This is a genomic window from Methanolobus mangrovi (assembly GCF_031312535.1).
Classification (GTDB): Archaea; Halobacteriota; Methanosarcinia; order Methanosarcinales; family Methanosarcinaceae; genus Methanolobus; species Methanolobus mangrovi.
Map to the genome: position 1 here is coordinate 1,729,879 of NZ_CP133594.1, position 461,373 is coordinate 2,191,251.

Sequence of the window (461,373 nt, forward strand, 5' to 3'; positions counted from 1 at the left end):
GCAATATGCATGACATTAACATAAATACATTACAGGGGTCTGTGATATGAGCGAACGTAACTATACAACGGTCAACCCCTGTATAATGTGCCAGCCTATCGGCAGCGTGATGGCATTTAAGGGAATAGAAGACTCAATGGTCCTGCTACACGGGTCCCAGGGTTGCAGTACATATATGAGACTGCACCTTGCACACCACTTCAGGGAACCTGTAGACATAGCTTCAAGCTCACTTAGTGAGAAGGGGGCAGTCTATGGTGGAAGCGAGAACCTGAAGAAGGCACTTAAGAACATAATATCACGCTACGACCCAAAGGTTATCGGTGTTTCAACAACATGTCTCGCTGAAACCATCGGAGATGACATTTCCCGTATAATCAGTGAATTCAGGGAAGAAGAAAATATTGGCGATGAAAGGATAATCATCCCTGTGCCAACACCCAGCTATGAAGAAAGCCACAACAGTGGATACATCAAGGCTGTAGAGGCCATTGTCAAGACCTTTACACTGGAAGATTCCAAGAAGGAAATATTCAATAATAAGCTCAATGTCGTGCTTTCAGAGAATATCTCTCCGGAAGATACCAGGGAAATGAAGCACCTTTTCACCAGTATCGTAGGACATAATTCATTCATACTTCTGCCTGACATCTCAGAGACCTTTGATGCACCTATGACCGGAGATCTTCACAAGATCCCTCTTGGTGGAACAACACACTCCGATATTGCAGACATGAAGAATAGTGCAGCAACCATCGGACTGGGGATTACAAACGACAACAGGGCAGTCAATTATCTCGAACAGACATTTGACATCCCCTCACAGAATTTGCCACTTCCCATCGGACTTGAATACACTGACAAGGTGCTGAATGCATTAGCAGAGATATCCGGAATGGAAATACCTGATGAGTTCCAGAAGGAAAGAGGCAGACTCATCGATGCCATGGTGGATGCTCACAAGTATGTTTATGGTACTAAGGTTGCTATCTACGGAGATCCAAACAATGTGCTGGGAATGTTATCCCTTGCACTTGAGAATGGCATGCATCCGATACTTGTGGTTGCTTCCAGCAAGTCACCAAGATTTGCAGAACATGCTATGGAAAGGGTCAATCAGGTAAAGCCAGACTGTGATGTCACAATCCTTGAGGATGTGGACTTTGATACTTTCAATGACGCTGTCAAAAAGGCAAAGCCTCAGATGCTCATTGGAAACTCCAATGGAAAGTACATTGCAAAGGATATGAATATCCCATTAATAAGATTCGGATTCCCTATACACGACAGGGTCGGTGCCCAGAGGACACTGATACTTGGGTATAAGGGAGCAATGCGCATGCTTGACAGGATAACCAATACTATCCTGGATGTTCAGGACGCTGAAATGGCTGCGAAATGGTCTGAACCGGAAAGCTATGTTCCGCTCGGCGAAAGTAGCTTTCACTCCGCAGAAGCGTGAGGAAGATACAAAAGATGTGTGATTGAAATTTGGCAGATTTCTGATACAGAAATGCCAAATTCAATTCTTTTTTTCGATTTTGAGTTTTAGATTCTGAGCGGTTTTCAATATCTGTTTAACGTGAACACCACATCAGTACACCCAGACAACCCGGGGTTCATTCTTAGGCGGTTCTTCAGGTTCCTTTACTGAATACCCGAACACAATAGGTGCAATGACCCTGTAATCAGGTGTTATGCCAAGTTCTTCCAGTATCTCTGGATTATCCTGAATGAAACATCCGGTTCCTACCCAGCAACTGCTGATGCCCATGGAATGTGCTGCAAGCATCATATTCTCAGCACACAGGGAACAATCATAATCTGTGGTAAAACCTGCATTGTGTCCAAGAACGATAATAAGTGCAGGAGCATCGTAGAAGATGTTGAACTCTTCTCTTGCAAGTTCTTTTTTGAATCCCATTGCAGATTCATCGGTCGTCTCTTCCAGTTGTCCCAGAAGACGTGGCTTGCAATGATCGGACATCCTTTTCATCATTTCACGGTTCTTTACCACGACAAAGAACCATGGCTGACTGTTAAAACCGGAAGGAGCATGAATTCCGGCATCGATTATTGTCTTGATGTCTTCGTCACTTACTTCCCTGTCAATATATTCCATGACACTTCTTCGTGTCTTTATATTTTCAATTACGCTGTTTTCTTCCACTCCCATTATAAACACTCCCTATTTTTTTGATTCGAGGAATTCTTTTAGCGATATCTGCATCAGACTGTCAGGGTCATCAACATCCTTATGCACATACATGCCACACCAGCAGCGTTTCATGGCATCATAGTGCTCCCTGTGAAAAGGTATGCATGGACATACAAGTTTCATATCATATTCCCTTTCACCTGTAAGACCCTGGCATGGACAAAAAGGATGTCCTTTCTCCTTCTCGATATTGACCTCCTGCTCAAGCAGGAAATCAACCAATTCCTCATCAGGACTGAATTTGTAACCCAGATGATCCACAACCTTTGCAAACATCGTCCTGAGCTGTTCTTTTCGCTTTTCAGTATCCATTTGAAATCACAACCCCAGTAATTTAGAATACTTATCCGGGTTGTACCCTACAACCACATCCCCACCTATTTTCACAAATGGAAACGACATTTCCGAACCATGTGCCAGACAATCTGCCCTGATAGCTTTTTTAGTACTATCATCTGCCTTATCATAATCTGTATACTCAAATGGAACATCATGTTCCCTGAAGAACTTCTTTGCCCTCATACACCAGGGACAGGTACTGAGGGTGTACATCACAACTTTTTTCATTTGTCTGCACCTTCCAGATTTACAAAAACACTGCCTTCCATAACTTTTATCTCATAGAGAGGGACCTTGATCTCTCTTGCATCAAGGAATTCACCGTTGCGAATATCAAATTTCCAGTCATGACAGGGACATTTGATCACGTATTGTTCAAGAGTTCCCTTTGAAAGAGGACACTCCATATGTGGACATTTATTGGACATTGCAAAAAAGTCACCATCGATCCTGAGAACCAGCACTTTGTTACCTTCGATCAGTAAGGGCTTCTTTTCACCATCATTAAGGTCATCTGCCTTCAATGCAAATATCCAGTTGTTTTCCTGTTTCATAGATATATCCCTGCTACTCACACAAGAACGGAAATACTTCCATCCATCACCTGTGTTTCATATACGTTTACCTTTATCTTGTCTGATGCCACATATGCTCCGGTTCGAAGGTCAAAAGTCCAGCTATGGCAGGAACATTTGATAGAGTGATCCAGAAGAATACCACCCTGAAGAGGACAGTTCATATGAGGACAACGATTCTCAATGGCAAATATTTCCCCGTCAATGCGAATTAGGAGAATTCTTGAACCTCCTACTTCTACTGGTTTCATTTTGCCTTCTTTCACATCATTTTCGCTTGCAGCTACAGTCCATGAAGTCATTCCGATCCTTCCTTTCTCCAGGGTTTAAAGAAGGACAAGTATGTCTCCGCCTTCAATCTTATTCTCGAAGACTGAAAGAGCTTCGTCCTTGTCTCCAAGATACTTACCGGTCCTTATGTCGTATTCCCAACCATGGCATGGGCATTTGAGCACATATTCTTCACTGAAAGTACCTTTTGATAAACGACAGCCCATATGTTTGCATTTCCCAAAGAGGGAATATACTGCATCATTCTTCCTGATCAGAATCACAGGTGTCCCTTTTACCCTTGCAAACTCCATACTGCCTTCTTTAAGATCATCGTCTTTTATAGCAAAGAACCAGGATTTTTCCGGCATTTATATCTCCCATAAATAATCAGGGAGTCAAAAATATAAATAGTTGTCGTGAAATAAAAAAAGAGAGCAAGGTCATTTATGGTTGCTCTTGCATTTGAAAATAGCGATATTCCCTCCAGACAAGGAACATACTCAAAAGAGCAGCCAGCAGATCCGATATTGGAAATGCCATCCATACACCGGTAAGGTCGAAGTAATACGGGAGAAGGATCACCAGTGGAATAAGGAACAATATCTGACGGGACATTGAAAGGAAGAAGGATGGCTTTGCTTTTCCCATTGATTGGAAGAATGTTGTACCAATAACATTCAGACCGATCAACGGACTTGCCAGTACCATTATCCTCAGAGCAGATGCTCCACTGCCGATAAGATCGGCATCGGAGCTGAACATACTAAAGAATGTGCCTGGAAATGCTGAAAGCAAAAGAAAACCTACCAAACCAAAAAAGGTAGTGATCATTAGTGATGTCTTAACAGACTCATTAACTCTTGCATAGTTTTCTGCTCCATAATTATAACCGACAATTGGCTGCAGACCATGAGATATACCTATTATAGGCATAAGAATCAACATAAGTAATTTGATGGCAACACCAAATACTGCTATTGAAAGATCGCCTCCGTAAATTGCAAGTACATTATTTAGTACAAGCATCATGAAACTGTTTGATGCACCCATTACAAAGGAACCAAAACCTATCAATGATATTTCCTTGATCATATTGAATTTTGGAGCAAAATTTGATAATTTGATCTTGACCTGACTCTTCCCACCCAGATAATAATACACTAGATAAAGAGTTCCTGCCAGTTGTGCAAGTACGGTTGCAAGAGCTGCACCTTTTACACCCATGCCAAAACCGAACATTAGTATCGCATCAAGGAAGATGTTCAGTACTCCTGAAAAGACCATGTTGTTCATGGCAACTTTTGAGTTTCCTTCAGCTCTTACAAGATTATTCAACACAAAACCAAAAGTGAATGCCAGTGTACCCTGCAGAATCACAACAGAGTATTCCTTTGCATAGAATAGATTGTCAACAGTAGCACCGAACAGGTTCAGTACTGCATCTACATTAAAGAAAAAGAGGATCTGAAAAATCACACTAAGTATCAGTGTATAGGTAAAGACATTCCCGAGAGTTTTTTCAGCTTTGTTCACATCCCCGGAACCAAGCATACGGGATATCACCGAAGAACCACCTACGCCTATTCCAATGGAAATTGCCATCATAAGCATCTGTAAAGGAAAAGCAACAGCTACACCTGCAATTCCAAGTACACTCTGCTCACCCAATGCCCTTCCAACAAAGAATGTGTCCACCAGGTTATAGAATGCCTGTACAAGAAGTCCTATTATAGCAGGCGTTGATAGTTTCCACAATAGCTTATTAATGCTCTCCGTACCTAAAAACTCACTTTTATTGTTCATGACGTTATCCTGATATCAAGTAATCATTTTTCATTTCTTTTTTATGACTGTCTGTCAAATTCCATAAGGGTATTTTTTGTTTTATCGAGAAGCTTTCTGAATATCTGTTCCTCTTCATCTGACAGGTCTGAAAGCAGAATTCCATTCCATTCCTGAAGAGCAGCGTTTATCGCCGGAACAACTTCCCTGCCTTTGTCCGAGATAAAAACCCGATATATGCGTTTATCATTCTCATCCCTCTCACGATAGACATAGCCTTCTTTTTCAAGTGCCGTAATGACCCTGGTTGCCGTAGCTTTGCTAAACATAAGATAGCGTGCCAGACTTTCCTGAGAACAACCGTCTTTATGAGAGAGAGTCAGCAGGAATGCAAACATTGGACCTTTCAGCTTGTATGATTCAAGCGCATTCTCGATGTAATGGTGATTGTGCGAAAAGATGTATGCGATCTTAGCACCGATTCTTTCAGACTGCTTCATATTATTCCCTTTTAATTAGTTTCATGTGAAACTAAATAGTTTAATGTGAAACTAATATATAAAGGTAATTGGAAAAGGAAAGAAAAGAAAAATAGAGAAATGCTCAGTTGTAACTGGAAGGTGTATCTTCCCAGTTATCCGGAGCATCTTCTGTTCCTGAACTCAAGTCCATGAAGTATTCATTGTTGTAATAGTACCATAATTCTATGACAGAGTATCCTTCATCCTGGAAATAATTGAAATCTATATCCTCATAGTCATCAGGATAGATCACTTCTTCCTCGTCATCATCGTAGTATGGACCAACTGTAGCATCCACAGGGAACCATTCTCCGTCCTCGTAGACCTCAACCCATGCATGTCCACCGGTACTGCCGTCAAAATTCACAAGGCCTATTGCAACTCTAACATCGCTCTCATCATATTCACCGGAGCCTATAAGCAGTGATGCCAGAGTGTTGGCCTGGTCTTCACAGTCACTTACTATTTCACCAGGAACCGGGTTTGAATCATAATCCGGAGTTTTCTCAAGGAACTCAGTTGGGGTCAACCATTCTTCCTGTTGTCCATTCAGTGTACTGTCAGATACCCATATCCACTGAACTGCAGCCTCATAGATCTCATCCTCATTATCGAGATTTTCATCATCAAGATAATCCTGAACCGCATCTACATATGGAGTTACATATTCCTGGAACTCTGAGACATCTGTTACTGAGAATGTGTTATCCTGCAGGAAATCCCTAAGTTCTTCCCTGTCCGTCATTCCCTGTTGCATTCTTGGAACAGGCCCTATAGGAACATTCTGGCCAGGCATGTTTGAAGGAGCAGTATTCATTCCATCCTGTTGACCCTGTTGCCTCATATTCTGCATATCCTGATTTTGCATATTATTCTGCAGGGCTTGAGGAGTATGCATGTTTTGTGCATTCATCTGATTCTGGCCAAATCCTAATCTCCGGGCCATATTGGAATTAAAGAACTGCTGACTGGTCACATAGCATATTTGCTGGGCTTTAGCCTGCATTCGACCTGAAACACCATCCCCTATGGAAACAGAAGAAAAGAATAGAGTCGAATCGTCATTTTCAGCAGCTACACAATAGGCCGAGAACATCAATGTCAGTGCCATTATAGTCGACAGTACCAGTTTCTTCATAGTATTTCACCTTATTTTGCATATACTATCCTCTATTCAATCAATTATATCCATTTTATTTCATTAGTAAACCCATATTCCCGATATTAAAAAAGGATCATATGAAGTACCCCCATAGCTTCATATGAAACCTGCCAAGTCCTTTCAGGAGAGGAACTTTATTCGTATCTCAGTGCGTCAACCGGCCTCATCTTCGATGCGTTGTATGCAGGGACAATACCTGACAGCACTCCAATGACCACTGCGATGGAGATTCCCATTAGCATAAGGTCAGGAGCTATCGTCGAACCCATGGATGAACGCATCATAGATATTCCAAGGTACGGAAGCAGAGATGTTAACACAAGACTCAGCACTATACCGAGCACACCTCCTACAAAACCCACCAGTGCCGAGTTAAACAGGAATATCATCAGAATATCCTTGTTCTTGGCACCAATGGCCTTCATAGTACCGATCTCCTTGGTCTTTTCCATCACAGAGGTGAACATTGTGTTGGCAATCCCCACAGAACCTACAACAAGTGATACACCTGCTATGGCTCCCAGGAAGATAGTCATGGATTCCATCATTTCACTGGCCGATTCTGCCTGCGAAAGTGAATCAGATACACTGAAGTCCCTGTCATCATCGTTGGCAATGTGCCTGGATATCAGGAGCTTCTCTTCGATCTCATCAACTACTGTCTCGACGTTGTCGACACCATCCACCTTTACAACGATCTTGTCGTATACATCCTGTTCAGCATCATCAATGATATCCACTGCTGAGTCTATCGGCATGATGATCGCATTATCACTTTCACCGTCTGCCAGTATACCTACAACTCTGTAGGATTTGCCTTCGATAGCAAGCACACGGTTCAGGCCGACCTCCTGATCGTACATGTCATGGGCAATTCCGTAACCAATGACCACGACGTTATTGTCGGTGGCTTCCAGCAATCTGCCGGATTCCAGTTCATAGGTAACAGTATACTGCCATACCTGTGGATCGACCCCGGTCACAGAGAGATCAGCAGTCTTACCCATAAAGTAAACTTCCAGATCACTGCCAGATATCTGACCATAGATGTAATCGATATTCTCGACCAGTTTTATCGCCATGATGTCCTTATCTGTCAGTTCTGCATCATCTGAGGAATAACTGCTGCCCCCCATGCCAGGAGGACCGCCGCCGCCAAATCCTGACATGGCCTTGGTATAGCCAGGACTGACCTGAACCAATGTAAGGTCCATGTCAGCAAACCTTTCTTCCATATCTGCAGACATGCTATCACTCAGCGCCATGATAGTGACGACCGAACCTACACCGATGACAATACCTATTATAGTGAGCCAGCTTCTGATCTTACTGTGGATCAGGATGTTCGTAGCAAGCTTTAGATAGGTACTTCGTCTCATCTCTTTTCCTTCTTCAAGATCTTACCTTTAAGGTTCTTAATCTCAACACTCAGAGGTTCATAGGTACCTGCTTTCATCATTTTCTTTTTTCTGTAGTTCAATCCTGCAACTACAACTATCAGGAGTGCAGCACCATACAACAAGTAACTGTTACTCGATGAAGAGCTTTGACCTCCGGGCCCTCCTGCACCTATTGTCATGGTTCCTCCGGTCAGTTCTTCTATCTGAACTGCCTTCTCAACAGAGTGCCTCTGGCCTACAGAATCAGTGTACTCGATAGTGACAAGAAGCTCATTTTTAGCTTCCATTTCTTCCTGCATAGCTTCCATATCCTCTTCTGTCATTTCAGAAGGTTCAGCTTGAGCCGTACCGGTTGAATCCTCAGCCATTGATGGCATTGTATTGGTCTGGGATATGGAGAATGAAGTGATGGTATAGTCACCTTTTTCGAGGTTACCTACTATAGTAGAGGTACTTCCTGTAGCCTGGAAATTATCCTGCTCAGGTATCGACACCTTAACGGAGTAAGCCTCATTGTTACCTACGTTTGCAAGAGACAGGGACACTTCACCTTCATCGCTCTCAGAGTAACTCAGATCGAAATCTGTGCTGCCTCCGACAAACAGGCCTGCTTTGGTCTCAATGGTGTTGGTGTTTGAATCATAATCCTCGAATTCAAGAGTAATGTCAAGCTGATACAATCCCGGATCTGCATTCACATCTGCCATTACAGAGTATGCTATATTTGCTGATTCTCCGACACCAAGATAGCTTATGTACTTGGTATTAGAGGAGTAAACTGGCAGGATAACACCAGTTGACTCGTCCCATGAAACAGCCATATTCTTGAGTGGGGAACTGCCAGTGTTAGTAATAACGAACTCTATTGGTTCCACGGTTGCAACATCGATATTTGATTCGCTTATGGTGACGACCTGTGCATACTCTTTACCCTGTATATCTACGGAGACTGTTGTTGATACACTTGAATCGGTATCACTGTCGCTGACAACTATATCTACATCATAGCTGTCCTCTGCAACATCCGCATCAACCTTCATTTTGAATTTTAGAAGGGTTGCATCATCATCATCCTGACGGGCTTCAAGGAATGATATTTTTTTGCTCAGGGATTCACCGGATATCTCAGTAAATGGGTATTCCGGGTCTATTGAGACCACTATGTCTGTGAGGTCCTTACTTCCTACATTCTGGACACTGACGGTAAGTTCTACTGTTTCACCTGGCCTTGCAGGGCTTGGACTCTGGGTCATCAGATCCACCTGTACACCGGATACGCTGGCAGAGATATCTGCCGATGCTGCTGTTATAGGTAGGACCAATACTAACATCAATAATAAAATTCGTCTCATTTTTATCACATTGCTTCACGGTTCTTAATCTCTATACTGTCGACCATTCCATCTTTAATATGAACCACACGATCTGCATATTTTGTAAGTTCAGGATCGTGGGTGATCATTATGATTGTTTTACCTTCTTTTTGGTGAAGGTTGCTTAAAAATTCAAGAATGTAATTTCCTGTTTCACTATCCAGGTTTCCTGTAGGTTCGTCTGCAAGGATGACTTTGGGATCTACTGCCAGAGACCTTGCGATTGCAACTCTCTGCCTCTGGCCACCGGATAATTGTGAAGGGAGATTGTATTTTTTGTCACTGAGAGAAACGATATCCAGAAGTGTTTCTGCTCTCTTCCATGAATCATCTGGGTCAGCTTCCTGGAATTCAAGAGGAAGCATAACGTTTTCGATTGTGTTCAAAGTTGGTAGCAGATTGAATGTCTGGAAGATGAAACCAATCAACTGGCCCCTGATCTGGGCAAGCTCTGATTCTTTCATCTGGGCAATGTTCCTGTTGTTAAGTTCGACAACACCCTTGCTTGGAATATCAAGACAGCCGAGCAAGTTCATCATTGTACTCTTTCCGCTTCCGCTTGGACCGAGTATAACTACAAATTCACCATGTAATATTTCCAGGTCAACTCCTTTAAGAGCCGCAAATTCGACTTCTCCCATCTTGTATATCTTCCACACATCAGTAAGACGCATGAGAGTATCCGGTTCATCGTTTGATGGTTTTTTGTTTACATTATTAAGATTCTCGTCCATGATTACCTCAATATTCTATTCCTGAATAATTTAGATATTATATTATAATGATAAGACAATAGAAATCTGCATAAATCCGATATTCATGCCTGTTTACAATCCCCTCAGGACTTCTTTTTCGCCTATTGGAGATATTTTTAACAACCTACCAATCTGTTCCGGACTCAGTTTGCCAGACAAAGGGGAGAAAATATACTCTGTTTCAGGTTGATTCTTCTCATCCATTTTTGAATTATAGACATCGAATCCTGCGAGCTGAACCTGTGTATCATTTGTATCTTTCATTTTTGATCTCCAGATTCGAATAAGAGACACCCGACGGATAGGTGATAGGTGTCTCTTAGACGAGGGGTTGTTGGTTGTTGGTACGTTGATGGCACCAGGCTGGATGTGGTTGGGGGGTTAGGTGCCACCTCGTTTGGGTGGTACCCACCAGGAATATTAACTGGTAGGCAATCCATCAATTAGCCAGTTTTAAATAAAAGCATACTTACTTTGAAAAGACAAAAAATAAGCAAATTTTGAAAAATAAAGCTTTATAGAGATTCCAATACCAATAATACAGTTTATAGACCATCTAAAAGCTTATCCTAAATATAAAATAACCTTAAAACGTTTTAAAATAGATAATATGAACTATTACAGGCAAGAGATAGTTTGTTTTATAGAAAAAAGATCCATGGAAAATACCATGATTAAAATTCAAAGAGGATGATCACTCATCCGATTCCACAAGGAAAAGGACATTTCCACGTCCCTTCTTAAATTTTTGGATCTTACCCCGCTTTTCAAGGTCAAGAAGCATGAGACTGACCTTACCTTCAGAGTACTTCAGGCGCTTACGCATATCTTTTTGCGTCATCCTTCCACCCTGGGTCTTCAGAATATCCAGAATCTCCTGAAGATCTGCAGGTACGGGTTCATCGGGATTAATTGGTGCAGCATTAAGTGGTTCTCTTTCGGACTCCACTGAAGATGTGATTCCAGGTTCATCCAATATTTCAGTTATTGTTTCTTCCCTGTCTTCTTCTAATGCCATATCCTGTACTTCTTCCCTGATCATTTCAGCAGCATCTCCGGTAACTACATGTGACACATGAGAAGTTTCGTCATCATTCTCGTCTTCCTTTATTGGCTTTAATGCCGGAGATCTTTGTGGCCTCTGTTTCATCTGATATGCCAGCAGGACCAAAAGAATGATAACAACAAATATGGAGCCAAAAATAAGTGAACTTGCGTTAGCCACCGGAGAAGAGGATTCAGTTTCGACATCCGTGACAGAAGAAGCTGTATCGTCCGAGCTGGAATAAGAAGGCAACAACAGCAGGTCCAGAACATAACTGCCTTCATCTGAAACTGTAATAATGTCTTCCGCATAATAGGTTAGCTGATCATCCTCATAATAACTTGCAGTGATGTGATACGTACCATTTGTTAATTCGAAAGAGTAAACGCCGTACTTGGCCACCATTGACTGGGCAGGAGTGGAATTTACCTCGATTATTGCATTGTCAAGGGGTTCGAATGTGCTCCATTCATAAGCTACGCCATGTACAGTTGCAATACCTGAAGCTCCGGCAAGTCCTGATAAAAGCAGGATAATAGCAATACAACCGATGCAGGATATTACTTTCATGTCACAACCCTAAACCTAATATTTCTGGTATATCAATCACTCTCAAATATTGACTTTATCCAGACACTTTCGTTTTCTTTAAAGGTACCATAATCGAAATAATAAGTCCCGTTTCCGACAAGCTCAGCTTCCCCCGTACCTGTTGCTACAAGACTGATATTATCATCCATTATCGCAACGGAAAATGATGATCCGGATAAAGACACATTACCTGTAACTTCTACATATGAGACCATTTTTTGTGGCATCATCAAGTCAGGAGCTTCACCCCTTTCAGGTATGACTTCCTGCTTATATTCATGCTCCATATCTATTGCTACATCTCTTGCAAAATCAATTACGGAGAACTTTCCATCAGACAGGAAAAAGCTAACATCAATATCTCCGGCCAATATGGCTACACCACTACCTTCAGCAACCAGGCTGCTATTGTCAGATATGCCTACCGGACCGGTAAGATATGTTCTTACCTTATCGAATATGGGTTTAAGTTCTGAATTTGCACGAACGATATTTTCCCTTGATAATTTGAGATATTGCTGCTCATCTGAGCTTACTGATGAATTTTCTGCCAGTGAAAGATATTTTTTGGCCTCTGATACAAGAAAAGCGTAATTGTCCACCATCTGTCCGAGTTCTCTGACATCTTTACCTTCCTGATTCAGACGTGCAACAGCTCCATCCAGACGTATTACCATTTCCTCTGACTTCTCAATATTATCTGCAAGAAAGAACTTCTCATCCACAGGAGAAGTATACGGAACTATGTACAGAATTGCTCTTTCACCCTTATAAGGCTCTTTCATGTCAAAAGGAGGGATGAACAATACATCAGATTGTTCCTGTCTTTCATCAGGATATTGTTGCATAAGCCCCGAATCCGTCATGCCAGAAATAACAACGAGCAGCATGAGGAATATCAACACTATGAGAGGCATCTTTTTCATTGAAGATCACATCTTTGGGAGTATAAACAATAATTACGCATATCCTATTCTAAGACAGATAACAGATATTCATGCATCTTAAACGTTTTCTTCATTTAATATATTCCATGTATATTTAAATGCATGCTCTTTGCTAAGGAATTAACATACATTCTGACATCGGACAATATGCCAATTGGAATATTGAAGAAATAAAACCGCGAGTAATTACTTGAAAAGTAAGAGGAACAAGAGAGGATCAAGTAAGCAAACTACCCACGGTTCTATAAAGGAAATTTGGCCTTATTAATAATTCACCATTTGAAATCCTTTTTGGATATGGACATATTGTCACCAAATGGAGAGATTCTTGACAAACGACCCATCTGTTCAGGAGTCAATTTACTGATGAGACCTGAAGCAATGTAATATCTATCAGGATAGAGTGCCTGGGCACGGGTTGCTTCCTGAAGCCTTGATTCAATGAATTGTTTTAACGAATCAGTCATATCTTCCATTTGATCACCTGTATCGGTCAAGAGATGCCTTGATTGCAGGCACCTCTTAAACGAGTGGGGGGTTGTTGGTACAATGGCGGCACCTGGCTGGATGTGGTTATGTATTTGGTGCCACTGGGTTGGGGGTGGTGTCTGCCACCATTTTATTGTTGACAGACAATTCCTCCATTAGCACTTTTAAATAAAAGGATACTTGCTGAGAAAGAGATGATATCTGGTAAAAACGAATAATAAAACTTTATAGGCACTTTTATCAGAGAAATAGACCATAAAATACAACAGAATACTTATCTAAATTCAATTGAACTTTTATTATACAAAATACTGCATTATAAACAGGTAACGTTTCCATAAATCACTCTTCCAATCCTGTCAAAAACAGGATGTTTCCACGCCCTTTCCTGATCTTTCGTATGTCGCCCCTTTTTTCAAGATCAAGAAGCATAACACTTACCTTGCCTTCTGAGTAAACAAGAAACTTACGTAACTCCCTTTGGGACATGGTACCCCCATGGGATTTCAGGATATCAAGTATTTCCTTATGCTGGGTTGACAGTGGTTCTGGTATATGGACCATATCTTTGGGGGGATGTTCATCTTCATGAACAATTGAATGGAATATATTTTCATGAAATTGAGATTTTAATTGCTCCGGAAATGCAGCCTTTTCTTTTGGAGATGAAACTTTAACAGGAGAAGCAGAAAATGCATATTTAAGATTGTGCTTTATATGAGGCTCTGTTAGTGGTTTCTTCCTTATTTGATAAAACAATGAAACAACAAGGATTAACATAATAACAACAGAGACAGCGAGCAGAGAAACTGATAATGATACTTTTGCAGAATCAATATATTCTTCCGCAGGGGTAGGGGAATAAGAAGGTAAGAGTAACAGGTCTACTACATAATTCCCCTCATCCAGTACGGTTATCACATCTTCCCCGTAATATGTAAGCTGATCACCTTCATAATAACTGGCAGTGATGCGATAGGTACCCTTGGGTAATTCGAATGAGTAGATGCCATATTTTGCAACAATTGATTGCACCGGAGTGGAATTTACCTCGATTATCGTATTAGCCAGAGGATCGAATGTATTCCACTCATAAGCTACGCCATGAACAGTTGCAACATATTCAGCAGAAGCAATTCCTGAAAAAAGTAAAATGATGGCGATGCAACCTGCACAATATGTAATTCTCATGTCACATTACCATATATGCACATCTCAATCAATATCAAATATTGGAGAGATCCAGGTTCCTTCTTTACCCATGGTGGCGTTATCCAGATAATAGGAACCATTGCCATATAATTCAGCTTCTCCAGTGCCTTTTACAAGAAGACTTACATCATCATCACTCATGATAGCTACAGTAAGCTCTGAACCAGAGAGGGTCACATTACCCCGGACATCAACATAGGAATACAACTTTTGTGTCTTTTCAGGGTCAACTGATGGAATTGCCCTCTCCAACACGATTTCAGGACTATATATTTCATCTGTCGAAATATGTAGATCTCCTGCATAATCAACTACTGAAAACTTGCCCATAGAGAAACTAAGATCTATATCAAGGTCACCCGATAATATAACAATTCCACTTCCGTTAACATTCAAGCTATCGTTTCCGGATATACTGACAGGTCCGGGAAGATATGTTTGCATCTTATCAAAAATACCTTTCAGCTCAGAATTTGCAAGAATTATCTTATCTCTTGATAACGCAAGATATTTCTGTTCATCTGAAAGCGAAGTAGATGCATCAGCCTTTGAAAGATAATCTTTTGCCTCGGATACGAGCAAAGCATAATCATCAACCATCTGTTCAAGTTCCTGAACATCGTTACCTTCTTCATTCAGTCGCACAATCGTACTATCAAGACGCTCTACCATTTCATCTGATTTTTTGATGTTGTCTGCAAGAAAAATACTTTCGTCTTTTGGAGCAGGTTTGTCACCTGACGCAAAAGATGGATTGTCATCGGATAAGTCCTTGCTTATATAATCAGGCTGTGAGAACAATAGACCATGGTGTTCCCCATGAACATCAGAGTTCCTGACTGAATCAATAAACCCGGAGATCAATACGATAACTATGAGGGACATTATTAGTACAAGTGGCATTTTTTTCATTGGCTATCACACCTCAATCGAATGCTCCCATATAATTTCATTTCTTAATACGAGTAAACGTATTACTACGAATCCTGACGTTTTTCTCATATTACACAGGAAAGGGAGATTTAAATATAAACATACTTTAGTGTGAAGATATATTTTGAAAAAACAAAGATAGATACTAGCTTTTTACTCTTTATGAAGCTTTTTTAATACAGGAATTATTCAATAACATGGTATTAAGATTGTAAATCATTTAAATACTGATTATACGAGCTATTTACTGATATTATGCCATAATTCAATACAAGAAAAACAATATTTTCAAATTAAATATCCGGTTTCTCTTTGTTAGTCTATCAACCCATCATCACGAATACGGCATAATTAATTTACCAAAAAAATGATTTTAGTATCGTTTTATTTGCGGCTCTGCCGGAAAGTCTCACGCCATGGACTGTCACAGGAAGAAATATAATTATTCATTTAAGTTGTTCAAAGGTTGTCTGCAAACCTAAACCTTTATTGAAGCTTTATTTTCAATTTTTAAGCCCTAATTTCACTCCTTTTTGCTAAGTATGCTTATATTTAAGCCTGCTAATCTTGGGAATGTCAGAAAAGCACTGGTAATTAGCCGTCGCTGCATCTGACACACATAATAAAGGAGGAAAGAAAAAGAATGAAACACAGATTCATGAAAACTCTGGCCTGTCTTTCATTAGTGCTAATGGTGTTCAGTGCTGTGGCACCAGGTGCTTTTGCTGATGAGACAGGAACCACGGAAGACACAAAAGAATTCGGCGATCATCCAATGATGCATGGCCCACATGGAAATCCTGAAATGAGTGATGAGGGACTCATAGAAGCAATGGAATTCGAGTCAGATGATGAAGAGATGGCATTCCTTGTGGAAAAGGAGACAGAACACATCAACAACAAGATCGACATGCTAAACGAAAAGCTTGCTGATCTCGAAGAGAACAGCGAGGAGTATGAAGCAATCAGTGCAGAAATAGAGGAACTCGAAACACTTCTTGGCGAACTGGGAGATGTAACTACACTTAATGATCTCAAAGCAATACTGGATGAGGTAAGAGAATCCATGATGGACATGAGGGGTGACAGACCCGAAATGGAAGCAATGCAATTCGAGTCAGATGAAGAAAAGATGACTTTCCTTGTAGATAGCGAAACAGAACACATCAACAACAAGATCGACATGCTAAACGAAAAGCTTGCTGATCTCGAAGAGAACAGCGAGGAGTATGAAGCAATCAGTGCAGAAATAGAGGAACTCGAAACACTTCTTGATGAACTAGGAGATGTAACTACACTCGATGAATTCAAAGAGATACTGGAAGAGTACAGAGAAGATAGCCCAAAGTCACATGAACATGGAAGAGAACGCAGCCTCATGAATCATGAATTCCAGAAAGAAGTAACCGCCGAGTAAGAAAAAACGGATGGACTGTAAAATAATTAGTACCCTAAAACCATGAGATAGGATTACTCATCCTATCTCATAATATAAATTATCAATTTTTAAGGAGTTTTAAGATGAGAAGAGAGATTACTATATCATTCGCTTTATTGATGATACTTTTCAGCACTGCAATACCGGGAGTATATGCCATGGAAGATGACACCGGCATGGAAATGCCTGAGATGGATGCTGCCCAGATGAAAGAAATGACCCTTGGAATGATAGAAAATAATATTGATTCACTAACCAATCTTCAATCGGAACTTGATGATGAAGAACTGCTGGATTCTGTTGACGATCTTCTTGAACAGGTCGAATCACTGAAAACAGAGCTTGAATCAACTGACGATGAAGAAGCGATATTTGAGATAATGGATGAATTCAGGAGCTTAATGGAAGAAGCACCTGAAGAAGTACGAGATACATTGATGCAAAACGGTCAGATGAGTGGAGAAGGTCAGAACCCCATGGGCGGAAATAGAACCATGATGGAAGGCAACGAAAGTATGCAAGCTCAAGATGGCGATTTCCATGGAAATGGAAGCATGACCGGTGAAGAGAGAATGAATAAACCCACTGACAGCGGTGTTACAGGCGATGAAACAATAGATGATGATACATCTGAAGAAACTACAGGACTGCTGAGTGGTCTCATTAACATGATTAAAGGACTTTTCTAACTACTTATCCTCGCATACCTCTCCGGTTCACCTGATGGAACATCCTGATAGTTCCAATCATGTGACTATCTTGCTTTTATTTTTTTAACGGTTTTAGCAGGAGATAAATACTGCCATCCATTATAGTAATAAGGAGTTATTATATATACCATGATAATAATTAACACAGTCAGATTATCCCTATTGGATAATACCAAAAACGTTAACATACAATAGAATATGATTACATTCTCACCAGAGCAGGAGAAACGTCATGAAGATTGCAATACTTGGAGGCACAGGTAATATAGGCAAAGGCTTTGCACTTCGCTGGGGCCAGATGCACGAAATAATCATCGGTTCCAGGGATTTAGAAAAAGCCGAAGCTGTCGCTGCAGAATACAATGAAGTACTTGAAAAATACGGCCATATGGCAACTATAACAGGTACAGATAACAGGACAGCAGCCGAAAAAGCAGACATCATTGTTGTTGCCATCCGGTATAGCCAGCTTGGCCCTGTTATGGAAATGATTCGTCCTTTCATAGAAAATAAGATAATTATCAGTGTAGTCGTGCCAATGGAAAAGAACATGTGCTACATCAGTCCCGGCGCTAAACACCTGACAGTTCCAATAGAAAGCAAAGAGTTCAATAGCGAATACTTCTGCTTCTCAATGCCTGAAGCCGGAAGTGCTGCCCAGGAGATTCAGAAGATGTTGCCTGATAATGCAGAACTTGTAGCTGCTTTCCATACAGTCCCTGCAAAGAAACTGGCAGACCTTGAAATGGAACTTGACTATGACATAGGCGTTTGCGGAAATTCAATGTATTCAAAAGAAATAGTATTTGGTCTTGTAAACGATATTTCCAATATGAGACCCCTTGATGTAGGGCCTCTGGAAACCGCAGCAATGATAGAATCCCTTACACCTTTGCTTATCAACGTTGCGGCAAGGAATGAAATGAAGGACATTAGTCTGAAATTCATTTGAACTTTTTTATTTTCATTCTTTTTGTATTCTTTTTTACTCTGTTATTTTTGAATTTAAGGTATAACTTTTATGGCAACCTATAATTGCATGGAGTTAGATAACCAAGAATAATTTTGCATTGCATGTGCAGAATATAGAGGAAGAATAGCAGGCGATTAAATGATAATTTGCAATAAGGAAGACGTTATCAAAGCCATTGAAACAAACAACGTAAAGTTCATACGTTTGCAGTTTACGGACATACAGGGAGTAGTCAAGGATGTTGAGATCCCTGTGACGCAGATCGAAAAAGCATTGACCACAGGAATATCCTTTGATGGATCATCCATAGAGGGTTTTGTAAGGATCGATGAATCGGACATGGTGTTAAAACCGGATATAAGGACATTTGCAATACTGCCCTGGAACAACGATAAAGGTCTGGTCGCAAGAATGATCTGTGACATTTATATGCCAAACGGGAAAGAGTTCGAAGCTGATCCCCGTTATGTCCTTAAAAAGGTAATGAAAGAAGCTGAAGAAATGGGATATGAGCTCAATGTAGGCCCGGAGCTGGAGTTTTTCCTTTTCGAGAAGATAAATGGAAAGGCAACTGTAGTACCTCATGATTATGGAAGGTATTTTGAATTTGCACCTACCGATCTTGCAGAGGATATCAGAAGGGAAATTGTCCTGACATTAATGGACCTTAACTTTGATATTGAGGCATCACATCACGAGGTAGCTTTCGGGCAGCATGAAATCGATTTCAAATATGGGGATGCACTGACAACGGCAGACAATGTAATGACGTTCAAGTATGTTACCAGAACCATTGCAAAAATGCACGGTCTTCATGCCACCTTTATGCCAAAGCCAATTGCCATTGAGAATGGATCAGGTATGCATGTGAACCTTTCACTTTCAAAGGATGGCGAGAATGCATTCTATGATGAGAATGGAGATATGCAGATCAGTGAAACTGCAAGACAGTTCATTGCAGGCGTCCTGAAACACATCAAAGCCATTTCATGCATTGCAAACCCACTTGTAAACTCATACAAGAGACTCATCCCAGGGTATGAGGCACCTGTGTACATCACCTGGTCAGGTGCAAACCGTAGTTCCCTTATCAGGATACCTTCACCCAGGGGCAAAAGCACAAGGACAGAGCTTAGAAGCCCGGATCCCTCATGTAACCCATACCTGACATTCGCAGCCATCCTTGCAGCAGGTCTGGAAGGAGTAAGGAACAAGATGGACCCCGGAAAGATTATGGATTACAATATCTTTGACCTGACAAAACAGGAACGTGCAGAGAGAGGTATTGAGACACTGCCATCAACCATCAGTGAAAGTGCAGATTATCTAGAGAATGATGAACTCCTGAAAAGCACTCTTGGAGAACATGTCCATGACAATATATTGAGACTTGCAAGGGCAGAGTGGGATGCGTACAGAACACAGGTCCACGACTGGGAGATACAGCGTTACCTGAACACTATCTGAGATATGGATCCGATATTTTCCATAAATGAAACAAGTGAAGCAGATTATCTACAGGTCAGGAGATTCATTGAACTTGTAGATACTGATTTTTATCCTCCCCTGAGTGAAAGGGGAGGAGGCATCCCTGAAAGGGTAGATGCTGGTCTGGATACACCCAAAGGAAATTTCCTTGTTGCCAGGTTAAAAGAAAGGGATTCATCGGATCATACTGATGGGATTGTCGGTATGGTAGGTTATACAAGGAACTGGAAAAGTGATGACAGTGCCTACATTAATTTTCTTGCAACACACCCACAGCACAGGAACCAGGGAATTAGCAGGGAGCTTTGCCTTAGACTTGAGGAGTTTCTGGGAGAACAGGAAATAAAAAGGATTTATCTTTGCACATGGTCCAGTAATCCTGCTGCAATTAAGTTCTATGAGAAACTCGGATATTATGCATATTCTGTTGTTCTCGATGACAGAGGAAGAGGAATAAATACGATATACTACAAAAAGGACATTAGCATACCTATGCAAAACAATAATATACGATTAGATTCTCGATAAGGAAGTCTTTCCTTAAATCGCATTCATTGCGGAAAACTTTGCAGGATAACTTTTATCCTTATGAGCTTTACCCGCTTTGATTGAAAAAAGACAGGACACGAGTGCCTATTGCATGGTTAGGAAGAATAGAGGAAGTGGTAGGCACCGTGTCCATAAACGTGATATTTTTTGTTTTTGGGTTACTCCTCTGGCATTCGTTCAAGCTTCTTTGAAGATAGCTTTTCAACTAATTCCAGATTCACATCATTTTCAAGTGACAGTTTTCCATTTCTTACTGCATTGTCGACAAACTGCTTGCCAACAGGGTTGCGTATTATCAGGGTAGTGTAACCCTGAGCGCTGCCAATGGAACCTGCCGATATGTCTGCGTCCAGCGCAGTGAGATCTGTACAGATATGACATCCCGGACGAACACAATCCTCAACTTCTTTTAGTGAGATAATCGTCATGTTTCCGTCTTTCAGGGTGATCTCAAGCTTGCCTTTTACATCAAAGTGCATGATGTCAAGAGGGTCTATATGGCGCTCTGCAATAAGTTTGTCCTGTACGAGTTTTTCATAATCGAAGGTTTCTGTACAGAAAAGTCCGACTGCAAGACGTATATATTTCCTGAATGGACGCAAAAGGTCCATTTCGCTCTTTCGCATCTTGCTTACAGCCTGCATGACACATGGAACACCGACAACTGCTATGTTGGTGTACTTCTTGGTAATTACAGCTTCTTTCAGTGAAGCTACCAGAGGAACCCACCAGTTGTAACGGCTTCCTGCGTGGTGAACAAGCACTTCTGAGGACGTAATTACAGCAGATGAAGGCCGCAGTGTCCAGGGATCTTCCACAACAGTAACTATTGCATCGATCATTCCCTGTTCCAGAGCATTTGTAAGTATTGCTGTCACAGCTCCACCACTTTGTTTTCTTGGAACATCGATACCGGACTTTGCGGACACAATATCTATGTATTCACCAAGAACTTCAGATGATGGTGTGTCAATTCTGGGGCATACTTCATAGCATGCACCACAGGGAACTCCGTCATTGACATCCTTGCAGTAACCACTGTTAAGAGGATGTGTGGAATCCCTGCCAAGTTCGAAATAAATAGCATCTGCCGGGCATACAGCTACACATGCACCACATGCTGCGCATTTCCCTGTATCCCAGATTTCTGCCTTAAGATCTAGATAATTTTTACCTGCCATTGTGATCACTCCCATGTGTATTTACCTGCAAATGGCCTGCTGCTTGCAGGGATTATTCTTGAATAGTTCGTATCCAGGAATTGGGACGGATCTATGTCAAACCTTTCACAGAAATCTATTATCACAGGAGTTAACCTTTTCAGGTCTTCTTCAGTAAATTCAACTTTCTTGGCTCCGACACCGAGTAACTTCTCGTCGACATCGCCCCTTATAACGATCTCTCCGCCGTGTATTCCACTACCAATACCACGATCCTGTATTGTTGGTTCCTGTCCAATGCCAAGAACAAGGATGAGACCACCGGCCATGTATTCCCCAAGGAATGCATGGGATGTACCGCCTATAGCTAGTATAGGACGTTTACCCTCATACTCCTTCATATGGATGCCACCACGGTACCCTATGCTGCCTTTTACAAAGACCTTTCCACCGCGCATACTGTGTGCAACCGCATCCCCTGCACTTCCGTGAATTATCAATGAACCGTAATCCATGGTGTTTCCAGGGGCATGCTCGGCATTACCAAATACCTCACATTCCGGACCGCTCATGAACATTCCGAGATCTCCGCCAGGAACACCATTAATGGTGATCTTTGCATCGCCTCTTACTCCATTCCCGATGAAACGCTGTCCAAGAACATTATTGAGCACTATTTCCTTTACACCAGAAGCCACTGCTTCACGAATCATCTTATTCAACGGGGAGTAGTGCATACCTTTTACGTCTATTACTAAAGGATCCACTTCAATCAGGCCCCCACAGATTCTATTTTGAGTACATCAAGCAGACCCTGGTCAAGCATGTAACCACGGAGACGTTCACGGTTTCCGCGAAGACTCTCAATGCTGTTAAGACCTGCTGCACCCATTAGTTCACTTATTTCAAGTGTCCAGGCCTTGATAAGGTTTGCAACATGTTCTGCACCGATCTCCGGATCGATACGGTTAACCAATTCCGGTTTCTGGGTTGCAATACCCCATGGACAAAGACCACGATAGCAGTTTCCACATACGCGGCATCCTAATGCTATGAGTGAAGCTGTTCCAATGTAAACTGCATCAGCACCGAGTGCTATAGATTTTGTAATGTCAGCACTGTTGCGAATACCACCACTTGCGATCAGTGAAACTTCATTCCTGATACCCTGGTCGTTCAGTTTCTCATCTACTGCGGCGATAGCTGCCTCAATAGGAATACCGACATTGTCCCTGAATACCTTTGGTGCTGCACCGGTACCACCTTTGAAACCATCAACTACTACGGCATCTGCATCTGATCTTGCAATTCCTGCTGCAATTGCTGCCACATTATGTACTGCAGCGATCTTCACGAAGACAGGCTTTTCCCAGTTAGTGGCCTCCTTAAGACTGCGCACAAGCTGAGCAAGATCTTCTATACTGTAAATATCATGATGAGGAGCAGGACTGATAGCATCCGAACCCAATGGTATCATACGGGTACAGGATACATCTGCACATACCTTCTCTCCCGGAAGGTGACCACCGATACCTGGCTTGGCACCCTGGCCTACCTTGATCTCAATAGCTGCACCGCGTTCCAGATAATCAATATCGACACCGAAACGTCCTGATGCAATCTGGACTATTGTGTGATCCTGATATGGGTAAATAGCCTCGTGCATTCCTCCTTCACCAGTACCCATGAAAGTTCCGGTCTTTGCCACTGCCTTTGCAAGACTTAACTGTGCATTCAGGCTGATAGCACCGTAACTCATGTGACCTATCATAATAGGAGTGTCGAGTTTAAGATTCGGAGCAAGTTTTGTTGTAAGATCAATGTCACCATTGTTCTTTGTAAATTCAAGTTTTGCAGGCTTCTTACCAATATATGTCCTCAGTTCCATTGGTTCTCTCAGAGGATCTATACTTGGGTTGGTGACCTGGCATGCATCCAGTACCAGCCTGTCAAATATAACAGGATAATCACGTGCATTGCCCATTCCGGCAAGGATGATCTTTCCGCTACGTGCCTGATTTATAACATCTTCACGTGCCTCTGCAGTCCACAGAGGATGACTGCGGTAGTCCACAGGTTTTTCCTGAAGGTTGATAGCATCTCTCGGACACATGGAGATACAGCGATGACATGCAGTACACTTGCGGGAATCTATGAGGATCTTATCATCTTCGATCCTGTAAACACCATAGGAACAGTTATCGACGCAACGCATACATTTCATGCACTGGTCACGGTCAATACTGATCTTGTACTTTAGGGGAACACTTCCAAGGCTCATACTGTAACCCTCCCGATAACCGGTTCGCCTGCTCTTGGCATGTATATTGTCTTTACTTCAGGGTCCATTGTACGTATGGCGGCTTCTTCACTTGATATGTAAAGACGGGAACCGTTCTCTCCTACGACGAGAGGACGCAGCTTTATCCTGTCAGTGAAACCTACGATACCATCCTTTGTAGCCACAACTATTGCAAAAGGACCGTTCATCAGTGCAGGTCCGTACGTAAGACGCAATGTGCGCAGGAATTCCTCCTGCTTTTCCGGCATCTCATCGATCTCATCCCAGAATGGAGGAGCAAGTGCCGTAACAACTGTTTCAGATGGAAGTCCATGTTGCCTTCCGAGAAGATCGAAAAGATAAGCTACAACTTCTGTGTCAGTTAACATGGTACACTGGTAACCATTACTTTCCACATAACGACGATTAGTGCCGTATGAAGTTATCTCACCGTTGTGGACAACTGACCAGTCAAGGAGATTAAAAGGATGAGCGCCTCCCCACCATCCAGAAGTATTTGTTGGATAGCGGTTGTGTGCAAGCCAGATGTAACCCTTGTAGTCCTCTATCCTGAAAAAGTTGGCTACATCCTCAGGCCAGCCGGCAGCTTTGAATACTCCCATATTTTTACCTGATGAGAATACCAGAGCACCTTTTACATCTGAATTTATGGACATCACAAGACGCTTGACATTATCATCGTCAGGATTTGTAGTACCAACCATAAGATCAGTATAAGGTTTGAAGAAATATCTCCAGGAAATATGTTCCTTTTTGAGACCCGGTTGTTCATATGTTGGGATCTCTTCCTGATGAACGATCCTGCCCCATGTTTGCAGTATCTTGTCCACCATGGTTTTTGGTTCTAGCAAATTATCAAAAAATACGTGGATGGCGTAGCAATCTGCATAGTCAGGGTATATACCATAAGCTACGTATCCTGCGCCTTCTCCACTTCCTCTTTCATCCATCAGACTCAGGGCTTCCTTAATACTGGAGCCGTCCATTCTGGACATTGTCCGATCGATTACGCCTATAATTCCGCACATGTTGATCACTATGAGTATTTATTCTTGGGGCTATGAGATAGTATTTACCTGATATGAATTTAACCATGCAAAAACCCATTCAGGAAAAGCCCAGAGTTGCGTGAACAACTTCTATTCACGTTTTAGCAGCAACAAGAAACACTGCTGACTTAAGATATGGATATATTATGTTGAAATATAAAGTGAAAGTAAGGGGAATTCCCCTTACAGTATGCTAAGGTAGGTGTCAAGTTCCCACTGGTGAACCTGTGCCTTGTAATCGTCCCACTGAGCGTTCTTTGCACTGAGATAGTTCTCGAACACGTGGTCTCCAACTACGTTCTTTACAAATTCACTGCCGGTCATGAGATCGATAGCTTCCTTAAGGTTGCCTGGCAGAGATTCAATACCTCTTGCTGCCCTGTCTGCTTCGGTGAGCTTGAATATGTTGACATCAGTTGATGCTGGTGCTTCCATTCCCTTCTCGATACCGTCAAGACCTGCGCTGAGCATTGCTGCAAAGGCGAGGTATGGGTTACATGCAGGGTCAGGACATCTGAGCTCTACCCTTGTACCAAGGCCTCTTGATGCAGGAATCCTGATAAGGGAACTGCGGTTTGATGCAGACCATGTGCAGTAGATAGGAGCTTCATATCCAGGTACGAGCCTCTTGTATGAGTTTACAGTTGAGTTGGTGATTGCAGCGAACTCACGAACGTGTGTGAGGAGACCTGCAATGTACTGCTTTGCAACTGTTGAAAGTTGGTCAGGAGTTTCTGGGTCATAGAATGCGTTCTTTCCGTCCTTCATGAGGGACTGGTTGGAGTGCATACCTGAACCGTTCACACCATAGAGTGGTTTTGGCATGAAACTTGCATAGTATCCCATATGATATGCAATGGATTTAACAACATACTTGAAGGTTACAATGTTGTCACATGTGTTCAGCACATCGCCGAATCTGAAGTTGATCTCGTGCTGTGAAGGAGCGACCTCGTGGTGGGATGCTTCAATTTTGAAGCCCATGTCTTCAAGAGCGAAGTCAATAGCTCTTCTTACATCCTGTGCCTTGTCAAGAGGAGCGAAATCGAAGTATCCTCCCTTGTCTGTGAGGTTTGTTGTTGGGTGACCTTTCTCATCGAGTTCAAAAAGGAAGAACTCAAGTTCAGGACCGGTGTTCATTGTGTATCCAAGCTCTGCTGCTTTTGCAACAGCCTGCTTCAGAACATATCTTGGGTCGCCCTCGAAAGGCTTTCCGTTTGGCCTGTATACATCACCAATGATACGAGCAACTGCACCTTCCTTTGGTCTCCATGGGAGTAATCTGAAGGTGGTTGGATCTGGCATGAGGATCATATCGGATTCTTCGATCCTTGTAAATCCTTCAATTGATGAACCATCGAACATTACACCGTTCTCAAATGCACCTTCGAGATCTTCTGCAGGGATTGCCCAGCTTTTGATCATACCGAGGGTATCGGTGAATTGGGTTCTTATGAATTTGACATCGTTCTCGGTTACAGCCTGTAACACGTCTTCCTTCGTTACTGGATTTGCTTTTACCATTTTGACTACTCCTCTATTCACTACACTAAGGGGTGTGAGTAACCCATTACCTATCAAGAGATATATATAGCTTGTTGTTTTTTGTGGAAAGAAAGATTCACTCCCCAAAGAAAAATAAAACCTGGTATCTATTAAAACTTCCCTCTAAAAAAGCACAATAAAACTAAAAAACAGGATTCTGAAAAATGTACGATACATCAGGAATCTAATATATAAGGCATTGAATTTTAAAACAGTGTTTCCTGCAAAACCATAAATTAAAGGAAAAAGGATGTCTATGTCTAATGTTGCCGCACCTTCGTGGAGGACTTGCGGAAGCTTTATCATTCTTGTAAAAATACTGATTTTAAGAAGCGAGATTGGATATGACAGACAAAAATACGGGCGAAACAGAAACCATGGAACGAATTCAAAATGCTTCCATTGATGCACTCAGATGTATCCAATGCGGAGTGTGTAGTGGGAGTTGCCCTTCAGGAAGACATACAACCCTGAATATAAGGAAGCTTGTAAAAATAGCAGGCAAAAACACTGATATCCTGAATAACAAAGAACTCTGGATGTGTACAACCTGCTACAATTGCCAGGAAAGATGCCCGAGAGATATAGGCATTGTAGACATATTACTCGATATAAGAGCTATTTCCGTACAGAATGGAAATATACATCCCGAACATAGAATAGTCTGTGAAATGCTGCTCGAATACGGTCATGCAGTACCTATTAATGAGCATACCCGAGCTAACAGAGTGAATATCGGACTGGAAGAACTGCCTGAGACCGTTCACAAGTATGAGGACGGGCTTGAAGAAGTAAAAAGTCTTCTTGCTTCGTGCGGGTTTAGAAAACTGATCGAACAGAATGAAAGTTGATTTACCGGAATGTGGAATATGAAAGAACTATCACTCTTTTTAGGATGTCTCGTGCCTAACAGATACCCGGGAATCGAACTGGCAACCAAATTATGTCTTGCCAAACTTGACATCGACTGCACAGACCTCGCAGGTGCTTCCTGTTGTCCTGCACCGGGAGTGTTCCGATCATTTGACAGAACAACATGGCTGACGCTGGCAAGCCGTAATATAGTACTGTCAGAGCAAATGAATAGAGATATGCTTACTATCTGCAACGGATGCTTTAGCACACTTGCAGATGCAAACCGTAGTATAAAAGAAGATAAGGATTCAAAGGAAGATGTCAACAGGCACCTTGAGAAGATAGGAAAGGAAATAAAGGGCGATATTGATGTCCGACATATTATAGAGTACCTGTACGAAGAGTACGGTCCTGAAAAGATCAGCTCCTACGTTGAAAGACAACTTGACATCAGGGTTGCAGTCCATTACGGTTGCCACCTCATAAAACCTACAAAGGAGAGAGGCCTAGGTAATTTTGAAAGACCAGGCTTTTTTGATGAACTTGTCACCGCACTTGGTGCAACAAGTGTTGAATACCCGGACAAGATGGCATGCTGCGGAGCCGGAGGAGGAGTGCGCTCCTCCATGAAAGACAAGTCATTGAAAATGACAGAAGCAAAGCTTTCAAGGATAAAAGAAGCAGAAGTAGATTGCATAGTAAACTCGTGTCCTTTCTGCCATATGCAACTGGGCGAAGGACAATCAGAGATAAAAGAGCAGATGCAAATCGAGTATGACATTCCCGTACTTCATTACACACAACTTCTCGGACTTGCGCTGGGATTCCCTGCTGAAATGCTTGGAATTGACACAAACATAGAGAAGAACAGGAAATTTATGGATATACTGGATGCAGGAATGGAATGTTAAAAATGCATTTCCAGCATTTTATGGAAATATACTGCAATAATTCACACCGGAAACCTATTTCACCAATAACTTTAAGATATTGAATGTTATTACGTGAGTAGCACAACATGAGCGTGTGGCCTAGTCAGGATATGGCGGCAGCCTCCTAAGCTGCAAGCCGGGGGTTCAAATCCCTTCACGCTCGCTATTTCTCTTTTTAACAATTACCGGAGATTGCTAATTGATAATAAGAAAGGCTACTGTCAATGATATACCAGGAATTAAGAGCATCATAGACCTTTATGCAAAACAGGAAAAGATGCTTCCACGATCATTGAGTGAACTGTATGAATTCACCCGCAGTTTTTATGTTTGTGAGATGGACAATGACATAGTTGGCTGCTGTGCCCTCCAGGTAAGCTGGGAGGATATGGCAGAAGTAATGTCCTTTGCTGTGAAACCTGAGTATAGAGAACAGGGCATCGGTACGGAACTTATCAATGCCTGCCTTAAAGAAGCAAAAGAACTTGGTATTAACAATGTGTTCACACTTACCTACGCAGTCCCATTCTTTGAGAAACAGGGATTTGAGAAAATTGACAAACAAGAGCTACCACACAAAGTGTGGAGTGGATGTATAAAGTGTCCCAAGTTCCCAAATTGCGATGAAGTCGCAATGCTGCGAACTATATAATTCATCTTCACCACCTGCATTATAATTGCAGTTACAGGGGCTTTTCAAAATACAAAGTCCCAGCTTCTTCTTTTACTATTTCAAACCCATTACTTAGATAGATAAAGATAGCTTTTTTGAGAGATGAATCTGTTTTCAATCTTACAAATGAATAGTTCTTTTTTGAAAAATCCAATGCAGCCAGAAATAAAGCCAGACCAAGACCTTTCCCACGGCATTCTTTTTTCACATACAACCTTTTGACCTCACAATTACCTGAACCCAGATTCTTTACTGCAGATGTACCGACAATCTCACCCTTGTACAAATATATGAAAAAAGCACCTCCCGCCCGGAGGTAATTTCCCCCGACATCATCCAGATCAGAGTCCTTTAATGGATCATATTCAAATCCTTCTCCTGAAAGCACACTGAGAACAAAAGCTCTTGTTCCGGAGGAATATTCAGAGGAGAAAGGAAATACACTCATTCCAGGTATGCTCCGGAATTTTTAAGAAAATCAACAGCTACAGAATAGAGTAGTTCAACACCGGTAATTAATACATCCTCATCTATGTCAAAACTGGCTGAATGATTTCCTTCAACAATACCTTTTTCCACATTCCTTGTTCCAATGATAGCATACATACCCGGAACTTCCTGCAGGTAGTAGGCAAAATCTTCTGCACCAAATATTGCTTTTGCATGAGTATTAACAATGGGAAATTTTGTTTTCAGCAACTTTGAAGCGGTGTCGGTGAAAAGAGGATCATTGAAAAGGACAGGATAACCGCGGTAAACTTCAAGTTCATAAGAAGGAACTCCATCAAATCCTTCCCTTGAATAGGAAACCATCAATGAATCAAGAATCGAAGACATCGTTTGTTCTATGGCATCAGTATCCATATCATCGAATGTCCTGAAACTACCTACAAGTTCAAGCTCATCCGGCACCCTGTTGAATTGGCTACCACTATGGATAGTACCAAAACCAAGTACATAGTCCAAAGGACAAACCTTTTTGGATATCGAAGGATTTAGGGAGGATATAAATTCTGAAGCTACCTGAATCGGATCAATACAGTAATCAGGTATTGAATGGTGGCCGCCTTTTCCGAATATCTTCACTTTAAAGCGATTTGAACTTGCCATGAAAGGTCCGGGACGTATGTTTATGACACCGATATCAACATCACCGAATACATGAAGGCCGATAATGGCATCCACACCTTCAAGGCCGCCTTCGTCTATGATCCTCGACGCACCGCCAGGAGGAACTTCTTCAGCAGGCTGGAAGATAAATCTTACAGTTCCGCAGATATCCTTGCGTCTTTCCTTTATGAGCCGGGCAACTCCAAGGACAATAGCCATATGTCCGTCGTGACCGCATGCATGCATCACTCCGGGATTCTGTGAAATGTATTCTTTATTCAGAGCGGTCAGGGATTCTTCTGCCGCAAGTGCGTCAATGTCCGAACGGATGGCGATACACGGACCTGGGGTCCTGCCACGAACTTCTGCAATGACACCAGTGTCGGCAATCTTCCTGCAATTGATCCCAAGCTCTTCCAGTACCGACATTATAATTTCCTGCGTACCATACTCATGAAAACTCAGTTCCGGATTCCTGTGGAACTCCCTGCGAATATCCTGTACCCATTTTTCAAAGGATTGCAAATCATTTCACCTTGCTGCGAATATGAAAATATGAAAGTGCCGATCTCGACCAATATATCAGATAAAATGTTAGCATAAGTATATATCTGATTTGATATCTGCCTCATTCGGCCAGCACTATTTTTATGTAAAAAGGGAATTTACCTGTACAAATACTTACTGAGAAATGACTGAAAAATCACCAGGAAGGCTAAATATGATCAAAACACGACTTCGGGATTTCCTTGTTACAAAAGATGACTGGATCTTTGCAGTTTCCGATTATTTTCATCCACACGGCATCAGATCAACACTAAGATACGTACCTGACGAGAATGGTGAGCGCGAACTTAACGGAATGCGCTATAAGAAATATGATTTTGATGTGTCTTTCGACTTCATGCGCAACAACCGTCCCGAATGGGTGGAGGATGTCCATGTAGTGCCTGAAGACCAGATAAAAAAAGTGCTTCCGCCAACCAGCGCTATTGGAAAACTGTATGATTCCGATAAGAGAGTGGCCGTTGTTGTAGATACTCTTGAGAAGGCAGGCATCTGCCGGAATATGATGGGCGTTACCGGCTCACTTTTACCAGGACTCCAGAATGAAGGATCAGATATCGATTTTGTGGTCTACGGCGAGCAGTGGTTCATTGCAAGGGATGCGATCGCAAAGGCAAAGACAGAACCAGGACCTATAGACGATATTGATTCGACGATGTGGAAAAAGATATACAACAAAAGAATCCCTGAGATCTCATTTGAGGAATTCATCACCCATGAGAAGAGAAAGGGTAACCGTGGAATGGTTGATGGCACATATTTCGACCTCCTCTTTGTCCGTGACTGGGAACAGATAAAAGAGCCTACTTTGAGGGGAAAGGATATCGGAACTATGAAAATAGAAGCTAAGGTCACAAATGCAGATCTTGCCTTTGACAGCCCTTCAGTATACAAAGTAGAACATGATGAGATAGACCACGTGCTTTCATACACGCACACCTATGCAGGACAGGCGCTTAAAGGAGAAACTATTGAAGCACAGGGTGTCGTTGAGCAGGTCGGCGACATTAAAAGACTGGTCGTTGGAACTTCCAGAGAACCAAAAGGCGAATGGATACGTTCACTCACGTTACTTGAAAAAGAAGGACTTATTTAAATTAAAAAATAAACGATTGGCGGATTTAACCTCCGCCAGTTACCTGTCCAACATCCGCAATGCCGTCATCGCCACCACCATAGGTACGCATATAGGATTCAGCATCTGCAATGGAACTGCGTTCGGCCCTTTCTTCTTTAAGATCACTGACATCTGCAATAACAAGTGTTTCGGGTTTATAGTAAAGACCCGTAGCGTCCACAAGTACCCAGATGCCGTCCTCATCTTCCTTAAGATCGATAACCTTTCCAACTGTACCGGTATTCAGGTATCTTACTACAGAGTCAATTACAATTGGGTTTCCGCCCATGTCCAGTGCTTCGATAGTTTTAGAATCTGCCACAGTGTAACTCCTGTAATTTACTCTTTGTAGATTATTATAGATATATGAACCGGATGGAACAATGATTAAGCATCCTGGGATATTTCCAGACGCAGGTCACCAATGGTTGCAACCCTTTCGGCGAAAGCATTGTGCCTGTGTATACTTTCCTCATTGATCTGCTTGATCGTAATAATTGCCTCATCAGGAAGGTGTTCAAACCCTTTGACAACATTCTTTGCCATTGTTCTTACACAATCTTCCACAAATTTAGGATTATTATGGGCAGTCTGAACAACCATTGCTTCATCAGAGCGCTTCAAAAGCTCAAATACACTGGAACTCATGGACCCTTCAATGATCTCAATGATTTTCTCAAGTGACACGAAAACATTACCTTCCACTTCTATGGAGATTATGCCGCGTCCACGCTGGTTGTGAGTGGCCATTGGAACCCTGTGAAGGAATTCTGCGATATGCTGCCCTTCAACACCAATATTCTCCAGCTCCTTTCTTGCGTTATCCCTCATGATCTCCTGAGCGCAGGGGCATGCGGTCATTCCCACTACCTCAGCACCAATGAGCTTCTTAACGGCCATTCTCTCAACATCGTCACGCATGGCAATTGCTTCTGCGAATATTTCCACGACTTCCTGACATTCCATCTTGGTAGCAGGGGACTCCCTCTTGACCACATACTCACTTTTAAGAATGACCTCAGCACGGCTCGCATATTCATGACGAGTCAGGAGACTCTGGGCAACATCGCTGCACAGCTGTTCAATTTCATAAACAGGCATGTTGACTGCTTTTTCAAGTACTTCGTCTACTGCCTCAAAATTGCGTGACAGATTAGCTCCCTTCAAATGAGAAGGAAGGTCAACGAAGATATCAAAAGTACATATCAGAATAACAGGACGTTTGTCCTTCCTCTTGATCTGCACTAGTTTTTTAACATTAGTAACGCCGACACGTGTCAGGTTAATAGGTATCTGGGGCTTGTTAGCCTGTATATCTGGTAGTTTGACAACCGGGACTTCCATTATTATGACCTCGAAAATCAAAAGATGGTAAACCATTCTATAATGATGGATAGTAATTATATCATGCTGAAAGGGACTCATTACATGTAAAGGTTGTGTTAAGTCCCCCATATGCTAAAAGAAAACAAAATGGATACGGAAGAATCTTCAAAGTAGAAAACAAGCAACTTAGACTCTATTTACATAAAAGGAATACCCATTTTTAAAATCAAGTTTACTTGATAGGTTGCCACATACTGCTCTATAATGTGCCGAGGCTAAAGGGATATATTATAATAATCCTGGCATATTGACCCGTAATAAACACCTAAATTACGAAAAATGCGCTAAAACAAGAACAAAAGACAACATTAAAAGAAAAATATATATACTGCATATACTAAATACGGTTAGCAGTGGTAATCGCATAATGATTACGAGGTGACATCATGTCTGAAACAAGAAATTTTGTGTTAAGAGACAAGAAAGGAAATGAACATGGGGTATTCACTGGAAAACAGCCAAGACAGGCTGCTTTGAAGGTTGCAAACAGAGGAAAAGGAACTAAAAAGAAGCCAGATGACATCAGGCTTCGTGAGCGTGGAACAAAGAAAGTCCATGTGTTCAAAGGCTGGAAAGAAATGGTCGATGCACCAAAGAACAAGCCAGACTGGATGCCTGACAAGATCAACAAGCCATTTGTTAAGAAAGTCGGTATCGAAAAGCTCGAGAAAGTCTGAACTTCATGAGGGACCCATTATATGGGTCTTTTTGTTTTACACACCTTTTTTTACAGATCTACACCCTGCGATAGAAATAACTTTTAAATCATCTAACCATATTAATAATAAGCTCCGGAGTTATAGCTACGCAGATACCGGACTTATAATAAAATCGCAGGTATAATATTATGACACTTAATCGAGAGAATGTACTGATCGAAGCATTGCCATACATAAGGGACTTCCACGATTCAGTAATGGTGATAAAAGTCGGTGGCCACGCAATGGTCAATCCCGAGGTGATGAGTGACATCATACAGGATATCGTCCTTCTGAGATTTGTAGGGATACACCCCATCATAGTCCATGGCGGCGGACCTGAAATCTCTGAAAAGATGAAGCGCATGGGAAAAGAGTCCCAGTTTGTCGGCGGACTGCGAGTTACAGATGATGAAACACTTGAGATCGCGCGCATGGTCCTTGTAGGCAACATAAATACAGAGATCGTCGCACTCATCGGAAAACATGGTGCTAAAGGAATCGGACTCTCAGGAAAAGATGGGAAGATGATCATAGCAAAGAAAAAGCCATTCCAGAAAATCATGATTGAAAATGTAGAACATGAAGTGGACCTCGGATGGGTCGGAGATACGGAAATAATCAACCCCGAACTGCTTAACATCCTCATTCGTGAAGGCTACATACCAGTCATATCACCAATTGCTATGGATATCAGCGGCAAAGCACTTAATATAAATGCAGATACCGTTGCAGGCGACATTGCAGCTGCACTGAAGGCCAAGAAACTCATCCTCATGACCGATGTGCCCGGATTACTGAGAGACATCAATGACAGAAGCTCACGCATATCAAGGGTTGCAATTGATGAAATTGATGACATGGTAGACAGCGGATTGATCTCAGGAGGGATGATACCTAAGATGAGAAGTGCCGCATGTTCAGTAACAAGCGGAGTTGAGAAAATACACATAATAGACGGAAGTGTATCACACTCCATTCTGCTTGAACTGTTCACAGATACCGGAATCGGTACAATGGTCTACAAAAAAGAAGATGAGTGAAAACTCATCTTAAATTCATTTTAGTCCAGTATAGGACTGCCGAATGAGTGGTCATCAAGTTCCAGAACCTGCTCCCACAGATCCTTACAGTCACATGAAAGATGCTCAAGACAGGAAAGGTCCTGTGTGAGCGAGAAGAGCCTGATGGCATCTGCAACGGCATGACTGCATTCCCTGCAGTTACGAGGACCTCTTTTTGAACCTGCACCCACAGGATCGGATGTGATTATCATATCAGGGAACTCTTTCTTTGTCCTCTGCAATATATCCACGATACTCCATAACCAGGGAGGACGGTACTGCTTCCTTTCCCAGAGATATTCCACAAATGTGCCACGCTGGACGTTACAGAGATTAATGGAGAACGTATCCGAATACTCAGCAGCATCACGCACGGTTTTAACAATATCTTCCAATGCCTCTTTCTCTGACAGGAATAGCGGCTTTAACATGAGATAGGATTTTACTGTTGCACCATTTGCTCTTGCGGCAGTGGCAGCATCGGTGAAGTTCTTGAAAGTAAAACCTTTGTTGATGGATTGTTTGCGAATTGTATCCGAACTTGTCTCAAGACCCATTGCAACTTCAAATGCCGTGTTCTTGAGAGTACTTACACAATCCTTTACACTTTCCTCAGTTACAAATTCCGGACGCGTTTCAGCCAGTACTTTTACGACCCTTTCATCAGCATCAAGTTCACTCAGTATCCTGTGCCTCACCTCAAGAGGAATCTCGTTCGTATCAAGGAAACTGCCTGAAGTGAATATCTTGACCATGAATGTCTCAAAGTCAGAGGCTTTCCTCATTGCCCGTGAAAGCTGGGCCATCAAGTCATCATCAGACGGAGCGGTCTGGGCACTATCATAGACATAGCCGCACATGGTACAGCCTCCTGCCTTACCCCACCAGCATCCGGATGTCTTAAAGATAATCGTGATGGTGTCTACCTGCTCAGTGCCGAGAAGGTCCTTCCCGGTCCACACAGCAGCAGGCTCATCGGAACGAGAGGGTTTTACCTTCTGACGATTACGGATATCAAGAACTGCTTTATTTAGTGACATTTGCCTGAACTCTTAGTATATAGATGTAATATTCACTCGAATTCAATTGTAGCTGGTGGTTTTGGAGTCAGGTCATACAGAACCCTTGCAACAGATGGTATTTCTGCAGTTATCCTTGATTCGATCTTTCTAAGAACATTCCATGGAAGCTCCATTGCTTCTGCAGTCATGCCGTCTCTAGAACCTACTGCCCTTACAGCAACTATCCAGCCGTGTACCCTCACATCGCCTTTAACGCCGGTGCCCTTACCAACTATTGCAGCAAAGGTCTGCCATGGGTGGAATTGCTCTACAAGCTCTTCCTCAACAATTGCATTGGCTTCTCTTACGGCATCTACAAGCTCCTCAGTGACCTTGCCGACAATCCTTACTGAAAGACCGGGACCGGGGAAAGGCATCCTTTCGGAGATCTCATGAGGGAGTTCCAGTGCACGAGCAACCTCACGGACCTCATCCTTATACAGATCATCTATTGGTTCCACGATTGCCTTGAAATCCATAACTGAAGGAAGACCGCCTACGTTGTGGTGTGATTTTATACCACCCTCAGATTCGATCCTGTCAGGATAAATGGTTCCCTGAATTAGATATTCGGCTTTGAGTAATTTTGCTTCATCCTCAAAGACACGTATAAAGGTTTCACCGACTGCCTTACGCTTTTCTTCAGGGTCCTCGATACCTGCAAGTGCTGAAAGGAAACGGTCCTTTGCATCTACTACCTGAAGATTCATATCTGAGAAAATTTCCTTTATTCTCTCAGTTTCACCTTTTCGCATAAGGCCAGTGTCTATGTAGATAGGCGTCAGCTTATCACCAATAGCACGATGTGCGAGGATAGCACAAACTGAACTGTCCACGCCTCCGGAAAGTGCTATAATGGCAGGACCATCGATCTGCTTCTGAATCTTTTCTATCGCTTTAGGAATGAATTTGTCTACTTTTACCATGAATGAGAACTCCAAATATAGGATTTAGGATTTTTAGGGATTTTACCCTGAGATGGTATTTCGTACTTATTAATGCTCTCCCGGACATAAGAGCCTTACCAGAGATAAACAAACAAAAATCCATCAAACACTTTCACCCTGCTTACCAGACAATTAAATACACCGGCTACATATATGCAGGAAAAACAAGTATGGATTAAAGATGCATAAGACCCTCCGGAAGTACTTTGGATATTCTGATTTTCGTCCCCTTCAGGAAGACATCATTAACGATGTCCTTAATGACAGGGACACTTTTGTGCTTATGCCAACTGGCGGAGGCAAGTCACTTTGCTACCAGATTCCGGCCCTGCTCAAAGATGGCATTACAGTAGTTGTTTCACCCCTTATATCCCTCATGAAGGACCAGGTCGACAGCCTCAAGGAAAACGGTGTCGATGCAGCATACCTTAACAGTACCCTGAAACCTGCAGAATCCAGGAGAATATATGAGGAACTGAAAAGGGGCGAGATAAAGATACTGTATGTGGCCCCTGAAAGGCTGACAATGTCAAGTACCATCACGCTTCTGAAAAGCCTGAATGTCAGTCTTTTCGCAATTGACGAGAGTCATTGCATTTCTGAGTGGGGGCATGATTTCAGGCCAGAGTATCGAAGACTCAATTTCCTGAAGAAAAAGTTCCCTGAAGTACCTATCGTTGCACTTACCGCAACAGCTACACCAAAAGTCAGGGAAGACACCATTAATCAGCTTGGTATCAAGCACGGCAAAACATATATTGCAAGTTTTGATCGTGCAAACCTTTTCTACCGTGTCAGAGCAAAGAAGGACACATATGATAATTTACTCCAATACCTGAGAAAGAAGAGAGGAGAAAGCGGTATAATCTACTGCCAGAGTCGCAAGACAGTTGACAGTCTTACTAATAAACTCAAAAAAGACGGCTTCAATGCCCTCCCATACCATGCCGGCCTTAAAGACACCCAGCGAGCAAAGAACCAGGAGATGTTCATAAAGGACAGAGTCGATATCATCGTTGCCACCATTGCCTTTGGAATGGGAATCGACAAACCCAATGTCCGTTTTGTTATCCACTACGACCTGCCTAAAAACCTTGAAAGCTATTACCAGGAAACAGGCAGAGGTGGAAGGGATGGCCTTGAATGTGAATGTGTGCTTTTTTTCAGTCACGGTGACAGGTACAAGATAGAGTATTTCATCAAACAGAAGGACAAGAAGGAAGAGAGGGACATCGCCCTTAAGCAACTCAGCGAAATGGTGGACTACTGTGAAAGCAATATCTGTCGCAGGAAAGTGTTGCTCAGGTATTTCGGAGAAGAGACACAGGAAGATAATTGCGGGAAATGTGATGTCTGCCTCCAGCCACGTATAGAGGTTGACGGAACCAATGATGCGAAACTGCTTATCAATTGTATAAAGGAACTTGACCAGAGATTTGGCATGAATCATGTCATTGATGTGCTTACAGGTAGCCGGGCAAAGAAGATCACAGACAAGAAACATCATCTTCTCAAACACTTTGGCCAGGGCGACATGTACACTAAAGCCACCTGGCTGGATATGACCCGGGACATGGTCAGGCAGGATGTTATCAAAGTGGAAGGTGCACGTTACCCACTCCTCAAACTAAACAGCAAGAGTGAGGAAGTCCTGTCCGGCAAGCGAATGGTGACATTTACAAGAAGTGAGGATGATGAATGCCAGGCAGATTATGAACCAGTGGAATTTGTACCGGAAAAGATGGAAAGAGCTGAGCGGCCAGCTTCTGCTTCACACAGGAAGGTCAGCAATGACCCTGACGGGGAGCTTTTTGATAAACTGAAAGAACTGCGTGTATTACTGGCCCAAATGCAGGATGTTCCTCCATATATCGTATTTGCTGACACTAGCCTTCGGCAAATGGCTTCCCGAAAGCCCAGAACCAGTGAAGAACTGCTGAAAATTACCGGTGTTGGAGAATACAAGCTCAAGAAGTACGGAGATCGCTTCCTGAAAGAGATTGAAAGACATTGTGAAGAACTGGAAGAAAATGAGAAGGCACCAGTTAAAAAGAAACTTCCTGAACCAGGCATCCAGAAGAAAACGGCCAGCAGGGCCACACCGCCATCAACTCCGAAACCAAAGCTTGAAAAGGAAATGTTACTCAGGACAATGGATGCTCTTCAGGATGAACTTGTAAAAATGATAAAAGATAAACTGGGCGGGGTTTTTTCCGACGAGGAAATAAGAATGGCGTATCAATCCCTTATCAGGGATGATAGCACGAAATAGATATTCGAATTCAATTATTCACAGGTATCCAGCAGGTGACGTTTTGGGCGAACCCTTGAGTCTCCAGGATGTATCGGGGAAACTTTTGCTTCCTTTTCATCGTCTTTTTTCTGCATTTTATCTTCAGGAGTCTTTTTTTCCATAGAACCTACCTCCAATTAATAAGTTAGAGGTAAGGATATTAAAAGTTAATGAAAAAAGAAGCAATTCACATCATCATGAATTGAATTGTAAGGTAAAATATGAGGTCACCGAATACAACTGCAGTAATAAAACCGGCAGTTATAGGAATCATAAATGGGAGTCCGGGAGTTATCCACACACCATCCTTCACTTTACCTTCTTTCTGGTAGCCTTTCAGCTCTGAAATAACGTTAGATGTAAGTTCAGTACCTGACCTTGAGAATTTGAACTCGATACCGGCCTTTGTCCTGCTATATGACTCGATCATACGGAAATGCCCTTTTTCCAGCTTTGAGATCGGTGTGATGTAACCTATGAACATATAGAGGGGACGCTTCAGCGACTCCGATGGATTTTTTATCAGGTTGTACAGGAACAGCCCAATAGGAACTATAATCGTGAGTATTATAGAATTCCCAAACACGCTGAATGCAAACAAGTTGATTAACGGAACTCCATCAAGCGGAAGTGAAGTTGAACCTATCGTAATAAGCGGGTACGTAGGGATAATCAGCGAAATGACCATCAACACCTTTGCATCCGCTCCTCCGAAGGCACCAAACTGGAAAAGCATGTACACAAAAGCAAAGATGAATATGAATGATAGGATGTTGCGTATAAGATATGGAAATCCGTATGTCATGAGATCGTACACTATAAAGATGAATCCGACACCGAACATCATGACCCATACTTCATTTGCTACACGGCGGGTTTTAATATCAGCATAACAGGCATACAGTAAAAAAGGCATGCATGCAAGAACTTTCAGTATTTCGATCATTTCAGTGTTTCTCCCATTTCTTAAGTTTCATGACCTCTGACAGAGTTGATCCTCTGCGAATCTCCTCGAAAAGACGCTGTTCTGTCTTCTCAACTTCCTTTGCGCGTCTTGCAATCTCATAGGCACGTTCCTTTGGGATTACCACTACACCATTGTCATCCCCTATGATATAATCACCCGGACTTACGGACTGGTTCCCGCAGACAATTTCAGAATTGATTTCACCAAAACCTTTGGGTTCTCCTGCATTCGGAACATTACACGTTGCAAATACAGGTAACCCTATTTTACGAATCTCATCTATATCCCTTACCGCCCCATCAACGACAACACCCGCTATACCCTTGTTAAGGCAGCTCAGGGTTGCAAGGCCACCCCATGGAGCAACATGCCTGCTGCCATTATAGATGACAATCACGTCCCCTTCCTTTGCCTCATCTATGGCCTCAACGGCCTTGGCCCAGTCACCTTTGAAAGTCTGGACAGTAACCGCAGTACCAATCATTTTTTTGCCGGGCATCATGGAGAATATATCCTGCATAGCTCCTTTACGGTGCATGGCATCTGAAATATTGGAAGTTGAAACATCCTCCAGTATCTTGCGGATCTCATCAGCAGGCGAACTTTTCAACACAGGTGCAGAAGAAGGAGAATCCACACTTTTCCGGATGGCCTTTGCTGAAGCGGTCACATTGGACGAGCGGACAATACTTCCCCCAACTATCACGATCTTCGCGCCAGAAGCCACAGCTTCAGAGCAGGAACTGGCATCCAGCCCGCCTGCAACAGCAACCGGGATACTCACCTGTTCCACTACTTTTTTCATTATGGCAAGTGAGTCATGGCCTTCCATCTGCTGGTCGATGCCAGCATGCACATTAATGTAATCTACCCCTAACTTCTCCAGTTCGATACTGCGGGCAACCGGATCATTACAAGATATCAGGTCTGCCATTATCTTCACACCATATTTTTTTCCGGCACGTATCGCCTCCAGAATGGTGGAATTATCAGCGCTGGCAAGTACAACAACAATATCAGCACCTGCTTTGGCACCCATTTCAACTTCCATGGAACCAGTATCTGCTATTTTCATATCTGCGATAATTATCCGGTCAGGAAAGTTCTTCCTGAGCTCCCTTATAGCATCCATGCCCTCGCTTTTTATGAGCGGTGTTCCGACTTCTATCCAGTCCGCACCTCCCTCAAGGGATTCTTTCGCTATCTGTATTGCCCGATCCGTTTCTAAGAGGTCAAGAGCTACCTGAATGATTGGTTTGATATGATCACCTTTGGAAATACTTACACTACTAAAATACTTGAAAACCTATAAATTTAATCACGTAAAATTAATATCTTGTGAAATAATCCGGAGAAAAATGACTGAAAACAAAGAGATATCCGATCAGGAACGACAAATATTGCTGAACAGGCTTCACAAGTGTCTTTTCTGGGTAGGAGAACAGATTCCCAGTAAGATATGCATCAAAGGAAGAGAGGTAAACCTTCATGAAGTGGTATGGGAAATCGTCAATAAAGCAAAACTGGATCATGATGACCTGAAAAACATAGATTGTTTTTTAGAGCTCTTGCGTGATAAAGAAAAGGAATACGAGGAATGCCTCGAACATGAACATCTGAACTGTGACGAGGCAAAAGAACTCTTTGACAGGGCTGCCGGTGTTATGCGAGCTATTATGGACCTAAAGGAACTGACGATATCATCTAAAAGAAAAGTCATTTTCAAAAACCGGCATATCTGCAAAGATGTGAGTACAGATGAGTGGGATGCGTTGACAGAAGATATAAACAAAAATGAGCGCTGAATATCATACATCCATATTATCAGGCAAATATTATATCCCATGTAATGCCTTTAGTAGTCAATGAAATTCAAGGAACAACATATCATTTCCATGAGGGAATTCTCCAGGGAAATGATCGATCATATCCTCGATGCTGCTGAAAAGATGGAGCCCATTGCACACGGGAAACAGAAATCAGACCTGCTTGCCGGAAAAGTTCTTGCAGTCCTTTTTTTTGAACCAAGTACAAGAACCAGAATGTCCTTTGAGACTGCAATGTTGCGGCTTGGAGGAGATGTTCTGAATCTTGGATCAGTGGATGCAAGTTCCATAGCCAAGGGAGAAACGCTTGCAGATACCATCAGAGTTGTTGATGGGTATGTGGATGCTATCGTATTACGTCACCCAAAAGAAGGAGCTGCACAGCTTGCATCCGAGTTTGCAAAAGTACCAATCCTTAATGCAGGAGACGGGGCAGGCCATCATCCAACGCAGACGCTGCTTGACCTTTACACCATCAGGCGTGAAAGCCATCTTGATGGATTGAAAATTGCACTTGCCGGTGACCTGAAATATGGAAGGACGGTACATTCCCTTTGTTATGCGTTATCCCTTTACGGTGCGCAAATAACACTGATATCCCCAAAGGAACTTCGTATGCCGGATGAGATAATCAGCGACATAATAGCAAGGGGTGCAAAGATCATTGAAACTGATTCCATTGAGGATGCCATCAATGATGTTGACGTGCTTTACATGACGCGCATACAAAAGGAAAGATTCCCGGATCCTGCGGAGTATCAAAAGGTTGCTAACAAGCTTAAAATAACAATTGAAACTTTAAAAGATGTGAAACCTGAATTAAAGATCATGCATCCGTTGCCAAGGGTCAATGAGATAGATACAAAAATTGATGACACGCCACATGCATGTTATTTCAAACAGGCATTCTATGGAGTACCTGTACGTATGGCGCTTTTGGGACTGGTTTTAGGGGCTATAGAATGACTGACATCGAAACAGAACTAAGGGTGCGCAGGATAGAGAATGGAACTGTTATAGACCACATCACTGCAGGAAAAGCACTGAATGTACTAAAAATACTCGGACTGCCGGATTCATCCCACGGAGTTGTAAGTGTCCTGATCAACTCGCATGGAGAATACGGGAAAAAAGACGTTGTAAAAATTGAGAATCGTGAGCTTAAGGTTAAAGAGGTTGACAGAATAGCACTTATCGCACCTAACGCAACGATCAATATTATACGCAACTTCAATGTAACAAGCAAGAATAAGGTGCATATACCCTCTTTTGTAGAAGACGTTGTGGAATGCATAAACCCTAATTGCATTTCCAATAGTGATGAACCAATTACTTCTAAATTCAAAGTGGATACGGAAAATGCATGCCTGAAACTCAGATGTTTTTACTGTGGCCGGGTGATTTCAGAAAATATTGCAGAGCAATTACTATAGAGAGGTTTTAAAAATAAAAAAGAAGAAACGTTTGGAGGTAGCAATCATGGCACTGAGATACATATGCTACAAATCCAAATATATATTAGCAGATATATAATATTGATGGCCATTGTTCATGATTTATTACGCATCTTTATGCGCACACATATCCTAAACTGTGCCACAAATGAACATATTTATGCCTAAAAAAAGTGTTTTGCCATTAAAGGCCAAGAATATCCTGCATAGTATAAATACCAGGTCCGGCACTGCCAATCCATGCCGCTGCTTTTACCGCACCGCCTGCAAATGCCTGTCTTGAATGGGCCTGATGTTTTATTTCGATCCTTTCGCCGTCACCTGCAAAGAGTACTGTATGATCACCCACAATATCCCCACCGCGAACAGCGTGTATACCTATTTCTTTTCCGCGTGGAGCAAGCCCCTCACGGCCATAAACATAATCCTTGCCACCCAGAACGTCACTGATAACTTCGGCAGCACCTTTTGCAGTACCACTAGGAGCATCCTTTTTCTGATTATGGTGAGCTTCTATGATCTCAATGTCAGTGTCAGAAAGATATTTTGCAGCTTCCTTAAGAATCCTGAAAAATACATTTACACCAACTGAGTAGTTAGGCGAGATGATTCCTGCAACGTTATTTTCCACAATTGAGTCTTCAATTGCTTTTTTTTGTTCAGGAGTAAAACCGGTCGTGCCTATTACAAGACTCACGCCGGATGCTGCCGCCCGCGGAGCATTGACAACTGTAGCATTTGCAATTGTAAAATCGATGAGCACCTGAGTTCCGGTTTCCTTTAGAACGGATTCCATGTCACTTACATCAGATATTGGTACATTCAAAGTACCTATCTGGGCGACTTCACCTACATCTTTACCAATGTTAGCAAGATCGAAAGCTGATGTTAAGCATACATCTTCAGACCGGAGTATGTTTTCAATAATGAGTTTACCCATTCTTCCAGAGGCACCTGTAACTCCAGCGTTTATCATGCAATACACCCCATACTGCGAAGAACCTTTTCAAGTTCGACGCTGTTCTCTTCACTGAGAGGTGCAAGAGGGAGTCTCATAGCTCCACTTGATAAACCGATAAGTTCCACGGCACGCTTCACAGGAATAGGGTTAGTCTCTGTGAACAATTCACGGATCAGAGGTGCCATCTCAAAGTGAAGCTTTCTTGCAGTTTCAAGATCGCTGGCTTTGACAGCATCATATAGCTTAACCATCATTTCAGGAACAATGTTAGCAACAACAGATATCACACCTGCTCCACCCATAGCGAGTATTGGTAATGTAAGTCCGTCCTCACCGGAGAGAACTTCAAAATCCTCATCAACCGTCTGTTCAAGTATCTGTGACACTTTACCAAGATTGCCACTTGCCTCTTTTACAGCTACAATGTTCTCTACTTTTGAAAGCTCAATAATGACTTCCAAAGGCATATCCTGTCCTGTTCTGGAAGGTACGTTATATAATACGATAGGGAGATCCGCAGATTCCGCTATTTTCTTAAAATGAGCAATCAGCCCTGCATTATTGGGCTTAATGTAATAGGGGGATATGATAAGAGCACCATCTGCTCCGGAGTCTGCCGCATGTTTGGTGAGTTCGACTGCTTCAACAGTGTTGTTAGAACCAGTACCGGCCATTACGGGAACCTTTGCACAATCAACACAGAGGTTGATCAGCTCTTTATGCTCCCTGGTTGACAGGGTAGCAGATTCACCGGTCGTGCCACTGACAACAACTCCGGAAACGCCACCTTCCTCAACATAATTGACAATATTTCTGAAACTTTCTGCATCGATACTATTGTCACTTGAGAATGGCGTTACAAGAGCAGGCAAAACTCCTTCGAACATGGGAATATCCCTTCAGAATAATTACTGCTGTGGTTTGTATGTCATCTTTCTTGTAACGTAACCAGCTACACGGTTTCTAATAACCTTACTCTCGATTGTAGTGTACTTTGACACAAGTGGCTTGTTCTTATCGAAGTCAGTTGTAAATACGTCACCGTGCTTTTCTACTAAGCGAATTGAAATTCTCTTGATGTTGGTTTGTCTAATATTTCCCATGATAATTCTCCATTTTATTAGTATTATTAAGATGAAACTTTATGATAGTAACTTGTATCGGGTTATAATAAATACCCTTACATTTATACCTTTTGGACTACTGGAAATGCACCTGAATACTTAATTATATATCAGTCTTTCCCAGAAGACGGTCAATTGCCTTTGCATCCTTGAAAACTTGTTCCCTTGTACCTTTTTGATTGAAGAAAAGAGCAATCAGCACAATTAAAAGCCCAAGATTTGGATTGGATAAAGAGAACAGTACACCAAGCATAACAAGAGCTGATGCAAAGATACCTTTCAGAGCACCTTTACGATAGGAAGCAAGCCTGGTCCGCATATATATACGGACATCACGCAAAGTGAGGAACAGGACCACAACATAAGCCAGAATTGCTATATATACATACATTTTTGCACCCATTTGCAACTAATACCTGTTCAAGGTCTGTGATGTTATATCAGGATTCCGTCGGACATGAAAATCACATAAAGTAAATGATATGCATAATTTAATTAAATCCAGAAATATACAGAGGTGTTGAATGAAAAACTCATCCAGAGAACGAATAACACTACACCTTGACATGGATAGTTTCTACTCTTCTGTAGAAGTGAGAGATAGACCTGAACTTAAGGGGTTGCCTGTTGTTGTGGGCTCTGATCCAAAAGGCGGCAGTGGAAGAGGAGTTGTAAGCACATGTTCCTACGAGGCAAGGGAATTTGGAATACATTCCGGAATGCCCATATCAAAAGCCTACAGACTCTGCCCTGACGCAGCGTACCTTCAGGTCAATATGAAGCTTTACAAGGATACTTCTGAAAAGATAATGGATGTCATACGTATTTTCGCAGACAAATTCCAGCAGGTGAGCGTGGATGAGGCTTACATAGACATAGGGGATTCGATAAGTGATTATGAGTCTGCAACCCTGCTTGCACAAAAGATCAAAAATGAAGTGAAACGCTTACAGGGACTCACATGCTCCATAGGAGTTGCACCCAACAAGGTCATTGCAAAAATAGCATCTGATTTCAATAAACCCGATGGACTTACGGTCGTAAGACCTGAAGATGTTCAGGATTTTCTGTTTCCTCTGCACGTATCGAAGATACCGGGCATAGGAAAGAAGACACAACCCATTCTTCAGGAAATGGGAATCGAATCTGTGGGACAGCTTGCATCATGTGATGTTCAGCTCCTGATAGCACGTTTCGGAAAGTTCGGGGTAGTGATGCACCAGCTTGCAAACGGGATAGACATGCGCGAGGTAAAGGAACGCGAGGAAGTAAAATCCATCAGTACCGAGGATACTTTTGATGAAGACATATCAGACCCGGGAGAAATAGAAAACTCACTTGCCGGCCTTTCAGAGAAAGTCTATACATCACTCATCAAAAAGCGTTTCAGGTTCAGGACTGTGACCCTCAAGGTTCGTTTTGAAGATTTCAGAACATACACAAGGGCAAAGACATTACATGCGGCTACTACAGACAAAGAGGCGATTAGAAAAACATCTCTCAGTCTTATGGAAGAGTTTCTCGGAAAAGGCAGATTCCGATTACTTGGGGTTGGAGTTACCAAGCTTGAAAAAATTGATGAGAGACAGACATGTCTTAGTGATTTCCTGTAAGTGAATATTGTATCCAATACATATCGCATGTCTTTAAAAACCAGAAACTCATTCACAAATAAGCTATTAAATGGTTTTTTTACATAATTAAACTACTATTTGGCTTTTAATAAAGCAAATAATCTTATTTTAAAGAAAAAACAAGCATTAAGAGTAACATTCCTATTTTAAACAGATTCAAACACCATATAAGAACTAATACTAGAATAAAAGAGATTATCGTAGGTTTTTTATCTTTATAACTCCTATCGAGCTTTGGTTGCATATATTATGCATTCCAAAAATTAGAGGGTTATACCTGATGAAAGATAGATCTAAAGATTACCAGAACAAAGAAAAACAAAAACCAAGGACATTAGGACCTGTACCACACCTTGAAGAACATGTGAACCCCGACTGGTGGAAGAAAATATTCAATTCACTCTACCTGAAAACCGATGCAGATATTGTTGATGATGCATCCATCACCAGACAGGAAATAGACACCTTTTCTTCAATACTCAATATTAATCCTGAAAGCCACGTACTTGACCTGTGCTGCGGGCAGGGCAGGCATTCACTTGAGCTTGCAAGAAGGGGATTTAAAAATGTAGAAGGACTTGACAGGTCGCACTACCTTATACAGAGAGCAAAGAACTCTGCAAAGAAAGAGAGTCTTGGAGTCAGGTTCAAAGAAGGGGACGCAAGAAAGACACCCCATGCAACAGACACCTTTGATGCCGTAATGCTCCTTGGAAACAGTTTTGGTTATTTTGAGACATCTGATGAAGACCTGAGGGTACTGAAAGAGGTAAAACGAATCCTCAAACCATGGGGAAAGATCCTGCTGGACGTTGCCGACGGCTCATACCTCAAGGAAAAATACCAGCCTCGTTCATGGGAATGGATAGATAAGCATAACTTTGTTTGTAGGGAACGTTCAATATCCACAGACGGACAGAAACTGATATCCAGGGAAGTTATCGTCAACGATACTTCAGGAGTTATCGCAGACCAGTTTTATGCAGAACGCCTCTACACAACTGAATCAATGATAGAACTCCTTAAGAAAGCAGACTTCGCTGACATAGAGATAGTGGATGCCATAAATTCCCAGACACTGAGAAACCAGGACCTCGGGATGATGGAGAGACGCATACTGGTCACCGCTTCTGTAAGAAAAGAGTGGACACCCAAGAAGAAAAAAGTGAAGGATATTGAAAAGAATGTGGTGGTAGTTTTCGGTGACCCGAGGAAAAATGATTCACTGAAACCATGCGGTGTCTTCGATGATGATGACATATATACCATCGACCAGCTAAAAGGCGGCCTCAATGAAATAGAAGGTTATTCTGTCAAATACCTGGACAATCACGATACGCTCATCAGTGACCTTTCAAAACTGAGAGGAAAGATAGACTTCATTTTTAACCTCTGTGATGAAGGCTTTGGGAACGACCCAAAGAAAGAGTTACATGTGCCTGCCGTTATGGAAATGCTGAACATCCCTTACACAGGTTCAGGCCCGCAGTGCCTGGCATTCTGTTACGACAAAGCACTTGTGATAGGTATTGCCAAAGACCTGGGGGTTCCGGTACCAGAGGGAATTGTAGTAAAAGGAGAGGACAGCCTCTTCGAACTGCCAATGGATTTCCCGGTCATTGTGAAACCAAACTTCGGAGACTCGAGCTTTGGCCTGAACCAGCACAGCGTATGTAACAACCGTGATGAGGTCGTCAGGGCTATTTACGACATCAGGGAAGGGTTGGGATACGATAAACCCATACTAGTGGAGGAATTCCTTACAGGCCAGGACCTGAGTATTGGCATAATCGGAAATCCTCCTGAAAACTACACAGTCCTGCCGCTTACAAAGGAAGATTACTCCGAACTGCCTGAGGACCTCCCAAGATTATGTGGTTATGAGGCAAAATGGATACCTGATTCACCATACTGGAAGATCAAATCCATGCCAGCAGACCTTCCAAAAGAAACAGAAGAACTCATAGTCGAGTGCAGCCTGAAACTTATCAACAGGCTTGAATGCAGGGATTACACCCGTCTGGACTGGAGAGTTGACTCATCAGGCACTCCTAAACTACTGGAAGTAAACCCCAACCCGGGCTGGTGCTGGGACGGACATCTGGCAAAGATGGCAAAGATAGCCGGCATTTCATACACTGAGATGATAAGGATGATCCTTAAAAGTGCGGATGAAAGGATATCTGCACAGAGATAATACTGCTTTTTTGTAAGGGGGATTTTTACATCCCTCTTTTTTTAACAGGTTTCGGCAAATTTAAGTAATCTGGCTGCTCATGAATAAATGGGGGTAAATAGGGATTTGCGGATAGAAATATCTAAGCGGTTGATTTAATTTTCATAAGTATTAATGTTGAAATGTGGAAAATGTAGAGTAAACGGAGTGTGTAAGAGTGTTTTCAAAAGTACCCGCAGATATTGCAAGGATGAGCAAGGAAGACATAAATAAAGAAATGTTAAGGGCTGCACTAATTGCAGAATTGGATGCTATCAATCTTTATGAGCAGATGGCAGGCATGACCGAGAACGATGAGGTCAGAAGAGTTCTCCTTGATGTTGCAAAGGAAGAAAAGACCCACATTGGCGAGTTCCAGACACTCCTGTTAAGGATGGACAAGGAGCAGGTCGAGGAACTTGAAGCCGGCAGGGAAGAAGTGGATGAAGAGTTACAGAAATAACATCATGGAGAGGGTAGTTTGTTCTCAGAAGTTCCAATCGATATTGAAAAAGTAAGTAAAGAAGACCTTGACAAGGAGATCATGAGAGTGGCCATCATGGCAGAGTTCGATGCAATAAATATGTACGAACAGATGGCAAACCTTACCGATGACGAGGACCTCAGGTTCATCCTGCTGGACATAGCCAAAGAAGAAAAAGTACATGCTGCCATGTTCCAGACAGTGCTCATGGAAGTGGATACTGAATACCTGCAGGTCATGGTAAGTTATTCACTGGCCAAGGATAAGTGATTTACATTTATTCAGCCACTTGATTTTGAATACTTTTCTTTTTCCCTTGGCACACCGGTACGAAAAATGCTTAATACGACCTGAAAACAATATTCCAGTGGGGAATCTCATGGGAAATATAAGAAAGGTCAGAAAGATACTGAAGAGCATGCCAACCATTGAAGGTGCAGGAGTACACCTCAAAAGGGCATTCGGGTTTAACCACGTACCGCAACTTGATCCATTCCTATTACTTGACGATTTTCATTCGGATGATCCGAAGAATTACATTATGGGTTTTCCCTGGCACCCGCACAGAGGGATGGAAACTATAACCTACGTGCTTCAGGGCAACGTAGAGCACGGAGACAGCATGGGCAACAAAGGTGCCACAGGACCCGGAGATGTCCAATGGATGACAGCAGGCAGCGGTATAATCCACCAGGAGATGCCAAAAGGTGAGAGCAATGGAAACCTTTGGGGTTTCCAGTTATGGGCCAACCTCCCGGCATCCCGGAAGATGATGGACCCACGTTATCAGGAAGTAAAAAGCAGCCAGATACCTGAGATCACCATGGATAATGGTACTCGCATCAAAATAATATGCGGAAAAATAAACGGTGTTCAGGGCCCTGTAAAGGACATTGTCACAGACCCCGAATATCTCGACATAGCAGTCCCTCCAAAAACCACTTTTGAGTATCCGACAAAATCCGGCTATACCGTGATAGCCTACGTCATAGAAGGTGACGGACATTTCGACCCTGAAAACGACCAGTATTCATACGAGGTTGACGGAGCAAAGTACTTTGACCTTGAAAGTGGCTCATCCACCGGAAAAGAGAATCTCGTAATGTTCGATGATGGTGAAAGGATAGTAGTCAACGCCGGTGAGAATGGAGTCCGTTTCCTGCTGATGACCGGCAAAGCCATCGGAGAGCCAGTTGCCTGGTACGGCCCGGTAGTCATGAACACACAGGAAGAATTGCAGCAGGCTTTTAAGGATTACAGGAACGGGACATTTGTTAAGTGAAATAGATTGTTCCGCTACCACCATGATCTGCTATTGAATTCGACTTTCATTGAAACCTTTTAGTAATTTTTTCGCCAGGTAGTCATGATTATAGCTGCCACAGTCAGAACCTTGAACTCTTCCCTTATCCCCCTAACCATAGGCCTTTGCTGTTCACCTATACCTCTACAGTCTTGACACAAACAGTTTTAAAATCAAGATAATCTGCGCCCAGTTTTATTGGCATCGCCATTCGAAGTATCTGAAATCAGCCCCCATATTTAAAAGATGAGGCAGAGTAGTATATTATATGGAATATTATGTTTTTCATTCGTGGTAGCACTAATGTCCTTACTTTAGTCCTTCAAATGTAGATTTCAATGATTCAAGATTAAAAATACATGTCCTAATCTCCAGATATAATGGACCGTTACAAACACCACCAACATGAGTAGATAAGGAATCAAGTTTTGCCATAATATCATTTAAGGAATCTAATTTTTCTTTTTTGGATAAATTATTAGTATCTAATATTTTTTCCCCAATTTTATATGAATAAGTCACAATATTAATTGAAAAGGAGTTCATTGATTCATCATCACTCAATTTTCCAGCGAGCTGTATCAAAAACATTAATATTGCCTCCACTATCGTCTTAACTTCGTGGGAAAAAGGCTCATCATCAACTAATTTATACCCTGTTTTAGAAAGAGCCAATATTCCATGGCCTATTTCAGTTTCCCATTTATTATCAACAGATATTCGTGTGAGTTCTGCGACCTTCACAACCGATCTATGAACAATAATAAAATCACCAAACGATGTTTTAAGAGGGGTACTACAAAAAAAACATATTTTCATTATTGACGTATCTGTTATTTTTCTAAGATTTTTTGTAGCAGCAGCAATTCCAATATCCGAGATAATATTGACTGCAAATATTGCAGCATCCTCCATATCTTTTTTAGCTGCATCTATTACAAGTTCACCAATATGAAAAATAATATGATCTACAACTTTGAATGTACTTTCTAAATATTGATTCTCTTTATTTTCAATGATTGAAATGGCTTTTTTCTTGAATACATTCAAACCATATTTCACGCTTTCATAATCATGCTTTTTAATAGAGCCACGCAATACGTCAACAATTGGCTGAACAGTATCGATTACAGGCTCAACTTCGCCACCTACATCAATGTTCTTTTCTTTTTCAAGCGCATTTTTGATATTATAATAGCCCACATCTGTTGAAAATAATTTAATCATTTCAGTGGGTTTGAACATTTCAAGTATGCGATTGATATAGATTATTAAAGCAAAAAATGCAAAAATACCCAATGAATATGCAGCTATAACCTTATTTTCAAAAACTGATTCATCATTATATTGGCCAAAAAACAAGAAATTATGACTAATAACTCCAAATGATTGTGAATTGTGAATTGTTTTAAGCACCCAAAGACCGTAAATTATGGATGAGAAATAAATGAACAATAGAATGATAAAATCAGGATTTGTTTTAAAGCTTTTAAACAAATCAATTGTTCTTTCAGAATAATATGCGGCTACATGTTGTATAGCAACTAAACTAAGAGTAATTACTATAGCGATAATTGCTGCTTCACTCTGGACTAGGGCACTTATCATGTATCTTGCACTGTCTGCATTTGTCTCAAATGCCCATACTTTAGCAAGGAATACGTAAGAAACGGACATAAATAAGACAAACCATTTAAAATACATACTACTCTTAATTTAACTAAATCGGGAATTTTTATTATCAACGAAACGGCCTCCCACGTAATTGTTGGATAGAATGAAAGCATAAGCAAAGGAAGCACCATATACAATAAAAAATCAAAACAATTTGATGGAGTATAAAAACTAATAACCATAAACTCGAAAATCATTGTAATAGAATATGAAATAAAAAATAGTAAGATGCAATTAGAAACAGTAGGTACGCCAACTGATTTAAGCATATCAACCAATGAATCAATACTAAATACTTTTTTAAAAACTGTAATTAAAGTATTTTCCTTTGACATCTCTGCCATAAATTAACTATTATAATATAAACATATTCAATTATTTGAGCATAAAGAGACAAAGAAATTGTATTTAATTCCTAGAATTATATCATTTTTTGCATAGCCAGAGCAGACAGGAACAATCCACTTAGGCAACTTAAATTCTACCTTTATCTAAAAATCTCAGCTATCCTCTCCGGTAAATCGTCCCGATTATCTTCATCAACAGTCAGAACCTCGAACTCTTTCCTTATCCTCTGCGCCAGTGGATGCTCACTCGATCTGTGCAGCACGGCCAGTATCGACCTGGCCGAATCCAGTGCACCCTCTACAGCCCGGATGAAATTCTCTGACTTGAGTTCCATGGGTCCGACCTCATCTATAACCACAACATCACAATCAATGGCATTCTTAATGGCTTCTGCACCTATGCCGTCAAGGTCTGCAAGGTTCACATGATACTTTCCAAGCTTCGGGCCTGAACATCGGACATGACTCAGGACACCTTTTCTGCCGGCAGAGATATCCTCTATCGAAAAGCCCTGTCGTTTGCCGTTCACAAGTATTTCCGCGGTCCTGATGCCACAGGCTTTTAGATCTAGTTTTTCCACAGCCCTTGCTACAACAGTTGATTTGCCAACACCCGGCTTTCCAGTTACAGCTATTCGAAGCATCTGGAACCTCCTTTGCAGATCAGCCATAAAAATTACAAATAAATAAACCGAGAGTCAATCCCTGTCATCCGCTTATTATCATTAATTCCGATCAGACTGGTATGTCTTCTATCTTGTCCAGAAAAATGATTTCTGGTTTGCGGATTACACCCACTTCTTCCATTTTCTTTTTTAATTCAGGAGATTCTGTGAACTTGCGTGCATTCTCAATAGTATCCCACTCGAAAAGGATTGCCAGGGAATTAGGATCATCTGATGTGCGGAAAAGCATTCCACCTTTGGAACCACTCTCTTTTCGCATGGAACCGTGCTCGTCAAATCCTGCTTTCCATTTAGAAAAATCTTCGACTATATGCTTGATAAGTACGTATACCATTGTTTATAACCCCAATAATCATCAGGCTTACAGCTATATAGTGTTTTACAGTCGAAGTAGGATTGTTTCTAAACATGTCTCTTGTTATAATCAGTTGACGTGGAACTTGTTCTTAGAATTCTCATAATATTGAGGATTTCTATAGATGCAGAATACGTTTGAATTCAAATCGAAGCAAACAGAAATAAAATCCCCACAATCACCGGCTGATGCACCAGATAAATCAACAACGACTTTTTTCCCAGATAACCCAGCAATCCCACAACAGCATTATTCTCGCAATCACACATCCTGAAGCCCCTCTGATACTCAGGATAAAGGCGGCTCCCTGTGAAAACACCCATCAGTACAACGCCAAACCATGGGATCAGCGGGAAATAATCCAGAGTATAGAAACCGTAGGGTTTGATGCCAAGCCAGAGCAACCAGGGGAAATCTGCATAGGCACCATCCATGATCACGCCTGCAAACAGGGACAGAATACCAGCGATCAGGCTGAAATTCCGGTATTTCAGAAATGGATAAGCAAGGACAATGGAAACACCGATGAGGTGCAGTATTCCAAAATAAATAGTTCCTCGTTCAAGGGCTATTGCTGTGACAACTGTAATTACAAGACCCCACGCAAAGATACCTGCACCTCTTTTCAGAAAATGAGAGAACTGATTCTGTGTGCCATGTAAGGATAATGCACGTGAATGGCTTAACGTAAGGGAAACGCCGACAAGGACAATGAACAGAATTGCGGCAGTCCTTCCGATTATCAGGAGAATACCGGAATGTGTGTTGAATTCATGGATGCCGAAAAAATCAAGATCAAAAAAGAAATGGTAGATTACCATCAGAAAGATGGCTATACCGCGAAAGGCGTCAACTTCAAAGAATCGTTTGTTGTGGCCCTTATCCATTGTCTGCCCCAAAAAGAAAATAATCACTTTTTCTTCTTTTTCTTATCTTTATTATCCTTGAAAACAGAACCAAGGTGTAATGCGTAAGTACCATCCTCTTTTATGGCCATGACTATTTCCTTGCGGTCAAGCAGGGAATCGAGGTTCAGTTCATATGAACCGGGGCCAAGAATACGTACGGATTCAACACGCTCACCTTCCTCTTCAATAACACGAGGAGGTTTCTTTTCAACCCCGAGGATATCATCTATTTCCCGGATGATCTTTTCAGAAGATCCTTTAGAATCACCTTCATGAGAGGTTTCATCAATAATAGCGTGCTTTTCCTCACTTTCAGTTCCTTCGGCGCCCTCCGCAACAGGGCCGGCAGCCTCTTCCTCACTCACGTAAAGGAACTTGTTCCAGCCACAGTTGGGGCATCCGCTCAATATTACTGAAGCACCGTCGATAAAGATAGATTCGCATCTTGTGCACTTATGAGGCATTGGTCCACCGACTTAAATAAGTATCATGATATATTAAAACACTTGCGATAAGCCTGTAATAGATAGCAGGCTCATCATTCATTAAGGTATTTGCCTATCAGGGGGTCGAGTTTCCTTCTGGTGTCATGAGGGATCATGGAAGGAACGGTTGTAATAGCACCTGCCAGGGCATCCTTACACATACAGTGCTGCTCAAGACTGAATTTCTCAAGAGATGACACAATTATGTCCTTAACAGCAGCCTCGTTCTTCATGGCATTCTCAATGATGGTTTCGATGGTCACATCTTCCTCATGCCACACATCATAATCTGTCACCGTAGCTATCATCGAGTAGCATATCTCAGCCTCGCGGGCAAGTTTTGCTTCCGGGATAGCAGTCATACCAATGATATCAAAGCCAAGTGCCTGATATACACGGGACTCTGCACGGGTTGAGAATTGAGGACCTTCCATACAAAGATATGTTCCGCCTTCTTTGACATTGTAACCTTTTGATCTGGCAACATCCACTATGTCCTTTGAAATTTCAGGACAGAAAGGGTCAGCAAATCCCATGTGTACAACTATGCCATCCTCAAAGAACGTGGAAGGTCTGCACTTTGTACGGTCGTATATCTGGTTCGGGATCACTATATCCAGCGGTTTGAGCTCTTCCCTGAGACTCCCAACAGCAGAAGCTGCAATTATGCGTTTCACGCCGAGTTTTTTAAGTGCGAAGATGTTGGCCCGGGAATTAAGTTCGGAAGGAGATATCCTGTGCCCCACCCCATGCCTTGGAAGGAAACAAACAGTCCTCTCACCATGTTCACCAATTGTGATGGAATCGGAAGGTTTTCCAAAAGGTGTATCAATATCCACCTGACGCACATTATCCAGCAGATTTGCGTCATATATGCCGCTTCCGCCTATTATTGCAATATCAGCTTTTTCCTGCATTTTATCACTTGTGTATTATAGAGAAGTTTCAGATAAGTTTCCAGTATTGTTTCCCATCTTCACTCACAGAACTTACGATCCCCCTGCGGTGCATCTCTTCCAGTACTTCAGTAAGTCTGCCTGGCTGGGCGATCTCAAATGCAAATGAATCCAGTGAATGATACATATAGAGACCATGCTTTATAGCAGGAATGTCCCACATACCCCGGCCTTCTTTTTTCATGAGGGTTGATATGAGGTCGATCATATCTTCAATGAAATTCCACGGGAAAACAACCCATGCCCATTCCTCGAGGCGCTCGCCACAATAATCCGGGTCATGCACTGAAGAATCAAGATATTGGAGAGTTGCAGTCCTTATTTCTTTAGGATTCTGCTGCTTTACATACTCAACCGAACTGATCATGCTTTTACCCGTATCGGCGATATCGTCAACGATAAGTATGTTCTTTCCTGCAACTGCATTGTCAGCAAGCGGGTACCTTATCAGGGGTTCATCACCGGCAAGTGCAGTACCCAGATAGTGCTCTATCTTCAGGCTTGTCAGGTCATCAAGACCCAGGAAATCACATAATACACGACCTGCGAACCATCCACCCCTTGCAAGAGCAATGATCATATCAGGTTCATATCCTGAAGCTTTCACGTCATTTGCAACATCTCTGCAAAGATCGTAAATGTAATCCCAGTTTGTAATAACACATTTGAATTTGTCAGGTAAGGCCATTTGTATAATCTCCAATGCACCATATTTACAGGTACAAGATATATATTTAATTCATATCGAAAAATGCTACTATACGAAATGCATATATAGTATGTAGATGTTGAGAGAGGAGTACTGTTCCAAAATAAACAGCAATCTACGAAGCGGGGTAGGGTAGCCAGGAGATCCCGACGGGCTCATAACCCGTAGACCGATAGTTCGAATCTATCCCCCGCTACTTTTCTAATATTGCAGTTTTGACTTAACCATCAATTAATGTGTTAGAGACGTGTTTTGGAAACATACATATATAACAGGAAACATAGTAAAGCTATAGTTCCCAATTAAACATCAATCCCTGAAGCGGGGTAGGGTAGCCAGGAGATCCCGACGGGCTCATAACCCGTAGACCGATAGTTCGAATCTATCCCCCGCTACTTTTCTAACATTACAGTTTTGGTGCAGCCACCAATTAGTGCTTTAAGGTCTTCGCTCTCCCAAGCAACCAGAGGTAAACGAGATGGAATTATCTATTGCCATATTCGGACTTGCAGCAGCAGCGTGTTGGGGAGCCGGAGATTTTAGCGGAGGAGTTGCAACAAAACGAAGCGGAGTATTGATAGTTGCAATACTTTCCCAGATAGTAGGAATAATACTACTTGCCTCGGCTGCATTGCTGTTCACGGAAAGCATACCACCCACTACAGATTTTTTATGGGGTGCAGCCGCCGGACTTGCAGGAGGAATTGGCCTTCTTGCTCTTTACCATGCACTATCCATGGAAAAAATGGGCATTGTAGCTCCTGTTACAGCGGTTTTAAGCGCAATTGTCCCCATGACATTCGGAATAGTAACCGAGGGACTTCCCACTATAAGCCAGCTTACTGGTTTTCTTTTTGCATTCATCGGAGTATGGCTGATATCAAGAGAAGAGAATAGTCCCAAGATAGAATTGGAGAAACTGAAGCTTCCACTCCTTGCAGGACTTGGTTTTGGGCTTTTTATGATACTTATCGACCAGGTAGAGTCAAATGGAGTATTCTGGCCACTTGTCGGAGCAAGGATGGCAACCATCCCGACATTTATACTTGTAGCATCCTACAAAAAACAAACAAAGATACCAGGAATTAAATTCTTGCCACTCATTGCACTTGCAGGGGTGCTTGATACAGGAGGAAATGTGTTCTACGCCCTTGCAGCAAAGACGGGGAGAATGGATATTGCAGCGATCCTTACTTCAATGTACCCTGCAATAACCGTACTTCTTGCATGGATACTTCTGAAAGAGAGATTAAAGAACAGGCAGTGGATTGGCGTATTTGCCGTTATGGTAGCAGTAGTGCTTATAACATGAAGCAGAAAATAGAATAACGACTTACTGCTTCACAACAGGATTAAATATGAACTGCCCTTTAATAGAACAAAATAGAGAACTGAACAGGATGATCCTTAAATGGTAATGGATAAACTCGGGAATTCACTGCAGGATGCCCTAAAGAAACTGGTGAAATCAGGACGTATCGACGAACGGACCGTAAATGAGGTCGTCAAGGATATCCAGAGGGCTTTGCTCCAGTCTGACGTAAACGTCAAGCTGGTCATGCAAATGTCACAGCATATCAAAGAGCGTGCACTGAAAGAGGAAGTGCCCTCAGGAATGAATCCCAGGGAACATGTAATAAGGATAGTCTATCAGGAACTTATCAGTATAATAGGAAAGAGTACCGATATTCCACTAAAACCCCAGACCATCATGATGATAGGTTTGCAGGGTAGCGGTAAGACAACTACGACTTCAAAACTTGCACGCTATTTCCAGAGAAAAGGACTCAAACCGGCTGTAGTCTGTGCAGACACATTCAGACCGGGTGCATACCAGCAGCTAAAAACCCTTTGTACCAGACTCAACGTCGCATTCTACGGTGAGGAAGGAAACCCGGATGCAGTTGGAATTGTAAAGAGAGGCCTGGAAGAGCTTCACAAATATGACGTACTTATAGTTGACACAGCAGGTCGTCACTCACTTGAAAGTGACCTTATCACCGAGATGGAAGAAATACACGCCGTGGCCAAACCGGATTATAAATTGCTTGTACTTGACGGTGCTATCGGACAGCAGGCAAGCGAGCAGGCACGTGCATTCAATGATTCTATCGGAATATCAGGCGTAGTGATCTCCAAGCTTGACGGTACCGCAAAAGGTGGTGGAGCACTTTCCGCAGTATCTGAAACAAATTCATCCATTGCTTTTATTGGTGTAGGAGAAACACCGGACGACCTTGAAAGATTTGAGCCGGACAGGTTCATTTCAAGACTTCTGGGAATGGGCGACATCAAAAGTCTCATTGAAAAAGCAGAGGAAGCCCTTGGAGAAGAAGACTTTGACATGGAAGCAATGCTCCGTGGCAGGTTCACACTCAAGGACATGTACAAACAGCTCGAAAGTCTCAACAAGATGGGACCAATGAAGCAGATCATGCAGATGTTGCCACTTGGAGGACTCGGTGCCAAGATCCCTGAAGATGCATATCAGGTAACAGGTGACAAACTCGGACGTTACAGGGTTCTTATGGACTCAATGACAGAAGAGGAAATGCTCAATCCAAGAGTTATTGGCAGTGCCCGCATCAAGAGAATTGCAAGAGGTTCAGGCTGTGCCCCAGAGGATGTAAGGGAACTTCTGAAATACCACAAGATGATGCAGACCGCTATGAAAGGATTCCGTGGCGGAAAATTCAATATGCAAAAAATGATGAAGAAAATGGGAATGTGAGAGTTTAATACTCCTCACATACCTTAAAGAAATTCATCAAAAGCTGTTCTCCTTTTTCTGTGTGTGCCACCTCAGGGTGCCATTGCACACCAAAGATAGGCCTGTCAACATGCCTCATTGCCTCACATTCACAGATGTTTGACCTTGCAAGTTGTTTGAAATCCTCAGGCATCCTGACAACCTCATCAGCATGTGATGCCCAGACTGAGGTCTTCGGACCCAGCCCTTTAAGGAGCTCATCCTCATCAACGATCTCAATTTCAATGTCTGCATATCCGCCTGAAACACCTGGACCTACCTCTCCGCCAAATGTCTTTGCGATTACCTGGTGCCCAAGACAGATACCAAGGATTGGGAGGTCGATGCTTTCAACATATTCAGAACACATGCCAGCCCTTTCCAGTGTAGGACCACCGCTTAATATGATCCCGTCAGGTTCCTCGTCAAGGATATCTTCAACAGGAGTCGTGTTGGCAACGATCTTAGTATCCATGTCCAGATCCCTTACTGCACGATGGATAAGATGGCAAAACTGCCCATAGTTATTGATAACAAGAATTTTTAATTCTCTCATAGATTGTTTCCTGCATTTATTTTTATTAATATGTGTATCAATATTGCCATAATAGTAATTAACCATATAAGAGGGTTTCATACTTAATAGATGAAAATTTTCAAAAAAAAACTTATAGCGTGTATATAGAATTAAAAAAAAGGAGTCAGATTAACCCCAATATACTTGATATTTTAAGAATCAGATTTCCCACAGATAGTTTTGCCTTGTTGGAAAAGGAGACGCCTTCTACCTCAATATTTCCGCTTTCATACGCATCAAGGAAATAAGATGCAGGGTCTTCTGAAAGCATCAATCCGGATAGTGTATCCTCATCCGTGTAAACAATGACAGTGGGATCCAGTTCCGAACTAAGACCAACTGCAGACTGGAGAATGATCCTCCCATCAAGGGAATTTACCTTCTTGTTGCCATCCACATCAAGACCCATGTCTTCCGGTAGTTTTCCAGTCGACATCTTGATAGCCCCAAGACCGTCAAGGGCTGTCAGGGAACCGTCATTATCATAATCACCTTTTCCCTGTTCGATCTCCATGGTAACTTTAGTGAACTCGACCACCAATCCATCCTTAGTAACGGCTTTAATCTCCAGATTTGTACCATCACTCATGCTGACTATGCCATACATCTCCTCATTCCCGAGCAGACCTATGATAACATCCGGTACAAGATCGACATTCTGGTTGTATGAAGGAACCATATCACCCATATCGGAGTAAAGGTCTGCATGGGCCGTGTTTACAAGTAAAAAGAATAAAAGAAAAGAGAGAATTTCCTTTTTCATTTGGATCTCCTTCACTCATTCCTGTTGATGATCATAGCGCACAGGCCAAAGATAGCTACAACATACAGTGCTACCGAAGCATACCCTGCATTTTTGCCACTGGCTTCTGTAACTGTGACTGTCCCATCCTCTGTGCCAGTCACCAGTTCCACAAGCTCTGTATTATGGATCTTGGCCTCTTCCAGCGTAACAGCACAGGAACTACCTGCATCTCCAACTACCATGAAGGATATTTTTACCACAGGGCCATCACCACTTATTCCAGAAGCATCGGCGAGTGCTATGATAACTTCACCTTCGTTTGCGGTGTTGGATTCAATAAAGGCATTCTTTCCAATATCACTGGTCTTTACAGATGTTGCCTGCAATACCTCAGCATCATATTTCAGCACAAGGTCCATACTTCCCACATCTTCTGCATCCCTAAGGACTATAGGAAGCTCAATGGAAGAGCCGCTTGCCGCTTGCATGTCATCGATGCTCACAGTCAATTCCGCGCCTGAAGCGCTTGAAATAAAACAAAATAATAACAGACTGAATAATATCCATTTCATTGTTCTCACCTTTATTCAATATCCCCTACAGGTTTTTTCTCCGATGCCAGTTTAAGGATCATCCTTGCATCTATCGAGGTTACTTTTCCATCACCATTCACATCCATTGACTCATGCTCGTCGATCTTGCCCACGGACATCAACAGGGAATAGAGAGCATCGTATGCTGAATATTCGCCCCCGTCACCGGCAGCGTCACCCATACCATCATCGACACTTATTACCTCGAACACACCATTCTTTTTGTCAAGACCCATTTCTGAAAGATCATCCGCATTGTTTGCAGTGATACTGCTTATCATCAATTCAGATATGGAACCCTCTTCACCTATGACATTGAATTTCACATAGGCAACTGAACCTTCACCGCTAAAGCCTTCCATATCTGCAAGACTTACCCTTATCTCACCGCCCATAATATTAGACTCAAATAGAGAATCATCCGTAAGACCGCCTTTTATGACCTCGATGCACTCAAGAACATCAGTATTGTAGGTCAGTTCCAGATCCATGTTGCCTATCCCCTCTTTTACTCCAGAGAGCGTGAGAGGTATCTGCACACTACTTCCTGCAGGCTTGCTGCGGGACTCGAACATAAGCCCACAAAAACCAGCACCTACATCAGTGATCATCTCTGTTTCGACTTCCAAAGGTTCAACTTCAGCAACTTCCTCTTCAAGAGAAATCCCTGAATATGCCATCTTTGAGGACTGAAGAACAGAGGATGAGACCGGAGCTATATCATCAACGTTTTCGTAAAAATGACCTACATAGACTGAGGAATCATATTGGTCATCGGTAACTGTAAAAGATATCGTCTTTCCGTCAGCGCTTATGAAAGTGTTACCTATATCACCGCCAAAGTTTAGTTTCTCCACAGGGAATAGCAAGAGTTCCTCATTGCTTGTAGTATCGACAATGATACCTTTCTCTGAATCGGATACGAACATCTTCTGTCCGGTGTTGTCAAGCTGACCCCATCCGCTGTAAGAACCCAGTTCCTTGCCATTTGAGCCTGTTGAAGAAACGATGAAATGATTACCCTTGTAGATGTAAAGGATGTTCTTTCCATCGCCACTCACATCAAGAAGCACTTTAGAATAACCATCGTTTGCAGTTCCTTTTGAAGTTAACTGATCATAGTTACCATTGACCCATGAGAATACCTCTGATTTATCGTAGACAGTATCGCCGATCACGTAACCGCTTGACAGGAATGCCACCGTCTGCCCGTTGCTGGATACTGCAAAATCATGGATGAAAGAGGTATCATACCCATCTACTTTAAAATTGTCAGAATTCACAACCGTCTGTGAGCCTCCGCCATTGTGCCCGGTCTTCCAGATACCTTTTTTTCCGCTAATGGAATAATACACATAGTCACCTGAATCGGCAGTTCCCAGAGACCAGATATAGTTCTCAGAACCAATATCTGCGACCTCTGACAAGCCAGTGCTTCCTATCTTATAGATATTGCTACCACTAATGAAGAAAGCCATTGAACCATCCCCATTGACAACTATACCAACCGCACTGTCGTCCGGAGCATCATACTTCCTCATTCCGGAACCATCGGAATTCAGGTAGCCCACCACCATATGTTCTGTGCTTTTGTCCACTCCGATAAAATAGATCATGCTACCATCAGAACTCATCGCAGTATGGAACACCTCTATATCAGTACTGCTACCATCCAATATCTTGTCATAGACAGCAATTGAATATGGTTTAAAATCATCAGATACAACAGCAGATACCGTGGAGGAAGCAAAAACAGCGAAAATCATTAGCACTAAGAATATTTGAGTTATTTTAAAGAGCTTTTTATCCATAAATATCCCTCATAATAAGTAACAACATGTATAACATATAATTATATATAATTACTTTTTTAAATCCACTTGAATGTTATAAAACAAAAATAAATTGAACAAATATTAGGCGGTTCAACTTGGGCATTCCGCTGCCTACCATTTAACAAATAGTATTAAGTAAAATTAAAATGAAAACTATATTAGAGAGAGAGAAACTTTCATATTTAGTAAAATATAATTACTTTGCTTGTCGCAGTTTTGTGAGAGGAAAATACCTTGGAAACTAAATTTACAGGAATACCGGGATTGGATGAGATCCTCGGAGGAGGCATCATGGCCCCTTCCACAATATTGATCGCAGGTAACCCCGGTAGTGGAAGGACCACACTCGGAGTACAGGGCTTATGTGAAGCAGCCAAGAATGGAGAGAATGTGCTTTACGTATGCATGACATCAAAATCCGAAACCGCAGTCAGAGAAGCGCTCTCTAACTATGATTTTTACGAAGAGTCCCTGAATATCCGTACCTTTAATGTTAGTTCCGTTGAAAGGGATCCACTTACGATGCTGGTTGAACTTGGGAATATAGTAGCATCCTTAAAACCAGACAGAGTATTGATAGACCCTGTGACACCTATCGGATTTGGTTTTCCTGAAGCTGAAAGAAGAAGGTTCATGTATTCACTTAATTCTGCAATTGGAGAATGGAATGCCATTGTTTACCTGACAGGAACAATGTCGCAATCTGATGTGTGCAGATCAGTCATCAGCGATGTGGTCGAAGGGATAATATATCTTTCACAGGAGATCGAAAGGAGAGGAAGCAAGCGCTCGATCAAGATAATGAAAATGAATCGCCCCAATTACATAGAGGGAGAGCATACATTCGACATTTCAAGCAGTGGAATAGAGATATACCCCAGAATAACCACCCATAACACCGAACAGTTATCACCTGAAACGAGAATTGATTCAGGAATTCCCAGGTTCAATGAATTGATCCGTGGAGGGCTCTTTGAACTCTCATCCACATTGATAGCAGGAAATACAGGCACCGGGAAAACGTTATTCGGACTCCATTTTATTGTCCAGGGCGCCAGGGATGGCGATGCCGGGATCATCAGTACTTTTGAAGACAGCCCTGCGGAATTGCGTCGTTATGCTTCAAGTCTCGGGCTTGAGCTTGAAGAACTGGAACAGAAAGGACTGATAAAGATCATTTACACACCTCCTCCGGAGATCAATGCCTGCAGACATACCGTAGAGCTCAGGAAGAACATTGAAGAGATGGGAGCAAAAAGATTACTCTTGGACGACATATCAGGATTTGATTATGTTTTTGCAGATCCTGTTGTCAAAAGAGAGCATATTGCCAATATGATGAGGAATTTTAAGGATATGGGAATTACATCCATGCTCATCAGTGGTAACCGGGCAGCTGGCAATAATGTGCTTACAAGCGAAATACCAGTTTCCTCACTTGTGGACGTGTTGATACTACTCAAACACGTAGAGATTGGCAAGGAGATCAAAAAGACCATGTCAATTATGAAGATGCATGGTAGTGACCATGAGAAACATCTCATCCAATATGATATAGATTCTGAAGGAATACACATCGGTGAATTCCTGAAAGATATGTGATACTCTTTATTTTTCTTTTTTGACAGCCAATACAAAAACATTTAAATATAAATCCGTGCTACTGTGTCACATAGTAGCAAAGATAGTATAAATACATTAGTGCACATTATAGTGCATTGATACACATCTAATAACATACAAAGAGGGTGAAATCATATGACAGAAATTGGTAAGAAGATTCGTATCGAAAGGATCATGCACAGAGAAAGCAGGAACATGGTAATAATCCCCATGGACCATGGATTATCAGACGGACCTATAAAGGGCCTGATAAATGTAGCAGATTCCATTAATAAAGTTGCAGACGGCGGAGCGGACGCAGTGCTCATGCAGAAGGGAATCGTCACTCATGGACATAGAGGATACGGACATGATGTAGGACTCATAGTCCACATGAGCGCTTCTACATCCCTTGCACCGGACCCAAATAACAAAGTACAGGTATGCTCTGTGGAAGAGGTCATGAAAATGGGAGCTGATGCAGTATCAATACATGTGAATGTCGGATCAGAGACCGAAGCAGACCAGTTACAAAAACTCGGAAGCGTAGCTGAAGAGTGCAACTACTGGGGAATGCCACTTCTTGCAATGATGTACCCACGTGGAAAAGACATCAGCAACCCCCATGACTCAGAACTCGTTGCGCATGTTGCAAGAGTTGGTGCTGAGCTCGGTGCAGATGTTGTAAAAACATTATACACCGGAGACGTTGATACATTCAAAGATGTGGTTCAGGGCTGCCCCGTACCTGTGGTAATTGCAGGCGGACCAAAAACAAACACTGACAAAGAGTTCCTTGAAATGATCCAGGGTGCTATGGAAGGCGGTGCAAGAGGTGTTGCTATCGGAAGGAACGTGTTCCAGCACGAGAATCCTACAAAAATTACAAGAGCAATAACAGAGATAGTGCACCATAAAAAGTCAGTTGAAGAAGCACTGGAAATGCTAAAATAAAGATAGATTATTTTCTGTGCTTGTGGATGTGCTCATATGAATAATAAGATAATCTGGATAAAGGCCGATGAAGGCAACTGGGATGAACGCAAGGCTATAATCACTACCGGGATGGAATCAGGAGTAGATGCCATACTGGTTGATGCTGTAGATGTTGAAAAAGTAAAAGAACTTGGAAACGTAAAAGTGGCTGCCTTTGCTACCAATGATGTTGAAGGAGCAGAAATAATCGTAGTCGGAAAAGGAGGAGAAGGAGATGGAACAAAACCATTACCACCTGACTACGGAGGTTCACTTGACATTACAAATGCCCTTCGCCTGAAAGAGAAAGGACTCAAGGTTGCAGGCTATGTTATCATCCAGAACAAGAACTATGAGAACTTTGCAGCCGAAATGGGAAATGTCTGCGATTATCTCATTACCATAGGCACTGACTGGCAGGTCATTCCACTGGAAAACCTCATTGCAGGACTACAGAAAAAGGATGTAAAACTTATATCCGGAGTTCAGAACTCAGAAGAAGCGAAGCTTGCTTTTGAAACAATGGAGCACGGAACCGATGGTGTGCTTCTTGACACAAAGGACCTGAGCCAGATCAAGAAGACTGCCGAAGTCGCTGAAAGTGCTGGTGTCAGTAACCTGGAGATTAAAACTGCAGTTGTGACAAAAGTTGAATCCATCGGCATGGGTGACAGGGTTTGTGTAGACACATGCAACCTGATGGTCAAAGGCGAGGGAATGCTTGTTGGTTCACAGGCAAACGGTATGTTCCTTGTACACTCCGAATCAGAGGAAAGCCCATACGTCGCATCCCGTCCGTTCAGGGTCAATGCCGGTGCGGTACATGCATACATCAAAGTAGGCGAAAAGACCCGCTACCTTTCCGAACTTAAAGCAGGCGACCAGGTCACCATAGTTGACGGGAACGGTAAGCAGAGAACTGGAGTAGTTGGCCGGGTAAAGATAGAGAGAAGGCCGCTCATTCTTGTTGAAGCAGACCTAAATGGAAAAACGATCAAGAATATCCTGCAGAATGCAGAAACCATAAAGCTTGTTACAAAGGACAAGGAACCCGTAGCTGTGACTGACCTGAAGGTTGGCGATGAGATACTCGTCCACTCAGAGGACATCGGGCGCCACTTCGGAATGAAGATAGAAGAGACCATTATCGAAAAATAAGGTGGTCGCTATGGTGAAAATAGGGACTTTTGACCTCGATGAAAAACCTGCAATAGTCTCAGTAATAGACGATGACCCGGCAGAAAATGCAAAAGCTGCAAACTGGCTGGGTGCCGATGTACTGGAATTGAGACTTGACCTTCTCAATTTTTCGGACCTTGAGGAAGCAAAGAAGACAATTGAAAGGATAAAAGTGAATACCAACCTCCCATGTATTGCAACCAATAGGTTACAATCTGATGGTGGCAAGTGGGAAGGCAGCGAGGAAGAAAGAATCGCATTATTGACAGATATACTCCCTTTCGTGGAAGCAATTGACATCGAGCTCAGCGCAGATGCAGACCAGCGCAGCAAGCTCATAGATGCGGCAAAAGCTGCAGGTGTAACTGTTATCGTTTCAGCCCATGATTTCAACGCCACACCCTCTGTTGAGGAAATGAAAAAGATACTCAACAATGCGTATGAGGCCGGTGCGGATATTGCAAAGCTGGCAGTCATGGCCCAATCAAAGCAGGATGTACTTAATGTACTTCAGGCAACTGCCGACATTGATAAACCGGTATGCACCATTGCAATGGGAGAACTTGGTAAACACAGCCGCATAGTTGCTCCTTGTTATGGTTCACGCCTGACATACGGTGCAATTGCAAAAGCTGTGGCACCCGGGCAGATAAAGATACACGAACTTAAATCAGCCCTGGAGATACTCTTTTGAGAACTGTTTACGGGGTATTCGGCGATCCAATAGCACATTCAAAGTCACCTGACATGCACAACGCAGCTTTCAGGGAACTTGATATGGAATGCACATACCATGCATTCAGGGTCAGCCCTGAGAAACTGAAAGATGCGCTCCTTGGAGCAAAGGCCATGGGTTTTGGTGGAGTGAATCTCACCGTCCCGCTGAAACAGGAAGCATTGAAGATAGTCAGTGCAGACCCGCTGGCTGAAGGAATTGGCGCTGTGAACACCGTTGATTTCAAAGAGGGCATGGTAGGTTACAATACTGACGGACTTGGTGCAAAACGCAGCCTTGAGGAAAAAGGAGTGAAGGTAAAAGGCTCCAATGTACTGATCGTAGGTGCAGGAGGAGCTGCAAGAGCTATCGCATTCCAGTTCGCAAAGGACGGAGCTGACATCACCATAGCTAACAGGACCGAGGAAAAGGCTATCGAGCTTGCAACTGGTGTGTCGGCAGTCGGAAGTGCCAGAGGTTGCGGACTTGACAACATGAAGGAACTGGTAGCTGACAGCGACATACTCATCAACTGCACCACCCTTGGAATGCATCCAAAGACCGAGGGAACAATAGCAACAGCAGAGGAGATGCACCCTGAACTCACTGTATTCGATATAGTGTACAATCCTCTGGAAACCACCCTTTTGAAAGAAGCAAAGAAAGCCGGTGCTAAAGCTGTCACCGGAGAGATGATGCTTGTTTACCAGGGGGCAGAGGCATTTAAGATATGGACCGGTGTGGAACCACCCATTGACGTTATGAAAAAAGCAGTGTTGGAGGGCTTTTGAGTTTGAAGGTCCTTATCATAGGCGGTACCGGTGAAATGGGACAGTGGTTCACTCCTTTTTTTAAGAACCACGGTTACGAGGTCGTTGTCTGGGGCAGCAGCGGAAAGACAGAGATAGCAGAGAGAATGGGAGTTGAGTTTGCCCGTGATATTGATGCTGCAATAAGCACCAGTGACATTGTTATCGTAACAGTACCCATCAACATCACCGAAAAGGTCATCAGTGAAACAGCACCTAAAATGAAGAGTGGAAGCCTTCTTATGGATTTCACTTCCCTGAAGGTCGGACCCACTGAAGCTATGAAGAAGTATGCTCCCGAAGATGTGGAGATACTCGGCACCCACCCTATGTTCGGACCATCCATTCCAAGTCTGCACGGACAGATTTTCATTCTAACACCAATTAACGGACGATGTGAGAAATGGTTCCCGATCATGCGCTCACTTTTTGAGGACAACGGTGCACATATCGAAGTCATCACTCCCGCAGAGCACGACAGGTTCGTTTCCGTTGTGCAGGGACTTACTCACTTTGCTTACATCACCATCGGTACGACCTTTGACCGGCTTGATTTCAGTGTGAATGAATCAAGGCGCTTCATGAGTCCGGTCTACGACATCATGCTTGATTTCGTTGGCAGGATACTTGGACAGAACCCTTATCTCTATGCATATATCCAGATGGAGAACCCGGAAGTTCTAAAGGTGCATGATGCTTTCATGCAGCAGTGCAGCGAGATGTCCTCCATTGTCAGGAAAAAGGATGTTGAAGCCTTCACAACAAAAATGAAGGAAGCTGCAGTGCATTTTGGAGATACGGCATCAGCACTGCGCAGGTCTGACAAACTCATAAACTCAAAGATAGCTGAATTTGACAGGCTGCTGGATTCCATCGGCCAGGAGATCGGTGTCAGGCACATCTACTCAGGAATTGTCCACACTGGAATTGTCGAAAAAGTAAGTCCAAGAGATGTTGTTTTGGATGCCGGCAGCAGGATGATATCTCTTAAGATAGAGAACATCCGCCTGTTAAGTGAAGAGGAAATGCATGAGTGGAAACTCGATAACCTTGAGCATCACTTGAGAGATATATCGGCACTGATGCCGGAAGAAGCTGATGCAGATGTGATCATGGAGCTTGTTTCCTGCAATGACGATATTGTTTCTATTGAGATCATTGACAGGTACGATGGAATTGAAGGTACAAAGCGTCTGAGTGTTACATTTCGTGTTATGATAATGGGCGATGTTGAGGCTGAGAAGGTTCAGCAAGAAATTGAAAGGCAATTCAAGGGAATTGGTTGCACTATTCGGGGATAAGAGCAACTCTAAGATAAGATCCCAAAGGGACTGCTTTTTTGCTTATTATTTGAAAAAGGGATAATCATACCTTTCTCACAAGGTTTTCTCCTTTTGAGATGCCTGCGCCACAGAGAACCTGTACTACCGGATTAATTCAATTTACTGCTTCAACTGAGCCTGTGACGACCCAGAATCCGCTTTTGATACAAGGATGCCGGAGCCGATAAACCCAGGTGGCTCAACTGCAACATAATCAGGGCCTAATGATGCTGATGCTGAGATTGCAACGTTGTTGGTACAGACTATGGTCTTTGGGGCTGCATCTCTTGCAATTGTGATGGATGCATCGATGTTTGCAAGTGTAAGGCGGCATAATCTCAGTGAATAAAAGAGATACGTGTAAAGGTTTAAGAGAAAATGAAAGGATCAGTGTGATCTAGCTAAATCAGCTGTAAGCTTAGAATATGAGATCATTTCGGATGATCGGTTCTGACTCTGTGAATATAATACTTCCATGGCAGTTCTTACATAAGTTTCACGGACAAACATTATCATTCACCTGTGCCTACATCAAATAGTGATAATGTGAAAGGTCCATCCCCAACACCCCAACAATACCTACGGTTTTTTAAGATCGGAATTTTCTTTACCGCTGTTTTTGGAATGTACCTGGGAATCCAGGGCCTCTATCTTATGATAGTGGAAAGGAACTTCATATCGGGCATTCCACTCTTCATTGCCGCACTCCTGATAGCACCACCGCCTATCGGCATAGCCAGGATGATGAAAGAGCAATTCAATATCGACCTTTCAATAACTGTCAGAGTGATAACTGCAACCATGATGCTATTGATTGCATGGCTGAGCCTGCCTTGAAAAAAGTAAGAGAAAGTGATCAGACCTTGCTCACAAGGTCTTCCAGTGCAGCCTTAGGGTCTGCTGCTTTTACTATACCCGATGCCAGCAGAACTCCAACTGAACCAAGTTCAAGAGCTGCTGCAAGATCCTCACCTTTTGAGATACCTGCACCGCAGAGAACCTGCACTGCCGGGTTGATCCTCTTAACTGCCTCAACTGAACCTGTGACTACCCCTGGGTCTGCTTTTGATACAGGGATGCCGGAACCTATAAGCTCTGGCGGTTCTACTGCCACATAATCAGGACCAAGGGCTGCTGCTGCTGCTGAGGTTGCAACGTTGTTGGTGCAAACTATAGTCTTAAGGGCTGCATCTCTTGCAGTTGTGATGGATGCATCGATGTTTGCAAGTGTAAGGCGGCATTCGGAGTGGTTGATAAGAGTTCCAACTGCACCTGCATCCTTGATGGACTGGACGAATGCATGTCCTGTAAAACTGCCTGCTCCTACCGGGTCAAGACTCTGTGCGTAGACCGGAAGGTCAACCTGTGATGCAACACGGTAGATGTCACAGAACTGTGGTGCAACACCTATCTCAATTCCGCATTCATCTGCAACTTCCTTACATGCCTGTGCAACCTTTACGGCGCCTTCGCCTGTACCCTCAAGGTATGTCTTGAGGTTCAGGACAATTAGTGTAGAACTCAAATTAAATCTCTCCAATATGAATATCAGTATACGTATCAAGTACGCAGCATTATAGATGTAACTCCAACTATAAATATAAGAGTGGAAAGAAGGGCGAAAGGAACGTAAAAACAGAATTAAAAGACCAAAAAAGAAGATAAGGGTGTGGAAATTCCACACGCTTAGAAGTCAGTCATTACTCTGAACTGGTCGATCTCAGGGTTGTTAAGACCTTCAATGAATTTCTCTGCGACCTGCCTTACATCCTTTGCGTTGGTGATAGCTCTTCCAACTACAAGGATATCAGCGCCTGCTGAAAGTGCGTCTGGCATTGTGTCGATACGTACTCCACCAGCCACTGCCACCAGGATCTTTGGTGAGAGTGCCTTGATGCCATCGATGCTGCCCCATGCGTGTGCAGTGCCCTCGATGTCAATACCACGGTGCAGTTCAACTACATCAGGCAGTACATCAAGTTCCTTGAGTACAGCTACAGGATCATCACAGTTGAGTGTGTCCATGACAGCATAGATACCGGTCTTGTGTGCTTCCTCGATTGCCTTGTTAAGGGTTGCTATTGGTGCCAGTGCTGAGACCACGATTGCATCTGCTGTTGCATCTGCAACCATACGAGCCTCGAGGTTTCCTGTGTCGAGAGTCTTGAGGTCAGCAACTATGAATGCATCCGGACGAACTTCCCTGAGTTTGCCGATAACATCTGTACCATAGCGTTTGATAAGAGGTGTGCCTGCTTCGAGGATAACGTGGTCGCTCTTTGGTATCTGTCTGACGATGTCCAGAATTACAGGAAGGTTAGGGTTGTCAAGTGCAACCTGCAGGTATGGTGGGTTCCAGAGCCTGGATACCTTGAATCCCATGATAGCATGGCCCATTCTGTCCTTCTCCTTAAGTACTGTGTCAAGGTCAGGGAAGCCATCTACTGCACGTTTTACTGCCAATTTTGTAGCTCCGTAGTTGTATCTGTATATCCTGTTGTAATCCTTTGCTTCAGGGTGAATGAAAACACTTGCCACAACAACAATATCATCGAGGTCAAGGTCACCGAATGCCCCTTCTTCAAGAGCATCTGCAACAGCCTTTGCAACAGCAGCCTGTGCAGGACCGAATATCTGTGAAGCCTGTTCCATATTCTTTACTGTTACCTTTGGCACGATAAGTGTTGCAGGTTTTGTAGGAAGGTTTGGACGGATAACTGAGAGCAGAGGGGTGTGACCTGCTGACAACTGTGTTAAACCATTTGCGAATGCCTGACCTACAGGACCGTCTTTGTTTCCGATCATAAGGTCAACGTGTGCGAGTTCTGGTGCCTCGCCAATTAATGCTTCTCCGATTAGTAACATGATTCTCACTCTTATATGCTGAAGTAAATACTAGTTCATTTATTAGTTAATTAATGCTAATGCAAGTATGAAATTTATCAGTTCTCGTGCAAAACCAGCACTTTTTATATTAGAGTTGCGGCATATAACACAAGATTTGTGCTTTATATATTATATATCAATAAATAGTTTGTTGAAGCTATCATCCTTATTTTATCCCAATTTTGAAGAATGTAGAGCATTTTAAGCCACAGCATACATTAAACAGGAGAAAATACACTTCTACAAAAAATAAGCCGGTTTTTTAAAATATATCCTTGCATATAACTATTGAATGATGCAAGAAGGAGAACAAAGAGCATGGCTTCAGAGAGAAGCCATGGAATGGGAAAATGAGGGCATAATCAATGACGAACAGTTAAATGCAATATTGTCGAGATACGATATGCCGACAAATTCTCGTGATGAAACTACAACCAAAAAGGACGGAACATCACAGAGCATCCAGGTAATGTCGATACTTGGTGCCTTACTTGTCGGAGTAGGAGCAATCCTCTTTGTTGCCGCTAACTGGAAAGAACTGCCTACTTTTGCAAAACTGCTACTCCTGTTCGGTACGACATATTCCACATATTTTGCAGGGTGGAATTTAAAATACAGGAAGGGCACTCACCCTAAACTCGGAGAAGCCTTGCTTTTTCTTGCCTCGCTGCTGATAGGCGCAACAATATTCCTGAATGCACAGATATTCAATGTCAATGCAGATGCACACTGGCTTTTACTCGTATGGTTAATAGCAATACTGCCCTACGGATATGCATTCAATTCAAGCGGCATCCTTGTCCTGAAAATATTAGTATTTGCACTGTGGACTGTGTTTTATGTGGGACAGAATTCGGAACTTTTTGTGGGTTCTTTTGGCATCTTCATGTTCTACCTGTTGTTAGGCATTAACCTGTACGGACTTGGGCAGATCCACCTGAAATTTGAAAGCTTTTCACACTTCAGGGAATTGTATCAGGGATCAGGGCTGTTCTTCATTCTTATATCGTATTTTTACTTCTCACTGGAAACACCATTCAGGCACACATTAACGCGTATAGAACCCCTGACAGGAATGCTTCAGGCACTTTTTATCCTGTTCATGCTGATTTCGGTTATAATGATAGTGCAAAGTGCCCTGTTATGCAAAAAGCATGAGAATAGCAAATACGAGCTTATTGAGCTCATACTTGCATTTGCAGGCCTGTTTGCCATCTGGATGCTGACCATATTCAAAGATTCACTCGCAGTCTCGCATGTACAGGATTACGGACTGAACCAGCTGGAACCCGGCACAGCCACATTGCTATTCATTCTCTTTAATCTCATGTTCTTCATCCTCACCATAGGTAGCATACTCATTGGATACTACAGATCGATATTGTCATTTGTCAATATAGGAATGGGTTTTTTCATGATCGGAGTATTGCACCTGTATTTTACTACATTATACAGGTCTTTACCCAGGTCCCTTGCATTCATTGTTGGCGGAATCATCCTCCTGTTGTTTGGATGGTACATGGAGAAAAAAAGGCGCTCCATAATAAATGATATAAAAGAAGGAGAACACGCATGAAGCAAAAACAATTCCTTTTGCTGATGGCATACTCACTGATAGTCATCTCACTGATATTCCTGCCCAAATATGTTACATTGAACCAGGGGAAAGAAATTGTACTGAAAACCGAGCCTGTTGACCCGAGAGATGTATTCAGAGGAGATTATGTGATCCTCAATTATGAAATATCAAGCGTGAACCTTAATGAAACACCCTATGACTATGAGTTCATGGATGGGGAATCCATATATGCAGTACTCTCTGAGAAAACGACATACTGGGGCATAGATTCAATAAGCCACGCAAAACCTGCCATTGGAGACAAAGATGTCTGCATGAAAGGAACAGTTACCCGAAATACAGGTGATGCCATAATGATCGAATGGGGCATTGAGAGTTATTTCGTACCTGAAGGAGAAGGATGGCAGATTCAGGAACAAATGGATAATATTTCCGTGATAGTTTCAGTTGATACAGATTGTTCTGCCGTTGTCAAACAGCTTTTGCTTAATGGCGAACCAGTTGAGTTCGAATGAGCTCCGTTAATGAAAAAACGTTTCACGCTATAATTCAAAAGGTTTCAGATTATCTTCGGACAGATATCATCCATGATACACTCATCACACTTTGGACCAACTGGACGGCATATATTCTGCCCGAACAGGACCATAAGCCCGTTGATATCCTTCCAGTCCTCCTTAGAGACCACTTTTTCGAGCTCTTTTTCCGTCTCATCAGGGTCTGAGGTTTCAACAAGACCCATGCGGTTGGATATCCGGTGTACATGAGTATCCACTGCAATGACATCCTGCTCAAATCCATATCCAAGTACGCAGTTAGCCGTCTTCCTGCCAACACCCGGCAGTTTGAGAAGCTCATCCATACTGTCAGGGACAATTCCATTATAGTCCTGAAGGATAATGCGTGAAATGTCAATGATACGCTGGGCTTTTACCCTGTAGAAACCTACATTCCTTATCAGTTCCTGTATCTCATCCACGTCAGCCTCTGCCATTTTCTGAACCGTTCCGAATACACTGAAAAGCTTCTGCGTTGTCGGGATAGTCACTTCGTCGCGGGTTCGCTGGGACAGGACAGTGGATATCAAAAGATAGAAAGGATCACGGTTAATGTGAAAGTAACCATTCGGATACAATTCCCTGAGGCGTGAGACTACATCTTCGACATACATCAAATGAGGTAGAAACCCCGGAATATAAAATACTTTGTTAACAAGGAGTTATAGTTGGAGAAAATAAGTATTGTGCACGTTATTCGTTTGCATCCTGATTCTTGCATTTCAGATAGGAAGGGAAATGAACATGAACAGTTGTTCCGGCACTTTCATCACTTTCAATCCATATCTTCCCACCATGTATCTCTGCTATTGTCTTACTGACGTATAGGCCCAATCCGCTTCCGCCATACTTCCTTGACATGGAACCATCTATCTGATAAAAACGTTTGAAAATATTGGATAATTCATGTTTTGGAATACCTATTCCGAAATCTTTGACCACAATGTGAACATCACCATCATCCTCAAAAGCACGAATCAGAACCTTTGAACCGTCTGGACTGAATTTTATGGCATTGTCAATTATGGACCTGAAAAGATAAGGCATGTATTCAACATCCCCTTTGATCAGAGGAAGATTCTCTTCAAAATCAAGGAGAAGTATTAGCTCCTTATCCTGGGACCTGAATGAGAAATATTCCACTACTTTCTTTAAGCTGTCCTCTATCCTGATAGGGTCCATCCTATAGTGAACCTTACCTGATTTGACAATACTCATGTATATCAGAGAGTCCAGCAGGAAACTTAAGTGGTCATACTTAGTAAGAACCGTCTTCATGGCATTTTTCTGTTTTGTGTTAAGTGGCCCCATCACTTCATCATGGACAAGTTCACTGTAACCCTTTATCGAAATAAGAGGAGTTTTTAATTCATGAGTCAGGTTAGAGAGGAATTCATCCTTCATCCTGTCAAGAATTTTGAGCTCCTCATTCTTTCTTGACAGTTCAGCAGTATAGGAACTAATCTTCTCTTCAGCCTTTTTACGCTCAGAAATATCACGGGTCACACCCAGGAAAAACTGGAAATTACCGTCATCATCATAAACAGGATTGGCAATGGCTTCGGTCCATATAAGGCGGCCATCCTTATGGTATTGTTCTATCTCAAAAGACTCTGAGTAGTTAACCTCGCCAGCTTTCAAATTATCATAGAATCTGCTAACAGCATTAGCTATTGTAGCCTGATGTTCAGGCGGGAATATCTCATCAAATGTCTGGTTAGCAACTTCTTCAGACGTATATCCCCTTAATTTAAAAACAGATGGGCTTGTATACGTGAATTTGCCTTCAGGACTCAGGGTCCATATAACATCGTTGGCATTTTCTGCAAGGAGACGGAACTTTTGTTCACTTTCCTTTAAGACCTTCTCTGCATACTTACGTTCACTTATATCTCTTACATTACATAGAAGGGCACTAATATTATTGTATTTGATTACCCTTACACCCATTTCTACAGGGATTGAGCCACCATCTTTTTTCAGACATGCAAGCTCAAATCTGCTAAATTTAGTTTCCATAATATCTGCAACTCTTTCGTAACAGACCCCATGGAATTCAGGAGCTACAAGATCATCCCTTGAGATGGACAGCAATTCATCCAGATTATATCCGAGCATTTCACATGCAACTGAATTTGCATCGATCACATTGCAATCAAAATCAAAGATTATAATTGCATCTGCAGCGTTTTCAAAAAGAACCCTGAATTTCTCTTCGGATGCTTTGATCTTCATAGAAGCAAATCGTTCCTCAGTCACATCTGAACCGGAACTAAGTATGCCGGAGAGTTCACCATTTAAGTCCCTCAAGTAAGAATTATTCCAGTGGATAATCTTTTTTTCACCACTTTTTGTGACAATTCCGTTTTCAAAAACCTTTACTCCAGCAAGATTCCCAGCCATCACATTTCTGAAAACCGAGGATACACCATCCCGGTCCTCAGGAGGGACAAACGATTCTACCCAATTTTTGCCAATCAATTCTGACTCTTCATATCCTAGCAACTGGCAGCATTTCTTATTTGCAAGTTTTACCGACCCATCCGCATCAAAAGCAACAATTATACACCCTGCAATATCAAGATAATTCTGTGCCCTATCTCTTTCGGAGGTCAGTTCATCATATAACTGTTTGTTCTTTAACAGAGTACGTACCCGGGTAAGAACCTCAACCCTGTCAATCGGTTTGACAAGGAATTCATCTGCACCCGCCTCAATTCCCTCGATCCGATCATCCTTTGATGAAAGAGCGGTTATCATAATTACCGGAATAAAATGTGTTGATTCAGATGCTTTGATCCTGCGACACACTTCATAGCCATTCATGTCCGGCATCATTATATCAAGCATCACAAGGTCGATCTTTTCAGAACTTATGATATCAAGAGCTTCTGCACCACCATAAGCTGGTCGGACAACATAGTCTTTTGAAAGGAAAGCCTCTAGAAGCTTTACGTTGAGAGGGTCATCATCAACGACCAATAGAGTATATTCGGGTTTTTTGTCCATGATATTATAAACCTTGAATAGATAATGGCGAATTATAAGCTAGGATAATAGCCATTTAATTAGTGCTAATGCAACAATAGGAAATTTATCCAGTATGAGCAATTATTGCAGACTAACCATATCCCACTATTAATATATAAAATTCATGAGCTGGTTTTTAGGATTGTAGAAAATAAAATTAAAATTTAAGGTATAAAAATGATAGATTTTCTGTTAGGGTTAATAGAAGAACATGCATTTCTTGGGCTGTTCATAACGAGCTTTCTCGCTTCGACAATCCTGCCCCTTGGTTCAGAAGTATTTGTGGTATTACTTATCAGTAAAGGTTTTGATACCTTTACCATTATAATGGTGGCATCAATAGGTAACTACCTGGGAGCATGTACCACGTATTATATAGGACTGATAGGACGCAGGGATATAATAGAACGATTCTTTTCAATTTCCAGAGAACAACTTGAAAAAACAGATAAACTATTTGCAAAATACGGTGTCTTTCTCCTGCTTTTAACGTGGATGCCAATTATAGGAGATGCTATTGCAGCTATGGGAGGAATCCTTAAGCTTGATTTTAAAGTATTTTCATTTTATGTGTTCATAGGAAAAATGGCAAGATATACAGTACTATCCTACATTACAGTGGGCGCACTGGCTGGCATCCAGTAAAATGCTATTTTTGTGGTCATATTGCTCAAGATTTGAACAAATGAGACATAACTATATATAGCCCGCTTTAATATAATTAGAGATATATTATGATAGTAAACCTTTTAAATGGGGTAAAAATGGCACAATTTGATCTTGATGAAAAATCAATGAAGAAGAATTCTTTGCTCATACCTGTTGCAATGATTCTTGGAACCCTGCTTGCAATCATCGCATATACTTATCTACAACCCACTACAGCGTTGATCACCATATTCTCAGGCACTATTATTGTAGCCCTTATCACTTACGCCCTCCTTAAAAAAAAGAGCGAACAGTGAATTAAAGAATCAACGACAGATTTATACATAGGAAGACGTATTTTCCATTGATCTGGGCTCGTGGTCTAGCTGGTCATGACGTTGCCTTCACACGGCAGAGGTCGGGTGTTCGAATCTCCCCGGGCCCATCATACTTATTTTTGAATTCTGGAAGTTCAGAGAACTATATTATACGGTTCTATGAAACTGAAAACATACCCAATTCTAACGCTAATATCCATGATCAGATATCTGTTTCATCGTTCTTTTTGCTGCATTGACCCCACAGGAATAGTAAAAGTGAACGTACTGCCTTCACCAACCTCACTTTCAACCCATATCCTGCCGTCATGAAGTTCAACGAACTTCTTCACAAGGGCAAGTCCTAGACCTGTTCCTGCAGACTCGTTTGCGAGATATGAATTCAGTTGTTTAAAGGGGTGGAAGAGTTTGTTGATGTCCTCTTTAGAAATACCAATGCCTGTGTCCTTGACACTTGCAAGGACCACACTATCCGAACATCTGGCATGTATCCTTACTGAACCCCTGTCAGGAGTGAACTTGATGGCATTGCTTGCAAGGTTGTACAAAATTTGCTTGAACTTCGTCCTGTCTGCATTGATTTTGCCAAGTTGAGGATCGACCTCAACATCCATCTGGATATTTTTATCTTGGACAAGAGGGGATATTAATATCTGAACCTCATTGATAGCATCGGATACGGAGAAAATCTCATACTGAAGCTCCATTTTACCGGCTTCAACCTTGGAGAGATCAAGCACATCATTGATGAGCTTCAGCAAATGCTTTCCTGCATCAGAAATGTGATTTACATACCGTGTTTGTTTTTCATCAAGGCTGCCAAACGTTTCATCGAGAAGAACATCAGAAAAACCTATAACAGATGTCAGTGGAGTCCTCAGCTCATGGCTCATGGTTGCCAGGAACTCATCCTTAGTTCTGCTTGCAGCCTCTGCAACCATCTTTGCATGTAACAGCGCATCCTCGGCCTTTTTACGCTCAGTGATGTCCTCAATGGTACCTATCACCGAATTCTTTCCGGCATAATACTCTGCAACAGAATGAATATCACGAATTGCACCATCCACTCCTCTTTTTATCCTGAAATGGATATCATATGGAATTTTTTCTCTGACAAGGCTCTTTAAGGCCTCATCCATCATAGGACGATACTCCGGCAGCGTTACTTTTTGTATATCACCTACCGTGAGAGTTTTTACATTCAGGCCATATATTCGAAAGGCTTCCTCTGAAGCAAAAACACCACCTGAATTCAGATCAATGCCCCAACTTCCTATATGCCCTATCTTTTGTGCAGTACGCAGTTGCATTTCTCTGGTTTTCAATTCATCTTCTGCCAACTTACGCTCAGTAATATCATGAATAACAGAATACAACAGGTTTTGTGAATTAACAATGACCGGACTGCTGTAGACTTCAACATCCCGGATTTTTCCATTTGCAAGCTTATGCTTGAAAAGGAAGTAATTTCTCTTTTCATCCACAGCTTTTTCCATTTCATTCCGAACACCTTTCGGAGAAAGGGTATTTATTTCATGGATCTTTTTGCAGGTAATTTCTTCCAGTGGCCACCCATAGTATTTACATGCCGCAATATTAGCATCAATTATATCAAAATTCTCAGGATTGATCAGCAACATGATTGCCTTATTATGCTTGAACAAAGACCTGTAAGTACCACCTTTTTCCAGGAAGAATCTATCTGTCTGGTTAAGACCTGTAACATCCTTCAAGATAAAAATGAAGAACGGATTTGGGAATTCTACATATGTTGCACTTACATCCAGATCCAGAAGCCTGCCATCTTTAGTACGATGATTGAACTCTAAACGACCCTTGTTTTGTTTAATTATGTTATGCAGGTTATCGACTAAATCATCCCTGTATTCGCTTGCATCGAGGTCATCTAACGTCATTTTAAGAAGATCTTCCCGGGAATAACCTGTGAGCTGGCAATATGCCTCATTTGCCTCCATTATCTGACCGCTGGAAGATATGCACAAATATCCATCAATCCGGGAGGCTGCAGTATCTGTTATGCAAGATTCAGTAGCAAATTCACTTTGCTCAGTAGACGATCCATGATCATTCTGACTTTCTATCCCACTAAAAGAGCAAACATCATTCCCATATGAATCAGAACATGATCCTTCTTTTTTCACCTGAACCATCCAAATTCCCCTGATATGACATTTTTGTCAATGCCACCTATTGACCCCAAAGAATATGCAAACTGCATCGAATAAATAAATTGTTTAAATATGTTTTAAAAGGAACTCCCTTTCCTTATTCAACATTTATGGTTATATTATATTAAATGTATTTTTGGTAAACATAGTACACTCAAAATCCAATAAAATATCAAGGAGAATATAATATGAAAAACTGAGATTTGAGCTGATTAAGTATCAATAAAATAATGGCAGATAAGAAAAAAAAGAAAAAGAGGATTTTAATATCAATCCTCTGCACTAAAATGCCACTGGCAATCATCCGAATCCCTGTTTTGAATTCCGGACATATATCCCTCTTTGTAATGAGGAAGGTCTGCACTTGCATATTTAGGGAAAACAAGAGAAACTTCCTTCTGATAGGTGCTTCCATCTGGACTTAAACTCACACGGAACATAAGCTCAGGCCTGTTCCCATATTTTACGAGATCCGTACTACTCACATCATTCACTCCTTTTAGTAATTCTATCTTAAATCGTCGTTGTAAGTTTCCACATCTGTCCCAGCTATATGCCAGGGAGGAATTATTATGGAAACTTCTTCAAACTCACCAAAATACAAATAGTAGCTAATATATATAAACTAATTGGTTTACATTATTATGCATTTAGAGTAACACCTTGAAGCACTTATCCGAACCATATTCCATAAAAATATATCCCATAAGATAAACCTACATCCATGGCCCTCTTATCACGAAATGAGCTCAGAGCAATGATTGACAACGAGATACCACTCGTTGAAAACATGATAGATATTGATACACAGCTTCAGCCAAACAGTGTAGAACTCACACTCAAGAACATAGAAACATACACTGGTGCAGGAGCGATTGATTTTGACAACAGTGAAAGGGAAACACCTTCTACAGAACCAGTACCTTTTGATGAAAATGGCTGGGCACACCTTGGACCGGGCACATACAAGATAACTTTCAATGAAATTGTGAACATCCCTCTCGATCTTGCAGCTATCGCAAGACCAAGATCAACACTGCTAAGATGCGGAGCAAATATAGGAACAGCCGTATGGGATTCAGGATACAGGGGAAGAAGCGAATCAATGCTGGTGGTACACAATCCACACGGGTTTAAACTGAAAATGAATGCAAGGGTTATGCAACTATTATTCTTCAGCCTCCATAGTGAACTTACAGAAGGATACTGTGGCAAATACCAGCATGAGAACCTGTGACACAGTGCCCGGATTCACGTTAGAATTATCTATAATTAGAGCAATGACCCAAGCATGAGTGAAATTGGCAAATCTGTCAGGATGGAAAGGATCTTCGACCGCAACACAGGCAATACAATAATAATCCCCATGGACCACGGCGTTGGTGCCGGACCTATTAAAGGGATCATTGATCTGCCTACCACTGTAAACAAAGTTGCGGATGGTGGAGCAAATGCAGTACTTGGACATATGGGACTCCCAAAGCACGGACACAGAGGGTATGGGAAGGACATAGGCCTCATTATACACCTGTCAGCATCAACATCCCTGGGACCTGACCCAAATCACAAAGTCATGGTTACAACTATTGAAGAAGCTATCAAGGTAGGAGCAGACGCAGTTTCCATCCACGTGAACGTTGGTGCAGAGGATGAAGCTGAAATGCTTCAGGATATGGGACATGTTGCCCGCAAGTGTGACGAATGGGGCATGCCATTACTCGCTATGATGTACCCAAGGGGCGCAAAAGTAACTTCCGAACATGATGTGGAGTATGTCAAGCATGCAGCAAGGATCGGAGCAGAGCTTGGTGCAGATATTGTCAAGACAAACTACACAGGAGACATAGACTCTTTTAAAGAGGTTGTCAACGGTTGCCCTGTACCAGTAGTAATTGCAGGCGGTCCAAGAATGGATACTGAGAGAGAACTTCTTGAAATGGTATATGATTCACTTCAGGCAGGAGGAAAGGGTGTTGCCATTGGAAGAAACGTATTCCAGTCAGATGACCCTACAAAGCTTGTAGCAAATATTTCCAAAATCGCACACAAGAGAATGACCGTGGAAGAAGCACTCGAATCGGAGTGATTCTATACTTTTTTAGATTCCAGTGGAAACAAAGGGGTTTTGCCTGTTTTCCACACATACATTTTTTTAATTATTTTTATACAAAACACCTTTACATAATTTGGCATTTTGCTTTGAAGAATAGAGAAGTTGCTCTAAACAAAGAATATGACAAAAAACAGTACAGTATAATAGGAAGAGCAAGGACATATTGAAATGACCAATTTGAATCATATAAGATGGTGGTGGTACGATATGATTTGATTGAGATTCGACCTTGCTCAAACACAGAATGTATGAACATACACATATACTTAATGAAGACATGTTAAGTAAACGTGAACACGTTTGAGAAAACAGATGGTCATGTTAACGATAGCATAATAGAAAGAGCAAGGCCAGTGTTGAAATGACCAATTTGAATCATATAAGATGGTGGTACGATATGATATGATTTGATTGAGATTCGACCTTGCTCAAACATAACATGTATGAACATACATATAACCCTGATGAAAGAGATTCATACAAATAACTACATGTTTTAAGAATAACATGAGCATGACACTTTTAAAGTACTTTCGTTACTATTAAATGCAATGGGCATATCGAGAGATTCATAATAATCATTTACAATTCAGAGGATATTCTATGGATAAATACGAGCAGGTAATAGAACTGGCAAAACGCCGGGGATTCTTATGGAACTCATTTGAACTTTATGGCGGTACTGCCGGATTTTACGATTACGGACCTCTTGGAAGTACCCTGAAACGAAGAATTGAGCAGATATGGAGAGAAACGTATGTAGTCCAGGAAGGCTACATGGAGATCGAGGCACCTACTATTGGAATAGAGGAAGTGTTCGTAGCTTCCGGCCACGTGGGAGGATTTTCAGACCCACTCTGCGAATGTAAAATCTGTGGAGAGGCTTTCAGGGCAGATCACCTTGTAGACAAAATTGTAGCTGTTGCAGATGCACTCAGCAATGAGGAACTTGACAGGGTCATCAGGGAAAACAATGTCAAATGTCCAGAGTGTGAGGGTGAACTTGGCGAAGCATACGAGTTTAACCTCATGTTCAAGACCAATATCGGACCGGGTGCCGGAAGACAGGGATATATGCGACCTGAAACCGCACAGGGCATGTTCGTGGACTTTTTGAGACTTGCCCGTTTCTACCGTGAGAAACTCCCATTCGGTGCAACCCAGATAGGAAAATCCTACCGTAACGAGATATCACCAAGACAGGGAGTAATAAGGCTGCGAGAGTTCACCCAGGCAGAAGCCGAGATATTCATTGACCCGAATAACAAGAAGCACTCCAACTTCAGCAGGTTTGCTGACACAATGGTCAATCTTTATTCCGATGAAGCACAGGACAAAGGTGTGATAGAGAAGATGACACTTGGTGAAGCTGTCGACAAAGGAATCATTGCCCACGAATTCCTTGCATACCAGATAGGACTTACCAATCATTTCCTCCAGCGCATAGGAGTTACCGGTGACAAACTGAGATTCAGGCAGCACAAGAAAGATGAGATGGCCCACTATGCCATTGACTGCTGGGATGCCGAGATCGAGACTGAAAGGTTTGGATGGGTCGAAGTTGTTGGAATTGCCGACAGGACCGATTACGACCTGAATGCACACGCAGCAGTCAGCAAGACCGAACTTTCCATTTACAAAGAGTACAGCGAACCTAAGATAGTCACACAGTTTGTGGTCAAACCGAATATGGGAAAACTCGGACCACTGTTTAAAGGCAAGGCGAAGGCTGTGGCGGATGCATTGAAGGCCCTGAACCAGAAAGAACTGGAGCAGGACAACATTACTGTTACAGTTGATGGTGAAGAGTTCACCGTTCCAAAGGAAATAGTTGAGTTTGCAGAAGAGACTGTGAAGATCAGCGGAGAGAACATTGTACCCCACGTTATAGAACCCTCCTACGGCATTGACAGGATATTCTATTCTGCAATGGAACATGCCTTTGAAGAAGAAATGGTGGCAGGAAAGGAAGACACCGATGATGAAGCAAGGATTGTGATGAGATTCAAGAAAGAGGTAGCACCTGTACAGGTAGCCATTCTTCCACTCCTTACAAGGGAAGAGCTGATCAGCCCTGCAAAGACAATCGAAGCACAGCTGAAGCAGAAAGGGCTGCTCGTCTCCTATGACGACTCAGGAACCATTGGAAGACGTTACAGAAGAAATGATGAGATCGGAACACCTTATTCCATCACCATCGATTACGATACACTTGAAGACAACACCGTGACCATAAGGGACAGGGACAGCATGAAGCAGGTTCGTGCCCCAATGAGTGATATCGCAAACATCATCCATGAAATGATCTACATGGGCAGGGATTTTGAGAGTGCCGGAAAGGCACTCTGAATACTTTTTAAAATGAAACACTTTCACCCTGCTTAGCTCAGGTTTAAAACTCTGAAGAGTGTATATATGGCAAACTCAGAGCCATAGACATGCCGGAATACATCAGACACCCTTTGATAAAAGCAAATACCGTTGAGCAGAGGCTATACCAGCTGGACCTGGCAGGCAAGGCACTTGATACGTCCACTTTGGTCGTACTTCCAACGGGCCTTGGCAAGACAGTCATATCCCTGCTCGTGATGGCATCCAGGCTTGAGAAATACGGTGGCAAGGTAATGGTGCTCTCACCTACAAAACCACTTGTTGAGCAGCATGCTTCCTTCTTTAAAAATGTGTTCAAGCTTCCGGAAGAGGAGATCCTGACATTTACAGGTAGTGTGGACCCGGCCAAAAGGGCAGATATGTGGAAAAAGGGAAAGGTTATCATTTCTACGCCACAGGTAATTGAAAATGACATCCTTACTAAAAGAATAAGTCTTGATGATGTCACACACATAACCTTTGATGAGTCACACAGAGCCGTTGGCAATTACGCTTATACATACATCGCTGAAAAGTACTTTGAAACTGCAAAAAATCCACTATGTTTAGGGATCACTGCAAGTCCCGGAAGCTCGGATGAAAAGATAGCCGAGGTGTGCCAGTCATTGCACATCGAATCGGTTGCTGTGAAAACCGAATCAGATAAAGATGTGGTACCATACATACACAAGAAAGAGATAGAGTGGGAGCGCATCAACCTGCCTGCCGGAATGAAAGAGATAAAAGACCTGCTTGACAAGGTACTAGAGGACAGGTTCAAAAAGCTGACAGAGCTTGGATATCCCATATACAATCAGAAATATGTCTCAAAAAAAGACCTCCTGAGCCTTCAGACAAAGCTTCAGGGAGAACTGAGAGGTTTACCCGAAGCTTCAGTATACGGAGCAATATCAATACTTGCAGAGATCATGAAAGTGAACCATGCTGTTGAGATAGTGGAGACACAGGGACTCGAATCACTGCGTATGTACATGGAGAGACTTGACAACGAAGCTTACTCTAAAAGCGGAAGCAAAGCCTCAAAACGCCTTGCTGAGGATTTGTACATCAGGCAGGTAGCAAGGCGGGTCAAAGACTGCGATCTTGAGCATCCAAAACTGGAGCATGTAAAGAAGATAGTGCATGAAGAACTTGAAGGCAAACCACATTCAAGAGTTATAGTTTTTGCGAACTACCGCGACACTGCCGAAATGATTACAAATGCACTCTCGGAGATAGAAGGAGTACGACCTGTGAGGTTTGTTGGCCAGGCATCAAAATACAAGGACAAGGGCCTGACACAGAAGCAACAGGTAGAGATCATCGAGCAGTTCAAGGCTGGTGATTACAATGTCCTTGTGGCAACATCCGTAGCAGAGGAAGGACTTGATATCCCATCCACGAACCTTGTCCTTTTTTATGAACCTATCCCCTCAGAGATAAGAAGTATCCAGAGAAAGGGCAGGACCGGAAGAAAGCACGAAGGTCGCGTGGTCGTGCTTGTCACAAAAGGGACGAGAGACGAGGCATATTACTGGAGCAGCCTTTCAAGAGAAAAAAAGATGCAGAGCAATATGAAAGAGCTTCAGGCAGCTATGCCTGCCAGGAAGAACAGCTCCATCACAGAAGACTTTACAACCGACATCCCTGATGAACAGAAAACACTGTTCGAGTATGACGACGAAAATAAGAACATCAAAATAGTCGTTGACCAGAGGGAGATACGCAGCTCTGTTGCCCGCAACCTGGACAGGAAAGGTGTAGAAATAATTGTCAAGACCCTTGAGGTAGGCGACTACATCCTGAGTGACCGCATAGCTGTTGAGAGGAAGGAATCACAGGATTTTGTCAGTTCAATGATAGATAAAAAGCTCTTCGAGCAAATTGCAAACCTATCCAGAGCGTATGAAAAACCGATACTCATTATTGAAGGTGAAAGCCTGTTCAATTGCAGAGGAATGAATCCAAATGCAATTCATGGTTCATTGACCTCAATATCCCTTGATTTTGGTGTGTCCCTATTCTACACTCGTGATGCTGAAGACACAGCAGCCCTGTTATCCCAGATAGCAAAAAGAGAGCAAGTAGATGAAAAAAGAGAAGTGAACATGCATGGGAAAAAATCTGCACCTATGTTACCACAGCAACAGGAATATGTCATATCGTCAATCCCGGATATCGGACCAAAGGCAGCTCGCAGTCTGTTGGAACATTTCGGCTCGGTGGAGGATGTGATGAAAGCAGATTATGAAGAATTGATAAAGGTCGATAACATCGGACCGAAGACCGCAGCCAGGATAAGAGAAATTGCAGGCAGCGAGTACAAAAGATAAAGTTCAATTCAAAAATAAAGAGTAGAGTGAATATTCATCCACGCCTACAGCGAGTTACGCATTTTGACTACAATTTCCATGCAACGATCTATCACATCGAGATACTCCGTTACCCTTCTTGCATCAGACTCATCCTGCATTTCGCGTGCTATTGCAAGCATCTTGTTAATCATCAGGGATTCCAGATCCAGAACAGAACCCTGTAATGGGGCTGCACTCGCTGCAAATTCCGCTTTTGATCTCTTTTCAGGTAAAGCTTGACCAGCGACTGCCGCAACAGGAGATTCCTTTTCTTTTACAGGAGAAGGTTCAGGTTTTGGAGACGGGCGGGAAATTGTAGCTGAAGTTGGCTGGCCAGCCCCCCGGGGATCGCGAACATCATCACATACAGGACATAAAACACGCCCCTGGTAACGGAAGAGAGGAGCACCGCAATTATCACAATGTTGTGCCAGCATTGTACCTCCAATCTCAAGCATCTTTGATATTTTCTGTATATTATCATCATCAGTATTTGACATATTATCTCCTTGTTTTTCAAAACATATATAACAATGAAAGTCTTTTTATAGAATATAATTATTTAGGAGCTAATTAAGCAATCCTATTTTGATTTTAAGGTTATCAAGGTGATCCTACATGTCAAGTTTTGAACAAGTCATTGATGAATGTAAGCAGAAGTTGGAATATATCGCAAACGATAATTCTGTGCCAAGAAATATAAGGCGCTCTGCAAATGAAATTCTAGATACATTGAATAAAAAGGATGAACCTCTCTTTTTGAGAACATCATCCAGCATATCCATTCTTGAAGATATAAGCAACGACCCTAACATACCTGTCCACACAAGGACACTCATATGGGATGTTGCAAGCCAGCTCGAGACCATTCCGGTCGACGAGTAAGCAAGCCAGGAAGTAATTATTCATTATTTCCTTTTCAATCTTTTTTAATTTGGATTTTGTTGTTGCACTTACAGCAATATTTTATGAATAAATTTTTTCCCGGTTTTTGCGTAAGCTTTCGAAAAAGTGTTTATACCAGACTGCAAATGAACTAAAGGATTGTAATGATCAATAACATTTCCAGCAGAATAAAGGACAAATTCGAGGAAAAAGACAAAGCCAGAGAGAGCACTCTGGCGATTTCCAGGGATGTCGTACGTAATTGCAGGACTGCAATGTACAGCATACATAAAAAGGATTTCAAAAAAGCCAGTTCGTTAATTGAAAAGGCTGCAGAAATGCTTGGAAAAATGAACTCCTTGCTCCAAACTCATCCCGACATATATTATGCCGGATTTCTGGAACATGCACAACAGGAATTTGTTGAATGTACGATAGTTTACGGAATACTCAACAAAGAAAATGAAGATGGAACAATACCAGGTCCAGAGGAACTTAATGTAAGTGATGTTGCATACCTGAATGGTCTTGGGGACGTGAGCGGGGAACTCAGAAGGCATATACTTGACCTTATCAGAAAAGGTCAGCCCGAAGAAGGAGAAAGCCACCTTCGGCTGATGGAAGATATCCATAATTGCCTGATGATGTTTGATTATCCTGATGCAATGACACATGGACTCCGCCATAAGACTGACACGACAAGGTCCATCATAGAGAAAACCAGAGGAGACCTTACAAACGCAATCCGTCAGCAAAAGCTGGAAAAGGCCATGAAGGAATTCGAAAGCAGAATTAATTAAATCATATTAATAACATTACGAGGTAAATTTATGAAATTCAATCCTGATGATATCAAAAAAGCAGCAAAAGAGGATTTTGATGCTGCATGGAACATGGGGAAGAACTACATCAGTGAAACAAAGCTGAATGAGCAGTACCCACATATGACCCTCAAATACGGAAAACCACACCCCGTATATGACACCATCTCAAAACTCCGTGACGCATACATGAGAATGGGATTCGAGGAAATGATGAACCCGCTCATAGTGGACGAGAAAGAGGTTCACAAACAGTTCAGCCATGAGGCACTTGCTGTTCTTGACAGATGCTTCTACCTATCAGGACTCCCACGCCCTAATGTAGGCATCTCCGATGAACGTATCAATAGTATAAAAGAGATACTTGGAGACATCGATGATGAAGCCATTGAGACCATCAGGAAGGTCCTTCACTCATACAAGAAAGGAGATGTGGAAGGAGATGACCTTGTACCTGAGATAGCTGCCGGTATCAATGTCTCTGATTCACTTATTGTGGAAATGATTGACCAGGTTTTCCCGGAGTTCAAGGAGCTCATACCACAGGCAACAAAGAAGACCCTCAGAAGTCACATGACATCAGGGTGGTTCATCAGCCTTTCATCTATTATCGAACGTGCAAATCCGCCATTCAATTTCTTCTCCATTGACCGCTGTTTCAGAAGAGAACAGGACGAAGATGCCGCACGCCTCATGACATACTACTCCGCATCCTGCGTAATAATGGATGAGAACGTCACAATAGACCACGGTAAAGCGGTCGCTCAGGGCTTGCTTTCACAATTCGGTTTTGAAAAGTTCATGTTCAGGCCTGATGACAAGCGCAGTAAATACTATGTCCCTGATACCCAGATAGAGGTATTTGCATATCATCCTAATCTGGTCGGTTCTAAGACCAAATATTCCGACGGATGGATAGAGATAGCAACCTTTGGTATTTACTCGCCTACAGCCCTTTCCCAGTACAATATACCATATCCTGTGATGAACCTGGGACTTGGGGTTGAAAGGCTGGCAATGATACTTCACGATGCAACTGACATCCGTTCACTCACATACCCACAGATACCACAATACTCTGAGTGGAAGATGACCGATAACGAGCTTGCAAGGATGACATACATAGAGAATGTCCCCGAAACAGAAGAAGGCAAAGAGATCGTAAAAGCAATTGTAGCGGTTTGTGAAGAGTATGCAGCAACCCCAAGCCCATGTGAGTTCCCTGCATGGGAAGGAAGCATCAATGGAAAGACGGTAAAAGTGGCAGTCATTGAGCCAGAGGAAGAAACTAAACTCTGCGGACCTGCTCTGTTCAACGAAGTGGTTACCTATAACAGCGACATTCTTGGAGTACCTGATAACAAGAAATGGAAAGCAGTACTGGAGAATCATTCTGCAAGGACCGGCGTGAGATTCCTTGATGCATTTGCATGCCAGGCAGCAAAGGACATAGAGGATGCTGTTGCAAACGGAGAGAGCGAAGTCGAGACAAGAGTAAGGATAGTGAAAGTACCTTCTGAGATCAACATCCGCCTTGAGCCTCTTGCACAGCGTTACATCACAAGCAACAAAAAGAAGATAGACATCCGTGGACCGGTATTCACAACTGTACGGGCAACCATCGAATAAGAATGAACTGGACCACTGGTTCGACCCTGGTTCCCATACACTGAAAGAACTTAGAAAACTTCAGGAAACAGCCATACATAATTTGAGTATTGTGGATGGCTATGAGAAGATAGACAGGATAGCTGGCACAGACTGCGCATATTTCGATGATAAGATCATCTGTGTGATGGTTGTCCTGGACTATACAACCCTTGAAGTCATAGAAAAGAAATATACCGTACAGAAAGTGGTTTTTCCATATATTCCCACCTACCTGAACTTCAGGGAAGGAAAAGCCATTGCTTCTACTTTTTTAGAACTTGGGAACAAGCCGGACATAGTGATGTTTGACTCCTGTGGCATCAATCATCCTACAAGAGCAGGAATGGCAAGTTATTTCGGAGTTGTAATGGATGTACCGACAATAGGTGTTTCGAAGAAGATACTTTGTGGCATTTCAGAAACACCTGCAGAAGTTGAAGAATCCCGGAAGTTGATATACGACGAGGAGCAGGTTGGCTGGTTACTGAAAAGCAATAAAAGGAGTAATCCCATAATAGTCGCACCCGGACATAAAGTATCTCTGGAAAGCTGCCTGAAAATTGTAAAACATTGCCTGAAAGGATACAAGCTTCCCGAACCTACAAGGCTTGCACATATGTATGCAAATGAAGTAAAGAAATTCGTGTCAGGAAGAGAGGTCAAAGAATGAACTCATGCAGATATCCCAATATTAAGGCGCTCATGGACAATGGTCAACCTGTGTGCATCACGCTATGTGAAGATGAAGGCAGCACATCTGACCTCCTGTACTGTGAACTTGTACATATGGCAAGAACCGGAGACTCATTCTGCATAGAACACCAGCGATGCAGGCCGGGAGATTATATATTGGGCATAAGTGAAACCAGTCCTGCAGACTATTACCTGAAATCTCACAGGTACAAAGACCTGAAGACTGCAGAAAATGCTGTGAGTTCCCTTCCAAGAATAAAAAAAGGGTTCAAATCCTTAAGAATTGAGCCATTGAAAGAAAACGAAGGGAAATTCGATGTACTCCTGCTTTATCTCAAACCGGAAAGAGTAATGAAGATAATACAGGCATATGCATACCATAACGGTGAAGGGATCACATCAAGATCCATTGGTGCAGCATCCATATGCGGTGATTGTACTGCAAGACCGCTTCAGGAAGGAATTGGCATATCCTATGGATGCAAAGGTTCAAGAAAACATAGCGGCTATCCTAATGAAGAAGTACCTATCGGCATAAGTTATGAATTGGTAAACACAATAGAAGAGGGATTAAAGAATATCCCTGCAACATTTGACTGAATTCTTATTTTATCTGGCATTGTAGAGTGGAATCTCTTCCGCATCGACCTTTGTAGCCTCACCTATCGTATTGTTCAGCACCTTACGCACACGTGCAATACATTTTGGGTCAAGCTGCAACCTGAGGCTTGTGGTCTCACGTTCTTCGTAGTAAAGCTCACTGCTCTGCATCAGACGATGAGTAGATATCTGATGCCTGACCAATTTTGCAACTACCCCCATACTTCCGCCTGTGAGGTCCTCAGGACTTGTGTGTGTAAGTAATAACATATCACCTACATTCAGATGCAAAGCAGCCATGAAATTATAAGGGTTTCTTATTTCAATAGTAAGAAGCCGGTTTTGCCTTAGTTCAGATATAACACGTTCAGATATTCCTGTTAAAGCAACATATTCCATGCTATCACCCGTACATAGGGAACTCTTTTCTTGGCCCTGCTGGCTGTTCAGCGGTCCTTACATCCTCAGCCAGACGCTGCATTTCTATTTCGATCTTCTCTGCCTGTTCAATAAGGCTTTCAGTATCGATCTTTAAGTCATAAAGAATGTTCAGGACATCAATCACTACTGCTGCTGCCCGTGGATCCGGATTCTGGCTCATGGTAGAACCCAAAAGACTTATTGCGGGCATTTTACGCACAAAGCATTCACCCATGATACTGCCGGATATACCGGAAATTGTGCCCATCTGGAAAAGTTCTACCTTATCCCTTATCCGTTCCAGCATCTCAAGGGTTGTTGCAGCACCAAAGACCTTGTGGTCTTCACTCATGGTTGCGATGCCTGCGAGGGAGACTATTTCCTTGACGTTGATGGCTTGTGCCCAGTCCAGAAGAGCTTTACTTATATCGTAGGCCACTACCGGATTGATAGGGATATCGGAAACCACCATCACCATGTTATGTTCCACACTTTCATATATCCTCACAGGCATGTTTATAAGACCTTCATAGAGGACTGCAATGGGTGGGAAGTGTCTTGAGTCAATGGAACCAAGGTAGTCCATCTTCAATTCGTCAATAATCTGCTGGCTTGCAATATTACCTACAAGACCGATTCCCGGAAAACCCTCTACTAAAATAGGATTCTCTGATTTTATATCTGTGGTTATGATCTTTACATTGTTATTATCATAATCTGTTACTGCCAAACTATCACCTTTCAAAAATACGACTTGCTAAACTCCCTTATATTAATATAACAGCCAGCTTATAGATAAGAGCATCGTTTGCGTTCATTAATTAAACTTATATGTGAGAAGCAGAGCAATTGTTATTCAGAAATCAAAGGTGATAACGTGGATAAATCAATAACATATTTTGATGATGTAGGTAAAGCAAATACAGAAGAAGTAATGAAATTATCTGCAAAAAGAGCAGCAGAACTTGGAATAAAACATGTGGTCCTGGCGAGCACAAGCGGTGAGACAGCACTTGTGGCTGCAGAAGCATTCAAGGATCAGGACGTAAAACTGATCGCTATAACCCACCAGTATGGACTGAAGGAAAGCGGAAAATGGGAAGTTGACGAGGATAAACTGAAGAAACTGAACGAACTGGGAGTCGTAATGACCACACAGTCCCACATGTTCTCAGGTGTCGAGCGTGCAATCTCAAACCGCATTGGCGGTGCAAGTCGTGCTGACGTAATATCTGATACATTGCGTGCTGTTTTCGGAAAAGGATTCAAGGTAGCCATTGAATCTGCAATGATGGCTGCAGATTCAGGACATATCCCGGTTTCCCCTGAAACAGAGATAATAGCTATAGGTGGAACTAGACAGGGTGCTGATGTTTCAGTTGTGCTCAGGCCTGCGCATTCTTTCGATTTCTTCAGCATTCAGGTAAGAGAAATAATAGCAATGCCAAGGGCTAAGGAAGAGCCAAAATAAGCCCTGCTTCAGAATAGATAATAATGCCGGATCATCCGGCTCTTTTTTAATCACTTCTGCTCATCCGTTTCAGGAATAACAGAAGGTTCCTCTTTATCCAATGACCCATCCTCTTCACCTTTATTGTCAATGGAATTCATGACTATGTAACTTTTAAGGAAATAGGCAGTGAGGAGAACAAATACAACAAAGAGAGTAATAGCGATCAATATCACAGAAAAAAGGTCCATAAAAAGAAAAAGTAAGTACCTTAAAGGTACTTTACTGTGGCTTCTCGTAGAGAGCTGTCTTGGTCATCAGGTGGCCTTTCTTTGCGTGTGGCTGTCTGAAGACACTGTTGTTTGCTTTCTCGATCTCTCTTGCGTCGATTGCCAGCTGTGCTGCTGCGCGCATCATCTCATGACCTGCTGCTGTTGTGAGAGTAACCTGCTCGATCTCCTTCATCATGAAGCATGCAGGGAAGTTGATCTTTGCGACCATGTCAGCCATGTGAAGAGCTGCAAGTGCCTTTGCCTTTGCGTATGGGTTGCTGAAACCTGCTCTCTCGATACACTTCTCTGGCTTTGCGAGGATGTGTGGGAGTTCGAGTGCCTTGCCTTCGTCTGCCATTGCGGCAACTTTGTCGAGCTCTTCCTGAATAAGTCTTACAACACCACATGTTGAAAGTACTTTCATTGCGTCAGAGTTGAATGATGCCATCTCTACAGGGTCAAGGAATTCGGTCTTTGCGCCGATGAGTGGGTCAACGGTCATGATAATGTAACCAAAGCCTGCTTCCTCAAGTGCTGCGCGGTCTTCCTTCTTTGTTGGACCGTCTGAGATAACGATACATGGAACATCCTTGTATATCTCACGTGCTGCTGTTGGGCCTGGTGCACTTGAGTTAGGGCTGATCATTACGTAGAAGTCAGCATCGAAGTTTTTGAGTTCTTCTGTTGCTGCTGCTTCGTCTTTACCCATTTTAGGACCGGTTCCGAAAGAACGGATAGTAATTCCTTCTCTTGCTGCGATCTCATCCTGAACGAGGTCTATAACCTGGCTCATACCTAAGTTACCGAGTTTAATAAATCCAATCTTTGCCATGTAAAATCACAGTAGTGCAATGGACAGAGTAGCATATATTATTTTTGGAATAACACTTCCATTGCACAATCTGGATAGATACATTATAAAAGAAAAAAGTGGAATAAATGAGAAAATATGGCTAAATTGTCGGGGCCTTATTAAGCCGGACCCAGAAATTACTGCCGTTTTCAGGAGAATTGCTATCCACACCAACACCACCATTGTGAAGAGTAACTATCTTGTGCACAATTGCAAGACCAAGACCCGTACCTTTGATACTGCCTTTATTGACCTTATCTAATCTTGAAAAACGGGTGAAGATCATTTCCCTGTCCTGTTCAGGTATACCACTGCCGTTGTCTTTCACATTTACCTGCCATTCTTTCCCTGCATCTGATATGGATATATCCACATGACCACCTTTTGGACCATATTTTATGGCATTGGAAATAAGGTTAACAAAAACCTGCTCAATAAGGGGATTTACCAATGAGGGGTATGATCTGTCAATACCCATATCCACAGTCATTTCATTTTCCTCGAACTTGGGCATAAAAGTATCCACGATATCCTGTAGAATTAAGCCAAGGTCATGAGTAGAATAATCCAGTTCTTCCACAGAATCCAGTTTGGCAAATTCTGCTGCTTTCTCTATAATGTATACAAGATTTCGGTTGCTCTTTTCTATATTTGTAAGTAGGGACTTTTTCTTTTCATCTTCCTCCCATTCAAGCAGAATAGAAACAAAGCCGTTGACCAAAGAAGCAGGATTCAGGAGATCATGACGCATAATGTCAGCAAAAAGCTCTTTCAGCTCATTGGAATGTTGTAACTCCTGAGCATACATAATGAGTTCCTGTTTGCTTTTTTCCAGATCATCGATCCATTGCCTGAACGCAAGACCATATGCCATCATAAGTTCTACAAGTGGTGTGGAAAGGAAACCTACACATTCCATCATATTCTTTGCAGGAAGGTCAGTGGCTAGCCTTGAGATCGCTAATTCATGTAGTTCAACAATATCTTCCGGAGGGACATTGCACCTGACCAATTCATAGCCTAGATCTTCAGAACGCATCAGGTATTTTTCTTCACGAGTGGTAACATAACCTTTCAGAATCCCATAATACCTTTCTTTAAAATCGGTTTCCGTAATAATGCATCACCCCTGCATATACACTAATATGGTTGCATCATCAGTCATGCGCCCGTGATCATCCAGTATTTTTTTTGCCAGCTGTTGCTCATCCTGTAGCATGTATGAGTCATACGATGAAATCTTAATATTTTCAGGAATACCATCAGTCCACATTACCAGAAGATCATTTGTGGAAATATTTGCCCTCTCAATATGTAAATGCCTGAATCCACCACCTACGATACCCCAGCTGGAAGGAAAATGAGAAGCTTTTTCACCATATATCATTGTACGAGTATTTCCAATACCCCCATACTCAAGAATACCCTCATTCTGATCGATGCGGGCGATGCTCATGGCTACACCTCTTGTTTGTTTTATAGCCCTGTCACATCCTGAGAACAGAGTACCAAGAGATTCCTGCAGATGAGAGGAAACGTAATCTAAAGCAGCTTTTGCTGCTTCTTCAGCATGTTTACCATGACCGAGTCCATCAACCATACAGAGAGTCAATGTATCATCTTCAAGCCACCAGTCACACTGGTCTCCACAGTGTATATCACCATTGAACGAACGTGATTCTGTTGCTACTCGCATAAATACCACAACCGGGTTGTAATACAGGTCTTTGAATCGCCTGTTACTGAAATATCTAATTCGTCCATAATCCTTTTAACTGCAGGTAGTCCGGAACCAAGGCCATTGCCCGTGGAATAACCATCCTGCAAAGCCAGATCCACATCCATTATACCCGGACCAGAATCGTTGGATACTATCTCAATTCCTATGTACCCATCTTTCCGGACCTCCCTGATAGTTATGGAGCCACCGTTACTGGCATGGTGAACCAGATTAGAAGCAAGCTCGGATGCAGAAGTCGCGGCTTTATGTGAAGCAAGTTCTGAGAATCCTAGTTTCTTTGCAATTGACCGAACAGTAGTCTGAACATTTGCAACATGAGACAAGTTCGTTACCTCTACCATCGACTTCAGTCCATTTTCAGGAGACGTGTATTCACAAATTTCAGACATTAGGACGACACATCTCTAAATTTATTTTTGTTAAGCCGGGACGTGATTCTATAGAAAAATCATTCACAAGCCTCTTTGCGCCAGGAAGACCTGCGCCTAAACCGCCACCAGTCGTATATCCGTCTTCCATGGCCTTATTCAGATCAGCGATCCCCGGACCATAATCTTCGATCTCTACTTTTACCTTGATTTCTGCCGATGAAACTTCCGTAATGATATGGCATACGCCTTGGCCTGCATATTTAATCACATTCCTTGTCAGCTCAGAGATTGCAGTAGCCATACGAGTCTGATCTGCGGAACCAAAGCCTATTTCTGCCATTTCTTTTCTGGCAATCTGCCGGGCTATGAGAATATCATCTTCAATCTTGAGATCAATGCTTTTCTCGGCTATGCTACTCAACCCCTTCTTCAATCATTTCAAGAAGCTTGTCAAAGCCTTTGTCGAGATTAAGGGCAGTGTCAACTCCAATAAGTTCCCGCCCCATCTCAACCAGTGTAAGCGCAACCATTGGCTGCATACCACACAGGACAACGCGAGTACCCATAAGACGTGCCATCCTTGCCGTCTCATTGATCACACGGGCCATGAAAGAATCCACAATATCCATTGCAGTTATATCAATGATAAGACCCTTTGAGCCACTTTTTTCAAGAGTTGAAACGACGTCTGATTGATACTTCAGAGCATCATCGTCAGTCATGTCACTCTGTATTGAAGTGAGCAGGATATTCTTTAGTTTCAGTATTGGTATTTCCATAGGAACACCCGGAGCTCATACCATTTTTTTTCCTACAATAGCAAAAGCCTTTGAGACACCGTCACGCAATGAACCAGTAGTGATTATACCGCTCATGTCAACTCCGAGAGTCACAATTGTTTGGGCAACATTTGGACTGAAACCGGTAATGATTACTTCCGCACCAAGCATTTTGCCGGCACTTACAGTCTTCAGGATATGCTGTGCAACACTTGTATCTATCATTGGAACACCAGTCACATCAAGTATTGCCACAGCTGCTTCATTTTCAACAATCGAGGATAATAGGTTCTCAATTATCTGCTGAGCACGCATTGTATCGATCACCCCTACTAATGGAAGAATCACAATACCATCCCAGAGTTTAATAACAGGTGTTGAAAGTTCCATTATAGTACGGCTGTGAGCCCGGACCTCTGCTTCAATCTTTACCCTGTCACTTATGTCAATGACATATTCAACTCCACCTATAATGTTACCTTCTTTATCCTTCAATGGAGCTGCAGTATACTCTACAGGGAAGGTTTTGCCAGCAGCTGTGATCTCATTCCTCCAGACATATACCCTGCCATTTTCCATGGCTTGTTTAACACGGCAATTGTTGGTATTACAATGAGGAGAACGCACCAGGTCATAACATTTCTTACCTTCAATGTTCTCAAAATCCTCTCCAAGCCACCTACATCCAACAGCATTAAGAGAAAGGATGTTAAAATCAAGATCAACTGCCATCACCATACATGGAAGCTGATCAAGTACATTTTTATTAGAAAAATTATCCATCACAGCAGGAATTTCTGTTTCTGTTTTCATATGAAAGCCTCTCGAATAAACAATTATACACTAAATATATATTATAACACTGTATAATAATACATATATATAAACGGGACTGTTAACACAATATGCTTTTTTGCAAATTTGTACAAAAAAATAAAATAACCATAAACAATGCATCCTATCCGAAAACCTTAAAAGCAATGTAGCGTATTTCAAATCAATCTCGGCACTTAAATACTGTTTCAATGCGGGATTCAAATTCCAGGTTTGATGAAGTGAGTTGTACCAGCAATAATTCTGATAGGATAAAGTTAGTAGTTTTTGATATGGATAGCACCCTTATAGATGCTGAAACCATTGACGAACTCGCACATGCCGCAGGAGTGGGAGACGAAGTCGCCTCTATTACAGAAAAAGCAATGCGTGGAGAAATTGATTTTTCCAATGCGCTTGTTGAAAGAGTCAGACTACTAAAAGGACTTACACTCGATGATGCTCATGCCGCGCTTGACAAAATGCCTTTTATGCCCGGTGCGAAAGTACTTGTCAATTACCTGAAATCCCGAGGTTATAAAACTGCAATGATCTCAGGTGGATTTACCATCGCTGCTGAGCGCGTTGGTGAAACACTTGGCATGGATCATGTGGTTTCAAATGAACTACTGATAGACAATGGATGTCTGACAGGAGAAGTAAGGGGGCCCCTTACAGGACAATGCTCTAAGGAACATGTTCTTGAAGAAATCTCCCGAAAATATGGATTAGAACCTGAAGAATGTATTGTAGTTGGCGACGGTGCCAACGACATATGTATTTTTAAAAGGGCAAGATATGCCATAGCATTCAATTCCAAACCGATTCTCCATGAGCATGCTGATATTGTCATAACAGAAAAGAACCTTGAAGCAGTTATACCGGTTATCCAGTTGTTGGAATCGGAAAAAGGCCAAGTATCGTGCATTAGAGATGCATGAAATGCCAGCTCTTTTGCTGGACCGGGAGGATAATAAAGAAATGATAAAAGAACTTAACGACAAGAAGACTGAGCTTAAGACACAGTCAGAAGAATACAAAGAGAAACGTAACGAGCTTAATGCAGAGGCAAGCACACTTGCATCAAAGCGCAATGAGCTGAACAAGAAGACTAAGGACCTTATCAACGAAGCACAGGAATACAAGGTACTCCGTGACGAGAACAACGAAAAGGTAAAGGAATACAAGGTACTCCGTGATGAGGTCAACAACAAGGCAAACGACGTATTTGCGAAGATAGACCAGATCCGCAATGAGAATAACCTTGGTGGACCTTCGATCAAAGACATACGCAAGGAGATCGACAGACTCGAGTTTGCACAGCAGACAGAAGTCCTCACAACCAATAAGGAAAGAGAATTGGTCAACAAGATCACTGAACTCCAGAAGCAATATGTTGTAAAGAAGCAGCAACTTGAAGGAAATGAAGAACTCAAGAAACTGCTGGACGATGCACAGGAGATCAGGGACGAAGCTTCAAATCATCACGCTACACTTTCAGAGTATGCACAGAAGGCACAGGAATATCATGACAAGATGATCACTACCTTCAAAGAAGCCGACAAGATTCGCGCAGAATCTGATGCTGCTCACAAAGAATTCGTCCAATTCCAGGAAAAAGCTGACGAACAGCACAAACTCTTCATTGCAGCACAGAAAGAGATCCGCGACATCGACAAGGAACTCCGCAAGATGAAGAAAGGAGATTTCGACGGTAAGAAGGAAGCTGCAAGGGCAGATGCACGCAAGGATGCAGAAGACATCTTTGACAATTTCAAGTCCGGTGGAAAGCTTACTATGGAGAACCTGATGGCACTCCAGAGATCAGGATTCCTAAAATAATCAAAATTTAGAGGGTGATATTCACCCTCCTTTCAACTGTTTTTTGTTGAAACTTTTTTTTGAACAATATTATTGTTCCAGTCCAAGGTGGACAGTCCTAAAATCAGAATCCCTCATTAGACAGGGGCCTGAAGTGAAAACAGGATCTTTGTATATATTTTTCCATATGGAAGCCAGGCTTTCCTCATGGATGTTACCATATGGTTTTGGCATGCATGCACATGGAAGTACATCCCCCTCAGGAGTTACATGAAGCCATTTTCTGCCTGCAAAACATCCCATTTTCCTTATGATCTGAGGAATCGGGAAAACACGCGGCCCTTCAGCATGAGAAGTGCGCTCCACGAAATCATCGAACTTTTTCAGGCCTTCGGCTGAGAGGACTTCTTTTTCATGACCCAGCCATCTGCCGGTTGGGACTATTTCATAGAAAGAAAGTTCATGCACACCGAGTTTCTTTGCAAGCTCATAGAATTCGTCAAGTTCATCAACATTCCTAGGTGACAGAACAACGTAAATGCCAACCAGCAAGCCTGCATCCAGACCATTCTTTATGGCATTGACAGCATCATTGAACACGCCCGGCCTTCCACGCATGTAATCGTGACCTTCTTCATTTGCGCTGTCAAGGCTTACACTGAGCATGGAGAGACCCGCATTCTTAAGACTCAATGCACGCTGCGGAGTCATGCCAACACCGGACGTAAAAAGGCCCGGAATTGCGCGGGATTTGTCAACATAACTTATGAGATCCTCAAGGCCATCATATAACAGAGGTTCTCCACCATCAAATATAATGAGAGTTGTACCCATCTTCTGGGTTTGATCGATCACACTTTTCACAGCATCCGGACTGAGCCTTGCTTTGTTCTTAGTATCAGGAAGAGCACAGTGTATGCATCGGTTCGGGCACTCCTCTGTAATTGAAATTGTGATCTGTTCCGGAACGAATTTTCCCCTCATCGCACTCATCTGGCTTGAAACAAGCCTGTCAAATGCCTTGCTGGGTATAGGAGGCATCCAGGTGGAGTATATCAACTGGTCCTTTTCCACTTTAGAGGGTTTTGTATCCTCAAATATCCCCATCATTTCCGAAACGTAAGAACCCATGATAGAGGAAGCAATACCGGAGGTTTTCATTTTTACCCGGTCATCCTCTATCTGGGCATAGACCTTGAAAAATGGATTCCTGTAAAAGTAATACTTGTTCTTCATTGCTCACTTCGTCCTGAAGATAGCCCTGTATGAAAGTATAGATGAAGGGTTATTTTTCAATATCATTTTTGATACCTGTAATGCCTGGTTAAAAGGAGTTCCGCCAAGAACCTTCAAATCCTCTCCTTCAAAGACCTTCATAAGCTCATCAATCTCTTTATCATTCATTTTCCTGAGAGTCTCCATGGCAAACCTTCCAAGGTAGTACTCAGTCCTGTATGCGGCATTCCAGCGTTTCCTGTATTCCGAAAGGAAACTCTTTGACAGATTACCTTTGGCAATTGCATCGGCAGCAACATCCCCACACATCTGGCCTGCATGCATCCCGTATCCTATACCTGACTGGGCAGCAGAACCACCGGTAATCATGACGCCGTCAGCGACTATCTCACCTGGAATTGCAACTATAGGATCACCACCTACAGATTTACTGATGATCTTTACTTCATCAAGCCCTTTTAATGTCTTGAACTTTTCAAGCCATGCATCGAAGAAATCAGAAACATCCTTTCCATGCCTGCGGACATACATACCAAGAGTTGCCCTGTTGCCACCACATGGAGAATAAGTGGATTTCCACCCTGGTGCATGGTTGCCCACGTAATATTCGAACATATCAGGCTCCCCAATGCCTTCAGCCTCTATCTCCGCTTCAAGTGACCAGGCAATGTCCTGAGGATATTTGATAGGTTTCATACCCAGAAGGGCACCTATCCTGGAATTTATACCATCTGAAACAATAACTAGCTTACACTTTATCTTTCCTTTTGAGGTGCTTACTGTGAAAACGCCATCTGAACGCAGAACATTAAGAACTTCGATTCCGAAGCGAACGTCTACACCTGCTTCTTCTGCCTGGCGAATGTAAAATTCATCGAATTTCTTCCGGTCAAGGAAATAAGCATCGCCTTCAAAAATGACATTCTTGCCGGATGGTGCTATTATATAGGCACCTTTGAGATTCTTAATAACATAACTCTGGTCAACTTCCTCGCCTGTCCGGTCAAACATCCCTTTGAAAAAAGTGTTTGCCGGATGAGTAGGTACACCTGCGGCTTCTTTTTTATCGAGAAGGAGTACTTTGCAGCCTTTAGCTGATGCATTCCGTGCTGCCATGACCCCTGCAGGGGAAGCCCCTATTACAATGATATCTGCATCCATTTTGAACCTCGTGAAGTTACCATAAGATACCGGAGTATGCCGGTACGAGTATGCAAAGTATTACATCAAGTATGAGAGAACCAAACATGACACCTCTGTATCTTGAGCCCTGAAGGAACAGTTGTCCGCCACGCTGCTCTGTCGGATTCTTTATAAAATCGAATGATTGTGTAAGTATCCAGCCACCTGCCAGCAGTGCACCTGCAAAGTATATAGGACCTATCTTTGCAGTAATTCCGATGGCTATGGAAGCTATTATTCCTACTACCCACATTAGAGTTACAAACCTAGAGGTTGCCGGAACTCCGTATGTTACCGGAAAAGTCGGTGCGCCCCTTGCCCTGTCGCCTTCTACATCCCTTGCAACACCGGACAGAGTGAAACCCCAGTCAGTGAAACACATCATCAAGCCAAGGAATATAGCAGGGAGTGGGAGTATTGAACCATAGGAAGGTTCCTTGAGAATCCCTGCCGGATCGAATGCCAGCCAGATACCTATAGGTACAAGTCCGTAAGCTATCCCCACAGGTACGAAACTAAGAAATGTCAGCCTTTTTGCAAGTTTTGAGTATATACTTATAGTGACGACTGCTATCACCAGCACCACAAAAGATTCAGGATTAAGATAGAGAGCTGCCACACTTGCTATTAAAAACAACAGACCTGCATACTTCATAGCCTGTCCGCGACTTAGCTTATCAGACACCAACGGACGGTTTGGAAGGTTTATCTGATCAATATCAACATCACAACAGTCATTATATACATAAGAACTTGTGATCGCTGCATACCCTCCGATAACAGCTATGATGAAAAGAATTGGGTCCGGCAGTACCCCTATTGTAAGATAGGATGCCAGCAGAGCACTCGCTGCAGGAAGGGCTAAATCCATATCCGCTATCTCCGGCCTTAACATTTCCAGATAGGGATTTCTCGTTTTTGAACCTGAAGTGGAAACCAAGTATATCACCAATAGATTATAGCTCCTAATTTCCAGTATCGTATATTAGTATTAGGGTGGTCTGACTAAAAATGAGTCATACAGGTCTAAAATAAAAAATAATTGGACAATAAGAACCTGAGTATCAGATGATAATCAGGTTTTATTTCCTTTTTGAGATGAGATCGACTTCACTCTTTTTGGGAAGAGACAACTGTAAAGTTATCCATCTTTTCGAGTTTTTCAACAAGAGGATGCCCTAATTTGTCCTGCATCAGGAAAGTGAACTTTGCATTGGGGTTCAGCTCCACAAGCCTGATAGTGTTCTCATAAGCACTCTCGAGGGATTCATAATCAGGAGTTCTTACAATTTCCGCATTGAACGGATAAACCTCTGCAAGTTCCTGCGGATAAGACCCGAATGGTGGTTTGAATATCAGGACGTTGTCATAATCACTGTCCCTTTTTGTCGGGTAAGTCCTTATCAAAGCCGAACCTTCTATGGTGAACCTTTCAAGCTGCCTGTTAAAGCGCAGGACTTCCGGACGTTTGGCAGACTCAGGACCACAATAGAAGAATGTAGATTTGGATGAAGGGTCACACTCTTCCATCCATGGAGAATATGTGTACATCTGCTTAAGGGCTTCAAGCATTCGTGGATGAGCACGGCATCTCTGCTCTACAAGTTCAAGGAGATTGCCTTCCCATATAGCCTGTTTGACCTCACGAACCTCTTCAAAAGTCACATAAAGGTTGTGCCTGGCAAGAAGCTCGGTGCAGTTGTGGGCCGTTTTCAGTTCTTCCGCTGTGTGAGTCATACATACCGGACAGGAACATGGCAGGTATTTGAGCTTGTCCACATGATATGTTCCTCTTGAAGTAATGTAACGCCTGTCCTTTGCATAGAGCGCATATGCAGCAGAATCGAAGAGATCACATCCAAGGGCAACGGCCAATGCGAACATCATCGGGTGTCCGGCACCAAAAAGATGGACAGGTGCTGTAGGGTCGAGTCCTTTTTTAGCAGAAGCAATTACATCTACAAGATCGGCATAACGGTAGGATTCCATCAGTGGAACCACAGCTCCGAATGGATATACATCAAAACCTATTTCTGAAAGCTCACGGGCACACTCCTCCCGGAGATCCTTGTAAATAGCACCCTGCACAGGACCTGCCAGAAGCATGTCACCTTTCACAAGTTCCCTTGCTTCCTTGAGACGCTGTATTGTAATATCCATATCTTCCTTTGCCTTTTCATAAGACACGTCAGGATGTGTAGGAATATCCAGAGGAACGCCTATATCTGTTCCTATTTTTTGCTGGAAATCAATGATCATTTCATTAGTGACCTCCACTTCACCATAGACTGATAACTGGAATGAACCGGAATCGGTCATGAGAGGACCATCGAAATCAAGAAGTGCATGAAGACCATCTTTGAGAGCCTTCTCCCTTAATTCATCCTTACGGTAGATAATGTATGAGTTGGTGATAAGTATCTCAGCACCGAACTCCCTCATCTCGGAGGGTTTTATTGTCTGGATATTAGGATTAATGACAGGCATTACAGTAGGAGTTTCAACCACTCCGTGTGGAGTTGTCAGCTTACCGATACGCCCTGCTGCATCCTTATGAATTATATCAAATTGTGATGACATGAGCTTTTAGATGATAGTTAAGATATATTTAAGCTTCCTTTCAGGAACCTAAACTCAGAATTTACAATCTCAAATGAAAGAGGAGCAGAAGGAATATTCCATGATATAATTTATAAAGTAACAGGAATTATTATAGTATATGTACGAGCTACACTCGCCTGTTAACCACAAAGCTGTAGCAAAGTACATGGGATATTATCTTATAGCTTTCACTTTTGTATTGGTTGTCCCGACAATTGCTGCATTGATCCTAGGAAATGTAGAAGCTGCCATAGATTATGGAAGCACTGCTGCAGTAGTATTCATAATTGGAACAGTTATTTATCGAGCTCTTCCTGATTATGAGCTTGAAACAAAGGAAGCACTCATCATTGTTGCACTGGTTTTTCCAATCTCTGCACTTCTTAGTGCAATACCAATGTCGCTTACAACAGGAATGACTTTTATTGATGCTTATTTTGAAAGTGTGTCAGCTGTTACGACAACTGGGCTCAGTGTTGCACCACCAGATGTCGGACCGGTGTTCCTGTTTGCGCGTTCCTGGGGACAGTGGGTAGGAGGAATTGGAATAATCCTTGTGGTACTTTCTGTCCTTATCAGACCGGGAACTACTGCATCGAGGATGTACAAGGCAAACTATGGAGATATGAAGATCAAACCAACTGTGATAGCCACCACCCGTACACTTGGAAAAGTTTACATAATTATAACATTGGTGTCCATAATATTGCTTTTAATGAGTGGTATGTCACTTTTTGATTCTATATGCCACGCCCTTTGTTGTGTGTCAACCGGCGGATTTTCAACACGTGCTGAAAGTATAGGTGCATACCAGGGAAGCCTTATACCCGCAGCCATTAGCATATCGTGTCTCCTGGGAGCGGTTAGTTTTGTACTCTACCCATACCTCTTCAAGAAGCCAGAGAAATTCTTCAAAAATCTTGAACTCAGGGCTTTCCTTGCCTTTACAACTATAGGAGTAATTCTTTTTGCTTTTACTCTTGCAAAAGAAAATATGGAGTACAATTTGATCAAGGATAGTCTTTTCCAGGTAATATCTGCAGTTAGCACAGCAGGTTTTTCTACAGTAGACCTTTCCATATTATCTGATGCTTCTAAAGCGGTGTTGATATTCATGATGTGGATAGGAGGTAACATAGGATCAACAGCTGGCGGAATTAAGGTTTTCAGAGTACTTTTGCTCTTTAAAGTGGTACACAATGTGTTGTTGAGATTGTTCCTGCCCAGGGAGACGCTTACACCCATTAAAATAGAGGAACACATTGTAGAGAGTGATGAAATCTACAATCTTGTGACTTTCATGCTGCTTTACACATTGATACTGGTTGTATCATCCTTTATTTTCATGCTTTATGGAGTGAATACAAATAATTCCGTATTCGAAGTATCAAGCGCTTTAAGCACTGTGGGACTTTCAGCAGGAGTCACAAGCACTGCAATGCCTGTCACCCTTAAGTTAGTACTGATAATTGACATGTTGTTTGGAAGAATCGAGATAATACCACTTATACTACTTTTCATGCCAGGAACATGGATAAAAATAAAAAGAGTAAATAAAAGGAGTGGTGAAATATGAGAGTAATCGTAGTTGGCGCCGGTTCACTGGGAATAAATCTCACGAAAAATATGATCCAGCAGGGTAAAGAAGTAATACTGATAGAGAAAGATGAATCCATAGCCAAAGAACTGGCAGAGACCCTGGATTGTACAGTTATAAATGCAGAAGGTACAAGGCCGGATATATTAGAAAAAGCAGACATATCTAATGCAGATGCAGTTGTTGCCTGCACAAACATTGATCAGAATAATATCCTCATCGGCCTGATAGCCAGAGATGCAAAGGTTGAGAAAGTTATTCTGAAGATAGATGACAGGCAGTTCATGGATGTTGCAAACAAACTTGGATTTTATTATATGATAAATCCCTCAAGCATATCTTCCAGATACATCTCTGATGTCCTTAGAGGTATTAACACAATTGAACTGAGTAATCTGGTGCGTTCTGATGTGCGTTTTATGGGAGTGATGGCTACCGATCAGGTAATAGATATGAAATTATCAGAGATATCGTTACCTGAAAATAGTGCATTCATAGGCATTTATCGCAAAGATGAATTCATCCTTGCAGAAAAAGATCCTAAATTACATGAAAAGGATGAACTTATACTGGTTACCAGAGCAGATTTGATTAACAATGTCAACGAGGCTCTTGGAAGAAATATAAAGACATGAATAAATTTGCCACACGCATGCATACTCAGAAGAAAATAACATAAGTAGTTAACATAAAACAAACAAAAGTAAGAATAACAAATAGATTAGCTGTAGTAAAAACCAGTTAGAAAAAGTTATTGTTTATGAGTGAGTTGGCAGCGATCCAGAGTTCCCGAAGACTCTCGTACTTCAGTACAGTAAGGAACGCTGGCGGGCTTATCTTCTGTGTTCGGGATGGGTACAGGAATCTCCCCGCCGCTATGGCCGCCAAACTCTCTCATAATGAATAGTAAATGGTAAAGCCAAGGTCCGGATTCGAACCGGAATGGAATCGCTCTGCAGGCGATTGCGTAGCCGCTCCGCCACCTTGGCAACAAGCGATTCATAAATGAATCAATTACACTTATACTTTACCTTGAGTTCGTGTATATTAAACATGCACATATCAGATTTCGCCTGGACAAAGCAAGACGGACAGGCACGGGTTATTAGTAGCCGCGGACTGAACACCTCGTTGCCTTGGTGCGTACATCCCGACCCTATCAAACCGGTCTTTTACCGGGACCCTTAACGTAGTCTCTTTTCAAGTCAGATTTCGAGCTTAGATGCATTCAGCTCTTATTCCTTAGCGCGTAGCTGCTCAGCAATGCCCTGTCGGACAACTGATACACCAGTGGCGCCGCTACTCTGTTCCTCTCGTACTAAAAGTAGCTTACCCTCAGACTACAGACACCTCTAGTAGATAGTAACCGACCTGTCTCACGACGGTCTAAACCCAGCTCACGATCTCCTTTAATAGGCGAACAACCTCACCCTTGGCCGCTGCTGCACGGCCAGGATGGAAAGAACCGACATCGAAGTAGCAAGCTGCCGGGTCGATATGTGCTCTTGCCGGCAACAACTCAATTATCCCCGGGGTAACTTTTCTGTCATTTTTGGCTCGCACCAAGCGAGCACAAAAGTTCGCTAGAACCGACTTTCGTCTCGTCATCCACTACTGTGCTGAATAACGTCAGGCTGACTTATGCTCTTGCACTCTTCAGTGGGTTTCCGACCCACTTGAGTCAACCTTTGTGCGCCCTTGATATCTTTTCAAGGGCGTCCCGCCCCAGGCAAACTGCCCACCTATCGGGGTCCTCCTCTCGGAGTTAGGGTCGTAATTTCAGAAGGGTAGTGTCCCAACGGCGACTCCAGTGATGCTGGCGCACCACCTTCGATGTCTCCTACCTACACTGTACATCCAAAATCACAACCCAACGACAGGCTGCAGTAAAGCTCCACGGGGTCTTCACTTCCCCCTAGAGGTCTCTAGACTGTGCACTAGAAAGTAAGCTTCACCGGACTCTGGCTAGGGACAGTAGAGCTCTCATTGATCCATTCATGCAAGTCGCCAATTAAGCGACAAGGTACTACGCTACCTTAAGAGGGTCATAGTTACCCCCGCTGTTTACAGGCCCTTCGATCCGTTGAACCGGAGTTTCAGGTACCTGCACTGAGCAGGATTCAGAGATCGTACTAGCCCTTACGGGTTTGCGATCTCCTATGTTGATATTAGACAGTTAGAGCTCTCTTGTCACTGCGACCTGCTGTCTTCACAGCAGGCACTCCTTCTCCCGAAGTTACGGAGCTAATTTGCCGAATTCCCTTAGCCAAATTGTATCCGACACGCCTTAGCCTTTTCAGCTAGGGGCACCTGTGTCAGTTCTCGGTACGGACCCTTGACTTCCTTTTCACGGGTTCCCGGGTGCAGCTGACTTTCGCCATAACACATTCGCCCGCTTCTCGCCATTACGGCTCTCCACGGGATTCGGTGCTTAGACGGCGCGACGGCGCCGCTCAACCTGCCCAAAAACGTCAGTTTATTGTCAAGAGGTACAGGAATATTAACCTGTTTCCCTTTCGGCGTACTCGAATTACGGTACGTCTTAGGACCGACTAACCCTCGGCTGACGATCATTGCCGAGGAAACCTAGCCCCTTCGGCGGATAGGATTCTCACCTATCTATGCTGTTACTATTACCAGGATTTTCGTTTCCGCACGGTCCACAGGACTTCACAGCCCTGCTTCTGCCCGAACGCAACGCCTTCCTACGAGATCACCTTGCGGTGCTCCGTGGTATCGGTGGTCGACTTGAGCCCCGTCCATTTTCGGGGCCCCAAACCTCGACTGGTGGGCTGTTACGCACTCTTTAAAGGATAGCTGCTTCTAAGCTAACCTTCCAGCTGTCTAGGGCTTAGGACGCCCTTTAGTATTAACACTTAGTCGACACTTGGGGACCTTAACCACGGGCTGGGTTGTCTCCCTTACGGACTACAAGCTTACCCCAGTAGTCCGGACTCCAACTTTCTTAGACGACGGTGAGTTTGGAGTTTGACAAGTGGCTGAGGAATTTCTTCCCCGGGACCACCAATCAGTGCTCTACTTCACCGACTATCTCCAGTTAGGTCATGCTTCGACATGTTTCGGAAGGAACCAGCTGATGCCGGGTTAGATTAGCCTTTCACTCCGAGACGCAGGTCACACGAATGATTTGCAGATCAATACCGCTTGCGGTCCTCCACGTAGCTTTCGCCACGCTTCAACCTGCCCACGCCTAGATCACCCGGCTTCGGGTCGTACCCTAATGACTCCACGCACTTGTATACGCCGCTCCTCGCCTTACGGCTGCGAGCATGTTGCTTTCGCTTCGGCTTCCTATGTAAAAAGTTAGCCATCGCCATTTGAATACACTCCCTGGCCCGTTCTTCAAAACGTAAGATATGACATTGGCAATAACGCCCGTACTGCAGCCTCGCGGCTGTTTCCTTCGCGTTAAAGATCCTTTAACGCCATATCGCTCCATCGCCTCCAGGTTTCAGGCACTTTTAACCTCCCTTCTTGGGGTACTTTTCAGTTTTCGGTCACCCTACTAGTTCACTATCGGTCTCAAGAAGTATTTAGTTTTGGAAGTTGGTGCCTCCCAAATTCACGCGGGAATTCCGACCCACGTTACTCAGGCCACATTCCAGATCCTTTGGTTGTTATTTACGTGACTATCACACTCTTTGGTCTAACGTTCCAGAAAAGTTCAATTCCAACCAAGTGGGATCTTTAGAAAAGGCCTACAACACCACATCTCCCGCACGTTACCGGCGGGATTCAGTTTGAACTGTGCCGTGTTCATTCGCCATTACTAGCGGCATCTCTTCGATTTCTTTTCCTGCCCCTACTAAGATGCTTCAATTCGGGGCGTTCCCGATCATTACTGATCAACACACAAAATGTGTTAGGAAGACCCATTAGGAGATCCCAGGTTCATAGGCTCCATGCACCTACCCTGGGCTTATCGCAGCTTGGCACGTCCCTCATCAGCCCTTGAGCCGAGCCATCCACCTGAAGGCATATTTACCAGAGTCCATCTCACTTTGTCCAGTGAGCGTCTGATATATGCATGCATATACACGATCTCATTGCAGCCGTTGTTGCTTCGACCACTTCATCCTTCCCCGAAAAAGTTACTTCTCGGGTGCACTAAATAATGGACTTGCTGGGATTCGAACCCAGGGCCTTCGCCTTGCAAAGGCGACGATCTCCCAACTGATCTACAAGCCCTCCTGGATTCGCCTTTTTTGAATCCATGTAGATTATTTCGGATTTGACAGTTTTTCGATTTCTGACCGGTAAGTGGTGATCGGCGTTGTGCCGATCTGCTTAGGAGGTGATCCAGCCGCAGATTCCCCTACGGCTACCTTGTTACGACTTAACCCCCCTTGCGAAATTTAGGTTCGAACACGGCACTAGGTCCGTGCCCTCACCCATACCTCACTCGGGTGGTTTGACGGGCGGTGTGTGCAAGGAGCAGGGACGTATTCACCGCGCTATATTGAAACGCGATTACTACGGATTCCAGCTTCATGAGGGCGAGTTACAGCCCTCAATTCGAACTAAGGCCGGGTTTATGAGATTACCAACCCCTTTCGGGGTAGGAGCCCATTGTCCCGGTCATTGTAGCCCGCGTGTAGCCCTGGAGATTCGGGGCATACTGACCTACCGTAGCCCGCACCTTCCTCTGGTTTAGCACCAGCGGTCCCCACAGAGTACCCATCATCCCGAAGGATATGCTGGCAACAGTGGGCACGGGTCTCGCTCGTTGCCTGACTTAACAGGATGCTTCACAGTACGAACTGACGACGGCCATGCACCTCCTCTCAGCGATTCAGGTAAGACCTTCAGCCTGACCTACATATTGCTGTCGCCCCAGGTGAGTTTTCCGGCGTTGAGTCCAATTAAACCGCAGGCTCCACCCGTTGTAGTGCTCCCCCGCCAATTCCTTTAAGTTTCAGCCTTGCGGCCGTACTTCCCAGGTGGCTCGCTTCACGGCTTCCCTGCGGCACCTGAAACGGTCGCACCGTCCCAGACACCTAGCGAGCATCGTTTACGGCTGGGACTACCCGGGTATCTAATCCGGTTCGTGCCCCCAGCTTTCGTCCCTCACCGTCGGACCCGTTCTGGTAAGACGCCTTCGCCACTGGTGGTCCCACAAGGATTACAAGATTTCACTCCTACCCCTGTAGTACCTCTTACCTCTCCCGGTCCCAAGTCTGACAGTATCCCCCGGAAGCCTAACAGTTGAGCTGTCAGATTTCCCGGAAGACTGATCAAACCGGCTACGGACCCTTTAGACCCAATAATAGTGGCCACCACTCGGGCCGCCGGTGTTACCGCGGCGGCTGGCACCGGTCTTGCCCGGCCCTTGCTAACACATGCTATTTATACATGCGGACAGCCAACATAAGATGCTGGCACTCAGTATCCCCTTATCGCGGTTTCCCGCATTGTAAAGTTTTCGCGCCTGCTGCGCCCCGTAGGGCCTGGATTCATGTCTCAGAATCCATCTCCGGGCTCTTGCTCTCACAACCCGTACCCGTCGTCGGCTAGTAGGTACACTACACCCACTACAACCTGATAGGCCGCAGATTCATCCTAAGGCGCCGGAGCTTTTGACCACAGAACATTCCAGTATCTATGGTATATTAGGGATTATCACCAGTTTCCCGGAGTTATACCTAACCTTAGGGCAGATTATCCACGTGTTACTGAGCAGTACGCCATGTTTACGAAAAACATTTGACTCGCATGGCTTAATCGAATACTGATAGCAGTGACCTCTGGCAGGATCAACCAGAATTGTTAATCCACACACAAAAGTATATTATTTTGGAAGTCATTTAAGGAATCATTAGGAAAGAACTCTCACTAGAGAATTTCTTTTCACATGCACTTAGTTGGTTAATTCCAATTAGTTAGTAGTTGTTCACTACCGGTCAGAATTAACCGAACTGCCAAATCCAACGTCAGACAAGAAATAACTCTTGCCCCCACTTGTTAAAAGGCGGTGATTGTAAGTTCTCGCGTGATTCACGCGGACTCCTTCAAAGGTCACCATCCTATATATACCTTCCGAATCAGGAGATTCGAAGGCAAATGAGAGACCTGTTAAAGGTAGCTTATTCATCTACCACCCACTCGGAATATAACATTAGGTTTTAATCCTATATGGAATTTACGGTTGATGAATATCCGCCAACTGAACTGGCGCTTACCCAAGTAAGCAACCACCCATATCGGACGGGATTCTATACATCCACACTATTGCATATAAACATAACGTATTTAATTAATTTTTATATTATAATACATGCAAATAGCCCTTCATTTAGGAATAAAAACAAACCACGGGCAGAGATACGCAAGCTTTAACAATATCAGTGACATAGCAGTACACAAAATCATACAATTAATAAAGAGGGATTCGTCTGCAATACAAAAAGAATAACAGTAATGTAGATACCACAGAGGTTTCAAGAGTTCGAACGCCCAGGAAAGAAAACAATGAAGTACTCGCCATCGTTGAAAGTATGCTTGGTGCAAATCATGTCAAACTAAGATGTTTAGACGGTGTTGTGAGAATGGGAAGAATACCCGGATCCATGAAAAAGAGAACATGGATACGAGAGGATGATATTGTTATCGCAGTCCCGTGGGACTTCCAGAATGAAAAAGCCGACGTAATATGGAAATATACCCGCCCACAGGTAAACTGGCTTGAGCGCAAAGGGTACCTGAAAGGATAAACAGGAAATATGAAAAAAGAAGTAACCAATAAAGTGAAACGTATCGACACCGAAGTCGACAGGCTGCGCATGAGGCGCAAGGACACAGATACACTCAAAGTAACAGAGAATGTATTTGATGAACCTACCCTGAAAACACTTTACACCCTATCCAGCAAAGGAATACTCAAGGCAATGGGTGGACCCATCAGTACAGGAAAAGAAGCAAATGTATTTCTCGCGGAAGGAGAAGACAGGGACATTGCAGTAAAGATATATAGAATATCATCAAGCACCTTCAACTCAATGGAAGACTACATTCTGGGCGACCCGCGTTTCAGGAATGTGAGACATTCAAAGAGAGACATAATTTTCGCATGGACAAAAAAAGAGCAGAGAAACCTTATTCGTGCAAAAGAAGTAGGCATTCGCGTGCCAGAGCCCATAGTTGCCGAACGTAATGTCCTTGTAATGGAATTCCTGGGAGAGAATGAGAAACCATACCCCCAATTGAAGGACATCCGTCTTGATAAAGAAGTGGCTAGAGAAGCATACGACACAATCATACACTATATAGACGTGCTGTACAAAGAAGCAAATCTAGTACATGGAGACCTGAGCGAATACAACATATTAGTAGTTCCCGAAACAAACGAACCTGTATTCATAGACATGGGCCAGTCAGTGACCAGTGAACATCCCCGCTCAAGAGATTTCCTGTTAAGAGATATAGAGAACATAGTACGTTACTTCAAAAAATACGGCATTGATGAAGACCCCCATGGATTATATTCGTCAATCAGGGACAAAGAAGAAAAAACGCAAATTATTGATTCATAATTATCAAAGGTAGATTTATATGACACATATCAAAGTTCCCAAAGACAGGGTTGGCGCCATAATTGGACCAAAAGGCCGCGTCAAAGAAATCATAGAAAACAAATCAACAGCTAAACTGGACATAGACAGTGAAAATGGAACTGTCGAGATAATCCCAGGAGATGACCCGGTTGGCGCAATGAAAGCAGCAGACGTAGTCAATGCAATCGCTAGAGGATTTAACCCGGACAAGACATTTACAATGTTTGACGATGACATGCTGATGCTTGAAGTAATTGATATCTCCAAACATGCAAATACGCAAAAAGACCTCCTTCGCCTTAAAGGAAGAATCATAGGAAAGGGCGGAAAAACAAGAGAAATAACTGAAAGGCTGATTGGCATAAAGATGTCAGTCTATGGAAAGACTGTAAGTGTAATAGGTACACCTGAACAGAACCAAATAGCAAGAACATCCATTGAAATGCTTGTAGAAGGAGCAAACCATGGAAGCGTATACAGCTATCTTGAAAAGAAGAGAAATGAGTTACTTCAATCTCAACTTGACCATTACTAAAATGCTATTGTAGTATATTTCACGAAAAATATTAATAGCCTTGACTCCTAATTTACCAGAGGTAAACAGATGAGAGGACATACTAATAGTTCCGAAATAAGGACGTACGCAGCTTTTGTATTGATCTTACTCCCCACGGCTGCCCTTTGTTACAAGGAGCAGCTATCCCTCGGAACAATTGGCCCAGTACCTCTTATGATATTTCTTTTCGCCATAATTTGTGGCTCCATCATAGAAATACCAGTAGCAAGCTTTCGGTCTAAAAAACCAGAGCAACTTTTTAAGTATGCACCTATTCTTGAAGACATCTATTCTGTGCCAATAGTAAAGGAACTGAGCATTGGAAAACAAAGAGTATTTGATACAACACTGACCATAAATCTCGGAGGAGCAATATTACCTGCTCTTGCAATAATTTACCTATTATTGACGCAACCCAACAACACAGCCCTTGAAATAATGCTCATCGTAGTGGTTGCAGTAATTTTACTATCAGAGATAATGGCAGGAATAGGAACAGTAATGCCTGAATACATAGGGATAATAGCACTCCCCTTTGCACTCATAGTTGCACCGGACAACGCAGCATCCGTCACCTTCATTGCCGGAGTCGGAGGCATAATTATTGGCAATATAATATCAGTTGTGACCTTTAATAAAGAAAGGACAGGTAGTGCTTTTATGAGCATCGGAGGAGCAGGCACTTTTAACTCAATATATGTAACGACAATAATTGCCAGTTTAATATCATATTTCATCCATTGACATACCAAGTCTCTCTGCCCGACGCTTCTCAATCCTATCCTGTAAGACTTTTGAAGGGATATTAAGAGCCCTGTATTTAGCTATACCATTATTTGTGAAACGGAATGGCTGAGGAGTATGATCTACACGTGTAGCCCTCATTTTCTGAACTGCCATCACAGGCATAGGAGTCGTGTCGATATCATTTGTCTGAATGAAATCAAGAAAGATAACGCCATCACCAAGAAAATCAAAATCATCATATTCTTTTGTTTCAATGCCATGTGACTTTTCTGTTACAAGGATAGCAGTAGTCATATTCTTTTTCAGCAATCTATGAAGACCACGCCAGGATGCAGAAGTTCTAAAGTCCCCCGGAGCAGTAAGGACATTCATAGAATCAAAAACCACCCTTTCAGGTTTATGGGAGTCCAGTATTTCCATCATTTCTTCAGAAGTCAGCATGGAAATGCCAAATATCTCAAGATACCCATCATCAATATACTTGCCAACATCCCAGCCAAATCGTGCAAAATGTTGAACCAGCTGCTGTGCCCTTTCTTCAAATGAGAAGAAAATACACCTTTCACCATTTTTCACACCATCCATCAAGTATTGCATCGACAAAGTAGTCTTCCCAGTTCCCGGAGGACCAGTCACAACTACAGCAAATCCTTTAGGAAAGCCACCTTCCAGAAAATCATCCATCCCAGGAATACCCGTCGGGACTCTTTTTATCAGGCGATCAATGCTTTGAGTATCTAGTTTGGCTTTGAAACGAGTAGAATCAAGGTTAAGAAGTGCTTTTTCCAGAACAACATTTTTAGCGCCGAGCTCTTTCTCATATCTCTCAAGAATTTTTATTGCATCTGCGCTTAATGTAGTATGAATTGGGAATTTTGTTTTCATCACACCACCGTATGCACATAATATGTCATTATATATTTAAAGTGTTATGGTAATGTGGACATATATAAAATATTATGAACATGTCATTCCGATGCAAATCCTTTTCCAGGAAGGAAATTCCCGCGTCCCCTTGATGCCATTATATCCCCATCCCATACTACTTCACCCCTTGCTATTGTGAATTCCGGGAAAATTCCATCCATACCTTCATACGGCGTCCATCCTGCTTTGCTATGAAGATTGTCACCTTTTATCTCAGTAACATGCCCCGGGTCAACTACAATAATATCAGCATCATACCCTTCAGCAAAAACACCCTTTGAATGCTGATTGAGACCAAATATCCGTGCAGGATTCTTACTTGTCACATCTATCATGCGCCCCAGAGGAAGCAAATTCCTCTTAACTGCAACAAGCATCAGCGGCATTAGTGTTTCCACGCCAGGGACGCCAGAAGGAGCACTCTTTATATCAACATCCTTTTCAGCCTCCGTATGTGGCGCATGGTCAGAAGCTACTACATCTATAGTACTATCATTAAGTGCATTCAAAAGCATCTTGACACTTCTGCGATCCCTGAGAGGAGGATTCATCCTGCCAAACGAACCCAGCCTCTCCCAATCTTTGGTGGAAAGGAACAGATGATGCGGCGCAGCTTCACTTGTAATAGATGGAGACAGGCCAGCTTTTGTAGCAAAATACCGCTCCTTGCGCAAAAGTCCGACTGATTCAAAAGCACTTATATGGCAGAAATGTGCTTTAGCACCGTTCTTTTTGATTAGTTCTATGGCTTTTTCAACAGCAAAGGCCTCACAAAGATTTGGACGGGCCTTTGAGTGAGACTCAGGCGACATGTCATTTTTTAGAAAAGCCTCACATTCAAGCCTTATTTTATCATCTTCAGCATGAATACATGCAAGTGCATCCAGCCCTTTAAGCACAGCCAGTGCCTCATCAAGACATTTCTCATCTATATTCAAAGCACCCGTAGATTCAGCCATGAAGATCTCGCCAAATGCACTTGCCCCAAGCTTCCACAACTCAGGTAACTTATCAATATTGCCCGTAACTCCCCCGTAAAGCCCGAAGTCTACAATTGAATTACGATTTGCAATCTTTCTTTTATCCTTGAACGATTTTCTGTCGATGGTCGGAGGAATAGTATTTGGATGATCGATAACAGTGGTTATTCCGCCTGCAGCTGCCGAGCAGGAACCTGTATACCAGTCTTCTTTTTCAGTCATACCAGGGTCCCTGAAATGGACATGAACATCAATCCCCGCAGGTAGTGTCAATGCACCCTTTGCATCAATGGTCCGGTTCAATCTCTGGGCATCGATCTCTTTAGCTATCTTTAGGATCTTCCCATCCTCTATCAGGACTTCGGCTGGCTGAAGATAATTATTGACGAAGACTTTGGTGTTCTTGATCAGAATATCAGGCATAGTGTCCTATATTCTATTGGAGGTATATGCCTTTTATGATAGCACCTAACAAGGTAGATAAGGTCTTAGATATATAGATATATAGTTGATATATAGTTAAAGTACCCATACATAGAGAATACATGGATATATATTGTAAGGACGGAACCCTTATGTATGGATTTTGTTATTTTTCACTGAAAAGTAAACAGTACCCATTAACAAAATGGTGAATTATAACATGATATCTGGTAAATTTTTGAAGAATATAGCAATTTATTCAGTCATATTATTGATTATTGCAATCGCATTCACAGGAATCGGTTGCGTCGATAAGGAAGAGAGCACCTCCGGTGAAACAGAAGTAACAGAAGCTGCAAGTATTATCGTAAAGGGATCAGACACCGTACTCCCACTTTCCCAGAGAGAATCCGAAGAATTCATGCTGGCAAACCCTGAACAGAGTATCACTGTAATTGGTGGTGGATCAGGTGTAGGAATTGCAGCACTCATCGATGGAGAAGTAGAAATCGCAATGGCTTCAAGGACTATCAAAGACTCCGAGATAGAGAATGCAGAGGCTAACGGCATCAACCCTATAGAGCACGTAATTGCATGGGACGGAATAGCTGTAGTCGTCAATCCAGAGAACCCTGTAACAGAGATCACGTTTGAAGACCTTAAGGGAATCTATGACGGAAGCATCAGCAACTGGGCAGACGTTGGCGGAGATGACCTTGAGATTACAGTTATCACCCGTGACAGCAGCTCAGGAACCTACGGATACTTCCAGGAAGAAGTACTTCTTGATGAAGAATACAGACAGGACGCACTCGTGCAGCCAGCAACCGGTGCCATAGTACAGGAAATAGCTCAGAACACAGGGGCTATCGGATACATTGGATACGCATATCTTGATGACAGTACAACTGCACTCTCACTTGATGCTGATGGAGAAGGATTTGTAGAAGCAACCCCTGAGAACATCATCAGTGGTGACTACCCACTTGCAAGACCACTCTACTACTACACAAACGGTGAACCAGCAGGACTTGCAAAGCAATACATCGACTATGTAATGAGCTCCACTGGCCAGGATATTGTGTCAGAAGTTGGATACTTCCCGGTAAACTAAAGATACGCCATACTAAGTATCTGAGGAATTAATGTTGAACAGACAATTCAGGGAAAAGGGTATCGAGTCATTGCTCCTTGCATCAGGAGCGGTGGCGGTAGTAGCTCTTTTCCTTCTTTGTATTTTTTTATTCCGCGACGGATTACTATTATTTGAAGATTATTCGATAATCGACTTTTTGACCGACACTAAATGGTTCCCGACAGCAGACCCGGAACACTTCGGACTTTTGCCATTGTTACTTGGGTCATTGATAGTAACAGTAGGGGCTATATTGTTCTCCGTCCCGCTGGGGATCGCGTCTGCTATATACATATCCGAACTTGCAGACCCAAAGGTTGCCAACTATTTGAAACCCATTACAGAAATACTGGCAGGGATCCCATCTGTAGTATATGGTTTCTTTGGCCTTGTAATACTGGTACCTCTTGTTCAGAAGACCCTCCACATACCAACAGGCCAGACAGCACTTACAGGATCCATAATGCTCGGGATAATGGCACTGCCAACGATCATATCCATTTCAGAGGATGCTATAAGCTCAGTACCAAGAACACTAAAAGAGGGATCACTTGCACTGGGCTCCACAAAATGGCAGACCATATACAAAGTTACAGTCCCTGCGGCACTCTCCGGAATATCAGCAGCCGTTATGCTGGGAGTAGGGAGAGCAATTGGAGAGACAATGACAGTTATGATGGTCACAGGGAACTCAGCCGTAATCCCGGGATTTCCATCTGGCCTGTTTGCACCTGTAAGGACCATGACAGCAACCATTGCACTTGAAATGGGTGAAGTACCACAAGGAAGTGATCACTTCCACGCACTGTTCGCGATCGGTTCGGTACTTTTCATTACCACTTTTATAATCAACATAATAGCCAACTACATAAAAAGGAGGTACAGGTTCAACCTGTAATGAACATGTTCTCCAATGCAAAACTCAATGAAAGAATAGCCTTTGGACTATTAAAGCTCGCAACAGGAATGGTCGTTGTCTTTGTGCTTGTTATTCTGTACTACATAGTATCCAACGGATATAGTGCCCTTAGTATCGAATTCATTAGCGAGATGCCGAGAAAAGGGATGACAGAGGGAGGTATCTATCCGGCAATAGTAGGAACGATATATCTTATTGTCGGTTCCATAGCTGTTGCAATGCCACTTGGCATGCTGACTGCAATCTACCTTACTGAATACTCCAGACCAGGAAAGACAACATGGATCATCGAGATGGCGATCAATAATCTTGCAGGCACGCCTTCTGTGGTGTTCGGTTTGTTCGGTCTTGCAATGTTTGTGAAATACCTTGATTTTGGACCTTCAATACTTTCTGCATCTTTAACACTTGCACTGCTCATATTACCTGTAATTATAAGAGCAAGCCAGGAAGCACTTCTGACCGTCCCAAAAGATTACAGGGAAGCATCACTTGCCTTAGGAGTAACAAAATGGGAAACCATCAGAAGAGTTGTTCTTCCTGCCGCAATTCCCGGAATGATAACCGGTGCAATACTTGGTATAGGAAGAGTTGCAGGAGAGACTGCACCCATATTGCTGACAGGAGCAGCTTATTTCCTTCCAAGACTGCCGGATTCCGTATATTCACAATTCATGGCACTGCCATACCACTTGTACGTGCTTGCTACATCAGGCACCAACATTGCCCAGACAAGGCCAATACAGTACGGAACCGCCCTGGTATTGCTGATAATCATATTAGGTGTGAACCTTGTTGCAGTAACCATAAGATCACATTACAAGAATAAAATAAAAAGATAAATTCAGCCATATTCCAATTTTACATTATATTCAAGAGGTAATTAAATGCCAGAAGTTTACGATAATGGAACAGAGATAGAGGTCAGAGACCTTAACCTGTGGTACGGGGATAACCATGCCCTTCATGACATATCCATTGATATTCCAAAAAACAGTGTCACGGCACTAATAGGTCCCTCAGGTTGCGGCAAATCAACTTTCCTCAGATGCCTCAACCGGATGAACGACCTTGTGAAAAGTTGTCGTATCGAAGGGAAAATACATATTGATAACCAGGACATATATTCAAAGGACGTTGATGTTGTAGACCTCAGAAAAAGAGTAGGGATGGTATTTCAGAAACCAAACCCATTCCCCATGTCCATCCATGACAACATTGCCTATGGACCACGTATTCATGGCATAAGCAAAAAGAATATAGATGGTATTGTTGAGGAAGCACTGAAATCAGGAGCACTTTGGGAAGAAGTATCAGAAAGGCTCGATAAATCTGCATTGGACCTGAGTGGCGGACAGCAACAAAGGTTATGCATTGCCAGGACACTTGCAGTTAAACCGGAAGTTATATTGTTTGATGAACCTTGCAGCGCATTGGACCCCATATCTACAAGCAAGATAGAAGAGTTGATCCTTGAACTTAAGAAGGATTACACAATCGTTATCGTCACACATAATATGCAACAGGCTGCCAGGATTTCAGATTATACCGGCTTTTTTCTGACAGGAGAACTTGTGGAGTTTGACAGGACTACACAAATATTTGAAAGTCCCCAGGAGAAGGCAACTGAGGATTATATCACAGGAAGATTTGGGTGAAGATATGACACGTACCAGGTACCAGGAAACACTTGCCATTCTAAGGAATAGCATCATACAGATGGGAAAACTGTCCCAAAATGCCATACATAACTCCATTGAAGCTCTTAAGGATCTTGATATAGAACTTGCAGAAAGTGTTATTGAGGGAGATCAGGTAATCGATGATTACGAATTGAGAATTGAAAAGTGTGTGGCTCAACTTATATCGTTGCAAAGTCCAACTGCAGGAGATATGAGACTTGTCACTTCCTGCCTTAAGATAGCTATAGACCTTGAAAGAATGAGCGACTTGGCAGTAGATATCGCGCAAAGCACGAAAAAAATAGAAGGCGAACACATCAAACCCCTTATAGACATACCACATATGGCAGAGACAGCCGAGAGCATGCTTGAGCAGGTAATGAGGGCTTTTGAAGATAATAATGTTACACTGGCAGAGTCTGTTGCCAAATTGGATGACGAGATAGACAGAAAGTTCTATGAAGTATGGAAAGAGCTTATCAGTATGATGGTACAGGATGACACCACAATCAACAATGCATCACACCTGTTGTTCGTAATCCGCTATCTTGAAAGGATAGGAGACCACGCATGCAATGTTTGTGAGAGCGTGGTCTACATCGCATCAGGAAAAAGGGAAGACCTGAATTAGAAGTCAAACAGGGAGCTTTGAGACTTTTTATCTTCAGATTGTTGAGGAGGTTGAACCTCCACTTCTTTTTTGCTAATACGTTTAACAGGAGAATCCTGTGGCTTGTCTGAAAAGTCAAAAAGACCCATTTGCCTAGAGTCGTAATCAAGATTTGCCATGTCAACCCCGAATACACCAAGTATCCGCTCTACAGGCGGCAACAACTGTTTCTTAATATAATAGTCCACATCAATGGGAATATTGTTCTCTCTGACGTATTCAGGATCTTCAGCGCGATTTACAAACAGGCCCTTTCCTGCCACAATTACAAAGGGTATGCGCTCCCCCACAGGAGGAGGGGAACCAGTCCTGCGTTCTATCTTTTCTGCAACCGTCAGATGAGGTTGCTTATTCTTATAACTGGCCGCTTTTTTTGAGAACATACGAGTCATAGTAAGGTCTTCGATGATTTCAGAATCTTTCCTTACATCAATATTCCTCACACCATCGACAACGCTGCGTACATGACTGACAGCACCATCCACGTCACCGTCCTTGAGCACTAGCCCAAGAACAGTGTTTAGTGTCTTAGAGGTAAGTTCACACCAGTCCCTGCGAACAGTCTCCATACCTTTGACTTTTATATCTTCCTTCCAACCATCACCAGAGGGTTCAAACACCCATATAGCATAGCGTTTTTTGGCAATGAAAAGAGCACGCTTTGCGATAGACTCAAACTCAAGCTCCATAGGATCAGGAAGTGAGTCAGAGACCATGGCGGCTATCTTGGTGCCCACAAGTCCGGCATCATCAAGAGACACCTCCTTTTTTGAGCTGCACTGGACAAATACACTGTCCGTATCGCCATAAACTACAGATAGGGATACAATAGTATCATCCGCATTGATAGAAGACAATTCTTCAGTGAAATATGCAGAGCCATCCCGCAGTATGACCTTACTGATAGTACCATTAATAAGAGCACGAGTATTGAGAATGTTATTCCTTCCAAAACTTGTAACAGCATTTGCAAGAGCCATACTATACAATCTTGCCCGTGTATAACCGGAATAACCATAAAAACTGTTAAGTAATATCTTCAGCGCAAGCTGAGTGGCATCGAGAACGCGATATTCTGAATCACTTGCGGCGTTTTTCATCTTCTTCTTGGTTTCCACCCTTCGCTGTAGCAGACTTTCAAGAATGGATGGCATTATCCCTTTGGAAACTTCAGCAGGCACAAATTCCCCCCCCGAAGGAGGCTTTATTGTTTCTGCATCAGGACGGTCCTGCTCCACCACAGTAGTGTAACAGAGGTTATGTGCCATCATAATAGTTGGATAAAGTGATTTGTAATCCAGAATCACGACATTTTCAAGAAGGCCCCTCTTAGGGTCAAGAACCTCGCCACCTTTGAGTCCCTCACTACTGCGATTTCTCATAGCAACCAGTTCGTCACTGGGTTTTGGAGGGATGACACGATCCTGTTTCCCATATTCCCTGAGAAGCAGATTATCAACCATCGAGGTTTGCCCACCATCCACTACCTCCTGAAGAAGAGAACCGCTCACCTGAGCTATAGCAATATGCTTGTCAAGAAGCTGAAGCTTCAGGAAAAGTTCCATGGCAAGTTCGGAGTCCCTGCGCGCGTAATCTATGAACTTTAGCAATTTTTCACCGGAGTCGTTCCAGTATTCTTCCATCTCAGATGGTGCCACATCGAGTTTCTCTCTATCAAGGAGTTCTTTTGCGACATTCCTTAAAGTATAGCGCTTAAGGCTGTATTGACTCCTTATCAGAGGTAGCGCATCTACGACAACCCTTCCAGGAATGGAGACCATGGTCCTATTGCCAATCTTACGATAACTCAGAATCCTTCCGTCACGACCTACCGTCGATCTTACATTATCCCCAGAACCGGAAAGGATGGTGACCCTGTCTGCAATGTAAGGAATATCAAAACCATTGATATTGTATCCTGATATTACATCAGCATCATATTCCTGAAAAATCTCAAAAAAGCGATTCAACATTAAAGTTTCAGAATCAAAACATTCAACATCATCACCTGTCCCTTCAACTTTCTTTGCAACAACAACAATTGTATCATGACCCTTGAATGCAGGACTGAATGACATACTTATCATTATCACCGGGGAACTTTCCGGAACAGGCATTGAACCTTCGAGTGGAAGGCATTCAATATCAAATGAAAAGTACTTAAGAGGAGCAATAGACAATTTTTCTATTTCTTCAAAGGAATCAGCGGTAAAAACCGAATCACAGTATATTTTTTCACTGGAATAAGGACTATCAGATACAGGTTCTACACTAACCCATCCCATCCCATGCAGACCCTTGTCTATCAGAAATCTATTTCTGAAAAGTATATCGGTTTCATATACTTCTTTTACACCCGGAAGCGTAAGCACATCATCACGTATTTCAGGAACGTTACGCGGTTCCATAGTAGTCACCCGTAACATGGGCTTCCTTGAGAGCTGGAATCCAATGGGTTCGAATTTTGGAACAATTTCCACCTTTTTGATGACATCGAACTGCTCCGTAAGCATGGTGGAAAGTTTATCAAGCTCTCCTTCAGCATTGATAAAGAAATACGGTTCAAATCCCGGTACAAAACAACAGACGCTTTTACCATCTTCGGCTCTTCCGAAAAGACGTATCACAGGACCACTTTCATGCCCTATGTAATCAGCGTCCAGTATCTGGAAGTTCATGAACTACCTTACAGATTTGCAGCATATATGCTTTGCGTTGAAGTTTGGATAAATATAAAAAAAATGAATGCCCGGAGCGTGACTCGAACACGCGACCTCCAGATATCTCAGGAGATTTGGACGCACGGAATTTTATTCCCTATGAGTCTGGCGCCCCAACCAACTAGGCTATCCGGGCAGTGCAGCACCTAAAAGGATTAAGTCATATTAAAGCATATCGATTGAAATCGCAACCTTCTACAAGTAAATCAAAAAAATTGGCACGGGTTAATACCCGGTTGCTTCAGCCAATGTACTCAAAACAACATAATCGTCTGTTGCGCCACCCACAACAAAGACAAAGTTACCATTGTTCCATATGTAAGTGTATCGAGGAGTTTTATCTTTATCGACTGTCACATATTCAAGTATTCTCACGGCAGAGTGACCATTTATGATCTCTTCTGTAAAGCGTGAGCCTGAAGATAATTCCCTGAAGCCTGCTTTATACTGAACTATGAAATCTTCCGCTGAAACTGAACTATCCATCTCTATAACATCAACATAAACATCTGTTGAATCTAAATACATGTACAGACCTTCCGAGCCTGCTACAAAGCCTTCCACTGAAACATATTCATTTTCTACCTTTTCAGCAGACAGCTCACGTGAGCCAAGGAACTCATAACTCTCAGGAAGATCATCAACTGGCATAAGACTCTGGCCACTGGCACCTTCTGAGATTGTATTTATGATATCTGTATTTTCAGGAGTTTCCTCAACAACCTCATCCGTGCAACCGGAGATAGATAACATGAAAACACAGATTATTAAAACCAAAATAATCTTTTTAAACATGGTTACACCTCTTTGAAAAAATCAATCAGAAAAAAGATAGTAAGAAGGGATTAACCCTTCTTTATTTTAAATATTTAGTTTCTTCTAACAAGGTATGCTACTGCAAGGAGACCAGCTACTGCGAATACTGCTTCAAATCCTGGGGATTCTTCTTCAGCAGTTTCTTCTGCAGGCTCTTCTTCTTCTTCTTCAGCAGGCATTTCCTCAGTTACTTCTTCCTCGGAAGGTACTTCTTCAGTTACTTCTTCCTCAGCAGGCATTTCTTCGGTTACTTCTTCGCCGACACCAGAGTCATCAACTACCATTTCTTCACCGATTGTTCTCTCGACGAATGGGTAGAATCTGACAGTACTGTTGTCTGCAGTCTTGAGCATCATGCCTTCTGCAAGGTCGATTTCCTTGTCTGCGGACAGAGTAATTGTACCGGAATTGAACATTGAGATGGTTGAGGAAACTGCATCGACCTCAAGTTCTCCGAATTCATCAGAGGTTTCGATTTCAAGAATATTCTCGTAATCAAGGAGCCAGAGACCTTCAACAACTGCAAGGCTGTCTACCTGACCCTGGAATACATCGGTGATGAGTACTCTGAAGACGATTACATCATCCTGGTCGCCGACATCTACATCATAATCCCAGGTTGCTTCGCCGCCTGTTACATCAATGACTTCATCCTCTACGAATTCTCCGTCCTTGGAGAGCTCCATCCAGACCTTGTCACCTTCTACATCGATCTGCTTTGCGGTAAGTTCATAGCCGCCAGCGAGCTCGAGTGCAGAGCCAGTCCTGAGTGTGTACTTGTCATCGGTGTCAAGAAGAAGCTTTACAAGTTCACTTGCATCAGCATCGTCTGTTGCAACATATTCTTGTGCAAAGAGACCGATAATTGGGAAAGTTGTGTTAGCTGAACCAGTAACGTCTGCCTCAGCAGCGAAGTCTGCCTCATAGTCTGTCTGAACAATAGTTGTGTTGTACCAGAGACCACCTTCATCTGCAACGGTAGTACCACTTACAGTGATGTTAAGTGATTCTGAACCAGTATTATCATCGATATCATACCAGAAACCTGCAAAGTTGCTTGGAGTCCATGTGTGGAGTCCATTGCCTTCTGCAACACTACCTCTTACCTCGTAAGTTCCTGCGTCAGTATATTCCTTTACAAGAGCAAATCTAAGATCATCATTTGCATCATCTGCAGTCACAAGTTTCATGCCTTCTGCAAGGTCGATATCCTTGTCAACTGAAAGAGTAAGTGTGCCGGAATTGAACATTGCGATGACGTTGGAAACTGCATCGACCTCAAGTTCTCCGAATTCATCAGAGGTTTCGATTTCAAGAATATTCTCGTAATCAAGGAGCCAGAGACCTTCAACAACTGCAAGGCTGTCTACCTGACCCTGGAATACATCGGTGATGAGTACTCTGAAGACGATTACATCATCCTGGTCGCCGACATCTACATCATAATCCCAGGTTGCTTCGCCGCCTGTTACATCAATGACTTCATCCTCTACGAATTCTCCGTCCTTGGAGAGCTCCATCCAGACCTTGTCACCTTCTACATCGATCTGCTTTGCGGTAAGTTCATAGCCGCCAGCGAGCTCGAGTGCAGAGCCAGTCCTGAGTGTGTACTTGTCATCGGTGTCAAGAAGAAGCTTTACAAGTTCACTTGCATCAGCATCGTCTGTAGGGACATACTTCTCAGCGAAGAGTCCAATTAGTGGGAAAGTTGTGTTATCTGAACCAGTAACGTCTGCCTCAGCAGCGAAGTCTCCAGTATAGTTTGCCTGTACAATAGATGCATTGTACCAGAGGCCGCCTTCCTGAATAGCATTTCCGCTTACGTAAGCAGAGTTATTTAGGATTGTAAGTTCTTCACTTTTAAGGTTATCATCGATATCATACCAGAAACCTGCAAAGTTTGTAGTGTTGATAACAATGTTACCTACTGTTACATTGTTTAAAATGTCAGCAAAGTCTGTACCGTTGAAGACCTCACTGCGCACTTCTACAGTTGCTTCTACAGCGCTTACAGGCACGATTAATGCTGCAAGAGCAATGAGAGCAACTAATGCGATAGTTGTAAATCTTTTCATTATTTTCCTCCGAATTTAATTATATGATATAAGAGTGAGAATCAAAAATAAAGCATATTATTGCTCTATGAACTTCAGACAAAAGAACCATCACAAAGATTCGTCCATTGCCGAAGGAGACTTCATCACCCTCCTAATCCCGTCATATTGGATTACAAGTGTTCTATTAATCAATTGCCGTATTAAATCTTTTGTGGTCCAATTAGAAACAATTATCGCATTGCATTGGCAAACATCGATGCAATTGACGGTAAATGTCGAAGTTAACCAATCAAATTAGATAAAAAGACAGATGAATGTCGCGATAATGTTTACAGATTGTCGATGTGATCTTGTAGTAAAAACAACCATATCCCTTATATTCACTTTCATTGGAACAGGAATAATTCAACATATTTATATATATGATAACATAAAATGAACATCAAATAAAAGTAATACTGTAAAAATACAATTTGCTTTACCAGAGAATTACTAATCACAAGGAGTGAAATAATAAGATGTACGATGGTGCAGTTTCTGAAGAGATATCAATGGAAGATGAGGCAAATCGTGTCAAAACGGGTATTCCAGGATTTGATGAGTTATGTGGTGGAGGACTCATTCGCGACAGGACATACCTCATATCAGGCACATCAGGTGCCGGTAAAACTAATTTCTCTATTCAATTCATATACAACGGAATTACCAAATATGGCGAGAACGGGATAATTGTCGCAACTGAAGAAAGACCCGAGCAAATTAGAGAAAACGTTCTCAAATTAGGATGGGATCTGCAAGCACTCGAAGATGAGAACAAGCTTGTTATCATTGATGCTTGCTCCACTAAAATAGGCATACCTTCACAGGAAAAGTACGTCGATGTACGACCTTTTGACATCAGGTCAATGATGGACCAGATCATAGCCACCCAGGAGGAGATAAATGCCAAACGCGCCCTTATTGATTCAACCACATCTGTTAGTTTCTACCTCCAGGATCCGGCAAAAATTAGAATAGAACTCCTGAAGCTCAGTACTACACTTGAAGTTATAGGCCTGACATCAATGATGACATGTGAGCTTATAGACGAATCCAAACCGTCTAGGTTCGGAGTTGAGAACTTTGTAACAGACGGTACTATAGTACTGTACTACAAAAGACATGAAAATGTAAGGATGAGAAGTATGGAAATATACAAAATGAGAGGATCAGACCATAGTAAGAAGATCCACCCCTACGATATAACACCCAATGGGTTTGTTATTCATCCGCACGAGGAAGTATACTCAATGTTCTAAATATCAGGACATGCCCATTCATGGCCGCATTCCACGCATTTATATATTGCAAGTGTGCGGTCAAAATTATTAGATCTTTTGAGCACAGGATACATCCAACGATTCATTTTCCCCTTACAAACCGGACATCTGCAGCCCGTATTTCCACCAAACCGCAATTATATAAAATATATTTTATTTACGAATAGAAAATTGCCAAACCAATTTAACCATAAATAAAAAGAAGATAGAATGAACAGGTTAAAAAACATCTCATGTGGTGTCAAAGGACTTGATGAAATATTGGGCGGAATGGTATCACCCTCAACAATCCTGGTAGCCGGAACAGCAGGAGTAGGGAAGACTATAATGTCACTCCAGATGTTATCAAATTCATCCAAAAATGGAGAGAAGGCACTATATATACCCATTACAACAGAAAGTACTGATAAACTAAAGATGTACAATTCAACACTTGATTTTTTTGATGATTCCTTTGAAGTACATGCAATAAACAGGCAACTTGCAGAAAAGGATCCATTGACAACTTTGATCGAGATTGGAAATATAATAGAGTCCATCAAACCGGACAGACTGGTAATTGATCCCATTACACCACTTGGTTATGGATTCATCGAACAGGAAAAAAGGAGATTTTTCTATACACTTGATTCTATGCTTCAAGAAAGGAACATGCTTACATTCCTTGTAGGAGAACTTTTGAAGACAGAGCTGCATAACTCAGTAGTAAGCCACCTCTCAGACGGCATTATATACCTTACAAGAGAAGACAGGAATTCAAGAGCCGACCATCGCATGGAATTCATTAAAATGAGAGGAATCGACCCAGGAATACGCTCAGAGATAACATCCCGCAAATACCTGTACAACGTAAATTCAGCAGGTTTTACTGTCTATCCACACCTTAAACCTGAAACGGAGCTGGCATTGGATGATTCCAGGGTTGAAACAGGAGTCCCGGGACTGGATAGCATGTTCGATGGAGGTCTTTTGAGATACAACAGCCTTCTTGTAGCCGGAACACCAGGAACCGGGAAGAAAATATTCGGTTTGCAGTTCATATTGCAAGGACTTGAAAATAATGAATCCGGAATAGTAATTACATTCGAAGATACACCCCACCAGATGATACTTGATGCAAAAAGAATGGGATGGGATCTGGAAAAATATGTCGCTAACGGGCTTTTACATTTCATCTGCAATAACCCTAGCGAGATATACACAGGGGAGCATGCTGCAAATATAAAGGAAATCATTGAAACAAATCATATTAGAAGAGTATTCTTTGACGGAACCAATCATCTTGAATTGTCCATACCTGACAACTTGGAACTTCGAGGATACCTATATTCAATAACAAGTTACCTTAAAAGCCGCAACATTACGTCATTATTTACAACAGATATAGCTCCCTCTGAATGCCCTGGAAATGAAAAAATTGATGCGGCACCAATTATGGATTCAGTCCTTGTTTTACATAATTCCCGTGCAAGAGATCGCAGATACATGTGTGTTACCAAATCCAGAGGAACAAAACACAAGCGAACAGTAAAAGAATATGCGATCACAGAAAGCGGAATTAAACTTAGAATTGACACTTTGATATAAAAAATAAAAAAGAATAAATCAAATGTTATGGACCTTGCGTTCCAGAGTCTCCCCTAACTCAGTCAGCTTGTAAACATCACATTCCTGTTCTATCAATTCTTTCTCAATGAGTTCTTCCACGATCTTATCGACAGAAGGACGAGCAATATGCATGTTCTTTGCCAGTTTAGATGCATCCAGCTGATGTTTGGAACCCAACAAAGCAAGTAATTTCTGGCGGTTTTTATTACCGGTTACAAATCCTATCAATTCTTCCATATTCTGCCTCTACTACACTATTGTGTTGCATGCTATAACTACTTTTACATATTTTATCGCAATGTGGAAGTAAACACTTTCTGCGAGAGACCATACAAAGGATACTTTTATTACCTGTAATGCATATGTAAGGGTGGCAGGCTAGTCTGGGTAGGCCGGCGTTACCTGTAACCCGAAATCGCCGATATGCGGGAGACGAAGCCTGAAGAAGATGTTTGGACCATTTTCAAACCTGTAATTTCAACTGAGAAACCTCGTCCTGCTTGGATAATGTTGATATATGTGCTTGTTGGAGAACTTGTTCGTATATCTTAACTGTGAGAACCAGTCCAGGCCCGGAAGGGAGCAGACCAACCGCAGACAATTGTCGCTTGGAGGGTTGCGGGGTGGAGAAGAGATTGCAGACCACCTGAAAGTGGAAAAGATGACGACTTCAGGCGTGCCTGTCACTTTAATCTGGAAAAACGTTAAATAGCTGAATTGCGTTAAGGAACGAACACTAATTGTGACGAGATAGCCAAGCCCGGTATGGCGCAGGATTGCTAATCCTGTGATGCTATGCATCTCGGGGGTTCGAATCCCCCTCTCGTCGTACTCTTTTTTGATATTGTTTTTGCCCGTTGTAGCAAAGAATCTAATAATATAAGGAGCAAGTGATACTACGATGTCCAAAAAAACGATTATTCCAGTCTTAAGTAATAGAGAAGCGGAAACAAAAAAAGAGAGTGCATGCACATCCTGTGGAGCAGGCGGGTGCTGCGGCGGTTTTGGAATTAAAGCAGGTTCTGAAAAAGATGTTGTTTTCAGAAACATATTTGTTTACATGACAATGGGAATACTAATGTTCACCGTAGCCTACCTAATAATGAGATTCATGACATGGATCAACGGATAATCATTTTGTTTCTGACGACTTAAAAGGATACCTTTTAATCCCACCGCATTCAAGGCACGTGATAGTAATGCATCCATTTTTAAGCCGGATTCTTGAGTTTTGACCGGGCATGAGTAATGACCCGCAGTCCTTACAAAAATTACGTTTGAAATCTGCAGGTATACTCACACGGTGGCGCATACCTATTTTTCTTGCTAGCGAAACATACCGTTCACTCTTTCCAGTACCCAGGGAAAGCTCATTCCTTGCGAGTTCAAAGAGATACTGGATACGTTCCTGAGCAATATTCTTAGATATAGCTTTGTTTTTCTTTCTGGATTTTGCCATTAAAGACACCGCTTAAATTAAAGAATAACTACTTTGGTAGAGGGAGATTTTTCTTTGACCATGTCCACAAATGCATCGGGACTTATGCCATCAATTCCATCCAAATCATAAGTTATCGGAATTACAACCCGCGGAGATAACAAGGTTACTGCATTTATTGCCTGGACCTCATCCATAACCTGAGGACTACCAATAGGCAAGATAGCAACATCAGGAGAAGTAAATTCCCACCCAGGGAGAGTACACGTATGTCCTGCATGATATATATTCAATCCACCTAATACAAAGAAGTACCCTACACCATCCCCTGAACAACGTGAGCCATCACAGGAATCGTATGCAGGAACAACTTCAATATCCACACTTTTAATGCTTAGGTCGCCTGTAAGAGAATCACCTTTGATAACTCTTCTTGCATCCCCCCTGAACTGCAAACCCATGTTCTCAGGGATTAGAGTAGTACAGTCGGATTTACGGACTTTGCGGATAGACTCAGGATCACAATGCCCAAAGTGTTCATGAGTAATAAAGAGCAGGTCTGCCATATCTTCTTCAGGAACGTTACCAGGAATATTGACAGGATCTATATAGAGAACCATACCATCCCCTTTTATCATAAAACCGGAGTTCCCAAGCCATTTGATCAAAATACCATCAATTGTTACGCTACTCAAAATATTGCACCTCTGATTATTGAATTCATACCAAATATCTCATACCTAAATACCAGATGATAACATAATAGGCATTAAAACTACTGAGGGAATTCAGCATCAAAGATAGCAAAAGATAGTACATATACATATATCTGTAAAAGAAAACAGGAATTCAGACGAGATGAACATGAAAGAGAAGAAGACCAATATACTTTGTTCAGCTTCAGACAGAGCCAGCCAGAACATAAAAGAACATTTGATCCAGAATGAACAATGGGAAAAGCTCGACAAGCTCCCAGCTGGATGGGATGGTTTGTTATCTGTTTATGAAAATCCAAGATACAGAATAATAGAGATCAAAGATCATCACATATATCAGGATAGAATTGATGAAAAAATGATATCTTTTGGATTTGATACCGACTTAATAATAGTAGCTTCCAAACATAAGAGCAAGGATGGAAGATCAGTCCTTACGGCACATTTTACAGGAAACCCAAATGATGCTGATTTTGGAGGGCGTCCACGCGAGTTATCGATACCAGCAACCCAAATAATGAGTTCCATACTTAATAATATGGATCAAATGGCAGAGAATACATGCTATTCGGCCAACATGGAATCGACTCACCATGGCCCTACTGATATGAGAACAGCTATGGTGTACGCAGAGATAGGTAGTTCGGAAGAACAATGGATCGATCCAGTTGCAGGAGACATTGTTGCAAGAGCCATACTGAAAGCACGGCCTAAAAATATTCCTGTTGCCATTGGTTTTGGAGGAGGACATTATGCTTCAAGACAAACAGAACTGATACTGGAAACAGATGTAACATTCGGACATAATTTCCCTGACTATCAATTGCCTTATGTTGACAAAGATATGATCGTGCAGGCCTATGAAAAATCAAAGGCCGATTTTGTTTATCTTGACAGGAAATCCATGAATTCCAAAGAAAGAGAAAGACTCCACGGAATCATAAGAGAACTTGGATACCCACACTTAAGAGAAAGTGAAATTAAAGAAATAAAAGGACTTCCTTGGAATTGTTTTTTAAAAATTAAAGCAATAAGTGATGAACTCTGCCCGGATGGGAAATTTAAGATCACTGAATTGTTCAGGTCATCTTTTGATAAAACATATAGACCCATAGAAAATGGAAAGGAAGTGGAATTTTTTACATGTAACATCAACGAAGAACTACTCAAAGAAACAATTAATGCAGACAGAAACAAAACAATATCCGTGCTTAATGAGTATGCCCCCATTTATATGGAGATGAAAAATGGGACCATATCAAACTGCATCATGGGAATAGGAAAAGATACTAAAACTGCTATGCAGAACGTCACAAATGAATGCATTAAAATACTAAAAGAGCATTATGAAATTAAATATATTCCTGATGAGAATATACTATACATAATAAGTAATAGATTCGATCCAAAAGCAGCAAAGGAATTTGGTATCCCACCAGGACCAATGTTATCCGAACTGGCAAAAGGCAATTCTGTTGTTGTGAATGGAAGGACAATTGAATCCTATATGGTCCATAAAAGGATGATTAAGGAAATTCTACTGTCTTACTAATATAAATGATCATACCTGTAATCCAATATACGATTTTCATTTGAGGGAGAAAAAGAATGAGATCCATAGTAGAAGAAGCACTGGCAAGATCTGAACAGGAAGCACGCATTCGCAGTTCAGACGTTAATCCAGGGCTAAAAGACATAGACGCAGAGTTAGAGGAGATGCTACGCCAATTACACACCAACATCAAAGTAATTGGTTGTGGTGGCGGCGGTTCAAATAGTACACAGAGAATGCTCGATGAAGGAATAAAAGGTGCTGAATTCATTGCTGTGAATACTGATGCACAACATCTCCTTACTATTAAAACAGACCAGAAGATCCTCATTGGCAGGAAAAAGACAAGAGGACTTGGAGCAGGCAGTCTCCCCCAGATTGGAGAAGATGCAGCCCTTGAAAGTGTAGATGAGATAGCTGCAGTAGTCAATGGCAGCGACATGGTGTTCATCACATGCGGCCTTGGCGGAGGAACCGGAACAGGTTCAGCCCCAATTGTAGCGGAAGCAGCAAGAGATGCAGGAGCACTTACTATTGCAGTTGTAACCTTACCGTTCAGCGTAGAAGGTCAGGTAAGAAGAACAAATGCAGAAGCAGGTCTTGAACGATTAAGAGAGGTAGCGGACACAGTAATTGTCGTGCCAAACGACAAGCTTCTTGAAGTTGTCCCAAGGCTTCCATTAGCAGCGGCATTTAAAGTATCAGACGAAGTCCTTATGAGAGCTGTGAAGGGAATTACCGAACTCATCACAAAACCAGGACTTGTAAACCTTGACTTTGCAGACGTAAGAACGGTCATGCAGAATGGTGGTGTCGCAATGATAGGGCTTGGAGAAGCAGAAGGAGAACTAAAAGCAGTTGAATCTGTGCAGAAAGCACTTCGCAGTCCACTTCTGGACGTAGATATCTCCGGAGCGACATCCGCACTGGTCAATGTAATTGGCGGACCCGATATGACAATTGCTGAAGCAGAGAGTGTTGTACAGGAAGTATACAGCAGAATCGATCCTGAAGCAAGACTTATATGGGGAGCACAGGTCAATGACGAGCTTGAGAATACAGTGCGTACTATGATCGTTGTGACTGGAGTGAAATCACCCCAGATATATGGCCATGGTGGAGCCAAAACCGTAACAAGAAAATACGGAATTGATTTCGTTAAATAGAATTCCTATTTTTAACAAGGCCTTTGGTTGGATTATATATAGACAATCCAATCGAAAGGTATTTTATTAAAGACGTGGTTTAAATGCCGCTACATATTAGCAGACAATAAGTTCTGACATCATTAATGACTTCAAAATATACGTATGCATATAATCGATTATAACCGGTTGTGAAGTACTTTGGCAGAAGATTCATTCGATCTAAGTAAAATCAATAGCACTAGCATAAACCAATCCTTGAAGACATATTTAAGGGTACTCAAACTTACAAAGAAACCATCCAGAGAGGAATTTCTAACCATAGCAAAAGTTGCTGGGCTGGGAATTCTTGCAATTGGTTTTGCCGGGTTCCTTATATATGTGTTATTGGTAGAGATGCCGCAATGGGTGTAATCATGACTGATGAGTCTGTGATATTCGTAGTCAAAACAACTGCGAATCAGGAACGTTCCGTCGCAAATATGATAACACAAGTTGTAAGGAAAGAACATCTGGACATCAGAGCTATTCTTGCTCCTGATGAACTGAAAGGATATGTGCTTATAGAAGGAACTAACCCCGGAGATGTTGAGCAGGCCATACAGACTGTTCCACACGCAAGGGCGCTGGTTAAAGGGCAATCCTCCATAGAAGAGATATCACATTTCCTTACACCAAAACCGACTGTAACAGGAATATCCGAAGGCGCGATCATTGAGATCACTTCCGGCCCATTCAAGGGTGAAAAAGCTCGTGTAAAGAGGGTCGATGAAGGCCATGAGGAAATAACTGTAGAGTTGTTCGATGCAGTTGTACCGATACCTATAACTATCCGTGGAGATACTGTAAGGGTTCTCAGGAAAGATGAGGAAGGAAATTCCTGAAATATTAATATTTATTCAATTCAATGGTGATATTCAAATGGCAAATGTTGTTGAAGCATTGGTCCCAGGAGGAAAAGCAAACCCAGGACCACCACTCGGTCCAGCTCTGGGCCCTCTTGGAATTAACATAAAAGACGTAATCGAAAAGATTAACGAAAAGACGAAAGATTACAACGGGATGCAAGTCCCTGTTAAAGTAATAGTAGCAGACGATAAGAGTTTTGAGATAGAAGTCGGAACTCCACCAACGTCAGCACTTATACTCCAAGAAGTTGGAATTCAGAAGGGATCTGGAGAACCAAATAAAGTGATTGTAGGAAACCTCACAATCCCACAGGCAGCAAAAGTTGCTCGTATGAAGAAAGATGATATCTTATCATACGATCTGAAAGCTGCTGTGAAAGAGGTACTCGGATCCTGCGTCCCCATGGGTGTTACAGCTGAAGGCATGACTGCAAAGGAATGCCAGAAAGCCATCGATGAGGGCAAATTTGACGATGTGCTGGCACAAGAAACATGGTAACCCCATGTTTTAACCAATAAGTTTAAAATTGATACATAATATTGGTGTGCCCACTAATAGAAAGAGTAAAGGCCTTTAAGGCCTAATACTCTAAACAAAACCGTAGTAGACCGAAGCGGTCCTGCCTGAACATTAAGTTCGACACTACGGGAGGTAAAGAATGGCAGACGAAAGCGTAATACAAGCTATAGAAAGGTTATTAGCGGAGTCACCTGAGAGGAAATTCCCAGAAAGTGTAGACTTGGCTATAAACTTAAAGAATCTGGATATGAGTCAGCCTAAAAACCGTATTGATGAAGAGATATTACTTCCAAACGGTCGAGGAAAAAACCTTAAGATCGCAGTCTTTGCGAAAGGTGAGGTTGGACTCCAAGCTAAAGAAGCTGGCGCAGACTATGTCTTTTCAGAAGAAGATCTCGCAGAGATCGGAGGAGACAAAGCACGTGCAAGAACACTTGCTAATGAATGTGATTTCTTTGTTGCAGAAGTTCAGTACATGGCACAGATTGGTAAGAACCTTGGTGCAATTTTAGGTCCAAGGGGAAAGATGCCAACTCCACTGCCACCAGGAAAGAACGTGGCTGATCTGATCAACAGTGCAAGAAGCTCAATCAGAGTAAGATCAAAGGATAAGCTCACATTCCACGTATCTGTTGGTCGTAGGGATATGGACATCGAGAAACTCGCAGGTAACATTGAAACAGTCCTTAGTAGAGTAGAACACTCACTCGAAAAAGGCAAGCATAACATTAAAGCTATTTATGTTACAACCACTATGGGTAAATCAGTGAGGGTGCTATAATGGAAGAAAACCACCACACAAGCCACATCCCACAGTGGAAAAAAGATGAAGTTGAGGACATAAAGGAACTCATCAAGAAATACCCAATATTTGGTGTAGTAGGTATTGGTGGAATTCCTGCAAAGCAACTTCAGAAGATGAGAAGAGACCTTAAAGGCAGCGCTGTTTTGAAAGTCTCGAGGAACACCCTGATAAGAAGAGCACTCGAAGAGTCTGGTGATGTAAAGGAGATGGAGCAGTACGTAGACGTACAGACAGCCCTCATATTTACCGAACAGAATCCTTTCAAGTTATACAAATCACTTGAAAAGAGTAAGAGCCCTTCCCCTATCAAAGCCGGCGGTATTGCACCCCGCGACATTATAGTTGAAAAGGGACCAACATCATTCCCACCAGGACCTATACTTGGAGATATGCAAGCTGCAGGCATACCTGCTGCAATCGACAAGGGTAAAGTGGTAATAAAGGAAACAAAAACCGTTGCTAAAGAAGGAGAAGCAGTTTCTCAAAAGCTGGCAGCAATGCTTACAAGACTTGAGATCTACCCAATGGAAGTGGGTCTTGACTTAAGAGCAGCCCTTGAAAACGGATTAACCTTTACACCCGATGTACTGGCTATTGATGAAGGCAAATTCTTCTCAGATATCGTATTGGCAACACAGCAGGCATTCAACATGTCAGTCTTTGCAGCATATCCAACTGCAGAGAATATCAAGACACTCATTACAAAGGCTGCAACAGAATCACGCAACCTCGGTGTCAATGCAGTTGTTCTTGAGCCGGGCGTTATCGACGCATTGCTTGGAAAAGCACAGTCACAGATGTTTTCAGTTGCATCAGCAGCTTCTGCAGTTAATGAAGAAGCAGTGGATGATGAACTGAAGGAAGCACTTGGTGCAGCAGCATCTGCAGCAGCAGTCACAGCAGTTCCTGAAGAGGAAGTTGCTGAAGAGAAGGAAGAAGAAGAAGAGGCAGCAGAAGAGGACGGCATGGCCGGTCTTGGAGCACTTTTCGGATGATCAGGATTACAAACTACATAAATTACATTTGATAAAATAAAAGGTGATATTACATGGAATACATATATGCAGCACTCTTACTGTTCAAAGCAGGTAAAGACATATCAGAAGAAACAGTCACTGCCGTACTTCAGGCAGCAGGCGTAGAAGTCAGCGATGCACGTGCAAAGGCACTTGTCGCAGCTCTTGATGGCGTAGACATCGAGGAAGCAATGGCAACCGCAGCAGTCGCAGCAGCTCCAGCAGCAGCAGCAGCTCCAGCAGCAGCAGCAGCAGTAGAAGAAGAAGCACCAGAAGAAGAAGACAAGTCAGAAGAGAGCGGCATGGCTGGTCTCGGAGCACTCTTCGGATAAACATAAATCCCTTTGTTCGCCACTTCGGCGGACAAATTCTTTTTTTTAATCAGCTTTTCTGAAAAGCTGGCACTTAACATAGGATTTTAAGTATACATCTTTTTCAAGGACCAGATTGTTCTCTATGCAAATATCAGGATAATGATTATTCCAGCTATCTGCATTTTCCTTGAACATGAAAAAAGGGAGCATCATTACAGTATCCATTCCAAGAAGCGGTTTTGCACAATCAATAATTGCAAAATAAGCATTATCCTTTAATACGCGGGATACTTCCCCTATAGCACCTTTGCGTACGTCTGATGTTGTTTCACAAAATGCTACTGAGGTCACAACAAGGTCAAATACCCTATTTTTGAACGGCAGCATATCCATCGAACCTTTATAGAGATGTAGAGACACTCCTGCCTTTTTCCCCTTGTCAGTCGCATATCCTAACTGTACACCGGATAGATCCAGACCATGTACACTTACATCCCCACCCATAAGCTCTGAGACTGCAATCCCCACAGATTCAGTCCCACATCCTATATCCAGAACAGACATTCCATTCTCCAGAGGAAGAGTAGATGCTACCTGCTCATAATAAGAATGTCCGAAGCCAAGGATTGTAGCAAAAAAATCATAATGCCTCCCACCAAAGAACCAACCGAAATTATTTCCTTTTTTATGATTGATCTTCAAACCCCCAGTTAAAGATATTATATTGATAATTCAATCCATCTTAAGACCTTCTCAGGAACATCAGCCCAAAAAGGAAGATGGCACTAACAAATCCTACAGTACCCATCGCAGGCAAATAGCCTTCACCATTTATAGCCAGATAAGTTGAAGATATAAAGATTACCAGAAGGAAAGCATACTTTGTAATGGAATCGATTGTCCTGTACTTCCTTATCTCATCGGTTTTCTTTTCCAGCCTCTCGATCCTGTACCCCCTTATTGTCTCAATGACATCATTTACTCCTTCGGGCAGGTTCTTCACTATCTCCAGATATCGATCACCCTCCAGTTGCAGGTATTCGAATGCCTCAAAAGGTGAATAGCGCTTCATCAAAACCCTCGTAATGACAGGTTTTGCATTTTCAAGCAGATTGAACCGAGGATCGAGCTCAAGGCAATTTGCCTCAATAAGTATCAGTGCCCTTTCAAGAGTTGAGAACTCACTTGGAAGAGACAGGTTATATTTCAATGCCAGTGTTGCATAATTATCACTTTGCCTTTCACCAGCCGAATAATTTTGTTTGGATATAATGTCATCAAGGTCTATCTTAAACCGACGTACATCAATATCTTCCTTATTGATACCGGTAATTTTCATGAATGCTTCGAAAACAACATCAACCCTTTTCTTGTAAATACCATAGAAAAGGTTCAGCATATTGCGACGTAATTCATCATCGATTGTTCCTACTGCTCCAAAGTCAATATAAGCGATACCATCTTCCTGAATTATTATGTTAGAACTGTGAGGATCAGCATGATAAAAACCATCAAGGTAAACCTGCTTCAAATAGCTGGTACTAATTATCTTTGCATACCATTTTTTCTTTTCTGCAGATGTCTCTGAAAGCTTTCTTATAGTGACACCTTCCATGTAATCCATGATCAGAACATTCTCGTTGGAATATTCATCATGAACATTGGGAACATGCACCTCTTTTACATCTGCAAAATTCTCCTGGAAGCGTTTGATATTCCTTGCCTCATTGCTCAAATCAAGTTCACGGTTCAGCAGGTCCCTGAACTCATAAAGAAAGGCATCGATATCAAAATTACTTCCAAGTCCAATAACTTTTACAATAAGAGATTTCAGGTCATCAAGTATTGCCAGGTCAAGGTTAATAGTATCTATTAGATTAGGCCTTGTTATCTTTACAGCAACTTTCTTTCCATTGAGCACAGCAGCATAGACCTGAGCAATTGAAGCACATGCCAGTGGCTCAGTATTAAATTCATCAAATATCTCTAGTATGTTAAAATCCGAAGTCTCAAAGCTCCCGGTAATTTTCTCATTCCCAATACTGCATCTGTAACCTTCAAACGCAACTTTCATCTTATCGAATTCAAGAGGATTAACATTATCCTGAAGATTACCAAGTTCCTCGATATAGATACCAGGAACAATGTCCGGTCTTTTGCTCAGTATCTGACCCAGCTTTATGAACGTAGGACCAAGTTCTTCCAGAGCCTTTCTTAATTTAACTGCTTTTTCCCGGTTCTTAATGTCCAATCCACAAGGAGTTTTCTTGTTAGAAACATAATATTGATTAACCTCACTATAAAGAAGACTGAAAAGATTATATTTTGAAAATACTCTGAAAATAGTAATGTACCTGCGGATTTTTCTGAACATCAGTACTATGTTTGTCCTGGTAGTAGATATAGATTGGTATCATTCTAATAATTCTTCTTTCCATATAGAAACAAGTAATCTGCATCCTGAAATATTAACAAAATTCATGGAATAAAAAAATATGCCAGTTTGGTAACACTAAACAAGTATTTATAACAGGATTCTTATGTAGAATGAAAACTCTCCCTGTCAAAAACAGGCTTTTTGGCCGGTTGTAAAATCAGCGAGTGACTCTATAATGACCGAGAAACCTATCGTCCAGCTAAAAGGGGTATCCTATTTCTACGCAAGCAGCAAGACAAGAGCTCTTGATAGCATCGATCTTGACATATACCCCGGAGAAAAAATAGCCATTCTTGGAGCAAATGGAGCAGGCAAATCAACACTCTTCAAACACCTTAATGGCATACTCAAACCTGCATCAGGCGAAGTGCTTGTAAAAGGAGAGCCCATTTCAAGGAAAAATATCAGAAGCGTTCGCCAAACTGTGGGAATTGTCTTCCAGAATCCTGATGACCAGATACTTGCACCTACTATCGAGCAGGACGTGGCATTCGGTCCGATCAATATGGGACTGACTGAAGAAGAAGTTGAAAGAAGAGTTAAGACAGCACTGGAGCTTGTGAACCTTTCAGGATATGAAGAGCGTTCACCCCATCATCTCAGCGGAGGACAGAAAAAACTCGTTGCCATTGCAGGAGTGCTTGCAATGCAACCTGAAGTAGTTGTTCTTGATGAACCTACTGCAGGACTTGATCCGTTCAGTGCTGAAAAAATAATGGAGATAATAGACGGGATGAACAAAAAATTTGGGATCACTGTTATCCTGTCCACCCATGATGTCGATATAGTCCCTCTTTTTGCGGATGTCGTTTACATCCTCCACCACGGAAAAATAGAAGCCAGTGGCACAGCTAAAGAGATATTCAAAAAGCATTCAATACTTGAAAATGCACACCTGAGAATGCCACGAATAGCAGAGGTATTCGAGTTACTTCAGGATTCTGGCCTTGATGCTGATATAAAGATAACACCCCAGGATGCAAGGGATGAGATCATACGACTTGTAGAAAATAATAACTAAAAGGCCTGCTCATGGAGATCACACTTACTGATATTGAAAGGGAAGCATACAAGGACAGCCCTGTCCACAGGCTTGACGGAAGAGTAAAGATACTTGCGACCATTGCCATCATTATTTTTGCTGTAAGTCTCCCACGCATGGATGAAGCAAACTTCATGAAACTGGCCATCATTGAATCATACCTTATATCACTCCTCGCAATTGCAAAACTCAACCCCTTATATACCCTCATGAGGTTTCTTTCGACATTACCATTTGGACTTGCCATAGTCATTGTACAACCTTTTGTAAGGCAGCCGTTTATAGATTCCTTTACAGTATACCCGCTTGAACTGCCACTTGGCCTCACACTAACATACGAGGGTATATTTTTCGGCATGGTGCTCCTTGCAAAATACATTGTTTGCATAACCGCTATTGTACTCATGTCCTCGACCATGAAGATGAGCGACATGGTAACTTCTGCAAGACGTCTTGGAATGCCGGCTGAATTCACCCTTATACTTTCAATGATGGTAAGATACCTATTTGTATTCTGGATAATCCTCAAACGCATAAGAGTTGCACAAAAAACACGCCTGTTCCACATATGGAACAAGGACGTACCGCGAAGATGGATCCTTGAACAGGTTGCATATACAATAAGCTCGCTGTTCATTCGTTCTTATGAACAGGGAGAAAGGACATACATAAGCATGCTCTGCAGAGGATATTCCAGTGCAAATAACATCTATATGCACAAAAATAAAATAAAGACCAGTGATGTCTTTTTCTTAATAGTAACAGCAGGGATATTAGTCTTGTCTGTTGTTGTATGAAAATAAAAAAAAATGAAGGAAGAAAAGAATTATTTCTTTGCAGCTTTTCCAAGAGCAAAACTAATCCCCAGAACAAGAAGAGTGCCTGCTACAATTGCAATTACCTCACCCATCTTACCCTGACCTTCAATTGAGTAATCAGGCATTGGTGATTCCACAAAAGGTTCGGCCCCTTCTAATTCAGAGAGCGTTTTCTCATCAACAACTCCACCGGCAGCACTTTCCAGTCCGTCAGGATCAGGAGAAGCAAGGAATGGAGCAAGGACCGATATAAGCAAAGCAATTGCGATTCCTGCATAAAGGAATTTCATATTTATGCCAGAGCTGACGTTCACGCTCATACCCCTACCCCTTTGGTGTTTGTAAGAGATGAATCCAGCAGATCAGGTCTTGATTTTTCGATTGCTGTGATAACTACAGCAGTTATGAGACCTTCACCAACGAATCCGATTATCAGGTGATATAATCCCATTGTTGCGAGTCCTGCCATCAGAGGGAATGTACCTGCAATTGACATCTGAACAGCACACACAATTGCAGACATGAACAAACCAAACCAAGCTCCAATAAAGGATGCGCCTTTGATTCCTGCTTTATTCCTTAGAGCTGCGAACGTGTAATATCCTATAAAACCGGAAATAACTCCCATATTCAGGATATTGGCACCCATTGTTGTAATTCCGCCATCACCGAAGACAAAGCCCTGAACAAGAAGCACAAGTGTGAGTACAAGAACACCAGCCATTGGACTTCCGAATATGATAGCAACAAGAGTTGCACCAACCATATGCCCACTTGTCCCCATACCTATGGGAATATTGAGCGCCTGTATAGCAAATATTCCTGCAGCAAGTGCTGCCAGAATAGGTACTTTCATGTCATCAAGTTCTTTCCTTGCCCATTTAAGGGACAGAAATACGAAAGGCAGAGCGATCAACCAGTAGATGATTGCCTGACTCATAGGTATGAATGAATCTGGTATATGCATTTTAAGTCCTCATAAAGTTATAATTGCCAATATGAAAATTAAAGATTTTCGTAACACTTGTGGATACGTTATAGGAACTATATATACTTAATGAATTAAGAACATCAAAAATCGTATTACACAACTGAAGGATCCTAAGACCAAGATATATAAAAGAGAAAGTGATAGAGCAAGTTAAACGGATTGAAACATTATGAGCAAATATTCCCCCATTATTGCTGCAAAGGCTGTCTGGCAGATGCGGATAAGAAAACGCCCTTTTGTACTATCACACGCCATCAACTCCAGATGCAACATGAAATGCTCTTTTTGCGAATACTGGAAAAACGAAGGCAAGGAAATGGAACTAAATGATATATTCAAACTCCTTGAAGAAGCAAGAGCTTTTGGAATACTTGTTTATAATGCGTGGACAGTAGAACCACTCCTGAGAAAAGACCTCCCTGAAATACTGGCTTATGCAAAACAACTTGGCATGGTCACTTCACTCATAACAAATGGCCTTTTGCTGGAAAAGAGAATAGATGAGCTAGAGAATCTGGATTATCTCTCTGTATCTGTGGACGGGACTTCCAGCTATGAAAATATAAGAGGAATAAGTCTGGACAGGATAATGCCGGGCATAATCAAAGCAAAGAACATGATCAAAAATCCTCTCCTGATGAACTGCGTGATAAGCGGAAAAAACCTTGATGATATAGAGGAACTTATCATCATGGCAAAAGATATGGATGTGAAAATATCTTTTGAGCCTATGTACGAATTCCAGGGAATAGAAAATGACACCTGGAATGATATGGGAATACGGGATATGGGCAAATATCGCAGGACAGTGGACAGGATAATCGAGATGAAACAAGAAGGATATCCCATCATCAATTCCTATACATACCTGAAAATGGTTAGGGATCTGCGGACGGAATTTGTTTGCCATGCCAATGATATAATTCTGGATGTGACAGCAGATGGGAACATTGAGAACTGCAGAGTTCACCGTAAGCCCATAGGCAATATCAGTGAAGGTATTGAGAATGTATGGGAGAATACAAGGAAGCTCAGAAAGAATACGGCACGTAATTGCCAGAAATGTCTTTTCTTTGGTTATGTTGAGAACAGCCTGATGTACAATTTTAACCTTGAAGTGGCACAACATTACGAATGGATGTAACGTCTGCCAGAATGAAATTGGCAGGCTATACATTTAATATATTACTACTATATTATAATAATACTAATAAAAGGTGGTAACGTGTCAGATAAGAGAAATTGTAGTGTATTTACAACTATTTTTTTATTCACATTAATCGCCCTATTCTTAACAGGGCTTGCAAGTGCTGAGACAGTTATTGGGTTTTCACCAGCCCAGCTAAGTGTTCAAGAGAACGAGGAATTCACACTCGCAATTACGATAGAAACCGATACCAACGTATCCGGGGCAGAGCTTGAACTCTCATATGACCCTTCACTTGTTAACATAGCATCCATAACTGAAGGAGATTTTTTCAAGCAGGGAGGAATGAATACAATATTCTCAAGAGGGAATATTGATAATGAGCTTGGCACTGTTAGCGGCATATATTCTGTTATAATGGGAGATGACATGCTTCTTGCCCCGGGTAATTTTGCAACCATCACCCTCAGCTCAAAAGGAGTAGCAGGAATCACATATATAGAAATGAAGAACGTGATCATAACTAATTCTACTGGAGCCAGCCTGCCGGTGACCATTAACAATGCAAAAGTGATCATTGGTGATGTCGAGACTTCTACAGCCAATGAGGAGACGACTCAGAGTCAGCAATCCGGACAGAATACGATCATACCTCTTGTATTTGCAATAATGTGCCTGTATTTTGTAAAAAGGAAATGAAAATCAATAATTATAGTGGGAATTATTGGCTACTCATAATTCCTATCCTTATTTCATTCCCGTTGTTCAAATGTAGCAATTTAGAGGCACTACCCTGATTTACTGCTATCTCGAAAAAACCGTGACTTCCTATGAGAGACAACATCCTGCCTTTTGGAACCTCTCCATAAGTTCTCAAAAAAGGCATCTGTCTTCCTGCAATTGAAAGAACAGTTCCCTTAAGCACATCTTTAACGATCTGCTCTTGGGGAATATTAGTAACTATGTTACCAAACTTATCGACGTATATCACTTTTGCCTCAATGAAGTCCTTTTCTATCACATAACCTGAGAAGTCAAGGTCAATATATTCATCCGTACTATTGCCGATATCCTCCAGATCCATGCCCCGCGAGATATGCGCAGCTACCGGGGCAAAAATATCTCTGCCCTGGAAAGTTGAAGAAACATCGCCCAGAATGTCCTGATTCTTAATTTCAAATACCTCTATATCCCCAAGTAAAGATGCGGCAGGAATAAGAACACCATTATCCGGACCTATGAAATAATGCTCCCCTGAGCGCACGACTATAGCTTTTCTTTCTGTGCCCACACCAGGATCGATCACAGCGACATGGATGGTCCCAGGTGGAAAATAGGTAACAGCAGAGTACAACGCAAATGCACCCGCCCTGATATCCATAGGTGGTATCGAATGAGTGATATCGACTATTGTTACATCCGGATCGATACCAAGCATAACGCCTTTCATGGAGGCAGGGTAGAGAGAACCGAAATCTGTTGTAAGAGTGATTACTGCCATAATATGATTTTTGTAAGTTTCAATATAAATACAATACTCTGGAGACTCCGATTAAACCATATTTGAGATATCAGACCGGAGTTTTGAACTGTCCCTGAGAGAAAACCAGCTCGAATCTGGCCCCTTTGCCTGACATACCAGTTTCCCTGATTCCAATACCGGTTATAGACAGGATCTCTTTTGAAAGGAAAAGTCCGTAGCCAGAACTGGAACCACCTTTTTTGAACAATTTGCTCTTATCCATGATCCCAATACCGTCATCCTGAAATACCACCAATAATTGATTTTCTTCTTCCTCTGTAGTGATAGTGAGGTTTGTGGCCTCGCTGTGCTTGATCACATTATTAACCAGATTATAGAACACTTTTCCTATCATCGGATCACTGAATATCAAATAATCCCCTACATCTATTCGGATATTTATTAATGCTTTATCCACAGGAACCATAGCACTGGTCAGTGCATCCAGGAGATTGACCCACTGTGGAGCCTGAATGCCGATTTCCTGATAATCTGTGGCGAACATAATATGCCTTTCAATGGACATCACGTTCGCCTCCATCCTCTGCAGCAGCCTGAGTTCTTCAGGATCCTTTATCTGCTCCATCACCAGATACAGATATCCTTCCAGGAGCATTACCTGATTGATTATATCATGGCGGGTGATGGAGTTAAGGAGACTAAGTTTGTTATTAGCCTGCTTGAGGGCTTCAGACCTCCTCTCTTTCTCAGTTATGTCTTCAACCACACCGTCCATGAGAATCATGTTACCATTAGGATCATACTCTGTTGAAAGAGTGATAGAACATAGAATTGTGGTTCCATCCCTAACCTTGAACACTATCTTACGGTCCTTGATCTTGCCAGTCTGCCTCAGCTCACCCAATAACTCAAGCCGGTCTTCAGGATAAAGGTATAGGTCTGCCGCAGATATATCCAGGAGTTCTTTTTCATCATTGAACCCCAGCATTTTGCAAAATGCCGGATTCACCTGAATTATATGGCCGCCCTCCCATGGCTCACTCCTGACAATACCGATATTGACATTCTCTACCAGGGTGCGGTACTTCTTCTCACTTTCCTGTAATGCACGCATGGCCAGGTTAAGCTCATTTATCTGTCCCTTTAGTTGAGGATAATAGCTCTTGCGATGTGAGGTTTCACCCAATCCGATAATCTTCTTCCGAAGATCACTCAGCCTGTTGTCATCTTCAGAGTGCACCATGGTAAAGTCCCTCTATGTCTTCTATTGTAGCAGGACGAGGGTTAGTAGCAAGACAGGGGTCCAGGAATGCATTCTCGCTGAGATACTTAATGTCCTTCTCTTTTACCCCCATATTTGATAAGCCAGGCTTTATCCCCATCTGGTCGGTCATATTTCGCAACTCGTGTATCAGGTCATCAGGTCCGCTTTTCTTTTGCGGCGTCTTTTCATACATAATACCCTCAAGGATCCGGTATTTGTCCGGTGCCCGCGAATAATTAAAGGCAACGACATGTTCCAGAAGCTGCGCGTTACATTCGCCGTGAGGAGAATCCAGGTAACCCCCCAGACTATGCGCCATGGCATGCACTAACCCCAGACTGGCGTTGGAAAATGCCAGGCCAGCATACATGCTTCCCAGCATGACCTTGTTCCTGAACATGATGTCATCAGGGTCAGTATATGCTTTGGGCAGATATTCCACCAATAGTTTAGTGGCCTCTAAAGCAAACATGTCGGTCATGACAGAGGATGCATTCGAAACATAAGATTCAAAAGCATGACAGAGAGCATCCATACCCGTAGATGCGGTCAGTTCGGGACTCATGGTAACAGTAGTCTCAGGATCTATGAGTGTAATGTCTGGCAGCATGGTCTTGCTAATTATAGCGAACTTGCGTTTTTTCTGCTCATCAGTGATTATAGCAAATTGGGATACATCGGCAGAGGAACCGGCTGTCGTAGGAATACATATTATAGGAGAAGCAGGCAGAGCCACCTCGTCTACCCCTTCCAGCTCCAGAACGCTGCACCGGTTAGATGCTACCGCACCTATCGCCTTGCCACAGTCCATAGAACTACCGCCACCCACGGCTACGATAAGATCACAACCATTCTCCGCATAAAGTTCCGCTCCTCGCATGACCTCAGTTGATCGTGGATTTGGAGATACATCGTCATAGATGACAACATCCAGACCTGCATTCTTCAGATTATCCTCTACTTCCTCAGCCCAACCTGCTTTAAAGATGCCAGGATCGCTGACTAAAAACACATTCCTGCCAGACAGACTGAGAACGTATTGAGCTATGAGACTTCGGGAACCATCACCTAAGATAATCTCAGGTGCCAGGAATTTACGGAGAGGAAGACTGCCAGACACCATATTATTCACTCCATTAGTGTATGCTCCGTTCATGCTACCACATCTCCCTGCCTAAAAAGCTTTTCAGCATTTATAAGTGCACAAGGAACCCTATGTGTATTATTGATCATACAATACCCCCATAGTATACTGTGAGGTATAATTATTAAAGTATTATCTTGCTGACACTAATTTGAACAATAATATAGAACGTAGTCAATGAGGTAAATACATACGATTAGGGGTGTTCAAAAATAATATTCACTGCTTACAGTTTAATTAAAAAAGACCAGAACCTTGTATCAAATAAAACAGAGAAACTAAAACTGAGATAATTGAAGAAAAATAAAAGGAATGAAGTAATGCCATAGGCATTACTTGCAAAGATCGTAGTTCTGGTTTACGATCTTGAGTGCGCAGAAGTCACCGCACATGGTACATGCGTCTTCATCGCCTGGTGCTCTGCTGTCCCTGATGCTCTTTGCAAGCTCTGGGTCGAGTGCCAGCTTGTACATCTCCTTCCAGTCGAGTTTTGCACGTGCCCTGCCCATTGCAAGGTCCCATTCACGGGTTTCTGGGTACTTGACAGTGTCACCGACGTGAGCTGCGATCTTAGCGGTCTTGACACCTTCAATGATGTCCTGGAGGTTTGGAAGTGCAAGGTGTTCTGCAGGTGTTACATTACAGAGGAAGTCACAGCCTGCTGCTGCGGATGCTGCTGCACCGATAGCTGTTACGATGTGGTCGCGACCTGCGCCGATGTCGGATACAAGAGGACCGAGCATGTAGAATGGTTTTCCATCACTCATTGCTTTCATGAGCTTGACATTTGTTTCTACCTGGTCCAGTGGTACGTGACCTGGTCCCTCAACGATTACCTGAAGGTCGTATTTGTCGTGTGCTTTCTGTGCGCATTCGGAGTTGATGATGAGTTCCTGAACCTGTGCCCTGTCGGTTGCATCAGCTATTGCACCTGCGCGCATTCCGTTACCTGTTGAAAGGGTAACTTCGTGCTCCTTGAGGATCTCACAGAGATAATCGAAGTCCTGGTAAAGTGGGTTTTCCTTCTCGTTGTGAAGCATCCATGTGCTCATGAATGCACCACCACGGGAACAGAGACCACCGTATCTGCCGTGTGCCTTCAACCTGTCAAGGACAATGTTGTTGATACCTGTGTGGATAGCCATGAAGTTTGTACCGAGCTTTGCCTGTTCCTCGGTTGCATACCAGAGGTCGTCCTCTGTCATGTGGACAATGGAACCGTCTCTCTTTGCTGCTGTGATGAATGCCTGGTAGAGTGGTACTGAACCTACTGAAAGTGAAACTGCGTCACATACCTTTTTCCTGATACCAAGGAAGTCTCCGCCGGTTCCGAGCTCCATGAGTGTGTCTGCACCTGCTGCCTCTGCTGCCTTTGCCTTTGCGACCTCAGCCTCTTCATCAATGATATCTGAGGATGAACCGATGGAAGAGTTGACTTTTGTCCTGAGACCTTCACCAATACCACATACCCTGATATCCCTGTATGGGGTCATTGGGATGACGATCCTTCCGGAAGCAATTCCACGTCTTATGAATTCAGGGTCTTTACCTTCGTCCTTGGCGACAATCTTCATCTCTTCTGTGATCTTACCATTTTTTGCATCTGTTACTATTGTCATTATTGAACCTCAAGCTTTGATGTACCATACAAGAACCAAATCGTATATAATATTTGTCGAAAAATTAACTTTAGATAAAGTCAAGTTAACTTTATAGGTGTTATTTTAGATTGAATCCCGGTGGATGAATATCCAATACATTCAAATAAAAAACAGATAGAGTGGACTCCATAAATAAAATAGATACATTCATACCCAAATTGGACACCATATATGGAGTACAACTAAATTTGTCTTATGGAACAACAAAAATGATTCAATATTACTGGTAAAGGAAAAGTGAAAATATAGGATCACTCTTTTTTCTCTTCACTGAGCTTCCTGAGCATACGCATGTTTTCCCTATGAAGGGAAACTACAAGATCACTCAGCATTCCAAAAACGAACATCTGGAAACCTGCGATGATAAGCAAAGTCGTGAGAATGGTCATTGGGATACGTGTTACCCCATGGAACCATTCGATAACAACATAAGTGCCAGTGATCAATCCTGACAAAATTAAAGATCCGCCAATTATACCAAAATAGAACATAGGGTTATGCATCTTCGCCATTTTGTAAATGGTAGAGCCTATCCTGAAACCATCCTTTAGAGGATTTAACTTTGTGGCGCCTTCCGAATGTCTTGCCAGATAGGTGGTTGGAACTTCAACTATCCTCAGGTCTTTCTTTACACTCTCAATGGTTATCTCGGATTCAATCTCAAATCCTAATTTTTTCAATTCAAATGATTTGATAGCCTTCCTGTTGAAAGCCCTGTATCCTGTGAGAATATCATCGAGCCATACGCCGTAGGCCAGACCGAAAAGCTTGTTGATTATTTTGTTTCCTATAAGATTAAGCCTGGTAAATGCTCCTTTTTCATAGTCCACAAGCCTGTTGCCCATAACATGGTCTGCTTTCCCTTCAAGAACTGGAGCAAGGACCACATGCACATCTTTGGCCAGATTGGTACCGTCACCATCTGCCATTACGATATAGTCTTCCTCGATAAAATCAAACGCCTGCTTAATAGCCTGTCCCTTTCCTTTTCCGGTCTGGACTATGACCCGGGCACCTTCGGCTTCCGCTATCTCGCGGGTCCTGTCCTTGCTGTTGCCATCTATAACAAGTATGTTATCAAAGCCTTCTGAGCGGAAGTCCCTGATAACCGGGCCTATGGTAGCCTCTTCGTTAAGAGTAGGCAACAAAATGCAGACATTCTCGTTTGTCATTTCTAGAAAAAAGAAATAATAGGCCTTAAAGCAGACCCATGCTGTCAAGCTGCTGTCTTACGACCTCAACACCCTGCTCACAGTTCTCAGGGGATTTACCGCCAGTGACCACAAGCTTTCCTGAACTGAAAATAAGCACAACGACCTTAGGATCGTCTATACGGTAAACAAGACCAGGGAACTGCTCCGGTTCGTATTCAATGTTCTCAAGACCAAGACCAATAGCAATTGCATTAAGGTTCAGTACTGCCTTAAGATCTGCAGAAGCTACAATATTCTGAACAGTTATCTCAGGGTCCTCTATGGTCTTTATTCCAATACCATTGAGCTTCTTTGCCATGTTGCCTATGACAGTATGAACATCAGCTACATTCTTTGCGCCGGTACAGACTACCTTACCGGAAGTGAACACCAGAAATGCGGCTTTAGGATCAGTTACACGGTAAACAAGACCAGGGAATTTCTGTTTGTTATATTCCGCACCCTCAAACTCAGCTTCTATCTTTGTAAGGTCGAACTCCTCTGCAAGCTTGGTAGATGCAACCACATTTTCAATTTTGATGTTATAATCTGACATAGTATAATCCTCATATTAAAAGCATTTAAAGCGGGTTGGTTATATTCAACAATTCAATATATAAAGTTATACCCTCTAGTTTATATAAGTATTTAAAGAAATCATAAAATTTCACTTTTTTGAAGCATTTTTCAATAAAACAGCTTATTTTCAGCTGTCTTCAAACTTCTTAAGTCCGTTTATAACAGCTTCATACTTATTGCAAACCCTTTCCAGCAAGTCACCATCCATAGCCTTATGAGTAGGTATAAGAATGTCAGCGCCTTCAGAAACTTCAACACCTTCAGTTGATCTTCCATAATCAGGAGCTATCATAATTCCCGTAGATGATACACCCAGACGCAGGTCACTGACGATGCGCGCAACCATCTCGGTAGCAGGCTGGACTTTCTTACTGATGACAAGGGCCTTCGACACATAGCGCCCCTTGAGATCATTTATTGCCTCAATACTTGATTCGGACCTCTCAGTATCAGCTACGTTCTCAAGAAGTCTGATAGAATCAATAAGATCATCAAACGTTGTAGAACTCACCTCAATTATTTCCCCGTCATAGTATTTACTGACTTTTTCAAGGTAGCCTTTGGAGATAACAAGTTTATACACATCTTCAAGCTCATCCAGCTCCTCCTCGGTCGGATCATATGCATTGATGACCTTGTAGTCCCTGATACCACACATCCCCATAAGGGACTCATACATAGGAGTAACACCAACAAATCTCCTTCCAAGCCACTTGTTAAGACCACTCTGCCCGCTTTGAAGACGGGAAAGTTCAACTATCTTCTTCTTCACCAGGTCAGGGTCATCGGATTCAAGACCGAAATAATCCGCAAACAGGGAAGTAGTACGAAGCAGTTTTGTTCTTCCGTGTGGCACAGCTTCAACAAACCCCCGGTCCTTCAGTTCCCTTATGTGGTCATAAGCAGAATTACCCCTCATGTCCACAAGGTCTGACTGGATAAGTGGCTGATGATATGCTATCATTGAAAGTGTACGCAACATGGGCGCACTCAGTTCCTTTGGAGCAAGTGGCCTCACCACATCAGTATATTTTGGCTTCACCTGCATAACATAACGTTCACCAAGATCTATTATCTCAATACCCGTTTCTCTGGAAGAGTATTCCTTTAAAAGATCAAGCGCAACAGAAATAACATGTTTTTTTGGCTTGCCTAGCAGTTTTCCGAGGGTTAATGCATCAAGTGCCCCTCCGGCAGCAAAAAGGGCTGCCTCCATAACTTCCCGGTCACTCATAACTGTAAACACACCCCTTAAACAGCCTCATAAGCAGTTCTGGCAGGATAAACATACAATTCCCCAAATAGCTCTTCCTGAGTCAACCATACCTGTTTTTCAGTTGCAAGAAATAGCAACGAAACATAAGTCATAATGTTCTCAGACCTATCATCGGTCATCAGGTCAGAAAGCGGGACAAATTCATGCTCATTAAAGCATTCCTTTAACATTGCGGCCATGTCCCTGACACGCCCTAGTATGTCTTCCTCGTGAGCGATTCCCAGAACATCATCTGTCGTCACTAAAGACCGTTCTTCCAGTTTACGGTAAACACTGCGATCTTTCCTGCGTGTTTCAACCTTCTCGGCTTTGCGCAACTCAACAATAAGCTCATGAAGTGTAACCGGACGTGTAGCCCTGCGCCGGATTGGGAGTTTTGGAACTGGATATTCGTCAACCTCATAGAAATCCAGTTCATCATCCATCATTTCAAAACAGTCATCCACCTCTTCTTCCAAGACGATTCCAGTGGATTTCATACGGAGTAGAATCGCCGCATAGAGAAGTGTCCTGCCGGAGATGCGAAGATCCATCATCTGCATCACTTCGATACGCTCAAGGAACATATCAGTCACATTGACAAGGTCTATATCCCACGGGTTGATCGCACCGTCCTTTGCAAGATTCATGAGAATTTCCACAGGTTCACTAAGTACGTCTTCCGTGAACTCCAGATGGGATTCATCAACACCAAGCCCCCTTAAAGTGTCAACAAATGCTGAATCAATAGTATACGGTAACGAAACATTAGCTTTCAGCGCAATATCCGGTGCCTGGACCATTTCTATGTCTTCTGCCATTTCGTTCAACGTAATTTCACACCCGTAATACTTGTAATATTATTTTCCTGCATTGCAACTCCAATTGTACGCTCAGCAGCCTCTATCATCGGTTTTCTGAGAGAGACAACTATGAACTGTGCATTGGCAACTGCCGTTTTAACTCTCTGCGCAACCTTTCCGGCATTGGATCCATCAAGGAACATGTCAATCTCATCGAATGCATAGAAAGGTGCAGGCCTGTACTGCTGGATAGCGAAAACAAATGAAAGGGCAGTAAGACTCTTCTCACCACCGGACATGGCTTCCAGACGCTGCAGGGTCTTTTCTTTTGGCTGTGCCTTCAGTGTCATGCCACCTGCAAAAGGATCGTCATAATTATCGAGAACCAGCTCACCGATACCATCAGAAAGTTCATTGAATATTTCCTTGAAAGGCCCGTTTATACCATCATAGGTTTCCATGAAAGTATCTTTTTTGAGCTGCTCATATTGTGTTATGCGCTCAAGTATCTGCTCCCTTTCCGAGGACAGAGTGTCACGCCTTGTAACAAGTTCATCGAGCCTTGCCTCAACCTCGTCATATTCATCTATTGCACGCATGTTAACAGGTTCAAGACGCTCCATTGCCTTCTCGATAGAACCTATCCTTGTGCGTACGGTTTCATAATTAGGAACTTCTTCAGATTCCTCGATTCCACGCCTCTGGATCTCTTCTGCAAGTTCAACAACCTGCTCCTCAAGAGCATCCTTTGTGGCTTTCAGGGCCATCATCTGGCGATTGCCTTCATCGAACCTGAGCCTTATCTTCTCAAACTCTTTCTTAACAGAAACATGTTCTTCATGCAGTTGGGCACGTTCCAATTGCAGTTCCTTTAATTTTTCAGCAAGCTCTGTTTCACGCTGCTGTTTTTCAAGGAGAGATGCCTCAAGTTCAGTTATCTTGACCCTGAGATCGGCCACACGTTGCTTATGTGTGGCTTTCTTCTCATCCATTGATTTGATAAGTTCCCTGTTTTCCTCGATCTTTGAAGACGCGTAATTGCGATCAAGATTAAGCGCATTCAGTGTGGAATCAATGTCACGAACACGGCCATCCAGACGCCTGATCTCTTCATCAAGCTGTTCTGCCTGCCTGTTAAGTTCCGGAACTTCAGAACCTTCTAGTTTCTTTTCCAGTACCTCTATATCCTTTTCAAGTGACTGGACAAGTTCTTCCTTTTCCTGCTTCTGGACAACTGTCTGGTCCATCTCATCCCTGAGCACCTTGCGTGACTCTTCTATCTCTGCAAGTTCCTGAGCTTTTGCTTCAATTAACTGGGTAAGACGTTCACTCCTACCTGATATCTCTTCAAACTGCATCTGCTTCTTGGAGATCTCCTTATCGTGCTCATGAATCTCACGGTTGACCTGAGAGAGATGCCCTTCTACCTGATCCAGCTTCTTGATAGCATTGCTGCGTCTGGAATCATACTCGGTTATCTTTTCAGCAATCTTTACAAGCTTATCTTTCTCAGAAGCAGCGAACGAAAGACCAGTATTCTGCTGCTGGGAACCGCCCACCATTGCACCGCTCTTTTCAATGACCTCACCTTCAAGAGTGACCATCCGCAGACCACCCATAAGACGACGTGCATTTGTCAGGGTATCCACAATGAGAGTGTCCCTGAACACATACCAGAAAGCAGCTTCGAATTTCTTATCAAAATCTATAAGGTCGATGGCATAGCCCACCACACCGTCCCTGTCAGAAAGGTCTTTGTACGGCCTGCGGGCTTCCATTTTGTTCAATGGAAGGAATGTAGCCCTGCCACCTCTTCTTTGTTTGAGGAAAGCTATTGCCCGGGCAGCATCTTCATCATTTTCGACAACAACTGCCTGCATACGTCCACCAGCGGCAATTCCAAGGGCATTGGAATATTTCTGGTCAACACTGCCGAGTTCTGCTATAGTACCATATATGCCTGGTAAGCCATGGTGTTTTTTCTCATTCATCACCATGTCCACTGATTTGGAATACTTGCTGTGGTCCTCTGCCGCACGAACACGGACCTCTATCCTGGCATAATCATTCTCATACTTGCGAAGCTCGTCTTCAATTTCCTTTACTATGACCTTTAACTGGGAACGGTTGAGCTCAAGGTCGTCAATATCCTTGGTAAGAACATCTATCTTCTCATTGAGCTTCTCTATATCATATTGAACAGAAAGTGTGTCACTTCCAGAGGATTCCGATTTTGATTTGGCATCTGCGATCTCACTCTCGATATCACGGACTTCCGCAGACTTTCGCCTCAGAGAATCAAGCAAGCGGTCTTCCTGACGCATCAGCTCATTTTTCTCATTCTTCAATGTCTCAAGTTTAGACTTAAGAGTACTGAGCTCGTCCCTTGTCTGGGCAAATTTGGCATCGACATCTGCGATCTTACTCTGGAGAAGCATGCGCTCAGTCTTGCGCTCGGACATTTCGGACAGGATGCTTTCCTTTCTCATTGATTCTTCTGAGATATTGGAATCCAGCCCTTCAAGCTTACCTTTTATCTCATCGATCTCAACAAAGATCTTCCTTCGCCTTGATTCGACATCCTCCATTTCCTTTTCAGAAAGTTCAATGGTGTCAACACACCTTGAAACTTCACCCCTGATACCTTCGATATCCTTTTTTATCTGGATCTGCTCATCTTCACCCATTCTCTGGATGTTCAGGGTCATTTCCTCAAGATCCTGTTCAAGCTTCTCCACACTAAGCCTTTTGGCATCAAGGTCAAGTTCCAGTTTTCCAAGAACATCATCCTTGGCCAGGATATCATCAGCAACAGACGACAGTTCTACCTTAGCATCCTTGAGCTTTGCAAGCAGGACAAAGCCCTCGAATTTCATTTTTTCTTCTTTGAGAGATTGATATTTCAGGGCCTGGTCACGCTCTGTTTTGAGTTTCTCAAGTTGCTGGCCAACCTCATCGATGATTATATCTACTCTTTCAACCCGCTCTCGTACGATCTCAAGCTCACTCAGTGCCCTGTCCCTTTTACTGTCAAACTCAGCAACACCGGCGATCTCATCGATGATCTTACGTCTCTCGGTAGGAGTCATATTGATGATGCGTGTAACGTCACCCTGCATCACAACATTATAACCTTCAGGAGTAACCCGGGCTTTTGCAAGATAGTTATGGACATCCGTAAGACTTGCGGCTTTCCCGTTGAAATAGAAATAACTGTAATATCCGGAATCGGTCTCACGAATCTTCCTTGTGATTGTGATCTCGTCTGCATCATATGGCATTTCACGATCAGTATTATCGAAACGAATCGTCACCTGTGCAAAATCTGGCTTCTTCGAGCTTTCGCCATTGTATATAAGATCAGTAAGCTTTTCAGCCCTCATAGTCCTGGAACTTGATAATCCCAGCACAAAGAGAATACCATCTATGATATTCGATTTACCACTGCCGTTTGGACCCGAAATTGTGGTAAAACCATCAAAAAAAGGTATTTTTACCTTTTTCCCGAAGGATTTGAAGTTTATAAACTCAAGTTCCTTTATATGCACGCGATTCCTCTGTTTTTATAAAAATGATTATTTTCTTCGTGTAACTATCACGACAGCATCTTCATCTTCGCGCGCCTCAATTGTCTCATATTTAGAGGATACGGCTTCTGTTTGTTCTTCGCATGAGGATTCACCTTCCTCTGCAACAATATATTTACAGGAATCCCTATCCTGGCGTGAGGTCCTGTCAATCCGAAGTTTGCGCTCATCATCTGTTTCTGCGATGATGTATTCAGACCTGCGGTCGGGTTCAGGCATTTCAGGTTGCTTTACAGAAGGAACTTCCCTTACATTGAAACGCAGATTTGGAGACGAGGCGGGCTGAACATTTCCCGATGAAGGCTCTGATTCATCAGACCTGATCGAAACCTTTGTGTTGAATGGTTTTGCTGAAGGTGACGTTTCAGCCGAAACTGAACGAAAAGAAGGAGAAGGCGATGAAGGAATCGCTGATAATGGGGATACGGGCTTTGGTTGTGAGGTAGTTACTGAAGGTGCGACCGGTTTAGGTTCTGGTCTGTAAACTTTAGGAGTTGCTGTTGGAACTGCTGATTCCTTTACAGGTTCAACTGAAGATTTCTGCTCCACTTTATTTTCGCGGGGAACAGGTACCTCCTTCATGGAACGGATCATTGACTTTTGATCAAGGAGTTCATCCATGACACCATTAAGATTGCTGCTAAGAGTCTGAACTTTACGTTCGAGTTGCGCAATTCGATTATTGAAATCAAGATCGTTCTTAAGGTCACTTCTAATCTCCCGTAATATAGATTCACGGAGATTATTCTTGATATCATCTAATTCTGTTTCTTTTTCCTTGAGCTGCCGCTCAAGGCGTTCAATCACAAAGTCCCTGTTTTCAGTATTCATGAAAAGCCTCGCAAATCCATTCAGTCCCTCATCGCTGCTATACGACAATACCACTTTAATATATGAGTAAAAGTATAATATATCTTATGGTCGCTAGATGTATTTTTTTCAAGTATTAAATAAGTATTCACTTCAACTCATCTTGCATATATTGCCGAATTATTGGTGACAGGGTCCTTCTCTACAGCAAATACATGATCAGCCGAGTCAATAAGTGATTCGTCATGAGAAACTATGAGAATTTGTGCAACCCCTATATCCCGCATCATATCTATGAGCTTTATCAACTGATGCACATGTCCCCTGTCAAGGAACACTGTCGGTTCATCCATGATAAGAGGCGGAAGCCCTGCACCATCATGAGATGATGTGCCCAGTGAAAGCAGGCGGTATATGGCGCAGCGAAGTACAAGATTAAACAAAGCACGTTCTCCACCACTTAGGAGCTTTGGTTCAAGGGCAGTGCCATCCTTTTCAAACACTGTCAGATTGTAATCAGCATCCAGCATCACATGAGAGTATGCATTATTGGAATACATAAAAGAGAATATCTCGTTGATCAGCCGGTCAAGTGTCTGTATGTTACTGGAACGCAGTTGTGCGCGTATGCGCATATACATGCTCTCAAGGTTCTCAGCATCAGAGTAAACGGCATTGAGATACTCAGCCCTATTCTTCAGAACATTGAGATTCTTCTTAAGGTCTGAAAGCCGCACCCTGTCATTTTCAGCCATTCCGGCCTTCTTCATGACATCATCTTTTTCAAGCTTCAGCCGGTCAATTTCCGAATTGATCTTTCCAAATGCAAAACCATAGTCCCTGTTAAGGGATTCAAGTTCTGTTTTATTGAACTTGCCTATTTTATCCTCAATTTCCTTCAGGGATTCTTTCTTCTCACCAATCTGTCCGTCAAAGAGCAAAACCATTTCCTGAATGCTTTTTATTTTGTCATTCATCTGCCTTATTTCTGAATTGATCTTTTCAAACTCACCCAGTATCTTCTGCATTTCCCGGGCAAGACCAAGACTTTCAAGGAACTTTGAATGTTCTTTCAGGACAGATTCTTCATCCTGCCTTATCTGCATGACCTTTGCTTTTGTCTCATCAAGGGACTTCTCCAGAGACTCTTTACCGGACAACAGTTCCTTGATCTTCAGTTCATCTTCCTTTAAGCGCAGGCCATACTCTTCAATTCTCTTATTATCCCTCTCAATAGCCTCTTTTGCAGAATCAATACCCCTTACAACAGTATCGATCTCTGATTTACAACCACGGGCTAACCTGACCTTATTCACCCTGCCTTCGGCTTCAGTCTGTTTGACCTTGAGTTCGGATAATTCAGTTTCCAATTTCTTTACTGTTTCATTATCAGAAGCGGTTGATTCTTCTACACAGGAACCTTTCAGATCCTGACCGCATGTAGGGCACTTACCGGCTTCCAGTAGCTGTTTTGAGCGTTCCAGCCGGGTCTTGATTTCGGAAATTTTCACCTTCAGCTCAGCATCCCTGCCATGGAATCTCTTCTGCTGGTCATTAACAAGGTCGAGAACTTCATCAATGTTTTCAAGTTTTTCAAGACTGAAACCCAGAGACACTATCTTAGATACGATATTCTTGTGTTCACCTTCAAGTTCTTCAATGCGGACCTTGTGAGTTCCAATCTCAGAAAGAACACTTTTTATTTTGGATTCGACATCCTTCGCCGCATATTCAATGGATTTTGCCTGTTTCTCCAGATCTTTCACAGACTGACCCATGTTAAGGAGGTCCTTTTCATAAACTGCCCTTTTACTTTTCAGATCGCTCAGCGAGTCCCTCAAAGAACGCTCTTCTCCATCCAGCTTCGCAACCAGAGACTCAACATCTTTTGAATCGGCTTTTAACTGTGACCCTATTTCGGATACTCTGACCTGTTTTGATTCAAGAAGGTCTTTGTGGGTATGTATGTTCTTTGAAAGAGAATCTATAGAAACGTATGATTGTGATTTTCTGTCAGTCAGGTCCTTTATCTGTTGCTGCACAGATCCTTTCCTGACGGAAAGTTCGTTTAATTCAGATATCTTTTTTGTAACATCATCTATGAGAGAACGTGTCCGGTCCCTCTTTTCATTCAGAGAGGAAACTTCAGCATCAATTTCCCCGGACCTTGTCCTGAGAGCTGACAGCCTTCCAGCCGGATCAGTATCCTCGATGAGCTTGATTTCACTGGCAACTTCTTTACTACGCCTTTCGTTATCCCTCTGATGACGCCCTACACCTACTCTGGCACTTGAAGCTCGTTCCCGGTACTCTTCCAGTTTACCGAGCTGCAGAAGACCATCTATCATTTTCTGGCGGTCCTTTGGCTTGGAATTTATCAGGACATCAATTTCACCCTGACGTATGTAAACACAGTTCCGGTAAGCCTCTTCATCCATATTCAGAAGAGATGTTACTGCTTCGTAGGTTCGTGTTGCCTGATCGAATATTATTTCCCCGTCCTTCATAAAGACAGATTTAGTATTGGAAGCGCGCCCTTTTTCCGGGTCATTCCGGAAAGATTGTTCCACAGAATAATTATGACCGCTCTGCTCGAATTCAAGTGAGATAGATGCCTTTGAAGCACCTTTGGTAATGATATCGGAAAGTACAAAATCCCTATCCAGCGTCTTGCTTCCGAAAAGTCCTGTAAAACATGCTTCAAGAAGACTGGACTTGCCACTGCCATTAACACCTGAAACAACTGTAACACCGCTCTTAAATGAAAGATCAAGCTGCTCATAGCTTCTGATATTATCAACTTTCAGTCGTTTTAACATCACAGGTAATCACCCAGATTGTACTGGCGGGGTTTTACAGAGTCCTGAGTCTTTTTATCCTTACTCTCTGACTCTTTTTCATCCTTTTTGATTTCTGAAGGAATTTCAGCGTTGACTTTCGCATCTTCTGCCACAGACATTTCAGCAGTATCTTTGCCAGTTATATTTTCAACAACAACATCTGCCATTTCAGAAACAACGGTCTTTGGCACTTCACTTACTAAGTTCTTGTTTAATGTGTCTTCTTTTGATTCTTCCATATCTGCCATGATATTTACTTCAGCTAACTGAAATGTCTCAACTTCTTGTACATCTGCAGAGAGAACATAGGGAATATCACTAGGAACAGATTCAGTAAAATCAATCTTTTCAAGCAACTGCCCTAATTTGGTTTCAGCTTCATCATCCACTTTTGTCTTCACAATCTGTGGATCCCGTATTATATCATCAAGAAGCAAGCCGCCAGCTGTAAGATCCATTTTTTTGATCTCTTCCTTGACAACATCATCCGGGTCGGAAAAAGATACTTTCAAAGAAGCATCATCCAGTGTATCGACCCCTGTACGAAGGTCTTTTATCCCCGGCACCAGTGCACCTCTTGCCAGAAGGAACTTCTCTATTTCACTGAAATCCAGCTTTGCTTTAACGTCACCCGAAATCTCTACGAAGACAACTTTCTGAGCAATATCATATTCCATTACTGTGGAAAATACATCATCGTGAGCATTCGGAGCTTCTGTGAGCGTGACAGGTATGAATACAAATTCACGTGTTGGAATTACACGTTTGCTTATCTCGATCCCGCCCTCTCCAATAGTGACGATGTTATACGCTCGTGGTTCACGTTCGGAAGTACTGTTCCTTTCAGTACTGCCACAGTAGGTAACCCATGCATCACTAACTGTTATGACCTCGTTCTTGTGATTGTCTCCAAGAAGAACTGCATGAACATCAAAAGGAATTGATTCAATTACATCTTTAATATCCCAGTCACCGAAGGCGAAAGGCTTTACCAGCTGGTGCATTGCAAGAAGATTGTACCGTGCATCAGTTGCTTTGCCTTCAAATACAGAATAATCGAATAAAGGTATCTTTGTCCTGGGCACACTATCAATACCATATAATGCAACCTCACCAAGCCTGTAAGGCTCAGTGCCAAGACGAGTCACAAGACCAAGGCTGCTGTAAAGATCAAGCCACTGAGTACTCTGCTTGCTCTCATGATTACCAACAATTGCAAGAAGCGGGATTCCTGCACTTTTCAGCCTTGAGAACAGCCCCATGGCATCAAGAATATCGTCAAGTGTGGGATTCCTGGAATCAAACAGGTCACCTGCATGCACCACGGCATCCACGTTCATACTAATAGCATCATCTACAACAGTGGAAAAAGCATTGAGAAAATCCTGCCGGCGCACATCACTGTGATACTGCCGGTATCCAAGATGGGTATCCCCTGTGTGGACTATCCTTATCTCATCCATCAGGGACTATGATATGTATTTCCAGTTTTTAATTGTTTGGGCTCAGGACTTCAATGCATATATGAGAAACAAAATAGAGAAATATAAAATAGATTCTACAATTATTTTTTATATAATTAGCTACTAATTATAATGGGACATTATGGATAGCAAAGGCCAGATAACTATAGACTACCTGATCAGCATAACTGTTTTTATGTTCGCAGTTATTTTTGTGTTCAACTACACTACAGGAATATTTACACCATTCCATTCTAATTCTGATGAAGTTACATTAGTTGCTGACAGAACCTCAACTGTCCTTGTAGAAAAAGTGCTGAATGAAGGCGATGAAACAGTCCCTAACATGGTTAATTCAGCAAAGGTTGATGATTTCTTTGAAGACCTGGATGATAACTATGAAAATACCGTATATCAGCTTGGCCTGGAAGGATCATACCTCAGGTATGACCTCAACGTTACATTAGAGAATGAAACCGGAATGATCAATATGACTGGTAAGACAATACCATCCGGTGTCAATGTAGGCCAGACAAAACGAATAGTCTTACTGAAAGATGCAGGTACAGGAAGCACAGAAGTTGCAATAATGTCATTCAGGGTGTGGTAATGTGATCTGGAGATTATTTGGAGAAAAAGAGAGCACGCATGCCCAGATGCATACCCTTGAAGCTATGATGGCAGCACTGATCATGATAGGAGTGATAGTGTTTGCCGTAGAGGCAACCTCACTCACACCCCTGACATCATCAACTGCAAACGCACATATTGAAGCCCAGTTACAGACCATGGGGCAGGATATGCTGAATGTACTATCCTACACTTCTTCCGGCCAGGACTCTGCTCTCAAGAACGATGTGAAGAATTGGAACGGGACGGAATTCGTATGGAACGGAACAGAATACAGGTCGACAGATTCCAGTAACACCACTCTGGTAAATAGTTCCCTTGCTGACATATTTTCGTTTATCGCAATTCCAAGAGGAATTGCACATAATGTCCATTTTACGTGGACAAATGATGATGGTGTCACAATATCAAGATCTTATATCTACAATGGCGACCCATCCGATAACGCAGTAATTGTCTCAAAAAAAATACTCCTGTCTGACCCTGATATCGGAAATACATCATCATTCATGGTAAATACAGGCATACCTGATGCAGACAATACTAGTGATTTTTACAACATTGTCAATGTTAAAATGACACTCTGGAGAATGTGAGAACATTGAAACGTGATGGAATAAAAGAACTTGATGAAAGAGCACAGTTGCTCCTGATAGCAGGATTTGCAGTAGGAGTAGGTATAGTAGTGCTCACTATCATGTTGAACAACGTAATATATGCCAGTAACATCGCCTCAGAATCAAGCATTGACACTTCACGTTATGACATGGCAAATACAGTTCAGATGACATCAGAAGCTTATGAGGATGCTTACAGATATGCCATAGAAGGTACAAATCTGAACTCTACAAAATTTGAGCAGTATCTGGACGAATATTCAGAAACCGCATCCAAAAATTATGCACTATCGGGATTGACCTTTAGCTTTGAGAATAATACATTATATGAACCATACTTCAGTCAGAATGGACTTGTGGATGGAAATCATGACTGGACAGTTATCAGTAATGTCAATACCACTGATGTATTCCTATTGGACATACCAGACCCTGCTAAATTAGGAAATAGTTCTAACAGCTTGTTAGTGACAATTGATAATGAATCGGAAACTATCTGGTCTATGGAACTGTACAACTCCAATGGAACCATCAACATCAATGTTTCATACCAGTCATCAATACTAACATATACAGCCTCCAATTACACTTCTATCAACGTGACCGGTAATGAAATCAACAACGTTAATAAGGTATTCCATTTTGAAGATAATACAGAAGGAACTGATTATTCGATAAATATCTTCAATGGTAGCAACACTGTAGGATACTGCACCTTTTCAGGAAACCTGACATCAGGAGAAGAATTTGTATTTGCAAGGCATAGTGTTGTCAATCCTACAGTTACCATGTCATCCAGTGAGATGAGCGTTACCCGCAATCTGCCAATATCTTTGCCAGGGAGGAACATATGAAACTACGGAACCTGAGTAATGATGAGAACGCGGTGTCCATCACCATCGGATTCATACTTACCTTTTCAATCACAGTCCTCATGCTTGTGACAATACTCAGCTCATTCTATTCGCTCATGGACCAGGCAGAGCAAACGGTCATGCGTGATGAATTTGAGATACATGGAAATGATATTGCTGTACGTATTGCAAACATGGACACAATGGTCGGAAATGCAGCAAATTCAGGATCAGAGGTCGATGAAATAAGGTACGAACTGTCCCTTCCGGACAGGATTGCAGGAAAACCATATTCTGTAGAGTTTGACAACAGTAGCAAAGACATTGTATTCGTATCCGAAGAAAGAGACAACACGATAGTAAAAGTACCATATTATGCAGAAAATACAGTAGTCCTTTCAACCACATTGTACAGCCAAAAGGGAGAGTTTATGATGACATACACACCCGGAACAAATGCCATAGAGATATCCTGAGAATACGGAAGGTCACATGAAAATTACAGGAAGAAAAAGGTTGTTCCATTCCGATGATGCAGTATCGGAAGTTGTAGACTTCACAATAACACTCGGACTGATGCTACTGGCAATTAGCATCATAGGTATTGCAGGATATCCCATGATCGAGCACATGAAAGAATCTGGACATGAGGAGAATATCCGGCAAAGTTTCGCAGTCCTTACCCCCAACATGAACAAAATAGTGTTTGGTAAAGCCCCCTCCCAATCTGTAGAATTAAAACTGCATGGCGGCCTGGTCTCTGTCACAGGTAACAGCTACATGAACGTCACAATGGACACATGGAATCAATCGAGTTCCTCAAACGAAACGGTTTCTTTTGAAAGACAGCTGCGCATGATAGAAAATGAATACAAGGACGCATCCTTTGCTTATGAGAACACAGGAGCATGGGCTAAATACCCACAGGGAAGGGCTGTAGCAGTGGAAAAACCTGTTTTTGCATATGATGACAGTTCATTGGTAATACCCATGGTTACAATCACAGGTACTAAAGGAATAGCAGGAGAAGGACTTATCCGTGTTGTATCAGATGGTGGTCAGCTTTCAGTTGAGATGTACGAAAATGTGTCAAGAGTGGAAATAGCAATCTCAAGTGATTACTACGAAGCATGGGAAAAGTACCTGGATAATTCAATTGGAATGCAGATACTGGATGTTAATACGAGTTCCAGAACCGTACGTGCAGAAAAAGATTACAATCCAAATATAGACGTCTTCATTTCAACATCCCCTATGAGTGTGACCGTTGAGTAAAAAATGGTGATATAATGAGTGCCTGTCTCTTGAAAAAGTTCATAGAATCTGAAAAAGCCGTTTCACCCATAGTAGGAATGATAATAATACTTGCAATGACGATCACATCTGTCAGTGTGATTTTCCTTTATGGAGTTCCTACCATATATGAAATGCAGGACATGGCAAATGCCCAGAAAGTGGAGCAAGCCTTCACAGTATTCGATTCAAGGACAAGCAAAGTCGCACTGGGAGAATCCCCTAGCCAGACAACATCATTTTCCATGATGGATGGAGACATAATAGTAAAGGGAGATAACGCATCATATGAAGAAAGCCGGATAGTCATTATATCTGTGGATATTAACGCATCATGGTACGACGGTTTCAAACAGCAAAGATATAGATGGAAAGGATGGGAGGACTATGTCGGCAATGAAAGTATGAATGAGTTCAATGCTTCCATGGGAAGTATCGTCTACACCAATAATGACAGGATAATTGGGTATGAAGGAGGAGGAGTATGGTCCAAATACCCAAATGGTAAATCAGTAATGATATCTCCGCCGGAATTCCACTACAATGGTGAAACTTTGACACTTCCCATCATGAAGATAGAAGGAGATGCAGTATACAGTGGGAAATCTGATGTTAGGATTACAATAAGCTCCGATAATCTTCCCGCAGTATTGTATCCAAACCCTTCCTCAGATTCAAGAAGAACTAATCCACTTACATCCGATAAAGTAATGATCTACATTAAGAGTGAGTTCTACAATGCATGGGCAGATTATGCAAATTCACTTGCATATGCCAGCGCTGAAACAGATGATGCAAACCAGACAGCCATCGTTGAACTGGAAGTTATTCCTGCCATGGGAAAAGATACATTGAAAACAGCTTTCAAAATAGGTTCAGTTAATCAGGACAATTCTACACCAATGGGGAAATTCTCTTTTGATCTTGAAGCAAGGGCATCCCAAGGACTCAACCCCAGTAACTATCAAATCACTGCAACATCAGGAACAAGGACATTAACATACACACTTGCAAAGAAAGGTGGGAATGATCAGCTCGAAATAGGCCTTATTTATGAAGATGTTGCTCCGGGCGGAGGAATTGAGACATGGGAAGGAGATGGTGAATTTGATGTAAGTGGCGCAAATGAAGAACAATCAGCTACTGTAGACCTACTTTCCACAACAATGACAATGAAGTATGATGCCAAGGATGGCGAAGAATTCTCATGGGGAAACAATACATCCATTAGTATCACACCTGATGTTGATTATAGCAATGATGCACCCGAATCCCTATTCATCTTGACGCAACATTACATGAAACTCCTAACAATGGAGGGATCAGTAGTCTTTAACCTCATACAGCCCGGAAATTCAGATCCTGTAGATTATGATGAATCCAGCCTCACATTATACTATGACGGTATGCCAGGAAGTATAACATATCTTCATGTCAGCAGAAATGACCTTACAGCTACTCTAAACTGATGCGCAGAAAACACAATGTATTTACAATTATCCTTTTATATAATAACTAATGTATATATTGTGAGGAATTATGATTGATACCCGTGGCCAGATGCACATAGATTACCTTATAGGCATCGCTATTTTCCTGACAAGTGTCATATTTGTTTTTTCATATACTACAGGGCTTTTCACCCCTTTCCAGTCTAACTCGGATGAAGTGACGCTCATAGCCGATAGAATCTCAACAAACCTGATAGAGCAGAATATGAGTGCTGGAAATCCCCGAACACCTAGTCTGCTCAATGGTACAAAAGTTAATGATTTCTTTTATCAATCAAGTACCAATTATGAAAGTACCATTGATTACTATGGAATGCGTAGTTCCTATTTACGGTATGACTTCAACATCACATTAGAGAACATCGCATCAAACTCACTCATTTATTCTTCTGGCAAACCGTTGCCAACACAGGGAAACATAGGTCAGACTAAAAGAATAGTCATTGTCCGGAATGAAAATAACGGGAATGAAACCCAGAGAATTCTATCTGTGAGGGTGTGGTAATATGAACCCGAAAATAACCACACAGGTATTTAAAACAGATTCATGCGCCCAATTACACACACTTGAAGCCTTAATGGCCCTCATAATAATAACGGGAATAATAATCTTCACAGTACAGGCAACTTCACTTACTCCCCTTACATCCTCAACGGCAAATGCACACATAGAAGCACAGCTTCAGACCCTGGCACAGGATATGCTAACCGTGCTCGACCACTCCCAATCAGGACATAATTCCAGTCTCAAAGAAGACATATTGAACTGGGATGGAGATGAGTATGCCTGGAATTCTACGGCATATCATTCAGAGCTAAACAATACCCTTACGAGCAGTTCAACTGAAATACTAAAATCTGTGATCGTTCCCAAAGGTATAGCACATAATGTGGAATTTGCTGTGATCAATGATGCAGGAGCCGTAATGACCCTGCCTTACATCTACAATGGTGAACCCTCTGATAACGCTGTAACAGTATCCAGAAGGATATTGCTATCTAATTCAGACATATCAAATTCTTCCCAATTCCAATCATATACAGGCATAGCAGATGCCGATACAAGTACGGATTTCTATAACCTCATTGACGTTAAAATGACTTTATGGAGAATGTAAAAAGACGGTGCTAACATGAAAAGACTGAACGAATCCGGACAGATGATATTGATTGCCGGTTTTATAATCGGCATAGGCATCGTAGTCCTGACTGTCATGCTTAACAACATCGTCTATGCAAGCAATACAGCCTCAGAATCCAGTATTGAGACAAATGTCTTTGATTTTTCCAATGTTGTGCAGACAACTACAGAAGCTTATGAAAAGGCTTACGCAGACTCAAATGGAGGAGTGGACAATGCAACATTTGATGCCTATATGGCGAAATATTCAGAGAAGATGATAGAGAGTTATTCGCTTTCAGGTTTTATATTCTCTCTTGACTCTGGTGTATTGCAGGATACCTATTTCACAGAAAATGGACTCGCAGACGGGAACGACAACTGGGTTGTTATTGAAAGAGTCAATTACACCGATTATTTCCTGCTATCCAGACTCAATGCATCAACTCTTGGAAATGAGTCAAACAAGTTTGTGATAGAAGTCAATAATCAGTCAGGCAGCACAATCTGGTCAGCCAGTCTTTTCAATTCAAGCGGGAATATCAATGTAACTGTCTACGACAGTAGCAATACACCACACTACAACAATGATAGTGCTACTATCTATGACTTCAACGTCACCAGTAATCAACTGGAAGGAGGTTACTTCGAGTATTTCTTCAATAACCAGACTGCTGAGGAGACTTACAGCATCAAATTCATAAATGGTAGTCAGGCCATGGGCACTTTCCTGATATCAGGAGATCTTGTTAACTGGGACCCATTCTACATTGAAAGAGTAGAGGTCGTCAATAGCACCATGAAACTGAACAAGAACGGCCATCTTGAGATCAATGTGACAATACCCATTACACTACCGAGGGGACACATATGATACAGCGATTCAAAGATGATGAAAGGGCCGTATCCATATCAGTGGGTTTCATATTGACCCTCTCAATAACTGTGATAACTATGATGGTTGTCATCAGCTCATTCTATACCATGATGGACAGGGCAGAACAAACCATAATGCGGGATGAGTTTGAGATACACGGTAACGATATGGCATTGCAGATATCCAATATTGACACTGCGGTGCAGATTACCAGAAATGCAGGTGGCGAAGTAGGTAGCTTTTTCTTTAAATTACCACTTCCGGATGAGATTGCAGGTCAGCAATACTCGATGGAGTTATCGAATCAGACCAATGAGATCATATTTGAATCCCATGGAAAAGAGGCAACACGGGTAAAAGTACCCTACAATGTACATGAAACTGAAGTCGCATCAGTAAAATTGTTCAGTGGCTCAGATGAGTTCATGTTGTACTACAATCCGGCCTCAAATATGATAGAAATATATTAAAAACAGAGGGAGTTGCATGAAAATGAATTTTACGAAATCGGATGATGCAGTATCAGAAATGGTAGATTACAGCATCATTTTAAGTATTATACTTCTTGCAACCGGAATCATCGTAGTAGCTGGTGTGCCGATGTTAGAACATATACAGGAAACCCAGCACACTGATAATATAAAGCAGAGTTTTCAGGTGCTTGCACCAAATGTGAATAAAGTTGTATTTGGAAATGCTCCTGCTCAATCAGTTGAACTGAAAATGTACGGTGGCTCGCTTTCTGTTACAAAGGATAATTACATCAATATAAGCATGCAGGTATGGAACAATTCAGCAGGCTCCCCTGAAACAGTATCTTTTGGAAGGCAGATGGGAAATATAGAGAATGATTTCCAGAATACTTTAATTTGTTATGAAAATAGTGGCGTATGGGCCAAATACGCATCCGGAGATTCTGTTATGGTCGCTGAGCCACGTTTTACCTATGCAAATAATGTACTTGTGATACCCGATGCAAGTGTTTCAGGCAGCAGTTCGGTGTCTGGATCAGGACTTGTACGTGTGACCGCTGATGCAGGAAGAAGATCCATTGAAAGCTACCGGAATGTATCACAGGTCAATGTAACGGTAACAAGCGATTACTTTAAAGCATGGGAAAAGTTCCTGAACGAACGTCTGGAGATGTCAACTATAGATATTAACGAGACGACTCAAACTGTTTTAGCAGGTAAGAGTTATACCGAAAATATAGATGTATACATCATCAAGGCAGCCATGGATGTAACTATCGATTAATGAACATGTGGAGTGAAAAAATGGGAAAGAACCTGTCAGGGAATAAACTTGCTGTTTCATCGGTTGTAGGAATCGTAGTAATGCTGGCAATCACTCTCCTGTCAATAGGGATAATGATACTCTACACCATGCCTGCAATAGACAGCATGCAAGACATGGCTAAAGCCCAGAAGATTGAGCAGGCTTTTACGGTTTTTGACTCAAGAACAAGTAAGGCAGCCCTTGGAGAATCCCCTCTTCAGACAACTGAACTTTCCCTCATGGGCGGCAACATTGAAGTGATGGGGGACGATGATGCCTACAATGAAAGCCGGATAATGATCATAGGACTTTCATCAAACTCGACATGGTATAATGATTTTTACCAGAATCGTAGCTATTGGAATGCATGGGCAGACTATGAGAATAAGACAGACTTTGCAGGATTTAACGCATCAATGGGAAAGATAGTATACACATACAATGATCGCATAATTGCCTATGAGGGTGGAGGTGTCTGGTCCAGATATCCCACAGGCGGAACAATAATGATATCTCCTCCGGAGTTTCATTTCAATGGAGAAACATTGACACTTCCAATCATGCAGATAATAGGGAATACTTCCGTTGCAGGAACCACTGATGCATCAATCACCGTTGAATCCTCCAATGACCCTGAGATATTATTCCCGAATACCAACCTCAACAGTATTTTTGTCAATCCTCTTGATCTTGACAAGATAATCATTTACATCCAGAGTGAGTTCTATGATGGATGGGCAGACTATGCAGAAACCCTCATATCCACCACAGCAACTCTGGACCATGCGAACAGGACAGCTATACTGGACCTTGATACAGTGCCTGAAATGGGCACATTCCCACTAATCCAGCACTTTAAAATCCAACAACTGAACGAATCCAATCCAGAACCGATCTACAATTTCTCATTTTACATTGATGTAATAACACAAGATGCATCGAATTTCAATTCTGTTGATATGACACTCAAAGCCACATCTGGAGGGAAATATCTGGAATACAATACCAAGAAGACCACTATCCAGTATATTATATACACTGATTCTGCGGTAAATCCCCCCGTTCAGGAGACCTGGGTGGATGCTGGCAGTGAATTTACAGAATATGAAGATCCTGACAGCAATAAACATTCAAACTGCACCTTTGACCTTCTTAATGAGACATATCTTATGAAATATGATGATGCTGATGGTGAGGAATACTCTTGGGACCTAACAAGCCCAACAACAATGATACCAAATGCAACTATCGAAGAAGATGATCTGCAGTCCCTAAACAATATAACTCAGCACTACTTCAAACTCATGGCACAGGAAGGAACAATTGACTGTACCTGGGAACAGAGTACAAACAATAAAGTGGAGGAAATAGATTCCGAATACACCCTCATATACGACGGAGGAGGAGCACTCATTACCTTCCTTCACGTTACCACCAACGAACTTGAAGCAACAGTAGATTGAGTGCTTTGATAAATCCTAATAGCCTTACAGAAACACTTAAATTAGGCACACTCATTAACCAATCTCATTAAGGTGAAACTCATGAAGAAAGCAATCATCGAGACTGATAAAGGAAATATTGTTCTGGAACTGTTCGAAAAGGATGCACCAAAGACCGTGGCAAACTTTGAGAAACTCATCAAGGAAGGATTCTATGACGGACTTACTTTCCACAGAGTAATCCCAAACTTTGTCATCCAGGGTGGATGCCCAAAAGGCAACGGTACAGGCGGCCCAGGATACACAATAAAGTGTGAGACAAGAAATAATCCACAGAAACACGGCACAGGTGCACTTTCAATGGCACATGCAGGAAAGGATACCGGCGGAAGCCAGTTCTTCATCACACACTCACCACAGCCACACCTTGATGGCGTACACACTGTCTTCGGTAAGGTAATTGAAGGCATGGAAGTCGTCAACAAGATCAAAGCAAAAGATGTGATGAGAAAAGTCACTGTTGTTGAAGAATAAACCAGTATTAACTTATTTTTGCAGCATCTTTGGTGCTGCTATTTTCTGTTTTTTAAGCATACCTTTTTAATGTCCTGAATTCTTTTTGTATTGCCTGCAGAAGATTCCGCAGGAATAATTCGGATATCTGCTAATCAGGAAAGATACTTATATCAAAAGGCTGAACAATAGCGTTGTGTGCAGTTGAACATAACGGTTGAAGAGTATGCCTTCACAACAAAGTCCAACTGACCAAATATGGAACGGTAATAATTATGGAACAAAGCAAAAAACTCATTTTGACTATTGCAGCCATACTCACAGTTGTACTCTTTGTAAGTGGATGTGCAGACACAGGTACTGACATTGGTATGGAAACAGAACAGGAGCAAATTACAACAATAACGGTGTCTGCTGCAGCAAGCCTAACAGAGGCCTTCGCAGATATTGAAGAACAATTCGAAGATGAAAATCCGACAATCGATGTCAATTTCAACTTTGCAGGATCGGGAACTCTCAGAATGCAAATTGAAGGCGGTGCACCTATCGATGTGTTTGCATCCGCATCACAAAGCCACATGGATCTGTTGAGCAACCAATCATTGATTGTGGAGGATTCCAGGAAAGACTTTGCAGAGAATACAGTTGTCCTTATAACCCCTATTGACAGCCAACTTAGCATTACCAAGCCAGAAGATCTGACTGCAACAGAAGTAGAGACAATATGCATTGGTAATCCGGAGACAGCACCTGTAGGAAAGTACACGGTTGAAGCGCTTGAAGAAGCAGGTCTGTGGGATGAACTTGAATCAAAGACATTGCTTGCAGATGATGTTAAGCAGGTTCTGGTATATGTTGAAAGAGGAGAGGTTGATGCAGGATTTGTCTACAGTACTGATGCAGCAACATCAGAACCTGACACCATCGAAATTAAAGTAACCTTACCTACAGTAACTCCTATCAGTTACCCGATAGCAGTGCTTTCAGCATCAGAACATCAGGATGAAGCACAAATATTCACAGACTTTGTTACTTCCGATGAAGGAAGAACAATACTGGAATCATACGGATTCACAGCATAAAAAGGAATAAAAGATATGCCTGACCAGATCTGGTTTCCCCTTGTAATCACGCTGAAAATAGCGATCATATCTACTTTTGCAGTGGCACTGATAGGTATAATCATATCATATATTCTCGCAAGACGTGATTTCAGGGGAAAACTGATCGCAGATTCTCTTGTCACTTTGCCCCTTGTACTCCCACCAACTGTAACAGGATATCTTCTGGTGGTGTTGCTTGGAAAGAACGGATTTCTTGGAAATATATTATACAATATCACCGGATGGACCATACTTTTCACATGGGAAGCAGCCGTCATCGCGGCTTTTGTGGTGTCACTCCCACTTATGGTTAAAACCACTACTGCCGCCATTGAAGCAGTAGACAGGGATTTTGAATACGCAGCATTCACTCTTGGTAGAAAGGAACTTGAAACTGCACTTTTCATCACACTCCCGCTTGCTAAAAAAGGAATAATAGCCGGCACGGTCCTGAGTTTTGCAAGAGCTGTGGGTGAGTTCGGTGCAACACTTATGGTTGCAGGAAATATTCCCGGAAGAACCAACACAATGTCGATTTCAATATATAGTGCATTCCAGGCAGGAAACAGCGAACTTGCCAACATGCTGGTGATTATACTTGTAGTCATGTCCCTGCTCTCCATGGCAATAACTGCAAAACTTGTTAATAGCTGGAAGATTTGAGGTGTAATCGTGGGCATCAATGTGGATTTTAGAAAACGATATTACAACAAGAAAAGTGATAAGAAAAGAGGCAAGGAAGCCACTTTTACACTTGATGTCCAATTTAAGGTGGGAAATGAACTCGTGGTCCTTTTCGGGCGTTCCGGTTCAGGAAAGACAACAACTCTGCAATGTATATCCGGACTACTGGAACCAAATGGCGGCAAGATGGTCGTTAATGACAATGTGTATTTTGATTGTCATAACAGGATCAATCTTCCTGTGCAGCAACGTAGTCTTGGATACGTGTTCCAGAACTATGCCCTTTTCCCGCATATGGATGTGAATAAGAACATTGCCTATGGGCTTAAAGGATGGCCAAAGGAAGAAAAAGAGGAGAGAGTCAGGGAAATGTTGCAGATGCTCCAGATAGATGGACTGGAGAACAATTATCCTTCCCAGCTTTCAGGCGGACAGAAGCAAAGGGTTGCTCTTGCAAGGGCTCTTGCCCCTAAACCAGACATCCTTTTGCTGGATGAACCGTTCTCGGCACTTGACATGGTCGTTCGCATGAAACTTCGGGAGAAGATCAAGGAGATACAGAGAGAACTTGGAATTCCTGTGCTTTTTATCACCCACAACCACGTGGAAGCTTTCACAATTGCAGATAAGGTTATCATTTTCTACGAAGGACGCGTGCAGCAGATAGGAACTCCTGAAGAAGTGTTTTACCACCCTAAGAACAAGCATGTTGCTGAGCTTGTAGGACTGTCAAATATCTTTGAAGATACCCTTGTGGTAAATAAAGAAGAAGCATCCGGGACACTGACACTCAAATGCGGAAACCTGCAGGTGACTGCCGATAAACCGGATTGTAAAATAGCAGAGAGAATAACATGGGGAATTCGACCTGAGAATCTGCGCATATTGCCTCTTACCGATTGTTCAGGAAAAGGAGAAAATACATTCCATGCATGTGTAAAGAGTGTTGTGAACAAGGGTGCAAGCAGAGTTCTGGCTCTTGAGATAAAAGAACACAAGAACATGCTGATCGCTGAAATAGCAAACCAGTTCTTTGAGGATGTGAATTTTAAAGCTGGTGATGAATGTCTGGCCAGAATCGAAAAGGGCAGGATAGTCATTTTTTAGATTACTTTTTTGGACTGCATTAATTTGAGTAAAAATATACTGCCCAAAAATCATATAAAGTTGAATCGCATCGTTTGATAGAAGAGATGAAGTTCATTGAAAGGCTTTTTGGGAAAAAGCAGGAAATAGAAGAACCTCGTTCAGTTGTTTTTGATTTTGAAAAGCTGCCGGGTACTGTCAAAGATGAAATAAAAAGGCAGGAAGATGTGCTCAGACCTGTTGTAAAGGAAAAATATGAGAGTATCAGACAGGCCCTCAGGGAACTGGAAAAATTAAAGAAAGAACTGCTTGCAGCAGAACCTATTGAGGGTGCAAGCAAAAGAGGAGAAAAGCTTGGTGACTCAAACAGGGATAATGTTGCCAATAACCTGAAACTCATTGATAGTAAACTAAAAGTTCCGGGAAACACATCACCTGCAACTGCTTCTGAATTCTATACAGATGCAAAATCCACCCTGAAGAATGTTCTGGATAATACCCGCAAAAGCCTGCTCTATATAAAAGCACTATATCCCAGAGAGCACCAGAAAATAAATCAGGGACTGGCCGATCTTGAAGACTCACTTGACGAACTCTATTCTTCGATAATGGAAGGTAATGAAAGGGTAAGTGAATTACAAAAGATAGCAGGAGAGATGAATACTATAGAAAGGGTCAACAGGGAAATAGAACAAAGCACTAAAAAAATAGTTGATCTGGACACAAAGTACGAATCTGCAAAAAGTAAACTTTCCGGATATGATTCAAAGCTGACAGGACTTGAGAACAGCAGCGAATTTGAAAGAGCAAAGCAACTTGAAACAGAGATCAGAATCCTTGATGCAAAGATCGCGGATGTAGGGTCTGAAGCAAGAAGACTATTCACACCACTTTCAAAGGCCATTTCCAGAATGGAAAAACAGGATGAAAATGAGAGATGCGTGCTTTCCCCTGAAAACAGGAAAACACTCAAAACCATAAATGAAGACCCTGCTTCTGCAATTGAATATGACCTGGGGCCTTTTCTCTCAGAACTTACAGGCAGGATTGAAAGTGGAGAACTTGGACTGAAGGACCAGATGTGTGACAAAGCATTGAAACAAATACAGGTTCTTGAGGACAGTAAAACCGCATCATTACTTGTCGAGCAGAGAAAAAAGTATCTTTCTGATAGAGAAGCTTTTATCCAGGAATTAAATGGCCTTAGCATCTATCAGGAAAAGGAAGATATCGAAAGAGAAATTGAAAACCATCACAGCCTTTCAAGATCAGTAAACAACGATATACAATCCGAAAGAAAGCATCTGGATGGACTTAAAGAAGAACTTGAGATGACAAAGTCAGTACTTATCTCCGATTTAAGGCATTTTTACGGTGATTCGACTTTAATAGAATATAAAGACAATTAGCCAGGGGATTAAAACGTGGGAAATGATGAAGCAAATATGAATAGAATAAAAGAAGTCACTGAATTCGTAAAAGCGAGTAAAAAGGAAAAGAAAGAAGAAAAAAATATGGATAAGAAGAATATTCTGGGCCTGAACGATTAAAAAGCACTCATTTCCCTTCCACTTCTGTGAAGGCAACCACATAGTTATGGCCATATTTCTTTGCACATTTGGGGCAGTATGCGAAATGGAAATAATGTATCTTCACAGTCATTCCTTTTTATGAAACGTATTTTTCCATCTCTTAGATCCATTTTGGCACCGATTGATATGGACCATCGAAGGCCTTGCTGAGAAAAGTTCCCGATATTTTGATGTTCTCAGCTTCAGTGACTTCTTTTATTACAGACATGTAGAGTTCTGACCTCCATGGTGACGAATCGTAAGCTAGCAGTAGAAAATCATCTATTTCAGGAGAGGCATCTGCCAGGTGAACCTTTTTGCACATCCTCATTACGGCACGCTTGAAGCTAAATGACAATGAAATGTGGAATTTGTGAATGGTTTTCATCCCATACATTTTTTCTGTTGCCTTATACGGAATGGGCGAATTCAGGACAGCAGGTTCTGAACCTGTTGAATTGTCCATAACAAAGCGTCCGCTTCTGCAGATAAAAACTATGAGAAAAGGAAGTAATGCGAGGGCAACAGAGAAGACTAAGATTATAATACCCTATTACCCTCTTGACGTCTCAAATTTTCCGATCGGCAAGTATACGCGCTTCAGGGTATTTCCCTGAATTGAGCCAATCGAAAGCTGAAACATAGTCTCGCAGTCCTGATAACTCCGAGCATCCTATACTCAGCAATTCCTTATATGGAACTCATCCGATAAACATTTTTCGGTCGGTGCTGAAAACAAAGAAAAACAAAAGAAGAATACTTTAAAGAATTAGCGATCCCGGAGGGATTCGAACCCACGACCCTCGGGTTAGAAGCCCGATGCTATATCCTGGCTAAGCCACGGGACCGCTGACGATTGACTGGAGTCTGAAATAGGTTTTCTAGCATAAAAGCCTTTTGTAAGAACTGAGCTACTTTTCTATATTATTCTCAATGTGTATGTGAATACAGATATATAATAGTTTGACATCAACGTTAACAACTATTACAATGCTGAGGCTTTACACATGAGTGAACTATTGATTTATTACAACGGTGACTATGTCCCTAAATCAGAAGCCACAACCTCCGTCTATGACCATGGATTTTTGTATGGGGATGGTGTCTTTGAAGGTATAAGAGCATACAACGGACGTGTCTTCAAGTTACGTGAACATGTTGACAGGCTCTATGATTCCGCAAGGGCAATCGCTCTTAACATACCATTAAGCAAGGAAGAGATGGAAGAGGCTATTCTGGAAACACTCCGAAAAAACAACCTTACAGATGCCTACATCAGACCTATCGTTTCAAGAGGCATTGGTGACCTTGGACTGGACCCCAGAAAATGTCCAATACCAAATGTATTCATCATATCCCAGGAATGGGGAGCTATGTACGGTGACCTTTATGAAGTTGGCCTGACCGGTGTCACAGTCTCAGTCAGGAGAAATTCCTGCGATGCACTTTCTCCAAACATCAAGTCACTGAACTATCTGAACAACATCCTTGCAAAGATAGAAGCAAATGAAAAGGGTGGAGATGAGGCAATTTTCTTCGACCAGAATGGTTACCTCTCTGAAGGATCAGGAGATAACATATTTATTATCAAGAACGGAAAAGTCTACACCCCGCCAACCATCAACAACCTCAAGGGAATAACCAGGGCAACAGCGATCGAACTGCTTGCAGACATGGGAATTGAGACTCACGTTGAGAATTTGGGAATGTTCGACCTCTACACTGCTGACGAGATATTCGTCACAGGAACTGCAGCAGAAGCTGCACCTCTTGTAAAGGTTGACGGACGCCCAATCGGTGACGGCAAACCAGGACCAATCACCGGGAAGATGGTCGCGGCTTTTGAGCACATAACCACAACCACCGGAACTCCTATTTTCCCTTAAAGATGAAGAGTTAGCTCTTCATATCTTTTCTTCTTTTTCATTTTTTCAAAACATTAATTAGGCATTAGTCCAGTAATCTATTGTATTAATATACAATTATATTATGATACTGAATAAATGAGGTTTTAGAATGGAAATCGAGGGAGAAAAAGAAAGAGTGATTATGGAGAATCTGAAGTACCTGAACGATTCAGTAATGGCGATCTTACTTCTAATGCCAGTTACCCTTGTAATCACCTTTGAAGCACTTGACGATACACCAAATCTGCAATTAATATCAATTGCAACATGGATTGTATTTTTGATGGGGCTTTGGTATGTTGCTTCAAGAGTGTTCACACTTAACAAAACACTTATAGGTTATCTTGACAAAAAGTAGACCGAACATAATGGAACGCAAGGAATTCAGAGACTTAACATCCGTAGAGGATGCGAGGAAGCTGGTTGAACAGATCAGAGTCCAGCCAGAAACTATTATTTTACCTATTGATAAGGCAGTAGGACACATCATAGCAGATGACATTCCTTCTGGTGTGGATGTGCCTGCATTCAACCGTTCTGTCAAGGACGGGTATGCCATTCGTGCAAAAGATACCTACCAGGCAACTGAGCCGAAGCCGGAGGAACTGAGATGCATAGGCTCTATTCCTGCAGGTTGCACAGATAAGTTCTTTGTGGACGATGGAGAAACTATAGAAATATCTACAGGTGCACCGATTCCCGATGGCGCTGATGCTGTAGTTATGGTGGAAAATACAAAGCAAACAGGTGATTCTGTCTTTATTTACCAGCCGGTGCACATTGGCGAGAATATCATGCGTGCAGGAAACGATATCATGAAAGGTGAAAGGATCCTGAGGAAGAACACACGCATCGGTTCCCGCGAAATCGGAGTACTTGCCTCCATAGGCATGAATGATGTACCTGTCAAGAGATTGCTTGTGGGAATTATATCAACCGGAAATGAGCTTATCAAACCCGGGGATGAACTGGAAGCAGGCAGGATATATGACGCAAATTCCTATGCCATCGCGGCAGCAATAGAAGAATGCGGCGGAACTGCACGGATATACGGGATTGTACCGGATGATGCAGCTTTGATGGAAGAGGCTCTTGAAAGAGCAATCAATGAATGCAACATCGTCCTGACATCCGGAAGTACTTCTGCGGGTGTTGGCGATATCATGTACATGATAATTGAGGAAAAGGGCGAAACCCTTACCCACGGAATTGCCATCAAACCGGGAAAACCTGTCGTAATTGGTATGATAGGAAATGTGCCAACCATCGGACTGCCAGGAAACCCAACATCAGCACTCAGCATATTCAATGAATTCGTGGCCCCGATAATATACAATTCACTTGGCGTTAAGCCCACTTTTAAGACAAAAATTACTGCGGTCATGGGAACCGGCATCCGATCAGGTGGAAGGGAAGAACTGTTCCCCGTTGGAGTGGTCAGGGGCAAAGCGTACCCTGCTGACAAGACATCAGGGGCTATCACTACACTTTCGGATGCTGACGGAATAATAGAGATCAGAGCACATACCGAGTACATTGAAGCAGGTTCTGAAGTAGAGGTCACAATGTTCGGCAACGTTAAAAGTCCTGACCTGATGTTCGTTGGGGGACAGTGCCCGGGAACGGACCTGCTTGAAGAGATAACAGGACTTGTATTCAGGACTTTGAAAATGGGTTCAAGTGCCGGATTTACAGCGATCTCCGGCGGCACTACCGATATTGCCTGTGTGAACATGGTTGACAGCGAAGGTAATTACAATTCATCGGTTATAGGAAAAATGAATCTTGAGGATGTGGTCCTGGTCAAGGGATACAGGCGAGAGCAGGGACTTATATTCAGTCCTGATACCCATGTATATGGACTGAAGGACATAACCGGCCTGCAACTCATCAACAGGAACCGGGGATCAGGGACCAGGGCACTTCTGGACAGAGAACTCGGTAAACTGGCAGAGAATATGGGCATCCCCAGGAGTGAGCTCATAAAAAGCCTGAAAGGTTATAATTCAGGTTCAAAGACCCACAGGTCTGTTTGTGATGCCGTGAAAAGCGGAAAAGCAGATGTTGGTTTTGGACTGAGGGCTGCAGCAGAGGAGGCAGGGCTTGAGTTTATCCCTGTTGCGGAGGACGAGTTTGATTTTGTGATACGCAAAGACCTGCTGGATATTGAAGAGATACAGATTTTCCTTAGTGCACTTCGGTCTGAAGAATTTTCAAAGAGACTCCCAACCGGGATGTATTCTTATGAAATGACCGGCAGGGTAATATCCTCCTTTTGACGTTAATCCAGTCTATAAAAATCAGGAAAACCTTTTTTATTTTGACGTTATGGTAGGTTGCAAATGGGAATACATGAGGATATACAGGAAGTAGAAGAGGAGATCAAGAAGACTCCCTACAATAAGGCAACATCCCACCACATCGGTAGGCTCAAGGCGAAACTAGCACGCCTGCGCGATGAGGTTGTCAAGAAGTCTGCAAGCAAAGGTGGTGGCGAAGGATACTCCGTGAGAAAGTCAGGAGATGCCACAGTCACGCTTGTAGGATTTCCATCTGTGGGAAAATCCACTTTACTTAACAAGCTCACCGATGCTCATTCAGAGGTCGGCGCCTATGAGTTCACAACCCTGGATGTAATTCCCGGAGTGCTTGAACATAAAAATGCAACTATACAGATACTTGACGTACCCGGGCTGGTCAAAGGTGCGGCCAGTGGAAGAGGGCGTGGACGAGAAGTTATCTCGGTTGTCAGGAATTGTGACCTTGTGGTCTTTATGCTGGATGTGTTCCAGAATTATCACCACGGAGTCCTTACACAGGAACTTTACGATGCAGGCATACGCCTGAATCAGAAGGCACCTGATGTCGTTATCAAAAGACAGGACCGTGGTGGCGTCACAATTAGCAGTACCAAGGACCTTGAACTTTCAGATGATCTTATCAAGGCGATACTTAATGAATATAAGATACACAATGCTCATGTGCTCATCAGGGAAAGCATCGATGTTGACCAGTTGATAGATGTCATCATGGGCAACAGGGTGTACATACCTGCCGTTGTCGTTGTTAACAAGGTGGATATGGCAGATGAATATGTGCTGAAGAAATGTAAGTCTGAATACCCTGGAGCTACATATATCTCGGCTGACAAGGAAAAGAACCTTGAGGCTGTCAAGGACCTGATATACGATGCACTGGACTTTATCCGGATTTACCTAAAACCCCAGGGCGGACCCGCTGATATGGAAGAACCACTCATTGTACGCAAAGGAACTACAGTAGGAGATGTATGTGACCACCTGCATCGTGACTTCAGGAGAAAGTTCAGGTATTCGCAGGTATGGGGTACATCCGCAAAGCACCCCGGCCAGAGAGCAGGCCTTGAACACGTACTTGATGACAGCGATCTGTTAACGCTGATCATTGCAATGTGACAGCCAAACCCGGCTGTCCTGCATAACAAATAAGTATTATTATGCATTTATTCTGCTAATCATTGTAGTCCCGTAGGGTAGTGGTCAATCCTTTCGGCCTTTGGAGCCGAAGACGGTGGTTCGAATCCGCCCGGGACTACCATTTTCTTTTCTTTTCTTTTCTTTTCTTTTCTTTTACAATGCAATCCTCATCACATATAGCACAGACACTGCCCACCTTTGTGCTGCTTTTATGAACATTGTAGTTTCAACAATGATTTACGTAGAGATCATTGAATCCTGAATATGGCAGTTCGGCAATTTCATCCCAAATCTACAATCTAACCTTTTTGCCTTAAAAATGTATTATTCATTGCCTCAAATATTGAGAATTATATCACAGGATATTTGTTGATATTATTTGTCGAATACAAGAAAATTAAGAACATGTTTATTAATTATGATTGTCAAACTTAAATGTTGTACAAAAACAACATATTAATAGTGAAGTAAATGGGGTAAGAAGATGAAATATAAACTAATTAGAACTGTATTTCTGTTGGCAGTGATAACGTTAGCAGGAGTGGTTGTCACATCAGCAACACCCGACGCCCTCGGCGCCTTCAATCAAACCTATAGTGTGAATGGCACAGCACTGGATTCATGTGTCACATGTCACACGGAAGACGCTCTGACACCTTATGGCATGGATGTTTTGGCAAGTGGACTGAATTTCACATCAATAGAAGATAGCGATTCAGATAGCGATGGGTTTACAAATATGGAAGAAATCGCTGCCCTGACATCACCAGGAGATGCAAACGACTATCCTGAAACAGTAGCTGATGCAGAGGTACAGGAAACCGTGGAAGAAACCACCAGTGAAACAACATCTGATAATCAATCTCCGGGATTTGGAATAATCCTTGCGATTGCTGGAATAGTATCAGTGGTATATCTGAAACGCCAAGGATAATAAGAAAGATGCCATGTAGTTCCATTATCGTATTGGAACCATCTTTCTTCTTTTTTTACAGTCTACCGGTATCTACTATTAACTTCTTTTATTGTTCGAAAGTACCCTGATAACAAAATATCAGGAACATGACCTGATATTCTATTTTAATATATCATTTGAAATGGGTAAAGCCTCTGAGTATTACTTGTCACTAAAGCCTAATTTCGTCTTAGCCTCCTCCGGCCTCTCCCATAATCCTTTTTCCCTTAGCTTTTCAATTACGTCTCTTTTTTTCTCAAATTCCATAATCCTGAGCTCTTTGCGTTTGATCTTACCACTAATCGTCTTTGGCAGTTCACTGACAAAATCGATCTCCCGGGGATACTTATAAGGGGCGGTCATCTCTTTGACATACTGCTGGATATCACTTGCAAGTTTTTCAGATTGTCCATATCCTTCTTTCAAAACTACAAGAACCTTGACAACCTCACCTCTTAAAAGGTCAGGACTTGGGATCATCGCAGATTCAAGAACAGCTTCATGTGAATCAACCGCACTTTCAACCTCAAACGGACCAATCCTGTATCCTGAGCTTATACATACATCATCTGCCCTTGAGTCAAACCATATGTATCCGGCTTCATCCATCATTGCAAGGTCTCCGGTCAAATACCAGTTTCCAACAAAGCATTCGGCTGTTTTTTCCGTTTGATTATGATATCCTTTGAAAAGCATGGGATGATCTTTTACAACAGCTATCATCCCCCTACTGTTGACTGGTACTTGTTCTCCCGTATCGGGATTCACAATTGCACCCTTGACACCTGGTGTAAAACGCCCCATTGAACCGGGCTTTATCTTCATTCCCGGTAAATTGCAGGCAATAACACAGGTTTCTGTTTGTCCGTATCCTTCCCTTACAGATATTCCAAACTTTTCATCGAAGAATCGAATGATTCCGGGTGTGCAGGGCTCCCCGGCAGTTAGAATCACTTTCAGGTCGGTTAAATCGTATCGTTCGCCTGCATCATCAATTGCTGCCATGGCCCTGAGTTCTGTTGCGGTCATACATGCCCGGCTTATCCTCCATTTATCAAGCAATTCAAACCATTTTTCAGGTTCGAACCTTCCAGAGTAATGGAAGTTGGTAGCACCGGCATTTAAAATAGTTCCAAATGGAGCCCAATACCATTTCGCCCATCCCGGCTCTGTCGTAGCCCAGCAAAGTTCAGACGGTTGAGTATTCCACCAGTAATATCTGTTGAGCTTATCAAAACAGTACATCAATGAATGAGTATGCAATACGCCCTTGGGAGCACCTGTTGTTCCCGACGTGTAGTTGATAGCTAAAAGGTCATCGGCAGTAAGTTTTTCAGGAATCAGGCTTCTTGATGCAGAGTCCATTTCCTGCCTGTAATCCTTCCAGCCCACTCTCTGACGTGAAAAGAAAAGCTTCATATCCGGGACTTTATCCTTTATCGCGTCCACTTCATCAGCCATCATTGGGTCGTTTGTGATCAACGCTTTGATCCCGGCATCCAGGGCCCTATATTCTATATCTGCCCTCCTGAGCATTATCGTACCGGGAACTACAATGCCGCCTATTGCCCATATACCGATGCTTGCAACATACACATCCACTCCCCTGGGAAGTATTACCAAAACCCTATCACCTTTATGGACACCTGAATCCTTCAGGATATTTCCAAACCTCATGGCATTGTCCCATATTTCCCAGTATGTGGCTTTCTCAACCACCCCATCAGGATGCTCAATAATTGCCATCAACTTTGTCCTATCCTTTGCCAATTCCCGGACAACATCAACAAAATTGTAGTCCTTCGGGATGTCCCAATTGAACTTACTAATCTCCTCTCCGTAATCGAATGCAACTGTTTCTTTCCCCATTTTATACCCCCTTATTTGCAGAACTGCCCATCCAGACTCCAGCTTGTAGAACTGCACTGCGTAAATTTATCCGACCTGCCCTGTCAGGCAATGACCCTCTTATTTATTTTTGATGCTTCATATTGATCTTAGATCTCATTCGTTTTTTCAGAGCCTTTTTCCAATACCACTCTGGTATCCACTGCTATCACCCCGCCTTCGTAAGCAAAAAGTGGATTTATTTCAATTTCTTTGATCTCTTTTACATTAGAGATGATATCGGAAAGTTTCATAATAGTGGACGCCAGCTGCTCTATATCAACCGGTTTTGAACCCCTGTATCCTGTCAGAAAGGAGTAGCCTTTGATTTCTCCCATCATCTCGATGGCTTCCCTTTGATTCAGGGGTGCAAGCCTGAAACTCACATCCTTCATCAATTCCACCAGAATGCCCCCTATTCCGAACATAACCACAGGACCAAATTGTGGGTCCTTCATCCCCCCTATGATCACTTCCACTCCCCCTGGAATAAATTCCTCTAAAAGGAATCCTTCAATTCTTGCTTGCGGGACATTTACCTCAATATCTTTTTTCATACGTATGAAGGCATTTTTGACATCATTTTCATCCCTTAGACCTGTAATTACTCCCCCCACCTCTGTTTTATGCATGATATCCCTGGATATCACCTTGAGAACGAATGGAGGGCTGATCATCCCTGCTTTGAGCTTCAGGTCTTCCACCCCTTTTATCTGGATAGACCTGGGAACTGGTATTTCCCATGTGGAGATAAGCTCCCGGGCTTCTGTCCCGAGTAAATTCTGCCTGCCCTCGTTCAAGGCATTGCTAATGATTTTTTCTACCTCTGCCATTTTCATGGTCCTGTCCATTTCATTTTCAATTCAATCTGGTCCCATTACCTGTCAGAACAGCTGCAGCCCTTACAGCAGCCTCCGGCGTTAAAAATACCGGCATTCCCTTTTCCTCAAAGAGTTTGCCCATCTTCCTTGTGAACTCACCACCCGGACTGCATATGATCACGGGTTTATTGTACGAATTCATAACCTCATTTATTCTGTCCACCACTCCAGCAGTGAGCGTAGGTGGACCCCATAGAACTGTTACAATGGCAATATCATATCCATTCAGAAAACCCTCTTCAATGGCGGCAAAATAAGAATCATCTGTAGCACTGGCGGTCAGGTCTATGGGATTATCTGTCGCAGAGAACGCTGGAAGACGGGAACTCAGGCTTTTTCTTGAATCATCTGTAAGTCTTTTGACCTCAAGGCCCAGCTCCTCGCAGGCATCTGCCATGCTCACCCCGATTCCACCACCGTCTGTTATGATCAGGACTTTTTTTCCATGCACCATGTCATAGGCATCCAAAACCTTGCAGGCATCCTTCAATCCTTCATATCCGTCCACTTCTATTATCCCTGCTTTTTTAAAAGCGGCCCTGTATATCTCGTACTTCCCGCCCATTGCTCCGGTGTGGGATCTGGCCGCATGAAGTCCTGCCTCTCCTTTGCCTACCTTTATGGCTATAACCGGCTTTTTTGCCGTGCATCTGGAAGCCATATCCACAAACTCCCTTCCATTTTCCACTGATTCTATATACAGCAGAACATATCTGGTAGCTTCATCCTCCGATAAAAAACTCAGACAATCAGCCTCATCAACGTCAACCTTGTTCCCATAGCTCACAATTCTTGCAATCCCGATGCCTTCCGTTGCCATCTCATCCATGATCAAAACTGCAAAGGAACCACTCTGGGTGAGTATCGACAATCCACCCTTTTTTGGTCTCTTCACCCTCTCCGTAGGAACTAAAAAAGTATCTATCCGGGATATGGCATCATATATTCCCAGGCAATTAGGCCCAATTACCCTGATGCCTTTTTTCTCAACTATATCTCTTAGCTCTTCTTCCAGCCATTTCCCTTTTTCAGCTTCCTTAAAACCCGAACTGATAATGATTGCTCCCCGTACATTATTCACCGGTCCTTTCAGGATATCTATTACCTTTGATGCTGGAAGTACAAAGACAGCCACATCTATTTGATCCCCGATATCAGCTAATGACCTGTAGCATTGGAGGTCGCCGATATGTCGGTATTTAGGATTTATTGGATAGATGGTACCATTATAACCTATTTTTTTAAGATTCTCCAGAATCACATGGGATGCTTTTCCAGGTTTAGGAGAAGCACCTACAATGGCAATGGATTTTGGATCAAAGAAGAACTCCATATTGTTTCCAGTATTCATTCACCATCTCCTGGATCTTCCCCAATGTTTCTTCCTTCCTTTCAGGTTTAAATAGATGGGAGAACCTTCCCTGTTCTTTCAGGTATTCCTCCACAGGCTTGAATTTTCCAGGAACGAACGTATGTTTTACCTCACCGGAAACAGATTCCTTCAATGCCCAGATCCCGGTATCAACTGCCAGTTTTGCAAGTTTGAACGTGTGTGAAGGATCGGTAGACCATCCCGGAGGACAGGGTGTGAGGGATATAAAGAGCTTGGGGCCTTTGTATTGCTCTGCCTTTTTGAACTTGTTAGCCAGGTCCACAGGATAAGCCGGGGAAATTGTGGCAAGATATGGCGGTTTATGACTATTCCATATCTCAAAGAGATCCTTCTTTGGAAAATCCTTTCCTATCGGAGTAGTTTTAGTCCTTGATGCAAAGGGAGTAGCACCGGATTGTTGGAATCCGGTATTTCCATATGCTTCATTGTCATAGCAGATATAGTAGAAATCAAGATTACGATAGATGGCACCTGATGTGGATGAGAGGCCCATATCATAGGCCGCTCCGTCACCGGTCAATACAAGCACTTTCAAATCATCCCCGGGGTTCAATTTGCCCTTTTCGATCAATATATCCAGAGCATCCCTAACACCCTGGGCTCCTGCAGGGGCACATGCCATTGCCGTGTAGAGCCACGAACTCTTAAATGGGGTAAATGGATAGATAGAAAGTAGGGTAAAGCATCCTGCAGCATTGACAATAACAACTTTATCCCCAAGCATCTTCAAACAATGTCTCAGGGTAAGAAGACCTCCGCAACCTGCACAGGCAGGAGTTCCGGGGAACAGGTTCTCGTCAAGAGGAAGGTCCTTTATAGATTTGATAGGTTCCGTGCTCATTCTTACTCCTTTCCTGCAATCTCTTTGAGTTTTTGCATTTCTTCCCATTCTTCCTGCGTATACAACAAGTGTGGGCTTTCTACTTTTTCGGCACCTGCTCCTTTGATAAGTTGACCAAAGATGAACTCGAATTCCTGCGGACTTATGTCCTTTCCTCCAAGCCCTCCGATAAAAGATATCAGGAATGGCCTTTGCTTCTCGTTATACAAACAACCGGCAACCTCTGAATAAAGGATACCGCCTTTACCGACACTGATATTCTGGTCTATCACACCCACACTTTTCTTTTCTCTGATAGCATTCCTGATGTCCTCCTCCGGAAATGGCCTCAATAACCTCAGTCTTAAAAGTCCGGCTTTTATTCCCTGATCTCTGGCCCTGTTCACGGCAGCTTTTCCCATAGTGGAAAAAGAATTGGTCATGATTAGTACATATTCGGCATCTTCCAGCCTGTATTCCTCAATGGCATCGTATTTGCGACCAAATTCCTTTTCGAAATCCCTGCAAATTTCCTTATAGACATCCAGCGCTTTCTGGCTCGCCAGATGCATCTGATATTTGAAATAAGAATAGTAAGCACCGCCAAGAACCGCCACCCCCTGAGCCATGGGTCGATTGGCATTGAAAAAAGCATGTTCTGGTTTGTAAGATGGCAAAAACCTTCTGACCTCGTCCATATCCGGGATTTCCACCGGTTCTCTGGTAAAAGATAGATAGAAACCATCCAGGTTCACGAACACAGGCAGAAGCACCCTTTCATCCTCTGCCAGCCTATATGCCATCAGGACTGAATCCAGTACCTCCTGGCAGTTCTCACAGTGTATCTGCAGAAATCCTGAGTCCCTTGCAGCAAGGATGTCATTGTGATCCGGGCCCAGAGTAATAGGGGATGACAGACCTCTGGATACGTTGATCATCACCAGAGGTACTCTCCAGCCAGCCACAGTATAAAGCATTTCAAACCCATACATTAAACCCTGACTGGATGTAGCCGTAAAGACCCTCACACCGGTTGCAGAAGCGGCTCCTGCTGCTGCGACCATTGAATGCTCAGAATCCATGGTAACAAACCTGGCATCCATAGCTCCCTCTGAAATCCACCCGGACAGGGTCTCGATAATCTCTGTCTGTGGGGTAATAGGAAAAGCAGGAATATAATCTATCTCAGCCAGCCTAACCCCCCATGCGGCTGCAGTATTGCCAGTAAGCATCTCTTTTTTCATGTTCCCATCACCTCCACTGAATCGGAACCGGACTCTCTGACAGCCTTTATACCTTTTTTAGGACATTCCTCCGCACAGATCATACAGCCTTTGCAGTGCTCATAATCCGCCACTGGAAATCCCTGTTCATTCAACGAAATACAACCCTCGGGGCACCTTGTAACACAAATCATGCACTTAGTACAGACATCGTGATCCCAGAAAGGTTTGAATAGTCTCCAGTTTCCGGTTCGCTTTAAAAGACTACTGGCGGTTGTATTTATAGAAGGTGTGGAGATCTTTGCAGGTTCAAAGGGCATTCTGATAACAGAATCCTGCCTTTGGGTAGTTTGAATTGTTTTTATTTTGAGCAGTTCCAGTGTCCTGAAACAATAAATTGCAGCCTCTATATTCTTCGCTATTAGCTTCTGATCTGTTATGATCTTGGATAGCTCCTTTTCCACAGCATTCTTTAGAGACTCCTCTCCAATCCCAACAATTCTGGAAGCAACTGCACCTGCAAGAGTGCTGATGATAGGACTCCCCAGCATATCAAGCCCTATATTTGTGATATCCAGGGTTACGACCTGGGCATCAATATTATACTCATCCTTTACTTGTGCAGGACTATCAGGAGTGTTGATGAATACTACACCATTTTTTTTTAGTCCGGCGAGAGGCTCTGCCTGAGGATCAGATAAGAGTGTTTGGTCCATGACTATTGTGATATCCGGGTTCGGTATCACCCCTCTCTCCATGATAGTTCCTCTGGATATCCGTGTGAAGGCACTTATCGGTGCTCCTCTCCTTTCGGCTCCATACAAAGGAAAATCCTGAACATGGCAACCTTCCAGAAATGCTGCTGTTCCGGTTATCCGACTGGCAACCTTCGCTCCCTGGCCGCCCCTCCCGTGAAATCTTAATTTGAGCATTAGCTCCCCCATTTTAATTTATGGATTACTCTAGTATAAACATACTGCTTACTGCATCCAACAATGATTGTTGGTCTGAATTGGTCAAGTCGTGATGAACTTTTTTGGATAGGTAACTGCATCAACAAAAGCAATTTTAATACATAGAAACATAATGATATTTGGGTAAATTGTATTGAGGAGGGGTTATTAATGGAAGACATCTTTAGATTTGCAGATGAACTTGGACCGACTAAAATCATTCATGTTTACGAGCCTTCAGTTGGTTTGAAGGGTGTCCTGGTGGTTGATAATGTAGCTGCAGGTCCTTCCATCGGTGGTGTGCGCATGGCACCGGATGTAAGTACCGAAGAATGTTTCAGACTGGCCCGGGCCATGACCCTGAAAAATGCAGTTTCCGGATTGCCCCATGGTGGTGGAAAAGCAGTGATCTATGGCGACCCTAAAATGCCGCAGGAGAACAAAGAGAAACTTATTCGAGCCATGGCATCATCCTTACGAGAGGTACGGGAATATATCTTTGGTCCTGATATGGGTACCAATGAACAGTGTATGGCAGTTGTGAAGGATGAGATTGGAAGGGCAGTAGGGTTACCCCGTGAAATTGGAGGAATCCCCCTGGATGAGATAGGAGCTACTGGCTGGGGGATAAGCCATGCAGCCGATGTTGCACTCGATTACTGTGATTTTGATATGAAAGGGGCAAGGATCGTGGTCCAGGGTTTTGGTGCGGTGGGAAAACATGCAGCCCGCTTCCTCTCTGAAAAAGGGGCTGTGCTGATCGGTGTGGCTGATTCCAGAGGAACAGCTTACAAACTTGAAGGATTTGACATCAATAAATTGATCCATTTAAAGGAAAACGGCATGAGTGTAGGGGATTACCCGGGTGCTAAAGTGCTTGATCCTGAAGCTGTTATAGATATCGAATGCGACATATGGATTCCTGCAGCCAGACCTGATATAATTCATGAGGATAATGTACATCGCCTTAATACCAAACTGGTGCTCGAAGGAGCTAATATTCCCATCACCCATGAAGCAGAAAAATACCTTCATGAAAAAGGAGTTCTATGCATTCCCGATTTTATTGCCAATGCCGGTGGCGTGATCTGTGCAGCCATGGAATACCGGGGAGCATGTGAAGCAGCTGCATTCCAGGCCATAGAAGAGAAGCTCCGGTGCAATACCAGGGAAATGCTGGAGGGAGTGGCTTGCAGTGGGATGATCCCAAGAGATGTTGCAATGGAAATCGCAGTCAAAAGGGTTAAAAAAGCTATGGGGCATAGACGCTGGTCCCTGTTCTCCTCAGCTCCGGGATTCGTATGACCTGTGCTTCTTCGAAAGATTACAGAAAATAGATATTAAACTGAACGGTGGTTCTAATCCTTCCTGAACTACCATTTTCTTTTATTGATCCTGATAACGCTTCATAAAAGAGCCCTGGTTCTTTTTGGCAATTCCATAATGAAAAATCCAAGGAATGGATAAAAAATAGAAATGGTGTGACGTTAATCACAGTTTCTACATCCACCTATGCGTCTTATGGCTTCACCACATTCCGGGCAAACACCCTTCAATGATGTCTGTAATTTAGTTACCTTTTGAACCTTTTTTGGTGCTCTGGTAGCTTTTTGTACTGTACCCGGAGCTGGATCTTGTGTCAATTATCTGATTAATTGGCCACGATCGAAGGCTCTGCTTACGCATGACAGGGTTTTTCTTTTCACCATAATCGATGTGGGTGAAGAACTCAACCTCACTTATCGTCAAAACCCATTTGCTTTTTTGCTTTCTCTGACATCTCTTCCGGGGTCCACGGGGAATCGAATACGAACTCTACTTCAACATCCTTTACACCCTTTATACCCAGAACCTTATTCCTGACATCATCACATATTGTCCTGTGCATCGGACAGCCTGGAGTTGTCAGGGTGAGTTTGATGTGCACAGTGTCCCCTTCTATATCTATCCCCCTGACAAAACCCAAATCGACTATGTTGATGGGTATCTCGGGGTCGTAACATTCCCGCAGGACATCCATTACTTCTTCTTCTGTGACCATAGTTACCACTCCTTGTTTGATTATTTATTGGCCAATCCCTGATTGAAAGTTTTGAGTGGTATGCTATAAAGATGTTTGTGATTTTCGAATCTGGTTTGAATTTCATTTATTGCAACTTTTTCTCATCAGCTCCAGTACCTCATCATCCGAAACATCATACCAGTTACTATAAACCTGAGCAACAGCCATGAAATTCACAGGAGTTTCCAGCACCACGATTTCATCAACCATCCCACCGATGTCTTTCGCAACCTCACTGCCAGCCACCGGTACAGCAACCACTATTTTTCCAGCATTCTTTTTTCTGCATAACATTATCGAAGCCCGCATAGTGGAACCCATGGCAAGGCCATCATCGACCAGTATGACCGTCCTGCCAGCGATTTCCGACAAAGGTCTGCCCTCTCTTAAAACCTGCAGCCTCCTGCGTATCTCTTCTGACTGTTCACTTACGATCTCATCTATCTGCTTCTGAGACAGCCACGTTGCTGCTTCCCTGAAAATGAAGACGCTTCCATCTTCAGCAATAGCCCCGAACCCGGCTTCCGGGTTATCGGGAAATGGCAGCTTTCTTGTCACCAGAAGTGAAAAGGATGCATGTAGATACTCTGCCACCTCAAAACCGACTTCCACACCACCCCGTGGTATGGCCAGCACCAATACACCCTTATCTTTATACTTTTTCAGTTTACGAGCAAGTTTTTCACCTGCATCCTTCCTGTCCCTGAAGACCATTGTATGACCTCAATTAGCAATCAACGTAAGTCACCTTTCAACCACGAATGCTCATCGGTACATCTGTCACTAAAAACAAAGTTATGGGACTAAAAATACCATTATTCCACTTTTCCCAGACAGACCCCATTATGATATTTCACAGCTCAATAGAAATAGTTTTATGTTGCAGGTATCGAAGGATTATTTAGATCTCGTTTATGAAAAACTGTCAATTTCCATCAAATTGATAGATAAGCATAACTAAAACTCTCTGCACAGCAGATATAAATTAGAACAGGATAGAATACTATCATAAGAGGAATTGTGTCATGGCAATAAAATGCGCTTTATCTGAAGAGCTGCCTGTTGATGAATATCTGATAACGGAAGAGCCTTACTACGTACCTGTGGGCAACGAGGTAGAGATATTCACAGCGGCTTACAAGAACCTTCTGCCAGTAAACCTGAAAGGACCAACCGGTTGTGGAAAAACACGGTTCATGGAGTACATGGCCTGGAAATTACAACGTCCATTGATAACAATTGCCTGCCACGAGGACCTAACTGCAACAGATCTTGTGGGACGCTTTTTGATAAAAGGAGAATCCGTGGAGTGGAGTGACGGACCTCTCACAAAAGCTGTAAAAAGCGGAGCTATCTGCTATCTTGATGAAGTGGTGGAAGCCAGGAAGGACACCATAGTGGTCATACACCCGCTCACCGATGACAGGCGTATAATCCCTATCGACAAGCTAGGGGTAATAGTAAAAGCACCGAAAGAGTTCATGCTCTCAGTTTCATACAACCCCGGTTACCAGAGCATTATCAAGGACATGAAACAGAGCACAAGACAGAGATTTGTTGCAATTGATTTTGATTACCCGCCTGCTGAGCTGGAAAAGCAGATCGTGGCTCACGAAAGCCAGCTCGATGAGAAAACAGCAGGCCTGCTCGTGGAGATTGGCCAGAGCATCAGGAACTTCAAACACCACGGACTTGAGGAAGGAGTAAGTACACGCCTGTTGATCTATGCTGGCAAACTTATCCGTGAGGGGATTGAGCCTAAAGAAGCCTGCAGAATAGCAATGGCAAAACCAATTACTGACAATCCAGATCTGCAGAAAAGCATCGATGAGATAATTGCCGCCATAATGGAGTGAATAATACGCCGGCAGAAAACAGAGATGAACAAATCCCTGCCACAATGGAAAAGATAAGCGGACTGATAGCATCCCATTTTCCAAAACTTACCGGTTCCGTCGACAGTTCTGAGATTTCCAGATTGGCAGCAGGATTTGAAGATTTAGATGATGAAGAGCTGGAAGCAGTGCTTCACGCAGGAAAAGGTGCTCTCAGGCGTGGTACGAGAGTGCTTATAGCATATCTTGGTGCTGCTCCCGGAGTTTACAAATCCATTGGAAAAGAGGAATTTGAAAACTGGCTTTCCCTTGCAAGGAACATCTCAAAACTGAGTGTTTCCTGTTGTGAAGGATTCTTTGACTCATCGATACCGATTATTAAAAAAGGTGGCCTGGAGCTTCTTGAAAACTGGACGAACACAGGCATAGCCCTATCCGAACAGAACAAATGGATGGCAATTGCATATTTCAAGCACACTGGAAAGGTAGTCGTATCCGCAGGACCTGAAAGGTTTCAGGAGCTTGTAGAAACAGGAAAGGAACTTGGAAATATCAACATTAAGGTTTCAGAAGCTTATTTTGAACATCTCATCCAGCTTCATTCGCTGCTCACAACCGAAGAATTCACCCTTTTCTGCCATATCACAGAAAGCATAAGCAAGAGCCACTGGCTCACTGCTATAGAACTCATAAACCTGACAGGTAAGATACTTCCAGCAGTCCCGCCACAGAGAAGAAAAGAACTCCTCATTTCAATGGACAATATCCTTACATTCGGTGAAGCACCTGCAATGGCATTGTTCAGGAACGCAGGAAAAATAATGAAAACGGCTGATGAACGTGATCTTGTCTTTCTCATGGATATTGCAACTGACCTTGCGAACACGGATAACGAAAGTGCAAAGTTATTTTTGAACACCATTACACAATATCCTGGAAAGCTGGAACTAATTGAAGTGGAAGAATGGAAAGATAAAGGCATAGCCTCTTTCCCGGACAACAAAATAGCACTCCGGGCATTCATTCAGGCAAGCCTTGCAATTGGAAAACATTCTGAAGATACAGACCCGTCTATCAGATCATTACTGATAGACAAAGGCATTCAGCTTGCAGATATACAGCCTGAATGCGTCCCTGCTTATTTTGATAATGCTTCTGAAGCCTATAACCTGTTCACATCAGAAATGTTTGAGGAATGGACTGGCACAGGAGAAGGAATCGGAATACAGGATCCCGCTTTAGCTTCTGCTTATTTCGTAAATTCCGTTCAGGCTTTAAGCAAGATATCTCCCCAATACCATGATGAGATATTCCGGATCGCAAATCGGCTTCTTGGAAAAGAGAGTGCTCTTGCCAGTGCATTCTTTAAAGATCTTGGTTTATTTGTAAGGAACACAAAACCTGAAAATGCAGGCAAATGGGCAGATATCGGGTTGAAGATCTATGAAAAGGACAGAAAGCTGGCAATAGATTACTTTTCACACTCACCACCTATACTGGACAAGCTGGACATCAGTGAGCTGGAAGAATGGGCTTTGAAAGGACTGGAGAACATTGAAGATAAAACACCTGCAGGAAAGGCTTATTTCTCACTTGAATCGAAAAGCTCCAATGAGTTCATAGAAGAACTGACCGGCTCAATTGCTCTCAAAAAAGTGGCAAACGTATTGAGATACTACGCTCTTGGTCTTTCAAATACTAATTTTATAATACGTTCAATGGCAACACTGCCGCTTCAGGTAGAAGCACAGGGCATGAACCCGATTATTGCCGGAAATACGATATATCTTGCACCAAAGATGAGGATATACGAGGATATTGAAGATAATTTCAAGATCTACAAACTCAGTATGATGCATGAGGTAGGTCATATCCGCTTCAGCTCGATGGATGTTCCTCATGAAAATGCTGCTGCCCTTATGGAAAAGATCAGTAAAAAGTATCCGATTGAAAATGAGAAGGAATTGTCTTCACCGGAGAATCATAGTAAAGTACCGGTTGATATCATCGACATACTCTCACTTTTTCCTAACCAAGTACTGGCAGCAACCATACTTGGAGTGCTGGAGGATGCACGTGTTGAGTACATGATAATGGACCACTACCGAGGCGTGCGTTCTGATCTTGAAAATGTACGCCATAAGATGCTTTTGATGAGGCTTGCACCAGAGGGCGGACTTGAAGAATTCATGGAAGCATTGTTGTGGATATCTACAGGACATGAGCCTGCATTCAAGATAAGTGAAACTACCAGGGAGATTCTGGATGAGATAAGGGAAATCCTTGCAGATACTATCTTCAGGGAAGATTCAAGCACATTATCGGCACTTGAGACTGCTTTTGAGATATATGCCATGCTTGACGGATATTTCGGGCCTCTTGGTCCGGTAGAGTATGAAATGTTAAAAAACATAGGCTATCGCGGCATGGATATTGGGGCTACAGGTTCAAAGGACCCGATGATGACAAAGCCTTTTGAGAATGTCATTAAGAATTTCATCCCCGAAACTGAGACAGACCTCACTGCCCATGAGAATAGGCCTAAAGAAAAGGCTACCGAAAAACCCACACACGCTCTGGACAAAAATTGGAGAGTGCTTGGAAGCTACAAGTATGATGAGTGGGACTCAGTTATCAATGATTACAGGTCAGACTGGAGTACAATCAATGAAATAGAACCTATTGGCGGTTCCACATCTTACTATACAAAAGCAATGGAACGCTACGGGAATGAAATATCTCTTCTGAAGCACACGTTCAGCCTGATGAAACCTGAAGCTTTTCACAGGATGAAGGGACAAAATGACGGAACTGAGGTTGACATCGATGCTTTCATAGACTCACTTATCGCAAAGAAATGCGGAATAAACCCTGATGAAGGGCTGTATCTCAGGTGGGATAAACACGAGAGAGACGTGGCAACCCTTTTCCTTATGGATGTAAGTGCCTCTACACGCAAGATCCTTGGTGCTGACGGAAGGAGCATACTGGATGTTGAAAAGGATTCCCTGATAATAATGAGCCAGGCACTTGAGAGCATAGGTGACAATTATGCCATCTATGCATTTTCCGGAAAGAGCAGGGATGATGTTGAGTATTTTGTAATCAAGGAATTCGATGAAGACCTCTCAGATAATGTGGCACGCAGGATAAGCCTGCTTCAACCTGCATCCAATACACGCCTTGGCCCTGCTATTCGCCATTCCATTAAAAAACTGGAGCATGCGGGCGCAAGGACAAAAATGCTTGTACTGCTCTCAGACGGCGAACCCTATGACAGGTCAAAGGGAGAAGATTCCTATCAGGGAGATCTTGCACAGGAAGATACAAGAGTTGCCATCAGTGAAGGAAGAGCTCGTGGGATGCACTTCTTCTGTATAACTGTCGACAGGAATCCGGGGGAGTACCTCGATAATATCTTTTCCGATGTAGGATACACGATAATTGATGATGCCCTTATGTTACCCGAGACGCTGCCGTTGTTGTATAAGAGACTGACAACGTAAAAACAGATTAGAATATGGGCTTTTACCGCTAAATAAAAAAAGAGAGGATCTGTGAAACTAATCACATTCCTTAATATGATGCGTGTATTTTGGCTACCAGCGTGGTATCCTTGGATTCACTCCATGTTGCATCCAGGGAAATGTTCGCTGTAAAGCCGGTCTTGTGCTTGAAACTGATTTTCTGGCCTTTTTTGATACCACTTTTGTTCAGTATTGTGTCTTTGCCATCTTTTACAACAATATCCCATGTTCCTTCATCCGGGGAAGTTATCTCAAAATCACCTGATATGGTTACCCATGCTGTTGTCTGGGAAACTGACTGGTGGCCTTTCCCATTTTTGATTGGAAGCTTGAAAGTGATATCCTTGGTACCGCCAAGAATGACCTCTTCCTGAGATAGCTGTACTAATTGTTGTAACTGAGCTTCATTGATTCCCACATGCCCCATAAGTCCATTATGCACAGAGTTCATCATTTCAACCAAATCACTATTTTCTACTTGTCCTGCCATTTGTATCTCTCCTTGTTTGACCCTGCGACAAAGCTGCAACGGAAATGTCACACAAACATAACAACTAAAATTAATTTTTTGTTTTAAAAATAGTGTATGTTTACGAGTACTCCATGAATATACATTTCTAATTATAAAAAGACTTTGGATATTTATAAAATTATCTATAAATGTACTCCTAGATATACAGTAACACGAAAATATACACTTATAACATACTAAGTCATAACTCTTATATAAGTAAACTAAAATAAAGTATTACTAAGTAGCATAAACACCTACTTTGACAATTAGATAGGAGTGTTGACAAATGGACCTACTGGCAAACCCTGGCAACCTGACATCAAATATGAACCTGATATTCATTCTTTCAGCATTCTTCCTTGGAGCACTGCATGCACTTGAACCAGGACATGGAAAATCTGTAATGGCGGTTTTTGTCATGGGAACAGATGCAAATCTCAAAGATGCACTGACACTTGGACTTACGGTCGTATTCTCCCATATCATCGTCGTTATAACTCTGGGAGTTGCATCCATCTACCTCATCGATGTACTGGATGTTGACGTCACCCATGATATCATGAGTGTTGTCGGTGGATTGATATTGATAACAGTAGGAGCATGGATACTCAGGAGATTCTACCATCCGCACCATCATGCACATAAAATTGATTCCACAAAGGGAGTAATAGCAATCGGGCTTTCCACCGGACTTATTCCTTGTCCTGCCGCTCTGGCAGTACTTCTGGTAAGTATCGCAAATAATCAGGTTTACAACGGCCTGTGGTACATACTTGTATTCAGTATCGGTCTTGCAATATCCATTGTCAGCCTGTCAGTCCTGATGGTAAAAGGAAGAGGGTTCATCCAGAGTTACATGGGAAACAAGAGAGTAAACAGCCTGCCTCTAATCAGCGGAACGATAATCATAATCATTGGGATATTCACATTGCTTCATCCACTGCTTGAGCACCTTGGGACAATACACTGAAGTGGAAATACTGTAAAAAAGAAAAGAAAAGGCAGAGTAACTTAGAAGACAACGGTCCAGCCGGACCTGACTTCCCTGCCAGTATATTTTACCTCGTGCATCAATGCACCCTTGTTATTATAGAGGCTGATCTGCCCTCCGTTATTGGAGAGTATTACACCTTTTCCTGAAAGTAGTATGCGTGTGCCTGAACCTGTACTTATCTCGCCTTTGAGTAATGATTTTCTTCCCGGGCCATCCTGAATGTACCAGCCATCGAGATTGATATCTTCGGGAGAAGCATTGAACAGGGTTATGGCCTCTTTGCCCATATCAACACCTATTGGGTCTACAAGTGCTGCAATTATCTTGACAGAACCAGCAGGAACAGTGATATCAGGTGTGATATTGGATTCATCACATGACTTGTTAGTGATCTTCTTTCCATCAGGCATGCAATGACCTGTGAAATCATCTGTATTGAAACACTGTGACTGGAATGCCAGGAAAATAGCTACCCACCTGTTCTCTTCCGGCAAATGGATCAGCAAGCCTCCGTCCTGATTAGGAGCATCGTCACCTTGCCACTTTGAGGAATTACCCTGATTCATATGGATATCATGGATACCGCTGCCAGGCCTGAAACCAAAAAAGCTGTCCGGAAGGAATGATTCAGGACCCCATCTTTCACCGAAGGCATATATCATGCTGCTGCTCATGCTGACAGCCTGCTTCACGTATTTCTGTATAAGTTCATTAAGGTCATTGGAAGGACCTGGAATATCGCACTTTAAAGGCAGCATCTTTGACACGTCAAAGAGTCCACCACGGACATAATCAAGACGTATCTCCCTTGAAGTATTGTCAAGCCTCTTATACCCCATTTCAAGGTTTTGAAGTTTATCAGTAATTGGGTGACTGAAATTGTCATCTACGAAATACAGCAGCTCGGAAGGATCTTCCCTTGAACTGACATTGACGGCAACACGATGCTCATTTTTCCCATCGTGCACAAGTACCTGGTAATGGGAACTTTTCCCCTTTCCACATTTGCAATCCTTTGGCCTTCCTTTCAGAACCCCGTAGTTTTCAAGAGACATGATGAAAGTTACTCTGCACCGGAATTAAAAGTTTTCTATTATGAACCTTAAATATCAGGTGAAATGTATAACATTATACTTTATCACCATTTTTGGCTACACACATGAACTATCTGCTAATGCGACTGGTGAAAGACTACTGCATAGGCTTCGATATGTACCTGATGCAGAACAGGGGTATTATCTAAAGCACCGAAATCACTTCAAAATAATTCCAATATTAAGATACTGGCAATTGTTCTTTAAAATTCAGATTGATAAGCATTTAAGCTGAAGCAGAAGACTTCTTTCTCGTTGCTGCAAGTGCCAGGGAAATGTCATTCAGTTGTTTTAAAACAATTATTTATACTTTTATAGACTACTATTTATTGGGGAGGTAAATTTATGGTACAATGGGAATATGATCACAGAAAGATTAATGCTTGCAGTCTAGTTCAGAAAATGGATGATCTCGAAGAGATTGGCCTTGAAGGATGGGAACTGGTCGTAATTGAACCTGGTATTGATGATGATGGTATGGCAAACGCCATTTTCAAGAGACCTAAGGAATAAGATCACAGTACACATCTCAAACCTTTCCCTTGCATGGGTACTAAGAGTAAATGGCTTATCAGCTTCAGCATTCTTTTTTATATAATGTAAACTTCCTTTATTATGGATTTTCTTCTTCGTAAGTTTCAACGAAATACTAATCATCAGCCATATTATCAGAATCCGCAAAGAAAGCATTAAATCGTTTCCTGCTAAATCTCTATTGATAAATATGTCAGAAGAAACAAATGATGCATTAGATGTCAAAGGATTCCAGCCAAGGTCTGTGATTTACGCAAAGAAACTTGATGAAGGATTCTCAGATGCTCTGGCAGGATTCTACAGTGCCGTGTGGGCAGAAAGGGAAAACGGACTTTCCAAGAAAGATAAGCATTTACTCGTTTTCACTATCGCCTGCTCTAACCTGAAGACAGAGAGTGCCGTAAAGATACTCCAGAGATTGAAGAAGTTTGGTGCAACTGCTCAGGAAGTCAAGGATGCTATGATGATAGCAGCATGGACCGGCGGAATACAGAATTTCACGGACTTCACTCCGAAGATATTACAGGAAATGGAAAGGCTGGAGTTCTGAACTCCGCCTCACGTATCAACTCAGAGCATAAAGCGGGATCAGAAAACGAATAAAAACGTATATCTGAACCAACAGGATCAAAGGCATTCCTATCTGAAAACTGGGATGTCTTGTCTTATGACGGAAAAGATACATCCCTGCAATAGAACCGATACTGCCACCGGCAATTGCCCACAGGAAGAGAGTCTTTTCAGGTATCCTGTACTCATTTTTTTTAGCTTTCCTTTTGTCAATTCCCATCAGGGAAAATGCTACTATATTCATCAGCAGCAAATACATAAAAAATATAAGGAATGTATCCATAGCCTTTATTTTGCGATATACCGTATAAATTTATCCCGGAAAAGAGTGACTGAGTCAAATATGATTTATAACCGGGAAAAGACTAATTTAACAATAATCACAGAAACAGAATAGAATAGGGTGGTAAAATATGACAAAAAAATGGCTGATATTGATCACAATACTAATGCTTGCAGGCGTGCTTGTTAGCGGATGTGCCGATAATGCAGAAGATACTGCGGTGGAAGATGTAGAAGAAACAGAAGAAACTGCACCAGAAGATGCAGCGATAGACTCTGAGCCCATAGTTGGTGAAGCACAGGATTACGCCGTCAGAATGGAATACTACGGTATGATGAAACCTTCTGATCTTGAAATAAACAGAGGGGATTCCATAGCCTGGAGAAACTACAAACCACAGAACACCTATGTGCTTGTCAGTGATGACGGTCTCTTTGAGAATCAGGAAATGGATTCAAACGATGTGTACACATACACATTCAGTGAAAGTGGCACCTACACATTCAGTGTAGTAGATGTCCCTGATATGACACTTACAGTAACAGTCAGGTAAATTTAAGGCTTGGGGCTTTTTAGCCTCAAACTAATTTTAGAGCTGACTTTTAATCCTCTTTTTTAAAATCAAGTGATATGGAATTCATACAGAACCGTTCTCCTGTAGGAGCGGGACCGTCATTGAAAACGTGACCAAGATGGCTTCCGCACCTGCTACAGACAACTTCGATCCTCTCCATGAAATGACTGTTGTCCTCTTTGCGTGTTACCTTATCTTCGGATATAGGCTTGAAAAAACTGGGCCATCCTGTACCTGAATCGAACTTTGTATCCGAACTGAATAGCTCCTGTCCGCATGCTGCACACAGGTAGGTACCTTTCTCTTTGTTCGCATAGTACTTACCGGTAAAAGGCGCTTCTGTGCCTTTCTGCCTCAGTACAATGAACTGTTCCTTAGTCAGTTGATCCTTCCATTGCTCATCGGTTTTCTTTATAGGTTCTTCCATTTTAACTCCCTATAAAAAAGTGACCATATTGGCATAAATAGATGACGTGGTCTGTAAACAATTCCCAAATAATAAAACATAAAATAGATATTAACAGACAAATAGAAATATTGTTTCGGAGATATTTAATATTACTGAACTGACAAATTAATACATGGGATTTGTTTAATCATTTTGGGTAAAATGAAAGGGGTAATAGAATGTCGGATTGGATCACATACTATGAAGACAACAAGCAGAGTGCGCTTCTAAGAATAAAGAACATGGCACTCACTGCAAGATACAGAAAAGAACTGAATTGCTGGGTCAATAAATACCTGGATCCTTTTACAGTTGCAAAGACCATATCGATTGAAAGACGGGAAAGTCCTGACCCATATTCAAGAATACGTCTGGAAGCAGAAAAGGACCTTGAGTTCACCCTGCTTAATGCAAGCAGAAAGGATAGAAGTAACAGTGAGATCATCTTTTTTGAAACAAACCTCTTGCTTCTGTTCAACCTGATGCTAAAGCATATAAGAACAGCATAGTTCAGAAGGCAGGGAATCTTTCAAATAATCTGGAAAACTGCATTTCAGATCCATCGGAAGAAAAGGGATAAATACATCGATCAAGTCTATTAGTTCCATCCTGTTTGCCAGGAAAGAAGGCACCTGATTTGCACGAACGAAGTAGACTCTTGGCTGATGAAAGCATAGGCAAGCTCCTTTTCAAACTATCTGCACCCGCCACAATTGGAATGTTAGTCCAGGCTCTGTATAACCTGGTAGATACCGTTTTTGTAGGACAGGCACTCGGAGAGAACAGCGTACAGGGTATCGCAGGAATTGCAGTTGCATTCCCTATTATGATGATCGTCATGTCCATCGCGCTTGCCATTGGTATTGGCGGTTCTTCTATTATCTCGCGAAGTCTTGGCGAGAGAAATATAGATAGAGCTGAAAATGTAATGGGAAACGTGCTATCCCTTGTCCTGATAACAAGTGCAGTCATCTGCATAGCCGGAAGCATATTCATCACACCCATTCTACGGTTGTTCGGGGCTACTGACACAATTCTGCCATACGCCACAGAATACCTCAGCGTGATACTCTACGGAGCTATATTCTTCATGTTCGCACTTGCAATGAACAACGTTGTGCGTGCAGAAGGGAACGCTAAAGTTGCAATGTATACCATGCTGGTATCAGCCCTTGTTAACATCATACTTGACCCTTTTTTCATCTTCAACTCAGGATATATAGAATTCAATTTTCTCGCCGATAAACTGGGAATTGTCATCGAACCCCTGTACATGTACGGTTTTGGACTGGGAGTGAAAGGAGCAGCCATTGCAACGGTTCTTGCTCAGGTCACAGGAGCCTTATTCATCGTATGGTATTTTGCATCTGGCAATTCCAGCCTGCGATTCCATACAAAAAATCTGATGCCTAAATGGGATATCGCCCGGGAAAGCATTTCAATTGGAATGGGACCTCTTGCAAGGAATGCATCAAGCAGCCTTATGGTAATTGTTTTGAACAATGTTCTTCTGGTCTATGGCGGAGGAGATGTTGCAATAGCGGTCTTTGGTGTTGTTAACCGTTTATTCATGTTCACTTTTATGCCAATGTACGGAATCGTACAGGGATTGCAGCCGATAGTCGGATTCAACTATGGTGCAAAGAACTTTACCAGGGTAATAGAATCAGTGAAACTCTCAATGTTTGTCACAACCACAATGGCAATCCTGGGATTCATACTGCTTCTAGTATTCCCGGAACAATTGTTCAGTATATTCACCACTGACCAGCAACTGATATCATCCGGCAAGTATGCAACACGCATAATGGTAATGGCACTCCCTCTTGTAGGTTTTCAGGTAGTCGGTGCATCCCTCTACCAAGCTATCGGAAAAGCACGTCCATCCTTTTTATTGGCCATGAGCCGACAGTTATTGTTCCTGATACCTCTTGTAATAATACTTCCGCATTTCTTCCAGCTGACTGGCGTATGGATGGCATTTCCATTATCAGATAGCCTTGCATTCTTACTCACTCTTGTGATGGTAATAAAGGAGTTCAAAATACTGACAATAATGGGTGAGAATATCAAATCATCCTGAAATCATAATACAACGCATTTAAAAACCATCAGAACAATTCTGAACCCATGTTACATGAAAAAGGACCTCTTTTACTGATGATACTGGATGGCTGGGGACACACCCATGAAGAGCAGGGAAACGCAGTTCTGGCTGCAAGAACCCCGGTGCTTGATTCTTTATCTGAAAAATATCCTTCCTGTTTTGTCGAGGTTTCCGGAGAAGGTGTCGGACTTCCCGAAGGACAGATGGGTAACTCAGAAGTAGGGCACCTTAACATTGGTGCAGGCAGGATCGTTTACCAGGACCTTACACGTATCAACAAATCCATAAAAGACGGTTCATTTTTCGAAAACCCGGTTTTCCTTGAAGCAATGGAGCATGTAAAGAAGAATGGCTCCTCGTTGCACCTTATGGGACTGTTCTCATATGGTGGAGTGCACAGTCATATAGACCACATGAGAGCCCTTGTGGAAATGGCAAAAAAAGAAGGAGTCGCAAATGTCTACATCCACGCATTCCTGGATGGAAGAGATGTTCCACCGCAGACTGCTCTTGAGGATATGAAAACTCACGAAGAATTCTGTCACAGCACAGGTATAGCAAAGACCGCAACAGTTTGTGGCAGGTATTATGCAATGGACCGTGACAAACGCTGGGAACGTACAGAACTCGCATACAATGCACTCACAAGTGGTGATGGAATCTTTGCAGAGGATGCTGTATCAGCTGTCAGCCGGGCATATGAAAGAGGTGAGAATGATGAATTCGTCAAACCAACCGTCATCACAGATAATGAAGGCAAACCCGTTGCAACAATAAAAGACAAAGATGCTGTTATTTTCTTCAACTTCCGTCCTGACAGAGCAAGACAGATGACATACGCACTTGTTGACAGGGATTTTGATGGCTTTGAAAGAAAGGTAAAACCTGAAGTGCATTATGTATGTATGGCAGAGTACGATGAGAAACTCGATGTTCCAATAGCATTCCCTGCCGAGAGTTTTGAAAACACTCTTGGAGAGGTACTGAGCAAACACAACAAGAAACAGCTCCGTATAGCTGAGACTGAAAAGTATGCACATGTGACCTTTTTCTTCAACGGTGGCGTGGAAGAACCGAATGCTGGAGAGGACAGATGTCTCATACCATCACCAGATGTTGCTACCTACGATCTTAAACCTGAAATGAGTGCCTATGAAGTAACCGATGAGCTGGTCAAGAAAATACTCGATGACGATTATGCGGCAATTATCCTTAATTTTGCCAACATGGACATGGTAGGACATACAGGCATCGTCGAAGCGGCTGTGAAAGCTGTCGAGACCATTGATGAGTGTGTAGGAAAGATCGTCGATGCTATCCTGGAAAAAGGTGGTGCTGCCATAATTACAGCAGATCACGGTAACGCGGAAAAAATGATAGATTACAACACAGGAAAGCCACATACTGCACATACATCCAATCCTGTGAAGTGCCTCCTGGTAAGCGGTCAGGAAGGAATAGCATTACAGGATGGAAAACTTTCAGATATAGCTCCTACAATGCTGGATATACTTGGAATAGAGAAGCCTGAACAGATGACAGGAATATCACTTATTAAGAAACAGGATTAACAGGACTAGAACCACTTATCAAGAGTGCTCTGGCCGCTTCCGGATGAAGCTTCGAGGCGTTCCAGAGCCTTTGTAACCCTGTCCTCTGAAAAATCATGTTTTCCGCAGAGGAAAGAGATTACTGCTTCTGAATCCGGTTTATTCCATTTCAGAGAGTAATCATCAGTCACATCAGGAGATTTGAAGAACTCCTTGATGTCCTCAAGGTTAGGAATCTCCAGATCCTTTGCCTTCAGTACCTTTTCTATGGTCTCATGTTCCCTGATGAGTTTAAGGGCTGTTTTGGGACCGACGCCCTCAAGTCCCTCATTATAGTCAGTACCCACACAAAGAGCGATATCGATAAGCTGGGAATGGCTTATTCCAAGCTCATCCAGGCTTTCCTTGAGATTGATAATTTCAGGTTTTACATCCAGATAGATGTTCTTCTTCGGCAGTTTTCTTTTACCGGATACCGTAAGGTTCCTGACAACCAGCGGAGAACCGAAAAGCAAAGAGTCATAATCCTGTGATGCAATCTTATCAGCATCACCTTTTTTCACCATATAAGCTGCCTGTGCCTCACCTTCTGACGGAGCATCCACAAAAGGAATACCCATGGCAGTGAGTAGTTTCTTTGAATCCTCAACAATAGTTGCATCAACCTTTGAAGATGCTTGAGCATACTTATATGCCTCTTCTGCAAGCCCCTTTTCCTTTGCGTCCGCCCATTTGACCTTTGCATTCTCACGGGTTTCGGTGCGTTTCTGGATGGTGGATGATTTCCACTCAGGAGGCTTACCATCAAAAACAAAAACAGGTTTCACTCCTGCTTCTACAATGTTGGTCATCCTGTAGAGGATGCCGGACAGATGTGATGTGACATTACCCTGCGAATCCTTGAGTGGGGTGCCATCTCTCTGCCGGATAATACTTAAGAATTGGTAAAGCGTGTTAAAAGCGTCTATCGCTACTATATCTAATGAAAGGTCAGATACCTCGATCGTGCTCCTCTGAAGGAGATCTCCTATATCAACACCCATATAATATCATATTTAAGTCAGTAAAAGCCCGATTCAGGCTTCACTTGTTATGAGTCCGTTGCATTCGAGCCTTACGTCAATGACGGAATCATCATTTGCATCTATCTTTCCTACTTTGAGGATATTTCCTACCCTCTCAATAAAATGTGTCTTAGTAACCCTCACCTGGTGAAGGTCATTCAGATCTTTATTTTTATGAATGATCACGAGACTATGCTGATCATCATCGTTCTTGCCTAACTTTGACATCATGTTCTTTACAAGCTGCTCAAAATCAGAATAGATGAGAATCTCGGAACATTTCCCTGCTTTTTTTATAATACCTATTGGTTCTAAATTAATGCGCATATACGCACCTCTTATAGATGGAAAATATTTCTCATTATTCTACTACAGCCTAGTTAATATGGTTTTCGGGATGTGGCATGGCATTGTAAATATAAATATACAAACAAATATCACCTATATCTCGTTCTGTCCATGGAAGATTGTATCTCATCCATTCTCAAAAGAACCTCATTTACTCTGGAATCCAGGTTGTTCTCCACACTCTGGATATTTATTCTTAAAGAACGTTCCTTTGCCTCAAGCATATGGTCTATCTTACGAAGACGCATGTCAACCAACAGGATCATACCAGCCAGTGCTCCCACCATAACCATAGCTGACAGTATGATCAAGGCATTTGCCGGACTGTACTTAAATCTTCCAAGCCATTCATAGGTTAATACAAAGGAAGATACAACCATTACAACTGAAAATATTATTTCCCTGATTTCCATTCTGTTCCCTCATTACTAATATGGGCTTTTGATATTTATATTATTTAACTCTATTTTTTAAAAGAGAATGTGTTAAATAGGGAATAAACATTTAATATATTTAAATAATAGTCGGTTATTTATATATTTGGAGTTGCAGTTTTGAGTTCTGAAAAGACAGGTTTTAAAGATTATGCGCCGATGCTTGTGATGGCAGGCATAATATTGGTAGTACAGATTACAGCACTACTTTTGGCTACACCTATGAGTGCAAACGATATGCAGGCTTTTGAAGATCCGGATTCGACTGCAAACAGCATCTACTACATAGGAGTCATCCTTGTATTCACTTTCCTGTTGCTGATGGCAATTAAAAGGAACATGCAATGGATAATACAGCTCACCATACTACTTGCAGTGGGAGCGACCATGTACTATGTGTTCTACGCTTTGCTGTCCCTTGTAGATGTGTCAATAATGACAAACAATGTCGTATCCGGCCTGGTAGCAGCCGTCCTTACAGTACTGCTCTACAAATTCCCGGAATGGTATGTCATCAACACCATAGGACTTATAATTGGAGCAGGAGCCAGCGCCATTTTCGGAATTTCATTATCCATCCTCCCGGTAATTGTACTTCTGTCATTGCTTGCAATATATGATGCAATATCCGTTTACAAGACAAAGCACATGATAGATCTTGCAGAAGGAGTCATGGACCTCCGCTTACCAATACTTTTCGTAATCCCAAAACACCTGAAATACTCATTTATCGAGGACTCATTCAAAAAAGAGGATGGAAAGGAGAGAGAGGCTTTCTTCATGGGACTTGGGGATGCCATAATGCCAACCATACTGGTAGTATCTGCAAACGTCTTCCTGGTTCAAAAGTATGAAGCGATGAACTTCATAGGATTCATATCATACCCTGCTCTCGGTGCAATGATAGGAACGATCATAGGATTTGTAGCACTGAGCATACTTGTAATGAAAGGAAAACCACAGGCAGGATTACCATTCCTGAACAGTGGCGTGATACTGGGATATATCGTGGGTGTCCTTGTCTCAGGCTCACCCTTTTATTAACTTCTTTTTTTAATCCTCTTCTGGAAGCTCAGAATTAATATTGCATATAGCGCAATTTGAACTGGAAATTCCCGCACCGGATTCACTGAACTCTGCATCCACAGAACGTGTGCCCTCAGCAAGGACAGCAGCTGTTGAGATGGTACTTGCTATCAGAATAGAATCGAATATCTCTTCTTTGGAAACACCAAGTCTCTTAGCAACTCTCACATGGGTCTTCATGCAGTGTTCACATCTCAGAGCAGAAGCCACAGCTATGCATATAAGTTCCACAGTCTTAGGATCCATGCGTTTGAACTCGCGCATGACACTGTTCTCATAGATCATGCGTGATATGAAAAGTTCCGGCATATCCTTCATGAAGTTGATTATGTAAGGAATTTCACCATATCGTTTCTCGACATCTGCCAGAATATCTTCAACTGCCTCTTCAGGTTCCTTGTCGAGAATTTCTTTTATTCTTTTTAGATCCATAATAACCACATGAATTGATAATAGCCAGGATATCAAGCAGTAAATCCTACTTCAGATTCTCGTTTGATCTTGACCAATATATAATTTTTCATCTTTGATTGGGTGATAACAGCCATATCAGACAGTTTTAACCCCTCATCGAACTCAAGGTTCTCAACTTTTTCGCGGAACTCCTCATATGGAAGCTTTACACGCAATCCGTCAAGTTGAAGCGTCACCGGAGCAGGTGAAAGCACATTGAATATGTCAGGGATCTGCTCATGGATCTCTTTCATGACCCTTGCAGGCAGTACGGCAAGAGGGTCCTTTGCAATATCCTCACGCATCTTTTCCACTACTTCAACAACCTTCTCTGTCATAACATCAAGTGAGTCCAGTTCACCGCTTTTCCTCATGCGATGAGCGACCCTGCCGATACCACCGATGTACAGGTCAGCATTTGCAACATCTTCGGTCTTAAGGTCGCGAGGTCCTCCTGCTACAATCTTGGGAACGGTTACGCCTTCCAGTAACTTTGGTTTCTTGTTCTTTATACAATCACTGAAGGTACCAAAGGAAAAAACTGCAAGATCATGTTCATTGATAAGTTTCCTTTCGTAATTATCAGAAAGAGAAACCCTTCTACCCATACCTCTTGCAAGCCCTATCATATTCGTGTTAGCGCCACCTCTGCGCAGATATTCCGCGACATCACATGCAGAGTGCGGAAGATGATGGGATGCAAGTGTAGGCGATACTACGGCTATCTCCGTACCCGTAAGCGGTGCACGGGTGAGTTTACCCAGAAGTTTCTTTCCCAGCTCTTCGATGAGATGGACATCATCCCTGGGTATCAGCATGACAAGTGTGACCTCTGTGGCTGCAGGGACTTTCTGAATCAGATAGCCTCCAAGGTCCTCCAGAAGTTCTGTGATCAGAGAGTGCTTGTGTATACCACCCTCATAGATGTATGGCTCCAGTATCGCTGCCATTATTTTTCCTCCATGAGTTCTGTGACCATCTGATGCGCTTCCTGTATCCATTCGGGTTTTAGGGTATCCTCACTTGCCACGAAGACGAACTTATGGCTATCCATTGAATGGTAGCGCACCCTGAACCCTTCAGGTGTTGATCTTATAGCCATTTCCACCAGTCTTGACTGGAGTGTCCTGCGGGGGTCTGCAACCACCATATCTGTCAGGAACTGTATCTCAGTATCTGTATCTTCAGCATTGATGATCAGTGTATTTCTTTCAGGCTGGTAGACCTTTGTGCGTCCATACCTCGCCCATAGCAGGTCAAGCAGTTCCGGCAGGTATTTTTCCTCGGTTATCGAGATCCTTACCTCTTTTTTTGCTATGTTACCACTTTCGACGCTTCCAATATCAGACACTTTCACAGTTGGTTGGCTGCCCCTTAAAATAATGGCCATCTGGTAAAGTGAATCTTCCGGCCTTATAACAACCTTTATCCTTCCGATAGCACCACCAAGTACCAGTTCTGTAATGATATCAGAGACTATGCTCCTGTATGCCTCACCCTCCTCCTGAACGGTGGACTCTACAATGAAAGTCTCAAGAGCTTCCATAAGAATTACTCCTCCAGATACCCTGATGCCAGTAAAGCACTTCCTACCGCACCTATAAGGTGGGAATTTGGAGGAACAAGGACATTGATCTTAAGCAACTCACCAAGAGCCTTTGGAACACCCTCTATCAGAGATGAACCGCCTACAAGGATCAGTGGTTCCTTTACATCAACTTCCTGGAGCTGCTGTTCGAATATCTGCTCCACCACACTGTGACACGCAGCAGCTGCAACATCCTCAGTAGTTGCACCCTTTGCAAGAGAGTTAACAAGTGATTGGATACCGAAAACGATACAATAACTGTTCATATCGACCTTGTCCTGCATACCCTTCACAGCAAGTGAACCAAGCTCAGTGATATCCACACCAAGCCTTTTTGCAGTCATATCAAGGAAACGTCCGGAAGCTCCTGCACAGATACCACCCATGGTGAACATTCCGGGAATCCCATCTTCCACAGATATAGCCTTGTTGTCCATTCCGCCTATGTCAATAACAGTTGCAGAACCTTTCTGTTTACCTGCAAGATAGACAGCACCCTTTGAGTTAACAGTGATCTCTTCCTGAATGAGTTGGGCATTGAAGTGCTCCCCTATCAGGAAACGACCGTATCCTGTGGTACCTATCGCCTGGATATCTTCCTTTTTAACACCGGCTTCTTCAAGGGCCTTATCAAAAGCTTCAGTCGCACTGTCAATTACCTTGATAGTAGGCACCCATCCTGAACCTATGATCTCATTGTCCCTCATGATGACCGCCTTTGTGGTAGTTGAACCGGAGTCAATGCCTGCAGTAAGTCCGCTTTGCTTTTCCCTTGCAAGAAGATGCCTGCGTCTTGCGATAGTAGTAAGAGCTTCCATACGGGTCAGCAGGGTTGCTGCCGTTGTACGCTCTGTAAAAGAATAACTTATGACAGGGAGAGTAGAATATTTGTTAATGTAGCGACGAACTTCATTCCTGACGATGGCCGCCTCAGCACACCTGAAACATGATGTAATGAATACGCCATCGACATCCGAGATACCATCCACGACAGCCTTGGCTCTTGCCATTAGAAGACGAAGGTCAGGACTTGCAGCCTCCAGACCAAAATCCTTTCCGATGGTATCAAGCACATTTACATCTATCTCAGGATAGATCAGTTTGGCATTAACACTCGCTGCAACTGAATCAAGTTCCCCTTGAACACCTGCATATTCGGAGCCACATGACACAAGTGCTACTTTTACAACAGCCTCCTCGCTCATTCTGTAGCCTCCTCAGTCTTTTCAGGTAATGATTTCAGGAACTCAGCGATCTTGTACACAAAATCCTGACCCTCATCATCAGATTCCGGGAAATCGAGCTCAAGGAGTGGCATGTCACGATCCCTTATGAGGTATTTTGTAAGCTCGTTGGTACGGGCACATCCCATACAACCAAATGCCATAGGACTCTCACCAACAATGATACCGGCATCTGCCTGCTCGATCATGGGACCTACTATAGCCATCCTGCCCCTGACACCTGCCGGAACTTCCACAGCAGCATATTTCAGTCCAAGTTTTGGTTCTTCTGCGGTGATGTTCAGGGGAGGTGAATCTACACCAACAGTTGATATCTTTTCCTTGATCTTTTCCATCATTGCAATGGGTGTGTGGCCGAACCTCTGGACCAGGTCAGAAAGGATCAGACTGTTTGTAGGGTATATGATAACTTTTGCCATTGTATTGCCTCATTGGGTGGATTCGATTATATCCTGAAGATCTTTCACTCCAAGACGTTTCTTGTGTTCGGTTTCCTTGAGAGGAACTTGTTTGTCATATTTATCAAGGGCTTTTCCGATCATCGGAAGCATCATTGACTCTTCCTTCAGGAAGTAGAAACCAGGCCTTGCCCCGCCACCGCGGGAAGCACGACAGCGCCTTTCATCTCCGGGGGGGAAACCTCTCTCTTTAACAAATATATGATTCTTATCGAGGTCCACAACCTCTTTTACCACTTTGTCCACAGCAACCCGGGGGCCTGTGACCATGGTTCCAAAACATGTTTCTTTTATGACAATATCAGTATTAGATTCGTATATCTGCATGGCAGCATCAATTGGCAACACGCTGTCTGAACCTGTGACAACGAGTTTTGTTATGACATCTTCATTATCTTCGGCCATTTTCATTCCTCCTTGATGCTTTCCAGGACATACATGACATCTCCGTCCTTGAAATGTTTGAGTTTATCTATTTCAAGTATCTTTCCGATGATATTAGTGTTCGCAAACCTTTCTCCTGTCGGTCCGAAAAGATCGTCATCAGATGTCTTGACACCTATCATACCGGCTCGTTTTGCAGCCTGGTTCGTGACACCGACCTCACCTGATATAGTCTTTTTAGGAGTATTCTCAGGCAAGAGTTCTTTATATGTCTCAGCCGGTTTCTCGGATTTGAAAATATAAGTATTCTCGTAGGTCATCATTACAGGGAGTACGCCAACCGGATTATACTGGAGACCTACAGTATGTCTGAAGAAGTCAAGTGTTTTTGGAGCAAGATCATCATAAAGTTCGATGGTCACAAGCATTTCAGGATTCACGCCCTGCACGGTGACCTTTCCTTCCTGCATAATACCAATCGTTGTTGCAGGTGTTTGATTGACAATGAAACCTGTATCTTCAGTATAACCTTCCCTGGAAATCTCAATGCCAAGAGCACTCATTTCCTCTTCAGCATCCTTATTGGTCATACCAAGCAACATTATAGGCTCAGGAATGGATTCCACCATTATCTTCTGGCCACTCTGTGCCATCCTGGCAAGTTCAATACCCTTCGTGACATGGCCTATGACAGAATGCATTATAGATGATGTGCGATCATCCGTGGAAATGTATAGTTTCCCTGCACCATATCCAACGGTCCTGACAAAAACAGAGCCTGTTGATCGGGATTCAAAATTTTCGTAAGCTACCAGTTCACCCTGGAAGCGATGATCGGATATAAAAGAGCTTGAAACGAAATCAATGTCGAAAACACCATTCTTTGTCACAGCAAAGAAAAACTCTGCACCTTCGGGAGCCAGGGGGTCGATCTCAATCTCAACATATGTGAATATTTTTGAACCACTTTCGAGCTTGAGCGAAAGGTCTGTGGTAGAAATGTGTTCTCCTGCCTTCTCCCATTCGATCACAGGTTCTATTGAGAGTATTCGGTCACTCCTGTCAAGGCCAGACAGAACATGTTTTCCGCTTATGAGCCGTGCAAATGTACCGTCTTCAGGAGCACCATATTCTGATGCATGCCTTGTCTTGCTTATGATGATGTGGGTGTTTGCAGCATCGCCGCCACCTGCACCGAAAAGCAAAGTGAACCTGTCCATATCAGTACTGCCACGTACAGGTTCCATATCCGTGCTGAACGGTCCGAATGCCAGAGCATCTTTACTCGTCCAGCGAACTGGAATATCATTAAAATCCTTAAAAAGGGATACCCATCTTTTAGAAGAAAGAGAGGAGTCATCCTTAAGCTCTATTTTGAACTCACCTTTGGATGTTTTCACAAGGTATTCAACAGAAGCCTGTGACTTCAAATCCTCTTTTTCAATAAGTATTCCAATTGCTGTTCCTTTCTTATAAGGTGCGTTTGACACCTTGATGGCTTCTTCAAGAGTTGAACCTTCTGATAATTTAAGTTCCTGTCCATTGATCTCTACCGTTATTTCGCCACTCGTGCCAAACTCCTCCGTAACCTTTCAAAATATCATGGTGCTGCTGCTTCCATACGTTCTTCGTCAGTAAGCTCTGCAAGAACAGCAGCTGGCTCTCCTACACTGACTATTTTACCGTTTCTCATAAGAGCTACACGATCACATATCTCTTCCAGGAAATCCATATCATGTGAGACAATGACAAAGGTGTCACCCATCTTATCGCGAGCTTCCAGAATTGATTTTGTGACTTCTTTCTTTGTGAACGGGTCCATTGTTCCGGTTGGTTCATCCATTATAATGATATTTGGTTCCTTCATCAATATCTGAGCCAGCGCAACCCTGTGCCTTTCACCTTCACTAATCTCATCTGACATCTTTGATAATATAGATTTTGCCTTCTCATCCGTGAATCCGGTTGCTACCAGAGTATTGATAGCCTTCCTAACGGCAAGTTCGTATGGAAGATCAATACCTATTGATTCTGTTAGATTATCAATTATCGTCCTGTGAGTGTAAAGTCCATATTCCTGATGCAGTATGCCCATGTACTTGACTGCGCGTCCCCTGCATTCAGGACCTGGTTTTTTCATGTCGATCCATTCGTCTCCGACACGTACCTGTATCTCTCCGCTTGTAGGTTGCACAATACCCATGAGAACTTCAGATGTCGTGGTCTTTCCTGCACCACTGGTACCTGCAAGGCCGAATATCTCACCTTCTTTCACATCAAAAGAGACATCATTAACGGCATAAACAACACCCCTGGACACAGAGATGTATTTCTTGACAAGGTTATCTACCTTGATAAGAGGGTCACCAACAACGACATCACATTTCTTTTCCACAGAACAGATAAGCTGCATGAACTCTTTTGCAACCTCTGACGCAGAACCTTCTTTTACAATTGCCCCATCCTCAAGAATGATGGCTTTGTCAGCCAGGTCTTCCACAACCTCAGACCAGTGTGAGGTAATGACCATGGTCATATTGTAATCCTTAACAGCCTTTGCAATAACATTATGAACGACATCTGCAGTTCGGGGATCAAGCGTACCGGTTGGCTCATCGGCAATAAGAAGCATTGGATCCCTTACAAGTTGACGGGCAAGTACTACCCTCTGTTTCTCGCCACCGCTAAGGTCGCGGGCAACGTGCATCATACGGTGTGAAAGCTGTACCTGTTCCAGGAGTTCTACAGCACGGGATAGAGCTGTTTCACTATTGACACCTATTTCCGTAAGAGAATTTACTACATTTGTAATGACCCTGTCATCACCATAGAGAGCAAAAGTGCGCTGTAACATGATAGCGATTCTCTTGGTGATCTCGCGTCTTGCAGGATCGTGAAGTGATAGTTTTATGAAATCTGCTTCAAAAGGCTTGAGGGTATCCTTGCCACAATCCGGACATTCATTTCCAGCCTTTCCCGGCGGTTCGATATGTCCACATTTATCGCATCTTGCGAGATGGTAGATTACCTCACCGCTGATACCTTCATACTCTTCAACACCACGCAGGACGTGCATCAATACTGTTTTGCCTGAACCGCTTCGTCCAAGGATACCGAGAACTTCTCCTTCGTTGATGGTCAGGTTTATATTTTTGAGAACTTTGACACCATCAAATTCAAGTGTCAGGTTTTTGACTTCAATGAACAATGCCATTTGATTACCTCCGTCCAGGGGTGCATAGGATTCATGACACCTAATTAATGATATGCATATCTATTCAAATTACTTAACGGTTTTGTAGATTACATACAAAACTAGTTCTGTTGGAACCCATGCAGACCTGATACAAACTTTTAGTGATTTTTTTTAAGAATTACTGATGGATTATTGAACTCAATACATAAACGTAACGCATCTACTTCGCACTGTTAACTTCGAAAAACCTTATACTGATTGTGATTTTACAAAGTGAGAGGAGCGTTTACATTTTTTACGATGTTGACTACATCGATGATATTGCCTATGATAACGTCTGCTGCATCCATGAGAACCTGCGGCCTTTCATCCCCCTGCTGGGATGTGAGAATACCCATATCAGCCGCCCTTAAAGCAAGAATATCATTCATTCCGTCCCCCACCATGAAAACAAAATCATAGCTTTCCTTGAGATTCCTGACTATGTTCTCTTTATCGTACGTTGTGGCAACTGCAAAAACATCTTTCATAGGAATAGCCAGAGAGGAGGCAAGTCTTCTGAGATTCTGCTCGTCATCCCCGGAGGCAATGTAGATATCAGCCCCTAGCTCCCTCAAATGTGTTATCGCGGCAGATGTTTTAGAATACATCTGACCGCCCGTGCTCAGAACATAAGGCACAATGTTTTCCCCTGAATCCACAACCAGTCCTGCTGCAAGGTAAAAAACATTTGGACAACGCCCCTTTACAATGGATAGGACTTCATTGACATCACTCACCTTTGTCCCATTCTGCCTTATAATTCCATAAATATCATCCATCTGGAATGGACTGCTTGAACAACTGATACCAAGATCGATATTATACATATCAATGAAATCATGCAATTCCATATCAGGATCACATTGCCAGAGATCTTCAAAGCTTGTGCGCAGAATGACAAGCGCCCTGTTGGCTTTTTCTGCCACAAGGAGCGTAGACTGTATATCCTCAAGAATAGAACCGGTACTCATTTCCTTTGCAACACGATACATATGCAACAGTGTACCGGCACTGTCAAAGACAACAGCAACACGTTTTTCCATAAATCCTGATTGTGCTTATCAAATATACGTCTGGTCATAGACGTTCAGGTAAAGACAGTTGAAGTGCCAAATGACTAATATGCTAGCAACTCTAATTTTCAGACTAAGCGCCCATGACCAGAATAAACCGGATGATAATTGTACTGATAATACTCATTGCACTGGCTTTTGTCTCAGAGAACATTAACAGTTCGGACACAGACATATTGATCCTGAACCCACAACCCTGGGACCACAGTCCGATCACTGTTTATATAGACGAAAATAACGTTCCCGAGCATTACAGCCCAAGCTACAGGACAGATGTGGAGAATGCACTGGAGTACTGGGAAAACGGCGGAAACGGACAACTGGAATATCAGCCGGTTTTTGAAATCGTCGATGTTGATAATGCTGACATCCTGATAATGTGGGTAGAGAACCTTGAAGAGGATGCCGGTATTGAGAACGGTGTTGCCGGATTTACAAGACCATACGAGGTGAACGGTCAGTTTGAACGTGCTGATGTGGTACTGGAGACCGGAAATTACCAGGGATATTCATGGGTCCAATACGGAGATGCTTCCATGCAGGACATAGCAACACATGAGCTGGGACATGCTCTTGGACTTGGGCACAGCAATGACAAAAACGACATTATGTTCCCCACATATGATCCCGGAGAGGACATCAATCCTCTGCTTCTACATTCCACATGGCCCTTGCTTCTGCTTCTTGTAATTGCGGCAATCGTTGTGATTTCATACCACAGCACCGGCTGGCTTCACTACAAGAAAAAGAGAAAAGAGCTTGAAGAGGAGATTTTCAGCGAGAAGAAAAATGACAGATAGGACCATCTTCCAGGCCATTTTGAGATACTTTGCAGGGGAAGTAATAGATTTTTCAGATTATGAGGTTGACCTCTCCGAACTTACGGAATTCCAGCGCAAAGTACTGGAAGAAGTGAGAAATATACCCTACGGTGAAACCAGAAGTTATCAGGAACTTGCCTGCCGCATCGGAAGCGAGGGTGCTGCAAGAGCTGTTGGTGGTGCTGTTGCCAAAAACCCGTATCCCATAATCATACCCTGTCACCGTGTAGTCTCAGCTTCAGGAATAGGTGGTTTTTGCGGGGAAACCTGTGGCGAGAAGGTTGAACTTAAGAGGAGAATGTTGGAGATGGAAGCTAACTATAAAAAAGAAAGGAAAAGATAGTTAGTTTCATAGGATAAAATAGCTTCAGGTGAAGAAAATGTTTGGATGGACAGGAAGGACGGTAATCGTAGACCTTGGGAACAACTCGGTCACAGAATCAAAGACGAAGAAGTCATATGCAGAACAATTCATAGGTGGTCGCGGACTCGGATGCAGGCTCATGGAAGATTTTGCAGACCCGGCTGTGGACCCTTTAAGTCCCGACAATCCCTTAATATTCACCACCGGACCACTTACAGGCACATCTGCTCCAATGTCAGGACATTTTACTATTACATGCAAATCTCCCCTTACATCCACTATATTCAGCTCCAATGCAGGAGGATATTTCGGAGCGGAACTGAAATTTGCAGGCATTGATGCCCTTGTCATCAAGGGAAAGGCGGAGAAACCTGTTTATCTCAACATCTTCGATGAGGAACTTGAGATACTGCCTGCCGAACATCTGTGGGGAAAGAATACCGCAGAAACCACTGCATTACTTGAAACGAAGGGAAAGGTTGCCTGTATAGGCAGAGCAGGAGAAAAGCTTGTCAGCATGGCAAATATGGTCAATGACCGCATATATTCCAGCGGACGTGGAGGGCATGGTGCGGTGGCAGGCTCAAAGAACCTCAAGGCAATCGTTGTGAAAGGAACGAACATTGTTCAGGTAGCTAACCCTGATGCCTTCGGAGAAGCTGTTGAAAAGACAAAGAAACTGCTTGTGGCAAATCCACCCGCATCCAAGGGACTTGAAAAATACGGCAGTTCTGTGTTTACTGACCTTCTGGACTATATGGGAACCCTTCCTGCACTCAATTTCAGTGAAAGGAATTTCTCCGGGGCAGGGAAACTCTCAGGCGAGGCCATCAGCAGGAAATACAAAATAAATCAGGCACCCTGTTATGCATGCCCCATCGGATGCAGGAGAACTGCAGAGGATGGTAAACCTATCCCCGATTATGATTCTATCTGGGCTTTCGGACCGAACATTGGAAACGATGACCTGGAACTTATCCGGGAAATGGATAGTCTCTGTTTTGATTACGGACTGGATCCGCTGTCCTGTGGTGCATCCATTGCGGCATACATGGAAGTCAATCCATGGATGAAAATGGATGAAGTAAAAGGAATCATCCTGGAAATTGGAAATGGCAGGCATGATGTCTGTAAAGGCTCGCACACCTACCTCTGCTCCGTGGATAAAGAAGAATATAGCACAGCAGTCAAAGGAATGGAACTTCCAGGATATGATCCAAGGGAAATGGCAGGCATGGCCATAGCCTATGCGACATCAAACACCGGAGGATCGCATCTTAGCGCTTTTATGGTGGGCCCTGAGATAATGGGAAAGCCTGTACTGCTTGACAGGAGTTCTTTCAATGGAAAGGCAGCCCTTGTCCGGCATTTCCAGAATCTTACTGCAGTAATAGATTCACTGGTGATGTGTCCATTCTCCATGCTTGCTATGGGGGAGGTTGAACTTGCTGCACTGCTCAGTCATGTGACCGGGGAAAAATACTCTGCCGAGAATATGTTGCTTGCAGGAGAGAGGGTATTCAACCTTGAAAGGCTCTTCAACATTAAAGCAGGGTTTACGCAAAAAGACGACACGCTACCTGAAAGATTCTTTGGTGTGGACGGGATAGACCGGGAAGAATTCAAAAAAGGCATATCAGATTACTATCACTTCAGAGATTGGGACGATGCTGGTATACCCAGTGAGGCAAAACTGAGGGAATTGAACATTGTGATAGACAGATGATAAAAGAAAAATAATAAAATACATTTATATTCTAGTTATTTGCTATAATTAACCCCAATTTATGCGGAATCAAAGGTTAAGTTCATATATAGCATTAAGAATTATACCCATATACCTTTTAAGCTCATAAATAATTGTTACGATTATGGAGGATTTTAAGTGAAAATACAAGTTGAAGTCAAAGAACTAAAAGAGGGTAAATACGCCATTGTTGATGATGAACCCTGTGTCATCAAGAGCATTTCAAAGTCAAAGCCAGGAAAACACGGATCAGCAAAAGCAAGAATCGATGTTATCGGGCTTTTTGACAACCAGAAGAGATCTATTGTAGGTCCTGTTTCTGATAAGATCTACGTCCCAGTTGTAGAGAGAAAGAACGCACAGGTACTTTCCATTTCAGGCGACATTGCACAGCTCATGGACATGGGCGACTTCTCAACATTCGAGATGAAGATCCCTGATGAGTACAAGGAAAGAATAAAGGAAGGAGAAGAAGTTTCATTCCTGACCGCAATGGGCAAAATGAAATTCGATCTGAGATAATCATATCTCTGATCCTTTTTCTCTTTTTCAGTTTTTACAGTCATGTTCTACAAACCCGATATGATGGATGCCCTGTCAGATTATAATTCTGCAAGGTATGTTATATTTGGTGTTCCTTTCGATGCTACTTCTTCATACAGGCCAGGAAGCCGCTGGGCCCCTGATGCCATGAGGAAGGCTTCAGCGAACTTTGAAACCTATAACGATCATTTTGATATTGATTTCGAGGACCTTTTCATTCATGATGCAGGTAATCTTGAGCATTACTCCTCCGTGGACGAGACACTCGAAGAGCTTTATCTTGCGGTTAAACCAATTGCAAAGGATGGGAAATTACCCATTATGCTTGGTGGCGAGCACTCACTCACCTACCCATGCGTAAAAGCATGTGCAGAGGAAGCAGGAGAAGACATTGGTTTTGTTGTAATGGATGCCCATTTTGACCTTCGTGAAGAATATGGGGGCATCAGGAACAACCACGCATGCGTTTCCAGACACATACTGGACGATATCGCAGACACCTATGTAACCATAGGAGTCCGCAGCGGCCCAAAGGAAGAATGGGTTTTTGCAAAAGAGAATGGTATCAAATACTATACCTCAGACGATGTCCGGGAAATGGGCATCAAACAGGTAATTTCTGAGGTTAAGGAATATCTTGGGTGTAAAAAGATCTATCTTTCCCTGGATATGGATGCCATCGATCCTGCATACGCACCCGGCCTTGGAACCCCCGAACCATTCGGACTCACTGACATTGACGTACGTGAGGTTATTCGTGCATTTGCACCTGTATCCGTTGGTTTTGATGTTGTTGAAATCGCCCCTGAATACGATAATGGGATAAGCGCACTGCTTGGAACAAAACTGCTCAGGGAATTCATTGCGGCACATGCCGCAAGTGAAAGATAGGCTTCTTTTTAATCTGTCTGCAGGCCTTGTTCTGCAGACTCCCTTTTAATACCTGGTCTTCTTAGATACAATGTGGTGATTCCCTGAACAGAATATCCATAAGGAATGCTGAAAAGAGTGACATCGAAGGAATACTGCTCATTGAACTGGATTCATTCCACGATAACATAGCAGAATGCAGGGATGTATTCCTTGATAGAATGAAGGTATTCCCGGAAGGTTTTCTGGTGATGGAGATTGACAGAGAGATTGCCGGTTATATTTCCTCGGAGATGTGGGAATACTCTGAAAATATCGATACGGACAGGTTTTGCCTGAACCATACAATAAGAGAAGTTCACATAAGGGGCGGCTCAGAACTCTACATCTCATCCATAGGAATCCTTAAAAAATATCGTGGAAAAGGCTATGGAAAAATGCTGTTCTCAGAATTGGTAGAACAAATTCGCAGCAAGTATAAAATAACCAGCATAATTCTCATAGTTTCTGTGAACTGGGATGCTGCAAGGAAAATATACGAAAACAATGGATTCCTGGAGATTCAGAGAATAAACGGTTTTTTTGAGGACGATGAAAATTCCGATGCAATTGTGATGAGAAAATATCTCTGAATATGCAAATGCAGTTTTTCTATTATTTGCTTTTTTTAGTTTCCATTTCCCACATTTCTATGAAATTGTCGAGCAACCTGTCAAAGAAGCTACCCTTATACGTGATTATAAGCTCTGCAACCTTTTCAGGCCCTATGACCTCAAAATTGCTTTCTCTTCCATGAACTGTTTTTTTCACAATCCCGGTTGCTACAAGTTTATTGAGATGCCACGAAACCGTAGATGGAGACAGACCGATGGCTGAAGAAAGGTCTTTATTGTTCATACCCGGGTCCTCCATAAGACTTATCAGAATATGCCTGCAAGCTTTTTTTCTTAAAAATGATAGGACTTTACGGTCATTGCCATCCAGTTCCTTGTCCTTGATAAAATAGCGGACGAACTGCTCATCCCTGAGTGCTGATATCAGGTTTTTCTTTTCCATGTAGTGAAGATGATACTGCAGATTCCCGATTGCCATATCAAGAATTCTTTCCAGTTCACGGAGGTGTATTCCCGGTGACCTTTGAATTGTTTCGAATATCCTTTTCCGGGTATCCAGCTCAAGTTCCATTTCAAACCTACTCTTTTGTCAGCATAGCAAAGAACAACAACAACAATACCGCAAAATTCAGAATACTGCTCCATATCTCAAAACTATCCCCCATAGCCGGGAAAAAAGACTCAGTTGAATCCAGGAATCCCATGAGGAAATAAGCAAAGAAAGCTGCTGTAACCATTAACAATTTCCTTCTGTGCTCCCTGAGATAAGCAGAAAGGGATATTATGAAAAGAATTAAAGCCAGCAGGCTTGATAGCAGAACTATCACATTGTCAGGTTCCATTTCCATACGAGAAGATCACCCCTGTGTAAAATAGAAAAGAAAGACAATTGTCTTCCTTTTATTCAGTAAGTATCTCCACAAGTTCCAGTCTTTCATCGCCTTCGGTCACAGCCACTTCCAGAAGCAGGCCAACACCGCTTGCATAAAACTTATGTTCCTCGATTCCAGGTTCAAGTGGCGTCCATTCCTTTGTTTGCAGACAGTTATCAAATGATCCATATTCAACTGTAACTGATGCATCAAGGCTCAGCACCTCAGCCATATCCTCTGCCTCACCCTCATAGTATTCCTGCTTGTAGACATCACCGACCTGTGGGTCTGCTTCCATCAGGATTCCCGGTTCTGCACCATCAACACCTGCTTCCCAGGAACCGGCTATGCTCACGATTTCACCATCCTCGTATTCCCTGGATTCCTCCCCGAAATACCAGACATTTCCTTCATTATCATTGGCGTACCAGTCAAGTGTATCCTCAATGAGTTCACCATCTTCCCATTCTCTTTCCCTGACAACGATGGTTGTCACGCCAAGTATCTCCTTTGTCTGGTCTGTAACATACATCTCTACCCGGATGTCTTCACCATCAGATTCACCCTCCAGAACAAATGTTGTGCCAACGGCCAACGGGAAATATGGATTAGGAATTCCATCAGTAAAATCTGCAGGATCTATTACAGAATCTGACGCTTCACCATTTTCCTCCATAGCATCATCCACATATGCAGATTCTTCTGTATCCTCTGCACCCGTCGTCTCAACTGTTTCCTCTTCCATTATACCTTCATCAGATGTATCCTCTGAGGAGGTATCAGTACATCCGGATACCATTACAAGTGCCACTCCCAGAAGAAGCACTATTAAAAGTCTCATTATTCTATGTTTCACACTAAGCCTCCCTTTCTTCCCTGACAGAAAAAAGTTACTATATTAAGATTATTGCTGGCTTATATTAACGATTCTGGTACAGGCATCGAATAATAATACAAACTTCGAACTATTGAAAAATAAATGATGAACTGAAAATGAACGAAATACCTTCAAAATCACACACACTATGCAGTTAATTATTTACATATACCAGACAATAACATCATTGAGAATATGAACGATGAAGTAGAAGTAGTATGTCCATCATGCTCACCTAAGATGAGTGTGCTGCATGATGTTTTAAAAACAGGCCAGAACACAATAGTCCAGTGCCAGGAATGCGGGAATGTTCATCCGGCCAAATTTGAAAAACCAAAAACATTCAACATAAAGGTAATAATCAGTAAGGGTGACCAATCTTTCACCCAGATGACCAAAATGACATCAGAAGATAATCTCAGCGTAGATGACGAGATAATTGTCGATGACGGTGAATCTGATGAGGTATATCCTGTTTTAGTAACTGCTCTTGAGTGCGCAGACAAGAGGCCTAAAATAGCAAATGCTGCAGATATAAACACTATCTGGGGCAGGGCTATTGACGAAGTTGTCGTTAAAATTGCCATCCATAGGGGAAAAACTACAGAAGCCCTGCAAAAAAGAGTCCCCGGAGGATATGAATTTATCGTCGGGAAAGAAGAAGAAGTGGACAGGACAAAAATAAGGGTCAAAAAGATCAAGGTAAGGGATGGCAGTCTCGAATCACGTACCGGCACAGCAGTGGAAGCAAAGTTCATCAAAAGGATATTTGCAGAAGAAGCGGTGAAGAGAAGCTGGGGAGAAGGAAGAACTGCATGGAGTATGAAAGGAAGAGGGCGCTCCTGGTAAAGTCCCTCAAAGAACAAAATATCAGTGATAAAACACTAAGTGCAATGATGAAGGTACCTAGACATCTTTTCGTACCTTCTGTACATATGTCACAGGCTTATGTTGACAGCCCATTGCCGATAGGGCATGCCCAGACAATATCAGCACCGCACATGGTTGCCATGATGTGCGATCTTCTTGAACTTCAGGAAGGACAAAAAGTACTTGAAATTGGTGCCGGCTCAGGGTATAATGCAGCAGTAATGGCAGAAATTATCGGTCAAAAAGGAAAGATATACTCTATTGAACGTCTTGAAAAGCTGGCTGTTTTTGCATGGGAGAATCTGGAAAGAGCCGGATACTCCAATGTGGAAGTTATATTGGGCGATGGTTCCCTTGGCTATCCTGACCATGCACCCTATGACCGTATATGTGTAACAGCATCGGCACCCGATACACCTAAACCACTTATAGAACAGCTGAAGCCGGGAGGTATTATGGTGCTTCCGGAAGGAGAGGGCTACCAGCGTCTGTACATCATCAGGAAGTCCATGGACGGGGAGGTCACAAAGCAGGACTGGGGAGGGGTGATCTTTGTGCCTCTTATAGGACATCATGGTTTCAAGATATACAATAGCCGCAGGGGACAAAAGTAGAGGCAACTCACTACGAAACTATTTTTAATATTGGTGCATTCAGAACAGCGCATTTTATAATAATCTTTTTTCGATGTGAGAGAACGATGTCCTCAAAAAATGAAAAATGGCAATTCTGGATAGACAGAGGAGGTACATTCACCGATATTGTTGCCCGCAAACCCGACGGACGACTGATTGCACATAAGCTTCTGTCAGTGGACCCGGAACATTATGCAGATGCTGCAATGCACGGTATCAGGACCTTACTTGGAATAGAAACCGAATCCACGATGCCAACGGAGATCATATCGTCAATCAAGATGGGAACCACTGTTGGAACTAATGCATTGCTTGAACGTAAAGGAGAGCCAACAGCACTTGTTATTACAGAAGGCTTCAGGGATTCACTGAGGATTGGATACCAGAACAGGCCTGATATCTTTGCTTTGAAAATTGAACTGCCGGACCTGCTCTATGATGAGGTCATCGAGATAAGGGAACGCTACAGTGCATCAGGTGAAGAACTGGTTGCCCTTGATGTGGAGGATGCCAGGAAGGGACTTGAAAGGATATATTCCCATGGAATACGCTCGCTTGCCATCGTCCTTATGCATGCATACCGTTATCCTGAACATGAACTTCAGCTCAGGAAAATTGCAGAGGATATCGGTTTTACCCAGATATCACTTTCACACGAAGTCAGCCCTTTGATGAAGCTTATAAGCAGCGGAGAGACAACTGTTGTAGATGCTTATCTTTCCCCGGTGCTGCGAAGATATATAGACATGATAGGCGACACTCTTGAAGCCGGCGGAGATAATACAAAGCTAATGTTCATGCAGTCCAACGGCGGACTGGTGGAAGCTGCACAGTTCAAAGGAAAGGACTGTATTCTTTCAGGACCAGCCGGAGGAATAGTTGGAGCTGTGGAAACATCCGTAATGGCAGGCTTTGAGAAAGTTGTGACTTTTGATATGGGGGGAACATCCACTGATGTAGCCCATTACAACGGAGAATATGAGAGGAGTTTTGAGACAGAAGTTGCAGGCGTTCACCTGCGCTCACCCATGCTTTATATTCATACAGTGGCAGCGGGTGGAGGTTCCATACTTCATTTCGATGCAGGGAGATTCAGGGTTGGACCGGATTCCGCAGGTTCTGAGCCGGGACCTGCTTGTTACCGTAAGGGCGGACCACTCACAATTACCGACTGTAACCTGATGCTCGGAAAGATAGATCCACAGCATTTCCCACATGTATTCGGCCACAGTGCAGACATGCCACTTGATACTGTTGCTGTGAAGAGGAAGTTCTCAGCCCTTGCAGAAGAGGTCAGTATATTTACTGGGGAGAAGCACAGTGCTGAGCAGGTTGCCGAAGGATTCCTGAAAATTGCCATTGAGAACATGGCAAATGCCGTCAAAAGAATATCCATCCAGCGTGGGTATGACATAAAGGATTACGCCCTTTGCTGCTTTGGAGGAGCGGGGGCTCAGCATGCATGTGGTGTCGCGGATGCTCTTGGAATTAAGAGAATATTGATACATCCCTTTGCAGGAGTGCTTTCTGCATACGGAATGGGACTTGCGGACCAGCGTATAATGAAAGAACATGCTGTGGAAAAGAAACTTGGAAGAGAACTTATAGCAGAAATCCGGGCCATTGCTGCTGAACTGGAAAAAAGCGGCCGGGAAGAGATGCTCATGCAGGGCGTTTCAGATATGGATATAAGTGCACTGCATAAGGTCCATGTCAAGTATCAGGATGCTGGAACTTCTATTATTGTTGACCTTGGGAACGAGGAAGAGATCAGGAACCACTTTGAAAATGAGCATAAGAGCCGTTTTGGCTTTACCATGGAAAACAAGGAACTTGTGATAGAGGCGGTTTCCACTGAGGTTATTGGTGCAGGAGAATCTATGCAGGAATCCAAAATAGTGGATGTTATCATGGAGAAAGCAGGCAAGCTACCTGATACCACCATGTACACCTGCGGTGCTTTTCACAGCACACCTGTTTACAGGAGGGAAGAACTTGTTACCGGAACGGAAACCGGGGTTATTGGACCTGCTATTATCGTGGAAACAAATACTACTGTTGTAATCGAACCGGGATGGAAGGCCGAGATTACGGATAATAAGGAACTGGTGCTTGAAAGGACTATACCCCTGCCTAAGAGGGAATCTGTTGATACTGAAGCAGACCCGGTGATGCTTGAGATATTCAATAACAGGTTCATGTCCATTGCACAGCAGATGGGATACACACTCCAGAATACATCTTATTCTGTGAATATCAAGGAGAGGCTTGACTTCTCATGTGCCCTTTTTGACGAGGCCGGGAATCTAATTGCCAACGCGCCTCACATACCTGTGCATCTTGGATCTATGGGGGAAGGTGTCAGGTCGATAATCAGGAAATTCCCAGATATGGAATCAGGAGATGTTTTTATGCTCAATTCTCCCTTTGAAGGCGGGACGCATCTCCCTGATATTACGGTCGTTACTCCTGTTTTCCGTGAAGGCAGGGTTGCATTCTATGTGGCTTCAAGGGGGCATCATGCGGATATTGGAGGAATTACACCGGGGTCCATTCCACCGGAAAGCAGGCATATCGAGGAGGAGGGCGTGCTGACCAGTGGGCAGAAGATAGTCTGGCAGGGGAAGTTCCTTGAAAATGAGATGAAAGAGTGGCTGGCTTCGGGAAAATATCCGGCACGTAATCCATTCCAGAATATAGCGGACCTGAAGGCACAGGTTGCCGCCAATGAGAAGGGCGCCAGGGAGCTTGAAAAGCTTGTTGAACATTTTTCCATGGAAACGGTACAGGCATACATGCAGCATGTGATGGATAATGCGGAAGAGTCGGTGAGAAGGGTTATCGAGGTCCTTAAGGACGGGGAATACTCACTTTCCTTTGATGACGGGACAGTTATCCATGTGAGGGTTAACATTGACCACATGGAAAGGACAGCACACATCGATTTCACCGGAACTTCCAGGCAGCATCCAGGTAATATGAATGCTCCGGTGGCTGTGTGCAAGGCGGCTGTTCTCTATGTGTTCAGGTCGCTCGTGGAGAAGGATATTCCGCTTAATGAAGGATGCATGCGACCGCTTATGCTTACGATTCCTGAAAAGAGCATACTGAACCCTGAATATCCTGCGGCTGTGGTGGCAGGGAATGTTGAGACTTCGCAGTACATCGTTGATGCGCTTTTCGGAGCGCTGGGTGTGATGGCAGGGTCGCAGGGTACGATGAACAATTTCACTTTCGGGGATGAGGAGTTCCAGTATTATGAGACCATTTGCGGTGGTTCCGGTGCAGGGGATGGTTTTGATGGAACTAATGCTGTGCAGACCCATATGACAAATTCAAGGATAACCGACCCTGAGGTGCTGGAATGGAGATTCCCTGTGAGGCTGGAAGAGTTCTCTGTCAGGAAAGGAAGCGGCGGTGGAGGAGAATATAGCGGTGGATGTGGAGTTGTGAGAAAGATACGGTTCCTCAGGCCTATGAGAGCAGCTATTATTTCTAGCCACAGGAAAATCCCACCGGCAGGTTTGAATGGTGGAGAGAACGGAAAGGTGGGGCACAATTATGTTGTCAGAGCTGGAGAGATTATGAACGCTGACGGAAAGATTGAGGAACTTGAAGGAAGAGCACTTGTTGATATGAATAAGGGAGACCTGTTCGTGGTGGAGACACCCGGAGCAGGTGGGTTTGGTCAAAGAAGAAAAGAAAGTATTAAGTAATGATAATTATAAAGCATCAGTGCATTTTATAGAATTATATAGATAAGAAGGGAAAGGCCGTTGTCAATAATATGAATTCTGCAAACAATATTAAAAAAGTCACTGTGAAAGGGGTGTTCATGATCAACATCTTCGGGAAAGCTGTTCCGGCTGTTATGCTTGAAGATGACGAAGGACTCCTGATGCCCATACACATAGGCCAGTCTGAGGCACTGTCTATCAATTCGGTGCTGAAGAGTGAGACTATGCCAAGGCCTATGACACACGATCTTATCCTGTCTATGCTGGTGCGTCTGGGTGCAGAGGTCGAGAGGGTACTGATAGATGAAAAGATCGACAACATCTACTACGGCAGGATAACGCTGAAAAAGGATGGCACAAGTATGGAGTTCGATGCACGGCCGAGTGATTGTATCGCTATTGCCCTGAGAAGCGATGCCGTCATTATGATCAGTGAAGAAGTTTTCAACAGCGATGCCATCAGCAAGGATAATTTCCAGGGTTCCAGGGCAATTTCAGGATTCGCTTAAGTTTACCTGACCCAAAAAAGTATATAGTGTCAACAAGGACAATATGCTATGAGGCATCGGATATTCTATAATCCTTTTACTTTGATTTTTACGCTTATACTCACTTTTATCCTTGTATTCAGCATCTCTATTCTTTTCTTCGGTTTTGTGAGCACTGCATTTGCAAAGATAGGTTTCTCATGGAACGATGCACTTATCCTGCTTCTTGCATCCCTTATCGGAAGCAGTATCAACATACCCCTGAAAACTATCGAGTCCGAGACACCCATCGAGAATCAGAAATACGTTAAGGTCTTCGGAGTTTCATACAGGATACCTTTCAAGCAGACATACAAAACAAAGACCACCATAGCCATAAACGTAGGTGGAGCACTCATCCCCATAATAGTCTCCCTCTACCTGCTAAGCCTCTTCCCTGATGCGGCGATCTATGCCAGCTACGCTATCCTCATAGTCACCCTGATTACAAAAAGCGTAGCAAGACCGGTAAAAGGCGTGGGCATCGTCTCTCCTGCACTACTCCCACCGATAGCCGCAGCCCTGAGTTCCATTATAATTGTCTACACAACCCAGGTCCAGCACGAACTCATCTTCGCCATAGCCTACACCAGCGGCACCCTCGGCACCCTGATCGGTGCTGACCTGCTGAACATGAGAGCCATCACAAAACTGGGCGCTCCTGTTGTGAGTATCGGCGGTGCAGGAACTTTTGACGGGGTGTTTCTGGCGGGAGTTATTGCGGTGTTGTTGGTTTGATGTGAGAAAATTCATATCGAACCTAGGTTTGACAGTCAAACTTGGGATTCATACGAAAAATTGAGATCTGCCATGATCTACAGTACTAATATAGATCATACTGCATCTGCAGCTTTTCTCAAACAGGCTCCCCCGGAATATCGCCCATGATCTCATACGATATCTTCCTGTACAGTGCCAGGTATTCCTCGGTGGGTTCCATGTCGTATTCAGAGCGGATGTTGTAGCATTTGTTGAAAGGCTTGCCTTCAGGCGGGGTTTTGAGGCGCTCGACATATTTAGCGTATATTTTAGCTACCAGTTTGTTGGCTTCTGAGAGCGTCAGGTGGGTTGCCATCTGTGCCATCTCACCCATGAACCGGGATTCCAGTCCGGAAGAATGATCAGGTGTACTTCCCAGGCGACCGGTTGGTCCTAACAGTATATTTCTTCCGCATACGGTATCCCCTATTGCCTGTGCAGCGGTTTCATAGAACATCATATCGGTGCAGATACCTGCAGCATTCCAGTAGTATCTTGCAGTATAATAGTTCATATTTCTGGAAATAGCAAGTGATGCCATGTTGGATGCCCATAGTATCTCTTTAGCAGAAGATGAACCTGTGTCAGCATGCACCGCACCGGATGCGTGTATGCTTGAGTGTGCCAATACTTTGGATTGTAAAGTCTCTGCCACATCTATGATTGCAAGTCCCTCAGGAGATCCGATGCATGGTCCTCCGTAAACAGGTACCTGGCCTGAAATATAGTGGTTGCCGTGTTCCTGGTGGTAGATGCATTTTGACAGGGTTTCATAATCTACTTTCAGGTCATCCATATAGACTTCCTGGGGGTCAGCACTTGAATAAAGCTCATCTGAGGATACAAGTAAAGATGATGTAGTAAGAGTTGAAGTACTTGGACCCATAAGTGCAAGCCCTTCTCTTCCGGCTATCTTTGTAGCCAGTCTCTCATTTCTGGATGCTTTAAGTACTGCAAGCATCTCCAGCGGACTCTTGGGTTGTATATACTCCCCACCGAATTGTTTCATAGCTCCGCTGTAGATTCCCTGTACAACATTTTCCTGTACAGAACTTAAATTAATGTAAAGGAAATTCTCCTCTGATACACTTCCCCCCATAGGCCCACCAATGATTATAGGTGGATATGATACCATAGGGTAGCGGTTTGGCACAACTACTTTCTCCTTGAGCCTTCCGATCTCAAGGGGATTTGTGGTGTTCAGGGCCTTTAAAATATCTTCTTCATCGATATTGATGATTCGCTGGGTGCTCCTGCAGAATATCCCTACGGAATGAAGAAGCTCAATGCCTGCTTCAAAAACAGAATCTGCGACTTCAAGATCTTCTGGTACATAAACAGAAGGGTCATACTCTATTTCGTATTTAAGGGCCAGTTCCTCTGATTTTTTGAAAACTTTAATGTCATGCTCTCTTTCAGTCCGTTTTTCCCCATCGATAGCATATTTCAGGTACTTGTAGATGTTTTGCATGATCATCTCCTTTTTAGAAAAAGAATAGCCCTATCTAAATAATCAGATATATTCGTTTTTAATCAAAAGTACTCATTTGCTTCAGTTATTTATATTTTTCCATCACACCATTATCTAACTTACAAATTAGATTACAAATACAGTACACTGATGTTTGTTTCATATAGTTTGTTTAGAAAATAGTATAATTATTCTGTAGCAAGTATTATATTAAATTTCTTTTTATTCCAGGGAAATAACATGCATAACCAATTATCTATTGTATTCCTTACCCCCATTTACTTATCAGCCGGATTCAACACTTTCCCAAATCACTCATTTTTTTATATTATATTCTCTTTCCCGTGACATTCTTTTTAAATTACTATATATATTTTATGCATTGCGCATATATCAGGTAAATATTTTGTTTTAATATGATTGTAATAAATATTCATAATGTAACATCACCCAACATAATTATTTAGTTTTGCCTGTTGCATCTAAAAACAAGCTCATGCGACACCACAGCATCCATAGTTACTTGTATAATCTGTTTTTACAATGAGCGTATTTATCTCCTATTTATGTCTTTCCAGGCGGTTTTGTCCTGCTCTGTTATTTATACTTATCTATCACGCAATAGAAAAATATATATGCTAGTGAGTGTAACTTGAGACTTATCACACTAAGGAGTTTGAATATATGGCAGAATATACCCCTAAAGAAAGATTAGCACGTGCATTGACAGGTCAGCCTGTTGACAGAATGCCTGCTGTCTCAGTCACCCAGACCGGAACTGTGGACCAGATGGAAGCCTGTGGTGCCTTCTGGCCAGAAGCTAACAACGATGCGGAAAAGATGGCAACACTTGCAGAAGCAGGCCACACCGTAGTAGGATTTGAAGCTGTACGCGTACCTTTTGACATCACTGCAGAAGCTGAGTTCTTCGGTTGTGAGATAAAGGATGGTACAAAAGAACAGCAGCCATCAGTTGTCGGTCATGTTGTAAAGACAGTTGAGGACATCGAAGCTCTCAGAGGCTACAACCTCGACCACGGTAGAATTGGTGTTGTATGTGAGGCGATCAAGATCCTCGCAGACAAGTATGGCGAAGAACTTCCTATCATGGGCAGCATGATCGGTCCTTTCTCCCTTGCACAGCACATCAACGGTGATGAATGGTTCATGGCTATTTTCACAAACGAAGCATTTGCCCTTGAACTGATGGAGTTCACAACCGATTTCAACGTTGCATATGCAAAGAAAATGGTTGAGAACGGTGCTGACACTATGGTCATCATTGACCCGACAGCAAGTGCACAGCTTATCGGTGCTGAGTTCTACGAGAAATTCGTAGTACCTTTCCACAAGAAGATATGTGATGCAATGCATGAGCTCAACGTACCAGTAGTATTACACATCTGTGGTGACACAACCCAGGGTCTTGCACTCATGGAATCATCCGGTGTGGATGGTATCAGCGTTGACCAGAATGTCGATGCAGCAACCGCCGTAAGTAAGGTTGAAAAGGCAATCATCGTTGGAAATCTCGACCCTGTGAACATGCTCTGGAACCAGACACCTGAAGCTATCAGGGAGCAGTCCCAGAAAGTCCTGGATGCTGGTGTAGGACTGCTGGGTCCTGGATGTGGTATTGTGAGCAAGACCCCTACAGAGAATCTCCAGGCAATGGTAGAGATGGCCAAGAGCCACAAATACTGAACTATAATTCATAGATTCCGCCTCCGTAACACCGGTACTTTTTTCGCATGGAAGTGCCGGTGTCTGCTACTTTTTTTTATTTTCCCCCGTTTTTCCACACATTTATATATACTGAAATTCTACTAGATTCCAAGATGTCCCGCAGAAAAGAGAAAGATATTGAGATCACAGATTTTAAAAGTCTGCTGAAGAAACAGGGTTATAGTCTTGCAGGCAAGCACAGCGCTGTCAAGACATGCCTGTGGCTTCGCAGGTCCATCAAGGATGAAGGAGAGTGTTACAAGTCCGTCTTCTACGGGATCCATTCACATCGTTGTCTTCAGATGACACCTACACTTATGTGTAATCAGAAGTGTCTCCACTGCTGGAGGCCCACGGAAGTAGATGTACCTATGCCCGTTGAATGGAACTCTCCAGTGGAAATAGTGGGGTCTTCAATAGAGTCCCAGAGAAAACTCATATCAGGTTTTGGAGACTCAGCTCCGCTTGAACGCTGGAATGAAGGCAAAAATCCCCGGCATGTTGCCATATCCCTCTCAGGAGAGCCTACTCTTTTCCCGCATCTTCCTGAACTCATAGACGAGTTCAAAACACAGGGGTTCACCACTTTTGTTGTTAGTAATGGTACTGTTCCCGATATGATGTCAAAGATAAACCCTGCCCAGTTATACATGAGCCTTGATGCTCCGGACAGGGAAACATACGAGAAAGTCTGTGTTCCAAAGTCATCTTCATTATGGGACAATATTCTCAAGTCCCTTGAAGTACTCAAAACCAAGGAAACCAGAACAGTCATTCGCATAACTCTTATCAAAGGGGTCAATATGTTCAACTCCGAAGGGTTTGCAGAACTTATCAGGATAGCAGAACCTGATTATATAGAGGTCAAAGCCTACATGCATCTTGGTTTTTCCAGAAAGAGATTACCTCGTGAAGCAATGCCTTCTCATGAAGAAGTAATGGAATTCTCAGAAGAACTGGCAGAACATCTTGGTTACAAAGTTGCAGGGGACGTTGAGGTCAGCAGGGTCGTACTACTCTCAAAAGACGGGCTTGTTTCCCATCTCATGTAGTATAATAGTATATGCGAAGAGTAAATGATGCTGACCTGTCACAACTTATATTTATAGCAACGCATACATAAGCAACAAAAATAATCGAAGATATAGATAAACCCCTTCATTTCAACCGGAGTATTCACACAATGTCAGAACAATCCGCTCATTCAAAATATGAATTCAAAAAGAAATTAGAGGAATTGCGTGTCAAAAAAGGACGTGGTACCGAACTGATTTCTTTGTATATCCCCCCCACAAAGCAAATATCCGATGTTACTTCCCAGCTCAAAGGCGAACACGGTCAGGCGGCTAACATCAAATCCAAGGTAACACGTGATAATGTGCAGGGTGCACTAGAATCCCTGCTTTCAAGATTAAGATATGTAGAAGTTCCTGAGAATGGTATCGTTTTTTTCACAGGTGCTGTGGACATAGGTGCTAACAAGACCAGCATGGAAACAACAATAGTTGAGCCACCCCAGCCTATTGTCACATACAGGTATCACTGTGACTCCTCATTTTTCCTTGAACCACTTGAGGAGATGCTAAGAGATGCTAAAACATACGGCCTCCTGGTCCTTGACAGGAGAGAGGCAGCAATAGGTCTACTTGTAGGAAAGCATATTGAACATTTCAGGACTCTTACCTCAACTGTTCCCGGAAAACAGAGAAAAGGAGGTCAGAGTGCTCACAGGTTCCAGCAACTTAGGCTCATTGCTATTCATGAGTTCTACAAACGTATCGGTGATGCTGCAAGTGAAGTTTTCATGGCTGTAGATCAGAAAGACTTCCAGGGTGTTCTTATCGGTGGTCCATCTCCTACAAAGGAAGAATTTGAAGCAGGAGATTTCCTTCATCACGAGTTATTGAAAAAAAAGCTCGGGCTTTTCGATGTTGCATACACTGATGAATCAGGACTTCCGGAACTCGTAAATGCTGCCAGTGAAAGACTTTCAGACATAGACCTCATGGTGGAGAAAAAGCTAATGCAGCGGTTCTTTGCAGAGCTTGTTTCAGATTCAGGAAAGGCAGCCTATGGTGAGCTCCAGGTCCGCAACAATCTGGATATCGGTGCAGTGGAAATACTGATGATATCTGAAGGTTTGAGAGCAGAAAGACTTACTTTGAGCTGTCCAAATGGAGATTATGAGGGTAAAATCACTCGTAATTTCAAACCCGGGGAACAGGATAGCTCTGGTGGCCAATGTCCTGTTTGTAACAGTAATCTTGAGGTCACTGAAAGGGTCGATATCGTTGATGAACTCTCAGAATTGGCAGATCTAATGGCAACAGAGGTTGAATTCATATCCACAGACTTTGATGAGGGTTCACAGCTTCTGAATGCATTTGGCGGTATAGTAGCAATATTGCGATTCAATACCGGCGTCTGATCAATATAATAGTGTAGGTGTTATCTTTGTTCCTCGAATTTAAAAAACAGGTTACTACGGCTCTTGAAAATGCCCTTGAATCTCTTGGTCTTGAAGCAGATGATCTGGGACTTGAGCCATCCCAGCACGCAGATATTGCTTCAAAGGTCGCTTTCAGGCTGGCTGCAAAGGCAAAGAGCAATCCAAAAGAGCTCGCTGAAAAAATAGTTGCTGCTATTGAATTACCGGAAGGTTCCCTTATAGGCGATATCAAAACCACAGGCCCTTACATCAACATAACTGCAGGACGTAATTATGTTGACAACACGGTAAACAGCATACTTGAAGAAAAAGAAGCTTTTGGCGGCAATTTCTGTCAGGGTAAGATACTGCTGGAACACACTTCAGCCAATCCGAATGGTCCTTTGCATGTTGGTCACATACGTAATTCCATAATTGGTGACACACTTGTACGTATACTCAAAAAGGCAGGCTATGAAGTTGAGACCCAGTACTATGTTAATGACATGGGTCGTCAGATAGCGATAGTCTCGTGGGCGCTCTCACTTTTTGAGTTCGACACCTCCAGGAAATCGGATCATTCAATAGCAGATGTTTACATCAAGGCAAACGCTCTTCTTAATGAAGATCCGGAAAAGGTTGCTGAAATAGACAAACGCATGCAGCTTGTGGAAAGTGGCGATGAAGAGACGATAAAGAGTTTTGATGAAGCTGTAGGTCTTGCAGTTTCAGGCATCAAGGAAACCCTTTTGCGTATGAATGTAAGCCATGACAGTTTTCCTCATGAATCCGGCTTCATTCGCTCAGGTGCGGTTTCCAGAATCGTTGAGGAGATAAAAGCAACCGGAAGAACTGAAGATGATAATGGTGCTCTGGTAGTAGACCTTTCAGATTACGGTTTTGAAAAGACACTAGTCATACAGCGCACAGATGGAACATCCCTATATACAACACGTGACCTCGCCTACCATGAGTGGAAAGGAGAACGTGCGGACAGGATGATCGATGTGCTTGGAGCAGACCATAAACTCATATCCGGGCAGCTCAAGGCAACTCTCAACGCCATCGGAAAACCTGAACCTGAAATTGTAATATTCGAGTTTGTCTCACTTCCGGAAGGTTCCATGAGTACCCGTCGCGGTAAGTTCATATCTGCTGATGACCTGCTTGACCAGATCGAGCAGCAGGCATATGTGGAAGTTGAGAAACGCAGACCGGAAATGACTGATGAGTTCAAGAAAGAAGTTTCCAGAATGGTCGGAATCGGTGCTGTCAGGTACGATATTGTGAAAGTATCTCCTGAGAAATCCACAGTTTTCAACTGGGAAGAAGCACTTGACTTTGAGAAACAGGGCGCTCCTTTCATACAGTATTCCTATGCCCGTGCCTGCAATATACTGAAAAAAGCAGAGGAAGAAGGCAAATGGGAACCTACCCAGAAGATCGATCCATCACTTCTTACTGAGGATACGGAAATTGACCTCATCAAGAAAATGGCATCCTTTGACAGCATCATAGACCTCTGTGCAAGGGATCTGAAACCACATACAATAGCAATCTATGCAAGGGAACTTGCAGATTCCTTCAACCAGTTCTACAGGTTCGTACCTGTAGTAAGTGCTGAGGAGGATAATATAAGGGCAAGCAGGCTGGCTCTGGTGAATTGTGCAAAGATCGTTCTTGCAAATGCCCTCGATACACTCGGTATCGGTGCACCTGAATCAATGTGAGAAAGTGATCCTTTCTCATAGATTCTTTTTTGAAAAGCTCTTAACACTCATTTTTCGGCCTGTTTTTTGCTTATGTTACAAAGTCTTAGAAGTATTAGTGCATAATAATCAGTTCTGGAGATAAAAGATGCTGGAAATTGCTGTTGGAATCGTTCAGCTCAGACTCTTTGAAGAAGTCAGTGAGAATGAATTTCTTGCAGCATCAAATATCATGATGAAGGAACTTGGTTCAATAGACGGTTTTATTGATCGTGAGCTCTTGAAAAAAGATGATGGCAGCTGGATGGATTTACTGCACTGGAAAAGTATGGATGCAGCCACAAAGGCAGTAAAAAATGCCCTTAGACTTCCACTGTGTCTGGAATATTTCAAGCTTATAGATGAGTCAAGTATAGTACTGAGCCATTACAGTCTTTCCCAGCACTTTGAGACATAATCCCTGCAATATTTATTTTTACTTTTTCATGTATCCCGGCGTGACTTTTTTCTCAAGCATTGTAAAAGAGATATCTATCAATATCGCAAGCATAATCGCAGGTATGGCACCTGCCAGAAGAGTTCGGGTGTTGTAACCAATAAGTCCCTGAAAGATGATTTCCCCAAGTCCTCCGCTTCCTATAAAAGCTGTAAGTACTGCAATGCTGTTGGCCAGTATGCCTGCAAACTTGATTCCCGCAAACATTGCCGGATATGCATTTGGTAGCCTTATATGCCTGTGGATCTGCCACTGGCTTAAGCCTACACCTTCTGCGTAATCTATCAGCGCAGGGTCAACATTGCTCAGGCCGATGTACGTGTTCTTGATTATCGGGAGCAGTGCACGTAACATTATAGCAACTACTGCCGGAGTGAAGCCAATTCCAAGGAACGGGACCATGATGGCAACGACAGCAAAACTGGGAACAGCCTGCACAAGATTTGCAAACTTCATCACGACAAATTCCAGTTTCTTACTGTAGAGTGATGCAAAAGCAAGAGGAATGGAAACAGCTATGCTCACAAATAGTGTGGTATAGACAAGAACAATATGCTCCCATGTGGCATCAAGTACCGTTTCCAGTATTACCATGTACCATACCTCTTATGGAGCTTTTTTTCGATAATTCCTGCAAAGCCGTCAAGGAAAACAGCAAGAAGACCAGTCCACAATCCTGCAACAAGAATCGCATCTTTCTCATAGAGCTGGATACCATTCTGCAGTACAGTTCCGAGTCCTCCTGCAGCAACAAGTCCTCCCAATGTCACAACTCCCATGCAGAATACAAGTGCTATCCTGATGCCTCCTGCTATCAGCGGTAATGACATGGGTATCCTCACTTTGAACAATGCTTCGCGTGGTGAAAGCCCAATGGCATGGGCAACGTAAGTATATTGCTCGTCCACTCCTTTCAGGCCTGTATAGGTATTCCTTGCCACCGGGAGGATGGAATAGAGCACGCATGCTGCAATGGTCGGACCGGCACCAAGTTTCAGGATTGGAAGGAGTAACACAATGAGTGCAAGATCAGGTATCGTTTCAACGATGTTCAGGAAATTCAACACCGGATTTGCGGTCTTTGGTCTCATGTATATGAAAACACCTACAGTAACACCAATAATGATGGACAGCAGCAGAGCTATACTGAACATCTGTAAATGCTCAATAGTACGCATTGTCATCAGGTGCTTGTCCCATACATTCGCAATGACCTGTAATGTTAACATAAGGTCTCCTTCAGATAAGTTTCAGCAATACTTCGTCAGATACAAGGATACCAATGGGATGTTTTGAATTCATCACAATTGCAAGGTATTCGCCGCTGTTCTTCAATTCTGAAAGTGCAAATGCAACTGAATTCAGTGGCTGGAATGTTTTTATAGGCCTCGCCACATTGGCTAGTTTCTGATCTTTTACCCTGCATTTCATAAGGTCTATCATCGTGACCTGTCCGAGAAGTTTATCCTCTTCAAATACAAAAGCAGTTTCAAGATCCCTCGTGGTCATCTCTTCAACAGCGTCACAGGCATCCATTTTTCCATCAAATACATACTTTTCATCAAACGGAGACATCAGGTCCTTGACGTTAAGGGTATCCATATGCTTGAATTTCCGTTGTGTATCAACAATATCAGAAACAAGATCATTTACAGGATTGAAGATTAATTCCTCAGGAGGGCCGACCTGTACAAGTTTTGCCTGGTCCATTATGGCTATCCTGTCTCCGAGTATGAGTGCTTCCTCGATATCATGGGTCACGAATACGATTGTCCGGTTGATCTCATTCTTTATTTTAAGGAACTCTTTCTGGAGCTGTTTCCGTAATATCGGGTCCAGTGCACCAAAAGGTTCATCCATCAAAAACAGGGGTGGGTCCATTGCCATGGCTCTTGCAAGTCCGACCCTTTGCTGTTGTCCGCCACTCAATTGTCTCGGATATCTGTCCATGAACATGTCTGGTGGAAGAGAAACAAAATCCAGCAGTTCCCTAACTCTCTCTTCTATCCTGTTCTTATCCCAGCCTTCAAGTTTTGGAACAAGACCTATGTTTTCCTCGATCGTCATATGGGGAAAAAGGCCAATATTCTGAATAACATAACCTATATTACGGCGCAGTCGGACCGGGTCAACTTCACGGGTGTCAAGCCCGTTGATGGTAACACTTCCGGAATCCTGCTCTATCATACGGTTCATCATTCTCAGCGTGGTGGTCTTTCCCGAACCGCTTGGTCCGATGAGAATCAGGAGCTCTCCGCCCTGTATTTCAAGGTCCAGCTCTTTTACTGCAAATCCGGCACCATACTTTTTGGTGATTCCTTTGAACTGGATAGAATCGATTCGGTCAAATAGTCTTTCGGTTTGCATATATGCACCCTGACTGAGATCATGTTTTTAAAAAAGAAGAAAGGGATATACTGTTTCTTATCCCTCTATGATTCCTTCGTCAACAAGGAACTGATACGCAATATCTCTGGGTTCCTTCTGCTCAATATCGAACTGGTAATTCAACTGTCTCATGGTATCGGTGTCAATTGCACCGTCAAGTTTTTTCATTGCATCAACAGCATCAGGATTCTCCTCTGCGAACTGTTCTGTCACTATCAGGATAGCATCATAAGGTGGTAGTGCGTTCTTATCATCCTGAAGTACCCTGAGCTCGAATACTTCATTCCTGGTGTCAGTCGTGTAGGCGGAAATAGCATCTACCTGGTCACTCTTGATGGCTTCGTACATTACAGTAGCTACTGCCTGCTTATAATCATTGAACTCAAAGCCGTAAACATCCTTTATGCGTGGAAGACCATCCTCACGGGTTGCAAATTCAGGATCAGTTCCAATTGTCATTTCTGCAGCGTATGGTTCAAGGTCGCTTATCTTCGTGATATTGTTCTCTGCCGCCCAATCCTCTTTTACTGCGATAGCGTATGCATCTTCAAATCCAAGGTTGCTTACTATCATTACACCATCCTGTTCCAGAAGACCCGCTTCAGTTTCATCTAAAACGACCTGCCTGTCCCAGTTATCAAGCTGGCTCAGGTTTAGTATCTGGCTGTACGCAGTTCCGGTGTACTCGGCATATACGTCTATCTGACCGGCTTTCAATGCCTCATAATTGACGAATGTACCACCAAGACCCTGCTTTACATCGGTTTCATATCCTGCATCCTCAAGCACAAGAGCTGTCATATGTGCCAGAATGTATGATTCCTGAAAGAGTTTAGACCCTATCACAACAGTTCCTTTTTCTACATCTGTGTCAGCAGGCGTTTCAGTACATCCGCTGGCAAAAAGAGTCATAATTACAACTAACGTTATCAGTATAGTCTTTCTCATTATTCAACACCCCGAAAATCACTTATTGAAGCTAACCGTATTTTCGTATGACTTCCCTGTAATATAGATTAAGTGCACTTTTTATAAATGTATCTATACAGTAGGTTCTGGTCAACTTTTGATATAAAATCCCAAATATATATGACAAATATCAATGTTTTAAAGTGCAGGAAAAAGATCTAAGAAAAAATCAGAGGATAGCAACGAGATAGAAAAGAAGGGTATCACCCCCCATTTTCAGATTTCGCAGAAATTATTCTTCAATTTATCAGTCAGCTTGATGTTCTCTGAATAATCAACCGGTACATCCAGCAGCCAGACACCGCCGGCATTCAATGCTTCAGCGAGCTTTGGCTTCAGTTCTTCCGCTCTTTCGATCTTCACACCATTTGCACCGAAGCTCTGGGCCAGCATTACAAAGTCGGGATTTGTAAAATCAATACCTATGGTCTCGTTGAAAGTCTTCTTCTCGTGCCATTCGATAAGGCCGTACTTTGAATCATTGAAAATGATGACAACAAAATTACATTCAAGTCTCACAGCAGTCTCAAGATCCTGGAGGTTCATGAGGAAACCGCCATCTCCTGCAATTACAACAACCTTCTTTTCAGGTTTGATCAAACTTGCTGCAATGGCACCGGGAAGTGCAAATCCCATAGTTGCAAGTCCATTGGAAATAAAAACAGTATTGGGTTCATATGCAGGGAAAAGCCTTCCAACCCATAATTTATGAGCACCGACATCGCTTATCAGCAGGTCCCCTCTGTCTATAGATTCTCTTACATCATATATTATTTTCTGCGGTTTCATGGGGAATGACAGATCATCCCTGTAGTCCTCAATTTCCGCTTTCATTCTTGAGCGGACTTTAGAGAATCTGGGAGGCATCTCCATTTTAAAATCACATTGTTGTCTCAGGCTGAAAAGTGCCTGTTTTATGCTACCTATAAGCAGAATATCCGGCATATAGCTCTCATCTATTTCCGGATGGTCAGTATGGATGTGTATTATCTTCTTTGATTTTTCAGGGTTCCAGAATTTTGGGCTGTATTCCACATAATCGTATCCTATGCAGATAACAAGATCAGCCATTTCAAAACCACACATGATGTGGTCATGGTCTTTGATTCCCATTGAACCAAGATAGTGCTCATCATCAGCAGCCACCGCACCCTTGCCCATGAATGTTGTTACCACCGGAACACCTGTAAACTCGACAAGTATCCTCAATTCAGTTGAGGCTTCTTCCCTGAATATCCCATTTCCTGCAAGAATAATAGGCATTGAACTCTCTTTTATCATATCCGCAGCCTTTTTGAGTTCCCTTTCATCAAGAAGGCTAATGTGGGGATAGGTCTTTTTAGAAATTGGCTCTTTCGTAGTTTCTACTTTTGCCACATCCTCAGGAAGTTCTATGTGTGTAGCTCCCGGACGGTCCATAGCAATTTCAAAGGCCTTGTGAACGATCTCCGGGATAAAATCAGGTTTCATTACTTTTGAATTCCATGTTGTGAACTGTTTGAAGGCAGTCACAATATCGATATACTGATGAGATTCCTTGTGTGTCTTTTCAAGTGCAGACTGGCCTGTGATGGCTACAAGAGGTGCCCTGTCAAGTTGTGCATCGGCAACGCCTGTGATAAGGTTCGTGGCACCGGGTCCAAGTGTTGCAAGGCATACTCCGGGCCTGTGTGTTATCCTTCCGTAGACATCTGCCATAAAAGCGGCACTCTGTTCATGTCTTGTGGGGATGAATTTGATCCTGGACCTCAGGAGGGAATCTGTAAGATCGATAGTCTCTTCCCCCGGTACGCCAAATATATATTCAACACCTTCATTTTCAAGACACTTTACAAAGAGGTCGCTTCCTTTCATCTTAATACACCTTCATGGATTTGACAGTCATAAACTCCAGCATTCCAACACGGTATAGTTCTCTTCCAACACCGCTTTTCTTCATACCCCCAAAGGGGAGTCGCGGATCAGAGCCTACAATATTATTTATTGATATCATTCCGCATTCTATATGCCTTGTCATTCTCATGGCCTTTTCAGTTTCCCGGCTCCAGATACTGGCACCCAGCCCGAACTCTGTGCTGTTAGCTATTTTGATAGCTTCGTCCTCATTTTTGAAGCTAATTATGGGCGCTACCGGTCCGAAAATCTCTTCCCGGACAACAGGAGCATCTTTGCTTATATCATTGAGAATTGTTGGCATGTAGAATGAGCCTTCTCCATTTTTATGACCACCTTCGAGCAGTACGTTCGCTCCCATTTTCAGGGTTTGAGCTACCTGTTCACTCAGGAGTTCTCTCTGTTTTTCATTTGCCATGGGTCCCATGTCAGTCTTAGGGTCCATTGGATCGCCTATGTTGAGATCGTTTGTATTCTCTATGAACAGGTCTGTGAAATTATCTACAATCTTCTCATCAACTAGTAAACGTTTGGCTGCAATACAGCTTTGTCCACAGTTCTGGAACCGACCTGATACCGCTGCTTTTGCCACTTTGTCGAGATCTGCATCTTCCAGTACTATTAAAGGATCGCTGCCTCCAAGCTCAAGAACGAACTTTTTGATGTTCCTTCCTGCAGCTTCTGCTACCTTTTCTCCTGCTGGGCGGCTGCCGGTGAAAGAAACAGCATTTATTTCATCTCTGGATATTAGTGAGGATGCTGTAGGGCCATCCACAAGGAGTGTCTGGTAAACCCCTTCAGGAAATCCTGCCTCAATAAAGATGTTCTCAAGTTCAAGGGCACACATTGGCACATTGCTTGCATGCTTTAAAAGTACTGTATTTCCACCTGCAAGAGCTGCTATTCCACATCTCAAAGCCTGCCAGAAAGGAAAATCCCATGCCATGATACTCAGTACAGTGCCGACAGGTTCATAGACAAAACCGGATGTTTCGGCATCAGTTTCTACAAATTCAGCTGCAAGGAACGTATCTGCATTCTCTGCAAAATAATCACAGGTCCATGCGCATTTCTGTATTTCTGCAAGAGACTCTTTGATCGGTTTACCCATTTCCTTTGTGATGATCTCTGCAAGTTCCTGCTCCCTATCCCTCAGAACTTCAGCCACACATTCAATGGAAAACGTTCTTTCAACAATAAGTTCTTTTTTCCATTCACCAAATGCCTTTCTTGAGTCTTCTATCTTCTGATCGACCACTTGCTGAGAATAGAGATCGAATTCTCCATTCAATTCCCCTGTTGCAGGATTTACAGAACTTATTTTCACCAATTGGAATTCCCCTTTACACCTTAAACGTAATAAGGGAATTTTCACTCCCTTCTTCTATTTAATAGTTGATATGATATATAAATGATTTAAAATTACTCATAAAATGTGTAATAAAAAATAAAGAGAAAAAAAAAGAAGAAATTGAAAATCATGAAGTGATTGTAATTTTCACATCATCTTTATCGACTTGATATTCATGAACTCATAGAACCCATGTTTTGAAAGCTCTCTGCCCATCCCACTTTTCTTCACTCCGCCAAAGGGCAGGCATGCCTGTGGTGTACAGAATGAGTTGATTCCAACCATTCCGGTTTCAAGTTCAGAAGCGATTCTCATAGCCCTGTCACGGTCCTGGCTCCATACACTGGCACCCAGTCCGAACTCGGAATCGTTTGCAAACTCAATTGCCTTGTCCTCATCCTTTACAGTAATTATCGGTGCCACAGGTCCGAATGTCTCTTCCCTCATGACCCTCATATCCATGCTCACATCACCAAGTACAGTCGGTGAAAACATGTAACCCTCACTTTCCATCTTTCCACCGGGAATAAGGACTTTAGCACCCTTTGATATCGCATCATTGACCTGGTTTTCCAGTATCTTCATTTGCTCTTCCCTGACCATTGGACCGATATCCGTGTCAGGGTCCATTGGGTCACCTACCTTCAGATTCTCGGTTCCTTCAACAAATCTTTCTGTGAACTCTTCTGCTACGTCTTCCATTACTATGAAACGCTTTGCTGCTATGCATGTCTGCCCTGTGTTAATGAAACGGCTTGGAACACCGACCTTTGCCGCCATTTTCACATCGGCATCATCAAGAATTATGAAAGGATCACTGCCACCGAGTTCCAGTACGAATTTCTTCATGTTGTGAGCGGCAAGCTCTGCAACCTTCTGTCCGGCATCGTATCCTCCTGTGAAGGACACGGCTTTCACTTCATCCCTCGGAATAAGTGAAGATGCTGTTTTTCCGTCTATGAGCAGTGTCTGGAAAACACCTTCAGGAAATCCTGCTTCAATGAAGATATTCTCTATCTCCAGTGCACACATGGGCACATAGCTTGAATGTTTGAGAAGCATGACATTCCCGCCTGCCAGTACATGTGCTGCGGCGCTGAGCACCTGCCAGAACGGGAAGTTCCAGGGTTTGATGGCGAGCACGGTTCCCATGGGTTCGTAATGTATCATGGAATCGCATGCATTCTCTTCCGCAGGCTCAGGTTCAAGTATCTTCTCTGCATTATCTGCAAAATAATCGAACATGGTGGCGCATTTTACAACTTCAGGAACAGCCTGCTTCATGACCTTTCCCATCTCGGCGGTTATGAGTTCTCCATATTGTTGCTTGTTCTTTCGTAACAGCTCCGCGAACTTCCGAAGAAGTTCGTTACGCTCTGAAACATCAGTTCTTTTCCATTCCCTGAAAGTCTCAGCAGACTTTTTGAGCATCTGATCTGTCTGCTCATCAGTATGCATTTCTACTTCACCGATGACTTTTCCTGTTGCTGGGTTGATGGATGAGATGGCGGTCATGATTTTTTTCCTTATACTTATTTTAGAGTAATTAGTTTTTTGGCTTATAACTGAATGTTATTGTATATGCTTGTTTTTAATAATTAAAAAATACTTGGTTGAATTAAATATTTAAGTATACTGTAGAAAAACTTATGAATAAGTTAGGATATTTATAGTCTGTCAAATGGAAGTTACTAGATTTGGGAAAGTAATTTTGTTTTTATTGAGTTACTATCCCTTGTTTGCCTTTATCATATGTGATAATAAGAATCTTAAAGAAATAGATTTTAGAGGCATTTCTTTGAACTGGATTCTTGTTATAGTCCTAACTTTATTTGTCATATTGTTAAATTACTATTTGTTTTTCCATAAAAAGTGGCCCAAAAAAGTTTTTGAAATAACAAAATTTGAAAATACTTCAGCTGAAACTCTTAATTATTTGATTTCTTTTATGATTGGGCTATACTTTATAGAAGATTCGTTGTATTCTATGAAAATCATAATTCTTTTAGTTTTATTTTATGTAGTTTACCAAGCAGGCGGTACCTATTATTTGCAGCCAATCCTGATGCTGATGGATTATAAAGTTTATAAGTGCTCTATTGATAATAATAATACAGTTATGGTTATAAGCAAAAGAAAAATTGGCAAAAATAAGATTGAATTAGAAGAGTTGTTTGAAGACGTTTATATTTTTAAAGGTGAGAATGATGAGTGAAGTAAGTATCTATTTGTTTAAATCTAAAAAAAATGGGTTTACTATTTACAAAGTTCCGATATCTTCTAATTTAGAGTTGCTTGAAGAATTAATAGAAAATGAACTCGATAGAGCCAATCATTCTGATGTTGTAGACTATTTTCAAGTTTACGAGTTAGAAAGTGACTCTGAAACTTACTTTTCCATATCAAATGATAATTCGAGTAGTGAATTAGTTCAACTAGTAAACAAAATAGTACTAAACAATACTTTAATTCAGCCCATCAATGAATTTGTACCTAGAAGAGGAACTGGTGACAAAGTTCCATTTGATTCTTTTGCAATTATGAAAAAGGATCAAGATGGAAATTTCCTTTTAGGTTTTGAAAATCTTTCTTCTAAATTGAAGTTATACAAAAAAAGTTATCTTTACCTCCAAATTGGACAAAATTACTCATTATCTGATACAGATTCTATATTTCTCATTCCAACATATACTTCTATGATAGTGAAAGGTTCATGGAACGCACAAGAAGTTCTTATTGATGAAACTCTGATTAGAAGTAAAGCAACATCTTTTTTTGAAAAAATGTTCAACTATAGAAATCACTGGAAAGAAAAAGCCCAAAATATGATTCATAATCATAATGTACTAGATATTGGTGATGATGCTTGGAATGAATATTCTCATGACATTAGAAACGTAAGAACATTTGTAAGGACAATTAACAGTGGGGATTTTGATAGGCATTTGTCTCATGTTAGAGAATATTCACAACTAGAGAGTCTAGAAAATAAATTGGAATTTGAATTGCTAGAAGATGGCGGCAATGTTCAAATTAGGATTAACTCTTCAAACGCTGTGAAAGACTTCATTGACGCATATAAAAAGAATATTTTGCAATCTCCCCTTCCATCAGAAACTAATACTTTTTATCGAACTAATCAAAAAGAAGAAATGTGATATACATAGGACTATGCTATTGGTTTCAGTTATCTCATGGCAATCTGCACAACCGTAGGATACTTTTTCATGATCGCATAGGCTATGGACTTTCCGACCCAGAGCTTTCCATCCTGTATACGGCGCATATGGCTCATATCTCCAAGTATCTGCAATACTTCAAGAGCATGGGGGTCGTTAAGGTAACAACTGTCAGGAACATTTGTATCCGAAAAGAAAAGGATTGGAAGCTTTAGTTTTCTATGAAGGTCCTTAGGTAGTTTTTCGCCGATAGTCTGTAGTACACTTCTGTCAAAGGTGTGCTCTTTCCCTGATTTTGTCATTGAAGCTGGTCTTTCTTCTGCCAGGAGCTGAGCAAGGCTCTTGCGCTCTGAAACGATACCGTCGTTCAGCTTTCCCATTTCCAGTCTCATCCACCGCGTGAAGATGGAATCATCAGTCATTGGATATCTTCCGGACATATTCGCCTATTTTTCCTATATTGTTTTTACTTGAAATTGGTTTTGAGTACAAAAGCATCTGGCAAACAATTTAAAGATGGGATATGATAAAGTAGATAGAGATCTTGTTTATAATAACGAAAAACAAAGGGACCTTAAAATGCCTGATTACTCAGAAGTTTTTGAAAAATCAATTCGAAAAGTAAAGGCGGAAGTTCTTGAAGCTTTTCAGAACGAGGATGTCAGGATAGTTCTTTTCGGTTCGAGGGCAAGAGGAAACGCCCACTGTACTTCTGATATTGATATTGGTATTCTGCCACTGGGAAAATACGACAGAAAAAAGTTAACTGCCCTGAGGGCAAAATTCGAGGAGATGAATATTCCTTATACCGTGGACCTGGTGGACCTTTCTACCGTTTCCGGGGAATTCAGACAGAAGGTGCTTGATGAGGGAGAGGTATGGAAAGACACTACAAACTGCAAATGAAAGCAAGGGTTGCAAAAAGGGCTCTTGGTACCCTGAAGGAAATAATGGACGAGCCATATTCCGTTATAATCAGGGATGCTGCGATCCAGCGATTTGAGTACACCTTCGAAGCGATCTGGAAACTCATAAAGGAATATCTTATCGAAAGAGAGGGTATCGTATGCAATTCTCCCAAATCATGCTTTCGCGAAGCTTTCAAAATGCATCTCATAAATGAGGATGAAAGCATGCAGGCGTTGTATATGACAGACGACAGGAACATGACAACTCACACATATCACGAAGATGTGGCCGAGGAGATATACAAGGAACTTGCAGGATATTACAGTCTGATGGACAGGATATACCTGAACATTATCAGGGATTCAGGATTGGATTGATTCCCTGTTTTCTGTTGGACTGTATTTTGTGTATTATATCAACTCATCAAGGTGGTCGTACCTGAGTTTATAATAAGTTCCGCGTCCTGTTCTTCCCACCTGGATGAATATCTTCTTCTTAACAAGTTCCTGAAGGTCTCTTTTTGAAGTTGAAACACCCAGATCACATAGTTTCTGGTATTCCTGATTCGTGATCTTTCCCATCTCACGTGCAAATTTGATACCTTTGACCTGCCGGTCTTTCAGTCCAATCTGCATGTATTTTCCAATGGTCCCGTAGTCACGACTTATGTTCAGCACGGCATTCTCAACCCTTGAGACTTTCAATGCAAGACCGTAGAGATAATACTCCAGCCATTCAGTAATATCAGGACCATTTCCATTGCTGCCTTCAAGGCCCTCAAAATAGTTCTTTTTTCTCTGGTTGAAAAACTCTTCAATGGTGAACAGTTTTTTAGCTTCCCTGAAATTATTTCCCAGAATGTAGGATGCAATACTCATGGCAATGGTACCGCTGGCACTTTCAAAGGGGTGCATGCGATAAAGTTCATAGTGGACGATCCCTGCCTTTAATACCGGTAGAACATCGGTAGCCTCATCACTATAGATCCAGTCGATCAGGTCGCGGACACAATACCTGACCCTTTCAGGTTCCATGAATCCCTCAGCCACAGTTGTCCGATACCTGCCGATCTCACTGTCAGGGACAATTCCCTTCATGGCTATTTTGTGAAGTGTGAGTATCATATCCTCGGATATATCCTCATTTTCAATGTTCTGGAGGTACTCATTCAATTCCAGAAAATTAAGGACCTGTTTCTTGTCCGTCTCATCCCCGAATATATCCTGTCCGTTAACGAGTTTTGTAACCTGCCTGATGGAAAGCCCATTTTCCTCCAGGCTTGTAGCATGATAGGCGAGTCTGAAAAGGTTGTTTATCTGCAGTCTCCTTTCCCATGCAGGAGGTACGTGCGTATTGAGAATTATCTCCCTGGCTGCCTGTATCCTTGCAAGCAGACGTACTATCCTGTCATTATAATGGAAATCCGGCTGGTACATGTTTCAGTTATTCTCCTGAAAGACATTGCCCCGATTATTTATTATCTGTTCCGGTCAACGCTTATTGATATACCTGACTGGCTAAATATAAATTCTTTAAATGCGACATATAATTATGGATGATCTGAACACTACAGCAGAGAAAATAAGGACAATGGATATCAGGGGCGCAGGAAGGATTGCAGTTGCAGCATCAGCTGCATTAAGGGATTATGCAATGTCGCTGAAATCCCTGCCTTTAAGTGAGTTCAACATCAAGCTAGAAGAGGCTGCAAAGACACTGGTGGACACCAGGCCGACTGCTGTGTCTCTTCCCAATGCCGTTGCTCTTACAAAGAGGCACAATGCTACAAATGTCTATGATGCCATTGATGAAATCTCAAAAAATGCAGAGAAATTCATAACAAATGCAGGGGAAGCATTGGAGAAGATTGGTATGATAGGTGCCCAGCGTATTCACGATGGCGATGTCATCATGACCCACTGCAACTCCCATGCAGCACTTTCTATTATCAAAACAGCCTTTGACCAGGGCAAGGATATATCCGTCATTGCTACGGAATCCAGACCCAGAAGGCAGGGTCTGATCACCATCAGGGAATTGAACGATCATGGTATTCCCACAACTCTTATTGTGGACTCTGCTGTCAGGCTGACCATGAAAGAAGTTGACCTTGTGGTGGTAGGTGCAGATTCGATTTCAGTTAACGGCGCCCTCATTAACAAAATAGGCACTTCCCAGCTTGCAATGGCAGCACAGGAAGCACGCAGGAATGTCATTGTTGCTGCAGAAACATACAAATTCAGCCCCCGTACCCTTCTTGGAGAAATGGTTGAGATAGAGGACCGTTCCAGTGATGAGGTAATAGATGCTGAGATTCTCAGGGAGCTTCCAAATGTCAAGGTCAAAAACCCTGCATTTGATGTTACTCCGGCAGAATATATCGACCTCATAATCACTGAAGTCGGAGCTTTCCCCCCATCCATGGCTTTCACGGTAATAAAGGACTATCTGGGACTTGAGCTGGCAGTTTAAGCTTGAATTTATTCAATTTGGAAAGTGATTCTGGAGGCTTTCAATCCTTCCAGTTCCACCATTTTAGCAGATCAGGGTCATGTTCATCGTTAGATGCAAAATAAACTGCACACCTGAAAACATAAAGCATGCATCTGTCTACATGCATGCCCTGAAAGTTACATAATTGCTGATAGAGTTCTTCAGGGTCTCTGTCTTTTAGGTCTGCTATATTGCGAATACCGAGGTTCAAGAGATCATATGCAATCATTTTTCCCACACCTGGGATTTGCATAAGCTCTTTTATCACTGTTTTATAAGCTGGAGAGGTTGAAGACATTTCACCCCTCATTTTTTACCTACCGTTGCAACATATATGACAAACTCATTTTCCCCATCAACCCCGATTGCAGGATTTATTTCCTCATCAAGGAATGCTGCAATGGCACAAACCCCACAACCCACCGACTCCGCACTCAGGTACAGATTCTGGCATGTGTGTCCTGCATCCAGATGCAGATACCTGTAGCCTCTTTGCCCGTATCTCCATTCCATCCTGTAGGGCACTGCTGTCCATATGAATGTTGCAGCACTGGTCTTAACAAATGCCTGGTCAAGACATCCGCGTTTGATCTTGTCCGCGATGTTCTTTTCCATATCTATCTCTACGAGTTTGTGCTCAATGGGAAGGAACCTGTACAATCCTTTTTCCAGTCCTTTCACATTGTTTGCAAGTATATAGGTTTCAAGCGCGTGTCTGGCCCCTGCCGAGGGCACTGTCCTGAAAGTAACAACATTCCTGACAACCTCCTTTACTCCCTGTGTACACCAGAGCAGGTATGAGAGTTCTTCAATAGAAAGTGGCTCTGAACTGTAGTTCCTGATGCTCGTTCTCTTCTCGATAGCCTGTCTCAGGTCAATATCCCTGACCTGTATTTCTTTTGGCTGAGGCAGATCTATGATCTTTCCGGTATTGTTATCTCCCAGTTCCAGAGCTGGCTGGGGATAACCCGCTGACTGGTCTGAAATGTCAAGATACCTGTACTGCGTCTTTTCCATGAACTCTTTGCCTGTTCCACTCATGATGATAACCCCGAAATTTCCTTAAAAGAGATTCTTCATTTGTTGTTTATACTTCTTGTCCTTATTTGAGTAAAAACCAAAAGAAGAAAATATAAAGCGTTTGTAAGCTCTCTTCCGAATATGAATACCCGATGTCAATGGGCTGAAATGAACGAACTTGAAACAGATTATCATGATACAGAGTGGGGTGTACCTGAACATGATGAACGTAAGTTGTTCGAGTTCCTGATACTTGAAGGGGCACAGGCCGGACTTAGCTGGGATACGATCCTTAAAAGAAGGGAGAACTACAGGAAAGCCTTCGATGACTTTGACTACAACGTAGTTGCCTGTTATGGTGAAGAGAAAATAGGAGAGCTTCTAGAGAACAGTGGCATCATAAGGAACAAACTGAAGGTGCGTTCCGCAGTTAACAATGCAAAGGCATTCATTGAGATAAGGAATGAGTTCGGCTCATTTGACAATTACCTTCGTGGATTCTTAAAAGATGGGAAAACAATACAGAATTCATGGAATTCAATGTCAGAGATCCCTGCAAAGACTGAACTATCCGAAAAGATAAGCAAGGATATGAAGAAAAGAGGATTCAATTTCGTGGGTCCAACGATAATCTATGCTTTCATGCAGGCTGTGGGAATGGTCAATGACCATGTGACCGGATGTTTCAGGCACCAGCAGTGCAGGGATATGCAGTGAATGGTCCGTGGTTAATTCAAATTCAATCTGCGATAAGTCCGTCCTTTAATGTAATGACCCTGTCCACATAATCCAGGTGCCACTGCTCATGGGTGACCATCACAATGGTCTGCTCATTTTCTTCATTGAACCTGCTGAAAAGTTCCAGGATCTGTCTTGAAGCTTCACTGTCAAGGTTGGCACAGGGTTCATCGGCAAAGAGTATCTTTGGCTCATGTACCAGTGCTCTGGCAATGGAAACCCTTTGTTGCTGCCCTCCGCTCATTTCTGACGGCAGGTGGTGCATCCTGTCAGCAAGCCCCACAGCTTCAATTATGCTGACAGCTTCTTTCATGATGTTTTCCTGTGTTCTCCCCTGCATCATCAGGGGCAGATAGACATTCTCAAGACCTGTCAGGGTGGGGATAAGAGCGTAATCCTGGAAAACATAACCGAGATTGTTCAGCCGGAATCTTATTTTCTGTTTATCAGTAAGTTCTGATACATTGGTCGAGTCAATGAAAACCTTTCCCGATGTTGGTGTATCCAGCAATCCGAGCTGGTTGAGCAGAGTGGTCTTTCCGCTACCGCTTGAGCCTACTATGGCAACGAACTCTCCTTTGCCTATATTGAGACTGATGCCCTTCAGAGCTTTTACTTCCACCTTACCCATGAGGAAGGTTCTTTTGACATCCCTTGCCTCTATCATCAGTTGGCACCCCATATCAGATCAAGCAGACTTCTCTTTGTCATTCTGTAGGATGGGATTAGGGATCCAATAACTGCTGCCATAAAAAGCATCATTGCACGGATCGCTGCTTCAGAATTACTCAGGTCCAGGCTCACCTTGCCAATTGGTGCACTGATGGGATGGGATTGTGTGTAACCTGTAAAAACGAACTGCATAAGGCTGTAGCCTATGACCATCGCTACAAAGGCATAGAACATCGCCTGTAACACAAAGGAAGCAATAATAATTTCTTCTTCTATGCCGATGGCTTTCTGTACTCCTATCTGGCGTTTCTGGCTTACGATGTTTACAAAGATGACCACAAAAATAATGACAAAGGCTACGATAAGTCCGACTGCCGTAAAGATGTTCCTCACCATGGAAAGTGTACCTTCGATTATCTTCAGGATACCGGCAAATTCCTGCCAGGTTCGTACTTCCTCCTGCACTCCCAGGGAAAGTATCTCCTCACGGACGTATTCCTCATCCGCACCATCCTTGATCTTTATGGCAATCTCATGGGCTTTGTTCTCAGCATCCAGGATTTCTTCAAGGTCTTCTTTGTTAACAAAGGCTGAAGAGTCGGACATAAAGAACAAAGTATTGTAGATTCCCTTTACCCTGAATTCCTTTGCCTGGCCGTTTATCATAACATTGACGATATCCCCTACAGTCACATCTTCCAGGGACCTGCTCTGCATTACTGCTCCGTATCCTCCGGAAAGTTCCCTTCCAAGTACTATCTCTCCCCTGTCAAGCTTGCTTATGAATTCCCCCTCAACCATTGCCGATTCGAATTTGGTGACAAGTCCCTCCTCGTTTGCATCAATGCCATAAATTGTGGCACCTACCTCTTTTTCTTTGAAGGCTATGGAACTTTTCAGACGCAAACGCGGTGATACACCTACTACTTCAGGGAGATGCTCTATCTTTTTGCTGAGCGCATCAACATTTGATATGTAAAGTTCGTCCTGTTTAGGTTCGACAACAAGGTCTCCTGTCTGGTAATCTACAAGCACATCGTTGAACTTCAGCGTCACCCCGCCTATCACACTGGAAAAGAAAACAAGCTGCAGATACACAAGTGTCAGGACTATAATAGTGAAAAAAGTGATACCTTTGTTGCCTCTCAGTATCGATCTCGATGCCAGAAAAAAGGAGACCTTTGTTCTCTCAAGCATGTTCTCCTCATTCTTCGGTCTCTTTTTTGAAATGCTTTTTGAGGGTGAATGTCCCAAAGACCACCACAAACAAAACTATAATCCCTAGCAGTATCTGGTAGGGTGAGCTGCCTTTTACGCTCATGGTCAGTTTGTGCTCAATAGAATGTTTCCCGAAATCATCTTCATATTCGATGAGTGCGGTGTACTCCTGGTCACCACTCTTTCGGGGAATGAATGAGAACGTAGCAGGAGCATCATCGTTTGCATCAAGCTTTCCGATAAACGCTTCCTTAGTGCCGGAAACATCAAGGTCCACAATACTGACCTTCACCGACCTTGCTTCGCCTTCTCCTACATTCTCGATCCTTATCATCTGGGTGAGTTCTTTACCTTTTTCAGGCATTGTAGGATCATTCTTTATGTTGGCAATATCAAGTTTTGCTCTTCCCTTTGCATCAAAACCAATGGTCTCAACTGAGCTGATATCAAGATTTTCGGTATCATCAACCGCAATTATAGAAACAGGTATGTTGTAGGATGTTATCTCTGCATCTTTTCCAAGGCTTAGCTCAAAAGTTATCTGTTCTTCTTCACCTGCATCCAATGTGTGGATAAATGCAGTATTGTCCTTTACAGCCACAAGGGAAGGAACATCATCCAGCAGGAGAGTTATTCGTATGTTCTTGGCATTACCGCTTCCAACGCTTGCAACGGTCGTATTCAGGAAAAATGAGTCTCCCGGAGATATTCCTGATTGTGAAAAAGAAGAGTTCATAAGTGCTATGGCCGGAGTTCCTTCAACTTTGATGGATATCGTTCTTGTAACAAATATGTCATTGCCATCAGAAAGCCTGAAAGTTACGTGGTAGGTTCCAGTCCTGGCTTTCGGGTCGATGAGGAAGTTATAATTAATCTCTACGTTTCCATTGGAACTTATCCTGTCAATCCTGAAACTATTATTGGAGATGCTCTTTACACCATACTCCTTTTCAGAGAATCTCAATATAAGGGGGAATTGGTTCTCAACATCAAGAATGATATTGGCGGCTGTAGTGTCATCATAATTGGCCACACTCACTTTAACAAGCAGTTCCTCTCCTGGTCTTACAGGCTGCGGAGATACTTCCGCAGCGAGTATGTCAAGCTTATCAGTCCTCACCTGCTCCAGGGCTATGGCCGGGAATGACATAAACAAAATACAGACCAAGGTCACAACTGCAAACCATCTATAATGTCTTTTGATGACTATTGGAACTCCCCCACCACAATATAACTTCACTTCTTTATACTATAAGTTGAGCACAGGCTGACTTATACTTTTTGTATCAATATATGTATCAGTGTCTTTTCCAGTACCTGTAGCAGTAAATTCCTGTTGCAGGAAGGAAGGAGAGCAGGCATAGCAGATATACTGTTCCGGATACCGTCAGCCCTAGAAGTGGATTGGGTGTCAGAGGCCACAGTGGTCTTATGTCGGTATAAAGGAATGAATCAAGGAGTACATGGCTCCATGTTCCTATAAGTGATCCTATTATCATTGAAAGGAAGGAATAGGTCTGTTCAATTTCAAATTTATAAGTGAGCTTTTGCAACCATAGTCTTTGTGAAAATAGCAGCCATGCAAGCAGAAAAGCGACCACTGCTGCACTCAGGAAAGTATGAAATGGTCCGTGCAGGGGTCGGCAGCCAGTAAAAAGACAATAAGTAGCTCTCACATCAACAATTATACTTCCCAGAAGAAGAGAAAAAAGGTTGGCCCTTTTCTCGAAGATCTCTCCGAGCAAAAAGGCCGGTCCCAGATGAAACGGTGTGAAAGGCATTCAAGATCAGCTTATCTGACCGTAGGGACTTTCCTCATAATATCGAAGGAATTCTTCTGAAGAGACAGTGGCTTCGGATTCAGAGCCAAAAAGGAGGCTTGAAAGAGATGGTTTGTTCATGTAAACGATAGTTGGCTCTCCCTTTATGCCACCAATCTCTGCTGCCCTGTCAATTGAATCGTAAAGGTTACCGAATTCATCCACCAGGCCAAGTTCCTTTGCTTCTCTTCCGGTGTATATTCTGCCATCTGCAAGGGCTTTTACCTCACTGGTGCTCATGTCCCTGCCTTCGGCGACATCCCTTACGAAATTTCCGTAAACTTCTGCAACGACCTTATTGGCATATTCTTTCTCATCATCGGAAAGGCCTCTCCAGGCTCCTCCCATATCCTTGAACTCTCCGGATTTTACGATGTAGAATTCAACTCCTTCGTCACTATAATATGCAGAAAGGTTCTGGAATGTCCATATGGTTCCAATGCTTCCTGTCATGGTCGAAGGATTGGCAATTATAAGGTCTGCAGGTGCAGAAAGGTGATAGGCTGCGCTTGCTGCCACATCTCCCATGGATATGATGACAGGTACTCCGCTGTCACTTGCTTTCTTGACTTCGGTATATATCTCTTCTCCGGCGGTTGAGGAGCCTCCACCGCTATTGACCCTCAGGACAATGGCTTTTACATCCTCATCCCTGAGAGCTTTCCTTATGTTGTCAGATACCTCTTCAGAGCTCACATAACCAAGTCCGCCTGGTATGCTGCTGGTGATGAGGGTTCCCTGGACATAGATAACAGCTACCTTATCATTTGAAGAGTAAAGGTCACCGTTGAAGGTCTGGTAAATTACTGCAAAGCTCACTCCAATAATGAACAAGAGAACTGCAACAATGGCAATATATTGCCATTTACGGCTTTTCTTCTTCGTAACAGGAGGTTCCTGGGATGGTTCGGCATAAGTTGTTGTTGCATTGATCGTTTTTTCCTGTTTATACTCAGTTTTCTCTTCCTTTTCTTCAACCGGTACTTCATCAACAGGATCATCATCAGTAATATTGTCTGCCATGGTCGGGTAATTCTCTGCTTCGGCAGTTGTCTCTGCAGTTTCGATTGTTACAGAAGTTTGTTCTGGTTCTGTAACTTCTGGCTCTGCATTATTAGATTCGACACTGGAATGGACATTATCATTCCCAGCTTCTCCATAACTATATGGATAACGATGATATCCGATATCATCATCAGTTTTTTTATCAGAATTATCTCCGTTCATCTCTTGTTTCCATCCCGGGTATAAAATGTATGTGAACATTCAAAAACCTTGCCTTATGACCGGGCAAGGGAAATATATTTTATAATTGCACGCAATCCAACATCAGAGCTATTGATAAATTTCCAATGGAGTTAATAAATGTCAAACATTCCTTCTGATAAAGCCGTGCTTGTAACATGCGGTCTTCCCTATGCTAACGGGAAAGCTCATGTCGGGCACCTTAGAACATATATTCCTGCAGACATATTTGTGAGGTCACTGAAAAAGAATTCACAGGAAACAACATTTGTCTGTGGGTCAGATACCCATGGTACTCCTATCGTGGTAAATGCCGAAGAACTTGGTATCACACCAAAGGAACTCGTGCAGAAATATCACGTCCATTTTGATGAAGTATTCAAAAAGATGGATGTGAGATTCGATGCTTACGGAACAACAGACGATGATACCAATCACAACCGCACGCTGGATATCGTTGACAGGCTTATCGAGAAAGGCTACGTTTATCCCAAGGTCATAGAGATCGCATATTGTCCACAATGTGACCGTTTCCTGCCTGACAGGTATGTCGCAGGTACGTGTCCGCACTGCGGTGAAAAGGCACGTGGCGATGAATGTGACCAGGGATGTGGAAAGCACCTTGAACCGGGCGAGCTAAAAGAACCGGCATGTACCATATGCAGAGGACCTGCTGAATACAAGGAACAAGAGCACTTCTTCTTCAAACTGTCCGATTTCAAGGACTTCCTGCTTGAACACCTTGAGAACCTTGGCGGTACCCTGAATGCCCGTAATTATGCTATTGGATGGATTAAACAGGAGCTTACAGACTGGTGTATCACAAGGAACCTTGAATGGGGTGTAAAATTCCCCGGACACGATGACCTTGTTGTTTATGTCTGGGTGGATGCGCCTATCGGTTATATGGCATTCACGGAGCAGTGGGCAGAAGCCACCGGCGGTGACTGGGAGAAATTCTGGAGAGGCGATTGCCCGATAATCCATTTCATTGGCGGAGATATCATCTACCACCACTGTATTTTCTGGCCTGCAATGCTCAAAGGAGCTGACTACAGCCAGCCATCTGCGGTTGTTGCATCAGGTATGCTGAAAATTGAGGATAAGACCTTCTCAAAGAGCCGTGGTTATGTGGTCTGGGTAGAGGAGGATTATCTCGACCATGGTTTCCATCCTGATCTTCTCAGGTATTATCTTGTAAGTTACACCTCACACACAAAAGAGGTCAATTTCTCATGGAAGATATTCCAGGATAAAATAAACACTGAGCTTGTAGGTGTATTCGGCAATTTCCTGTACAGGAATCTGCTTTTCGCTTTCAAGAACTTCGGTGAGATCCCAGAGGGAGAGATCGACCCTGAGGTAGTGGAGAAGATAAATTCCACTATTGAAGAGGTCACAAGAGCAAACTCGGAATATGAGTTCAAGAAAGCTGCTGATACTGCAATGGCCCTTGCATCATACGGAAATTCATACTTCCAGTCAAATGAACCCTGGAAGCTCGTTAAGGAAGATAAGGATGCATGTGGCAAGGTTGTCAAGAACTGCATACAACTGGCCAAGGCACTTGTACTGCTGTTCGAACCTATGACCCCAGGTAGTATGGAAATTGCCTGGAAACAGATAGGCATGGAATCTGATGTCCACGCAGCTACCTATGAAGAAGCAACCGTTCCTGTAGTAAGCGGAACAAAACTGGAAAAGCCTGAGATCCTGTTCACCAAGCTTGAGGATGATAAGATCGAGGAAATGGAAAAGATATCCTCAAAACGTGTAAAGGCAGCTATGGCAAAGGAAGCAGGAATCAAGGAAGTAGAAATAATGGAATTCAAAGAAGAAATAGAATATGATGATTTTGCAAAGCTCGATATCAGGGTTGGAAAAATCATTTCCGCTGAGAAGATCAAGAAATCAAAGAAACTCCTGCTCCTTCAGGTAGATATCGGCGATGAGGAACCAAGGCAGGTCGTTGCAGGCCTTGCAGAACACTACGAGCCTGAAGAGATGATTGGCAAGATCGTTAACGTGCTTGTAAATCTCAAACCTGTAAAGCTCTGTGGTGTTGAATCCCAGGGAATGCTCCTTGCAGCAGATGCTGGCGAGAGAGTGTCTTTGCTGACAACTGACAAGGATATGGGACCTGGTTCCTGTATAAGATAAATTCAGATTTCAGTCATTTTTTGGATGGGCGAACTGCCCATCATATTTGATTTTTTTTCTTTGGATTCTGTTCATCTCTTTTGGCAAGTTTGATTTTTTGAGATTTTTAGGCTAATTGATTCATTCGTTATATCTGTACAAAGATATCGTTTGTGCCAAATAAAGTAAGATACCCATAGTTAAGGGGTGCATAAGAGAAGGTTAATTTATTTTTTTATTATACTTCGTTGAATATATCTACATGTTCTTAAATAGAAATAATAAGATATTATAAATTGGGAGGTCATAATATATGACATATACATTAGCCTGTAAAGATATGGGGGTTGCTTGTCCCTTCGTTGCTAAAGGAGAAACCATAGATGAAATGATGGAAGTTGCTGTAAAGCACGTCAAAGAAGAACATGGTTATACTGATGAACAATTAAATGATCCTGAAACTCAAAAAGAGATAAAAGCAGCAATCAAGGAAGAATAAAGTCAAATATTGTAAATTGGGGGTGGCATGCTCATTAAAAAGCAGGTCACATCCGAATTCCTTTTCAATTTAGATCTTTGGTGCTCTACACTTGCCTTATAATTTATTTCTCCAACACCATCTCAAGATAAGATGTCCTGATGGAATCCTCTTTTCCAATACCCAATTTATCCAAAAATGAGAATATCTGCTTACTATGGAATTCAATATCTGATTCAGCAGTAATCTCCACTTCAATGAATTCGCCGAGACTTCCCACGCTGTCAAGGCAGATGGTCATATTTCCATATTTGAAGATCTCTCTTGTCTTTTTGACAACGCCGGATTCGTAGAATCCCAATGCAAGAAGAATACTTCTGGCATTTCCGCCGTCCACTTCAGTCTCGAATTCCTCGCGGGTCTTGGATACGGTGTCCAGTTTCTTGCCTTTGTAGGTCATGACTGACCTGCCGTCAACGGAGCGTATCCTAAGTGCTTCATCAGTGTTTGCAAAATCCCTGTGAGGGGCATTAAAGTAGGTGTCACAGTGATGCTGGACACCTATAAAATTAGCACCCATACCTGCCAGCAGTTCTTTTACCTGCTGGTGGTCGGCACGGGCTTTGACTTCAATTTCTAACATTTGTCAGGGACAAATTTGGTACCGTAGTAGATCATACCCTGTTCGCCATCCTGTCCCAGCTTCCTGAATACAGGACTTACTTTCATGCCGATAGATACGTCTTTAGGATCGCATATTATCTGGCTTGTAAGGCTTGGACCTTCTTCCAGTTTAATAATTCCGAGAACATAAGGAGTCTGGTTCTCAAAACCTTCGGCAGCAGTATGGATAACAGTGTATGTCATTACTTCTCCTTTACCGGAGAACTTGAAATCCTCTATCTCACCTTCACGCCTGCATGCAGGACACATGTTGCGTGGTGGATAGAAGTAGTCATCACATTTCTTACAGTGTGTGCCTATAAGATTGTACCTTGCTAACTGCTTTCTCCAAAATCGTGGTACTGACATGATAATCACCTGTTCCTCGAGAATATGTGTACAACAGCAGTCGCCCCGGAACCTCCCACATTGTGGGTCATTCCTATCTCAGCTCCGTCAACCTGACGTTTTCCGGCTTCTCCACGAAGCTGCTCTACTATCTCAATGGCTTGTTTTACACCGGTGGCTCCCACAGGGTGTCCGCAGGATTTTAGTCCGCCTGAAGTATTTACAGGTATCCTTCCTCCGATTGCAGTCTCCCCATTCTGGGTTACGATTCCACCTTCTCCTTTCTTTGCAAAGCCAAGATCTTCAATAGCACATATTTCGGCAATCGTGAAGCAATCGTGGACCTCTACAAGCTGTATGTCCTTTGGTCCCATCTTTGCCATTTCATATGCTCTTCTTCCGGCTACTACACTTGCATCCAGGGTTGTTATGTCCCTGCGGTCATGAAGTGCAATAGTATCAGATGCCTGTGCTGTTGCCTTCACATAGATTGGGGTATCGGTAAATTCATGGGCGATATCTGCAGGCGCAAGCACCACAGCAGAAGCACCGTCCGTAATGGGTGAACAATCGAATATGTGAAGTGGATCTGCTACCATTATTGATTTGAGTACAGATTCAACGGTTATCGGGCTCTTGTACTGAGCTATGGGGTTATGCTGTCCATTGTGATGGTTCTTCACGGCGACTGATGCTAACTGTTCGCTTGTGGTCCCATATTTGTGCATATGCATCTTTGCTATCATTGCATATAATCCGGGGAAAGTCGCTCCCATAATACCTTCCCATTCCCTGTCAGCAGCTGCCGCAAGGGCTGATGATGCTTTTGCTGAAGGCACATCTGTCATCTTCTCTGCTCCGGCAGCAATGACAATATCATCCATTCCTGAAGCCACAGCATATATTCCCTGTCTCAGTGCCAGTCCGCCTGAAGCGCAGGCAGCCTCAACACGTGTTGAAGGTACATGAATGTCCTTTGCAAGACCTGAATAATCAGCGATAAGTGCTCCGATGTGCTCCTGCTCGACAAATTGTCCGCCACTCATGTTCCCGACGAACATTGAGTCTATTTTCCCACCGACTACACCAGCATCGTCAACAGCACCTACTCCTGCCTCAACAACGAGGTCCCTGAAGGAACGGTCCCATTGTTCGCCAAATTTTGTGTTCTTGACACCTATGATTGCTACATCTCTCATTTTTCACACCTCATGCTACCTTTATCTTTCCTTTGTGTCTCGCATACTTGGAGTAGTCTATGTAGGTTGGGTTTGCAAGCAGTTCCTCAACCTTTGGTGCATTGTCACGTATCTCTTCTATCCTGTCAGTCACGGTTATGCTGAAAGCATCTCCACCGGCTCCAGATCCAAATGCTGTTGCAAATATACGGTCTCCGGGTTTTGCCTGGTCAAGTGTTGCTGCTATTCCCATCATGCATGAGCCTGAATATGTGTTTCCAAGCCTTGGGACGACAAGTCCCGGTTTGATCTGTTCCTTGCTGAATCCAAGCATCTTAGCTACACGGGTTGGGAACTTTCCGTTAGGCTGGTGGAAAACTGCGTAATCATAGTCAGCAGGTTTCGTGTCTATTTTTTCCATAAGGCCCTTTGCAGCGTTTGTAACATGTTTGAAGTATCCTGGTTCTCCTGTGAACCTGCCGCCGTGTTCAGGATATGGCATACCTTCACGTCTCCAGAAGTCAGGAGTATCGGTTGTAAAAGAGTATGTATCTTCTATGATAGCTGCAAGTTCTGATTCCTTGTTGCCGATCACATAAGCAACACCGCCTGCCGCGGCAGTGTATTCAAGTGCATCTCCTGGTGCACCCTGTGCTACATCAGCACCAATAGCAAGTCCGAGGTCTATCATGCCTGAAGAAACAAGTCCCATACATGCCTGAACAGCAGCTGTTCCTGCCTTACATGCGAATTCAAAATCAGCAGCAGTAAGGACTGGTGTTGCACCCGTTGCTTCTGCGACGATAGTACTGGTAGGCTTGACAGCATAAGGATGGCTTTCAGAACCAGTATACACAGCACCTATTCTCTGTGCATCTATGCCTGATCTTGAAACTGCGGCTCTTGCAGCCTCCACTGCAATAGTAGCTGCATCTTCATCAACATCGGGAACTGATTTTTCAAAGACCATCAGTCCTGATTTGAGTATCTCTGCATCGTCTCCCCATACACGGGCGATTTCATCGATCTTAATTCTATATTGTGGTACATAGGCACCATATGAGACTATCCCTACACTCATCTTAACACCGTTCAAATATGATATTTACTCGATAATGTGGTATTCGCTGTATTTTTTCAATGCTTCTACCATTTCATCAATGTCCATTGTTGTTGCAAGAAGGGGAATCCTGTCAATTTCAGCCATCTTCTTTGCCATCATGTGAACCTCACTTCCACGCAGTCCGTGCATTACAACAGCCCCAGGTTTCAGGTTTGTGACCCTTATGGCAACCATTGGTGATTTACCACTTGTGACCTTGGTGAATATCATTGCGCGCTCGGTACTCCACCCGTAGAGTTTCTGGAATTCATGGGACGAAAGCTCGAGAATAGCTTTTTTACTGTCAACAACGGTAAAACCGTAAAGCGGTTTTTCTACTCCCTTGTTAACGATATCTGCCTGAATGATATTGGCAAGCTTTGCAACCTGCATGGGAAATGTGTATTCATATGTAGCATAAATGGCCTTTGACGTTTTATCTGCGAAAAGTATCCCCTCATAAGCATGAATTTTCTGCCCTCCCCTCTGCGAATCTATTTCGAGAAGAGCTTCGACTATTCTGCTCACAATAAGTGTGCCCGGAGATTTCCTCCTGCCACTTTCATAGTCACTGATAACGGATGGAGAAACACTCAGATAACCGGAAAGGTCAGTCTGTGCGATCTCGAAGTTCAATCGCCATTTTTTCAAGGTCTCGCCAGGTTTCTCAGATAGCGTAATCTCGCCTGCCATCTTTTCTGCAAGACGCTGGCGAACCATTCCATGCGATTCGTCTTCATTCATGCTTTATATTCCTAAGGGTAGATTAACATATATATTTAACGAATACAAGTTCGTTTATTGTCGATTAGCTCGCAACCAAAACATTTGTTTATTTATACTATGGTATATATCCACTATAAAAATATGTTTCTTAAAAATGAAAAAATAAAAATAACGGTTTCCGAATTATCCGTATATTTTTCATGCGCGAGGAAGTTATATTACTCATGCCGCGGCCATGAACCCATATATTCTTCTCCGCTTTCATATGTAGAGCACATTATACTAAAAGAGATGGCCATGTCCTTTTCTCATCTGCTGAACACCCCTTCGTCAAAAGACGATGTTTTATATGAGGATATCGAAAGAGTGCTTACACAGGTACTGGAAGATATACTCCTGATCTACCCGGATGAAATGGAAGGAGTTGCGCCTGAAGTAATCGATGAGGCATCAGAACATATAAAGGAGTATTTTGATGATATGCGCCAGAATCTGTCTTCGCAGGCCAAAGTTCATGATATATCCCGACTGGCTGAAAAACTATTACTTTTGGATAAAGAGCCTTTCATGTATTCTGAAAAACTCAATGTTACAGGCATTCCTTACAGACTTGTGGAAATTGATGGTTCTTTCATTCCTGTTGTTATCAAAACGAGCAGTGTTCCCGAAAATGGCGTGTGGGTAAGCGACAGGTTACATCTGACTTCTTTTGCAATGCTTGCTGAAGATATATATGGCAGCACTGTAAAATCCGGTTTTGTCCTGTATGCAAGATCAGGACTTTTCAGGAAGGTCAGCATACATTCAACCGACCGCAGGCAGGTCCTGCAGGCCATCAGCCGTGTCAGGAAAATAAAAGAAGGAACAATGCCTGATAAAAAAGAAAGTCCGCTGTGCAATAGCTGTAGTTATTCTGATATGTGTAAAGTAAAAGCTTCTTTTGCATCAAAATTTTTCTAAGGCAGGTTTGCCAAAAAGTATTTAAAACTTCAATCTCGAGGATGCACAATGTCAAAAGCTCTTTACCTCGGCGAATTGCTCCTTTACTGGTGCCCCTCATGTAATGTTCCTGTGCTTGGAAAAGAATGTTCCTGTGGAACTTCAACAAAACAGGTAACTGTAACTCCTCCGGGAGATATACGCCCTGCTTTTCCGTATGATATAGACCTTGTCAATAAACTCTCAATTGAACAGTTCAATGCCCCGCTGATAACTGATGAACGAGTAGTGGTCATGAATAAGTCCCCTTATGACGACCGCATGGATGAGGTGATTGTTGACGGTGAGGTCATAGGAACTATCCGTTTTGAACTCGAACACCTGAAATGGGTCTTGCTCCTAAGGCTGAATGGTGCACGTCGTATATTTGATAATGCTGATCACAAAACCCTTAAAAGCTGGGTGTCCGTTGACGAGGGAGCTGAAAAATTCATCCTTGGCGGTGCAAGTCTACTTGCCCCCGGAGTTAAAGATGCTGATCCCTCTATCGAGGAAATGAATGAAGTAGTAGTCCTGACCCACGATGGAAAAGTGCTTGGTACAGGCCGTTCCCGTATGAGTGGGGAACAAATGCTTGAAAGGGGCAAAGGTGTTGCCGTTAAAGTGCGGTCCAAGGAAGAGCCTGCAGAACTCTCAATTCCCTGCGGAGGACAAACCTGGGATGACGTTGTAAAAGCAAATGAGGTCTATATGAATGACTTTGTAGACCGTTCCCGCAAATTCATCGAGAATGTCGCATCTTCTGTGAATCGTCCGGCAACAGTATCATATTCCGGCGGAAAGGACAGTCTTGCAGTGCTTCATCTTGTCAGTGAATGCCTTGATGATTACACTCTTCTTTTTGCCGATACCGGCATCGAGTTCCCTGAAACTGTGCAGAATGTCCACGATGTTGCGCAGCGCTATGGTAAACCTCTGAACATGATAAGCTCTGGTGATGCTTTCTGGGATTCAGTGGATAGCTTTGGTCCACCCAGTGTGGAAGTTCGCTGGTGCTGTAAGGTTTGTAAACTTGGTCCCATTACACAGATAATCAACGATAATTATGAGGGTGGGTGTCTCACCTTTATAGGGCAGAGAAAATATGAATCCAGCACAAGAGCTAAAAGTGAGCGCGTCTGGAAGAACCCCTGGGTTGGAAATCAGGTAGCTGCAGCGCCAATTCAGAGCTGGACTGCTATGCACGTCTGGCTGTATATCTTCAAGAATGATCTTCTGTTCAATCCGATGTATGAGAATGGCTTTGACAGGATAGGATGCTGGTTGTGCCCTTCCTGTTCACTGGCTGATCTTGTAAGGCTCAAGGAAACCCATCCTGAAATGGAAAAGAAGCTTAACGATTACCTGCTCCCCTATGCGCAGCGCATGGGCCTTTCGGAAGAATGGGTCAAACACGGTTTTTGGAGATGGAAGGATTTGCCACCTCAACTGAAGGAAATCGCAAAGAAAAAAGGAATTTGTTTTATTCCAACAGGCAGCAATGAAAATAACCTGAACTTTGCCATAACTTCCGGATATCGTCCATGTAAACAAGGTGGCATATCTGCTGAAGGTGGATTTGATGGCCCGGTTGACCTGGAAAGACTCGAGCACACAGGAATGCTGGAAGCAGTAGGAAAGGCATCTTACATGGAAGGTGTGGCTATGGTTTCCCATGGCGAAGACCGTGCGCAGGTATTTGCTTCAGGCAGTGTTACTGCGAGAAGTGATTCTGACAGGGATGCAAGAAGGCTCATGAAAAAAGTCGAACTCTCTGTGAGAAGAGCTCTGCTTTGCAGCGGCTGCGGAGTCTGTGTGGGCAAATGTAGCCACAGAGCTATTAAAATGAAGAAAGGACTTGCCATTATTAACGAAGGATGTATACATTGTGGAAACTGCATCGACGTCTGTCCCGTTGTCAAATTCAATTCCTGATGCTGACCAGAAACCTTATAGTATATATTCCCCAATCTTATACGGTGATTTTTTGGTAAAGAGAGCACTGCTCAGCGTTTCTGATAAGACCGGAATTGTAGATTTTGCTCGTGGACTCGAAAAACTGGATATACAGATTATTTCTACCGGAGGAACCGCCCGCATGCTTCGTGACGCAGATATTGAGGTCATGGATGTATCGGATGTAACAGGGTTCCCTGAAATGATGGGCGGCAGGGTCAAGACTCTTCATCCTAAGATCCATGGTGGCATCCTTTGCATAAGGGATGACCATGATCATATGGGAGAGGCCCTAAAAGCAGAAGTAGAAATGATCGACCTTGTAGTGGTCAATCTTTATCCGTTTGAAGTCACGATCTCAAAAGAAGGCGTATTGCTTGAAGAAGCTATTGAAAATATAGATATTGGCGGACCTGCCATGCTTCGCTCGGCTGCTAAGAACTATCGTTCTGTAAGTGTCGTATGCGATCCAAAGGATTATGGTCACGTACTAAAGGAGATTCGTTCTACTGGCATTATTTCTCAACAAAGCAGGGAAAGACTTGCTGTGAAGGCTTTCAGGCATACCGCAGATTATGATGCAACAATTGACACTTATCTTAGCAAGGAGTTGCTTGGTGAAGATGTACTGCGCCTGAACTATACTGATGGCGTTACGCTCAGATACGGCGAGAACTGGCACCAGGAAGCGAAATTCTATAAAGAGGCAGGTATTACCGGCCCAACCCTTGCAAATGCTAAACAGCTACATGGAAAAGAACTATCCTATAACAACTATATCGATGCTGATAATGCCCTTCAGACGGTTAAAGAGTTGTCATCTTCCAAACCTGTTGTGACTATTGTAAAACACAACAACCCATGCGGACTTGCCACAGGCAACACGTTACTACAGGCACTTCAGGCAGCATGGGATGGTGACCCTATATCAGCTTATGGAAGTATAATCTGCACAAACACTGTTTTTGATGTTCAGTCAGCAGAATTCCTGAATGGCAAATTTGTGGAAATAATCCTTGCGCCAGGGTTCGAACATGATGCCCTTGAATACTTGAAGAATAAGAGTGCAAACCTTCGACTTCTTGAACTTCCTGAATTCAACGAACCTTTCAGCAGGAATGACACTTACAAGTATGTCAACGGTGGTATACTGAAGCAATCCCGGAACATCGGCATCTACGATAAATGGGAATGTGTAACAGATGTTAACTATCCTGAGGATATGCGCGCTGTATCTGAATTCTCAATGCACGCATGCAAGTGTGTAAAATCAAATGCAGTAACTCTTGCTTATGAATATCAGGATGGTTGCTACATGATGCTTTCAATGGGTGCAGGGCAGCCAAACAGGGTTGACTCAATTAGGAAGCTTGCTGTAACAAAGGCCCGTGAGAACCTTCAGGTCATACATGATCGGGAGGCATTTGATCTTTCTTTTGATGACTACTGTAACGAGGTCTTTTCAAAATGTGCCATGGCATCGGATGCATTCTTCCCTTTCGATGACAGTGTGGTGCATGCAGCTGAAGAGGGTATTAAGTATATTCTATCCCCCGGTGGTTCTATCAGGGATAAGGAAGTTATTGACACCGCCAACAGGTTAGGCGTGTCCATGGTATTTACCGGAATGAGGCACTTCTTACATTGAAGTGCTTTCTTTTTTATTTTGTATTTTTGTTTTAATAATTTAATCAAGTTGACTTTAGTTAACTATGTATCAAATTTAAGTGATATCATAGATTATTTTCTCTGCAACTGTGCCTGATTAGAAAACACTTATAACTCATTAAGTAACTTTTATATTATTATATATGCTCTACTTGCGGTTGGTTGGATACGTAATTTATGAGTAGTTTAGGTGGTTATTGTGAAATCAAAAGGGCTTCTAAGTATACTGACCTTTTCAGAAAAAAGGAAAGATATATTGTTTTTGCTTGAGGAAAAACCCTGTACGTTATCCGACATAAAAGATTATTTCAATGTCTCTTCTCCTGAGATATCTCCCAGAATAAAAGAGATGGTGAATTATAATCTGATAGAGAAAACTGATAAACATTATCAGATAACTCCTATCGGAAGGGCTATGATCAAGCACTTCAGACCATTTCTGGAAATAATTGAGACCATAGAAAAAAACGAATCGTTCTGGGAAGAACATTATCTTGGTGATATTCCTCAGGGTATGCTTGATAATCTCATGGACCTGAAGAACTGTGAAGTGGTATCGGATAGTATTGAAAACATTTACGAATCTCACAAGACTTTCACCGAGAATATTTTCAAATCCTCTTTCCTCAAAGGTGTTTCTTCCATATTTATTCCCACATATCCAGATTTTGTAGTCGGGGTAGCTGAAAAGAATGTGCCTACATCTTTGATCCTGACTGAAAAGGTTTTTTCCAAAGTACGGGATGAGCATCGCGAGAAACTTGAGTTCTATTTGAATGCCCCTCATACTGAATTATTTGTGATCGATGATGTCAAGATCGCATTTGTGGTCACTGATGTTTTCTTTTCAATGTCCCTTTTCTTCAATCCGGATACATATGACCCGCGGGATGATCTTGTAGGCTATGATAGATCCTCCCTCAAATGGGGAAGCGACCTTTTCGACCATTACAAAGGATTATCCCGCCAGGTCACTTCAATTTGATAGTTTTATCAGGCAAAGAGCCCGGTAAAAATAGTTCTTAGTCCGACAATTGAGGTTGATTCGCCGTCTATCATGAACAGCCTCTTTGTAAGTCTGTCCTTTGTTTCTATTTCAACAGGTTCGGCGAAGTTTTTGATATATAGTAGTCCGATGCTAAAGCTGTAAACTAATATTATCGGCTCAAAAGCTACCATTCCTGTAATTATGGCCATCAATAGTATTGCGTGTGAAAACAGGTGCAAACTGAATAGAAGGATCTTGGCTCTCTTTTCCCCCAGTACTACGGGTATTGTCTTTATGCCTGCTAATGTGTCTCCTTTAATGTCTTTAAAATCATATATTGTGGAATTTATAAACAGTTTCATGCCAAAATACAGGAAAACAATTAGTGGCGCAACAATGGTGGCAGCATAAATACCGGCAATTCCTGCGATAAAGGCCCCCCATGTAATTCCAACTACGAGGTTCTTCATGCCCATGCCGCCCTTGAGCTTCAGATTGACTTTTCCTATTTTAATACCCTTGCTGTAGAGGTAACCGGTTACCAGCGGAAGAAAAGCTATAATAATTAATCCATTTGCAGTAAGGATAGCAGCACCTATTAAAAAACAGATAAGTGAAACAATTAGGGCTGTTTTCTTCGACGCTCCTTTTAATTCAGGTCTGTTGGCCATATCCTCTTCGGCATCCATTGCCCGGTCAAGGGTGTAGACTGCATAAATGATCAATCCGCCTGCCAGACAGTTGAAAAACACAGAGCTAATATGCATCAGGAGGAATGCTATGTGTATTCTGAGGGCACCTGAGAATGAAACGAGTACAGAACTCTTTAAGAGATTGATCGTTGGTGCAAGATCGCTACCTAGTTCACTGTATTTATATTCGTATTTCTTTGCTGACTGGCCTGGAAGACTAATAGTGCAATTCGAACTCATAAGGTATGAGGTCACTCACTATCTCATATTATTTTTTCAGTATAATATTATACCAATGAACTACTATTATGCCATAGACGTAACTACCCAGGCATTTATTTCAGAAAAGGATTAAATTTTGCCTGCACCCTTCCAATTAATTTCCAGCTTTGCACGATATAATTATGGCTGTGTCAACTTCCATAATTATATTGCAGTATTATTATTTAGGCATATATAATTGTTGTTCTTTATCATTATATTTTGGTTCATAATTATGCTATTGAACTATCATTAATCCAAAACTAGCATTTATAGGCTTATCTTTTTTAAATATTGTAACTCAAAAACCAAAGCTACCTATCAGTTCAAAAGAGTACGGCAACCTATTCCAAGCTCAGTTGAAGGATCTATGTCGTATTTTTCTCTTCCTTTTCAGCCTTAAGTAACAGGTATCCAAATGCTATAAAGAAAAAAGGAGCTATGGGCAGTGTTTTGAAAGTACTGTTCCATACTGCAACTGAACTGATGGCTGTGAGTATTCCACATGCTATGAGCATATGGGCTGTTATCTTTGTTTCCAGCTCAAATTCAATATTTGCCTTGGACAATTCATAGACTGTAAGTGCTATGCATAGAATTGCCCCAAATACCCATCCAAGGGTTCTGACAGATGGCAGGAAACCTCCATTGGAAAGCAAGGACATCTGTTGGAACAGGTCTACGAAGATTACTCCGTAGATGATGTCGAAGTTAGCGTAAAACACTGAAAATTTAATTCCCCATCCACTCGAATAGTTGGAATAAAAATAGACTTCCCAGGGTATGGCCAGACATATCAGTGGCATTATTTTCCTTAGCAGGGTTGTATCACTATGGTTTATTTTAATCTCTTGCATGCATATAGCTTAAATATCCTTATTTATATAATTTATTCTCGATAAGAAGTACCTATATATATGACCGTTGGAATCTATATATTTGAATATTTTTAAGATATGAATGAGGGATTTCAATAGAAACCAGAAAAGTTCAGCAAACAGGTGGTTCAACTTACATAATATCACTTCCGAAAACCTGGGCAGACAAGGTTGGAATCAAAACAGGTAGCAGGGTTAGTTTACTACCGCAGCCGGATGGTAAATTAGTCCTTGATCCGATACATGATGCTCCACCGGTCAGGAAGATTCAGATAGACGTTACCGGGAGAATGGGTGACGCCCTTATAAGGGACATGATAGCTGCATACCTCGCAGGTTCTGATATTATAGAAGTAAAGGCTGACAGGATACTCGCCGAACAGAAGAATGTTATCCGTAGCATGTGTTACAAGCTGATCGGACCTGAAATTATAGAAGAAACTGCAAAAAAGGTAGTTATCCAGGATCTTCTGAACCCCGATGAGATCTCGATCAAAAAGAGTGTCAGAAGGATGTATCTTATCTCCAATTCCATGCATATGGATGCTATAAAGGCGATTAAGACTCTTGATACTGATCTTGCTCTGGATGTTGACCAAAGGGATGATGATGTAGACAGGTTGTTCCTGCTGATTGCAAAACAGTTCCGTTCCATATTGCGTGGAGCAAGGTTGCCTGATGCAGCTGAAACCTCTATAGATGAGTATCATGACCTGAGAATGGCAGCAGGCCCTATCGAGCGTATAGCGGACCACGCACGCAAAATAGCAAAGATTACAATGATGCTGGATGCGCCAATCCCTGATGATATCATGGAAATGATAGAAATGACATCTGAGATATCAAGAAAAGTGGTAGAGGATGCAATAGATGCCCTATACAATTTCGATGTCGAGCTTGCTAATCAGGTAATTGACAGAGTTACCCGAATGTCTCCTCTGATCAATAAACTCAATGAGTCAATTTTGAAAATTAATTCTTATGGATCAGTCGTTGCTCTTGGTACTGTAGTAGATAGTATTGACCGAACAGGTGACTACGGTTCCAATATTGCAGAGATTGCAATAAATTGTGCAATGTCAAGGGTTCTATGATATCCGGACAAGCGATTTGCAGGTTCGGATAATAAAAATTATATGTTAATGAGTGTTTATACTACTAAAATTATCCAGAATTTAATATAATGATACTTTACGGAGGGAATGAATGGGCGTAATCAGGAAATTCAAAAAGAATTTTGCAGACATTTTTAAGAAAATGTTTAAAAAACAGAATGCTCGCATAGGAATATACGGACCGCCAAATGCTGGGAAGACCACTCTTGCTAACCGGATATTAAGGGACTGGACAGGCGATGCAATGGGGTCTGTTTCACATATTGCTCACGAAACAAGGCGGGCAAGACGCAGGGAAGGCGTAACGATCAAGACCAATGGAAGTTCCATTTCTCTTGATATTATCGACACACCGGGACTTGCCACAAAGATCGATTTCCATGAATTCATGGAGCAGGGCATGGATGAAGCCGAGTCCAAAAGACGTGCAAAAGAAGCTACCGAAGGTGTTATCGAAGCTGTAAAGTGGCTTGAGAACCTTGATGGTGTCATTCTTGTAATGGATGCCACAGAGGATCCGTTTACTCAGGTAAACGTAACTGTCATAGGTAATATGGAAGCCAGAAACCTTCCCCTTCTAATAGTTGCCAACAAGGTTGATCTTGCAGAGGCCTCCCCTTCAACTATAAGGGACGCTTTCCCACAGCATCCGATGGTTTCTATTTCAGCCCTGGAAGGAAAGAACATAGATACGTTCTATGAAGAGCTTGCAAAGAGGTTCGGGTGATGTCTATGCAGGGCTTCCAGATGGATCTTGTATCAGAGCACAGGTTGTCTGAAATGACGCCGGTGGAAAAGGTCAGGTTTATTATTGATGAAGTAAAAAGCGGAAAGATACTGGTTCTTGAAAAAGGCCTGAGTCCTGAAGAGGAAGCAAGCCTGATCGAGATGACAATGACCCTTATCGAACCTGATGGTTTTTCAGGCATAGAAATGGAAAGCTATCCGTCAGAAGTGGACACTTCATTTATAGGGAAACTTCTTAAAAAGAACACTCTAAAATCAAGGCTTACGGTTATAGGACCTGCGGATCAGCTAAAGACTCTCAAAAGGGACCGCAATATGATCAGTGCTCTTATTTCCACAAGTAAATAATTTGCGTGAAGCAAATGGACCAAAAAGAAAACAGAGAAAATCTCATTTCACCTAATCTCTCCCTATCCTCTTTTGAGATGGGGAGGGACGATGTGAATGTAGTCTGCACATACGGTAAAATATCCATCTGGTTTGGAAGACAGGTACCGGATATTGTGATTGGGCAAATACTTTTAGGTATATCCAATATTGATCACTCAGCAGTTCACGAACTGGAAATAGTATGTGATTTTGAGGAAATCACAGATTATGAAGGCCATGGCTATATACTTGTATCTTATGCAAAATCAAAGGATGGGTATAGGACGACTTTCAATGTTCCTTTTTCAAGCAAAAAAGCTCTTTTCCATCTTGCTGGTTTCATAACCGAAGCTCTTAAAGATAAGGACACTATCTTAGACTGCTACTGGACCGGAGATGGCTCTGACATCATGCGTTTGTATGAAGAGTTGAGTAGTATCGAAGGATGGAAGCTTAAGAGCATCAATTATAAAGATGATGCAAAAGAAAAGAACAGTGGCCCTATAATTTTTGATTGATTCATATATGAGGAATTCCCATGAAAGAAATCCATTTAAACGAATGTGAATATTTAACTTCTTCTATTTTATTAATGGCTGAACACCTTGAGAATTTAGCTGATAAGCTTGACAAAGATTCTGTTAAAAAGATGCTTGAAGACCTGATGGGTGCAAAGAGGGTCTTTGTGATGGGGGCCGGGCGTTCCGGACTTGTCGGAAGAGCATTTGCAATGAGACTTATGCACCTTGGCCTTACATCACATGTTGTAGGCGAGACCACCACTCCTGCTGTAAGCAAGGATGATGTGGTCATTGCGATTTCCGGATCCGGACAGACACGCTCTGTTGCAAATCTTGGAAAAGTTGCCAAAGATATAGGTGCTAAACTTGTAACTATCACTTCCAATGCAGATTCAACATTAGGGGAGCTTTCAGATACTGTAATAGTTCTCCCGGGCAGAACAAAGGATGATGTTGGGGGCTATATGGAACGCCACATGCGTGGTGAATACACTTATCTCACCCCACTGGGTACTTCTTTTGAAACCTCCGCAAGTGTATTTCTTGATGGAGTAATCGCAGAGCTGATCTTCATCACCGGTGCTTCAGAAGAAGATCTGAAATCCAGACACACAAATATTGAATAAAGGGATAATTATGCCTGAATCGAAGTTCGCACAGAGAGTTTTAGATATAGACATTTCCGGGATCAGGAAGATGTTTGAGGGAGCAGGCCCAAACTCCATTAATCTTGGTATCGGCCAGCCTGATTTTGATACTCCGCAGCATATCAAACAGGCTGCGATAGATGCTATTAACGAAGGGTTCACAGGTTATACGGCTGGCCCCGGTATCCTGGAACTTCGTCAGGCTTTAGTTTCCAAATTCAAAAATGAGAATAAACTCGATGTTTCTCCAGATGAGATCATTGTAACTTCAGGTGCATCAGAAGCACTTGAGCTTGCAATAGCCTCTCTTGTAGGCCCCGGGGATGAAGTACTGATTGCAAACCCCGGTTTTGTATCTTATAACTCCCTTGTGAGTTTGATGGGTGGCCGAGTAGTTCCTCTGCACCTTGCAGATGATCTCACTGTAAGCCCTGAAGATGTCGTAGAGAAGATATCTCCAAAGACTAAGGGAATTATCATAAATTCTCCTGCAAATCCCACAGGTGCCGTCCAGAGTAAAAGTGACATGAAGGCATTTGCCCAGATAGCAGATGATCATGGAATTACCCTGATATCCGATGAGGTTTATGAGCATTTCATCTATGAGGGAGAACATGTAAGTCCTGCTCAGTTCTCTGATAATGTAATCACGATAAACGCAGTATCCAAGACATTTTCCATGACCGGATGGAGAATTGGATATGTTGCCGCGAGAAAGGAATACACTGAGCAAATGATCAAGGTTCACCAGTATGTACAGGCATGTGCCAATTCTATTGCACAGAAAGCTGCACTTGCAGCCATTGCAGGCCCCATGGATTCAGTATTTGCAATGCGTGATGAGTTCAAAGCCCGCAGGGATATGCTTGTAGAAGGTCTGAACTCAATTGGTTTGAATTGTGCTTCCCCAAAAGGTGCATTCTATGCTTTCCCTGAAGTGCCCGAAGGTTCAACCTCAGGAGATATTGCATCAAAACTGGTATCCAATGGCGTTGTAGTTGTGCCGGGAACTGCCTTTGGTGACCGTGGTGAAGGACATATACGCCTTTCCTATGCATCATCCATGGACAATCTGAAAAATGCACTGAATATAATGGAAAAAGTTTTGTGAGGATGACCTTATAGGTCATCTGTCCCAATCTTCTCTACTTTTTCTGCTTTAATTCTCTCTTTCTCTTCAATCTCTTTTTTAACCATCTCGATCAGAGTTGAAGTTACTTCACTGACACCTTCATTTGTTGCAGTGGACATTTTCATATCTACGAAATCAAGCTCCATGAATTGCGGCAGATCTGCCTTATTTGCAACAACAAGCACTGGTAATTTGAATTCACTGCGGACTTCCTCAAGCATGCGTTTCTGGTCTTCTACCTCGTATCCGCATGTTTCAGTTGCATCAATTATGAAGAGGACTACTGCATCCAGATTCTTTAATGCTGTAATTGCCTGCAATTCGATCTCATTTCGATCTGACATCGGCCTGTCAAGAAGTCCTGGCGTGTCCAGTACCTGATACCTGTCATTACCAACAAAGAAATGTCCGATAGAAACTCCTTTTGTGGTAAATGGATAAGGCGCTATCTCAGGTGTTGCTCCTGTAACCTTTGTAACAAAACTGGATTTTCCTATGTTTGGGTATCCTGCAACTACAATGGTTGGTTCATCATGAACTGAGGGGAGCTTTCGAAGCTTGTTTCGTGCCTCATTAAGGAACAACAGGTCCTTTTCAATAGAATATATTATTGATGAAACTCGCCCGAAACATTGTTTCCTCACGAGGGGTGGATCTCTGGACTTTCTTATTTTTCCCACATACTCCCTTGCTATCTCGTGTATCTTTGCGCTGGCCCAGTCCAGTCTGCTCAGGGATTTTCTCATGTCATCTACGCCTACCATGACATCTGCCAGTTCATAGTAAAAAGGTTGTAGATTTTCAAAAGTTGGGAATCTTCTGACAATGTTCTTGAGATTATCTGTAAGTATGTTCGCTGCTGTCAGCATCATGGACTCATTTGCCTCAATAGCAGTTTTTCTTCCACTGATGGTTTTTCCTGACATTGCCCTGGTTGCCCTTCTGAATGATTTGTCCAGTAATTCATCAGCCGTAGGGACGGTATTTATTTTTTCAAATATCATGTTTCTTCCTGTCGTTGGCTCAAATCACTTCAAGATATAAATTCCTATTCCTTATAAATATAATCTCTCCAAATATCATTTTTCGGAGATACTACAATTTATATATCTCTTTTGAGTATCTATAAACTATATTTGAGTTTATGGACCGGTGATTTTGTGGAACTGACTCCTATTCAGAAAGATATTCTTATCGCATTGATCAATCTACAGAGAGAAAAAGATCGTGCTGTCAAAGGCGAAGAAATTGCAGAGCTTATCAGCCGTAACCCTGGAACTGTCCGGAATCAGATGCAATCTTTGAAAGTCCTTGGCCTTGTTGAAGGTGTTCCTGGTCCGAAAGGGGGATACAAAGCAACAGGTGAGGCTTATGAAGCTTTAAGCATCACTGCAATGGATCACGAGGCAGCAGTCCCCATCTACAGAAATGAAAACCTTGTTGAAGGAGCAACAGTAGCTCAAATAAGTTTTACTACAGTAAGGCACCCGGACCTTTGTCATGGTATGATCAAGGTTCTTGGTAATATCAAGGGATTTGAACAGGGCGACCGTGTACAGATGGGTCCTACCCCTGTGAACAAACTGATAGTCCGTGGGGAGATCGTTGGAAGGGATGATACCCAGAACACGCTTGTCTTCTCTATAAGTGAGATGATATCCCTGCCAAAGAAACCTGTTAAAAACTATGCCCGTTTGAATATGATATCAATAAGCGGAAATGCATCAATTCAGGAAACTGCACGTCTGCTTGTAGATCACAGCATACATGGGGCACCTGTAATTGATGACGATGAAATACTTGGTGTTGTCACTTTCACAGACATAGGCGATGCTGTAGCAAGTGGAAAAATGACTGCTAAGGTCAAGGACATAATGACCCGTGACCTTATTACGGTGGATTCGGAAACATCCCTTTATAATGCTGTAAAGGTTTTTGACAAGCACGACATCGGCTTTTTGCTGGTTTCGTTTGATGGCAAGCCAAAAGGAATTCTATCCAAAAAGGATGTTTTCCACGAACTGATAGTTTATTAAAACTATTTTCTTCTTTTCTGAAGTTCTGTGGTAATCTCTTCGAGGGTTATTCCCTCTGCCACAAACATTACCATAAGGTGAAAAAGAAGGTCTGATGATTCGTATATGATTTCTTCTCTTTTTCCGCTTTTCACGGCAAGTATGGTTTCAATTGACTCTTCCCCTACTTTCTCCAGTATTTTGTCAATACCTTTCCTGTGATTAAGTAGAGAGCATACATATGAGTTCTCAACAGGATTCTCTTTCCTGTCCATTATTATCCCGTACAGTTCGTCAAGTATTGAGAGGTCAGTATCTGGCATGATTTATCCTTCCCAAATATAAGGTAATCATATTACACCTTTATGGTGCAAAGCCACTATTAAAGTTAAAATGTTTGAAAAGAAGTTTTAGTGACGTTGGTTGTAATCCACACACAATATGACGGGGTAGTGTTGGTTATACCAACGTCTGGACTATCATATAAATTTGTATAATATATCTTTTTTGGTCTCACACATAAAAAAAAAGAAGAGATCAGATCTTCCTCGGATCTGTTATCTCTCCAGTGAGTGCGGATGCTGCTGCGGTTGCAGGGGAACTCAGGTACACGAATGATTGCGGACTTCCCTCACGTCCCTTGAAATTACGGTTGGATGTTGCAAGTCCTACTTCTCCGTCACCCAGCAGTCCGAAAGAACCGCCCATGCATGGACCACAACATGGTGACTCCACCATTGCTCCGGCTTCCATGAACTGCTCGATATAACCTGCTCTGAGCACTTTCATGTATTCTGTTCTGGATGCAGGGATAATAAGAAGTCTTACACCCTTTGCAACAGGTTCATCACCCATCATCTTGGCGACAACCTCTATATCCTCAAATCTTCCGTTGGTACAGGAGCCTACGAATATCTGGTCAACCTTTGTTCCTTCTACTTCTGTTACAGGTTTGACGTTGTCTACGTTGTGTGGACATGCGACCTGTGGCTCAAGGTTGCTGACATCGTACTTATGAAGTTCACATGCTGCTCCCTCATCGGATGCCCAGTAAGGGTCGAACTCATAGCCAGGTATGCGCTCTTTGAGGTACTTTTCTGTGACCTCATCAGCTTCAATGATGCCTGCTTTGCCACCCATTTCAATAGCCATGTTGGAAATGGTCATGCGTTCGGACATTGACATTGATCTTATAGTTGATCCTGCATACTCTGCTGCCTTGTATCTTGCACCTTCTGCACCTACATCTCCGATGAGGTGGAGAATTACATCTTTTGAATAGACATGCTTTGGAAGTTTTCCTTCGACTTCGAACCTGATGGTTTCAGGTACTTTGAACCAGAGCTTTCCTGATGCAAAGACTGCCGCCATGTCGGTTGAACCGATACCTGTTGAGAAAGCACCAAGTGAGCCATAGGCGCAGGTGTGGGAGTCTGAGCCAACTACAAGGTCTCCTGGCTTTACGTGTCCCTTTTCAGGCATTACCTGGTGGCAGACACCTTCGTAAACGTCATAGTTGATGATGCCCTGTTCCTTTGCGAACTTCCTGAGCATTATGTGGTTCTGTGCAGCATTGAGTGAGTCCGCAGGAACCTGGTGGTCAAAAAGGATCACTATCTTGCTTGGGTCCCAGACCTTCTTCTCTTCCTTATCCCTCATGATCTCGTAGAATCCTTCTACCGCAAGAGGTCCTGTGATATCGTGGGTCATTGCCCTGTCTATATTTGCCAGTACGAATTCTCCGGCTTTTACCGTCTTTCCGGCAGCCTTTGAAAAGATCTTCTCAGAGATCGTCATAGGTTCATTGTTAGTGGACATGTTTATTCCTGCATAATTTTTATTTATTATAAATCAATCGATAAACTGAAATTCAGATTCTTTTTGTGATCTTACAAGTTCCCTCACTATTATGGACGATGTAATTTAAGTAGCCTTGCTTCAGGTTCAACTCCGCTATTAACTGGCCTTTTCCACCAGTTATGAATCCATTATAGTTCTTATAGGTGAGGATGGTATCCTGAAGTTCACATACATATCTATTGAGTACCTTTCCTGCAAGTTCCCTGCTTTCCTGCAATCCGATCACCTTTCCAAGTCCCTCACATTCGGATATTCTGAGCTTGAGCCCTTCCATGTAAAATGGGTATGTGCTGCACAGGTGTGGACGCAGTTCATATATGCTGCATCTGTTGTCCGTTCTTTCATCAGGAATAAATATGCAATCCCTGTTCTTTTTTCGCTGAAGCATCCAGCCAAATGTGTGGATGTTGCCTTCTTCATCCACCATGTCCGTTTCTTTCTGAAGCAAATACTCCTCTTCAGGTGATTCTGCTTCTATGTTAAAAGGCTCTGCTATGTCTTCTAATGTGAGACTGCTGCCATCATGGATCCTGCTGATCTCCTCTGGCATCAGTGCAACACGGTTATCACCAAATTCCCGGCGGCAGCACTTTCCGCACATAAGGCAATTGAATCCTGTTCTCTGTATTTCCTCTGCAAGCCTCTCCGCATCTATTTTTTTTGCAGCCTCAAGCTCCTCTTCAAGTTCACGGATAAGCAGTCTTCTTAATGTGATATTCATCTTCTGACCGTTATGTTCTTAGTTAAGTTTTCTTTGTTTGATGTCAGGTATCCTATATAAAATAAAATCAAACCTGGAGCAAGAACATATTCCAAAATGCATGTATCAAAATATATATTACTAATTGAGTATATTTTATCAACGTCTTCTGGTATGGATGAACCCACATACTTCCAGAATGTTTTCTCCCGAATCCCTATCTTAGAAGATTATAAGCATGATGCTGTATGTCCTGTAAAAATAGACACTGGTTGTTGATCTAATAGTTCAATCATTGTAGCAGTGCATTGGGTCCATTCTTCCACTGCAAGGAGGGTACAAATACAGATACATACATGTATGAATATGTATGCACATGGAGTAGCTTATTTTTATATGGGTTTATGATGTATTATTTAGTACGCGCTTGTATGCTTCGTTGTTTCTGTGTAGTATGAGTTATACATATTCCCAACCCCTGCCATCTTGCACATTTAATATGAGTGGTTGGTGCTCCGGGTTCATGCATCTGAACCGTTATTAAATGTAATTGTGCCTGCAGTCCACCAAGCAGCAAATCTACTATTCGAAAATACATTCCGCTAAAAGTATACTAAACAATATAGAGTATATATAGCATATAATTGAGTAACAATGTTGTAAAAACAAATTTGGAAGAGACTATTCGTCTGCCTCTTCCACACCGACAGCAGATAAGAATCTCTTTACAACTGCTTCGTTGACTAGCCTTAAGAGTGTCTGGCGGTCTTTTGCGGCAGTGAATACTCCAAGAGGTATTTGTGCTGCTGCTGCAGTCGCATGTCCTCCACCTGCCTCTTCACCGAATGCGCGCCTCATGACATCCCCCAGGTTTACCCTGATATCATTGCTACGGCCTGAAATGTAGATCTTCTCCTCTGTAACACCAAATACTATGGAAGTGGATATCCCTTCCAGATTGAGGAGGTAATCTGCTGCCTGTGGCAAAGTATCCCTGTTGCGTATGCTTCCTACATTGGAAAGGAGGTAACTTCCGACTACCTGACGGCTGTTTATAGCTTCTCCAAGTACATCCAGTGTCTCGATAGACATGGAAGGTCGTTCCAGTTGTTCAAGGACATCGTGGTCAGAGAGGGGGTATAGGTATGAAGCAGCCGAAAGGTCTGCAGAATCAGTGTTCCTCTTAAAATCAAGTGTATCAGTTCTGATTCCATACAATAGTGCCGTTGCCAGCTCACTGCTGATATCCACATTGAGTTCCTGGAGATACTTGGTCAATATGGTGGCAGATGCACCAACATGGGGACGAATATCTATAAAGTCAGCATCTATCTCGGTATCAGTGATCGGGTGATGGTCAATGATTATGTTTACATGCGTACCGGATGGCAGGGAGTTATTAGCCCCGGGTATTGCGCAGTCAATGAGTGCTAAATTCTCATATCCTGTAAATCCAACATCTTCTGCCCTGAAAAGGTCTATGCCAAGCAGATTAACAAAAGCCTTGTTTTCCTGATGCCCTATCTCTCCATGATATATGATGTCAGCAAGAACATTAAATGATTCTGCAATCGTTTTTAATGCAAGGGCACTGGAAATAGCATCCGGGTCAGGATTATCGTGGACCACAATTGCAAGCTTTTTGCCTTTGTTTACATCAAACCACTGGGTCAGTTTGTTTCCCCTGCGCATCGCCTCTGCACGTTCAAGTGATCTTGAAAGGGACTTTGCTACCATTCTGGGTGGCATGATAACAAGATCTGCACCCATAGTTTCCATTTCCTGCATGTTTATAACATCAGGAGCCCTCACTACACAGTAGATATCCTGGGACACTTTATTTCTGACATTCGTAAGAGCTTTTTTATTTGCTTTCGGATCTGAGCTAAGAATAAGTATTCCTGCAAGATTCCGGGTATTGATTATGTCAAAAAGGCCTGGATCACTCACATCACCGACAATGGCCTCATAGGCCTCTTCACGAAGTGTCTCAACTTTTTGTGAATCCTTATCAACAATGATGATCTCTTTATCAAGTTCTCTAAGTTCCTTTGCTAATGCAAAACCAAAACTCCCACTTCCAAGTATAAGATATGTGGGTTTGATCTTTGTTTTGTCAGTTGCGTTAATCTCTTTTGCAACGGTGTTAATAAAATGACCTCCATTTGGTGTAAGAATTATTTGGTATAAAATGATTTCAATTTAATAGAAAAATGACCATATCAACTGATAAATACAATGCAAACTAAGGAATAAATAGGTAACTATGTTCTCTATCACTTCTTCAAAAATGCGTTCTGTAGATGCTAATTGTTCTTATCTTGGCCTTAGCCCGGTCCAATTAATGGAAAATGCAGGTGCTGCAATTGCCCGGGAAATAACATCCCGAATAAGCTGCGGGAAAGTACTTTTTGTATCAGGCAGGGGTAATAATGGAGGTGATGCATTCGTCGCTGCAAGGCACCTTGCACTGAACGATGCCTATGATGTAAGAGTGATACTTCTTGGTCATTCTTCCCGCATAAGGACGGAAGAATCAATGCATAATTTCTCTCTGCTTGAATACAGTGGTATAACAGAATTAAAAGAGATAACTGATTCAAAAGAGCTTGAAAGCTATGCCGGATGGAAGGATAGTGATATTATTGTTGACGGAATTCTGGGTTCCGGAATAAAAGGATCTCCAAGAGAACCTGAATCAACTGCTATAGATCTGATAAATTCATCCGGTTCATATATTATCTCCATAGATGCACCTTCAGGATATGATCTCGATGGTGGAGAGATATCTAAAAGTGTTTTTGCAGATATAACCATCACTTTTCACAGGATGAAAACCGGTCTGGAACTTCCGGGATGTGAGAAATACACCGGTGAAGTGAAGGTTGCTCCCATCGGGGTTTGTAGGGATGCAGAAGAATACGTAGGTTCCGGTGACCTAATGGGCCTTGTTCACAGAGAACAGCATGCTCACAAAGGTAACTCCGGACGTGTTCTTGTGATAGGTGGTGGTGCTTATTACGGGGCACCGGCTCTTGCAGCCATGGCAGCACTTCGCACAGGTGCTGATATTGTGACAGTGGCCGTACCTGAGAATGTTGCAGATACCGTTGCATCCTTTTCATCAAATCTCATAGTCGTACCACTTTCAGGTAACAGGCTGAACCCTGAAAATCTCCCTGTATTGAAGAGCCTTATAGAATCACATGATGTTGTCGTCATTGGTCCCGGAATTGGCAGGGATGCACCGACGCTTAAAACAGTACAGCAGCTCCTTCCTTTATGTAAAAAGGCAGTGATTGATGCCGATGCTCTCTATGATCTGCATTTGCCAGTAAAAAGTGAAGGTAAATTCATATTAACTCCGCATTCTGCCGAATTCGCACGTCTTTCAGGGGTTGCAGTTCCCCGGACTCTTGCAGAAAAGAAACAAATAGTAAGCCAGTTCGCCGGACAAAATACGGCTATAGTGGTTCTGAAAGGTAAGGTTGATATCATTTCGGACGGGCAGAACACACGGCTTAACAGGACAGGGAATGCCGGGATGACCGTTGGTGGTACAGGAGATGTACTTACGGGTATCACAGGTGCATTGTTTGCAGTCAATAATGCAATGGATGCGGCGGCATGTGCCGTTTTTATAAATGGTGCGGCCGGTGATCTTGCGTTTGATGAAAAAGGATTCGGTTTGCTTGCGACAGATATAATTGACCGGATAACAGATGTTATATCAGAGGTGTTTTGATATGGGGCAGGAAAACAGAAAGATAAATGTGGACATCGAAAGAAAGTGGATTCGTATAACTATAAATCATGGTAAGGATGAAGAAATTCTCAAACTAAACCTTAATGAAGCCACAAGCCTGAAAGAACAACTAAATAGTACTATTGAAGATTACCTGCAAAGGCAGAATATAAGAATTGACTAAAAAACGGTGATTTATTGGAAGCTACATTCACACATATTGAAAATGACCGTGCGGTCATGGTGGACATCAGCAGTAAAGATATAATTGTAAGGAAAGCAATAGCTTCCGGGGAAATAGTTCTTAATGACGCAACGATAGAAAAGATACGCACAGGTACTGTTGAGAAAGGAAATGTACTTTCCACTGCGCGCATAGCTTCAATCCTTGCGGTTAAAAAAACTCCAGAACTCATTCCAATGTGCCACCAGATCCCAATTACTTCAGTGGATGTGGATTTTTCAATTTACGATAATATTATTTGTGCAAAGGTAGAGGTGCGCTCTGTCGGAAAGACCGGTGTTGAAATGGAAGCACTTACCGGTGTCTCAGTAGCGTTGCTTACTGTATGGGACATGGTAAAGTCTGCGGAAAAAGATGAGACGGGCAATTATCCTGCTACCGGTATACAAAATATCAAGGTTCTTGAGAAAGTCAAAATGAACCAAAACTAATGTATTATAGGGATACATTAGAGAGCATTCAAATTATCCATTAATTAAATCTTAAAGAGGTACATTATTTGAAAATCATAGGAGGACCAGCATCCCAGGCTCTTTCATCAAAGGTTGCAAGAGAGTTAAATATAGAACCCAGTGTGTGTGATTATACAAGATTCCCTGACGGTGAATTATACTCACGCATTCTTGATGAAGACGTGGATGAAGTTACTATTATCCAGAGTACGACAACGGATTCTGATCTGATTGCATTATTGCAGCTTATAGATGCCTGCGAGGATTCACCTGTCATAAATGTGGTCATACCCTACATGGGATATGCAAGGCAGGATAAGAAGTTCAAAACAGGTGAGCCTATAAGTGCAAGGGCGATTGCAAGAACCGTTAACGCTGACCGTATATTCACTGTGAATATCCATGAGTCCAGTGTGCTTAACTATTTCAACGCAGATGCCTTTGACCTTGACGCATCCCGTCTCATTGGTTATCATATAAGGTCCCTTAACCTGAGTGACCCATTGATAGTATCTCCTGATAAGGGTGCAATAAGCCTTGCAGAAAATACAGCTGCTGATGTAGGTCTGGAGTTCGATTACCTGGAAAAGACCCGCCATTCAGGCGATACCGTTACTATCAAAGCAAAGAATGTTGATGTGATGGACAGGGATATCATTATCATTGACGACATGATAGCCACAGGCGGAACTATGGCAGAGTCCATAAAACTACTTAAGTCACAGGGTGCAAAGGATGTATATCTTGCATGTGTCCATCCGGTGCTGTCAAGAAATGCCGTGTTACGTCTGTTCAATGCAGGTGTAAAGGATATCATTGCAACCGACACTATAGAAAAGGTACAGAGTTGTGTCAGTGTGGCACCTTTGATAGCCAATGCTTTAAGAAGTATCTAAACATTAATATATTGAGGTTTGATCATGACGTTACCCGATGTTTGCCCCAAGGACGGAGTTTCCCACTGTAAGAAAAAAGCCTGCCACCTTTACGTAGTTGAATGGCGTACAGGGGACGAACAATGTGTAATTGGGTATCGTTCAACTCATAAACAGCTCTCTAAGTCCATGCCCATGGAAGATACCTATGCTGAAAGGACACGCATAAGGCTTGAAAAGCCAACAGACCGTGAAAGCAGGTCATGGGCCGAACCGACTGTCCGCATGCCAGAGGAAAGAAAGCACCTGGAAAGGCAGAGACCAGATAATGTTGAAACCATTGTTGCAACACCTGAGAGGAAACCGATTGCAGTTATGAGCCAGGAAGAAATCGTGGTCAATAACAAAGATACTACGGTTATTGAATCAAGACACAGTGGCGAAAAAAAGGATGACAGGAAAAGAAAATCTCTTGATGAACTAATGAACCTGGATCTTCCTGAGAACTACGAGAAGGAATTCTGGGAATAGTTCTCCTTAGTATATATGCGATCAGCAATACTTTGTAAAGCCTATGATCTGCTTCTGGATGAACTGGGGCCGCAATACTGGTGGCCTGCAGACACAGCTTTTGAGGTTGTTATAGGGGCTTTGCTAACCCAGCAGACAAAGTGGACAAATGTGGAAAAGGCTATCAATGGTCTGAAAGAACACGGCCTGCTTGAAGTTCAGGATCTTGCTGATGCTGATATTGAGTTGCTGGAAGAACTTGTAAGATGTTGCGGCTTCTATCGGCAGAAAGCTTCTCGTCTTAAGGGAATAGCATCTTTTTTTGTTGTTCAGGGCATGGAGAATGTTTTTTCAATGCCGGTGGAAGAACTTCGTAAGACGATGTTATCGCTTAAAGGTGTTGGAAATGAGACTGCAGATAGTATTGTACTCTATGCCGCCAATAAACCAAAATTCGTCATAGATGCCTATACCACACGTATAATGAAATGCATCGGTATCGAAGGCAACTATATGCAACTACAGCAGATTTTTGAAAAAGACCTTCCTACAGATATCGATATCTATAAGGAATACCATGCTCTCATAGTTGAGTATTCAAAAGCCTATTGTGGCAGGAACAGATGTGATGAATGTATTCTGAAGGAATTGAATGAGAATGGATGTTGAAACCTATAACCAGATATATGACAGCCTGGAAAGTGTCAATGATGTGAAAAGCGTTGCAGAACAGTTTTCGCAACCTATTGGTACTATCTATTCTATACTTAACCAGAAGACCGTTACAAAGGTCAAGAGGAATTTCTCAAGGGTTAAGAACAACAGTGTCCGCCATTTCAAGCAGTGGAACAAAGGCAAGAGTATAACTGAGATCGCAAGGAAAAATGACATACCTGCGACTCTGATGGTTTCAATGCTGCTCAAGGAAATGGGCATTCCGAAGAAAGGCTTCATAAGGAATCTGGATGAGTATCCTGAAGGCCGCCTCAAGAAAGAGGTTATGGAAGCAATGGATTCTGATTTCTTTTTTTCCCCGAAGGCACATGATCTTCATGCGGAAAAAGGAGAACTTGGTGAATCTCTTCTTGCAACATGGCTTACTGAAAGAGGATTTACATACAGGTCAGAAAATGACCTGAGGGATGAAGGCTTTACAAAAACCCCGGATTTCCTGCTGGATGAAACACTTGAGGTTGATGGGGTGCAGGTTTCCTGGATAGAAAGCAAGGCTCTGTTCGGTGATGAGAAAGAGCATGCTTATTACATTAAAAAACAGTTCAGGGAATATGAGGAGAACTACGGAATCGGTATGATAGTTTACTGGTACGGTTTCATCGATACCATCAGTTACAATGGTAATATCATAAAGGATTTCGAGTTCTTTGCTAATGATGGGGATATGGTAGAAGAACTTCTGAACTTTAAGACAGATTGGTAATATTTCCCACAATCATTCAGTTCTTTTTGGCATGACGTTTTTGGTATACACTTGGTATACACCTTCCTCGTCATATATAACCACTTCTTTATTGATGGTGGCATGGTTACCATGTACTACCAGAAAAGGCCACAGCTCGTTTGTCTCAGGATCGCGCTGGTTCTTCATGTTAAAGATGTCCTCTGAAGTGCTTATTGGCATCCTGTGCAAGTTCTCGGTAATACGGGTCATATTTACCTGAACACTACCTGTTTATTAATATCTTTCGAGTTGCATCTGTATGGGGTCATTCTCTGTCCGAAAGAGGACAAAAACCCTGACCTGATTCCTGATTGTATTTTTTTCTTAAGCAAAGATTATAATAGTAACAATTATCTAAGGTTACTGGCTTTCGAGCACTTGAACATTCAATATTATTACTCATAATCGGTGAAATAATGGCAGATATTACACATTGGGCAGATGTCATAGCAGATGAGGTGCTGGCAAAGGGCAAGAAACACCTTGTTGCAACAGGCATCACTCCCTCAGGTCACATTCATATTGGTAACATGCGCGAGGTCGTAACTGCAGATGTAGCATACAGGGCTCTTATCGATAAAGGCGCAGAGGCTGAGTTCATCTATATTGCAGATACCTACGACCCCCTTAGAAAAGTATATCCTTTTCTGGATGAAAGTTATGCAGAACACGTAGGAAAACCTCTTTCAGAGATACCATGTCCCTGCGGCGAACATAAGAACTACTCCGAGCACTTCCTTGAACCTTTCCTGGGAGCACTTGACCATCTGGGAATTCATCCGAAAGTTTACAGGGCTGACGAACTCTACAAAGAGGGAGTCTATGTTGAAGCTATAAAGCAGGCTCTTGTAAAGAAAGATGAGATAGCAGAGATCCTTCAGAAAAGGTCCGGCAAGACTCCGGTAGAAACCTGGAATCCTTTCAATCCTATTTGTCTTGAATGTGGTAAGGTCAACACTACTATTGTAACAGGTTTTGATCTGGATGCAGAGACTGTGGACTATGATTGTTCATGCGGGCACAGTGGAACAGTATCCATGAAAGGTGGCGGTAAGCTTACATGGCGTGTGGACTGGCCAGCCAGGTGGAAGGCACTTGGAGTTTCAGTAGAACCTTTCGGAAAAGATCACGCTTCAAGAGGCGGTTCATATGATACGGGTCAGGATATTGTTAAAGAAATATTCGGATATGATGCACCTCATCCAATAGTCTATGAATGGATCATGCTTGGCCAAAAGGGTGCTATGTCATCGTCAACCGGCGTTGTCGTTTCCATTGCAGATATGCTTAAGGTAGTTCCTCCTGAGGTACTGCGTTACCTTATCATCCGTACAAAGCCTGAAAAGCATATCAGGTTCGACCCTGCATTACCACTGCTGACACTTGTGGATGAGTTCGAACGTCTGCACTCAAGTGACAATACCACATCATACGATAAGAGGATCATAGAACTATCACATGCTGCAGGACTTTGCCACACGGATATCCCGTTCAAGCATATGACCACCATATACCAGGTTGCAGCAGGTGATTTTGACAAAATTCTAAAGATCGTCAAAAGAGCAGGGTATGATACTTCAAACGAGAAGTGTATACGTGAACTTGTCGATAATGTCGGAAACTGGCTTGAGATGTATGCTCCTGACAATGCAAAGTTCAGTGTACAGGAAGGAATCTCTGTAAACGCTGCAAATCTGACTCCTTTCCAGAGAGCTTTCCTTACTTCATTTTCAGATATACTGGAAAAAAGTGGTGAATTAACAGGTGAGGATTATCATAATCTGGTATATTCTTCAAAGGAAGCAGGATCTGAATTAAATACAATGATAGCAGCTGCAATGGATGTAAGTCCTGAATCACTGGAAGTGAATCCGAAGGAGCTCTTCAAGGCAGTGTACATCTCTGTGCTTGACCAGGCATCAGGTCCAAAGGCCGGCTGGTTCCTTTCCTCACTTGAGAAGGACTTCCTTATCAAGCGCTTCAGAGATGCAGCAGCATACCGACCCTAATCAGATCATGGAAAACAGTTCTTTCCCGGGCAATGGTTCAAAGTCTCATTTCTTTGCTTGGGATGAAGAATACAAACATGTGACCTGGGGAGGTCCCAGGTCGATCTCAATGCTTGAGGGATTGATATCTCCTTCTTCCCGCGTACTGGATCTCGGTTGCGGTAACGGCAGATTTCTTCTTCCCCTCTCGCGAAAATATGAGTCTGTGGGCATTGATGTATCAGCAACTGCTGTACACAGGGCCCGCTCTTACATCAGTAAGAACAATAGCAAGGATGATGCACAGGCCGAATGTATTGTATCAAGCATAACATCACTTCCTTTTTCTGATAATTCTTTTGATGCTATCCTGTGCCTTGGTGTTGTCCAGCATCTGATGCAAGAGGAAAGGAAGGTGGCATTAAGTGAGATAAGAAGAGTGATGAAAAGCGGAGCTATTCTTGTTATTGAAGTCTTTGGGACGGAAGATATGAGATATGGTGGTGATGAGATCGAAAAACACACATTCCGCAGGAAAAACGGTATCATATACCACTATTTCACAGAAGATGAACTTGCATCTCTGCTCTGTGGTTTTCAGATCATAGAAATGAAGGCAATTGTTTCTGAAAAAAGATTTAGTGGCGAGTTACACAAGCGCCACCAGATAAGGGCAATAGCCCGTATTCAGAATGCAATTCCAAGATAACTTAACACAATTATCAGTAATGCACCTACAACGCCTGCAATCGCACAGACCAGGATGACTATCCAGTCGTAAGCAATATGCAATCCTAATACCAGGTTTGCAATAACGAGCACGATAAGTCCCATGATTGTGTTTATTACCATGTTCTTTACAGTCTTTAGTACCTTCCAGAGAAGAATTGCAGCTATGATAGCTACGATAAGAATCACTATTTCAGTTACCATGATCACCACTTTTATATTACGATGATAAGTATTTAATGATTGCTAAAAAATTAGGATTTGTTAATGGAGTTAAGGAAGCTGTCAATCTCTCCTTTCATTGCATCCATATTCCTGTATTCTTTACTGGTGATCCTTTTATCTCCAAGTATCATCGCGGAAACGTTTGTCTGCGGTGTGTACAAACAAAGGACCGACAATCCTCTTTGCAATGCGCTGGATATCTCATAACCAACACCAATAGAAGGAGTGCTGACCTCTGCTATTACACAGTGGCTCTTTTCAAGGAACTCCATATCACGTATGTATATTTCCTGCTCTGTTAGCAGTGACTCTGTCCTTTCAAGTTCCGGGTCAGCCACATGCCAGCTAAGTACATCATGTCCGTTTTCCTGAAGATAGTTACACATCTCAATGTAAGTGGACAGCATATCCCTGCCCCCTCTTATTGATGCGGAAAGGAATATGTTCATAATACTCCCCTGTGGTAATGCCCTCTTGTGTGATATTCGCTGATGTCGCTGGATTCCCATGCTTGCTTTTTGTTTTGGCTGAAATGAGAATCAATCCCATCTTTGTAGGCACGTGTGGCTTTTCCCACATGTTCGCTCTTCATGGTTCTGGCATCTATCCTGATTCTTGAAAGACCAGCTTTGATAAGTTGTGGTACTTCTTCCAGCAGGCATAGTTCCCTTGAGTTGTAGATATGTGTCCTGCAATCCGAATCAGTCTGTACCAGGAATTCATATCCCTTCTCATCGACTATCTCGAATTTACCGCTCTTGCAATGGGAACCGCAATCTTCCGTGTCTCCCAGAATGCCACCTATAAGGCAGTGTTCGGATTCCATTACCTGAACACCACCGTGTACAATATATTCGCAATTGCCATACTTTGCTATCTTTGTAATCTGCCCGAGATTCATTTCCGCTGAAAGGGTCACAGTATCTGCACCTTTCTCTGTCAGGAATTCAAGGGTATGCCGGTTGAATACATTCATGGAGCTGTCGGTGACTATTTTCATGCCTGAAACTGCTGATCCCATGGTCATTCTGAAAACTCCGGTGTTTGCTACTACAATTCCAGCAAAGCCTAGTTTTTTAGCCAGTGCTATCCTGTCCCTGAGTTTGTCCATTTCAGCATCTTTTACGATCACAGGGGTGTGAAGGTACAATGGTATCTCTTTCTCTGCAGCAAAAGTGATGGCTGAACACCACTCTTCACTTTCAATGTTCTTCCCATCACTATCAAGATATACTATATCTGCTCCGCCCTTGATTGCAGATGTGAGGGATTTGGGATTGTTAACGCTGACAGAAAGCATTGTTCTTTCTTCACTGGTCACCGGTTCATGCTCTTCTTTTTCTTCTTCTGCTGCCGGAGCATTATCTGTGACAGGCCTGATGTATGGCTGTCTTCTGTATTTTTCCATCCGCAATTTTTCAAGTTCCGATATTGCTTCAGTCCTTGCGTTGTTCAGTTCCTTTATCGGTATGAATGCATCTTCAGGGATGTCTATCCTGATATCAGCAGGCTCGAAAACCGTGTTTCCTGTCTTGGAAAGCTGTTTTTCAACATCTTCTGCAGTTGTTGGTCTTTTCTGGGATTTCTCAACCACATAATCGGAAATGATTTTTGAGCTGTTGTTCTCATTATCAGAAACTGAGAGTTCCATTTTCTCTCCGGTATGTGCTTTCAGGCTGATGGACACCGGGATCTTGCGTATTGGTGAAGGGGAACTGAATGACTGCTGCAATCCTTTCATCAGGGAATCGTCAAGTGTCCTGTAAACTATTGTTCCTGATTTGAGTGCCTGTTCAAAATTAACAGAGATGATGTCATTTTTTCCCGCATCTTTGATAGGCATATTATTAATATACATACCTCTGATTACGGTTCCTGCTTCCCGGTAACCTTCAAAACCGATTCCATCTCCAACTTCAAGTTCCCCACTGAGTTCTATTAAAATACTGCTACGTTTCTGATTGTATCCACTTACTTTTCCAACAACTATCCCCTGGTTGTGCGGTCTTTCCCGGCTCATGAGCTCACCTGCAGGGTCACCTTTGAAATAACCATTTGTGAATTCCCGGTTGAAGAGCTGTTCAAGTTGTGTGGATTCTTCTTCAGTTACAAAATAATTATCAGGATCTTCTGCAAACCGGTCTATCAGACGACGGTATATGCTTACGACCCCTGCAACATATTCTGGTCGCTTCATACGGCCTTCTATCTTGAAAGAGTCTATTCCTGCGGTTATGAGTTCAGGTAATATCCCGGAGGTGTTAAGGTCCTTTGGACTCAAAAGGTAGCTTCCTTCTGTTTTCACTTCCAGGCCGTTCTTCAGTAATCTGTATTGCTTGCGGCATGGCTGGGCGCAGTAACCACGGTTTCCGCTTCTGCCTCCTATCAGGCTGCTCATGAGGCACTGGCCGGAGTAGCAGATGCAGAGTGCTCCGTGTACGAAAGCCTCAATTTCTGCTCCTGTTTCCGCTTTGATCGTTTTTATCTCGTCAAGTGAGAGTTCCCTTGCAAGAACCACCCTTTTGACACCCATTTCTTTCAGTAAAAGGACTCCTTCGGTGTTGTGAATGGTCATCTGGGTGCTTGCATGCACAGGAAGTGTTGGGACCATTTCCCTTGCAAGTGTCAATAGGCCCATATCCTGTACTATGATGGCATCTGTACCCAGCTCATCCAGGGTGTACATAAGTTCCAGAGCCATTTTCATCTCGGTGTCCTTGATAAGTGTGTTCACGGTGACGTAGACTTTCACTCCCCTGAGGTGGGCGAAGTCAAGTGCTTCCCTGAATTCCTCTATGGTGAAATTGCCTGCGTAAGCCCGGGCGCTGAAATCCTTGATTCCAAGATAGACTGCATCGGCACCGTTCTCTACGGCTGCGATGAGAGATTCCATATTTCCGGCGGGGGCTAAAAGTTCAGGAGTTTTAAGCATGATATTTGCTCAGATGAGGTTAGAATATATAAAAGCCCCCTTTGATCAATCAATTTTAAATTCAATGCAACATATCTTAAAAATAGGCTATAAAGTAAGCAGGTGATAATACTTGAACAGGCAGGAATTCAGGAAATTGCTTCTCATAATTTCGTTCTTTATGTTCCCGCTAACTATCTTTTATTTTTCTCCTTATATTATCGTTGAGGCAGCATCAAAGGGGATAGCCTCAGGAAGTATGCTTGTCTTTGCATTACTTTTCCTGTCATCACTTGTTGTCGGCAGACTGTGGTGCGGATGGCTTTGTCCCTCAGGAGGATGTCAGTCAATATTGATACAGGTCAACGGAAAAGATGCAAAGGGTGGAAGGTATGACCTGATAAAATATCTGATATGGACAGTCTGGATCTTCATTATAGCATTTCTGGCTGCTTCTGCCGGAGGCCTGCATACTGTCAATTTCTTCTACCACACAGAGAACGTGATATCAATTGACAAACCCATGAAGTTCATTGTCTATTATGTGGTGATAGCTGTGCTGGCAGTTCTTTCAATGGCATTTGGTAAAAGGGCAGGATGCCATTATATTTGCTGGATGGCACCATTCATGGTCATCGGAAGGAAGATAAGGAACATCCTGAAGTATCCTTCCCTGAGGCTCAAAGCTGATGCCGATAGTTGCATAGACTGTAAGAAGTGCAGCAAAATATGTCCCATGAGCCTTGATGTCAATGCAATGGTGAGCAACAAAAAAATGGAAAATTCGGAATGCATCCTCTGCGGGGGATGTGTCGATACATGCCCGAAGGATGTGATAAGTTACTCCTTCAGTTCAGGCGTAGAGTGAATCTCATATCTTGGTGCACAGGTAGGTTGCCATGAATCCGTCCTGATAATAGGATTTTTCTATGATGAAACCTGCTTTTTCAATTAATCCTTCCATGACCCAGTCAAATGTTGAGAATTCGTCTTTAATGTGGAGAGTCATTTCATTGACAATCTCATCCCCGGCTTCAGGAGGCATGTTTTTGAATATCTGTGAGAAATATGAATCGAAATCCTGTATCCCTGATGAAAAGACCACATCCTTCAGGTAAAACTTTCCACCGTCTTTAAGCATCGAGTTGACATTCCTCAGTGCGATAAGTTTCCAGAAATCCGGAAGATGGTGCAATACAAGCTGGGTTACCACTGCATCAAATTCCTTTCCGTTTGGTTCGAATGTCAGGAATCCTGCGTTTTCAAATCCAATGTTATCCCTGTTCCTTTCCCCTGCTTTCTTCATAGCAAATTCAAGCATTCCCTGTGAGATATCCAGAGCAAGGACTTTTTTGCAATATCTTGAAAGCTCAATTGAGAATTCACCAGTTCCACATCCGATCTCCAGTACATTGTCTTCCGGTTGAAGGTCAATGAGCTTACGCATGGTTTCAGCCTCATCGGCTATATCCCGGATAGTTCTCATCTTTCTGTCGTAGTTCCTGACCTCTTCCTCGCTTGCGTAATCAGTTCCTATTTGGATGAATTCATCATAATACCATTCAGGTAATTCTTTCATAGTGATCACTTCTGTGTTTACAGGCTCAATATGTTTCTCGTTGATAATCAATTATAGCATCGGTTCAAAAGTTAAATAACAGGTTCTATTCACTTACCATTCACAAGTCCTATGAAAATCATAGTCTGTGAAAAGGCTATGAGCACAGGCGAAGACCGAAGGAAATTTTCAGAAAAGTCATTCTGATAAGTGAGAATTAAAAAATAGAATGTGAAAATATGGAAAAGAAATTACTTCTTTTCCTTTTTCTTCAATACATAACTTTTGAGGATATACAAACTTACTACGATTACAATCAGATTGTAGAATGCCTGGATTATGGGTACATATTCCTGCTTGAACCACGTGTAGATTATGCTATCCACTGTGAAATAGAACTTTAACGCAGAAATGGCAATAATGATACCCAGCAGTACGAACAGACCGCCTTTGAAATAGTCCTCTACAGTTGTATCCTTCTTTTCTTTTGTGTTCACTTTTGGAGGTACTATGATATTTTCATCTTTTGTTTCCTTGGTCTCCTTTTCCTCGTTCATTGCAATCTCCTCCTTGCTATGTATAGTGCTGAGATAAATGATATTGCTGCAAAGATTACTGTAAAGCCGGGGCTTTCTTCCTGGGCAGTTTCTTCTGCATACTCCCATTCATAGTCTTCTTCAACTACAAAATCAGTGGTATCTATGTCCTTATTCTGTACCTGTTGATCCCGGTCTATTATCTTTTCAGGATTCAGTTGAACGTAATCTTCCCCGGTATTAACTATGGTGTTACCATCCCATATACTGACCTCGACAATGTAGTTGTAGTTGTCAGGTACCGTGAGATTGACACTTCTGATAATGGTATCTTCAGGTTCTATCTCACCTGAACTGATCCACTTCTTGTCTGCAATGAGTCGTGCATCCATTTCCCTGGCTTTGACGAGTATGCGGTAATCCTCTGTGGTTTCTACGCCTTCGTTCTTCAGGTAGATGTCATTTTCAATAACAACTCCTTTAGAACTTGCTTCCTTTACTATGAAGTCAATGCCTTCTATCTGCATACCAGTTTCCTGCGTATCAGTTGGCAGATTCTCCAGTCCGGATAGCGTCATCCACCTGTCATATTCTATTTCACCTTCATTGACAATGATCGCATTGATACGGTAACTGCCACTTTTTGGAAGGCGTATTTTCTGGCTTACTATTTTGGTTTCGTCCTCTTTTATAGGTCCGATATCTTCTTCCTGTTTCAGTTCCAGCAAACCGGTTCGCTCGTTGAATACTTTGAGCATAACGGTTGAATTGCCGTTGCTGTCAGCTCCCCTGTTTTCGATGTATGTGGTCACATTGAACCAAGCATAGGTGCTTTTGACACTATCCTTGGATATCTCCATATCAGATATTGTCAGTCTTGTTTCCTCATCGAACTCACGCAGGCATCCGCTGGATGCTGCGAAAGATATGACAATGAGTAAAATAAGGATGAAACTGATTTTGTTGTATTTCTTTGTCATGGATTTCCCCCTCACAATGATATTACAAAAAATACTATTTAAATATTATTGGCGTGCGTGCTAAAAAATAAAATAAGAAAGAGATTGATTGTTTTGTAGCATATACTATAAAACTATCCATAATAATCTAATTTATTCACAGAAATTTTGATAAAACACAGACATAAGTCTTGATCATTTCCTTAATTCAGATTTTTTAATTTAGGTCTGCAAATAATACTTCTGAATATGTAATGATTAGAGGCTAGAATAAGTATTGAAGGGTATTTTAAAATATGAAGGCATCCAAAAAAGTTACAAAAAGTTAAATAGGTCCATAATAGTCTCTACCTAGCATAAAGGAGCGCGTAGTAATAATGCAGGATGGAGATGCAAGAAGCAAAACTGCGGTAAAAGTGACCACTAACGGGATGGTCTTTAATATATTCCTTACTATTTTCAAGTTCATTGCAGGTTTCTCAGGCAATAGTGCAGCAATGATCGCTGATGCTGTCCATTCATTTTCTGATTTTATTACTGATATCGTGTTAATTCTCGGGCTCAGGGCTGCCGGTAAACCTGCGGATCATAATCATCACTATGGTCATGGTAAAATCGAAACACTATGTGCAGCCTTTGTAGGTATCGTTCTTTTTATAATCGGATTAGAAATACTGCAGAGTGGTTTGGGCAAGATACTTTTTGTAGCCGGTGGTGGCAACCTTGAACAACCTGGAGCTGTCGCCTTTATTGCTGCAGTAGTATCTATTCTTACAAAGGAAGCTTTATACCGCTACACACTGAGTGCCGGCAGGTCTATAAAAAGCGATGCAATGATTGCAAATGCATGGCATCATCGTTCAGATGCATTCTCTTCTGTGGGAACAATGATAGGCATCGGTGGAGCAATGATCCTTGGAGGACGATGGGTAATTCTCGACCCCGTAGCAGCGGTCATTATGAGTTATTTCATATTCAAAGTCGCATTTGAAATCTCTTATACAAACATCAATGAACTCACAGAAGCAGCCCCGGATATTGATATTGTTAAAGAGATAAGTCATATTATCGTATCCACTGAAGGTGTCAGGGACTTCCACAAGCTCAAAACAAGAAAGATAGGTAGTAACATAGCAACTGATGTACATATCCAGGTAGATAAGGATCTGAGTCTCATCGAAGCTCATGACATATGCACTGAAGTTGAGAATCGGTTACGTGCAAAGTTCGGAATGGACAGTATACTGTATATCCATTGCGAACCTGATATGTAATTAATGTATAATCTTTTTCAGTCCGTACAGATGCACGGATTCTGTTTGCATGTAGGACATTTGTCAGGATATTTTTCCAGAAAAGCAGCTTCAAGGTCAATGTCATACAGGTTTGCAAGCGCAGCTATCCAGGCAAAACAGTCTGCAAGCTCCTCCCTGATGTTGTCCATATCATCCCTACGGATGGCTTCTGCGAGTTCACCAATCTCTTCCACAAGCCAGAGAGTGGTGGCTGGTGCACCTCTTCTCCTGTCGTTGTGGGCATAGAGATCGTACATCCGTTTCTGGAATTCTGAAATTTCCATGTCTTTCACCTGTCCTTAGAGTCTTACAGGAATGTTCTTTTTCCTGAGATATTCCTTGGTGTCATTGACAGTGTACTCTCCGAAGTGGAATATGCTTGCTGCAAGTGCTGCATCAGCTTTTCCTTTTGTAAAGCCTTCGTACATGTGCTCTGGATTGCCTACGCCACCTGATGCGATGATAGGTATCTCCAGTTCATCAGAAAGCTTTCTTGTGATCGGGATATCGAATCCGTCATAGGTTCCGTCTTTATCCATACTGGTTAGCAGTATCTCCCCGGAACCGAGTTCTTCTACCTTCTTTGCCCACTGAACAGCGTCTATCCCGGTTGGCTGCCTGCCGCCGTAGATAACAACCTCATACCATGCAGGGGTACCATCTTCAAGTTCAAGGATCGTCTTGTCAGGATGGTCCTTAATATTTGTATTCCTCTTGCAGTCAATGGCTGTGACAATGCACTGGGCACCGAATATCTCTGATGCTTCCTTGATGAGGTCCGGATTCTTTATGGCGGCGGTGTTTATGGATACCTTGTCCGCACCTGCCCTGAGTATCTGGCGTATGTCTTCGATGGAGTTTATTCCCCCGCCAACTGTGAGCGGAATAAATACCTCGTCTGCGGTCCTTTCGATGACTTTGACCATGGTGCCTCTTCCCTCGTGGGAGGCGGTTATGTCAAGAAAAACAAGCTCGTCTGCACCCTGTTCATTATATCTTTTGGCAAGTTCCACCGGGTCGCCAGCTTTTCTCAGGTCTACGAATTCTATCCCCTTGACAACGGTTCCGCCTTCCTCATCAAGCGTAACATCAAGACATGGTATGATCCTTTTTGTGAGCATGTGTGATATTGTCCCTTTCACTGCTTTTGATTATCTGTATCTGCACGGCTAGCCGGCAGATGGTAATTTAATAAGAAGATATCGAGTTTTTATTTAATACTTGTTGTGGGACTTTGCGACTCTGTATTGAAATAGCCAAGTATATATCTAAGCACTATTAACATCCGCTCCGAATACTACATGGGACCCACCGAGGAGTACCTGTCACTCTACAGGAAGATCTCGTATGAGATCATGGGCGATATTCTAGGGGAGCCGGTTTGACCTAATATTAAATTCTATTTAAACTCCAGTTGTGATTTCTGTTTTATTATACTACGAACACTGTACTGTAAAATGATAGGTTTGTTGAACAAAATGTATTTACCCCCTTCGTCTTTTCTATCATGAATAATACCCATGAAATCTATTGCTTCAAGTATTCTGTGATATTTCAATAGTTGCATGTTTTCTACAAAGTCCAACAACTATTATTAGTTGTATAGACCATCATAATTGGGGGACATGATGGCCGAGGACAATAATTTTTCATCCAATGCTCAAGAGCCTACATTGCAGGAACAAATTCATGAACACAAAGTAACCAAAGGGAAGCTTTTCGGCACCTTTGATGGTGTTTTCACACCCACAATGCTTACCATTCTGGGAGTGATAATGTACTTAAGAGAAGGATGGATAGTGGGAAATGCAGGTCTTCTGGGTGCCTGGCTTATTATTCTACTTTCATGTGGCATAACATTTCTAACCGGATTATCACTTTCCTCGATCACAACCAATATCCGTATTGGTGCGGGTGGTGCTTTCTCAATCATTTCCCAGTCATTAGGACTCGAAGTAGGAGGAAGTATTGGTATTCCACTTTATCTGGCACAGGCCCTTGCCGTCGCCATGTATATATTTGGTTTCCGTACAGGTTGGCAATGGATATTTCCAGATCATCCGGCAATTCTTATAGATCTAGGCACTTTTGCAGCCTTGTTCATTATTGCTTATATAAGTGCTACTCTTGCATTCAGAATCCAGTACATAATTATGGCGATAATCGCTGGTTCCCTTATCTCCGTATTCTGGACATTATATTCTGTTCCGTTACAGCAACCTATTACATGGTGGGGATCATTTCCAGGATCTCCCGAAAATATGTTCACAGGAATTGGTTTCTGGGCACTTTTCGCAGTGTTCTTCCCGGCAGCAACAGGCATCATGGCTGGAGCCAACATGTCAGGAGAACTGAAAAATCCACGCAAAAGCATCCCCGTGGGTACCATGTCAGCAATCGTATTAAGCACGGTAATTTACCTTTTACTGGCTTACTGGCTGATACGGTCTGCAACTCCTGGAGAACTTGTCAGCAATTACACTATAATGATAGACAGGGCAGCTTGGGGACCTATAGTCGTGGCAGGCCTGCTTGGAGCAACATTTTCCTCGGCACTATCTTCCATCGTTGGTGCACCAAGGATATTGCAAGCTCTTGGAGATAGCCGTATACTGCCAAAAAGCAACTGGTTTTCTATAAGAACACAATCAGGAGAACCTAGAAATTCTATAATATTCACAGGCATCATTGTACTTTTTGCATTGATGCTTCGGGACCTTAATGCTATTGCTCCCCTTATCACTATGTTCTTCCTGCTCACGTATGCAATGATCAACGTCGTGGTATTCATGGAGCAGAGTTTGAATCTGGTAAGTTTCAGGCCACTCTTCAGGATACCCCGGGCCGTATCCTTTCTTGGAGCAGGAGGTTGTCTTTTTGTCATGTTCACGGTAAACTCCACATTCAGTCTTGTGGCAGTGGTAATTGTTGTCTCTATACATAGCGTTCTTTTACGCAAACATCTCAAAGCACCTTTTGGAGATGTACGAAGCGGACTTTTTGTGGCACTGGCCGAATGGGCAGCAAAAAGAGTTAACGAACTTACAGTATCAAGGGAAAGAGCATGGAGAGCAAACATATTGGTTCCTGTAGAAGACCCGCAGGAACTTAGAGGTATGTTCAATCTGGTGCGAGACATAGCCTATCCAAAAGGATTTATCAAGCTTTTAGGTTTGACAGGCAAAGTTGAAGACAGGGAACTATATTCAAGACTACCGGACATCACAAAGTCATTTCAGGATGAAGGAGTTTTCTCATCATGGACTATAATAGATGTCCCTGCTTTTGAAGATAACCTTATTGCAGGCATGGAAGCTCTGGGTGGAGCTTTTTTCCGTCCGAATATCATACTCCTGACACCTCCATCATCAAAAGACAGAGAAAACGACATTCGAATACTTGTACAAAAAGCATTGCAGAATCATATAGGAGCCGTGATATATGCGGCTCATCCCAAATCCGGCCTTGGAAGACATAAATCCATCAACCTCTGGATAGATGACAAAAGTCCGGACTGGGAGATCAGCATGAACCTTGGGAATATGGACCTTGCGATTCTAATAGCATATAAACTCAAGAGAAAATGGGAGGCTTCAATGAACCTGATAAGCGTGGTTGATGATTTTGGACAGAAAAGGAAAGCAGAAGAGTATATTAAGACGCTGGCCGAACTGGCAAGACTTCCAAACGTGAACGCCTATGCTTTAAAAGGAGATATTGAAAGTGCTGTCCAGGAAGTTCCCCAGGCAGCCCTGAGTATATTCAACCTGACCTCTGAGCCGGATTTTGAATTCATCCGCAGAATGGTAGAACTGACAGGTTCATCATGCCTCTTTACACTTGATTCAGGAGACGAAAATGCCTTGGCATGATGGGGATGATCACTTCTAGTAAATCTTCATAATTAGAGAGAAGTAAAATAGATACAATTGTACTGTAAAAAAGTTAGGGTGAGCCAGCGGTGATAAGTCGCTGGCTGCTAGGGAAGTGATAAACTAATTTATCACAGGGATTTTTGATTTTAGAATGAAAGTCCGAACTCTTCGAGCTTCTTGCGTGCGCCGTCGTAGACCTTCATGTATTCATCAGTTGGTGTTACGGTAGCTACATCGTAACATTCCTGGAAGGTCTTTCCTGCTGGTGCATTTGCATAGTTGCCCTCATAAGAGCTTACAAGAGCATCAAGGACCTTGTTGACATCCTCAATAGCCATTCCTGATGTTGCTCTTGCGACTTCTCCCATCATCCTTGCTTCCATACCTGTGGTCTTGTCCTGGACAACACCCTTTGCAGCTGCCACACCGGAGAGGATCTCACGGCCGGATGCTGTGTCAGTTATGGACTGAGCGGATGCTTCAAGCAGACACATCTCGGTACATGGACCTGCACATGGATAGTACTGGTTACCTGAGATTATGTTTGTGAATTCTGAGATGGTTGCACATGTCCATCCTGCGATCATGAGGGTCTCACGAGTGTTGGTTGATCCCCAGCGGATGTGGACCGGACCGTCAAGGTGCCAGCTTGCATTGCTCATTACAAATGCATTGATGTGGGTTGCGATATCAACGATAGCAGTTTCTTCTATGCCGCCGGCATAGCCACCAAAGATAGGCATCTGCTCATCCATGATGATGTCACTGTTACCCTGATAGTGGGCCATTACACAAATTGCGTCAAGGTCGATCTTAAGCTCGTTGAGCTGGGATACTTCGTGACTGTCACTGCAAACCATGCCACCGACACAGTCTGAAGCGATATTTCCCTGAGCGGACAGGGAAGTCTCTGGTCCCTATATGCCCATGCCTGGCCTTCCGGCCATTGCAGCTGCGGTCTTGATCAGCCTTGTTTCGGTCTTGGCTGCAAGAACTTCGTATGGGCTCTTTGGTATTGGTGGTTTGCCACGGACTGTCATCATGACACCGTTTACGATGGTGTCGACTTCCTTCTCAAGAGCGTAGCTCATGTGAACTGGCATGAACATGTCCTCAGAAATTGGGGAACCTGTTGGACCACCCTGGACTATTGGCTTTCTCTTGTCGCCAACACTTCTCTTCTGGACCCTTACAGCGTCTCTGCCGGTTCCGATTGTGAATTCCTTCTGGACATTGTTGAGAGCGTCCCAGATCTCATCCTCTGTGTATTTTACTACACGGCTTGTGTCGGTACAGAAGATACCACAGTCAAGTAACATCTCGAAACCTGCTTTGAACAGGTTTTCCATCATGTCCTTGTCGGTAGGAACGAACTCGTTCTTGAAATCAAGATTATATTTCTGTTTGAGCTCCATTGCCTTCATAGGGATTGTCATAAGGTCCCAGTCATCCTGAGTAACTTTCTGTCCCTTCTTTGCACGCTCATAAAATTCAAAACAATCAAGTGATCTTGCGAATGTCATAATATGTGCCTCCTTATTTCATAATGTCAAGAGCTACACGGGCTGCATCTGCTGCATTCTCTGCTGTTGCGTCTGCTCCGATCTCTGCAATCCATGCATCTGATACTGGTGCTCCACCGAACATGATCTTAACAGAGTCACGAAGACCCTCTTCTGTGAGCATGGACACTGTGTCCTTCTGTCCGAGCATTGAAGTTGTCATGAGTGCAGAGCCTACAAGCAGGACCTTCTTACCCTTGTGTTTTGCAACTTCTTCAAGTATATTATCATTTGGAACGTCAACGCCCATGTCAATTATCCTGAAACCATTTGCTTCAAGCATTGTTGTTACGAGGCGGTGTCCGATATCGTGAATGTCGCCTTCCTGTACGTAAGTGATAGCAAGACCTACACCTTCGTCGTCTGCTCCCTTTTCTTCTGCAAGTATAGGAACCAAAATTTCCATTGCAGCGTTCATTGCCTTTGCAGACATCATGATCTGCGGAAGGTAGACCTCTGCTGCTTCAAACTTGTCTCCTATGATCTTCATGCCTACTGAAAGGCCACCGTTGATTATCTCGACAGCAGTCATTCCAGAGTCAAGTGCTTCCTGGGTAGCTGCTGCACAGCCGGCAATATTCTGAGTGACGATTGTGTCTCTGAGTTTGTCTAACATTTCCTGGTTTGACATATTAAGCCTCCTTATGTGAATAGTAGCTTGAATCAAGACAATGAGCAACGTTTTACATTTTCAGAGCGTTGCCCTATATCTTGTCGTAAATTATAGGCATACGGTAATCATGTACCGTATCACTACTATTTATATTTTGCGTGTAACGCAATATTGGTAATTAAAATAAAATGCTAATAAGTCCCACTGACAGTGGAACCTACCAGACATTACCAAAGAATATATTTATCTCAACTGCCCTCTGAATTTCTCACAACAGTTGATGTCGATTCCGAGCAATTTCTCGATATTCATCTTTGCTGCAATTCCTTTTGGAGCACCTGCAACTGAAGTGATGACCCCGATACCCAGTTCTTCTCTCAATTCTCTCATTACATACTCGTCACTGAGGTCATCTGTGGTTACGTCGAGTTTCTTTGCAACGTAATCCTTTGCTTCTCCAACTCTCATGCTCTTGGCAAATTCCATCCTTGCAACAAGGTCACCAGCTGCTCTGATTCCGCTCATTCCGGAGGTCATTATGTGGGAGATCGGCATACCCATCGGGTCGCCGACCCCTACCTATATACCATCCACGCCGGCGATTTCTACCATCGCCTTGCTTGCCCTTGAAACGGCATCAATTGTTGGTGTCTCGATCATTGGGATACCGCCAACGCCCATACCCATGTTTACATGACATGGAATTGGTGAATCCTTAACAGCCTGCTTGATGAAGGTAACAGCCCTTCCCAGGTTCCATGCTGCACTCTTGCTGGTGTTGGTATTAACTACAGGTCCGAAAACATTAGCTCCTGCTTTTGCTACAAGTGCTGCCTGCTGGTGTGGCCAGAGTCCTGCAAGTACAGTACCATCATATTCCATCTCACCGTGCAGACCAAGCATAAGCTCACCGGCCATACCTGCCTCGATATAAATATCAGGATACTGCTTTCTCAATGCCTCGATTGCATGGAGGGAAGCGAACATGTCACCATCACCTGCAGCACCGATAGTATCAAAGTTCACACCGTCAGCACCTGATGACATCATCCTCTGCATGATCCAGACAATATCTCTTGTAAGGTGTTTTGCAGCATGCTCCATGGACTCCTGAGCTTCCCTGATCTTGAAAGCCTTCATAAGATCTCCAGGGTTCTCAAAGGGACCGTCAGGGGTGTAGTAAAGACCCATGTTTGGCATTGCACCGTAGAACAATGGAACAACCATGTTCTGCTGGCAGACTTCCATTGTCTGCATTTCCTGTGCGATTACAGGTTTTGCAGGTTTGTAACTATAGTCAATGTGTCCGATCTCCATTGTGTCAGCACCAAACGCACGCTCGTGCATCATTGCACCAACAAGCCTGCTGGATGGAATACCAACACCACTGTTACCCTGGTCACCATCAATTCTGATGGTTCCGATATCGTGGGTTACAGGTACTTCCTTGCCAAGCTCAACACCAACCATCCTGGAAGGCATGGTAAGGATGTCCACGAGCTGGTCGATCTCATCTTCACTAAGGTTAGGAATGCTACCAAGATCTGCAGCATCTGCCATACCGTCTTTCAGGTCAGCAATTATCTGCTCCTTTGTCATGAAGATGCGCTTTCCATCTCCCATTCTCAATTTATATTCTGTTGCCATAATTTCACCTCAATTTAAAGCAGAAGTTCTTTAGCTTTTACAACAGCTTCACTGGCATTTTCTGCATAACAGTCAGCACCAATCTTTGCAGCCCAGTTCTCTGTTGCAGGAGCGCCTCCAACCATTACCTTGACACTGTCTCTCATGCCCTGTTCCTTGAGCATCTCGATAACATCCTTCTGTCCCTGGAGAGTGGTTGTCATAAGAGCGGAAAGACCTACCATGTCTGCGTTGGTCTCTTTTATCTTGTCGATAAAGTCCTGAAGAGGAACATCTCTACCGATGTCGTGAACCTCAAAACCAGCTGACTGGAGCATGGTTGAAACAATGGACTTGCCAATATCATGGACGTCACCTTCGACTGTACCATTGACAATTACTCCAAGCTTTTTGCTGACAGAGTCTGCTGGCATATCTGCCTCAAGGAGCTTGACACCGGCTTCCATTGCGCCTGCTGCCATCATTACGTGTGGAAGGAATAACTTGCCTCTTTCAAAGAGAACACCTACTTCGTTCATTCCGGCTGCAAGACCTTTCTCTATGATCTCTGCAGGAGGAATACCTTCACTTCTTGCCTTCTCCACAGCAGCTGTTACAACATCGTTCTTGCATGTGATTACAGCATCTGAGAGTTCTTTGAACATTTCTTCTTTGCTCATTGTTATACCTCGTTGATTTTTGATAATTATACAATTCTGATTTGATTCTTATTTTGGAGGGGATATAGCCCGAAAGTAAAATACCATACAATATCGGTAGATATATATGTTGCCTTTAGAGATAGTATTTAAAGGTTACTCATGTCTTTCAACGGTATCTCGTATTTATATTTTTCCATTATATTGCGCTATTCAACTTTCGGGTATAAGTGTGGAAATAAACATCAAAAGACACAGATCATTCGCATGGCCTTTGTTCCAGGAGAGAACACGGCTTTCAAAATCACTGTGTCTTATCTACTCAACTACTCAACTGATTTTCAGATTCTTTTGTTTCGTTCCTCCTTAGAACTGTGAGACAAAAGTCCTTGCCTGCCAGAGTGCAAGTATTGCGACGATCAGGATGACAACCATCCACATAACGTCGGCAGCTGGCAGTGGGGAGTTAACCCAGTAAGCATTGTAAGCTTCCATTGCAGCTTGTGTCTGAACCATTTCGATCACTCCTTACACATACATTAAACAGGCATCTGCAGCTCTTATTTTTCCAAAGTCGGTAATCAGGTACTTGTGCAGAAGGAAACCTTTCTTGTAGACTCCATCTTCATCGACCTTGACCTCAACATCCTTCAGCATTCCACCTGATGCAAGTTCAATGATATCAAAATTTATGGAATCTCTCTGGAAATTTCCTTTGAGACCATATTCTTTCTGTATCTGCTGAACTATCTCATAGTTCCATTTACCTTCACCATTATTGCATAGTTCAAGAATACGGAACTTTATAGGACGGTTAGCTGCCATTTCAGTCACCTCTCAATGATTCCATCTCACCAGTGTCTTCAGAGAACATTATAGAACTGCCACCAAGACACAAAGCGCCTCCAAGAAGGATAGTCCATCCAGGAACATCTCCGAAGAAGAGGAAGATGAATATAACAGCAAACAAACCGTATAGGTTTCCAATACCCTGACCTCTTCCTACACCAATCAGTGGGAAAGACTTGTACCATGTAACATAACAGAAACCAAATGTGATACCTGCAAAGATCAGTACAAGAAGTGTCATTGGTTCAAATGCAAGAAGTGCAAACTTATACATTGGGAATCCTACGATAGCAAGCACAGGAACAATAATAACCCACCAGATGATGTTCTCACCAACAAACCTCAGTGTGAGACCAACATCAGGTTCTGCGATATCAAGACCTTTACCTGCGATAGCACCTTCTATACCCCAGCCGGCAGCTGCCATAAGTCCACCAAGGTAACCTATCCATGCAACATTGCCACTTCCAAGTTCTGAAAGCACACCGCCACCGAATATGGTGATACCACCGAGAATGATGAAACCAATACCAAGGAAAGCACGCTTGGAAATCTTTTCACCATACCATTTAGAAGCAAGTATAGAACCTACTACAGGATACATAAGTGCTGCAACCGCTGCAAAAGCACCTCCGACAAAACCCATAGCAATGAATGATCCCAATATAGCCATAGGACCACCGAAAATAGATGCAAGGAAGAACCATTTGGAACAAGGGTGGAATTCTTTCAAGGTCCTCTTCATTTCTCCGAACTTACCAAGAGCACCATTCCACACCATAAGAGCTAGCATAACAGTTAACGCATTGAATGCAGTGATAAGCACAGCCACTATGATCAGTGCCATTCCGTCACCGCTTCCGGTGGCTATTTCAGCATACATTTCGTCGAAAGGGTTAAGCACCCATACAACCGTGCCAGGGATATACCACAGACCCCAAAGCACTGCACAAAACAGGGCCCACATGTAACCGAATTTTACTCGGCGTTTATGCTCCTGTTTTTTTAGTAATTTTAAATCCACATTAATACCTCCAATTTTCAAACCTTCATAAATATAGATGGCGTTTTTTATACCTCCGGAAAAAACCGGAAGTGGGAGATGATATAATAAAGATGAGGTAGCACCAGTCCCTGATCCAACCAATGGATAATCATCTTCTTTTGGGATGCACAAAAAACGGGAGAACATATCTCCCAAAGCACCCATTAATAAGTACACTTCTGAACACTATTATAGATAGAAGGATGTACCGTAAGATACATCCTCACACCTATACACATATTCAGAAAAGTGCGCTCAGTTTTGCTACTACGTCAGTTGCGTTCTCTCCGTAGATATCTGCACCGATCTTTGTTGCCCAGTCCTGGGTTACAGGTGCGCCACCGACCATTGTCTTGACAGAGTCGCGAACTCCTGCTTCTTTGAGCTGTTCTTCGATCTTGATCTGGCTGACCATTGTAGTGGTCATGAGAGCGGATGAACCAACGACATCGGCTTTGTTTGCCTTTACAGCTTCAACATATGCACTGATAGCTACGTCTCTTCCAAGATCCACTACCTTAAAACCAGCGATCTTGAGCATTGTTGCAACAATGTCCTTACCGATTGAGTGAATATCTCCCTCAATAGTTCCGATAACGATTGTTCCCTTGCTAGCTGTTTCTGCACCCTTTGCTTCAAGAGCTGGTGTGAGTACAGCTACTCCTGCGCTCATTGCCTCTGATGCTGCAATGACGTGTGGAAGGAATACAGTACCTGCTTCAAACTGGTCACCAACTTCGTTCATACCTGCTGTAAAGCCGTCCTGTATAAGGTCAACAGGATCGACATCTGCATCAAGACCTTCCTGAGCGATTTCTGCTGCTGCTTCTTCATCAAAATCGAGAATAGCTGCTTTTGCTTTTGCAATAATTTCTTCTTTTGTTGCCATTTTTAAACCTCCTGTTTTACATGCTGGCCCTGAATGCTTTGTCAGCCTTCTCTACTACTGCCTGCATATCCTTGAGCAGATCAGCGTCTATTGGTGTGACTTCGTGGTTCTTCATGATGTCAACGACTTTTTCATGAGCAACCGTTGCGATGTCCTTGGAACCTGCCATTTGCCAGTCTCCGAACATGAGTCTGTCAATGATCATTGGGCTGGATGGGAGATCGATGTTCTGTCTTGTTGTTTTGTGTGCAAGGAAGTTGTTTCCAATACCAACCTGGTCAATGGATTCAACTGCCAATGTCTCCTCGGTTACAGGGATTCCCTGCATTGCCTTCTTTGTCATGGAGATCATATCGTTGTCAAGAACGAGCTGTTCGAGTGAGAATGTCATACCGAGCTCAAGCATACCTGCTCCGTACAGGGTGTTTGCACCTGCAAAGGATGGAAGAATTGTTGTCATTGTCTTCTCATGACCAGCCTGGCCATCAGGTATCTTGGCATCAGCCTACGAACCAGCAACGAATGTTGGCAGACCGTAGTACTGACCGAGCTTTGCAACAGCTGCACTGATAAGTCCGAGTTCTGGTGAACCGACTGGTGCTGTTCCTTTCTTGAGGTCGAATGTTGTGGTGGAGCTACCGTACCATACTGGTGCACCTGGCTGGACCAGCTGTGCGAGTACAATACCGGAGAGTACCTCTGCGTTGTGGGTAACAAGTGTACCTGCGAGATGTACTGGGGATGATCCTCCTGCCATTGCCATACTGAGTACGTTTACAGGTGTTCCGAACCTTGCACCCTTTATGATGACCTGACATGCATTGACACTGAGCTCAAGTGGGCTTGTTGGACAAAGCAGTGTTGAGAAAATAGGCTTCTTACGTGCTTCCTCATCGTCGCCACCATAGTATGCTGTTGCGATCTGCTGGTAGTATTCTACGTTCTCGCCTACAGGGTCGATGTGGTGGAAGTGCTTTGTTGTGTTCATTAAAGGTGTCAGAGTCTCATGTACGTCCTGTGCACCCTTACCTGCCCAGTCTCTTGCGGAAACTGCAAGTGAATAGTAGTCGATGTTCTCTGCCCAGTCACAGATCTTTGCTGTGTCTGCGAGGTCCTTCTCTGTTGAGTCGACAGTTGTGTACTTGCCTGGCCCTTCATAGTTACACATCTTGACACCGGTTCCGAAACAGGTCCAGTGTACCTTTCCTTTGTGCTCCTGTTTGACGTTCTTCTTCTTGTCACGTCCCCAGAGGACGAACTTTGAAGGACAGTCAAGAAGTGCCCTGTTAACGACATATTCAGGGATCTTTACTACCATTGTCTTTTCATCAACTAAACAGCCACCTTCTTTGAAGATAGCTCTTGCTTCAGCGTCTGAGACCTGAATACCGGTGTTCATGAAAACATCCATGGTAGCATAGTGAAGAGCTCTAAGATCATCTTCTGAGAAGAGCTCCAGACTTATACCGTCCAATGGACTTCTACCTGGGAAAAAGTGTTTTACCATTTTCTTAACCTCCAATATAATTAATTTCAAGAGACCTCATAGAGATCCTTGAGGAAGTGTACATGCATTCCAGCAATGTGTTCCTGTATGATAGGTAGAATAAGCTACTATATAAAACTTGCTTGCGGAACTAGTATTTATATTTTGCTATTGCGTTTTTTTTAGAACAAGTATATAAAGATAACTGTAGACGAAAAAAGAGAACAGATAAAAAAGAAGTTTACTAATACTTATTTTAACTATAATTCAAATAGCCTACAATTCTGAATGAACATATTGTGAATTTAGTAGGATATATAGTTTATCATTGCAATTAAACAGTTTTTAGTATATAACTTTTTTGATTGAACGTGTTTCAGTATATAAGTAACACAATATATCGAGTGAAAAAATGAAAATACCCAATTGTATCCTTTAATTGTGCCATTTATTCGTAATGCACTTAAAAATAATCCTATATAGCAGTTCCTAATAAGAGTATAAAATACATTCTAAATAAAAGTATATTCACTCCTTTAGATAGCGTTTTTTTGGTTAACAGCGTGAATAAAATGCCCACAAAATATATATACTTTGTTTTTGCAACATTCAGACAAATAAAGTCGAAGAAAAAAGAAGGAGTTTACAAAAATGAGTTACAGCCTTGGCATAGATGCAGGAGGAACGTACACTGATGCGGTTCTTCTAAAGGATGATGATAACACCATAATCCAATCCAGTAAAGCATTGACAAGCTATCCGAACCCACTTGACGGAATTAAGCAATCCATCGATAGCTTGGACCCCATATGCCTTCAAAAAGTAAAAGTTGTATCAGTCTCAACTACACTTTCCACAAACAGCATTCTTGAAGGTACAGGTTCTCCTGTTGCCATGATACTTATAGGCAACTATGACATCAAACAAGAACTTCCGACAAGGCATTATTTGCAGATTACCGGAGGGCATGACCATAACGGTATTGAAACCAATGACCTGGACATCGAATCTATCAAATCTTTTGCTCTGGCCGTCAAGGATAAGGTTTCAGCTTTTGCAATATCCTCATACTTTAGTGTCAGGAACCACGATCATGAGCTTAGGGCAAAAGAACTCATTCTGGAACTCACAGGCCGTCCCGTAGTCTGCAGCTATGAACTTTCCCAGGACCTCGGAGCCTTTGAAAGAGCTGTTACGGCATTCCTTAATGCACAACTGATACCTGTAACTGAGAGATTCATGAAAACCGTTGAAGCGGAAATAAAATCAAGGGGAATTGATGCAAAGATATTCATGCTCAAATGTGACGGCTCGGTCATAGGTATCCAAAGTGCTCTTAAAAAACCTATTGAATCCATTTTTTCAGGACCTGCCGGAAGTCTTGTCGGAGCTTCGTTCCTCTCAAAAAAAGAGACTTGTGCCGTCATAGATGTTGGAGGAACCAGTACAGACATTTCAGTGATATACAATGGTGTTCCTGAAATGAGCGATTCCGGTGCCGTTGTAGGCGGGTGGAAAACAAGGGTCAAGGCTATACGTATGGAAACATCAGCTATGGGAGGAGACAGCCATGTATGGGTCAAAGGCAAGGATATAAGCATAGGCCCCAGAAGGGTTATTCCCTTGTCCAGAGCTGCTGTCCTTTACCCGGATTTTCTTGAACAGCTCACGACAAACCCCATTCCTCCAAAGATACGCCTGGGAATCAACTATCAGCCAACAAAATTCTACCTGAGAACAGACTATGAGACACTTGAAGCCAGCGATGAGGAAAAAGAGGTGCTTGCTGCCGTAAAAATGCACCCCACATCAACAACGGAAATATTCAACCAGATAAAAAAATACCCTTCCAGCAAAGTACTGGACAGCCTTATACAAAAGAGACTTTTGCAGCCTATCGGTTTTACACTAACTGATGCCTTGCATGTTCTTGGAGAATACACGGAAAGAGATGTTGAAGCTGCAAATATCGGAGCTGATGTACTTGGTTCACTGGCAGATATGGATAAATACGAGTTTGCCAGCCATGTCAAGAAAGAATTTGCCAAAAACATGGCATGTGACCTCATATCATTCTTCCTTGAAGGAGTGGATAAGGAAGAAATTCGTAAAATATTTGACATACAATCACCTGCAAAATTCAAAGTAGAAGTTCCGGTAGTACTGATTGGTGGACCTGTAGCTGCTTTTGTAGAAGATCTCCAGGAGATACTGGATGCTGAAATTATCCTTCCTGAGTATTCAAGTGTAGGAAATGCTGCCGGTGCACTGGCTGCCAAGGGAATCAGAAGATTTGAGGTGCTTATAAGACCCGCCTCAATGGCAGCCCCTGACTGGGAATTCCTTGTGTTTTCAGAACATGGAAAAAGCAATTTCTATGAATATCAGGAAGCACTCGACTATGCAGTTACCATGGGAGAAACTACAGTTCTTAGTTACATGAAAGATGCCGGGCTGGATTCAAACCATATAAAAATAGATGTTAAAAAAGAGGAAATAATTCCATTGGGATGGAAAACACCAATGGAAACAAAGCTTGTTGTACTCGGTGTTGGGAACAGGAATGTTGACCAGGATTGCTATTAAGCACCTGGTTCTTTTATAAGCGAAGAAATGGAAATGAGGACATCCTGTCCTCCCCAATCTCCAATTGTAAACTTTGACTTGACCGGCACAAGAATCCCCTCCCTGCTAACAAGAGGAATCTCGCACGTTGATGATTTACCTGCCATTATCTCATCAAGAGTTGAAAGAACATCATCTTCCCAGTCTTCCGGGTAAAGCATGAGGAAATCTTTCATTTCAAGCTCTTTTTCAGAATAGTTCAGGCTTCGGACCAGAGATTCATTTATGTGAAGTATCTGCCCCTCAATATCCATTATGAAAACCATCTCATCAAGGGCATCAAGCAGGGAATTAAGGTTGTTTTTGCTTTTTTGGGCACCTGAATCCTTCTTAATCCGGGATATTATGATACCTACCTGATTTGCAATTGTTTCGATGAGATTTCTTGAGTTTGCCGGTATCTCCAGTTCGGTGTGGGAACCAAGAATAATAGCTGCAACAAGCGAATCATTGAATTTAACGGGTATGAATGCCATTGCCTGTAATCCCTCATAATCAAGATTCTCAGTATGCATCATCACATTGATCTCATAGAAATACTTGTAAACCGGATAACCGGTTGTGAAAAGACGCGACATTAAAGTATTAGAACCAAAATGGGATAACGAAGTCACAAAACTTTCAGAAAGACCCCGATAAGCCGTAGCATCAAAATCACCGGTGACCTGATCGACTAAGTATATGATACCGGAATCTATTGATTTGGCTTCTAGCGTGAAATCAAGGAGTTTCTCAAATGTTTGCTCAAGACCTGCAGTCTCCCCCAGTACATTGTCAAGATCACACTCTATACGCATAAAATTATTAGCCTGCTTGCGTTCAGTTATGTCTACAATAATACCCTGAAGGTAATCCACTATACCGTCTTCATCATAGTGAAGCATGGTTCTTTCATCAACCCATCTTACTTCACCTGATTTTGTCAGTATCCTGTATTCCTGACTGAAATCTGAAAATCCTTCTTTTGAAGCTCTCTCTACCCCTTCCCTTACCCTTTGCAAGTCAGAAGGATGGATAATATCACCGTAGATGATCTTTCCTGAAAGGAAATCATTAACTTTGTACCCGAACTGCCCGATATTGTCTGATACGAATTCCACAGGCCAGTCCTTTTCAGGCTTCCAGAGGAACACTATTGCAGGACTCGAGCTCATGATGGACTCAAGAACCCTGCGCATCCTGAGTGCTTCATATAAGACTTCGTTTGTATGCTTATACTGGACAAGCTTCCACATACCTTCCATTAGAAGTGTTAGTTGGCGAACATCTGATTCGTCGTATTCCAATAGTTTGTTAGCCACTCCTGCCACTGCAACTACCTGATCATTATAGAATACAGGGATGGTTACATGCCGAAGCATTTTTTCTTTTGCTCCCGGGTAGATATCATCAAGATGTTCAGAATCATAATGAGTATTGACAATTACGGGTTTTCTCTCACGTATTGCTTCGCCCCAAAAACCTGTTGACTTTACAGGATGGACAAAGCTTTCCCCATTATGGCGCAAATATTCTCCGAGATCATTAGGCCACTGATAGGTTTCAAGCACATTTTCGTCTTCGTTCAAAATTTCAAGATAACCTATTTTACTATTGGTGAGTTCGACGGCCTTCTGGATAGCATACTCAGCAATTTCATGCATCGGCAAATCCTGCATCTGATAGAGTTTCAAAAGAGCCTCAAGGCGCATTTCATTCAGATTGATTAATTCCTCATCTTTTTTGCTCTTTGCAACATCTTCCATTATTCCGATACCGCCCAGCAAAGAGCCGTCATCATCCATAACCGGAGTGAAATTTGCCTTGATGATCATCCTTCTTCCACTTATGCTGGAAATATATTCGCCTTCATAATAACCGGGATTGCCCAGAAAAACAACATCTACAGCATTTCTCAGTTTTTCATCATTTAGCGATGAAAGAACACTGAATCCAATTATCTTCTTCACAGGTGCTCCAATAATATCCGAGAAACTCTTGTTGCAGTGGGTGATAAGACCGTTTTCATCAAAATAGATGATACCCACCGGGGAACTTTCAAATATTACCCTATATTTTTTTCCGGTTTCCAGAAGTTCTCTCTCAGTGCTCTCAAGTTCGGTATTATCAATGATTATACCCTGGAAATGAGTTATGTTGCCTTCTTCATCCCTTTTTATAAATGACCTTTCAGTTACCCAGCGTACTTCACCTGATTTTGTCAGTATTCTATAATTAAGGGAGAAATAGGAAGTGTTCTTTTTTTCAGAATGCTTTTTGACCTCAAAATGTATTCTTTCAAAGTCATCCGGATGGACGATGTCTCCGTAAAGTAACTTCCCTGTGAGAAATTCTTCCGGATCATAACCTAATTGAATAACATTTCCGGATACAGATTCAACAGGCCATTGATCTTCTGCTCTCCACAGGAAAGATATTACAGGACTACTATTATAGACAGCTTCAAGTTTCTTGTCTATTGAATAGGGAGTTGGAGTGGTCTTCCCGTGAGCTTTATTTTCTTCTGACTTTTTAGCAACTGAAATATTTATCACTCCTTGATTTGCATCCATCTTTTTGATTATACATTCGCTGGGACAGAATTAACGTCGTATAATGGGTTGGATATAAATGATTATTTGTATTTGGCAGATGAAGCATTTTGCCAATATATAATGTTAACGGTTTTGAGTTTTAATTAATCATACATATAAGTTGTGACCAAAATAAAAAAATGCAGCGTTTGGCCCTTTTCAGTATAAAAAGAACGACGAATACCACTCTTTTCAAAATATAAACAAATAGCCAATTACACAAAATATATATGCAGAAACTATTTTAGCTCATTTTCTGATTTAAAAAATAGGCCTTCAGAATAGAACGACTATTTTTGTATTAGATCAGAATATAGCACGATTAATTGAACCTGCATGATTTAACTATATATATCTTTCTTTCAGAGATCATAGCCATTATTGTAAATAATTAAAAGAATAAACGATATCAATAAGCACATTAAGCTCATAAACTGATTGTGGTAATAATTTGCTACCATGCAAAAATATAAGTACTAGAAATTGCATAAGGAGTAAATGAGATTAATCAAATTGTCTTGATTGTAATTGGGTCTATATCATGACACATAATCTCTGTAGAAATTCTACCTCCTTCAATTGCTCCTTCGTTTTACCTCCACTAAAACAAATAGGAGCAATGTTTCTACAATAAATTTGTTTTTTGAGGGTTATAGATGTCTTTATCAAAAACAAGATATGTCGAACTTTTTAGTTTTAGGGTGACTCATTCCCTGAAGAACGCAAGTACTGTTTTCAAGAAAGATAGCCTGAAGGCAAAAAGCACCTAGGAGGTACTTTGATGTACTACAGTCTTGGAATAGATGCCGGAGGCACTTATACTGATGCTGTGGTGATACGAGATTCTGATGGAAGCATAATAGATTCCACGAAATCCCTTACAACTTATCCGGACCTTTTGACAGGTATAAAGAATACCTTGGACGGACTGGACCCTCATTTTCTTAAAAATGTCCGTTATGCTTCAGTTTCAACAACACTTGCAACAAACAGTGTTCTTGAAAAAACAGGATATCCCGTAGGACTTATTCTTGTCAATGATACGGACATACCAAACAGGGCAAAGATAGAACATTTCACTCTTGTAAATGGAGGGCATAACAGTGCCGGAAATGAGATCTGCCCTCTTGACATGGACTCTGTCAGGGATTTTGTTCTCAGGGTCAAAAATAAAGTTTCTGCTTTTGCAATCTCATCATACTTCAGCGTACGCAATCCCGAACACGAGTTGAAAATCAAGGAACTGATAACTGAACTTACAGGCCTTCCGGTGGTTTGCGGACATGAACTATCACAGGACCTTGGAGCGTATGAAAGGGGAGTTACAGCATACCTTAATGCGCAGTTAATCCCTATAGCCAGCCACTTCATGGAAGCCGTCAGTTCCGAAATAGAAAGAAGGAATATTGATGCAAAGCTTATGATGCTCAAATGTGACGGCTCCGTTGTTAGCATCAGTGAAGCTTTGAAAAAACCTATCGAATCCGTATTTTCAGGACCTGCGGCAAGTCTTGTCGGAGCAGCCTACCTTTCAGGAAATGAGGATTGCGCCGTCATAGACGTTGGGGGCACAAGCACAGACGTTTCACTGATACACCGAGGAATACCGCAGCTCAGCGAATCCGGTGCGATTGTCGGAGGATGGCAGACAAAGGTCAAGGCCATACGCATGGAAACATCTGCAATGGGTGGAGACAGCCATGTGTGGGTCAGGAACCATGTAGTCAACATCGGTCCGAGAAGAGTAATCCCACTCTGCCTTGCTGCCATTGAATATCCGGAAATCATTGAGAAGCTTAAACAGAATCAGGTAATACTCCGTAACCAGATTGGAGAGAACCTGCAACCCACCAAGTTATTTGTCAGGTCCGGACTGCAGGCTCCGGATATCAGTCCTGCAGAAGAAGAACTGCTATCAAGAATAGGTGACAGGCCACTAACTGTCAGCGATATATACTGGAACGAGAACAGGCTTCCAAATCCAGGAACACTTGACCTGTTGATTCAAAAAAGGCTTATCAAAGCAATTGGGTTCACACCCACAGATGCCCTGCACGTACTTGGAGAATATAAAGAGTGGAACAGGGATGCATCCTTACTGGGAGCCGCTATACTGGCAGCACTTTCCGGGATCGATGAAGATGAACTTTGCATCCGGATAAAAAAGGACGTAGCCAGAAACATGGCACTGAACCTTATATCTTTCCTGCTTGAGGGAATCAGCAAAGAAGAAATAGAAAAGGTCCTTATGGGGAAATTCTTTGCAAGGTTCAAGGCAGACCTGCCTGTTGTCCTGCTTGGAGGACCGGTCAAAGCATATGCAGATGAACTTGCAGGTTTCATAGACGCACATATACTGGTGCCAGATCATTGCAGCGTGGGAAATGCGGTCGGTGCTGTTGCAGGAAAGGGCACAAAAAAGCTTGAGATACTCATTAAAGCGAACTACACTCAATCCAAATATAATCTGAAAACATCATCTTTTGTTACCTTTTTCCCTGGAGGAAGGGAAGAGTTCGCATCACACCACGAAGCCCTGGAGTTTGGTGAAGAAATGGGAACTAAACTCATCATGAACTATATGGCCGACTCTGGGATGGATACCGATGGAGTTAGTATCGATATGCATCGTAATGATATTGTTACGCATGAAGGAGGAATTCCTGTGGAAACAAAACTCATTTTCTCAGGCATTGGCCAGGCAAGAAAAACAAGAACAACAGTGGAGATAGATTAAATGCAATACAGTCTGGGAATAGATGCCGGTGGAACTTACACAGATGCGGTGATCGTCAGGAATTCAGATAGGAGAGTTATCGACTCGAACAAGGCACTTACCACCTATCCCGACCTGCTGGCAGGTATAGAGAATGCCATAGACGGGCTTGACAGCAAATACCTGCCTGAAGTAAAACTTGTATCAGTATCTACAACACTTGCCACCAATACCATACTTGAGAAAACAGGGTATCCTGTTGCTCTTATTCTTATAGGGAAACACACCCTGCCTGCAAATCCGCCAATCGATGATTTCATTGTAGTGAGAGGCGGACACAATGTTACAGGAACCGAAGATGAGACTCTTGATCTTGAAGCTGTCAGGGAATATGCCCTGAAAGTAAAAGACAGGGTGTCCGCATTTGCTGTTTCCTCATATTTCAGTATCCGAAACCCTGACCATGAAAAGAAAGTAAAGAACATTCTCACTGAACTCACAGGACTGCCAATAGTTTGCGGTCATGAACTATCGCAGGACCTGGGAGCCTACGACAGGGGTGTTACGGCATATCTGAATGCACAGCTTCTTCCCATAGCAGACCAGTTCATCCATGCTATTCTTACTGATATTGAGAAACGCGGGATCAATGCGAAACTCATGATGCTCAAATGTGATGGCTCAGTGATAGGTATCCATGAAGCCATGGAAAAACCCATAGAGTCCATATTTTCAGGACCTGCTGCCAGTCTGATGGGAGCTTCCTTCCTCTCTAATAATGATACGTGTGCGGTTATCGACGTGGGAGGAACAAGCACCGATGTCTCACTGAATCATAATGGATTGCCCGAACTTGTTGATACCGGAGCAGTAGTTGGCGGCTGGCACACGAAGGTCAAAGCCATACGCATGGAAACTTCCGCAATGGGCGGGGACAGCCACGTTTGGATCAAGAACCGCGGTGTCAATATCGGACCACGCAGGGTAATACCTCTCTGTCTTGCTGCTGTAAAATATCCGGGATTCATGGACCAGCTCGCATCCGGAAGAACTCCTTCAAGGGTGCAGCTTGCGGAAAATATTCAGCCCACGAAATTCTTTGTCAGAACAGGCAAAGAGGCGACAAATCTCAGTTCATTTGAAAAGGAGCTTCTTGAAACAATAGGTATAGAACCTGTTTCCATTAATGATATTTTCTGGAAGATTGGAAAGCCGATGTCTGCAGACCATGTAGATGCACTGATACAGAAAAGACTTGTCCAGGCAATAGGATTCACACCTACCGATGTGCTGCATGTACTTGGAGAATACACAAAATGGAACCGTGAAGCCTCACTTACCGGTGCGAAAATCCTTGCAAGACTGACACCCATGGATGAAAATGAGCTTTGCTTACATATCAAAAAGGAAGTCGCTATCAACATGGCACTCGACCTTATGAGTTTCATGTTCAAGGGTGTTGAAAAATCTGAGATAGAAAAGATAATCCGTGGCGAGTTCTTTTCACAGTTCAAAGTGAATGTCCCGGTAGTACTGCTAGGCGGACCTGTGCATTCCTATGTTGAAGAACTTAACAAACTGATAGAAGCAAACATCATAGTTCCCGAGCACGCAGATGTGGGAAATGCAGTTGGAGCACTTGTAGGAAAAGGTGTCAAGAGTATAGAGATACACATCAAGTCATTCTACAAGAAAACAGAAAGGACCATTCTTGTATTCTCTCCAGTGGAAAGAAGGGAGTTCTCTACTTATTCTGAAGCTTTTGAATATGCAAACGAACTCGGGAAGAAACTGATACTTGAATATATGGAAGAATCAGATATCAAAGCAGAAGACGTTAGTATCGATATCAAACGAGAGGATATTACAATGATCGAAGAAGGCGGTGCTCCTATTGAAACAAAACTGATCTTCCTTGGAACGGGAATCTCAGATACCGAAAAATGAAGACATAATTAGTCTTCATTTTCTATTTCGCTGCTTTCTATTATATCTATATTGTGTTTTCAAAATAAGTCACCTTGGTTAAAAACAGAATCATTAGACATTATTAGAAGAGTATACCATTACCTCTTAGAAAAATATAAATACTAGCAATTCCTACTACAATATAGCATAAGAAGATAATCATCCTGGAAATCAGATCAGGTTGATCGAATGGACTCTAAATCCGTTCAGTCGGGTTAAATTCCCGAGGTTTCCGCCATTATCTGTGTTTCATTGTGTGAGAGATTACATAATGACAAAATCTTTTTTGTTTTCTTTTAATCCCTTATCTTAGATGTTAATATCATTTACTGAATCTTAATTTTAATGCACATGATATTTTATTGAACTTTCTCAGATCCAGTTATCCACAGAAAAAGTGAATGGCAGAAAAAAATAAGAACATTCTCCGGGAAAGAGTGCAATTCATTCGAAAAATTCACCCCGGAGAAATAAGCGACTTTTTTGTATCATTCCTCTAATTGGAAAAATGTCCTGAATATCTCGATGGAATCCAGGAAATCCTGTTTACCCATGAGCTCCCTGGTTGAATGCATTGCCAGCATCGGCACTCCCACATCCACCACATGGACAGGTACATATTTGCTGAGCAACGGACCCAGGGTCTTTCCTCCCGGTTGATCCGAATGGTTCACAAATTTCTGATATCTCAAACCGGCCCTGTCACAAAGTTGCTGAAAAGCTGCAATGGTCTCCACTTCCGATGCATAGGAACGGTTGCCACTGATCTTAATGGCAATCCCTTTATTCATTACAGGCTTGTTGGTGATATCATTCTTTTCACCGTAATTGGGATGTAATCCATGTGCCCCGTCAGCCGAGATCACAAAGGAGTCCATCACTTGACCAGGGAATTGTTGTGCCTTCCCCACCGTTCCCATACGGATCCTTTCCAGAATAGTGCTCAGCAGCACGGAATCAGCACCTTGCTTGGTCATGGAGCCGATCTCTTCATTATCCATGAATGCCACCATGTTAACCCCGTCTTTTTGCTTCGATCCTACAAGAGCTTCCATAGCAGCATACACCATGGATAGATCATCGATTCTCGGACAGGAGATGAATTCCTCTTTGGCTCCCACCAACATACCTTCTTCACTACAATAGACATTCAAGTCCATATCCAGAATATCCTCACGAGCTACCCCTGCTTTCTCCGCAACCAGATCCAACAGGTAATTGTCCTTGATCTCATCTTCGATCAACTGGGTTAAGAGAGGTTGCATTTCTTTTTGAACCTTGATCTCCACACCTTTGTTGACCTCGTGGTTCATATGGATGGCCAGATTCGGGATAATAAGTATCGGTCTTTGAAAATCCAGATGAATGACTTTCGGCTTCAGCACCTCATCGGACCTCACAGCTATCCTTCCGGCGATGGATAAAGGACGATCAAACCATGTATTCAGAATAGGTCCGCCGTAGCGCTCCACATTCAGTGTTAACATTCCTTCGCTGTTCACCTCAGGACTGGGTTTGATCCTGAACCCAGGACTATCCGTATGAGCAGCAATTATCTTCACACCTTTTGTCAGATATTGATCGCTTCCGATAGTAAAGCCCACCAACATGGAAGGATAGGGTGTCAGATAGTATTTTCCTGATAGATTCAACTTCCATGGCTCATTCATATTCAATTCCATGAAGCCTTCAGCATCCAGACGTTCTCTTATGGTATCTACTGTCTGAACTGCTGTTGTCGCATTTTTCATAAATCCGAAAAAATCACTGATATGATTCCTGAAATTATCCATACTATCACACTATGACAAGATACTTTTCTTCTATAGTCAGTACAATGGTAGATAGTAGAACCTTTGGATACTTAATAATATAACCTTATCAAAAAAATGAAAAGTTTCTCCGGGAGAAGGAGGGATAATTCATCAGAGGGATTCGGCCCGGAGAAATGTTAAAATGGTCTGACTTTTTAGTATTTGTGACTCTTTGCCACTTCTATCATTGCCTGAAGGTTCATGGTAGCTGTCTTGCTGACAGTACCGCATCCCGGTGCAAGCAGACCTACGCCTGCATCGATGACTTTCTGCGACTGCTCCCTAATCTTTTCGGGTGTCTGGTTCCAGAGCATGTTCACAGGGTCAAGGTTACCGACAATGACAGCCTTTTCAACGTTAGCCACAGCAGCTGCTGCATCAACATTCTGATCTACACTAATGGCATCAACACCACATGATTCCATAAGTGCAAGACCCTGGGTTGTGTCACCACATATGTGCAATACTACAGGTACGTTGACCTCGTGCATGGCATCTATTATCTTTTTGTGGAAAGGAACGACGAACTTTTCGTAGAATTCAGCACCTATCAACTGGTAACTTGCCGTTGGGTCGATAATGACCATGGTATCAGCACCGTTCTCCACCATTTTCTGTGCATAGGCAATACTGAACTCGGTAGTGAATTCCATGAGTGCAAATGCAAATGCTTCGTCTGTGAAAATGGCCATGAACCACTCGTCACCGTTGATATGCTGTGCAAGCGAGAATGGCCCGATCATGCTTCCCATTATCGGAAGTTCATCACCGTACTTATCTGCCAGTATTCTGGTAGCATCACAGACAACACTTATCCTGCCTTCACTAAGATCGTAACCTTTGAGTTTTTCGATGTCTTCTACTGTTTTTACAACATGACCGACAACAGATGGTTGCTGCTCCATTGTACCATCTTTTATGTCACATCCGAAGAACTCAGCTTCTGCAGTTATATCGAAAGGTACACGTACAGCCTCGAATCCGACTACGGTGTGACCTGCTTCGGCAAGTATTGCCATCTTTTCTGCATCACTGTTAGCCTCTGGCCAGAAGGCGCCACAGGCTTCCATCTGCTCCACAGTGCCTGTCTGGGTAACACAAACCGCAGGCATTCTGTCAACAGACTGACCGGTAAGTGCACGGGATAATCTTTCTTTTGGGGTATATTCTGTCATGATCTGGGCTCCTGAAGAAGAGATGACTGGCGCATGCACACCAGTCACCTCGGAGGGGGGCGGAGGCTATATTCTGTCTTATAGATACAAAATGTCTTAGAAGGAAAGACCAAGCTCTTCGAGCTTCCTGCGTGCATCTGAGTAGACCTTCATGTACTCATCAGTTGGTGTTACGGTAGCAATGTCGTAACATTCCTGGAAGGTCTTTCCTGCTGGTGCGTTCGCATAGTTGTTCTCATATAGCTTGACAAGGTCATCAAGCACCTGGTTGACCGTCTCGATCTCCATGCCTGCTGTTGCCCTTGCGACTTCTCCCATCATTCTTGCTTCCATACCTGTGGTCTTGTCCTGGACAACACCCTTTGCAGCTGCCACACCGGAGAGGATCTCACGGCCGGATGCTGTGTCAGTTATGGACTGAGCGGATGCTTCAAGCAGACACATCTCGGTACATGGACCTGCACATGGATAGTACTGGTTACCGGAAAGCATGTCAGTGAATTCTGAGATTGTTGCACATGCCCATCCTGCGATCATGAGGGTTTCCCTGGTGTTGGTTGATCCCCAGCGGATGTGAACTGGTCCGTCAAGGTGCCAGCTTGCATTGCTCATTACAAATGCATTGATGTGAGTTGCGATATCTACAATTGTGGTTTCTTCTACGCCACCGGCATATCCACCAAAGATAGGCATCTGTTCATCCATGATGATGTCACTGTTACCCTGATAGTGGGCCATTACACAAATTGCGTCAAGGTCGATCTTAAGCTCGTTGAGCTGGGATACTTCGTGACTGTCACTGCAAACCATGCCACCGACACAGTCTGAAGCGATATTTCCCTGAGCGGACAGGGAAGTCTCTGGTCCCTATATGCCCATGCCTGGCCTTCCGGCCATTGCAGCTGCGGTCTTGATCAGCCTTGTTTCGGTCTTGGCTGCAAGAACTTCGTATGGGCTCTTTGGTATTGGTGGTTTGCCACGGACTGTCATCATGACACCGTTTACGATGGTGTCGACTTCCTTCTCAAGAGCGTAGCTCATGTGAACTGGCATGAACATGTCCTCAGAAATTGGGGAACCTGTTGGACCACCCTGGACTATTGGCTTTCTCTTGTCGCCAACACTTCTCTTCTGGACCCTTACAGCGTCTCTGCCGGTTCCGATTGTGAATTCCTTCTGGACATTGTTGAGAGCGTCCCAGATCTCATCCTCTGTGTATTTTACTACACGGCTTGTGTCGGTACAGAAGATACCACAGTCAAGTAACATCTCGAAACCTGCTTTGAACAGGTTTTCCATCATGTCCTTGTCGGTAGGAACGAACTCGTTCTTGAAATCAAGATTATATTTCTGTTTGAGCTCCATTGCCTTCATAGGGATTGTCATAAGGTCCCAGTCATCCTGAGTAACTTTCTGTCCCTTCTTTGCACGCTCATAAAATTCAAAACAATCAAGTGATCTTGCGAATGTCATAATATGTGCCTCCTTATTTCATAATGTCAAGAGCTACACGGGCTGCATCTGCTGCATTCTCTGCTGTTGCGTCTGCTCCGATCTCTGCAATCCATGCATCTGATACTGGTGCTCCACCGAACATGATCTTAACAGAGTCACGAAGACCCTCTTCTGTGAGCATGGACACTGTGTCCTTCTGTCCGAGCATTGAAGTTGTCATGAGTGCAGAGCCTACAAGCAGGACCTTCTTACCCTTGTGTTTTGCAACTTCTTCAAGTATATTATCATTTGGAACGTCAACGCCCATGTCAATTATCCTGAAACCATTTGCTTCAAGCATTGTTGTTACGAGGCGGTGTCCGATATCGTGAATGTCGCCTTCCTGTACGTAAGTGATAGCAAGACCTACACCTTCGTCGTCTGCTCCCTTTTCTTCTGCAAGTATAGGAACCAAAATTTCCATTGCAGCGTTCATTGCCTTTGCAGACATCATGATCTGCGGAAGGTAGACCTCTGCTGCTTCAAACTTGTCTCCTATGATCTTCATGCCTACTGAAAGGCCACCGTTGATTATCTCGACAGCAGTCATTCCAGAGTCAAGTGCTTCCTGGGTAGCTGCTGCACAGCCGTTGATGTTCTGTGTAACGATTGTGTCTCTGAGTGTGTCTAACATTTCCTGATTTGACATTTTTTTGCCTCCGTAATCGTCCCTTCGTTTTTCAAGTCTGCTCCTTGAGGGACAGTTCACAATATGGAAAGACATTATATATCATAAACTCAGCAAAATGTATCCGCCTCAGTTGAATTCGTACCCTTGAAGAAAATGTTATGTTATGGTCTGATGATTATAACGGCGTTGTAATGATACAATATTATCGTAACTTTTACAGGCGAGTATTTAAAGTTCAAAGAGCCTCAAGTAAGACCAGTTCAAATGATACTGGAGAATACGTCACTTAAATTCAAACTGATACTGTACATAGTGGTCGGGACTATAATAGTACTTGCAGCAAGTACAGCCATGACCATCTCCACTGTTACCAATCAGGAAGAACAGCTTGCCTACGAACAGGCAATCCAGATAGCCGGTAAACACGCCAACAACTTCAATGGCGATATGGAAAAATATCTAGCCATTGCAGAGACAAATGCCGCTACAGTTGGAAGTTTTGATTCCCTGAGCAGGGATGAGGCAAATGCCATGCTTCGGGAAACCCTGATAACGCATCCTCAGCTTGTGGGAGTTTACGTAGGTTATGAACCGGACGCTTTTGACGGACAGGACAGTCTTTATGCGAACACATCAGGCCACGATGCTACAGGACGTTTCATTCCTTACTGGAACACAATGGAAGGAACCGTCAAGCTCTACCCCCTGATCAACTACGAGGACCTTAGTTATTACCAGGGTCCAAAAGATACAAAAGAGAACATCATCACTGAGCCTTACTTCTATGAAAAGCTCTTCATTGTGAGCTATGTTGCCCCGATAATGAAAGATGATGAATTTGTTGGAATATCCGGAGTAGATGTTTCACTCAACTATCTTGATGAAGATATCGGCGATGTGCAGGCATTCGAGACAGGATACGCTTTTGTTGTGGACAGGGAAGGAGTGCTTGTAACATACCCATATAACAAGGACTGGATCGGCAAGAAGACACTCTATGACCTGGGAATAGATGATTATTCACTGATAGCCGATGATATATACAATGGAAACAGTGGGCATCTCGAAACAGTGGATTCCAATACCGGTGAAGATGTGGTCATGTTCTACGAACCGGTTGAAGCAGGTGGCTTCTCTTTTATACTTGTGGTCCCACGGGATGAGATATTTGCAGGTGTGCAAAACCTCACTCACAAACTGATGATGATATCATTTGTAGCTATTATTTTCATGGGAGGGTTCTCCTATCTCATAGCACTCTCATTTACGAACACGATCAAAGAAATCGTCTACGATTTCAAGAAGATATCAAAGGATGCGGTAATGGGCAGGCTCTATTCCAGAGCAAAAACGGATGTTGAGGAAGACTTCAAGGAAATACCCATAGGCTTGAACGAGATCCTTGATGCAGTGATCAACCCGATCCACGATACTATTAACCTCACAACCTCCCTTTCGCATGGAAAACTTTCAGAAAGGTCAAAGATGGAAGCTAAGGGAGAGTTCAAGCAGCTTTCAGACACACTGGACAATTTCGCAGAATCCCTAGATACCATGATAGAGGACTCCAATAGGGTACTTACTGCATTCCAGCATAATGATTTCTCACAGAAGATAGAGGTTCATGGTGAAGGTGACTTTGGTATTCTTACAGAAGGTATCGAAGAAACAAGAATCACTCTTGCCCAGATCATGGATGAACGCAAGAAACTGGAAGAGGTACGTAAGAAGGAGATACACCATCGTATCAAGAACAATCTTCAGGTCATTTCAAGCTTGCTTGACCTTGAATCTGAGAAGTTCAATGATGATACGGTTATCGAAGCCTTCAGGGAGAGCCAGAACCGAGTGATCTCAATGGCACTTGTACACGAAGAGCTCTACAAGTCACAGGATATGGAAAGTATCGACTTCTCAGATTACCTGATGAAACTTGTTAACGAGTTATCCTATTCATATATGATAGAAAAAGAGAATATCAAAGTAAAACTTGACCTTGATATTGTTTTCATTGATATGGACACTGCGATCCCATTGGGAATGATAGTCAACGAACTTGTTTCCAACTCACTGAAACATGCATTCAAACCCGGAGAGGAAGGGAAGATATTCGTTGATCTTGACCTTACAGATGGAAAGCTGACGTTGACAGTAGGTGATACCGGTGTGGGATTCCCTGAAGATATCGACTTCACTGCAACAGATTCACTTGGGTTACAACTTGTAACGACATTGGCATCCCAGATAAACGGTATTATAGAACTCGACAGAAGCGAGGGTACTAAATTCAGGATCAGACTCAATTAATTTAACAACTATTATGACAGGTCATTGACAGGCGATAAGGATGGAAGAGGCAAAGGATATTAAGATATTAGTAGTAGAAGATGAAAGCATAATTGCTTTGAACATAAAGAAGAAGCTCAAGAGTTTTGGGTACACGGTCCCGGCACTGGCCACGACCGGAGAGGAAGCTATCAAGATGGCAGAGATAACTTTCCCGGACCTTATTCTCATGGATGTAAGACTGAAAGGAGATATGGATGGGATACAGACCGCTGAAGAGATCCGCAAGCATTTTGATATTCCGATAATATTCCTCACAGCATACTCTGATGACAAGGTACTTGAAAGGGCAAAGAAGACAGAGCCTTACGGTTATATTGTGAAGCCTTTCAAGGCAAATGACCTGAAAAGCAATATCGAGATAGCACTTTACAGGTTCGGGATGAACAAGCCGGTAAGTGATGAATGAATACCTGTTTATATTACATAAGCAATCCATTATTATATAAGATGTCTATGTGAAAAATGCAAACGGTTGGTCTAAATGAAAAGTTCCCTGATAGATGTCATCCTCAATTCTGAAAAACGAAAGAATGTCCTTTTACTTCTTATTGAAGGACAGAAGAGTCGTGAGGAGATAAAAACAAGTCTCAATGTGACTTCCACTGCCCTTATCCCCCAGATAAAGATACTCAAGGAGCATGGGCTTGTCATACAGAACGGAGACTACTATATCCTGACCAATATGGGAGAGGTGCTTGTTGAGAACATGCTCCCATTGTTGAATGTAGTGGAAGTTTTCGAGGAGAACAATGATTACTGGCAGAACCGCAACCTTAACGGAATACCAAAGTCACTGTTGAAAAGATTCGGTGAGCTTGGTAATTGTCTTATTATAGAACCTGACCTGAATTACCTGTTTGAATTCCCCAAGGAATTCACTGAGAACATAGCCAAATCCGAATACATTATGGCTTTTAATGCCTACTTCCATCCTGAATACCCTGCTATGTACTCCAGACTGGCTGAAAAGGGAATTGATATCTCACTTATTTTCACAGATTCTGTCTATGAGAGAATGCAACAGGATTTTGCAGATGATATTGAGAAGTTCAACAGCTTTGATACCACAGAACTGAGAGTATCAAGTGAAATGACCGGATTGGCAACCCTTGTAAGCACAGACCGTTTTCTTTTCCTGTGTTTCTTCAACAATCAGGGACAGTACGATCACACGATACTCATGAGCTTTGACAGCAATGCTCTGCAATGGAGCAGGGAACTGTTCGATTACTATAAAGAGAGATCAGAAGTAGTCGACAAGAGCTGATACTTATCCTGCGAACGATCTAATCAAGATCATCCTCATATTTTTTAGCATCAAAAAAAACAAAGGGAATCCTGATACCAAAATATCAGGACTCGGTGTTACTCATCATATTTTATTTTAGTCTTCTAAAGGAACCGGTTCAGGCTCAAATATACCATGTTCCCTGCGTTCTGCATGCATAGCAGGCACTCTGTTCCTGGCCTCCCTCTGTGAGTAGAACCATAGAGGAATAAAGAGACAGAGCATGAAGAAACCGACACCTGTTGTTGCCCATCCGAGTTCAAGACTGTTGAGATAGACGATACCTATCAGGAAGAATGGTGTGTTCAGGATAGTGGTTGCAAGAGCCACTTTTTTCCATCCTCTTGGAGCCTTGAAAGGTCTTTCAAGTTTTGAGAATTCCGGATCATTCCTGACTTTCACATAGGTGTAAAGACTTATACCGTTAGCACAGATGTAACCAATTGCAGAAGCAGCAAGAATTGCTGTCGGAGTTCCAAGAAGAATAAGGAACATGTTGAAAAGAGCATCAACGATCATTGCGTTCATTGGGTGTCCGTGGGAGTTAAGCTTGCTCAAGAATGATGGCAGGTTACCTTCAACTGACATTGAATATATAGAACGTGCAGATGAAAGGAAAGCTGTCTGGATAATCAGAAGCATTGCACCTATCAGCATCACTATTGAAATGGAAGCACCTATCGGACCAAGTGACATATTTGCCAATGGAAGCATCGGGGAGATAGGCTCTGCAAGAACTCCGTCAACTCCAAGAGCACCGATAACAGATGTCTGTACCAGCACATAGAGGACAAGGCAAATAGCTCCACAGACCAGCAGGGCTTTTGGAACATCGCTGCTTGGCTTCTTATATTCAGGACCATAGATCGCGGCGGTCTCCCATGCAGCAGCACTCCATTCAGCCATTGCAAGAAGTCCGAGAAGAATTAGTATGTGTTCCCAGTCCCAGCTCCAGTCTGTTGGGAACCATGAACTTGTGATATTGACCATCTGGAAATCGCCTGTGAAGAATGGGGCGATGGTGATGACCAGAAGTGGGATTAAAGAGATTGCAGCTAAAATAAATCCGGCTGCTGCACCGTTCTTGAGTCCCTTTGAATTGATGATCGCAAGGGAACCAAAAATGAAACCTCCTACAACAAGTGCTAGAAGTGTCGAGTTGATACCGGCAAGTGAAGGCACCATTCCCTGAATATAGCTTGAAATCAGTATGGCATAGATGGCAAGGACAGGACTCCATCCGAACCAGTAACTCCATGCACTGAAACCGCCTATGAACTTACCAAATTTGAATTTTCCTTTGTTGTTCTTGTCTTTATCAGAACCGAAGACGGTCTGTGTATAACCAGGAAGGCCTGAGGCTTTCGGGAATACTGTTGCCAATTCTCCGAATGCGAAGTTCTGTAAGAATCCAAGAAGAACCGTAGCTCCCCAGATAACTATTGCAAAAGACCAGACATAGCTTGTCAGATATCCTATGGAAGGCAGGATCAATAAAGGAACGCCTAATGCTATTGCGAGTCCCTGCTTCCAGTCGATCGTCCTTTCAAGTTCCTGTGGATCACATATTACTTTACTGCACTGGGCACCATGCTCCCAGTCAATACCAGGTTGTGTACCATCTTTTTTATTGCTCATTCTACCAACTCATAATTTTTAAAACAATAGAGATAGCATGGATTAACGATAGATATATAAGTTGCCTTCAAGTATACTATTTAAGTTTTTCGAACAACGGCTTCTGGTTGCCTCTATTTAAAGTTATCTGTGTACTAATATAGTCCATTTAAAAGTGTAAAAAAGAGCCGTATATTAATCAACAGGCATGATCCTTTGCATATGTAAGATTGAAATCAGTTGTCAACTCCATAAGTACGAGGCTAAATACTCATCTGTGAAAATAGCCATCAACCAATCATCACCGTTGATATGCTGAGCAAGGAAATCGCTATCTCACTTATCTTAACCGATTCCGTCTATGAGAATAGAACAGGATTTTGCAGAGGATCTAGAGAAGTTCAATGACTTTGACACCATAGAACTAAGGATCTCAAGTGAGATGACAGGCTTTGCAACCCTTGTGAGTAGAGACAGTACAATCGTAAAATACTCATGAGCTTTGGCAGCAATGTAGCAGGGAACTCTTCGATTACTATAAAAAATGGATTAAAAGTGGTCGATAAAAGCTGATACTTTTTTAGTAGAAGTTTAGTGTAAGAAAAAAAGTTGTAATCAGCAGACCTGTTTTTCTGCAACAAAATAGTGGAATCTACCTCTAATTGTAGGGATGAACTTATCCATCCCTATCACTTCAATTAGAGTTTTAAATGGTTACGAAAAAATAACTTTTATTCTGTACAGGATACATGTGCTTTATTTGGAGTTTTTACGTCTCTCAATCTGACTCCATGCAATACAGGTGGTAATGGTGATGCAGTAAATACTCGGTCTTCTAATTTTTCAGACATAACTATGTTCTCCTTTTAGTTTTGATTGTTTTTCATCCGGCTATATAGTAACCGGCATCTTTGTACTGACTTTATATTATTTATAATTTTGCATATATTGCATACTGATCCTGTTAAGTTAAGATGGCAGATTGGTGAAATCCAGTATAGAAGAACAAATAATTTTCAATTTACCCAAGAAAGAAATCATAAATAGAATATCAGCTGCCCCAAAGTAAGAAGAAAGACAGAAGACCAAGCTCCACAGAATTGGTTTTAAAGTAATAATTTAGAAGGATTGATATTCAGAATTACAACATCATTACCAGAATATTACTGCATCATGATTCTCAGGCTGGTTGATGCTCTAACTTTATAATAAAAAAGAGTCTCCGGGAAAGGGACTACTCATTGAAAGGATTCGACCCGGAGAAATGAATGATTTTTTGATTGTTTCAGTATTTGTGGTTCTTTGCCATCTTTACCATTGCCTGAAGGTTCTCGGTAGGAGTCTTGCTAACAATACCACATCCAGGTGCCAGCAAACCAATTCCTGCATCCAGTACCTTCTGTGACTCTTCCCTGATATCCTCAGGTGTCCTGTTCCAGAGCATATTAACAGGATCAAGATTACCCACGATCACAGCTTTGTCAACCTTACTCACAGCTGTTGCAACATCTACATTCTGATCGACACTAATGCCATCCACACCGGATGATTCCATGAGTGCAAGACCCTGGGTGGTATCACCACAGATGTGCAGAACAGTGGTTACATTGAGCTCACGCATGGCATCACAGATCCTCTTGTGATAAGGTACCACGAATTTCTGGTAGAACTCAGCACCAATTAGCTGGGCACTTGCCGTTGGGTCGATGATGACCATTGTATCAGCACCGTTCTCCACCATTTTCTTTGCGTATGCAATATTGAACCCGGTTGTGAACTCCATTAGTGCAAGGCCAAATGCCTCGTCTGTGAAAATAGCCATGAACCAATCATCACCGTTGATATGCTGAGCAAGGGAAAAAGGACCGATCATGCTTCCCATAATAGGAAGTTTGTCACCGTACTTGGCTGCAAGGATCTTTATAGCGTCACAAACAACACCGATCCTACCGTGGTCAAGGCTATAACCTTCGAGTTTTGAGATGTCCTCAACGGTCTTTACAACATGACCGACAACGGATGGCTGCTGCTCCTGAGTACCGGCTTTGATCTCACATCCGAAGAACTCAGCTTCCGCAGTTATATCGAAAGGCACACGGACAGCTTCAAATCCAACGACTGTATGTCCAGCTTCTGCAAGTGCTGCCATTTTTTCAGCATCATCATTGGCTTCTGGCCAAAAAGCACCACAGGCTTCCATCTGCTCTACTGTTCCTGTCTGGGTGACTGAGACAGCAGGCATCCTGTCAACTGCTTGACCGGTTAATGCACGTGCTAACCTTTCTTTTGGGGTATATTCTGTCATAAATTAAAACTCCTGAAAATAAAAGTTGAGCCTCAGAACTATAATTCTGGTCCCCACCTACACTTTTTTCCAGGTTTTGAAATTGCAGAAGTTATTTCAATTCCCGCTGAACCCTCCCATAGGCCATGTACGTTGCAGCTTTCAACAGCTCTTAATATCACAATGGCTGATCGGGTACCACAAGTACCACATACACCAAATCCATGAATTCTGCAGTTCATTATCTCACGTGCAGAGATCATATCCTCAGTTCCAACCACTGTAAAAACTGCTTCAGCTTTTCCGTCTGTTGGTTTTAATTCCTTTTTCCCGACAAAATCACCATTTATGTGTAATTCTACCCATTGGATGTAATGATCCTCTTCCATCACATGAGCAATATCCCCAATCGTAACTTTTACCTCAAAAGGCTCACCTGCTGTTACCTCCACAGGAGCTTCAATGACAGGAACATGTTTTTTTTCCATGTCAGTAAGGTTTTGATTATCCTTTGCTCGTTGAACATTGATATCTGATATCATAAATTTCACCTGATACATTATATTTTTTCAAATAGGCATCTCAGTCTAAAAAGGTAAATGTCAGTGTTCCCACTGACATGCTTCTCTAAAACTTATAGTGGCTTACCGAGTGGTATAACATAATTACAAAGAATGCAATTATAACTGCCAGTAAGCTGAAAAAGCCTACCGGATCCCACAAGAATTGAATGGCACCGGTTTCTGTCCATCCGACAAGCACTGAACCTTGTATTTGTGTGGGTACCACCAGGCAGATGAAGGCAAGTATGAATATGAATATAATATCAAATGCCTCCATCATCCAGCTTTGTTTCTTCGTATCTTCATTCATATTAGCAACCTCAATCGTAGTATTTGAAATCGAACATATGTTGCTTAATTGAGTGGCGTACCTGCCAGTAACCTATGATCTCAATTCCCACTACCAATCCAAAGAACAGGACATAGATTCCTATAATTGAAGAGGAAACTGCAGGACCTGCCAGGGACAATACGTTATAGACCACATAACCCTCTATAATGATCAGCAATGCTATCGCACCTGCTATCAAATATGTGTCCTTTGCGAATGCCCCCTTATATTTTGCTTCGTTAATTCCATCCATTCATATCACTCCTTTTCAATATGATGACTTGGGTTTGGCCATCCCATTTCCCTTTTCCAATCGAAGTCTTTCTGATGCTTCTTGTGCCTGTTGTGGAAATAGAAGTATGCGATCAGATAGAAGACCAGGGCAAAGATAAGATTGTATCTATATCCCCAGAATAGCGTGGACATGATAGTGATAGCTATTGCCATTGCAAAGTAAGATATCCATGGTTGTAGCGGGCTCACGAATGGTCGCACCTTGTTAATGTGTGTTGGGAACATTTTTCTGAAACGTATCAGAGAGAATGGTATCAAAACATAGCAAAGCAACCCGGATACAATAGAGAAGGTAATGACCTGATCCAGATAACCACTGAATGCAAAAGCTATTGCAATAGGCATTGTGAAAATAACTGCCTTATAGGGTGTCTGATACCTTGGGTGCACTGAAGCGAACCAATTGGACACAAAATGATCTCTTGAAAGAGCAAACCATGACCTTGAGGAGTCACAAACACATCCATTTGCACTGGAAAGGCATGTCAGCAATGTTCCAAGTCCCAAAAGAGCAATCAGGAAATACACGCCACTGGTCTGCGCAGCTTCAAACAGCGGATAAACTGAAACTCCAAGACCTTCTGCAGGTATATTGGAAGGAAGCAGACTTGCACATATGAAGAGCGTCATTGCTGCTCCGACAAGAAGTGTGATCATTCCTGCCTGTTGTCCAAGAGGTACTGCCCTTGAAGGATGTTTACACTCCTCAGCACACATGGCTGCTCCTTCTATTCCCAGGAAGAACCACGGACCAAACTGCAAAGCTGCAAACAGACCTATCATTCCATTTGGCATTGCTCCATGGAAAAGGTTCTCCGGATGAAGCTCAAATACACCACCGAATGTTCCTGAGAAGAAGAACAATATAATTGCAAGGAAAGCGATAGCAGTCATAAAGAAGTTAAGCGTTAATGCAGCTACGACACCTCTGTAATTAATGAACGTAAGTGTTGCTATTACCAATAATGTTACAGGGAATACCTGCAATTCAGGGAATATCTCTTGTGCTATAAAGGCAACAACAATAGCATCTGCAGCTTCCAGGGCTATGTATTCCATATATACTGCAAGACCTACACTTGCTGCTGCACCTGGTCCAACGAACAAACGTGCCCAGTCATAAGGACCCCCTGCCAATTTTGTCGCGGATCCCAGTTCACTTGCACACAAAGAGATGATCACGTACATTGTTCCTGCAACAAGCATTGCAAGCAGTGCACCCAGAATTCCTCCCTTTGCCACAGTGAAATTCCACCCCATGAACTCGCCTACAAGAACTATCCCCACTCCCAATGCCCATACGTGATAGGGCCTGAGGGTCTTGACGAGTCCTGGCGATTCTGTCACTTCATCAGTCAAATCATCACCTCTTTAATTTTTTGGATGTTTTGCTTGCATCAAGCAAGACCCATCCGATCAACGCAAAGGCCAGCAAATATATTATCCCGTTAATGATCGTCCAATATGCATCCATTGGAAAACCTCCTTTCTTACACATAATTATTCTTAGTTAGTTCAATAAAAAATGCCAGCGATACTCTTCGCTGGCGAACTCTTCCAAATAATGGATTAGAAAACCAATCCAAGTTCTTCCAGTTTCTTACGTGCGCCGTCGTAGACCTTCATGTACTCATCAGTTGGCGTTACGGTAGCAATATCATAACATTCCTGGAAGGTCTTACCTTCTGGTGCTTTTGCATAGTTGCCTTCATAAGAGCTTACAAGAGCATCAAGGACCTTGTTGACCTCGGAAATGTCCATTCCTGCTGTTGCCCTTGCGACTTCTCCCATCATTCTTGCTTCCATACCTGTGGTCTTGTCCTGGACAACACCCTTTGCAGCTGCCACACCGGAGAGGATCTCACGGCCAGATGCTGTGTCAGTTATGGACTGAGCAGATGCTTCAAGCAGACACATCTCGGTACATGGACCTGCACATGGATAGTACTGGTTACCTGAGATTATGTTTGTGAATTCTGAGATGGTTGCACATGTCCATCCTGCGATCATGAGGGTCTCACGAGTGTTGGTTGATCCCCAGCGGATGTGGACCGGACCGTCAAGGTGCCAGCTTGCATTGCTCATTACAAATGCATTGATGTGGGTTGCGATATCAACGATAGCAGTTTCTTCTATGCCGCCGGCATAGCCACCAAAGATAGGCATCTGCTCATCCATGATGATGTCACTGTTACCCTGATAGTGGGCCATTACACAAATTGCGTCAAGGTCGATCTTAAGCTCGTTGAGCTGTGATACTTCGTGACTGTCACTGCAAACCATGCCACCGGCACAGTCAGCAGAGATATTTCCCTGAGCGGACAGGGAAGTCTCTGGTCCCTATATGCCCATGCCTGGCCTTCCGGCCATTGCAGCTGCGGTCTTGATCAGCCTTGTTTCGGTCTTGGCTGCAAGAACTTCGTATGGGCTCTTTGGTATTGGTGGTTTGCCACGGACTGTCATCATGACACCGTTGACAATTGTATCGACCTCTTTCTCAAGAGCGTAGCTCATGTGAACTGGCATGAACATGTCCTCAGAAATTGGGGAACCTGTTGGACCACCCTGAACTATTGGCTTTCTCTTGTCGCCAACACTTCTCTTCTGGACCCTTACAGCGTCTCTGCCGGTTCCGATTGTGAATTCCTTCTGGACGTTGTTGATTGCGTCCCAGATCTCATCTTCTGTGTATTTTACTACACGGCTTGTGTCGGTACAGAAGATACCACAGTCAAGTAACATCTCGAAACCTGCTTTGAACAGGTTTTCCATCATGTCCTTGTCAGTAGGAACGAACTCGTTCTTGAAATCAAGGTTATATTTCTGTTTGAGCTCCATTGCCTTCATAGGGATTGTCATAAGGTCCCAGTCATCCTGGGTAACTTTCTGTCCCTTCTTTGCACGCTCGTAGAATTCATAGCAATCTAATGATCTTGAAAATGTCATTTTATATACCCCCTTATTTCATGAGTCCTAATGCTACACGTGCTGCATCTGCTGCATTCTCTGCTGTTGCGTCTGCTCCGATCTCTGCTATCCATCCATCTGAAACAGGTGCACCACCGAACATGATCTTTACAGAATCTCTGAGGTTTTCTTCTACAAGAGCTTCCACTGTGTCTTTCTGACCCAGCATGGATGTGGTCATGAGTGCGGATCCCACAAGGATTACTTTGTTACCCTGAAGCTTTTTGACTTCAGCTAATATGGTATCATTTGGTACATCAACACCAAGATCCACTATCTTGAAACCATTTGCACCAAGCATGGTTGAAACTAAACGGTGACCAATGTCGTGGATGTCACCTTCCTGTACAAAAGTGATAGCTGTTCCAACGCCTTCTCCGGTCTTTTCATCTGCAAGTATAGGGGTAAGAATCTCCATTGCAGCATTCATAGCCTTTGCAGACATCATGATCTGTGGAAGATAGATCTCTGCTGCTTCAAACTTATCTCCTATGATCTTCATACCTACCGAAAGGCCGCCTTCTATCGCTTCAACAGCACTGATACCTGCATCCACAGCTTCCTGGGTGGCTGCAGCACAGCCGTTGATATCCTGCAAAACTATAGCATCTCTGAGTTTATCTAAAATTTCTTGTTTTCCCATTAAAATACACCTTGTATGCTTTACTACATAGTCTGAGATAGTTGATTTTACAGCATTGCAACTACCCGGTGCAATTTTTGTAAACAACTATCGGTGAAAGCTATCCGATTGGATAACTACTGCATATAATGGAAATATCTGACAATATATAGCATGATGCGTACCTATATTTCAACAATTATGATACACGGAACCCTAATTATTACTTCAAAAAGAGTATGATAATTTCAGTTTCTGACTGATTTCTAAAAAGGCTTGATGATTTGCATATGTTATGTTAATTGTCACGTAGCTTGTGAATTGTAAACACCAATATGAATTTACATATAAATTAAATTAATATAATGTTAGATCAAAACGTTATTAGTAGTGCAAAAAAGCACTTGTATTAATGAATGAAATCTTTGACCAACGGGTTTAAGGTAACTGACAATCAAATGTCCCCGAATATAGGAATATTACAGCAGAAGTGGGAATAGTATGATTATGAAAACGTCACTGATAAACACTGTTTGGTTTTCTGAAAAAAGGAAGAATTTGTTATTACTATTAAATGAAGGGGAACGGGACATAGAACAAATAAAAAAATCACTCAATGTCACAACACGGTCAATAATGCCCCAGATAAAGACATTGAAGAATGAAAACCTTATAAAACAGGAACGAGATGATTTCTGTTTGACTGTCATAGGAAAAATAATTGTAAAAAACATGCTACCATTTCTTGAAACATCAAGGATCGTCGAAGAGAACAAAGACTTCTGGACAAGCAGGAATTTTGATGCAATACCTGCCCACCTTTTCAGTAGAATAAGAGACCTTGGACATTATTTCTTGATCGAACCTGACATTAACCACATGTTTGAACTCCCCAGAGAATTTGTGGATAATATTCCTAAATCGAAAACTATCACTACTTTTGTTTCATACCTTCATCCGGAATTCATATCTCTTTATTTGAAAGCATCTGAATCCGGAGCTGACATATCACTTTTCCTATCAGAACCGGCTTTGGAAAAGATAAGAAAAGAGTACCTTAAGCAATTCAATGAACTAATTGAAATGGAAAACACAACCATTTTCCTTTGCAAAGAGAAACCTAAAATACCAATGATAACTGTGACCGATTGGTTTTGTTATATTTGCCTTTTCAATGATGAGGAAAGGTATGATCACAGGGATATCATCAGTTTTGATGACAGTTCTTTAAAGTGGTGTCATGATTTATTTGACTATTATAGAAATAATTCAAAAAAGCTCTATCAAATAAAAGAGGTTGAATAAGTGATAGATTTTCAGGTGTGTATATAATGGAATCATCGCTAACTGAAACAATCTGGTTCTCTGAAAAAAGAAGAAAAATACTGTTGTTATTGCTGGACGGTCCGAAGGACCCTGAGGAATTGAAGAAAGCGTTTGGTGTTGCCTGGCGTTCATTGATACTTCCTCTAAAGGAACTCAAGGAAGAACAACTGCTTCATAACTCTGAAGGAATATATGAGCTGTCAGATATTGGAAAACTTATAGCAGAGAGTGTAAAACCATTAGATGGTATTTTAAACCTCTTTGCAAAGGATACGGATTATTGGGTTAAAAGGGACTTGAATTCAATACCACAATATCTGCTGGACAGAATGGGGGAAATAGAGAACTGCATAATTGCAGAACCAGAATTGAACGACATGTTTGAACCTTCCGCAGAATTTACGACATCTCTTCTGAAATCAAAACATGTACATTCTGTTTTTTCGATCTACCATCCATTTTATCCACCACTTTACAGTGGACTTGCAGAAAACGGAACTAAAATATCAATTGTCCTAACTGAGTCTGTATTTGAAAGAATGAAAAAGGACAGACAGGAAGAGCTGGAAAAACTACAACAGTCTCAAAATATTGAATTGTTCCTTTACAAAAAAGAATTACTTCCTCCATCAATCATAGTTACGGATAACTTGTTCTCTGGCATTTTTTTCAGTACCCATGGAAGATACGACCACCGGGATATAATGAGTTTTTCCCGGAGTTCTCTAAACTGGGGAGAAGAACTGTTCGGATATTACCAAAAAATGGCAAATGAAATCTCAACATTTGAAGGCTGATATAATTTGCTACATATTAATGGATACATATGAGAAGGTGTGTGAGTGAAACAGAATGAAATGCCAATAAAAGCTAAATTGATCATATACATAGTAGTTAGCGTTTTTTTGGTACTTATTGTTTCAACTGCCGTCAGTATCACAACCGTGACAGCACAACAAAAAGAACTGGCATACCTTCAATCCGTGGAAATGGCAAGGGACTATGCAAATCAGTTCGATGGAGATATGAAGGCAAATATGGCTATTGCACAGACCATTGCCAAAACAATGGAAATGTATACGACTGCTGACAGGGAAGAAGTAAATAATATTCTCAAAAATGTTCTTGAAACATATCCTTCTCTTACAGGAGTTTATGTAGGATACGAACCAAATGCCTTCGATGGAAAGGACAATGAATATATCAATTCTCCAGACCATGATTCCACCGGGAGGTTCGTACCTTACTGGAATACTATCCAGGGAGAAATAGGAATTGAACCCCTGGTAAACTATGACACCCAGGATTACTATCAGCTTCCTAAAATAACACATGAAGATATTGTTACAGAACCTTATTTTTATCAGGGTATCTTCATGGTAAGCTACGATGTACCTATCCTTAAAGATGATGAATTCATAGGTGTTGCAGGTGTTGATGTATCTCTTGATTATATTGATGATGTGGTAAGTGAGATAAAAGCCTTTGACACAGGCTACGCATTTGTTACAGGAAATACCGGTATTCTGGTATCTCATCCTGAATACAAAGAGGGAATAGGCACTCATACTCTTTACGATTTTGACATTCCTGAAATATCATCTGCAGCAGAGGATATCAAAAATGGAAAGGGAGGAAGTGTTGAAACTATCGATCCTGTGACAGGCGAAGAAGTAATAATGTTCTACGAACCTGTAAGGACAGGTAACTATTCTTTTGTGCTTGTGGTCCCAAAAGAAGAGATGTTTGCCGGGGTCACCAAGCTTAGAAACAGTCTGGTCATTATATCTATTATTTCAATATGTTTTATGGGCCTTGTCTCTTATCTGATAGCAACATCGATAACTTCTCCTATTGATGAAATAGTCAAGAACTTTAGAAATATTGCTCAGGATGCAGTTGACGGTAAATTGGATACAAGAGCAAAAACAAATGTAGAGAAAGACTTCAAAGAAATTCCAATCGGACTTAATATGATCCTGGACGCTGTGATAGCACCGATACGGGAATCTATCAGAGTTACAAATGCCCTTGCAAAAGGAGAACTTGGAGCACGTACCGAACTGGAACTAAAAGGAGAATTCAAGCAGCTTGGAGATACATTGGATAATTTTGCAGATTCACTGAACAATATTATTGCAGATTCCAACAGTGTACTTACTGCTATACAGAACAATGATTTTTCCCGCAATGTTCAGATTCATGGCGAAGGTGATTTCAATATCCTCACTTACGGAATTGAAGAAACAAGAAACTCGTTAGATCTGGCTATTCACGAGCAAAAAAAAGCTGAGAAGGCTCTGAGAGATTCTGAAAGAAAATTCAGGACTTTGTTTGAAAGTCCAAATGATGCAATATATCTTACTGATATGCAAGGAAATATCCTGGAAGTAAATGAGGTCGCATGTTCAAGAATGGGATATTCCCACGATGAATTCCTTTCTCTGACACACATGGATATTGATGCTTCCAACCGTGGAAAGGATTTTCTTAAAGTTCTAAAAGAGCTATGTAAGATCAAAAGCAACCTATTGGAAACAGTCCACATGAGAAAAGATGGTACTATCTTTCCAGTAGAATTGAGTAGCCGGATGATAAAGTTTGATGGGTATAAAGCAGTTATTACCATTGCAAGAGATATCAGTAAAAGAAAACAGACGGAAAAAGAACTCAAAAAATATGCTGATGAACTTAAGCATTCTAATGAGCTTAAAGAAGAAATGGAGAGCATAATCAATAACAGTCCCGTTATAGTCTTCAAATGGAAGACAGAAACTGACTGGCCAGTGGAATTCGTTTCAGACAATATCACAAAACTTGGCTACACTGTAGAAGATTTCACATCGAACACTATCAAGTATGCTGACATCATACACCCGGATGATAGTGAAAGAACACATTTGCATATCTCCAATTATTATATGAAAAAGGATGCTCAACTGAACTACGAATATAGAATATACACCAAATCAGGCGATGTAAGATGGGTAGATGAAAGAACGTTCATAAGACGTGATAATTACGGCAGGATCACATTGCAGGGAATCATTCTGGATGTAACTGAACGTAAAAAGGTAGAAGAAGCACTTTTTCAGGCAGAGAACATACGCAAGAAAGAAATACATCACCGTGTTAAGAACAATTTACAGGTAATATCAAGCCTACTCTATCTTGCATCTGATAATTTCGAGGAGCAGGACGTAATAGAGGCCTTTATGGATAGTCGCAACCGTGTACGTTCAATGGCTCTGATACATGAAGAATTGTACCAATCCAAGGATATGACAAGTATTGATTTTTCTGATTACACGGAGAAATTGATGAATTATCTATCCAGATCATGCGGAAGTGAAAAGAAAGATATTAAGCTTGTTTCAAAAATCGAGGATGTTTATCTGAATGTTGATACAGCTGTTCCACTTGGTATGATAATCAATGAACTTGTTTCAAACTCACTAAAACATGCTTTCCCTGGAATGAAAGAAGGGGAAATAAGTGTGGAACTCAAAGTTCTGAAAAATGATTTTTTATTGAAAATAAAAGATAATGGAATTGGTATCTCCCCTGATATAGATTACAGAAATACTGAATCTCTAGGTTTACAGCTTGTGACCACGCTGGTTGACCAGATCGATGGTACCATTGAACTGAACTCAATTCACGGAACAGAATTTATCATTAATTTTGCAGAGAGGAAATAAAATGGAAGAAATAGAGATTAGTAGTGCAAAGATACTAGTTGTTGAGGATGAAAATATTGTTGCTCTGGAGCTTAAGAAAAGATTGAAAAAACTCGGATATCAGATTCCCAGTGTTGCATCATCCGGGATAGAAGCAATTAACAAAGCTGAAGGGTTTCTTCCGGATCTTGTGATAATGGACATCAGACTAAAAGGAGATATGGATGGAATTCAAGCAGCTCAGACGATTCGGGAAAGGTTCAATATACCAATAATATATCTTACTGCTCATTCAGACGATGAAACACTTAAAAGAGCTAAACAGACAGAACCTTATGGATATATTTTAAAGCCCTTTGAAGAAGACGACCTGCGAACAGCAATTGAAATAGCACTATATAAGTATCAGATGGAAAATCACCATGATAAATAGAAAATGCTGGAATAAACAGGAATATTTTGACTTTTTATTTCAGAATACGGTAAGTTTTCTTTGAAGTACTTTATCTTCATGTTCGTTTAGAGATAACTAATTCTCATACCTCATGACAATTCACATGTCATGCAAATAATAACACCAAATCATGCTATATATTATTCTGTTCTACTGGAAAGTATCCCTTAATAAAGGGTCTATATCCATAGGCAGGGATACGGGTCGGTATTCCTGCACTTCCCCAAAAATCAGTACCTTTGCTGAGATGTATGATTATTTACTTAAAACAAGTAATTTTTATGAAAGTATAGGTATTACAAAATTATCATACCCCATGATAATTCACATGTCATGTCAATAATATCATCAAATTATACTATATATTACTCTGTTTTACTGGAAGGTATCTCTTTAATAATGAATCTACATCCATAAGCAGAGATAAGGGTAAGTGTCATAAACTTATTAAAAATATAACTGTTGTTGCGGAAAGTATATATGCTAGCACTGTCACTTGCAAACACAAACTATAAGTACTGCAGTTTATGGATAATATATATATATGTCGATTACTAACATAGAACCTGTCTTTAGTTGATACAGAGTACCAATAGGAGACAAGATCAAATCGCTATCAATCAAAGGAAGCAAAGAAATGACATTCAACAACAAGAACCACAATTGGATACTAACTTACCTGGGATTCTAGGAATTAGTACGAAAAAAGGTCATAATCCAGGAGCTGTTAGCATGGAAAAGAAACCACTTGATACACTTATTAGCAAAAACGGTTTATGGGTGTCACGCAACGGACACCTTCATGGGATACAAAAGTGTGAAACATCCCAGAAATATATACGAATAGAAATGGATTGCGGGGAAGTAATCACCGTACGCAATTCAAGATCAAGCCGATCCGCAAGGTCACTCAGGAATCACAAATTCCAGAAGCCCTGTAAGCGCTGTCGTCTGTCAGAAGACAGGATCAGGGAATTTTCAAAGAAGATCTCCAGAAAGGATGAATCTGAAATAAAAATTGTTCGCTCTTTCCGTTTAGAGCCTGAAAAGCCGGTAAAACAAGAAATACCAGCAACAATAAACAAACCGGAAATAAAAACAAACACTCCTTCTCACATTCATAATGAACAAAGGGCTGGAACAACTGCTAATAGTTCCACCAACCACAGTTCAGCTCCGAAGCAAAGTAAGAGCAGTTCCAGCCCCTCTAAACCTAATAAGACTTTCCAGCCGCAAGTAAAGTCGAAGAAAACGGAGTTCACATCCTCACAAAAGACCAGGATACTCTCACTTCTCGGACCTGGAGAGATGATATCATTCTCAAAGGAGAAGCGTTCTTTTGGCGAACTGGAATCTATACTTCAGACTGAAAGGAAAAAGGACATCAGAGAAGTGTACGAAAACAGCCGTGAAAACCTTCTTGGAAAGCTTGAGAGAACGATAACAGAATTCTTCGTGGACATGGGCTTCCTTGAGGTAAAATCACCCATACTCATTCCCTTTGAATATATGGAAAGAATAGGAGTCGGCGAGGACAAAAAATTATCCGAGCAAATATTCAGGGTCGATGACAACATGTGCCTGCGTCCCATGCTGGCACCCGGTTTGTACAACCACCTGCGAAAGTTCGATAACGTACTTCCTGATCCTGTAAGGATATTTGAAATAGGTCCGTGCTACCGCAAGGAATCAGACGGGAACAGCCATCTTGAAGAGTTCACCATGCTCAATTTCTGCCAGATGGGATCCAAGTGCACAAGAGAGAATCTTGAGTATATTATAGATGAGTTCCTGGAATTCCTTGGTATCGATTATGAGATTATGGAAGATAGCTGCATGGTCTATGGCGAGACCATCGATATCATGCACAAGAACATGGAACTCTCATCTGCTGTTGTAGGTCCTATTCCAATGGATATGGACTGGGGAGTGAACAAACCATGGATAGGAGCCGGTTTTGGCCTTGAGAGACTTCTGAAGGCAAAGCACGATTTCAAGAATATCAAGCGTGCAGCAAGGTCCGAATCCTACTACAACGGAATCAGCATAAACCTGTGAGGCAGTAACATGATAAAGAATATCGATTACTGGGACCTCGACAGGTTTGCACAGGATATAGTAAGTGGAAAGCAGCTCACAGATGAAAATCTCAGGGAACTGCTGTCCCTGACGGAAGAAGAAGATATCCAGAAATTGCACTATGTAGCAAGAAAAGTGAGAGACCATTTCTTTGGAAACAAAGTATTTCTCTACAGCTTCGTTTACTTCTCAACATACTGCAAGAACAACTGTGCTTTCTGTTATTACAACAGATGCAACGATATACAGCGATACCGCCTTGATATGGAGGAGATACGCAATATCTGCAGGGCACTGAAGAATGAGAGTATTCACATGGTTGACCTGACCATGGGAGAAGACCCCTATTTCCACAATGATCCGGAAAAATTCGTTGATATTGTGAGAACAGTAAAAGAGGAAATGGGATTACCCATAATGATCTCTCCCGGTGTCATGGATGACAGAACTCTCAGCAAGCTCCGTGAAAATGGAGCTGACTTCCTAGCTCTGTACCAGGAAACCCATGACCGCGAACTCTACCAGAAACTGAGGGTGGGACAGTCATTTGAAGAAAGGATGCATGCAAGGCAGTTCGCCAAAAAGATCGGATACTGCGTGGAAGACGGAATACTCACAGGTGTGGGAAATAACATTGACTCCACCATAAAGTCCCTGCGAGGTATGCAGAAGAACAAACCGGACATGGTTCGTGTTATGACTTTTGTTCCACAGGATGGGACCCCCCTTGAGGAAGTAAGCCAGGAATCCAGTCTCTCAGAACTGAAGATAATATCAATACTAAGACTGATGTTCCCGGACAGGCTCATACCGGCATCTCTTGACCTTGAAGGAATTGATGGCATGGTCCACCGCCTTAATGCAGGTGCAAACGTTGTCACATCGATAATACCATCCGATTCCTCACTGGAAGGTGTGGTCAATTATGACAGGGAGCTTGAAGAAAGGGACAGGGACCCAAAAAGTGTTGTCAAGCGTCTCAGGACCATGGGTATGGAACCTGCAAGCCAGGCTGATTTCAACAGGATAATAGGAAAATCCACCGGAAAGCCTGCTGAAGTACCGGTGGTGGCAATATGAAGACCATCTGCATCATCGGAGGGAAGTTACAGGGTTTTGAGGTTACCTATCTGGCACATAAGGCAGGCATGAATGTTGTGCTTGTGGACCGCAGGGCAAAACCCCTTATACGCAACGTTGTGGACAGTTTTCACTGTTTTGACATAACTGAGGAACCCGAAAAACTGAGGGAACTCTCAGAAAACGTAGATGCCATCATTCCGGTAAATGAAAACCTGAGAACCATAGAGTTCCTCAGGAGTATGAAGAATGAGCTGGCATGCCCCATACTCTTCGATTTTGATGCTTATTATGTAAGCATGGATAAGAAGCGTTCAAAGGATTATTTCAAATCCATTGGCATACCAACTCCTGCAGATAAACCTGTGAAACCACCTTATTTTGTAAAGCCTCCTTGTGAAAGCAGCAGCATTGGAACATCTATAATATATGATGACAGGGAACTGGAAGGGCTTGACCCATCCATGCTCATCGAGGAATATGTTGAGGGTGATGTTGTTTCCCTTGAAGTTATCGGGGATGGCAGGAATTTTGCAGTTGTCAAGGAAACAAAGATACACATTGATGGAACCTACGACTGCCACATGGTGACTCCCATTGATAACTACCCTGAATTCAGGAAGATAAGTCATGAGCTTGCAAAGAACCTCAACCTCCGGGGAATAATGGATGTAGAGGCAATAGACAGCCCCCAGGGTCTGAAGGTGCTGGAAATAGATGCAAGATTCCCAAGCCAGACACCTACGGCTGTTTACCATTCCACAGGAATCAACCTTGTGGAATTGCTCATGCAGGCATTTTCAGAAGAAGTGCAGGAGATGGAGATAGCTGCGCAGAAGAACTACTGTATCTATGAACATATGCTTCTTGAGAATGGGAACCTGAAACCTGTTGGTGAGCATGTGCTCTCGCAGGGTGACGAATACGTACAGTTCCACGCTTCTGAGAATCTTGAGATATTCGAGTCAAGGGGCAAGAACATGAACAGTGTTTTCACTCTCATAAGCCGGGGAGCCGACAGGGAAGAGACTGAAAAAGTGAGACAAAACGGAATGGAAATGATAACGGAACATTTCCAGAACAATCCACAGGAGGTATAAAATGGCACTTTTGACACCAGAAGACCTGGAAAACCTTTCCATGCAGCTTGAAGAAAATGATGAGATCGCCAGAAGGGTCACAGGTCTTGACATAAGGGGAATATGCGAAGCACTTTACGGAACAAAGCCCGGTTCTGAAAAAGTAGGTATCATCCCCATCACTGCAGGAAACGGGGTCATCGGCAATTTCACATCATCCCTTCTGTTCATAGCTCAGTACTTCGGTTTTGAAGGATTCATAACAGAGCATCCGGATGTTACAGGTTACTATGAAGCCGTGTCCCAGGGAGCTGATATAATAATGATGGCAGATGACCATATTTTTACTGCGCACAACCTGAGGAACGAGAAGATAGTTAGCAACCATGTGGCTACGGGAGTTATATACGCAGACATTGCTTCAAGATTCAGGGAAGCCAGTTCAAAGGATATACTTGTCATCGGGCTTGGCAGGGTCGGTTATGCAGGAGCATGCCACCTTGTGAACAAGGGTTTCAATGTCTATGCCTGCGACCCCAACAAGGAATTCCTTCAGAAAGCAGTGGACGAACTGAATATAAAGCCTTACTGTAGCGACGACAGGAAGAAGTTTTCCATGGTATTCGAGGCCACACCCAATGCAGATACAATATCAGAAGGTATGATAGAGGAGAGATGTCTTGTCTCAACTCCAGGAATACCATGCGGGCTGCCTCCTGAAGTGGGAAAGAAGTATCGTGTTGACCTTGTGATGGAGCCTCTTGTAATAGGAGTTGCTTCAATGCTGTATTCTGTGATCCAGAACCAATAAGTGAGAACTAACGGAGTGTAGAGAACATGTATGTGATATCCCTTGACCTTGGAACAAGTGGTTTCAGGTCACAACTTATCGATCTTGATAAGAAAGAGACTGTAAAGACCGTAATTACAATGGGTCATCCGCTTCCCGGTGGAAATGTCATGGACCACCTTGATTTTGCCATGAGTACCGGAACGGATGTTGCTCACAGGCTGATCATTGAAACTGTAAAGGAAATACTTGAAAAGTTCGATGTTGAACCTGAAAAGATAGAGCGTATAGCAGTCTGCGGAAATCCCATACAACTCTCACTTTTCCAGAATATGGAGATAAGGGACCTTGCATATGCAGGTGAGAACAAACAGGCAGCTCTTGGAGTGAAGGATATCAAGAGGGATGCCAGGATATTCCCTGCAAATGAGATCTTCAAAGGCATCTTTGAAATGAATAACTGTGAGATCATCGTTCCTCCGGCTATCAAACACGAGATAGGGGCCGATGCTCTTGCCATGATGCTGGAAACGGATTTCATTCACCAGACAGAACCATGTCTTGTTACTGATTACGGGACAAATGCCGAAATGGCACTGAAGATCGGCGACAGGATAATGACCGCAAGTGCGGCCGCTGGTCCTGCTATCGAAGGACAGGGAATTGCATGCGGAATGCTGGCAGGTCCAGGGGCTATAAGTGATGTGAACAGTGAAGGGGACTGGTGGCGGCTCACTGTACTTGACGATACAATGACTCCCATAAAGGGACCTCTCGTTGATCCGATCACAGGGGATTGCATTGAAGGCTGCATTGTAAGACCCAAGGGAATCACCGGTACAGGTGTGATCTCGACAATAGCACTTGCACTGAAAGAGGGACTCATAAAAAAGCTACCACAGCTGCCTAATGGCGAACTCATACTTGGGGATAGTATCGTTATCACCAACAAGGATGTAGAAGAGGTTGGCAAGGCCATCGGAGCCATAAGGGCAGCACACATGACCCTTATGGTCGAAGCAGGAATGAAATATGAGGATCTGCGTTATTCATACATGTCAGGGGCAACAGGAACCTATGTTGACGCTGATAAGGCCAGGCATATCGGTTCTGTTCCCGGTTTCTCCCAGGGTATTGTCCAGTTCGGTAATACTTCCATAGGTCTTGCAAGGAAGATAGCAATCGACAGGTCAAAACTAGATGAGGTTATCGCTGTTGCAAATAAGATACAGGCAGACCATCTTATGATGGCTACCAGTGAAACTTTCAAGGATATCTATGTCTGCGAACTTTCGACCTGGCAACATGGAATGCCCACTGAAATGTATAAGCAGATGCTGGAAATGTATGGAATTCCCGTATTCCCACAGGACCTGGAAAAAGTGGAGATCGAAAAAAGGGTTTCCAGGGATATAGACGATGTCGGAACCCTTGGTCTTGATATTGTGGCAAATATCGGAATAACCCTTGAAGCGCCGGTGGAAAAATGTATTCTTTGCCACAAGTGTGAAGAGGAATGCCCCGAGGATGCAGTTGTTATCATTGAAAAGGACGGACAGAGATTTGCCAATATTGACAGCCAGCACTGCCTGGGTACAAGCTGCAGGCGTTGCGTGACTATTTGTCCTGAGCAGACCATGAACCACAGTATTTTGAAGATACAGGAAAAAGGACAGAAAAACTGAGAGTTTACTGTTCTCCTACTTTATTTTTTGATTTCCAAAACTTCCAGACCTGGTTCCACTGGAAATTAACGACTTATTCATCAAATTTCAAAATGGTTGTTTTGAGAGTTGCCAGATCCACAACCGGAACCTGTGCAGGGGTTGGAATGACATTCACCCTTTTCTGGAACTCGGTCTGGTCCTGCCATGTACCGGAATTTATCAGCAGGACATTCTTGTACCATTCAACACCCACTGTATGCACATGACCACAGTGGAGAATGTCAGGCACATTTCCAATTACAAAATAATCTTTCTTTTCGGGTGCAATGGAAACGCGGCTTCCGTAGATGGGTGATAGATGCCTGAATTTCATCATTTCCACCATTGCCTTTGTAGGATCGCCATATGAAACACCTGGAACAGATGCAACCAGATCGTCAATTGAGCGACCATGGTAAAGAAGTACCTTTACGCCATCCAGATCCACAATTGAAGGATTTCCTACGAATGTCACATTATCAGAAAAATCAGCTCTTATTATTTCGGGCAATTTTGGCTGGGGTTCAGCCTGACGGACAGCATCGTGGTTTCCAGGAGAAATAATGATATGAATATGGCTGGGTACCCTTGAAAAATATTCAGCTGCTTTTTTGTACTGGTCATAGACATCCAGAATTGAAAGTTCATGTTCCTGTCCAGGATATATGCCAACGCCATCAACAAGGTCACCTGCAACAAGGAGATAACGCACTTCCTTTGCAATGGCTGCCAGTGCTTCATTGTCAGTGTCACCATTCAAAAAGTCAAGGAATCTCTCCCACGGCTCTTCAAGGAAAGTTGAACTTCCAATGTGTATGTCGGATGTAAGGACTGCTTTCCCGACGGTTCCGCTTCTCTTAATAGTTGTATTGGGGAGATCAGGAAGGATTAGCTTCTGAACTATCATGAGTTTACCATCGTTTGTGAGCTTGCCTGTAAAACCGACAACCTCATCCAGCACCAGATGACTGGCCTGCTCATAGAGTTCTTTGTCTGCCATACGTATAAGAACTGAAAATGAGCCTGTGGGATCTTCAACTTCCAGTATTTTGTGACCATTACTTGTGCTCTTTATCTCAGATATCATACCAATTACAGATACCTCGCCAGCTTCTTTGCTACTCCTTAAATTTGATCTTTTACCTGTCTTCAGACTCTCTATAGGACGGGCATTTATTCTGCCACGGATTATATCACTAATCCTGCTGTATCTGTTTCTGAAGAACTGGACAAATTCCATGTATTCACCGACACAAGTCGAATTATCCGTGATATCAGAAATTATGGAGACAGGATTGTCAGAATAGCAAACGTTGCTCACAGCATTCGAGGAACTGCTTGATGGCTGGTAAGAAGAGGCATAATTATTATTGATATTCAGGGTCTCATTTTGTGGATTCAATTCTAAAGATGAACTGAAACTTTCTTCTTCCACTGGAAGAAGGCCACTAAACCCTTCAAGGTCAATATGCTCAACATCAATTACAAGGACGGAAAGATCGATATTCTCAAGTATGTATGCCACGAGTTCCTTCGGGGAACAATGGGTGCAAATAAGGTCCACTGCTTCAGGACTTATCTGATAGCCTTCTTCAATAAAGGCAGTTAGAACATCAATTTCATTCATAATAATAGCAGGTTGAAATGTAGATCATATTACAATAAAATAACTTACAAAACGATTTTAAACCACAAACACTTTATTTTCTGCAAATATATTCCTTAACTCATAAATACATTCTTTCACTTGGCCAGACATAGGTAAGAACAATGAACTTAAAAGACGCTTTTCATACTTTCAGAGAAAGTGATAATTTCTTTGTTTCACTTGCTAGGGACATTCTAACGGTCCTGTTAGCCGTACTGATATTTGCATCTTTTTCTCAACTGGTCTTTGGGATGTGGACTCCCATGGTAGCCGTAGAATCAGGTAGCATGGAACCTCACATGAATATTGGGGATATTATTTTTATCCAGAATATTGATCGGACACACGTTATCACATATGAAGACGGCACGGATAATTACACATCCTTTGATTATTACGGAGATGTAGTATTATACAAGCCATATGGGCAGGAAGGCGTGACTCCTATAATTCACAGAGCAATGTATTACGTTGAAGAGGGAGAGCCGATGTGGGAAGGAGGACCTGCTGCACCATATGCCGGATATATTACAAAAGGTGACAACAAAGTAACGAACAAATACTATGACCAACAGGGACAGGTAAGTTACCAGATGCCTGTTAAAGAAGAATGGATCATAGGCATCGCACGTTACAAAATCCCATATCTGGGCTATCTCAGATTGATGCTTCCAAGCTTCTAAAATCAATTACAGATGTAATTGGGTTGTGAGAACAGGCTTGAACAATTCAAGTGGTTTGAGCCTGTAGTCCTCAAACAATACTTTTTTTGTGCTATTTATAGGGACACTTAATACTATTTCCTTTGTCCTTCCATACCTGCCTTTACTTACGACAACAGCATTCACTATTCCAAGCATATCCAGTTCTGACATGAGATCTGTTACCCTGCGTTGTGTAAGGATGTCCATGTCCACCTGTAAGCATAACTGCCGATAGACGTTGTAGACTTCACCGGTTGTAACATTCTTGTAACCATTATTTCTCAGCAACATTACACTGTAAAGCGCAAGTTTTGACTGGGTTGGAAGGGTACGTACAACTTCAACTACACGATCGACTTCGATCTTTTCCTGAGCGCTTTTTACATGTTGTTCTTCAACACGAGATAGGTTCTCCCGTTCTGCAATTTCTCCTGCAACTCTTAACAGATCAAGAGCACGTCTGGCATCTCCATGTTCCTGAGCTGCGAAGGCAGCGCAAAGGGGAATGACCATTTCATCCAGGGCATCAGGCTTGTAAGCGATAAGAGCTCTTTCATTGAGGATATCACTTATCTGTTCAGCATCATAAGGAGGAAAAATGATTTCTTCTTCTCCAAGAGAGCTTTTTACTCTCGGATCAAGGAATTCAGTAAATTTAAGGTCGTTTGAAACGCCGATCATACTGACTTTCGAATTTTTAAGATCGGTATTTATCCTTGAAAGATTATAGAGAACATCATCACCTTTCTTGATCAATTTATCAATTTCATCCAGAATTATGATAACAACCTGTTTTTCAGTGTCGATTGTTTCCTTGAATTTGAAGAAGACCTGATCTGTGGGCCAACCGGTCATCGGGACATCTTCTCCGAACTGGCGAGTGAGGTTTGCAAGAAGTCTGTATTGGGTGTCGATAACTTCGCAGTTCAGGTAGACAACTTTACATGATATCCCAAGTGATTCACCTTTTCTTTCAAGTTCGATTCCAACATTTCTTGTCACTGCAGTTTTACCAGTCCCGGTTTTTCCGTAAATAAGGATGTTTGAAGGTGTATCTCCTCTAAGAGCTGAAACAAGAATTGACGCAAGACTGTTGATCTGGTCATCACGGTGAACAAGAGAATCAGGAGTGTAGGAATGTCTTAAAACCTCTTTGTTTTTAAAAATAGGTTCATTCTCCAGTAATTCCTGGAAAAGACCATCTAATGATTTACTTTGCATTTACTGTTTCACCCGATCCTGTCAAATTAAAAGATAATTGTAATGTGATAAGAATGATAAGAATAATGAGATGAGATTAACTCTCTCATTGCAAACGCTACATTGGAAGTTGAGGTTATTAATGTTTATGGTTTAGACCCCTTCACTTCAACTGGAACTTGATATAAAAAAGATATGAAGTAAAAAAATCAGTATCTACAAAAACATTCTGAAAGTATTAAAAATGAATGCATATAAGCAATTTAGTTTCGCATGGAGATTAACCCCTTTGTTTCAACTGGAAAGTTTATAAAGAACAGTAACCCTATGATTTCAACTGGAATAGAACAAAAAAGATGTGAACTATCTTTTTAATAGTTTTAAAAAAAGATGGCAGTGCTAGTATCAATTTAATTCTATATATAATTTTCTTTGTGATAAGTGAAAATTTGGGAAAATTTCAGTTTTATCACTTTCTTTATCTATTTTCCAGTTGAAACAATGGGGTAGCTCTTATGTCGGAATTTTTGACAAATGTGCATCATCAAAAAGTACCAAAATTTCATCTTTTTTTCATTTTTTAGAATGCATTTCAAATAATCTCTTCTTTTGAAAAACCGGAACAAAATTGATTTAAATATCCTGCATCATTCATGGTTTCAAATGAATGAAAAAGGCTTGGGAAGAAAAGAAATAATCTCTATTCTAGATCAGTCCAAATCCCAGGATTTCAAATATAATAGAGTTTTAAGTTCCATGTGTACGTATCCTCATGAAATAGCTGTTCAGGCTCATATGCAATTCATAGAGTCAAACATGGGTGATTTTGGTCTCTTTAAAGGTACTTATAATCTGGAGAAAGAAGTCCTTAGCATGTTAAGTAATCTGTTACATCATCCTGATGCAGTTGGCTACACCACTACAGGTGGAACTGAATCCAATATCCAGGCAATACGTTCCATGCGAAATGTTTTCCTTCAACGGTCAAAGTGTGAAAAACCCAATCTTGTTGTTCCGGATTCAGCTCATTTTTCTTTTGACAAAGTATCCGATATTCTGGATGTTGAACTCAGAAAAGCCAGCCTTGACGATAATCTAAGAGTTTCAATTGATTCTGTCTTATCTCTTATAGATGAGAATACAATAGGTCTTGTTGGTATAGCTGGCTCAACAGAATTTGGTCAGGTCGATCCAATAAAAAAACTTTCCGAGATAGCCCGGGAAAAAAAAATTTTCCTTCATATTGATGCTGCTTTTGGAGGATTTGTCCTTCCATTTCTTGATGAATCATGTGAATTTGACTTCATGTTGCCTGGTGTAACGTCAATAGCTATTGACCCACATAAAATGGGTCTGAGCACAATACCATCCGGTGTTCTTCTTTTCAGAAGCCCTGATTATCTGGAAAGTCTCAGAGCAGATACACCTTATCTGACAGTTTCAACCCAATACACTCTTACAGGGACCAGAAGCGGAGCTGCAGTTGCAGCAACCTATGCGGTCATGAAGTTCATGGGAAAAGAGGGTTACAGAAAAACAGTTTCACAATGTATGGAATTAACACGTTATCTTCTGTCCAGACTTACAGAGATCAATATACATCCATTGGTAGAACCTGTAATGAATGTAGTTGCACTGGAAGTTCCAGAACCGGATCTGATTAGAAGCAGGCTTGCAAAAGAATACAACTGGCAGGTTTCGATAACCCAGAATCCTCATGGTTTGCGTCTTGTAATAATGCCTCATGTAACTATTGAGATGATAGATTCTTTTGTGCAGGATCTGAAACAGGTTCTTCAGACAATTTAGGCACTTGACTTTTTTAAAATCCATATTTGATTTTTTCCCAAAATCAAATAAAACAAAGCAACAGAAAAAGAAAAGTGAGGGGATAAGGCTTGATGGCACCTAGCCTTGAAGCGTGTAAGGCGTGTGTTCATCTAGCCTGTCTTAATCTAAAATAGACTTTTTTTACATATACTCTTAAGCCAAGCGGGGTGAAAGTATTCTATACGTATCATTCTATGGATTTAACTTTGAACAAAAATGAGATAAAGATAAATATGAATGCATCCAACATGTTCTCATGAATACTTCATTGAAGATTGGAAGCATCATGGGAATACCTATTAAGCTCCATATTACTTTTTTACTGATACTTCCCGTTTTTGCTCTTGTGTTTGCTACAAATCCGCAACCATATGGTTTTGCGGATGTCGGGTCGGCTACTGAAAGTTATGCCCTGTCGCTTTTAACAACGATACTGTTATTTGCCTGTATCCTGCTCCATGAATTGGGTCATTCTTACATAGCTAAGAGTTATGGCGTTGAGATCAAGGACATAACCCTGTTGCTATTCGGCGGAGTGTCTTCCATGGAAGAGATTCCAAGGGATCCATCCCAGGAATTCAAGATGGCGTTTGCCGGACCTCTGGTTAGCCTTATCATAGGTTTTAGTCTTCTTGCATTGCACCTGGTGGCAATTTCATTCATTCCATCATACAGTAATACTTCAATTTACCTGATGGTGGGAATTCTGGCTTCTATTAATATAGTACTGGCAGTTTTCAATTTGATCCCGGCCTTTCCAATGGATGGAGGAAGACTTCTTCGTGCCTGGTACGCAAAAAGAATGAGCTATGTAAAAGCCACTCATTATGCCGCTTACTTTGGTAAGATGTTCGCTTTTATTATGGGTATCATCGGATTACTATGGAATCCATGGCTTATTATGATTGCATTTTTTGTTTATATCGGTGCATCCGAAGAGGATAAATCAACAACTGTTACCGTAAGCCTTGAAAAATATAAAGTTTCAGAAGTAATGTCAAAAGAAGTGATTTCCGTTACTCCTGAAATGACAGTTGAGGATCTCTCACATTTCATGTTCGAGAATAAACATCTGGGATATCCTGTTATCAAGGGCAATTCTTTAAAAGGGATTGTGACCTTTACAGACATACGTAATGTTCTTCCGCATGAGCGCTATGCAACCCTTGTATCCGATGTCATGACAAAGGATGTTATCTCATTACCTTCAAATTCAAATGCTGCGGAAGCATTCAAAATAATGACTGTCAATAATATAGGGCGTGTTCTGGTAACAGATAATGACACTGTAAAAGGTATCCTTTCCAGGACAGATCTCATGCGATTATTGATGTTAGCGAATGAGTAGTTCTAGTAGTCTTAAAAGAGGATCTACATTGAAACATGATAATTTGAGTGATTCACAGGAGAACATTTCCGTTTACGATTACAACACCACAGGTGGTAATCTTTATTCGGAAGAAAATCCTGGGAATTCATCATTTTCAAACTCGGGACCAACTGAGATTGAAGTGATAAAAGAGTTTATAGAACCTGAGAAACCATCTTTAGGTTCCGGTTCTGAAGATACTGAAAAACCTAGCGAGATAATACTTGTAGGGACAGCTCACGTATCCGAAAAGAGTGTCAGAGAAGTAAATGCAGCTATTGAAAGGGAAAAACCGGACATAGTTGCTGTTGAACTTTGCAGGCCCAGATACGAGGCCATAAAAGGTAATGTCAAGAACGCTGACATACCTGTAAAGGAGCTTCTTAAGGAAGGAAAGGTCTATTTCTATCTTGTTCACATGCTGCTGGCACATATCCAGAAAAAATTTGCTGATGACATGGGTGTGCAGCCAGGTGCAGAGATGATCAGTGCCATTGAGGCTGCAGAAGCAAGTGGTGCACAGGTCCTTCTTATTGACAGGGATGTTCAGATCACTTTGCAGCGTTTCTGGAGCAAGATGGGTTTCATTGAAAAAATGAAAATGCTTGCAGGTCTTATAGCTGCAGTTCTTGGTATTGGTGGTACCAAAGATATCGATATGGATACAATCACCAACCAGGACATGGTTTCCATGCTTGTGGAAGAGTTCAGGGATTCATCACCGAATGCTGTTAAGGTCCTTATCGATGAAAGGGACGCATACATGGCAAACAATCTTGTAAGGGCTGCTGCCGGTGGTAATAAAAAGATAGTCGCTGTTGTAGGAGCGGGCCACAGAGCAGGCATCCAGCATTATCTTGAAAATCCAAAAACTATCCCACAGGTGAGTTATTCAGCAGAAGCCCCAAAAAAGCGATTCAGTATAATGAAATTATTCGGAGTCGTTGTTGTAGCTATTGCTCTTGGAACCTTTGGATTGCTGATTCTGTCAGGAGTCCCTCTTAAGACTCTGGGTATCGCTTTTGCCTGGTGGTTCATCATAAACGGAGTGCTCAGCGCTGCCGGAGCTATTATTGCAAGAGGCCATCCGTATTCCGTGCTCACTGCATTCTCAGTTGCATGGTTAACTTCCCTGAACCCGATGATGGCAGCAGGATGGTTTGCAGGTCTTACAGAAGCTAAATACCGCAGTCCAACTACCGATGATTTCAAGGAACTGGTAGAGATAGAGACAACTGAAGACATGATGAAGAACAATCTCTTCCGTGTCGTAATGGTTGCAGCTCTTGCAAATCTTGGAAGTATGATAGGCACTTTCATTGGAGTCTATGTCATGCTTCAGGTCACAGGAATTGATCCTCAGGAACTGATAAGGAATGGGGTCAGTGCCGGACTTGCAGCTATTGGAATGGGATAAGATAAAATAAAAAGATATTGAAAATCTCTGTTGGCGCCGGAATAGAGTAGTTACAAGATGGCGTTTAACAGAGATATCAGATATCATTCCATACTAAAGTTGTAGACTTTCACGAACCACTTGTTTATTTCTTCCCAGTCGACTATGTTCCAGAAGGCATCTATGAATTTTCCCCTCTCATTCTTGTAGTCCAGATAGTAGGCATGTTCCCATACATCTATATCCATAATTATTGGGAAATCCGGTGTCACATTCGTATTGTGCTTTTCTATCTGTACGATACCGAGTCTTTTAGTGTCATTGCAGAAGGTCACTGCTGCCCAGCCTGAACCCTCAACACTTGATGCAACTTTGGTAAATTCACTCTTGAACCTTTCAAAGGTTCCGAAGTTTTCCTTTATAGCATCATATAGTTCGCCTACAGGTTCCTCACTTGCTTTTTCTGCAGGAGTCATCTCCCACCAGAAATAACTGTGAAGTACATGTCCACCAAGATTGAATGATAACGATTTTGCAGCTGTTTTAGAATCATATTCTGTTCCGTCTTCTACTGCCTTATCCATCATTTGCAATAACGAGTTTACGTTATTGACATAGGATTGATGATGCTTTTCATAATGTATGCGTAGTTGTTCTTCTGAAATATATGGTTCCAGGTCTGCATAACCATATTTCAGTTCAGGTAATTTATACAATTCTTTAGTCATATTTCCTCCCGGTTTGTAAACTATTCAAAGCCAAAGCTAAGTTTAAAGTCTGCTACCTACTCTCCCTGCATATTTACAGAGAATCTATCTCCAAAACTACTCTGCACGGTATCTCCCCAGATACGCATTTCTGGTCATGATTTACGATTGTGCCACAATCAGAAATGCAGAATATAGTCCTTAAAGAATAATATCAGTATGAAAGATATAAACCTATGGAATTGAAAGAATCCTAGTTTATCTTGCATTTTTTTTAGATGATAGTTCCTCAAACTTGTCCGCAAGCCGATAGGATATATCAGAAAGATAAGCGGTTCCCCATGTAGCAGCAATGATCGCTCCGAACAGGTCGAACACAAGGTCCATCATAGTATCGCCTATCCCGTGCTGGGCCAGTATGGCATTGTAACCGAGACCTGAGGTCAGTTCATCACTAACGAACTCGATGATCTCCCAGATAACTCCCATTGCAAGTATGAATAGCAGGATGAAAAGAAAGAGAACTTTTGGTGGGATATAGATCTCATCGGCATAGATATCGATAGCTCTTATAAGTGTATATCCTGCGGCCGCTACAACACAAGCTGATAAGGCGTGTGTGACATGGTCCCATCTTATGATATTATCGTATAATGCAAAAGTCCCAAGTGAATGAAGGAAAATGGCAAGTGTAAGCCAGAGTACCAATCCTGTATCAATAGGGATATTGTATTTACGTGTGATAATATTCGGTACAAAAGTGAGAGCCAGTCCTGTGGTTGCATTCACGGCAGTGGACAGGTCCTTTAGCAAAATACCTGCTATCACTAATATGAAAAGAACTATCTGCATCATCCTCATTGCTATTTTTTGCTTCTCATCAGAAATTCCAAGTAACTTGCGTATAGGTGCAGGAGGTCTGGATGTAACGTAATTTGTCTCTTCTTGAGATATCAGAACAGGAACTTCGATACTGCCAGCATGTTTGTCTGATCTGAAATACCAGCCGAATATGAGTCCGGCAACGATACCCGCTATCATGGCATAGATGAATTCATGCATCACAGCATTATTTATAGTGTCAGGTGTCCTTCCATTCAGGATATAAACAGTTCCCAGATTCATGTCCAATAGCCATTGTAGCAAATGCCAGAGGCCTGATATCGCAAGTGTCACGATAACCACAAGAAGTATGGCAAATCTGTAATTCATTTTTACTGAAGTGAACCAGTTGATCTCAGCCCCAAGCAGTAGTGCAATGGTAGCCATTGAAAGGTAAAATGGAATACTGGTTGCAAAGAAAAACCAGGCTGTTGTACTTCCTACAATGGGTATGATCGCTAATAGTATGAAATACCACGAAGGCATAACCGAGAGCTTACGCATTATAATTGCGGGAGCGATGATGATAGAGATAACGAAAACAATAAGGATGAACCAGATGAGCCTGCCGTAGATCAGGTTCCCAATACCCAGCAGGGAAAGCAGTAATACCATTGCCCATCCGGCAAATGCATTAATTGGTGTGTTCTTTAGAAGCCTGCTGAGTTTGTCTATTGGTTCCATATTGCATCCTGTGATAGAATTCAGCTATTATTCAGCTCTTCCAGAATATTATGGATGTTGCTCTCAGATAATCCTGCATTCCTGTCATATCTATTGAGATTTATTCAAATCATTTAAGAAAAAGTATGTGGATAAAAAAAGAAGAAAAAGAAAGAACCTTAACAAAGGTCTTTCAGGTGGAACTGGTACTTACCGAGCTTTCCGCCGTAGTTTCCTGCGGTGATCTTTGATACACCAGGAACTGCGACAGCTGCATCGATACCTGCCTTCATTGCCCTCTGGATAGCATCCTCGTCAAGACCGTTGATGACAAGCTCGTAAACTGCCTTTACGCCTTCTGGGATCTCGGTGCCTTCGACCTTGTCCCTGATGGATGGGCAGAACTTCTCGTTTGCAGTTGCCTTCATGAACTTGTAGTTGTTGAAACCTGCTTTGGAGCCACTAGCAACTATTCCGCCTGGGAATGGAGTGATAGTACCGTCAAGGTCCTTGATAGCATCTACTGCGACTTCTGCTGCTGTGAGTGCTGTCATCTGGCTGTCACCGAAAATAAAGAAGTTACCGCCTGCGATACCTGCAACAGCGCCGATGTTTTCTTCTACAAGGAAGTCACCCTCCATGATTGGAACACTGTGCATCTTGCGGCCATCGATCTCAGTCTCGGATTCCATTCCGTCACCGAAGAACTTCAATTTGAAGCCTACGTTGAACTGCTTCTCAGCATCTGGAAGTCCATTGAAAACAGCTGTTGTTGGAGCTGTAAGTATGCACTGTCCGATACGCTCAAGTAACTGGTGTTCGAGTGCTTCGTATCCGAAGGTGCAGATCTGGATGTAAACACCAGGTCTTCCGTCAGGTGTCTCGTCAGGACCAACGAACTTTTCAATACCTGCTTCTGCAGGGCACATAATAACAGATGTTCCGAATCCGGTTGCTTCAAGTGCAGCTACCTCAGCCCAGTGTTTTGTTGCTGCTGTAATGAGCACTCTTGCTATTTTGATTGGAAACGCTTCTGCAAAAGTATCTTCGATTTCTACTCCATTGATATCCATAATAATCCCTTGCCTTAAATTGAAACTGTAGTTCTGAATCTGTTACATGCGTAACTATAGCTTTAATAGAAGACGATTACAATACATATACTCTTCGAAAAGGAGCCTATCTTCCACCTGACTTACGATATGTCTTATCAAAAAGTGCATACATTTCCGTATCTATTTCCCTGTACTTGCCAATTTCAAATATAGCCTCATTTACCATGACGGAGATAGATTCGATATTAGAAAGGTTTGCAAAGCTCTTAGAAGAACTTGCGGTGGATTCAACCATCTGCTCTTTGATGGAAATCTCACAGACCTCAAGTATTGCGTTGATAGCATGTGATGCCTGATCTTCATTATCTTCCTTTGCCGCGACTGTACAGAAATGCTCCATAACAGGAATTATTCCTGAAACCTTCTCATCAGAATGTTTTCTTGCGGCAACTACTCCGATATCCTTCAATGCTGCTGTCACATCAAGGATAGAATCTTTCCCGAAGATATCCCCTATCTCTTCCAAAGTTTCTATTACTTTATCAAGACATTCATGTCTTTTAAGATTCGGTGATTCCTGAACGGCTTTAATTCCAATGTCCCTTAATGCGTATATTATCAGTTTCTTAAGATGGTCCTGGTCTTTATTGTCCACGGTCCTTGCCACTTCCAGAAGAACCTGTCTGATATTACCCAGAGTGGCAGTATCCTTGTTTGCCGCAGCATCAAGAGCTATTTTCTTCAGCAGGATAACTGACCTTTCAGTAGGGTCCAACATATCATTTTTTGCAGATGTAGTTCCAATATCACCGCTTGCTATTGCAAGTTTATGCAGGGGAGTGGATACCACTTTGTTTGTGACAATGTTAAAAAGGTCCTTTGGGTTTTTTGAGCGTTTTATCAATGTCAGTTTATCCAGTTGTGGGAAATACTCTCTTTCCCTGTGCATTTCAAAAAAGCTGGTCATGCTGTCTATGGTCTGCAATGTGAAACTTTCCATACCAGCCTTAGCACACTGATTTCCAACAGAACCAAAAGCATCTATAACTTCCATCATTGCAAACCTGTCTTTTTCATCTTCTGCAAGGATAGCTAACTTGTAAAGATGCATATTGATGCGTTTTATGATGAGGTTCTTGTTTCCGCTTGCAGCCAGAACCTTAGAGCATATTTCAGGGATTTTTCTTATTCCTATAGTTGCAACGAAGTCATCGTTATTCCTGACAGCTCCGCGTATGATATCGATCACAGGTTGCAGCGGGTCGAGATTCTCTTTCCCTGCTTCCAGTTTCCTGTAACTTTCATTCATGTCATAGATCTGCAGGTCCTTGACAAATTTATCATAATTATTCCTGACAGCCTCTGTTCTGAGATAGTCAGCTAAAAGGAAAGCCACTACTGAAAGGATAAAAGAATACACAAGCAACAGTATCATTCCTGTGGGCTTGAAAGTTCCCAGATAATGCATAATTGATGCTGCCAGGGCAAATGTCCCGATGGTATAGGAAAACATGTCAGTCAGGGCATCTTTTTTACCGGCCAGCCAAAGGCATGCAACCCAGATAGATCCGAAGCAGATCGCAAGAATGACATTGTTCCAGAAATAATCCATCTGCTTGTCAATGAGTAAAGTCGAAATGAAGGCAAGCTGAATTACCAACGCACCAATAGCAAGGTCAGCTCCGACATCCCTGAGATTTATTTTCAGGTAATTCTTCACAAGGATGTTCGCAAGAAGGAAAAGTGATATTACACCACCTATCAGGGCTGTATCAATGATATCTGGTATCAGGATCTGCATGGGAATATATTGTACATGTTTATTTATATATATATTGAAATTATACGGCGGTCCTGTCCTGATCGATCGACAGCAATCTGGCATTAATAGCTACTATTATCGTGCTCATTGACATGAGTACAGCTCCCGCAGCAGGTGATAACAATATGCCCTGCTGGTAAAGCACCCCTGCGGCAAGAGGAATTGCAAGGGCATTATAACCTGTGGCCCAGAAAAGGTTCTGTACCATTTTCCTGTATGTTGCGCGGGAAAGATCGATGATTGCCATAACATCAAGAGGGTTACTTTTCACAAGTACGATATCCGCTGTTTCCACTGCAACATCAGTACCTGCACCAATAGCTATGCCAATATCTGCCTGTGCCAGTGCAGGTGCGTCATTGATACCATCGCCAACCATTGCAACAATAAGCCCCCTTCCCTGGACTTCCTTTATTCTGGAAGCTTTTTCTCCCGGTAGCACTCCTGCAAAATACTCATCAAGTCCTATCTGTCCTGCAACCCTTTCAGCTACTTGTTCCTGGTCACCGGTGAGCATCAGGCATTTGACTCCAATTTGCTTCAGTCTGCTGACGAGTTCCTTTGATTCAGGTCTGACAATATCTTCAAGCGCAATCGCTCCTGCAACGTTTCTGTCGATGAGGACAAATACTATAGTCTTACCCTGACTGGCAATATCCTTTATCTTATCCTCAGGATAACTGATCCCTTCTTCTTTCAGGTATCCGGGGCTTACAACCTTAACGTCCTTCCCGTTAACAGTTCCATGAGCCCCCTTTCCTGCAATGGCGCTGAAGTTCTCAACCTGATAACTGGAATCTGAGGCATCAATAATACCTCTGGCTATTGGATGCTCCGAGTTGGATTCGATCGACGCTGCATATTTCAGTATTTCTTCTGTTTTCATTTTTTCATCAAAAGCAACAACATCGCTGACACCAAATTCTCCCTTTGTTAGTGTTCCTGTCTTGTCAAAAACAATTGCATCGATGTTCCTGGCCCTTTCAAAAGCCGATCTGTTCCTGATAAGCAGACCATTCCTTGCACCGATGGCAGCGGAAACTGCAACTACAAGAGGAATTGCAAGCCCCAGTGCATGGGGACATGTGATGACCATAACCGTCACCGCTCTTTCCAGTGAAAAGGCGAGGTCGGTGTTCATCAATTTCAGCCATACAAGAAAAGTGAGTGTTCCGGTTGTCAGTGCGATAATTGTCAACCAGAGGGCAGCCCTGTCAGCAAGGTTCTGTGTTTTGGACTTGCTTTGCTGGGCCTGAGTTACAAGATCAAGCATCTGGGACAGGAAAGAATCTTTTCCGGTCTTTTGAACTTCGATGGTCAGAGAGCCTTCTCCGTTGATCGCTCCACCTATGACCATGTCCCCTGTTTCCTTTGGAACAGGATTTGATTCACCGGTAAGCATTGCTTCGTTCACAGAGCTTTGCCCTTCTATAACCACACCATCAACAGGTATCTTCTCACCGGGTTTCACCAGCACCCTGTCCTCTTTTTGGAGACGGTCCACAGGAACATCTTCAACCTTTTCATCCTCCCCTATCAGATGTGCATCAGATGGCATGAGTTTTACGAGTTGCTCAAGAGCCATTGATGCTCCCATAACGGATCGCATTTCCATCCAGTGCCCGAGTAGCATGATATCAATAAGGGTTGCCAGTTCCCAGAAAAAAAGTTTGCCTGCAACCCCAAAGACCACAAGGCTGCTGTAACCGTATGCAACGGTGATAGCAACCGTAATAAGCGTCATCATCCCGGGACTTTTCGCTGTAAGTTCATCCTTTATCCCTTTCAGGAAAGGCCAGCCTCCGTAGAAGAAAATCAAGGTGGAAAAAGCAAAGAGAAGATAAGTATCTCCTGTAAATGAGGGAATGAAGATACCAAAAACTGAATCAAGAAAGTCCTGAATGATAGGAGAGAGGAGGAGCACAGGGACGGTCAATACAAGCGATATCCAGAATCTCTTCCTAAAATCCTTTACCATCATTGCATGATGACCGGAATGTCCCTGATGTCCTTCGTGTTCATCATGTTCCATATGTTCATCATGCTCTTTTCCTGACATGTCATGGTGCATATCATGGTTTTCTTCCTTGTGTTCTTCATGTTCGTGCATTGAATGCTCACCAACATGCTGGTCCATATTCTGATGCTCCATATTTTCCGTCACCCTTTTTGGTTCAGATGCCAAGTTTCTTACGATTGTTCTCTATGTGTTCAAGCATAAGTTCTACTGCCTTCACGGCATCAGTTTCCACATTCATAACCCCGCCTGTAACATTCTTACAGTCTTCTGTGAGCAGTTTTACCAGATTCGGTGCCCCTGTTACGGTTGGAACTGGATTGACATGTGTATAGAGTCCAAGTGCAAGGGCAAAGACAGCATCGATAGTGGCTTTCTGTTCCATATATTCAGGAGCAGTGGCAACAATAGGAAGGTCAGGGACAGGTACGCCTCCAAGACCGGCCGACACAGCAGCTATCAGGTCAGCGATCCTGCCGGTGTCTGTACAGGTTCCATAACTGAGTACCGGAGGAATAGCAAGTGCTTCACATATGGATTTCAGTCCAGGTCCTGCAAGTTCTTTTGCTTCAGGGCTGCAAAGTCCTCCCACCTGCATGGCTCCGTTACCACATCCCATGGATAATACCAGTACATCATTTTTGATGAGTTCCTTTGCAACTGCAATGCTGTGGCTGTCCTGTCCGGAATCCCTCAGTGTGGTACAGGAAACAAGCCCTGCAACTCCTCGCAAGGTACCATTTTTGATAGCATCCAGAAGAGGGTCGATTTTTCCGCCAAGTGCGTCCAGTATGCTCTCGGTGGAGAATCCCACAACTGCTTCGCTGAATGGTAATCCTGTGATAGGTGTTACTGATGCTTTGCGTTCCTTGAAATTATCAATTCCCATCTGCAGCAAATGTGCCGCCTGTTCACTGGCTTTTTCTGGTATGTAATCCAGACGTTCGCTTACACCCTCAAATGAAACAAGGTCGCTTACAGGGATAAGTTTGAATTTGTACTTTTCAGCATACATCGGGTCTATGGGCATGGAGCAGTTCATGTCTGCAACGAAAACATCAACACACCCGCTTGCAAGCACAGCTTCCTGCATGAGCCAGTTTCCGGTAAATCCGTACAGAACATCATCCATCTCCCATCTCTGGATCATTTCCTGTCCGGTCTCAATGTTGGCAATTATTCGCAGACCTTTGGCACCGACCTGCTTTGCTTTCTCCTGCCACTCCTGCTCTCTTGCAAGCTGTACCATGGAAAAGCCAAGGAAAGGTTCGTGTCCGTTGGGCAGGACATTTATGAAATCAGGGTCAAGCACACCAAGGTCAACTCTCATTTTATGAGGACGGGGTAATCCGAATATTATGTCCTGACAGTACTCATTGACTATCTGGCTCTGGTATGCCATCGCCACTCCAAGTTTCATAGCTTTCAGCGCAAGGCTGACATAGTTTCCATCCACGTTTGTCAGGGATGAGCTTGTAGACCTGAGGAGTTCGGTCTGGATGCCTCCGGGAAAGATACCAATATTTTTCCACAGGTCCTGTCTTTCCTTTGGAGCAAGCATTTCCACGATCTTACTGGGCTTGCCATATTCTCTTGTGAAATCGGCCTCAACAAAATCACAAAGTTTCAGCGCAACATCATTTACGCTGCCACCGTTATCTACTCCAAGCCTGCCTGCAAAGCTCCTCAGTTTCCCTTCTTCAGTTATCTTAAAGGGAGTTTCACCTTTTGCGGTAGCTCGTAATGTCTTGATGGTCTGGTTCGTATGATATTGGTAGGTCGAAGCTCCCATAACATTACGCAGAAGCATCATACGCATGGCCATACCATCAGCTGTTATCCCGCAGACACCTCTTTTATCTTTGGCAGCATCTGCCCTGCATGGTCCGTTGGAACAGAGATCACAACGCATACCTCCCTGACAAAAATTACATCTCCTGTCGGGATTTCCCCCCATTCCCTGAGCCTCATAGCGGTCCCAGATATTGGTCATGCCGTCTTCTTTTATTCGTCTGTACACTGTTCGCACTGAATCATGATATGATATTCTGTCATCTTCCACACGGGTTCCCCCTAATTTTAAATTGTATTTTTAAACCCAGTATATATCTGGGGTAGCGGAAGATAAAAACTCTTTGGAGGAATACTTTTATAGCTTGTATTAACTTTTCACATTATTATTCTATATCCTTAATAAAATTCTCTCTTATAAGTTATTATATAAGAATATATATAATCTATTGAACACTTTTGCCCTTAAGGAACACTCCCGTAAAACGTTCCTATAAGGGGTCTTACCATGAATAAAACGTATTATTTGCCAGGATATTTTTTTGTATTTATCATCCTGCTGACCTGTTTTACAAGCTCTGCCTCCGCAGAAGAGACGTATGCAGTGCAGGAACAACAGATGCTGGATCTGATCAATGATGAAAGGTTGAGTTACGGACTTGAGCCCTTAATTCTCAATCCCATTCTTACTCAGGTTGCAAGAGACCATAGCAAAGAGATGATCGAAATGGATTACTTTTCCCATGATTCCTTTGATGGTACTCTTTTCTCAGAGAGAATAAGGGATGCAGGTTATCCGATCTACCGAATTGGCGAGAACATTGCCATGAACTATCCTCCTAATGTCGTGCAGGCTCATGAGAATCTCATGAACTCAGCTGGTCACAGGGCCAATATCCTGAGTTCCGATTACAATGAGATAGGGATTGGGATATGGATTGGAGAATATTCTTCATATTCGAACACTGCCATGTACACCCAGGATTTCGGCTGGAACTCAAATGTAGTAGTACCTTCTTTTTCCATAATTTCTTCCCAACCTGCTTCAGATAGCATATTCTCAAATGGTGCTGAACAGATCTTTAGCATCCAGACAAACGATTTATGTGATGTGAGCTGGTCTGTGGACGGTACTGTTGTTAAAGCCGATGAAGATGTAACACAATCTTATTACAATATCCAGTCATCTTCAGAAGGCGTATATGGTATCGAAGTAACTGCTGTAAATCCCAAAGGAAGTGATTCTGTAAGCTGGGTAATGGAAGTGGTGCCGGAAGAGCTGCCTTCAGAATCCGTAAAAGGAGACTTTGATGGAGATAATGATGTTGATTTCGATGACTTTGTAGAATTGGCCGAAGTATATAATTCAAGCTTAGGTGATGTGACATACTCTTCGGTATTCGATTTTGATGGAGATAATGATGTCGATTTCGATGATTTTGTGGAGTTCGCAGCCGTGTACAACAAGTGAATTTAAAGATTTGAAACATCACAAATAAGCAAAATAATAGAACAGATAAAGTGATGACGATGTGTGATGACATCACCCCCACTTTTACCAATAGGCAATTTGGTAAATCTGCCTTAAACTAATTTTTTATTTCATTTTTTCCTGAAACCAACAACCATTAATAAAAACAAGAGTATAAAAATATCACAAAGGTGAATTTATGCTGAAAATTACCCCATATATGGGACCCTTGGTCATAATCGTTTCAATAGCAGGACTATGGCAGCCTTTACTTGGTTATTTCATGTTGCTGGTCTTTGCGGCTATTTTTCTGATAGCACCATTCAGAGGGCGCTGGTTCTGCGGGAATCTGTGTCCCAGGGGAAGCTTCATGGATTTCTGGGTGGGCCGGATATCCGGGAAGAAAAAGATACCTAAGTTCCTCAAAAGTTACTGGATAAGAGTTCCTCTTTTCATGCTGATGATGGTATTTATGGGTTACAGGCTGATGAATACTCATGGAATTGTGAACCAGATAGGTATGGTTCTGGTTATCATGTGTCTGACAACATCAGCTATTGCAGTGGTGCTGGGAGTGACAATTGCCCCCAGAACTTGGTGTACCTTCTGCCCTATGGGAACCCTGCAGAGCATTGTCGGGGTGAACAAATATCCTCTACTGGTCGATATAGAAAAATGCATAAAATGCCACAAATGTGAAAAAGTGTGCCCTATGCACCTGAATATTCTTGAGATAACACATAACCCGGACTGTATCAAATGCGGAAGATGCATTGATGTATGTCCTAAGGATGCACTGAGCTTCAAAAAATCAAGTAGAAGCTCATAACTTTTTTTGTCATTTTTGTTCCTTAGTTCCTTCCACCAGATACAAAAGCAATGACCCACTTTCAAATGTGATATGGATACTTTGAACTTCGATGGCTCCTGCGATCCAAATCCGGGAGGAATTATGGGCTTTGGATGGGTGATAAACTGGAGCACCGGAAAAGCTCCAACAGAGGGAAGCAAGGAAAAGAAATCATCTCCCTCGAACACCAACAATGTTGCTGAATACACTGCACTGAAAGAAGGAATATCCAATTACCTGAAACTCGGTGGAAAAGGTCCTCTTCAGGTCTATGGTGACAGCAAACTTGTGATCAACCAGATGTCAGGTACATGGAAGATCAATAACCAGAATCTTTTAGAGATAAACAAGCAGATAGCATCTGAAATTAAAAAGCACGATCTTAAGGTTAAATTCGGCTGGGTGCCAAGGGAACAGAACACCACTGCTGACAGGTTGGCAATGCCGGGTTCATCGTCAAAGAATTCATCGAAAACCTCTTCAAAAGCCTCATCCATCAAACCGGAAGAGAGAAAGTTCGTTGCCGATGTAAATTCATCATCTCTTTCTCCTCAGTTAAGGCTCAAAATAAATGAATTGAATACTGAGCCTTCTCCTGGTTTCAAATCATTCGCCCAACTAAAAGTGGGCGGTATGGATTCTTTTTCGAGAAAGAAACTTGAAGAACTGCAGGAAGAAGCCGGGAAAAAAGCTTCATCGATCGTCCAGAATGAATTTCCAAAAAATCTCACTCATCAGGCTTCTGCATTGAGGTGGATGCTGCGCGGACTCTCAACAGACCTTGCCGTCAGGAAGGTCCAGATCGATGTTGAGATAAGTAAAAAGAAAAAGAGATAGCTGTATTGTTTTACTTAGTCCGGTTCACAGTGCTTTTTTAACAGTGAACCAGAACACACTTCCCCTGCCAAGCGGATTATTGTCCACTCCAACTTCCCCGTTATGGAGTTCAACTATTCTCTTGACAATGGCAAGTCCAAGACCGCTTCCCTTTACGCTTCCCTTATCTGCCTGTCTGAAACGCTCAAATATCATGGCTTTGTCCTCGCTGCTGATACCGGGACCAACATCTGTAACCTGGATTCTCCATTTATCTCCTATATCTGAGATATTTATGCTTATTTTTCCTTTTGGAGGACTGTATTTTATGGCGTTTGAAAGCAGGTTCAGGAATACTTCCTCTATGAGAGGATTAATGAGTGAAGGATATTCTCTTGTGGCTTTGAAATTCATTTCAATATCCATTTTATCCATTTCAGGCCCTAAGTTCCTGATAACCTTCTCCAGAATAGGTACAAAATCCTGCTCTTCGAATTTGATATCATCGATGGATTCAAGTTTAATGAACTTAGAAGCCGATTCTATCATATAGATCAGTTTTTCGTTGTTCTTGTGTATCTTGTCAAGCAGGTTTTTGTTGTTGTTGTCATCTTCCACTATAATGAGTTCCTCGGTGAAACCCCTGATAATATTTGCAGGGTTGAGAAGGTCATGGGTGAGTATGTCAGTGAACAGTACTTTGAGATAGTTTGCATCCTCGAGTTCCTTTGCATACTTTTTGAGGTTCTCTTCAGTCTGCTTCCTGCTCAGGGATTCTGCAAGTACATTGGCTACAGATTGCACAAAATGCATATCATCGTTTGTGAACACCCTTTTTTGTATTGTGTGTACATTCATGACTCCAAAAGGTTTGTCCTTGTTTCCGATAATTACATCCATGCCGCTGATAATTCCGTGATCCTTTAAGAGGGATAAACCACTGAATCTCTCCTGTGTGTTTTTCTCATGGACCATTGCCGGTTCACGTGAATATAGGGTGTAACAGACAATTTCATTTTTCTTATTTTCAGGCTTACTGTCTGATTCTTCTTCCCAGCCCACACCTGCAACCATGACAGATTCAGAATCCTCGTATTTCATTATCCTGCAATATTCAACGTCAAGTGTACTGGCTACAAGTTTGACAGATTCCTGTATCAGAGTCTCAAGCTCCACTCCGGCAAGTCCGTCCTGTCCCAATTTTGCAACGGCAGCGTGCTGTTTTTCCCTCATCTGCAGGACCTTTTCCACAGCTTTGCGCTCACTGATATCCTTTGCATGCCTTACAACCATTGTGACATTGGAGTCATCATCAAAAACAGGTGATAGCTCGATAAGCTTTGTTTTGTTATCAAGAGGGTCTTCAATCTCAAATTTCCTGCATGCGCCGGTTGCAAATACCTCAAGTAACTGGCATGGTTCGCAGGGCTTGCTCTGCTTCATCAGGCAGCTGTAGCAGAAAGGATGCCCCTGTTTTTCATTTGCGGGTATGGACTCACAATTCTTCCAGTTGCTTGTTACAATTTTCAGATCACGGTCTATTACGACTATGAGATCCTGTACTGATGCCAGGGTCTTTTTTAGGAGGTTGAGCTGTTGATCCTTTAGCTCATCGTTTTTTTCTTCACAAATCGGAATATCCACCACCCCATTATCAAAAGCAGAAGGCCTTTTTAAATAGGTTATAATGATTAACCGCATTATACCAATAGTATAATTTTATAATATTGACATTCTGGTGAAGAACTGTCTCAGATTCTAATATTTATATGTATCTTGGGTAAACAAATGTCATTATGAGTATGATGTTAATTTATGGGTATTTACTTTGAAGCTCCCTGTCAAAGATCAGTCTAAAATCTATATGCGGAGGTGTAATTAAATTATAAAAAGTTTGTATATCAAATATCAAATAATTAAAAAAAAGCAATATTTGATATTATCCTTATAATTTTGTGCCGCAATGTTTACAAAAAAGGGCATCTGCGTCATTATTATTATTTCTGCAGTTGTCGCAAATGATCCTGTTTCTCTCTTTATCCCTTGCATCCAGAGAGGCCAGACTCATTTCAGCTGTTACAATACCTGTAGGGACAGCAATAATACTGTAACCCATTATCATAACAACAGAAGCAAGGCCAATTCCAAGTGGTGTCTTCGGTACAATATCTCCATAGCCGACAGTCGTCAGGGTTACAATAGCCCAGTGTATGCTGATGGGTATACTGGTGAACCCGTTTTCCTCGCCCTCGATGAGATACATGAGAGATCCCAGTATAACAACAAGTGTGAGCACCGTGAAAAGAAAAACAGTTATCTTACGGCTGCTTGCTTTCAACGCATCAATCAGTAATTCGGCCTCATTAAGGTACTTGACCAATTTGAGAATACGAAATATCCTCAGGACCCTGAGTATCCTTATGACCAGCAGGAACTGGCTTCCCGGAAGGAACAGGCTCAGATAGGTCGGGACTATTGCCAGCAGGTCCACTATTCCAAAAAGACTTGTTGAATATCTAAGCTTGCTTTTGACACATATAAGACGCAGACTATATTCAATTGTAAAAAGTATAGTGAAGAACCACTCTATATTATAGAGCAATTCCCCGTGTTCTATCCTGAAAGATTTGACACTGTCCAGCATAACTGCAAGGACGCTCAGCAGGATGCTTATTATAAGCAAAATATCGAAATATTTTCCTGCAGGTGTATCCGCTTCAAATATAATATCATAGATCCGGCTTCTCCAGTTATTGGAATCGGGTCTGTTGCCAGAATATATATTCTCATATGCAGCCATTATTTTTCCCTCAAAAATCAAACAGGCTTTTCTGTCCGGTATTTTCCTGCAGGTTATCTACCCTGATCCCTATACGCCTAAAGTTCATCTCACTTTCCTCAAGGAACTGCTTCATCAGTTCCTTTGCATTCTCACTGAGAATACCCCTGTCATCTACAACATGACTTAGCGTTCTACTTTTTGTTGAAGTTTTGAAGTTAGAGAATATAACAGTTACTGTAACCGAACGGAAAGACACTTTTCTTGTTTTGACTTTGCTTATGACATCATCTATGAGTTCATTCAGTAATGAAAATATCATATTCTCATTTCTGCTGTCATGTTTAAGGGATGCCATCCTGCCTATCTGGTCAGTTGCTGTCCTTTCCTTCACAGGAGTTTCATCAACACCTGATGCAGCCTGCTTGAGCCACGTACCTTTGTTCTTCCCAAAAACAGAGATAAGTTCCATGGCATCATAAGAAGCAAGGTCTTCAATGGTCCTTATACCCATTTCAGACAATTTGTCTTCCGTGACCTTTCCAATTCCCCACAATTTCTTCACAGGCATAGGTTTGAGAAATCCCTGTGCATCTTCCGGCTTGATTACAGTGATTCCATCAGGCTTTCGGAAAGATGATGCCATTTTGGCAATTAGCTTGTTAGGACCTATACCTACAGAACATGTTATCTTTTCACGGGATTTAACTTCCTCTTTTATTCGCAGCCCAATTTCCTCTGCAAGTTCATAGTCACCTTTGCAGGATTCGGTAATATCCAGGAACGCCTCATCAATACTTATTTTCTCAAAGGCTTCCTCGCTGTCGGCATTGGATCTCAATATCTCCATCACTTTTGCAGAAACTTCCTCGTAGAAAGGCTTGCGAACAGGCAGGAAAACAGCATCAGGGTTTTTTGATCTTGCCAGTTTGCAGGGCATTGCAGAACGAATACCCGCCTCCCTAGCAATATAATTAGATGTGCTTACGGCTCCACCTGATTCTCCCCTGTTGGAATACATGCAGACAACAACTGCTTTTCCTTTAAGGGAAGGGTCTTCCCTCTCTTCTATAGCTGCGTAGAAGTAGTCCATGTCCACATGGATTATCACACGTTCCATTGGTAAGTAAGAAGGGTCAGGTACTTTTTATTGTTAACTGATACAACCATGTCATCTATGGATTTATCAGGATAGCTTCCTTATGAAATTCAAAGCCTGTGAGAGAATTCCAAAAAAAGGGATACTTTGTGAAAGTAGCAATTTAAAAATGATCTTAATATTGAATGGCCAGACAGGTATCATCTTGTTCTGCTTATAGACATGTTCCATCAGTTCCCGTTCCCTGAAAATGCATTCACATTCCTTTTTGTCCATGGTTTCAGCTTCCTCAAGTATTTTACACTCAAGGCGGTCGATGCACTGTTCCAGATGGTCCAGTTGGGATTGTTTTTTCTCCTTCCATCTGAGCATCAGTTGATGAGTGCTCCACAGAGGCAGGAAAAATGCTATCAGAGCAAAGAATACCGGTACAAAGAGCAGTTTGGAGAAAAGAGCAGAGTATTCTTCTGACTGAAGGAAATACTGTGTCTGAGGTTCCGTTACCATACCAATGATGATCCAGGAACCCAGATATACTGCGGGTATGGTAACTATAAATGCATTCCACAGGCAGAGATCACCCAGAGGAGACAACCCTCCGCATTTGTCAACGTGTCCGAGTTGTGGTTCTATGCAGAATTCCTTTCCCATTTTCCAGACATATATGGCAGTTATTGTCATTTTCCATGCCATTATACCGATGATGAAAGCTATGAGGAATTCAGCCTTTAAGCTGTAGTCCCAGGTGAGAACGAAAAGTGAAAAGAGTATACCAGACAGGAACTGGAATGGGCTATTCATGAGTTTCCCTAGATTTCGGATGAATTCAAGATATCTCATTTCAAGAAGATCTCTGCCTGTTCTGATATCAGGTTCATCAGGACCAATAGGGTCCTGTTCTGTATCCGATGAGACGGATTCACATTCAACTACTACCTTCCGGTCCCATATGGTTTTGAATGTCCGGGGAATCTTCTGCATGAGAATCTGGAAGGCTAACAGGCTCATTGCTGCCGTAAGAAGGCCTGTGATATACATAAATGTCCCGGAATTTACCGGATAGTTGAATATTATGAATATTATTGTTGCAAGAATGATCCAGGGTAAAAGATACAGTGCCCACTTCATGAAAGCAGACCTGATACTTTTAAAATCCTCCAGTTCTTGCTTCACGTCATCTCTACTATCATCAATACTTGTTACGTCTGAAGGGAAAAAGGAATGTGGATCAGCCAACATATCCCTCCTTTCCGGTTCATGGATTTATGCGTCCACTTTCAGAGAATCGGGTCTCTGCAATCCACATAGATACTGCTGAAATCAGGTAGCTTTCCTGAAATTGGTTTTGCGTAGAGGTACATTGTTTCATACATTGGCTTGAATTTCTTCATAACCTCAATTATCGGGTCATCAGGGTCTGTATATGCCCCGAAGAACTCACATTTGGTGTCGAACATGAGGTTATTGCAGTAGTTCAGTATCTCCTCCATTGCAAGTGCATGTTCGGGTTCAAATGCATGGTCAACTATGGAATGGAATTTGAAGAACTCGCCTTCAGCTGGTATTCTTGGCATACTGATGAAATGTCTGAGTATTCCGTAGGCATTTGCCATGAGCTTCCACATCATTGGCTCTTTCGTGTATGTCATTTCCATGAGAACTGAAGAGTCCCAGAAACCACCACATGCGACAATTTTACCTTTCCATTTGGCCACAAGGAAGTTCTCAAGTCCGTATCCAAGTACACGATTTGCGTATGTCCTGAAACCAGGAGCAGTAAATGGGGAAAAGTGAGCTTTTCCAGTGTAATAACTGTTAATAAGCTTTACAGCTTCAGGCAGGTCTTTTCCATCAATTCTCGCAAGATCATATTCCCTTTCTATATGCTCTTTCTTGTATGCGGACATTGCAATTATCCTGACATCCTTTTCCTGAATGTATCCCAGCTTTTCAACAAGCTTCATTGAAGGTTCATTTGGCTCGTATATATAGCAGTAGATATGTGAAACTTTAGCATCATGAGCCGCTCTCTCCGCTTCTCTCAGGAGCTTGATTGCTATTCCCTGTCTCCTGTAATCCGGATGAACCATCACTTCAGCCACGTAAACATATTTTTGTTCGGGACCCTGTTTTACAGTCCAGCCTATCCAGCCTACAGTTGTATCATCTTCCTCTGCAACACGAATTTCCCAGTTATCGTAAAGTTCGTACCTTGCAGTTATATCCGGTTCCTTATCAACTGCCATTGCGCATTCTTCATTTCCCTGAGGACACAGTCTCTCAATACTCAGCAGGGTTTCGTTATCTTCTTCTTTGAAAGATCTGATATTTACCATTCAATTACCCCAAACCATTTTCTTTATGTGTTCCATCTGCCGGCAAACAAAAAACCGGAAAAACAAAGTTACAACTCTATGTTGCAAATTTTCTGTTCTTATATACTCCCAAATAAATCTTGAAGTTGATTGGATATATAAGTTTTGGATATAAATAAATTAGAATAAATAAAAATAGGTAAAACAAGATGACAGGTTCTTTTTAATGGCAGCTGTCAACTGATTTTATCCATGTTGGCATCGTTTCACTCTTCAAAATCGGCGAGTGCTGTACTGAGGTATCTCTCACCGGTGTCAGGCAATATCACAACTATGAGTTTCCCGGCATTCTCTTCTCTTTTTGCTACCTGCAAAGCTGCATGAAGGGCCGCTCCACATGAGATACCTGCAAGTATTCCTTCCTTTTTTGCAAGCTGTCTTGCAGTTTCAAAAGAATCATCATTGCTGACCCTGACAACCTCGTCAATGATATCCGTATTCAGCACATCAGGGATGAAACCGGCGCCAATTCCCTGTATCTTGTGTGGACCGGGATTGCCGCCGGAAAGAACTGGAGAATCCTCAGGTTCAACTGCTATTGCCTTAAACGAGGGTTTCCGGGATTTGATGACTTCTGAAATTCCGGTAATGGTTCCACCTGTACCGACACCGGCCACGACAAAATCCACTTTGCCATCTGTGTCCTTCCATATCTCCTCAGCCGTTGTACGGCGGTGTATATCAGGATTTGCAGGGTTCATGAACTGGTGAGGGACAAAAGCATTGGGAATCTCTTTTGACATTCTTTCGGCTTCACTTATGGCTCCGTTCATGCCTTTATTTCCTGGCGTCAGGACGATCTCAGCACCAAGTAACCTGAGTATCTTTCTTCTTTCAATACTCATTGTGTCAGGCATGGTCAGAATGAGACGATACCCTTTTGCGGCACAGACAAATGCCAGTCCAATCCCGGTATTTCCTGAAGTTGGCTCTATGATGACCGTATCTTTATTGAGGCACCCGTCCTTTTCAGCTGTCTCTATCATGTTCAAAGCGATACGGTCCTTGACAGAACTCAATGGATTGAACGATTCCACTTTTGCAACTACGGTTGCATGGCATCCTTCAGTAATCCTGTTCAAGCGCACAAGTGGTGTATTACCAACGGTTTTAGTAATGTCGTCATAGATTCGGATTTTCCCAACTCCTTTTATAATAGTTCGATCCTGATTTTAAAATAATAAGAATAATTTCAGTGGTATATTCTCACTTTTTTTCCTTGAAGATAAGCCTTGGTTCCTCAATCATAACTTTAGTGTCCGGTGGAACAGACTTGGTTATCCATACGTTTCCTCCGATAACCGAACGTGCTCCGATCCTTGTTTCTCCTCCAAGGATGGTTGCATTTGAATAGATTATAACATCATCTTCTATAGTAGGATGCCTTTTTTCCCCGCGGATAAGTTCTCCTTTTTCATTTTTTGGAAAGCTAAGGGAACCGAGGGTAACACCCTGATAGATACGTACGTTGTCCCCTATCTCACAGGTCTCCCCGATGACAACACCGGTTCCGTGGTCAATGAAGAATCCTTTTCCAATTCTGGCGCCAGGATGAATATCAATTCCAACGATACTATGGGCATATTCGGTCATTATACGGGGAAGTATGGATATTCCCTGCCTGTGCAACTGGTGTGCTGACCTGTAAACTGTCATGGCAAATATTCCCGGATAACTGAAAATGATCTCATCATAACTTTTAGCCGCAGGATCTCCTTCGAATGTGGCTACAATATCCGATGCCAGCATAGACCTTAATTCAGGGATCTTCTTCAGGAACTTCAATGTCTCTTCCTGGCCGCGGTCTATACAATCTGTACAGTCCTCATCATAGCGATTACATTCCTGTATGATGCTGTTGGTTATTTGTTTTGAGAGTTTGCTAAAGAGATCGGTTATCTCGTTCCCGATGTGATATGAAAGTGTGTTCCTGTCAACGGTCTGGTCACCAAAGTATCCGGGGAAGAGAATGTCCTTTATCAGATCGATTATTTCTATAAGCGATTCTTTCGATGGTATCACTGCAGCGTCCAGATGGTCAAAACATCCTTTTTCAGAGCAACTGTTTATGACCATATCCACTATTGCAGGGATTTCTGACCGGTACCTGTTATCGACCATGGAATCCAGTATCGTGCATCTTTTCTGCTCTGCTGGTGATTTGCTACCCATATTTATCCCATCTTCATCTTATTTTGACTCAGCATTTTTAAGTGTTAACGCTGTGAACATATCCTATCTTTTAGAGAATCGGGGCAGTATATATAGGTTCTTTTTCCGGCAAAGTGCCATATCAATCCCCAATTGACCCTCCACTTCCAGCAATCCCATATAATGATTGCAGACAATAACATTTAAAAGCTTTGAGACTTCTCCGGCAGCATCGCACGTATGTCCTGAATCAGTTTTTCAGCTTCAATTGATCTGTCAGAAGGAGCCAGTTCCAGAAAGATAGGTCCGAAAACCAAGAGCATGGAGCCTATGTCAGGAAAGGTACCAATTCCTGTTGTAAGCCCGGCAGCAAATAATTTTTCATTAGCTGTTTCAATATTTTTCTCATCAGAACGATAGACATCTTTCAGTATCGAGTATATTTTCCTGAATTTGAGTTCCATCTGCGAGAATATCTTTGTTCCTTCCAGTATTGATTCAGGCGTGATATCCTGATTCCATCCCGGTGAATATGGGAAAGAAAGCTCAATCAGATTTTCTCCTGTATCAGGATAATAGATAATCCCTTTATTTCCAGTGGAAAGGTCCTGATAAGGTATTCTCAATTGCAGGCTGTACTTTGCGTTATTGATCGATGAGAGTTGTATAACTATGAGCTCCGCCCCGTCACCCCGCTCTCCAAAGATACGGGGTTGTGTGTCGTTCAAACTGAAAAGCGTATACTCACTTTTTTCCACTGAAAGTTCTGCCTTCAAAAATAGCATCTGCATCGGGGCGGCAGGCATGCTGAAATCTATGTTTGTGTCAGGTTCCCAGTCTTTGACCTCAAGGAATATCTCATCCACCATTACCGAGCTGCCGCCGGTATTTGAAAGGATGATACGCAGTTCGTTATCGTTCACAGGATATTTCAGGTCAGGTTTTGCACTGAGTACCCGTAGGTCTGGAGTGTCCCTCTCCTCCATCCGCTGTTCCTGTTGAGTTATAGCCTCCATAACTTCAGGCAGGAAAATATTGATACTTTCAAGCTGTCTCTGAAACGCATCATCGGATTCCTGCATGCTCTGGAGCATTTCTCCCAGTTCATATACGGAATCATCAGTGGCTTTCTCTCCTCCAAACTGTTTCTCAACTGCCTTTGCGAGTATGGACCCCAATAGCGGAACAGGAATCCTGCGCAGTTCATCACATACTACCTGGACAACTGTTTCCCTGCCTGCATCTTTCAGGGATTCCGGCAGTTTGTCAAGCATGGATGCTATGTACTGGCGTGAACTGGAGATGAGGGTCGTATCATCATGAGGCTGCATTTCAGGAGACATAGATAAAACTCTGGCAGGATTCTTATTTACTCTTTTTGTGCCTGAGGAGTGTAAATTAAACAACTTTTAAATACAAGACAATGTTAAACCTTTTATGAAACCTCAGCAGGATTTACTGAAGGTCATCAGTGAAGACCTGATGCCTGTAACTGAAATTGATATCAAGGCTCTGGCTGAAATCTATGATGAGAAGGATATTTACCTTTCAGTCTACCTTTCGGTGTCCGGCAGGGAAAATGAACATTTGAATCGCATATTTGTGGATTCAAGGGTGAAGTCGATAAAAAAGGCTTTATCTCCAGAGCTCAGGTCGGAATTTGAAAAGACCTTTGAAATGGCTGAACCCTCAATTATTGAAGAAGCAATTTCCGGTGAAAGAGGCAGGATCATATTTGCCTGCTCATCAGAATCTTTCCTTCATGTTTACAGACTGGCTGTGGAGCCGGAGCAGTCACTGGTCCTTGACACGTCACCATTTTTGCTGCCACTGGCAAGGCTGAGAGCTGACTATGAGGACTATGGTGTGTTGCTTGTGGATTCTCAGGAGGCTAAGTTCACATGCATACGTTCTGACCTTGCAGAAGAGAAGAAACACCTCTCCATCGACCTGATGAACAAGCATAAAAAAGGAGGATGGAGCCAGATGCGTTTCAACCACCTGAGAAAAGGAGCGATAAAATCATTCCTGTCCGAAGTTGCTGATAACGTCAGGGGTACATGTGACCAGCTACAGACAAGAGGTCTTATCATTGCCGGACCTGGAGATGCAAAACAGCAACTTATAGACTTGCTCCCACAGGATATCCGGCAGAGTGTGATAGGTGTCATTGACGTGTCAATGGATATTTCCCGTGATGAACTTGTAGAGGAAGGTGACTCCGTCCTGCATAAGAATGAACTTTCCAGATCGGCAAAAAAGGCAGCAGAGTTTAAAAACGCACTTCTGCGGGGTGGGCTGGCTGTATATGGAGTCGAAAATGTAAAGTCTTCTCTGGAACAGGCAAGAGTGAACGTCCTTCTGATACTGAAAGGTTCCTCGGTTCCTGGATGGATATGTGAAAGATGCCAGAACCTGCAGGCGAATGTCCAAGCTCCAAAGGAATGTGACAGATGCGGAGGACTGACATCAGTGGTTGATGTAGTGGAAGAACTCTATGAGCTTGCCCAGCGTACAGGTGCGGAAGTGGAATTCGTGGAAAAAGAGGATTTCCTGGATTCCGATGATGTGGTGGGTGCACTACTCAGGTATTAGATCTCTTCATCATCCCTGAATATACCCGAATCCGGTTCTCATTGCTATCTCGGCTCTTGTAAGTTCCTGGCCGAGGTATGCTGCATGGTTGAGAGTGCTTACCCACCCATGTTTGATAATGGTCCTGTAGATGGACTTTGCATCCCTGCCCTCAATCATCCTTAGCAATTCCTTATCATAGGAATAGTGTTTTGCGAGGATGGTCATTTTCTCTGGTTGGGGCGTTATTACAAAGTATCCGGCTTCATCCAGTTCAAGTTTCCCGGGCTCTTCGGCCAGGATAACAGGAACATTTACCATTTCAGCATTCTCATTATTTCTATCTGTCTTTATTGTCTCATTTTCCACTTTACCACCTTTTTCATACTTTATCCGGGTGCCAGCGCTGCATGTGTTCGGCATGTGTCTTCAGGTAAGCTCCTTTTTCATAGAACCTGTCATAGAAATCAAGGTCCAGATGATGCGCCTGGAGGTATGGCAGGACAAAAATACTGGGTACTGTTCCGGGGAACTTGCCGAAAGTGTCGTATATATACTGAGCCTGGAGAGCTGCACATTCCTTGAAATGTTCATCTGGAACCTTTGCACTGCTGCGAACTCCCATTGTATCTTTGTAGTATCCCGGTGTCTCAGAATTGTACGGTCCGCCAGAGCCGAATTTCCTTTCCATCAGTGCATCGACCGCATGGCGCATATTGCGATAGTGAGGTGGTGTGAAGCCTTCAAAAACGCCTTCAAGTCCGGTAGGATTTGGGAGAGACCAGCGTTCATCCGTATCGTACCTGAAACCAAGTCCTGGTACTTGCGGGTCTCCGCTTGCACCAAGAACTGAAAATGGATCCATTCCATTGAACAACCAGCCACCAAGACCCATTGCCTGCAACATCAGCATTCCGGCATAACATGACGTACCAAGTTCGGTTGTCAGTTCGGCAAGGGACCACATTTCAAGGAATGTGATTGGATACGGTTCTTTTACGTCAACTATATCAGAGAATTGCTCAATTCCGTCTATCTGTTTCCTGTTCACATCATCATAAAAACATATACCATTCTGTACGAAGTAACAGATACCCGCCAGAATATGCTGGGCGAGGTCTCCAACAGGAATTACCATTGTGGTGCCCGGGTGATTTACGACCCAGGTATTATGCGCCTCTATGTGAGGTGTCTGTGGAGGTATTTTCAGGCGTCCATCATATATTTTGTGTACACGACTACGATGCGCTTCCAGTAATTCATCAGTATCGAATGTTCCATCATCCTTTCTTTCAGCCATTGCAGGAGCATCTCTTGTTTTAAGGATGTATACTCCATCATCATCTGTAAAGAACAGCTCACTGGTATGGAATCCGGCTGCTGATGGGAATGTTCTGCCTCCGGCACTACAGGCGTAGTTTGAAAGGTATGGTGCGTACAATTCCCCTCGCATGATAAGGTTGTGCCAGCCTGTGTTTCCCCCCATGGCTGTCAGCAATGTCATCTGCTCAAGTTCTGAGAGTGGCTTCGGCTCATATTTTGATTTGTATTGGAAGTAGCCGTCAGGTATCGTTGCTCCCATAAAGAACCGACGTGCCCTTCTCCCGAAAAGTGCGTCTGAAAGCCTGAAATTCAATACATCCTCAAATCCTGGTGGTAATTTCACCTTTTCTCCCACAATTGTTCCTCCTCTATTGACCCCACGTCATAGACAGGAGGGTTCCTGCATTAGCAGTACCACTCAAATATATCCAGGTGCCTGAAAAAAGAGCTATGGTCGCTTATTTTTTCAGAGGGATGATACTTGATATCTTTTTCCCGCTCCCATTAAAATTTGGATTACATGGAATTTAAGATTTCTGGGGAAAGAGATGCAATTATTTGATGCAATAGAAACCAGCCTGCATGTAAGAGTACCAGAACAATTCTACGGTCCTGAATCCTGTTTCCCTTAGTAGTTTCAGGTGTTCTTCAACGGTTATCGGAAAATATTCAGTGTCAAAACGCTGAAGATGGATTTCTATCTCCTCTGCGGTCCTGCCATGGGTGGACTGAAAATCGTCCCAATATCTTTTTCCAATGATGATGCCCTCTTCTGTAAGTGGTCTGATGTTCTCGAAAGTAATGAAGATACCATCGTCTTTCAGCAGTTCATGACATACTTTTACCGCTCTGGCCCTGTTCTCACGACTGAGATAATGGTGGCATTGGATGGCAGTGATAACATCCGGTCTTTCATCGAGTTCCTGTGAGAACTCCTGGGTTGATGCAGCTCTCAGAAATTCAAGTCTTTCAGGGATATATGATGGTAGCTTTTCTCTTGCCTGTTGCAGCATTCCCTCAGATGGGTCAAGCATGAGAAACTTTGTGTCAGGGAACTGTTCAATGGCCTTTGTAACAAGTGAGCCTGTTCCGCATCCAGTATCCATCCAGACCTTTGGAGTTTCCGCCAGTGATCTGATAAGGTTGATGGTTTCCTTATGGAAAAATGAGTAGTAGGGAAGAACAGAGGATATTTTCGTATCATAATCCTCGGGGAGATAAGGTGTCTTATTTTCTGAGGGTTCTGTGGAAGACATGTAAAAACAGGACTATTTTCTGCTTTATATTTCCTTTGCAGAACCCTTAAACAATATCACTAACATTTTTCCTTATTCAGAGAAAGGAGAATCATGGATGTTATACAGGAAAATGCCAAAAAACAGAGATGAGCTTTCAATACTCGGTTTCGGTGCCATGCGCCTGCCGGTGAAGGAAGATGGCAGTATCGATGAAGAGAAGGCGAAGCAGATGGTGCGACATTCCATAGACAATGGTGTGAACTATGTTGACACCGCATGGCCATATCATATGGGAGCAAGTGAGCCTTTCCTTGCACGTGCACTTGCAGACGGATACAGGGAACAAGTGAAACTTGCTACAAAACAGCCTCAATGGATGGTTAAAAAGCCTGAGGATATGGATAAGTTCCTCAACGCACAGCTTGAGAAACTCAACACCGATCATATCGATTACTATCTTATACACAGTCTTGTGGGTAGTAGCTGGGAAACTATCAGGGATATAGGTGTCCTTGAGTTCCTTGAGAAAGCCAAAGCTGACGGACGTATCATCAATGCAGGCTTCTCATATCATGGGGACCCTGAGGATTTTGCACCGATAGTTGATGCATATGACTGGGACTTCTGCCAGATCCAGTACAATTTCCTGGATGAGAATGTGCAGGCAGGAACGGGAGGACTTGAATATGCCGCTTCCAAAGGTCTTGGTGTTGTGGTTATGGAGCCTCTGCGTGGTGGAAATCTTGCAGACCCGGTTCCCTTTGAGGTGCTTGATATCTGGAACGAGGCTGATGTGAAACGTAGTCCTGTGGCATGGGCATTGCGCTGGGTATGGAACCATCCTGAGGTCACTGTTGTACTTTCAGGTATGAGCGAGCCGGAACATGTCGAAGAGAACCTGAAGGTTGCAGATGAAGGTGTTGCAAACTCACTGACAGAAAAAGAGCTGGAACTTGTGAGCAGGGTTGCAGAGAAGTACGGCGAACTCATGAAGATCAACTGTACCGGATGCAGATATTGTATGCCATGTCCTGAGGGTGTGGATATCCCGGCATGTTTTGATGTATACAACAACCTGCACATGTTCGGTGGCGGTGACAGGCTGAAGATGATGTACGCTGCGAAGATGGGCGGTATCCTCAGGGGAGCTGAAACAAACTTCGCTTCACAGTGTGTGCAATGTGGTCAGTGCCTGGATGCATGTCCTCAACAGACAGCGATACCTGATATGCTTGAAAAGGTTGAAGAAGAGTTTGAAGGTCCGGGTCTGGAAGAGAGAATAGCGTTTGCAAAGCAATTGTTCGCGAATGATAGTTGCTAAATTGCTCTCTTCATAAGAACTCTCATTTTTGGGGTGTGTTATCCCCAAACATTTATACTTTTTAGGTATATAATATTACTTTATCTGATGTCTGAAGGTAGATACATTTGATAAACGTAAAGGATCTCTCGAAGTATTTTGGTGATATAAAGGCTGTAGATGCTGTAAACCTTGAAGTCAGAAAAGGTGAGTTGTTTGGCCTGCTGGGTCCCAACGGTTCCGGTAAGACCACTATGATCAAGATGCTCACAGGCCAGATTAAGCCAACAGCAGGTGGTGTCTCTGTACACGGAGTCGATGTGCTTTCCGATCCTTTGAAAGTAAAAGAGCTTACAGGCATTATTCCCGAGCAGGAAACGCCACCAAGTTTCCTGACAGCTGAAGAGTATCTGCACTTCGTTGCAAAGATAAGGAAACTCAAGGGCTTTGAGGAACAATGCGAGTGGTGGTTCTCATATCTTGATTTTGCAGGACAGAAAGATGTGCTGTGCAAGGACCTTTCCAGGGGAACAAGACAAAAACTGATGCTGGCACAGGCATTCCTGCATGAACCGGAACTTGTGATTATCGATGAACCACTGATAAACCTTGATCCGCTGATGCAGCGCAAGGTCAAGGACTTCCTCAGGGATTATGTTGGTAAGGGAGGTACTGTTTTCATATCCACTCACATTCTGGAGATCGCCAGGGAAATATGCACAGGCATGGGCATCATCTACAAGGGGAAACTGGTATTTTCAGGTAAAATGGATGATCCTGCTATTGGTGACAAACCACTGGAAGAGTTCTTCCTTGAGCTTGTGAACTGAGGTGTCTGTTATGTTCGAACTGTTCAAAAGCATGATGAAGGAAGAGTGGCGAATGCATTCCTCATTCTTCGGAGACAGGGGTTTTGCTCTTTTTCCGGTGGTCGTGGCATCCATCTCAATGTTACTCTCACTTTCAATGATAATATTCGGAAGAATAATCAGCCAGGCTGAAGTCCTGCTTGGACTGCACTACCTGCTTCTTTTTATGGGTTCCATGGTTGGAGGATTTGGTCTGCTTGGAAGAGAAGTTATGAACAGACGCTTCGGACAGGCAAGCCTGCTGGCCTATTCATCACGAACGCTTCCTATTTCTGAAAGGGTGATCTTTTCCAATTTCATCGTAAAGGATGTTATCTACTATCTTTTCCTGTATGTGCTACCATTCACTGTGGGCTTTATGGCAGGTGCAGTTATCCTGGATCTGCAATATTCGTTCTTCATGCTGCTGACAACGCTGTTCCTGTCATTCTGTACCGGTCTGTCCCTGGTATTTCTGCTCTCAACGATATACGCCAATCTGGGAAAGAAGGCACTTTTCCTTATCTTTATGATTCCAATTGTGTTTTTGATCTTCTTCCAGGGAATCAGGTTTGACATTCTGTACGAACTTCCACCGCTTGTCTTCTATCTCGCACCTTCTCTGGATATTCTCATTACCTGTCTTGCTCTTGTCCTTGTGCCTTCGATAGTATCCCTGATATTTCTCAGGGTTGATTATTCCCAGTCCCAAAAACATTATAAGAACCAGTTCAGGGAGATCACTGAAAGTCTGGGTTTCTATGGTTACTCTCACTTTATGGCAAAGGATTATCTGGATTTCAGCCGCAGTGAGGGAGGTGCCGGCAAGATAGTATTCTCGTTCCTTGTGCCGGTTTTGCTTGTCTGGCTATTCCTGCCACAGTTGTTGAAGGCAGTTCCCGGACTGGACATACTTGTGGTATTTGCAGTTGTTGTTGGCATGATGGCTTCTTCCATGTACAACTGGCTGGTGGAGTTCGATATGTTCAGTTCCTATGCTTTTCTTCCGCTCACGGTTCCTGACGTGCTGAGAAGCAAGCTCAACAGTTATTCACTGCTGAATGTATTCCCTCTTATAGTGGTTGTGATAGCTACCGTCTATGCCGGCAGGATGAATGATATGGTTCACATAATCCTCCTTTTCATCGCAGTATCCATGTATGTTGTTTCGGTGACAATCTACCTTACCGGTCTCAACACTACATTTTCACTATACAGTGCGGGCACATTCGCAAGCTATGTGCTGGCCATAGGTCCTGTGGTGCTGGCAATGATCTTCCTTGCACAGCTGAACTTCCATCTTGTACTTGCATCTGTGTTGTTGATACCGCTATCTGTGCTTGTTCTGAAGAGGAGCTTTGTTAAATGTGGAAGGTGGGAAGTTTGATTCATATTTTCTCGGGAATAGATTGTGTTATGAAACCGTAAGATACTTTTTTGGGACTGGACGGTAAAGTGGGATTTTGCAAGTTGTTTTTGTCCTTTAGAAAAGTTACATGCTGTGAGAGATACCTAGTTATATTCAGGATATATAGCCATTAATCAATATATCTTCACAATTACAAATTCAAAGTTTTTGTATGGCATAGGGAATATATTATTGAATGTTGGGAGAAGTGTAATGATAACACATGAACAAATATTCAGAAAGGTAATCCATTTAGTGACACTTATCGTCCTATACGTTCTCTTGCTGGGAATAATCGTAGGAATGTTCAATGTTTTCCAGAATATAGGATACGTATGGCTGACAAAGGGTGGCTTTGGCCAGGTAGTTTACAGTGTTCTGACTATTTTTGTCCTCATCGATTTCTTTAAGGCCTTTTCAGATTACCACGTTCACGAAAGAATCAGGCTTACATATGTAAGCGATGCCACAATCATGATCGTTTTGCGTGAGGTGACTGTATTGATATATAGTCATGAATTTGAAAGTGACCTTTTATTGGTATTCTCAGTATTGCTACTGGTATTGGGTATTATAAGGGCCATAGCTGTTAAGTTTCCACCGAGTGAAAGTTCATATTCCATTTCGCCGATCAAAGAAAAGAATATTGAGGAAGAATAAAGTATGGAATTTCTGATTTGCTGAAGAATCCTGTAGATAAATTCAAAGATTATGGCATGGAAACAAGAATGGACTTGTAAAGTTTTTGTTCATAGATGTGTGAAGTAAAAGTATGATCAATTATACAATAGAAGAAAAATTACCTTCAATAGAAGAGTACATCCATCTCAGAAAATCAGTTGATTGGCCATATCCCAGCAAAACAGCAATAGAGAAGAGCCTGAATAATTCCAATTACTGTATTTGCGTTGTCAAGGACGACAGTGTAATAGGCATGTCCCGTGTGGTGGGGGATGACAGTTTCATCTTTTTCATTGCGGATGTCATCGTTCTGCCGGAATACCAGAATCAGGGAATTGGCACTGCACTGATGGAAAGGGTAATGTCTTACCTTAAGGAGAACGTTCAGGACTATTCATACATTACTCTCATGTCAGCAAAAGGAAGAGAGGCCTTCTATGAAAAGTTCGGTTTTTTCAAAAGGCCTACGGATGAGTTTGGTTATGGGATGATGGTCGAGCTTTGAGATCAAGCTCAACCTAATTTGTTCGATCATATCTTCTTTTCGTTCTCGTATTTCTTCTTCAGAAAAGCCAGTGCTTCCTGTGTGCTGTCACAGACATGCACATGCTGTTTTTCCATGAGCTCTGTAAGTTCCAGATCGCTTTCTATTCTTTTCATGACCTCAGGCTGTATCGATGTGAGGTAGACCTTCTGGTGCATCTTCTTACTTGACTTGATGAAGCTTTTGAGGCGCTCGATTCCTGTTGTATCGATGAACGGTACATAGCGCATACGCAGGATTATGTGAGGCTTGCTTATGGTCATGTGCTCGTTTATCTTGCTCTCAAAAACGTTCATGGCTCCAAAGAAGAAGGGACCGTTAATGGTGTAGACCGATACGTTCTTTTCGAGGTAGGGGTCGGCAAAGATAGTGGCGTTGATACCTTTTGTCTTATCATAGTTCTCCATTGTCTGGACATCGATGACATTTGTCAGTCTTATGAAGAGCAGGATTATGGACAGGAACATACCCATCTGTACAGCAAATACAAGGTCAGTGAGAACGGTCAGCAGGAAAGTGACGATAAGGACCGTGGTGTCCATCTTGCTGATATGCATTGTTGTTTTGAATTCCGTTATGTTGATCATCCTCAGGGAAACGAGGATAAGCACACCGGCGAGGTAGGCCTTTGGGATGAAAGCAGCAACCGGACCCAGGAAGAGAAGTATTGTCAGCAGTATCAGGGCGTGGATGATACCTGATATCTGTGTCTTTGCACCTTCACGTATGTTGACGGCACTTCTGGCAATGGCTGCTGTACATGGGATTCCTGAGAAGAAGGGAAGTACCATGTTAGCGACCCCCTGACCTACAAGTTCCCTGTTGCTGTCGTGTTTGCTGTTTGTCATACCGTCACATACTACGGCACAGAGCAGGGCTTCGATGGCTCCCAGAAGTGCAATTGTAAAGGCAGCTGGCAGGACAGCCATGAGCATTTCGAGGTTAAAGTTCAGCATCTGTATCTGCGGAAGTCCGGCAGGGATACTACCGACAAGTGGTATCTGGATTTTGAAGTAAAAGACCATCAGGATGGAGAGTACCAGTGCTATAATGGAAGGAGGGAGACTGTTGATGTATCTTATTCTTGCCATGAGTCCCGGGAGGTATAACAGGAGGAGAATGGTTGCAAGACAGATCATTATAGCAGTGGTATCGAGAAGGTCGAGGCTGGAGATGACAGCGTACAATGTTTCCCATACATGTTCTTTTGAAGGTATCACAAGTCCGAGAGCATTGGGTATCTGTCCAATAAGTATAATTGCACCGATACCGCTCGTGAATCCTGATATGACGGGTAGGGGGATGTATTTTACAACCTTACCAAGTTTCAGAATTCCGAACAGTATCTGAAATACACCGGCAAGGAAGCCTGCAAGGAATAGTCCTTCAAGTCCGAAGCCGTGCAGTGTTGAAAGAATGATGACGGTCATTGCTCCGGTAGGTCCGGTGATCGAGTATTTGGAACCTCCGTTTGCTGAGACCAGCATACCCGCGATGACAGCTGTGTATAACCCCATCTGAGGTTCCACACCTGAGGCAATGGCAAAAGCAATGGCAAGTGGCAACGCCACAACAGCCGTGATAAATCCGGCCTTTAAGTCGCTCGTAAACGATTCTTTGAAGTATTGTGATAGTTTATTTTGTTTTTCCATATAGAAGCCAGCTGACCCGCGTCAAAAATTGTTCTTATGGGTGGGTAAAAGTGGGGTTTGATATATAAAATTGATTGATAATGAAAATAAATTATAAATGTTATGAGAAGTTATGAGGGATTATGGGAAATGGATATTTGTTTGTGTCAAAACTTCCACTCACCCACCACAATTATCTCCTAATCCTCCAAATAAAATCCTGATGAATGAGGTAATCTCCCAACTCAGAGCCGAGCTCGAACAAAACGCCGATGAAGAAGCCAAAGCCAGTTCTAACCGTTTCTTCAAAGAGCAAATCAAATGCTATGGCATGAAGACACCAGTTGCCAGAAAAATAGCAAAGGACTATTACAAGAAAATATCCAACAAAAGTAAGCCGGAGATATTTGCGCTCTGCGAGGAACTCCTGAGCTCGGATTACATGGAGGAAGCCTTCATAGCATTCGAATGGTCGTACAACCTTAGAAAGCAGTATGAACCAGAGGATTTTGCTGTTTTTGAGAGATGGGTCGGGGATTATGTCAACAACTGGGCTAAATGCGATACCCTTTGTAATCATACCATAGGAACACTTATCGACATGTACCCCCAGTTTATTGATTCGCTCAAAAAATGGACAGCTTCGGATAACCGCTGGTACAGGCGGGCTGCCGCAGTTACACTTATTTTGGCGGCTCGCAGGGGAGATTATCTTGATGATATTTTTGAAATAGCTGATATGCTGCTAACGGATGAGGATGACCTTGTGCAGAAAGGGTATGGATGGCTGCTTAAGGAAGCGAGTAAGAAACATCAGCAGGAGATATTTGACTACGTGATGTCAAATAAAAAAGTTATGCCTCGTACTGCGTTGAGATATGCTATCGAGAAAATGCCGAAGGAATTGAGGATTAAGGCTATGGAAAAATAATAGCATAAATCTCAGTTTATCCTTTAGTTTTCTACAATAAAAAAGAATCCTGACGTGAATGTCAGGATTATCTTAGTTAAATCGACATCAAGCCTTTGCCATTTCAGCTTCCATCTTCAGACCAATCTCAATGGCTTTCTCCGGGGTCATTATAGGAATGGTCTCAAGTTTTGAGATATCTTTCCATGGGAACGTAGCTCTGGCATATGCTTCTTCATTATCGAGTTCATAAACGATAAAGAACCTGCATGAGGATATGTCTAGCCACTCTGATATTACATTATAGCCTTTCGGGTATTCCCATGACCTATATCGTTTATCCATCTCCTCGTTGTCTTTTGGTTCCCACGTCATTATATCCATGAACAACATTTATCCACCCTCCTTTAACTTCTTATTTGTTTTTCTTGATAATATATTATTCAACAAGCTGATATTTATTTATTGCTAAAAAAAACTTTTTTAATATACTGATTATTAGCAGATATTATCGGCCAGCAAAACTAACATGATCGGGCACGAACGAATTAATTCAGCAGGTTCTGGATAAAATAGAAAAATAAGTATTATTCGCTCTCTTTAACATCAGCTTTCTTGATTCGATGTTAGAGAGACACCATTAATCCTCATTTTCAAGCTTCACTTGAAGGACACAGTTCGTTCACAACACAAACCCCACACTTCGGTCTCCGTGCGATACACACATTCCTTCCGTGGAGTATCAGTGTCATGGAAAGGTTCTCAAGGTCTTTCTTTTCTGCAAGGCTCATCAGGTCGATCTCTATCTTTTTAGGGTCACTGTTCCGGGTAAAGCCAAGTTTCTGTGAAAGCCGGGTTACGTGTGTATCCACTGCAATGCCTTCAATGATGTCAAATCCCCTTGCCAGAACTATATTGGCCGTTTTTCTTCCCACGCCTGGCAGTTTAAGCAGATCTTCCATGGTGTTTGGAACTTTTCCATCGAATTCGGTGAGGATGAGCTGTGCACTTCCGATGATGTGCTTTGCTTTCTGGTGATAGAAACCTGTGGTGTAGATATCCTTTCCAAGTTCATCCAGACTTGCATTGGCAAAATCCTCTACGCTGGGATACTTTTTGAACAGTACCTGTGTGACCTTGTTAACCTGTTTATCAGTACACTGGGCAGAAAGGATTGTTGCAACCATCAGTTCCAGGGGATTATTAAAATGAAGCATGGGCTCAGCATTGGGATACTCATCCTGCAGCATCTCAAAAATTAGGTTGAAATTTTCTCTGTTATCAGGTGCCGGGGATTGCATGGTCATGGGAAAAGATATGGTATGATACCTTTTATGTCTATTCAGTACCCCATCATTTCGACTAGAACTTAAAATAATAACAAGTATAATAAAAAAAGAAGAAAAAGATACGGGTTTAGAGCCCGTACATTTCAATGTTCTTGTCAGCGAGTGCCTGGATCTTAGCGATCTCTTCAGCTCCGCCTTCCATCTTGAAGAGGTGGCTGAAACGACGCTGCATCTTGAGATAGTCTTCAACAGGCCTAACGTTCTTTCCAATCTTCCTTACCTTGGTAACTTCGCCTTCTTCAACTTCGTACAGTGGCCAGAGACCTGTCTGTACAGCCATTTTGGCTACCTCTACGGTCTTGGAAGTGTCGAATCCCCATCCTGTTGTACATGGAGCATGTGCGTGAATATAGGTTGGACCTTCGATGTCTACGGCCTTCTTCACCTTATTGATCATGTCCTTTGGATATCCGATGGATGTGGTTGCGACATATGGTGCACCGTGTGCTACCATAATAGCAGGCATGTTCTTCTTTGGTCTGTCGTTACCGAAGGAAACCTTTCCAGCAGGGCTTGTTGTGGTTGATGCGTTGTATGGTGTTGCACCACTTCTCTGAACACCGGTGTTCATGTAAGCCTCATTGTCGATACAGACGTAAGTGAGGTCGTGACCTCTCTCAAAGGCTCCGGAAATGGAACGCATACCTATGTCAAGTGTTGCACCGTCTCCACCCATCACAAGTACCTTGGTGTTCTGTTTCTTGCCAAGGGCCTTCAGGGCAGCCTCAACACCAGACCCAACAGCAGCTGCATTCTCGAAAAGTGAGTGTACCCATGGTACATCCCATGCAGTTTCAGGGAACGGGGTGGTCATAACTTCAAGACATCCGGTAGGATTGATAACTATACAGTCCTCTCCGGCGCCCATAAGTGCGAACTTTGCAGCCATTGCGTCACAGCAACCTGCACATCCTCTGTGTCCCGGGGCTAACAATGATTTCATATTAGTTCCTCCTTCAGGTCGGTAAACTGGCTCTCGATCTTGATACCTGTCTTCATGACTTCCTGTGCCTCATCGACAATCTTCTCGATAAGGTCTACCTTGATGTCACGTCCGCCGTGGCCGATCATATAGCCGACAATAGGTACGTCGAGTTTGGTATTGTAAAGGGAAGACTTTGTTTCTGTGAAAAGTGCGCCTTCATTCAGTCCAAGTGAAATGTTCTTGTCAAGTACGACAACGACCTTTGCATCCTTCAGAGCGTTCCTGATAGCTTCTGCAGGGAATGGCCTGAAGGACCTGACCTTCAAAAGACCGACTTTTACATTCCTGTCCCTGAGTTTATCAATGACGTCCTTAATGGTTCCGATAATGGATCCCATTGCCATGATGATGACTTCTGCATCATCTGTTCGATACTCGTCAATAAGTCCTCCGTAGTATCTTCCGTATACGTCGTAGAATTCATTAGCTACATCCTCTATTTTCTTAAGAGATTTTTGCATTGCCTGTTCCTGCAGGTATCTGAATTCAGTGTAGTAGTTAGGATCTGCAAATGCACCGAAACTCATTGGGTTCTTAGGGTCAAGAACAAAGTCCGGTTCAAATGCAGGCAGGAATTCATCTGTTAAGTCCTGTTCAAGAAGTACAACAGGTTCGTAAACGTGTGACAGGATAAAACCGTCCATACAGACCATTGAAGGCATAAGGATGTCCTTGTCCTCTGAGATCTTGTATGCCTGTGCGGTCATATCTGAGATTTCCTGTGTGTTCTCTGCGTAGAGCTGTAACCAACCGGTGTCTCTCTGGGAAATTGCATCCTGGTGGTCGTTCCATATGCTGATAGGAGCACTGACAGCCCTGTTTGCAATGGTCATCACAACAGGCAGTCTCATACCGGAGATGTTGAACAGTACCTCATGCATGAGTTCAAGACCCTGTGATGTTGTAGCTGAGTAACACCTTGCACCAGCAGCTGAAGCACCGACCAGTGCTGAGAGTGCTGAGAACTCGGATTCTACATTGATGTATTCACAGTTTGGTATTTCACCATCTGCCATGAATTGTGAGAGATCTTCAACTATGTGGGTCTGTGGTGTGATAGGGTATGCTGAAATTACATTTGGTCTGCAGACCTTAGCAGCATGTGCAACAGCATATGATCCTTCGACAACAACCATCTTTTTCTTGTCAAGTTTGTTTTCAGGTGCCATTTATTTCTCCTCCAGAACCATGGTAATTGCATCCTTTGGACATTCGTTCGCACAGATTCCGCATCCTTTGCAGAAATCATAGTCGAACTCGAAGAATCCGTCATCCCTTGGGTTTATTGAACTGTCAGGACACAGAAGTTCACACAACTTGCATTTAATGCATTTCTCGTAGTCGTAAACTGGCTTGAAAGTTCTCCATCCACCTGTCTTGTTGACTCTGGTGGTACCTGCTTCACAGACTCCTCCGGGAAGAATTTTCATTTCTTAGCCTCCTTCATCATGTTGTATGCTTCCTGGATAGCTTCAGCGTTCCTGTCTCCGACCTTGCCAGGGAATCTTTCCTTGACAGCTTCTTTGATGGATTCAGGTTCTATCTCGCCTGTTGCACCTGCAAAGGCACCCAGAAGTACAGTGTTAACAATAGGTCTGCCGATGATGTCCAGTGCGATCTTTGTTGCATTCACTGTCATTATCTTTGCCTTTGTGTCAATGTCGAACGTGTCAGCATCGAAGTCACTGTTGATAATTAGTATTCCGTCCTCTTTGAGACCACTTGCAACATCTACAACCTCAAGGAGTGTTGGATCCTGTACAATAACATAGTCAGGTTCGTAGATCTGGCTTCTAAGCCTGATGGGTTCGTTATTGATCCTGGTGAATGCCTGGACCGGTGCACCCCTTCTTTCCACTCCGAATGCAGGGAAAGCCTGACTGTATTTCCCGTCTGCAAAAGCAGCAACAGCCAAAAGTTCAGCGGCTGTGACAGAGCCCTGGCCACCCCGGCCGTGTATTCGTATTTCTTTCATCTAGAATTCTCCATAAACCATGTGTAATAATAGATATAACAATTTATTCCGATATTCGATCAAACGTTTTTATTCGGGTAACATTGCGCATGTATAGTGTCGAACTTGATGCCGAAAAAGCATGAGATTTTTCGTCAACTGACGTTAAATGCAATGTTTAATTGTGTAGAATCGATTAATTACTATTTAGTCTTTCGGTAATTTACACCGTTACTTTTCTACATAATAATATTTTTCAGAGAATCAATGCGAATGGTGCAGATCATAAAAAGAATCATTCGACATGCTTGCACATTTCATCAAGACTTTGAAGTATTTCTTCAATGTTCGCTGCAGTATCAATGCTCTTCCGTATATGCCTGCCATTTCTCATCCCGCGGGTGAACCATTGAGCTTGCGCTTTTATGTGCACAGTATGCATCAGTTCATACTCTTCCAGAAGGCCAAAATATTCCCGAATATCTGCAACCCTCTGACTGCATTCTTCATATTCGAGCATTTCACCTGTTCCAAGATAGTGAGATATCCTTTTGAAAAGGAAAGGATTGCCCATTGCAGCCCTTCCGATCATGATGGCGTCACAATCTGTATATTCCAGCGTCTGCTGTGCTGAGATCTCGTCCATTATGTCGCCATTGGCTATTACCGGAATACTGAGTTCCTGTTTGATCTTTCGAACATAGTCATGGTCTGCTTTTCCTGAGTACTGCTGTTGCCTTGTCCTTCCATGAACAGTTATTGCCGTGGCTCCGGCACTCTCTATCAGGTGTGCTATCTCCAGGGTCTTATCCATATCCGGAAGAATACGTATCTTGGCAGTGACAGGGGTAGATAGGTTATCTGAGAGTTCTTTTACAATCTCATGAATTAGCTCGGGTGATTTGAGAAGAGCCGATCCACAGCCATCCTTTGTCAGGAGTTTTGCAGGACAGCCAAAATTAACATCAATTATCTCCGGACGATATACCTCTTCGATCCTGAGTGCTGCAGTTGTCATTATTTCCGGGGAATTCCCGAATATCTGTATCCCAAGAGGTCTTTCATCCTCACAGCTTATCCCGCGATTGATGGTTTTTTTATTTTCGTATATGACAGCGTCTGCACTTATCATTTCTGAATAAGTAAGAGAAGCTCCGTACTGCCTGCACATCAGGCGAAACGGCAGGTTAGTCACGTTGGACATGGGAGCGAGCAGGATGTTACCGGGGATTTTAAGATCTGCAATCTTCATGTTGATCTATGTTGCTGGTGGTGTTGAGATTCCAATGCCAGCTAATTGTTGTAAATTTAATATGTAATCGGAAGTGTTCTATCAAAGGGTATACTAATATATATGTAGGATGTATGGAAAAATCTATTGAAATAACTCTTATTCACATAATTTTACAAAATTAACAGGTTCATCTATGACAAAGATCTTAGCTTTTGTAGGAATGCCAGCTTCAGGCAAATCAGAGGCATCATCGGTTCTGCGCCGGAAGGGTATTACAGTCATCAACATGGGTGATGTGATCAGGGAAGAAGTTGTCCGCAGGGGACTGGAACCCACAGATGCAAACACTGGCGGAGTAGGTACCGACCTGCGCGAAAAGGAAGGTACGGATGCCGTTGCAATACGTTGTATACCAAAGATAAAGGCTGCAAATGAAGATTTTATCGGTATTGACGGTGTACGCAGTGTTGCCGAGGTGGAGCGTTTCAAAGAGGCATTCGGAGATGATTTTACTCTGGTATCAGTTGATTCTCCAATCGAATTGAGATTTGCACGTGTCCTGGCCCGCAAGAGAAGCGATGACATGCAGGATATCAGTGCCCTGAAGATCAGGGATGAACGTGAACTTGGCTGGGGTATGGGCGAGGCAATGGAGATCGCTGATATTGTTGTTGATAATGAGGGCACCCTCGAAGAGTTCAGGGAAAAGATAATAGGACTTCTGGATTAGGTATCATGATACATGTTGAAATTTACGCGGATGTAAATCCGACAGAAAGCAGGGATAAAGTACACTCTGCACTCAGCCAGATATTTCCTGACACTGAATTTGAATTTGAGGAACTTTCACAGCACAGTGGAAGATTCTCTGCTAAGAGTGATATCTACGCTCTGAAACATCTTCACTACCTTATCAGGGAAGAGGAGATTATAGACACCTCCCGCACAAGGCTGAATGTGGGATTGTCAGAAGATGAGATGTCTACTTCTTTTATTATCAGTAAGCAGGTTGCCACAGTTGGTCGCCTGAACTATCCTGCACAGGAAGAAACCCTCGGTTCTATCAATATCACTGTGAGAGCTGATTCAGTGGAAGAATTCGAAAGATTCTACGACTGGCTGACCCCACCAACCGAGGATGGGGTTCCTGATTTTGAAAATGATATAAAGGATGTTTAAGATGAATATCAGGAACCTGAGTTACTCATCACGTGCAGCCGTTGAAGACCCATTCAACTGGGCTTACAGCCTTGAGGATATGGGTTATACCGGCTGGGAAATAGTCCAGGAAGGCTCACAGTGCCTTAATGATGAGAATCTGGCACAGGTTCGTGATATACTTGAAACAACCGACCTTACTCTTACAATGCACCTGCCGTTCTCGGATATGAATATGGCAGGTCTTAACAGCGGCATACACAATGAAGTGATGCGCCAGATGAAGTATTATCTGGAAATGGCATCAGGTCTTGTAGAACTGGCGGTGCTGCATCCGGGTTATCTTTCCCCTTACGGCGGTCAGGTTCCTGAAAAAGCCTGGCAGGTGAATATCGAATCCATCCAGCAACTCTGCGATTTTGCAGTAGACAGAGGCATTCTCATTGCTGTTGAGAACATGCCGGAGATTCCCAAGATATTCGGTAAGGTCCCTGATGAAATGCTGGACATACTAGAACAGGTGGACAGGGATAACGTGGGCATGACCCTTGATGTGGGACACGCCAATACCATGGGACTTGTGGACGAGTTCGTGGACAAATGCTTCGATCACATCAAGCACATGCATATCCATGACAACCACGGAACCCACGATGAGCACCTTCCTCTAGGACAGGGCAGCATCGACTGGAAAAAGCTCATGGGAAGTCTTTCAGGTTACAAAGGCAGGCTCGTTACTGAAATGGGCAGCCTTGATGAAGGCAGGCAGTGTATTGAGTTCCTGAACAACCTCTAGTTCACCGAAAAACAGAAAAGTGTGAACTAATCACAAAACATAAACAAATCTTCTTTTTATTCTTCCAGCCTGCCGTGCCTGCGGTCTATATCATCCATCTGGTCCAGCAGTTTGCGGATGGCCGCCCTTATGGCATCAGCCTGTGTAATGAACTTCTTGTTGTCTCCAACATGTCTGTTAAGGTCATCTAGGAGTTCCTGGGGAATGTCAACACTTACTTTTGGCATGGTTTCACCATTTTAAAAACAAAGATAGATTAATCTAATGAGATTTAACCTTTTATAGAAAAAGAGATTGTAAGATGCGAGCCGGAAGGGAGTTGAACCCCTGGCCTACGGATTAAGAGTCCGTCGCTCTGCCTGGCTAAGCTACCGGCCCGCGTTGTTGTGCTCAGTTGAGCGAGACATCCATACGTACTAGCTTGATATATACGTTTCGGTTAAGGATGTTTGAGAGGGAGCTCAAACATGCTTCACAACACATCTGGTTAGTCCCATAATCTCAACCATATCACTGTTATCGGGGCTCTGCACTATCATTTGCCCTTTTTTGAGGTATGGGATACGCTTCTCAAATTCTTTTTTAACCTTGATTGTAGTGATGGCCGCATCGTTGCTAAGGTTAAGGATGACGCGCGTGTTTATCTGCTTGAAGATTGTGTCATCGATATCCTGTGGGTCCTGTGTTATCAAAAAGAGTCCCAGCCCTTCCTTTCTTCCCTGACGCGCTGCATCTGCGAATTTGGAGATGAGCCGCCTTGAATGTTCACCGCCCGCCTTTGCAAGATAGCGGTGCGCCTCATCAAGTCCCAGAATGATGGGTGTTTCCTTCACAGCAGCCTCGCCGGAAGTGTTCAGTTTGTTATCCACTATAATGCTCATCAAAGTGAGGGTTATGATGTCGCGTATGCGTGAGTTGGTTATGTACTCCGTTGGGAACACACTGACCTGTCCGGGCTTGAATATCTGTCCAAGTATCTCGCTGATCGGCCTTGCGGGCTGGTCGAAGACCCTTGCAAGGGCCCGGTTCTTCACCCTGCGTGCGATACCGTCATAGGATGATTCGTGTATCTTGCCACTCTCCACATAATAGTCCCTTGTGGCATCATCACCAATGAAGTCCATGAAACCACCGTATGTGTGCTGACCGCCCTTCTTGAAGTAATCATCAAGCAAAACATCAACTCCCACATATTGCAGTTCTGTCATGCCCACAGGTGCGATAAGCCATGAATTGTTGCGTACCATCTCAAAAGGTATGGTAAACTCTACCTGTTCAGCCCTTGACCTGCCTGTATATCCCTCACCCTCGACCTTTGCCACAAAGGTCTTGGTGTTCTTGCATGCACCGAAATTGACCTTCTCAGCACTGAACCTGAAGTCATCGTCATCTGTGATGTCTGGGTTATCCTCAAAGATTTGTGAGTACTCATCCTGCGGGTCCATTATCACAAGACAGGGATTTCTCTTCTCTTCGGAGCCGCGAAGGTTGTAACGGTTGTTCTCACTCATGAACTGGCGCAGGATATTCTTAGTAAGGAAGGTCTTTCCAGTACCTGTACTGCCGCAGACAAGCATATGCCTGAATATCAGGGGGTCGCCCATCGAGTAATCATTCCTCAGATAATATGGAACAGTTGGGGGCACCGCATGTGTCCTGACAAGCTCCCCGCCAACGCTCAGGTGCCCAAGGAAAATACCCTCTTCCGGGATATTGAGACCTGTCTGTATCTTTATCTTCTCGGTAACAGGCAGTATGGGAGTGTTAGGGCGTGGTATCCTGTCGCTCATTCTCCTGGAGAGAGTTCCTTCCTTATCCTTTGGTTCATAAAGGATACAAATAGGGTCCAGGTAAGCCAGGAACTTGTAATCCACTTCATCAGTAGTATTGGATTGCAGCATTCTGCGGGAGTGTATCTCTGTGGCATCATCAACCGCAAACTCCTGTAAATACTGGAGCTTCCATATTCTTGCAAAGAGGTCTTCGTCACCATATGGCACCATGACATATGTCCCGAGTCTCACTTTCTGACGGTGGGAAGTTGTAATGTATCCGGTTATCCTTGCCCCGTCTTCTGTAATCTCCAGAGGGTCTATTCCTGTGGTGATTATGCCAAAGGCATCATCAGAAACACCATTTTGCCTGTTTAAGAGAAATGTTATCTCAGGTTCGAATTCCTCAAACAATTCATCTGTTCCATCTCCGGCGACAGAACTCTCACTTTTGAATTCCCCGGTGGTCCTGTCCTTTTCATCGTTCCTGTCTTTTACAAAAGAAAGTATGTCCTCATCTCTCACTGTTCATCCCACCTTGTATCATTATAAGTAGTATCTATTTTTGAATTCCTGAACCTGTCTATGATATGTCTTCTTTCGGACACCGGTATCTTTGCAATCGAATCTGCTTTGGACAGGGTCTTTGGTATTCCGCTTAGTGCCAGGTCGTAGAGCACTTTCCGTGTTATCCGGTTCCTCAGTTCTTCGTTCTTTACCAGTCCGTAAGGGGATTCTATCTTGAAAATTGTGTTGAGCTTCGGGACATATGCCATAAAGAAACAGAGTGCATAGTCTTCGGAATCAAACTTCCCGCTGGCCAGTTCTGCAACCAGGGGAGAAGTGGATTTAAGCATTTTCTCGTAGAACTGGTTTGGCTGTACGAACCAGTTAGTGTAGGTGATATACTTATCAGCCTCTCTTTTCCTGATCCCTGATCTTTCAAGGGACAGTGCATTCTTGAAGAACTGGGCATCCACAAGCCAGGGGAGGTCAAGTTCAGCGTCCTGTTTTTTCAGTGCCAGCATTATCTGCATGTCCTCAGGGTTCTTTACAAATCCCACCAGAGGTTTCATGTTTTCGATGTGATGGTCCATTATGTCAATATAATTCTGGATTATTTTCGTGCTGCTTGGGTCAATGCGTATGTTCACGTCCCCGGAATCAACAACCATCCAATACATGACCCTTTTTGGATAGATGGGACCATCCATTATGAAAAAATCCTCATTTTCAATGCTTTCAAGCATCCAGAGTATATGTTCTGACTCACAAAGATAAAGAGCCACATCATGCAGGATATCCGTGACCTTCTTATTCAGTAAACCGGGCTGAATGCGGATTATCTTTTTCCGCCCTGAACCATTGTCAAATGACTCCCAGTCTTTGCTGGTATTAAGGTATACTTTATTGCTCGCTGTGTAAGCTGCTGCCACTATGGTTCTTTTGCTATGAGTATCAAGGTCAGTGGGAGTACTTGCCATGGCACAGTGGCAGAGATCAACATAAAGGCCGTTATCGAATGTCTTTGCAGTGGTACTTCCACTGTCACATGAGAACGTTTTCGGGAAAGGGTCTTCAGCTTGCATCATCCTGTCAATACTTGCTTTTCCACGCCTGACAGGTCCAATGGATCTCAGAACGATCTTCCCGTCATATTCCAGTTTCCTGAGCCGCTCGAGAATATTCCTTACCTTCTCGGCATCATCACATTCATTATCGTCTTTTTTGAAACAGTTGTCAATGCGGTCAACTATTTCGTGTATCTCTTTTATGTGAATAGGCTCAAGGGTCATGGAGTAGAATAGTATCTGAATGATAATATTATTTTGTATTGAGATCTGTTTATTTTGAATCCTGTCGTCCTGATATTTGCTAAAATCAATTTAATTTTGTATTTCAAATCAGATAAAAACTAAATAAATGCTGGATGAAACTGTTTCAAACATTCAAGTTAAATGAAATTGATTACAGGTAAAGCCTATTTTTCGAAAACTCTTATATACTAACCATAATAAGAACTATGTTACATATATAAAGGTCTTCGGCAGTTAGTTTCCCGAAGTCCTGTTGTTACTTATTTAAGAGGTTGTAGCTATGGAAAGTTATGAAATATTCTTGTTATTAATGGCAGTCTACGTACTTGGACTGATAGGTATAGGATTGTATTTTACCAAACGTCAGAAATCAGTAACTGACTTCTGGCTTGCCGGCCGTAAGATCGGTTCATTGGGTATTGGTTTTTCAGCAGCATCTTCGTGGATGACTGCAGGTGGTATATTAGCAGTTATTGGTCTTTACATGGTGCTTGGAATGGGTTCCATCTGGAGTTTTGTAGCTCCGAATATCCTGGCACTGCTGCTTATCGCCTTGCTTGTGGGAAAAATAAAGCACCTGCCTGCAATCACACAGCCAGAACTGCTGGAACAGAGGTTCAGCAGTACCCTGCGTGGTCCTGTTGCAATAATCATCGCAATCGTTATGGCCCTTTTCGCAGTTGCTGATATCAAGGGTTTCTCACTTGTACTTAGCATTTTCTTCGGTCTGGAACCTATCTACGCTGCAGCAATCGTGGCACTTGCCATTTCCGTGTATGTGACCCTTGGAGGTTTCTCAGCGGTAATATGGACCGATGTCGTGCAGTTTGTAATGCTTGCGACCTTCTCACTCATAATTGCTCTTGTAGTTGTTAATGCAGCTACAACAGGTTCTGCTGATGTTCCTGCTATAAGTTCATCCGAGCTTTTCGGTGACGTTTCTCCAGGATGGTGGAATCCGTTCATAGTTGGTGTTCCTGCTGTACTGATAGCTATCTTTGCCATCATACCAGGCTGGATCACAGAGCAGGACCCATGGCAGAGGATATGGGCTGCAAAGGATGAAAAATCCGCAAGGATCGGTATGGTGCTCGGTTCCTTACTTATCTTCCTTGTCTTCGGTGTTGCATGTACTGTTATCGCTATAAGTCTGAACCACATATATCCATCTATACCCGCTTCTTTTGCAGATATCGGAATGGGTGCAATGGCCGAGGCAGAACCTGCATTACTGGTCTACATAGTAAGCAACCTTTCACCAATAGCAATAGGTCTTTGTGCTGTTGGCCTTGCAGCAGCAGCAATGTCCTCAGCTGATACATTTGCAACATCAGGCGGTTCATGTCTCTCACGTGACATATACCAGAGATACATAAAACCTGACGCAACAATGAAGCAGATGATGACGATAAACAGGATCAGTGTATTGATTATCGTTGCACTGGCAACTGTGCTTTCGTTCTATATCAACAGTATCATCGATGTAATTCACATTGCAACCTTCATTGCCAGTGCATCATACTTCTTCCCGCTTATGGGCGGTTTGTACTGGAAACGTGCAACAAAGGAAGGTGCACTTGCAGGACTTGTTGTAGGTGCTATCGCACAGATAGGACTGACTGTTATTGATCTTGCAAACACCCCGGCATTCGCACCAGCATACCTGGATACAATTCACCCTGTGCTTTCAAACCACGGTGTCATTGTAGGAATGCTCCTTAGCGGAGTAGCCTTCTTCGGTGTATCCCTTGCAACAAAACCATCCAGTACTGTAAACCTGGCTCCTTTCTTTGCAGATGAAGCAGAGAAACTTGAGAAAGAGGTCATGGTAGTTGATGAAACCGATCCTGATTACAAGAAGCTTCTTACAACCATTGAAAAAGAAGTCACAGGCGACCGTGCAATTGTCAAATTGAATCTGGAGGCATCTGCAACTATCAACTGGGCTAAGTTCGTAAATGAGCTCAAATCCATCCACCCTTCCTGGGTAACACCAACAGGCAGAGATTCTGTCTACAGGCTGACAAAAGCTGATATGCTTGCATGTGTGTCACTTACAAGGGGAGATAACGAGAGGGAAATATGGTTTGCATCAGAACCACTGGCAGCTGACCTTGACCTGAGCACAAAGGAGTTCCTGGTTGCTTTCAAGCAGGTTTCAGAGGCACTCAGGAACATTGGCTTGCTGATGACCCTGCCAACCAGTGACAACTACTGAAATACATAAATCTGCTCTGGAGTAAAATCCAGAGCAACTGCTTTTTTAATTTTTAAATCTCATCCGGTGTGTTAAAAGAAGTCTGCTTTACATCTTTATTTACTTCGTATATATTAAAGACATATAATTTTCAGAAGCTATATCTATTCTGAATTGCATATATACTTCTGTGGTACATATGGAATTGAAAAACCCTATATTGAACATTGAAATGACTGAAGAGAACAGGGAAAAACTCCAATCTTTAAAGGATGGTTTTGAAGAACTGACTCCTGAAGAAAGGTTTGATGTTGTGGAACTTCAGAACATAATGCTTCAAAAAGTTTCCAATCATAATGAGATGTACGGAATGCCAAAAGGCAATCAGAAACCGGAGAGGGATGCAAATGAGATCATCTCAAACATGTCATCAAAGTCCCTTGATTATTCCCAGGCATGTATCAATTATTATGTTTCAAAGATCTCTTCTGTTATGAAGAAATAGAATCGGCACTTCGTGCTATTTCTTTTTGATTACTTTTTTCACATTTCATTTTTTCATTTTAGGGAGAATCCATACCTTTCATCACTCAAAACTTATAAGTGAAATACAGGACAACTATGCTGGCATGGCAGAGATTATCTTTGATGATATTGGCAGTTTTCCTCTTCCGGCAGGAACATCCAAAGACTGGATGGCTGGAAAGTTTTCTGAAAAGAAAAGTGATGCAGATCTATTCAAGATCATAAATGATGCTTTCATGAAGAAAGTAGAGGCAGGTGTGGAGGTACCTACCTATCCGCAATATCAGGATATGAATGAACAGTTCCTGTCCATAATCAGAGATCCAAATTGTACCGAGGAACCATTCAAGGTAAAGCAATCTGCTGCCCGTATCATTGAACTCGAAGCCATAGAAAGTGTTGCAAAAGCCTACAGGGAAGAGAACGGGGAAAAACTGGATGTACGTGTCTGTGTAACCGGACCCCTTGAGCTGTATTTCAAGGAATTTGGCGGCACCGAGTATGTCGATATACTTAACCTGTTTGGAGAAAGTGTTGACCGTTTTGTGAAGAACTCACTTTTAAGTGCAAAGGATTTCAACATAAAGACGATCTCCATTGACGAGCCAAGTATCGGTATCAACCCTCAGGTAATGTTCTCTGACAATGATCTCATAAAAGCCATGGACATTGCATGCAGCTCTGCTAAAAAAGCCGGATGTGATGTGGAAATCCATCTTCATTCACCCCTGCATTACAAACTTGCCTGCCAGACCGAGAATATCAGTGTAATAGGTGTTGAATCTGCAGCAACTCCATCCTATCTTGAACTTATCGATAAAAAGGAACTTGAAGATACTGATTCCTACCTGAGGGTCGGAATTGCAAGGACAGATATCTTCAACCTTGTCGCTGTGCTCAACGATAAATACAACACCAATGTCTGGAAAGAAACCCAGTATTTCCCTGAGATAATCAACGAGATGGAAACCCCGGAAGTCATCTCAAAGAGACTTTCAAAGGCATACTCCATGTTCGATGAGAGCATAAAATATGCAGGTCCTGATTGTGGACTTGGGTCATGGCCATCCCAGGAGATTGCAGTTCAGTTGCTAAGCAATGTGGCAGAGGGTATGGCCGATTTTAAGAAATCGTTATGAAAAGGTTTCAGCAGAGTAATGTCTTTGCACATGAAAATATAACATTTCCTTAATTCCAATTACTCTTTTTTTGTTTATTCTGATATCCAGTACTTGTAACTGGCTTTCTTTTTTGACTCTGAAGTCAGTTATTTTATTATCTATAATATTTTTAAAAACAGATATAACACCCGAAATTTTATATGCATGTGTGACTAATTTTTAATGGGGATTTACGCACTAGAACGGGTTGTGTAAGTTAAAGAAGATGGTGGAGAGTGAAATGCACTTTAACTCCGTTAGCGGTTAGTGTATTCTTTCTTGCAACGGTAATCATTGTGTCTGCAGCTGCTGGACAGGTGCTGGAAGATAAGGTAACGGTCATCATTGGCTTCAAGGATAGTCCAAACGCTGAACTTGTGGAATCGGTTGGTGGTGTGATTAGATATCAATACCATGCTATCCCTGCGATTGCAGCTGAAATATCCAGGTATAGAATTAGTGGTTTAAAGAACCATCCAGATGTGGAATATGTGGAAATGGATAATGAGGTTTTTATTTCAAAAAGCAATTCCTTGTTTCGTTGGGAAAAGGACAATGACCCTGAGACATGCTGGAGTTTGGAATGTATAGATGCTGAGAAGGTGTGTCCGAAGTTCACGGGTGAGTGTGTCAGGGTTGCAGTCATAGATACCGGAATCGACTATACACATCCTGATCTTGCACCCAACTACTATGGAGGCTATGACTTTGTGAATGGGGACACGGACCCGATGGATGATAATGGTCATGGGACTCACGTGGCAGGTATAATAGCTGCAGTGGACAATGACGACATAATAATCGTAGGTGTGGCACCCGATGCAGAACTCTACGCGCTCAAGGCCCTGGACAGCCAGCTTGATGGACAGATATCGGATATCAATGCTGCAATAGATTGGGCGATACAAGAGGATATGGACATCATCTCCATGAGTCTGGGAAGCAGCACTGACTTCATATCTTTGCGCAGGATGTGCCAGGAAGCCTATGATGAGGGCATCGTGCTTGTTGCAGCAGCAGGTAACGACTGTGGTGGCAATGTCAACTACCCCGCAGCCTACGATTCGGTCATCGCAGTTTCGGCCATGGAAAAAAATGGCTCTATCGCATGTTTTTCGAATATCGGACCAGAAGTTGAGCTTGCTGCACCTGGCGTGAGCATCCTTTCCACTTACAAGGAAGATGGCTATGCCAGTATAGCAGGTACAAGCATGGCAACACCTCATGTTTCTGGAGTGGTTGCTCTCCTGCTCAGTGCTAACCCTTCACTGACACCTGACGAAGTGCGTTCAATACTCCAGAACTCAGCCACTGATTTGGGCGATTCCGGATGGGATGATGAATATGGATACGGACTTGTTAATGCATATGATGCCATTGGATATTTAAATAATCAATAAGAGCGGTGTTTTCACGCACTTCTTTTTATACCACACTTATCCAATTTTGGTTCTTCACTCAAAAATCAGCAAAACTCTGTTCTACCAGACATTTTCACTAAAGACTTGCCTGCAATGCTGCAATATTTGATAATGATCCTACAATAATTCTCTTATAAAAGATGGATTTTACTTTCAGATTATCCATAAATATTGCACACTTAATGGTAAAGTGTTAGATACATGGATGATTTCAGGAAAAGATTATAAAAAAGGATTAGTGTCCAAAAGGACACTCTTTTATTCATTTTCTATTTAGGGATAATAGCCTGTACCAGGTTGCGATTCTGGAAAATAAGGCTTGCCGTCAATAGTGACAGAATTCACTGTGAAAATGAAAGTTAAGGGCATATTATTTTCATACTTTGCATAATCTGAATATGCAATAGCTATTCCACTTTCTGTTATCACAATGTCTGCATCACTTGTCGCACCATCCCATTGACCACTTACAGAAGCTACTGAGCTTCCTGAGTAAAGAGTATCACCATCATACACTTTTATTTCTGCCTTACCCCTTGCAAAAGTATTAACCCCCGCATTTTTTTCTTCGGTTGTTACGCTGACTTCAACATCAATAGTACCAAGCGTACTAGGATTAGTGATAGTTACAGTTTCCGATGGTGCAGTATCTATTGCACCACCATCATCAGTAACTGTCAGGGTTACAGTGTAAGTTCCAGAAAGTAAGTATTCATGGTATGCAGTACTCTCAGTACTTTCAGTACCATCACCAAAGATCCATGAATATGAGTCTATTGAGCCATCACCATCTGTTGAACCTGAAGCATCAAAGGTGATAGTTTCGCCTACATTGGCACTCGTTGGTGAAATGCTCATACTTGCTGTAGGTGCCTGATTCGTTGGTGATGGTGTTGCTCCACCATTAGCATAGTTCAAAGCAGCATAAGCATCCACAATTCCATATCCAGAATAGATGTCCCACTGGCTTCCATCGACATTAGATGCTGTGTAAATGTCCTGTGCAGTATTCTCAATGGCAGCTCTCACATTATCCGGCCCGGTAACTCCGTTTGCAATGAGGAGTGCTGCAACACCTGAGACGTGTGGGGTTGCCATGGAAGTGCCCTGATATAAGTAGTAATCAAAAGCTGTTGGCTTGCGGTCAAAAGTATTCTGAAGTATGCCATATCCAACAATTTGATTATCGAGTGTCCGATACAATTCACCGCCAGGAGCCATTACATCAATTGCAGTTCCCCAATTAGAGTAGTATGCTAAATCACCATTATATCCTGTTGCACCAACTGCAATGCAGTTTTCATCCGCAGCAGGATAACTAACGATACCAGTTTCATCATTTCCTGCAGCTGCTACGATGGTAACCCCATTATTGTGTGCATTATCAAGTGCATTATCTAGAATACCATTAACACCATCAGGGTCTATTCCAGGAGTAAAACCAAGGCTCATGCTTATAACATCTGCAAAGTTGTTGGTTGCATAATATATGCCATCAACTATCTGCCCGAGAGTTCCACTTCCTCTCTTATTAAGGATTTTTACTGGCATGATGGTACAATTATACGCAACTCCTGCAACACCAATATTATTATTTGTACTCTGTGCAATTGTTCCGGTAACGTGGGTACCATGCGAATTATCATCTGTTGGATCATCGTCTCCATTAACGAAATCCCAACCATATGTGAAGTTTGTATTTGCAAGATCCGGGGCATTTTGGGCAACTCCGGTATCTAATACTGCTACAATAACATCTTTACCAGTTGAGATATTCCATGCTTCTGTAACATTGATACCATATGTTGAATTGAAGTTCCACTGGAGATAATAATATTCATCATTTGGAACCATAGCTGCATGTGCTATGTAGTTCGCTGAAGCATACTCCACATTAGGATTCTTACTGTAGATCTCCACCATTTCCTCTACAGACTTTGTTTTTGGTATCTTCAGGATCTTGAACCCTGCATAGGGACTTGTGTAGGTCACTGCTGCACCATTTTTGGAGTTCATGTCGGATATCTTTGCTTCAGATACACCGGGGTTGAACTTAACCAGTATTTCTCCTGGTACATACAACTCCTCATAGGCAACATCAGGAATTGCAACTTCAAGATTATCTTCAAAACTGTACGCTTTGGAACTTACGGCCATGGCAGGTGTCAGTGTTCCTGCGATTAGCATGCTAACCGCTAGTATTGCTAAAAATGTTTTTAAGTACCTATCCAATTTAACCACCACATTATATGTGCTAGTTAACTTATTTGGACAATGTTATAAATACTTAATTTTATGCTTCAGAACTATAATATGTCTTATTCAGGAGAGCAATAGATCAACGTAACCATCAAGCTCCTGCATAACCTTTTCAACAATTCCAAGCGTCACATAAGTTTCAATATACGCTGCAATCAGCAGAGTCAAAATGATAATTCCCAACATCTTCAAGGTATATCCTGACAGGATGTATTCCTTTGTTGTATCAAAGATATATGATGCATCCTTTTTCAGAGTCTCAATGTCATTTCCAGTGAACAGTTCTTTGTCGATAACATCATGGGCCTGGATGTATGCGAACCTGTATCCAAGAGCTGCTGCCACCAAGATTATGGGAATTTCGATAATTCCATGGGGGACTATGGAAATGAAGAAGTAGATCACATTGTAGACAATTCCAATGGCAATGCCTTCCATTCCAAACAACTGGAGGCCTGTCATAGCTCCGTTAAAAGTGAAGAAAGCAAAAAGAATGCCCATTAAAAAACCATTTACGATCAGTATCAGAAGAGGTACGGTATATGGAATCATGTAGGCAAACATTCGGTATTCATCTTTTCCGTAACCACAGTATTGCCAGATAGTTCCTTTCTTATCCTGATCGCTTCTTCCTATGGAGGAGAAATCCCTGTCTGCCAGATTTGTAATTTCGATAAGTAATCTGTTTACAGGCATTATGGTCTTTTCAAAGAGAATGGAGAAACGGGCATATAGCCGATATTTTGGCCTGATATTGATGTCACTTATCAGCATCTTATGTACCATCATGAAAAGTCCTGTACCGATGACGGCGCAGGAAGCTGCAATGCTGTTAAAGATAAATATGGCCCACATAGGACTGATGTAATCTGAAGTGGCAACTACTTTGGCCGTTGCGGCAGAAGCCGTACTTATAATTACCTCGCTTACAGGTTCCGGTTCTGCAAATGTCAGCATCAGTACGTAAGCTAGGATGCCAAAAACAAAGGCAGAAATCGCTGACAGTATGAATACCCTGACAGACCATTTCACATCTTTAGGACTGATCTTGAATCTGTCTCTGTTTCTATTTTCTATATCTTTCATTTGAAGCACATATTTTGTTAGTTTATATACATCGATGGATTGAAATACCTTAGGTATAATATAATTATAATACTATATTACTGTTCATCATTTATGGGAAGTATATCAATGCGGATACCTACAGGGATAGAGGGATTTGATGATTTGGTCCAGGGCGGTTTTCTTTCAGATAGAGTTTATGTACTGAGTGGCCCTCCGGGAAGCGGAAAAACAACATTTGGAGTCCAGTTCCTTGCTCAAGGGGCGGCTATTGGAGAAGTGGGACTGTATGTAACTTTACTGGAATGTCCTCAGAATATTATCAACGACATGTCCAATTATGCCATGAATGTTCCTACATTGATCAAAATGCAGAAGCTTTTGTTTGCCGATCTTGGTCCACGCATGGAATATGGCTATATGGATGAGGTCAATGAGTTTGTTACAACAGATTATAACCTCGGTAAAAGCTCAACTGAAAGTGAAGCCCCCTCCCCTTCAATCGTATTTAAGGAGATAGCTGCTTACGTTTCAGAGTATGATGTAAAACGGCTGGTCATTGATTCAGTATCAGCAATCAGATTTACATCAAAAGACCTGTCTCTGCAGGAAAAAGAGATGAGCAGGTTTATACGTAATCTTAAGAAACTGGGATGCACAACAGTTCTCTTATCTGAAATGACAGACCCAACTGCTTATTCCACGGAACAGTTCGCTGCTCATGGTGTTATTTTCATGCATAATTTCCTTTATGACAAGACCATGACCCGTGCTATTCAGGTTATTAAAATGCGCGGTACAAGGCATGATTGTAACATGCATAATGTTTCATTCACTGAAAAAGGGCTGAAGGTAGAGGGCTATCTTGAATGATAGTTGTTTTTTATGGTGAAAATATTTAAGAAAAAGGAAGAGAAGAAAACTCTTTCTGAAGAGGTCAGGGCTCAGCTTGCAGATGCATCCCGCAGGCTAGGTTTTGAAGTAGGCTACCATCGTCACTCAGAAATTGGCTGGGTCCAGGATAAATTATCCCAGATATACAGATTTGCCGAAGAGTATGACCTCAAAGACTTCGTAAAAGAGCACTACAACAGTGGTAAAGAAGAAGGTTCTAAATTAAAGGAAAGAGACACAAAGTCAGGACTTTCCAGAGCTGGTTCATCTAATAAACCTGAAAAACCATCTGATCTCTCAATTGACAGAACAAAAAAAGAAAGCTCACTTTCAAGTATAGGTTCTGGTTACAAAAATGTTGATTTTACATTTTCAGGTTCATCTGATATGATCAGTCAGCCAGGTCTTGTCAATCTGCCTGAAAATGTAGAGAGGACAAAAGCTATAGAAAGACCTTCTTTTTTGGATGGTCCCAGACATCTGACACCTAAAAAAAGAAAGGAATACTAATTAAAGGTATTATTGCTCATAGCCAAAAGCAATAAACCTCTGTTTTTCATCAAGATTTGCAAAGATAAACCTGTCCTCTTTGCTGTAGGCAACTTCCTTTGAGCCGGATAGTTTTAAGATATATTCTTTTCCCGGACTTGCCTTCTCAACTTTATTCTCACCTTCGGTGATTTCCATAACTTTAACAGGTGCAGACTGGAGGCCTACATAAAGATGTAACATATCGCCAAGATTGAATTCCTTTGCCAGTGGGGAAAGAGTACATTTCATTGTGAAATCAGTAGCAACAGTCTCTTCCTGAGAAACTACAAATCCCCTGTCAATGTCCTTTGATTGGATACCTTTAAGAGCAAGTCCTACTCTGGAACCTGCAGGGGCAGATTTGACATCTACATCATGCATCTGTATGGATCTGATCTCCAGTTCTTTTTTGGTCGGGTATGCGATCATCTTGTCCTTTGCGTTAATGGTTCCCTGTGTCGTAACTCCAAGTACTACACATCCGATACCGGTCACATTGAAGGACTGGTCTATATATATGCGTGGACGCAGGCTGTCAAGTTCTTTCAGTTCTTCAGCTACCCTGTCACCTACTGTAAATATGAGTTCCTTTAACTCTTCCATGCCTTCAAAAGAAGAGGTGGATACGGAAATGTAATCCCAGTTCTCAAGTGCAGTTCCAGCCGTGATTTTCTTCAACTTGGCCTGCAGCTCTTCCTGTGCAATAGCATATGAAGTATCGGATTTTGTGAGAACAACGATCCCGTGTTTATAATTCATCAGATCAAGTGCGATGATGCATTCTGCAGATAGAGGGTCAAGACCAGTGGGAGGAATACATAAAAGAGCAATATCAGAAAGGTTAAGTGCTGTAACCAGTGCCTTTACGGATGCCGGATAGCCTGTAGCATCTATGGTTGTGAGTATCCTATCGTTCTTGGCGTAATCATACATTGTTATGTCTGTAACGTTGCTTTTCTTTCCAAGTTTTCCGGCAAGCGTAGTCTTACCGCTTTTCTCACTTCCGATAATAGTAATTTTTGTCATATGGGCACCCTTTTTGTGGTTTACGAATTAATCTATTCAGATATATGTCTTTTTCATGACCACAACTGTCCTTCTAACATTGCAAGTGTCTTATCATTTGTGCTCTTGTTTATCTTCCTGATGTTGATGATGTATTCGTTACCTCTTTTCTCCGGCAGCCCGAATGTAACATAAAGCCCTAATCTCCCGAGATATGATTTGAATTTGTATATTACCTTTTTATCCCTGACACGTATGCTGAAATCATCGGAAATGCGTTCACCAGTTTGAACCTGTGCTATGGTTTCTTTCATCGGACGGAGCATACTTTCCCCGAGTCTGAGACATCTTTTCTTGAAATCCTCCTCACTTTCCGCCCATTCATATGACTGGAATCCCTCGCGCACTACCCTGGAGAAAAGGTAATCTCTTCCTGTTTCATTATAGAATTTGAATGCCTGGTGCAGGTCAGAACAATTACTCTCGGAACATGTGTATTTCATTGGTTGCAATACCATCTCCGGATCTTTGATAACGACACCTTCGCGTCCTTTTTTCCCAAGTTCTTTAATGATCTGAGTAATCTTTTCTGTTGCTTCACCGATACCAAATTCTCCGAACAGCCTGGCCTGGTTAAACCCATATTCTTCCGCCAGCTCTCTTCTTCTGGAGACTGACAGGGCTTCTCCTGTATTCTTATATCTCATGTCAAAAACAAAGAAATCAAGCGACTCGATATCGTATACATACTTTTGCACATATGGATTTTCAGGTCCCACCATCTCTCCATATACAACGATATTGGGATTATCTTTGAAGAAATCCCTTTTAAGAAAATTCTGCACCCTTTCTGTAGAATAAGGACAGATATGCCCGCTACGTGTAAAAGCAATAAGTTTCCCGTTGTAATCAACGACACGGACATTATATCCGTTCATTTTCTCTTCAACTGTAACTGACTCTAATTCGCCGAATCTGCTCTTCAGTGCGGGTTCAAGAAGCATTGCTCTTTTTATTTTCGGAAAGCCTATTACAAGTTCAAAAGAGCCATGATTATCGATGAGTACGGTTCCATCTTCAAGACGTGGTGCGTGTCCTTCAAACCGATAAATATCATCGTACTCATCCCAATTTTGCTGCAGATTCCTCTTTTCAATAAGATCTGCAATTCTGGAAGGTGGGAGTTCAAGGAACTTCGCCACCTTCTCAACATCAATTTTTATTTCAGGATAGTATTTCATCACCAGACACCTGGTTCTTTACTGAGCCATCCCGCCGATAATGCTTCTTCTTGTTATCAGTCCTACCATCTGTCCCTCAAGGTTGATAACAGGGAGTCCTCCAAGATTCTCTTCGATCATCATCTTAGCTGCATCGGTTGTCGGTGTGTTGGTATAAACGGTCTTTACACTCATCTTTATAATATCCTCGACAATGAGATTCTTTATACGGGCATCCTGTTTACCGCCTTCGACAAGGTCACGGAAGGAGCGCATAGCTTTAGCAATGTCCTTTTCAGTTACCATTCCAACAAGCTTGTCACCCTCAATGATAGGGATCCTTCCAATGTTGTTGTCAAGCATCATTCTTCTAACATGGCTGACACGGTCTGCCGGACTGGCCACGATAGGATCTCTTTGCATTATCTCTCCGGCATAACCTTTGAAAACATTGTTCTTAAGGATCTCATTTGGAGTAACCCAGCCAAGTATCTTGTCGTTCTCCATGACAACTATCACTCCTCCGTTCTTTACCATCAGTGTGATAGCATCGGTTACCTTCGTATCCGGGAGCACCTTTATGAAATTATCTGATATTGCTGTTGCAACGTGCAGGGAAGAAGCTGGCTTACTTCCCTTTTTACGCGTTCCGAGTTCCCTTGTGAGGTTTCTCATAGTGAGTACGCCAAGCAGTTTATCATCGTGTTTTACCAGAAGACGCCTTGTACCTTTCTTATCCATGATATCAAGTGCATGGGAAATGGTGTCTGATTTATCTACTACCAGTGGTTCTGCCATTATATCCTTTACTTCCATTGTCATTCCTCTGCTCATTGTTTTGATTTCTGGTTTTTGATGCTTACTGTGCTACTTTAAGTATGTCTCTCCTGCTGATAAGGCCAATAATTTTCCCGTCATTGACAACTGGCAGGGCAATCGTATGTTCTGTTATCATCATTTTTGCTGCATACACTGCTCTATTCTTGATATCTATGGCTGGTGGGAGTTCTGACATAATATCTTCGGCAACAAGGGGAACTTCTTTTACGTAGCGATATTCCTTTTGACCTGCAGGACTTGAACGCCTGGTCATTTTTATGCTCTTTGATGGAAGTTTTCCTTCGTTGTCAGCCATTATGTTGAATGCCACACTGCTTGTTGTGATCATTCCAACAGCTTCATCACTATCATCTGTGACGATAACACGGTTTGTCTTATTCTCTTCCATTTCATGGATCACATGATTAATGGTGTGGTGCCTGTGGACAAACACGATATCTTCTGTCATCACTTCTGAAACTTTAGTATTTATATCCTGCTCCGAGAAATATCGCATGATGTCTGTTCCGGTTACCACGCCTACGATTTCCCTGTTCACCACGGCAAGTGCGTTTATACCATTCTCTATCATCAGGTCGCTTGCCTGGGCCACAGAAGCACCAGGGTATATTGTGATAGGGTTTTCATGCATCACCATGCTTATGGGAATTTTATCAATTGGTCTTCTTCTCCACATGGGTTCGGCCTGTGCAAGCCTTTTTCCAAGGTCTGTCTTTGTGACAATACCAATCATTTCTTCATTTTCAGCAACTATCAGGGTACTGATCTTATGCTTCAGCATCAGGTTTCTTGCATGAGCTACGGTTTCTTCCGGCGCAATTGTAAAGACCGGTGAACTCATAATGTCTTTCACATTCATGTTGTTCCTCCTTTTTGGAAGCTTGACCATTCATGAGGACAAGCTTGCAGGATATTTTTCATCAATTATCCATCAAAGAACTCATTGTTGTTCTATTTTAGATTTAGAGGGCCAATGTGTTCTTTTTATCTTTCTTATATACTCATCTTCGAATCTGTTTATTCGTCTTTCTAAACAGATACATATATCATTTTTTCATCAAAGCCATATACGTGGCAATTCCCGTTTGTGGTCGGGTTTTCGTTTCCACCTCCAAGTGAATTGATTGCGTCAACTGATATGACTGGGTATTCAGGTTGATTATTTACTGCATCTACAACAGGTAGTTTCCCATAGATCATGAGTGGCATTATTTTGCTGAAGTTGTAATATATAGTGTTCATATCGTTCGATTCGCCCATAGTTAGAACTGAACCATTGAACACTTTAGGGTCTTTTCTCTGGAATCCAATTCTCATATTTTCCAGTTTATTGACCTGATATTTTATTTTCAATTTAAACCACTATATTCCCAACATCACAATATTACTGAGGATTCCTTCTTAGAATCTACAGAAGTTATGTGAACGATATCCATGTCTCTTGGTAAACAACATCCCTGCTTGTAAGCGCAGAATTGCACTTTCAAAACGCAGATAATATACTACAATGCCTGTCTGCAGTAACAGTGGATCCGGCAAACACAAAAGACCAGGTTTTAATCACTTTACCTGGCTGAATCTCAGGTGTTGCTTTGAAAGTCGATACATTTCTTCTTTTAAGATATATCGGGACAGACATTTATTTCACCAACTTGAAGTGGCCTTAATCAGATGACCAGTCAAAGAACTAGTCGTAGTAACCTTCTTCCTCTTTACAATCTTCACACAGCATCAATTCATTAACATTCGTCAGGCTGTCAACAAAAGCCCCGCAACGTTGGCATATGCCACGTTCAAGCTCTGGTTCCTGATGAACATTATTCTCATGATGCAGTTCGATCAGACCTTCCAGAATAGTGTTCAGGCCGGGAGCAATAGCTATTATATCCCTGTCAGTCACCATTCCCACTATTTGGTCGCCTTCCATTACAGCAAGCCTTCGAATGTTGGATTTCACCATCATTTCAGCAGCTTGGATTATGTTTGTTGCTGGATTTATTGCTATAATAGGGGTTGACATAATTTCTCTGGCAGTCATCTCTGCAGGAAGTACATTTCTGATAACGGTCTTGGTTATGATGTCATGTTCAGTTATGATGCCAACACTATCACCATCTTCGTTAACGATGATGCTGCCTGTGTCATTTTCCGCCATCTTTCTTGCAACATCAAGAACACTGGCAGTGACATCAATGCCAAAAATATCTTTTGACATTATTTCCCTGGCCGACATCTCATTCTGGATATCCATAATGGAGATATCGGTTTCCATGCCATCCTGAACTTTCAAGACCATAAGATGTACCTCTGAATCCTGGGTTAAAGGAATCGATTACCCATAGTCCACTAATTAAAATGTGACTGTTATTCTATAAATAGGTGTTCATGGCTTTTTTAATATGGACTACGCTCCACTGTAAATAATGTCAAGAGCATTTATTGTAGTAAAAAATAATTGATTCCGGAACAATTAAAAGCGAATGTACCGGAGATCTGATAAAAGTATTGGTTTGTTTAACGAATCATTATTCTTGTCCGGTTTCCTGCACTCAGTTCAATTTCATCATTGAATCCGGATTTGGAAAATGCGTCAATGATTTCCACAGGCATATCAATATCAAGCTGGTCCACAAGAAGTGCATGGTCTCCCCATAATGCTATACGTATCCTTCCGGTATCGTCTGAGACATATATGTTCGAAACCATATTCACAGTTCCATCATCACGATCGAATTCCCTTATTTCCCCAAGACCTGATACAAGTCCTGAGATAGAATATGATTCCCCGGGCACGATATCTGCTATGGATGTGAAATCTTCCTTGAATTCGACTTCATCCTCTATTTTTCTGATAGTACTGCGGTTTCCAACCTGCATTTCAACCTGCTGGTTGAAATTGTTCTCTCTGGCATATCCGTTGATTATTTCCACAGAATCGTCTATCTTTAGTTCTTTTGTAAGATCAGTTGTCTCATCCCAGAGGGTCACTCTTATTTTACCGGTTTCATCACCGATCATGATGTTTGCAACTTTCCCGGCACTACCATCTTTTTTATTGAATGTCCTGATGTCAGATATATCCAGGATCCTGCCGCGGATGTTAAGGTCGCCCATTCCATTTTTGATGTCTTCTATCTTTTTTGAATCGATACGTGCCTCAACCTTTTCATCCGTTTCACAGAAAACCCCGTTGTTTCCGATATTAACTTCAATACCTGAGTAGCCTTCCTTTACGTAACCGGCTATCTGGAAATTCTGACCGACCTGAATCTCTCCTGTCTTTACGAGATCTGCCCTGTCATCCCATAATGTCAGGCGTATAGAGCCTGTTTCATCTGCAACGACAACATTTGCAACCCTGCCAGTTGTGCCATCATTTCGGTTGAATTCCCTTGCAGGGAAAACGGACATGATCTTTGCAATGAACTTGACATTACCGCTGTTTGGAGTTATTCCTGATATTTTCTGTAACTGGTTATCTCCGGTGTCGCTGGCTCCATGGTCATGGGCAACAAGCATTGCGGCGGTCCTGACATCGCAGAGTCCGCTCATTTGTTCCACTTTCTCTTCAACCTCACGTGTAAAATCCTCTTTGCTGATGACGCCGCCGAGTTTTTCATATATTTCATTTATCTCGTCCATAATAATACCCTGAAAACTGAATTGAATACGTCAAATGATCATCCATGTACCTTTCAACTAGTCTAGTATTCTCTTAGATAATTAATCTAACGAAGATGTCTATAAAATGCCTGTAATTCTGATCTTCTGCCAATAATATTGTATTTATCCCGTCATTTTAATAAGATATATTAATTATGAGATGTATTTGCAAGATATCATGATCCGTAAATGTAAAGAGCATGGCTATTTCAGGGGAGAAGTCTGCCCTGATTGTGGAGAAGAAGGACGTTATGTGCTGGATGATGATCGGGAAGAGCGTCTTGGAAGGTTTATTTCCGGTGCATTGAGACACTTCCCCGGAGATGTGGGTATTGAAATGGACTCTCTGGGATGGGTCGAGTTAGGTCAACTCTGCGATATCATGAAAAAACGGTACAAGTGGGGGACCATGGAACGGCTGATCTCACTTGTCGAATCTGACAAAAAAGGGCGCTACGAGATAGACGATGGTTTCATAAGGGCGAGATATGGTCACTCCGTAGATGTGGACCTTATATCTGATTACCCTGAAAATGAGCTGCCTTATCTGTACTATGGTGTCAGTCAGGAAGAGGCAGACATGTTGCTCGATAATGGAATTTATCCCATAAGGCAGTGTTATGTACACCTTAGTACCTCATTTGAAAAATCAAAGGAAGCAGCCTCAGTTCATACGGATAACCCTGTTATCATGGAGATTGACGCAAACGCTGCCCAGCAGGATGGAGTCGACATTGTTACTGTAAATGCTGATATTGTCCTTGCAAGGGGAATTCCTCCTGAATATATCAGTGTTGTAGAATCTGAGGAGTAATCCTCATTCAACTGATATTTTGTTCAGGCCGTTGTCTCTAGTGATAGCGAAGTGTACGTCAAGGAATTGTTCGGTTACGTGGATGTTTGTCAGGCAATGCGGCGTAAGTTCCCTGGTTGTAAATGATCCGTTTCCTGCAATTCCCATGTAAGGGATCAACTGGTCAGCCAGATGGATATCAACGGCTGCCTTAGCTAGCAGTTCATCAAGCAACATTTGTGCAGCCTGACTACCTACATTTTCTGCTGGAAGTCCTTTTTTCCCGATATTTACAGATCCCATGAGGCCAGACCATAGTGTGATTCCGCTTCCGGTTGATAGGTAATTTTCTGTTTTGCTTTCTATATGGCTTTTCCTTCCATATTCTTCCAGTAATTTTCTCGCAGAATCTGCCTGCCGCTTTGCGACATGTTCGGGCAGATTGGAACAATGTGATACTCCATATATCTCATTTTTTTCTGCTTTAAAGTCCACTCCTTTTATTCTGGAGGGCGTTATTTCTATTTCCACTGCACCTCCGCCTTTTGGATAATATCCGCGCTCAATAAGCCTGATACTGGCTCTGTATCCCATTTTTGACAGAGCTTTTAAGGTAACTTCTTTAATATAGTCTATTGATGGTGACCATGCAACATCGGTTCCTCCTGTTATTCTAAGCGACGTCTTTTCAGGAGAATGAGCTGCTATCGGCATTATAGATTGCATAAGCAGTGGGATACTTCCAGCAGTTCCGATGGATATGTTTGTTTTAACCCCCCTTATTTCCGATGGAGAAAAGTATATCTGTGTGGAGCCCGGAAAAAGTCCCTTGACATCGGCATCGCAAATCATGGCAATGGTTTCGATGGATTTGAGATGCTGGGGTTTTAGCCCTTCTTTCGGACGATTGCGGCGTATATTTTTTATCGTGACGTCTTCTTTTATTATTGCTGAGAGAGCAATAGCTGTCCTTAGTATCTGCCCCCCACCTTCCCCATAAGAACCGTCTATTTCTATCATATCTTATGTCTTTGTTTTACGCATTTTTTTCAATGCACCCTTTGCAGCAAAACTTGTAGGGTCTATTAGCATCGATACGGGTGGGGCATAGCATGTCTCGATGTTTGCCAGTTCATCAACGTTCGTTCTTTTTTTGATGGCAAGTGTGAGTGCATCTATGCGTTCTTTCACACCTTCTCCTCCAACAATCTGTGCTCCTACAAGGTATCTATCACTGAATATTAGTTTGATGAAAAGTTTGCTGCCACCTGGATAATAATCTGCTCTCGTTGAACCGGTGGCTATTCCAGTTACTATTTTGATGTTATTCTCCATTGCTTCTTTTGATGTGATTCCCGTGGTTCCGACTTGTAATTCTCCTATGACTGCTACCCAGGGATTGAGGATAGGACCAAATTCAGCGGGGCTTGAAGTGAGATTGTTGGTTATGATGCCTGCCATTCTTCTTGCATTACTTGCAACCTGGCTCAACATTGCTTTTCCGGTGATGTGGTTATGGACTTCGACACATTCCCCGCCACAATAGATGTCCTGATGATATTCGCCTCCGATAGAAGGGTTCAAATATTCATTCACAATTATCCCTCCGGTATCTCCAATATCAATTCCTGCACTGGATGCCAATTCATTCTCAGGTCCAACTCCGATGGCTATTATAACAAGGTCTGCCGGGAATTCAGTGGAAGCGATTGTGACGGATTCTACGTGTGTTTCTCCGTTAATTGATTTTGGTACATGTCCTTCTATGACTTTAACTCCAAGAGATTCTAGATGTTCCTTTACTGATTCTGCCATATCAGGGTCGATATTGTGTGAGAGGATGGACGAACCTCTGTTGAGCAGGATAGTGTTTATATTCCTCTGGCTGGTGGCCGCAGCAAGTTCCGAACCAATGGACCCACCACCAATTATAACGATATTTGATGCGTTGGTTAGTGCTTCTTCTATTTTCATTGCATCCGAGAGCGTTCTAAGGGTGAACACATTTTTGAGTGAAGTTCCCTGGGTATGCATGGGTACTCTTGGTTTGCTGCCTGTGGCTATTACAAGTTTATCAAAATGATATTCTTGTCCGTCAGCGCTGATGGTGTGGTTTTCAATGTTAATGGAATCCACTCTGGTTTCAAGCCGAAGGTCCATTCCCATATCTTTGAAGAACTTGTCATTTCTCAGGACCAACGATTCAAAATCCTTGATCTGCCCTCCAATGACAAAAGGCATTCCACATTGACTATATGCTGTGTGTTTATCTTCGGAGAATACTGTTACAGAGTATTTGCTGTGGCGCATGAGGCTTGTAGCCACAGCCATTCCCACTGCTCCTCCTCCGATTATGATTACCTTTTTATCATCTTGCATATTTTTTTCTCGCATATTCTTTTAAAAGCTTGTTTGCATATTAATTCTATTCCCCGGTCAGCTTTTATCTAAATCAAAAGCAGTTGTGGTTTTATTTTAAATAGCCATCAGAATATCAACCCATAAGTTTATAAAACTTTGAATTATATTACTTAACGTAATCATCATTATGATTGCATTATTATTTAAAACAAGATAATACAGATACTACGAACATAGGTATCTTTCAACAATAGTCATTCGCAATCACTACAGATTCAAATATGAATCATCTACCGATTAGGTATTCATTAAATCATAAAAAGATGCTTAACAGGTCAAAAGCTACAAGTATTCAATGAGGGATTTGGAAATACTGCTTATTGATCACTGCCCAAAGCAGCATGAGTAACATGCCTGCATTATATGTAGGGTGATTAATTACTGCTGTACTTAGCTTGGCGTTGGTTTCGATTAAGTGGAATTCATCATGTTTATTCATTGAATTTTTAGTTTCATCTTTAAAGCCTTTCGACATGATGACGAAGTCTGGGTAGTTATTACCGATTTACTATTTTTGTATTCCGAATTGTTCTGGTATCATCATTACATACATAAATTCGGAGAATCATCATGCAAAATGCAGATACTACTAAATATATAATTCATTCAAAGATAGTCGCAGATGGAATAATAGAACGTCCTGATATAGTCGGAGCGATTTTTGGCCAGACCGAGGGTTTGCTTGGTTCTGACCTTGACCTTCGTGACCTTCAGAAGACAGGAAGGATAGGAAGGATAGAGGTTGTTGTCAATGCGAAGGCCGGCAAGACCAGGGGTACCATTCTGATCCCTTCAAGCCTCGATAAAGTTGAAACTTCGATCCTGGCCGCATCTCTGGAAACCATAGACAGGGTTGGACCTTGCAGTGCAAAGATAGAGATCACTCATATAGAGGATGTAAGGGCAACAAAACGCCAGCAGATCATTGAAAGGGCAAAGTTCATTTTCACTGGCATGTTCGATGAGAATCTTCCAGAGTCTCAGGAGATCGCTGATGAGGTGCGTCAATCCGTAAGGGTTGAAGAAATGCAGTACTTCGGAAAGAACAAGATCCCATGTGGTCCAGCAGTTTTTGACTCTGATGCAATTGTTGTGGTAGAGGGTCGTGCAGATGTCCTCAACCTTTTGAAATACGGTATCAAGAATACTATCTGTGTAGGCGGTACCAATGTTCCCCCTGAGGTTGCTGAGCTAACAAAGAAGAAGGATACAGTAACTGCCTTTACAGATGGTGACCGCGGTGGAGAACTTATCATCAAGGAACTGGTCCAGGTTGCAAACATCGATTTCATCGCAAGGGCACCTGATGGTAAGAGTGTTGAAGACCTCGTACAGAAAGAGATCGTAAGGTCTCTCAGGCAGAAAGTTCCTGTTGAGCAGGTCATTGACAAATATGTTGTCAAAGACCAGGCACCTCAGAATGATAATGGTCGTGCTCCACGTCTCCCACAGCGTAAGGAAAGGAGACCTGCTCCAGAGGCTACACGTGTTGTTGCTTCAAAGGTCAAGAGACCTTCCAGAGAGCCACGTGAAAGGGTTACAAGTGCTGGTGAAAGCGATACGCGTGGAGAAGATACACGTGGAAGGGATACGCGTGGAAGAGATACACGTGGAAGAGAGATTCGTGGAAGCGATGCACGCGGAAGAGATACGCGTGAAAGGGAGACAAGCCCGAAGGAAGCACCACGGGAAGTTAAGAAGGAGCCCGTTGTTGCTCAGAAGGCAAAGATCCCATCATCCCCTGAGAACAAGAGGTTCAAATCTCATGCAGATGACCTTCTAGGCACATTCGGTGCACGTTTCCTTGATGCTGCGGATAATGTTGTCAATGAAACAGCAGTCCGTGACCTTGTTAGTACTCTCAAGGACTACAAGGACGAAGTAAAGACAGTTGTTTTTGATGGTGTTGTTACTCAGAGAATCCTTGACATCGCTGCAGATAAAGGTATAGAGCGTTTGATCGGTGCAAAAGTAGGTAGTGTTACTAAGAGACCTGCGTCTGTTAAAGTGCTTACAGCTGCTTCGTTGTAATTTTGTGTACTGTGCTCGCGCACAGTATATTTATCTTTCATTAACTATTAATGTTCTTTTAAGTTATTCTATTTTTATTTACATGTAATTATGGCAAATCATCATGTTTAATCATTGCAATTAAACAGAAAACTTTATATGTGCGTCTTAAGGAAATCATTTCCGTGGGAAATACCTTTATTTTGAAATCAACCACTTAGCATTAGTGCATTATTTATACAGTGCACAAAATAGCAAAAGCGGTTACATTTATAGATAGGTTGGTTGGTATGCACAAAGATGAATTGATACAGTTGCACACATTGATGGCGCAAATAAAAAGGCATTTTGAACACATGGGGATAGATGAATCTTTTAACGGATATGACTCATTATCCATAAGTCCTTTACATGTTCACAGAAGTAAGGCTGAACATAAACATGCTATCTTCGTACTTGGAAATAACATAGCCACTGCACTATCCCGGGATGATATATCCGGTATAGGGCGAACTTCTGAGAGGATGCAGGAACTTGCTTCACGTGCAAGTGGGCGGCTGGCAAATACGAATTAGATATAATCCCGAAGTCTGAAAGAATGCTTCTTTCCTGAGAATACGGATTTATCTGTGTTATTCAGGAAAGCAGTTGTAAATGGAGTAAGACGCTTTTTCATAATTATTCCATCTTCTCCATCAGAATAGTAGCCATGCTCTATCCAGCAGGGAATGAAATCCATACGCTTGTAGAAGTGTTGAGCCCTGATGTTGGAAATCCTTACTTCCAGGCTTGCATAATGCAGTAACTTGGTTATAAATACTGGAAGAATGGCATTCATGAGCTTGGCTCCAACGCCCATGCTTCTGAATCCATCCCTCACTGCAAGTGAGAATATCCTTCCCTCATTGGCAGACAGTTTGTATCCTACAACAAAACCGACTATATATCCATTGTAATCGGCAACAAGGAATCCTTCACTGTTCATTTCATAGAAGTTCATGTACAGGAACGGATTATGTTCCGAAAATGCTTCTGACTCTATTTCCAGAACCTCCTCAAAATCAGAAGGTTCAAAGTTTCTTATTATCATTTTTCTTTAAACCATAATATGGTTTATTCTATTTTTTTAACATGACGCAAGTCTACTGCCACTCCTCGAGTAGCTTTCTTCATCTCATCTCCGCTCATGACCGCTCTTCCAACTGCAATTGCATTCTTACCACAGATGAGTACTTCATCGGTTGGCCTTATCAGTGGATCCGCATCAACTACTCCTGGGGCCAGAAGTGAGCCACGGGGGACGAAGTCATCTATCTTTACGATATATTTGCCCTGATCCATCATAGCTTTCACGCCTTCAATGGTAATTGCCAGTGTTCCATATTGGGGTATCAATGTGGTGAGTTGTTTCTTTCCAACAAATACCTGGTGTTTGGGGAAGGGTCCTTTGATGGTTGACTCTTCTGGTACTAGTATCTGTCCGCATCCTTTTCCAAATTGGTAATCTGCAACAGCTTTCATGAGGTCTTTTTGGGTCTGCTCATGGCCTCGTTTTCTTCCGGTGCAAAGTCCTGACATTGTTTCACTGAGATTCCTCAGTGATTCAGGTGATGTTACATTGCCACGGCTTGTATATGTGATATCTATACCAAGTTTTTCTGCCACTATCTCGCATATCTGGCGGTATGCATCTTCCACATGTGCAACAATGGATGTGTACTGATGTTGTGACAGATATTTTTCAAGACATGATGCTACCCATTCTTTTTCTTCCGCATCCCAGTATCCGGTTACCGTTGTATCATAATGTGACGCGGGGTATGTCAGTTCAAGCTCCCTTGGCACAATTCCAAGAGGTGATGTGATTATGACCTCATGGACAAATTTACGACTCTTTCCAAGAGCATTGATGAATCTCCAGTGAGAGTTCGATGTGGAATATGGCTTCTTTGCAGAGCATGGCAGGAGCAATAGTATGTCTTTTTCCGGTGGAGTATACCTTTCCTGTATCCTCCTGGCAAACCTGACGATCTCTGCCCTGTTCTGGGATTCTCCGCAAGTGGCAATGAGTCCGTTGTTCCTTGCTATGGGGCTTCTGCTCTCAACATAGTTGTACTCTGCATCCACGAGCCGCATCAGGGCAGTGAGCCATGGTCTGACTCTGCATTGTCCTTCTATATATTCACGCAGCATTCCTAAGCGTATCTTCTCTCTGACAAGAGCCGCTTCAGCCTCCATGGCATTGATGTTGTGCTTTTCTAGGATTGATGCACGGCTCTTTTTGTCCATTTCCATAAGCCCTTTTGCATCTGTTGCTGAACAGGCACTGCACCTGCATGGTAGTTCTGCCAGTGAATCAAGATAGAATTGTCCTGCAGCAGTAAGGTAGATATCTTTGTGTGCAGCAACTATTGCTTTTGTATTGTCAAAAATATCAATTCCAAGGTAGGCCAGCATTGCAAGATTTTCAGGGGTGCAGATATTGGGTGCGTAGACTGCCGTATCAGGTGCTATCTCATTTTTCATTTCAATAAGGGTGTTGAGAATACGTCTCGCATTGTTCTCAAAACATCCTGCGCCCTCCATAACATAGAGGTCAGCTTGCTTTACCTTCTGTCCGGCAATGTAAATGCTTCCTGTAGCTCCGGTTGCTTCAATTTCAGACCTTTCTGCAAGTTTAAGTGCAAGGTCCTGCGGGGCATCAGGTGTAAGATCCTGATGAGGAAGTATTATTAAGACTTCTTCTCCAGCTGCTTTTCTTATTTCCTGGAAATATTCTTTGCTTTCCTTCAGATCACTGTATTTCCAGAGAGAGCCACCGTCTATTATCAGGCTGTCAGGAGAACTAAGGCTTCTTGTATCTAGTATGAAAGGTGTCTGGATAGTTTCCTTCAGGAGAAGTTTCCCTATCCTTGCAGCACCATCTCGTTGCTGTACCTCAAAGTATCGTGTCATTGCTGTCTAATGGGTGTAGTCAGATGTAAATGTTTGCCTTTACCAAAAAGTATAAATCTTACTATCTCTCTTAAAAAACGATTCCATGCAAAAATCCGATTTACTCACAGATTTGCAGGATATTGTGGGAAATGAAAGAATTTCCACGTCTACTGCAGAGCTTTATTGTTATTCATGTGATGCTTCCCAGATAAGGGGCATGCCTGATTTTGTTATCAGGCCCGCAAGTACTGAACAGATTTCAAAGATAGTCAGTCTTGCTAATGAGAAAGAAATTCCTGTGACTGCAAGAGGCGCAGGTACGGGACTGGCCGGGGGAGCAGTACCCGTTGAGGGTGGCATTGTGCTTGATATGTCATCTATGAACAGGATCCTTGAGATGGATCTCGATAACCTCCAGGTTACAATTGAGCCGGGTATTGTTCAGGAGAAATTGAACGAAGCTCTTGAACCGTATGGTTTTTTCTTTCCTCCGGACCCGGGAAGTTCTGCAATGTGCACACTTGGCGGACTTATAGCCAATAATGGAAGTGGAATGCGTTCTATCAAATACGGTACGACCAGGAATTATGTGCTTGCACTTGAAGTTGTACTGGCAGATGGTACTGTGATAAACTCAGGTTCAAAGACCTCCAAATCAGTTGCAGGTTATTCATTAACAGATCTTTTTGTGGGATCTGAAGGAACTCTTGGTATTATAACAAAGGCAACATTGAAGGTCAGGGCGCTGCCAAAAGAACGTTCGGTCCTGCTTGCATCTTTTGATAATCCTGAACTTGCCGGAAAGGCAGTTGTTAAGGTTCTGTCCTCGGGAATAGTTCCATCCGCATGTGAGATCCTTGACAGGAACATAATTGAGGCTATAAACACTTATGATCCGAATGTTGGCCTTCCAAAGGCAGGTGCCATCCTTATGTTTGAGGTGGATGGTACTGAAAACAGTGTTCGTGAAGGCATAGAGATGATAAAGGATGTGTGCAGTTCTCTTGCAACAAGCATCAGGGCAGCCTCGGATAAGAAGGAAAGGGATGAGATATGGGCTGCAAGAAGACTTGTAGGTGCTGCAGTTTCAAGGCTTGATCCGCTTCGCACTCGTGTTTATGTGGGCGAAGACATCGGTGTTCCTATAAAGGAGCTCCCTGGAATGTTGCATAAGGTTCGCGAGATATCTGAAGAGTTTGACCTGCCGATCATGACATACGGGCACATCGGTGACGGAAATCTTCACACAGGAATGTGCATTGATGTGCTTGATGATACTCAATGGGATAAACTGAACAAGGCTGCAGACAAGATACACCGCACAGCCATCAGCATTGGTGGAACTGTTACGGCTGAGCATGGGGTTGGCAGTGCCCGGGCGGATTATCTAGGACTTGAGCTTGGTAAGGCCCTTGATGTAATGATATTGATAAAGAAAGCCCTTGACCCCAAAGGGATACTTAACCCTGGGAAGATGGGGGTCTGAAAATGAACGAATCTGATTTGCGTTCAATATTGAAATGTGTCCGTTGTGGAACATGTCGCTCAGTATGTCCGGTCTTTGATGTCATTGGCTGGGAATCTGCCAGTTCCCGAGGCCGCATGCTGGTAGCTCATGGTATTTCCCAGGGTATGGAAGCTGATAAAGGTGTATTTGACAGTCTGAACACCTGTACCACATGCGGACTTTGTGAACAGATGTGCCCTTCCGGGGCGTCCCCTGTAAAGGTCATAGAGAATGTCAGGCACCAGCTTGTGCTTCAGGGCAAGATGACCGATGCGCAGAAGGAATTGCGCACAGAAGCTCTTGAAAAAGGGAATCCTCTTGGAGAGACAACAGAGAGGATGGCATGGCTTGGTGACTCTAAAAAGGATGTCACTGAAAAGGCAGATTATGTCTTTTTTGCAGGTTGCCTGGCTTCATACAGATATCCTGAACTCACAAAAAGGACATTTGATATACTGAAGAAGTTCGGTGTCACCGCATTACAGGAAGAAGTATGCTGTGGTTCTCCGCTTTTAAGGACCGGTTCTGATCCTTCAAGCCTGATGTCCAAGAATCTGGAACAGATCAAAAAGACAGGTGCACACACAGTTATCACTGGCTGTGCAGGATGTTATACCGCACTTAAAAATGATTATCCTGAAGATTTGAATGTTATTCACGTTACCGAATTCCTTGCAGACCGCCTGGCTGAGATGGACCTGAAGAAACTGGATCTGAAAGTAACCTATCATGACCCATGCCACCTTGGAAGGTGCAACGGAGTATTCGATGCCCCAAGGCAGATTATAAAATCAATCTGTTACCTTGAGGAAATGAAGAGCAACAGGGAAAAGTCCAAATGTTGCGGAGCAGGCGGCGGAGTACTCAAAGGTTATCCTGAGCTTTCCCTTGAGCTTTCAAAGAACAGGGTTGAGGAAATTCCAAAAGATGTGGATTATCTTGTAACCGCATGCCCCTTGTGCCGTACAAATCTCAAACGTGGCGGCCCACGGGTTGAAGTACTTGATATAATAGACTTGCTGGAAATGGCTATGGGCTAGCCATTTTAGTTTCTATTTTTTGAAATTTGAATTGTTTTTGTAAAAGGTAAGGGCATATTTTATGCTCTTTTCAGTTTACTGTTCAAAGCCAGAGCAATTACTACGCCAATTACCTCAAATCCGGGTACTGGAAAACTTTGAGAGCTAGTTGTCTCAGTTTTTTCTATATTTTCCTGCGTGTATCTCAGCTCAGGTTCATCATATCCATTCATTTTCCTGAGCTCTTCGTAGTCGATATTGAGCTTTTTGCTAATGAGGTATGTTGGGTATGTCCCACCATCGATATCAGCTCCAAGGGCTTCGTAGATGATTGAAGAACCATCTTCTGACCAGTAAACTCCATAAATGGCAGACCTGTCCCAGTCCATAGGTGTGTCTTTTGTATTCTCTTTGTAGAAAGGAGTCAGTTCTCTGTGGATCACTGTGTTGTTGTGGACTGAGCAAATATCAATGGCATATTGTCCATTCCTACAATCCTCAAAGAAAATAATCCTTGGTGCGGCATACATCTTGCTGTCAGGAGAAAATGCAACCGGGTAGTAGCCCATAGTGATTATATTCTTGATGTTTGTTTCAGTTCCGTTTGCTGTATCATTTATGACAAAGTCCTCAACTCCAACACCATTTGCCGCATCCAGTGCTTTTTTGTAAACAATATAATTTCCATCCGGACTGCTGGTTGTTCGTGGTATCAGCTTGTAATTTATATGTATTTGTGTATGCTCTCCATCTTCGCTGTACACAACTATCTGATGGGCTTCAACACTATCAGGATTTGTGTATGAGCACGAATAAAAAATATTATCACTGATGTTTTCATCGATGCCAATGACCGGACTGGCGAACACAAAAGGTGTCTGAATTATAAGCATTAATAAAACTGAAAATAATAATTTGTATTTCATTTGTATAACTTCCATGTTTAATGAAGAGACATACGTTTGAAATACAGTTAACGTATCTATATTAAAAAGGTAACGATTTTATGATGAACGTTACCAACCGTTATTTCCTCCCTTTTTCCGGCCTATAAGACAATTCCAGGAATTTCCTACAAGGTCAAGTCTGTTGGAACGCTTTAGTCCTTCATATACAAGGTTATAGTTTGCAGGTTCCTTGTAATGCAACATTGCCCTCTGTATGCTTTTTTCCTTTTGAGAGGTGGCCACGTATATCTTTTTCCCGGTGAAAGGGTCCAGTCCTGTGTGGAACATACATGTTGCAGATGTCATAGGTGTAGGTGTAAAGTCCTGTACCTGTCTTGTGTAACGCCCGGTATCTCTTATGTATTCTGCAGTTTCTATCATATCATTGAGTGTACATCCGGGGTGGCTTGACATAAGGAATGCCACAAGGTACTGGTCCTTGCCGAGTTTCTTATTAATTTCCTTGTACTTATGTTCAAATCTCTCAAAGACTTCCCTGTCAGGTTTTTTCATGACATCGGTCACACTGTCGCAATAGTGTTCAGGTGCAACCTTTAGCTGTCCACTGACGTGGTGGGCACATAGCTCTTCCATGTATTCCTCATCAAGCAACGCAAGGTCATAGCGTACACCGTAACCTACAAAGACTTTTTTGATATCCGGTAGGTTTCTGAGCCTGCGCATGAGTTCTATGAGTTTCTTGTGGCTGGTATCAAGGGAAGGGCAGGCTTTGGGGTAAATGCAGATCTTATCCTTGCATACTCCTTTTTCATTCCAGTTCTTGCAGTCCATTCCATACATGTTAGCAGACGGCCCGCCAAGTCCGTTGATGGTGCCTTTGAATCCTTTGATCTCCCTGAAACCTTCAGCTTCCCTTAGAATGGAATCGATACTCCTGCTGCGTATCATCCTTCCCTGGTGCAGGGCGATAGCACAGAACGAGCATGCTCCAAAACAACCTCGATGGGTGTTGATGGAGAATTTAACCAGATCCAGGGCGGGAACGACTTCATCGTAGGAGGGATGTGTTTCTCGTGTGAATGGAAGTTCGTATACGTGGTCCAGTTCATCCTGTGTAAGTGGTCGCATGGGCTTGTTCTGGATTACCACTGTTTTTGGATGAACCTGTATTATGCCGTGACCGCGTATGTGGTCCTGTTCCTCAAAGACCATTTTGAATGCTTTTGCGTAGAGTTCCTTGTTCTTTGAAACCTCAATATATGGTGGAATCTCTATGCGGTCCTTCAGGAGTTCTTCATGTTTCTCTTTCCACGATTTGATATCTGTTTTCCAGACGGTTCCATCGATATCAGTGATGTCTGAAACAGGGATGCCTTTGTTGAGCTTGTCTGCTATCTCAAGTATCTGGAGTTCTCCCATGCCATAAACAATAAGGTCTGCAGGCGCATCTGCAAGGATGGACTGGCGCACTTTGTCAGACCAGTAATCATATTGTGCAAAGCGGCGAAGGGATGCTTCAATACCTCCAATCACTCTGGGGGTATCCGGATACGTTTCTTTCAGACGATTGGAGTAAACGATAGTCGCCCTGTTTGGTCGCAGTCCTGCCTTATTTCCGGGGGAGTATGTGTCATCATGCCTCAATCTTTTTGATGGGGTGTAATTGCTGACCATTGAGTCAGTATTTCCGGCACTAATGGCAAAGAACAGGCGGGGTTTACCAAGTTTTTTGAAGTCTTCTGGATCATCCCATTTTGGTTGAGCAATAACTCCTACTCTGTAGCCTGCATCTTCAAGCACTCTTCCTATGATGCTTGTTCCGAAACCAGGGTGGTCAACATAGGCATCTCCGGTGACAATGATAATATCAAGTTCATCCCATCCCTTCTGTTTAGCTTCTTCAAGGCTCATCGGGAGGAACTTTGAGGAATCAGCTTTTCTTCTATTTTTAGTATGTTTCATGTTGCATCCTTATAATATGCTTTTAGACATGCGGAGGGAGAATCCTATTTGTTTGTTCACGTCATTTGATGTTACTTCACCATGCCCGGGGTAAAGTGTCTTAACATCAAGCTGCACAAGCTTGTTGATCGATTCAGTCAATTGTGAACGATTGCCTCCCTCAAAATCCGTGCGTCCTATGCTTCCGTTGGGAAAAACCGTATCTCCGGAAAACAGGCTTTTTGAATTTGCTTCATACAGGCAGATACCTCCTGGTGTATGCCCGGGTGTGTGGATGACTTCCAGTTCTTCGTCATTATTAATGGGTATTCTGTCCCTTTCATTGAGAAGCATGTCAGGTTCAATGGGCGGTGCTTTGTATCCGAATAATGCAGCAGCACTCACGTTATCACTTTTCAGCAAAGTGGCATCATCCTTATGGATAGCTATTTTTGCACCACTAAGGCGTGCTATCTCCATTGCTGATGCTGTGTGGTCGTAGTGACAGTGGGTGAGTATTATCAGTTCAAGATCTTTTATGTCTATGTTTTTCCTGATCTCTGCCATCAGTCCTTCTGTATTCATTCCTGTATCTACCAGGATCTTTCCATTGATGAGGTATGAGTTTGCATCGTAAAGACCGGTGTTGAAATGTTTGACCTGCATGTATATTCTCCTAAGAAAAGAATGGGATTTAGAGCTCAAATGCCCTGCGGGTATTTTGCATTGTCGCCAATGCTATTTCAGATTCATCGATGTCTTTGAGATGTGCTATCACCGGAACAGAATCAAGAACGAACGCCGGCTCATTCCGTCCTTTTCTTGGTGAGAGGTACGGGCTGTCTGTCTCTATGAGCATATTCTCAAGAGGTAGATCCTTTGCGATTGCTTTATGGTGTTCTGAGAAGCAGACGAGGGTTGGCACCGATACGTAGTGTCCTGCATCAATTATGTTCTGCATGGTTTCAAGTGAGCCGCCGTAACAATGAAAGACCACCCTGTCAAGGTCTTTTGTCATTTCAAGTGCAAGGTCTTCACCATCTCTGCCGTGTATTACTAGGGTTTTGTTGTACCTGTCTGCAATTTCAATGACCTTTCTGAATACATCTTCCTGCCTTTTTCTTCCGGCATCTGTGGTGCAATAATAAAAATCAAGTCCTGCTTCCCCAATACCTATGGCTTTGTCGATGTTGCGTTCCATCTGCGACAGTATCTGATTGATTTTATCATCAGTTGCATCAGGCACCATCTGGGGACTGAGTCCGAGCGTGGCATGTATGAAGTCATATTTCCTGGCGAGTTCAAGGGAATCAGCATTTGTTTTGTAGTCTATGCCGGAGTTTATCATCTCAACTACGCCGCTCTTTCTTGCTCTCTCAATTGTCTCATGCCGATCCTTATTGAATTTTGGAAAATCAAGATGGCAATGAGAGTCTATTACTTCATAATTCATATGTATTCAATTCTGGTCTTATTATATAGATATGAACCTGTTCTATGAGTCGGTTCAAGAAAAAGTGCTTTGAAAATGAATTGAAAATAAAAAAATAAGTGAAGAACCGTGGGAACACGGTCCTTATATTTGTTTATTCCATGCTCCAGAGCTTCTTCTTTTCAAGAAGTATATTGATGGCTGTGATGAGTGCGTCCACGGATGCTGTGGCAATGTCTGCACTTGCTGATTGTGCACTGACCACACGGCCGTGTTCATCTTCTACTGAGATTGTCACTTCTGCAAGGGCATCACTTCCTCCTGTAATTGCTTCCAGGCTGAAATCACGCACTTTTACCTTGGTGTATCCGCCAATCATAAGTTCCACTGCTTTGAGGGCAGCATCTATCGGCCCTACTCCAAAGTTGGAAGCAACAGCTTCCTCATCACCGATCTTCGCCCTTACTACTGCTGTTGGTGTTGTAAGGTTACCTGTCATAACAGAGAACTCTTTCAGTATTATGGTCTCATTTCCGAGGTTCCTTCCAAGGACGGCAGATGCCACAGCATGAAGGTCCGCATCACATATGCGCTTGCCCTTGTTTGCTATGTCCTTGATCCTGATAAGTATCTCATCAAGTTGTTCTTCGGTGGTTTCGATGCCCATGTCTTCCAGTGATTTCTTGACAGCATGCTTGCCTGCATGTTTGCCTATTACTATACGACGTTTGTGACCCACCATTTCAGGGGTCATTATGCCGGGTTCGAAAGTATCGGATTTTTCAAGAACTCCATGGGTGTGTATGCCTGACTCATGGGCGAATGCATTGTCACCGACGATTGGAGTATTTGCCGGCATGTGTATGCCAGTGTAATTCTCAACCATCTTTGCGGTTTCAAGCAGGTATTCAGTGTTGATATTGGTCTTTGCACCATATATGGAATGCAGACACATCACTACTTCTGCGAGGTTTGCATTACCGGCACGTTCTCCGATACCATTTATTGTTACCTGTATCTGGCTGGCGCCAGCTTCTGCTGCCATGAGGCTGTTTGCAACAGCAATTCCAAAGTCATTGTGACAATGGACATCTATTGGTATGTTCACTTCGTTGTTGATGTTCTTCACGAGCTGATACATTGAGGAAGGTGCCATTATGCCGACGGTGTCAGGTACGTTTATTATATCGCAACCTGCTCCTTCTACGGCTTTGTATACCTCTATCAGGTAGTCAAGGTCGGTCCTGGTAGCATCCATGGCTGAGAACATGCATTTTACGCCATGGTCTTTGATGTATTCCACGGCATTTACTGCCATGGCGACAACCTCTTCCCTGCTCTTCTTAATAGTGTGTATCCTCTGGATGTCGGAAGTTGATACAAATGTATGTATCATATCAACATTACAATCTATGCAGGCGTCCAGATCTTTTGTAAGGACGCGGGCAAGACCACAGACATCGAGACTCAGACCTTCATTGGCTATGGCTCTTACATTCTGCCTTTCGCCATCCGAAGAGACCGGGAAACCAGCTTCGAGCACATCAACACCAAGTTTGTCCAGTTGCCGGGCAATCTTGAGTTTTTGCTCATTGGTTAGTGATACGCCAGGTGTTTGTTCACCGTCACGCAGTGTCGTGTCAAAAATAGTCTTGTGTGTGTTTATAAGCGGTTTATCGCTGTAAAAAGCGATCCCTCAGTTCTACGGTTGAATTCATATTAATCATTCCGGCTTGTAGTTTATGTTATAAAACACTTCCGTATACTTCCCAAATCTTGTAGTTATGTGGGACGGTATAATTGTGAACATCTCCGCAACCCTTTTATATGAGCATTGACTTGTAAGGGTGCTCGCGTTGAGCACAATGGTGCGTCACTGCATCATGATAATAACTCTACGTGAAGCATATGATGAAGTACTAATTTCATTTCATCGGGCAGGTGTCACAAAGGTTCATCCTTTGCCTTCGAATCTCCTGATTCGGAAGGTATATATAGGATGATGTCCTTTGAAGGAGTCCGCGTGAATCACGCGGGAACTTACAATCACCGCCTTTTAACAAGTGGAGGCAAGAGTTATTTCTTGTCTGACGTTGGATTTGGCAGTTCGGTTAATTCTGACCGGTAGTGAATAACTACTAAATAATTGGAATTAACCAACTAAGTGCATGTGAAAAGAAATTCTCTAGTGAGAGTTCTTTCCTAATGATTCCTTAAATGACTTCCAAAATAATATACTTTTGTGTGTGGATTAACAATTCTGGTTGATCCTGCCAGAGGTCACTGCTATCAGTATTCGATTAAGCCATGCGAGTCAAATGTTTTTCGTAAACATGGCGTACTGCTCAGTAACACGTGGATAATCTGCCCTAAGGTTAGGTATAACTCCGGGAAACTGGTGATAATCCCTAATATACCATAGATACTGGAATGTTCTGTGGTCAAAAGCTCCGGCGCCTTAGGATGAATCTGCGGCCTATCAGGTTGTAGTGGGTGTAGTGTACCTACTAGCCGACGACGGGTACGGGTTGTGAGAGCAAGAGCCCGGAGATGGATTCTGAGACATGAATCCAGGCCCTACGGGGCGCAGCAGGCGCGAAAACTTTACAATGCGGGAAACCGCGATAAGGGGATACTGAGTGCCAGCATCTTATGTTGGCTGTCCGCATGTATAAATAGCATGTGTTAGCAAGGGCCGGGCAAGACCGGTGCCAGCCGCCGCGGTAACACCGGCGGCCCGAGTGGTGGCCACTATTATTGGGTCTAAAGGGTCCGTAGCCGGTTTGATCAGTCTTCCGGGAAATCTGACAGCTCAACTGTTAGGCTTCCGGGGGATACTGTCAGACTTGGGACCGGGAGAGGTAAGAGGTACTACAGGGGTAGGAGTGAAATCTTGTAATCCTTGTGGGACCACCAGTGGCGAAGGCGTCTTACCAGAACGGGTCCGACGGTGAGGGACGAAAGCTGGGGGCACGAACCGGATTAGATACCCGGGTAGTCCCAGCCGTAAACGATGCTCGCTAGGTGTCTGGGACGGTGCGACCGTTTCAGGTGCCGCAGGGAAGCCGTGAAGCGAGCCACCTGGGAAGTACGGCCGCAAGGCTGAAACTTAAAGGAATTGGCGGGGGAGCACTACAACGGGTGGAGCCTGCGGTTTAATTGGACTCAACGCCGGAAAACTCACCTGGGGCGACAGCAATATGTAGGTCAGGCTGAAGGTCTTACCTGAATCGCTGAGAGGAGGTGCATGGCCGTCGTCAGTTCGTACTGTGAAGCATCCTGTTAAGTCAGGCAACGAGCGAGACCCGTGCCCACTGTTGCCAGCATATCCTTCGGGATGATGGGTACTCTGTGGGGACCGCTGGTGCTAAACCAGAGGAAGGTGCGGGCTACGGTAGGTCAGTATGCCCCGAATCTCCAGGGCTACACGCGGGCTACAATGACCGGGACAATGGGCTCCTACCCCGAAAGGGGTTGGTAATCTCATAAACCCGGCCTTAGTTCGAATTGAGGGCTGTAACTCGCCCTCATGAAGCTGGAATCCGTAGTAATCGCGTTTCAATATAGCGCGGTGAATACGTCCCTGCTCCTTGCACACACCGCCCGTCAAACCACCCGAGTGAGGTATGGGTGAGGGCACGGACCTAGTGCCGTGTTCGAACCTAAATTTCGCAAGGGGGGTTAAGTCGTAACAAGGTAGCCGTAGGGGAATCTGCGGCTGGATCACCTCCTAAGCAGATCGGCACAACGCCGATCACCACTTACCGGTCAGAAATCGAAAAACTGTCAAATCCGAAATAATCTACATGGATTCAAAAAAGGCGAATCCAGGAGGGCTTGTAGATCAGTTGGGAGATCGTCGCCTTTGCAAGGCGAAGGCCCTGGGTTCGAATCCCAGCAAGTCCATTATTTAGTGCACCCGAGAAGTAACTTTTTCGGGGAAGGATGAAGTGGTCGAAGCAACAACGGCTGCAATGAGATCGTGTATATGCATGCATATATCAGACGCTCACTGGACAAAGTGAGATGGACTCTGGTAAATATGCCTTCAGGTGGATGGCTCGGCTCAAGGGCTGATGAGGGACGTGCCAAGCTGCGATAAGCCCAGGGTAGGTGCATGGAGCCTATGAACCTGGGATCTCCTAATGGGTCTTCCTAACACATTTTGTGTGTTGATCAGTAATGATCGGGAACGCCCCGAATTGAAGCATCTTAGTAGGGGCAGGAAAAGAAATCGAAGAGATGCCGCTAGTAATGGCGAATGAACACGGCACAGTTCAAACTGAATCCCGCCGGTAACGTGCGGGAGATGTGGTGTTGTAGGCCTTTTCTAAAGATCCCACTTGGTTGGAATTGAACTTTTCTGGAACGTTAGACCAAAGAGTGTGATAGTCACGTAAATAACAACCAAAGGATCTGGAATGTGGCCTGAGTAACGTGGGTCGGAATTCCCGCGTGAATTTGGGAGGCACCAACTTCCAAAACTAAATACTTCTTGAGACCGATAGTGAACTAGTAGGGTGACCGAAAACTGAAAAGTACCCCAAGAAGGGAGGTTAAAAGTGCCTGAAACCTGGAGGCGATGGAGCGATATGGCGTTAAAGGATCTTTAACGCGAAGGAAACAGCCGCGAGGCTGCAGTACGGGCGTTATTGCCAATGTCATATCTTACGTTTTGAAGAACGGGCCAGGGAGTGTATTCAAATGGCGATGGCTAACTTTTTACATAGGAAGCCGAAGCGAAAGCAACATGCTCGCAGCCGTAAGGCGAGGAGCGGCGTATACAAGTGCGTGGAGTCATTAGGGTACGACCCGAAGCCGGGTGATCTAGGCGTGGGCAGGTTGAAGCGTGGCGAAAGCTACGTGGAGGACCGCAAGCGGTATTGATCTGCAAATCATTCGTGTGACCTGCGTCTCGGAGTGAAAGGCTAATCTAACCCGGCATCAGCTGGTTCCTTCCGAAACATGTCGAAGCATGACCTAACTGGAGATAGTCGGTGAAGTAGAGCACTGATTGGTGGTCCCGGGGAAGAAATTCCTCAGCCACTTGTCAAACTCCAAACTCACCGTCGTCTAAGAAAGTTGGAGTCCGGACTACTGGGGTAAGCTTGTAGTCCGTAAGGGAGACAACCCAGCCCGTGGTTAAGGTCCCCAAGTGTCGACTAAGTGTTAATACTAAAGGGCGTCCTAAGCCCTAGACAGCTGGAAGGTTAGCTTAGAAGCAGCTATCCTTTAAAGAGTGCGTAACAGCCCACCAGTCGAGGTTTGGGGCCCCGAAAATGGACGGGGCTCAAGTCGACCACCGATACCACGGAGCACCGCAAGGTGATCTCGTAGGAAGGCGTTGCGTTCGGGCAGAAGCAGGGCTGTGAAGTCCTGTGGACCGTGCGGAAACGAAAATCCTGGTAATAGTAACAGCATAGATAGGTGAGAATCCTATCCGCCGAAGGGGCTAGGTTTCCTCGGCAATGATCGTCAGCCGAGGGTTAGTCGGTCCTAAGACGTACCGTAATTCGAGTACGCCGAAAGGGAAACAGGTTAATATTCCTGTACCTCTTGACAATAAACTGACGTTTTTGGGCAGGTTGAGCGGCGCCGTCGCGCCGTCTAAGCACCGAATCCCGTGGAGAGCCGTAATGGCGAGAAGCGGGCGAATGTGTTATGGCGAAAGTCAGCTGCACCCGGGAACCCGTGAAAAGGAAGTCAAGGGTCCGTACCGAGAACTGACACAGGTGCCCCTAGCTGAAAAGGCTAAGGCGTGTCGGATACAATTTGGCTAAGGGAATTCGGCAAATTAGCTCCGTAACTTCGGGAGAAGGAGTGCCTGCTGTGAAGACAGCAGGTCGCAGTGACAAGAGAGCTCTAACTGTCTAATATCAACATAGGAGATCGCAAACCCGTAAGGGCTAGTACGATCTCTGAATCCTGCTCAGTGCAGGTACCTGAAACTCCGGTTCAACGGATCGAAGGGCCTGTAAACAGCGGGGGTAACTATGACCCTCTTAAGGTAGCGTAGTACCTTGTCGCTTAATTGGCGACTTGCATGAATGGATCAATGAGAGCTCTACTGTCCCTAGCCAGAGTCCGGTGAAGCTTACTTTCTAGTGCACAGTCTAGAGACCTCTAGGGGGAAGTGAAGACCCCGTGGAGCTTTACTGCAGCCTGTCGTTGGGTTGTGATTTTGGATGTACAGTGTAGGTAGGAGACATCGAAGGTGGTGCGCCAGCATCACTGGAGTCGCCGTTGGGACACTACCCTTCTGAAATTACGACCCTAACTCCGAGAGGAGGACCCCGATAGGTGGGCAGTTTGCCTGGGGCGGGACGCCCTTGAAAAGATATCAAGGGCGCACAAAGGTTGACTCAAGTGGGTCGGAAACCCACTGAAGAGTGCAAGAGCATAAGTCAGCCTGACGTTATTCAGCACAGTAGTGGATGACGAGACGAAAGTCGGTTCTAGCGAACTTTTGTGCTCGCTTGGTGCGAGCCAAAAATGACAGAAAAGTTACCCCGGGGATAATTGAGTTGTTGCCGGCAAGAGCACATATCGACCCGGCAGCTTGCTACTTCGATGTCGGTTCTTTCCATCCTGGCCGTGCAGCAGCGGCCAAGGGTGAGGTTGTTCGCCTATTAAAGGAGATCGTGAGCTGGGTTTAGACCGTCGTGAGACAGGTCGGTTACTATCTACTAGAGGTGTCTGTAGTCTGAGGGTAAGCTACTTTTAGTACGAGAGGAACAGAGTAGCGGCGCCACTGGTGTATCAGTTGTCCGACAGGGCATTGCTGAGCAGCTACGCGCTAAGGAATAAGAGCTGAATGCATCTAAGCTCGAAATCTGACTTGAAAAGAGACTACGTTAAGGGTCCCGGTAAAAGACCGGTTTGATAGGGTCGGGATGTACGCACCAAGGCAACGAGGTGTTCAGTCCGCGGCTACTAATAACCCGTGCCTGTCCGTCTTGCTTTGTCCAGGCGAAATCTGATATGTGCATGTTTAATATACATGACCTCAAGGTAAAGTATAAGTGCAATTGATTCATTTATGAATCGCTCGTTGCCAAGGTGGCGGAGCGGCTACGCAATCGCCTGCAGAGCGATTCCATTCCGGTTCGAATCCGGACCTTGGCTTTACCATTTACCATTCATTATGAGAGAGTTTGGCGGCCATAGCGGCGGGGAGATTCCTGTACCCATCCCGAACACAGAAGATAAGCCCGCCAGCGTTCCTTACTGTACTGAAGTACGAGAGTCTTCGGGAACTCTGGATCGCTGCCAACTCACTCATAAACAATAACTAAAACTGCTTTTTCAGCATATTTCATTCATAACCATTAATTATTTACCACTTATAATTCATCATGAGAGAGTTTGGCGGCCATAGCGGCAGGGAGATTCCTGTACCCATCCCGAACACAGAAGATAAGCCTGCCAGCGTTCCTTACTGTACTGAAGTACGAGAGTCTTCGGGAACTCTGGATCGCTGCCAACTCACTCATAAACAATAACTTTTTCTAACTGGTTTTTACTGTAACTAATCTATTTGTTATTCTTACTTTTGTTTGTTTTATGGTAACTACTGATGTTATTTTCCTCTGAGTATGCATGCTTATGGCGATATGTTCTATCAGTGATCTATAGAGCGAAATTTAATTATTGGATTTCGCATACAGCCTTGTTCTTATATTAATTTAATAATATACTCAAAAGCACCTATATAACATAAGATATTTAGATGAAATGTTTCTCTCTTGTTCAATAAATGAGGTTTCATAGGCCTCATTTAACTTTTTTTGCTCTGATTTCTTTATCTCAATAGGTTCACCCATCCCTGTACCAGTATTGTCAGAACGATAAGGGATAATACATATCTTGCATATGGACTGATCCATTCAGGTATTTTCTTTCCTTTTCCGGCATTTGCCTCCTTTACGAATTTATCCCATCCCCATCCCATCTTCAGGGTGCAGAACATAACTATCGATAAAGCCCCGATCGGAAGAATATTGCTGGTAAAGATAAAATCCTCCAGATCAAGTATTCCACTACCTGGTCCCAAGGGCTGTATGCTGCTCAGAGGACCAAAGCTAAGCGCGCATGGAAGTGAGAGAATGAATATTCCAATAGTATTAACAAGGGCCGCTTTTTTGCGCTTCCATCCCCATTCATCAATTGTAAAAGCCATTATATTCTCAAAAATAGCGATAACTGTTGACATTGCAGCAAAGGAAAGGAAGATAAAGAAAAGAAAACCCCATACCTGCCCTCCAGTCATTTGATTGAATATATTGGGGAGGGTTACAAAAATGAGTTCAGGTCCGGAGCCTGCATCAATTCCAAAAGCAAAAGCAGCAGGGAATATAACCAGTCCTGCAAGAAGGGCAATAGACGTATCAAGTGCAACCACATTGATCGCTTCTCCGGGAAGAGAACGCTCTTTTCCAATGTAACTTCCAAATATTGCCATTCCCCCGGCACCTGCACTCAATGTAAAGAAAGCCTGTCCCATGGCTGCATAAACAGCTTCCTTGCCTATCAAACTGAAATCAGGTTTCAAATAAAAGGCAATTCCTGCAGAAGCTCCTGGAAGAGTTACTGATTTAAAGACAAGGATCAGCAATATTATAAACATTCCAGCCATAAGATTCTTGCTTACCCTTTCAGCACCTTTTTGAAGTCCTTTTGAGCACACCCAGAACCCACTAATAACAACAAGAGCCATCCAGAAAACTATCTCTAATGTTTTACTGAGAAAAGTTCCAAAAAAGCTGCCTATTTCCTGCGGTCCAAGTCCGTTGAAACTTCCGGTGATCGAATAATATATGTATGCAAGTCCCCATCCGGCTACCGTAGTATAGAACATTACAAGCAGGATATTTCCTATAATACCCATATATCCAAACAGATGCCATTTGCTACCCTTTGGTTCCAGTTTTCTCATCGCACCGGCAATGTTCAGTTTCCCTGCTCTTCCAATAGAATATTCCATAAGGAGAATTGGAAATCCAAGTAATATGAGAAATGCAAGATAAATGAGAACAAAAGCAGCTCCTCCGTATTTTCCTGTGATATATGGAAAACGCCATATGTTGCCAAGTCCGATGGCACAACCTGCTGAGATTAACAGGAAACCAATTCTACTGGCCAGTTGTTCTCTTTCCTCGTTGTTCTGTCCTTCATGTGTCATATGATACTGTCCTATATTTCTCTTGCACTATACTAATATTATAATCATCTAATATTTATCTGTCAGGTAACGGGAAACCTTCACCTAGATATCTTCTTCATCCTGCTTTTCGACTGAATAATCTCAAAACTGTCAGAAATGATTATACGGATTAACAACCAATGTTCATAGGAATATTATACTGTGGGGAATCAGATGAAAGAATATGATCTTATTGTAATAGGTACAGGCTCCGGGATGAATTATGTTAGTGCAATGATGGATGCAGATCCTGAAATGAAGGTTGCTCTAATTGACAAGGATGAACCGGGAGGAATCTGTCTTACAAGAGGCTGTGTTCCATCAAAAATGCTCCTTTACCCCGCAGAGCTTGTAAGGGATATTGGAAAAACAGGCGATTTTGGTATCAAAGCATCAATCGGAAGTATTGATTTCAAAGCAGTAATGAACAGAATGCGTAGTTCAATATCACGAGACATCGAAAGCATCAGGCATAGTTACACTCATCTTCATAGAATGGATTTCTACAACGAAGTAGCCGAGTTTGTTTCCCCTTATACCATGAAAGTTGGTGAAGAGACCATCAGTGCAAAAATGATTTTTCTGTGTACAGGTTCAAAGCCTGCCATACCCCCTGTAAAAGGATTGGATGAGATTGGTTTTCTTACAAGCGATGAAGTGCTTGAATTGACCGAACTTCCATCCAGCCTTGCTATAATTGGTGGAGGTTACATTGCGGCTGAATACGGACATTTCTTCTCGGCCATGGGTTCAAAGGTCACCGTTATCGGCAGAAATACCCAGTTCATTCCGGAAGAGGAGCCGGAAGTATCTACCCTTGCAAAGAAGATGATGTCAGAGTACATGGAAATTCTCACCGGTTATGAGGTTGTGGAAGTAAGATCATCATTATCAGAAGGCAAGACCGTTATTGCAAAACATCGCCAGACCGGCGAGGAAAAAGAAGTTACGGCCACTGATATACTGGTTGCCACTGGCAGAAGTCCGAACACTGACATACTCAAACCCGAACTTGGAGGTATTGAGACTGATAAACATGGCTGGATAAAGGTCAATGAACACCTTGAAACATCCATGAAAAATATATGGGCTTTTGGCGATGCAAATGGAAAATACCTGTTCAAGCATGTTGCAAACCATGAGTCATCAGTTGTCTACTACAACGCTGCCCTGAAAAAGAAGGCAAAGGTAGACTATCATGCGGTTCCACATGCTGTATTCTCCTATCCTGAAATAGCCAGTGTTGGAATGACTGAGAAACAGGTCATTGACACATATGGAGAGGGGAATATGGTGATCGGTTTCTATCGTTTCCAGGAAACAGCCAAAGGTATTGCAATGTCCTTAGGTGATGAATTTGTGAAAGTTATCCTTGATAGCAAAGCCCAGAAGATTCTCGGTGCACATATAATAGGCCCTCAGGCTTCGGTGCTGATTCACCAGATAATCCCTTTGATGTACACTGAAAGTCAGGACATCCATCCGATAATGTATGCTATGGACATCCATCCATCATTAAGTGAGGTCATCAAAAGAGCATTCTACTCAAGGATGCCTGCTAATGAGTATCACATGATAATGCAAGCTTATGGATTGGAAGAAGCGGAACAATAAAAACAAATCATTACTTTTTTAGTTTGAATGTATGCAATATTATAAAGGATGTGATTACTTGGTTATCCCTGATTATCAATTATGCTTCCCTTTCTTAGGTATGCTTCAGATGAATGTGAGCATCATAAGCGTGATGCAATTGAGGCACTTGCAATTGTTTTTAATCTTTCTGATAGTGAAAGGAAAGAATTATTGCCAAGTGGAAAACAAGCAATTTTTGACAATCGTGTAGGTTGGGCTCGTACTTATTTAAAAAAAGCAGGTTTAATTGACTCTAAAAAAAGAGGATACTTTTTTATAACTAAGAGAGGGCTGGATGTATTATCTGAAAAACCTGATACTATTAACGTAAATTACTTATCAAAATTCAATGAATTTAATGATTTTATTAATACTAACAACTCTTCAAAAGTTCCACTTTCAACAGTTACAAATGAAGAATTGGACCCCGAAGAATTAATTGAAAACAATTACCTGAAATTACACGAAGAACTGATATCTGAAATGTTGGATACAATTAAAGATTACTCTCCTTCTTTTTTCGAAAAACTTGTCGTAGATGTATTGACTAAAATTGGCTATGGAGGTTCTCGTAAAGATGCTGGTCAAGCAATTGGCAAAAGCGGTGATGGAGGAATTGATGGGATAATCAAGGAAGATCGCCTTGGTTTAGATGTCATTTATATTCAAGCTAAGAGGTGGGAGAACACCGTAGGTAGACCTGAAATTCAAAAGTTTGCGGGTGCTCTCATAGGGAAACGAGCTAAGAAAGGCGTGTTTATTACAACAGCAAACTTCTCAAAAGAAGCTGAAGATTATGCTAAACAGACAGGAAATATCGTGTTAATTGATGGTTCTAATTTAGCCAAGCTTATGATTGAATATAATGTAGGTGTTTCTACTGTAAAGACATATGATGTCAAGAAAATTGATTTGGATTATTTTGATGAAACCTGATTCATTTTCATCTTATCTAATATCAATTTATAAAAAAGAAAAAAACGAGAGAACCTCAGTTCTCTCCAATCCATTCGCTTACTTTTTCAGGATTTGCATCTACCCATTTCTGAGCAGCTTCTTCTTCTGATATGCCGGCTGCAAGGTCTGACATGACAGACTGGATATCATCGTGTGTCCACTGGAATCTACCAATGATCTCGTAGAGTTCAGGATCATCTTCTGAGAGACCTACTCTTGCAAGGGTTTCAACGTGGTCTGCTTCACCATAAACACCATTTGGATCTTCAAGGTATTTCAGTTCAAAGCTGTTGAATGCCCAGTGAGGTGACCAGAGTGTAACAACAACCCACTCTTCATCTGCTATTGAGTTCTTAAGCTCAGCTGCCATACCTGCACTGCTGCTTGCAACAAGTTCATAATCAAGACTGTAGTTCTCGATCGCACTTTCTGTTGTAGACATGATTCCAGCTCCCGGGTCGATGCCTATGATCTCACCATTGAACTGTTCTTTATTGTCATTGAGTTCATCGATTGAATCGATGGTTACGTATGTTGGAACAACAAGACCAATGCGGCAGTCTTCAAGGTTGACTGCAACACTGTCAATGTCATCTCCATATGTTTCCCAGTAGTTCTTCTGGGTTTGTGGAAGCCATGCAGAAGTTGTAAAATCGAACTGGCTGTCTGCAAGTCCCTGATAGAGTGCACCTGCATCTACAGCAATGATCTCCACATCATAACCTGCTTCTTCAAGAACAAGTTTCATGACGTTAGTACTGGCTATCTCTCCATCCCAGAGAACATAACTGATAGTTGCTTCCTTTGTAGCGGTTGTTTCTTCTGCTCCGGCCTCGCCTGTGCCCTGGTCTGTACATCCGCTTACCATGACCAGCATGGCCAGCATTAAGATTACTGAAAGGGCTTTTATTTCGCTTTTCATTTTATCACAACGTTTAATATATTCTGTAAAAAAGACCACAAGGTCTGTAAATATGATTTATTTTCATTTTTTAGGTGTCATGTTCTGTGTCAGTCTGTCAAGTAGAATTGCAATGATCACAATTGCAAGACCAGCTTCAAATCCCTGACCAATATTCACTCTCTGAATGCCCACAAGTACCTGGTATCCAAGTCCACGTGCACCGATCATAGCTGCAATAACAACCATTGAAAGTGAAAGCATGATACACTGGTTAACACCTGCCATTATAGTAGGGAGTGCCACGGGTAATTCCACCTTGAAGAGCTTTTGCAACGATGTGGTGCCAAATGCGTTTGCAACTTCGCTTAGCTCTACAGGAACCTGCCTGATTCCCAGGTTCGTAAGCCGGATGGCCGGTGGCATTGCAAACACGATAGTTGCAACAAGCCCTGGGACGTTACCCAGTCCAAAGAATATCACTGCAGGGATCAGATACACAAAAGAAGGCATTGTCTGCATGAAATCAAGTGCTGGCTTGACAACATGGAACACAGTTTCATTCTTTGCAGCCAGAATACCTGTGGGGATGCCTATCAATAAAGCCACAAGTCCTGATGATAATACAAGGGCTATGGTTTCCATGGACAGTTTCCACAGGTCCATATTCTCGATGAGCAAAAATCCTATTGCAGCTCCTGCTGCAAGTTTCAGGTCCCTTCTGGAAACCAGATAAACAAATACAGTAACAATAAAGATGAATACAACAGGCGGTAGGAACAATAAAATATCCTTGAATCCAGATATTAGCATGTCGATGAATTCACTAAAGATATCCATCAAAAAACCGAAATTATCATTCAGCCAGTAAACACCTGATTCAACAGTTTCTCCTATGGGGAGTTCAGGTAAGACCATTCTGATCATCCTCCTTTATTGCCAGGGCACCAAGTATACTGCCTCTGACTATAACTCCTATGAGTTTCTCATTATCATTTATCACAGCGAGCGGGAAATTGCTGTCTGCTACCATCGGGATTATGTCCCTCACGGGTAGGTCGGGTGCAACAACCGGCACGTCTGTAACTAACACATCATGCAATGTTTTCTTGTCCTTCACAGCCTGAACAGCATCATCAATAAGAAGTATCCCTTTGATTTTCTTATCAGCATCAACTGCGAATATGGATGAAATCCCATGTTTCTTCATGAGTTGCATGGCAACTGTAAGTCCTGCGTTGATGGATACTACAGGTTCAGGTCGTTTCATGACATTTTCTGCTGTGAGTATCTTGGTTCTATCCACACCGGCAACGAATTCTGAAACGTAATCATCCGCCGGGTTGGTAAGAATTTCCTCTGCAGTTCCTATCTGGGCAATGACCCCATCCTTCATGATTGCGATACGGTCCCCCAGTTTGAGAGCTTCATCCAGGTCATGGGATATGAAAACAATAGTTTTTTTGAGCTTATCCTGAAGTGCAAGCAATTCATCCTGCATCTCAGACCTTATAAGTGGGTCAAGTGCACTGAATGCTTCATCCATAAGCAGGACATCGGGGTCAGTTGCAAGTGCTCTTGCAAGCCCTACTCTCTGTTGCATACCACCACTCAACTGTGATGTTTTGCTTGTTTCATAACCCTTCAGGCCAACCTTGGAAATAGCCTCTTCAGCCTTAGCATATCTTTCTTTTTTTGGGATGCCCTGTATCTCAAGTCCAAAGGCAACATTATCGATAACGGTCCTGTGAGGCAGAAGAGCGAAACTCTGGAAGACCATGCTCATTTTTTTTCTTCTTGCTTGCCTTAGCTCTTTATCATCCATGGTGGCAATGTCATCCCCGTCAACGAGGATATGTCCGTCACTTGGATCTATAAGGCGGTTCAGGCAGCGCAAAAGAGTTGATTTTCCCGAACCCGAGAGTCCCATGAGTACAAAAGTCTCACCTTCGTAAACATCAAAGTTCACTTTATAAAGGCCGACTGTCTGTCTGGTTCTTTCAAAAATTTCCTGCTTTGAGACTCCCTGCTCTACCAAAGAGACTGCTTTTTGTGGGGTTTTGCCAAATATCTTGACAAGATTGCGTACTTCTATCTTTTTTTGTCTATGAATTGTAATTCCTCAATTTAAAAAAAATGGTTAAAATTATCGTCCTTTAGTTTTGACAGGATAACCTTATATAAATATGTCGTTTCATTTTTGCCAAAATAAGTTCTATTTAGTTCTTTTTTTGAAAAAGGAGTCTTAATAATATCTTTTCATATATTATTATAAAATAAGCAGGCAAGCAATAGCTAAACTATTTTCTCACAAAAATCATTTTTTGCAAATGAAAAAGTCTTAATTCTCAAAAGTATTGGCCATTATAGGTTGAATCGGTATTTCATATATAAATTTAGATCCTTTTTTAACCTGGCTTTCCACCCATATTTTGCCACCATGCAGCTCTACAAAGCTTTTTACAAGAGCAAGCCCCAGCCCGGTTCCTTCATAATGACGATTAATTCCATTATCGATTTGCCTGAATGGCTGGAAAAGATGTTTCTGATTCTCCTCTGAAATACCAATGCCCGTATCCATGACTTCAATATGAATTATGTTTTCAGAATTCTGTACGGATACTTTTACAGAGCCATTATTTGAAGTGAATTTAATGGCGTTGCTCATAAGATTGTAAATTATCTGTTTGAACTTTAGCTTGTCAGCATTGATTATCTGTATTTCAGTTGCATAATTGACATCGATAGCTATTCTTTTTTTAATTGCAAGTGGAGTGATAACTCCCATCACTTCATCAATGATCTCGGTGATTATGAACTGCTCGGGGTCAAGCTCCATTCTTCCAGCTTCGATCTTTGAAAGATCAAGGATATTATTGATGAGTTCAAGAAGATGTTTTCCGCTGACAGCTATATTTTTCAGGTATTTTTCCTGTTGTTCTGTTATCTCGCCTGCCATTCCACTGAGCATGACATCTGAAAAACCCATTATGGAATTGAGCGGAGTTCTCAGTTCATGGTTCATAGTCGCAAGAAAATCACTCTTTGCATTGCTGGCAGTTTCCGCTTCTATTCTTGCCCGGATCAACTCATCAATCTCCTTATGATCAGTTATATCCCTGCTGATCCCAACAAGGCCTATGGAATTTCCATCAGCATCATAAAGCGGAGCCTTAACAGTTTCGAAAAATATCTCTTTGCAGGTATCATCAACACACTCCTCATATTTTAGGACCTGTCCTGACCTTATGACTTCCATATCATGATTATAGGAAAACTCTGCCTTCTCTTCCGGGAAGAGCTCATGGTCACTTTTTCCTTCGATATGTTCTGCCGGGATATTTAAAAAATCTGAAAAAGAGGGATTGCAGCCAAGATATTTTCCTTCCATATCCTTGAAAAAGACCATATCCGGGATGGAATTTAAGAGTCCTGTAAGCTTTGATGTCTTTTTATTGAGTTCCTTCTGTGTGATACGGTGTTCATGCACTTCTTTTTCCATAATACTTGAACTTGCAATCGTGGGCATCCACTTGATTATTCCAAGTGCAATAAGGATATAACTAATGATCTCACCAAATAAATTTTCAAGTATCTCCTCGAAAATAGTGCTTTCTATATATTTCTCAATTAACCATATATCATCAAAGGCATCAACAATGTATCCAATTGACAGGAACATGAAACCTGCAACTATCATTTGCCATCCACTATTGGCAATAGCTTTGTTATTTCTCCCACCATTCCAGAGATAGAATGTTGCAATAACCAGTATTGTTGCAACAATTGATTCTTTGATCAGGTCTCCCATAAGTATTCACTTGTTTTCGCAGTCATTGTTCTCAAGGAACAGTTTTTCTTGAGGGTGTTACTATTAATAGTTTTTCAAATATGTTGGCGTTTGATACCGATTATTATTATAATAATGGGTCATGTTTATGCTTACAATCAGGCAATTAATCTCCTGATCGGTGAAATGCAATAAGTGGACTGTAAAAAAGAAAAATGGGAAAAGATTCCCGAATATACAATTAAATTCTCAGATTTTCAAAGCATCCACTGCATCCTGTGGAATGAATACCTTACCATTGCCGTTGTCAGCTTTTGGTGCATAGACCACTACACCATTGAGATAAATCTCAGCGCCGCCGTCAATGTTCATCACATTCTTGTTTACAGGAAGTTCAGCAACCTTGTTGTTGTATGTGATGATAAGGACAGGATTCTTTGTGTCCGTTGTGTCAAGTTCCCACATTCCCGGGAAAGCCTTTTCAACATCGACAAATAGTTCCACACTTACATCATCAAGAACGAAACCGAATGCATCAGCAACATATGTTGCAAGTTCAGTGTTATCGAAAAGACCGATAGGCCTGTTTGGGCCGTATGACCAGAGAGGTACGTCATCGCCGGTATGTCCGCCTGTAGTCCATCCGATCTCATTGTCACTTTCCCCATTCATAAGAGGGTCTACAAGTTCTTCCACTGTAAGGTCAGTGTATGATGTACCACGTTTTCCGATTGTCATCCCGCCAGTGTTATGGTCAGGGAATACGATTACCAGTGTGTGTCCGTCCTCTTCCGCAAATTCAACAGCCGCTTCTACAGCTTCGTCGAATGCAAGGAAGTCGGTTACCATGTAAACAGGGTCATTTGCATGTCCTGCCCAGTCGACCTGACTGCCTTCAACCATAAGAAAGAATCCATCTTTGTCCTGTGAGAGCAGTTCAATTGCTTTTGTGGTCATCTCTTCAATGGTTGGCTGTTCCGGGGTGCTTTCCTCTCTTATATTTTCAGGAGACATTGCTTTGTCTGCAAACATTCCCCATACTTTTCCTGACCCTACTTCCATCATTTCATCTTCGGTGACAACGAATTGGTATCCTTTTTCCTCAAGGACTTCAATGAGATTTTCCCCATCACCGCGAGCTTCGTAGAGGAAGTCCTCCCCGCCAGCAAAGACAACATCAACGTCTTCATAGACCATCTGTTCGATAATATCATCATATGATTTTCTTGAATCTGTATGGGATGCAAAAGCTGCCGGGGTAGCATGTGGTATTTCAGATGTTGCTACAAGTCCTGTGGCCTTTCCTTCAAGTTTAGCACCTTCAAGGACAGTTGCAAGCGGCACATAATCTTCAGCCATTGCAGATTCATCGACTGTGTTTAACAGGGTAGCGCTATTTGGTCCAACGCTCAAAAAGCCGTTTGAAGTCTTGTATCCGGTAGCAAAAGCAGTTGCTGCAGAAGCAGAGTCTGTTATAATGGAATCAGCCATATAGGTAGAGACCATTCCAGAAACCATGCTGTCAAGTTGAAGTTCATCTCCACTGTACCAGCGTGCCAGTGTCTGGACACTCTGTGAACATCCGTCAGGTACCATCACGATAACGTTCTTTATCTCTCTGTTTGAATTTGAGTTGTCTGTATTTTTGTGATCGTTACCATTCCATTTATTGTCAGTATCTTTTCCAGCCATTGCAGAAGCAGCGCTTCCAAAGACCATCAATCCTACAACAATAAAAACAAACAAAATTTTTGTTCTCTTATCCATGTTATCATCCAACCTCTTTCAAGGTTTAACGATTGGACATGGGGGTCAGCTCATTTGTATTTTGTACCAATAATATATGTATGCAAATGTGTCGTTCTATTTATTGGTAGGGCTATATATTCAAAACAAATATGGTAACTCTATAGATTCCTATAGTCATGCTACAGGTTAAAAAAAGAAATTGAAAAAAAGTTATGCTTTTCTGATGTTGCTATAATACATGCACTCATCCCTGGAAAACAAAGGCATTTCAATGTCATCATCTACTATCTGGACAGGTGCACCTCTTACAAGTACAGCAGGCACGCTTTCCCCGGCTTCTCCCATTAGCAACTGGGCCGCAGATACAAGATTATCAGCCATTGCTTTGCGGGTGATTACCATTTCCTTTCCAAAAAGGTCCAGTGTACCCCTGGCGTCCTCAACCGGCACCATACCGGAGGTTCCAAGAGCAATGCCAACACAGCCAAGTCGAAGAGGTTGTGTACGGCTGTCACCAATAATAACTCCAATCTTGCATTTGCAGCGATCTTTTATTTCCCTGCGGATCCTTCCTGCACTTTCCTGTGCATTCTTGGGGAGAAGAACCACATAACCTTCCGGTGCATTCGAGCCATCTATTCCGGCATTGGGTGCCAGTGTTCCCTTTGTGATGGTAAGTGCAGCTCCCGGAACGCCACCGAATATCTCGTCGCATTCCTGAAGAATGAGTTCCATTTCCCGGGCGTCAAGCTGATACTCCTCTGCAAGTTTGTTCGCTTTTTCTCCGGGATCAATATCTGCAAGACAAACAAGACGCTTCTCGGATGTTGCAAGTGGTGATTCGGCAATGATGAGAACATCATTATCCTGGAATTGCATATCCTGTTTTTCAAGTGAACCGATTATAATATCTGCAATGTTGTCGCCAGGTCTTATTAGCGGTGTTTTGATGCCGAACATCTGCAAGGATGGGAAACCTGCCTGCATCATTCATCCCCTGAAAGGTAATTTTTCATGATCTTTATAGCGCAATAATCTCCACACATTGAACAGGGTCCTTCCTCAGGACACATCTGTGCCGGCCTGTCAGGATCAATGGCAAGTTCTGCCTGTCCTTTCCAGTCAAAAATGGCCCTCTTTCTGGCAAGCATGAGATCACTGTCACTTAAACCGTATTTCATGGAGTCTCCGATGTGGGCTGCTATCTTAAAAGTGATAAGTCCTTCTTTTACCTGTTCAGGGTTTGGAAGTGAGAGGTGTTCTGCAGGCGTAATATAACAGAGATAATCAGCACCTGCACCACTTGCCATGCTTGCACCTACAGCTCCTGCTACATGGTCATACCCGACAGCAATATCAGTTGGCAGTGGACCGGCTACAAATAATGGGAAGTCAGCTTTTTCCTTGTACAATCTGACAGAATCCGGTATCTCTGATGCCTGGATGTGTCCGCCCATTCCGTTAATGATCACCTGCACACCCATCTCATTTGCTCTTTTTGCAAGGGCGGCATTCGTTTCTATCTCCATTAACTGGGCAGTATCCTTCAGGTCGTGTATGCATCCACTTCTCATGGTATTGCCAAGAGAGAGTACAACATCATTTTCCCTGAGAATCTGCATGATCTCATCAAAATGTTCTATGAATGGATTCTCACAATCATTGAGAAGCATGAAACTGCTGGTAAAGGAGCCGCCTTTGGATACCATACCCATGACTCTCCCGGAGCCTTTCAGCTTTTCCAGCATTCTCCTTTCAACACAATGGATAAGTACTGAACTTACTCCCTCTTCAACATGCTTTTTGAGGTATGAAAGGATGTCATCAAAGGTGACATTGTCCATCCCGCATTCAACAATTGTCTGGTAGATGGGAACGGTTGTGACAGGAAGTTCTGTGTTCTCAAACACCATTTTCCTGATGGCTGAGATATCTCCTCCCATGGAAAGATCTGTAATGGTCGCTGCACCATATTTCTGCGCTATCTTCACCTTTTCCATTTCGGATTCAGGGTCAATTGCAGCTGAAGATGTTCCAAGGTTCACATTGATCTTGGTGCTGGCACCCTTTCCAATAGCAATAGGTGGACAACCTTTGCGTGTCATTATAACGAGGCTGCCGTTTGCAACTCTCTCCCTGACAAGTTCTTCTTCCATTCCCTCTGTTTTTGCAACTTTAAGCATCTCGGGTGTGAGGGTGCCATTTTTTGCATGGTCTATCTGCGTTTTTATCATTGGTTGTTCTTCCTGATGCCAGCCATTTTTAGTATGTTTGCTGTATTATCGTGTTTACCAATTGGCATTATGTGAATTCCACGGCAGAGTTTACTTAATTCATCTATGGCTTCTGCACATATGGACATGCCTTCTTCGACAGGTTTCTCAGTTTTTTCGATCCTGTCTATAATTTCAGCAGGCACATTGATTCCAGGGATATTCTGATTCATAAAACGTGCCATATTTGCGGATTTAAGCGGAATAACTCCGGCAATTATCGGAACTTTGATGTCACCGATTGATTCCATAAAAGCTTCAAACTGTGCGATATCGTAAACAGCCTGGGTCTGAATGAAATCAAGTCCCATTTTTGTCTTTTTCCGCAGTTTCATCATCTGTGCTGTCTTCGAAGAATCAGTATTTGTAACAGCACCAACCACAAAATCAGGTGGATTACCGATCATGTTCCCTGCAAGATCGTAACCTTCCTGCATCTTTTTAATGATTGCAAGAAGCTGCACGGAGTCCAGGTCATAGACAGGCTTTGTCCGTGGATGGTCACCCTTTGTAGTATGGTCCCCTGTCATCACACAGATGTTCCTGATGCCCATTGCGTATGCCCCGAGCAGGTCGGATTGCAGTGCAAGCCTGTTCCTGTCCCTGCATGTAAGCTGCATTACTACTTCATGACCTGCATCTACCAGTGCTTTGCTAACTGCAAGTGGACTCATACGCATGACAGCCTTCTGGTTATCGGTAACATTGAGCGCATCAGCCCAGTCCCTGAGAAGTTCAGCATCATTAAGAACTCCGCTAAGGTCTGTTCCTTTCGGGGGACTGACCTCTGCTGTAATTAGAAAATCGTTTGATGTAAGTTTGTCTTTGAAGGTCCGGGACATCTTAGTGGTATATGCAGGTTTGATTTTTAAAATCATCGCAGTAGGCAATTTAGGTTTACATTTAGCAATGAGGAATATTTTCCGGAATCAGATTCAAATTTAAAACAATTATTCAATTATCTCTTCTACCGTCCATACTTTTTCCAGCAGGTCAAGCCTACCAGCCTTTTCCAGTTTCCTGAAAATAAGTTCCCAGACACAGTCCTTTTCAGGATCAACTTCACACTTCCCGTCGATAGAACCGCCGCATGGACCGTTAAGAAGTTGTTTTGGACATTGTCCTTTTGGACAGATTCCGCCAAAATAATAGATGTTGCAATCACCACACATGGCGCAGAGTTCAGGAACCACTTCTCCCTGCGAACGTCCCCCAAGGGACTGTGTGTTGTTCGAGGGGTAGACTGGTGTTTCTGCAAGACCGGATATGATAGATACTCCACTGCCACATGCCATGACAAGGATGGTTTTTGCATTCTTTATGGCAGGGTTCTTTTCAATAAGTGAATCAAAGGATGCCACACTACAGGCGGCACTGGGGATAACCCCGCCGACAACATGCTTTCCTGCTTCTTCCAGGTGCTGGCACATTTCGATAACTTCCGGCTCGCCGCCAAGATGTTGTTTTGCAGCACATGCATTGCAGCCTATGACAAAAATGTCATCTTCATCTTTTAATAATTCAAGTATCTCTTCAAATGGTTTTGCAGACGAGATTATCATATTTTCCTCAAATATCCCTCAGGTAACGGTGTTCCACATCCATATCATTCTCAAGAGCCTCTGCTATCATCTCAGCAATGAGCGGAAGCTGGCGTGCCTGGAATGAGAGCTTGTGGACAAGTTTCTCGAATTGCAGGAGTGTACCTATTATGATCACATCTGTCCTTTCAGTCTCATGGGATACAGCATCACGCTCAAGGGCGGCATCTCCTCCCCTTGCCAGTATCTCCTGCTTGATTATCAGTGCTTCAGTAGTCGTGATATTGTTCACACGTATCACTTTACTTATGGTCTTGTTCTTCATGACCTTAGCACCTGTGCCCGTGACACCCATACTTTTCATGAGATATTCAGCGTCATCAGGATGAACAATGTCCATTATGGACACTTCAAAGTCCCCTGATCTTACAGGCTGTTCTTTTTTCCTCATTGCTCTTGCAACTTCAACAACATCCTTTGTCTCAGGGATATCATGTGTCCTTATGATATGTGCCCCTTTGTGAACAACGATTGCCGTTGCTGCAAGACTACCGTATAGCCTTTCACT

Annotated in this window: 435 protein-coding genes, 13 tRNA genes, 7 rRNA genes, 1 other RNA gene and 7 pseudogenes (2 of these 463 cut by a window edge); 213 read left to right on the forward strand and 250 right to left on the reverse strand. The window is 42.7% G+C overall.

Features of this window, described 5'->3' with window-relative positions; translation table 11 throughout:
• Together nifE and RE476_RS08240 are read left to right on the forward strand one after the other, a co-directional pair.
• A protein-coding gene (nifE, locus tag RE476_RS08235) for a nitrogenase iron-molybdenum cofactor biosynthesis protein NifE (protein ID WP_309307178.1) crosses the window boundary here: on the forward strand, positions 1-50 show its 3' portion. The gene continues 1,441 nt to the left of window position 1, outside the view; only the last 50 of its 1,491 coding nucleotides appear in the window; the start codon falls outside the window, past its left edge; its stop codon occupies positions 48-50.
• Positions 47-1,462: a nitrogenase component 1 gene (locus tag RE476_RS08240; RefSeq protein ID WP_309307179.1), complete on the forward strand. Its 1,416-nt coding sequence runs from the start codon at positions 47-49 to the stop codon at positions 1,460-1,462. Before nifE ends, RE476_RS08240 begins: the two co-directional genes overlap by 4 nt.
• Before the next feature lie 132 nt (positions 1,463-1,594).
• On the opposite strand, the gene RE476_RS08245 is transcribed toward RE476_RS08240, so the two are convergent.
• The 18 genes from RE476_RS08245 to RE476_RS08330 all read right to left on the reverse strand — a co-directional run bounded on the left by RE476_RS08245 (position 1,595) and on the right by RE476_RS08330 (position 15,594).
• The gene (locus RE476_RS08245) at positions 1,595-2,176 is read right to left on the reverse strand and encodes a nitroreductase family protein (RefSeq protein ID WP_309307180.1); all 582 of its coding nucleotides are present in this window, start codon (positions 2,174-2,176) and stop codon (positions 1,595-1,597) included.
• Between the two features lie 12 nt (positions 2,177-2,188).
• On the reverse strand, positions 2,189-2,530 hold the full coding sequence (locus RE476_RS08250; protein ID WP_309307181.1) for a ferredoxin-thioredoxin reductase catalytic domain-containing protein: 342 nt from the start codon (positions 2,528-2,530) through the stop codon (positions 2,189-2,191).
• Between the two features lie 6 nt (positions 2,531-2,536).
• Positions 2,537-2,785, reverse strand: coding sequence for a glutaredoxin family protein (locus RE476_RS08255; RefSeq protein ID WP_309307182.1), 249 nt, complete (start codon positions 2,783-2,785; stop codon positions 2,537-2,539).
• Positions 2,782-3,111, reverse strand: a complete 330-nt coding sequence (locus tag RE476_RS08260) for a Rieske (2Fe-2S) protein (RefSeq protein ID WP_309307183.1) — start codon at positions 3,109-3,111, stop codon at positions 2,782-2,784. Before RE476_RS08260 ends, RE476_RS08255 begins: the two co-directional genes overlap by 4 nt.
• Before the next feature lie 17 nt (positions 3,112-3,128).
• Positions 3,129-3,434 carry a Rieske (2Fe-2S) protein gene (locus RE476_RS08265; RefSeq protein WP_309307184.1) on the reverse strand — a complete coding sequence of 102 codons (306 nt, stop codon included), beginning with the start codon at positions 3,432-3,434 and terminating at the stop codon, positions 3,129-3,131.
• A 24-nt stretch (positions 3,435-3,458) separates the two neighbouring features.
• Positions 3,459-3,773, reverse strand: coding sequence for a Rieske (2Fe-2S) protein (locus RE476_RS08270; protein ID WP_309307185.1), 315 nt, complete (start codon positions 3,771-3,773; stop codon positions 3,459-3,461).
• A 76-nt stretch (positions 3,774-3,849) separates the two neighbouring features.
• Complete coding sequence (locus RE476_RS08275; RefSeq protein WP_309307186.1) at positions 3,850-5,208, reverse strand: MATE family efflux transporter; 1,359 nt, start codon at positions 5,206-5,208, stop codon at positions 3,850-3,852.
• 41 nt (positions 5,209-5,249) lie between these two features.
• Positions 5,250-5,687 carry a MarR family winged helix-turn-helix transcriptional regulator gene (locus RE476_RS08280; RefSeq protein ID WP_309307187.1) on the reverse strand — a complete coding sequence of 146 codons (438 nt, stop codon included), beginning with the start codon at positions 5,685-5,687 and terminating at the stop codon, positions 5,250-5,252.
• Between the two features lie 103 nt (positions 5,688-5,790).
• Entirely contained in the window at positions 5,791-6,846 is a 1,056-nt protein-coding gene (locus RE476_RS08285) for a hypothetical protein (protein WP_309307188.1), read from the reverse strand.
• A gap of 158 nt (positions 6,847-7,004) precedes the next feature.
• Positions 7,005-8,249 carry an ABC transporter permease gene (locus RE476_RS08290; RefSeq protein ID WP_309307189.1) on the reverse strand — a complete coding sequence of 415 codons (1,245 nt, stop codon included), beginning with the start codon at positions 8,247-8,249 and terminating at the stop codon, positions 7,005-7,007.
• Complete coding sequence (locus tag RE476_RS08295) at positions 8,246-9,601, reverse strand: COG1361 S-layer family protein (RefSeq protein ID WP_309307190.1); 1,356 nt, start codon at positions 9,599-9,601, stop codon at positions 8,246-8,248. Before RE476_RS08295 ends, RE476_RS08290 begins: the two co-directional genes overlap by 4 nt.
• A gap of 26 nt (positions 9,602-9,627) precedes the next feature.
• Positions 9,628-10,377 carry an ABC transporter ATP-binding protein gene (locus RE476_RS08300; protein ID WP_309307191.1) on the reverse strand — a complete coding sequence of 250 codons (750 nt, stop codon included), beginning with the start codon at positions 10,375-10,377 and terminating at the stop codon, positions 9,628-9,630.
• A 93-nt stretch (positions 10,378-10,470) separates the two neighbouring features.
• Positions 10,471-10,662 (reverse strand): hypothetical protein, encoded by a 192-nt coding sequence (locus RE476_RS08305; protein ID WP_309307192.1) that lies wholly within the window; start codon positions 10,660-10,662, stop codon positions 10,471-10,473.
• A 430-nt stretch (positions 10,663-11,092) separates the two neighbouring features.
• Entirely contained in the window at positions 11,093-12,013 is a 921-nt protein-coding gene (locus RE476_RS08310) for a helix-turn-helix transcriptional regulator (protein ID WP_309307193.1), read from the reverse strand.
• 32 nt (positions 12,014-12,045) lie between these two features.
• Entirely contained in the window at positions 12,046-12,960 is a 915-nt protein-coding gene (locus RE476_RS08315) for a hypothetical protein (protein ID WP_309307194.1), read from the reverse strand.
• Positions 12,961-13,253: 293 nt separating this feature from the next.
• Positions 13,254-13,457: a hypothetical protein gene (locus tag RE476_RS08320; protein ID WP_309307195.1), complete on the reverse strand. Its 204-nt coding sequence runs from the start codon at positions 13,455-13,457 to the stop codon at positions 13,254-13,256.
• Between the two features lie 355 nt (positions 13,458-13,812).
• Entirely contained in the window at positions 13,813-14,661 is an 849-nt protein-coding gene (locus tag RE476_RS08325) for a helix-turn-helix transcriptional regulator (protein ID WP_309307196.1), read from the reverse strand.
• A 24-nt stretch (positions 14,662-14,685) separates the two neighbouring features.
• Positions 14,686-15,594, reverse strand: a complete 909-nt coding sequence (locus tag RE476_RS08330) for a hypothetical protein (protein ID WP_309307197.1) — start codon at positions 15,592-15,594, stop codon at positions 14,686-14,688.
• A 664-nt stretch (positions 15,595-16,258) separates the two neighbouring features.
• Between RE476_RS08330 and RE476_RS08335 the strand changes: the two genes are divergently transcribed.
• The 5 genes from RE476_RS08335 (at position 16,259) to RE476_RS08355 (ending at position 20,752) form a co-directional block, all read left to right on the forward strand.
• Positions 16,259-17,032, forward strand: a complete 774-nt coding sequence (locus RE476_RS08335; RefSeq protein ID WP_309307198.1) for a hypothetical protein — start codon at positions 16,259-16,261, stop codon at positions 17,030-17,032.
• A gap of 104 nt (positions 17,033-17,136) precedes the next feature.
• Positions 17,137-17,742, forward strand: a complete 606-nt coding sequence (locus RE476_RS08340; protein ID WP_309307199.1) for a hypothetical protein — start codon at positions 17,137-17,139, stop codon at positions 17,740-17,742.
• A 253-nt stretch (positions 17,743-17,995) separates the two neighbouring features.
• The gene (locus tag RE476_RS08345; RefSeq protein ID WP_309307200.1) at positions 17,996-18,715 is read left to right on the forward strand and encodes an NAD(P)-binding domain-containing protein; all 720 of its coding nucleotides are present in this window, start codon (positions 17,996-17,998) and stop codon (positions 18,713-18,715) included.
• Positions 18,716-18,874: 159 nt separating this feature from the next.
• A complete protein-coding gene (glnA, locus tag RE476_RS08350; RefSeq protein WP_309307201.1) occupies positions 18,875-20,203 on the forward strand; it encodes a type I glutamate--ammonia ligase in 1,329 nt (442 codons plus the stop codon).
• A gap of 3 nt (positions 20,204-20,206) precedes the next feature.
• The gene (locus tag RE476_RS08355) at positions 20,207-20,752 is read left to right on the forward strand and encodes a GNAT family N-acetyltransferase (protein WP_309307202.1); all 546 of its coding nucleotides are present in this window, start codon (positions 20,207-20,209) and stop codon (positions 20,750-20,752) included.
• A gap of 179 nt (positions 20,753-20,931) precedes the next feature.
• On the opposite strand, the gene RE476_RS08360 is transcribed toward RE476_RS08355, so the two are convergent.
• The 5 genes from RE476_RS08360 to glnA (RE476_RS08380) form a co-directional block, all read right to left on the reverse strand.
• Positions 20,932-21,954, reverse strand: a complete 1,023-nt coding sequence (locus RE476_RS08360) for a Coenzyme F420 hydrogenase/dehydrogenase, beta subunit C-terminal domain (RefSeq protein WP_309307203.1) — start codon at positions 21,952-21,954, stop codon at positions 20,932-20,934.
• A gap of 5 nt (positions 21,955-21,959) precedes the next feature.
• Entirely contained in the window at positions 21,960-22,670 is a 711-nt protein-coding gene (locus RE476_RS08365; protein WP_406600992.1) for a GltB/FmdC/FwdC-like GXGXG domain-containing protein, read from the reverse strand.
• A 35-nt stretch (positions 22,671-22,705) separates the two neighbouring features.
• Positions 22,706-24,214, reverse strand: a complete 1,509-nt coding sequence (locus tag RE476_RS08370; RefSeq protein ID WP_309307205.1) for a glutamate synthase-related protein — start codon at positions 24,212-24,214, stop codon at positions 22,706-22,708.
• Positions 24,211-25,263 (reverse strand): class II glutamine amidotransferase, encoded by a 1,053-nt coding sequence (locus RE476_RS08375; protein ID WP_309307206.1) that lies wholly within the window; start codon positions 25,261-25,263, stop codon positions 24,211-24,213. Before RE476_RS08375 ends, RE476_RS08370 begins: the two co-directional genes overlap by 4 nt.
• A gap of 204 nt (positions 25,264-25,467) precedes the next feature.
• Positions 25,468-26,808 (reverse strand): type I glutamate--ammonia ligase, encoded by a 1,341-nt coding sequence (glnA, locus tag RE476_RS08380; protein WP_309307207.1) that lies wholly within the window; start codon positions 26,806-26,808, stop codon positions 25,468-25,470.
• Positions 26,809-27,173: 365 nt separating this feature from the next.
• Here glnA (RE476_RS08380) and hdrC point away from each other — a divergent pair, with 365 nt between their 5' ends.
• The 4 genes from hdrC (at position 27,174) to RE476_RS08400 (ending at position 29,268) form a co-directional block, all read left to right on the forward strand.
• On the forward strand, positions 27,174-27,680 hold the full coding sequence (gene hdrC / locus RE476_RS08385) for a CoB--CoM heterodisulfide reductase subunit C (protein ID WP_309307208.1): 507 nt from the start codon (positions 27,174-27,176) through the stop codon (positions 27,678-27,680).
• Positions 27,681-27,698: 18 nt separating this feature from the next.
• Positions 27,699-28,595, forward strand: a complete 897-nt coding sequence (gene hdrB, locus RE476_RS08390; protein WP_309307209.1) for a CoB--CoM heterodisulfide reductase subunit B — start codon at positions 27,699-27,701, stop codon at positions 28,593-28,595.
• 109 nt (positions 28,596-28,704) lie between these two features.
• Positions 28,705-28,779, forward strand: a tRNA-Arg gene (locus RE476_RS08395).
• A gap of 36 nt (positions 28,780-28,815) precedes the next feature.
• On the forward strand, positions 28,816-29,268 hold the full coding sequence (locus RE476_RS08400) for an N-acetyltransferase (RefSeq protein WP_309307210.1): 453 nt from the start codon (positions 28,816-28,818) through the stop codon (positions 29,266-29,268).
• Between the two features lie 31 nt (positions 29,269-29,299).
• Here the strand turns inward: RE476_RS08400 and RE476_RS08405 are convergent, their stop codons facing one another.
• Together RE476_RS08405 and RE476_RS08410 are read right to left on the reverse strand one after the other, a co-directional pair.
• The gene (locus tag RE476_RS08405) at positions 29,300-29,737 is read right to left on the reverse strand and encodes a GNAT family N-acetyltransferase (protein ID WP_309307211.1); all 438 of its coding nucleotides are present in this window, start codon (positions 29,735-29,737) and stop codon (positions 29,300-29,302) included.
• Positions 29,734-30,924 (reverse strand): M20 metallopeptidase family protein, encoded by a 1,191-nt coding sequence (locus RE476_RS08410; protein WP_309307212.1) that lies wholly within the window; start codon positions 30,922-30,924, stop codon positions 29,734-29,736. Before RE476_RS08410 ends, RE476_RS08405 begins: the two co-directional genes overlap by 4 nt.
• Before the next feature lie 196 nt (positions 30,925-31,120).
• Between RE476_RS08410 and RE476_RS08415 the strand changes: the two genes are divergently transcribed.
• Positions 31,121-32,062 (forward strand): nucleotidyltransferase domain-containing protein, encoded by a 942-nt coding sequence (locus RE476_RS08415; protein WP_309307213.1) that lies wholly within the window; start codon positions 31,121-31,123, stop codon positions 32,060-32,062.
• Positions 32,063-32,087: 25 nt separating this feature from the next.
• Here RE476_RS08415 and RE476_RS08420 read toward each other — a convergent pair whose 3' ends face one another.
• Together RE476_RS08420 and mptA are read right to left on the reverse strand one after the other, a co-directional pair.
• Positions 32,088-32,405, reverse strand: a complete 318-nt coding sequence (locus RE476_RS08420) for a DUF2098 domain-containing protein (protein WP_309307214.1) — start codon at positions 32,403-32,405, stop codon at positions 32,088-32,090.
• Between the two features lie 65 nt (positions 32,406-32,470).
• Positions 32,471-33,427: a GTP cyclohydrolase MptA gene (mptA, locus tag RE476_RS08425; RefSeq protein ID WP_309307215.1), complete on the reverse strand. Its 957-nt coding sequence runs from the start codon at positions 33,425-33,427 to the stop codon at positions 32,471-32,473.
• 428 nt (positions 33,428-33,855) lie between these two features.
• On the opposite strand from mptA, the gene RE476_RS08430 reads away from it, so the two are divergent.
• On the forward strand, positions 33,856-34,146 hold the full coding sequence (locus RE476_RS08430; protein ID WP_309307216.1) for a non-histone chromosomal MC1 family protein: 291 nt from the start codon (positions 33,856-33,858) through the stop codon (positions 34,144-34,146).
• Between the two features lie 170 nt (positions 34,147-34,316).
• On the forward strand, positions 34,317-35,210 hold the full coding sequence (gene argB, locus RE476_RS08435) for an acetylglutamate kinase (protein ID WP_309307217.1): 894 nt from the start codon (positions 34,317-34,319) through the stop codon (positions 35,208-35,210).
• A gap of 20 nt (positions 35,211-35,230) precedes the next feature.
• Here argB and RE476_RS08440 read toward each other — a convergent pair whose 3' ends face one another.
• Positions 35,231-36,271 (reverse strand): archaeosine biosynthesis radical SAM protein RaSEA, encoded by a 1,041-nt coding sequence (locus RE476_RS08440; protein ID WP_309307218.1) that lies wholly within the window; start codon positions 36,269-36,271, stop codon positions 35,231-35,233.
• A 32-nt stretch (positions 36,272-36,303) separates the two neighbouring features.
• The gene (guaA, locus tag RE476_RS08445) at positions 36,304-37,218 is read right to left on the reverse strand and encodes a glutamine-hydrolyzing GMP synthase (RefSeq protein ID WP_309307219.1); all 915 of its coding nucleotides are present in this window, start codon (positions 37,216-37,218) and stop codon (positions 36,304-36,306) included.
• Positions 37,219-37,420: 202 nt separating this feature from the next.
• On the opposite strand from guaA, the gene recQ reads away from it, so the two are divergent.
• Positions 37,421-39,511: a DNA helicase RecQ gene (recQ, locus tag RE476_RS08450; protein WP_309307220.1), complete on the forward strand. Its 2,091-nt coding sequence runs from the start codon at positions 37,421-37,423 to the stop codon at positions 39,509-39,511.
• A gap of 14 nt (positions 39,512-39,525) precedes the next feature.
• On the opposite strand, the gene RE476_RS08455 is transcribed toward recQ, so the two are convergent.
• The 3 genes from RE476_RS08455 to hxlA form a co-directional block, all read right to left on the reverse strand.
• The gene (locus RE476_RS08455; RefSeq protein ID WP_309307221.1) at positions 39,526-39,654 is read right to left on the reverse strand and encodes a hypothetical protein; all 129 of its coding nucleotides are present in this window, start codon (positions 39,652-39,654) and stop codon (positions 39,526-39,528) included.
• 65 nt (positions 39,655-39,719) lie between these two features.
• A complete protein-coding gene (locus RE476_RS08460; protein ID WP_309307222.1) occupies positions 39,720-40,478 on the reverse strand; it encodes an A24 family peptidase C-terminal domain-containing protein in 759 nt (252 codons plus the stop codon).
• Between the two features lies 1 nt (position 40,479).
• Positions 40,480-41,778: a 3-hexulose-6-phosphate synthase gene (gene hxlA, locus RE476_RS08465; protein ID WP_309309582.1), complete on the reverse strand. Its 1,299-nt coding sequence runs from the start codon at positions 41,776-41,778 to the stop codon at positions 40,480-40,482.
• Positions 41,779-41,857: 79 nt separating this feature from the next.
• Here hxlA and RE476_RS08470 point away from each other — a divergent pair, with 79 nt between their 5' ends.
• From RE476_RS08470 to pyrI, 3 genes are read left to right on the forward strand one after another with little or no spacing between them, the layout of a single operon-like run.
• Positions 41,858-42,304: a DUF5788 family protein gene (locus RE476_RS08470; protein ID WP_309307223.1), complete on the forward strand. Its 447-nt coding sequence runs from the start codon at positions 41,858-41,860 to the stop codon at positions 42,302-42,304.
• Positions 42,305-42,364: 60 nt separating this feature from the next.
• Positions 42,365-43,291, forward strand: coding sequence for an aspartate carbamoyltransferase (gene pyrB / locus RE476_RS08475; RefSeq protein ID WP_309307224.1), 927 nt, complete (start codon positions 42,365-42,367; stop codon positions 43,289-43,291).
• Positions 43,288-43,758, forward strand: a complete 471-nt coding sequence (gene pyrI, locus RE476_RS08480; protein WP_309307225.1) for an aspartate carbamoyltransferase regulatory subunit — start codon at positions 43,288-43,290, stop codon at positions 43,756-43,758. Before pyrB ends, pyrI begins: the two co-directional genes overlap by 4 nt.
• Before the next feature lie 205 nt (positions 43,759-43,963).
• Here pyrI and dapB read toward each other — a convergent pair whose 3' ends face one another.
• The 4 genes from dapB to RE476_RS08500 all read right to left on the reverse strand — a co-directional run bounded on the left by dapB (position 43,964) and on the right by RE476_RS08500 (position 46,255).
• Positions 43,964-44,755, reverse strand: a complete 792-nt coding sequence (dapB, locus tag RE476_RS08485) for a 4-hydroxy-tetrahydrodipicolinate reductase (RefSeq protein ID WP_309307226.1) — start codon at positions 44,753-44,755, stop codon at positions 43,964-43,966.
• Positions 44,752-45,627 carry a 4-hydroxy-tetrahydrodipicolinate synthase gene (gene dapA / locus RE476_RS08490; RefSeq protein ID WP_309307227.1) on the reverse strand — a complete coding sequence of 292 codons (876 nt, stop codon included), beginning with the start codon at positions 45,625-45,627 and terminating at the stop codon, positions 44,752-44,754. Before dapA ends, dapB begins: the two co-directional genes overlap by 4 nt.
• A gap of 21 nt (positions 45,628-45,648) precedes the next feature.
• Positions 45,649-45,843 (reverse strand): 30S ribosomal protein S17e, encoded by a 195-nt coding sequence (locus RE476_RS08495; RefSeq protein ID WP_309307228.1) that lies wholly within the window; start codon positions 45,841-45,843, stop codon positions 45,649-45,651.
• 124 nt (positions 45,844-45,967) lie between these two features.
• Positions 45,968-46,255 carry a hypothetical protein gene (locus RE476_RS08500; protein ID WP_309307229.1) on the reverse strand — a complete coding sequence of 96 codons (288 nt, stop codon included), beginning with the start codon at positions 46,253-46,255 and terminating at the stop codon, positions 45,968-45,970.
• Positions 46,256-46,388: 133 nt separating this feature from the next.
• On the opposite strand from RE476_RS08500, the gene dinB (RE476_RS08505) reads away from it, so the two are divergent.
• The 5 genes from dinB (RE476_RS08505) (at position 46,389) to RE476_RS08525 (ending at position 51,479) form a co-directional block, all read left to right on the forward strand.
• Complete coding sequence (gene dinB / locus RE476_RS08505) at positions 46,389-47,477, forward strand: DNA polymerase IV (RefSeq protein ID WP_309307230.1); 1,089 nt, start codon at positions 46,389-46,391, stop codon at positions 47,475-47,477.
• Positions 47,478-47,778: 301 nt separating this feature from the next.
• The gene (locus RE476_RS08510; RefSeq protein ID WP_309307231.1) at positions 47,779-49,695 is read left to right on the forward strand and encodes a methyltransferase domain-containing protein; all 1,917 of its coding nucleotides are present in this window, start codon (positions 47,779-47,781) and stop codon (positions 49,693-49,695) included.
• A gap of 196 nt (positions 49,696-49,891) precedes the next feature.
• A complete protein-coding gene (locus RE476_RS08515; RefSeq protein ID WP_309307232.1) occupies positions 49,892-50,176 on the forward strand; it encodes a ferritin family protein in 285 nt (94 codons plus the stop codon).
• 18 nt (positions 50,177-50,194) lie between these two features.
• On the forward strand, positions 50,195-50,467 hold the full coding sequence (locus tag RE476_RS08520; RefSeq protein WP_309307233.1) for a ferritin family protein: 273 nt from the start codon (positions 50,195-50,197) through the stop codon (positions 50,465-50,467).
• A gap of 109 nt (positions 50,468-50,576) precedes the next feature.
• A complete protein-coding gene (locus RE476_RS08525) occupies positions 50,577-51,479 on the forward strand; it encodes a pirin family protein (protein WP_309307234.1) in 903 nt (300 codons plus the stop codon).
• A 330-nt stretch (positions 51,480-51,809) separates the two neighbouring features.
• Here the strand turns inward: RE476_RS08525 and RE476_RS08530 are convergent, their stop codons facing one another.
• The 7 genes from RE476_RS08530 to RE476_RS08560 all read right to left on the reverse strand — a co-directional run bounded on the left by RE476_RS08530 (position 51,810) and on the right by RE476_RS08560 (position 57,599).
• On the reverse strand, positions 51,810-53,177 hold the full coding sequence (locus RE476_RS08530) for a DUF2254 family protein (RefSeq protein ID WP_309307235.1): 1,368 nt from the start codon (positions 53,175-53,177) through the stop codon (positions 51,810-51,812).
• A 484-nt stretch (positions 53,178-53,661) separates the two neighbouring features.
• Positions 53,662-54,165: an NTPase gene (locus tag RE476_RS08535; RefSeq protein WP_309307236.1), complete on the reverse strand. Its 504-nt coding sequence runs from the start codon at positions 54,163-54,165 to the stop codon at positions 53,662-53,664.
• Between the two features lie 91 nt (positions 54,166-54,256).
• Positions 54,257-54,541, reverse strand: a complete 285-nt coding sequence (locus RE476_RS08540; protein ID WP_309307237.1) for a hypothetical protein — start codon at positions 54,539-54,541, stop codon at positions 54,257-54,259.
• A gap of 164 nt (positions 54,542-54,705) precedes the next feature.
• A complete protein-coding gene (locus tag RE476_RS08545; RefSeq protein WP_309307238.1) occupies positions 54,706-55,449 on the reverse strand; it encodes a heparan-alpha-glucosaminide N-acetyltransferase in 744 nt (247 codons plus the stop codon).
• 23 nt (positions 55,450-55,472) lie between these two features.
• Positions 55,473-55,934, reverse strand: a complete 462-nt coding sequence (locus tag RE476_RS08550) for a Zn-ribbon domain-containing protein (protein ID WP_309307239.1) — start codon at positions 55,932-55,934, stop codon at positions 55,473-55,475.
• 74 nt (positions 55,935-56,008) lie between these two features.
• On the reverse strand, positions 56,009-56,872 hold the full coding sequence (mtnP, locus tag RE476_RS08555; RefSeq protein ID WP_309307240.1) for an S-methyl-5'-thioadenosine phosphorylase: 864 nt from the start codon (positions 56,870-56,872) through the stop codon (positions 56,009-56,011).
• A 28-nt stretch (positions 56,873-56,900) separates the two neighbouring features.
• Entirely contained in the window at positions 56,901-57,599 is a 699-nt protein-coding gene (locus RE476_RS08560) for a phosphoribosyltransferase (protein WP_309307241.1), read from the reverse strand.
• A gap of 142 nt (positions 57,600-57,741) precedes the next feature.
• Here RE476_RS08560 and RE476_RS08565 point away from each other — a divergent pair.
• The 4 genes from RE476_RS08565 to RE476_RS08580 all read left to right on the forward strand — a co-directional run bounded on the left by RE476_RS08565 (position 57,742) and on the right by RE476_RS08580 (position 60,351).
• A tRNA-Met gene (locus RE476_RS08565) sits at positions 57,742-57,816 on the forward strand.
• A 124-nt stretch (positions 57,817-57,940) separates the two neighbouring features.
• A tRNA-Met gene (locus tag RE476_RS08570) sits at positions 57,941-58,015 on the forward strand.
• A gap of 83 nt (positions 58,016-58,098) precedes the next feature.
• Entirely contained in the window at positions 58,099-58,932 is an 834-nt protein-coding gene (locus RE476_RS08575) for a DMT family transporter (protein WP_309307242.1), read from the forward strand.
• Between the two features lie 99 nt (positions 58,933-59,031).
• A complete protein-coding gene (locus RE476_RS08580; protein WP_309307243.1) occupies positions 59,032-60,351 on the forward strand; it encodes a signal recognition particle protein Srp54 in 1,320 nt (439 codons plus the stop codon).
• Between the two features lie 4 nt (positions 60,352-60,355).
• Here RE476_RS08580 and RE476_RS08585 read toward each other — a convergent pair whose 3' ends face one another.
• From RE476_RS08585 to RE476_RS08600, 4 genes are all read right to left on the reverse strand, one after another.
• Positions 60,356-60,925 (reverse strand): GMP synthase subunit A, encoded by a 570-nt coding sequence (locus RE476_RS08585; RefSeq protein WP_309307244.1) that lies wholly within the window; start codon positions 60,923-60,925, stop codon positions 60,356-60,358.
• A gap of 145 nt (positions 60,926-61,070) precedes the next feature.
• A complete protein-coding gene (locus tag RE476_RS08590; RefSeq protein WP_309307245.1) occupies positions 61,071-61,709 on the reverse strand; it encodes a hypothetical protein in 639 nt (212 codons plus the stop codon).
• 11 nt (positions 61,710-61,720) lie between these two features.
• The gene (locus RE476_RS08595) at positions 61,721-62,263 is read right to left on the reverse strand and encodes a cohesin domain-containing protein (RefSeq protein WP_309307246.1); all 543 of its coding nucleotides are present in this window, start codon (positions 62,261-62,263) and stop codon (positions 61,721-61,723) included.
• 11 nt (positions 62,264-62,274) lie between these two features.
• Positions 62,275-64,050 (reverse strand): cohesin domain-containing protein, encoded by a 1,776-nt coding sequence (locus RE476_RS08600; RefSeq protein ID WP_309307247.1) that lies wholly within the window; start codon positions 64,048-64,050, stop codon positions 62,275-62,277.
• A 303-nt stretch (positions 64,051-64,353) separates the two neighbouring features.
• Between RE476_RS08600 and RE476_RS08605 the strand changes: the two genes are divergently transcribed.
• The 6 genes from RE476_RS08605 (at position 64,354) to RE476_RS08630 (ending at position 70,700) form a co-directional block, all read left to right on the forward strand.
• Complete coding sequence (locus RE476_RS08605) at positions 64,354-65,721, forward strand: ATPase domain-containing protein (RefSeq protein ID WP_309307248.1); 1,368 nt, start codon at positions 64,354-64,356, stop codon at positions 65,719-65,721.
• A gap of 156 nt (positions 65,722-65,877) precedes the next feature.
• The gene (locus RE476_RS08610) at positions 65,878-66,675 is read left to right on the forward strand and encodes a 2-amino-3,7-dideoxy-D-threo-hept-6-ulosonate synthase (RefSeq protein ID WP_309307249.1); all 798 of its coding nucleotides are present in this window, start codon (positions 65,878-65,880) and stop codon (positions 66,673-66,675) included.
• Between the two features lie 36 nt (positions 66,676-66,711).
• Positions 66,712-67,854: a 3-dehydroquinate synthase II gene (locus RE476_RS08615; RefSeq protein WP_309307250.1), complete on the forward strand. Its 1,143-nt coding sequence runs from the start codon at positions 66,712-66,714 to the stop codon at positions 67,852-67,854.
• A gap of 10 nt (positions 67,855-67,864) precedes the next feature.
• A complete protein-coding gene (gene aroD / locus RE476_RS08620) occupies positions 67,865-68,569 on the forward strand; it encodes a type I 3-dehydroquinate dehydratase (RefSeq protein WP_309307251.1) in 705 nt (234 codons plus the stop codon).
• A complete protein-coding gene (aroE, locus tag RE476_RS08625) occupies positions 68,566-69,381 on the forward strand; it encodes a shikimate dehydrogenase (protein ID WP_309307252.1) in 816 nt (271 codons plus the stop codon). Before aroD ends, aroE begins: the two co-directional genes overlap by 4 nt.
• A 2-nt stretch (positions 69,382-69,383) precedes the next feature.
• Positions 69,384-70,700, forward strand: coding sequence for a prephenate dehydrogenase (locus tag RE476_RS08630; RefSeq protein ID WP_309309583.1), 1,317 nt, complete (start codon positions 69,384-69,386; stop codon positions 70,698-70,700).
• A gap of 139 nt (positions 70,701-70,839) precedes the next feature.
• On the opposite strand, the pseudogene RE476_RS08635 reads toward RE476_RS08630, so the two are convergent.
• Positions 70,840-71,051, reverse strand: a pseudogene (locus tag RE476_RS08635) (triose-phosphate isomerase); the annotation flags it as partial.
• A 294-nt stretch (positions 71,052-71,345) separates the two neighbouring features.
• On the opposite strand from RE476_RS08635, the gene RE476_RS08640 reads away from it, so the two are divergent.
• Positions 71,346-71,558 carry a hypothetical protein gene (locus RE476_RS08640; protein ID WP_309307253.1) on the forward strand — a complete coding sequence of 71 codons (213 nt, stop codon included), beginning with the start codon at positions 71,346-71,348 and terminating at the stop codon, positions 71,556-71,558.
• A gap of 19 nt (positions 71,559-71,577) precedes the next feature.
• Here RE476_RS08640 and tpiA read toward each other — a convergent pair whose 3' ends face one another.
• Both tpiA and RE476_RS08650 read right to left on the reverse strand, forming a co-directional pair.
• Positions 71,578-72,246 carry a triose-phosphate isomerase gene (tpiA, locus tag RE476_RS08645; RefSeq protein WP_309307254.1) on the reverse strand — a complete coding sequence of 223 codons (669 nt, stop codon included), beginning with the start codon at positions 72,244-72,246 and terminating at the stop codon, positions 71,578-71,580.
• Positions 72,247-72,407: 161 nt separating this feature from the next.
• The gene (locus RE476_RS08650; protein ID WP_309307255.1) at positions 72,408-73,586 is read right to left on the reverse strand and encodes a bifunctional 5,6,7,8-tetrahydromethanopterin hydro-lyase/3-hexulose-6-phosphate synthase; all 1,179 of its coding nucleotides are present in this window, start codon (positions 73,584-73,586) and stop codon (positions 72,408-72,410) included.
• 313 nt (positions 73,587-73,899) lie between these two features.
• On the opposite strand from RE476_RS08650, the gene RE476_RS08655 reads away from it, so the two are divergent.
• Together RE476_RS08655 and RE476_RS08660 are read left to right on the forward strand one after the other, a co-directional pair.
• Positions 73,900-75,183, forward strand: coding sequence for a DUF2157 domain-containing protein (locus tag RE476_RS08655; protein ID WP_309307256.1), 1,284 nt, complete (start codon positions 73,900-73,902; stop codon positions 75,181-75,183).
• A complete protein-coding gene (locus tag RE476_RS08660; RefSeq protein ID WP_309307257.1) occupies positions 75,180-75,701 on the forward strand; it encodes a GDYXXLXY domain-containing protein in 522 nt (173 codons plus the stop codon). The genes RE476_RS08655 and RE476_RS08660 overlap by 4 nt, the downstream gene beginning before the upstream one ends.
• Before the next feature lie 44 nt (positions 75,702-75,745).
• Here the strand turns inward: RE476_RS08660 and nth (RE476_RS08665) are convergent, their stop codons facing one another.
• Both nth (RE476_RS08665) and RE476_RS08670 read right to left on the reverse strand, forming a co-directional pair.
• On the reverse strand, positions 75,746-76,357 hold the full coding sequence (gene nth / locus RE476_RS08665; RefSeq protein WP_309307258.1) for an endonuclease III: 612 nt from the start codon (positions 76,355-76,357) through the stop codon (positions 75,746-75,748).
• A gap of 79 nt (positions 76,358-76,436) precedes the next feature.
• Entirely contained in the window at positions 76,437-78,752 is a 2,316-nt protein-coding gene (locus RE476_RS08670) for a PAS domain S-box protein (RefSeq protein WP_309307259.1), read from the reverse strand.
• 198 nt (positions 78,753-78,950) lie between these two features.
• Here RE476_RS08670 and RE476_RS08675 point away from each other — a divergent pair, with 198 nt between their 5' ends.
• The 3 genes from RE476_RS08675 (at position 78,951) to RE476_RS08685 (ending at position 79,866) form a co-directional block, all read left to right on the forward strand.
• Positions 78,951-79,418, forward strand: coding sequence for a YqaA family protein (locus tag RE476_RS08675; RefSeq protein ID WP_309307260.1), 468 nt, complete (start codon positions 78,951-78,953; stop codon positions 79,416-79,418).
• A 119-nt stretch (positions 79,419-79,537) separates the two neighbouring features.
• On the forward strand, positions 79,538-79,738 hold the full coding sequence (locus RE476_RS08680) for a hypothetical protein (protein WP_309307261.1): 201 nt from the start codon (positions 79,538-79,540) through the stop codon (positions 79,736-79,738).
• 54 nt (positions 79,739-79,792) lie between these two features.
• Positions 79,793-79,866: transfer RNA gene (locus tag RE476_RS08685), tRNA-Val, on the forward strand.
• A gap of 108 nt (positions 79,867-79,974) precedes the next feature.
• On the opposite strand, the gene RE476_RS08690 is transcribed toward RE476_RS08685, so the two are convergent.
• The gene (locus tag RE476_RS08690; RefSeq protein ID WP_309307262.1) at positions 79,975-81,930 is read right to left on the reverse strand and encodes a PAS domain-containing sensor histidine kinase; all 1,956 of its coding nucleotides are present in this window, start codon (positions 81,928-81,930) and stop codon (positions 79,975-79,977) included.
• A gap of 287 nt (positions 81,931-82,217) precedes the next feature.
• On the reverse strand, positions 82,218-82,433 hold the full coding sequence (locus RE476_RS08695) for a hypothetical protein (RefSeq protein WP_309307263.1): 216 nt from the start codon (positions 82,431-82,433) through the stop codon (positions 82,218-82,220).
• A 239-nt stretch (positions 82,434-82,672) separates the two neighbouring features.
• On the opposite strand from RE476_RS08695, the gene RE476_RS08700 reads away from it, so the two are divergent.
• The 4 genes from RE476_RS08700 (at position 82,673) to RE476_RS08715 (ending at position 88,764) form a co-directional block, all read left to right on the forward strand.
• A complete protein-coding gene (locus tag RE476_RS08700) occupies positions 82,673-83,185 on the forward strand; it encodes a deoxyuridine 5'-triphosphate nucleotidohydrolase (protein WP_309307264.1) in 513 nt (170 codons plus the stop codon).
• A gap of 54 nt (positions 83,186-83,239) precedes the next feature.
• Positions 83,240-84,034, forward strand: a complete 795-nt coding sequence (locus RE476_RS08705) for a 2-amino-3,7-dideoxy-D-threo-hept-6-ulosonate synthase (RefSeq protein ID WP_309307265.1) — start codon at positions 83,240-83,242, stop codon at positions 84,032-84,034.
• Positions 84,035-84,664: 630 nt separating this feature from the next.
• Positions 84,665-86,410 (forward strand): glycine--tRNA ligase, encoded by a 1,746-nt coding sequence (glyS, locus tag RE476_RS08710; protein ID WP_309307266.1) that lies wholly within the window; start codon positions 84,665-84,667, stop codon positions 86,408-86,410.
• A gap of 89 nt (positions 86,411-86,499) precedes the next feature.
• On the forward strand, positions 86,500-88,764 hold the full coding sequence (locus tag RE476_RS08715; RefSeq protein WP_309307267.1) for a DEAD/DEAH box helicase: 2,265 nt from the start codon (positions 86,500-86,502) through the stop codon (positions 88,762-88,764).
• Between the two features lie 44 nt (positions 88,765-88,808).
• On the opposite strand, the gene RE476_RS08720 is transcribed toward RE476_RS08715, so the two are convergent.
• On the reverse strand, positions 88,809-89,285 hold the full coding sequence (locus RE476_RS08720; RefSeq protein ID WP_309307268.1) for an Sjogren's syndrome/scleroderma autoantigen 1 family protein: 477 nt from the start codon (positions 89,283-89,285) through the stop codon (positions 88,809-88,811).
• Positions 89,286-89,403: 118 nt separating this feature from the next.
• On the opposite strand from RE476_RS08720, the gene RE476_RS08725 reads away from it, so the two are divergent.
• From RE476_RS08725 to RE476_RS08745, 5 genes are all read left to right on the forward strand, one after another.
• A complete protein-coding gene (locus RE476_RS08725; protein WP_309307269.1) occupies positions 89,404-89,670 on the forward strand; it encodes a UPF0147 family protein in 267 nt (88 codons plus the stop codon).
• Between the two features lie 164 nt (positions 89,671-89,834).
• Positions 89,835-90,470 (forward strand): haloacid dehalogenase, encoded by a 636-nt coding sequence (locus tag RE476_RS08730; RefSeq protein ID WP_309307270.1) that lies wholly within the window; start codon positions 89,835-89,837, stop codon positions 90,468-90,470.
• Positions 90,471-90,500: 30 nt separating this feature from the next.
• Positions 90,501-92,120 carry an O-phosphoserine--tRNA ligase gene (gene sepS, locus RE476_RS08735; protein WP_309307271.1) on the forward strand — a complete coding sequence of 540 codons (1,620 nt, stop codon included), beginning with the start codon at positions 90,501-90,503 and terminating at the stop codon, positions 92,118-92,120.
• On the forward strand, positions 92,080-92,811 hold the full coding sequence (locus tag RE476_RS08740; RefSeq protein ID WP_309307272.1) for an endonuclease V: 732 nt from the start codon (positions 92,080-92,082) through the stop codon (positions 92,809-92,811). Before sepS ends, RE476_RS08740 begins: the two co-directional genes overlap by 41 nt.
• Positions 92,808-93,434, forward strand: coding sequence for a DUF169 domain-containing protein (locus tag RE476_RS08745; protein ID WP_309307273.1), 627 nt, complete (start codon positions 92,808-92,810; stop codon positions 93,432-93,434). Before RE476_RS08740 ends, RE476_RS08745 begins: the two co-directional genes overlap by 4 nt.
• 9 nt (positions 93,435-93,443) lie before the next feature.
• Here the strand turns inward: RE476_RS08745 and RE476_RS08750 are convergent, their stop codons facing one another.
• The gene (locus RE476_RS08750) at positions 93,444-93,833 is read right to left on the reverse strand and encodes a DUF473 domain-containing protein (RefSeq protein WP_309307274.1); all 390 of its coding nucleotides are present in this window, start codon (positions 93,831-93,833) and stop codon (positions 93,444-93,446) included.
• A gap of 4 nt (positions 93,834-93,837) precedes the next feature.
• On the reverse strand, positions 93,838-94,584 hold the full coding sequence (locus RE476_RS08755) for a proteasome assembly chaperone family protein (RefSeq protein WP_309307275.1): 747 nt from the start codon (positions 94,582-94,584) through the stop codon (positions 93,838-93,840).
• Positions 94,585-94,731: 147 nt separating this feature from the next.
• Between RE476_RS08755 and RE476_RS08760 the strand changes: the two genes are divergently transcribed.
• Entirely contained in the window at positions 94,732-95,325 is a 594-nt protein-coding gene (locus RE476_RS08760; protein ID WP_309307276.1) for a pyruvate kinase alpha/beta domain-containing protein, read from the forward strand.
• 50 nt (positions 95,326-95,375) lie between these two features.
• On the opposite strand, the gene RE476_RS08765 is transcribed toward RE476_RS08760, so the two are convergent.
• From RE476_RS08765 to RE476_RS08800, 8 genes are all read right to left on the reverse strand, one after another.
• Positions 95,376-95,555, reverse strand: a complete 180-nt coding sequence (locus tag RE476_RS08765) for a hypothetical protein (RefSeq protein ID WP_309307277.1) — start codon at positions 95,553-95,555, stop codon at positions 95,376-95,378.
• A gap of 31 nt (positions 95,556-95,586) precedes the next feature.
• The gene (locus RE476_RS08770) at positions 95,587-96,408 is read right to left on the reverse strand and encodes a F420-dependent methylenetetrahydromethanopterin dehydrogenase (protein WP_309307278.1); all 822 of its coding nucleotides are present in this window, start codon (positions 96,406-96,408) and stop codon (positions 95,587-95,589) included.
• Positions 96,409-96,529: 121 nt separating this feature from the next.
• Positions 96,530-97,549: an ATP-binding protein gene (locus tag RE476_RS08775; RefSeq protein ID WP_309309584.1), complete on the reverse strand. Its 1,020-nt coding sequence runs from the start codon at positions 97,547-97,549 to the stop codon at positions 96,530-96,532.
• A 3-nt stretch (positions 97,550-97,552) separates the two neighbouring features.
• Complete coding sequence (locus tag RE476_RS08780) at positions 97,553-98,125, reverse strand: SpoIIE family protein phosphatase (RefSeq protein WP_309307279.1); 573 nt, start codon at positions 98,123-98,125, stop codon at positions 97,553-97,555.
• Positions 98,116-98,559, reverse strand: a complete 444-nt coding sequence (locus RE476_RS08785) for an anti-sigma regulatory factor (RefSeq protein WP_309307280.1) — start codon at positions 98,557-98,559, stop codon at positions 98,116-98,118. The genes RE476_RS08780 and RE476_RS08785 overlap by 10 nt, the downstream gene beginning before the upstream one ends.
• Positions 98,552-98,962 carry an ATP-binding protein gene (locus RE476_RS08790; RefSeq protein ID WP_309307281.1) on the reverse strand — a complete coding sequence of 137 codons (411 nt, stop codon included), beginning with the start codon at positions 98,960-98,962 and terminating at the stop codon, positions 98,552-98,554. The genes RE476_RS08785 and RE476_RS08790 overlap by 8 nt, the downstream gene beginning before the upstream one ends.
• The gene (locus RE476_RS08795) at positions 98,955-99,320 is read right to left on the reverse strand and encodes an STAS domain-containing protein (RefSeq protein ID WP_309307282.1); all 366 of its coding nucleotides are present in this window, start codon (positions 99,318-99,320) and stop codon (positions 98,955-98,957) included. Before RE476_RS08795 ends, RE476_RS08790 begins: the two co-directional genes overlap by 8 nt.
• 15 nt (positions 99,321-99,335) lie before the next feature.
• Entirely contained in the window at positions 99,336-100,133 is a 798-nt protein-coding gene (locus RE476_RS08800) for a PAS domain-containing protein (protein ID WP_309307283.1), read from the reverse strand.
• A 212-nt stretch (positions 100,134-100,345) separates the two neighbouring features.
• Here RE476_RS08800 and serB point away from each other — a divergent pair, with 212 nt between their 5' ends.
• A complete protein-coding gene (gene serB / locus RE476_RS08805) occupies positions 100,346-101,074 on the forward strand; it encodes a phosphoserine phosphatase SerB (protein ID WP_406600963.1) in 729 nt (242 codons plus the stop codon).
• Positions 101,075-101,114: 40 nt separating this feature from the next.
• Positions 101,115-101,975, forward strand: a complete 861-nt coding sequence (locus RE476_RS08810) for a coiled-coil protein (RefSeq protein WP_309309586.1) — start codon at positions 101,115-101,117, stop codon at positions 101,973-101,975.
• Between the two features lie 69 nt (positions 101,976-102,044).
• Here RE476_RS08810 and RE476_RS08815 read toward each other — a convergent pair whose 3' ends face one another.
• The 4 genes from RE476_RS08815 to tgtA form a co-directional block, all read right to left on the reverse strand.
• Positions 102,045-103,190 (reverse strand): radical SAM/SPASM domain-containing protein, encoded by a 1,146-nt coding sequence (locus RE476_RS08815; protein WP_309307284.1) that lies wholly within the window; start codon positions 103,188-103,190, stop codon positions 102,045-102,047.
• A 3-nt stretch (positions 103,191-103,193) separates the two neighbouring features.
• On the reverse strand, positions 103,194-104,351 hold the full coding sequence (locus tag RE476_RS08820; RefSeq protein ID WP_309307285.1) for an NAD(P)/FAD-dependent oxidoreductase: 1,158 nt from the start codon (positions 104,349-104,351) through the stop codon (positions 103,194-103,196).
• 16 nt (positions 104,352-104,367) lie between these two features.
• Positions 104,368-105,312 (reverse strand): UbiA family prenyltransferase, encoded by a 945-nt coding sequence (locus RE476_RS08825; RefSeq protein ID WP_309307286.1) that lies wholly within the window; start codon positions 105,310-105,312, stop codon positions 104,368-104,370.
• Positions 105,313-105,482: 170 nt separating this feature from the next.
• The gene (tgtA, locus tag RE476_RS08830) at positions 105,483-106,952 is read right to left on the reverse strand and encodes a tRNA guanosine(15) transglycosylase TgtA (RefSeq protein WP_309307287.1); all 1,470 of its coding nucleotides are present in this window, start codon (positions 106,950-106,952) and stop codon (positions 105,483-105,485) included.
• A 139-nt stretch (positions 106,953-107,091) separates the two neighbouring features.
• On the opposite strand from tgtA, the gene RE476_RS08835 reads away from it, so the two are divergent.
• Entirely contained in the window at positions 107,092-108,549 is a 1,458-nt protein-coding gene (locus RE476_RS08835; protein WP_309307288.1) for a TrkH family potassium uptake protein, read from the forward strand.
• The gene (locus tag RE476_RS08840; protein ID WP_309307289.1) at positions 108,546-109,205 is read left to right on the forward strand and encodes a potassium channel family protein; all 660 of its coding nucleotides are present in this window, start codon (positions 108,546-108,548) and stop codon (positions 109,203-109,205) included. Before RE476_RS08835 ends, RE476_RS08840 begins: the two co-directional genes overlap by 4 nt.
• 132 nt (positions 109,206-109,337) lie before the next feature.
• On the opposite strand, the gene rrf (RE476_RS08845) is transcribed toward RE476_RS08840, so the two are convergent.
• The 5 genes from rrf (RE476_RS08845) to RE476_RS08865 form a co-directional block, all read right to left on the reverse strand.
• A 5S ribosomal RNA gene (gene rrf / locus RE476_RS08845) occupies positions 109,338-109,459 on the reverse strand.
• 28 nt (positions 109,460-109,487) lie between these two features.
• Positions 109,488-109,559 (reverse strand) — tRNA-Cys (locus RE476_RS08850).
• 98 nt (positions 109,560-109,657) lie between these two features.
• Positions 109,658-112,584: ribosomal RNA gene (locus RE476_RS08855) — 23S ribosomal RNA — on the reverse strand.
• A gap of 122 nt (positions 112,585-112,706) precedes the next feature.
• Positions 112,707-112,779, reverse strand: a tRNA-Ala gene (locus tag RE476_RS08860).
• Positions 112,780-112,880: 101 nt separating this feature from the next.
• Positions 112,881-114,355, reverse strand: a 16S ribosomal RNA gene (locus RE476_RS08865).
• A 628-nt stretch (positions 114,356-114,983) separates the two neighbouring features.
• Here RE476_RS08865 and eif1A point away from each other — a divergent pair.
• The 4 genes from eif1A (at position 114,984) to RE476_RS08885 (ending at position 117,441) form a co-directional block, all read left to right on the forward strand.
• Positions 114,984-115,301 carry a translation initiation factor eIF-1A gene (eif1A, locus tag RE476_RS08870; RefSeq protein ID WP_309309587.1) on the forward strand — a complete coding sequence of 106 codons (318 nt, stop codon included), beginning with the start codon at positions 114,984-114,986 and terminating at the stop codon, positions 115,299-115,301.
• Between the two features lie 9 nt (positions 115,302-115,310).
• Positions 115,311-116,120: a serine protein kinase RIO gene (locus RE476_RS08875; protein ID WP_309307290.1), complete on the forward strand. Its 810-nt coding sequence runs from the start codon at positions 115,311-115,313 to the stop codon at positions 116,118-116,120.
• Positions 116,121-116,139: 19 nt separating this feature from the next.
• Positions 116,140-116,676, forward strand: coding sequence for a KH domain-containing protein (locus RE476_RS08880; protein ID WP_309307291.1), 537 nt, complete (start codon positions 116,140-116,142; stop codon positions 116,674-116,676).
• Between the two features lie 69 nt (positions 116,677-116,745).
• Positions 116,746-117,441, forward strand: coding sequence for a DUF1614 domain-containing protein (locus tag RE476_RS08885; protein WP_309307292.1), 696 nt, complete (start codon positions 116,746-116,748; stop codon positions 117,439-117,441).
• Here the strand turns inward: RE476_RS08885 and RE476_RS08890 are convergent.
• Together RE476_RS08890 and RE476_RS08895 are read right to left on the reverse strand one after the other, a co-directional pair.
• A complete protein-coding gene (locus tag RE476_RS08890) occupies positions 117,424-118,329 on the reverse strand; it encodes an RAD55 family ATPase (protein WP_309307293.1) in 906 nt (301 codons plus the stop codon). The genes RE476_RS08885 and RE476_RS08890 overlap by 18 nt on opposite strands.
• 83 nt (positions 118,330-118,412) lie before the next feature.
• Entirely contained in the window at positions 118,413-119,774 is a 1,362-nt protein-coding gene (locus RE476_RS08895; protein ID WP_309307294.1) for a dihydroorotase, read from the reverse strand.
• A gap of 220 nt (positions 119,775-119,994) precedes the next feature.
• Here RE476_RS08895 and RE476_RS08900 point away from each other — a divergent pair, with 220 nt between their 5' ends.
• From RE476_RS08900 to phoU, 5 genes are read left to right on the forward strand one after another with little or no spacing between them, the layout of a single operon-like run.
• Positions 119,995-120,888 carry a PstS family phosphate ABC transporter substrate-binding protein gene (locus RE476_RS08900; RefSeq protein ID WP_309307295.1) on the forward strand — a complete coding sequence of 298 codons (894 nt, stop codon included), beginning with the start codon at positions 119,995-119,997 and terminating at the stop codon, positions 120,886-120,888.
• A gap of 31 nt (positions 120,889-120,919) precedes the next feature.
• Positions 120,920-121,807 carry a phosphate ABC transporter permease subunit PstC gene (gene pstC, locus RE476_RS08905; RefSeq protein WP_309307296.1) on the forward strand — a complete coding sequence of 296 codons (888 nt, stop codon included), beginning with the start codon at positions 120,920-120,922 and terminating at the stop codon, positions 121,805-121,807.
• A gap of 5 nt (positions 121,808-121,812) precedes the next feature.
• Complete coding sequence (gene pstA, locus RE476_RS08910) at positions 121,813-122,670, forward strand: phosphate ABC transporter permease PstA (protein ID WP_309309588.1); 858 nt, start codon at positions 121,813-121,815, stop codon at positions 122,668-122,670.
• Positions 122,671-122,715: 45 nt separating this feature from the next.
• On the forward strand, positions 122,716-123,486 hold the full coding sequence (pstB, locus tag RE476_RS08915) for a phosphate ABC transporter ATP-binding protein PstB (RefSeq protein ID WP_309307297.1): 771 nt from the start codon (positions 122,716-122,718) through the stop codon (positions 123,484-123,486).
• Positions 123,487-123,490: 4 nt separating this feature from the next.
• A complete protein-coding gene (gene phoU / locus RE476_RS08920; protein ID WP_309307298.1) occupies positions 123,491-124,141 on the forward strand; it encodes a phosphate signaling complex protein PhoU in 651 nt (216 codons plus the stop codon).
• Here the strand turns inward: phoU and RE476_RS08925 are convergent.
• From RE476_RS08925 to RE476_RS08940, 4 genes are all read right to left on the reverse strand, one after another.
• A complete protein-coding gene (locus tag RE476_RS08925; RefSeq protein WP_309307299.1) occupies positions 124,138-126,858 on the reverse strand; it encodes a DNA-directed DNA polymerase in 2,721 nt (906 codons plus the stop codon). The genes phoU and RE476_RS08925 overlap by 4 nt on opposite strands.
• Positions 126,859-126,926: 68 nt before the next feature.
• Positions 126,927-127,036 (reverse strand) — tRNA-Met (locus RE476_RS08930).
• An 89-nt stretch (positions 127,037-127,125) separates the two neighbouring features.
• Positions 127,126-127,653: a hypothetical protein gene (locus RE476_RS08935; protein ID WP_309307300.1), complete on the reverse strand. Its 528-nt coding sequence runs from the start codon at positions 127,651-127,653 to the stop codon at positions 127,126-127,128.
• Positions 127,654-127,769: 116 nt separating this feature from the next.
• A complete protein-coding gene (locus tag RE476_RS08940) occupies positions 127,770-129,791 on the reverse strand; it encodes an S-layer protein domain-containing protein (protein ID WP_309307301.1) in 2,022 nt (673 codons plus the stop codon).
• A gap of 500 nt (positions 129,792-130,291) precedes the next feature.
• Between RE476_RS08940 and RE476_RS08945 the strand changes: the two genes are divergently transcribed.
• Both RE476_RS08945 and RE476_RS08950 read left to right on the forward strand, forming a co-directional pair.
• The gene (locus tag RE476_RS08945; RefSeq protein WP_309307302.1) at positions 130,292-131,071 is read left to right on the forward strand and encodes an ATPase domain-containing protein; all 780 of its coding nucleotides are present in this window, start codon (positions 130,292-130,294) and stop codon (positions 131,069-131,071) included.
• 231 nt (positions 131,072-131,302) lie between these two features.
• Positions 131,303-132,679, forward strand: coding sequence for an ATPase domain-containing protein (locus RE476_RS08950; RefSeq protein WP_309307303.1), 1,377 nt, complete (start codon positions 131,303-131,305; stop codon positions 132,677-132,679).
• Positions 132,680-132,697: 18 nt separating this feature from the next.
• Here RE476_RS08950 and RE476_RS08955 read toward each other — a convergent pair whose 3' ends face one another.
• Positions 132,698-132,937 carry a MarR family transcriptional regulator gene (locus RE476_RS08955; RefSeq protein WP_309307304.1) on the reverse strand — a complete coding sequence of 80 codons (240 nt, stop codon included), beginning with the start codon at positions 132,935-132,937 and terminating at the stop codon, positions 132,698-132,700.
• A 134-nt stretch (positions 132,938-133,071) separates the two neighbouring features.
• Here RE476_RS08955 and ffs point away from each other — a divergent pair.
• From ffs to RE476_RS08970, 3 genes are all read left to right on the forward strand, one after another.
• Positions 133,072-133,386: signal recognition particle sRNA (ffs, locus tag RE476_RS08960), an RNA gene on the forward strand.
• Positions 133,387-133,444: 58 nt separating this feature from the next.
• Positions 133,445-133,529, forward strand: a tRNA-Ser gene (locus RE476_RS08965).
• 72 nt (positions 133,530-133,601) lie between these two features.
• Positions 133,602-133,832 (forward strand): hypothetical protein, encoded by a 231-nt coding sequence (locus RE476_RS08970; RefSeq protein WP_309307305.1) that lies wholly within the window; start codon positions 133,602-133,604, stop codon positions 133,830-133,832.
• On the opposite strand, the gene RE476_RS08975 is transcribed toward RE476_RS08970, so the two are convergent.
• Positions 133,833-134,159, reverse strand: coding sequence for a ribonuclease P protein component 4 (locus RE476_RS08975; RefSeq protein ID WP_309307306.1), 327 nt, complete (start codon positions 134,157-134,159; stop codon positions 133,833-133,835).
• Positions 134,160-134,176: 17 nt separating this feature from the next.
• On the reverse strand, positions 134,177-134,833 hold the full coding sequence (locus RE476_RS08980; protein ID WP_309307307.1) for an MBL fold metallo-hydrolase: 657 nt from the start codon (positions 134,831-134,833) through the stop codon (positions 134,177-134,179).
• 169 nt (positions 134,834-135,002) lie between these two features.
• On the opposite strand from RE476_RS08980, the gene RE476_RS08985 reads away from it, so the two are divergent.
• The 8 genes from RE476_RS08985 (at position 135,003) to rpl12p (ending at position 141,132) form a co-directional block, all read left to right on the forward strand.
• Positions 135,003-136,406: a D-aminoacyl-tRNA deacylase gene (locus tag RE476_RS08985; RefSeq protein WP_309307308.1), complete on the forward strand. Its 1,404-nt coding sequence runs from the start codon at positions 135,003-135,005 to the stop codon at positions 136,404-136,406.
• Between the two features lie 56 nt (positions 136,407-136,462).
• On the forward strand, positions 136,463-137,572 hold the full coding sequence (ftsZ, locus tag RE476_RS08990; RefSeq protein WP_309307309.1) for a cell division protein FtsZ: 1,110 nt from the start codon (positions 136,463-136,465) through the stop codon (positions 137,570-137,572).
• A 210-nt stretch (positions 137,573-137,782) separates the two neighbouring features.
• Positions 137,783-137,965, forward strand: coding sequence for a protein translocase SEC61 complex subunit gamma (locus RE476_RS08995; protein WP_406600993.1), 183 nt, complete (start codon positions 137,783-137,785; stop codon positions 137,963-137,965).
• Positions 137,966-137,967: 2 nt separating this feature from the next.
• Positions 137,968-138,435, forward strand: coding sequence for a transcription elongation factor Spt5 (locus RE476_RS09000; protein ID WP_309309589.1), 468 nt, complete (start codon positions 137,968-137,970; stop codon positions 138,433-138,435).
• Positions 138,436-138,472: 37 nt separating this feature from the next.
• The gene (locus tag RE476_RS09005) at positions 138,473-138,958 is read left to right on the forward strand and encodes a 50S ribosomal protein L11 (protein ID WP_309307311.1); all 486 of its coding nucleotides are present in this window, start codon (positions 138,473-138,475) and stop codon (positions 138,956-138,958) included.
• Between the two features lie 160 nt (positions 138,959-139,118).
• Complete coding sequence (locus RE476_RS09010) at positions 139,119-139,760, forward strand: 50S ribosomal protein L1 (RefSeq protein WP_309307312.1); 642 nt, start codon at positions 139,119-139,121, stop codon at positions 139,758-139,760.
• Positions 139,757-140,779: a 50S ribosomal protein L10 gene (locus tag RE476_RS09015; protein ID WP_309309590.1), complete on the forward strand. Its 1,023-nt coding sequence runs from the start codon at positions 139,757-139,759 to the stop codon at positions 140,777-140,779. The genes RE476_RS09010 and RE476_RS09015 overlap by 4 nt, the downstream gene beginning before the upstream one ends.
• A 53-nt stretch (positions 140,780-140,832) precedes the next feature.
• Positions 140,833-141,132 (forward strand): 50S ribosomal protein P1, encoded by a 300-nt coding sequence (rpl12p, locus tag RE476_RS09020; protein ID WP_309307313.1) that lies wholly within the window; start codon positions 140,833-140,835, stop codon positions 141,130-141,132.
• A 45-nt stretch (positions 141,133-141,177) separates the two neighbouring features.
• Here rpl12p and RE476_RS09025 read toward each other — a convergent pair whose 3' ends face one another.
• Together RE476_RS09025 and RE476_RS09030 are read right to left on the reverse strand one after the other, a co-directional pair.
• Positions 141,178-141,816, reverse strand: a complete 639-nt coding sequence (locus RE476_RS09025) for a class I SAM-dependent methyltransferase (RefSeq protein ID WP_309307314.1) — start codon at positions 141,814-141,816, stop codon at positions 141,178-141,180.
• A gap of 40 nt (positions 141,817-141,856) precedes the next feature.
• Positions 141,857-143,488, reverse strand: coding sequence for an ABC1 kinase family protein (locus tag RE476_RS09030; protein WP_309307315.1), 1,632 nt, complete (start codon positions 143,486-143,488; stop codon positions 141,857-141,859).
• A gap of 238 nt (positions 143,489-143,726) precedes the next feature.
• Here RE476_RS09030 and RE476_RS09035 point away from each other — a divergent pair, with 238 nt between their 5' ends.
• Both RE476_RS09035 and cbiQ read left to right on the forward strand, forming a co-directional pair.
• The gene (locus tag RE476_RS09035) at positions 143,727-144,572 is read left to right on the forward strand and encodes an energy-coupling factor ABC transporter ATP-binding protein (protein WP_309307316.1); all 846 of its coding nucleotides are present in this window, start codon (positions 143,727-143,729) and stop codon (positions 144,570-144,572) included.
• Between the two features lie 11 nt (positions 144,573-144,583).
• Positions 144,584-145,390 carry a cobalt ECF transporter T component CbiQ gene (gene cbiQ / locus RE476_RS09040; RefSeq protein WP_309307317.1) on the forward strand — a complete coding sequence of 269 codons (807 nt, stop codon included), beginning with the start codon at positions 144,584-144,586 and terminating at the stop codon, positions 145,388-145,390.
• 29 nt (positions 145,391-145,419) lie between these two features.
• Here the strand turns inward: cbiQ and RE476_RS09045 are convergent, their stop codons facing one another.
• Both RE476_RS09045 and cbiM read right to left on the reverse strand, forming a co-directional pair.
• Complete coding sequence (locus tag RE476_RS09045; RefSeq protein WP_309307318.1) at positions 145,420-145,731, reverse strand: PDGLE domain-containing protein; 312 nt, start codon at positions 145,729-145,731, stop codon at positions 145,420-145,422.
• The gene (gene cbiM / locus RE476_RS09050; protein WP_309307319.1) at positions 145,728-146,378 is read right to left on the reverse strand and encodes a cobalt transporter CbiM; all 651 of its coding nucleotides are present in this window, start codon (positions 146,376-146,378) and stop codon (positions 145,728-145,730) included. Before cbiM ends, RE476_RS09045 begins: the two co-directional genes overlap by 4 nt.
• Positions 146,379-146,571: 193 nt before the next feature.
• On the opposite strand from cbiM, the gene RE476_RS09055 reads away from it, so the two are divergent.
• Together RE476_RS09055 and RE476_RS09060 are read left to right on the forward strand one after the other, a co-directional pair.
• A complete protein-coding gene (locus RE476_RS09055; RefSeq protein ID WP_309307320.1) occupies positions 146,572-147,546 on the forward strand; it encodes a radical SAM protein in 975 nt (324 codons plus the stop codon).
• A gap of 81 nt (positions 147,547-147,627) precedes the next feature.
• On the forward strand, positions 147,628-148,248 hold the full coding sequence (locus tag RE476_RS09060) for a cohesin domain-containing protein (RefSeq protein ID WP_309307321.1): 621 nt from the start codon (positions 147,628-147,630) through the stop codon (positions 148,246-148,248).
• 22 nt (positions 148,249-148,270) lie between these two features.
• Here the strand turns inward: RE476_RS09060 and RE476_RS09065 are convergent, their stop codons facing one another.
• From RE476_RS09065 to RE476_RS09120, 12 genes are all read right to left on the reverse strand, one after another.
• Positions 148,271-149,050 (reverse strand): SAM hydrolase/SAM-dependent halogenase family protein, encoded by a 780-nt coding sequence (locus RE476_RS09065; RefSeq protein ID WP_309307322.1) that lies wholly within the window; start codon positions 149,048-149,050, stop codon positions 148,271-148,273.
• 70 nt (positions 149,051-149,120) lie between these two features.
• Positions 149,121-150,275, reverse strand: coding sequence for a PAS domain S-box protein (locus RE476_RS09070; protein ID WP_309307323.1), 1,155 nt, complete (start codon positions 150,273-150,275; stop codon positions 149,121-149,123).
• A complete protein-coding gene (ercA, locus tag RE476_RS09075; protein ID WP_309307324.1) occupies positions 150,262-151,452 on the reverse strand; it encodes an alcohol dehydrogenase-like regulatory protein ErcA in 1,191 nt (396 codons plus the stop codon). The genes RE476_RS09070 and ercA overlap by 14 nt, the downstream gene beginning before the upstream one ends.
• Positions 151,453-151,772: 320 nt before the next feature.
• A complete protein-coding gene (gene thiC, locus RE476_RS09080; RefSeq protein ID WP_309307325.1) occupies positions 151,773-153,059 on the reverse strand; it encodes a phosphomethylpyrimidine synthase ThiC in 1,287 nt (428 codons plus the stop codon).
• Positions 153,060-153,352: 293 nt separating this feature from the next.
• Positions 153,353-154,273, reverse strand: a complete 921-nt coding sequence (gene aglJ, locus RE476_RS09085) for an S-layer glycoprotein N-glycosyltransferase AglJ (protein ID WP_309307326.1) — start codon at positions 154,271-154,273, stop codon at positions 153,353-153,355.
• Positions 154,274-154,298: 25 nt separating this feature from the next.
• Positions 154,299-154,850: a TATA-box-binding protein gene (locus RE476_RS09090; protein WP_309307327.1), complete on the reverse strand. Its 552-nt coding sequence runs from the start codon at positions 154,848-154,850 to the stop codon at positions 154,299-154,301.
• A gap of 150 nt (positions 154,851-155,000) precedes the next feature.
• Positions 155,001-156,107 (reverse strand): SMC-Scp complex subunit ScpB, encoded by a 1,107-nt coding sequence (scpB, locus tag RE476_RS09095; protein WP_309307328.1) that lies wholly within the window; start codon positions 156,105-156,107, stop codon positions 155,001-155,003.
• A gap of 17 nt (positions 156,108-156,124) precedes the next feature.
• On the reverse strand, positions 156,125-156,949 hold the full coding sequence (locus tag RE476_RS09100) for a ScpA family protein (protein ID WP_309307329.1): 825 nt from the start codon (positions 156,947-156,949) through the stop codon (positions 156,125-156,127).
• A 5-nt stretch (positions 156,950-156,954) separates the two neighbouring features.
• Entirely contained in the window at positions 156,955-160,479 is a 3,525-nt protein-coding gene (gene smc / locus RE476_RS09105) for a chromosome segregation protein SMC (protein WP_309307330.1), read from the reverse strand.
• Positions 160,480-160,506: 27 nt separating this feature from the next.
• Positions 160,507-161,349 carry a magnesium transporter CorA family protein gene (locus tag RE476_RS09110; RefSeq protein ID WP_309307331.1) on the reverse strand — a complete coding sequence of 281 codons (843 nt, stop codon included), beginning with the start codon at positions 161,347-161,349 and terminating at the stop codon, positions 160,507-160,509.
• A gap of 137 nt (positions 161,350-161,486) precedes the next feature.
• A complete protein-coding gene (locus RE476_RS09115; protein WP_309307332.1) occupies positions 161,487-164,147 on the reverse strand; it encodes an AAA family ATPase in 2,661 nt (886 codons plus the stop codon).
• Complete coding sequence (locus tag RE476_RS09120; RefSeq protein WP_309307333.1) at positions 164,147-165,631, reverse strand: exonuclease SbcCD subunit D; 1,485 nt, start codon at positions 165,629-165,631, stop codon at positions 164,147-164,149. Before RE476_RS09120 ends, RE476_RS09115 begins: the two co-directional genes overlap by 1 nt.
• A 142-nt stretch (positions 165,632-165,773) precedes the next feature.
• Here RE476_RS09120 and RE476_RS09125 point away from each other — a divergent pair, with 142 nt between their 5' ends.
• From RE476_RS09125 to RE476_RS09210, 18 genes are all read left to right on the forward strand, one after another.
• Positions 165,774-166,241 (forward strand): DUF7287 family protein, encoded by a 468-nt coding sequence (locus RE476_RS09125; RefSeq protein ID WP_309307334.1) that lies wholly within the window; start codon positions 165,774-165,776, stop codon positions 166,239-166,241.
• Position 166,242: 1 nt separating this feature from the next.
• Entirely contained in the window at positions 166,243-166,857 is a 615-nt protein-coding gene (locus RE476_RS09130) for a DUF7288 family protein (protein ID WP_309307335.1), read from the forward strand.
• On the forward strand, positions 166,854-167,732 hold the full coding sequence (locus tag RE476_RS09135) for a DUF7261 family protein (protein ID WP_309307336.1): 879 nt from the start codon (positions 166,854-166,856) through the stop codon (positions 167,730-167,732). Before RE476_RS09130 ends, RE476_RS09135 begins: the two co-directional genes overlap by 4 nt.
• Positions 167,729-168,208, forward strand: a complete 480-nt coding sequence (locus tag RE476_RS09140) for a DUF7266 family protein (RefSeq protein WP_309307337.1) — start codon at positions 167,729-167,731, stop codon at positions 168,206-168,208. The genes RE476_RS09135 and RE476_RS09140 overlap by 4 nt, the downstream gene beginning before the upstream one ends.
• Before the next feature lie 16 nt (positions 168,209-168,224).
• Positions 168,225-169,007 carry a DUF7289 family protein gene (locus RE476_RS09145; RefSeq protein WP_309307338.1) on the forward strand — a complete coding sequence of 261 codons (783 nt, stop codon included), beginning with the start codon at positions 168,225-168,227 and terminating at the stop codon, positions 169,005-169,007.
• A 14-nt stretch (positions 169,008-169,021) separates the two neighbouring features.
• On the forward strand, positions 169,022-170,494 hold the full coding sequence (locus RE476_RS09150) for a DUF7289 family protein (RefSeq protein ID WP_309307339.1): 1,473 nt from the start codon (positions 169,022-169,024) through the stop codon (positions 170,492-170,494).
• A gap of 70 nt (positions 170,495-170,564) precedes the next feature.
• The gene (locus RE476_RS09155) at positions 170,565-171,041 is read left to right on the forward strand and encodes a DUF7287 family protein (protein ID WP_309307340.1); all 477 of its coding nucleotides are present in this window, start codon (positions 170,565-170,567) and stop codon (positions 171,039-171,041) included.
• 1 nt (position 171,042) lies between these two features.
• A complete protein-coding gene (locus tag RE476_RS09160) occupies positions 171,043-171,654 on the forward strand; it encodes a DUF7288 family protein (protein WP_309307342.1) in 612 nt (203 codons plus the stop codon).
• Between the two features lie 15 nt (positions 171,655-171,669).
• A complete protein-coding gene (locus tag RE476_RS09165; protein ID WP_309307343.1) occupies positions 171,670-172,530 on the forward strand; it encodes a hypothetical protein in 861 nt (286 codons plus the stop codon).
• Entirely contained in the window at positions 172,527-173,003 is a 477-nt protein-coding gene (locus RE476_RS09170) for a DUF7266 family protein (protein WP_309307344.1), read from the forward strand. Before RE476_RS09165 ends, RE476_RS09170 begins: the two co-directional genes overlap by 4 nt.
• Before the next feature lie 22 nt (positions 173,004-173,025).
• Positions 173,026-173,790, forward strand: coding sequence for a DUF7289 family protein (locus RE476_RS09175; protein WP_309307345.1), 765 nt, complete (start codon positions 173,026-173,028; stop codon positions 173,788-173,790).
• Positions 173,791-173,810: 20 nt separating this feature from the next.
• Positions 173,811-175,274, forward strand: a complete 1,464-nt coding sequence (locus RE476_RS09180; protein WP_309307346.1) for a DUF7289 family protein — start codon at positions 173,811-173,813, stop codon at positions 175,272-175,274.
• Between the two features lie 81 nt (positions 175,275-175,355).
• Positions 175,356-175,787, forward strand: coding sequence for a peptidylprolyl isomerase (locus RE476_RS09185; protein WP_309307347.1), 432 nt, complete (start codon positions 175,356-175,358; stop codon positions 175,785-175,787).
• Positions 175,788-176,041: 254 nt separating this feature from the next.
• Positions 176,042-176,848, forward strand: coding sequence for a molybdate ABC transporter substrate-binding protein (gene modA / locus RE476_RS09190; protein ID WP_309307348.1), 807 nt, complete (start codon positions 176,042-176,044; stop codon positions 176,846-176,848).
• 15 nt (positions 176,849-176,863) lie between these two features.
• The gene (gene modB, locus RE476_RS09195) at positions 176,864-177,532 is read left to right on the forward strand and encodes a molybdate ABC transporter permease subunit (protein WP_309307349.1); all 669 of its coding nucleotides are present in this window, start codon (positions 176,864-176,866) and stop codon (positions 177,530-177,532) included.
• A 9-nt stretch (positions 177,533-177,541) separates the two neighbouring features.
• Entirely contained in the window at positions 177,542-178,660 is a 1,119-nt protein-coding gene (locus tag RE476_RS09200) for an ABC transporter ATP-binding protein (protein WP_309307351.1), read from the forward strand.
• A 74-nt stretch (positions 178,661-178,734) separates the two neighbouring features.
• On the forward strand, positions 178,735-180,048 hold the full coding sequence (locus RE476_RS09205; protein WP_309307352.1) for a hypothetical protein: 1,314 nt from the start codon (positions 178,735-178,737) through the stop codon (positions 180,046-180,048).
• 15 nt (positions 180,049-180,063) lie between these two features.
• A complete protein-coding gene (locus RE476_RS09210; protein WP_309307353.1) occupies positions 180,064-180,189 on the forward strand; it encodes a hypothetical protein in 126 nt (41 codons plus the stop codon).
• Between the two features lie 7 nt (positions 180,190-180,196).
• Here the strand turns inward: RE476_RS09210 and RE476_RS09215 are convergent.
• Both RE476_RS09215 and RE476_RS09220 read right to left on the reverse strand, forming a co-directional pair.
• Positions 180,197-180,676, reverse strand: a pseudogene (locus RE476_RS09215) (hydrolase).
• Positions 180,677-180,983: 307 nt separating this feature from the next.
• Positions 180,984-181,058, reverse strand: a tRNA-Arg gene (locus tag RE476_RS09220).
• Between the two features lie 159 nt (positions 181,059-181,217).
• Between RE476_RS09220 and ilvE the strand changes: the two genes are divergently transcribed.
• The 6 genes from ilvE to RE476_RS09250 all read left to right on the forward strand — a co-directional run bounded on the left by ilvE (position 181,218) and on the right by RE476_RS09250 (position 186,506).
• Positions 181,218-182,096 carry a branched-chain-amino-acid transaminase gene (gene ilvE, locus RE476_RS09225; RefSeq protein ID WP_309307354.1) on the forward strand — a complete coding sequence of 293 codons (879 nt, stop codon included), beginning with the start codon at positions 181,218-181,220 and terminating at the stop codon, positions 182,094-182,096.
• A 130-nt stretch (positions 182,097-182,226) separates the two neighbouring features.
• Positions 182,227-182,475, forward strand: coding sequence for a sodium:proton antiporter (locus RE476_RS09230; protein WP_309307355.1), 249 nt, complete (start codon positions 182,227-182,229; stop codon positions 182,473-182,475).
• On the forward strand, positions 182,462-184,396 hold the full coding sequence (locus RE476_RS09235) for a molybdopterin biosynthesis protein (RefSeq protein WP_309307356.1): 1,935 nt from the start codon (positions 182,462-182,464) through the stop codon (positions 184,394-184,396). Before RE476_RS09230 ends, RE476_RS09235 begins: the two co-directional genes overlap by 14 nt.
• Before the next feature lie 63 nt (positions 184,397-184,459).
• On the forward strand, positions 184,460-185,551 hold the full coding sequence (locus RE476_RS09240) for an OBG GTPase family GTP-binding protein (protein WP_309307357.1): 1,092 nt from the start codon (positions 184,460-184,462) through the stop codon (positions 185,549-185,551).
• 66 nt (positions 185,552-185,617) lie between these two features.
• A tRNA-Gln gene (locus RE476_RS09245) sits at positions 185,618-185,693 on the forward strand.
• Between the two features lie 402 nt (positions 185,694-186,095).
• A complete protein-coding gene (locus RE476_RS09250) occupies positions 186,096-186,506 on the forward strand; it encodes a PGF-CTERM sorting domain-containing protein (RefSeq protein ID WP_309307358.1) in 411 nt (136 codons plus the stop codon).
• A gap of 183 nt (positions 186,507-186,689) precedes the next feature.
• Here RE476_RS09250 and RE476_RS09255 read toward each other — a convergent pair whose 3' ends face one another.
• From RE476_RS09255 to RE476_RS09280, 6 genes are all read right to left on the reverse strand, one after another.
• The gene (locus RE476_RS09255; protein WP_309307359.1) at positions 186,690-188,396 is read right to left on the reverse strand and encodes an acyl-CoA synthetase; all 1,707 of its coding nucleotides are present in this window, start codon (positions 188,394-188,396) and stop codon (positions 186,690-186,692) included.
• Positions 188,397-188,524: 128 nt separating this feature from the next.
• On the reverse strand, positions 188,525-189,247 hold the full coding sequence (locus RE476_RS09260; RefSeq protein WP_309307360.1) for an acetate--CoA ligase family protein: 723 nt from the start codon (positions 189,245-189,247) through the stop codon (positions 188,525-188,527).
• 25 nt (positions 189,248-189,272) lie between these two features.
• Positions 189,273-190,646: an acetate--CoA ligase family protein gene (locus RE476_RS09265; protein WP_309307361.1), complete on the reverse strand. Its 1,374-nt coding sequence runs from the start codon at positions 190,644-190,646 to the stop codon at positions 189,273-189,275.
• Positions 190,612-191,529, reverse strand: a complete 918-nt coding sequence (locus tag RE476_RS09270) for a thiamine pyrophosphate-dependent enzyme (RefSeq protein ID WP_309307362.1) — start codon at positions 191,527-191,529, stop codon at positions 190,612-190,614. The genes RE476_RS09265 and RE476_RS09270 overlap by 35 nt, the downstream gene beginning before the upstream one ends.
• 2 nt (positions 191,530-191,531) lie before the next feature.
• Positions 191,532-192,752 (reverse strand): hypothetical protein, encoded by a 1,221-nt coding sequence (locus RE476_RS09275; RefSeq protein ID WP_309307363.1) that lies wholly within the window; start codon positions 192,750-192,752, stop codon positions 191,532-191,534.
• Complete coding sequence (locus tag RE476_RS09280; RefSeq protein WP_309307364.1) at positions 192,749-193,663, reverse strand: 2-oxoacid:acceptor oxidoreductase family protein; 915 nt, start codon at positions 193,661-193,663, stop codon at positions 192,749-192,751. The genes RE476_RS09275 and RE476_RS09280 overlap by 4 nt, the downstream gene beginning before the upstream one ends.
• 192 nt (positions 193,664-193,855) lie before the next feature.
• Between RE476_RS09280 and RE476_RS09285 the strand changes: the two genes are divergently transcribed.
• The gene (locus RE476_RS09285; RefSeq protein ID WP_309307365.1) at positions 193,856-194,989 is read left to right on the forward strand and encodes a Glu/Leu/Phe/Val family dehydrogenase; all 1,134 of its coding nucleotides are present in this window, start codon (positions 193,856-193,858) and stop codon (positions 194,987-194,989) included.
• A gap of 264 nt (positions 194,990-195,253) precedes the next feature.
• Here the strand turns inward: RE476_RS09285 and RE476_RS09290 are convergent, their stop codons facing one another.
• From RE476_RS09290 to RE476_RS09300, 3 genes are all read right to left on the reverse strand, one after another.
• Positions 195,254-195,433, reverse strand: coding sequence for a hypothetical protein (locus RE476_RS09290; protein WP_309307366.1), 180 nt, complete (start codon positions 195,431-195,433; stop codon positions 195,254-195,256).
• Positions 195,420-195,725: a metal-sulfur cluster assembly factor gene (locus tag RE476_RS09295; RefSeq protein ID WP_309307367.1), complete on the reverse strand. Its 306-nt coding sequence runs from the start codon at positions 195,723-195,725 to the stop codon at positions 195,420-195,422. Before RE476_RS09295 ends, RE476_RS09290 begins: the two co-directional genes overlap by 14 nt.
• A gap of 102 nt (positions 195,726-195,827) precedes the next feature.
• On the reverse strand, positions 195,828-196,460 hold the full coding sequence (locus tag RE476_RS09300) for a phosphoribosyltransferase (RefSeq protein WP_309307368.1): 633 nt from the start codon (positions 196,458-196,460) through the stop codon (positions 195,828-195,830).
• A 311-nt stretch (positions 196,461-196,771) separates the two neighbouring features.
• Between RE476_RS09300 and RE476_RS09305 the strand changes: the two genes are divergently transcribed.
• Together RE476_RS09305 and RE476_RS09310 are read left to right on the forward strand one after the other, a co-directional pair.
• Positions 196,772-197,602 (forward strand): CbbQ/NirQ/NorQ/GpvN family protein, encoded by an 831-nt coding sequence (locus RE476_RS09305; protein ID WP_309307369.1) that lies wholly within the window; start codon positions 196,772-196,774, stop codon positions 197,600-197,602.
• On the forward strand, positions 197,599-201,087 hold the full coding sequence (locus tag RE476_RS09310; RefSeq protein ID WP_309307370.1) for a nitric oxide reductase activation protein NorD: 3,489 nt from the start codon (positions 197,599-197,601) through the stop codon (positions 201,085-201,087). Before RE476_RS09305 ends, RE476_RS09310 begins: the two co-directional genes overlap by 4 nt.
• A gap of 70 nt (positions 201,088-201,157) precedes the next feature.
• On the opposite strand, the gene RE476_RS09315 is transcribed toward RE476_RS09310, so the two are convergent.
• The gene (locus tag RE476_RS09315) at positions 201,158-201,598 is read right to left on the reverse strand and encodes a hypothetical protein (protein ID WP_309307371.1); all 441 of its coding nucleotides are present in this window, start codon (positions 201,596-201,598) and stop codon (positions 201,158-201,160) included.
• Positions 201,599-201,908: 310 nt separating this feature from the next.
• On the opposite strand from RE476_RS09315, the gene RE476_RS09320 reads away from it, so the two are divergent.
• Positions 201,909-202,592, forward strand: coding sequence for a HoxN/HupN/NixA family nickel/cobalt transporter (locus RE476_RS09320; protein WP_309307372.1), 684 nt, complete (start codon positions 201,909-201,911; stop codon positions 202,590-202,592).
• Positions 202,593-202,633: 41 nt separating this feature from the next.
• Here RE476_RS09320 and RE476_RS09325 read toward each other — a convergent pair whose 3' ends face one another.
• Positions 202,634-203,671: a DUF2278 family protein gene (locus RE476_RS09325; RefSeq protein ID WP_309307373.1), complete on the reverse strand. Its 1,038-nt coding sequence runs from the start codon at positions 203,669-203,671 to the stop codon at positions 202,634-202,636.
• Positions 203,672-204,055: 384 nt separating this feature from the next.
• Here RE476_RS09325 and RE476_RS09330 point away from each other — a divergent pair, with 384 nt between their 5' ends.
• Both RE476_RS09330 and RE476_RS09335 read left to right on the forward strand, forming a co-directional pair.
• Positions 204,056-204,223: a hypothetical protein gene (locus tag RE476_RS09330; protein ID WP_309307374.1), complete on the forward strand. Its 168-nt coding sequence runs from the start codon at positions 204,056-204,058 to the stop codon at positions 204,221-204,223.
• Between the two features lie 211 nt (positions 204,224-204,434).
• Positions 204,435-204,794 (forward strand): carboxymuconolactone decarboxylase family protein, encoded by a 360-nt coding sequence (locus RE476_RS09335; RefSeq protein WP_309307375.1) that lies wholly within the window; start codon positions 204,435-204,437, stop codon positions 204,792-204,794.
• Positions 204,795-204,809: 15 nt separating this feature from the next.
• Here the strand turns inward: RE476_RS09335 and RE476_RS09340 are convergent, their stop codons facing one another.
• Positions 204,810-205,097 (reverse strand): DUF1294 domain-containing protein, encoded by a 288-nt coding sequence (locus RE476_RS09340; protein WP_309307376.1) that lies wholly within the window; start codon positions 205,095-205,097, stop codon positions 204,810-204,812.
• Positions 205,098-205,227: 130 nt separating this feature from the next.
• Between RE476_RS09340 and RE476_RS09345 the strand changes: the two genes are divergently transcribed.
• Positions 205,228-205,650, forward strand: coding sequence for a cupredoxin domain-containing protein (locus tag RE476_RS09345; protein WP_309307377.1), 423 nt, complete (start codon positions 205,228-205,230; stop codon positions 205,648-205,650).
• A gap of 49 nt (positions 205,651-205,699) precedes the next feature.
• Here the strand turns inward: RE476_RS09345 and msrB are convergent, their stop codons facing one another.
• Positions 205,700-206,098 carry a peptide-methionine (R)-S-oxide reductase MsrB gene (msrB, locus tag RE476_RS09350; RefSeq protein ID WP_309307378.1) on the reverse strand — a complete coding sequence of 133 codons (399 nt, stop codon included), beginning with the start codon at positions 206,096-206,098 and terminating at the stop codon, positions 205,700-205,702.
• A gap of 200 nt (positions 206,099-206,298) precedes the next feature.
• Between msrB and RE476_RS09355 the strand changes: the two genes are divergently transcribed.
• From RE476_RS09355 to gpmI, 3 genes are all read left to right on the forward strand, one after another.
• Entirely contained in the window at positions 206,299-206,628 is a 330-nt protein-coding gene (locus RE476_RS09355; protein WP_309307379.1) for a hypothetical protein, read from the forward strand.
• A gap of 128 nt (positions 206,629-206,756) precedes the next feature.
• The gene (locus tag RE476_RS09360; RefSeq protein WP_309307380.1) at positions 206,757-208,202 is read left to right on the forward strand and encodes an MATE family efflux transporter; all 1,446 of its coding nucleotides are present in this window, start codon (positions 206,757-206,759) and stop codon (positions 208,200-208,202) included.
• A gap of 47 nt (positions 208,203-208,249) precedes the next feature.
• The gene (gpmI, locus tag RE476_RS09365) at positions 208,250-209,797 is read left to right on the forward strand and encodes a 2,3-bisphosphoglycerate-independent phosphoglycerate mutase (RefSeq protein ID WP_309307381.1); all 1,548 of its coding nucleotides are present in this window, start codon (positions 208,250-208,252) and stop codon (positions 209,795-209,797) included.
• A gap of 5 nt (positions 209,798-209,802) precedes the next feature.
• Here the strand turns inward: gpmI and fen are convergent, their stop codons facing one another.
• The 3 genes from fen to RE476_RS09380 form a co-directional block, all read right to left on the reverse strand.
• The gene (gene fen, locus RE476_RS09370; protein ID WP_309307383.1) at positions 209,803-210,819 is read right to left on the reverse strand and encodes a flap endonuclease-1; all 1,017 of its coding nucleotides are present in this window, start codon (positions 210,817-210,819) and stop codon (positions 209,803-209,805) included.
• A gap of 33 nt (positions 210,820-210,852) precedes the next feature.
• On the reverse strand, positions 210,853-211,167 hold the full coding sequence (locus RE476_RS09375) for a hypothetical protein (protein WP_309307384.1): 315 nt from the start codon (positions 211,165-211,167) through the stop codon (positions 210,853-210,855).
• A 110-nt stretch (positions 211,168-211,277) separates the two neighbouring features.
• Positions 211,278-211,601 (reverse strand): hypothetical protein, encoded by a 324-nt coding sequence (locus RE476_RS09380; RefSeq protein ID WP_309307385.1) that lies wholly within the window; start codon positions 211,599-211,601, stop codon positions 211,278-211,280.
• A 141-nt stretch (positions 211,602-211,742) separates the two neighbouring features.
• Between RE476_RS09380 and RE476_RS09385 the strand changes: the two genes are divergently transcribed.
• Complete coding sequence (locus RE476_RS09385; RefSeq protein ID WP_309307386.1) at positions 211,743-212,666, forward strand: presenilin family intramembrane aspartyl protease PSH; 924 nt, start codon at positions 211,743-211,745, stop codon at positions 212,664-212,666.
• 9 nt (positions 212,667-212,675) lie between these two features.
• On the opposite strand, the gene RE476_RS09390 is transcribed toward RE476_RS09385, so the two are convergent.
• The 9 genes from RE476_RS09390 to RE476_RS09430 all read right to left on the reverse strand — a co-directional run bounded on the left by RE476_RS09390 (position 212,676) and on the right by RE476_RS09430 (position 221,116).
• Entirely contained in the window at positions 212,676-213,140 is a 465-nt protein-coding gene (locus RE476_RS09390; protein WP_309307387.1) for a carboxymuconolactone decarboxylase family protein, read from the reverse strand.
• A gap of 32 nt (positions 213,141-213,172) precedes the next feature.
• A complete protein-coding gene (locus RE476_RS09395; protein WP_309307388.1) occupies positions 213,173-214,111 on the reverse strand; it encodes a methanogenesis marker 7 protein in 939 nt (312 codons plus the stop codon).
• A complete protein-coding gene (locus RE476_RS09400) occupies positions 214,111-214,707 on the reverse strand; it encodes a methanogenesis marker 17 protein (RefSeq protein ID WP_309307389.1) in 597 nt (198 codons plus the stop codon). The genes RE476_RS09395 and RE476_RS09400 overlap by 1 nt, the downstream gene beginning before the upstream one ends.
• A 5-nt stretch (positions 214,708-214,712) precedes the next feature.
• The gene (locus RE476_RS09405) at positions 214,713-215,954 is read right to left on the reverse strand and encodes a methanogenesis marker 15 protein (protein ID WP_309307390.1); all 1,242 of its coding nucleotides are present in this window, start codon (positions 215,952-215,954) and stop codon (positions 214,713-214,715) included.
• Positions 215,951-216,412: a methanogenesis marker 5 protein gene (locus RE476_RS09410; protein WP_309307391.1), complete on the reverse strand. Its 462-nt coding sequence runs from the start codon at positions 216,410-216,412 to the stop codon at positions 215,951-215,953. The genes RE476_RS09405 and RE476_RS09410 overlap by 4 nt, the downstream gene beginning before the upstream one ends.
• Positions 216,413-216,421: 9 nt before the next feature.
• Positions 216,422-216,856 (reverse strand): methanogenesis marker 6 protein, encoded by a 435-nt coding sequence (locus tag RE476_RS09415; RefSeq protein WP_309307392.1) that lies wholly within the window; start codon positions 216,854-216,856, stop codon positions 216,422-216,424.
• Between the two features lie 2 nt (positions 216,857-216,858).
• Entirely contained in the window at positions 216,859-218,394 is a 1,536-nt protein-coding gene (gene mmp3, locus RE476_RS09420) for a methyl-coenzyme M reductase-associated protein Mmp3 (RefSeq protein WP_309309591.1), read from the reverse strand.
• 41 nt (positions 218,395-218,435) lie between these two features.
• The gene (gene atwA / locus RE476_RS09425) at positions 218,436-220,049 is read right to left on the reverse strand and encodes a methyl coenzyme M reductase system, component A2 (protein WP_309307393.1); all 1,614 of its coding nucleotides are present in this window, start codon (positions 220,047-220,049) and stop codon (positions 218,436-218,438) included.
• Positions 220,050-220,297: 248 nt separating this feature from the next.
• On the reverse strand, positions 220,298-221,116 hold the full coding sequence (locus RE476_RS09430; RefSeq protein WP_309307394.1) for an HAD family hydrolase: 819 nt from the start codon (positions 221,114-221,116) through the stop codon (positions 220,298-220,300).
• A 113-nt stretch (positions 221,117-221,229) separates the two neighbouring features.
• Between RE476_RS09430 and RE476_RS09435 the strand changes: the two genes are divergently transcribed.
• The 6 genes from RE476_RS09435 (at position 221,230) to RE476_RS09460 (ending at position 226,123) form a co-directional block, all read left to right on the forward strand.
• Positions 221,230-221,946: a matrixin family metalloprotease gene (locus RE476_RS09435; protein WP_309307395.1), complete on the forward strand. Its 717-nt coding sequence runs from the start codon at positions 221,230-221,232 to the stop codon at positions 221,944-221,946.
• Positions 221,936-222,310, forward strand: a complete 375-nt coding sequence (locus RE476_RS09440; RefSeq protein WP_309307396.1) for a methylated-DNA--[protein]-cysteine S-methyltransferase — start codon at positions 221,936-221,938, stop codon at positions 222,308-222,310. The genes RE476_RS09435 and RE476_RS09440 overlap by 11 nt, the downstream gene beginning before the upstream one ends.
• 37 nt (positions 222,311-222,347) lie before the next feature.
• The gene (locus RE476_RS09445) at positions 222,348-224,057 is read left to right on the forward strand and encodes an aldehyde ferredoxin oxidoreductase family protein (RefSeq protein WP_309307397.1); all 1,710 of its coding nucleotides are present in this window, start codon (positions 222,348-222,350) and stop codon (positions 224,055-224,057) included.
• Between the two features lie 159 nt (positions 224,058-224,216).
• A complete protein-coding gene (locus tag RE476_RS09450) occupies positions 224,217-224,600 on the forward strand; it encodes a translation initiation factor IF-5A (RefSeq protein ID WP_309307398.1) in 384 nt (127 codons plus the stop codon).
• Between the two features lie 42 nt (positions 224,601-224,642).
• Positions 224,643-225,512, forward strand: coding sequence for an agmatinase (gene speB, locus RE476_RS09455; protein ID WP_309307399.1), 870 nt, complete (start codon positions 224,643-224,645; stop codon positions 225,510-225,512).
• Between the two features lie 167 nt (positions 225,513-225,679).
• Positions 225,680-226,123, forward strand: coding sequence for a GNAT family N-acetyltransferase (locus tag RE476_RS09460; RefSeq protein WP_309309592.1), 444 nt, complete (start codon positions 225,680-225,682; stop codon positions 226,121-226,123).
• A gap of 22 nt (positions 226,124-226,145) precedes the next feature.
• On the opposite strand, the gene RE476_RS09465 is transcribed toward RE476_RS09460, so the two are convergent.
• The 3 genes from RE476_RS09465 to RE476_RS09475 are packed head-to-tail and all read right to left on the reverse strand — an operon-like array spanning position 226,146 to position 227,833.
• Positions 226,146-226,676, reverse strand: a complete 531-nt coding sequence (locus tag RE476_RS09465) for a winged helix-turn-helix transcriptional regulator (protein WP_309307400.1) — start codon at positions 226,674-226,676, stop codon at positions 226,146-226,148.
• Between the two features lie 7 nt (positions 226,677-226,683).
• Positions 226,684-226,953 (reverse strand): hypothetical protein, encoded by a 270-nt coding sequence (locus RE476_RS09470; RefSeq protein ID WP_309307401.1) that lies wholly within the window; start codon positions 226,951-226,953, stop codon positions 226,684-226,686.
• 52 nt (positions 226,954-227,005) lie between these two features.
• Positions 227,006-227,833 carry a hypothetical protein gene (locus RE476_RS09475; RefSeq protein ID WP_309307402.1) on the reverse strand — a complete coding sequence of 276 codons (828 nt, stop codon included), beginning with the start codon at positions 227,831-227,833 and terminating at the stop codon, positions 227,006-227,008.
• A 216-nt stretch (positions 227,834-228,049) separates the two neighbouring features.
• Between RE476_RS09475 and RE476_RS09480 the strand changes: the two genes are divergently transcribed.
• The 5 genes from RE476_RS09480 (at position 228,050) to RE476_RS09500 (ending at position 234,361) form a co-directional block, all read left to right on the forward strand.
• Positions 228,050-228,703 (forward strand): HVO_0476 family zinc finger protein, encoded by a 654-nt coding sequence (locus RE476_RS09480; protein WP_309307403.1) that lies wholly within the window; start codon positions 228,050-228,052, stop codon positions 228,701-228,703.
• Positions 228,670-229,338: a protein-L-isoaspartate O-methyltransferase gene (locus RE476_RS09485; protein ID WP_309307404.1), complete on the forward strand. Its 669-nt coding sequence runs from the start codon at positions 228,670-228,672 to the stop codon at positions 229,336-229,338. Before RE476_RS09480 ends, RE476_RS09485 begins: the two co-directional genes overlap by 34 nt.
• An 86-nt stretch (positions 229,339-229,424) precedes the next feature.
• Positions 229,425-233,075 carry a hydantoinase B/oxoprolinase family protein gene (locus RE476_RS09490; RefSeq protein WP_309307405.1) on the forward strand — a complete coding sequence of 1,217 codons (3,651 nt, stop codon included), beginning with the start codon at positions 229,425-229,427 and terminating at the stop codon, positions 233,073-233,075.
• A gap of 71 nt (positions 233,076-233,146) precedes the next feature.
• Positions 233,147-233,605, forward strand: coding sequence for a bifunctional nuclease family protein (locus RE476_RS09495; protein WP_309307406.1), 459 nt, complete (start codon positions 233,147-233,149; stop codon positions 233,603-233,605).
• A 48-nt stretch (positions 233,606-233,653) separates the two neighbouring features.
• Positions 233,654-234,361 (forward strand): DUF1614 domain-containing protein, encoded by a 708-nt coding sequence (locus tag RE476_RS09500; protein ID WP_309307407.1) that lies wholly within the window; start codon positions 233,654-233,656, stop codon positions 234,359-234,361.
• A 118-nt stretch (positions 234,362-234,479) separates the two neighbouring features.
• Here the strand turns inward: RE476_RS09500 and RE476_RS09505 are convergent, their stop codons facing one another.
• The gene (locus RE476_RS09505; protein WP_309307408.1) at positions 234,480-235,853 is read right to left on the reverse strand and encodes a monomethylamine:corrinoid methyltransferase; all 1,374 of its coding nucleotides are present in this window, start codon (positions 235,851-235,853) and stop codon (positions 234,480-234,482) included.
• A 684-nt stretch (positions 235,854-236,537) separates the two neighbouring features.
• Here RE476_RS09505 and mtbA (RE476_RS09510) point away from each other — a divergent pair.
• From mtbA (RE476_RS09510) to RE476_RS09530, 5 genes are all read left to right on the forward strand, one after another.
• The gene (gene mtbA, locus RE476_RS09510; RefSeq protein WP_309307409.1) at positions 236,538-237,557 is read left to right on the forward strand and encodes a methylcobamide:CoM methyltransferase MtbA; all 1,020 of its coding nucleotides are present in this window, start codon (positions 236,538-236,540) and stop codon (positions 237,555-237,557) included.
• Between the two features lie 134 nt (positions 237,558-237,691).
• A complete protein-coding gene (gene twy1 / locus RE476_RS09515; RefSeq protein ID WP_309307410.1) occupies positions 237,692-238,630 on the forward strand; it encodes a 4-demethylwyosine synthase TYW1 in 939 nt (312 codons plus the stop codon).
• Between the two features lie 131 nt (positions 238,631-238,761).
• Positions 238,762-240,006 (forward strand): peptide chain release factor aRF-1, encoded by a 1,245-nt coding sequence (prf1, locus tag RE476_RS09520; protein ID WP_309307411.1) that lies wholly within the window; start codon positions 238,762-238,764, stop codon positions 240,004-240,006.
• A gap of 26 nt (positions 240,007-240,032) precedes the next feature.
• The gene (argS, locus tag RE476_RS09525) at positions 240,033-241,736 is read left to right on the forward strand and encodes an arginine--tRNA ligase (RefSeq protein WP_309307412.1); all 1,704 of its coding nucleotides are present in this window, start codon (positions 240,033-240,035) and stop codon (positions 241,734-241,736) included.
• 127 nt (positions 241,737-241,863) lie between these two features.
• On the forward strand, positions 241,864-242,172 hold the full coding sequence (locus RE476_RS09530) for a hypothetical protein (RefSeq protein WP_309307413.1): 309 nt from the start codon (positions 241,864-241,866) through the stop codon (positions 242,170-242,172).
• Positions 242,173-242,190: 18 nt separating this feature from the next.
• Here RE476_RS09530 and RE476_RS09535 read toward each other — a convergent pair whose 3' ends face one another.
• The 7 genes from RE476_RS09535 to RE476_RS09565 all read right to left on the reverse strand — a co-directional run bounded on the left by RE476_RS09535 (position 242,191) and on the right by RE476_RS09565 (position 250,327).
• Positions 242,191-242,805 (reverse strand): ABC transporter permease, encoded by a 615-nt coding sequence (locus tag RE476_RS09535; RefSeq protein ID WP_309307414.1) that lies wholly within the window; start codon positions 242,803-242,805, stop codon positions 242,191-242,193.
• The gene (locus tag RE476_RS09540; RefSeq protein WP_309307415.1) at positions 242,799-243,440 is read right to left on the reverse strand and encodes an ABC transporter permease; all 642 of its coding nucleotides are present in this window, start codon (positions 243,438-243,440) and stop codon (positions 242,799-242,801) included. The genes RE476_RS09535 and RE476_RS09540 overlap by 7 nt, the downstream gene beginning before the upstream one ends.
• Before the next feature lie 10 nt (positions 243,441-243,450).
• Complete coding sequence (locus RE476_RS09545) at positions 243,451-244,578, reverse strand: ABC transporter ATP-binding protein (protein ID WP_309307416.1); 1,128 nt, start codon at positions 244,576-244,578, stop codon at positions 243,451-243,453.
• A gap of 57 nt (positions 244,579-244,635) precedes the next feature.
• Positions 244,636-245,547 (reverse strand): glycine betaine ABC transporter substrate-binding protein, encoded by a 912-nt coding sequence (locus tag RE476_RS09550; RefSeq protein WP_309307417.1) that lies wholly within the window; start codon positions 245,545-245,547, stop codon positions 244,636-244,638.
• 237 nt (positions 245,548-245,784) lie between these two features.
• Positions 245,785-247,422: an acetolactate synthase large subunit gene (locus tag RE476_RS09555; RefSeq protein ID WP_309307418.1), complete on the reverse strand. Its 1,638-nt coding sequence runs from the start codon at positions 247,420-247,422 to the stop codon at positions 245,785-245,787.
• Position 247,423: 1 nt separating this feature from the next.
• On the reverse strand, positions 247,424-248,788 hold the full coding sequence (locus RE476_RS09560; protein ID WP_309309593.1) for an NAD-dependent succinate-semialdehyde dehydrogenase: 1,365 nt from the start codon (positions 248,786-248,788) through the stop codon (positions 247,424-247,426).
• A 171-nt stretch (positions 248,789-248,959) separates the two neighbouring features.
• Complete coding sequence (locus RE476_RS09565; protein ID WP_309307419.1) at positions 248,960-250,327, reverse strand: NAD-dependent succinate-semialdehyde dehydrogenase; 1,368 nt, start codon at positions 250,325-250,327, stop codon at positions 248,960-248,962.
• 166 nt (positions 250,328-250,493) lie between these two features.
• Here RE476_RS09565 and RE476_RS09570 point away from each other — a divergent pair, with 166 nt between their 5' ends.
• Both RE476_RS09570 and RE476_RS09575 read left to right on the forward strand, forming a co-directional pair.
• Positions 250,494-251,027: a hypothetical protein gene (locus tag RE476_RS09570; RefSeq protein WP_309307420.1), complete on the forward strand. Its 534-nt coding sequence runs from the start codon at positions 250,494-250,496 to the stop codon at positions 251,025-251,027.
• The gene (locus RE476_RS09575) at positions 251,020-251,970 is read left to right on the forward strand and encodes a hypothetical protein (protein ID WP_309307421.1); all 951 of its coding nucleotides are present in this window, start codon (positions 251,020-251,022) and stop codon (positions 251,968-251,970) included. Before RE476_RS09570 ends, RE476_RS09575 begins: the two co-directional genes overlap by 8 nt.
• 29 nt (positions 251,971-251,999) lie before the next feature.
• On the opposite strand, the gene RE476_RS09580 is transcribed toward RE476_RS09575, so the two are convergent.
• Positions 252,000-252,413 (reverse strand): DUF61 family protein, encoded by a 414-nt coding sequence (locus tag RE476_RS09580; protein ID WP_309307422.1) that lies wholly within the window; start codon positions 252,411-252,413, stop codon positions 252,000-252,002.
• Positions 252,414-252,570: 157 nt separating this feature from the next.
• Here RE476_RS09580 and RE476_RS09585 point away from each other — a divergent pair, with 157 nt between their 5' ends.
• Together RE476_RS09585 and RE476_RS09590 are read left to right on the forward strand one after the other, a co-directional pair.
• Complete coding sequence (locus RE476_RS09585) at positions 252,571-252,897, forward strand: nucleotidyltransferase family protein (RefSeq protein ID WP_309307423.1); 327 nt, start codon at positions 252,571-252,573, stop codon at positions 252,895-252,897.
• Positions 252,870-253,277: an HI0074 family nucleotidyltransferase substrate-binding subunit gene (locus RE476_RS09590; protein ID WP_309307424.1), complete on the forward strand. Its 408-nt coding sequence runs from the start codon at positions 252,870-252,872 to the stop codon at positions 253,275-253,277. The genes RE476_RS09585 and RE476_RS09590 overlap by 28 nt, the downstream gene beginning before the upstream one ends.
• A 33-nt stretch (positions 253,278-253,310) precedes the next feature.
• Here RE476_RS09590 and RE476_RS09595 read toward each other — a convergent pair whose 3' ends face one another.
• Positions 253,311-254,336, reverse strand: coding sequence for a Fic family protein (locus tag RE476_RS09595; protein WP_309307425.1), 1,026 nt, complete (start codon positions 254,334-254,336; stop codon positions 253,311-253,313).
• Positions 254,337-254,451: 115 nt separating this feature from the next.
• Between RE476_RS09595 and RE476_RS09600 the strand changes: the two genes are divergently transcribed.
• Entirely contained in the window at positions 254,452-255,372 is a 921-nt protein-coding gene (locus RE476_RS09600) for a ribose 1,5-bisphosphate isomerase (RefSeq protein WP_309307426.1), read from the forward strand.
• Between the two features lie 40 nt (positions 255,373-255,412).
• Here RE476_RS09600 and RE476_RS09605 read toward each other — a convergent pair whose 3' ends face one another.
• Together RE476_RS09605 and RE476_RS09610 are read right to left on the reverse strand one after the other, a co-directional pair.
• On the reverse strand, positions 255,413-255,703 hold the full coding sequence (locus RE476_RS09605) for a helix-hairpin-helix domain-containing protein (protein WP_309307427.1): 291 nt from the start codon (positions 255,701-255,703) through the stop codon (positions 255,413-255,415).
• Positions 255,700-256,434 carry a SagB/ThcOx family dehydrogenase gene (locus RE476_RS09610; RefSeq protein WP_309307428.1) on the reverse strand — a complete coding sequence of 245 codons (735 nt, stop codon included), beginning with the start codon at positions 256,432-256,434 and terminating at the stop codon, positions 255,700-255,702. Before RE476_RS09610 ends, RE476_RS09605 begins: the two co-directional genes overlap by 4 nt.
• Before the next feature lie 120 nt (positions 256,435-256,554).
• On the opposite strand from RE476_RS09610, the gene RE476_RS09615 reads away from it, so the two are divergent.
• On the forward strand, positions 256,555-257,130 hold the full coding sequence (locus RE476_RS09615) for a DNA-3-methyladenine glycosylase I (protein ID WP_309307429.1): 576 nt from the start codon (positions 256,555-256,557) through the stop codon (positions 257,128-257,130).
• Between the two features lie 22 nt (positions 257,131-257,152).
• Here RE476_RS09615 and RE476_RS09620 read toward each other — a convergent pair whose 3' ends face one another.
• The 5 genes from RE476_RS09620 to sppA all read right to left on the reverse strand — a co-directional run bounded on the left by RE476_RS09620 (position 257,153) and on the right by sppA (position 262,127).
• Positions 257,153-257,818 carry an ABC transporter ATP-binding protein gene (locus tag RE476_RS09620; protein ID WP_309307430.1) on the reverse strand — a complete coding sequence of 222 codons (666 nt, stop codon included), beginning with the start codon at positions 257,816-257,818 and terminating at the stop codon, positions 257,153-257,155.
• Positions 257,818-259,020, reverse strand: a complete 1,203-nt coding sequence (locus tag RE476_RS09625) for an ABC transporter permease (protein WP_309307431.1) — start codon at positions 259,018-259,020, stop codon at positions 257,818-257,820. Before RE476_RS09625 ends, RE476_RS09620 begins: the two co-directional genes overlap by 1 nt.
• A 7-nt stretch (positions 259,021-259,027) precedes the next feature.
• Positions 259,028-260,191 carry a COG1361 S-layer family protein gene (locus tag RE476_RS09630; protein WP_309307432.1) on the reverse strand — a complete coding sequence of 388 codons (1,164 nt, stop codon included), beginning with the start codon at positions 260,189-260,191 and terminating at the stop codon, positions 259,028-259,030.
• A 148-nt stretch (positions 260,192-260,339) separates the two neighbouring features.
• Positions 260,340-260,822, reverse strand: coding sequence for a metal-dependent hydrolase (locus RE476_RS09635; RefSeq protein WP_309307433.1), 483 nt, complete (start codon positions 260,820-260,822; stop codon positions 260,340-260,342).
• Positions 260,823-260,828: 6 nt separating this feature from the next.
• Positions 260,829-262,127: a signal peptide peptidase SppA gene (gene sppA / locus RE476_RS09640; RefSeq protein ID WP_309307434.1), complete on the reverse strand. Its 1,299-nt coding sequence runs from the start codon at positions 262,125-262,127 to the stop codon at positions 260,829-260,831.
• A 99-nt stretch (positions 262,128-262,226) separates the two neighbouring features.
• Here sppA and metG point away from each other — a divergent pair, with 99 nt between their 5' ends.
• Together metG and RE476_RS09650 are read left to right on the forward strand one after the other, a co-directional pair.
• Positions 262,227-264,266, forward strand: a complete 2,040-nt coding sequence (gene metG / locus RE476_RS09645) for a methionine--tRNA ligase (RefSeq protein ID WP_309307435.1) — start codon at positions 262,227-262,229, stop codon at positions 264,264-264,266.
• Positions 264,267-264,558: 292 nt separating this feature from the next.
• Complete coding sequence (locus RE476_RS09650; protein WP_309307436.1) at positions 264,559-264,744, forward strand: DUF1059 domain-containing protein; 186 nt, start codon at positions 264,559-264,561, stop codon at positions 264,742-264,744.
• Positions 264,745-264,847: 103 nt separating this feature from the next.
• On the opposite strand, the gene cyaB is transcribed toward RE476_RS09650, so the two are convergent.
• From cyaB to RE476_RS09675, 5 genes are read right to left on the reverse strand one after another with little or no spacing between them, the layout of a single operon-like run.
• The gene (gene cyaB / locus RE476_RS09655; RefSeq protein WP_309307437.1) at positions 264,848-265,366 is read right to left on the reverse strand and encodes a class IV adenylate cyclase; all 519 of its coding nucleotides are present in this window, start codon (positions 265,364-265,366) and stop codon (positions 264,848-264,850) included.
• Entirely contained in the window at positions 265,360-265,755 is a 396-nt protein-coding gene (locus RE476_RS09660; protein WP_309307438.1) for a Zn-ribbon domain-containing OB-fold protein, read from the reverse strand. The genes cyaB and RE476_RS09660 overlap by 7 nt, the downstream gene beginning before the upstream one ends.
• Before the next feature lie 5 nt (positions 265,756-265,760).
• Positions 265,761-266,933 carry a thiolase domain-containing protein gene (locus tag RE476_RS09665; RefSeq protein WP_309307439.1) on the reverse strand — a complete coding sequence of 391 codons (1,173 nt, stop codon included), beginning with the start codon at positions 266,931-266,933 and terminating at the stop codon, positions 265,761-265,763.
• A gap of 10 nt (positions 266,934-266,943) precedes the next feature.
• Positions 266,944-267,993 carry a hydroxymethylglutaryl-CoA synthase gene (locus RE476_RS09670; protein WP_309307440.1) on the reverse strand — a complete coding sequence of 350 codons (1,050 nt, stop codon included), beginning with the start codon at positions 267,991-267,993 and terminating at the stop codon, positions 266,944-266,946.
• A gap of 24 nt (positions 267,994-268,017) precedes the next feature.
• Positions 268,018-268,758, reverse strand: a complete 741-nt coding sequence (locus RE476_RS09675; RefSeq protein ID WP_309307441.1) for a helix-turn-helix domain-containing protein — start codon at positions 268,756-268,758, stop codon at positions 268,018-268,020.
• Positions 268,759-268,881: 123 nt separating this feature from the next.
• On the opposite strand from RE476_RS09675, the gene RE476_RS09680 reads away from it, so the two are divergent.
• From RE476_RS09680 to RE476_RS09695, 4 genes are all read left to right on the forward strand, one after another.
• A complete protein-coding gene (locus RE476_RS09680) occupies positions 268,882-269,700 on the forward strand; it encodes a Dna2/Cas4 domain-containing protein (protein WP_309307442.1) in 819 nt (272 codons plus the stop codon).
• Between the two features lie 48 nt (positions 269,701-269,748).
• Positions 269,749-271,653, forward strand: coding sequence for a phosphoadenosine phosphosulfate reductase domain-containing protein (locus RE476_RS09685; protein ID WP_309307443.1), 1,905 nt, complete (start codon positions 269,749-269,751; stop codon positions 271,651-271,653).
• Between the two features lie 52 nt (positions 271,654-271,705).
• The gene (gene purH, locus RE476_RS09690; RefSeq protein ID WP_309307444.1) at positions 271,706-273,322 is read left to right on the forward strand and encodes a bifunctional phosphoribosylaminoimidazolecarboxamide formyltransferase/IMP cyclohydrolase; all 1,617 of its coding nucleotides are present in this window, start codon (positions 271,706-271,708) and stop codon (positions 273,320-273,322) included.
• Between the two features lie 219 nt (positions 273,323-273,541).
• The gene (locus RE476_RS09695) at positions 273,542-274,327 is read left to right on the forward strand and encodes a helix-turn-helix transcriptional regulator (protein ID WP_309307445.1); all 786 of its coding nucleotides are present in this window, start codon (positions 273,542-273,544) and stop codon (positions 274,325-274,327) included.
• A gap of 8 nt (positions 274,328-274,335) precedes the next feature.
• On the opposite strand, the gene RE476_RS09700 is transcribed toward RE476_RS09695, so the two are convergent.
• Positions 274,336-275,262, reverse strand: a complete 927-nt coding sequence (locus RE476_RS09700) for a UbiA family prenyltransferase (RefSeq protein ID WP_309307446.1) — start codon at positions 275,260-275,262, stop codon at positions 274,336-274,338.
• 389 nt (positions 275,263-275,651) lie between these two features.
• On the reverse strand, positions 275,652-276,140 hold the full coding sequence (locus RE476_RS09705) for a hypothetical protein (RefSeq protein WP_309307447.1): 489 nt from the start codon (positions 276,138-276,140) through the stop codon (positions 275,652-275,654).
• 116 nt (positions 276,141-276,256) lie between these two features.
• On the opposite strand from RE476_RS09705, the gene RE476_RS09710 reads away from it, so the two are divergent.
• The 6 genes from RE476_RS09710 (at position 276,257) to RE476_RS09735 (ending at position 280,671) form a co-directional block, all read left to right on the forward strand.
• Positions 276,257-277,255, forward strand: a complete 999-nt coding sequence (locus tag RE476_RS09710) for a PhoU domain-containing protein (protein ID WP_309309594.1) — start codon at positions 276,257-276,259, stop codon at positions 277,253-277,255.
• A 112-nt stretch (positions 277,256-277,367) separates the two neighbouring features.
• On the forward strand, positions 277,368-278,003 hold the full coding sequence (locus RE476_RS09715; protein ID WP_309307448.1) for an Era-like GTP-binding protein: 636 nt from the start codon (positions 277,368-277,370) through the stop codon (positions 278,001-278,003).
• Between the two features lie 5 nt (positions 278,004-278,008).
• Positions 278,009-278,371, forward strand: a complete 363-nt coding sequence (locus RE476_RS09720) for a DUF2073 domain-containing protein (RefSeq protein WP_309309595.1) — start codon at positions 278,009-278,011, stop codon at positions 278,369-278,371.
• A gap of 14 nt (positions 278,372-278,385) precedes the next feature.
• Entirely contained in the window at positions 278,386-278,910 is a 525-nt protein-coding gene (locus tag RE476_RS09725) for a hypothetical protein (RefSeq protein WP_309307449.1), read from the forward strand.
• A gap of 20 nt (positions 278,911-278,930) precedes the next feature.
• Positions 278,931-279,539 (forward strand): 6-phospho-3-hexuloisomerase, encoded by a 609-nt coding sequence (hxlB, locus tag RE476_RS09730; RefSeq protein ID WP_309307450.1) that lies wholly within the window; start codon positions 278,931-278,933, stop codon positions 279,537-279,539.
• A gap of 10 nt (positions 279,540-279,549) precedes the next feature.
• A complete protein-coding gene (locus RE476_RS09735) occupies positions 279,550-280,671 on the forward strand; it encodes a pyridoxal phosphate-dependent aminotransferase (protein WP_309307451.1) in 1,122 nt (373 codons plus the stop codon).
• An 8-nt stretch (positions 280,672-280,679) separates the two neighbouring features.
• Here the strand turns inward: RE476_RS09735 and RE476_RS09740 are convergent, their stop codons facing one another.
• Positions 280,680-281,696 (reverse strand): NOG1 family protein, encoded by a 1,017-nt coding sequence (locus RE476_RS09740; protein ID WP_309307452.1) that lies wholly within the window; start codon positions 281,694-281,696, stop codon positions 280,680-280,682.
• A 156-nt stretch (positions 281,697-281,852) separates the two neighbouring features.
• On the opposite strand from RE476_RS09740, the gene RE476_RS09745 reads away from it, so the two are divergent.
• The gene (locus RE476_RS09745; protein ID WP_309309596.1) at positions 281,853-282,728 is read left to right on the forward strand and encodes a CBS domain-containing protein; all 876 of its coding nucleotides are present in this window, start codon (positions 281,853-281,855) and stop codon (positions 282,726-282,728) included.
• Positions 282,729-282,730: 2 nt separating this feature from the next.
• Here the strand turns inward: RE476_RS09745 and hisE are convergent, their stop codons facing one another.
• The 4 genes from hisE to RE476_RS09765 form a co-directional block, all read right to left on the reverse strand.
• Positions 282,731-283,030 (reverse strand): phosphoribosyl-ATP diphosphatase, encoded by a 300-nt coding sequence (gene hisE, locus RE476_RS09750; protein WP_309307453.1) that lies wholly within the window; start codon positions 283,028-283,030, stop codon positions 282,731-282,733.
• Between the two features lie 214 nt (positions 283,031-283,244).
• Positions 283,245-284,525: a 3-isopropylmalate dehydratase large subunit gene (locus RE476_RS09755; protein ID WP_309307454.1), complete on the reverse strand. Its 1,281-nt coding sequence runs from the start codon at positions 284,523-284,525 to the stop codon at positions 283,245-283,247.
• 52 nt (positions 284,526-284,577) lie between these two features.
• Positions 284,578-285,288: a YkgJ family cysteine cluster protein gene (locus tag RE476_RS09760; protein ID WP_309307455.1), complete on the reverse strand. Its 711-nt coding sequence runs from the start codon at positions 285,286-285,288 to the stop codon at positions 284,578-284,580.
• Positions 285,289-285,948: 660 nt separating this feature from the next.
• Positions 285,949-287,418: a DHH family phosphoesterase gene (locus RE476_RS09765; protein ID WP_309309597.1), complete on the reverse strand. Its 1,470-nt coding sequence runs from the start codon at positions 287,416-287,418 to the stop codon at positions 285,949-285,951.
• Between the two features lie 115 nt (positions 287,419-287,533).
• On the opposite strand from RE476_RS09765, the gene RE476_RS09770 reads away from it, so the two are divergent.
• The 7 genes from RE476_RS09770 to RE476_RS09800 all read left to right on the forward strand — a co-directional run bounded on the left by RE476_RS09770 (position 287,534) and on the right by RE476_RS09800 (position 292,531).
• Positions 287,534-289,012, forward strand: a complete 1,479-nt coding sequence (locus RE476_RS09770) for an NAD(P)H-hydrate dehydratase (RefSeq protein WP_309307456.1) — start codon at positions 287,534-287,536, stop codon at positions 289,010-289,012.
• A 1-nt stretch (position 289,013) separates the two neighbouring features.
• Positions 289,014-289,196: a hypothetical protein gene (locus tag RE476_RS09775; protein WP_309307457.1), complete on the forward strand. Its 183-nt coding sequence runs from the start codon at positions 289,014-289,016 to the stop codon at positions 289,194-289,196.
• 14 nt (positions 289,197-289,210) lie between these two features.
• Positions 289,211-289,687, forward strand: a complete 477-nt coding sequence (moaC, locus tag RE476_RS09780) for a cyclic pyranopterin monophosphate synthase MoaC (RefSeq protein ID WP_309307458.1) — start codon at positions 289,211-289,213, stop codon at positions 289,685-289,687.
• Positions 289,688-289,755: 68 nt separating this feature from the next.
• Positions 289,756-290,604 carry a ribose-phosphate diphosphokinase gene (locus RE476_RS09785; protein WP_309307459.1) on the forward strand — a complete coding sequence of 283 codons (849 nt, stop codon included), beginning with the start codon at positions 289,756-289,758 and terminating at the stop codon, positions 290,602-290,604.
• 24 nt (positions 290,605-290,628) lie between these two features.
• On the forward strand, positions 290,629-291,114 hold the full coding sequence (locus tag RE476_RS09790; protein WP_309307460.1) for a hypothetical protein: 486 nt from the start codon (positions 290,629-290,631) through the stop codon (positions 291,112-291,114).
• 15 nt (positions 291,115-291,129) lie between these two features.
• A complete protein-coding gene (locus RE476_RS09795) occupies positions 291,130-291,762 on the forward strand; it encodes an endonuclease III domain-containing protein (RefSeq protein WP_309307461.1) in 633 nt (210 codons plus the stop codon).
• Positions 291,746-292,531 carry a C15orf41 family protein gene (locus RE476_RS09800; RefSeq protein WP_309307462.1) on the forward strand — a complete coding sequence of 262 codons (786 nt, stop codon included), beginning with the start codon at positions 291,746-291,748 and terminating at the stop codon, positions 292,529-292,531. The genes RE476_RS09795 and RE476_RS09800 overlap by 17 nt, the downstream gene beginning before the upstream one ends.
• A gap of 12 nt (positions 292,532-292,543) precedes the next feature.
• Here RE476_RS09800 and RE476_RS09805 read toward each other — a convergent pair whose 3' ends face one another.
• On the reverse strand, positions 292,544-292,762 hold the full coding sequence (locus RE476_RS09805; RefSeq protein WP_309307463.1) for a hypothetical protein: 219 nt from the start codon (positions 292,760-292,762) through the stop codon (positions 292,544-292,546).
• A gap of 206 nt (positions 292,763-292,968) precedes the next feature.
• Between RE476_RS09805 and lysS the strand changes: the two genes are divergently transcribed.
• Positions 292,969-294,561, forward strand: a complete 1,593-nt coding sequence (gene lysS / locus RE476_RS09810) for a lysine--tRNA ligase (protein ID WP_309307464.1) — start codon at positions 292,969-292,971, stop codon at positions 294,559-294,561.
• Positions 294,562-294,568: 7 nt separating this feature from the next.
• Positions 294,569-295,249: a class I SAM-dependent methyltransferase gene (locus RE476_RS09815; protein ID WP_309307465.1), complete on the forward strand. Its 681-nt coding sequence runs from the start codon at positions 294,569-294,571 to the stop codon at positions 295,247-295,249.
• On the opposite strand, the gene RE476_RS09820 is transcribed toward RE476_RS09815, so the two are convergent.
• The 3 genes from RE476_RS09820 to RE476_RS09830 are packed head-to-tail and all read right to left on the reverse strand — an operon-like array spanning position 295,228 to position 298,426.
• Positions 295,228-295,473: a pro-sigmaK processing inhibitor BofA family protein gene (locus RE476_RS09820; RefSeq protein ID WP_309307466.1), complete on the reverse strand. Its 246-nt coding sequence runs from the start codon at positions 295,471-295,473 to the stop codon at positions 295,228-295,230. The genes RE476_RS09815 and RE476_RS09820 overlap by 22 nt on opposite strands.
• Positions 295,474-295,523: 50 nt before the next feature.
• The gene (locus RE476_RS09825; protein ID WP_309307467.1) at positions 295,524-295,943 is read right to left on the reverse strand and encodes a nucleoside 2-deoxyribosyltransferase; all 420 of its coding nucleotides are present in this window, start codon (positions 295,941-295,943) and stop codon (positions 295,524-295,526) included.
• On the reverse strand, positions 295,940-298,426 hold the full coding sequence (locus tag RE476_RS09830) for a DUF3656 domain-containing U32 family peptidase (RefSeq protein WP_309307468.1): 2,487 nt from the start codon (positions 298,424-298,426) through the stop codon (positions 295,940-295,942). Before RE476_RS09830 ends, RE476_RS09825 begins: the two co-directional genes overlap by 4 nt.
• Before the next feature lie 112 nt (positions 298,427-298,538).
• Here RE476_RS09830 and RE476_RS09835 point away from each other — a divergent pair, with 112 nt between their 5' ends.
• Positions 298,539-299,273 carry a 4Fe-4S binding protein gene (locus RE476_RS09835; RefSeq protein ID WP_309307469.1) on the forward strand — a complete coding sequence of 245 codons (735 nt, stop codon included), beginning with the start codon at positions 298,539-298,541 and terminating at the stop codon, positions 299,271-299,273.
• A 3-nt stretch (positions 299,274-299,276) separates the two neighbouring features.
• Here RE476_RS09835 and RE476_RS09840 read toward each other — a convergent pair whose 3' ends face one another.
• From RE476_RS09840 to RE476_RS09850, 3 genes are all read right to left on the reverse strand, one after another.
• Positions 299,277-299,984 (reverse strand): class I SAM-dependent methyltransferase, encoded by a 708-nt coding sequence (locus RE476_RS09840; RefSeq protein ID WP_309307470.1) that lies wholly within the window; start codon positions 299,982-299,984, stop codon positions 299,277-299,279.
• A 230-nt stretch (positions 299,985-300,214) separates the two neighbouring features.
• Positions 300,215-300,520: a hypothetical protein gene (locus RE476_RS09845; protein ID WP_309307471.1), complete on the reverse strand. Its 306-nt coding sequence runs from the start codon at positions 300,518-300,520 to the stop codon at positions 300,215-300,217.
• A complete protein-coding gene (locus RE476_RS09850; RefSeq protein WP_309307472.1) occupies positions 300,517-301,479 on the reverse strand; it encodes a DUF7490 domain-containing protein in 963 nt (320 codons plus the stop codon). The genes RE476_RS09845 and RE476_RS09850 overlap by 4 nt, the downstream gene beginning before the upstream one ends.
• A 356-nt stretch (positions 301,480-301,835) precedes the next feature.
• Here RE476_RS09850 and RE476_RS09855 point away from each other — a divergent pair, with 356 nt between their 5' ends.
• The gene (locus RE476_RS09855; RefSeq protein WP_309307473.1) at positions 301,836-302,732 is read left to right on the forward strand and encodes a cation diffusion facilitator family transporter; all 897 of its coding nucleotides are present in this window, start codon (positions 301,836-301,838) and stop codon (positions 302,730-302,732) included.
• Between the two features lie 17 nt (positions 302,733-302,749).
• Here the strand turns inward: RE476_RS09855 and RE476_RS09860 are convergent, their stop codons facing one another.
• Complete coding sequence (locus RE476_RS09860; protein WP_309307475.1) at positions 302,750-303,037, reverse strand: MazG nucleotide pyrophosphohydrolase domain-containing protein; 288 nt, start codon at positions 303,035-303,037, stop codon at positions 302,750-302,752.
• Positions 303,038-303,052: 15 nt separating this feature from the next.
• Positions 303,053-303,874, reverse strand: coding sequence for an imidazole glycerol phosphate synthase subunit HisF (gene hisF / locus RE476_RS09865; RefSeq protein ID WP_309309598.1), 822 nt, complete (start codon positions 303,872-303,874; stop codon positions 303,053-303,055).
• 504 nt (positions 303,875-304,378) lie between these two features.
• Between hisF and RE476_RS09870 the strand changes: the two genes are divergently transcribed.
• Complete coding sequence (locus tag RE476_RS09870; RefSeq protein WP_309309599.1) at positions 304,379-306,625, forward strand: amino acid permease; 2,247 nt, start codon at positions 304,379-304,381, stop codon at positions 306,623-306,625.
• 149 nt (positions 306,626-306,774) lie between these two features.
• Here RE476_RS09870 and RE476_RS09875 read toward each other — a convergent pair.
• The 9 genes and pseudogenes from RE476_RS09875 to mttB form a co-directional block, all read right to left on the reverse strand.
• Positions 306,775-308,151: pseudogene (locus tag RE476_RS09875) on the reverse strand (monomethylamine:corrinoid methyltransferase).
• A 13-nt stretch (positions 308,152-308,164) separates the two neighbouring features.
• Positions 308,165-308,821, reverse strand: a complete 657-nt coding sequence (locus RE476_RS09880; protein WP_309307476.1) for a methyltransferase cognate corrinoid protein — start codon at positions 308,819-308,821, stop codon at positions 308,165-308,167.
• Positions 308,822-309,046: 225 nt separating this feature from the next.
• Positions 309,047-310,450: pseudogene (mtbB, locus tag RE476_RS09885) on the reverse strand ([dimethylamine--corrinoid protein] Co-methyltransferase).
• 14 nt (positions 310,451-310,464) lie between these two features.
• A complete protein-coding gene (gene mtbC / locus RE476_RS09890; RefSeq protein WP_309307477.1) occupies positions 310,465-311,109 on the reverse strand; it encodes a dimethylamine corrinoid protein MtbC in 645 nt (214 codons plus the stop codon).
• A gap of 345 nt (positions 311,110-311,454) precedes the next feature.
• On the reverse strand, positions 311,455-311,604 hold the full coding sequence (locus RE476_RS09895; RefSeq protein WP_309307478.1) for a hypothetical protein: 150 nt from the start codon (positions 311,602-311,604) through the stop codon (positions 311,455-311,457).
• A 12-nt stretch (positions 311,605-311,616) separates the two neighbouring features.
• Positions 311,617-311,913: a hypothetical protein gene (locus RE476_RS09900; RefSeq protein WP_309307479.1), complete on the reverse strand. Its 297-nt coding sequence runs from the start codon at positions 311,911-311,913 to the stop codon at positions 311,617-311,619.
• Position 311,914: 1 nt separating this feature from the next.
• The gene (locus RE476_RS09905) at positions 311,915-312,961 is read right to left on the reverse strand and encodes an EamA family transporter (protein ID WP_309307480.1); all 1,047 of its coding nucleotides are present in this window, start codon (positions 312,959-312,961) and stop codon (positions 311,915-311,917) included.
• 262 nt (positions 312,962-313,223) lie between these two features.
• Positions 313,224-313,871 (reverse strand): corrinoid protein, encoded by a 648-nt coding sequence (locus tag RE476_RS09910; RefSeq protein WP_309307481.1) that lies wholly within the window; start codon positions 313,869-313,871, stop codon positions 313,224-313,226.
• A gap of 16 nt (positions 313,872-313,887) precedes the next feature.
• Positions 313,888-315,378: pseudogene (mttB, locus tag RE476_RS09915) on the reverse strand ([trimethylamine--corrinoid protein] Co-methyltransferase).
• Positions 315,379-316,008: 630 nt separating this feature from the next.
• On the opposite strand from mttB, the gene RE476_RS09920 reads away from it, so the two are divergent.
• Positions 316,009-317,943, forward strand: coding sequence for a hydantoinase/oxoprolinase family protein (locus tag RE476_RS09920; protein ID WP_309307482.1), 1,935 nt, complete (start codon positions 316,009-316,011; stop codon positions 317,941-317,943).
• Here the strand turns inward: RE476_RS09920 and RE476_RS09925 are convergent.
• Positions 317,940-320,534, reverse strand: coding sequence for a PAS domain S-box protein (locus RE476_RS09925; RefSeq protein ID WP_309307483.1), 2,595 nt, complete (start codon positions 320,532-320,534; stop codon positions 317,940-317,942). The genes RE476_RS09920 and RE476_RS09925 overlap by 4 nt on opposite strands.
• A gap of 802 nt (positions 320,535-321,336) precedes the next feature.
• Between RE476_RS09925 and RE476_RS09930 the strand changes: the two genes are divergently transcribed.
• Positions 321,337-323,292 carry a hydantoinase/oxoprolinase family protein gene (locus tag RE476_RS09930; protein ID WP_309307484.1) on the forward strand — a complete coding sequence of 652 codons (1,956 nt, stop codon included), beginning with the start codon at positions 321,337-321,339 and terminating at the stop codon, positions 323,290-323,292.
• A complete protein-coding gene (locus tag RE476_RS09935; protein ID WP_309307485.1) occupies positions 323,293-325,218 on the forward strand; it encodes a hydantoinase/oxoprolinase family protein in 1,926 nt (641 codons plus the stop codon).
• Positions 325,219-325,727: 509 nt separating this feature from the next.
• Here RE476_RS09935 and RE476_RS09940 read toward each other — a convergent pair.
• The 4 genes and pseudogenes from RE476_RS09940 to RE476_RS09955 all read right to left on the reverse strand — a co-directional run bounded on the left by RE476_RS09940 (position 325,728) and on the right by RE476_RS09955 (position 330,371).
• A complete protein-coding gene (locus tag RE476_RS09940) occupies positions 325,728-327,032 on the reverse strand; it encodes a M18 family aminopeptidase (RefSeq protein WP_309307486.1) in 1,305 nt (434 codons plus the stop codon).
• Between the two features lie 176 nt (positions 327,033-327,208).
• Complete coding sequence (mtbA, locus tag RE476_RS09945) at positions 327,209-328,228, reverse strand: methylcobamide:CoM methyltransferase MtbA (protein ID WP_309307487.1); 1,020 nt, start codon at positions 328,226-328,228, stop codon at positions 327,209-327,211.
• 96 nt (positions 328,229-328,324) lie between these two features.
• Positions 328,325-329,701 (reverse strand): annotated as a pseudogene (locus tag RE476_RS09950) (monomethylamine:corrinoid methyltransferase).
• A gap of 13 nt (positions 329,702-329,714) precedes the next feature.
• Positions 329,715-330,371, reverse strand: coding sequence for a methyltransferase cognate corrinoid protein (locus tag RE476_RS09955; protein ID WP_309307488.1), 657 nt, complete (start codon positions 330,369-330,371; stop codon positions 329,715-329,717).
• Between the two features lie 246 nt (positions 330,372-330,617).
• On the opposite strand from RE476_RS09955, the gene RE476_RS09960 reads away from it, so the two are divergent.
• The 3 genes from RE476_RS09960 (at position 330,618) to RE476_RS09970 (ending at position 333,969) form a co-directional block, all read left to right on the forward strand.
• Positions 330,618-332,660, forward strand: coding sequence for a histidine kinase dimerization/phosphoacceptor domain -containing protein (locus RE476_RS09960; protein WP_309307489.1), 2,043 nt, complete (start codon positions 330,618-330,620; stop codon positions 332,658-332,660).
• Between the two features lie 40 nt (positions 332,661-332,700).
• Positions 332,701-333,108, forward strand: coding sequence for a response regulator (locus tag RE476_RS09965; RefSeq protein ID WP_309307490.1), 408 nt, complete (start codon positions 332,701-332,703; stop codon positions 333,106-333,108).
• A 75-nt stretch (positions 333,109-333,183) separates the two neighbouring features.
• The gene (locus RE476_RS09970; RefSeq protein ID WP_309307491.1) at positions 333,184-333,969 is read left to right on the forward strand and encodes a helix-turn-helix transcriptional regulator; all 786 of its coding nucleotides are present in this window, start codon (positions 333,184-333,186) and stop codon (positions 333,967-333,969) included.
• Between the two features lie 117 nt (positions 333,970-334,086).
• On the opposite strand, the gene RE476_RS09975 is transcribed toward RE476_RS09970, so the two are convergent.
• Entirely contained in the window at positions 334,087-335,628 is a 1,542-nt protein-coding gene (locus tag RE476_RS09975; protein ID WP_309307492.1) for an APC family permease, read from the reverse strand.
• A gap of 340 nt (positions 335,629-335,968) precedes the next feature.
• Between RE476_RS09975 and RE476_RS09980 the strand changes: the two genes are divergently transcribed.
• Positions 335,969-336,106 carry a hypothetical protein gene (locus tag RE476_RS09980; RefSeq protein WP_309307493.1) on the forward strand — a complete coding sequence of 46 codons (138 nt, stop codon included), beginning with the start codon at positions 335,969-335,971 and terminating at the stop codon, positions 336,104-336,106.
• A 786-nt stretch (positions 336,107-336,892) separates the two neighbouring features.
• Here the strand turns inward: RE476_RS09980 and mtbA (RE476_RS09985) are convergent.
• The 7 genes and pseudogenes from mtbA (RE476_RS09985) to RE476_RS10015 all read right to left on the reverse strand — a co-directional run bounded on the left by mtbA (RE476_RS09985) (position 336,893) and on the right by RE476_RS10015 (position 342,689).
• Positions 336,893-337,912, reverse strand: a complete 1,020-nt coding sequence (gene mtbA / locus RE476_RS09985) for a methylcobamide:CoM methyltransferase MtbA (RefSeq protein ID WP_309307494.1) — start codon at positions 337,910-337,912, stop codon at positions 336,893-336,895.
• Between the two features lie 38 nt (positions 337,913-337,950).
• Entirely contained in the window at positions 337,951-338,433 is a 483-nt protein-coding gene (locus RE476_RS09990) for a class II SORL domain-containing protein (protein WP_309307495.1), read from the reverse strand.
• 85 nt (positions 338,434-338,518) lie between these two features.
• Positions 338,519-338,764 (reverse strand): AcrB/AcrD/AcrF family protein, encoded by a 246-nt coding sequence (locus RE476_RS09995; protein ID WP_309307496.1) that lies wholly within the window; start codon positions 338,762-338,764, stop codon positions 338,519-338,521.
• Between the two features lie 10 nt (positions 338,765-338,774).
• A complete protein-coding gene (locus tag RE476_RS10000; RefSeq protein WP_309307497.1) occupies positions 338,775-339,038 on the reverse strand; it encodes a monomethylamine permease in 264 nt (87 codons plus the stop codon).
• A 5-nt stretch (positions 339,039-339,043) separates the two neighbouring features.
• Positions 339,044-340,438: an APC family permease gene (locus RE476_RS10005; RefSeq protein WP_309307498.1), complete on the reverse strand. Its 1,395-nt coding sequence runs from the start codon at positions 340,436-340,438 to the stop codon at positions 339,044-339,046.
• 210 nt (positions 340,439-340,648) lie between these two features.
• Positions 340,649-342,025: pseudogene (locus tag RE476_RS10010) on the reverse strand (monomethylamine:corrinoid methyltransferase).
• A gap of 13 nt (positions 342,026-342,038) precedes the next feature.
• Positions 342,039-342,689, reverse strand: coding sequence for a methyltransferase cognate corrinoid protein (locus RE476_RS10015; protein ID WP_309307499.1), 651 nt, complete (start codon positions 342,687-342,689; stop codon positions 342,039-342,041).
• Positions 342,690-343,304: 615 nt separating this feature from the next.
• On the opposite strand from RE476_RS10015, the gene RE476_RS10020 reads away from it, so the two are divergent.
• The 9 genes from RE476_RS10020 (at position 343,305) to RE476_RS10060 (ending at position 354,841) form a co-directional block, all read left to right on the forward strand.
• Positions 343,305-343,973 carry a helix-turn-helix transcriptional regulator gene (locus RE476_RS10020; protein ID WP_309307500.1) on the forward strand — a complete coding sequence of 223 codons (669 nt, stop codon included), beginning with the start codon at positions 343,305-343,307 and terminating at the stop codon, positions 343,971-343,973.
• Between the two features lie 26 nt (positions 343,974-343,999).
• Entirely contained in the window at positions 344,000-344,791 is a 792-nt protein-coding gene (locus RE476_RS10025) for a helix-turn-helix transcriptional regulator (protein ID WP_309307501.1), read from the forward strand.
• A gap of 45 nt (positions 344,792-344,836) precedes the next feature.
• Complete coding sequence (locus RE476_RS10030) at positions 344,837-347,695, forward strand: PAS domain S-box protein (protein WP_309307502.1); 2,859 nt, start codon at positions 344,837-344,839, stop codon at positions 347,693-347,695.
• A 16-nt stretch (positions 347,696-347,711) separates the two neighbouring features.
• Positions 347,712-348,107, forward strand: coding sequence for a response regulator (locus RE476_RS10035; RefSeq protein WP_406600995.1), 396 nt, complete (start codon positions 347,712-347,714; stop codon positions 348,105-348,107).
• Between the two features lie 753 nt (positions 348,108-348,860).
• Positions 348,861-350,186 (forward strand): pyrrolysine--tRNA(Pyl) ligase, encoded by a 1,326-nt coding sequence (gene pylS, locus RE476_RS10040; RefSeq protein ID WP_309307504.1) that lies wholly within the window; start codon positions 348,861-348,863, stop codon positions 350,184-350,186.
• Between the two features lie 9 nt (positions 350,187-350,195).
• Positions 350,196-351,287: a methylornithine synthase PylB gene (gene pylB / locus RE476_RS10045; RefSeq protein WP_309307505.1), complete on the forward strand. Its 1,092-nt coding sequence runs from the start codon at positions 350,196-350,198 to the stop codon at positions 351,285-351,287.
• Positions 351,284-352,387 (forward strand): 3-methylornithine--L-lysine ligase PylC, encoded by a 1,104-nt coding sequence (gene pylC, locus RE476_RS10050; protein ID WP_309307506.1) that lies wholly within the window; start codon positions 351,284-351,286, stop codon positions 352,385-352,387. The genes pylB and pylC overlap by 4 nt, the downstream gene beginning before the upstream one ends.
• A 1-nt stretch (position 352,388) precedes the next feature.
• The gene (gene pylD / locus RE476_RS10055) at positions 352,389-353,177 is read left to right on the forward strand and encodes a 3-methylornithyl-N6-L-lysine dehydrogenase PylD (RefSeq protein ID WP_309307507.1); all 789 of its coding nucleotides are present in this window, start codon (positions 352,389-352,391) and stop codon (positions 353,175-353,177) included.
• Positions 353,178-353,203: 26 nt separating this feature from the next.
• The gene (locus RE476_RS10060; RefSeq protein WP_309307508.1) at positions 353,204-354,841 is read left to right on the forward strand and encodes a methylamine methyltransferase corrinoid protein reductive activase; all 1,638 of its coding nucleotides are present in this window, start codon (positions 353,204-353,206) and stop codon (positions 354,839-354,841) included.
• Positions 354,842-354,914: 73 nt separating this feature from the next.
• Here RE476_RS10060 and RE476_RS10065 read toward each other — a convergent pair whose 3' ends face one another.
• Complete coding sequence (locus RE476_RS10065; protein WP_309307509.1) at positions 354,915-356,489, reverse strand: DNA-directed DNA polymerase II small subunit; 1,575 nt, start codon at positions 356,487-356,489, stop codon at positions 354,915-354,917.
• A 143-nt stretch (positions 356,490-356,632) separates the two neighbouring features.
• On the opposite strand from RE476_RS10065, the gene RE476_RS10070 reads away from it, so the two are divergent.
• Entirely contained in the window at positions 356,633-357,193 is a 561-nt protein-coding gene (locus tag RE476_RS10070) for a signal peptidase I (protein ID WP_309307510.1), read from the forward strand.
• 6 nt (positions 357,194-357,199) lie between these two features.
• Here the strand turns inward: RE476_RS10070 and RE476_RS10075 are convergent, their stop codons facing one another.
• Complete coding sequence (locus RE476_RS10075; RefSeq protein WP_309307511.1) at positions 357,200-358,435, reverse strand: ORC1-type DNA replication protein; 1,236 nt, start codon at positions 358,433-358,435, stop codon at positions 357,200-357,202.
• A 642-nt stretch (positions 358,436-359,077) separates the two neighbouring features.
• Here RE476_RS10075 and mfnA point away from each other — a divergent pair.
• From mfnA to RE476_RS10090, 3 genes are all read left to right on the forward strand, one after another.
• Complete coding sequence (gene mfnA, locus RE476_RS10080; RefSeq protein ID WP_309307512.1) at positions 359,078-360,223, forward strand: tyrosine decarboxylase MfnA; 1,146 nt, start codon at positions 359,078-359,080, stop codon at positions 360,221-360,223.
• 277 nt (positions 360,224-360,500) lie between these two features.
• Positions 360,501-361,592, forward strand: coding sequence for a CBS domain-containing protein (locus RE476_RS10085; protein WP_309307513.1), 1,092 nt, complete (start codon positions 360,501-360,503; stop codon positions 361,590-361,592).
• A 28-nt stretch (positions 361,593-361,620) separates the two neighbouring features.
• A complete protein-coding gene (locus tag RE476_RS10090) occupies positions 361,621-363,030 on the forward strand; it encodes a TraB/GumN family protein (protein ID WP_309307514.1) in 1,410 nt (469 codons plus the stop codon).
• A gap of 83 nt (positions 363,031-363,113) precedes the next feature.
• Here RE476_RS10090 and RE476_RS10095 read toward each other — a convergent pair whose 3' ends face one another.
• The 6 genes from RE476_RS10095 to cooS form a co-directional block, all read right to left on the reverse strand.
• Positions 363,114-363,737 (reverse strand): superoxide dismutase, encoded by a 624-nt coding sequence (locus RE476_RS10095; protein ID WP_309307515.1) that lies wholly within the window; start codon positions 363,735-363,737, stop codon positions 363,114-363,116.
• Between the two features lie 237 nt (positions 363,738-363,974).
• Positions 363,975-365,282, reverse strand: a complete 1,308-nt coding sequence (locus RE476_RS10100; protein WP_309307516.1) for a hypothetical protein — start codon at positions 365,280-365,282, stop codon at positions 363,975-363,977.
• 158 nt (positions 365,283-365,440) lie between these two features.
• Positions 365,441-366,334 carry a formylmethanofuran--tetrahydromethanopterin N-formyltransferase gene (gene fhcD / locus RE476_RS10105; protein WP_309307517.1) on the reverse strand — a complete coding sequence of 298 codons (894 nt, stop codon included), beginning with the start codon at positions 366,332-366,334 and terminating at the stop codon, positions 365,441-365,443.
• Positions 366,335-366,440: 106 nt separating this feature from the next.
• Entirely contained in the window at positions 366,441-368,117 is a 1,677-nt protein-coding gene (locus RE476_RS10110) for a hypothetical protein (protein WP_309307518.1), read from the reverse strand.
• Positions 368,118-368,157: 40 nt separating this feature from the next.
• Positions 368,158-370,290: a copper-translocating P-type ATPase gene (locus RE476_RS10115; protein WP_309307519.1), complete on the reverse strand. Its 2,133-nt coding sequence runs from the start codon at positions 370,288-370,290 to the stop codon at positions 368,158-368,160.
• A gap of 22 nt (positions 370,291-370,312) precedes the next feature.
• A complete protein-coding gene (cooS, locus tag RE476_RS10120) occupies positions 370,313-372,217 on the reverse strand; it encodes an anaerobic carbon-monoxide dehydrogenase catalytic subunit (protein ID WP_309307520.1) in 1,905 nt (634 codons plus the stop codon).
• A gap of 237 nt (positions 372,218-372,454) precedes the next feature.
• Between cooS and RE476_RS10125 the strand changes: the two genes are divergently transcribed.
• The 3 genes from RE476_RS10125 to RE476_RS10135 all read left to right on the forward strand — a co-directional run bounded on the left by RE476_RS10125 (position 372,455) and on the right by RE476_RS10135 (position 375,104).
• On the forward strand, positions 372,455-373,417 hold the full coding sequence (locus RE476_RS10125; protein WP_309307521.1) for a CAP domain-containing protein: 963 nt from the start codon (positions 372,455-372,457) through the stop codon (positions 373,415-373,417).
• 199 nt (positions 373,418-373,616) lie between these two features.
• Entirely contained in the window at positions 373,617-374,246 is a 630-nt protein-coding gene (locus tag RE476_RS10130) for a 4Fe-4S binding protein (protein WP_309307522.1), read from the forward strand.
• A 72-nt stretch (positions 374,247-374,318) separates the two neighbouring features.
• Positions 374,319-375,104 carry a ribonuclease HI family protein gene (locus RE476_RS10135; protein WP_309307523.1) on the forward strand — a complete coding sequence of 262 codons (786 nt, stop codon included), beginning with the start codon at positions 374,319-374,321 and terminating at the stop codon, positions 375,102-375,104.
• A 24-nt stretch (positions 375,105-375,128) separates the two neighbouring features.
• Here the strand turns inward: RE476_RS10135 and RE476_RS10140 are convergent, their stop codons facing one another.
• From RE476_RS10140 to RE476_RS10175, 8 genes are all read right to left on the reverse strand, one after another.
• Positions 375,129-376,727, reverse strand: a complete 1,599-nt coding sequence (locus tag RE476_RS10140; RefSeq protein WP_309307524.1) for a GAF domain-containing sensor histidine kinase — start codon at positions 376,725-376,727, stop codon at positions 375,129-375,131.
• 301 nt (positions 376,728-377,028) lie between these two features.
• The gene (locus tag RE476_RS10145) at positions 377,029-377,883 is read right to left on the reverse strand and encodes an ion transporter (protein WP_309307525.1); all 855 of its coding nucleotides are present in this window, start codon (positions 377,881-377,883) and stop codon (positions 377,029-377,031) included.
• 10 nt (positions 377,884-377,893) lie between these two features.
• Entirely contained in the window at positions 377,894-378,982 is a 1,089-nt protein-coding gene (gene dinB / locus RE476_RS10150) for a DNA polymerase IV (RefSeq protein WP_309307526.1), read from the reverse strand.
• A gap of 66 nt (positions 378,983-379,048) precedes the next feature.
• Positions 379,049-380,200 carry a hypothetical protein gene (locus RE476_RS10155; protein ID WP_309307527.1) on the reverse strand — a complete coding sequence of 384 codons (1,152 nt, stop codon included), beginning with the start codon at positions 380,198-380,200 and terminating at the stop codon, positions 379,049-379,051.
• Between the two features lie 38 nt (positions 380,201-380,238).
• Positions 380,239-381,297 carry a GNAT family N-acetyltransferase gene (locus RE476_RS10160; RefSeq protein ID WP_309307528.1) on the reverse strand — a complete coding sequence of 353 codons (1,059 nt, stop codon included), beginning with the start codon at positions 381,295-381,297 and terminating at the stop codon, positions 380,239-380,241.
• Between the two features lie 245 nt (positions 381,298-381,542).
• Entirely contained in the window at positions 381,543-382,472 is a 930-nt protein-coding gene (gene cysK, locus RE476_RS10165; RefSeq protein ID WP_309309600.1) for a cysteine synthase A, read from the reverse strand.
• A gap of 70 nt (positions 382,473-382,542) precedes the next feature.
• A complete protein-coding gene (gene epsC, locus RE476_RS10170; protein ID WP_309307529.1) occupies positions 382,543-383,508 on the reverse strand; it encodes a serine O-acetyltransferase EpsC in 966 nt (321 codons plus the stop codon).
• 182 nt (positions 383,509-383,690) lie between these two features.
• Entirely contained in the window at positions 383,691-384,830 is a 1,140-nt protein-coding gene (locus RE476_RS10175) for a hypothetical protein (protein ID WP_309307530.1), read from the reverse strand.
• 94 nt (positions 384,831-384,924) lie between these two features.
• On the opposite strand from RE476_RS10175, the gene RE476_RS10180 reads away from it, so the two are divergent.
• Positions 384,925-386,082, forward strand: a complete 1,158-nt coding sequence (locus RE476_RS10180; protein WP_309307531.1) for a baeRF10 domain-containing protein — start codon at positions 384,925-384,927, stop codon at positions 386,080-386,082.
• Positions 386,083-386,091: 9 nt separating this feature from the next.
• Here RE476_RS10180 and RE476_RS10185 read toward each other — a convergent pair whose 3' ends face one another.
• From RE476_RS10185 to RE476_RS10195, 3 genes are all read right to left on the reverse strand, one after another.
• Entirely contained in the window at positions 386,092-386,430 is a 339-nt protein-coding gene (locus RE476_RS10185; RefSeq protein WP_309307532.1) for a DUF4346 domain-containing protein, read from the reverse strand.
• 13 nt (positions 386,431-386,443) lie between these two features.
• On the reverse strand, positions 386,444-387,739 hold the full coding sequence (locus RE476_RS10190) for a hypothetical protein (RefSeq protein ID WP_309307533.1): 1,296 nt from the start codon (positions 387,737-387,739) through the stop codon (positions 386,444-386,446).
• 199 nt (positions 387,740-387,938) lie between these two features.
• On the reverse strand, positions 387,939-388,640 hold the full coding sequence (locus RE476_RS10195; protein WP_309307534.1) for a class I SAM-dependent methyltransferase: 702 nt from the start codon (positions 388,638-388,640) through the stop codon (positions 387,939-387,941).
• A gap of 97 nt (positions 388,641-388,737) precedes the next feature.
• On the opposite strand from RE476_RS10195, the gene RE476_RS10200 reads away from it, so the two are divergent.
• From RE476_RS10200 to RE476_RS10220, 5 genes are all read left to right on the forward strand, one after another.
• On the forward strand, positions 388,738-389,943 hold the full coding sequence (locus RE476_RS10200) for an aldo/keto reductase (RefSeq protein WP_309307535.1): 1,206 nt from the start codon (positions 388,738-388,740) through the stop codon (positions 389,941-389,943).
• A 107-nt stretch (positions 389,944-390,050) separates the two neighbouring features.
• Positions 390,051-390,752, forward strand: coding sequence for an ABC transporter ATP-binding protein (locus RE476_RS10205; protein WP_309307536.1), 702 nt, complete (start codon positions 390,051-390,053; stop codon positions 390,750-390,752).
• A 10-nt stretch (positions 390,753-390,762) separates the two neighbouring features.
• The gene (locus tag RE476_RS10210) at positions 390,763-392,157 is read left to right on the forward strand and encodes a hypothetical protein (RefSeq protein ID WP_309307537.1); all 1,395 of its coding nucleotides are present in this window, start codon (positions 390,763-390,765) and stop codon (positions 392,155-392,157) included.
• Between the two features lie 234 nt (positions 392,158-392,391).
• Positions 392,392-392,838 carry a phosphate-starvation-inducible PsiE family protein gene (locus RE476_RS10215; protein ID WP_309307538.1) on the forward strand — a complete coding sequence of 149 codons (447 nt, stop codon included), beginning with the start codon at positions 392,392-392,394 and terminating at the stop codon, positions 392,836-392,838.
• Positions 392,839-392,950: 112 nt separating this feature from the next.
• Complete coding sequence (locus tag RE476_RS10220; RefSeq protein ID WP_309307539.1) at positions 392,951-393,364, forward strand: GNAT family N-acetyltransferase; 414 nt, start codon at positions 392,951-392,953, stop codon at positions 393,362-393,364.
• Positions 393,365-393,390: 26 nt separating this feature from the next.
• Here the strand turns inward: RE476_RS10220 and RE476_RS10225 are convergent, their stop codons facing one another.
• Positions 393,391-395,055 carry a SulP family inorganic anion transporter gene (locus RE476_RS10225; RefSeq protein ID WP_309307541.1) on the reverse strand — a complete coding sequence of 555 codons (1,665 nt, stop codon included), beginning with the start codon at positions 395,053-395,055 and terminating at the stop codon, positions 393,391-393,393.
• A gap of 202 nt (positions 395,056-395,257) precedes the next feature.
• Here RE476_RS10225 and RE476_RS10230 point away from each other — a divergent pair, with 202 nt between their 5' ends.
• Positions 395,258-395,965: a DNA alkylation repair protein gene (locus RE476_RS10230; protein ID WP_309307542.1), complete on the forward strand. Its 708-nt coding sequence runs from the start codon at positions 395,258-395,260 to the stop codon at positions 395,963-395,965.
• Positions 395,966-396,052: 87 nt separating this feature from the next.
• On the opposite strand, the gene RE476_RS10235 is transcribed toward RE476_RS10230, so the two are convergent.
• The 7 genes from RE476_RS10235 to dusB all read right to left on the reverse strand — a co-directional run bounded on the left by RE476_RS10235 (position 396,053) and on the right by dusB (position 401,484).
• Positions 396,053-396,337, reverse strand: coding sequence for a DUF3303 domain-containing protein (locus tag RE476_RS10235; RefSeq protein ID WP_309307543.1), 285 nt, complete (start codon positions 396,335-396,337; stop codon positions 396,053-396,055).
• Positions 396,338-396,597: 260 nt separating this feature from the next.
• Positions 396,598-397,251: an endonuclease III gene (gene nth / locus RE476_RS10240; protein ID WP_309307544.1), complete on the reverse strand. Its 654-nt coding sequence runs from the start codon at positions 397,249-397,251 to the stop codon at positions 396,598-396,600.
• A 109-nt stretch (positions 397,252-397,360) separates the two neighbouring features.
• Positions 397,361-398,236: a pyruvate synthase subunit PorB gene (gene porB, locus RE476_RS10245; RefSeq protein ID WP_309307545.1), complete on the reverse strand. Its 876-nt coding sequence runs from the start codon at positions 398,234-398,236 to the stop codon at positions 397,361-397,363.
• Positions 398,233-399,447: a pyruvate synthase subunit PorA gene (porA, locus tag RE476_RS10250; RefSeq protein WP_309307546.1), complete on the reverse strand. Its 1,215-nt coding sequence runs from the start codon at positions 399,445-399,447 to the stop codon at positions 398,233-398,235. Before porA ends, porB begins: the two co-directional genes overlap by 4 nt.
• Entirely contained in the window at positions 399,448-399,708 is a 261-nt protein-coding gene (gene porD, locus RE476_RS10255) for a pyruvate synthase subunit PorD (protein WP_309307547.1), read from the reverse strand. It abuts the gene before it with no gap.
• Positions 399,705-400,253, reverse strand: a complete 549-nt coding sequence (locus RE476_RS10260) for a pyruvate ferredoxin oxidoreductase subunit gamma (RefSeq protein ID WP_309307548.1) — start codon at positions 400,251-400,253, stop codon at positions 399,705-399,707. The genes porD and RE476_RS10260 overlap by 4 nt, the downstream gene beginning before the upstream one ends.
• A 274-nt stretch (positions 400,254-400,527) precedes the next feature.
• Positions 400,528-401,484 (reverse strand): tRNA dihydrouridine synthase DusB, encoded by a 957-nt coding sequence (dusB, locus tag RE476_RS10265; RefSeq protein WP_309307549.1) that lies wholly within the window; start codon positions 401,482-401,484, stop codon positions 400,528-400,530.
• Between the two features lie 175 nt (positions 401,485-401,659).
• Here dusB and RE476_RS10270 point away from each other — a divergent pair, with 175 nt between their 5' ends.
• The 3 genes from RE476_RS10270 to RE476_RS10280 are packed head-to-tail and all read left to right on the forward strand — an operon-like array spanning position 401,660 to position 403,420.
• Positions 401,660-402,196, forward strand: coding sequence for an AAA family ATPase (locus RE476_RS10270; RefSeq protein WP_309307550.1), 537 nt, complete (start codon positions 401,660-401,662; stop codon positions 402,194-402,196).
• Between the two features lie 5 nt (positions 402,197-402,201).
• Entirely contained in the window at positions 402,202-402,645 is a 444-nt protein-coding gene (locus tag RE476_RS10275) for an RNA-binding domain-containing protein (RefSeq protein ID WP_309307551.1), read from the forward strand.
• A gap of 1 nt (position 402,646) precedes the next feature.
• Entirely contained in the window at positions 402,647-403,420 is a 774-nt protein-coding gene (locus tag RE476_RS10280) for a sugar phosphate isomerase/epimerase family protein (RefSeq protein ID WP_309307552.1), read from the forward strand.
• Between the two features lie 56 nt (positions 403,421-403,476).
• Here RE476_RS10280 and RE476_RS10285 read toward each other — a convergent pair whose 3' ends face one another.
• The 4 genes from RE476_RS10285 to RE476_RS10300 form a co-directional block, all read right to left on the reverse strand.
• Entirely contained in the window at positions 403,477-403,647 is a 171-nt protein-coding gene (locus RE476_RS10285; protein ID WP_309307553.1) for a ribbon-helix-helix domain-containing protein, read from the reverse strand.
• A gap of 77 nt (positions 403,648-403,724) precedes the next feature.
• Positions 403,725-403,798, reverse strand: a tRNA-Lys gene (locus tag RE476_RS10290).
• Between the two features lie 83 nt (positions 403,799-403,881).
• The gene (locus RE476_RS10295) at positions 403,882-405,717 is read right to left on the reverse strand and encodes an ATP-binding protein (protein ID WP_309307554.1); all 1,836 of its coding nucleotides are present in this window, start codon (positions 405,715-405,717) and stop codon (positions 403,882-403,884) included.
• On the reverse strand, positions 405,714-406,988 hold the full coding sequence (locus RE476_RS10300; protein ID WP_309307555.1) for a DNA double-strand break repair nuclease NurA: 1,275 nt from the start codon (positions 406,986-406,988) through the stop codon (positions 405,714-405,716). Before RE476_RS10300 ends, RE476_RS10295 begins: the two co-directional genes overlap by 4 nt.
• A 301-nt stretch (positions 406,989-407,289) precedes the next feature.
• Between RE476_RS10300 and RE476_RS10305 the strand changes: the two genes are divergently transcribed.
• The 4 genes from RE476_RS10305 to RE476_RS10320 all read left to right on the forward strand — a co-directional run bounded on the left by RE476_RS10305 (position 407,290) and on the right by RE476_RS10320 (position 412,291).
• Positions 407,290-409,227 (forward strand): sodium:solute symporter family protein, encoded by a 1,938-nt coding sequence (locus tag RE476_RS10305; protein WP_309307556.1) that lies wholly within the window; start codon positions 407,290-407,292, stop codon positions 409,225-409,227.
• Between the two features lie 178 nt (positions 409,228-409,405).
• A complete protein-coding gene (locus tag RE476_RS10310; RefSeq protein ID WP_309307557.1) occupies positions 409,406-409,711 on the forward strand; it encodes a hypothetical protein in 306 nt (101 codons plus the stop codon).
• Between the two features lie 124 nt (positions 409,712-409,835).
• Complete coding sequence (locus RE476_RS10315; protein ID WP_309307558.1) at positions 409,836-410,870, forward strand: methionine synthase; 1,035 nt, start codon at positions 409,836-409,838, stop codon at positions 410,868-410,870.
• A 257-nt stretch (positions 410,871-411,127) separates the two neighbouring features.
• Entirely contained in the window at positions 411,128-412,291 is a 1,164-nt protein-coding gene (locus RE476_RS10320; protein ID WP_309307559.1) for a S8 family serine peptidase, read from the forward strand.
• A gap of 294 nt (positions 412,292-412,585) precedes the next feature.
• On the opposite strand, the gene RE476_RS10325 is transcribed toward RE476_RS10320, so the two are convergent.
• Together RE476_RS10325 and RE476_RS10330 are read right to left on the reverse strand one after the other, a co-directional pair.
• A complete protein-coding gene (locus RE476_RS10325; protein ID WP_309307560.1) occupies positions 412,586-414,499 on the reverse strand; it encodes a S8 family serine peptidase in 1,914 nt (637 codons plus the stop codon).
• 135 nt (positions 414,500-414,634) lie between these two features.
• On the reverse strand, positions 414,635-415,657 hold the full coding sequence (locus RE476_RS10330) for a stage II sporulation protein M (protein WP_309307561.1): 1,023 nt from the start codon (positions 415,655-415,657) through the stop codon (positions 414,635-414,637).
• A 108-nt stretch (positions 415,658-415,765) separates the two neighbouring features.
• On the opposite strand from RE476_RS10330, the gene RE476_RS10335 reads away from it, so the two are divergent.
• On the forward strand, positions 415,766-416,509 hold the full coding sequence (locus tag RE476_RS10335; RefSeq protein WP_309307562.1) for an RAD55 family ATPase: 744 nt from the start codon (positions 415,766-415,768) through the stop codon (positions 416,507-416,509).
• A 12-nt stretch (positions 416,510-416,521) separates the two neighbouring features.
• A complete protein-coding gene (locus RE476_RS10340; protein ID WP_309307563.1) occupies positions 416,522-417,040 on the forward strand; it encodes a hypothetical protein in 519 nt (172 codons plus the stop codon).
• Positions 417,041-417,049: 9 nt separating this feature from the next.
• On the opposite strand, the gene RE476_RS10345 is transcribed toward RE476_RS10340, so the two are convergent.
• The 8 genes from RE476_RS10345 to RE476_RS10380 all read right to left on the reverse strand — a co-directional run bounded on the left by RE476_RS10345 (position 417,050) and on the right by RE476_RS10380 (position 423,768).
• Complete coding sequence (locus RE476_RS10345; RefSeq protein ID WP_309307564.1) at positions 417,050-418,087, reverse strand: EF-Tu/IF-2/RF-3 family GTPase; 1,038 nt, start codon at positions 418,085-418,087, stop codon at positions 417,050-417,052.
• 53 nt (positions 418,088-418,140) lie between these two features.
• Entirely contained in the window at positions 418,141-419,307 is a 1,167-nt protein-coding gene (locus RE476_RS10350; protein WP_309307565.1) for an RNA ligase, read from the reverse strand.
• 18 nt (positions 419,308-419,325) lie between these two features.
• Positions 419,326-420,102, reverse strand: coding sequence for a CBS domain-containing protein (locus tag RE476_RS10355; protein ID WP_309309601.1), 777 nt, complete (start codon positions 420,100-420,102; stop codon positions 419,326-419,328).
• A gap of 43 nt (positions 420,103-420,145) precedes the next feature.
• On the reverse strand, positions 420,146-420,985 hold the full coding sequence (locus RE476_RS10360) for a CBS domain-containing protein (protein ID WP_309307566.1): 840 nt from the start codon (positions 420,983-420,985) through the stop codon (positions 420,146-420,148).
• Between the two features lie 170 nt (positions 420,986-421,155).
• A complete protein-coding gene (locus tag RE476_RS10365; protein ID WP_309307567.1) occupies positions 421,156-421,479 on the reverse strand; it encodes a hypothetical protein in 324 nt (107 codons plus the stop codon).
• 130 nt (positions 421,480-421,609) lie between these two features.
• Positions 421,610-421,765 carry a hypothetical protein gene (locus tag RE476_RS10370; RefSeq protein ID WP_309307568.1) on the reverse strand — a complete coding sequence of 52 codons (156 nt, stop codon included), beginning with the start codon at positions 421,763-421,765 and terminating at the stop codon, positions 421,610-421,612.
• A 48-nt stretch (positions 421,766-421,813) separates the two neighbouring features.
• Complete coding sequence (locus RE476_RS10375; RefSeq protein ID WP_309307569.1) at positions 421,814-422,422, reverse strand: CBS domain-containing protein; 609 nt, start codon at positions 422,420-422,422, stop codon at positions 421,814-421,816.
• Between the two features lie 218 nt (positions 422,423-422,640).
• A complete protein-coding gene (locus RE476_RS10380; RefSeq protein ID WP_309307570.1) occupies positions 422,641-423,768 on the reverse strand; it encodes an OB-fold nucleic acid binding domain-containing protein in 1,128 nt (375 codons plus the stop codon).
• A gap of 199 nt (positions 423,769-423,967) precedes the next feature.
• Between RE476_RS10380 and RE476_RS10385 the strand changes: the two genes are divergently transcribed.
• Positions 423,968-424,603, forward strand: a complete 636-nt coding sequence (locus tag RE476_RS10385) for an RNA 2'-phosphotransferase (RefSeq protein WP_309307571.1) — start codon at positions 423,968-423,970, stop codon at positions 424,601-424,603.
• Between the two features lie 3 nt (positions 424,604-424,606).
• Here the strand turns inward: RE476_RS10385 and rtcA are convergent, their stop codons facing one another.
• Complete coding sequence (gene rtcA / locus RE476_RS10390) at positions 424,607-425,602, reverse strand: RNA 3'-terminal phosphate cyclase (protein ID WP_309307572.1); 996 nt, start codon at positions 425,600-425,602, stop codon at positions 424,607-424,609.
• Between the two features lie 3 nt (positions 425,603-425,605).
• Positions 425,606-426,976, reverse strand: coding sequence for an NAD(P)/FAD-dependent oxidoreductase (locus RE476_RS10395; protein WP_309307573.1), 1,371 nt, complete (start codon positions 426,974-426,976; stop codon positions 425,606-425,608).
• A gap of 597 nt (positions 426,977-427,573) precedes the next feature.
• Here RE476_RS10395 and dnaG point away from each other — a divergent pair.
• Positions 427,574-429,034 carry a DNA primase DnaG gene (gene dnaG / locus RE476_RS10400; protein ID WP_309307574.1) on the forward strand — a complete coding sequence of 487 codons (1,461 nt, stop codon included), beginning with the start codon at positions 427,574-427,576 and terminating at the stop codon, positions 429,032-429,034.
• A 269-nt stretch (positions 429,035-429,303) separates the two neighbouring features.
• Positions 429,304-429,588, forward strand: a complete 285-nt coding sequence (locus RE476_RS10405) for a UPF0058 family protein (protein WP_309307575.1) — start codon at positions 429,304-429,306, stop codon at positions 429,586-429,588.
• Here RE476_RS10405 and RE476_RS10410 read toward each other — a convergent pair.
• Both RE476_RS10410 and arcS read right to left on the reverse strand, forming a co-directional pair.
• Positions 429,585-430,103: an N-acetyltransferase gene (locus RE476_RS10410; protein ID WP_309307576.1), complete on the reverse strand. Its 519-nt coding sequence runs from the start codon at positions 430,101-430,103 to the stop codon at positions 429,585-429,587. The genes RE476_RS10405 and RE476_RS10410 overlap by 4 nt on opposite strands.
• Positions 430,104-430,126: 23 nt before the next feature.
• Complete coding sequence (gene arcS, locus RE476_RS10415) at positions 430,127-431,968, reverse strand: archaeosine synthase subunit alpha (RefSeq protein WP_309307577.1); 1,842 nt, start codon at positions 431,966-431,968, stop codon at positions 430,127-430,129.
• Between the two features lie 85 nt (positions 431,969-432,053).
• On the opposite strand from arcS, the gene RE476_RS10420 reads away from it, so the two are divergent.
• Entirely contained in the window at positions 432,054-433,436 is a 1,383-nt protein-coding gene (locus tag RE476_RS10420) for an FAD-binding oxidoreductase (RefSeq protein WP_309307578.1), read from the forward strand.
• 2 nt (positions 433,437-433,438) lie between these two features.
• Positions 433,439-434,497 carry a (Fe-S)-binding protein gene (locus tag RE476_RS10425; protein ID WP_309307579.1) on the forward strand — a complete coding sequence of 353 codons (1,059 nt, stop codon included), beginning with the start codon at positions 433,439-433,441 and terminating at the stop codon, positions 434,495-434,497.
• A 59-nt stretch (positions 434,498-434,556) separates the two neighbouring features.
• Here the strand turns inward: RE476_RS10425 and RE476_RS10430 are convergent, their stop codons facing one another.
• The 5 genes from RE476_RS10430 to RE476_RS10450 all read right to left on the reverse strand — a co-directional run bounded on the left by RE476_RS10430 (position 434,557) and on the right by RE476_RS10450 (position 440,423).
• Positions 434,557-435,369 carry a TolB-like translocation protein gene (locus RE476_RS10430; RefSeq protein WP_309307580.1) on the reverse strand — a complete coding sequence of 271 codons (813 nt, stop codon included), beginning with the start codon at positions 435,367-435,369 and terminating at the stop codon, positions 434,557-434,559.
• 123 nt (positions 435,370-435,492) lie between these two features.
• Positions 435,493-437,346, reverse strand: coding sequence for a YgiQ family radical SAM protein (locus tag RE476_RS10435; RefSeq protein ID WP_406600965.1), 1,854 nt, complete (start codon positions 437,344-437,346; stop codon positions 435,493-435,495).
• A 9-nt stretch (positions 437,347-437,355) separates the two neighbouring features.
• Positions 437,356-437,991, reverse strand: coding sequence for an MBL fold metallo-hydrolase (locus tag RE476_RS10440; RefSeq protein WP_309307581.1), 636 nt, complete (start codon positions 437,989-437,991; stop codon positions 437,356-437,358).
• A gap of 28 nt (positions 437,992-438,019) precedes the next feature.
• Entirely contained in the window at positions 438,020-438,778 is a 759-nt protein-coding gene (locus tag RE476_RS10445) for a TatD family hydrolase (protein WP_309307582.1), read from the reverse strand.
• A 133-nt stretch (positions 438,779-438,911) separates the two neighbouring features.
• Positions 438,912-440,423, reverse strand: coding sequence for a 2-isopropylmalate synthase (locus RE476_RS10450; protein ID WP_309309603.1), 1,512 nt, complete (start codon positions 440,421-440,423; stop codon positions 438,912-438,914).
• 591 nt (positions 440,424-441,014) lie between these two features.
• Between RE476_RS10450 and RE476_RS10455 the strand changes: the two genes are divergently transcribed.
• From RE476_RS10455 to rrf (RE476_RS10480), 6 genes are all read left to right on the forward strand, one after another.
• A 16S ribosomal RNA gene (locus RE476_RS10455) occupies positions 441,015-442,489 on the forward strand.
• A gap of 101 nt (positions 442,490-442,590) precedes the next feature.
• Positions 442,591-442,663: transfer RNA gene (locus RE476_RS10460), tRNA-Ala, on the forward strand.
• 122 nt (positions 442,664-442,785) lie between these two features.
• A 23S ribosomal RNA gene (locus RE476_RS10465) occupies positions 442,786-445,712 on the forward strand.
• A gap of 98 nt (positions 445,713-445,810) precedes the next feature.
• A tRNA-Cys gene (locus tag RE476_RS10470) sits at positions 445,811-445,882 on the forward strand.
• 28 nt (positions 445,883-445,910) lie between these two features.
• Positions 445,911-446,032, forward strand: a 5S ribosomal RNA gene (gene rrf / locus RE476_RS10475).
• Between the two features lie 89 nt (positions 446,033-446,121).
• Positions 446,122-446,243 (forward strand): 5S ribosomal RNA (rrf, locus tag RE476_RS10480).
• A gap of 315 nt (positions 446,244-446,558) precedes the next feature.
• Here the strand turns inward: rrf (RE476_RS10480) and RE476_RS10485 are convergent.
• Complete coding sequence (locus RE476_RS10485; RefSeq protein WP_309307583.1) at positions 446,559-447,938, reverse strand: sodium-dependent transporter; 1,380 nt, start codon at positions 447,936-447,938, stop codon at positions 446,559-446,561.
• A 195-nt stretch (positions 447,939-448,133) separates the two neighbouring features.
• Between RE476_RS10485 and RE476_RS10490 the strand changes: the two genes are divergently transcribed.
• Complete coding sequence (locus RE476_RS10490) at positions 448,134-449,573, forward strand: dihydrolipoyl dehydrogenase (RefSeq protein ID WP_309307584.1); 1,440 nt, start codon at positions 448,134-448,136, stop codon at positions 449,571-449,573.
• 81 nt (positions 449,574-449,654) lie between these two features.
• On the forward strand, positions 449,655-450,530 hold the full coding sequence (locus tag RE476_RS10495) for a restriction endonuclease (protein WP_309307585.1): 876 nt from the start codon (positions 449,655-449,657) through the stop codon (positions 450,528-450,530).
• A gap of 55 nt (positions 450,531-450,585) precedes the next feature.
• Here RE476_RS10495 and RE476_RS10500 read toward each other — a convergent pair whose 3' ends face one another.
• The 10 genes from RE476_RS10500 to folP form a co-directional block, all read right to left on the reverse strand.
• Positions 450,586-451,473, reverse strand: a complete 888-nt coding sequence (locus tag RE476_RS10500) for a glycine betaine ABC transporter substrate-binding protein (protein WP_309307586.1) — start codon at positions 451,471-451,473, stop codon at positions 450,586-450,588.
• A 63-nt stretch (positions 451,474-451,536) separates the two neighbouring features.
• Positions 451,537-452,370, reverse strand: a complete 834-nt coding sequence (locus RE476_RS10505; RefSeq protein ID WP_309307587.1) for an ABC transporter permease — start codon at positions 452,368-452,370, stop codon at positions 451,537-451,539.
• Complete coding sequence (locus RE476_RS10510; RefSeq protein WP_309307588.1) at positions 452,357-453,490, reverse strand: quaternary amine ABC transporter ATP-binding protein; 1,134 nt, start codon at positions 453,488-453,490, stop codon at positions 452,357-452,359. Before RE476_RS10510 ends, RE476_RS10505 begins: the two co-directional genes overlap by 14 nt.
• A 303-nt stretch (positions 453,491-453,793) precedes the next feature.
• Positions 453,794-455,263 (reverse strand): sensor histidine kinase, encoded by a 1,470-nt coding sequence (locus RE476_RS10515; RefSeq protein ID WP_309307589.1) that lies wholly within the window; start codon positions 455,261-455,263, stop codon positions 453,794-453,796.
• A gap of 228 nt (positions 455,264-455,491) precedes the next feature.
• On the reverse strand, positions 455,492-457,009 hold the full coding sequence (locus RE476_RS10520) for an alkaline phosphatase (RefSeq protein WP_309307590.1): 1,518 nt from the start codon (positions 457,007-457,009) through the stop codon (positions 455,492-455,494).
• A gap of 192 nt (positions 457,010-457,201) precedes the next feature.
• Positions 457,202-457,978, reverse strand: coding sequence for a coenzyme F420-0:L-glutamate ligase (cofE, locus tag RE476_RS10525; RefSeq protein WP_309309604.1), 777 nt, complete (start codon positions 457,976-457,978; stop codon positions 457,202-457,204).
• Positions 457,978-459,225 (reverse strand): phosphomethylpyrimidine synthase ThiC, encoded by a 1,248-nt coding sequence (thiC, locus tag RE476_RS10530; RefSeq protein ID WP_309307591.1) that lies wholly within the window; start codon positions 459,223-459,225, stop codon positions 457,978-457,980. The genes cofE and thiC (RE476_RS10530) overlap by 1 nt, the downstream gene beginning before the upstream one ends.
• Complete coding sequence (locus tag RE476_RS10535) at positions 459,222-460,106, reverse strand: methylenetetrahydrofolate reductase (protein WP_309307592.1); 885 nt, start codon at positions 460,104-460,106, stop codon at positions 459,222-459,224. Before RE476_RS10535 ends, thiC (RE476_RS10530) begins: the two co-directional genes overlap by 4 nt.
• 108 nt (positions 460,107-460,214) lie before the next feature.
• Complete coding sequence (locus RE476_RS10540; protein ID WP_309307593.1) at positions 460,215-460,826, reverse strand: methylenetetrahydrofolate reductase C-terminal domain-containing protein; 612 nt, start codon at positions 460,824-460,826, stop codon at positions 460,215-460,217.
• A gap of 7 nt (positions 460,827-460,833) precedes the next feature.
• Positions 460,834-461,373, reverse strand: partial view of a dihydropteroate synthase gene (gene folP / locus RE476_RS10545; RefSeq protein WP_309307594.1) — the 3' portion only. 696 nt of this gene lie beyond the right edge of the window; the window shows 540 of its 1,236 coding nt (coding positions 697-1,236); its start codon lies beyond the right edge, outside the window; its stop codon occupies positions 460,834-460,836.

Bases quoted from the DNA above. Each gene is read 5' to 3' on its own strand.
- RE476_RS08240 (WP_309307179.1), top strand. From the start codon at position 47: ATGAGCGAACGTAACTATACAACGGTCAACCCCTGTATAATGTGCCAG.
- RE476_RS08245 (WP_309307180.1), bottom strand. From the start codon at position 2,176: ATGGGAGTGGAAGAAAACAGCGTAATTGAAAATATAAAGACACGAAGA.
- RE476_RS08250 (WP_309307181.1), bottom strand. From the start codon at position 2,530: ATGGATACTGAAAAGCGAAAAGAACAGCTCAGGACGATGTTTGCAAAG.
- RE476_RS08255 (WP_309307182.1), bottom strand. From the start codon at position 2,785: ATGAAAAAAGTTGTGATGTACACCCTCAGTACCTGTCCCTGGTGTATG.
- RE476_RS08260 (WP_309307183.1), bottom strand. From the start codon at position 3,111: ATGAAACAGGAAAACAACTGGATATTTGCATTGAAGGCAGATGACCTT.
- RE476_RS08265 (WP_309307184.1), bottom strand. From the start codon at position 3,434: ATGACTTCATGGACTGTAGCTGCAAGCGAAAATGATGTGAAAGAAGGC.
- RE476_RS08270 (WP_309307185.1), bottom strand. From the start codon at position 3,773: ATGCCGGAAAAATCCTGGTTCTTTGCTATAAAAGACGATGATCTTAAA.
- RE476_RS08275 (WP_309307186.1), bottom strand. From the start codon at position 5,208: ATGAACAATAAAAGTGAGTTTTTAGGTACGGAGAGCATTAATAAGCTA.
- RE476_RS08280 (WP_309307187.1), bottom strand. From the start codon at position 5,687: ATGAAGCAGTCTGAAAGAATCGGTGCTAAGATCGCATACATCTTTTCG.
- RE476_RS08285 (WP_309307188.1), bottom strand. From the start codon at position 6,846: ATGAAGAAACTGGTACTGTCGACTATAATGGCACTGACATTGATGTTC.
- RE476_RS08290 (WP_309307189.1), bottom strand. From the start codon at position 8,249: ATGAGACGAAGTACCTATCTAAAGCTTGCTACGAACATCCTGATCCAC.
- RE476_RS08295 (WP_309307190.1), bottom strand. From the start codon at position 9,601: ATGTTAGTATTGGTCCTACCTATAACAGCAGCATCGGCAGATATCTCT.
- RE476_RS08300 (WP_309307191.1), bottom strand. From the start codon at position 10,377: ATGGACGAGAATCTTAATAATGTAAACAAAAAACCATCAAACGATGAA.
- RE476_RS08305 (WP_309307192.1), bottom strand. From the start codon at position 10,662: ATGAAAGATACAAATGATACACAGGTTCAGCTCGCAGGATTCGATGTC.
- RE476_RS08310 (WP_309307193.1), bottom strand. From the start codon at position 12,013: ATGAAAGTAATATCCTGCATCGGTTGTATTGCTATTATCCTGCTTTTA.
- RE476_RS08315 (WP_309307194.1), bottom strand. From the start codon at position 12,960: ATGAAAAAGATGCCTCTCATAGTGTTGATATTCCTCATGCTGCTCGTT.
- RE476_RS08320 (WP_309307195.1), bottom strand. From the start codon at position 13,457: ATGGAAGATATGACTGATTCGTTAAAACAATTCATTGAATCAAGGCTT.
- RE476_RS08325 (WP_309307196.1), bottom strand. From the start codon at position 14,661: ATGAGAATTACATATTGTGCAGGTTGCATCGCCATCATTTTACTTTTT.
- RE476_RS08330 (WP_309307197.1), bottom strand. From the start codon at position 15,594: ATGAAAAAAATGCCACTTGTACTAATAATGTCCCTCATAGTTATCGTA.
- RE476_RS08335 (WP_309307198.1), top strand. From the start codon at position 16,259: ATGAAACACAGATTCATGAAAACTCTGGCCTGTCTTTCATTAGTGCTA.
- RE476_RS08340 (WP_309307199.1), top strand. From the start codon at position 17,137: ATGAGAAGAGAGATTACTATATCATTCGCTTTATTGATGATACTTTTC.
- RE476_RS08345 (WP_309307200.1), top strand. From the start codon at position 17,996: ATGAAGATTGCAATACTTGGAGGCACAGGTAATATAGGCAAAGGCTTT.
- glnA (WP_309307201.1), top strand. From the start codon at position 18,875: ATGATAATTTGCAATAAGGAAGACGTTATCAAAGCCATTGAAACAAAC.
- RE476_RS08355 (WP_309307202.1), top strand. From the start codon at position 20,207: ATGGATCCGATATTTTCCATAAATGAAACAAGTGAAGCAGATTATCTA.
- RE476_RS08360 (WP_309307203.1), bottom strand. From the start codon at position 21,954: ATGGCAGGTAAAAATTATCTAGATCTTAAGGCAGAAATCTGGGATACA.
- RE476_RS08365 (WP_406600992.1), bottom strand. From the start codon at position 22,670: ATGCACTACTCCCCGTTGAATAAGATGATTCGTGAAGCAGTGGCTTCT.
- RE476_RS08370 (WP_309307205.1), bottom strand. From the start codon at position 24,214: ATGAGCCTTGGAAGTGTTCCCCTAAAGTACAAGATCAGTATTGACCGT.
- RE476_RS08375 (WP_309307206.1), bottom strand. From the start codon at position 25,263: ATGTGCGGAATTATAGGCGTAATCGATCGGACAATGTCCAGAATGGAC.
- glnA (WP_309307207.1), bottom strand. From the start codon at position 26,808: ATGGTAAAAGCAAATCCAGTAACGAAGGAAGACGTGTTACAGGCTGTA.
- hdrC (WP_309307208.1), top strand. From the start codon at position 27,174: ATGACAGACAAAAATACGGGCGAAACAGAAACCATGGAACGAATTCAA.
- hdrB (WP_309307209.1), top strand. From the start codon at position 27,699: ATGAAAGAACTATCACTCTTTTTAGGATGTCTCGTGCCTAACAGATAC.
- RE476_RS08405 (WP_309307211.1), bottom strand. From the start codon at position 29,737: ATGAGTGTATTTCCTTTCTCCTCTGAATATTCCTCCGGAACAAGAGCT.
- RE476_RS08415 (WP_309307213.1), top strand. From the start codon at position 31,121: ATGATCAAAACACGACTTCGGGATTTCCTTGTTACAAAAGATGACTGG.
- mptA (WP_309307215.1), bottom strand. From the start codon at position 33,427: ATGGAAGTCCCGGTTGTCAAACTACCAGATATACAGGCTAACAAGCCC.
- RE476_RS08430 (WP_309307216.1), top strand. From the start codon at position 33,856: ATGTCTGAAACAAGAAATTTTGTGTTAAGAGACAAGAAAGGAAATGAA.
- argB (WP_309307217.1), top strand. From the start codon at position 34,317: ATGACACTTAATCGAGAGAATGTACTGATCGAAGCATTGCCATACATA.
- RE476_RS08440 (WP_309307218.1), bottom strand. From the start codon at position 36,271: ATGTCACTAAATAAAGCAGTTCTTGATATCCGTAATCGTCAGAAGGTA.
- guaA (WP_309307219.1), bottom strand. From the start codon at position 37,218: ATGGTAAAAGTAGACAAATTCATTCCTAAAGCGATAGAAAAGATTCAG.
- recQ (WP_309307220.1), top strand. From the start codon at position 37,421: ATGCATAAGACCCTCCGGAAGTACTTTGGATATTCTGATTTTCGTCCC.
- RE476_RS08455 (WP_309307221.1), bottom strand. From the start codon at position 39,654: ATGGAAAAAAAGACTCCTGAAGATAAAATGCAGAAAAAAGACGATGAA.
- RE476_RS08460 (WP_309307222.1), bottom strand. From the start codon at position 40,478: ATGATCGAAATACTGAAAGTTCTTGCATGCATGCCTTTTTTACTGTAT.
- RE476_RS08470 (WP_309307223.1), top strand. From the start codon at position 41,858: ATGACTGAAAACAAAGAGATATCCGATCAGGAACGACAAATATTGCTG.
- pyrB (WP_309307224.1), top strand. From the start codon at position 42,365: ATGAAATTCAAGGAACAACATATCATTTCCATGAGGGAATTCTCCAGG.
- pyrI (WP_309307225.1), top strand. From the start codon at position 43,288: ATGACTGACATCGAAACAGAACTAAGGGTGCGCAGGATAGAGAATGGA.
- dapB (WP_309307226.1), bottom strand. From the start codon at position 44,755: ATGATAAACGCTGGAGTTACAGGTGCCTCTGGAAGAATGGGTAAACTC.
- dapA (WP_309307227.1), bottom strand. From the start codon at position 45,627: ATGTTCGAAGGAGTTTTGCCTGCTCTTGTAACGCCATTCTCAAGTGAC.
- RE476_RS08495 (WP_309307228.1), bottom strand. From the start codon at position 45,843: ATGGGAAATATTAGACAAACCAACATCAAGAGAATTTCAATTCGCTTA.
- RE476_RS08500 (WP_309307229.1), bottom strand. From the start codon at position 46,255: ATGTATGTATATATAGCAATTCTGGCTTATGTTGTGGTCCTGTTCCTC.
- dinB (WP_309307230.1), top strand. From the start codon at position 46,389: ATGAAAAACTCATCCAGAGAACGAATAACACTACACCTTGACATGGAT.
- RE476_RS08510 (WP_309307231.1), top strand. From the start codon at position 47,779: ATGAAAGATAGATCTAAAGATTACCAGAACAAAGAAAAACAAAAACCA.
- RE476_RS08525 (WP_309307234.1), top strand. From the start codon at position 50,577: ATGGGAAATATAAGAAAGGTCAGAAAGATACTGAAGAGCATGCCAACC.
- RE476_RS08530 (WP_309307235.1), bottom strand. From the start codon at position 53,177: ATGTCCGTTTCTTACGTATTCCTTGCTAAAGTATGGGCATTTGAGACA.
- RE476_RS08535 (WP_309307236.1), bottom strand. From the start codon at position 54,165: ATGCTTCGAATAGCTGTAACTGGAAAGCCGGGTGTTGGCAAATCAACT.
- RE476_RS08540 (WP_309307237.1), bottom strand. From the start codon at position 54,541: ATGGTATACGTACTTATCAAGCATATAGTCGAAGATTTTTCTAAATGG.
- RE476_RS08545 (WP_309307238.1), bottom strand. From the start codon at position 55,449: ATGGATAAGGGCCACAACAAACGATTCTTTGAAGTTGACGCCTTTCGC.
- RE476_RS08550 (WP_309307239.1), bottom strand. From the start codon at position 55,934: ATGCCTCATAAGTGCACAAGATGCGAATCTATCTTTATCGACGGTGCT.
- mtnP (WP_309307240.1), bottom strand. From the start codon at position 56,872: ATGCAGGAAAAAGCTGATATTGCAATAATAGGCGGAAGCGGCATATAT.
- RE476_RS08560 (WP_309307241.1), bottom strand. From the start codon at position 57,599: ATGGCCTTACCTGACAAATTCAAATGTGTTATTACAAACTGGGATTAC.
- RE476_RS08575 (WP_309307242.1), top strand. From the start codon at position 58,099: ATGGAATTATCTATTGCCATATTCGGACTTGCAGCAGCAGCGTGTTGG.
- RE476_RS08580 (WP_309307243.1), top strand. From the start codon at position 59,032: ATGGTAATGGATAAACTCGGGAATTCACTGCAGGATGCCCTAAAGAAA.
- RE476_RS08585 (WP_309307244.1), bottom strand. From the start codon at position 60,925: ATGAGAGAATTAAAAATTCTTGTTATCAATAACTATGGGCAGTTTTGC.
- RE476_RS08590 (WP_309307245.1), bottom strand. From the start codon at position 61,709: ATGAAAAAGGAAATTCTCTCTTTTCTTTTATTCTTTTTACTTGTAAAC.
- RE476_RS08595 (WP_309307246.1), bottom strand. From the start codon at position 62,263: ATGAAATGGATATTATTCAGTCTGTTATTATTTTGTTTTATTTCAAGC.
- RE476_RS08600 (WP_309307247.1), bottom strand. From the start codon at position 64,050: ATGATTTTCGCTGTTTTTGCTTCCTCCACGGTATCTGCTGTTGTATCT.
- RE476_RS08610 (WP_309307249.1), top strand. From the start codon at position 65,878: ATGACAGAAATTGGTAAGAAGATTCGTATCGAAAGGATCATGCACAGA.
- RE476_RS08615 (WP_309307250.1), top strand. From the start codon at position 66,712: ATGAATAATAAGATAATCTGGATAAAGGCCGATGAAGGCAACTGGGAT.
- aroD (WP_309307251.1), top strand. From the start codon at position 67,865: ATGGTGAAAATAGGGACTTTTGACCTCGATGAAAAACCTGCAATAGTC.
- RE476_RS08640 (WP_309307253.1), top strand. From the start codon at position 71,346: ATGTACCTGGGAATCCAGGGCCTCTATCTTATGATAGTGGAAAGGAAC.
- RE476_RS08650 (WP_309307255.1), bottom strand. From the start codon at position 73,586: ATGTTACTAATCGGAGAAGCATTAATTGGCGAGGCACCAGAACTCGCA.
- RE476_RS08655 (WP_309307256.1), top strand. From the start codon at position 73,900: ATGATGCAAGAAGGAGAACAAAGAGCATGGCTTCAGAGAGAAGCCATG.
- RE476_RS08660 (WP_309307257.1), top strand. From the start codon at position 75,180: ATGAAGCAAAAACAATTCCTTTTGCTGATGGCATACTCACTGATAGTC.
- nth (WP_309307258.1), bottom strand. From the start codon at position 76,357: ATGTATGTCGAAGATGTAGTCTCACGCCTCAGGGAATTGTATCCGAAT.
- RE476_RS08670 (WP_309307259.1), bottom strand. From the start codon at position 78,752: ATGGACAAAAAACCCGAATATACTCTATTGGTCGTTGATGATGACCCT.
- RE476_RS08675 (WP_309307260.1), top strand. From the start codon at position 78,951: ATGATAGATTTTCTGTTAGGGTTAATAGAAGAACATGCATTTCTTGGG.
- RE476_RS08680 (WP_309307261.1), top strand. From the start codon at position 79,538: ATGGCACAATTTGATCTTGATGAAAAATCAATGAAGAAGAATTCTTTG.
- RE476_RS08690 (WP_309307262.1), bottom strand. From the start codon at position 81,930: ATGGTTCAGGTGAAAAAAGAAGGATCATGTTCTGATTCATATGGGAAT.
- RE476_RS08700 (WP_309307264.1), top strand. From the start codon at position 82,673: ATGGCCCTCTTATCACGAAATGAGCTCAGAGCAATGATTGACAACGAG.
- RE476_RS08705 (WP_309307265.1), top strand. From the start codon at position 83,240: ATGAGTGAAATTGGCAAATCTGTCAGGATGGAAAGGATCTTCGACCGC.
- glyS (WP_309307266.1), top strand. From the start codon at position 84,665: ATGGATAAATACGAGCAGGTAATAGAACTGGCAAAACGCCGGGGATTC.
- RE476_RS08715 (WP_309307267.1), top strand. From the start codon at position 86,500: ATGCCGGAATACATCAGACACCCTTTGATAAAAGCAAATACCGTTGAG.
- RE476_RS08720 (WP_309307268.1), bottom strand. From the start codon at position 89,285: ATGTCAAATACTGATGATGATAATATACAGAAAATATCAAAGATGCTT.
- RE476_RS08725 (WP_309307269.1), top strand. From the start codon at position 89,404: ATGTCAAGTTTTGAACAAGTCATTGATGAATGTAAGCAGAAGTTGGAA.
- RE476_RS08730 (WP_309307270.1), top strand. From the start codon at position 89,835: ATGATCAATAACATTTCCAGCAGAATAAAGGACAAATTCGAGGAAAAA.
- sepS (WP_309307271.1), top strand. From the start codon at position 90,501: ATGAAATTCAATCCTGATGATATCAAAAAAGCAGCAAAAGAGGATTTT.
- RE476_RS08745 (WP_309307273.1), top strand. From the start codon at position 92,808: ATGAACTCATGCAGATATCCCAATATTAAGGCGCTCATGGACAATGGT.
- RE476_RS08750 (WP_309307274.1), bottom strand. From the start codon at position 93,833: ATGGAATATGTTGCTTTAACAGGAATATCTGAACGTGTTATATCTGAA.
- RE476_RS08765 (WP_309307277.1), bottom strand. From the start codon at position 95,555: ATGGACCTTTTTTCTGTGATATTGATCGCTATTACTCTCTTTGTTGTA.
- RE476_RS08770 (WP_309307278.1), bottom strand. From the start codon at position 96,408: ATGGCAAAGATTGGATTTATTAAACTCGGTAACTTAGGTATGAGCCAG.
- RE476_RS08780 (WP_309307279.1), bottom strand. From the start codon at position 98,125: ATGCGAGTAGCAACAGAATCACGTTCGTTCAATGGTGATATACACTGT.
- RE476_RS08785 (WP_309307280.1), bottom strand. From the start codon at position 98,559: ATGTCTGAAATTTGTGAATACACGTCTCCTGAAAATGGACTGAAGTCG.
- RE476_RS08795 (WP_309307282.1), bottom strand. From the start codon at position 99,320: ATGGAAATACCAATACTGAAACTAAAGAATATCCTGCTCACTTCAATA.
- RE476_RS08800 (WP_309307283.1), bottom strand. From the start codon at position 100,133: ATGAAAACAGAAACAGAAATTCCTGCTGTGATGGATAATTTTTCTAAT.
- serB (WP_406600963.1), top strand. From the start codon at position 100,346: ATGCGGGATTCAAATTCCAGGTTTGATGAAGTGAGTTGTACCAGCAAT.
- RE476_RS08810 (WP_309309586.1), top strand. From the start codon at position 101,115: ATGATAAAAGAACTTAACGACAAGAAGACTGAGCTTAAGACACAGTCA.
- RE476_RS08815 (WP_309307284.1), bottom strand. From the start codon at position 103,190: ATGAAGAACAAGTATTACTTTTACAGGAATCCATTTTTCAAGGTCTAT.
- RE476_RS08820 (WP_309307285.1), bottom strand. From the start codon at position 104,351: ATGGATGCAGATATCATTGTAATAGGGGCTTCCCCTGCAGGGGTCATG.
- tgtA (WP_309307287.1), bottom strand. From the start codon at position 106,952: ATGTCATCACAATTTGATATAATTCATAAGGATGCAGCAGGGCGTATC.
- RE476_RS08835 (WP_309307288.1), top strand. From the start codon at position 107,092: ATGTACGAGCTACACTCGCCTGTTAACCACAAAGCTGTAGCAAAGTAC.
- RE476_RS08840 (WP_309307289.1), top strand. From the start codon at position 108,546: ATGAGAGTAATCGTAGTTGGCGCCGGTTCACTGGGAATAAATCTCACG.
- RE476_RS08875 (WP_309307290.1), top strand. From the start codon at position 115,311: ATGAAAAAAGAAGTAACCAATAAAGTGAAACGTATCGACACCGAAGTC.
- RE476_RS08880 (WP_309307291.1), top strand. From the start codon at position 116,140: ATGACACATATCAAAGTTCCCAAAGACAGGGTTGGCGCCATAATTGGA.
- RE476_RS08885 (WP_309307292.1), top strand. From the start codon at position 116,746: ATGAGAGGACATACTAATAGTTCCGAAATAAGGACGTACGCAGCTTTT.
- RE476_RS08890 (WP_309307293.1), bottom strand. From the start codon at position 118,329: ATGAAAACAAAATTCCCAATTCATACTACATTAAGCGCAGATGCAATA.
- RE476_RS08895 (WP_309307294.1), bottom strand. From the start codon at position 119,774: ATGCCTGATATTCTGATCAAGAACACCAAAGTCTTCGTCAATAATTAT.
- RE476_RS08900 (WP_309307295.1), top strand. From the start codon at position 119,995: ATGATATCTGGTAAATTTTTGAAGAATATAGCAATTTATTCAGTCATA.
- pstC (WP_309307296.1), top strand. From the start codon at position 120,920: ATGTTGAACAGACAATTCAGGGAAAAGGGTATCGAGTCATTGCTCCTT.
- pstA (WP_309309588.1), top strand. From the start codon at position 121,813: ATGTTCTCCAATGCAAAACTCAATGAAAGAATAGCCTTTGGACTATTA.
- pstB (WP_309307297.1), top strand. From the start codon at position 122,716: ATGCCAGAAGTTTACGATAATGGAACAGAGATAGAGGTCAGAGACCTT.
- phoU (WP_309307298.1), top strand. From the start codon at position 123,491: ATGACACGTACCAGGTACCAGGAAACACTTGCCATTCTAAGGAATAGC.
- RE476_RS08925 (WP_309307299.1), bottom strand. From the start codon at position 126,858: ATGAACTTCCAGATACTGGACGCTGATTACATAGGGCATGAAAGTGGT.
- RE476_RS08935 (WP_309307300.1), bottom strand. From the start codon at position 127,653: ATGTTATCTATCTCCGGTTGCACGGATGAGGTTGTTGAGGAAACTCCT.
- RE476_RS08940 (WP_309307301.1), bottom strand. From the start codon at position 129,791: ATGAAAAGATTTACAACTATCGCATTAGTTGCTCTCATTGCTCTTGCA.
- RE476_RS08945 (WP_309307302.1), top strand. From the start codon at position 130,292: ATGTACGATGGTGCAGTTTCTGAAGAGATATCAATGGAAGATGAGGCA.
- RE476_RS08950 (WP_309307303.1), top strand. From the start codon at position 131,303: ATGAACAGGTTAAAAAACATCTCATGTGGTGTCAAAGGACTTGATGAA.
- RE476_RS08955 (WP_309307304.1), bottom strand. From the start codon at position 132,937: ATGGAAGAATTGATAGGATTTGTAACCGGTAATAAAAACCGCCAGAAA.
- RE476_RS08970 (WP_309307305.1), top strand. From the start codon at position 133,602: ATGTCCAAAAAAACGATTATTCCAGTCTTAAGTAATAGAGAAGCGGAA.
- RE476_RS08975 (WP_309307306.1), bottom strand. From the start codon at position 134,159: ATGGCAAAATCCAGAAAGAAAAACAAAGCTATATCTAAGAATATTGCT.
- RE476_RS08985 (WP_309307308.1), top strand. From the start codon at position 135,003: ATGAAAGAGAAGAAGACCAATATACTTTGTTCAGCTTCAGACAGAGCC.
- ftsZ (WP_309307309.1), top strand. From the start codon at position 136,463: ATGAGATCCATAGTAGAAGAAGCACTGGCAAGATCTGAACAGGAAGCA.
- RE476_RS09000 (WP_309309589.1), top strand. From the start codon at position 137,968: ATGACTGATGAGTCTGTGATATTCGTAGTCAAAACAACTGCGAATCAG.
- RE476_RS09005 (WP_309307311.1), top strand. From the start codon at position 138,473: ATGGCAAATGTTGTTGAAGCATTGGTCCCAGGAGGAAAAGCAAACCCA.
- RE476_RS09010 (WP_309307312.1), top strand. From the start codon at position 139,119: ATGGCAGACGAAAGCGTAATACAAGCTATAGAAAGGTTATTAGCGGAG.
- rpl12p (WP_309307313.1), top strand. From the start codon at position 140,833: ATGGAATACATATATGCAGCACTCTTACTGTTCAAAGCAGGTAAAGAC.
- RE476_RS09030 (WP_309307315.1), bottom strand. From the start codon at position 143,488: ATGTTCAGAAAAATCCGCAGGTACATTACTATTTTCAGAGTATTTTCA.
- RE476_RS09035 (WP_309307316.1), top strand. From the start codon at position 143,727: ATGACCGAGAAACCTATCGTCCAGCTAAAAGGGGTATCCTATTTCTAC.
- cbiQ (WP_309307317.1), top strand. From the start codon at position 144,584: ATGGAGATCACACTTACTGATATTGAAAGGGAAGCATACAAGGACAGC.
- RE476_RS09045 (WP_309307318.1), bottom strand. From the start codon at position 145,731: ATGAGCGTGAACGTCAGCTCTGGCATAAATATGAAATTCCTTTATGCA.
- cbiM (WP_309307319.1), bottom strand. From the start codon at position 146,378: ATGCATATACCAGATTCATTCATACCTATGAGTCAGGCAATCATCTAC.
- RE476_RS09055 (WP_309307320.1), top strand. From the start codon at position 146,572: ATGAGCAAATATTCCCCCATTATTGCTGCAAAGGCTGTCTGGCAGATG.
- RE476_RS09065 (WP_309307322.1), bottom strand. From the start codon at position 149,050: ATGGCAGTAATCACTCTTACAACAGATTTCGGTTCTCTCTACCCTGCC.
- RE476_RS09070 (WP_309307323.1), bottom strand. From the start codon at position 150,275: ATGGTGCACTCTGAAGATGACAACAGGCTGAGTGATCTTCGGAAGAAG.
- ercA (WP_309307324.1), bottom strand. From the start codon at position 151,452: ATGAACGGAGCATACACTAATGGAGTGAATAATATGGTGTCTGGCAGT.
- thiC (WP_309307325.1), bottom strand. From the start codon at position 153,059: ATGACAATAGTAACAGATGCAAAAAATGGTAAGATCACAGAAGAGATG.
- aglJ (WP_309307326.1), bottom strand. From the start codon at position 154,273: ATGACAAACGAGAATGTCTGCATTTTGTTGCCTACTCTTAACGAAGAG.
- RE476_RS09090 (WP_309307327.1), bottom strand. From the start codon at position 154,850: ATGTCAGATTATAACATCAAAATTGAAAATGTGGTTGCATCTACCAAG.
- scpB (WP_309307328.1), bottom strand. From the start codon at position 156,107: ATGAGTGACCGGGAAGTTATGGAGGCAGCCCTTTTTGCTGCCGGAGGG.
- RE476_RS09100 (WP_309307329.1), bottom strand. From the start codon at position 156,949: ATGGCAGAAGACATAGAAATGGTCCAGGCACCGGATATTGCGCTGAAA.
- RE476_RS09110 (WP_309307331.1), bottom strand. From the start codon at position 161,349: ATGAATACTGAAAACAGGGACTTTGTGATTGAACGCCTTGAGCGGCAG.
- RE476_RS09115 (WP_309307332.1), bottom strand. From the start codon at position 164,147: ATGTTAAAACGACTGAAAGTTGATAATATCAGAAGCTATGAGCAGCTT.
- RE476_RS09120 (WP_309307333.1), bottom strand. From the start codon at position 165,631: ATGGATGAGATAAGGATAGTCCACACAGGGGATACCCATCTTGGATAC.
- RE476_RS09125 (WP_309307334.1), top strand. From the start codon at position 165,774: ATGGATAGCAAAGGCCAGATAACTATAGACTACCTGATCAGCATAACT.
- RE476_RS09140 (WP_309307337.1), top strand. From the start codon at position 167,729: ATGAAACTACGGAACCTGAGTAATGATGAGAACGCGGTGTCCATCACC.
- RE476_RS09145 (WP_309307338.1), top strand. From the start codon at position 168,225: ATGAAAATTACAGGAAGAAAAAGGTTGTTCCATTCCGATGATGCAGTA.
- RE476_RS09150 (WP_309307339.1), top strand. From the start codon at position 169,022: ATGAGTGCCTGTCTCTTGAAAAAGTTCATAGAATCTGAAAAAGCCGTT.
- RE476_RS09155 (WP_309307340.1), top strand. From the start codon at position 170,565: ATGATTGATACCCGTGGCCAGATGCACATAGATTACCTTATAGGCATC.
- RE476_RS09160 (WP_309307342.1), top strand. From the start codon at position 171,043: ATGAACCCGAAAATAACCACACAGGTATTTAAAACAGATTCATGCGCC.
- RE476_RS09165 (WP_309307343.1), top strand. From the start codon at position 171,670: ATGAAAAGACTGAACGAATCCGGACAGATGATATTGATTGCCGGTTTT.
- RE476_RS09170 (WP_309307344.1), top strand. From the start codon at position 172,527: ATGATACAGCGATTCAAAGATGATGAAAGGGCCGTATCCATATCAGTG.
- RE476_RS09175 (WP_309307345.1), top strand. From the start codon at position 173,026: ATGAATTTTACGAAATCGGATGATGCAGTATCAGAAATGGTAGATTAC.
- RE476_RS09180 (WP_309307346.1), top strand. From the start codon at position 173,811: ATGGGAAAGAACCTGTCAGGGAATAAACTTGCTGTTTCATCGGTTGTA.
- RE476_RS09185 (WP_309307347.1), top strand. From the start codon at position 175,356: ATGAAGAAAGCAATCATCGAGACTGATAAAGGAAATATTGTTCTGGAA.
- modA (WP_309307348.1), top strand. From the start codon at position 176,042: ATGGAACAAAGCAAAAAACTCATTTTGACTATTGCAGCCATACTCACA.
- modB (WP_309307349.1), top strand. From the start codon at position 176,864: ATGCCTGACCAGATCTGGTTTCCCCTTGTAATCACGCTGAAAATAGCG.
- ilvE (WP_309307354.1), top strand. From the start codon at position 181,218: ATGAGTGAACTATTGATTTATTACAACGGTGACTATGTCCCTAAATCA.
- RE476_RS09230 (WP_309307355.1), top strand. From the start codon at position 182,227: ATGGAAATCGAGGGAGAAAAAGAAAGAGTGATTATGGAGAATCTGAAG.
- RE476_RS09240 (WP_309307357.1), top strand. From the start codon at position 184,460: ATGGGAATACATGAGGATATACAGGAAGTAGAAGAGGAGATCAAGAAG.
- RE476_RS09255 (WP_309307359.1), bottom strand. From the start codon at position 188,396: ATGGGGAAAGAAACAGTTGCATTCGATTACGGAGAGGAGATTAGTAAG.
- RE476_RS09260 (WP_309307360.1), bottom strand. From the start codon at position 189,247: ATGGCAGAGGTAGAAAAAATCATTAGCAATGCCTTGAACGAGGGCAGG.
- RE476_RS09265 (WP_309307361.1), bottom strand. From the start codon at position 190,646: ATGAATACTGGAAACAATATGGAGTTCTTCTTTGATCCAAAATCCATT.
- RE476_RS09270 (WP_309307362.1), bottom strand. From the start codon at position 191,529: ATGAGCACGGAACCTATCAAATCTATAAAGGACCTTCCTCTTGACGAG.
- RE476_RS09275 (WP_309307363.1), bottom strand. From the start codon at position 192,752: ATGAAAAAAGAGATGCTTACTGGCAATACTGCAGCCGCATGGGGGGTT.
- RE476_RS09280 (WP_309307364.1), bottom strand. From the start codon at position 193,663: ATGCTCAAATTAAGATTTCACGGGAGGGGCGGCCAGGGAGCGAAGGTT.
- RE476_RS09285 (WP_309307365.1), top strand. From the start codon at position 193,856: ATGGAAGACATCTTTAGATTTGCAGATGAACTTGGACCGACTAAAATC.
- RE476_RS09295 (WP_309307367.1), bottom strand. From the start codon at position 195,725: ATGGTCACAGAAGAAGAAGTAATGGATGTCCTGCGGGAATGTTACGAC.
- RE476_RS09300 (WP_309307368.1), bottom strand. From the start codon at position 196,460: ATGGTCTTCAGGGACAGGAAGGATGCAGGTGAAAAACTTGCTCGTAAA.
- RE476_RS09305 (WP_309307369.1), top strand. From the start codon at position 196,772: ATGGCAATAAAATGCGCTTTATCTGAAGAGCTGCCTGTTGATGAATAT.
- RE476_RS09315 (WP_309307371.1), bottom strand. From the start codon at position 201,598: ATGGCAGGACAAGTAGAAAATAGTGATTTGGTTGAAATGATGAACTCT.
- RE476_RS09320 (WP_309307372.1), top strand. From the start codon at position 201,909: ATGGACCTACTGGCAAACCCTGGCAACCTGACATCAAATATGAACCTG.
- RE476_RS09325 (WP_309307373.1), bottom strand. From the start codon at position 203,671: ATGTCTCTTGAAAACTACGGGGTTCTGAAAGGAAGGCCAAAGGATTGC.
- RE476_RS09330 (WP_309307374.1), top strand. From the start codon at position 204,056: ATGGTACAATGGGAATATGATCACAGAAAGATTAATGCTTGCAGTCTA.
- RE476_RS09335 (WP_309307375.1), top strand. From the start codon at position 204,435: ATGTCAGAAGAAACAAATGATGCATTAGATGTCAAAGGATTCCAGCCA.
- RE476_RS09340 (WP_309307376.1), bottom strand. From the start codon at position 205,097: ATGGATACATTCCTTATATTTTTTATGTATTTGCTGCTGATGAATATA.
- RE476_RS09345 (WP_309307377.1), top strand. From the start codon at position 205,228: ATGACAAAAAAATGGCTGATATTGATCACAATACTAATGCTTGCAGGC.
- msrB (WP_309307378.1), bottom strand. From the start codon at position 206,098: ATGGAAGAACCTATAAAGAAAACCGATGAGCAATGGAAGGATCAACTG.
- RE476_RS09355 (WP_309307379.1), top strand. From the start codon at position 206,299: ATGTCGGATTGGATCACATACTATGAAGACAACAAGCAGAGTGCGCTT.
- gpmI (WP_309307381.1), top strand. From the start codon at position 208,250: ATGTTACATGAAAAAGGACCTCTTTTACTGATGATACTGGATGGCTGG.
- fen (WP_309307383.1), bottom strand. From the start codon at position 210,819: ATGGGTGTTGATATAGGAGATCTCCTTCAGAGGAGCACGATCGAGGTA.
- RE476_RS09375 (WP_309307384.1), bottom strand. From the start codon at position 211,167: ATGCGCATTAATTTAGAACCAATAGGTATTATAAAAAAAGCAGGGAAA.
- RE476_RS09380 (WP_309307385.1), bottom strand. From the start codon at position 211,601: ATGGAAATCAGGGAAATAATATTTTCAGTTGTAATGGTTGTATCTTCC.
- RE476_RS09390 (WP_309307387.1), bottom strand. From the start codon at position 213,140: ATGGATCTAAAAAGAATAAAAGAAATTCTCGACAAGGAACCTGAAGAG.
- RE476_RS09395 (WP_309307388.1), bottom strand. From the start codon at position 214,111: ATGGCAGCGATACTGGAGCCATACATCTATGAGGGTGGTATACACAAG.
- RE476_RS09400 (WP_309307389.1), bottom strand. From the start codon at position 214,707: ATGGAAGCTCTTGAGACTTTCATTGTAGAGTCCACCGTTCAGGAGGAG.
- RE476_RS09405 (WP_309307390.1), bottom strand. From the start codon at position 215,954: ATGAGCGAGGAGGCTGTTGTAAAAGTAGCACTTGTGTCATGTGGCTCC.
- RE476_RS09410 (WP_309307391.1), bottom strand. From the start codon at position 216,412: ATGGCAAAAGTTATCATATACCCTACAAACAGTCTGATCCTTTCTGAC.
- RE476_RS09415 (WP_309307392.1), bottom strand. From the start codon at position 216,856: ATGGCCGAAGATAATGAAGATGTCATAACAAAACTCGTTGTCACAGGT.
- atwA (WP_309307393.1), bottom strand. From the start codon at position 220,049: ATGGCATTGTTCATTGAAGTCAAAAACCTGACACTTGAATTTGATGGT.
- RE476_RS09430 (WP_309307394.1), bottom strand. From the start codon at position 221,116: ATGGAAAAACGTGTTGCTGTTGTCTTTGACAGTGCCGGTACACTGTTG.
- RE476_RS09435 (WP_309307395.1), top strand. From the start codon at position 221,230: ATGACCAGAATAAACCGGATGATAATTGTACTGATAATACTCATTGCA.
- RE476_RS09440 (WP_309307396.1), top strand. From the start codon at position 221,936: ATGACAGATAGGACCATCTTCCAGGCCATTTTGAGATACTTTGCAGGG.
- RE476_RS09445 (WP_309307397.1), top strand. From the start codon at position 222,348: ATGTTTGGATGGACAGGAAGGACGGTAATCGTAGACCTTGGGAACAAC.
- speB (WP_309307399.1), top strand. From the start codon at position 224,643: ATGTTCTACAAACCCGATATGATGGATGCCCTGTCAGATTATAATTCT.
- RE476_RS09465 (WP_309307400.1), bottom strand. From the start codon at position 226,676: ATGGAACTTGAGCTGGATACCCGGAAAAGGATATTCGAAACAATTCAA.
- RE476_RS09470 (WP_309307401.1), bottom strand. From the start codon at position 226,953: ATGGAAATGGAACCTGACAATGTGATAGTTCTGCTATCAAGCCTGCTG.
- RE476_RS09480 (WP_309307403.1), top strand. From the start codon at position 228,050: ATGAACGATGAAGTAGAAGTAGTATGTCCATCATGCTCACCTAAGATG.
- RE476_RS09485 (WP_309307404.1), top strand. From the start codon at position 228,670: ATGGAGTATGAAAGGAAGAGGGCGCTCCTGGTAAAGTCCCTCAAAGAA.
- RE476_RS09490 (WP_309307405.1), top strand. From the start codon at position 229,425: ATGTCCTCAAAAAATGAAAAATGGCAATTCTGGATAGACAGAGGAGGT.
- RE476_RS09495 (WP_309307406.1), top strand. From the start codon at position 233,147: ATGAATTCTGCAAACAATATTAAAAAAGTCACTGTGAAAGGGGTGTTC.
- RE476_RS09500 (WP_309307407.1), top strand. From the start codon at position 233,654: ATGAGGCATCGGATATTCTATAATCCTTTTACTTTGATTTTTACGCTT.
- RE476_RS09505 (WP_309307408.1), bottom strand. From the start codon at position 235,853: ATGCAAAACATCTACAAGTACCTGAAATATGCTATCGATGGGGAAAAA.
- mtbA (WP_309307409.1), top strand. From the start codon at position 236,538: ATGGCAGAATATACCCCTAAAGAAAGATTAGCACGTGCATTGACAGGT.
- twy1 (WP_309307410.1), top strand. From the start codon at position 237,692: ATGTCCCGCAGAAAAGAGAAAGATATTGAGATCACAGATTTTAAAAGT.
- prf1 (WP_309307411.1), top strand. From the start codon at position 238,762: ATGTCAGAACAATCCGCTCATTCAAAATATGAATTCAAAAAGAAATTA.
- RE476_RS09530 (WP_309307413.1), top strand. From the start codon at position 241,864: ATGCTGGAAATTGCTGTTGGAATCGTTCAGCTCAGACTCTTTGAAGAA.
- RE476_RS09535 (WP_309307414.1), bottom strand. From the start codon at position 242,805: ATGGTAATACTGGAAACGGTACTTGATGCCACATGGGAGCATATTGTT.
- RE476_RS09540 (WP_309307415.1), bottom strand. From the start codon at position 243,440: ATGTTAACATTACAGGTCATTGCGAATGTATGGGACAAGCACCTGATG.
- RE476_RS09545 (WP_309307416.1), bottom strand. From the start codon at position 244,578: ATGCAAACCGAAAGACTATTTGACCGAATCGATTCTATCCAGTTCAAA.
- RE476_RS09550 (WP_309307417.1), bottom strand. From the start codon at position 245,547: ATGAGAAAGACTATACTGATAACGTTAGTTGTAATTATGACTCTTTTT.
- RE476_RS09555 (WP_309307418.1), bottom strand. From the start codon at position 247,422: ATGAAAGGAAGCGACCTCTTTGTAAAGTGTCTTGAAAATGAAGGTGTT.
- RE476_RS09565 (WP_309307419.1), bottom strand. From the start codon at position 250,327: ATGACCGCCATCTCATCCATCAACCCAGCAACAGGAAAAGTCATCGGT.
- RE476_RS09570 (WP_309307420.1), top strand. From the start codon at position 250,494: ATGGAAGTTACTAGATTTGGGAAAGTAATTTTGTTTTTATTGAGTTAC.
- RE476_RS09575 (WP_309307421.1), top strand. From the start codon at position 251,020: ATGAGTGAAGTAAGTATCTATTTGTTTAAATCTAAAAAAAATGGGTTT.
- RE476_RS09580 (WP_309307422.1), bottom strand. From the start codon at position 252,413: ATGACTGATGATTCCATCTTCACGCGGTGGATGAGACTGGAAATGGGA.
- RE476_RS09585 (WP_309307423.1), top strand. From the start codon at position 252,571: ATGCCTGATTACTCAGAAGTTTTTGAAAAATCAATTCGAAAAGTAAAG.
- RE476_RS09590 (WP_309307424.1), top strand. From the start codon at position 252,870: ATGGAAAGACACTACAAACTGCAAATGAAAGCAAGGGTTGCAAAAAGG.
- RE476_RS09595 (WP_309307425.1), bottom strand. From the start codon at position 254,336: ATGTACCAGCCGGATTTCCATTATAATGACAGGATAGTACGTCTGCTT.
- RE476_RS09600 (WP_309307426.1), top strand. From the start codon at position 254,452: ATGGATGATCTGAACACTACAGCAGAGAAAATAAGGACAATGGATATC.
- RE476_RS09605 (WP_309307427.1), bottom strand. From the start codon at position 255,703: ATGAGGGGTGAAATGTCTTCAACCTCTCCAGCTTATAAAACAGTGATA.
- RE476_RS09610 (WP_309307428.1), bottom strand. From the start codon at position 256,434: ATGAGTGGAACAGGCAAAGAGTTCATGGAAAAGACGCAGTACAGGTAT.
- RE476_RS09615 (WP_309307429.1), top strand. From the start codon at position 256,555: ATGAATACCCGATGTCAATGGGCTGAAATGAACGAACTTGAAACAGAT.
- RE476_RS09620 (WP_309307430.1), bottom strand. From the start codon at position 257,818: ATGATAGAGGCAAGGGATGTCAAAAGAACCTTCCTCATGGGTAAGGTG.
- RE476_RS09625 (WP_309307431.1), bottom strand. From the start codon at position 259,020: ATGCTTGAGAGAACAAAGGTCTCCTTTTTTCTGGCATCGAGATCGATA.
- RE476_RS09630 (WP_309307432.1), bottom strand. From the start codon at position 260,191: ATGTCATTCCCGGCCATAGCCCTGGAGCAGGTGAGGACTGATAAGCTT.
- RE476_RS09635 (WP_309307433.1), bottom strand. From the start codon at position 260,822: ATGCCTTTCACACCGTTTCATCTGGGACCGGCCTTTTTGCTCGGAGAG.
- sppA (WP_309307434.1), bottom strand. From the start codon at position 262,127: ATGTTCACATACATTTTATACCCGGGATGGAAACAAGAGATGAACGGA.
- metG (WP_309307435.1), top strand. From the start codon at position 262,227: ATGTCAAACATTCCTTCTGATAAAGCCGTGCTTGTAACATGCGGTCTT.
- RE476_RS09650 (WP_309307436.1), top strand. From the start codon at position 264,559: ATGACATATACATTAGCCTGTAAAGATATGGGGGTTGCTTGTCCCTTC.
- cyaB (WP_309307437.1), bottom strand. From the start codon at position 265,366: ATGTTAGAAATTGAAGTCAAAGCCCGTGCCGACCACCAGCAGGTAAAA.
- RE476_RS09660 (WP_309307438.1), bottom strand. From the start codon at position 265,755: ATGTCAGTACCACGATTTTGGAGAAAGCAGTTAGCAAGGTACAATCTT.
- RE476_RS09665 (WP_309307439.1), bottom strand. From the start codon at position 266,933: ATGAGAGATGTAGCAATCATAGGTGTCAAGAACACAAAATTTGGCGAA.
- RE476_RS09670 (WP_309307440.1), bottom strand. From the start codon at position 267,993: ATGAGTGTAGGGATAGTCTCATATGGTGCCTATGTACCACAATATAGA.
- RE476_RS09675 (WP_309307441.1), bottom strand. From the start codon at position 268,758: ATGAATGAAGACGAATCGCATGGAATGGTTCGCCAGCGTCTTGCAGAA.
- RE476_RS09680 (WP_309307442.1), top strand. From the start codon at position 268,882: ATGTTTCTTAAAAATGAAAAAATAAAAATAACGGTTTCCGAATTATCC.
- RE476_RS09685 (WP_309307443.1), top strand. From the start codon at position 269,749: ATGTCAAAAGCTCTTTACCTCGGCGAATTGCTCCTTTACTGGTGCCCC.
- RE476_RS09700 (WP_309307446.1), bottom strand. From the start codon at position 275,262: ATGAGTTCGAATTGCACTATTAGTCTTCCAGGCCAGTCAGCAAAGAAA.
- RE476_RS09705 (WP_309307447.1), bottom strand. From the start codon at position 276,140: ATGCAAGAGATTAAAATAAACCATAGTGATACAACCCTGCTAAGGAAA.
- RE476_RS09715 (WP_309307448.1), top strand. From the start codon at position 277,368: ATGGGCGTAATCAGGAAATTCAAAAAGAATTTTGCAGACATTTTTAAG.
- RE476_RS09720 (WP_309309595.1), top strand. From the start codon at position 278,009: ATGCAGGGCTTCCAGATGGATCTTGTATCAGAGCACAGGTTGTCTGAA.
- RE476_RS09725 (WP_309307449.1), top strand. From the start codon at position 278,386: ATGGACCAAAAAGAAAACAGAGAAAATCTCATTTCACCTAATCTCTCC.
- hxlB (WP_309307450.1), top strand. From the start codon at position 278,931: ATGAAAGAAATCCATTTAAACGAATGTGAATATTTAACTTCTTCTATT.
- RE476_RS09735 (WP_309307451.1), top strand. From the start codon at position 279,550: ATGCCTGAATCGAAGTTCGCACAGAGAGTTTTAGATATAGACATTTCC.
- RE476_RS09740 (WP_309307452.1), bottom strand. From the start codon at position 281,696: ATGATATTTGAAAAAATAAATACCGTCCCTACGGCTGATGAATTACTG.
- hisE (WP_309307453.1), bottom strand. From the start codon at position 283,030: ATGCCAGATACTGACCTCTCAATACTTGACGAACTGTACGGGATAATA.
- RE476_RS09755 (WP_309307454.1), bottom strand. From the start codon at position 284,525: ATGTCCACTAACAATGAACCTATGACGATCTCTGAGAAGATCTTTTCA.
- RE476_RS09760 (WP_309307455.1), bottom strand. From the start codon at position 285,288: ATGAATATCACATTAAGAAGACTGCTTATCCGTGAACTTGAAGAGGAG.
- RE476_RS09770 (WP_309307456.1), top strand. From the start codon at position 287,534: ATGTTCTCTATCACTTCTTCAAAAATGCGTTCTGTAGATGCTAATTGT.
- RE476_RS09775 (WP_309307457.1), top strand. From the start codon at position 289,014: ATGGGGCAGGAAAACAGAAAGATAAATGTGGACATCGAAAGAAAGTGG.
- RE476_RS09790 (WP_309307460.1), top strand. From the start codon at position 290,629: ATGACGTTACCCGATGTTTGCCCCAAGGACGGAGTTTCCCACTGTAAG.
- RE476_RS09795 (WP_309307461.1), top strand. From the start codon at position 291,130: ATGCGATCAGCAATACTTTGTAAAGCCTATGATCTGCTTCTGGATGAA.
- RE476_RS09800 (WP_309307462.1), top strand. From the start codon at position 291,746: ATGAGAATGGATGTTGAAACCTATAACCAGATATATGACAGCCTGGAA.
- RE476_RS09805 (WP_309307463.1), bottom strand. From the start codon at position 292,762: ATGACCCGTATTACCGAGAACTTGCACAGGATGCCAATAAGCACTTCA.
- lysS (WP_309307464.1), top strand. From the start codon at position 292,969: ATGGCAGATATTACACATTGGGCAGATGTCATAGCAGATGAGGTGCTG.
- RE476_RS09815 (WP_309307465.1), top strand. From the start codon at position 294,569: ATGGAAAACAGTTCTTTCCCGGGCAATGGTTCAAAGTCTCATTTCTTT.
- RE476_RS09820 (WP_309307466.1), bottom strand. From the start codon at position 295,473: ATGGTAACTGAAATAGTGATTCTTATCGTAGCTATCATAGCTGCAATT.
- RE476_RS09825 (WP_309307467.1), bottom strand. From the start codon at position 295,943: ATGAACATATTCCTTTCCGCATCAATAAGAGGGGGCAGGGATATGCTG.
- RE476_RS09830 (WP_309307468.1), bottom strand. From the start codon at position 298,426: ATGCTTAAAACTCCTGAACTTTTAGCCCCCGCCGGAAATATGGAATCT.
- RE476_RS09840 (WP_309307470.1), bottom strand. From the start codon at position 299,984: ATGAAAGAATTACCTGAATGGTATTATGATGAATTCATCCAAATAGGA.
- RE476_RS09845 (WP_309307471.1), bottom strand. From the start codon at position 300,520: ATGAACGAGGAAAAGGAGACCAAGGAAACAAAAGATGAAAATATCATA.
- RE476_RS09850 (WP_309307472.1), bottom strand. From the start codon at position 301,479: ATGACAAAGAAATACAACAAAATCAGTTTCATCCTTATTTTACTCATT.
- RE476_RS09855 (WP_309307473.1), top strand. From the start codon at position 301,836: ATGCAGGATGGAGATGCAAGAAGCAAAACTGCGGTAAAAGTGACCACT.
- RE476_RS09860 (WP_309307475.1), bottom strand. From the start codon at position 303,037: ATGGAAATTTCAGAATTCCAGAAACGGATGTACGATCTCTATGCCCAC.
- hisF (WP_309309598.1), bottom strand. From the start codon at position 303,874: ATGCTCACAAAAAGGATCATACCATGTCTTGATGTTACGCTTGATGAG.
- RE476_RS09870 (WP_309309599.1), top strand. From the start codon at position 304,379: ATGATGGCCGAGGACAATAATTTTTCATCCAATGCTCAAGAGCCTACA.
- RE476_RS09880 (WP_309307476.1), bottom strand. From the start codon at position 308,821: ATGTCAAACCAGGAAATGTTAGACAAACTCAGAGACACAATCGTCACT.
- mtbC (WP_309307477.1), bottom strand. From the start codon at position 311,109: ATGAGCAAAGAAGAAATGTTCAAAGAACTCTCAGATGCTGTAATCACA.
- RE476_RS09895 (WP_309307478.1), bottom strand. From the start codon at position 311,604: ATGGTTCAGACACAAGCTGCAATGGAAGCTTACAATGCTTACTGGGTT.
- RE476_RS09900 (WP_309307479.1), bottom strand. From the start codon at position 311,913: ATGGCAGCTAACCGTCCTATAAAGTTCCGTATTCTTGAACTATGCAAT.
- RE476_RS09910 (WP_309307481.1), bottom strand. From the start codon at position 313,871: ATGGCAACAAAAGAAGAAATTATTGCAAAAGCAAAAGCAGCTATTCTC.
- RE476_RS09920 (WP_309307482.1), top strand. From the start codon at position 316,009: ATGAGTTACAGCCTTGGCATAGATGCAGGAGGAACGTACACTGATGCG.
- RE476_RS09925 (WP_309307483.1), bottom strand. From the start codon at position 320,534: ATGGATGCAAATCAAGGAGTGATAAATATTTCAGTTGCTAAAAAGTCA.
- RE476_RS09930 (WP_309307484.1), top strand. From the start codon at position 321,337: ATGTACTACAGTCTTGGAATAGATGCCGGAGGCACTTATACTGATGCT.
- RE476_RS09935 (WP_309307485.1), top strand. From the start codon at position 323,293: ATGCAATACAGTCTGGGAATAGATGCCGGTGGAACTTACACAGATGCG.
- RE476_RS09940 (WP_309307486.1), bottom strand. From the start codon at position 327,032: ATGGATAATTTCAGGAATCATATCAGTGATTTTTTCGGATTTATGAAA.
- mtbA (WP_309307487.1), bottom strand. From the start codon at position 328,228: ATGACAGAATATACCCCAAAAGAAAGATTATCCCGTGCACTTACCGGT.
- RE476_RS09955 (WP_309307488.1), bottom strand. From the start codon at position 330,371: ATGTCAAATCAGGAAATGTTAGACACACTCAGAGACACAATCGTTACA.
- RE476_RS09960 (WP_309307489.1), top strand. From the start codon at position 330,618: ATGATACTGGAGAATACGTCACTTAAATTCAAACTGATACTGTACATA.
- RE476_RS09965 (WP_309307490.1), top strand. From the start codon at position 332,701: ATGGAAGAGGCAAAGGATATTAAGATATTAGTAGTAGAAGATGAAAGC.
- RE476_RS09970 (WP_309307491.1), top strand. From the start codon at position 333,184: ATGAAAAGTTCCCTGATAGATGTCATCCTCAATTCTGAAAAACGAAAG.
- RE476_RS09975 (WP_309307492.1), bottom strand. From the start codon at position 335,628: ATGAGCAATAAAAAAGATGGTACACAACCTGGTATTGACTGGGAGCAT.
- RE476_RS09980 (WP_309307493.1), top strand. From the start codon at position 335,969: ATGAGAATAGAACAGGATTTTGCAGAGGATCTAGAGAAGTTCAATGAC.
- mtbA (WP_309307494.1), bottom strand. From the start codon at position 337,912: ATGACAGAATATACCCCAAAAGAAAGGTTAGCACGTGCATTAACCGGT.
- RE476_RS09990 (WP_309307495.1), bottom strand. From the start codon at position 338,433: ATGATATCAGATATCAATGTTCAACGAGCAAAGGATAATCAAAACCTT.
- RE476_RS09995 (WP_309307496.1), bottom strand. From the start codon at position 338,764: ATGAATGAAGATACGAAGAAACAAAGCTGGATGATGGAGGCATTTGAT.
- RE476_RS10000 (WP_309307497.1), bottom strand. From the start codon at position 339,038: ATGGATGGAATTAACGAAGCAAAATATAAGGGGGCATTCGCAAAGGAC.
- RE476_RS10015 (WP_309307499.1), bottom strand. From the start codon at position 342,689: ATGGGAAAACAAGAAATTTTAGATAAACTCAGAGATGCTATAGTTTTG.
- RE476_RS10020 (WP_309307500.1), top strand. From the start codon at position 343,305: ATGCCCCAGATAAAGACATTGAAGAATGAAAACCTTATAAAACAGGAA.
- RE476_RS10025 (WP_309307501.1), top strand. From the start codon at position 344,000: ATGGAATCATCGCTAACTGAAACAATCTGGTTCTCTGAAAAAAGAAGA.
- pylS (WP_309307504.1), top strand. From the start codon at position 348,861: ATGGAAAAGAAACCACTTGATACACTTATTAGCAAAAACGGTTTATGG.
- pylB (WP_309307505.1), top strand. From the start codon at position 350,196: ATGATAAAGAATATCGATTACTGGGACCTCGACAGGTTTGCACAGGAT.
- pylC (WP_309307506.1), top strand. From the start codon at position 351,284: ATGAAGACCATCTGCATCATCGGAGGGAAGTTACAGGGTTTTGAGGTT.
- pylD (WP_309307507.1), top strand. From the start codon at position 352,389: ATGGCACTTTTGACACCAGAAGACCTGGAAAACCTTTCCATGCAGCTT.
- RE476_RS10060 (WP_309307508.1), top strand. From the start codon at position 353,204: ATGTATGTGATATCCCTTGACCTTGGAACAAGTGGTTTCAGGTCACAA.
- RE476_RS10065 (WP_309307509.1), bottom strand. From the start codon at position 356,489: ATGAATGAAATTGATGTTCTAACTGCCTTTATTGAAGAAGGCTATCAG.
- RE476_RS10070 (WP_309307510.1), top strand. From the start codon at position 356,633: ATGAACTTAAAAGACGCTTTTCATACTTTCAGAGAAAGTGATAATTTC.
- RE476_RS10075 (WP_309307511.1), bottom strand. From the start codon at position 358,435: ATGCAAAGTAAATCATTAGATGGTCTTTTCCAGGAATTACTGGAGAAT.
- mfnA (WP_309307512.1), top strand. From the start codon at position 359,078: ATGAATGAAAAAGGCTTGGGAAGAAAAGAAATAATCTCTATTCTAGAT.
- RE476_RS10085 (WP_309307513.1), top strand. From the start codon at position 360,501: ATGAATACTTCATTGAAGATTGGAAGCATCATGGGAATACCTATTAAG.
- RE476_RS10095 (WP_309307515.1), bottom strand. From the start codon at position 363,737: ATGACTAAAGAATTGTATAAATTACCTGAACTGAAATATGGTTATGCA.
- RE476_RS10100 (WP_309307516.1), bottom strand. From the start codon at position 365,282: ATGGAACCAATAGACAAACTCAGCAGGCTTCTAAAGAACACACCAATT.
- fhcD (WP_309307517.1), bottom strand. From the start codon at position 366,334: ATGGATATCAATGGAGTAGAAATCGAAGATACTTTTGCAGAAGCGTTT.
- RE476_RS10110 (WP_309307518.1), bottom strand. From the start codon at position 368,117: ATGCAGATCCTGATACCAGATATCATTGATACAGCCCTGATAGGTGGT.
- RE476_RS10115 (WP_309307519.1), bottom strand. From the start codon at position 370,290: ATGGAGCATCAGAATATGGACCAGCATGTTGGTGAGCATTCAATGCAC.
- RE476_RS10125 (WP_309307521.1), top strand. From the start codon at position 372,455: ATGAATAAAACGTATTATTTGCCAGGATATTTTTTTGTATTTATCATC.
- RE476_RS10130 (WP_309307522.1), top strand. From the start codon at position 373,617: ATGCTGAAAATTACCCCATATATGGGACCCTTGGTCATAATCGTTTCA.
- RE476_RS10135 (WP_309307523.1), top strand. From the start codon at position 374,319: ATGGATACTTTGAACTTCGATGGCTCCTGCGATCCAAATCCGGGAGGA.
- RE476_RS10145 (WP_309307525.1), bottom strand. From the start codon at position 377,883: ATGGCTGCATATGAGAATATATATTCTGGCAACAGACCCGATTCCAAT.
- dinB (WP_309307526.1), bottom strand. From the start codon at position 378,982: ATGGAACGTGTGATAATCCATGTGGACATGGACTACTTCTACGCAGCT.
- RE476_RS10155 (WP_309307527.1), bottom strand. From the start codon at position 380,200: ATGTTGGCTGATCCACATTCCTTTTTCCCTTCAGACGTAACAAGTATT.
- RE476_RS10160 (WP_309307528.1), bottom strand. From the start codon at position 381,297: ATGGTAAATATCAGATCTTTCAAAGAAGAAGATAACGAAACCCTGCTG.
- epsC (WP_309307529.1), bottom strand. From the start codon at position 383,508: ATGGGTAGCAAATCACCAGCAGAGCAGAAAAGATGCACGATACTGGAT.
- RE476_RS10175 (WP_309307530.1), bottom strand. From the start codon at position 384,830: ATGTCTCCTGAAATGCAGCCTCATGATGATACGACCCTCATCTCCAGT.
- RE476_RS10180 (WP_309307531.1), top strand. From the start codon at position 384,925: ATGAAACCTCAGCAGGATTTACTGAAGGTCATCAGTGAAGACCTGATG.
- RE476_RS10195 (WP_309307534.1), bottom strand. From the start codon at position 388,640: ATGTCTTCCACAGAACCCTCAGAAAATAAGACACCTTATCTCCCCGAG.
- RE476_RS10200 (WP_309307535.1), top strand. From the start codon at position 388,738: ATGTTATACAGGAAAATGCCAAAAAACAGAGATGAGCTTTCAATACTC.
- RE476_RS10210 (WP_309307537.1), top strand. From the start codon at position 390,763: ATGTTCGAACTGTTCAAAAGCATGATGAAGGAAGAGTGGCGAATGCAT.
- RE476_RS10215 (WP_309307538.1), top strand. From the start codon at position 392,392: ATGATAACACATGAACAAATATTCAGAAAGGTAATCCATTTAGTGACA.
- RE476_RS10220 (WP_309307539.1), top strand. From the start codon at position 392,951: ATGATCAATTATACAATAGAAGAAAAATTACCTTCAATAGAAGAGTAC.
- RE476_RS10225 (WP_309307541.1), bottom strand. From the start codon at position 395,055: ATGGAAAAACAAAATAAACTATCACAATACTTCAAAGAATCGTTTACG.
- RE476_RS10230 (WP_309307542.1), top strand. From the start codon at position 395,258: ATGAATGAGGTAATCTCCCAACTCAGAGCCGAGCTCGAACAAAACGCC.
- RE476_RS10235 (WP_309307543.1), bottom strand. From the start codon at position 396,337: ATGTTGTTCATGGATATAATGACGTGGGAACCAAAAGACAACGAGGAG.
- nth (WP_309307544.1), bottom strand. From the start codon at position 397,251: ATGACCATGCAATCCCCGGCACCTGATAACAGAGAAAATTTCAACCTA.
- porB (WP_309307545.1), bottom strand. From the start codon at position 398,236: ATGAAATCATTGTTAGCCCCGGGACACAGAGGATGTGCAGGTTGCTGT.
- porA (WP_309307546.1), bottom strand. From the start codon at position 399,447: ATGGCACCTGAAAACAAACTTGACAAGAAAAAGATGGTTGTTGTCGAA.
- porD (WP_309307547.1), bottom strand. From the start codon at position 399,708: ATGAAAATTCTTCCCGGAGGAGTCTGTGAAGCAGGTACCACCAGAGTC.
- RE476_RS10260 (WP_309307548.1), bottom strand. From the start codon at position 400,253: ATGAAAGAAATACGAATACACGGCCGGGGTGGCCAGGGCTCTGTCACA.
- dusB (WP_309307549.1), bottom strand. From the start codon at position 401,484: ATGAAGATTGCAGATCTTAAAATCCCCGGTAACATCCTGCTCGCTCCC.
- RE476_RS10270 (WP_309307550.1), top strand. From the start codon at position 401,660: ATGACAAAGATCTTAGCTTTTGTAGGAATGCCAGCTTCAGGCAAATCA.
- RE476_RS10275 (WP_309307551.1), top strand. From the start codon at position 402,202: ATGATACATGTTGAAATTTACGCGGATGTAAATCCGACAGAAAGCAGG.
- RE476_RS10280 (WP_309307552.1), top strand. From the start codon at position 402,647: ATGAATATCAGGAACCTGAGTTACTCATCACGTGCAGCCGTTGAAGAC.
- RE476_RS10285 (WP_309307553.1), bottom strand. From the start codon at position 403,647: ATGCCAAAAGTAAGTGTTGACATTCCCCAGGAACTCCTAGATGACCTT.
- RE476_RS10300 (WP_309307555.1), bottom strand. From the start codon at position 406,988: ATGACCCTTGAGCCTATTCACATAAAAGAGATACACGAAATAGTTGAC.
- RE476_RS10305 (WP_309307556.1), top strand. From the start codon at position 407,290: ATGGAAAGTTATGAAATATTCTTGTTATTAATGGCAGTCTACGTACTT.
- RE476_RS10310 (WP_309307557.1), top strand. From the start codon at position 409,406: ATGGAATTGAAAAACCCTATATTGAACATTGAAATGACTGAAGAGAAC.
- RE476_RS10315 (WP_309307558.1), top strand. From the start codon at position 409,836: ATGGCAGAGATTATCTTTGATGATATTGGCAGTTTTCCTCTTCCGGCA.
- RE476_RS10325 (WP_309307560.1), bottom strand. From the start codon at position 414,499: ATGCTAATCGCAGGAACACTGACACCTGCCATGGCCGTAAGTTCCAAA.
- RE476_RS10330 (WP_309307561.1), bottom strand. From the start codon at position 415,657: ATGAAAGATATAGAAAATAGAAACAGAGACAGATTCAAGATCAGTCCT.
- RE476_RS10335 (WP_309307562.1), top strand. From the start codon at position 415,766: ATGCGGATACCTACAGGGATAGAGGGATTTGATGATTTGGTCCAGGGC.
- RE476_RS10340 (WP_309307563.1), top strand. From the start codon at position 416,522: ATGGTGAAAATATTTAAGAAAAAGGAAGAGAAGAAAACTCTTTCTGAA.
- RE476_RS10345 (WP_309307564.1), bottom strand. From the start codon at position 418,087: ATGACAAAAATTACTATTATCGGAAGTGAGAAAAGCGGTAAGACTACG.
- RE476_RS10350 (WP_309307565.1), bottom strand. From the start codon at position 419,307: ATGAAATACTATCCTGAAATAAAAATTGATGTTGAGAAGGTGGCGAAG.
- RE476_RS10355 (WP_309309601.1), bottom strand. From the start codon at position 420,102: ATGGAAGTAAAGGATATAATGGCAGAACCACTGGTAGTAGATAAATCA.
- RE476_RS10360 (WP_309307566.1), bottom strand. From the start codon at position 420,985: ATGAATGTGAAAGACATTATGAGTTCACCGGTCTTTACAATTGCGCCG.
- RE476_RS10370 (WP_309307568.1), bottom strand. From the start codon at position 421,765: ATGTCTGTCCCGATATATCTTAAAAGAAGAAATGTATCGACTTTCAAA.
- RE476_RS10375 (WP_309307569.1), bottom strand. From the start codon at position 422,422: ATGGTCTTGAAAGTTCAGGATGGCATGGAAACCGATATCTCCATTATG.
- RE476_RS10380 (WP_309307570.1), bottom strand. From the start codon at position 423,768: ATGGACGAGATAAATGAAATATATGAAAAACTCGGCGGCGTCATCAGC.
- RE476_RS10385 (WP_309307571.1), top strand. From the start codon at position 423,968: ATGATCCGTAAATGTAAAGAGCATGGCTATTTCAGGGGAGAAGTCTGC.
- rtcA (WP_309307572.1), bottom strand. From the start codon at position 425,602: ATGATAGAAATAGACGGTTCTTATGGGGAAGGTGGGGGGCAGATACTA.
- RE476_RS10395 (WP_309307573.1), bottom strand. From the start codon at position 426,976: ATGCGAGAAAAAAATATGCAAGATGATAAAAAGGTAATCATAATCGGA.
- dnaG (WP_309307574.1), top strand. From the start codon at position 427,574: ATGCAAAATGCAGATACTACTAAATATATAATTCATTCAAAGATAGTC.
- RE476_RS10405 (WP_309307575.1), top strand. From the start codon at position 429,304: ATGCACAAAGATGAATTGATACAGTTGCACACATTGATGGCGCAAATA.
- RE476_RS10410 (WP_309307576.1), bottom strand. From the start codon at position 430,103: ATGATAATAAGAAACTTTGAACCTTCTGATTTTGAGGAGGTTCTGGAA.
- arcS (WP_309307577.1), bottom strand. From the start codon at position 431,968: ATGACACGATACTTTGAGGTACAGCAACGAGATGGTGCTGCAAGGATA.
- RE476_RS10420 (WP_309307578.1), top strand. From the start codon at position 432,054: ATGCAAAAATCCGATTTACTCACAGATTTGCAGGATATTGTGGGAAAT.
- RE476_RS10425 (WP_309307579.1), top strand. From the start codon at position 433,439: ATGAACGAATCTGATTTGCGTTCAATATTGAAATGTGTCCGTTGTGGA.
- RE476_RS10430 (WP_309307580.1), bottom strand. From the start codon at position 435,369: ATGCTTATAATTCAGACACCTTTTGTGTTCGCCAGTCCGGTCATTGGC.
- RE476_RS10435 (WP_406600965.1), bottom strand. From the start codon at position 437,346: ATGAAACATACTAAAAATAGAAGAAAAGCTGATTCCTCAAAGTTCCTC.
- RE476_RS10440 (WP_309307581.1), bottom strand. From the start codon at position 437,991: ATGCAGGTCAAACATTTCAACACCGGTCTTTACGATGCAAACTCATAC.
- RE476_RS10445 (WP_309307582.1), bottom strand. From the start codon at position 438,778: ATGAATTATGAAGTAATAGACTCTCATTGCCATCTTGATTTTCCAAAA.
- RE476_RS10485 (WP_309307583.1), bottom strand. From the start codon at position 447,938: ATGACACATGAAGGACAGAACAACGAGGAAAGAGAACAACTGGCCAGT.
- RE476_RS10490 (WP_309307584.1), top strand. From the start codon at position 448,134: ATGAAAGAATATGATCTTATTGTAATAGGTACAGGCTCCGGGATGAAT.
- RE476_RS10495 (WP_309307585.1), top strand. From the start codon at position 449,655: ATGCTTCCCTTTCTTAGGTATGCTTCAGATGAATGTGAGCATCATAAG.
- RE476_RS10500 (WP_309307586.1), bottom strand. From the start codon at position 451,473: ATGAAAAGCGAAATAAAAGCCCTTTCAGTAATCTTAATGCTGGCCATG.
- RE476_RS10505 (WP_309307587.1), bottom strand. From the start codon at position 452,370: ATGGTCTTACCTGAACTCCCCATAGGAGAAACTGTTGAATCAGGTGTT.
- RE476_RS10515 (WP_309307589.1), bottom strand. From the start codon at position 455,263: ATGGGAGACCTGATCAAAGAATCAATTGTTGCAACAATACTGGTTATT.
- RE476_RS10520 (WP_309307590.1), bottom strand. From the start codon at position 457,009: ATGGATAAGAGAACAAAAATTTTGTTTGTTTTTATTGTTGTAGGATTG.
- cofE (WP_309309604.1), bottom strand. From the start codon at position 457,978: ATGCAGGCAGGTTTCCCATCCTTGCAGATGTTCGGCATCAAAACACCG.
- thiC (WP_309307591.1), bottom strand. From the start codon at position 459,225: ATGATAAAAACGCAGATAGACCATGCAAAAAATGGCACCCTCACACCC.
- RE476_RS10535 (WP_309307592.1), bottom strand. From the start codon at position 460,106: ATGTCCCGGACCTTCAAAGACAAACTTACATCAAACGATTTTCTAATT.
- RE476_RS10540 (WP_309307593.1), bottom strand. From the start codon at position 460,826: ATGATAATCTCGTCTGCAAAACCATTTGAAGAGATACTTGAATTATTA.